The 461,373-nt window shown below is 45.9% G+C and carries 364 protein-coding genes, 6 rRNA genes, 3 pseudogenes, 3 riboswitches and 1 other annotated feature (1 of these 377 cut by a window edge); of the genes and pseudogenes, 274 read left to right on the forward strand and 99 right to left on the reverse strand.

Annotated features, from left to right (window positions below):
* The first annotated feature begins 158 nt into the window (after nt 1-158).
* Complete coding sequence (gene thiC / locus NLBNIHML_RS20705) at nt 159-1,943, forward strand: phosphomethylpyrimidine synthase ThiC (RefSeq protein WP_494354734.1); 1,785 nt, start codon at nt 159-161, stop codon at nt 1,941-1,943.
* Nucleotides 1,944-2,472: 529 nt separating this feature from the next.
* On the opposite strand, the gene NLBNIHML_RS20710 is transcribed toward thiC, so the two are convergent.
* The 4 genes from NLBNIHML_RS20710 to NLBNIHML_RS20725 form a co-directional block, all read right to left on the reverse strand.
* On the reverse strand, nt 2,473-3,162 hold the full coding sequence (locus tag NLBNIHML_RS20710; protein WP_494352634.1) for a hypothetical protein: 690 nt from the start codon (nt 3,160-3,162) through the stop codon (nt 2,473-2,475).
* Nucleotides 3,163-3,339: 177 nt separating this feature from the next.
* A complete protein-coding gene (locus NLBNIHML_RS20715; protein ID WP_017690769.1) occupies nt 3,340-3,507 on the reverse strand; it encodes a hypothetical protein in 168 nt (55 codons plus the stop codon).
* Between the two features lie 455 nt (nt 3,508-3,962).
* Nucleotides 3,963-4,781, reverse strand: coding sequence for a zinc ribbon domain-containing protein (locus tag NLBNIHML_RS20720; RefSeq protein WP_494352635.1), 819 nt, complete (start codon nt 4,779-4,781; stop codon nt 3,963-3,965).
* An 81-nt stretch (nt 4,782-4,862) separates the two neighbouring features.
* Nucleotides 4,863-5,813 carry a helix-turn-helix transcriptional regulator gene (locus NLBNIHML_RS20725; RefSeq protein ID WP_339258706.1) on the reverse strand — a complete coding sequence of 317 codons (951 nt, stop codon included), beginning with the start codon at nt 5,811-5,813 and terminating at the stop codon, nt 4,863-4,865.
* 259 nt (nt 5,814-6,072) lie between these two features.
* On the opposite strand from NLBNIHML_RS20725, the gene NLBNIHML_RS20730 reads away from it, so the two are divergent.
* From NLBNIHML_RS20730 to NLBNIHML_RS20750, 5 genes are all read left to right on the forward strand, one after another.
* The gene (locus tag NLBNIHML_RS20730) at nt 6,073-6,771 is read left to right on the forward strand and encodes a response regulator transcription factor (RefSeq protein WP_494352636.1); all 699 of its coding nucleotides are present in this window, start codon (nt 6,073-6,075) and stop codon (nt 6,769-6,771) included.
* Nucleotides 6,764-7,852 (forward strand): HAMP domain-containing sensor histidine kinase, encoded by a 1,089-nt coding sequence (locus tag NLBNIHML_RS20735; protein WP_339258709.1) that lies wholly within the window; start codon nt 6,764-6,766, stop codon nt 7,850-7,852. Before NLBNIHML_RS20730 ends, NLBNIHML_RS20735 begins: the two co-directional genes overlap by 8 nt.
* A 99-nt stretch (nt 7,853-7,951) precedes the next feature.
* Entirely contained in the window at nt 7,952-8,815 is an 864-nt protein-coding gene (locus NLBNIHML_RS20740) for a M15 family metallopeptidase (RefSeq protein ID WP_442034799.1), read from the forward strand.
* Nucleotides 8,816-8,843: 28 nt separating this feature from the next.
* Nucleotides 8,844-9,401 carry a VanZ family protein gene (locus NLBNIHML_RS20745; RefSeq protein ID WP_472474720.1) on the forward strand — a complete coding sequence of 186 codons (558 nt, stop codon included), beginning with the start codon at nt 8,844-8,846 and terminating at the stop codon, nt 9,399-9,401.
* A 12-nt stretch (nt 9,402-9,413) separates the two neighbouring features.
* Nucleotides 9,414-9,623, forward strand: coding sequence for a hypothetical protein (locus NLBNIHML_RS20750; RefSeq protein WP_339304239.1), 210 nt, complete (start codon nt 9,414-9,416; stop codon nt 9,621-9,623).
* 142 nt (nt 9,624-9,765) lie between these two features.
* Here NLBNIHML_RS20750 and acnA read toward each other — a convergent pair whose 3' ends face one another.
* Nucleotides 9,766-12,480, reverse strand: a complete 2,715-nt coding sequence (acnA, locus tag NLBNIHML_RS20755) for an aconitate hydratase AcnA (RefSeq protein ID WP_124118742.1) — start codon at nt 12,478-12,480, stop codon at nt 9,766-9,768.
* Between the two features lie 361 nt (nt 12,481-12,841).
* On the opposite strand from acnA, the gene NLBNIHML_RS20760 reads away from it, so the two are divergent.
* The 14 genes from NLBNIHML_RS20760 (at nt 12,842) to NLBNIHML_RS20825 (ending at nt 29,013) form a co-directional block, all read left to right on the forward strand.
* A complete protein-coding gene (locus tag NLBNIHML_RS20760; protein ID WP_494352637.1) occupies nt 12,842-13,861 on the forward strand; it encodes an amidase domain-containing protein in 1,020 nt (339 codons plus the stop codon).
* Between the two features lie 138 nt (nt 13,862-13,999).
* Nucleotides 14,000-15,100, forward strand: a complete 1,101-nt coding sequence (locus NLBNIHML_RS20765) for a D-alanine--D-alanine ligase (RefSeq protein WP_036614110.1) — start codon at nt 14,000-14,002, stop codon at nt 15,098-15,100.
* Between the two features lie 30 nt (nt 15,101-15,130).
* A complete protein-coding gene (locus NLBNIHML_RS20770) occupies nt 15,131-15,454 on the forward strand; it encodes a hypothetical protein (protein WP_062837611.1) in 324 nt (107 codons plus the stop codon).
* Between the two features lie 157 nt (nt 15,455-15,611).
* Nucleotides 15,612-16,613 (forward strand): UV DNA damage repair endonuclease UvsE, encoded by a 1,002-nt coding sequence (uvsE, locus tag NLBNIHML_RS20775; RefSeq protein ID WP_339239429.1) that lies wholly within the window; start codon nt 15,612-15,614, stop codon nt 16,611-16,613.
* A gap of 107 nt (nt 16,614-16,720) precedes the next feature.
* The gene (locus tag NLBNIHML_RS20780; RefSeq protein WP_445252932.1) at nt 16,721-17,584 is read left to right on the forward strand and encodes an inositol monophosphatase family protein; all 864 of its coding nucleotides are present in this window, start codon (nt 16,721-16,723) and stop codon (nt 17,582-17,584) included.
* A gap of 269 nt (nt 17,585-17,853) precedes the next feature.
* On the forward strand, nt 17,854-18,144 hold the full coding sequence (locus NLBNIHML_RS20785; RefSeq protein WP_339239431.1) for a hypothetical protein: 291 nt from the start codon (nt 17,854-17,856) through the stop codon (nt 18,142-18,144).
* A 206-nt stretch (nt 18,145-18,350) separates the two neighbouring features.
* Nucleotides 18,351-19,673: an SGNH/GDSL hydrolase family protein gene (locus NLBNIHML_RS20790; RefSeq protein ID WP_494352638.1), complete on the forward strand. Its 1,323-nt coding sequence runs from the start codon at nt 18,351-18,353 to the stop codon at nt 19,671-19,673.
* Nucleotides 19,674-19,922: 249 nt separating this feature from the next.
* Nucleotides 19,923-21,710 carry a sensor histidine kinase gene (locus NLBNIHML_RS20795; protein WP_494352639.1) on the forward strand — a complete coding sequence of 596 codons (1,788 nt, stop codon included), beginning with the start codon at nt 19,923-19,925 and terminating at the stop codon, nt 21,708-21,710.
* Nucleotides 21,685-23,238, forward strand: a complete 1,554-nt coding sequence (locus NLBNIHML_RS20800; RefSeq protein WP_494352640.1) for a response regulator transcription factor — start codon at nt 21,685-21,687, stop codon at nt 23,236-23,238. The genes NLBNIHML_RS20795 and NLBNIHML_RS20800 overlap by 26 nt, the downstream gene beginning before the upstream one ends.
* 220 nt (nt 23,239-23,458) lie before the next feature.
* Nucleotides 23,459-24,742 (forward strand): ABC transporter substrate-binding protein, encoded by a 1,284-nt coding sequence (locus NLBNIHML_RS20805; protein ID WP_339239437.1) that lies wholly within the window; start codon nt 23,459-23,461, stop codon nt 24,740-24,742.
* A gap of 139 nt (nt 24,743-24,881) precedes the next feature.
* Nucleotides 24,882-25,784: a carbohydrate ABC transporter permease gene (locus NLBNIHML_RS20810; protein ID WP_253429934.1), complete on the forward strand. Its 903-nt coding sequence runs from the start codon at nt 24,882-24,884 to the stop codon at nt 25,782-25,784.
* A 5-nt stretch (nt 25,785-25,789) separates the two neighbouring features.
* Complete coding sequence (locus tag NLBNIHML_RS20815) at nt 25,790-26,629, forward strand: carbohydrate ABC transporter permease (RefSeq protein WP_494354735.1); 840 nt, start codon at nt 25,790-25,792, stop codon at nt 26,627-26,629.
* 107 nt (nt 26,630-26,736) lie between these two features.
* Nucleotides 26,737-27,945 (forward strand): rhamnogalacturonan acetylesterase, encoded by a 1,209-nt coding sequence (locus tag NLBNIHML_RS20820; RefSeq protein WP_494354736.1) that lies wholly within the window; start codon nt 26,737-26,739, stop codon nt 27,943-27,945.
* A 651-nt stretch (nt 27,946-28,596) separates the two neighbouring features.
* The gene (locus NLBNIHML_RS20825) at nt 28,597-29,013 is read left to right on the forward strand and encodes a sensory rhodopsin transducer (protein WP_339304213.1); all 417 of its coding nucleotides are present in this window, start codon (nt 28,597-28,599) and stop codon (nt 29,011-29,013) included.
* A gap of 75 nt (nt 29,014-29,088) precedes the next feature.
* Here NLBNIHML_RS20825 and NLBNIHML_RS20830 read toward each other — a convergent pair whose 3' ends face one another.
* The 5 genes from NLBNIHML_RS20830 to NLBNIHML_RS20850 all read right to left on the reverse strand — a co-directional run bounded on the left by NLBNIHML_RS20830 (nt 29,089) and on the right by NLBNIHML_RS20850 (nt 35,272).
* Nucleotides 29,089-30,246, reverse strand: a complete 1,158-nt coding sequence (locus tag NLBNIHML_RS20830; protein WP_494352641.1) for a Ger(x)C family spore germination protein — start codon at nt 30,244-30,246, stop codon at nt 29,089-29,091.
* Complete coding sequence (locus NLBNIHML_RS20835) at nt 30,243-31,712, reverse strand: spore germination protein (protein ID WP_494352642.1); 1,470 nt, start codon at nt 31,710-31,712, stop codon at nt 30,243-30,245. The genes NLBNIHML_RS20830 and NLBNIHML_RS20835 overlap by 4 nt, the downstream gene beginning before the upstream one ends.
* Nucleotides 31,693-32,799 carry a GerAB/ArcD/ProY family transporter gene (locus NLBNIHML_RS20840; RefSeq protein ID WP_472474708.1) on the reverse strand — a complete coding sequence of 369 codons (1,107 nt, stop codon included), beginning with the start codon at nt 32,797-32,799 and terminating at the stop codon, nt 31,693-31,695. Before NLBNIHML_RS20840 ends, NLBNIHML_RS20835 begins: the two co-directional genes overlap by 20 nt.
* Nucleotides 32,800-32,868: 69 nt before the next feature.
* Complete coding sequence (gene trpS, locus NLBNIHML_RS20845; RefSeq protein WP_494352643.1) at nt 32,869-33,861, reverse strand: tryptophan--tRNA ligase; 993 nt, start codon at nt 33,859-33,861, stop codon at nt 32,869-32,871.
* 140 nt (nt 33,862-34,001) lie between these two features.
* Nucleotides 34,002-34,309 (reverse strand) — a binding site (T-box leader).
* Nucleotides 34,310-34,336: 27 nt separating this feature from the next.
* Nucleotides 34,337-35,272 carry a DMT family transporter gene (locus NLBNIHML_RS20850; RefSeq protein ID WP_494352644.1) on the reverse strand — a complete coding sequence of 312 codons (936 nt, stop codon included), beginning with the start codon at nt 35,270-35,272 and terminating at the stop codon, nt 34,337-34,339.
* A gap of 167 nt (nt 35,273-35,439) precedes the next feature.
* On the opposite strand from NLBNIHML_RS20850, the gene NLBNIHML_RS20855 reads away from it, so the two are divergent.
* Entirely contained in the window at nt 35,440-36,825 is a 1,386-nt protein-coding gene (locus tag NLBNIHML_RS20855) for an aminotransferase-like domain-containing protein (protein WP_494352645.1), read from the forward strand.
* A 221-nt stretch (nt 36,826-37,046) separates the two neighbouring features.
* On the opposite strand, the gene NLBNIHML_RS20860 is transcribed toward NLBNIHML_RS20855, so the two are convergent.
* Nucleotides 37,047-38,366 carry a glutamate-1-semialdehyde 2,1-aminomutase gene (locus tag NLBNIHML_RS20860; RefSeq protein ID WP_494352646.1) on the reverse strand — a complete coding sequence of 440 codons (1,320 nt, stop codon included), beginning with the start codon at nt 38,364-38,366 and terminating at the stop codon, nt 37,047-37,049.
* A gap of 131 nt (nt 38,367-38,497) precedes the next feature.
* Complete coding sequence (locus NLBNIHML_RS20865; RefSeq protein WP_339239448.1) at nt 38,498-39,541, reverse strand: LCP family protein; 1,044 nt, start codon at nt 39,539-39,541, stop codon at nt 38,498-38,500.
* A gap of 128 nt (nt 39,542-39,669) precedes the next feature.
* On the opposite strand from NLBNIHML_RS20865, the gene NLBNIHML_RS20870 reads away from it, so the two are divergent.
* The 4 genes from NLBNIHML_RS20870 to bcp are packed head-to-tail and all read left to right on the forward strand — an operon-like array spanning nt 39,670 to nt 42,812.
* A complete protein-coding gene (locus NLBNIHML_RS20870) occupies nt 39,670-40,725 on the forward strand; it encodes an ABC transporter ATP-binding protein (RefSeq protein WP_494352647.1) in 1,056 nt (351 codons plus the stop codon).
* Nucleotides 40,718-41,512 (forward strand): ABC transporter permease, encoded by a 795-nt coding sequence (locus tag NLBNIHML_RS20875; protein ID WP_339239450.1) that lies wholly within the window; start codon nt 40,718-40,720, stop codon nt 41,510-41,512. The genes NLBNIHML_RS20870 and NLBNIHML_RS20875 overlap by 8 nt, the downstream gene beginning before the upstream one ends.
* A 4-nt stretch (nt 41,513-41,516) precedes the next feature.
* Nucleotides 41,517-42,302, forward strand: coding sequence for an ABC transporter permease (locus NLBNIHML_RS20880; RefSeq protein WP_339239452.1), 786 nt, complete (start codon nt 41,517-41,519; stop codon nt 42,300-42,302).
* A gap of 45 nt (nt 42,303-42,347) precedes the next feature.
* Nucleotides 42,348-42,812, forward strand: coding sequence for a thioredoxin-dependent thiol peroxidase (gene bcp, locus NLBNIHML_RS20885; protein ID WP_339239453.1), 465 nt, complete (start codon nt 42,348-42,350; stop codon nt 42,810-42,812).
* A gap of 92 nt (nt 42,813-42,904) precedes the next feature.
* Here the strand turns inward: bcp and NLBNIHML_RS20890 are convergent, their stop codons facing one another.
* The 6 genes from NLBNIHML_RS20890 to NLBNIHML_RS20915 all read right to left on the reverse strand — a co-directional run bounded on the left by NLBNIHML_RS20890 (nt 42,905) and on the right by NLBNIHML_RS20915 (nt 49,123).
* Nucleotides 42,905-44,032 (reverse strand): GerAB/ArcD/ProY family transporter, encoded by a 1,128-nt coding sequence (locus NLBNIHML_RS20890; RefSeq protein ID WP_342571791.1) that lies wholly within the window; start codon nt 44,030-44,032, stop codon nt 42,905-42,907.
* A gap of 95 nt (nt 44,033-44,127) precedes the next feature.
* Nucleotides 44,128-45,252: a GerAB/ArcD/ProY family transporter gene (locus NLBNIHML_RS20895; protein WP_342571792.1), complete on the reverse strand. Its 1,125-nt coding sequence runs from the start codon at nt 45,250-45,252 to the stop codon at nt 44,128-44,130.
* 18 nt (nt 45,253-45,270) lie between these two features.
* Nucleotides 45,271-45,507, reverse strand: coding sequence for a hypothetical protein (locus NLBNIHML_RS20900; RefSeq protein ID WP_339239457.1), 237 nt, complete (start codon nt 45,505-45,507; stop codon nt 45,271-45,273).
* Nucleotides 45,508-45,513: 6 nt separating this feature from the next.
* Nucleotides 45,514-46,716: a Ger(x)C family spore germination protein gene (locus NLBNIHML_RS20905; RefSeq protein ID WP_342571793.1), complete on the reverse strand. Its 1,203-nt coding sequence runs from the start codon at nt 46,714-46,716 to the stop codon at nt 45,514-45,516.
* A gap of 20 nt (nt 46,717-46,736) precedes the next feature.
* The gene (locus tag NLBNIHML_RS20910; protein ID WP_342571794.1) at nt 46,737-48,251 is read right to left on the reverse strand and encodes a spore germination protein; all 1,515 of its coding nucleotides are present in this window, start codon (nt 48,249-48,251) and stop codon (nt 46,737-46,739) included.
* A gap of 224 nt (nt 48,252-48,475) precedes the next feature.
* Nucleotides 48,476-49,123, reverse strand: a complete 648-nt coding sequence (locus tag NLBNIHML_RS20915; RefSeq protein ID WP_494352648.1) for a DedA family protein — start codon at nt 49,121-49,123, stop codon at nt 48,476-48,478.
* A 241-nt stretch (nt 49,124-49,364) separates the two neighbouring features.
* Between NLBNIHML_RS20915 and NLBNIHML_RS20920 the strand changes: the two genes are divergently transcribed.
* The 22 genes and pseudogenes from NLBNIHML_RS20920 to rrf (NLBNIHML_RS21025) all read left to right on the forward strand — a co-directional run bounded on the left by NLBNIHML_RS20920 (nt 49,365) and on the right by rrf (NLBNIHML_RS21025) (nt 75,970).
* Nucleotides 49,365-50,666, forward strand: a complete 1,302-nt coding sequence (locus NLBNIHML_RS20920; RefSeq protein ID WP_494352649.1) for a polysaccharide deacetylase family protein — start codon at nt 49,365-49,367, stop codon at nt 50,664-50,666.
* 103 nt (nt 50,667-50,769) lie between these two features.
* Nucleotides 50,770-51,759 carry an AAA family ATPase gene (locus NLBNIHML_RS20925; RefSeq protein ID WP_494352650.1) on the forward strand — a complete coding sequence of 330 codons (990 nt, stop codon included), beginning with the start codon at nt 50,770-50,772 and terminating at the stop codon, nt 51,757-51,759.
* Nucleotides 51,756-53,015 (forward strand): DUF58 domain-containing protein, encoded by a 1,260-nt coding sequence (locus NLBNIHML_RS20930; protein ID WP_494352651.1) that lies wholly within the window; start codon nt 51,756-51,758, stop codon nt 53,013-53,015. The genes NLBNIHML_RS20925 and NLBNIHML_RS20930 overlap by 4 nt, the downstream gene beginning before the upstream one ends.
* Nucleotides 53,002-55,368, forward strand: a complete 2,367-nt coding sequence (locus tag NLBNIHML_RS20935) for a transglutaminase TgpA family protein (RefSeq protein WP_494352652.1) — start codon at nt 53,002-53,004, stop codon at nt 55,366-55,368. Before NLBNIHML_RS20930 ends, NLBNIHML_RS20935 begins: the two co-directional genes overlap by 14 nt.
* 17 nt (nt 55,369-55,385) lie before the next feature.
* Nucleotides 55,386-55,526: a hypothetical protein gene (locus NLBNIHML_RS20940; protein ID WP_494352653.1), complete on the forward strand. Its 141-nt coding sequence runs from the start codon at nt 55,386-55,388 to the stop codon at nt 55,524-55,526.
* 214 nt (nt 55,527-55,740) lie between these two features.
* Nucleotides 55,741-57,279 carry a glutamine-hydrolyzing GMP synthase gene (gene guaA / locus NLBNIHML_RS20945; protein ID WP_339239472.1) on the forward strand — a complete coding sequence of 513 codons (1,539 nt, stop codon included), beginning with the start codon at nt 55,741-55,743 and terminating at the stop codon, nt 57,277-57,279.
* Nucleotides 57,280-57,501: 222 nt separating this feature from the next.
* Nucleotides 57,502-59,508: a DNA methyltransferase gene (locus NLBNIHML_RS20950; RefSeq protein ID WP_494352654.1), complete on the forward strand. Its 2,007-nt coding sequence runs from the start codon at nt 57,502-57,504 to the stop codon at nt 59,506-59,508.
* Between the two features lie 2 nt (nt 59,509-59,510).
* Nucleotides 59,511-62,288: a DEAD/DEAH box helicase family protein gene (locus tag NLBNIHML_RS20955; RefSeq protein WP_494352655.1), complete on the forward strand. Its 2,778-nt coding sequence runs from the start codon at nt 59,511-59,513 to the stop codon at nt 62,286-62,288.
* A gap of 1 nt (nt 62,289) precedes the next feature.
* Nucleotides 62,290-62,970, forward strand: coding sequence for a hypothetical protein (locus NLBNIHML_RS20960; RefSeq protein ID WP_494352656.1), 681 nt, complete (start codon nt 62,290-62,292; stop codon nt 62,968-62,970).
* 236 nt (nt 62,971-63,206) lie between these two features.
* On the forward strand, nt 63,207-63,521 hold the full coding sequence (locus NLBNIHML_RS20965) for a hypothetical protein (RefSeq protein WP_494352657.1): 315 nt from the start codon (nt 63,207-63,209) through the stop codon (nt 63,519-63,521).
* Nucleotides 63,518-63,913, forward strand: a complete 396-nt coding sequence (locus NLBNIHML_RS20970; protein ID WP_494352658.1) for a hypothetical protein — start codon at nt 63,518-63,520, stop codon at nt 63,911-63,913. The genes NLBNIHML_RS20965 and NLBNIHML_RS20970 overlap by 4 nt, the downstream gene beginning before the upstream one ends.
* A 20-nt stretch (nt 63,914-63,933) precedes the next feature.
* Nucleotides 63,934-64,587, forward strand: coding sequence for a helicase HerA domain-containing protein (locus tag NLBNIHML_RS20975; RefSeq protein ID WP_494352659.1), 654 nt, complete (start codon nt 63,934-63,936; stop codon nt 64,585-64,587).
* 162 nt (nt 64,588-64,749) lie between these two features.
* Entirely contained in the window at nt 64,750-65,184 is a 435-nt protein-coding gene (locus tag NLBNIHML_RS20980; RefSeq protein WP_494352660.1) for a hypothetical protein, read from the forward strand.
* Between the two features lie 349 nt (nt 65,185-65,533).
* Nucleotides 65,534-65,887, forward strand: a complete 354-nt coding sequence (locus NLBNIHML_RS20985; protein ID WP_494352661.1) for a replication protein — start codon at nt 65,534-65,536, stop codon at nt 65,885-65,887.
* Nucleotides 65,888-65,941: 54 nt separating this feature from the next.
* Complete coding sequence (locus NLBNIHML_RS20990; protein WP_494352662.1) at nt 65,942-66,148, forward strand: hypothetical protein; 207 nt, start codon at nt 65,942-65,944, stop codon at nt 66,146-66,148.
* 4 nt (nt 66,149-66,152) lie between these two features.
* Entirely contained in the window at nt 66,153-66,242 is a 90-nt protein-coding gene (locus NLBNIHML_RS20995; protein WP_494354737.1) for a DUF3173 family protein, read from the forward strand.
* Nucleotides 66,243-66,334: 92 nt separating this feature from the next.
* Nucleotides 66,335-67,563 (forward strand): annotated as a pseudogene (locus NLBNIHML_RS21000) (tyrosine-type recombinase/integrase).
* Nucleotides 67,564-67,882: 319 nt separating this feature from the next.
* Nucleotides 67,883-68,122 carry a hypothetical protein gene (locus tag NLBNIHML_RS21005; RefSeq protein WP_339258756.1) on the forward strand — a complete coding sequence of 80 codons (240 nt, stop codon included), beginning with the start codon at nt 67,883-67,885 and terminating at the stop codon, nt 68,120-68,122.
* Between the two features lie 369 nt (nt 68,123-68,491).
* Nucleotides 68,492-68,591: riboswitch (purine riboswitch) on the forward strand.
* A gap of 172 nt (nt 68,592-68,763) precedes the next feature.
* The gene (locus NLBNIHML_RS21010) at nt 68,764-70,140 is read left to right on the forward strand and encodes an NCS2 family permease (RefSeq protein ID WP_253430011.1); all 1,377 of its coding nucleotides are present in this window, start codon (nt 68,764-68,766) and stop codon (nt 70,138-70,140) included.
* An 818-nt stretch (nt 70,141-70,958) separates the two neighbouring features.
* Nucleotides 70,959-72,510, forward strand: a 16S ribosomal RNA gene (locus NLBNIHML_RS21015).
* 342 nt (nt 72,511-72,852) lie between these two features.
* A 23S ribosomal RNA gene (locus NLBNIHML_RS21020) occupies nt 72,853-75,777 on the forward strand.
* 76 nt (nt 75,778-75,853) lie between these two features.
* Nucleotides 75,854-75,970: ribosomal RNA gene (gene rrf, locus NLBNIHML_RS21025) — 5S ribosomal RNA — on the forward strand.
* The 16S, 23S and 5S rRNA genes sit together here, the layout of an rRNA operon.
* A gap of 181 nt (nt 75,971-76,151) precedes the next feature.
* Here the strand turns inward: rrf (NLBNIHML_RS21025) and NLBNIHML_RS21030 are convergent.
* Nucleotides 76,152-76,703, reverse strand: coding sequence for an NADPH-dependent FMN reductase (locus NLBNIHML_RS21030; RefSeq protein ID WP_494352663.1), 552 nt, complete (start codon nt 76,701-76,703; stop codon nt 76,152-76,154).
* A 301-nt stretch (nt 76,704-77,004) separates the two neighbouring features.
* On the opposite strand from NLBNIHML_RS21030, the gene NLBNIHML_RS21035 reads away from it, so the two are divergent.
* Nucleotides 77,005-78,009, forward strand: a complete 1,005-nt coding sequence (locus NLBNIHML_RS21035) for a ketoacyl-ACP synthase III (protein ID WP_494352664.1) — start codon at nt 77,005-77,007, stop codon at nt 78,007-78,009.
* A 175-nt stretch (nt 78,010-78,184) separates the two neighbouring features.
* Here the strand turns inward: NLBNIHML_RS21035 and NLBNIHML_RS21040 are convergent, their stop codons facing one another.
* Entirely contained in the window at nt 78,185-80,119 is a 1,935-nt protein-coding gene (locus tag NLBNIHML_RS21040; protein ID WP_339239476.1) for an amidase family protein, read from the reverse strand.
* A gap of 372 nt (nt 80,120-80,491) precedes the next feature.
* On the opposite strand from NLBNIHML_RS21040, the gene NLBNIHML_RS21045 reads away from it, so the two are divergent.
* From NLBNIHML_RS21045 to NLBNIHML_RS21170, 26 genes are all read left to right on the forward strand, one after another.
* Nucleotides 80,492-82,621, forward strand: coding sequence for a DNA topoisomerase III (locus tag NLBNIHML_RS21045; RefSeq protein WP_494352665.1), 2,130 nt, complete (start codon nt 80,492-80,494; stop codon nt 82,619-82,621).
* A gap of 160 nt (nt 82,622-82,781) precedes the next feature.
* A complete protein-coding gene (locus NLBNIHML_RS21050) occupies nt 82,782-82,919 on the forward strand; it encodes a hypothetical protein (protein ID WP_278296959.1) in 138 nt (45 codons plus the stop codon).
* A gap of 137 nt (nt 82,920-83,056) precedes the next feature.
* Entirely contained in the window at nt 83,057-83,320 is a 264-nt protein-coding gene (locus NLBNIHML_RS21055; RefSeq protein ID WP_017690702.1) for a DUF1294 domain-containing protein, read from the forward strand.
* Nucleotides 83,321-83,504: 184 nt separating this feature from the next.
* Nucleotides 83,505-83,939, forward strand: coding sequence for a universal stress protein (locus NLBNIHML_RS21060; protein WP_339239478.1), 435 nt, complete (start codon nt 83,505-83,507; stop codon nt 83,937-83,939).
* Nucleotides 83,940-84,209: 270 nt separating this feature from the next.
* Nucleotides 84,210-84,311, forward strand: a riboswitch (purine riboswitch).
* 194 nt (nt 84,312-84,505) lie between these two features.
* Nucleotides 84,506-84,991, forward strand: a complete 486-nt coding sequence (gene purE, locus NLBNIHML_RS21065) for a 5-(carboxyamino)imidazole ribonucleotide mutase (protein ID WP_339258764.1) — start codon at nt 84,506-84,508, stop codon at nt 84,989-84,991.
* Nucleotides 84,988-86,190: a 5-(carboxyamino)imidazole ribonucleotide synthase gene (gene purK, locus NLBNIHML_RS21070; RefSeq protein ID WP_494352666.1), complete on the forward strand. Its 1,203-nt coding sequence runs from the start codon at nt 84,988-84,990 to the stop codon at nt 86,188-86,190. The genes purE and purK overlap by 4 nt, the downstream gene beginning before the upstream one ends.
* The gene (gene purB, locus NLBNIHML_RS21075; protein ID WP_339239480.1) at nt 86,187-87,485 is read left to right on the forward strand and encodes an adenylosuccinate lyase; all 1,299 of its coding nucleotides are present in this window, start codon (nt 86,187-86,189) and stop codon (nt 87,483-87,485) included. The genes purK and purB overlap by 4 nt, the downstream gene beginning before the upstream one ends.
* A gap of 235 nt (nt 87,486-87,720) precedes the next feature.
* On the forward strand, nt 87,721-88,596 hold the full coding sequence (locus NLBNIHML_RS21080) for a phosphoribosylaminoimidazolesuccinocarboxamide synthase (RefSeq protein WP_472474674.1): 876 nt from the start codon (nt 87,721-87,723) through the stop codon (nt 88,594-88,596).
* Between the two features lie 701 nt (nt 88,597-89,297).
* On the forward strand, nt 89,298-89,543 hold the full coding sequence (purS, locus tag NLBNIHML_RS21085; protein ID WP_017690695.1) for a phosphoribosylformylglycinamidine synthase subunit PurS: 246 nt from the start codon (nt 89,298-89,300) through the stop codon (nt 89,541-89,543).
* 4 nt (nt 89,544-89,547) lie between these two features.
* Nucleotides 89,548-90,237, forward strand: coding sequence for a phosphoribosylformylglycinamidine synthase subunit PurQ (gene purQ / locus NLBNIHML_RS21090; RefSeq protein ID WP_342571806.1), 690 nt, complete (start codon nt 89,548-89,550; stop codon nt 90,235-90,237).
* Complete coding sequence (gene purL, locus NLBNIHML_RS21095) at nt 90,215-92,458, forward strand: phosphoribosylformylglycinamidine synthase subunit PurL (protein ID WP_339304177.1); 2,244 nt, start codon at nt 90,215-90,217, stop codon at nt 92,456-92,458. The genes purQ and purL overlap by 23 nt, the downstream gene beginning before the upstream one ends.
* The gene (purF, locus tag NLBNIHML_RS21100; RefSeq protein ID WP_339239482.1) at nt 92,443-93,921 is read left to right on the forward strand and encodes an amidophosphoribosyltransferase; all 1,479 of its coding nucleotides are present in this window, start codon (nt 92,443-92,445) and stop codon (nt 93,919-93,921) included. Before purL ends, purF begins: the two co-directional genes overlap by 16 nt.
* A 3-nt stretch (nt 93,922-93,924) precedes the next feature.
* Nucleotides 93,925-94,368, forward strand: coding sequence for an immunity 26/phosphotriesterase HocA family protein (locus NLBNIHML_RS21105; protein WP_494352667.1), 444 nt, complete (start codon nt 93,925-93,927; stop codon nt 94,366-94,368).
* Between the two features lie 129 nt (nt 94,369-94,497).
* Complete coding sequence (purM, locus tag NLBNIHML_RS21110) at nt 94,498-95,538, forward strand: phosphoribosylformylglycinamidine cyclo-ligase (RefSeq protein ID WP_105602187.1); 1,041 nt, start codon at nt 94,498-94,500, stop codon at nt 95,536-95,538.
* A complete protein-coding gene (purN, locus tag NLBNIHML_RS21115) occupies nt 95,538-96,155 on the forward strand; it encodes a phosphoribosylglycinamide formyltransferase (protein WP_339239486.1) in 618 nt (205 codons plus the stop codon). The genes purM and purN overlap by 1 nt, the downstream gene beginning before the upstream one ends.
* A gap of 295 nt (nt 96,156-96,450) precedes the next feature.
* Complete coding sequence (gene purH / locus NLBNIHML_RS21120; RefSeq protein ID WP_494352668.1) at nt 96,451-97,998, forward strand: bifunctional phosphoribosylaminoimidazolecarboxamide formyltransferase/IMP cyclohydrolase; 1,548 nt, start codon at nt 96,451-96,453, stop codon at nt 97,996-97,998.
* A gap of 130 nt (nt 97,999-98,128) precedes the next feature.
* Nucleotides 98,129-99,394 carry a phosphoribosylamine--glycine ligase gene (purD, locus tag NLBNIHML_RS21125; RefSeq protein ID WP_494352669.1) on the forward strand — a complete coding sequence of 422 codons (1,266 nt, stop codon included), beginning with the start codon at nt 98,129-98,131 and terminating at the stop codon, nt 99,392-99,394.
* A gap of 716 nt (nt 99,395-100,110) precedes the next feature.
* On the forward strand, nt 100,111-101,448 hold the full coding sequence (locus tag NLBNIHML_RS21130; protein ID WP_342571808.1) for a hemolysin family protein: 1,338 nt from the start codon (nt 100,111-100,113) through the stop codon (nt 101,446-101,448).
* A 229-nt stretch (nt 101,449-101,677) separates the two neighbouring features.
* Entirely contained in the window at nt 101,678-102,760 is a 1,083-nt protein-coding gene (locus NLBNIHML_RS21135) for a hemolysin family protein (protein ID WP_472474659.1), read from the forward strand.
* A gap of 274 nt (nt 102,761-103,034) precedes the next feature.
* On the forward strand, nt 103,035-103,985 hold the full coding sequence (locus NLBNIHML_RS21140) for a ring-cleaving dioxygenase (protein ID WP_494352670.1): 951 nt from the start codon (nt 103,035-103,037) through the stop codon (nt 103,983-103,985).
* The gene (locus NLBNIHML_RS21145; RefSeq protein WP_494352671.1) at nt 103,982-104,605 is read left to right on the forward strand and encodes an alpha/beta hydrolase; all 624 of its coding nucleotides are present in this window, start codon (nt 103,982-103,984) and stop codon (nt 104,603-104,605) included. Before NLBNIHML_RS21140 ends, NLBNIHML_RS21145 begins: the two co-directional genes overlap by 4 nt.
* Nucleotides 104,606-104,625: 20 nt before the next feature.
* Entirely contained in the window at nt 104,626-104,793 is a 168-nt protein-coding gene (locus tag NLBNIHML_RS21150) for a hypothetical protein (protein WP_494352672.1), read from the forward strand.
* 147 nt (nt 104,794-104,940) lie between these two features.
* Entirely contained in the window at nt 104,941-107,232 is a 2,292-nt protein-coding gene (locus tag NLBNIHML_RS21155; RefSeq protein WP_494352673.1) for a beta-glucosidase family protein, read from the forward strand.
* 366 nt (nt 107,233-107,598) lie between these two features.
* A complete protein-coding gene (locus NLBNIHML_RS21160) occupies nt 107,599-108,489 on the forward strand; it encodes an alpha/beta hydrolase (RefSeq protein ID WP_494352674.1) in 891 nt (296 codons plus the stop codon).
* 63 nt (nt 108,490-108,552) lie between these two features.
* On the forward strand, nt 108,553-109,845 hold the full coding sequence (gene ilvA / locus NLBNIHML_RS21165) for a threonine ammonia-lyase IlvA (RefSeq protein ID WP_339239493.1): 1,293 nt from the start codon (nt 108,553-108,555) through the stop codon (nt 109,843-109,845).
* 50 nt (nt 109,846-109,895) lie between these two features.
* Nucleotides 109,896-110,483 (forward strand): GNAT family N-acetyltransferase, encoded by a 588-nt coding sequence (locus tag NLBNIHML_RS21170; RefSeq protein ID WP_494352675.1) that lies wholly within the window; start codon nt 109,896-109,898, stop codon nt 110,481-110,483.
* 118 nt (nt 110,484-110,601) lie between these two features.
* Here NLBNIHML_RS21170 and NLBNIHML_RS21175 read toward each other — a convergent pair whose 3' ends face one another.
* Entirely contained in the window at nt 110,602-111,570 is a 969-nt protein-coding gene (locus NLBNIHML_RS21175; RefSeq protein WP_494352676.1) for a hypothetical protein, read from the reverse strand.
* Nucleotides 111,571-111,886: 316 nt separating this feature from the next.
* On the opposite strand from NLBNIHML_RS21175, the gene NLBNIHML_RS21180 reads away from it, so the two are divergent.
* Together NLBNIHML_RS21180 and NLBNIHML_RS21185 are read left to right on the forward strand one after the other, a co-directional pair.
* Nucleotides 111,887-115,057: a stalk domain-containing protein gene (locus tag NLBNIHML_RS21180; RefSeq protein ID WP_494352677.1), complete on the forward strand. Its 3,171-nt coding sequence runs from the start codon at nt 111,887-111,889 to the stop codon at nt 115,055-115,057.
* A 223-nt stretch (nt 115,058-115,280) separates the two neighbouring features.
* Nucleotides 115,281-116,186 (forward strand): AraC family transcriptional regulator, encoded by a 906-nt coding sequence (locus tag NLBNIHML_RS21185; protein ID WP_494352678.1) that lies wholly within the window; start codon nt 115,281-115,283, stop codon nt 116,184-116,186.
* Between the two features lie 26 nt (nt 116,187-116,212).
* Here the strand turns inward: NLBNIHML_RS21185 and NLBNIHML_RS21190 are convergent, their stop codons facing one another.
* Nucleotides 116,213-117,025 (reverse strand): hypothetical protein, encoded by an 813-nt coding sequence (locus NLBNIHML_RS21190; RefSeq protein WP_494352679.1) that lies wholly within the window; start codon nt 117,023-117,025, stop codon nt 116,213-116,215.
* Nucleotides 117,026-117,436: 411 nt separating this feature from the next.
* On the opposite strand from NLBNIHML_RS21190, the gene NLBNIHML_RS21195 reads away from it, so the two are divergent.
* The 3 genes from NLBNIHML_RS21195 (at nt 117,437) to NLBNIHML_RS21205 (ending at nt 119,652) form a co-directional block, all read left to right on the forward strand.
* Complete coding sequence (locus NLBNIHML_RS21195; RefSeq protein WP_133387380.1) at nt 117,437-117,670, forward strand: hypothetical protein; 234 nt, start codon at nt 117,437-117,439, stop codon at nt 117,668-117,670.
* A gap of 262 nt (nt 117,671-117,932) precedes the next feature.
* A complete protein-coding gene (locus NLBNIHML_RS21200; RefSeq protein ID WP_339239500.1) occupies nt 117,933-118,763 on the forward strand; it encodes an alpha/beta hydrolase in 831 nt (276 codons plus the stop codon).
* A gap of 103 nt (nt 118,764-118,866) precedes the next feature.
* The gene (locus NLBNIHML_RS21205; RefSeq protein ID WP_472474639.1) at nt 118,867-119,652 is read left to right on the forward strand and encodes a DODA-type extradiol aromatic ring-opening family dioxygenase; all 786 of its coding nucleotides are present in this window, start codon (nt 118,867-118,869) and stop codon (nt 119,650-119,652) included.
* A gap of 165 nt (nt 119,653-119,817) precedes the next feature.
* On the opposite strand, the gene NLBNIHML_RS21210 is transcribed toward NLBNIHML_RS21205, so the two are convergent.
* Both NLBNIHML_RS21210 and NLBNIHML_RS21215 read right to left on the reverse strand, forming a co-directional pair.
* Nucleotides 119,818-120,030 (reverse strand): hypothetical protein, encoded by a 213-nt coding sequence (locus NLBNIHML_RS21210; protein ID WP_017690673.1) that lies wholly within the window; start codon nt 120,028-120,030, stop codon nt 119,818-119,820.
* 154 nt (nt 120,031-120,184) lie between these two features.
* Nucleotides 120,185-120,724, reverse strand: coding sequence for a DoxX family protein (locus tag NLBNIHML_RS21215; protein ID WP_339239503.1), 540 nt, complete (start codon nt 120,722-120,724; stop codon nt 120,185-120,187).
* Between the two features lie 338 nt (nt 120,725-121,062).
* Here NLBNIHML_RS21215 and NLBNIHML_RS21220 point away from each other — a divergent pair, with 338 nt between their 5' ends.
* From NLBNIHML_RS21220 to corA, 4 genes are all read left to right on the forward strand, one after another.
* The gene (locus NLBNIHML_RS21220) at nt 121,063-122,139 is read left to right on the forward strand and encodes a DUF3048 domain-containing protein (RefSeq protein WP_494352680.1); all 1,077 of its coding nucleotides are present in this window, start codon (nt 121,063-121,065) and stop codon (nt 122,137-122,139) included.
* A 316-nt stretch (nt 122,140-122,455) separates the two neighbouring features.
* Nucleotides 122,456-123,073 (forward strand): DUF47 domain-containing protein, encoded by a 618-nt coding sequence (locus NLBNIHML_RS21225; RefSeq protein ID WP_062836231.1) that lies wholly within the window; start codon nt 122,456-122,458, stop codon nt 123,071-123,073.
* 14 nt (nt 123,074-123,087) lie between these two features.
* Complete coding sequence (locus NLBNIHML_RS21230) at nt 123,088-124,077, forward strand: inorganic phosphate transporter (protein ID WP_062836232.1); 990 nt, start codon at nt 123,088-123,090, stop codon at nt 124,075-124,077.
* 349 nt (nt 124,078-124,426) lie between these two features.
* The gene (corA, locus tag NLBNIHML_RS21235; protein WP_076333421.1) at nt 124,427-125,386 is read left to right on the forward strand and encodes a magnesium/cobalt transporter CorA; all 960 of its coding nucleotides are present in this window, start codon (nt 124,427-124,429) and stop codon (nt 125,384-125,386) included.
* 227 nt (nt 125,387-125,613) lie between these two features.
* On the opposite strand, the gene NLBNIHML_RS21240 is transcribed toward corA, so the two are convergent.
* Both NLBNIHML_RS21240 and NLBNIHML_RS21245 read right to left on the reverse strand, forming a co-directional pair.
* Nucleotides 125,614-126,702, reverse strand: a complete 1,089-nt coding sequence (locus tag NLBNIHML_RS21240; protein WP_339258801.1) for a DNA alkylation repair protein — start codon at nt 126,700-126,702, stop codon at nt 125,614-125,616.
* Between the two features lie 135 nt (nt 126,703-126,837).
* Nucleotides 126,838-127,473, reverse strand: a complete 636-nt coding sequence (locus tag NLBNIHML_RS21245; protein ID WP_339239506.1) for a tyrosine protein kinase — start codon at nt 127,471-127,473, stop codon at nt 126,838-126,840.
* A 452-nt stretch (nt 127,474-127,925) separates the two neighbouring features.
* Here NLBNIHML_RS21245 and NLBNIHML_RS21250 point away from each other — a divergent pair, with 452 nt between their 5' ends.
* Both NLBNIHML_RS21250 and NLBNIHML_RS21255 read left to right on the forward strand, forming a co-directional pair.
* The gene (locus NLBNIHML_RS21250) at nt 127,926-128,216 is read left to right on the forward strand and encodes a YerC/YecD family TrpR-related protein (protein ID WP_017690665.1); all 291 of its coding nucleotides are present in this window, start codon (nt 127,926-127,928) and stop codon (nt 128,214-128,216) included.
* 1 nt (nt 128,217) lies between these two features.
* Nucleotides 128,218-129,003 carry a sirohydrochlorin chelatase gene (locus NLBNIHML_RS21255; protein ID WP_339239507.1) on the forward strand — a complete coding sequence of 262 codons (786 nt, stop codon included), beginning with the start codon at nt 128,218-128,220 and terminating at the stop codon, nt 129,001-129,003.
* A gap of 78 nt (nt 129,004-129,081) precedes the next feature.
* Here the strand turns inward: NLBNIHML_RS21255 and NLBNIHML_RS21260 are convergent, their stop codons facing one another.
* Nucleotides 129,082-129,651, reverse strand: a complete 570-nt coding sequence (locus NLBNIHML_RS21260; RefSeq protein ID WP_339258804.1) for a TetR/AcrR family transcriptional regulator — start codon at nt 129,649-129,651, stop codon at nt 129,082-129,084.
* A gap of 170 nt (nt 129,652-129,821) precedes the next feature.
* Here NLBNIHML_RS21260 and NLBNIHML_RS21265 point away from each other — a divergent pair, with 170 nt between their 5' ends.
* Nucleotides 129,822-130,748, forward strand: coding sequence for a ketopantoate reductase family protein (locus NLBNIHML_RS21265; RefSeq protein WP_494352681.1), 927 nt, complete (start codon nt 129,822-129,824; stop codon nt 130,746-130,748).
* A gap of 76 nt (nt 130,749-130,824) precedes the next feature.
* Entirely contained in the window at nt 130,825-131,241 is a 417-nt protein-coding gene (locus NLBNIHML_RS21270) for a DUF4395 domain-containing protein (RefSeq protein ID WP_339304140.1), read from the forward strand.
* A gap of 179 nt (nt 131,242-131,420) precedes the next feature.
* Here NLBNIHML_RS21270 and NLBNIHML_RS21275 read toward each other — a convergent pair whose 3' ends face one another.
* A complete protein-coding gene (locus NLBNIHML_RS21275) occupies nt 131,421-132,137 on the reverse strand; it encodes an NPP1 family protein (RefSeq protein WP_494352682.1) in 717 nt (238 codons plus the stop codon).
* A 523-nt stretch (nt 132,138-132,660) separates the two neighbouring features.
* On the opposite strand from NLBNIHML_RS21275, the gene NLBNIHML_RS21280 reads away from it, so the two are divergent.
* The 17 genes from NLBNIHML_RS21280 (at nt 132,661) to NLBNIHML_RS21360 (ending at nt 151,505) form a co-directional block, all read left to right on the forward strand.
* On the forward strand, nt 132,661-133,542 hold the full coding sequence (locus NLBNIHML_RS21280; protein WP_074093499.1) for a diacylglycerol kinase: 882 nt from the start codon (nt 132,661-132,663) through the stop codon (nt 133,540-133,542).
* A gap of 490 nt (nt 133,543-134,032) precedes the next feature.
* Nucleotides 134,033-135,766, forward strand: a complete 1,734-nt coding sequence (gene rlmD, locus NLBNIHML_RS21285) for a 23S rRNA (uracil(1939)-C(5))-methyltransferase RlmD (protein ID WP_342571823.1) — start codon at nt 134,033-134,035, stop codon at nt 135,764-135,766.
* A 724-nt stretch (nt 135,767-136,490) separates the two neighbouring features.
* On the forward strand, nt 136,491-136,730 hold the full coding sequence (locus NLBNIHML_RS21290) for an acyl carrier protein (protein WP_339239513.1): 240 nt from the start codon (nt 136,491-136,493) through the stop codon (nt 136,728-136,730).
* Nucleotides 136,727-138,220, forward strand: a complete 1,494-nt coding sequence (locus NLBNIHML_RS21295) for a class I adenylate-forming enzyme family protein (RefSeq protein WP_494352683.1) — start codon at nt 136,727-136,729, stop codon at nt 138,218-138,220. The genes NLBNIHML_RS21290 and NLBNIHML_RS21295 overlap by 4 nt, the downstream gene beginning before the upstream one ends.
* 48 nt (nt 138,221-138,268) lie before the next feature.
* A complete protein-coding gene (locus tag NLBNIHML_RS21300; RefSeq protein WP_494352684.1) occupies nt 138,269-139,324 on the forward strand; it encodes a hypothetical protein in 1,056 nt (351 codons plus the stop codon).
* Between the two features lie 368 nt (nt 139,325-139,692).
* Entirely contained in the window at nt 139,693-140,640 is a 948-nt protein-coding gene (locus NLBNIHML_RS21305) for an NAD-dependent epimerase/dehydratase family protein (RefSeq protein ID WP_494352685.1), read from the forward strand.
* A gap of 13 nt (nt 140,641-140,653) precedes the next feature.
* On the forward strand, nt 140,654-140,905 hold the full coding sequence (locus tag NLBNIHML_RS21310) for an acyl carrier protein (RefSeq protein ID WP_339239517.1): 252 nt from the start codon (nt 140,654-140,656) through the stop codon (nt 140,903-140,905).
* The gene (locus NLBNIHML_RS21315; protein WP_494352686.1) at nt 140,902-142,257 is read left to right on the forward strand and encodes an ATP-grasp domain-containing protein; all 1,356 of its coding nucleotides are present in this window, start codon (nt 140,902-140,904) and stop codon (nt 142,255-142,257) included. The genes NLBNIHML_RS21310 and NLBNIHML_RS21315 overlap by 4 nt, the downstream gene beginning before the upstream one ends.
* A 44-nt stretch (nt 142,258-142,301) precedes the next feature.
* Complete coding sequence (locus NLBNIHML_RS21320; protein WP_494352687.1) at nt 142,302-143,417, forward strand: UDP-glucuronosyltransferase; 1,116 nt, start codon at nt 142,302-142,304, stop codon at nt 143,415-143,417.
* Nucleotides 143,418-143,444: 27 nt separating this feature from the next.
* Nucleotides 143,445-144,539: a radical SAM/SPASM domain-containing protein gene (locus NLBNIHML_RS21325; RefSeq protein WP_494352688.1), complete on the forward strand. Its 1,095-nt coding sequence runs from the start codon at nt 143,445-143,447 to the stop codon at nt 144,537-144,539.
* A 43-nt stretch (nt 144,540-144,582) separates the two neighbouring features.
* Nucleotides 144,583-145,761, forward strand: a complete 1,179-nt coding sequence (locus NLBNIHML_RS21330) for a radical SAM protein (RefSeq protein ID WP_494352689.1) — start codon at nt 144,583-144,585, stop codon at nt 145,759-145,761.
* A 32-nt stretch (nt 145,762-145,793) separates the two neighbouring features.
* Nucleotides 145,794-146,798 (forward strand): ABC transporter ATP-binding protein, encoded by a 1,005-nt coding sequence (locus NLBNIHML_RS21335; RefSeq protein ID WP_339239522.1) that lies wholly within the window; start codon nt 145,794-145,796, stop codon nt 146,796-146,798.
* Complete coding sequence (locus NLBNIHML_RS21340) at nt 146,776-147,585, forward strand: ABC transporter permease (RefSeq protein WP_253430152.1); 810 nt, start codon at nt 146,776-146,778, stop codon at nt 147,583-147,585. The genes NLBNIHML_RS21335 and NLBNIHML_RS21340 overlap by 23 nt, the downstream gene beginning before the upstream one ends.
* 4 nt (nt 147,586-147,589) lie before the next feature.
* Nucleotides 147,590-148,402 (forward strand): ABC transporter permease, encoded by an 813-nt coding sequence (locus tag NLBNIHML_RS21345; RefSeq protein ID WP_253430156.1) that lies wholly within the window; start codon nt 147,590-147,592, stop codon nt 148,400-148,402.
* Nucleotides 148,403-148,406: 4 nt separating this feature from the next.
* Complete coding sequence (locus NLBNIHML_RS21350; RefSeq protein WP_339258827.1) at nt 148,407-149,294, forward strand: FkbM family methyltransferase; 888 nt, start codon at nt 148,407-148,409, stop codon at nt 149,292-149,294.
* A gap of 2 nt (nt 149,295-149,296) precedes the next feature.
* Nucleotides 149,297-150,250, forward strand: a complete 954-nt coding sequence (locus NLBNIHML_RS21355) for a class I SAM-dependent methyltransferase (protein WP_339258829.1) — start codon at nt 149,297-149,299, stop codon at nt 150,248-150,250.
* A gap of 208 nt (nt 150,251-150,458) precedes the next feature.
* The gene (locus tag NLBNIHML_RS21360) at nt 150,459-151,505 is read left to right on the forward strand and encodes a hypothetical protein (protein WP_494352690.1); all 1,047 of its coding nucleotides are present in this window, start codon (nt 150,459-150,461) and stop codon (nt 151,503-151,505) included.
* Nucleotides 151,506-151,711: 206 nt separating this feature from the next.
* Here the strand turns inward: NLBNIHML_RS21360 and NLBNIHML_RS21365 are convergent, their stop codons facing one another.
* Complete coding sequence (locus NLBNIHML_RS21365; RefSeq protein WP_494352691.1) at nt 151,712-152,650, reverse strand: ketopantoate reductase family protein; 939 nt, start codon at nt 152,648-152,650, stop codon at nt 151,712-151,714.
* A gap of 148 nt (nt 152,651-152,798) precedes the next feature.
* Between NLBNIHML_RS21365 and NLBNIHML_RS21370 the strand changes: the two genes are divergently transcribed.
* Nucleotides 152,799-153,380, forward strand: coding sequence for a TetR/AcrR family transcriptional regulator (locus NLBNIHML_RS21370; protein ID WP_339258834.1), 582 nt, complete (start codon nt 152,799-152,801; stop codon nt 153,378-153,380).
* A gap of 130 nt (nt 153,381-153,510) precedes the next feature.
* Here NLBNIHML_RS21370 and NLBNIHML_RS21375 read toward each other — a convergent pair whose 3' ends face one another.
* Nucleotides 153,511-153,654 carry a leucine-rich repeat domain-containing protein gene (locus NLBNIHML_RS21375; protein ID WP_342571835.1) on the reverse strand — a complete coding sequence of 48 codons (144 nt, stop codon included), beginning with the start codon at nt 153,652-153,654 and terminating at the stop codon, nt 153,511-153,513.
* 213 nt (nt 153,655-153,867) lie between these two features.
* Here NLBNIHML_RS21375 and cysD point away from each other — a divergent pair, with 213 nt between their 5' ends.
* Together cysD and NLBNIHML_RS21385 are read left to right on the forward strand one after the other, a co-directional pair.
* On the forward strand, nt 153,868-154,767 hold the full coding sequence (gene cysD, locus NLBNIHML_RS21380) for a sulfate adenylyltransferase subunit CysD (RefSeq protein WP_253430176.1): 900 nt from the start codon (nt 153,868-153,870) through the stop codon (nt 154,765-154,767).
* 1 nt (nt 154,768) lies between these two features.
* Nucleotides 154,769-156,442, forward strand: a complete 1,674-nt coding sequence (locus NLBNIHML_RS21385) for a GTP-binding protein (RefSeq protein WP_342571836.1) — start codon at nt 154,769-154,771, stop codon at nt 156,440-156,442.
* A gap of 280 nt (nt 156,443-156,722) precedes the next feature.
* Here NLBNIHML_RS21385 and NLBNIHML_RS21390 read toward each other — a convergent pair whose 3' ends face one another.
* The 3 genes from NLBNIHML_RS21390 to NLBNIHML_RS21400 all read right to left on the reverse strand — a co-directional run bounded on the left by NLBNIHML_RS21390 (nt 156,723) and on the right by NLBNIHML_RS21400 (nt 159,960).
* Nucleotides 156,723-158,489: a leucine-rich repeat domain-containing protein gene (locus NLBNIHML_RS21390; protein ID WP_494352692.1), complete on the reverse strand. Its 1,767-nt coding sequence runs from the start codon at nt 158,487-158,489 to the stop codon at nt 156,723-156,725.
* Nucleotides 158,490-158,769: 280 nt separating this feature from the next.
* The gene (locus tag NLBNIHML_RS21395) at nt 158,770-159,651 is read right to left on the reverse strand and encodes a GNAT family N-acetyltransferase (protein ID WP_494352693.1); all 882 of its coding nucleotides are present in this window, start codon (nt 159,649-159,651) and stop codon (nt 158,770-158,772) included.
* A 102-nt stretch (nt 159,652-159,753) separates the two neighbouring features.
* The gene (locus NLBNIHML_RS21400) at nt 159,754-159,960 is read right to left on the reverse strand and encodes a DUF2536 family protein (protein WP_339239535.1); all 207 of its coding nucleotides are present in this window, start codon (nt 159,958-159,960) and stop codon (nt 159,754-159,756) included.
* A gap of 221 nt (nt 159,961-160,181) precedes the next feature.
* On the opposite strand from NLBNIHML_RS21400, the gene NLBNIHML_RS21405 reads away from it, so the two are divergent.
* The 3 genes from NLBNIHML_RS21405 to NLBNIHML_RS21415 all read left to right on the forward strand — a co-directional run bounded on the left by NLBNIHML_RS21405 (nt 160,182) and on the right by NLBNIHML_RS21415 (nt 169,739).
* Nucleotides 160,182-161,330, forward strand: coding sequence for a response regulator (locus tag NLBNIHML_RS21405; RefSeq protein ID WP_339239536.1), 1,149 nt, complete (start codon nt 160,182-160,184; stop codon nt 161,328-161,330).
* Nucleotides 161,327-164,380: a hybrid sensor histidine kinase/response regulator gene (locus tag NLBNIHML_RS21410; protein ID WP_494352694.1), complete on the forward strand. Its 3,054-nt coding sequence runs from the start codon at nt 161,327-161,329 to the stop codon at nt 164,378-164,380. The genes NLBNIHML_RS21405 and NLBNIHML_RS21410 overlap by 4 nt, the downstream gene beginning before the upstream one ends.
* Nucleotides 164,381-164,600: 220 nt before the next feature.
* The gene (locus NLBNIHML_RS21415; protein ID WP_494352695.1) at nt 164,601-169,739 is read left to right on the forward strand and encodes an Ig-like domain-containing protein; all 5,139 of its coding nucleotides are present in this window, start codon (nt 164,601-164,603) and stop codon (nt 169,737-169,739) included.
* Between the two features lie 319 nt (nt 169,740-170,058).
* Here NLBNIHML_RS21415 and NLBNIHML_RS21420 read toward each other — a convergent pair whose 3' ends face one another.
* Nucleotides 170,059-170,526 carry a DinB family protein gene (locus NLBNIHML_RS21420; RefSeq protein WP_494352696.1) on the reverse strand — a complete coding sequence of 156 codons (468 nt, stop codon included), beginning with the start codon at nt 170,524-170,526 and terminating at the stop codon, nt 170,059-170,061.
* A 422-nt stretch (nt 170,527-170,948) separates the two neighbouring features.
* Between NLBNIHML_RS21420 and NLBNIHML_RS21425 the strand changes: the two genes are divergently transcribed.
* Complete coding sequence (locus tag NLBNIHML_RS21425; RefSeq protein ID WP_342571843.1) at nt 170,949-171,941, forward strand: tRNA dihydrouridine synthase; 993 nt, start codon at nt 170,949-170,951, stop codon at nt 171,939-171,941.
* A 321-nt stretch (nt 171,942-172,262) separates the two neighbouring features.
* On the opposite strand, the gene NLBNIHML_RS21430 is transcribed toward NLBNIHML_RS21425, so the two are convergent.
* Nucleotides 172,263-173,318: an ankyrin repeat domain-containing protein gene (locus NLBNIHML_RS21430; RefSeq protein ID WP_494352697.1), complete on the reverse strand. Its 1,056-nt coding sequence runs from the start codon at nt 173,316-173,318 to the stop codon at nt 172,263-172,265.
* A 299-nt stretch (nt 173,319-173,617) separates the two neighbouring features.
* Here NLBNIHML_RS21430 and NLBNIHML_RS21435 point away from each other — a divergent pair, with 299 nt between their 5' ends.
* Both NLBNIHML_RS21435 and NLBNIHML_RS21440 read left to right on the forward strand, forming a co-directional pair.
* Entirely contained in the window at nt 173,618-174,187 is a 570-nt protein-coding gene (locus tag NLBNIHML_RS21435) for an SF0329 family protein (RefSeq protein WP_494352698.1), read from the forward strand.
* A 165-nt stretch (nt 174,188-174,352) separates the two neighbouring features.
* Nucleotides 174,353-175,519 (forward strand): uroporphyrinogen decarboxylase/cobalamine-independent methonine synthase family protein, encoded by a 1,167-nt coding sequence (locus tag NLBNIHML_RS21440; protein ID WP_339258848.1) that lies wholly within the window; start codon nt 174,353-174,355, stop codon nt 175,517-175,519.
* A gap of 200 nt (nt 175,520-175,719) precedes the next feature.
* Here NLBNIHML_RS21440 and NLBNIHML_RS21445 read toward each other — a convergent pair whose 3' ends face one another.
* Nucleotides 175,720-176,298, reverse strand: a complete 579-nt coding sequence (locus tag NLBNIHML_RS21445; RefSeq protein WP_339239547.1) for a GNAT family N-acetyltransferase — start codon at nt 176,296-176,298, stop codon at nt 175,720-175,722.
* Between the two features lie 75 nt (nt 176,299-176,373).
* Nucleotides 176,374-177,114 carry a TVP38/TMEM64 family protein gene (locus NLBNIHML_RS21450; protein ID WP_494352699.1) on the reverse strand — a complete coding sequence of 247 codons (741 nt, stop codon included), beginning with the start codon at nt 177,112-177,114 and terminating at the stop codon, nt 176,374-176,376.
* Between the two features lie 159 nt (nt 177,115-177,273).
* Between NLBNIHML_RS21450 and NLBNIHML_RS21455 the strand changes: the two genes are divergently transcribed.
* Both NLBNIHML_RS21455 and NLBNIHML_RS21460 read left to right on the forward strand, forming a co-directional pair.
* Nucleotides 177,274-177,966 carry a response regulator transcription factor gene (locus NLBNIHML_RS21455; RefSeq protein ID WP_339239549.1) on the forward strand — a complete coding sequence of 231 codons (693 nt, stop codon included), beginning with the start codon at nt 177,274-177,276 and terminating at the stop codon, nt 177,964-177,966.
* Nucleotides 177,959-179,302 carry a HAMP domain-containing sensor histidine kinase gene (locus NLBNIHML_RS21460; protein ID WP_494352700.1) on the forward strand — a complete coding sequence of 448 codons (1,344 nt, stop codon included), beginning with the start codon at nt 177,959-177,961 and terminating at the stop codon, nt 179,300-179,302. Before NLBNIHML_RS21455 ends, NLBNIHML_RS21460 begins: the two co-directional genes overlap by 8 nt.
* A gap of 84 nt (nt 179,303-179,386) precedes the next feature.
* Here the strand turns inward: NLBNIHML_RS21460 and NLBNIHML_RS21465 are convergent, their stop codons facing one another.
* Nucleotides 179,387-180,922 (reverse strand): carboxylesterase/lipase family protein, encoded by a 1,536-nt coding sequence (locus tag NLBNIHML_RS21465; RefSeq protein ID WP_494352701.1) that lies wholly within the window; start codon nt 180,920-180,922, stop codon nt 179,387-179,389.
* A gap of 114 nt (nt 180,923-181,036) precedes the next feature.
* Here NLBNIHML_RS21465 and NLBNIHML_RS21470 point away from each other — a divergent pair, with 114 nt between their 5' ends.
* Entirely contained in the window at nt 181,037-181,846 is an 810-nt protein-coding gene (locus NLBNIHML_RS21470) for an AraC family transcriptional regulator (RefSeq protein ID WP_494352702.1), read from the forward strand.
* A 205-nt stretch (nt 181,847-182,051) separates the two neighbouring features.
* Here the strand turns inward: NLBNIHML_RS21470 and NLBNIHML_RS21475 are convergent, their stop codons facing one another.
* On the reverse strand, nt 182,052-183,215 hold the full coding sequence (locus NLBNIHML_RS21475; protein WP_339258858.1) for a glycoside hydrolase family 27 protein: 1,164 nt from the start codon (nt 183,213-183,215) through the stop codon (nt 182,052-182,054).
* A 385-nt stretch (nt 183,216-183,600) separates the two neighbouring features.
* On the opposite strand from NLBNIHML_RS21475, the gene NLBNIHML_RS21480 reads away from it, so the two are divergent.
* Both NLBNIHML_RS21480 and NLBNIHML_RS21485 read left to right on the forward strand, forming a co-directional pair.
* Nucleotides 183,601-184,308 (forward strand): DNA alkylation repair protein, encoded by a 708-nt coding sequence (locus NLBNIHML_RS21480; RefSeq protein ID WP_494352703.1) that lies wholly within the window; start codon nt 183,601-183,603, stop codon nt 184,306-184,308.
* A 226-nt stretch (nt 184,309-184,534) separates the two neighbouring features.
* Complete coding sequence (locus NLBNIHML_RS21485; protein WP_339239556.1) at nt 184,535-185,716, forward strand: DUF4317 domain-containing protein; 1,182 nt, start codon at nt 184,535-184,537, stop codon at nt 185,714-185,716.
* Between the two features lie 171 nt (nt 185,717-185,887).
* Here NLBNIHML_RS21485 and NLBNIHML_RS21490 read toward each other — a convergent pair whose 3' ends face one another.
* The 3 genes from NLBNIHML_RS21490 to NLBNIHML_RS21500 all read right to left on the reverse strand — a co-directional run bounded on the left by NLBNIHML_RS21490 (nt 185,888) and on the right by NLBNIHML_RS21500 (nt 191,202).
* On the reverse strand, nt 185,888-187,006 hold the full coding sequence (locus tag NLBNIHML_RS21490; RefSeq protein WP_494352704.1) for a response regulator: 1,119 nt from the start codon (nt 187,004-187,006) through the stop codon (nt 185,888-185,890).
* On the reverse strand, nt 187,003-190,134 hold the full coding sequence (locus NLBNIHML_RS21495; RefSeq protein WP_494352705.1) for an ATP-binding protein: 3,132 nt from the start codon (nt 190,132-190,134) through the stop codon (nt 187,003-187,005). The genes NLBNIHML_RS21490 and NLBNIHML_RS21495 overlap by 4 nt, the downstream gene beginning before the upstream one ends.
* Before the next feature lie 120 nt (nt 190,135-190,254).
* Nucleotides 190,255-191,202 (reverse strand): helix-turn-helix domain-containing protein, encoded by a 948-nt coding sequence (locus NLBNIHML_RS21500; RefSeq protein WP_339258869.1) that lies wholly within the window; start codon nt 191,200-191,202, stop codon nt 190,255-190,257.
* A gap of 169 nt (nt 191,203-191,371) precedes the next feature.
* Here NLBNIHML_RS21500 and NLBNIHML_RS21505 point away from each other — a divergent pair, with 169 nt between their 5' ends.
* The 9 genes from NLBNIHML_RS21505 (at nt 191,372) to NLBNIHML_RS21545 (ending at nt 204,686) form a co-directional block, all read left to right on the forward strand.
* The gene (locus NLBNIHML_RS21505) at nt 191,372-192,391 is read left to right on the forward strand and encodes a glycoside hydrolase family 88/105 protein (protein WP_339304091.1); all 1,020 of its coding nucleotides are present in this window, start codon (nt 191,372-191,374) and stop codon (nt 192,389-192,391) included.
* A 13-nt stretch (nt 192,392-192,404) separates the two neighbouring features.
* Entirely contained in the window at nt 192,405-194,585 is a 2,181-nt protein-coding gene (gene gnpA, locus NLBNIHML_RS21510; protein ID WP_494352706.1) for a 1,3-beta-galactosyl-N-acetylhexosamine phosphorylase, read from the forward strand.
* Nucleotides 194,586-194,798: 213 nt separating this feature from the next.
* Complete coding sequence (locus NLBNIHML_RS21515) at nt 194,799-195,647, forward strand: GNAT family N-acetyltransferase (protein WP_494352707.1); 849 nt, start codon at nt 194,799-194,801, stop codon at nt 195,645-195,647.
* Between the two features lie 195 nt (nt 195,648-195,842).
* Entirely contained in the window at nt 195,843-197,645 is a 1,803-nt protein-coding gene (locus NLBNIHML_RS21520) for a cache domain-containing sensor histidine kinase (RefSeq protein ID WP_494352708.1), read from the forward strand.
* A gap of 11 nt (nt 197,646-197,656) precedes the next feature.
* Nucleotides 197,657-199,249: a response regulator gene (locus NLBNIHML_RS21525; RefSeq protein WP_339239574.1), complete on the forward strand. Its 1,593-nt coding sequence runs from the start codon at nt 197,657-197,659 to the stop codon at nt 199,247-199,249.
* A gap of 158 nt (nt 199,250-199,407) precedes the next feature.
* A complete protein-coding gene (locus tag NLBNIHML_RS21530; RefSeq protein ID WP_339239576.1) occupies nt 199,408-201,081 on the forward strand; it encodes an extracellular solute-binding protein in 1,674 nt (557 codons plus the stop codon).
* Nucleotides 201,082-201,219: 138 nt separating this feature from the next.
* Nucleotides 201,220-202,194: an ABC transporter permease gene (locus NLBNIHML_RS21535; protein ID WP_249913521.1), complete on the forward strand. Its 975-nt coding sequence runs from the start codon at nt 201,220-201,222 to the stop codon at nt 202,192-202,194.
* A gap of 15 nt (nt 202,195-202,209) precedes the next feature.
* A complete protein-coding gene (locus NLBNIHML_RS21540; protein ID WP_339239579.1) occupies nt 202,210-203,109 on the forward strand; it encodes a carbohydrate ABC transporter permease in 900 nt (299 codons plus the stop codon).
* Nucleotides 203,106-204,686, forward strand: a complete 1,581-nt coding sequence (locus NLBNIHML_RS21545; RefSeq protein ID WP_494352709.1) for a glycoside hydrolase family 43 protein — start codon at nt 203,106-203,108, stop codon at nt 204,684-204,686. Before NLBNIHML_RS21540 ends, NLBNIHML_RS21545 begins: the two co-directional genes overlap by 4 nt.
* 114 nt (nt 204,687-204,800) lie before the next feature.
* Here NLBNIHML_RS21545 and NLBNIHML_RS21550 read toward each other — a convergent pair whose 3' ends face one another.
* Nucleotides 204,801-205,745: an alpha/beta hydrolase fold domain-containing protein gene (locus NLBNIHML_RS21550; RefSeq protein WP_494352710.1), complete on the reverse strand. Its 945-nt coding sequence runs from the start codon at nt 205,743-205,745 to the stop codon at nt 204,801-204,803.
* Between the two features lie 197 nt (nt 205,746-205,942).
* On the opposite strand from NLBNIHML_RS21550, the gene NLBNIHML_RS21555 reads away from it, so the two are divergent.
* The 4 genes from NLBNIHML_RS21555 (at nt 205,943) to NLBNIHML_RS21570 (ending at nt 211,061) form a co-directional block, all read left to right on the forward strand.
* Nucleotides 205,943-206,272, forward strand: a complete 330-nt coding sequence (locus tag NLBNIHML_RS21555) for an ArsR/SmtB family transcription factor (RefSeq protein WP_494352711.1) — start codon at nt 205,943-205,945, stop codon at nt 206,270-206,272.
* Between the two features lie 166 nt (nt 206,273-206,438).
* The gene (locus NLBNIHML_RS21560; protein WP_494352712.1) at nt 206,439-208,214 is read left to right on the forward strand and encodes a SulP family inorganic anion transporter; all 1,776 of its coding nucleotides are present in this window, start codon (nt 206,439-206,441) and stop codon (nt 208,212-208,214) included.
* A gap of 232 nt (nt 208,215-208,446) precedes the next feature.
* On the forward strand, nt 208,447-210,036 hold the full coding sequence (locus NLBNIHML_RS21565; RefSeq protein ID WP_342571862.1) for an RCC1 domain-containing protein: 1,590 nt from the start codon (nt 208,447-208,449) through the stop codon (nt 210,034-210,036).
* 29 nt (nt 210,037-210,065) lie between these two features.
* On the forward strand, nt 210,066-211,061 hold the full coding sequence (locus NLBNIHML_RS21570) for a phosphotransferase (protein WP_494352713.1): 996 nt from the start codon (nt 210,066-210,068) through the stop codon (nt 211,059-211,061).
* A gap of 111 nt (nt 211,062-211,172) precedes the next feature.
* On the opposite strand, the gene NLBNIHML_RS21575 is transcribed toward NLBNIHML_RS21570, so the two are convergent.
* Together NLBNIHML_RS21575 and NLBNIHML_RS21580 are read right to left on the reverse strand one after the other, a co-directional pair.
* Complete coding sequence (locus NLBNIHML_RS21575; RefSeq protein WP_494352714.1) at nt 211,173-212,165, reverse strand: DUF4003 family protein; 993 nt, start codon at nt 212,163-212,165, stop codon at nt 211,173-211,175.
* A 63-nt stretch (nt 212,166-212,228) separates the two neighbouring features.
* Nucleotides 212,229-212,594, reverse strand: coding sequence for a DUF6713 family protein (locus NLBNIHML_RS21580; RefSeq protein WP_339239596.1), 366 nt, complete (start codon nt 212,592-212,594; stop codon nt 212,229-212,231).
* 367 nt (nt 212,595-212,961) lie between these two features.
* Between NLBNIHML_RS21580 and NLBNIHML_RS21585 the strand changes: the two genes are divergently transcribed.
* From NLBNIHML_RS21585 to NLBNIHML_RS21595, 3 genes are all read left to right on the forward strand, one after another.
* On the forward strand, nt 212,962-214,341 hold the full coding sequence (locus NLBNIHML_RS21585) for an amino acid permease (RefSeq protein WP_472474542.1): 1,380 nt from the start codon (nt 212,962-212,964) through the stop codon (nt 214,339-214,341).
* A gap of 320 nt (nt 214,342-214,661) precedes the next feature.
* Entirely contained in the window at nt 214,662-215,540 is an 879-nt protein-coding gene (locus NLBNIHML_RS21590; protein WP_494354738.1) for an SDR family oxidoreductase, read from the forward strand.
* 253 nt (nt 215,541-215,793) lie between these two features.
* A complete protein-coding gene (locus tag NLBNIHML_RS21595) occupies nt 215,794-216,789 on the forward strand; it encodes a hypothetical protein (RefSeq protein ID WP_342571867.1) in 996 nt (331 codons plus the stop codon).
* A gap of 71 nt (nt 216,790-216,860) precedes the next feature.
* On the opposite strand, the gene NLBNIHML_RS21600 is transcribed toward NLBNIHML_RS21595, so the two are convergent.
* Nucleotides 216,861-219,371 carry a transglutaminase domain-containing protein gene (locus NLBNIHML_RS21600; RefSeq protein WP_494352715.1) on the reverse strand — a complete coding sequence of 837 codons (2,511 nt, stop codon included), beginning with the start codon at nt 219,369-219,371 and terminating at the stop codon, nt 216,861-216,863.
* Nucleotides 219,372-219,673: 302 nt separating this feature from the next.
* On the opposite strand from NLBNIHML_RS21600, the gene NLBNIHML_RS21605 reads away from it, so the two are divergent.
* Nucleotides 219,674-220,093, forward strand: a complete 420-nt coding sequence (locus NLBNIHML_RS21605; RefSeq protein WP_494352716.1) for an ester cyclase — start codon at nt 219,674-219,676, stop codon at nt 220,091-220,093.
* A gap of 128 nt (nt 220,094-220,221) precedes the next feature.
* The gene (locus NLBNIHML_RS21610) at nt 220,222-222,600 is read left to right on the forward strand and encodes a GH36-type glycosyl hydrolase domain-containing protein (RefSeq protein ID WP_494352717.1); all 2,379 of its coding nucleotides are present in this window, start codon (nt 220,222-220,224) and stop codon (nt 222,598-222,600) included.
* Nucleotides 222,601-222,664: 64 nt separating this feature from the next.
* On the opposite strand, the gene NLBNIHML_RS21615 is transcribed toward NLBNIHML_RS21610, so the two are convergent.
* Entirely contained in the window at nt 222,665-223,432 is a 768-nt protein-coding gene (locus NLBNIHML_RS21615) for a GNAT family N-acetyltransferase (RefSeq protein ID WP_494352718.1), read from the reverse strand.
* A gap of 153 nt (nt 223,433-223,585) precedes the next feature.
* On the opposite strand from NLBNIHML_RS21615, the gene NLBNIHML_RS21620 reads away from it, so the two are divergent.
* Together NLBNIHML_RS21620 and NLBNIHML_RS21625 are read left to right on the forward strand one after the other, a co-directional pair.
* On the forward strand, nt 223,586-224,248 hold the full coding sequence (locus NLBNIHML_RS21620; protein WP_494352719.1) for a M48 family metallopeptidase: 663 nt from the start codon (nt 223,586-223,588) through the stop codon (nt 224,246-224,248).
* 128 nt (nt 224,249-224,376) lie between these two features.
* Complete coding sequence (locus NLBNIHML_RS21625) at nt 224,377-224,775, forward strand: iron chaperone (RefSeq protein WP_494352720.1); 399 nt, start codon at nt 224,377-224,379, stop codon at nt 224,773-224,775.
* 152 nt (nt 224,776-224,927) lie between these two features.
* On the opposite strand, the gene NLBNIHML_RS21630 is transcribed toward NLBNIHML_RS21625, so the two are convergent.
* Nucleotides 224,928-226,370 carry a CAP domain-containing protein gene (locus NLBNIHML_RS21630; protein WP_494352721.1) on the reverse strand — a complete coding sequence of 481 codons (1,443 nt, stop codon included), beginning with the start codon at nt 226,368-226,370 and terminating at the stop codon, nt 224,928-224,930.
* 174 nt (nt 226,371-226,544) lie between these two features.
* On the opposite strand from NLBNIHML_RS21630, the gene NLBNIHML_RS21635 reads away from it, so the two are divergent.
* The 3 genes from NLBNIHML_RS21635 to NLBNIHML_RS21645 all read left to right on the forward strand — a co-directional run bounded on the left by NLBNIHML_RS21635 (nt 226,545) and on the right by NLBNIHML_RS21645 (nt 230,077).
* Nucleotides 226,545-228,128, forward strand: coding sequence for a glycosyltransferase family 39 protein (locus NLBNIHML_RS21635; protein WP_494352722.1), 1,584 nt, complete (start codon nt 226,545-226,547; stop codon nt 228,126-228,128).
* 4 nt (nt 228,129-228,132) lie between these two features.
* Nucleotides 228,133-228,681 carry a hypothetical protein gene (locus NLBNIHML_RS21640; protein ID WP_494352723.1) on the forward strand — a complete coding sequence of 183 codons (549 nt, stop codon included), beginning with the start codon at nt 228,133-228,135 and terminating at the stop codon, nt 228,679-228,681.
* A gap of 406 nt (nt 228,682-229,087) precedes the next feature.
* On the forward strand, nt 229,088-230,077 hold the full coding sequence (locus NLBNIHML_RS21645) for a phosphotransferase enzyme family protein (RefSeq protein ID WP_494352724.1): 990 nt from the start codon (nt 229,088-229,090) through the stop codon (nt 230,075-230,077).
* A gap of 190 nt (nt 230,078-230,267) precedes the next feature.
* Here NLBNIHML_RS21645 and NLBNIHML_RS21650 read toward each other — a convergent pair whose 3' ends face one another.
* A complete protein-coding gene (locus NLBNIHML_RS21650; RefSeq protein WP_494352725.1) occupies nt 230,268-230,870 on the reverse strand; it encodes a hypothetical protein in 603 nt (200 codons plus the stop codon).
* Nucleotides 230,871-231,057: 187 nt separating this feature from the next.
* Between NLBNIHML_RS21650 and NLBNIHML_RS21655 the strand changes: the two genes are divergently transcribed.
* Genes NLBNIHML_RS21655 through NLBNIHML_RS21665 form a run of 3 tightly spaced genes read left to right on the forward strand, consistent with a single transcriptional unit; the run spans nt 231,058 to nt 233,106 of the window.
* Complete coding sequence (locus NLBNIHML_RS21655) at nt 231,058-232,194, forward strand: effector binding domain-containing protein (RefSeq protein ID WP_494352726.1); 1,137 nt, start codon at nt 231,058-231,060, stop codon at nt 232,192-232,194.
* Nucleotides 232,195-232,219: 25 nt separating this feature from the next.
* On the forward strand, nt 232,220-232,669 hold the full coding sequence (locus NLBNIHML_RS21660; RefSeq protein WP_472474512.1) for a hypothetical protein: 450 nt from the start codon (nt 232,220-232,222) through the stop codon (nt 232,667-232,669).
* Nucleotides 232,666-233,106, forward strand: a complete 441-nt coding sequence (locus NLBNIHML_RS21665; RefSeq protein ID WP_494352727.1) for a hypothetical protein — start codon at nt 232,666-232,668, stop codon at nt 233,104-233,106. The genes NLBNIHML_RS21660 and NLBNIHML_RS21665 overlap by 4 nt, the downstream gene beginning before the upstream one ends.
* A 103-nt stretch (nt 233,107-233,209) precedes the next feature.
* Here the strand turns inward: NLBNIHML_RS21665 and NLBNIHML_RS21670 are convergent, their stop codons facing one another.
* Nucleotides 233,210-233,614, reverse strand: coding sequence for a CBS domain-containing protein (locus tag NLBNIHML_RS21670; protein ID WP_074093601.1), 405 nt, complete (start codon nt 233,612-233,614; stop codon nt 233,210-233,212).
* 177 nt (nt 233,615-233,791) lie between these two features.
* On the opposite strand from NLBNIHML_RS21670, the gene pbp4 reads away from it, so the two are divergent.
* The gene (gene pbp4, locus NLBNIHML_RS21675) at nt 233,792-235,882 is read left to right on the forward strand and encodes a penicillin-binding protein PBP4(5) (RefSeq protein WP_494352728.1); all 2,091 of its coding nucleotides are present in this window, start codon (nt 233,792-233,794) and stop codon (nt 235,880-235,882) included.
* 390 nt (nt 235,883-236,272) lie between these two features.
* Here pbp4 and NLBNIHML_RS21680 read toward each other — a convergent pair whose 3' ends face one another.
* The gene (locus tag NLBNIHML_RS21680; protein WP_494352729.1) at nt 236,273-237,043 is read right to left on the reverse strand and encodes a class I SAM-dependent methyltransferase; all 771 of its coding nucleotides are present in this window, start codon (nt 237,041-237,043) and stop codon (nt 236,273-236,275) included.
* Between the two features lie 814 nt (nt 237,044-237,857).
* Here NLBNIHML_RS21680 and NLBNIHML_RS21685 point away from each other — a divergent pair.
* Nucleotides 237,858-238,457 carry a TetR/AcrR family transcriptional regulator gene (locus NLBNIHML_RS21685; RefSeq protein WP_339242912.1) on the forward strand — a complete coding sequence of 200 codons (600 nt, stop codon included), beginning with the start codon at nt 237,858-237,860 and terminating at the stop codon, nt 238,455-238,457.
* Between the two features lie 32 nt (nt 238,458-238,489).
* Nucleotides 238,490-239,710: an MFS transporter gene (locus NLBNIHML_RS21690; RefSeq protein ID WP_339258918.1), complete on the forward strand. Its 1,221-nt coding sequence runs from the start codon at nt 238,490-238,492 to the stop codon at nt 239,708-239,710.
* A 100-nt stretch (nt 239,711-239,810) separates the two neighbouring features.
* Here NLBNIHML_RS21690 and NLBNIHML_RS21695 read toward each other — a convergent pair whose 3' ends face one another.
* The 3 genes from NLBNIHML_RS21695 to licT all read right to left on the reverse strand — a co-directional run bounded on the left by NLBNIHML_RS21695 (nt 239,811) and on the right by licT (nt 244,205).
* Nucleotides 239,811-241,220, reverse strand: a complete 1,410-nt coding sequence (locus NLBNIHML_RS21695) for a glycoside hydrolase family 1 protein (RefSeq protein WP_472474506.1) — start codon at nt 241,218-241,220, stop codon at nt 239,811-239,813.
* Nucleotides 241,221-241,261: 41 nt separating this feature from the next.
* The gene (locus NLBNIHML_RS21700) at nt 241,262-243,160 is read right to left on the reverse strand and encodes a beta-glucoside-specific PTS transporter subunit IIABC (RefSeq protein WP_494352730.1); all 1,899 of its coding nucleotides are present in this window, start codon (nt 243,158-243,160) and stop codon (nt 241,262-241,264) included.
* A gap of 184 nt (nt 243,161-243,344) precedes the next feature.
* Complete coding sequence (licT, locus tag NLBNIHML_RS21705) at nt 243,345-244,205, reverse strand: BglG family transcription antiterminator LicT (protein WP_342571888.1); 861 nt, start codon at nt 244,203-244,205, stop codon at nt 243,345-243,347.
* A gap of 311 nt (nt 244,206-244,516) precedes the next feature.
* Between licT and NLBNIHML_RS21710 the strand changes: the two genes are divergently transcribed.
* From NLBNIHML_RS21710 to NLBNIHML_RS21845, 28 genes are all read left to right on the forward strand, one after another.
* Nucleotides 244,517-244,684 (forward strand): DUF3934 family protein, encoded by a 168-nt coding sequence (locus NLBNIHML_RS21710; RefSeq protein WP_076333364.1) that lies wholly within the window; start codon nt 244,517-244,519, stop codon nt 244,682-244,684.
* 165 nt (nt 244,685-244,849) lie between these two features.
* A complete protein-coding gene (locus NLBNIHML_RS21715; RefSeq protein WP_494352731.1) occupies nt 244,850-245,281 on the forward strand; it encodes a MarR family winged helix-turn-helix transcriptional regulator in 432 nt (143 codons plus the stop codon).
* Between the two features lie 80 nt (nt 245,282-245,361).
* A complete protein-coding gene (locus NLBNIHML_RS21720; RefSeq protein WP_494352732.1) occupies nt 245,362-246,522 on the forward strand; it encodes a YhgE/Pip domain-containing protein in 1,161 nt (386 codons plus the stop codon).
* Between the two features lie 253 nt (nt 246,523-246,775).
* Nucleotides 246,776-247,693, forward strand: coding sequence for an ABC transporter ATP-binding protein (locus NLBNIHML_RS21725; protein ID WP_076333361.1), 918 nt, complete (start codon nt 246,776-246,778; stop codon nt 247,691-247,693).
* A 4-nt stretch (nt 247,694-247,697) separates the two neighbouring features.
* Nucleotides 247,698-248,852 (forward strand): ABC transporter permease, encoded by a 1,155-nt coding sequence (locus NLBNIHML_RS21730; protein ID WP_339239650.1) that lies wholly within the window; start codon nt 247,698-247,700, stop codon nt 248,850-248,852.
* A gap of 1 nt (nt 248,853) precedes the next feature.
* Nucleotides 248,854-249,960: an ABC transporter permease gene (locus tag NLBNIHML_RS21735; protein WP_339239653.1), complete on the forward strand. Its 1,107-nt coding sequence runs from the start codon at nt 248,854-248,856 to the stop codon at nt 249,958-249,960.
* Between the two features lie 105 nt (nt 249,961-250,065).
* Nucleotides 250,066-252,723, forward strand: coding sequence for a condensation domain-containing protein (locus NLBNIHML_RS21740; protein ID WP_494352733.1), 2,658 nt, complete (start codon nt 250,066-250,068; stop codon nt 252,721-252,723).
* Nucleotides 252,704-253,843, forward strand: coding sequence for a condensation domain-containing protein (locus tag NLBNIHML_RS21745; protein ID WP_494352734.1), 1,140 nt, complete (start codon nt 252,704-252,706; stop codon nt 253,841-253,843). The genes NLBNIHML_RS21740 and NLBNIHML_RS21745 overlap by 20 nt, the downstream gene beginning before the upstream one ends.
* 14 nt (nt 253,844-253,857) lie before the next feature.
* Nucleotides 253,858-255,465: a non-ribosomal peptide synthetase gene (locus tag NLBNIHML_RS21750; RefSeq protein WP_494352735.1), complete on the forward strand. Its 1,608-nt coding sequence runs from the start codon at nt 253,858-253,860 to the stop codon at nt 255,463-255,465.
* The gene (locus NLBNIHML_RS21755) at nt 255,446-256,921 is read left to right on the forward strand and encodes a condensation domain-containing protein (RefSeq protein WP_494352736.1); all 1,476 of its coding nucleotides are present in this window, start codon (nt 255,446-255,448) and stop codon (nt 256,919-256,921) included. Before NLBNIHML_RS21750 ends, NLBNIHML_RS21755 begins: the two co-directional genes overlap by 20 nt.
* A 15-nt stretch (nt 256,922-256,936) precedes the next feature.
* Entirely contained in the window at nt 256,937-258,097 is a 1,161-nt protein-coding gene (locus NLBNIHML_RS21760; RefSeq protein WP_494352737.1) for an ACP S-malonyltransferase, read from the forward strand.
* A gap of 36 nt (nt 258,098-258,133) precedes the next feature.
* A complete protein-coding gene (locus NLBNIHML_RS21765) occupies nt 258,134-261,907 on the forward strand; it encodes an SDR family NAD(P)-dependent oxidoreductase (RefSeq protein ID WP_494352738.1) in 3,774 nt (1,257 codons plus the stop codon).
* A gap of 24 nt (nt 261,908-261,931) precedes the next feature.
* The gene (locus NLBNIHML_RS21770; RefSeq protein WP_494352739.1) at nt 261,932-266,425 is read left to right on the forward strand and encodes an SDR family NAD(P)-dependent oxidoreductase; all 4,494 of its coding nucleotides are present in this window, start codon (nt 261,932-261,934) and stop codon (nt 266,423-266,425) included.
* The gene (locus tag NLBNIHML_RS21775; RefSeq protein ID WP_494352740.1) at nt 266,422-267,639 is read left to right on the forward strand and encodes a beta-ketoacyl synthase N-terminal-like domain-containing protein; all 1,218 of its coding nucleotides are present in this window, start codon (nt 266,422-266,424) and stop codon (nt 267,637-267,639) included. The genes NLBNIHML_RS21770 and NLBNIHML_RS21775 overlap by 4 nt, the downstream gene beginning before the upstream one ends.
* A gap of 14 nt (nt 267,640-267,653) precedes the next feature.
* Entirely contained in the window at nt 267,654-268,379 is a 726-nt protein-coding gene (locus NLBNIHML_RS21780) for a thioesterase II family protein (RefSeq protein ID WP_339239675.1), read from the forward strand.
* A gap of 14 nt (nt 268,380-268,393) precedes the next feature.
* Complete coding sequence (locus tag NLBNIHML_RS21785; RefSeq protein WP_339303951.1) at nt 268,394-269,989, forward strand: non-ribosomal peptide synthetase; 1,596 nt, start codon at nt 268,394-268,396, stop codon at nt 269,987-269,989.
* Nucleotides 269,967-270,623: a hypothetical protein gene (locus tag NLBNIHML_RS21790; RefSeq protein ID WP_339303950.1), complete on the forward strand. Its 657-nt coding sequence runs from the start codon at nt 269,967-269,969 to the stop codon at nt 270,621-270,623. Before NLBNIHML_RS21785 ends, NLBNIHML_RS21790 begins: the two co-directional genes overlap by 23 nt.
* An 11-nt stretch (nt 270,624-270,634) precedes the next feature.
* Nucleotides 270,635-271,306, forward strand: coding sequence for a 4'-phosphopantetheinyl transferase family protein (locus NLBNIHML_RS21795; protein WP_494352741.1), 672 nt, complete (start codon nt 270,635-270,637; stop codon nt 271,304-271,306).
* 257 nt (nt 271,307-271,563) lie between these two features.
* The gene (locus NLBNIHML_RS21800) at nt 271,564-272,166 is read left to right on the forward strand and encodes an accessory gene regulator B family protein (RefSeq protein WP_472474483.1); all 603 of its coding nucleotides are present in this window, start codon (nt 271,564-271,566) and stop codon (nt 272,164-272,166) included.
* Between the two features lie 28 nt (nt 272,167-272,194).
* Entirely contained in the window at nt 272,195-272,296 is a 102-nt protein-coding gene (locus tag NLBNIHML_RS21805; RefSeq protein WP_494354739.1) for an AgrD family cyclic lactone autoinducer peptide, read from the forward strand.
* Nucleotides 272,297-272,508: 212 nt separating this feature from the next.
* The gene (locus NLBNIHML_RS21810; RefSeq protein WP_339258937.1) at nt 272,509-273,858 is read left to right on the forward strand and encodes a sensor histidine kinase; all 1,350 of its coding nucleotides are present in this window, start codon (nt 272,509-272,511) and stop codon (nt 273,856-273,858) included.
* Nucleotides 273,859-273,882: 24 nt separating this feature from the next.
* Entirely contained in the window at nt 273,883-274,617 is a 735-nt protein-coding gene (locus tag NLBNIHML_RS21815; RefSeq protein WP_494352742.1) for a LytR/AlgR family response regulator transcription factor, read from the forward strand.
* A gap of 518 nt (nt 274,618-275,135) precedes the next feature.
* Nucleotides 275,136-276,687, forward strand: a 16S ribosomal RNA gene (locus tag NLBNIHML_RS21820).
* Between the two features lie 313 nt (nt 276,688-277,000).
* A 23S ribosomal RNA gene (locus NLBNIHML_RS21825) occupies nt 277,001-279,926 on the forward strand.
* A 76-nt stretch (nt 279,927-280,002) separates the two neighbouring features.
* Nucleotides 280,003-280,119 (forward strand): 5S ribosomal RNA (rrf, locus tag NLBNIHML_RS21830).
* A gap of 186 nt (nt 280,120-280,305) precedes the next feature.
* A complete protein-coding gene (locus tag NLBNIHML_RS21835) occupies nt 280,306-280,929 on the forward strand; it encodes a deoxynucleoside kinase (protein WP_017690540.1) in 624 nt (207 codons plus the stop codon).
* Nucleotides 280,926-281,582 (forward strand): deoxynucleoside kinase, encoded by a 657-nt coding sequence (locus NLBNIHML_RS21840; RefSeq protein WP_339239693.1) that lies wholly within the window; start codon nt 280,926-280,928, stop codon nt 281,580-281,582. The genes NLBNIHML_RS21835 and NLBNIHML_RS21840 overlap by 4 nt, the downstream gene beginning before the upstream one ends.
* Before the next feature lie 218 nt (nt 281,583-281,800).
* Nucleotides 281,801-282,283 carry a hypothetical protein gene (locus tag NLBNIHML_RS21845; RefSeq protein WP_339239695.1) on the forward strand — a complete coding sequence of 161 codons (483 nt, stop codon included), beginning with the start codon at nt 281,801-281,803 and terminating at the stop codon, nt 282,281-282,283.
* Nucleotides 282,284-282,841: 558 nt separating this feature from the next.
* Here NLBNIHML_RS21845 and NLBNIHML_RS21850 read toward each other — a convergent pair.
* From NLBNIHML_RS21850 to NLBNIHML_RS21880, 7 genes are all read right to left on the reverse strand, one after another.
* On the reverse strand, nt 282,842-283,585 hold the full coding sequence (locus NLBNIHML_RS21850) for a MerR family transcriptional regulator (RefSeq protein WP_494352743.1): 744 nt from the start codon (nt 283,583-283,585) through the stop codon (nt 282,842-282,844).
* A 359-nt stretch (nt 283,586-283,944) separates the two neighbouring features.
* On the reverse strand, nt 283,945-284,610 hold the full coding sequence (thiE, locus tag NLBNIHML_RS21855) for a thiamine phosphate synthase (protein WP_472474475.1): 666 nt from the start codon (nt 284,608-284,610) through the stop codon (nt 283,945-283,947).
* Nucleotides 284,610-285,422, reverse strand: a complete 813-nt coding sequence (gene thiD / locus NLBNIHML_RS21860; RefSeq protein WP_494352744.1) for a bifunctional hydroxymethylpyrimidine kinase/phosphomethylpyrimidine kinase — start codon at nt 285,420-285,422, stop codon at nt 284,610-284,612. Before thiD ends, thiE begins: the two co-directional genes overlap by 1 nt.
* The gene (gene thiM, locus NLBNIHML_RS21865) at nt 285,419-286,231 is read right to left on the reverse strand and encodes a hydroxyethylthiazole kinase (RefSeq protein ID WP_494352745.1); all 813 of its coding nucleotides are present in this window, start codon (nt 286,229-286,231) and stop codon (nt 285,419-285,421) included. The genes thiD and thiM overlap by 4 nt, the downstream gene beginning before the upstream one ends.
* Nucleotides 286,232-287,406: 1,175 nt before the next feature.
* Nucleotides 287,407-288,480: an ABC transporter substrate-binding protein gene (locus NLBNIHML_RS21870; RefSeq protein WP_342571906.1), complete on the reverse strand. Its 1,074-nt coding sequence runs from the start codon at nt 288,478-288,480 to the stop codon at nt 287,407-287,409.
* 179 nt (nt 288,481-288,659) lie between these two features.
* Entirely contained in the window at nt 288,660-289,463 is an 804-nt protein-coding gene (locus NLBNIHML_RS21875; RefSeq protein ID WP_494352746.1) for an ABC transporter permease, read from the reverse strand.
* Complete coding sequence (locus NLBNIHML_RS21880) at nt 289,450-290,217, reverse strand: ABC transporter ATP-binding protein (protein WP_494352747.1); 768 nt, start codon at nt 290,215-290,217, stop codon at nt 289,450-289,452. Before NLBNIHML_RS21880 ends, NLBNIHML_RS21875 begins: the two co-directional genes overlap by 14 nt.
* A 176-nt stretch (nt 290,218-290,393) precedes the next feature.
* Nucleotides 290,394-290,496, reverse strand: a riboswitch (TPP riboswitch).
* 286 nt (nt 290,497-290,782) lie between these two features.
* Here NLBNIHML_RS21880 and NLBNIHML_RS21885 point away from each other — a divergent pair.
* From NLBNIHML_RS21885 to NLBNIHML_RS21895, 3 genes are all read left to right on the forward strand, one after another.
* Entirely contained in the window at nt 290,783-291,493 is a 711-nt protein-coding gene (locus tag NLBNIHML_RS21885; protein WP_339258949.1) for an aspartate/glutamate racemase family protein, read from the forward strand.
* A 118-nt stretch (nt 291,494-291,611) separates the two neighbouring features.
* On the forward strand, nt 291,612-292,487 hold the full coding sequence (locus NLBNIHML_RS21890) for a radical SAM/SPASM domain-containing protein (RefSeq protein WP_253430463.1): 876 nt from the start codon (nt 291,612-291,614) through the stop codon (nt 292,485-292,487).
* Nucleotides 292,488-292,836: 349 nt separating this feature from the next.
* Nucleotides 292,837-293,505, forward strand: a complete 669-nt coding sequence (locus tag NLBNIHML_RS21895) for a pectate lyase (protein WP_339239716.1) — start codon at nt 292,837-292,839, stop codon at nt 293,503-293,505.
* A 197-nt stretch (nt 293,506-293,702) separates the two neighbouring features.
* Here the strand turns inward: NLBNIHML_RS21895 and NLBNIHML_RS21900 are convergent, their stop codons facing one another.
* Nucleotides 293,703-294,656 carry a copper amine oxidase N-terminal domain-containing protein gene (locus NLBNIHML_RS21900; RefSeq protein ID WP_494352748.1) on the reverse strand — a complete coding sequence of 318 codons (954 nt, stop codon included), beginning with the start codon at nt 294,654-294,656 and terminating at the stop codon, nt 293,703-293,705.
* Nucleotides 294,657-295,199: 543 nt separating this feature from the next.
* Here NLBNIHML_RS21900 and NLBNIHML_RS21905 point away from each other — a divergent pair.
* The 10 genes from NLBNIHML_RS21905 (at nt 295,200) to NLBNIHML_RS21950 (ending at nt 309,360) form a co-directional block, all read left to right on the forward strand.
* Nucleotides 295,200-295,790, forward strand: coding sequence for an ECF transporter S component (locus NLBNIHML_RS21905; RefSeq protein ID WP_472474462.1), 591 nt, complete (start codon nt 295,200-295,202; stop codon nt 295,788-295,790).
* On the forward strand, nt 295,791-297,365 hold the full coding sequence (locus tag NLBNIHML_RS21910) for an ABC transporter ATP-binding protein (protein WP_339258953.1): 1,575 nt from the start codon (nt 295,791-295,793) through the stop codon (nt 297,363-297,365).
* Nucleotides 297,340-298,134, forward strand: a complete 795-nt coding sequence (locus NLBNIHML_RS21915) for an energy-coupling factor transporter transmembrane component T family protein (RefSeq protein WP_339258954.1) — start codon at nt 297,340-297,342, stop codon at nt 298,132-298,134. The genes NLBNIHML_RS21910 and NLBNIHML_RS21915 overlap by 26 nt, the downstream gene beginning before the upstream one ends.
* 100 nt (nt 298,135-298,234) lie before the next feature.
* The gene (locus NLBNIHML_RS21920; RefSeq protein WP_494352749.1) at nt 298,235-300,538 is read left to right on the forward strand and encodes an outer membrane protein assembly factor BamB family protein; all 2,304 of its coding nucleotides are present in this window, start codon (nt 298,235-298,237) and stop codon (nt 300,536-300,538) included.
* Between the two features lie 131 nt (nt 300,539-300,669).
* Nucleotides 300,670-301,479 carry a methionine ABC transporter ATP-binding protein gene (locus NLBNIHML_RS21925; RefSeq protein WP_339258957.1) on the forward strand — a complete coding sequence of 270 codons (810 nt, stop codon included), beginning with the start codon at nt 300,670-300,672 and terminating at the stop codon, nt 301,477-301,479.
* On the forward strand, nt 301,476-302,147 hold the full coding sequence (locus NLBNIHML_RS21930; RefSeq protein ID WP_339239730.1) for a methionine ABC transporter permease: 672 nt from the start codon (nt 301,476-301,478) through the stop codon (nt 302,145-302,147). Before NLBNIHML_RS21925 ends, NLBNIHML_RS21930 begins: the two co-directional genes overlap by 4 nt.
* Nucleotides 302,148-302,230: 83 nt before the next feature.
* A complete protein-coding gene (locus NLBNIHML_RS21935; protein WP_339258959.1) occupies nt 302,231-303,070 on the forward strand; it encodes a MetQ/NlpA family ABC transporter substrate-binding protein in 840 nt (279 codons plus the stop codon).
* A gap of 496 nt (nt 303,071-303,566) precedes the next feature.
* Nucleotides 303,567-305,564: a methyl-accepting chemotaxis protein gene (locus tag NLBNIHML_RS21940; RefSeq protein WP_494352750.1), complete on the forward strand. Its 1,998-nt coding sequence runs from the start codon at nt 303,567-303,569 to the stop codon at nt 305,562-305,564.
* Between the two features lie 71 nt (nt 305,565-305,635).
* On the forward strand, nt 305,636-305,941 hold the full coding sequence (locus NLBNIHML_RS21945; protein WP_339239734.1) for a PAS domain-containing protein: 306 nt from the start codon (nt 305,636-305,638) through the stop codon (nt 305,939-305,941).
* Between the two features lie 194 nt (nt 305,942-306,135).
* Nucleotides 306,136-309,360 carry a hybrid sensor histidine kinase/response regulator gene (locus NLBNIHML_RS21950; RefSeq protein WP_494352751.1) on the forward strand — a complete coding sequence of 1,075 codons (3,225 nt, stop codon included), beginning with the start codon at nt 306,136-306,138 and terminating at the stop codon, nt 309,358-309,360.
* Nucleotides 309,361-309,381: 21 nt separating this feature from the next.
* On the opposite strand, the gene NLBNIHML_RS21955 is transcribed toward NLBNIHML_RS21950, so the two are convergent.
* Nucleotides 309,382-310,056: a response regulator transcription factor gene (locus tag NLBNIHML_RS21955; RefSeq protein ID WP_339239740.1), complete on the reverse strand. Its 675-nt coding sequence runs from the start codon at nt 310,054-310,056 to the stop codon at nt 309,382-309,384.
* Nucleotides 310,057-310,191: 135 nt separating this feature from the next.
* Nucleotides 310,192-311,055 carry a helix-turn-helix transcriptional regulator gene (locus NLBNIHML_RS21960; RefSeq protein ID WP_339239744.1) on the reverse strand — a complete coding sequence of 288 codons (864 nt, stop codon included), beginning with the start codon at nt 311,053-311,055 and terminating at the stop codon, nt 310,192-310,194.
* A gap of 139 nt (nt 311,056-311,194) precedes the next feature.
* Between NLBNIHML_RS21960 and fabF the strand changes: the two genes are divergently transcribed.
* Complete coding sequence (gene fabF, locus NLBNIHML_RS21965) at nt 311,195-312,433, forward strand: beta-ketoacyl-ACP synthase II (RefSeq protein WP_339239747.1); 1,239 nt, start codon at nt 311,195-311,197, stop codon at nt 312,431-312,433.
* Nucleotides 312,434-312,556: 123 nt separating this feature from the next.
* Here fabF and NLBNIHML_RS21970 read toward each other — a convergent pair whose 3' ends face one another.
* Nucleotides 312,557-313,786 (reverse strand): nitrate/nitrite transporter, encoded by a 1,230-nt coding sequence (locus NLBNIHML_RS21970; protein WP_339261308.1) that lies wholly within the window; start codon nt 313,784-313,786, stop codon nt 312,557-312,559.
* 425 nt (nt 313,787-314,211) lie between these two features.
* Here NLBNIHML_RS21970 and nirB point away from each other — a divergent pair, with 425 nt between their 5' ends.
* From nirB to NLBNIHML_RS21985, 3 genes are all read left to right on the forward strand, one after another.
* Nucleotides 314,212-316,380: a nitrite reductase large subunit NirB gene (gene nirB, locus NLBNIHML_RS21975; protein ID WP_494352752.1), complete on the forward strand. Its 2,169-nt coding sequence runs from the start codon at nt 314,212-314,214 to the stop codon at nt 316,378-316,380.
* A 39-nt stretch (nt 316,381-316,419) separates the two neighbouring features.
* Entirely contained in the window at nt 316,420-318,552 is a 2,133-nt protein-coding gene (nasC, locus tag NLBNIHML_RS21980) for an assimilatory nitrate reductase catalytic subunit NasC (protein WP_494352753.1), read from the forward strand.
* 146 nt (nt 318,553-318,698) lie between these two features.
* Nucleotides 318,699-319,556 (forward strand): hypothetical protein, encoded by an 858-nt coding sequence (locus NLBNIHML_RS21985; RefSeq protein ID WP_494352754.1) that lies wholly within the window; start codon nt 318,699-318,701, stop codon nt 319,554-319,556.
* Here the strand turns inward: NLBNIHML_RS21985 and NLBNIHML_RS21990 are convergent.
* Nucleotides 319,519-320,451: an AraC family transcriptional regulator gene (locus NLBNIHML_RS21990; protein ID WP_494352755.1), complete on the reverse strand. Its 933-nt coding sequence runs from the start codon at nt 320,449-320,451 to the stop codon at nt 319,519-319,521. The two genes, NLBNIHML_RS21985 and NLBNIHML_RS21990, sit on opposite strands and share 38 nt — an antisense overlap.
* Nucleotides 320,452-320,613: 162 nt before the next feature.
* Between NLBNIHML_RS21990 and NLBNIHML_RS21995 the strand changes: the two genes are divergently transcribed.
* The 6 genes from NLBNIHML_RS21995 (at nt 320,614) to NLBNIHML_RS22020 (ending at nt 332,466) form a co-directional block, all read left to right on the forward strand.
* Nucleotides 320,614-320,898, forward strand: coding sequence for an Atu4866 domain-containing protein (locus NLBNIHML_RS21995; protein ID WP_339239761.1), 285 nt, complete (start codon nt 320,614-320,616; stop codon nt 320,896-320,898).
* A gap of 17 nt (nt 320,899-320,915) precedes the next feature.
* Nucleotides 320,916-321,653 (forward strand): SDR family oxidoreductase, encoded by a 738-nt coding sequence (locus NLBNIHML_RS22000; protein ID WP_494352756.1) that lies wholly within the window; start codon nt 320,916-320,918, stop codon nt 321,651-321,653.
* A 403-nt stretch (nt 321,654-322,056) separates the two neighbouring features.
* On the forward strand, nt 322,057-322,482 hold the full coding sequence (locus tag NLBNIHML_RS22005; protein WP_339239766.1) for a hypothetical protein: 426 nt from the start codon (nt 322,057-322,059) through the stop codon (nt 322,480-322,482).
* Between the two features lie 24 nt (nt 322,483-322,506).
* Nucleotides 322,507-327,477, forward strand: coding sequence for a DUF4132 domain-containing protein (locus NLBNIHML_RS22010; RefSeq protein ID WP_494352757.1), 4,971 nt, complete (start codon nt 322,507-322,509; stop codon nt 327,475-327,477).
* Nucleotides 327,478-328,103: 626 nt separating this feature from the next.
* A complete protein-coding gene (locus tag NLBNIHML_RS22015) occupies nt 328,104-330,815 on the forward strand; it encodes a glycoside hydrolase family 3 C-terminal domain-containing protein (RefSeq protein ID WP_494352758.1) in 2,712 nt (903 codons plus the stop codon).
* 82 nt (nt 330,816-330,897) lie between these two features.
* On the forward strand, nt 330,898-332,466 hold the full coding sequence (locus tag NLBNIHML_RS22020) for a glycoside hydrolase family 30 protein (RefSeq protein WP_494352759.1): 1,569 nt from the start codon (nt 330,898-330,900) through the stop codon (nt 332,464-332,466).
* 240 nt (nt 332,467-332,706) lie between these two features.
* On the opposite strand, the gene NLBNIHML_RS22025 is transcribed toward NLBNIHML_RS22020, so the two are convergent.
* Complete coding sequence (locus NLBNIHML_RS22025) at nt 332,707-333,495, reverse strand: formate/nitrite transporter family protein (RefSeq protein ID WP_017690511.1); 789 nt, start codon at nt 333,493-333,495, stop codon at nt 332,707-332,709.
* Nucleotides 333,496-333,879: 384 nt separating this feature from the next.
* Between NLBNIHML_RS22025 and NLBNIHML_RS22030 the strand changes: the two genes are divergently transcribed.
* Nucleotides 333,880-336,264 carry an S-layer homology domain-containing protein gene (locus NLBNIHML_RS22030; RefSeq protein WP_494352760.1) on the forward strand — a complete coding sequence of 795 codons (2,385 nt, stop codon included), beginning with the start codon at nt 333,880-333,882 and terminating at the stop codon, nt 336,262-336,264.
* A gap of 31 nt (nt 336,265-336,295) precedes the next feature.
* Nucleotides 336,296-340,639, forward strand: coding sequence for an S-layer homology domain-containing protein (locus tag NLBNIHML_RS22035; protein WP_494352761.1), 4,344 nt, complete (start codon nt 336,296-336,298; stop codon nt 340,637-340,639).
* Between the two features lie 99 nt (nt 340,640-340,738).
* On the opposite strand, the gene NLBNIHML_RS22040 is transcribed toward NLBNIHML_RS22035, so the two are convergent.
* The 4 genes from NLBNIHML_RS22040 to NLBNIHML_RS22055 all read right to left on the reverse strand — a co-directional run bounded on the left by NLBNIHML_RS22040 (nt 340,739) and on the right by NLBNIHML_RS22055 (nt 343,303).
* The gene (locus NLBNIHML_RS22040; protein WP_494352762.1) at nt 340,739-341,149 is read right to left on the reverse strand and encodes a hypothetical protein; all 411 of its coding nucleotides are present in this window, start codon (nt 341,147-341,149) and stop codon (nt 340,739-340,741) included.
* On the reverse strand, nt 341,146-341,676 hold the full coding sequence (locus NLBNIHML_RS22045; RefSeq protein WP_494352763.1) for a HEAT repeat domain-containing protein: 531 nt from the start codon (nt 341,674-341,676) through the stop codon (nt 341,146-341,148). Before NLBNIHML_RS22045 ends, NLBNIHML_RS22040 begins: the two co-directional genes overlap by 4 nt.
* Nucleotides 341,676-341,915 (reverse strand): bacteriocin immunity protein, encoded by a 240-nt coding sequence (locus tag NLBNIHML_RS22050; RefSeq protein ID WP_494352764.1) that lies wholly within the window; start codon nt 341,913-341,915, stop codon nt 341,676-341,678. The genes NLBNIHML_RS22045 and NLBNIHML_RS22050 overlap by 1 nt, the downstream gene beginning before the upstream one ends.
* 398 nt (nt 341,916-342,313) lie before the next feature.
* Nucleotides 342,314-343,303 (reverse strand): quinone oxidoreductase family protein, encoded by a 990-nt coding sequence (locus NLBNIHML_RS22055; RefSeq protein WP_494352765.1) that lies wholly within the window; start codon nt 343,301-343,303, stop codon nt 342,314-342,316.
* 181 nt (nt 343,304-343,484) lie between these two features.
* On the opposite strand from NLBNIHML_RS22055, the gene NLBNIHML_RS22060 reads away from it, so the two are divergent.
* From NLBNIHML_RS22060 to NLBNIHML_RS22075, 4 genes are read left to right on the forward strand one after another with little or no spacing between them, the layout of a single operon-like run.
* Entirely contained in the window at nt 343,485-344,345 is an 861-nt protein-coding gene (locus NLBNIHML_RS22060; RefSeq protein WP_494352766.1) for a LysR family transcriptional regulator, read from the forward strand.
* A gap of 54 nt (nt 344,346-344,399) precedes the next feature.
* A complete protein-coding gene (locus NLBNIHML_RS22065; protein WP_494352767.1) occupies nt 344,400-345,500 on the forward strand; it encodes a threonine aldolase family protein in 1,101 nt (366 codons plus the stop codon).
* 32 nt (nt 345,501-345,532) lie between these two features.
* Complete coding sequence (locus NLBNIHML_RS22070) at nt 345,533-346,003, forward strand: SMI1/KNR4 family protein (protein ID WP_494352768.1); 471 nt, start codon at nt 345,533-345,535, stop codon at nt 346,001-346,003.
* A 30-nt stretch (nt 346,004-346,033) separates the two neighbouring features.
* Nucleotides 346,034-346,921: a LysR family transcriptional regulator gene (locus NLBNIHML_RS22075; RefSeq protein ID WP_494352769.1), complete on the forward strand. Its 888-nt coding sequence runs from the start codon at nt 346,034-346,036 to the stop codon at nt 346,919-346,921.
* Nucleotides 346,922-347,155: 234 nt separating this feature from the next.
* Here the strand turns inward: NLBNIHML_RS22075 and NLBNIHML_RS22080 are convergent.
* Together NLBNIHML_RS22080 and NLBNIHML_RS22085 are read right to left on the reverse strand one after the other, a co-directional pair.
* A pseudogene (locus NLBNIHML_RS22080) lies at nt 347,156-348,144 on the reverse strand (aldo/keto reductase family protein).
* Between the two features lie 105 nt (nt 348,145-348,249).
* On the reverse strand, nt 348,250-349,284 hold the full coding sequence (locus tag NLBNIHML_RS22085; RefSeq protein WP_339239799.1) for a PocR ligand-binding domain-containing protein: 1,035 nt from the start codon (nt 349,282-349,284) through the stop codon (nt 348,250-348,252).
* Nucleotides 349,285-349,588: 304 nt separating this feature from the next.
* Here NLBNIHML_RS22085 and NLBNIHML_RS22090 point away from each other — a divergent pair, with 304 nt between their 5' ends.
* The 5 genes from NLBNIHML_RS22090 to NLBNIHML_RS22110 all read left to right on the forward strand — a co-directional run bounded on the left by NLBNIHML_RS22090 (nt 349,589) and on the right by NLBNIHML_RS22110 (nt 357,089).
* Nucleotides 349,589-350,731, forward strand: coding sequence for a glycerol dehydrogenase (locus tag NLBNIHML_RS22090; RefSeq protein ID WP_076333049.1), 1,143 nt, complete (start codon nt 349,589-349,591; stop codon nt 350,729-350,731).
* Nucleotides 350,731-352,500: a dihydroxyacetone kinase subunit DhaK gene (gene dhaK / locus NLBNIHML_RS22095; protein ID WP_494352770.1), complete on the forward strand. Its 1,770-nt coding sequence runs from the start codon at nt 350,731-350,733 to the stop codon at nt 352,498-352,500. Before NLBNIHML_RS22090 ends, dhaK begins: the two co-directional genes overlap by 1 nt.
* A gap of 403 nt (nt 352,501-352,903) precedes the next feature.
* Nucleotides 352,904-353,959, forward strand: coding sequence for a hypothetical protein (locus NLBNIHML_RS22100; RefSeq protein WP_494352771.1), 1,056 nt, complete (start codon nt 352,904-352,906; stop codon nt 353,957-353,959).
* Nucleotides 353,960-354,459: 500 nt separating this feature from the next.
* On the forward strand, nt 354,460-355,635 hold the full coding sequence (locus tag NLBNIHML_RS22105) for an alanyl-tRNA editing protein (RefSeq protein WP_342571932.1): 1,176 nt from the start codon (nt 354,460-354,462) through the stop codon (nt 355,633-355,635).
* Between the two features lie 149 nt (nt 355,636-355,784).
* Complete coding sequence (locus NLBNIHML_RS22110) at nt 355,785-357,089, forward strand: DUF1963 domain-containing protein (RefSeq protein ID WP_494352772.1); 1,305 nt, start codon at nt 355,785-355,787, stop codon at nt 357,087-357,089.
* A 412-nt stretch (nt 357,090-357,501) separates the two neighbouring features.
* Here the strand turns inward: NLBNIHML_RS22110 and NLBNIHML_RS22115 are convergent, their stop codons facing one another.
* The 3 genes from NLBNIHML_RS22115 to NLBNIHML_RS22125 form a co-directional block, all read right to left on the reverse strand.
* On the reverse strand, nt 357,502-357,654 hold the full coding sequence (locus NLBNIHML_RS22115; RefSeq protein ID WP_494352773.1) for a hypothetical protein: 153 nt from the start codon (nt 357,652-357,654) through the stop codon (nt 357,502-357,504).
* 85 nt (nt 357,655-357,739) lie between these two features.
* A complete protein-coding gene (locus tag NLBNIHML_RS22120; protein WP_494352774.1) occupies nt 357,740-358,087 on the reverse strand; it encodes a DUF1801 domain-containing protein in 348 nt (115 codons plus the stop codon).
* Complete coding sequence (locus NLBNIHML_RS22125) at nt 358,084-358,659, reverse strand: GNAT family N-acetyltransferase (protein WP_494352775.1); 576 nt, start codon at nt 358,657-358,659, stop codon at nt 358,084-358,086. Before NLBNIHML_RS22125 ends, NLBNIHML_RS22120 begins: the two co-directional genes overlap by 4 nt.
* A gap of 180 nt (nt 358,660-358,839) precedes the next feature.
* On the opposite strand from NLBNIHML_RS22125, the gene NLBNIHML_RS22130 reads away from it, so the two are divergent.
* Complete coding sequence (locus NLBNIHML_RS22130) at nt 358,840-359,295, forward strand: GNAT family N-acetyltransferase (RefSeq protein WP_339259009.1); 456 nt, start codon at nt 358,840-358,842, stop codon at nt 359,293-359,295.
* 470 nt (nt 359,296-359,765) lie between these two features.
* Nucleotides 359,766-361,061: an amino acid permease gene (locus tag NLBNIHML_RS22135; RefSeq protein ID WP_494354740.1), complete on the forward strand. Its 1,296-nt coding sequence runs from the start codon at nt 359,766-359,768 to the stop codon at nt 361,059-361,061.
* Nucleotides 361,062-361,331: 270 nt separating this feature from the next.
* Here NLBNIHML_RS22135 and NLBNIHML_RS22140 read toward each other — a convergent pair whose 3' ends face one another.
* The 3 genes from NLBNIHML_RS22140 to NLBNIHML_RS22150 form a co-directional block, all read right to left on the reverse strand.
* The gene (locus NLBNIHML_RS22140) at nt 361,332-362,222 is read right to left on the reverse strand and encodes an SDR family oxidoreductase (protein ID WP_342571935.1); all 891 of its coding nucleotides are present in this window, start codon (nt 362,220-362,222) and stop codon (nt 361,332-361,334) included.
* Nucleotides 362,223-362,290: 68 nt separating this feature from the next.
* Nucleotides 362,291-362,632, reverse strand: coding sequence for an antibiotic biosynthesis monooxygenase (locus NLBNIHML_RS22145; RefSeq protein ID WP_339239821.1), 342 nt, complete (start codon nt 362,630-362,632; stop codon nt 362,291-362,293).
* Between the two features lie 155 nt (nt 362,633-362,787).
* Nucleotides 362,788-363,135, reverse strand: a complete 348-nt coding sequence (locus tag NLBNIHML_RS22150; protein WP_339239823.1) for a winged helix-turn-helix transcriptional regulator — start codon at nt 363,133-363,135, stop codon at nt 362,788-362,790.
* A 295-nt stretch (nt 363,136-363,430) separates the two neighbouring features.
* Here NLBNIHML_RS22150 and NLBNIHML_RS22155 point away from each other — a divergent pair, with 295 nt between their 5' ends.
* Complete coding sequence (locus NLBNIHML_RS22155; protein WP_339239825.1) at nt 363,431-365,185, forward strand: methyl-accepting chemotaxis protein; 1,755 nt, start codon at nt 363,431-363,433, stop codon at nt 365,183-365,185.
* Between the two features lie 177 nt (nt 365,186-365,362).
* On the opposite strand, the gene NLBNIHML_RS22160 is transcribed toward NLBNIHML_RS22155, so the two are convergent.
* Nucleotides 365,363-366,274 carry a LysR family transcriptional regulator gene (locus NLBNIHML_RS22160; protein WP_339259015.1) on the reverse strand — a complete coding sequence of 304 codons (912 nt, stop codon included), beginning with the start codon at nt 366,272-366,274 and terminating at the stop codon, nt 365,363-365,365.
* 116 nt (nt 366,275-366,390) lie between these two features.
* Between NLBNIHML_RS22160 and NLBNIHML_RS22165 the strand changes: the two genes are divergently transcribed.
* Complete coding sequence (locus NLBNIHML_RS22165; RefSeq protein WP_339259017.1) at nt 366,391-367,434, forward strand: 2,3-butanediol dehydrogenase; 1,044 nt, start codon at nt 366,391-366,393, stop codon at nt 367,432-367,434.
* A gap of 200 nt (nt 367,435-367,634) precedes the next feature.
* Here NLBNIHML_RS22165 and NLBNIHML_RS22170 read toward each other — a convergent pair whose 3' ends face one another.
* Nucleotides 367,635-368,147: a GNAT family N-acetyltransferase gene (locus NLBNIHML_RS22170; RefSeq protein ID WP_339259019.1), complete on the reverse strand. Its 513-nt coding sequence runs from the start codon at nt 368,145-368,147 to the stop codon at nt 367,635-367,637.
* 129 nt (nt 368,148-368,276) lie between these two features.
* Nucleotides 368,277-369,041, reverse strand: a complete 765-nt coding sequence (locus NLBNIHML_RS22175; RefSeq protein ID WP_494352776.1) for a helix-turn-helix transcriptional regulator — start codon at nt 369,039-369,041, stop codon at nt 368,277-368,279.
* Between the two features lie 201 nt (nt 369,042-369,242).
* Here NLBNIHML_RS22175 and NLBNIHML_RS22180 point away from each other — a divergent pair, with 201 nt between their 5' ends.
* From NLBNIHML_RS22180 to NLBNIHML_RS22200, 5 genes are all read left to right on the forward strand, one after another.
* Nucleotides 369,243-371,564 (forward strand): beta-L-arabinofuranosidase domain-containing protein, encoded by a 2,322-nt coding sequence (locus NLBNIHML_RS22180; protein WP_494352777.1) that lies wholly within the window; start codon nt 369,243-369,245, stop codon nt 371,562-371,564.
* 83 nt (nt 371,565-371,647) lie between these two features.
* Nucleotides 371,648-372,214 carry a Uma2 family endonuclease gene (locus NLBNIHML_RS22185; protein WP_339239834.1) on the forward strand — a complete coding sequence of 189 codons (567 nt, stop codon included), beginning with the start codon at nt 371,648-371,650 and terminating at the stop codon, nt 372,212-372,214.
* Nucleotides 372,215-372,933: 719 nt separating this feature from the next.
* Nucleotides 372,934-373,665 (forward strand): hypothetical protein, encoded by a 732-nt coding sequence (locus NLBNIHML_RS22190; RefSeq protein ID WP_342573271.1) that lies wholly within the window; start codon nt 372,934-372,936, stop codon nt 373,663-373,665.
* 12 nt (nt 373,666-373,677) lie between these two features.
* The gene (locus NLBNIHML_RS22195; RefSeq protein WP_339239839.1) at nt 373,678-375,366 is read left to right on the forward strand and encodes a vWA domain-containing protein; all 1,689 of its coding nucleotides are present in this window, start codon (nt 373,678-373,680) and stop codon (nt 375,364-375,366) included.
* A gap of 19 nt (nt 375,367-375,385) precedes the next feature.
* On the forward strand, nt 375,386-376,525 hold the full coding sequence (locus NLBNIHML_RS22200) for a toxic anion resistance protein (RefSeq protein WP_017690481.1): 1,140 nt from the start codon (nt 375,386-375,388) through the stop codon (nt 376,523-376,525).
* A 123-nt stretch (nt 376,526-376,648) separates the two neighbouring features.
* Here NLBNIHML_RS22200 and NLBNIHML_RS22205 read toward each other — a convergent pair whose 3' ends face one another.
* Both NLBNIHML_RS22205 and NLBNIHML_RS22210 read right to left on the reverse strand, forming a co-directional pair.
* On the reverse strand, nt 376,649-377,272 hold the full coding sequence (locus tag NLBNIHML_RS22205) for a hypothetical protein (RefSeq protein ID WP_494352778.1): 624 nt from the start codon (nt 377,270-377,272) through the stop codon (nt 376,649-376,651).
* Between the two features lie 117 nt (nt 377,273-377,389).
* A complete protein-coding gene (locus NLBNIHML_RS22210) occupies nt 377,390-377,989 on the reverse strand; it encodes a TetR/AcrR family transcriptional regulator (protein WP_494352779.1) in 600 nt (199 codons plus the stop codon).
* A 420-nt stretch (nt 377,990-378,409) separates the two neighbouring features.
* Here NLBNIHML_RS22210 and NLBNIHML_RS22215 point away from each other — a divergent pair, with 420 nt between their 5' ends.
* Complete coding sequence (locus NLBNIHML_RS22215; protein ID WP_278296680.1) at nt 378,410-379,168, forward strand: SDR family oxidoreductase; 759 nt, start codon at nt 378,410-378,412, stop codon at nt 379,166-379,168.
* A gap of 166 nt (nt 379,169-379,334) precedes the next feature.
* On the opposite strand, the gene NLBNIHML_RS22220 is transcribed toward NLBNIHML_RS22215, so the two are convergent.
* The gene (locus tag NLBNIHML_RS22220) at nt 379,335-380,369 is read right to left on the reverse strand and encodes a LacI family DNA-binding transcriptional regulator (RefSeq protein WP_472474342.1); all 1,035 of its coding nucleotides are present in this window, start codon (nt 380,367-380,369) and stop codon (nt 379,335-379,337) included.
* 445 nt (nt 380,370-380,814) lie between these two features.
* Here NLBNIHML_RS22220 and NLBNIHML_RS22225 point away from each other — a divergent pair, with 445 nt between their 5' ends.
* The 4 genes from NLBNIHML_RS22225 to NLBNIHML_RS22240 all read left to right on the forward strand — a co-directional run bounded on the left by NLBNIHML_RS22225 (nt 380,815) and on the right by NLBNIHML_RS22240 (nt 385,863).
* Nucleotides 380,815-382,101 (forward strand): sugar ABC transporter substrate-binding protein, encoded by a 1,287-nt coding sequence (locus tag NLBNIHML_RS22225; protein WP_339239847.1) that lies wholly within the window; start codon nt 380,815-380,817, stop codon nt 382,099-382,101.
* A gap of 138 nt (nt 382,102-382,239) precedes the next feature.
* Nucleotides 382,240-383,595 carry a sugar ABC transporter permease gene (locus NLBNIHML_RS22230; RefSeq protein WP_339239848.1) on the forward strand — a complete coding sequence of 452 codons (1,356 nt, stop codon included), beginning with the start codon at nt 382,240-382,242 and terminating at the stop codon, nt 383,593-383,595.
* Nucleotides 383,592-384,428, forward strand: a complete 837-nt coding sequence (locus NLBNIHML_RS22235; protein WP_091015889.1) for a sugar ABC transporter permease — start codon at nt 383,592-383,594, stop codon at nt 384,426-384,428. Before NLBNIHML_RS22230 ends, NLBNIHML_RS22235 begins: the two co-directional genes overlap by 4 nt.
* A 148-nt stretch (nt 384,429-384,576) precedes the next feature.
* The gene (locus tag NLBNIHML_RS22240) at nt 384,577-385,863 is read left to right on the forward strand and encodes an MFS transporter (RefSeq protein ID WP_494352780.1); all 1,287 of its coding nucleotides are present in this window, start codon (nt 384,577-384,579) and stop codon (nt 385,861-385,863) included.
* A 194-nt stretch (nt 385,864-386,057) separates the two neighbouring features.
* On the opposite strand, the gene NLBNIHML_RS22245 is transcribed toward NLBNIHML_RS22240, so the two are convergent.
* Nucleotides 386,058-388,214: an alpha-amylase family glycosyl hydrolase gene (locus NLBNIHML_RS22245; protein ID WP_339259033.1), complete on the reverse strand. Its 2,157-nt coding sequence runs from the start codon at nt 388,212-388,214 to the stop codon at nt 386,058-386,060.
* A gap of 446 nt (nt 388,215-388,660) precedes the next feature.
* Here NLBNIHML_RS22245 and NLBNIHML_RS22250 point away from each other — a divergent pair, with 446 nt between their 5' ends.
* The 3 genes from NLBNIHML_RS22250 to NLBNIHML_RS22260 are packed head-to-tail and all read left to right on the forward strand — an operon-like array spanning nt 388,661 to nt 392,828.
* Complete coding sequence (locus tag NLBNIHML_RS22250; protein ID WP_494352781.1) at nt 388,661-390,040, forward strand: alpha/beta hydrolase-fold protein; 1,380 nt, start codon at nt 388,661-388,663, stop codon at nt 390,038-390,040.
* Nucleotides 390,037-391,455 (forward strand): cysteine peptidase family C39 domain-containing protein, encoded by a 1,419-nt coding sequence (locus NLBNIHML_RS22255; RefSeq protein WP_339239860.1) that lies wholly within the window; start codon nt 390,037-390,039, stop codon nt 391,453-391,455. Before NLBNIHML_RS22250 ends, NLBNIHML_RS22255 begins: the two co-directional genes overlap by 4 nt.
* Nucleotides 391,449-392,828, forward strand: a complete 1,380-nt coding sequence (locus NLBNIHML_RS22260) for an ANL family adenylate-forming protein (protein WP_494352782.1) — start codon at nt 391,449-391,451, stop codon at nt 392,826-392,828. The genes NLBNIHML_RS22255 and NLBNIHML_RS22260 overlap by 7 nt, the downstream gene beginning before the upstream one ends.
* Before the next feature lie 347 nt (nt 392,829-393,175).
* Here the strand turns inward: NLBNIHML_RS22260 and NLBNIHML_RS22265 are convergent, their stop codons facing one another.
* Together NLBNIHML_RS22265 and NLBNIHML_RS22270 are read right to left on the reverse strand one after the other, a co-directional pair.
* Nucleotides 393,176-394,948 (reverse strand): alpha-glycosidase, encoded by a 1,773-nt coding sequence (locus NLBNIHML_RS22265; RefSeq protein ID WP_494352783.1) that lies wholly within the window; start codon nt 394,946-394,948, stop codon nt 393,176-393,178.
* A gap of 186 nt (nt 394,949-395,134) precedes the next feature.
* Nucleotides 395,135-395,716, reverse strand: coding sequence for a hypothetical protein (locus NLBNIHML_RS22270; RefSeq protein ID WP_472474329.1), 582 nt, complete (start codon nt 395,714-395,716; stop codon nt 395,135-395,137).
* A gap of 422 nt (nt 395,717-396,138) precedes the next feature.
* Here NLBNIHML_RS22270 and NLBNIHML_RS22275 point away from each other — a divergent pair, with 422 nt between their 5' ends.
* The 13 genes from NLBNIHML_RS22275 (at nt 396,139) to NLBNIHML_RS22335 (ending at nt 415,988) form a co-directional block, all read left to right on the forward strand.
* Nucleotides 396,139-397,140 (forward strand): ABC transporter substrate-binding protein, encoded by a 1,002-nt coding sequence (locus NLBNIHML_RS22275; protein ID WP_472474327.1) that lies wholly within the window; start codon nt 396,139-396,141, stop codon nt 397,138-397,140.
* 100 nt (nt 397,141-397,240) lie between these two features.
* Nucleotides 397,241-398,254: a FecCD family ABC transporter permease gene (locus NLBNIHML_RS22280; RefSeq protein ID WP_339239871.1), complete on the forward strand. Its 1,014-nt coding sequence runs from the start codon at nt 397,241-397,243 to the stop codon at nt 398,252-398,254.
* Nucleotides 398,251-399,294, forward strand: coding sequence for a FecCD family ABC transporter permease (locus tag NLBNIHML_RS22285; RefSeq protein ID WP_494352784.1), 1,044 nt, complete (start codon nt 398,251-398,253; stop codon nt 399,292-399,294). The genes NLBNIHML_RS22280 and NLBNIHML_RS22285 overlap by 4 nt, the downstream gene beginning before the upstream one ends.
* 13 nt (nt 399,295-399,307) lie before the next feature.
* Nucleotides 399,308-400,129, forward strand: coding sequence for an ABC transporter ATP-binding protein (locus tag NLBNIHML_RS22290; RefSeq protein WP_339239876.1), 822 nt, complete (start codon nt 399,308-399,310; stop codon nt 400,127-400,129).
* Between the two features lie 630 nt (nt 400,130-400,759).
* Nucleotides 400,760-401,782, forward strand: coding sequence for an ATP-grasp domain-containing protein (locus NLBNIHML_RS22295; protein WP_494352785.1), 1,023 nt, complete (start codon nt 400,760-400,762; stop codon nt 401,780-401,782).
* Between the two features lie 167 nt (nt 401,783-401,949).
* A complete protein-coding gene (locus NLBNIHML_RS22300) occupies nt 401,950-403,305 on the forward strand; it encodes a diaminobutyrate--2-oxoglutarate transaminase (RefSeq protein WP_494352786.1) in 1,356 nt (451 codons plus the stop codon).
* 11 nt (nt 403,306-403,316) lie between these two features.
* On the forward strand, nt 403,317-404,732 hold the full coding sequence (locus NLBNIHML_RS22305) for an MFS transporter (RefSeq protein WP_494352787.1): 1,416 nt from the start codon (nt 403,317-403,319) through the stop codon (nt 404,730-404,732).
* Nucleotides 404,710-406,497, forward strand: a complete 1,788-nt coding sequence (locus tag NLBNIHML_RS22310; RefSeq protein ID WP_494354741.1) for an IucA/IucC family protein — start codon at nt 404,710-404,712, stop codon at nt 406,495-406,497. Before NLBNIHML_RS22305 ends, NLBNIHML_RS22310 begins: the two co-directional genes overlap by 23 nt.
* Nucleotides 406,472-408,307, forward strand: a complete 1,836-nt coding sequence (locus NLBNIHML_RS22315; protein WP_494352788.1) for an IucA/IucC family protein — start codon at nt 406,472-406,474, stop codon at nt 408,305-408,307. Before NLBNIHML_RS22310 ends, NLBNIHML_RS22315 begins: the two co-directional genes overlap by 26 nt.
* Nucleotides 408,304-409,080 (forward strand): HpcH/HpaI aldolase family protein, encoded by a 777-nt coding sequence (locus NLBNIHML_RS22320; RefSeq protein WP_494352789.1) that lies wholly within the window; start codon nt 408,304-408,306, stop codon nt 409,078-409,080. Before NLBNIHML_RS22315 ends, NLBNIHML_RS22320 begins: the two co-directional genes overlap by 4 nt.
* Nucleotides 409,077-410,432 (forward strand): type III PLP-dependent enzyme, encoded by a 1,356-nt coding sequence (locus NLBNIHML_RS22325; protein ID WP_494352790.1) that lies wholly within the window; start codon nt 409,077-409,079, stop codon nt 410,430-410,432. Before NLBNIHML_RS22320 ends, NLBNIHML_RS22325 begins: the two co-directional genes overlap by 4 nt.
* Complete coding sequence (locus tag NLBNIHML_RS22330) at nt 410,392-412,239, forward strand: IucA/IucC family protein (protein ID WP_494352791.1); 1,848 nt, start codon at nt 410,392-410,394, stop codon at nt 412,237-412,239. Before NLBNIHML_RS22325 ends, NLBNIHML_RS22330 begins: the two co-directional genes overlap by 41 nt.
* A gap of 260 nt (nt 412,240-412,499) precedes the next feature.
* Nucleotides 412,500-415,988, forward strand: a complete 3,489-nt coding sequence (locus NLBNIHML_RS22335; RefSeq protein ID WP_494352792.1) for a glycoside hydrolase family 2 TIM barrel-domain containing protein — start codon at nt 412,500-412,502, stop codon at nt 415,986-415,988.
* 109 nt (nt 415,989-416,097) lie between these two features.
* Here NLBNIHML_RS22335 and NLBNIHML_RS22340 read toward each other — a convergent pair whose 3' ends face one another.
* Nucleotides 416,098-416,547: a hypothetical protein gene (locus NLBNIHML_RS22340; protein WP_494352793.1), complete on the reverse strand. Its 450-nt coding sequence runs from the start codon at nt 416,545-416,547 to the stop codon at nt 416,098-416,100.
* 170 nt (nt 416,548-416,717) lie between these two features.
* Here NLBNIHML_RS22340 and NLBNIHML_RS22345 point away from each other — a divergent pair, with 170 nt between their 5' ends.
* The 9 genes and pseudogenes from NLBNIHML_RS22345 (at nt 416,718) to NLBNIHML_RS22385 (ending at nt 427,007) form a co-directional block, all read left to right on the forward strand.
* On the forward strand, nt 416,718-417,134 hold the full coding sequence (locus NLBNIHML_RS22345) for a DUF4362 domain-containing protein (protein WP_494352794.1): 417 nt from the start codon (nt 416,718-416,720) through the stop codon (nt 417,132-417,134).
* 298 nt (nt 417,135-417,432) lie between these two features.
* Nucleotides 417,433-418,482 carry a DUF4183 domain-containing protein gene (locus tag NLBNIHML_RS22350; RefSeq protein WP_494352795.1) on the forward strand — a complete coding sequence of 350 codons (1,050 nt, stop codon included), beginning with the start codon at nt 417,433-417,435 and terminating at the stop codon, nt 418,480-418,482.
* An 82-nt stretch (nt 418,483-418,564) separates the two neighbouring features.
* On the forward strand, nt 418,565-418,849 hold the full coding sequence (locus tag NLBNIHML_RS22355; RefSeq protein WP_339239900.1) for a DUF4183 domain-containing protein: 285 nt from the start codon (nt 418,565-418,567) through the stop codon (nt 418,847-418,849).
* Nucleotides 418,850-419,104: 255 nt separating this feature from the next.
* A complete protein-coding gene (locus NLBNIHML_RS22360; protein ID WP_494352796.1) occupies nt 419,105-420,250 on the forward strand; it encodes a WXG100 family type VII secretion target in 1,146 nt (381 codons plus the stop codon).
* An 18-nt stretch (nt 420,251-420,268) separates the two neighbouring features.
* A complete protein-coding gene (locus NLBNIHML_RS22365) occupies nt 420,269-420,739 on the forward strand; it encodes a hypothetical protein (RefSeq protein WP_494354742.1) in 471 nt (156 codons plus the stop codon).
* Between the two features lie 396 nt (nt 420,740-421,135).
* Nucleotides 421,136-424,272: pseudogene (locus NLBNIHML_RS22370) on the forward strand (DUF3427 domain-containing protein).
* A 48-nt stretch (nt 424,273-424,320) separates the two neighbouring features.
* Nucleotides 424,321-425,130 carry a hypothetical protein gene (locus NLBNIHML_RS22375; protein ID WP_494352797.1) on the forward strand — a complete coding sequence of 270 codons (810 nt, stop codon included), beginning with the start codon at nt 424,321-424,323 and terminating at the stop codon, nt 425,128-425,130.
* A 17-nt stretch (nt 425,131-425,147) separates the two neighbouring features.
* Nucleotides 425,148-425,690 (forward strand): hypothetical protein, encoded by a 543-nt coding sequence (locus NLBNIHML_RS22380; RefSeq protein WP_494352798.1) that lies wholly within the window; start codon nt 425,148-425,150, stop codon nt 425,688-425,690.
* A gap of 6 nt (nt 425,691-425,696) precedes the next feature.
* Nucleotides 425,697-427,007, forward strand: a complete 1,311-nt coding sequence (locus tag NLBNIHML_RS22385) for a DUF2075 domain-containing protein (RefSeq protein ID WP_494352799.1) — start codon at nt 425,697-425,699, stop codon at nt 427,005-427,007.
* Nucleotides 427,008-427,080: 73 nt separating this feature from the next.
* Here NLBNIHML_RS22385 and NLBNIHML_RS22390 read toward each other — a convergent pair whose 3' ends face one another.
* Nucleotides 427,081-427,422, reverse strand: coding sequence for a helix-turn-helix domain-containing protein (locus tag NLBNIHML_RS22390; RefSeq protein WP_036606225.1), 342 nt, complete (start codon nt 427,420-427,422; stop codon nt 427,081-427,083).
* A gap of 141 nt (nt 427,423-427,563) precedes the next feature.
* Between NLBNIHML_RS22390 and NLBNIHML_RS22395 the strand changes: the two genes are divergently transcribed.
* The 4 genes from NLBNIHML_RS22395 to NLBNIHML_RS22410 all read left to right on the forward strand — a co-directional run bounded on the left by NLBNIHML_RS22395 (nt 427,564) and on the right by NLBNIHML_RS22410 (nt 431,350).
* Entirely contained in the window at nt 427,564-428,079 is a 516-nt protein-coding gene (locus NLBNIHML_RS22395) for a hypothetical protein (protein WP_494352800.1), read from the forward strand.
* 144 nt (nt 428,080-428,223) lie between these two features.
* A complete protein-coding gene (locus NLBNIHML_RS22400) occupies nt 428,224-428,496 on the forward strand; it encodes a hypothetical protein (protein WP_342571970.1) in 273 nt (90 codons plus the stop codon).
* A gap of 99 nt (nt 428,497-428,595) precedes the next feature.
* On the forward strand, nt 428,596-428,922 hold the full coding sequence (locus tag NLBNIHML_RS22405; protein WP_342571971.1) for a nucleoside triphosphate pyrophosphohydrolase: 327 nt from the start codon (nt 428,596-428,598) through the stop codon (nt 428,920-428,922).
* A complete protein-coding gene (locus NLBNIHML_RS22410) occupies nt 428,906-431,350 on the forward strand; it encodes a DEAD/DEAH box helicase family protein (protein WP_494352801.1) in 2,445 nt (814 codons plus the stop codon). Before NLBNIHML_RS22405 ends, NLBNIHML_RS22410 begins: the two co-directional genes overlap by 17 nt.
* A 46-nt stretch (nt 431,351-431,396) precedes the next feature.
* Here NLBNIHML_RS22410 and NLBNIHML_RS22415 read toward each other — a convergent pair whose 3' ends face one another.
* The 5 genes from NLBNIHML_RS22415 to NLBNIHML_RS22435 form a co-directional block, all read right to left on the reverse strand.
* Nucleotides 431,397-431,840: a hypothetical protein gene (locus NLBNIHML_RS22415; protein WP_494352802.1), complete on the reverse strand. Its 444-nt coding sequence runs from the start codon at nt 431,838-431,840 to the stop codon at nt 431,397-431,399.
* A 39-nt stretch (nt 431,841-431,879) separates the two neighbouring features.
* Nucleotides 431,880-432,605, reverse strand: a complete 726-nt coding sequence (locus NLBNIHML_RS22420; RefSeq protein WP_124117275.1) for a hypothetical protein — start codon at nt 432,603-432,605, stop codon at nt 431,880-431,882.
* Between the two features lie 330 nt (nt 432,606-432,935).
* Complete coding sequence (locus NLBNIHML_RS22425) at nt 432,936-433,706, reverse strand: MerR family transcriptional regulator (RefSeq protein ID WP_494352803.1); 771 nt, start codon at nt 433,704-433,706, stop codon at nt 432,936-432,938.
* The gene (locus tag NLBNIHML_RS22430) at nt 433,681-434,607 is read right to left on the reverse strand and encodes a DUF2268 domain-containing putative Zn-dependent protease (RefSeq protein ID WP_494352804.1); all 927 of its coding nucleotides are present in this window, start codon (nt 434,605-434,607) and stop codon (nt 433,681-433,683) included. The genes NLBNIHML_RS22425 and NLBNIHML_RS22430 overlap by 26 nt, the downstream gene beginning before the upstream one ends.
* Nucleotides 434,608-434,666: 59 nt before the next feature.
* Nucleotides 434,667-435,923 carry an MFS transporter gene (locus tag NLBNIHML_RS22435; RefSeq protein WP_494352805.1) on the reverse strand — a complete coding sequence of 419 codons (1,257 nt, stop codon included), beginning with the start codon at nt 435,921-435,923 and terminating at the stop codon, nt 434,667-434,669.
* Between the two features lie 276 nt (nt 435,924-436,199).
* On the opposite strand from NLBNIHML_RS22435, the gene NLBNIHML_RS22440 reads away from it, so the two are divergent.
* The 17 genes from NLBNIHML_RS22440 to NLBNIHML_RS22520 all read left to right on the forward strand — a co-directional run bounded on the left by NLBNIHML_RS22440 (nt 436,200) and on the right by NLBNIHML_RS22520 (nt 451,881).
* Nucleotides 436,200-437,489, forward strand: a complete 1,290-nt coding sequence (locus NLBNIHML_RS22440) for a galactokinase (RefSeq protein ID WP_494352806.1) — start codon at nt 436,200-436,202, stop codon at nt 437,487-437,489.
* Nucleotides 437,490-437,909: 420 nt separating this feature from the next.
* Complete coding sequence (locus tag NLBNIHML_RS22445) at nt 437,910-438,356, forward strand: tellurite resistance TerB family protein (RefSeq protein WP_494352807.1); 447 nt, start codon at nt 437,910-437,912, stop codon at nt 438,354-438,356.
* A 38-nt stretch (nt 438,357-438,394) separates the two neighbouring features.
* Nucleotides 438,395-438,988, forward strand: coding sequence for a TerD family protein (locus tag NLBNIHML_RS22450; RefSeq protein WP_339259079.1), 594 nt, complete (start codon nt 438,395-438,397; stop codon nt 438,986-438,988).
* A 61-nt stretch (nt 438,989-439,049) separates the two neighbouring features.
* On the forward strand, nt 439,050-439,625 hold the full coding sequence (locus tag NLBNIHML_RS22455) for a TerD family protein (RefSeq protein WP_090917591.1): 576 nt from the start codon (nt 439,050-439,052) through the stop codon (nt 439,623-439,625).
* 113 nt (nt 439,626-439,738) lie between these two features.
* Nucleotides 439,739-440,320: a TerD family protein gene (locus NLBNIHML_RS22460; RefSeq protein ID WP_264934654.1), complete on the forward strand. Its 582-nt coding sequence runs from the start codon at nt 439,739-439,741 to the stop codon at nt 440,318-440,320.
* Nucleotides 440,321-440,341: 21 nt separating this feature from the next.
* Nucleotides 440,342-441,586, forward strand: a complete 1,245-nt coding sequence (locus NLBNIHML_RS22465; protein ID WP_494352808.1) for a TerD family protein — start codon at nt 440,342-440,344, stop codon at nt 441,584-441,586.
* A gap of 29 nt (nt 441,587-441,615) precedes the next feature.
* Nucleotides 441,616-442,353, forward strand: coding sequence for a TerC family protein (locus NLBNIHML_RS22470; protein WP_339259088.1), 738 nt, complete (start codon nt 441,616-441,618; stop codon nt 442,351-442,353).
* Nucleotides 442,354-442,594: 241 nt separating this feature from the next.
* On the forward strand, nt 442,595-443,686 hold the full coding sequence (locus NLBNIHML_RS22475) for an HpcH/HpaI aldolase/citrate lyase family protein (protein ID WP_494352809.1): 1,092 nt from the start codon (nt 442,595-442,597) through the stop codon (nt 443,684-443,686).
* Entirely contained in the window at nt 443,622-445,022 is a 1,401-nt protein-coding gene (locus tag NLBNIHML_RS22480) for a phosphoribosyltransferase family protein (protein WP_342571979.1), read from the forward strand. Before NLBNIHML_RS22475 ends, NLBNIHML_RS22480 begins: the two co-directional genes overlap by 65 nt.
* Before the next feature lie 10 nt (nt 445,023-445,032).
* The gene (locus NLBNIHML_RS22485) at nt 445,033-446,184 is read left to right on the forward strand and encodes a cysteine protease StiP family protein (RefSeq protein ID WP_494352810.1); all 1,152 of its coding nucleotides are present in this window, start codon (nt 445,033-445,035) and stop codon (nt 446,182-446,184) included.
* Nucleotides 446,181-447,008, forward strand: a complete 828-nt coding sequence (locus tag NLBNIHML_RS22490) for an HAD family hydrolase (RefSeq protein ID WP_494352811.1) — start codon at nt 446,181-446,183, stop codon at nt 447,006-447,008. Before NLBNIHML_RS22485 ends, NLBNIHML_RS22490 begins: the two co-directional genes overlap by 4 nt.
* Nucleotides 447,005-448,045 (forward strand): ATP-grasp domain-containing protein, encoded by a 1,041-nt coding sequence (locus tag NLBNIHML_RS22495; protein WP_494352812.1) that lies wholly within the window; start codon nt 447,005-447,007, stop codon nt 448,043-448,045. Before NLBNIHML_RS22490 ends, NLBNIHML_RS22495 begins: the two co-directional genes overlap by 4 nt.
* A gap of 153 nt (nt 448,046-448,198) precedes the next feature.
* Nucleotides 448,199-448,930, forward strand: coding sequence for a hypothetical protein (locus tag NLBNIHML_RS22500; RefSeq protein ID WP_472474249.1), 732 nt, complete (start codon nt 448,199-448,201; stop codon nt 448,928-448,930).
* Nucleotides 448,931-448,944: 14 nt separating this feature from the next.
* The gene (locus NLBNIHML_RS22505) at nt 448,945-450,048 is read left to right on the forward strand and encodes a toxic anion resistance protein (RefSeq protein ID WP_494352813.1); all 1,104 of its coding nucleotides are present in this window, start codon (nt 448,945-448,947) and stop codon (nt 450,046-450,048) included.
* Between the two features lie 403 nt (nt 450,049-450,451).
* Nucleotides 450,452-451,021, forward strand: coding sequence for a hypothetical protein (locus NLBNIHML_RS22510; RefSeq protein WP_494352814.1), 570 nt, complete (start codon nt 450,452-450,454; stop codon nt 451,019-451,021).
* 263 nt (nt 451,022-451,284) lie between these two features.
* Nucleotides 451,285-451,566, forward strand: a complete 282-nt coding sequence (locus NLBNIHML_RS22515) for a hypothetical protein (RefSeq protein WP_494352815.1) — start codon at nt 451,285-451,287, stop codon at nt 451,564-451,566.
* Nucleotides 451,567-451,602: 36 nt separating this feature from the next.
* A complete protein-coding gene (locus NLBNIHML_RS22520) occupies nt 451,603-451,881 on the forward strand; it encodes a hypothetical protein (RefSeq protein WP_339259103.1) in 279 nt (92 codons plus the stop codon).
* A 151-nt stretch (nt 451,882-452,032) separates the two neighbouring features.
* Here the strand turns inward: NLBNIHML_RS22520 and NLBNIHML_RS22525 are convergent, their stop codons facing one another.
* Nucleotides 452,033-452,566, reverse strand: coding sequence for a hypothetical protein (locus NLBNIHML_RS22525; protein ID WP_339239937.1), 534 nt, complete (start codon nt 452,564-452,566; stop codon nt 452,033-452,035).
* A gap of 189 nt (nt 452,567-452,755) precedes the next feature.
* Here NLBNIHML_RS22525 and NLBNIHML_RS22530 point away from each other — a divergent pair, with 189 nt between their 5' ends.
* Nucleotides 452,756-453,118, forward strand: coding sequence for a hypothetical protein (locus NLBNIHML_RS22530; protein WP_494352816.1), 363 nt, complete (start codon nt 452,756-452,758; stop codon nt 453,116-453,118).
* 208 nt (nt 453,119-453,326) lie between these two features.
* Here NLBNIHML_RS22530 and NLBNIHML_RS22535 read toward each other — a convergent pair whose 3' ends face one another.
* The 3 genes from NLBNIHML_RS22535 to NLBNIHML_RS22545 are packed head-to-tail and all read right to left on the reverse strand — an operon-like array spanning nt 453,327 to nt 457,088.
* Nucleotides 453,327-454,490, reverse strand: coding sequence for a Ger(x)C family spore germination protein (locus tag NLBNIHML_RS22535; protein WP_339239943.1), 1,164 nt, complete (start codon nt 454,488-454,490; stop codon nt 453,327-453,329).
* Nucleotides 454,487-455,995: a spore germination protein gene (locus tag NLBNIHML_RS22540; protein WP_494352817.1), complete on the reverse strand. Its 1,509-nt coding sequence runs from the start codon at nt 455,993-455,995 to the stop codon at nt 454,487-454,489. Before NLBNIHML_RS22540 ends, NLBNIHML_RS22535 begins: the two co-directional genes overlap by 4 nt.
* Nucleotides 455,958-457,088 (reverse strand): GerAB/ArcD/ProY family transporter, encoded by a 1,131-nt coding sequence (locus NLBNIHML_RS22545; RefSeq protein ID WP_494352818.1) that lies wholly within the window; start codon nt 457,086-457,088, stop codon nt 455,958-455,960. The genes NLBNIHML_RS22540 and NLBNIHML_RS22545 overlap by 38 nt, the downstream gene beginning before the upstream one ends.
* Nucleotides 457,089-457,290: 202 nt before the next feature.
* On the opposite strand from NLBNIHML_RS22545, the gene NLBNIHML_RS22550 reads away from it, so the two are divergent.
* From NLBNIHML_RS22550 to NLBNIHML_RS22565, 4 genes are all read left to right on the forward strand, one after another.
* Complete coding sequence (locus NLBNIHML_RS22550) at nt 457,291-458,184, forward strand: NAD(P)-dependent oxidoreductase (protein WP_339259113.1); 894 nt, start codon at nt 457,291-457,293, stop codon at nt 458,182-458,184.
* Nucleotides 458,185-458,459: 275 nt separating this feature from the next.
* Nucleotides 458,460-459,191, forward strand: a complete 732-nt coding sequence (locus tag NLBNIHML_RS22555; protein ID WP_494352819.1) for a nuclease-related domain-containing protein — start codon at nt 458,460-458,462, stop codon at nt 459,189-459,191.
* A 262-nt stretch (nt 459,192-459,453) separates the two neighbouring features.
* The gene (locus NLBNIHML_RS22560; RefSeq protein ID WP_494352820.1) at nt 459,454-460,311 is read left to right on the forward strand and encodes a hypothetical protein; all 858 of its coding nucleotides are present in this window, start codon (nt 459,454-459,456) and stop codon (nt 460,309-460,311) included.
* Nucleotides 460,312-460,662: 351 nt separating this feature from the next.
* On the forward strand, nt 460,663-461,373 hold the 5' portion of the coding sequence (locus tag NLBNIHML_RS22565) for an ABC transporter ATP-binding protein (RefSeq protein ID WP_494352821.1). Its footprint extends 1,098 nt past the window's final position; only the first 711 of its 1,809 coding nucleotides appear in the window; its start codon is at nt 460,663-460,665; its stop codon lies beyond the right edge, outside the window.

Below are 461,373 nucleotides of genomic sequence, written 5' to 3' on the forward strand. Positions count from 1 at the left end.
TTGGTCTGGTGTAGGATCGCTCTTTCTTCTCTGCGCTCTGCATGATTTGGGACAGGTGCGTAAGCGAGCTGATGACGATGCCAACCAAACCAAGTGAACGAACACGGAGGAGGAGACGAGCAAACATGAGTACAGGAAACCAAACGGGACAACAAGCGATGGAACAGGAACATAACGGTCAGCAGGTGGAAAAGGAAACAGGAGCGGCCGGACGGGTTCAGCCCTTTCCGGGTAGCCGTAAAGTCTACATTCAGGGCTCACGGCCGGACATAGCTGTACCGGAGCGTGAGATAGCCCTTCATGACACGAATACTCCCCAAGGGGTGGAGCATAACGGACCGCTACGTGTCTACGATACGAGCGGCCCCATGACTGATCCCAAATTCCAGATGGATATTCGGAAGGGATTACCCGCGCTCCGAAATCATTGGATTATGGAACGCGGTGATATTGAAGCATATGAGGGCAGAGCCGTTCAACCCGAGGATAACGGACTAAAGCCCGGAGGGCGGAGAGCCGGGGCAGAGGAATACCCTGGATTTCGGGGACAACCACTGCGTGCTCAGGCTGGGCGCTGTGTCACCCAGATGCACTACGCAAGGCAGGGCGTCATTACACCAGAAATGGAGTATGCCGCTATCCGTGAAGGGGTGGAACCGGAATTTGTGCGGCAGGAGCTGGCGAGTGGACGGGCGATTCTGCCATCCAACATCAATCACCCAGAGAGTGAGCCGATGTTGATCGGTCGTCATTTTCACGTGAAGATCAATGCTAATATAGGTAACTCTGCCGTATCTTCCTCCATCGAGGAAGAGGTCGAGAAGATGACTTGGGCGGTACGATGGGGATCGGATACCGTGATGGATCTGTCTACAGGCAAAAACATTCATACGACACGGGAATGGATCATCCGTAATTCACCTGTACCGATTGGTACGGTGCCGCTGTATCAGGCACTGGAGAAGGTGAATGGCGAAGCGGAAGCGCTGACCTGGGAATTGTACCGAGACACGCTCATTGAGCAGGCAGAGCAGGGCGTGGACTACTTTACGATTCATGCAGGTGTGCTGCTGCGTTATATCCCCATGACCGCCAAGCGGATGACAGGTATTGTATCCCGGGGTGGGTCCATTATGGCAGCATGGTGCCTTGCGCATCATCAGGAGAATTTTTTATACACTCATTTCGAAGAAATCTGCGAGATTATGAAAAGGTATGATGTGGCGTTTTCGCTGGGAGATGGACTTCGTCCAGGCAGTATCTACGATGCGAATGACGAAGCTCAGATGGCGGAACTGGCTACGCTCGGGGAACTGACGCAGATCGCATGGAAACATGATGTGCAGGTGATGATCGAGGGCCCGGGGCATGTACCGATGCACAAGATCAAGGAGAATGTGGATCTACAGATGGAGATATGCCAAGAGGCACCTTTCTACACTTTGGGGCCACTGACGACCGATATTGCCCCGGGATACGATCACATTACGTCCGCCATTGGTGCGGCTATGATTGGCTGGTTTGGCACGTCCATGCTCTGTTACGTCACGCCAAAAGAACATCTGGGCTTGCCTAACAAGGATGATGTGCGCGAAGGGGTTATTGCCTACAAGATCGCGGCCCATGCCGCTGATCTGGCGAAAGGCCATCCGCGTGCTCAGCGCCGGGATGATGCATTGTCCAAGGCACGCTTCGAGTTCCGCTGGCGGGATCAGTTTAACCTGTCACTCGACCCGGAACGGGCGCTTTCCTACCATGATGAGACGCTGCCGGCAGAAGGGGCTAAGGAGGCACATTTCTGCTCCATGTGCGGACCGAAGTTCTGCAGCATGCGCATTACGCAGGACATTCGTGCCTTTGCGGCAGATAAAGGATTGTCCGAGAATGAGGCTGTGATAGCTGGCATGCAGGAAAAGGCTGAGGAGTATCGGACACGCTCCTAGGCGCTGGTACAGCTTAACCTTGGCAGTCTGACATCGTTTGAAGGTGAGAATAATGATATCATGTCGTATTTTTCTCTTATTGATCAGCTTCCTAATACTTTTTATCAGTATTATGGTTGATTGTCTAGCAGATGTTTAATAAAATGAATGTAAGTAAACACCAATAAGAGTAGCCAGGCCAATGGCTACTCCTGCACAGCATTTGCGGTGGGTATTCCTCCGAGTGCAGCAAGTTCAGATGAAGTGACCCGTCAGGCCGTCAACCTGTGGCGGGTCACTTCTTTTTACGATCGATGTATGTCAGGAGCGCAATAATTAACATCGCGAACACGATTACGTCGTTAAAAGAGAAGTTCATAGGATCACCTCCCACTGGAGGCAAGCCTATTTCCCACCACAAATTGGCTGTACAAAGTGATTATACCATTTGAAATGCTCTTGTTCGAGAGCATTTTTATTTTGCAAAGGAGCCTACATACTGCTTTTCACATATTTTTAGTGATTGTAATATGTCACTCCAAATCAGCCGCTACTGTCGAGCCACTTCCAAATTCTTCTCCAAATATGCCGCAAGCAATGCCAGCGGACTATGGATCGCAATGCCTCTGTCTGCTGTAACCTGTGCAGCAGCGGGAGCCATAGACAGTTGAGCTGCCACTACCGTTTTACCCGGATACTGCTCAGCAATCTGCTGTAATCCCTCACGTACTGCTTCGAGATACCCTTGCTGATCTCCACGCATAATTAACTCAAACGTCCCAGGGATACACACAGCTTCCGTCTGAGATGCCTTGGCAACATGTGGCTGCCCATTCTCATCCTTGTACTGTAACGCCTGATTCACCCGTGCCATCGTTCCTTCAATGGTTGCCGGGTTGGTGAAGGCTATGATGTAATCTCCTGGTACTCGCCGCAACTTCTGCAATAGCGGATCATCTATGCCAATCACAGGCACAGGGACCTCTGTGGCTTCCTGCTCCAGTACTGCCGCAAACAGGGTACACGTGACCAGAATGGCATCGGCATGACACTCGGCGATCCATCGGAGCGTCTGAGCTACTTTCTCGTGGATGACGACATCGGAAAAGTCAGCGTCATGTTTAAGACGATCCAGGCCTGGATCGACGTAATGGACCAATTCAACTTCATAAGCAGCAAGCGTCTCTTCAATTAAGGCGATGTTGGAATAGTGAGCGTGAAAACAACCGATGGTGATCATGTGCTAAATCCCCTTTTACAGTTCGTATAATGTGATGGTAATCGTAGATATTTAAACCATTATAGAAACATGCCTGAGAACTGTACAGTTGTTTGCGATCCAACGCCAATAACCGTCCTCCCGCCAAGCTGCGGAAAGACGGTTCATAACCGGACTGGCAATCGTCCAGCTTTCATTTTATCTAAGGGAAGGAGAAGCATTTTTCTTCGCCATTTTTTGCTGTAAAATTTCATGAAAGGATAGACCTTGAGTGTTCTCATTCTCCTTTTTAGGAGCAGTGGTCGCCGTGTTGCGCGGATATTGGTGATGGTACGGGATCATTTGCTGAATAGGCATGCGGATCATCTTGGTTCCTCCTTTGAAGCATATTTGTGAATTATGTATTTCGACTGGTTACCATGCCAGGTGCGCATATAGGTATATGTGACTTGTTAGACGAAATAGAAGAGTTTAAAGCGTAATTCCAATTGGATTGTAGTGATTTTACCCCGTATTCAGGAGATGTAAACGGTTTTAGGGAAATTCAGGAGTAAAGAACCTGATTTGAAAGGATTTGTGTGGGAGGATGGAATCGGTTGTTATGTGAATAGTCCCAATTTTAAGGAAGTCAATGGTACCCGCTTATGAGGCATATTGTCTGGTTGAATAGGTAGGTTCCATGCTAACTAACTTGGTACTATAGGCGGTTGTATCACGGGAGGAACATCAAAAAAACTGCCGGGTGAACTCGGCAGCTTGCATGATATGCAGAAGGATGTGAGGAAAATTTGGATCCAGTCTGAGTTGATATAGTGTTGGTTTTATCTACTATCTCGAACGGCGATGTATATATCGACTTGTACATTTTCGGGATTCAGGCTGCGTTCATCATACAATTCAAAATCTCCGGTGAACGTACGATCACTTTGCTTCTCCCATGCCCATACGGCTCCCCAGGCTTCGTGAGCAACCTCTGCCATTGGCCCTTTTCTGGAAGTGAATACGGCGTAAGTTGCAGGCGGGAGCAGAATGTCGTCCAATCCTTCAGGCAATGATTCCTCCGAACTGACCTCATGCCCTACCAGTATGGTGTACTCTCCGTTTATGCCATCGGTATAATTCGTGTAACAGCCATAACGAGCAGCTTCGGGTGCAGGGAGGTGCTCTGAGGCAAAATAATTGTTCCAGAGACCTTGGATACGGCCTTTGCCACTAATCTCAATGGCATTGGTTGTGCGGGCGGATATGCCGGCCAAGCGTTTGCTTGGGAGTGTGACATAACGAACGGGCTGGGCAGATAACGTTAGAGTTGTTGTAACCTGACCCGGTATAGCGGAAGTGGCAGAGTTTTCAGCCGGAGATACTTTGTGTTGATCCGTTGTATTCGTGCGCCAACGTTTCAAAAAAGGAAGCTGATTACGCAGCATCGAACGAGCGGATTCCTCATCCATGCCCTCGTCCTTCAGAATGGCGGTGCACATCTCCGTCATGCCTTCAAGCGAGATTCCTGGCTGTGCAAACTTCCCATCCTTGTAACAATAGATACAGTACTCACGGGTTGTGCCTCCATCTGCCTCCGTTCCGAATTGGGCAGGGGTGGTGAGTGGCATGCCGCAGCTTTGACATACAGTAACGTTCATCTTTCATTCCTCCTTGGGTATATATGCAACTTCAACCTGAACATATTTGAAGTATACGTGAAGGAACTGGACAGCTGTCTGTCAGGTTTGAGCGGAGGTTTTATAATTTTGAACAATTTGTTCGGCTATACGGCACACATTATCCCGAATATGCAAGGGTTCCAGCACCTCAACATCCGCCCCAAAGCCCAAGATGAAGCCGTACAGCCAGTTATCTTCTGGAAAAGCGACCTGGCTGATATAATAGCCGTTCCCGTCAGGCAATACATTTTCAATACCGAACCATTCCTCCGCAAGATGATGGACACGGGCATGGAATCTCAGGGTAATCCCAATCTGGTTGTCTGGTCGGCTCCATTCCTGCTGCCACGGTCGGTCTTGAAGGTTGATGGATTTTCGTTCAAAGTGCTCTGCAGCAAGAGAGACGTCTTTCATACGAACCAGCTTGAACATGCGGAATTCATTTCGTTCATGGCAAAAAGCATACAGATACCACGCGTGCCTCTTCAGTACAAGCGTGTGGGGTTCAACTGTACGATAGGTCTGTGCACCTTCGGCGCTGCAATAGGCAAAATAAATGCATTGAAGCAGATCGATTCCCTGATCAATAACTTTTAATTTCTGTTGTAGCGCTTCAGGGTGCGTCCATGTTGAATGATCCACGATGAATCGGTGCGTGCTGGCTTGAAAATCTTCATTTTTGGCTTCCGGAACGATACTGCTTAGCTTCTCCACCAGTAGTTCACGTGCAGCATTTGTATGTGAGGTGGATATGCTGCGCAGGGCGGTGACGATGGAAACAAGATCCTTGTCGGTTAACAGATTGCGATCCAGACGATACCCTTCCGCCAGACCGATGCCTCCGCTTGCTCCCTGATAGGTCACGACCGGAATCCCGGCTTGTCCCAATGTGTCGATATCCCGATAGATCGTCCGGATGGAAACTTCAAACATATCGGCCAGGTCTTTTGCCTGTAATCGCCCCCGGTTGATAAGCAGCACAACGATGGCTAACAAACGCTCCAGTTTCATAGCTACCTCTTCCTTTTTTTATTTGTGTTTATATAAATGAGCTATTTCTTTTACACTTGAACAGAGAGGACAGAAAAAAACTGGAGAAGCGAAGCGCTCGCCTAAAAGCTTTCTGGAAGGAAGCTTCGGAAGCATACGCTATCACCGGATTTTCCCCTTTGGAAGAGGAAACATTGCTTTCAATTGTTTATCTTGTACTTATCTGTTAGATTCATAGGTGTTATATTGCTCAGCATCCCATATAGGAGTGAAATAAGCAATGAAGCGAATTACGATTCTGATTGCGGACGATGAAGTAGAGATCGCGGATCTGGTGGCTTTACATTTACAAAAAGAAGGCTATCATACCGTCAAGGCATCTGACGGACAGTCGGCACTACAGGCGATTCAGACACATGCCATTGATTTGGCCGTACTGGACATTATGATGCCGGGTATGGACGGGTACGAGGTGACTCGTAAAATACGGGAGCAGCATCATTTTCCGATCATTTTCCTGAGTGCCAAAACCTCGGACATGGATAAAATTACGGGGCTGGTGATGGGTGCCGATGATTATATGACCAAACCGTTTAACCCGATGGAGCTTGTAGCACGCGTGAATTCTCAATTGCGGCGCTCATTGCAATTCAGCCAGTCCACAGCGGCGATTCAGCGCTCGATTCTGGAAAAGGGCGGACTTGTCATTGTACCGGAGCAGCATAGCGTGACGCTTTACGGTAAACCGCTGGAGTTAACACCGAAGGAATTTGATATTTTAGTGTTGCTTGCGAGCAATCCAAAACAGGTCTTTAGCGCAGAAAGTATTTTTGAAAAGGTATGGGGAGAGGCTTATTTCGAAAGTGGCAATACCGTTATGGTACATATTCGGACGCTGCGCAAGAAGCTCGGAGAAGATGTGGACAAGAACAAGTTTATCAAAACCATCTGGGGCGTGGGGTACACGTTCAATGACTAAACGCAGAAGCTTTCGCACAACGATGATTATGCTGGTCGGTCTGAGCATGCTGTCTTCTGGCGCCGTAACATTTATCGTGTACAGGCTGTTGCAGATGTATTATGCAGGGGTCAGGAGAGAAGATCCGCTGGCGGAATATCGTAATATCATGAGAAGTATTGGCGATCTATATGTCTTTATGCTGCTCTTCATCCCGCTTGCAATTTTGTTTTTCTACTTGTTTACAAGACCCTATGTCACGTATTTCAAAGAGATTTCCGCAGGCATTAATCACTTGGCGAATGGAGACTTTCAGCATCGTGTACAGATTTCTTCGAAGGATGAGTTAGGTACGATTGCGGAGGATGTGAATCTGGCAAGTGAGAAGCTAAGGGAAGCGGTGGAACGAGGTGACTTTGCCGAGAACAGCAAAGACCAGCTTATCGTAAACCTTGCGCATGACCTGCGAACGCCGCTGACCTCTGTGCTTGGATATTTGGACCTGCTCATGAAGGATGATCAGCTGACAGAGGAGCAAGTAAGACACTTTACATCGATTGCATTCACCAAATCACAGCGTCTGGAGAAGCTGATTGATGATTTGTTCGAAATTACCCGCATGAATTATGGCATGTTGCCTATAAACAAAACACGGCTGGATCTTAGCGAACTGCTGAAGCAGATGAACGAAGAGCTCTATCCTGTATTTGAAAAGAATCATCTGATTACCCGGTTGAAAATAGACACTGAACTTACCATCTCCGGTGATGGTGAGCTGCTGGCTCGTGTGTTCGAGAATCTGCTGATTAACGCTGCACGGCACGGCAAGGACGGCATGTACGTGGATATTAACGGATATCGTGAAGCAGACCGGATCATTATTCAGGTGATTAACTATGGGGGACATATTCGTCCGGAGGAATTGCCACATATCTTCGATATGTATTACACAGGAGATCGTGCCCGAACCCCTCAAGAGGGTGGGACAGGCCTTGGCCTATTTATTGCCCGCAATATTGTAGAGCAGCATGACGGTACGATTTCGGCCCAGAGCGATGTGGTACGGACGCAATTCGAAGTTCGTTTGCCGGTATTCCAATAAGGTTCAACGTATAATTTAAGAAAAACTTTAAAATTGCCCTGCTTTTTCTTTAACTTGTTTTGTCTATCCTTGATGTATGAGTTAAAAGGAGGAACAAGCATGAAAAAGTGGGGCTTTTTAATATGTATCGTTTTGGTTGGATATATTGTTACACAATCACCGGGATGGCTTCAGCAGAAGAATGAGCTGCCCATCGAGATTCAGAATACGCGTGAAAATCCCGCAGGTTATACGGTATCCGTCACAGGAAATATTCAGGATCAGGTACATAAGGGCAATTTGTTACTGGTTAATAAGCAATACCCCGTTCACGAGGAGGGGGTTAGATCCGATATTGTATATGTGGCGGATGAGGATGATCTGCTTCGTGGATATGGAATAATGGATCGGAAAATCATGTTATCCCGACTGGTGGCGCAGGAGTTTCAGAAGATGGTTGAGGCAGCAGGGGAAGAGGGAGTTCGATATTTTCTCATGAGCAGTGGGTACAGGGACTTTGAGAAGCAGGACGAGCTATATCAGGAAATGGGTTCAGACTATGCACTTCCTGCAGGTCACAGTGAGCATAATCTTGGCTTATCCCTGGATGTCGGTTCAAGTCTGGCTGCCATGAATGAAGCACCGGAGGGTGACTGGCTGGAGAAAAATGCATGGAAATACGGATTTATCTTGCGTTACCCGAAAGATAAAGTAAGCATCACGGGTATTCAATATGAACCATGGCACTTTCGGTATGTGGGGTTGCCCCACAGTGCGATCATGCATAAGAACAATCTGGTACTGGAGGAGTACCTAGATATGTTGAAGGAGAAGGAGAACATCTCTGTTGAAGTAGAGGATGAGACGTATCATATCCGCTATTATCGAGCCACTGGAGATACGACTGTTTACATACCTGAGCACGGCGAAACTGAAATATCGGGTGACAACATGGACGGCGTCATTGTCACCGTAAAGAAATAACAGGGCAACACAAGGGAGGCCAAACAACATGAAACACAACAACCAGAAGAAAAGCAAACATTACATCCTTTGGACTGCCGTGTTCATTATCTATTTATATCTGCTGACGAAGCTGATCCTGTTCAAAGGAAGTGCTGTCGACTTTGGCATCGTGAAGGTTCGACTGATGGCATTCTTGCAACAACCGGATCTGATTCATACGCGAACCGTCAACCTGACGCCATTTCAGGAAATTTCACGAGACTGGAACAGCCTGTCATCACATCGTCCAGGTACAGCTATCCATCTGGTAGGGAATGTTCTGGCTTTTATCCCACTGGGTATCTTCATTCCTGTTCTGACGGGCAACAAACTATTCTCTGGAATAAAGGTATTCCTGCTGTCCCTGCTGCTCAGTCTGGGCTATGAGATGACACAGTTAGTGACTGGCATGGGCATATTTGATGTGGATGACCTGATGCTTAATACGCTCGGCGGCTTGATTGGATATATCATTTTCACCATGGCCATTGGCCTGAAAAGGGTGTTGGTGGGAGGAGAATCCCGCGAGACGACGAAGTTAACCTCTAAGGAGAGTCACGTGTAAGGAGGGATTACGTTGATTATCATCGCGATACTGTTCATTAGTGTAGGGCTAATGTTTCTCGTGTATCCACACAAGGTAACGGATGCTTCGGAAAAACAGATTACGGAGCGATTGATCATGTCTAGATGGGTCGGAGGTTCGTTAATTGCTCTGTCGTGTCTGTTTTTGATCATGGGCACGATTCAACTGTTCGATCAAGCCTCACATCACATTGGGCATTAGCAGGTCGTTGAATTGAGAATTGATGATTTTAAAAGGTATGCCGATATGAAAAGCAAAGCAAAAAAAGCTCCCCATCCCTGTGCAGGTTGCACATGGTGGGGAGCTTTTCTATATCATTTCATTACTTTAATGATTCATATCATTAAGCTTTTTTCATCATTTGACGCAATACGGTTTGCAGGATACCGCCGTTATGGTAGTAATCCACGTCAACCATACTGTCCAGACGAGCGATAACAGGGAAGTCGAACTGCGTACCGTCTTCACGAGTTACGGTAACTTTCAACTCTTGTCCTGGCTTCACATCATTGCTGAGACCCGTAATGTCATACGTTTCACGTCCGTTCAGACCAAGGCTGGACCAGCCGTGACCCTCTTGGAATTGCAATGGCATTACGCCCATGCCGACCAGGTTACTACGGTGAATCCGCTCGAAGCTTTCTGCGATAACGGCTTTGACGCCGAGCAGGAATGTACCTTTTGCCGCCCAGTCACGGGAGCTTCCTGTACCGTACTCTTTACCTGCGATAACGATCAGGTTCTGTCCTTCATCTTGATACTTCATGGAAGCATCATAGATGGACATTTCTTCGTCCGTTGGCAGGTACTTCGTGATACCGCCCTCGGTGCCCGGAGCAACCTGGTTACGGATACGAATATTGGCGAACGTACCACGCATCATTACTTCATGGTTACCACGACGTGAGCCGTAGGAGTTGAAGTCTTTGCGCTCTACGCCATGCTCTTTCAAGTACAGTCCAGCCGGGCTGGATACCGCAATATTACCTGCTGGCGAGATATGGTCCGTTGTTACGGAATCCGCAAGCAATGCCATAACGCGTGCAGAACGGATATCTGCGATATCGTTCAACTTGTCGCCAAGTTCTTGGAAGAACGGAGGATTCTGAATGTACGTGGAATTTGGATCCCACTCGTACAATTCACCTTCCGGTACAGAGATTGCATTCCAACGCTCATTGGCTGTAAATACGTTCTCGTACTTGTTGCGGAACATCTGAGCGTTCAGGGAACTAGCGATGGTATCCTTGATTTCCTCGGAGCTAGGCCAGAGGTCTTTCAGGAATACAGGCTCATTGTTCGTATCATAACCGATTGGATCGGTTTCAAAGTCAATATTCACAGTACCTGCAAGTGCATATGCCACAACGAGTGGTGGAGATGCCAGGTAGTTGGCTTTAACCTGTGCGTGCACACGGCCTTCAAAGTTACGGTTACCGGACAATACAGCCGCAACGGTCATATCGTTCTCAGCAATCGCTTCGCTCACTTCGTCTGGAAGTGGGCCGGAGTTACCGATGCAAGTCGCACAGCCGTAGCCGGCAACGTTGAATCCGAGTTGGTCTAGATATGGAATCAGGCCTGCTTTTTCCAGGTACTCGGTAACAACAAGGGAACCTGGAGTCAGACTGCTTTTCACATATCCTGGCTTGGTCAGGCCGCGTTCAACTGCTTTTTTCGCCAGCAGTCCTGCTCCAACCATAACACTTGGATTCGAAGTATTTGTACAACTTGTGATCGCCGCGATCACAACAGCGCCTGCTTTCAGTTCACTGGTGGAACCGTTCGGGTGCTTGACAGGTACGGTTTGTTCGATTTTCTCATCGCTCAGCCCGTATCCGCCTTTATCTACAGGTGTACGGATGATGCTGTTGAAGCTTTCTTTCATTTGTGTCAGCTCGATGCGATCCTGTGGACGTTTTGGTCCTGCAAGACTTGGTACAACAGAGCCGAGATCCAGTTCAATCACATCTGTGAATTCAGGGTCAACCGTGCTGGAAGTACGGAACATGCCTTGAGCTTTGTAGTAAGCTTCAACCAACTCCACTTGCTCGTCAGGACGGCCAGTGCTGCGCAGATAGTTCAACGTTTCACTATCGACAGGGAAGAAACCGATCGTTGCGCCGTACTCTGGTGCCATGTTGGCTACTGTTGCACGGTCAGCCAGACCGATGTTGGCAAGACCAGGTCCGTAGAACTCTACGAATTTACCAACAACGCCTTTTTTACGAAGCAATTGGGTAACTGTCAGTGCCAGATCCGTTGCTGTTGCGCCTTCACTCAGGCTGCCTGTCAGTTTGAAACCGATAACGTCCGGTGTTACAAAGTAAAGCGGTTGGCCCAGCATACCTGCTTCGGCCTCGATTCCACCAACACCCCAACCAACAACGCCAAGTCCGTTGATCATGGTGGTGTGGGAGTCAGTACCTACGAGGGAATCCGGGAATACAACGGTCTCGCCGTCAACAGTTTTCGTTGCTGCCACGGAAGCCAGATACTCCAGGTTAACCTGGTGAACGATCCCTGTGGATGGTGGAACTGCACGGAAGTTATTGAATGCCGTTTGCGCCCAACGCAAGAAGCGGTAACGCTCTTCATTACGCTCGAACTCAACTTTGATATTGTAATCAAGTGCATCGTTGGTACCAAAAGCATCAACCATAACAGAGTGGTCGATAACGAGATCGACGGGTACGAGCGGGTTGATCTGTTTCGGATCGCCGCCTGCTTTTTTCACAGTATCACGCATTGCAGCGAGGTCAACGACAACCGGTACACCGGTGAAATCCTGCAGTACGATACGTGCAGGAATGAATGGAATTTCCTTGTTATTATCACGGCCATCTGCCCAGCCGGTCAGTTGTTTTACATGTTCTTCGGTAATGGCACGTCCGTCGAATTGACGAATTGCTGCTTCAAGCAACACTTTAATGGAGAAAGGGAGTCTGGAAAGATCGCCGTGGCCGTTTTCCTGAAGAGCATCGAGACTGTAGTAGCGGTAAGACTTGCCTCCAACCTCAAGACTGCGAGCGGCGGAGAAATGATTCTTTGCTGACATACATGTACCTCCTTGGGATGTGTCGGTGAGATGAAGAAAACGTTCATTTAGGTGAAGAACAGGCCTTCATCGTTCCGTGTTCTTGTTCGTTAGTTTCATCAGATGAAACGTAATTTCATAATCATGACTTTAGTATTAAGTATACCGTTTTCACCTCCGTACGTAAAGGTCTTTTTGCCTGATCAAGCAAGCATTTGGACCAATGAAGGCGTTTTCGTGAAGCGGGCAGGAATAAGATATCTCGTGTACCTGTATTTGCCGAATTTTGGACCTCCTTCCCGAGCCGTGTACATACAACCGGGGACCCTCTCATATGAATAGTAGGAGTTTATATACGCAATGAATATTCCGGACAGAACTCATGCCAAAGGGGGACATAGGCTTGGAACGGGAATGGAAGAGTGCCTTATATACTTACGTGAACCAGTACAATCGCTGTGAGATCGACTACCGTCCACAGACCAGCGAACGGATCGTTACCGATCCTGAATTCGTGGTGGAACGGGGAGAGCGTATGGCAAGGCTGGACGAATGGTATCGTAAGCGGCGCGCCGTGCCTCTTCGCAGCGAGACCAGCGCCAAGCTTGTGCGCACGCTTATGGATGGACAGGAAGAAGCCGTGGTGGATGTACAATTGTACAGCAGGCTGTTCTATGAGAAGAGCGGTATTACCCACCGGGAGGACCGGATTGAGCGGGAGCGGTTAACCTTTCTGCGGCAGAGTGGTGGATGGATCATTGGACGGGTTGAGCGAGAAGTGCCGGAGCGTCGCCCTGCGGGGGAAGGGCGTCCGTTTCAACAAGCTGATTTTGTACAGGCGATGAATCGACCGCTGCTGAATCGGGAAGTGTTGGGTCAGGGAAGAAGCTCACGGCAACAAGCCTATCGCAGAGATTTGGTGGTTGCCTATGCGGATCGGTGGTGGAATGCGGGGAATCCGGCCTTTGAGGAATTTGATGTGGATTGCACTAATTACGTGTCTCAATGTCTCTTTGCAGGGGGGGCACCCATCCACTATACTGGTAGAAGAGAAGCCGGCTGGTGGTATAAGGGGTATGTGAACGGCTCCGAAATGTGGAGTTACAGCTGGGCAGTTTCCAACAGTCTGGAGCGTTATTTGTCAGGCAGCAGCTGGGGTCTGACCGCGACAGAAGTGGAGCGTCCTGAGCAGCTGATGCTCGGTGATGTTATTCTCTACGATTGGGATGGAGATGGACGATTTCAGCACAGCACCGTTGTGACCGCGTTTGATGCAGGTGGTATGCCGCTGGTCAACGCACACACCGTTAGCAGCCGTCACCGATTTTGGGATTACCGGGATTCTTACGCTTGGACGGAGCGGACGGTATACCGGCTTTTTCATATTTCAGATGAGTTTTGAACACGAAAGATTTTCGGGATGCGGTGACGCAGACATCCAGTTCCGTGTAAAATAAGACAAGGGTAACACAAGCAGAAAAACAAGGGTGCTGAGCATGCAAGCATGACAGCATCAGGCACAGATAATCGGAGGGTACACATGAGTATGGATAAATTAAAAGTAGGCGTCGTGTACGGCGGAAAATCAGGCGAGCATGAGGTGTCGCTACAAACGGCGTTTGCTGTAACGAACGCATTTGATTACGAGAAGTATGAACTGGTTCCTTTTTATATCTCCAAGCAGGGGACGTGGAAAAAAGGACCTGTCATGCATGCGCCGTTCGCGCAGATTGAAGATTTGAAGCTGGAGCAATCGGCGGGTGGAACGCAGGATGCGCTGAACGCACTGTTTGGCCGTTTGTATGGCGGAGCAGAAGCGCTGGACGTAATGTTCCCTCTGCTGCATGGTACGTTTGGCGAGGATGGCACCATTCAGGGCATGTTCGAGATGGCGGATATGCCATATGTAGGTGCAGGTGTACTCGCTTCGGCTGGTGGCATGGACAAAGTGGTCATGAAAAAGCTGTTTGCACAGGCTGGCATTGACCAATGTGCCTTTACGTATTTTAATGCTACACAATGGAAGCAGACAGAGCACGAAATGATCGTACAGGTCGAAGATCAGCTGGGGTATCCTTGTTTTATCAAACCGGCCAATCTGGGCTCCAGTGTGGGCATCTCCAAAGCGCGTAACCGCGATGAGCTGAAGACAGCTGTCGAGTTCGCACTACGGTATGATACGAAGGTGGTTATTGAGGAGTTCGTTGAAGCACGTGAAGTTGAGGTTAGCGTGCTCGGCAATGACGAGCCAATGGCTTCCGTTCCAGGCGAGATCGTATCCTCCGGTGAGTATTATGACTATGCAGCCAAGTATATTGATGGTCAATCACAGATGCTGATCCCAGCTCCACTGGACCCGGAGGCCGCAGATCGTATTCGTGAGGCAGCTCTCCAGGCGTTCCGTGCGATTGAAGGTAACGGCATTTCACGTGCGGACTTCTTCATTCGAAAAAATGACGGCGCATTGCTTATTAATGAAGTGAACACCATGCCTGGTTTCACACCATACAGCATGTATCCACTTCTTTGGCGTGAGACAGGTGTATCGTATGCCGAATTGCTGGATCGCATGATTGAGCTGGCACTGGAGCGTTACAACCGCAAGCAGGCACTGAATTACGAGAACGGCGTACAGGCGTAGCCTGCAACCACAAGATCAGGAGGGATATGCATGGGATTTCAGACTGAATTCAATTCCGTATGCAAGTTCAAGAGTGAGCAGGAGCTGTTCGAACTGCTTGAATACGGACGCGGCAAAATGGTCAAACAGGGCTTTCGGGTATTTCCTACCGGCCAGAAAGTGATTGCATATACACCGGATAACGTGGCTGTAGCCATCGTGAAGATCGTGGTTTCCATTGCAGAGATCAACTTCCAGGGACAAGAAGTAACCGAAGTGGAGATGCAACTGATCCGCAAGCTGACGGAGGAAGAATCACGTATCCAGACCGCGCTTGCCGATGAGATGTTCTTTGGAGAGCAAGCGCAGGAGTAGTGATTTTGACCGGGAATGCGGGTTGGATGGACTGATTTGCCAGAATACGATTATGGTCACTCTTTTAGGGTAAAACTTGGTTATATACAGTGACGGTACATCCTGACGGCTGAACATGCCTTGCAGGTTCTCCGCCCTAATAGAGAGGAAGAAATTCATGCTCGTACGCTTTGGTTACGTGGCCATGTCCGTGCTCATAGAGAATGCCTCGCCTTCCCGGACCATGACCATGTCGAGTTTTAACAAAATCGATGACAGGGAAGCAGCGATCCGCAAGCTCGAACGGATTGCAGCCGAGAACCTGCATAATACATTACGTTTGCTCAGGCACAACAAGGGCAGCCATATTCATGTATATCGCTTCTCTTCCAAATTGATTCCACTGGCAACACACGAGGATCTGAATGACTGGGACCCGTTCCCGGCTCTGAAGCAGGACTTTGCGGCCATTGGTGATTTTGTGAAGGAAAATCATATGCGTGTCTCCTTTCATCCGGATCATTTTACCGTACTTAGTACACCCCGTGAGCAAGTTCTGCGCAACTCGATTCGCGACCTTCGTCATCATGTTCGGATGCTGGATGCCATGGGACTGAATGCCACTGCCAAGAACAATATACATATTGGTGGTGCATACGGGGACAAGCCTTCGGCGGCGCTTCGTTTTGAAGAAAATTTTTTGAAGCTGGATCGGGACATTCAGGAGCGGCTCACACTCGAAAATGATGACAAAACATTCAACGCACCCGAGACACTGGCCGTGTGCCAGCGCCTGGGATTACCCATGGTATTGGATATCCATCACCAGTGGGTGAACAACGAGGGAGAACAGCCATGGGATCTGTGGCCTGATATTCTGAAGACCTGGGAGTCACCGCTTGCCCAGGCAGATTCACCGGCTGATCAGCCATTGCCACCCAAAATTCATGTCTCCAGTCCGAAGAGTGAAAAGGATGTGCGAGGTCATGCGGATGGCGTGGAGGTAGAGCCTATGCTCGACTTCTTGCGTCATATCGCAGCAGACACCCCAAGGCTTGACGTGATGATTGAGGCCAAACGCAAGGATGAGGCTCTTGTGCAGCTGATGCAGAAGCTGGCATTCTATCACGAAGAGGGCGTGGAATGGGTGGACGAGTCTACCGTCATCATTCATCCGTAGAGCCAAAAGGGGCTTGGGCAACGAGAAACTTTACGACCTGCGGGGCGTATACTTTTAACAAGTATTTCAACTTTTCGTAGATTGATATAGAAAGTAGAGTGAACGCTTTGAATGAGAAGGAAAAGATACCTTATGTCGTGACAAGCAAAAGCTATACTGCCGTTGCTATTAATGCAGCTTCCAAAGCTGGCGAATGGATCAAAAGCCGTCTTGGGACGGTAGCTGAACTTGGCACCAAGTATTCACCCCAAGATCTGGTGACCGAAGTGGATAAAGGAGCGGAGCAGATGATCCGCCGCCTGATTCTTACGCATTTTCCCCACCATGCCATTCTGGGTGAAGAAGGCGTCGAACCGGGACCGGAAGCTTCGGCAAAAGCATTGAAAGAGGCCGAGGAAGAAGAGTTCCTGTGGATTGTTGATCCGGTGGATGGAACGACGAACTTCGTACACGGATTCCCGTTTTACTCGGTGTCTATCGCATTGGCTCATAATGGTGAAGTCATTGTCGGCGTGATCTACGACCCTTCCCGTGATGAAATGTTTGTTGCGGAAAAAGGTAAAGGAGCTTACGTTCACGGCAACCGGATGCAAGTATCTGGTGAACAGAATTTGGCTCAGAGTCTGATTGCGGTTGGATTCCCGGCAGACACAACCTTTGCGTTGCCACTGAATATGGCTGCTGTGCAGGCGCTGGCTCCGCAAGTTCGTAACTTGCGTGCAGGCGGATCTGCTGCCCTTCATCTGGCGTATGTTGCCGCAGGACGTCTCAGCGCCTATACCGAAGTTGGCTTGAAACCGTGGGATATTGCCGCAGGTGCGCTGCTGGTCGAAGAATCTGGCGGTAAGGTAACGGATACCATCGGAACACCTTATCAACTGTCAGTAAGTCATGTCGTTGCCAGCAATGGCAAAATCCATGATGCACTGACGGATGTGTTGAAGGAAGCGAAAGCAACGGGTCTGGAGTGAGTTTATTTAACTCATCGATGCTTTAATTATTTTTAATTGTACATTAACGGAGAGGACAGAAAGCATCTGAAGAAGCGGAGCTAAAAGCTTTCTGGAAGAAAGCTGCTTCGTAAGCATATGCTACGCCTTTATCACCGGATTTCTACCTTGGAAAGGGGAATCAAAGAAATCTGGGGATAACAGCGATCGGAAGATGATTCTGTATACGAAGTGAACGTACAATAGCAATATTTAACGCATGTATGACTTTAATTAAAGGAGCGAGAACAATGGATGAATCCAAAGAACTGGAACGACGGCTCAGTGATATGCTGACGGAAGGGGACATGGAAGAGTCCGGCGACACCGATCAGCGTGAACGTCAGTTGATTCCTCCCAAATATGAAGTGCGAATCCAGACAGAGCGTGATCCGATTGTCGAGGAAACGTTAAAGTACCGGAAGATGGCACGCGAATTGGATGATCGTTATGATCGATATCTGGAGCGAGCTACCGGGAACAAACCGGAGAGCGACAAGGGTCATTCGAATGCCGAAGACTCGGATAAGCCGCAATCTTAACTAATCACTGAACGTCATAACTGTGCTTCACCAGTAACAGACTCCCCATCCGGGAGTCTGTTATTTCATGCGCACTTCCAGCAGAGAGGACAGCGCCTGCTTTAAAATGATAGAATAGAGTAACACGAACTTATATCATTGGAATGAGCGATGTACTATATATTAGTGTGAATGAAGATAGATTCACGAAAAGGAGTGTTACCTGAATGAAGCGTAAACGGATATGGGAAAATACGGCTGCCGGTTTAACGGCGAGCATGTTGGCAGGAATGCTGCTCTTCACATCTTCTGCATTGCCTGCACACGCGGCTGACACCACAACAAGTGTATTGCCAGTGGGTACAAACGAAGCTTCGCTGACTGCGAAGAAAGATGCAGTAGCCGTAACGAAGGAGTTCCGCATCGTCACATTGGGAGATTCCATAACGGTAGGTTATGAGCCCAACACGAAAGAATTGCCTTATGGTTATGTCGAACGTCTGCAGGAGCAAGGTTTGCTGCACGGACGTACACAGGTGGACAACTACGGGATTGCGGGACTTAAGACCAGTGGTCTGAAAAACTTCACTACTGCAATTAAGGATGGCAAAACACTGACTTCCGAAGCCATTCAACCAAGTCTTCCTGATCCAAGAGCGGGACAGATCGGAGCCAATACTGCTGCAATCCGTGAGAGTGTAGCGCAAGCCAATCTGGTTGCAATTACCATTGGGGGAAATGATGTATCTGAGCTTCTTGGTACAGCAGACAAACTGAGTGATCAGGAACTGCAAGCGAAGTTAAAAGAATTACTTGCAACATATACAGACAATGTTAGTGCAACGATTAATACGATCCATGAAATTAATCCGACCGCTACAATTGTCATCGCAGACCAATATCAACCGATGCCAGAAGTAGCGGGCAAGGCACTCTATGCCAAACTGATGGAGGCATCCCAAGGTTTCACACAGACGATTGATGGAATCGCAGCTAAATTCTCTGCTCAAGGAACCAATGTCAAAGTCGCACACGTGGCCAAAGAGTTTGTTGGCGGTGAAGGCACGATGACTCATATGATCAAAGATCGTGATTTCCACCCGAATCAATTCGGATATGCGGCCATTGCCGAAGTATTTGCCAAAACGATCTGGGGAGATTACACCAAGCTGACTGCACCTGCCACAGGTGAACCCATGAATATTATCGTGAGTGGTAAAACCTTGAATACACCGTACAAACCAATTATCCGTAACGGCAAAAACTTTGTGGCAATCCAAGATATCGTGAACGCTGTTGGTGCCACTACGGTATGGGATAACAAGACTTCAACCGCAACCATTACATATGGAGACCGGAAGGTTGCTGTGAAGATTGGTGCCAATGCGGTGAAGGTAAATGGAGCATCGGTTAACGTGGATACACCTGCATTTCTGAATAAGGTAGGCAAAGAGTCTAAAACCTATGTACCCCTTGCCATGGTAGCTGAAGGTCTTGGCTTTGATGTGCAATATGTAGCGAAGCTGAAAACTGTTTTTGTTAATCCGTAAGATATATTTCATGCTTTAGCATGATGTGATTCAACAGCCAGAATGCCTTGATCTGTTCAAGGTATTCTGGCTGTTTTGTGTTCTTTTTGAGTTGCTGACACAGATGGATCACTCCTCTAATGACCTGAAATGTTGGATAAATATATCTTGTCAGATGCCCAATGGATGTGTAAATATGAAAATAACTTACAATAAAATGATTAAACCATAACACGACAGCACCCTTCGCAAGGCAAAGGAGCGCTTAGGATGACTAAAATTAAGAACGCTTTCACAACACTGCCGATTCATCACAAAACGATTCTTCTTATTGGCATTTTGATGTTAATCAGCTTTACGTTTTATGCGTCTGTGCTCCGATATGTGTTCAGCATCTATGATCGTCAAATCTACGAGAAGTCCTCGCAAGTCCTCAATATGTCTTCAGTAGGCATTGAGAATCAACTGCGTGAGATGTCCAGCCTCTCTTTCAAGGTGATGTCAGATGAGCCGCTTCAGCAATATCTGCTTCAACTTGAAAAGGCCGAGACAGGTTACGAGAAAAATGGTCTGCGCAAAAAAATTACTAACCGGTTAGTTGCTTATGCCGGGTCTGAGAAATACGTCTATTCCATGCTATTTATCGATAATGATAATAACGTTATGGCTGCAGGGAACCGGGAAGGAATTTCGGAGACAAAACAGAAGGAACTGGTGACACTGGGAGACCGATATTCGGGGTCCAATGTGTGGCATACCAGCGGGGATCAACAAGCTAGGCTTTTATCCGTCCGACAGGTGAAATCTTTTACGGGTGGGGCGTTTACGCTTGAAAAGCTCGGTACGCTGATTATCCGTGTCCGTCTGGACCGAATTGTCCAGGATCAGATGCAAGAACCGGCAGAGGACTCCCAGTTGTTGATTACGGATGGAAAAGAAGTGATCTATCCAACAGAATCAGCAGTCAGTGAAGCGGAGATAGAGTCAGAATTGAAGCGAACCCAACCTTATGGCATTGCCATGTTTGAGCATGGTCGTTATTTTATCGCCCGGGCCAACTCTTCCTACACTGACTGGACTTACCTATATACGACGCCTTTTGATCAAATGTTTAAACAGATTCAATTTGTCAAACAGTTGGTCACGGTGATCTTCATCATGATTTTTCTGGCGGCGCTGATCATTGGAGCGAGATTTTCTCGCAGTATTACCCATCCCATTGCGCAGTTGATCAAAAAAATGCGTAATATCGAAAAAGGCGATCTGGATAAACTGGAGGAGGCTGCCCTTGGCAATGTTCCCATATCTCCACAGAATGAGGTCGGACTGTTGCATCGAACCTTCAAGATGATGCTTCAACGGATACGTGAATTGATTGATGAGAACTATGCTAAGCAATTGGTGATTCGTGAGACGGAGTTGAAAGCGCTTCAGGCGCAGATTAATCCACATTTTCTATACAACACGTTGGAATCAATTAACTGGTTGGCCAAAGTGCAGAAGCAACGACAGATCTCGGAAATGGTTGAGGCGCTTGGATTTCTGCTGCGCAGCTCTGTGAATATGTCCGAGAAGTGGATCACGCTGGAAAGAGAGCTGGACATAGTCCGCAGTTACGTTACGATTCAGCGCACTCGTTTTGAGGAGAGACTTAATTTTGATATGGAGATTGCCCCTGAGGTGGGAACGGCCCGGATTCCCAAGTTAACGTTACAGCCACTCGTGGAGAACGCCATACATTATGCACTCGAACCAAGCATCGATCCCTGCCGAATTCGTATTCGGGCGAGAGCAGATGGAGATAAGGTGATTATCGAAGTCGAAGACGACGGTCCGGGGATGACACCGGAATTTCTGGAACAACTACACGAAGGACGTATTCAGACAAGAGGACAGGGCATTGGGTTATCTAACATCCAGGAACGAATCAGACTGACCTTCGGTGATGAAGGTGGAATGGTGATGAGCAGCAAGCCCGGATCAGGAACTGTAGTATCGATCAGCATACCTTGGATCAGAGAGGACGATGACGATGTACAAAGTGATGCTCGTAGATGATGAACGTGTCATTCTGGAGGGGATTTCCCAAGTGGTCGATTGGGCCGCGGCAGGTACGGAATTGGTGGGTACGGCGAGGAATGGGATTGAAGCATTGGACAAAATCGGGCAGTCGAGACCTGACATTATTATTACGGATATCTCCATGCCGGGTCTGGATGGTCTCGGACTCATAGAGAAGGCATCGGAAGCATATCCAGGGGTACGTTTCATCATGTTATCCGGCTACAAGGAGTTCGAGTATGCCCGCAGGGCGATGCAATATGGTGTGAAGCATTATTTGCTCAAACCATGTAATGAGAATCAGATCCATGATGCGTTAACCGAACTGTTGCAGGAACATCAGGATGCTCAAGTGAAGGAGCATGTTGCTGGTGAGATGAAACAGCGATTGCAGCGTGTCCTTCCGCATGTGAAGGAGCAATTTCTGCTAGAATTCATGACCAACCGAACCTATGGGCCAGTTGATCTGGAATATTATCAGGAGTTGTTCGATCTGGAGCTTGAAGAGAACACAGTTCGGTTACTGCTGTTCCGAATCGTAGATGAGCATGATTACAGTCACTTATTTGCGATCAAAAACATTGCCAGTGATCTGCTACCGGATGTACTGTTAAGCACTACCATTGAAGGCAAACTTCTGATCCTGCTTGCGGATTCAACTGATTCGGGCCGATTGGAAGAAAATATTGAAGAGGTTCGGGCTGCATTTACCAGACTGTATAAACTGGAAGTGACCGCTGCGCTGAGTGAAGCAGATCGAATGATCCAGTCCCGGCGGTTGTTTCGTGAGGCATTGCAGTATCTGAACCATCGCTTTTTTATTGGTGAAGGCAAACTGATCACGAAGAATGATCTCGTTCTGGCAGGAGAATGCGACGGCGTGCATGTAGAACAGGATGCGGAGCAACTGTGTCAGTTGATCAAATCGGGCAATACAGAAGAAACCGCGGCAGAGGTGGATCGTCTGTTTGATCTATTATCGCGTCAGCAGTTGGAGATTGAGGTGACTCGTTCTTATGTAGTACAGCTGTATTCTGCGATGGTTCATGTATGTCCGCCCGAGGAGGCAACAGAATTCACCCAGCGTATGGCGGAACTACCTCATATCGATACGTTATCTGGATTAAAAACTTTTGTTGCAAGCAGTGCAGCCCGGCTAACTTCCGGGTATTACAAAAATCATATCAGCCGCCAGTCTTCTGCCGTGGAGAAGATGATGGATATCGTGGATCGTCATTATGGAGAGGCAGATCTCTCGCTCAATGGAGTCGCTCATCAGATGTTATATATGAATCCGGATTATCTGGGCAAGATTTTCAAAAAAGTCACGGGCGAGAATTTCTCCAATTACGTCAATCGTCTGCGCATCGAACGGGCGTGTGATCATATCCGCAGAGGCGGGGATGTTAAAGTATTCGAACTAGCGGAGTTGTTCGGATTCGGCGGTAATTCGCAATATTTCAGTCAGGTGTTCAAAAAATGGACCGGTATGACACCTACGGAATTCCGCAGGATCGGCATATAACAATGGGATATCAATCGTATGACTCATGTCTGGGGAGGATGAACAGCGCTAAGAGGAGGCTGTTGTCCTCCTCTGTTTTTTGAACCAACAAGACGGTTTTGTGTATTCAACTCTGGTCGTACATTTGCGAAAATGACATTAACAAGTTTGTGAAAGCGTTATCAGAAATAAGAGGGTAACGCGTTCACACAACCATATCAACATAAAAGGGGAGATTGGCATGGTGAAAAAGGCAATATTCCTGATGATGGCTGCGTTGCTCGTTTTTACAGCGGCATGTAGTTCAGGTGGAGGAAGCGAACAGGGGTCTTCGGATGGATCGGTTACTCTGCGGATCGCTTGGTGGGGTTCGGATGCACGGCATGAATATACACAGAAGGTCATTGACCTGTACAAGTCGAAAAATCCGAATGTCAAAATTGACGTGGAATATGCTTCATTTGATGACTACTGGAAAAAGCTCGCACCACAAGCAGCAGCAAATCAATTGCCTGACATCGTTCAGATGGATATTTCCTACATCAGCCAATATGCACAGAATGGTCAGCTTGAGGATCTAGCTCCTTATCTGGGCAACCAGATCAAAGTGGACGATGTGTCTGAGAATGTAATTAGCACAGGTGTAATTAATGGTAAACAATACGGTGTACCTGCCGGTGTTAACGTTCTGGGCTTCCAATATGATCCGGCGTTGCTTAAAAAAGCAGGCGTGGATGCAATCCCTGACAATATGACTTGGGAGTCGTACGAAGCACTGGGTAAACAAGCCGCTGAGAAAGGTCTGTATTTGGATGGAGGGGTAGCTCCGGATATCTTCTTCCATTACTTCCTGCGTACCAAAGGGTTGTCGCTATACAATGCGGAAGGCACAGGTCTTGGTTATGATGATGACCAATTGTTTGTTGAATTCTTCGGACTTATGCGCCGCATGATTGAGCAGGGCGCAGCACCTACACCGGATGTAGCCAACCAAACCAAAGGCATTATTGAGGAATCGGATCTCGTGAAGGAAAAAGGAATTGGCGTATGGCAGTGGTCCAACCAGTTCGTAGCTTTGCAACAGGTAGCGAACCGTCCGCTCGAAATTGCTCCAATGCCAGGACCTGATATGGAAAAAGGACTTTATATGCAACCAAGTATGTATTGGGGTGTAACGTCCAACTCCAAAGTGAAGGAAGAAGCGGCTAAATTCATTGATTTCTGGGTGAATGACGTGGAAGCCAACAAACTGATCAAAGGGGAGCGCGGTGTACCAATCTCCGGAGCAATCAAGGAAGCCATCGCACCTGAGCTGAGTGACGCCACGAAACAGGTCTTTGAATTCGTAGCCGCAATGGAGCCTAAGGCTTCACCAATGAGTTCACCGCCACCGGTGGGTTCACCGGAAGTAATCTCTGCTCTGGCCGATGTGGTTGAAGAGTTGAACTTTGGCAAAATCACACCTGAACAGGCAGCAGAAACATTCCGCAAAAATGCCGAATCGGTACTTGCAAACAATAAATAACAGTTGAATGATAGCTTGCTCGTCCCACTTCAGGGATGGTCGGGAATGGGGCTGCTCGCGAATGCGAGGGCCTTTCCCCGTCCAGATGACCGAAGTAAGGATGAGAGAGCAAGCTGATCCATGAAGGAGGTTCGTTCCATTGAGGCAGTATTCGTCGTTACGTCGAAACTTAACCGGATATGCGTTCATAAGCCCGTTTATTATTGGATTCCTGGGCTTCACACTCATCCCCATGTTTGTATCCTTATATATGTCGTTCACGAGTTATAACTTGTTCACTTCTCCGCGGTGGATTGGGCTCGATAACTACACCAAAATGTTTTTTGATGACCCGAAATATTGGAACTCGGTCAAAGTGACGTTTCTGTATGTATTCATTGGGGTTCCGTTAAGATTGATCTTTGCCCTCTTCGTAGCGATGGTCCTCAATACTGGCTCTCGTATGATTGGAACGTACCGGACGTTGTATTACCTGCCATCCATTATCGGCGGTAGTGTGGCTGTATCTATTATGTGGCGTAACCTCTTCAGTAATGAGGGTGTTATCAACAGCGCTCTAACGGCAATTGGGATTGGGCCTATAAGCTGGTTTGGTGACCCGAATGCGTCCCTGGTTATGCTGATCTCACTGTCTGTGTGGCAGTTCGGTTCGTCCATGCTGATCTTCCTGGCTGGTCTCAAAAACATTTCCCCTGAGATGTACGAGGCAGCAGGTGTGGATGGTGCGAATCCGGTTCGAAAATTTTTCAGCATCACCTTGCCGCTTCTTAGCCCAATCGTCCTGTTCAATATGATCATGCAGACAATTGGGGCATTCATGACCTTCGTACCTGCTTACATTATCTCCAAAGGCGAAGGCGGCCCAATGGATGGTACCATGCTGTACTCCCTGTATCTGTTCCGTCAGGCATTTATGTTTAACAACATGGGGTATGCTTCGGCAATGGCTTGGATCATGCTCATTATGATTGGAATACTCACGGTGGCTGTGTTCCTGACATCCAAGTATTGGGTATTCTATGAATCTGAAGGAGGGAAGTAACGATGATGGTATGGAAAAATGTAAAATGGCCCGTTTATCACCTGTTCGTTGCAGCTCTTGCCCTCCTGATGCTCTATCCCGTACTCTGGATGCTCTTCAGTTCATTCAAGGAAAGTCGTACGATCTTTGTTACCGCAGATAGCCTGTTTCCAGCAGAGTGGATCTGGAGTAACTATGTGGATGGTTGGAAAGGAACAGCAGGAAGACCGTTCATGGATTACATCACCAACTCCCTTGTAATTGTAGTTATATCTACCATCGGTGCTGTGATATCGTCATCGCTGATCGCTTTTGGTTTTGCCAGACTTAGCTTCAAAGGTCGTAGCTTCTGGTTCTCCATTATGATGTTGACGCTGATGCTGCCACATGACGTGGTCTTGGTTCCTCAATACATTATCTTCACGAAGCTGGGTTGGCTGAATACGATTCTGCCAATTGTTGTCCCTACATTCTTCGGAATGCCGTTCTTCATCTTCCTGATGGTACAGTTCATTCGAACAATTCCGAAGGAGCTGGATGAGGCTGCAACCATCGATGGATGTAACAAATTCAGATTATATATTCAGATTATTATGCCGCTGATCAAGTCTTCTCTGGCAACTGCAGCAATTTTCTCCTTCTACTGGAGATGGGAGGATCTGCTCGGTCCGGTATTGTACCTCAACTCGCCTGAGAAATATACCGTATCGATGGCACTGAAAATGTTCCTGGATAGCGAATCTGCTTCCAACTGGGGCGCAATGTTCGCGATGTCCATCGTCAGTCTGGTTCCGGTTGTAGCTGTGTTCTTCATCTTCCAGAAACAAATTGTTCAAGGGATGAGTACCAGCGGATTGAAAGGATAAGCAGGCTTAACTGTATATCTTCGTATCTTGCCCGATTGAACGTTTACGAAAGTTAACCAAGGAGGTTATCGCTTTTGAATAAAGCTCAGGATCGTCAGGCCGTTGCCATGGAGGCAGCGGCAGAGGGCCAGGCAGTGTCCGTGACCAGCTGGAAGTTTAACTTTGGACCGGACTCGGGAAGAGCAGATGAGACAGGGGATTATCTGAAAGTAACTGCAACAACCGCATATGAGGAACGAGACGGATACGGATTCGAAGCGGGTTCTCTGGTGTATGAGAAACAACGCATCGGAGATGATGACGTGTCGAATTCCACGAAACAACATCATAACAACCCGGGGCAGACAACCATGTCTGCCCGATTGCGTTCGAGCTTCTGTATTCCGCTCAAAGCATCCTTCATTGTGGATGTTCCCGATGGAACCTATCAAGTTTTACTTGTTGCAGGTGATGAATTGGCTGAGACAGTAACCCGTGTGAAAGCTGGTGAGGGCAGGCTTGTACTGCCAACCATTCGTACACTTCCTGGGCAATTTGCAGAGATGCGATTCTCGGTCGTTGTTCGTGGCGGCAGACTTCGTCTGTCATTCTCCGGTCCCGCGCCAAGAATTAATGCGTTAGAGATCACCCTTGCGAATCAGACCATGACTATATTTCTTGCCGGGGATTCAACCGTAACGGACCAGCCGGAAAGTGGGTATCCGTATTGTGGTTGGGGCCAGCTATTGCCAGCACAGTTCAAACATGATGTGGCAGTGGATAATCATGCCCAGTCAGGGCGCAGTTCCCGCAGCTTTATGAATGAAGGCAGGCTCAGCGCTATTCTGGAGCGAATCAAACCCGAGGATTTTCTGTTTATTCAATTTGGACATAACGATGAGAAGCCGGACCCTGAACGTGGGACCGACCCATTCACAACATATAAGGAATATTTGAAAAAGTATATCGATGCTGCCCGTGAAGCCAAGGCACGTCCGGTGCTCATAACCCCGGTGCATCGTCGTTATTTCGCGGATGATGGCACATTGACTGATACGCATGGCGATTATATCATCGCCGTACGTGAGCTGGCGGAACAGGAAGGTGTACCGCTGATCGATCTGGCTGAGCGCAGCCGCCTTCTGTTCGAGCAGGCGGGCGTTGAGGGCACCAAGGACGACTTTATGTGGGTGCTGCCAGGAGAGTATGTGAATTTCCCTTCGGGTGTGGAGGATAACACGCATTTTCAAGAACGCGGCGCCCGCCGCCTTGCCCAGCAGGTGGCAGAAGCCATCCGCGAGTTGCAATTACAACCGTTGCAGATGTATCTGCGGTAGGTTCATGCCCTTAATTATTAAGCGAGTTAAACGAAGTAACGAGCGAAACAAAGTTGCCCAGCGAAGAGCGAAGGCAATAATTTTTTAAATCAGTTCGGCGAGCATAGCAGCGGAGGAGGACGGAATCGGGTAGAGGGAGCGAAGCGTCCGCCTTTGGAGCGGGATTTCCCCTGCTGAGGAGGAATAAATAGAAATCCCGATCCAACAGCGGCCCACAGCCCGATCCGCCCGCCGGAGCGCCAGCTCCGCGAGTTATTCAGGGTTTAAAAACGGTAGCGAGTTAAACGAAGTAACGAGCGAAACAAAGTTGCCCAGCGAATAGCGAGGGCAATAATTTTTTTAAATCAGTTCGGCGAGCGTAGCAGCGGAGGGGGACGGAATCGGGTAGAGGGAGCGAAGCGTCCGCCTTTGGAGCGGGATTTCCCCTGCTGAGGGGGAATAAATAGAAATCCCGAGCCAACAGCGGCCCATAGCCTGATCCGTCCATCGGAGCGACTACCGTGCGAGCCCACCGGATTTTTAAGAGTTTGCCCCCGCGAATGAGCCAAAGAAATCCCGAGCCAACAGCGGCCCACAGCCCGATCCGTCCATCGGAGCGACAGCCCCGCAAGCCCACCCGATTTTAACTTAATGATTGGAGGATATATTTCAATGACATTGGAGCCGACCAAACAAGGTGCATCAGCCCATAAGAACGATCCGACAGCCACAGGTCATACCTACTGGGTTATCCCTGATGGCTACATCCCGCCGGAGAGCAGCGGCACACTGGAAAGTCACGAGAGCATCTGTGTATTAAACACAGGTGCCGCCGATGCGGAACTGAACATCACAATCTATTTTGAAGACAGAGAACCACTCGAAGATATTGTGGCAGAGGTGCCAGCGAGAAGAACAAAACATATTCGTACCGCATCGCTGCAATCGGGAGAGCAGTCTATCCCGTCAGGCGTACCTTATGCCATCACGGTTTCAAGCAATATCCCAGTCATCATTCAGTACAGTCGTTTGGACACCACCCAGCCAGAATTGGCTCTGATGAGTGTCATGGCTTATCCATTAAAATAACGTATCAACTTGGCACGAAATTCAAACCCAAAAGAAGACCAGTACTTGCATGTAATGCAGGTCACAGGTCTTCTTTTATTTACTGTATTTATACGTGCTTGCATTAAGGATATCCACATGCACTTCCACTTTACCAAGCTTGAAACGCTCAAGGGGATCAGACCGTTGAGAGACCTCTTGCTGCCACAAGGGTAGATTGTGGCGATAGAGATGTTCTGCAAGACCATATGAATCAATCTTGCGTGACTTGTTTTTTTCGAACGTATCTCGAATCTCGGATTCGATCTGTTTTTCCGCTTCTTGTTCCATGGCGTGTGGCGTGCGCGGGGCTCCATGGTCTTCGGTGATGGAACTTTTGACCGAGGTAACCATGTCGAATGTGACGCCGTCTCCTTGTTTCCTGGCCGTGATTCTGGTCTTGGGATTACGAAGCATCAGGGTTAAATCAGGAGTCTTTCCGCCATTCCCATACACGTACAAAGGATATTGATGAACACGCTTATATTTCACATATCGTGTACCGTCTGCATCTGCTCCTGCAACTCTACCTTGACTTTTGCCTTGGGAAATGACATAAAATCCATCCATTCTAACCAGAGGTGGGTTTTTATCGCCATTGAACCACGTTTCATTCCTTGTGGAGACCGAAGGTAAGAGAATGACGGAAGCTGGTTCCCGTAATCCATCGAGAAGCTGATGTAGCCGAATAGGTTCGTAGCCGGAATGCTGTTTGTATAGCCTCATGGGTTCGAATATCTCAATGGTCTGGGCGGATTGGTTCAGCAGCGCAGAAGGGGATAGTACTTCCGGAATGTCCTGCTCAGTCGCATAAATCCAAGGTGTATATCTCAGTTGACCTGAATGCAGCAACGTATTAAATATATCCTCCAACTTTCCGTCCAAAGCATTTTTTGATAAAACAATGGCCTTAACATGAGTCCAGAGCGTTTGCTGCTGTGATGTTTCATACAAGTCGTTAATAGCCATGCTCAGAGTTGTACCCTTGCCTCGTCCTATCCACATGTCCCTTGTTTCCCGGGAAGTTGGCGTTTCCTGTTTTGCAATGCTCGAGAAGTCTATCAATTGGGCATACGCAATATATTGGTTGTCCATATAGTCTATTCCTATCGCTGTGATGAAGTTAATACTTTGCACTTCCTTGGAATCCCAGCATCCGGTTAGCAGGATCAAGCACCCCACAAGTAGGCAAGTCATGGACGTCCATCGGATCATGGGCGTTTTCTCCGACGAGTTGAATCTTGGGTGTGAAGTGCTTCCGGACGCTTATTTTTATTCATGGACGGTGGCATGGATACGGCCTGCGTGAAATCTCCTGGAATGTAGGGAGAGACGGGCGTCAGATAAGACACTCCATAACATTCTAAGGATACAAGGTGAACCAACAGGGCGAATAGTCCAATCATGAATCCGAATAATCCAAGAATGGAAGAGATGAGAAGCATCCCGATCCGAACCTGGGCGGTAGCTCCGCTCAGCACGGTGTTCACGAGAATATAGCTGGAGATAACTGAAATGGCTACCGTGACTATGATGGTAGGAGACGTAATCCCTGCGCGAATAGCGGCATCCCCAATGATAAGCCCGCCGACCACGCTGACGGTCTGGCCCAATGCACGTGGTAACCTGCGACCAGCTTCGTTGAATAGCTCGAACATAAAAATCATTAGAAATGCTTCCAGTGTCACAGGCATAGGCAGGCCCATTCGAGTACCAGCAATTGTAGCCAAGAGCGGTAGCGGTATCTGTTCCACATTGAAACTGGTCAGCCCAATATAGAAGGCTGGGAAGAAACAGGCAATCAGCAGCCCGGAGATGCGCAAGATTCGTTCGAAGGTAACGATGAAAAAGGGTGTACTCCTATCTTCAGGAGATTTCAATTGATTGAAAAGTGTAGTTGGCGCGATGACCGCTACTGGAGAACCTTCAATGAGAACGGCAAAACGTCCATTTAACAGGGAATCGACAACAAAATCAGGACGTTCAGTGTTATCCGTGAGCGGAAAGATGCTCCGAACCCCTCCCATGACAGCTCGTTCCATGATGGAGCTACCTATAATGCCGTCAATCTCAATTTGATCCAGATTGTGTCGTGCTTCTTTTAGTATGTCTGGATTAATAATATCTTTTACATACAGTAGTCCAATGGCAGTTTGAGTACGACCGCCTTTGACATATTTCTCGTAACACATCGAAGATGTTTTCATACGTTTGCGAATAAGGGCGACGTTGGTCGTGAGTTCTTCGGTGAATCCATCGCGCGGGCCTTTAACGGATGTTTCGATGGCTGATTCTTCAGGACTGCGTCCTGGTATATCAGCAATATCCAGACTGCAGGATTGAACACCGTTATCGAAGATGATCAGTAGCTGTCCACTAAAAATCAACAGATTAAGTTTCTTGAAATTGGTGATATCCTCAATCGGATTTAAGGTTAATCCCAACTCTTTGGGATGTGATTCCTCAATGATTAGGGCGTGCCGCTCTAAACGTGGGATAATAAATTGGTTGATTTGTTTACCGTCGACAAGCCCTTCGCAATACAGTAAGATGACCGGCTGATCGGATTCATCTTTGACAGGAAAGGTCTGAATAACAACATCTGCGCATGGATTGAACTGCTCTTTCAAAGAGGCAAGCAGTGTTTCATGGGACGTGGTGTCAATCTTTTGATGCTCCATGATGTTTCCTCCTCTGATGGCGTGAATGGATAAAGGCAACCGTCGTTGCTATAATCGCAAGTCCGCTCAGATATATGAGATTGAACGGGAATATGTATTCGACCAGAAGCTTTTCGAAGGTCATATCATCCAGAGGATACAACATGGTCAGGATAAAGAAGACACCCAACGAGATACAACTGATAAGCCTTTTGGTAGAGCTCTTAATATTCCATATTTCTACTACAATATACATGGCAAGACTAATTCGGGTGAATGCACCTGCCAGCCATTGGTAGATGGAAAAGAAGTCGGTCTGGGCAATGTATTTGCCCAAAGAGGCAATTCGCCATTCTTCAAAGGCGGGATATCTCATTTTGGCAGCCTCAAAAGGATCGAATTCCACAATCGCCCCAATGAGTGGGCCGACAGTTAGTCCTACAAGAATGAGTGCGAGCATCAAATACTGCCATACACGTATACGTTTGGTGAGATGAGGCTGGATGTACCAGATGAACAGCAGTTCAAACATGCCTGCAAGACTGTAGACCATGCCATTAAGAATGGGATGCCATCCATGTTCAAGAACAGGCAACAGACGGCTGTAGTCCTTGTATTGCGTATTTACGATAGCAACATAGAAACCTAACAAGACAACTAGTGGCAGGACTAACCCCGCGGTAAAGGCCAGCGAGCGAATACCTTTATAAGCAGCGTAGGCACAGAGAGACATCAGGGCAATACTGGTTACCAATACGGGCGTTTCGGTCAGATAGTTCGTTTTAGCCCAAGCCGTGGTATCGTGCAGGGTGAAGTAGATGACGCTGAGAAAAAAGAGGCTGTTACCAACTCGAAATAACATGCCAAGGGGCTTTCCGAGACGGGAAGTTAACCAATCATGCAGCGTTTGATGCTGAAGGAAACGAGAGACATAAGCAAGCATTAGCGCGAATATCAGAAAGGGTCCGGCCGATAGCAGGACGGAAATCCAAGAATCCCTTTTGGCCGCAGCCAAAAGGGCAGGAATAATCAGAACATGGCTGATCAAGCCAACGGATAACATGATCAACATCATGGCTTGTAAAAAAGAAGGCTGTGTTCGTTTCATGCTGAAGAGTCCCCTTTTCCCATTAGACTGTCCTCAGCAGTGTTAACGTGTTTGAAGCCCTTCATACCGTCAGTCGAAATAACGAATGCCCATGGCATCTCTTACCTCTAACATCGTTTCCTGGGCCGCTTTTCTGGCCTCACGGGTACCCTCGATAAGAATCTCTTTCACTTGATCATCACGCTGTTCATAATAATTACGTCGTTCGCGAAAAGGAGCAAGCAGATCATTGATGGCTTCACCTGCGATCTGTTTACAATCTTTGCATCCAATCCGGCCTTGACTACAACTGGCATGTATTTCGACTGCGTTCTCCTTGCGGAAAAGCTGATGATAGGCAAAAACAGGGCAGATATCCGGATGTCCCGGATCGGAACGATGGATGCGGGCAGGATCTGTCTTGGCCTTGATCAATTTAGCTTTTACATCCTCAGGACTTGCATTTAATGAGATCGCATTGCCCATGCTTTTGCTCATCTTACCAACGCCATCCAGCCCTCCAAGCCGCTCTCCGGTCAAAATGCGGGGTTCGGGGAGAATGGGAGCGTATAACTCGTTGAACCGGCGAACCAATTTTCGTGCTGTCTCAATGTGAGGAATCTGATCTTCCCCTGCTGGAACAAGGGTGGCTTTACAGAATGCAATATCAGCAGCCTGACTGACCGGATATCCGAGAAATCCGTAGTACAGGTCGGTATATCCGCGATCACGTGCTTCGCTCTTGATAGTCGGATTATGCCGGAGTGTATTGACGGTAACAAACATGGAGAAGATCACAGTCAATTCCGCAATTTCCGGAATCATGGATTGAATGAACAGGGTAGCTTTGTTCGGATCAATGCCTACGGCGAGGTAATCAAGCGTGACTTGATGAACACTATCTGCAATCAGGCCAGGTTGATCATAGTGGGTGGTGAGTGCCTGAACATCTGCCAGTAAAATATAGGTTTTGTACTCTTCCTGCAATTGTACCCGACTGCGCAGGCTGCCTACGTAATGGCCGAGATGAAGTTGTCCGGTAGTCCGATCTCCTGTCAAAATAATATCTTTGTTTTTGTTCATGGTTTATTCTCCTTTGGTTTTGTGATTCTTCAACATTGAGCTGTCGCCACCAGCCGTCTTCCACGACCATCACCTCCTTTCAGCCTGCAAAAAAATCAAAAAAGCTTCGTCTTTTATCTCATTCCCCGGTTGGGAACAGAATAAAGGACGAAGCTTGTGCCTCGCGGTGCCACCTTCATTGGCCGCTCTGTTGCGGCCCACTTGAGGGATACGGATGGTACCAGGAGCTCTTTTATGAGCTTCCATGCCTATCGATATCCTGTCCATGGATAACGGCTGGACATGCCGCCTCGCCTACTGAAAGTGTGTATTCCTAGGAAAGGATACAGACTTTGTTCAACTTGGAACTCCGAAGCCCATTTCCACATATCCGATGCACCGACTCCCACCAGCCGCCGGCTCTCTGTAGCATCCTGACATATGTACTTCTCTTCATCATCGCGGATAACAAATGTTTACAATTTCCAGAATTATATCACGCTTTGATTCCACTGACCAGCCTATGTTTGCGACCGCTCATATTGGTGCCAAGCACACCTGCGATAATCAACAATGCTCCAATATAGTGATGACTACCAACAGGTTCGTGCAATATCCATGCACCTCCTACGATGGAGATGAGTGTGGACAGGTTGCTGAATACACTCATCTGGGACGCCTCCAGGTGCGTCAGGGCATAACTCGCAAGCAGGGTGGAGATCATGGTGGAAAGAATGGCCAGATAAGCAAGGGCTCCCAGATAGGAGGCATCTCCCAGTGGTTTGATGTAGTCCATCATGGAACCGCTTGAAGCATGTCGGACCAGGGAGACTGCGTTAAATACAACACAGCCAACCATCAGCGTGACCCATGTTAATTCCATCGGTTTGTACTTCTGGGTTAATGGTCTCGCAAGTACGCCATAACCTGCAAAACACACCGTGGATAACAGCAATAATGCAATGCCCTTCAGGTTACCCAAAGACATGCCATTACCTTGCATCATGAAAATAAAAACAACTCCAGCGACAGACAGCAGCAGGAATAGCTTCTGCAGGGTGGATGTTCGTTCTTTCAAGAAGACAGAAGCGAGAATGAGAGTGAAAACAGGGGCCATAGCCTGAATAATACCCGCTTCCGATGAGTTGGACGAGACGAGTCCAAAGGCTTGAAAGGCAAAAAATAGGACGGGAGATAACAGCCCAAGTGGAATAATTCGCCACAGATCATGAAGGTTCAGTCGGATTTTGATCCAACCCAAAACGACAGGAATGCTAACAACGATTAGCGACAGCGCAAATCGGTGGGCAAGCACATCAATGGGATGTGCAACAGTGACCGTCATTTTAACAAATAGAAAAGATAGACCGATAATAGCCGCGTACAATACAGCTGCGATATATGCGTATCCCCGAGTATGTGCTGTGTTCATGAATGCTCCTCCAATACATTTGTCATAGCGTATGATCTTTATCATCCTGAAATATGTCAGGTTCAAGGCACGTGCTTGCCTTATTCAATATACTGCCGGGTGCATCGTGCTACAATAGATAAAAGGTTAAACTGTATCGGTACAGTTATAGGAGAGGAGTGGGTGCGGTGAGAAAATATGAAGTGATTGCCGAAGCTATAAAGCAATGGATTCAGGAACAGATGCAGCAGCAGGATCGTCGCCAGTGGGCAGATAAGGGCATCCGACTGCCAGCCGTGCGAGTTATAGCTGAACAGTATCAATGCAGTGTAAGCACAGCAATTCGTGCATATGAATGGTTGGAACAGCGGCATTTGGTGTACGCCATCCCTCAATCCGGCTATTATGCCGTACAGAACGGGACAGGTGCTCAGGATATGGACTGGCAGGGAGCATTGGACTTCGCTTCGGCTGCTCCGGATCCGCGGGTGTTCCCTTATGCGGACTTTCGTCATTGCGTGGATCAGGCGATGGAGAAGAAACAGGCAGAGTTGTTTATGTATGGAACAGATCAGGGATTGCCTTCGCTAATTCTGCTGTTGCAGAAGCAGTTTGCGGATTATCAGGTTTTTGCAAGAACAGAGCAGTTCTTTATCACATCAGGTGTGCAACAGGCGCTGGCTGTACTTGCGTTGATGCCTTTTCCCAATGGAAAAAGAACAGTAATGCTTGAACTACCGACCTATCACAATATGCCTTCCCTATTGGGTGGATTAAATGTACCTATTGCTGGTGTGAGACGTACCCAAGATGGGCTTGACTGGGCATCGCTTGAACGTCAGTTCGCAGAGGAAGAGATCAAGTTTTTCTATGTCATGCCACGCTTTCACAATCCGATTGGTACATCGTTAACGGTTGCGGAGAAGAAGAGACTGATCCGGCTTGCTCAGCGGTACGATGTGTATCTGGTGGAGGATGATTATCTGTCTGATCTGGAGGACAATACGAAACAGGACCCGCTATGGTCCTATGATACGGAAGGCCGGGTCATCTATCTGAAGAGTTACTCCAAAATTCTGTTTCCAGGCTTGCGTATTGGTGTAGCCGTTCTGCCTTTACCACTCATTCAATCTTTTGGTGCTTACAAAAAAATGCTTGATATCGACACTTCCGTCCTGTCTCAAGCTGCTCTGGAGATCTATGTCCATAGCGGCATGTTTGCTCATCACAGGAAAGTGATTCGCAACCGCTATGCTGCTCGGATGCACACGGTGCAGGAGCAGCTGGACGCTTATCCAGACTTTGCTCCGTTTATGGACGCTCCTCGAACAGGAGGAGAGCATACGGTGTTACCTTTGGCGGGTGATATGCCGCTTCGTGTTCTGCTATCCCGGCTTCAAAAGCGCGGAGTCATCGTTGATACGATTGAACGGTATTATCCAGAGGGAACCTATCAGGTACATCAGGATCAGATGTTGCGATTGAACATCTCCAATGTGCCGAAGCAGCGAATCGAGGAAGGGATGCAGGTGATCCGAGAGGAAATTTTGAAGCTGCAGATCAGTCAGAGATAAGTTAAGTAATGGCAGGATCATAACAGTGCACCCTATTAATAAGCTACGCTTGAAGATGTTGCATAACATCTCATCCTAACCCTAACCCTATGTAAACCTATCACCCCTATTTGTAAAAAAACAAAGGCGTCCGCACAAGTTGAACACTTGTTGGACGCCATTTTTCGTAGTTGCTGTCTCTCAACTATTTTGTATTACATCTGAAGAATTAATTATTCGGGTTATTCCTGAGCCATCGCCTTGAAGGAAGCTTCTGCGGCTTCCAATGTAGCCTGAACATCCTCGTCTGTATGAGCCGTAGTCAGGAACCAAGCTTCGTACTTGGACGGAGCCAGGTTTATGCCACGTTCCAGCATGTGGCGGAAGAAGGAAGCGAACCGTTCTCCGTCTGTGTCTTGAGCATGATCGTAGTTCGTCACCGGGTGATCACAGAAATGGGTGGAGAATGCACCGCGAATCCGGTTGATTGTCAGTGCAATCCCATGACGGTCAGCAGAAGCTTGCAGACCTGCTGTCAGGTCGATAGCAAGACGTTCCATCTCTTCGTATACACCTGCGCCTTGCAGGACCTCCAGACATGCGATACCAGCTGAGATGGATGCCGGGTTACCAGCCATCGTTCCCGCTTGATAAGCCGGGCCGAGTGGAGCAACCTGCTCCATAACGTGTTTGCGTCCGCCGTAAGCACCGATGGGCAGGCCGCCACCAATAATTTTACCAAGAGCCGTCAGATCCGGTTCAATCTCCGCATGATTATCGAGCCCGGCATACGTCTGTGTGGAACCGTAATGGAAACGGAAAGCCGTAATCACCTCGTCATAGATAACCAGTGAGCCATTGGCGCGTGTCATGGCACAGAGACCTTCCAGGAAGCCGGGTTCCGGCATAACCATACCGAAGTTGCCAACGATCGGTTCAACCATGACCGCGGCAACATCGTCACCCCAGTGCTCCAGTGCAGCTTTGAGGCTATCCAGGTCATTGTAAGGCACGGTGATGACCTCTTGCGCAATACTGGTAGGAATGCCGGCACTATCCGGGATACCCAGCGTGGACGGGCCAGAACCGGCCGCCACAAGCACCAGATCCGAGTGACCATGGTAACATCCGGCGAATTTTACGATCTTGTTGCGTTTGGTGTAGGCACGAGCTACCCGAATTGTAGTCATGACCGCCTCTGTACCAGAGTTAACAAAGCGTACTTTATCCATGGAAGGAATGGCTTCCTTCAGCATTTTGGCAAGCTTGATCTCTAATTCAGTGGGGGTACCGTACAGTACTCCATTGGCTGCAGCTTCTGTAATTGCCTGCGTAATATGAGGGTGGGCATGTCCTGTAACAATCGGACCGTAAGCGGCCAGATAATCAATGTAACGGTTGTCATCAACATCCCAGAAGTGGGCGCCCTGGGCTTTTTTCATAAATACAGGTGCACCGCCGCCAACGGCTTTAAACGAGCGTGAAGGGCTGTTCACACCTCCTACAATATGTTCAAGTGCTTCTGCGTATAGAAGTTCGGATCGGGAACGTGATGGTTTCATAAGACAACTTCCTTTCGTAATTCAAAATATAATAAAGGTACAAGACACAGAAAGATATGATGATTTTCTCATAATAGTATAGCCGGGCACAACGAGAGGGCAGCGTAATGGCTGCCCTCTGCATGTTTAGATTACTGAGCCGGTTGTTCTGACTTCTGATCGTCACCACTGGCTGTTTTATCTTCGGTGCTGGTCGTACTATCATCTGTTGTAGCAGGCGGGTGAATAATATCCTGAATATGCTGCTTCAATTTTTCTTCATTTGTAACCGTTAATACTTGCGCACCACCTGCTGTACGTTCTTCTTTCAACAGGTTCATTGGTGGGATCTGCTCACTGCCGTTCATGCTGCTCTGGTATCCGAGTCCACCCAGCTTCCACATATCGGAGAGTGTCAGATTCGTATCTACGTAAGGATTAACCTGTTCCAGAATGGCAGGCAGTTTGGCAATGGTAGTGGTGGACTGCATTTTTGCCGTAACAGCTTTCAGCAATTCACGCTGACGCTCGGAACGAGCGAAATCCGACATCGCATCATGACGGAAACGAACGTACATGAGAGCTGTCTCGCCATCCAGATGCTGATACCCTTTTTTGAGATCAATATCGTATTCGTTATTGTCTGCTTTACTTGTATAGTGCATGTCTTTCTCCACATTAAAATCAACACCGCCAACGGCATCCACCAATTTGATGAATCCTTGGAAATCCGTATACACATAATACTGTACAGGAATGCCGAGCAGGTCGCCGGCAGCTTGCATCGCTGCATTCGGGCCATGGGTGATGGCAGTGTTGATCCGCTCTTTACCATACCCGTCAATATCGACGTATGTGTCGCGCAGAATGGAGAACAGATTGATTTTTTTGGTAAGTGGGTCGAGCGATACGACCATCATGCTGTCGGAGCGGGGAACTTCACCTTTTTTCAATCCGCGCGCATCGACACCCATAACGAGAATATTGACCGTCTCTGTGCCTTCCCATTTGGGTGGGTCAGGTGTATTTACTTTCTCCACATTTTCGATACCGGCGAATGGTGATTCGTCACCGTCTTTTGCCAAACCGTCCAACTGATTGAGAATAGAACCGAAATAGTATGCCGCAGCTCCTCCGACAATTAACACGAAGGCGGCAAGAGAAATCCAGATGGTTCTCTTCGTCTTTCTGGTCATGCTAGCTCTCCTTTGTATTTGAGATGAAATAAAAAACGAGTTCAGGTATTGCTGAATTTTGACTGATACCATTATAATTTCTTTTTGGGCTACAAGCAATTTCAACAAAATCCAAGTGAGGTATAATCATGCTGGCGATTGATGTCAAAGATTTGCGCAAGTCGTTTAGCGTCCAGAAAAGCCGAGGTGGGCTGAAGGGCGCGTTCCAGGACCTGTTTGCACGTCAATACCAGGAGGTATTGGCTGTAAATGATATTTCATTTCAGATTCCGCAGGGCGAAATATGCGGATATATCGGGGAGAACGGTGCCGGTAAATCAACAACAATCAAGATGTTGACCGGCATTTTGGTGCCTACTTCAGGGCAAATATCGGTTGGTGGATATGTTCCGTATCAGGAACGGGAGAAGTTTGTACAGAATATTGGTGTTGTTTTTGGTCAGCGCAGTCAATTGTGGTGGGATATTGGCGTTATCGAATCCTTCCATTTATTGCGTAAAGTATATCGTGTAGGAGAGGTCGATTTCCGGAAAAGGCTGGATGAACTGGTTGAGCGATTGCAGCTTCAGGACCTGCTCAGTCGTCCGGTGCGGAAGCTCAGTCTTGGTCAGCGTATGCGCTGCGAGTTGGTGGCAGCATTGTTGCACAACCCGAGTATTGTTTTTCTGGATGAACCAACCATTGGTTTGGACATTGTGGTGAAGTCGGAAATTCGGGATTTCTTGAAGGACATGAACAAGGAGCATGGAACAACCATTCTGCTCACAACCCATGATTTGCAGGATATTGAGGCCCTATGTTCCAGGGTGATCATGCTTGATGCGGGTAACATCATCTATGATGGAGGTCTGGATCATCTGAAGTCCCAATGGGGCAAGGAACGGGAAATCCGTTTCAAGTTCGGTTCAGCTCACAACATGAGTCAGATGCAGGAATGGACTGCGGCGTTACCTGTACGTTGGACGGTAGAGAATGAATTGTCTGCATCCGTATGGATTCCACTGGAATTGAACGTTTCGGATGTACTCGGACGTGTCGTTGGACAAGCCGATATTACCGATATTCAGATTATCGAGATCAACACGGATGAGATTGTGCGCAGTATTTACCAATCCGGTTCCGCCGAGCGTCCCGAGATTGTGGGAGCAGGGAAAGAAGCGGTGAGTGTATCCGAAGATGAATAGTGCATTTATTGATTTCATGCGCATCCGTTTTCTAACGATGCTGGCATACCGGGTGAATTATTACTCTGGCATTTTGATATATACGCTGAATATCGGCGTGTATTACTTTACCTGGCAAGCCATTTATGGCAGCAGTGGTGAACTTGGCGGCTTTACGGCAGCACAGATGACAACCTACATCGCTGTATCCTGGATGGCACGTGCCTTTTACTTTAACAACCTGGACCGAGAGATTGCCGCAGACATACGGGATGGCTCCATTGCGATTCAATTCATCAGGCCAATCAATTACGTTATGGTCAAAATGATGCAGGGTCTTGGCGAAGGCATTTTCCGCTTCCTGCTCCTCATGATTCCGGGGATGCTCATTGCCATTCTGCTGTTCCCGGTTGAACTGCCTACGGCGCCGTCGGCGTGGATTGGCTTTCTCGTCATGCTGTTCTTCAGTTTCCTCATTAATTCCCAGATTAATGTGATCACGGGACTGGCGGCATTCTTTGTGGAAAATAATGAAGGCATGATGCGCATGAAACGCGTCGTGGTTGATTTGTTCTCCGGTCTCATCATCCCGATCAGTCTGTATCCAGGCTGGATGTCCGCGGTGATGAAGGTATTGCCTTTTCAGGCCATTACGTATCTGCCCGGTTCGGTCTTCACGGGAAGAGTGGAAGGTACCGCCATCTGGAATGTACTCGGTATTCAGGTGTTCTGGTTTGCCTTGCTGCTGCTTCCGATGGTACTGATCTGGCGTAAGGCGCGCAAGCGTCTGTTCGTGCAAGGGGGATAACAGAATGTACTATATGGGTCTGATCTGGGAATATTTGAAGAACTACATGAAAACACGACTCACGTACCGTGCTGATTTCTGGGTGGAGATCCTATCGGATCTGCTGTTCCAGGCAACCAACCTGATCTTTATCTTTGTGGTCTTTCGCCATACGGATAACCTGGGCGGCTGGAGTGAGAGTGAAGTGCTCTTTGTTTATGGATATTTTATGGTGCCCTATGGCATCTTCAGTTGTTTTATCAATCTGTGGGGATTCAGTGAGCGGTATATCGTCAAAGGCGAGATGGATCGTATCCTAACACGCCCTGCACATAATCTGTTCCAGATCTTGCTTGAAAATGTAGACCCGCCTGCACTCGTGGGCTCGTTTATCGGCTTGATCATTATGATCTTCAGCGGAGCAGAGATGGGCCTGGTGCTGGAATGGTGGCATATTCCTGCCTTGATTATTTTGGCGCTTAGCTCAGTCATGATCTATGCCGGAATCTATACCACACTGACTTCGTTGTCCTTTTATTCGGACGCACCAACAGGTATTCTGCCATTGATGTATAACATCCAGGGATATGGGCGTTACCCGGTAACGATCTACAACCGTGCTATTCAGGTGCTGCTGACCTGGGTCATTCCGTTTGCCTTTGTTGGCATTTATCCGGCTGCCTTGTTTCTGGAGAGGTCCGAGATGCATCGCATGGCACTGCTGACACCTGTGATGGGGTTGGTGTTTGGTTCCGTGGGTTTGCTTTTGTGGAATTATGGCGTGAAACGGTATCGTGGAGCAGGATCATAAAATGCCCTCAACGCAATTCGTGGGCGAGACTAGGGAGGAATTGACATGACGTTAACTGTAGGCGAAGTGGCACCGGATTTTGAGCTGCCGTCCAGTACGGGGGAGACGGTGAAGCTTTCCGATTACCGCGGACAGCGGGTGCTGCTTTATTTTTATCCCAAGGATATGACCTCGTCCTGTACGCAACAGGCTTGTGATTTCCGGGATCGACATGCTGAATTTGAAGGGCTGAACACGGTCATTCTCGGGATTAGTGTTGATCCGATGAAACAGCATGACAAGTTTATCGCCAAATATGGACTACCGTTCACCTTGTTGTCAGATGAAGAGCACGCTGTAGCCGAGCAATACGGTGTATGGCAACTCAAGAAAATGTATGGCAAGGAGTATATGGGTATGGTTCGCTCCACTTTTCTGATTGATGAAGAGGGGAGATTGATCCAGGAGTGGTCCAAAGTTCGGGTCAAAGGACATATTGAGGCTGCTCTTGACGCAGTGAAGGCGTTGTAATGTAATAACCGGGACATGTATGAATGAATACATCTTATCCGTTTCATCACCAAAGGCTGTGTTTCGCGGGATTTACCGTGAACACAGCCTTTTTAGGTGGGCAATCGTTTATGACTGGGTGAATTGTTCTTGCTCTTGCCAGAACGAAGCCGATGCACAAGCAGAAGGAATAGCGGAATAATAAAGCTTACAGTGATATCCCAATCCACCCAGGCGGGCATGATCGTATTGGTGTAGAAAATGACATTGGGAGATATCAGTACAGCTAAAGCGAATAGTAACATGGCTGATGGCAGGATGAGAGGCTTGTATGTTTTCAACCGAAATAGTTGTGCTATTCCAATGACAAAAGAAAACATGTACAGCAGGCTTTTGAAATAGGTGGCAATCAACCAGGCGGTCGCCATGAACGCCTCAATTCGCTCGAAAAAATTGCCAATATTAATTTTTTGAGACAGGGTATAGGAGATGTAGATGTCATGTTGGGTCAGAAAGGGACCAAAGATCATCAGGGAAATGAGCAGCAGAGTGGTTAACATTAAGCCTCCACATAAGGTGGCGAGTAACATGTCCCGTTTGATATGAGGTCCTGACACAACATACGGGAGAACCATGGTAATCACGATTAGTTCACCAAAGGAAGTGAAAGCCCCCCTAATGGTAGATTGAATCAGTTGGAGCCAGGGGGTGTTCAAGAAAGGCTGTAGATGTGAACTGTTTACTTGGGGGATCAGTCCCATGAATAACAGGATCATAAATGCAACAACGATCGGCGTCAGCATTTCACTGCTTCCTCCTATTGTATTCAAACCATGCATAACTCCCCAGATAAGAGCGCACATAAGTATAATCAGAATGACCCGGATGGGGGTCTGAAGATAGATCTGTGTAGTCATGAAGTCGCCAACTTCACGGATACATATGGCAGCACCTATGGCGAAATAGAACAGATATGCAGATGACAAAACAGCTCCTACCCATCGGCCAAGTATTTTTTGGCAGATTTCAATAAGTGACAGATCAGGATGTGTCTGATGAAGTTTGTAAAGAACCCATATAATGAGTAAGCCGATCGGCTGACCGATAAGAGAACAGAACCATGCATCCTGCTTACCGGAAGCAGTAACCACGGAGGGATAGAGCAGAATCATGTCTCCGACCATGACCAGGAAGGTGAGCAGTGTAAATTGCCTAATGGTGATTTTCTCCTTAATTAACATAGACCTTACACTCCTTCACTAAATTCAGCATGGATGACATTCGTTGATGAACTTCAATTATTCATCTATACCAGGCTCCTTCCCGTAAAAAGTATTCATTCCTGTGAGGAGTTGCTGTGAGTAACCGATGATTTTCTGTTCGACTTGAGCAACTGGATTAGCAGGAGACAGCCGGGCAGAATGATCCCCAGCGTAGTATCCCAATCTACCCAATAGGGAACAACGGTGATTACGATAAAGGTTACGCTTGGTGAGACAAGATTGGCTAATCCAAAAACGAGTAGCGACGCTGGGAGCACAAGCATCCGATACTGCTTAAGCTTGAACAGTTCCGCACAACCAACAATAAAGGCGTATAAGTATATCATCGCTTTGAAGTAAGTGGAGATCAGCCAGGAAGAGGCCATAACAGCTTCAATACGTTCAAAGAAGCTTCCAATACTAATTTTCTGGGATAAAACAAAAGAAGCATATATGTTGTGTTGTGTGAGAAAGGCACCCAAGACCAGCAGGGATATGGTAACAAGTGTTGCCAATACCAGATTGCCTAGGCCTGCTGCGATAAGTACGTCCCTTGTTCGATGAGCCTGCTTGGCAACGTAGGGCAGAATCATCATGATGGGGACGACTTCACCAATTGGATATATAATGCTTACCAGAATGCCCTGTGAAATAGAGACCATATTCGTATCACTTACTGGTTTCAGATTGCTGGCATCAATCTGGGGAAGCAGGCAGAATGCAAGGACGACAATAAACACAATAACGACAGGCATCAGTAGTTCACTGCTTCGACCCATCGCCTCTAATCCGTGGAATACTCCCCAGCCGATCACGATGACAAACATCAGAATGATGATACGAATGGGAGTGTACTGGAAGATTTGAGAGGTCATGAAATCGCCAACTTCTCTCGTATGAGTGGAAGCACCAATAATAAAAAAGAACAGGTAGAAGCAGGAAAAGAGAGTACCTGGCCAGAACCCCAGAATGCTTCGTGCCATTTGTACCAGATTTTTTTCTGGGTGCAAACTGCACAACTTCAGGATCATGGCCAGTAGTGCCATTCCCAGAGGAATGCCTATGAAAGCACAGATCCAGGCGTCTTGTTTTGCGTAGGATGTGATGACTGAGGGGTAGATCAGCATCATATCTCCTACCACCATCAAAAAAGTGAGAGTGGTCAATTGTCTTGTTCCAAGGCGCCCGTGTTCAAGCATAATCGTCCTCTCCTTTTTCTAGGTTCCCGTCAGATGCGCCAAGAATTGATTAACAGGTTCATAGATCCACATGATGATATAGAGCGGACTCGGAAAATCCCACAGGTTTGCTGCGATTATACTAAACCCTGTGGCAATGATGAGCATGCCGCTATACACAGCTGTTTCCCTCCATTCCTTACGGCGGATAAGACCCGGCAGATCAAACAAGCCTATAAGGCCCGCTATGACAATGACAGTAATTGTAATCAACATCCGATCTCACTCCTTCAAATCCTCCTTGAATGAATCATCCAGTGTACCTACCCGTTTGATCTGAACATTGGCTTCATACGTGACATCCAGGTTCTCAAAATATTGATCCCAATCCTTCTCAATCTTTTTGAAAAATCCAGGATCGGCATGATATACTTCCTGACCAAATCCAAAAATATCGGTATGGAATTTTCGCCGAACCGATTTAACTGATTTTTCCATCAGCTCGATCAGCCGCTCCTCACTGTCTTTTTCCAACTCTTTGAGCGTTTTCATTGAACCAATTCGGATTCCGCACTCAACTGCACCAATGGAAGACACATTTTTTATTTTGATATGAATTACTGGCTGGTCATGGATAACCTTCGCTTTTCGTTTCGTCTTGGTACGAAGGGTTTTGAAAGTCACATTACCGCCCTTTTGGCAAGGCAAGTGACCTATGGTAGATACCACGTTGTTGCGAATATAGTTGTATCCTTTGGATTCATCTTCAGTTAACCAGCCGATTAGTTTGTCCTTCTTGAAGACACTTAATCCCGTCGAATTGAGACGAGCGGGGGACGTGATTGTCGAGATATTATCTTTGCTTCCGCTTCTCGTAGTATTGCCTACAACCTCTACACCGGTGATTACGGGCTGTATTCCGGGAGCCAGCATATACTCCATCAACTGATCGCCAGTGACAGTAGTTGTGGGTGACCAGGTTTTGGCGGAGACGTCGAGGGAATTAAATATCTTCTCTGCAGGTAAATTCTCCAATGGAGTAAGTGTATCCAGTACCTTGGAAGCTGTTGTATTTCGAGCAACGATAACGTAATAATCGGGTCTCGCAGTAGGTTCTCTCATTAACGCTTCAATGACATCGTAGATGCCTTCTTTGCGGGCATATTCCTCACCGAACACCAGTATACGGATATGGGCCATGAATATGCGGCGCGGACTTGTCTCAGTCAGCTTTTGAATTGCTTCAAACAGTGTGGATGCGGAGGCTTCATACTGTGTGACAGGAGTGCCATTCCCTCCGCCCGATTTGGAGGATACTTCATTCGGTACAACGACCTGAGCGCTCACTTTAATCAGATCACCATCCTTATCTACACCAAGACCCAGCATAATGCCAAGTTCATTCAATTCCTGGCGGTCCCAGCATCCGGTAAGGAGAGGGAGCAGGAATGTAATGCATAGGATTAATCGGAAGCACTTGTTCATACATTATTCTCCTTACCGAATTAACGCTTCGTTTTTTTGCTGGCTTGTCTGGTTTTGTTCGGTGTACCTGTAGAGAGTGGACGTGTTTTCATATGGGACCAAGGTACACGAAACAGAGTATCCTTCAGATCTTTCTGAATGAAAGGTGCAAAGGGAGACATATAAGGTACGCCAAAAGAACGCAAGCTGCATAGATGGGTAACCGTAATGAGCAGAACAATGAGAATACCGTAGAAACCAAATGCTGCCGCAAGTATCATCAATACAAATCGCAGAATTCGAACAGAGATGGATAGTCCATTCTCTGGAATGACATAACTGGATATGGCCGTAATAGAAACGATAATAACCATTGCAGCGGAGACAACCCCTGCATCAACGGCTGCCTGGCCGATAACCAGCGTCCCGACAATGGAGACGGCCTGACCAACGGTTTTCGGAATCCGTATGCCTGCTTCCCGCAAAATTTCATAGGTCAATTCCATAAGTATAGCTTCAATGAATGCGGGAAAAGGCACGCCTTCACGTTGAGCTGCCAGACTAATAAGCAGATTGGTGGGCAGCATCTCTTGGTGAAAAGTGGTAATAGCAATATAGAAGGATGGGGCCAGCAGAGCGATGAAAAAGGACAGATATCGAATCATACGAATCAATGTGCTGATATCGGCCCGTTGATAGTAATCCTCCGGTGACTGGAAGAAATGCACGAACAATGCCGGGACCAGTAGTACAAAAGGCGTCCCGTCTACGATGATGGCTACTCTTCCCTCAAGCAAGGCAGCACAAACCGTATCCGGACGTTCACTATTGTAAACGGTAGGAAATAGCGTGCCTGTTTCATCCTGTACAAGTTCTTCGATATACCCGCTTTCCAGAATCCCATCAATATCGATCTCATCGAGCCTCCGCCTTAGTTCCTCCACGACACCTGCATCAACGGTATGTTTCAGATATAAGACAGCAACCCTTGTTTTGGTGATACGACCAATCTCTCTTTCTTCGATCCAGAGATGAGGGTCCCGAATCCGTTTGCGGATCAAGGCTGTATTCGTACGCAGATTTTCATTGAATCCTTCCATGGGACCCCGGACAACGGTCTGTGAGATGGGTTCACCCACAGCACGGTCTTCCCAACCGGCGGCAGCTATTTTCAATCCACGCACACAACCTTCGATCAGCAGAATGGCCGATCCTGACAGGAGAGCATTGAGCACATCCTCCATGTCATCCACCAGAATGACATTGCTCGCGGCTAAAATATCATTTTGAATGTAGCTTAGATGCTCTTCATCTGCCGAAAATTCCGGGAGGTCATGTGTCTTTAACAGGGATTCCAGGATGGAATGATTCAGGATCTGCACATCCACTAATCCATCAATGTACAACATGACGGCAGGCCATTTATGTAGACACTGGAGAGTGCGCATCATCAAGTCATTGCTGTTCCCCATGACTTGCTTACAGTAATCCATATTTTCGCTGAGATTCGGTGAGATTTGCCTCTGATCTTGATGCTCCACGTTTGGTTCACTCATACCTTCACCCCCTATACATCCTATATTTGCAAGTTAGTATGACCTGGATGAATTCGGATTATCACAAAAAAGAATGATAGTTCATCATTCCGTTTGAGTAAGTGTTTATTTTGGAGGAGGTGATGAAGTGATTACAGAGTTTAATTGAAAAAAAACGAAAAAAAAAGAGCCGCGATTATTCGCAACTCCTTGCTTACTTATTATAGATGGACGTTTGCCCGAATTTACTTTTGTCTTTGACGAACAGGGGCTGACTTGGATACGGCGGATCTTGATACCCATGCTTTGCGGTAACGGTAAAGCACGGCAACAATAAGCAATAAGCCAATTCCTCCCACGATATATGCTGCATATTGATGAGCCAGATGGAATACGGCATTCCACTGGGGGCCGAATATTTTGCCGATGCCCAGAAACAGTACAACCCAGAACAGCGCGCCCGAATAAGCGTAGAGAGCGAACTTGCGAAAAGGAACAGCAGCTATTCCCGCGAAATATCCGGTGAAATGCCGTACTCCCGGAATGAAATAACCGATGAAGATTAAAGCATTACCATACTTGGCGAACCACTTTTGCGTTTTATCGAGCTTGTCCTGCTTCAGCAGAAACCATTTTCCGTATCGTGTTATAAAGGGCAGTCCTGCTCTGGCTCCAATAAAATAAGTGATGGTCATGCCTATCGTTGTTCCCAGAAAAGCCAATATGGTGAGGATTCCGAAGTCGAGATGACCCTTGTAGGAGAGAAACCCTGCGTAAGCCATCGTTGTTTCACCAGGAAAGGGAAGTGCTATGAATTCAAGCAACAAGCCAAAAAACAATACGCTGTATCCGTAGGACCCAAACAGATGTTGGACCTTCTCAAGCAATTCCAATAGATTTCACTCTCCTGAAGACGGGGTGGGAGCATGAATCTCTCCAAGGTGTTGTGTATACGTTATACCTGTCCATTATGCTACCTAATCTGAAGCGAAGAATCAATCACACACCATACCAAATTGTGAAAAAATATTAAACAAAAATGCGTCTTTTTTCAAGAAAGCCTCCATATAATTCTAACAAATCTGCTGAAGTCTATCAGCAAATTCACTAGAGACGGTGGAGGGCGATTCGTAAATGGTACAGAGACCGGAATTAAGAATCAAGGGAAAAAGGGAAATTCACGTAACATCCATACATACGTTTTTATCTGGACAATGGTCTGTCATTCTCGTGCGAATTGCGATATTGCTATGTGTGTTCGCTGTATACGCTGGCACCGCGTATGCATCTTCTGCTTCTGGCTCAGATGATTCGATCAGGGAAGATAAGAATACGCAAGACAAGGTCGTCTATCTGAGTTTTGACGACGGACCGGGTAACCATACCCGAGAAGTATTGGATATTTTGCGCAAAGAGCAGGTTCTGGCCACTTTTTTTGTGCTGGGTGAGCAGGCAGAGCGTTATCCCGAGTTAATCCGGTCGCTGGTGGAGGATGGACATGCTCTGGGCAATCATACGTTTAATCATCAATACAAACAGCTGTACAGTGATTTTAAAGTGTTCTGGAACCAGATCAAGCAGACAGAAGACGTGCTGGAGCGTATAACTGGTTTCCGTCCGAATCTGGTGCGAGCGCCAGGAGGTACCTACGGACATTTTGACCAGAGTTATTTTGATCTGCTGCAATTGGGTGGATACACCGTCATGGACTGGAACGTCGATAGTGGAGATTCCAAACGAAAAGGTGTTCCGGCCAAAGAAATCCTTAAAAATTCCACCAAAGTACCTGCGGGAACACGTTCGGTGATTGTCCTGATGCATGATGGAGGTGCGCACGCTGAAACGGTAAAAGCACTTCCGGGTATTATCAAATATTATCGTGATCACGGATACCGTTTTGACATCATAAAGAGTTCGGATCAGCCGGTTCAATTCCGAGTTCATCCCGATGCTAAGTATAAGTCCCGCAAGGCTCCGGGAAAGGCATGGATCGCAGAGCATGTAGAAGGTAATGCTGCGTTGTGGCTCACAAGCAAGAAGCTGAAGATAGAGGTAGGATTGGCTGCGGCAACCTTACAACCTGGAGAATTCCGAATGGATGGGCAGCGAATCATGGTGCCTTTGCGTACATTCATGAAAAAGTTCGGGGGCAGCACGCGCTGGGACCCAGAGACAAGGACAGCCACAGCAGTATGGAAGGAAAGAACGATTCATGCAGACAGTGTGAGCGGAACACTGAGCTCAACAGGGGTAATTGAAACAGGAGCAGTACAGAGTCAGGGGGGAACCATCTGGGTTCCGTTACGTGAGTTACTGGAGCAGATGGGGTTAAAAGTGAATTCCTTAACCAGTAATAAGGCAGAGTGGACGGTAAAGGCGGGCGCTTCCAGGTCCATTTCGGCAATGAATCTCATATTTAAGTATAAAATGATCTGAAGAAAGTCATGCTTGCAGGACTATTCTCTCTACTTCCGGGCAACACTGAATCATAGATTACTATGGTTCAGAAATGCCGATGGACGGAAGGAGATCAGGAGAAATGTCTTATATCCGAATGGAACATGAACATGCGGTTGAATTGTTAAACAGGGTCATGAAACGTGTTGAAAGTGTGATTGTTGGCAAAAAAACAGAGATTCGTTATGTTCTCACTGCAATGCTCAGTGGGGGGCATGTACTTCTGGAAGATGTACCGGGTACCGGGAAAACCATGCTGGTTCGTGCCGTTGCTTCCGCGTTGGACTGCTCCATGGGCCGAATTCAATTCACGTCCGATGTCATGCCGGCAGATGTTACGGGCACTTCAATCTATCATCCACATACAGCTGAATTCAAGTTTCGCCCCGGACCTGTCATGTCCAACGTTGTCTTGGCGGATGAAATAAACCGGGCTTCACCCCGGACTCAGTCTGCCCTGCTGGAGGCAATGGAGGAACGACGTATTACGGTTGATGGAACAACCTATGACTTGCCACGCCCCTTCTTTCTGCTGGCGACACAGAATCCGTTACAGTTTGAGGGTACGTACCGGCTGCCTGAAGCGCAGCTGGATCGATTTATCATGAGGATTGGACTGGGGTATCCCGATCCGGAACAGGAATTGGAATTGTTAAGTCGGATGCAAGGTAGAGAAGAGCTTGATGAACTTCGCCCTGTCCTGCTTGCTGAAGAAGTCGTAGCCATGCAGCGTGAAGTCAAACAGGTACATGTTGACCCGGTCGTCAAACAGTATCTGGTGGCCGTTGCTGTAGCCTCTCGCAGCCTTCCGGCGGTCAGATTGGGCATCAGCCCGCGTGGAACACTGGCCTGGATGGCTGCGGCGCAGTCGTTTGCCTACCTTCAAGGACGCAGTTATGTCATTCCCGATGATGTGAAAGAGTTGGCAGTGCCTGTTCTCTCACATCGAATTCAATTGAAGGCCCAGAACAGAGCGGAGGTTTGGGGACAAGTCCAAGTTATTGAAGAAGCCTTGTCATCCGTCCCTGTTCCTGTACAAATGGCATCACAGGGAAGGGGACGGAGGCAATGACTGCTCTGGGACAACGGATGTTGAGTGCTGTCCTTGTGGTGGCTTTGGCTTCCTTATATCAGTGGCATGGTGGCAAAGCGGCGTTGTTTCTATCCATTATGGCTTGCTTGATGTTCATAGGAGGTCTGCTTCTCCATTGGTTCGGACCACGGCGTATTCACATCCGTCGGAAAATACATGCGAATCGGATTGAGGCAGGCGAGCGGGTGCGGGTTCAAGTTGAACTGGAATTCGAATGTCGTATTCCACTGTTATGGATCGTTCTATGTGAAAATTCACCTGCAGGTGTTCATCGCAAATTAATTTTCCCGGGAACTCGGCGGCAATTTTCCTATCAATATGAATGTTCCGGTTTACGCAGAGGGGTCTACAGATGGGATATGGGCAGATTGTACTGGGGAGATCTGTTTGGCTGGAATACCCACTCTACAGAGACCGCAGGCGGCACCCCCTTGATTGTTGTTCCTCAAGCATCGGCTTGGGGGGAGGGGGATTCAGCAGAATTCGCAGCGATGATCGAAGGGACTCTGTCGGAGAGAAGAAATAGCCAGGGAAACCGTAGCCCCGAGTTCCGTGAATATCAGCAGGGTGACCCGCTGGGACGTATTCATTGGAAAAGCACAGCCAAAACGGGGCAACTTCAAACCTTTCTGCCCGATACCACAGATCTGGCTTCACTGGGCATCCTTGTGTATGAAGGCGCATCGGGTTATGAGGTAAAACAGCCAGAGACTATGGAAGCACCTGCTTTTGAACGAGTGGTGGGTGCAGCCGCCCGCTGGATTCATACGGCTGAGCGGGACGACATTCCTTATCATCTGTGGATGGAAGGCGGAGATAAGAGTCGTAATGAACAAGATCAATGGCGACATGGGTCATTCCAGGCAGATGATGAGTGTCATGGTCTGGACAGACTAGCAGGAGCACGAATATCCACAGCCCAATCCGTGTCGGTTTCACTCCGAACGGAGATGCTGGATGGACTGGCGCGCGGTTCGCGAATTGTGGTTCTCACAGGCAAGATCGATCAGGTTCTGACCGAATGGATTATAACTGCAATGGGTTCAGGTTATCGTGTAGAGGTGCAATTGGCTGAAACGAACCAGCTAGGATCAAAGGATAGATTCATGACTGGAATTGAGCATGACAGCTCAAGTATAGAGCGGCTTCGTCACACCGGGGTATTGATTCAAGCGGTTACAGACGTTGCGTTATCTTCATTGGGAAAGGTGGAGGTAACGGATGTGGGAGCGTAATAAAAACCAGGAACCCAATTCCACTGTGACGGCTGACAAAGCGTCAACAGCCCGTCTGAGATTAGAATCGGTCCATTCTGTAGTTAGGAATGTGAACCACACTTCTCTTACAGAGATAAAGGATGAGGGATCTGTTAGAGTGCCGGTTCTGTATAGGATATTTATTTCGGCCATTTTACTTATACTGTCTCTGGAGTGGATATATCCTGTTACGTCATCAGGTCAGCAGGGCAGTGAACGTTTCTTGTCCGTAATGGCGGGGTTAACTGGAGCATTGCTGCTCGCAGGGTTAATTCGTACAGGGTGGATCACCGGAATACTGATCCGATTATTTATTGCACTCGCTGCGCTATGTCTGATGTATGGAGGAAGTGATCCTGCCCGTTGGGCGGTTGCATACCCGGGAATACTTTCAGCGGATATGGACACCTTTATGGATAACTGGCGATTCCACTCGATTAGTACAGAAACGAGAGGACTGTTCATGATGTGCGGTTGGAGCATGCTCATGGCTTCTGTGCAATCCCTTGTATTGCTGCGTAGAAGCGTTATGCTGTTTGGCAGTGCAACGCTGGTATACTTGCTTCTGCTTGAATCCTTTGCGGGGTTGGATGTATATGCTTCAGTAATCCGGTCTGTGTTATGGACTTTTCTAATTCAGGCTCTGCTTCAGCTACTACGCCTCAACGGAGGAGTAACTACCCCGAGTTATCGTGGCAGTCCCTATGGCCGTTGGAGCGTTATAACCATTGTTGCTTCCACAGGTATGGTCCTTTTCTCTGCGTTACCTGGTCAGTTCGCTTCCATACCTCAACCGGAACGCATATCCCTGGAGCAGATGGGTGAACGCATAGCTCGCTGGGCAGGTTATACACAGCACAGTAGCATCCCTGCTGCAACGGCGGTAACGGGATATAGCACGGCAGATGCGCCCATGGGAGCACCTCTGGTGCAAGGGAATGCCCTCTTTTTTACAGCGAAGAGTCCGGAAGTGACGTATTGGCGAGGAGAGACTCGTTCATATTATAACGGTAGTACCTGGAGTGACCCAGAGCAAAGCTTTGAAACGGCCAGTCCCTCCGGAGTCCTGCGTTCTGATGGTTGGGAGAATCAAACCTATTGGAAACGTATCCGCCAAACGGTCACGATGAAACGGGAATGGAAAGGGCCGAATCCGTTATTTACCGGGGGAATCCCGCTGAATGTATCGTTTCAAGATAAGAACAGCAATAATGAGGAGAACATGCTTACGTTGTTATCTAATCGAGATTCCGCAACGTTGTGGCTTGCAAACGCCGGCGAAGATAATATGGTTAAAAATTATACGGCAGACGTCATGTTTCCTGTGGCCTCGCCGGAACAGTTACGTCTGTTAGGGAATGCGAATAAAGGGAAAGATCCTGCCTCTATACGGAGGACATATCTGCAATTGCCCACATCTCTCCCGGGTCGGGTGCAGACGCTCGCCAAGGAAATCATTCAAGGCAGTGAGACTCGGTATGACGCTGTACAAGCCGTCAAGACTTATCTGGCTGCTCATGCCGAGTATACGCTCGATACCCGTATGCCACCGCGTGGATCAGATTTTGTGGACGATTTTCTATTCGTCACACGGCAGGGGTATTGTAATCATTTCTCCACTGCCATGATTGTGTTGCTGCGTTCAGAGGGGATTCCTGCACGCTGGGTTAAAGGCTTCGGGTCTGGGATGGCTGACCCGAATATACCAGGTCAATATATCATTTCCCAAGGAGATGCACATTCTTGGGTAGAGGTGTATTTTCCAGGGGCAGGGTGGATGCCGTTCGAGGCTACGCCGGGCTTCACCATGGCGCAAGGCGCGGGCGAAGATGTGGCAGCGCTCGCCGGGCCGCAGCCTGTTGTAGAGACTCCGCCGTATATGAGCGGCGGATGGGCTAACGCGGGCGCATGGCTGCTCGCCCGCGCACGGGCCATTGCCGCGGAGCCGGGGCTCGCGGCAGCCCTTGTCGCAGCGGCCCTGCTGGGCGCCGCTGCTGTGATCCGCATGCGACGGCTACGCCCCGCGCTGCGGATCAGGCTGCTGCTGGCATGGCCGCGCAGCAGCTTTCCAGACCGCGAGCGGCTGCTGGGCGCCGCCGCTCCGGTCTGGGCCGCGCTCGCGCGCCGGTACGGCCCGCGGCCGCCGGGGATGACGCTGCGTGAATATGCAGCATCACCGGCATTGGCCGCATGCGCGGACGGCGCGGACATCGCGCGGTTTGCAGCCGACTGGGAACGGCTGCTGTACGGGCCAGACCGTCCGCTGCGCGCAGACAGTCTGGACTTCCTGCGCCGGGCACTTCGTTTGGCCCGGCGATTGCAGGCGTTGTAACCCAAGGATGTTACAACATGCAGGCCACACAACCTGCCGGTGATTGCACTCTCGCTATCGCTTCCGATACAGATTGGCAGGTTGCAGCAGCAGATGATCACCACTGGCGCATCTATTCTATTGTGCTTCGGTTGTCCATTGTTGCATGCCATACATAAGACGCCTTTCTCCCTATGCTGAGAACGAGGCGTCTTTCCACGATCATACACTTGACCAGCATCTTGCTGCCAAGCTTTCTATTCGAAATTTCATATTCTGAGACATTCGGTAACCCTTGTTTTGAAATGTCGAAAAAAGGAGTTTCGCCTTTCCTTGACGGTATGTTTTGTCGTTGCGTATAATTAGTTTCATTGAATTGAGGGAGGCACGGTTATGAATAAGCAGAATGAGATTGTGGTTGTCCTTGACTTTGGGGGCCAATACAACCAGTTAATCGCCAGAAGAATCCGGGATCTTGGCGTATACAGTGAGCTTTTGCCGTATAATACACCGGCGGAGAAGATCGCAGAATTGGCACCAAAAGGAATCGTATTTTCAGGTGGGCCGTCCAGCGTATACGCTGAGAATGCTCCACACGTGGACCCGGCTGTCTATGACCTGGGCTTGCCGATCTTCGGAATCTGTTACGGGATGCAGCTTATGGCTCAACAACTTGAAGGTAAAGTAGAGCGTTCCGAGAAGCGTGAGTATGGTAAAGCAGACCTTGAATTTGCTGCTGGATCTGCACTTGCAAAAGGCATTGAAGGTGAACATACCGTATGGATGAGTCACGGTGACCACGTGGTTACACTTCCTCCAGGGTTCAAACTGGATGCAGGCACGGAAAGTGCGCCAATCGCTGCGATGAGCGACGATGAGCGTAAATTGTATGCTGTTCAGTTCCATCCGGAGGTACGTCACTCAGTTCGCGGTAACGACATGATTCGCAACTTCCTGTTCGAAATCTGTGGTTGCGAAGGCAACTGGACGATGGAAACATTCATTGATGACACGATCAAAGACATTCGTGAAAAAGTGGGCGACAGTAAAGTACTGTGTGCGCTTAGCGGCGGCGTAGATTCTTCCGTTGTTGCTGCATTGCTTCACAAAGCCATTGGCGATCAACTGACATGTATGTTTATCGACCACGGTTTGCTGCGCAAAGGTGAAGCTGAAAGTGTAATGGAGACGTTTGTTGGCAAATTCGACATGAAAGTTGTCAAAATTGATGCTCAAGAACGCTTTATGTCCAAGCTAGCTGGCGTGGATGATCCAGAACAAAAACGTAAAATTATCGGTAACGAGTTTATTTACGTATTTGACGAAGAGTCCAAGCAGTTCGATGATTTTGCATTCCTGGCGCAAGGTACACTGTACACGGACATCGTGGAAAGTGGTACAGCGACTGCACAGACGATCAAATCCCACCACAACGTGGGCGGTCTGCCTGAAGACATGAACTTCAAACTGATCGAGCCACTGAGCACGCTGTTCAAGGATGAAGTACGTAAAGTCGGTACCGAGTGTGGTCTGCCGGACGAAATTGTTCACCGTCAGCCGTTCCCTGGTCCGGGTCTTGCGATCCGTGTTCTGGGTGAAGTTACTGAAGAGAAACTCAAAATTGTTCGTGATTCAGACTACATTCTGCGCGAAGAGATTGCCAAAGCCGGTCTCGACCGCGAAATCTGGCAGTACTTCACAGCTCTGCCGAACATGAAGAGTGTAGGCGTTATGGGTGATGCTCGTACGTATTCCTACACTGTAGGTATCCGTGCCGTAACATCCATCGACGGTATGACTGCGGACTGGGCGCGTATCCCTTGGGATGTGCTGGAGAAAATCTCCGTACGGATCGTTAACGAAGTCGATAACGTCAACCGTATCGTTTATGATGTAACATCCAAACCACCTGCAACGATCGAGTGGGAATAATTGAGTGACACCTTACTCATCCAAGAACGTTAATTTTACGCTGTTTAAGTAATACTCATAAGACTTTCTGAGACCAAAATTTTTTTGAATTGTCTCCAAGATTGTCTCCAAAACTCTCACCGAATGATTGAAGGTGGGAGTTTTTATTTTATGGTTTTCCTATATGAGAAATTTAGTTCAATGTTATAATTAGAAAAAAGTTTGTAAGGGGATTGAAGATAAATGGCAAAGATTGAACCAAAGATTTTTGATGAGTTGAAAAAGACATTAACTTCTTTTGACGGTAAGTATTTTGTTGGAGAGGAATTAAACCGCTCAAAACTCACGGATGATTTGCGAAATTATGATGAAGCACTTCTTAGCAAGTTATTTGAGGTGGAATTTATCAAGAAACATTTTATCAAGGAAGTTGCAGGACAGAAGTTATTTCAAATTGAACAACTTGAGGAAGCGATTCTCTACAATGATTACTGGGATACAAGTTACACCAAATATGAAAATCGTGTCGGGTTAGCTTCAAAAGGTAAATTTTTGGAGGATAGTCAAGACGTGGTGTTAGATTTTCCGTTCAAAGATGGCGTGCTTACTGCTTCCATGACAAAGGAAGATAGAGAAGATGGCTATGATGCTGCCTTCTTAAACGAGGTCATTGAAAAGGATGAGGTTGACCGTCTTTTTGATAAAAAAATATTGGTCAATGCGAAACGTTACGATTCAAATGGAGATAATAAAATTACTGATTTTGACATCGATACTGATAACTTGATTGTTAAAGGAAACAACTTGTTGGCATTACAAACATTAGCTGCCAAATATACAGGAAGTGTGAAATTGATATATATTGACCCTCCTTATAACACTGGTTCAGATTCTTTTGCTTACAATGATAAGTTTAATCATTCTGCATGGTTAACGTTTATGAAAAATAGACTTGAAATTGCTAGGGAATTGCTTACAGAAGATGGGGTTATTTACTTATCAATTGACGATAAGGAACAAGCGTATATAAAAGTATTAATGGATTCAATTTTTGGAAGAAATAATTTTTTAACACAATTTAATTTTCAAGTAAGATATGCAGATAAGTCATTGGCTGGTGAGGCAAAAGCTTTTAAACCTGTAATTGAATATACGCTTATGTACGCAAAAGACTCTAATATATTTATACCTAACCGACCTACAGAAGCTTACACTGATGACAAGTTTATTTGGAGAATTAATGAATTATCAAAAGGAAAAATCGAAACTATCAATGGTAACCAAGTTGAAATTTTCCAAAAAGGGCAGTGGGAATTGGTTCAAGGCGAACCTGATATGAATGCGCTAAAGGAAACGTGGATTTCAGGTTCAATATATTCGAAAATGAGTTACGGTCAAGTATATCAATCGATTATTGAACCTAGAGTAGAAATTGATGGAAACGGAGCATTATACAAGATCTATGGGCGTGGAGAAGATGGGTTAGGATATAGATATTACACTAACCCGTTAAAAACAAATGCAAATCGTGGAAAAATGTATTCGGGAATGCCGTTAGAACGCAAACGTGAAATTGAAAATGGTGAATCTTTGAAACTTTTACCAATTGTTAATTTTTCAGATTTTGCAGCTGACTTTGGAAATATACGGCATGAAGGTGGAGTTGCGTTAAATAGTGGGAAAAAACCAGAAAAATTGTTAAAACTATTATTCGAATATGGTTCCAAAGAACATGACTTGGTTCTTGATTTTTTTATGGGCTCAGGTTCGACTCAAGCTACAGCAATGAAAATGAATAGAAGATTCATTGGTATGGAGCAAATTGATGATCAATGGAATAAGGTAGTGGAACGTCTTAAAAATGTGGTGAATGGAGATTCTACTGGAATTTCCTCAGATGTTAACTGGAAAGGTGGGGGTTCATTCGTACATGCTGAATTATTCCCTAAAAACATGGGCTATCTTCAAGATGTCATTCACTCAAAGTCTATTGACGAGCTTAAATCAGTTTATGAACGAATGATACAAGGAAGTGATACAGAAGAACTAGCGGATATTTCCTTCCGTGCTGATTTGTCAAAGATTGATTGGACGGAAGAATTTAATAACAATAAACGGCTGTTAGTTAAGCTACTCGATAAGAATGGACTATATTATAACTATTCGGAAATTGACGATAAGCATGTCCGTGATTTAATTTCCGATGAAGATTACGTCTTCAATAAAGCGTTCTATGAAGGTGGTGAGTAAATTTGGCAAGAGCGATGAAAACTCCTACAAATATCCGTCGATTTCCATTAATTGAGCAGGCGAAAGAAGCGGAACATGACATGTTGAGTCAACATCAAGGGTATGTAATTCCAGAGTATATCAATCAAAATTTAATCCATACGTTACGTCATTATCAAGAGGAAGCAATGCGCAACTATCATTATACGCAAACTCAGATTAACCCAAGTCCGCAACACGTTCTCTTTAACATGGCGACTGGTTCTGGAAAAACGGATTTGATGGCAGGTCTAATTCTCTACCTTTACGGAGAACATAAGTATCAGAATTTCTTATTTATAGTAAATACAAATTCCGTCCTTATGAAAACGAAGGATAATCTGGTAATTAGGAATAGTGAAAAATATCTTTTTCAAGAGAAGATTGAAATTGACGGACAACGTATTTATATTCGACAAGTTGAGCGTTTTCCTCGTGTTCGCCAAGATAATACTATTTATATCAAACTTTCATCCGTGCAAAAGGTATCAGATGATTTGTTTGTGTTAAAAGAGAACACAATGGGGTTATCCGATTATGAGAATCATCCTGTGGTTGTTTTAGCAGATGAAGCTCACCACTATTCAGCAAGTACAAAGTCAGAGAAAGAAGCCGAGAACACATGGGAATTTGCTATTAATAAGATTCTAATGGCTAGGGATGATAAAGAACACAAGAATCTCTTGTTAGAGTTCACGGCGACTGTGGATTTCGAAAAGGATGCAATTTACAACAAGTATCGTGATAAAGTCGTTTATCGTTATCCATTAAGCAAATTTATGCTTGCTGGTTATTCAAAGCAGGTTAAGCGTATTGAAACATCCGCAAGTGATGAAGATAAAATGTTGAACGTGGTGTTACTCTCACAATTTCGAAAATATCGTGCCTACGCTGAGGGTGTCACAGGATCGTTTAAGCCTGTGATTATGTTCAAATCGCCCCAAATTGCAATATCACTTGAAGCAACAAAAGTATTTAATGAACTCATTGCCAACCTAAATGTAGATGATTTAGTGACATTCATTAAACGTCAGCAACTATTGGATAGTAATGAAAGCTCTGCGCTGGAATTAGCTTATAACTACTACTTACAAAATGAAGCGGAGTTAGCAAAGATTGTTCGTGAGATTAAACAAGACTTTGACCCGCGAAATATTTTGAATGCTAATGATACTAGTGGGAATATGCTTGAAAAAGGACAGTATGAAGCTTTGAACACGCTTGAAAGCCCAAATAACCTCTATCGAGTGGTCTTTGCTGTGGCAAAACTGACAGAGGGATGGGATGTACTTAATCTGTATGATATCGTTCGTATCGAAAAAGAAGCAGCTACGAACAAGAATGCTACAATGGTTGAAGCTCAACTGATTGGACGTGGTGCAAGGTATTATCCATTTGAGATTGATGGTGAGAAAAGCTACCAGCGGAGATATGACAATGATTCCTCGAATAAACAATTATTTTTGGAAACCCTCCACTACCATACAATGAATGAACCTCAATATTTGAAACAGCTAGTGGGTTCTTTGAAACAAATGGATTTACCAACGGGACAAGATAAGAAAAATCCGCCTATTGAAATTAAAGTTAAACCTTCCTTCAAGAAAACAGACACCTATAAAACAGGGAAAATCTATTATAACGAAGCCGAGGACGTATCAGATGAATGGTTCGACTCAATTGAAAAATATGGTATTAACCATAAGTCGGATATTTCTCGAAGCTTGAACTATGGTAGTCGGGAAGTCTCTTATAAGGCTACTGTTGAAAGTATCGAAACAAAGACAATCGGAGTCGAAAAATTTGATGTTCGTTACATTAAGAAAGCCATTCAACGCCTTGAGTTCTATCAGTTTGATAACTTGAAAAAGTATCTACCACTCCTAACTTCTATGAAGGAATTCATATATGGGAAAAAGTGGTTAAATGCAGGAAATCTGAAGCTTTTCTTGACTGTCCCGAAAGAATACAAAGCGTCAGATATTTCCCCAAATGAGATTTTGAAGGTGACTATCGACCTATTGAAAGAGTATGAAGTGAAATTCAAATCTGGTTATATCAAACAACGGGGAAGAAACAAATTTATCGGCTATCCGATTAGAGAATATCTGACAGATTACAAGAAGCGTGTTCCAGATTATGACACCGCAAATCTCTTGCTTCAAGCAACTCAAAAGGTTGACGCTTACGAAATGGACGATGAGTTTTACGTTTATGAAAAAGCAATCGTCAACAAGCTAGAATATGAGTTGATTGAGCGAATAAAGGCCCATGTGGACGAGTTAAAACAAAAATACAACAAGGGTGTCTACCTATTCCGAATGGATGAGAATATGCACCGTGAGTCAGCCAAAAGTGAAAAAGTTAAACTGCACCAATATGGCTCACGGATCAATCGTGCAGGTGAAACCGTAGACATGCACTTGCAAGGTTTTCAACCTGACTTTATTTTGTTCCTTGAGGATAGCGAGTTTTATTTCCAAATATTTATTGAACCAAAAGGAATGAGCGGTGACAGGTTTGTCAGCGAGTTATGGAAACAAGACTTGCTATTATATATGACCGATCATCAAGCAGAAATGGAATTTGAAGATGATTCAAAGAACGTTCGAGTTAGTGGGCTGAAATTCTACACTAAGGGTGACGGTCAAAAAACTATGGCTCAACTTGCGGAAATTACTCAAGTGCAGGAAGTATCTGTTTCCTCCCCGGCTCAAGAAATATTAGAGTTATCTAGTGGAATTGAGCTAGATGGTGAGTAAGATGGCAGGAGTAAAGGAAACTTTAAAACCATCCTTTGATAAAACGTGTGAGTTAATTTATAAACTTGCTTCAGAACGGATAAGTCAAAAATATGATGAATGGAAAAAAGGTCAATCCTATGGATGTGGTATAATTGGATTTTTGACCATATATAGGAAGTTATTGGGATATGTACTAACACGCAAAAGAACAAAAGACAACCCATACCTGCTGACTTCCAGCCTAGTGAAGGAACTCTTAGAAAGTCATGATTTTTTTAATGATGAAAATGAAATCTATTGGGGTAATGATGTGAATGTATATCTTGAAGAATTATTCACTACGGTGCTATTGGAGATGCAAGAATCCAATGATTACACTAAGTATTGGATGGGAAATCCTTTAATAACGGAAAGAGAAATCAGAGACTTTTATTGTGAATTTATACATGACAAAGAAGATGTTTACGAGTCGTTGAAAGATGATTTTGTTGATTTTACATTTAACTCGAACAAATATTTTGAATTAGTTGGCGAGGTCGGAGAAATTATAAAAGATTCGGTTGTCCAAAAAGACAGTAAGGGAGCCTTAACATTTTATGACTTGCCCAAAAAAATAGCAATATATGCGGACAAGATTCTTCTCCCATTCGTGAGTGGAATTTGCCTTAGTATCTTAATAGATTCTTTTGAAAAAGCTTAGACTGAATAAAAAGTAAGATTATATCATATAAGCTCCCCTTTGTGTGGGGGGCTTTTTGATTTGCACAGTTCTTCAACCCCACACAACAGAACAGGAAACGTGTCATACTGCCATTATGAAATGACAGCAAACATTTCGATGCTTTCGGGTCAGCATTGGTTGCAAACAATATTGATCCACAGGTTGGCTAGTTGCTGGTAGCCAATAAATTAAGAAAATAGAGGTGGAAGCGCAATATGAAAACAAAAAACTCGCAGAACGCATACAACGAAGAAACGGCACGTCATTATATTTCTGACAACAAACCAATCATCAATGTTTCTTCCGAATTAGAAACACAATATAACTGGATTGATGGAAAACGGACTGATGAGGTAACAGGTTACAAACTCTTCTTCACTCAAGAGGGAGTTAACCCGTTCGCTGTGAAATTTGAGAAAAAACCTTCTCTTCCACCTTTTCTTTCAGAAGTTAAATTGGAGAAACTCGAAGCAATCGAAATCAAATCAAATGTGTATTTCCGATCAGAAGGGGTACGGGTTGTTAAATGAAAAACTCAGAACTTGAAGGCTATTTGATCCAAGCTCTGAATATGGCATTACAGATAAATGGTGAGACTTCTTACACCAACTCATTTGATGTAAGGGTAGCGGACGAAGGTTTTTACTTCGTCCCTCGCCTTCCTGCAAGCTATGTCGTTGATAATGATCTTTATCAAAAGATTTATCTCATCAGCAATGCTGCTTTATATCCAGACTATACCCTATTAAAGCAAGCAGGGGCTTATTTTGTCCCGCTTGAAACAGAAGACATTCATGTGAAACGGGCACTATTTTTTCCGTGGTATAAAGGCACATCCAAAAGGTTGATTATTCCAGATATAGAGCGATTTATTACCAATCTACCGATAAAAAAATTCCAATTATGGAAAACTTCACAGTAAACCTTAACAAGGTTACTAGCATGGCTATTGCGGGGAACTCGGGGTCTGGAAAGTCCTATCTCCTTACCTACATTCTATTTGTGCTAAAAAAGAGTTCTAGTCTAGTGATAGTGGATCCAAAGTTCGACATCCCAAGCCGTTTTGGTAGAGAAAATAATGTTAAGGTTATTGCACCAAGTAATAACAGGAGTAAGAGCGACTTCGTTTCTGCTGTAAACAATGAGCTAAGTCAGTGTTTGGAATTGATTCATCAGCGACAACAAGTGCTCTACAACAATCCTCAAGCAGATTTTGAGCATTTTACAGTGGTGATTGACGAGGTTCTGGCATTAAGTGACGGTGTGGCAAAACCGATTAAGGAAGCATTCTTTAGCCTTCTTTCTCAAATTTCACTACTTGGCAGGGCATCAAAAATCCATCTCCTTCTTGTCTCACAACGTTTTGACAATAATGCTATCCCGATTTCATGTAGGGAGCAATTAAACGTGTTGATTCAAGTGGGAAACATCAATAGCAAAACGACCCAGTTCTTATTTCCAGACCTTGATTTGGAGGGGATTGTGATTCCGCAAGGAATTGGGACGGGACTGATACAGGTTATTGACTCCGAGCACTCATTTCAAATTATTCCATTATTAACACCAACATTTAATAATTTGAAAGGAATCATGTAGATGAAAAAACCAAGTAAATCATTCTTCATTCGGACGTTTCATATTAAAGGATGTCTGTTATTTATTTCATTGATACTCCTCATAGTTTGAGTTCCGTTCAAAATGATAGAAAGTTTTTTACACAATGAGACAAGTTCATTCCTGACAGAATACTCAGAATTTATGTCTAAAGCAGTGGGGGCAATATTCAATGCATTGGATGGGGTGATTGTGCTATCTGTCGCAACATTGCTACTACTGGTAGTTCCTGAACTGGTAACAAGGATTGTTAATGATTCATTATCAAATTGGTTCTCTTCAATATGGGTCAGCCTCCGTTTGAGAAAATTCTTAATAAGGCAGGCAGACCATGAAGGTGAAGGTATTTTCAAGATTCAACAGCATAACAAATCAATACGAAAATCTGTCATAGATATTAGGAATAAAAAAATCACCTATCTCGTTAAATTGCCAAATGATGTAATGGCACAAAAACTACTCCTTGAATCAAAAGAAATTCTTCGTGAAGAAATATCAAGTCGCTTTCCAGCCTACTCATTCTCGAATTTTGAGCGGTACAAACACTGGCTGAGGATTGAAGGAACAAAAATTAGATGAAGAATAGCGGAGCTTTTGCCTGCCGTGGGCAGAAGCAAAGAAGCTTCGCTATTCTTTATAGATGGCATGAATATTGTTAACTGTTTTAATTCACGTACATAGAGTTGAATGGTTGGGTTTATCAAACCATTCAACTCTATGTACGCCAACAACTGGAGCGTAAGCGCAAGGCGTTAGTCAGGTCGAAAGAGTACATGTTTATTAGATCCTCGTTCAAGTGTAATTGAACAATTTTATACAAGTGAAAATAACATTTTGATGCTGATATTTATAATGGTAGAAAACGATATTCCACGGGGCTACTACGACCCCCGTGGAATCAATAATCAATAATCGAGGGAAATGAACTATGGAAAAGAAAAAAGAGCAGAGAAGCAATAAATGGGCGTTCATTTTCTATCAAGAGAGTGCCCCGAAGAACTATTTAGAAATTTTAGAAAAAATGCACATACCCTTTGTGTTGAGCCCTTGGCACGATAAGGACGTGAATAAAGAGACTGGGGAAATTAAAAAGGCACACAAGCACGGTGCACTATACTTTGATTCTTTGAAAAGCTATTCGCAGGTTTCAAGCCTGATTAGCGAAAAGCTTAATGCCCCAAAGCACGTTGAGGTTGTGATGTCTCCAAAAGGAATGTATGAGTATTTCACACACGCAGAAAATCCAGATAAGACACCCTACCAAACAGAAGATGTTGAGTAGGGGTGTGGATTTGAACTTGGAAAATTCCTTGTTGAGCATAATACGGGTGAATTTTTGAACAGCATTATTGATATGATTGCAGAACAAGATTTTAAGGAATTTGAAGAACTTGTAATGTACGCAAGAAAAAATGATTATTTGTTGCTTGAGTTAATCGTAGATAGAACATATTTCTTCTCAAGGTTATTAGACTCAAGGCGTTATAGTTCAGAAAGATCCATTAAGAAAATTTATAAAGAATTAGGGGATGGCGATGAGTAAAACAATGGTGAACTCAGAAGACTTAAAGCGTGCTGGCTTCTCACCTTACACGGCTTCCAATATCATTAGACAAGCAAAACACTATAGGGTATGAGTTTTACGAGGGGCGGCGTATTTCTGTTGTCCCTTACAGGCAGTAAAATCCGTTATCGGTGATGTTGAGTTGTCCGAAACGGAGGATTAACTTTGCCAAAAACTAGCTACCAAGATATCTATCAAGATTAAAATGGGCAATACTATTATGAGGTAAGCTTAGGTACGGACAAAATCACAGGAAAACGTATCAAGCGTAAAGGTCGCAAGTCGCAATCTGGAAAGAAATTTGAGTCAGCAAAAGAAGCCTATGCGGAAGCTATCCGTGTAAAAAATGACTTTTTGCAAACTCAAGGATATTCTGATTATGGAATGACCTTTGAACAATTCATGAATAATGTTTACATTATAAGACTGAAGTGACAGAAGATACATTTGAGTCACGGAATCCATCTTTGAAAATTCTACTCGAACGTTTTGGAAAGAAGCCATTACGGAAGATTACTTTGCACGACATTCAATTTTTCAGAACGTGGCTTATGGATAAAAATGCGGCAGGGTATTCACAGTCTTATGCTTCGTTGGTCTTTGGAATGTTGAAGAAAATTCTTGAATTTGCGGTTACGCTCAATTACCTTGATAAGAATGTTGCTCAACAAGTGAAGCCTATTCCTAAAGTGAAAACAGATTTTGCTTACTGGACGAAAGACGAATTTGAGAAAGTAATCTCGAAGATTTACACCGAAGATTTTTATGAGCATTTGTGCTTTGTGATGTTGTGGGTCTACTATATGACAGGTGTTCGTGTGAACGAAGGAACAGCTCTCTAGTGGAATGATGTTGATTTTGAGAAAAAACAGCTTCGTGTTCATCATATGCTAGTTTCTAAGAGTCGCAAGAATTACAATCGGAAGAACCACACGAAAACAGTTGATGGAAAACGGGTGCTTGCATTAGATGATGATACGCTTGAAGTGTTGCGTGTATGGAAAGAGCGACAAGCACAACACGGAAATATGGATTTCATCTTCTCCTATTATGATAGCTTACCCATGATTAAATCAACGATAGCCCGAATTATTGCTCGTTATGCGAAGCTTGCAGGTGCTCCGGTCATACAGGCAAAAGGATTACGTCATTCTCATGTAAGCCTTCTCATCAATGAATTAAATGCTTCTGTTTTGGTTGTCTCAAAACGTCTCGGACACAGTTCGCCAGAAATTACGTTAAAACACTATGCACATTTGTGACGTGGGATTGATGATGCTGTCGCTGAATCAATGGCAGGCATTATCAAAATTGAAACTGCAACGAGTAAGCAATTTGCATTTGTCGGCAATCAAACGGTGAAACAATTGTCGCCAAAACTGTCTCCAAGGTAGTGGAGACACCTTAGAAATTTGATAACAGCAGGCATTACAAGCCCGCCCTACCCGCTTCATCGAGTGGGAATAGGATATACGCCATAACAATAGATTGAAAAAAGACTCTCTTTTATCTGCGGTGTTTAGCAAATAGAAGGGAGTCTTTTTTATTGCGTACCGTACCGTATGAGTAAACATTAATCCAGGCGCTGTTCCTTATTAATAATCTCTAGAATTTCATCCCATTTTAAAGTTCGTTTCATGATTCTTTCAGGTCTAGGCTGTACAATAAGGATATACTAAGAGCTAATATGGCTACTGAAAGGAGATTGAATGTATGCGTAAAACCGACTATATGAGCAAATGGAAAATGGGCATTGGAAGTGCATTTCTGATGGTGATGTTGGCAGGGTGCGGTTCAGGTATGCAAGACCTGGCTTCCGGTTCAGGAGACTTTCCACTTGTGAACTTAGAGGCAGCGGATGCTTCTTCCGATCAGACCAGAAATCCGGACTTAACAACGAACACGAATCAGGAACAACAAGAGGGACAGGATGCTCCACAGACAGAGGTTTAACTAACATAGGACTGATCCGGTAAAAAAAAGCTCCGGAACATGTCGCCAATTGCTCCATATACCTAATTAACATTAACTATTCACCTGATTGCCAAAACGCATCAGAAACATAAGCTGGCCAGATTAGAGCGCTTCTCGCCCTTTGATCAGGCTAGCTTTTTTATGTTAAACTGCTGAACTTTCTAGTCTGACAGAATGAACATATTCCCTAGAGATTTCACCGAAAAAAGCGCATACAATTGGGTTGTAAACCGCTGAACTGGTTCAATCTGTTAAATAATACGAACGATATTATAGGATATCGATATTAACATTCGTTTTTATGATTGACAAAAACATACTGCCCTCCTAAAATAGTGATGGGAAACAAACAAATAGCGCATACTAATTCGTATAATCTCGGGAATTGGCCTGAGAGTCTCTACGAGATCACCCTAATGATCTGGCTACGAAGAGGAGAAGGCTGAGCACAGGAATTCTACATGATTGCGGGACATCACGCACATTAGAATTTTTTTTGTTCTTAGTAAATGGCATCGTGCCGCTCCTTGTCAGCTGAACCCTGGGTGAAGAATATTCATCAGGGTCATTTGTCGTTTTTCAATATGGCTTCAACATCTCTAAGGGGGAGTTAGTGAATTATGGATCGTTTTTTTAAATTAAAAGAAAACGGAACAAATGTTAGAACGGAGATTGTTGCGGGTCTTACTACCTTTATGACAATGGCTTACATTCTTTTCGTAAATACGTTGTTCTTGGGACAGGCCGGAGCGGGGATGTCGGATAATGCAGTATTCTTTGCAACAGCCGTCGGTGCCGGATTAATGACTATTATTATGGGATTGTTCGTGAATATTCCAATCGCGCTTGCACCAGGTATGGGATTGAATGCGTACTTCATGACTGTTGTTCTAAGTTCGAACGGGGCGATTACTTGGCAGGCTGCTCTCGGAGCGGTATTCCTTTCCGGTATCGTGTTCATTATTTTGACCGTGACAAAGATTCGGCAAATGCTGCTTGTGGCAGTTCCGCAGTCGATCAAAATGGCCATTACGGTGGGTATCGGTCTCTTTATTACCATCATCGGTTTCAAACTTGCTAATCTCGTGGCGGTAACCGTTAATGTCGCACCAGACGCAGACCTGAGTCAGCCGATTCCGGGTAGCAGTTTTAACCTGTCATTGGGCAACTTTGTAACACATCACGATGCATTGCTGGCTCTGATTGGTTTGCTCCTGATTGCTATACTGATGGTTATGCGTGTCAAAGGCGCTCTGCTGATCGGGATCGTAGTAACAACGCTGATTGGTATTCCAATGGGTGTTACGAATCTGAGTGGTCTTTCAGGCGCGAGCTGGTTGCCTAACTTCAGCGATCTGGCAGTTGGACAACTGGATTTGAAAGGTGCTATCAGTCTCGGATTGTTCGAGATCATCTTCATCTTCACCTTCGTTGAATTGTTCGACACGTTCGGTACGATGGTAGGTACGGCAACACGTATGGGGATTATGAAGGACAAGAAAAAAGGCGAGAAAACGATCGGTAAAGCGATGCTCGTCGATGCAGTTGGTGTCAGTGCAGGTGCTGCACTGGGTACAAGTACAATTACGGCATACGTTGAAAGTGCTTCAGGCGTTGAGGCGGGTGGACGTACAGGACTGACTTCGGTAACGACAGGTTTGTTGTTCATTTTGGCCCTGTTTATCGCTCCGCTTGCGCTGGTTGTTCCATCCGCTGCGACAGCTCCGGCATTGATCATCGTGGGTGTGCTTATGATGAGTCAAGTACGTAGCATCGAGTGGGATGATTTCCTGCAAGCTTTCCCAGCGTTCCTTACCATTGTATTGATGCCTTTCACAGGCGGAATTGCAAACGGGATCTCCGCAGGTATCGTATCTTATGTGATTCTGGCGGTGTTCAGTAACTTGGTTACAGAGCGTAAAGTTAAAATTCACTGGCTCATGTGGATCTTGGCAATCATTGTAGTCTGCCGATACGTATTTATTGGCGGGGAGTAAGCATACAATAGTTGTGAGGAAGAATACTGTATTAAGTATGTAGTCTCATATATGAAAGAAAAGCGGAAGCCACGGGATCTAAACCCGGAGCTTTCGCTTTTTTTGTTTTCTTTTCTTGAGTAAAATGAATTTCAAAATTGTTTTCCTTCTATAATAGAAGGAATGAGTATAATGCTCTATGATCTGTTGATTATTTATCCAATGAGATCATACAGTTAGCATGTTTCTATAAGTATGAAGATTCTATACTATTCTTTCTTTTACAATGAAGGATAATAGTGAAGTGAACTTCTCGTGATCTGAATGTCATTAGCGCAATTGTGGTAGCGTGTATACAAAAGGAGTTTTCTCTACAATAGGCTTGGATAATCATACGGGAGTTTTTTTTCATAAGTATTATACGTCCGACACTAAGGAAATGCTTGTTAAAGGACTATGGATAATATATTTGAAGAAACTAATCTTATTCGAAAAAAAAGACTTGCATCCGATAACTGTACATGGTATATTCTAATTCCGGCCAAGAAAACACGAGATACACGGTGCGGCAAGCGAATGAAATAAGCTTCGAAAGAAACTTAAAAAAAGAGCTTGCAAAGTTGGTTCGGACATGATATTATATAAGAGTTGATGAAGAGAACAACATTCGGTAACGAAATAAGTTTGATCTTTGAAAACTGAACAACGAGTGAGTAAACATTCTGCTTGCAGAATGAAAGCGAAAGTTTGAAACAAGCCTTGGCTTGGATCGACTGGAGCACAAATGAGATTTATAATCTCGTCAGATTCAAAATGAGCTTATCGCTCTTTTCAATACTTTATTGGAGAGTTTGATCCTGGCTCAGGACGAACGCTGGCGGCATGCCTAATACATGCAAGTCGAGCGGAGTTGATAAGAAGCTTGCTTCTTTGAGACTTAGCGGCGGACGGGTGAGTAACACGTAGGCAACCTGCCCTCAAGTTTGGGACAACTACCGGAAACGGTAGCTAATACCGAATAATTGTTTTCTTCGCCTGAAGGAAACTGGAAAGACGGAGCAATCTGTCACTTGGGGATGGGCCTGCGGCGCATTAGCTAGTTGGTGGGGTAACGGCTCACCAAGGCGACGATGCGTAGCCGACCTGAGAGGGTGATCGGCCACACTGGGACTGAGACACGGCCCAGACTCCTACGGGAGGCAGCAGTAGGGAATCTTCCGCAATGGGCGAAAGCCTGACGGAGCAATGCCGCGTGAGTGATGAAGGTTTTCGGATCGTAAAGCTCTGTTGCCAGGGAAGAACGCTTGGGAGAGTAACTGCTCTCAAGGTGACGGTACCTGAGAAGAAAGCCCCGGCTAACTACGTGCCAGCAGCCGCGGTAATACGTAGGGGGCAAGCGTTGTCCGGAATTATTGGGCGTAAAGCGCGCGCAGGCGGTCATTTAAGTCTGGTGTTTAATCCCGGGGCTCAACCCCGGATCGCACTGGAAACTGGGTGACTTGAGTGCAGAAGAGGAGAGTGGAATTCCACGTGTAGCGGTGAAATGCGTAGATATGTGGAGGAACACCAGTGGCGAAGGCGACTCTCTGGGCTGTAACTGACGCTGAGGCGCGAAAGCGTGGGGAGCAAACAGGATTAGATACCCTGGTAGTCCACGCCGTAAACGATGAGTGCTAGGTGTTAGGGGTTTCGATACCCTTGGTGCCGAAGTTAACACATTAAGCACTCCGCCTGGGGAGTACGGTCGCAAGACTGAAACTCAAAGGAATTGACGGGGACCCGCACAAGCAGTGGAGTATGTGGTTTAATTCGAAGCAACGCGAAGAACCTTACCAGGTCTTGACATCCCTCTGATCGATGCAGAGATGTATCTTTCCTTCGGGACAGAGGAGACAGGTGGTGCATGGTTGTCGTCAGCTCGTGTCGTGAGATGTTGGGTTAAGTCCCGCAACGAGCGCAACCCTTGATCTTAGTTGCCAGCACTTTGGGTGGGCACTCTAAGGTGACTGCCGGTGACAAACCGGAGGAAGGTGGGGATGACGTCAAATCATCATGCCCCTTATGACCTGGGCTACACACGTACTACAATGGCCGGTACAACGGGCTGTGAAGCCGCGAGGTGGAACGAATCCTAAAAAGCCGGTCTCAGTTCGGATTGCAGGCTGCAACTCGCCTGCATGAAGTCGGAATTGCTAGTAATCGCGGATCAGCATGCCGCGGTGAATACGTTCCCGGGTCTTGTACACACCGCCCGTCACACCACGAGAGTTTATAACACCCGAAGTCGGTGGGGTAACCGCAAGGAGCCAGCCGCCGAAGGTGGGATAGATGATTGGGGTGAAGTCGTAACAAGGTAGCCGTATCGGAAGGTGCGGCTGGATCACCTCCTTTCTATGGAGAATCGTTTCCCGCGTGGAAACATTCAAATACAAGTCTTCAGGAAGCATGCTTCCGAAGCGAGCTTTACTTCGTAAAGCTTTTAACTCACTCGTTGCTCAGTTTTGAGAGCTCAAACTCTCAAACAGCTTGCTTTTGCATGGAGCTTGTTCTTTGAAAACTAGATATCGAAACGAAAGTAAATGCGAATTAGAACATTCCTTTTTAGCTGAACTTGTGTATAACAAGTTTCAATAAAAACGGTAGATTGCATGAGCGAGTGATCGAAATGGAACGACTTTTGGCTTTGGACGCAGTCCAAAACAAGCGGAGTGACAGCTCGAACACGAGCGATATGGTTAAGCTACTAAGAGCACACGGAGGATGCCTAGGCGCTAGGAGCCGATGAAGGACGTGGCGAACAACGAAACTGCCTCGGGGAGCTGTAAGCAAGCTTTGATCCGGGGGTGTCCGAATGGGGAAACCCAGCTGGGGTAATTTCCAGTTACTTACAACTGAATACATAGGTTGTGTAGAGGCATACCAGGGGAACTGAAACATCTAAGTACCCTGAGGAAGAGAAAACAATAGTGATTCCGTCAGTAGCGGCGAGCGAACGCGGAGAAGCCCAAACCAAGGAGCTTGCTCTTTGGGGTTGTGGGACGTCTCACATGGAGTTACAAAGGAACCGGTTAAGCGAAGAGGTCTGGAAAGGCCCGCCAAAGAAGGTAAAAGCCCTGTAATTGAAAGTCTGTTCCCTCCGAGACGGATCCCGAGTAGTGCGGGGCACGTGAAACCCCGTATGAATCCGGCAGGACCATCTGCCAAGGCTAAATACTTCCTAGCGACCGATAGTGAAGCAGTACCGTGAGGGAAAGGTGAAAAGCACCCCGGAAGGGGAGTGAAATAGAACCTGAAACCGTGTGCTTACAAAAAGTCAGAGCCCGTTTTAGGGGTGATGGCGTGCCTTTTGTAGAATGAACCGGCGAGTTACGTTCCCGTGCAAGGTTAAGGTGAAGAGCCGGAGCCGCAGCGAAAGCGAGTCTGAATAGGGCGATGTAGTACGTGGACGTAGACCCGAAACCGGGTGATCTACCCCTGTCCAGGGTGAAGGTGCGGTAACACGCACTGGAGGCCCGAACCCACGCACGTTGAAAAGTGCGGGGATGAGGTGGGGGTAGCGGAGAAATTCCAATCGAACTCGGAGATAGCTGGTTCTCCCCGAAATAGCTTTAGGGCTAGCCTCGGAAAACAGAGTCGTGGAGGTAGAGCACTGATTGGGTGCGGGGCCCGCAAGGGTTACCAAGCTCAGTCAAACTCCGAATGCCATAGACTTACTTCCGGGAGTCAGACAGTGAGTGCTAAGATCCATTGTCAAAAGGGAAACAGCCCAGACCATCAGCTAAGGTCCCCAAGTGTGTGTTAAGTGGGAAAGGATGTGGAGTTGCACAGACAACCAGGATGTTGGCTTAGAAGCAGCCACCATTGAAAGAGTGCGTAATAGCTCACTGGTCGAGTGACTCTGCGCCGAAAATGTAACGGGGCTAAACACACCACCGAAGCTATGGCTTGATGCTTGCATCAGGGGTAGGGGAGCGTTGTATAAGGGTTGAAGGTGTACCGTAAGGAGCGCTGGACATTATACAAGTGAGAATGCCGGTATGAGTAACGAAAAGATCAGTGAGAATCTGATCCGCCGAAAGCCTAAGGGTTCCTGAGGAAGGCTCGTCCGCTCAGGGTAAGTCGGGACCTAAGGCGAGGCCGAAAGGCGTAGTCGAAGGACAACAGGTCGAAATTCCTGTACCACCGTAAGCCGTTATGAGCAATGGGGGGACGCAGTAGGGTAGTGACGCGGACTGATGGATGTCCGTCTAAGCAGTGAGGCTGATGTGTAGGCAAATCCGCACATCATAAGGCTGAGCTGTGATGGGGAGCGAAAATTGTAGTAGCGAAGGTCATGATCTCACACTGCCAAGAAAAGCCTCTAGCCAGGTGAAGGTGCCCGTACCGCAAACCGACACAGGTAGGCGAGAAGAGTATTCTAAGGCGCGCGGAAGAACTCTCGTTAAGGAACTCGGCAAAATGACCCCGTAACTTCGGGAGAAGGGGTGCCCCGGTAGTGTGAATAGCACGAGGGGGCCGCAGTGAAAAGGCCCAAGCGACTGTTTAGCAAAAACACAGGTCTGTGCGAAGCCGTAAGGCGAAGTATACGGGCTGACGCCTGCCCGGTGCTGGAAGGTTAAGGGGAGTGGTTAGGAGCAATCCGAAGCTGTGAACCGAAGCCCCAGTAAACGGCGGCCGTAACTATAACGGTCCTAAGGTAGCGAAATTCCTTGTCAGGTAAATTCTGACCCGCACGAATGGCGTAACGACTTGGGCGCTGTCTCAACGAGAGATCCGGTGAAATTTTAATACCTGTGAAGATGCAGGTTACCCGCGACAAGACGGAAAGACCCCATGGAGCTTTACTGCAGCTTGATATTGAATTTGGGTACGATCTGTACAGGATAGGTGGGAGCCTTTGAAGCGTGAGCGCCAGCTTGCGTGGAGGCAACGTTGGGATACCACCCTGATCGTATCTAGGTTCTAACCTGGTACCGTAATCCGGTGCGGGGACAGTGTCAGGTGGGCAGTTTGACTGGGGCGGTCGCCTCCTAAAGAGTAACGGAGGCGCCCAAAGGTTCCCTCAGAATGGTTGGAAATCATTCGAAGAGTGCAAAGGCATAAGGGAGCTTGACTGCGAGACCTACAAGTCGAGCAGGGACGAAAGTCGGGCTTAGTGATCCGGTGGTACCGCATGGAAGGGCCATCGCTCAACGGATAAAAGCTACCCTGGGGATAACAGGCTTATCTCCCCCAAGAGTCCACATCGACGGGGAGGTTTGGCACCTCGATGTCGGCTCATCGCATCCTGGGGCTGAAGTAGGTCCCAAGGGTTGGGCTGTTCGCCCATTAAAGCGGTACGCGAGCTGGGTTCAGAACGTCGTGAGACAGTTCGGTCCCTATCTGTCGTGGGCGTAGGAAATTTGAGAGGAGCTGTCCTTAGTACGAGAGGACCGGGATGGACGTACCGCTGGTGTACCAGTTGTTCCGCCAGGAGCACCGCTGGGTAGCTATGTACGGACGGGATAAACGCTGAAAGCATCTAAGCGTGAAGCCCCCCTCAAGATGAGATTTCCCAGTATGTAAGACCCCTTGAAGACGACGAGGTAGATAGGCTGGGGGTGGAAGTGCAGCAATGCATGGAGCTGACCAGTACTAATCGGTCGAGGGCTTATCCAATAGCAAGTGATAGTTCGCATGTTTCGTTTCGAATCTAGTTTTCAGAGAACAACAACTCTGAAATGTAAGCACCGCGTTTGGTGGCGATGGCGGAGGGGTTCCACACGTACCCATCCCGAACACGACCGTTAAGCCCTCTAGCGCCGATGGTACTTGGACCGCAGGGTCCTGGGAGAGTAGGACGCCGCCAAGCAATCGAAGGACACACTTGATCATATCGAGTGTGTCCTTTTTATTTTAATCCTAAATACTTATATAAACCTTAACAGCCCTGGTAAATAACCAAGGCTGTTTTTTTATTTCAATATTTATGAGAATGATAAATAACTTTAAAAGGATCATTTCTCTATCAGGGATTTAAGTACAACATTTGTCTAGCTTTTCATTTGATTGCAAGCATCCTCAAGGATTGAAAGGGAGTTCTGCAATGCATGCTGGGTTTCCGAATCAATGATGACGCCTGGTTTGTTCATTTTCAATGTAATATGAGGAATGGTTAAACAGCCCTCCTGTAGAACTTGTGCATTGATCATGTTTAGTGTCAGCAATAAGGAAGCATGGGCTTTGTCACCTCCCATGGGGCTTGGGGAAGCAGCGATGGCAATAGTGGGTTTATTGAGCCATTCTCCAGAAGATACAACCCAATCTAGTGCGTTTTTTAAGACCCCGGGAACGCCATTTCCATACTCTGGTGTGCAGATAAGGACACCGTCCGAATGCTTAAGTTGGGCTCTCAAGTGCTGTATGGACACTGGACCCTCCTCGACATCGAGATCAGGGTTAAAATGCGGCAGATCATTTAATCCATCATATACTTCAAACTTAAGGTTAGTGTGAGCCAGCTTAATTATGGCGTGCATTAGTAACGTATTGGAGGACTGATTACGCAGACTTCCGGAAATGGCAAGGATATTTAATTCTTTCATGGGTATAGGTCATCTCTATTCTTTAGTAATGTAGGGCAATCTGTTTATTTTCCTCCTGTTGGAATGAACTGTCTATAAAAAACGCATTTAATTAAGACATTCTTCATGTTAGTCAGGGGATATTCACAATTCTTCATCAAAAATGCATACCATCGTTTGTATTGCTCTGGGTAATAAATGAAGAGATCATTTTAAAATAAACAACTAACAAAAGAATCATAATAAATATTTTATAAAATTAGTACCAAGTCCTAAGACTTAGTGCTATAATGGTGAAAAACCAAATGAGGTGAATGCCGATATGAATCATCAATCAAAGGCAACGATCACGGCAATGGGAGCATATGTACCGGATCGAATATTAACGAATGCTGATCTGGAGAAATTAGTCGAGACAAGTGACGAATGGATTGTGCAACGTACAGGCATGAGAGAGCGGCGAATTGCAGCTGAAGACCAATATGTATCTGACCTGGCTACGAAGGCTGTTGAAGATATGATAACTCGTTATGGAGTTAGTATAGAAGATGTGGATATGATTCTTGTGGCTACTAGCACACCTGAATATGCATTTCCAAGTACGGCATCCAGAGTACAGGCTAATCTTAAGATCCACCACACGGGTGTACTGGATCTAAATGCGGCATGCGCTGGTTTCTCCTACGGGCTGCAGCTTGCTGACAGTCTGGTGACCAGTGGAATGTACCGCAAAGTGCTAGTTATCGGCGCAGAGACGTTATCCAAAATTACGGATTACACAGACCGCACGACTTGTGTCCTGTTTGGGGACGGAGCTGGAGCCTTCTTGGTGGAGAGAGCTGCACATGTTGAAGGTGACTTTATGGCAGCGATATCCGGTACGCATGGAGAAGGCGGTATCCATCTTTATAAGAGTGGTCTGTCTTCAGAGATGGATGGAGTGCCTTTACAGGGCGAAGGTTGTTTGGTTCAGAATGGACGAGAGGTATATAAGTGGGCTGTACGGACGATTCCAGAGCAATTGGATAAGCTTATAGCAAAAGCTGAATTAAGACCTGAACAGATTGACTGGTTTGTCCCGCATAGTGCCAACATGAGAATGATTGAGGCTGTTTGCGAACGTGGCCCGGTCCCTTTGGAACGTACTTTAACCAGTGTCGAATATCGCGGGAATACATCTGCTGCTTCCATTCCGCTTGCATTGCAGCTTGCAGTGGATGAAGGGAAGTTAAAAGAAGGACAGACTGTGGCTCTCTTTGGTTTTGGCGGTGGTCTGACTTACGCAGGTCTGGTGCTGAAGTGGGGCGTACCGGACAAAGTTAAGTAATGGATAACATACGGGAATTTGCAACATCAAATTAGACAGAGGAAATAAAAGAGACCACCCAGACTTCATACAATCATGAAGAGGGTGGTCTCTTTAGTGAGAATTCGTTTAAATAAAATGATATGAATGCATCTGTTTTTTGTGTTAACAGGAAATGCTTAATCCCATAAATATTTTACGGCGTAAGCTTAGGCGCTTGGCGGTGATGTGTACCTTGTTCGTAGCTGTAAGCCAGCTTGATCAAAGTTCCTTCATCAAAGGCACGACCCAAGAACTCCATGCCTACAGGCAGACCATCGGTTGTGAAACCAGCAGGAACCGTGATCGCCGGGAAGCCGGAGAATGGACTCAAACGGTTGTTACCACCAGAGTTTTGTCCTTCGCCAATAACACCAGCGGCTTGTGTGGACGTAGGATAGATGATGGCATCCAGATTATTATCTGCCATTACTTTCAGCAAGGATTCACGTGTAACTTGGGTACGTTTCAGGACGATATCCTTATATTCGGTAGTCTCCAGGGTTTGGCGTGCATCCCGAGTCTTCATGGATTGTTCTTGGGACTTATCAAACTCTCCGGAAGCGATGATCTCGGACAGACTGTGGTATGGAGCATCTGCACCCAATGATTCCAAATAGTCATTCAGCTGGAACTTGAATTCATATCCACTAAGGCTTGGGTATTTGTTGATCTCAGCCAAGTTCGGGATAGAAATTGGAACTGCGGTAGCGCCAAGTGATTTCAATTCTTCAACAGCTGTGTTGATTACGTCAGCAACGGCTTTTTCTTCAGCTTTGGTACTTGGGATGAGTTCGGTGGCCACACCGATGCGCGCACCTTTCAGTCCATTTACATCCAAGAAGTCAGTGTAGCTGGAAGGGATTTTCCCAACCGCGTAAGCTGTAGCGACATCTTTTTTGTCATAGCCGGCTGTAGCATCCAGCATGATTGCGGCATCACTTACGGTACGAGCCATTGGTCCACCGACATCCTGTGTCAAAGCCAATGGGATAATGCCTTCACGGCTGGATAGTCCGATGGTTGGGCGGATACCCACAAGGCTGTTGAAGCTGGAAGGGATTCGGATCGAACCGCCAGTGTCTGTACCCATGCCAGCTGCGGCAAAGTTAGATGCAATGGCAGCGCCTGTTCCACCGCTTGAGCCACCTGGATAGTGGTCCAGGGCGTATGGATTCAATGTTTGTCCACCCAATGAGCTGGATGTTGTGATGCCAAATGCGAATTCATGCAGGTTTGTTTTGCCCAAGATAATGGCGCCAGCTGCTTTGAGTTTCTTCACTTGTTCAGCATCGTGAGCAGGAATGGAATCCTTAAGACAGATACAACCTGCAGTTGTCGGCATGTCATTGGTATCGAAATTGTCTTTCACCAGAATTGGAACGCCATGCAGAGGTCCGCGGGCACCTTGAGCTGCACGTTCTTCATCCAATTGCTCCGCGATTTGGAGCGCATCCGGGTTCAGGGTTAATACCGCGTTGATGCTTACACCCTGATCATCGTATTTTTCAATGCGGTCCAGATATTTCTGAACCAGTTCTTTTGATGTCAGTTTTCCTTGCGTCATAGCGGCCTGGAGATCCATGATGGTTGCTTCCTCCAGGACAAACGGTTTTATGTAATTATAGATGCGATCTTTCAGTATGGAGAGGTCATTCTCGGTAAGTACAGCATTTGGAAGGAAGAGGGATTCCGTATAGCCTTTCATCAACCCCGCAGTGTTCAATGCACCGACAGCACCTGCAAAGGTGGATTCATCCGGGACATCCTTGAATGATTCGGTAGTCGAATCCAGCTTGAGCCATTGTTGCAAGGCAACCGCAGCATCTTTACGTTGTACGGTTGTTCCGGAGAGCTTGTCCATGGTAAAAGGAACACCTGCAAGTGTAGCGGCTTCTTCCATGGCTTGAACAAATGCTGCCGGCGTAGCAGGCGCTTTCCCTTTGGAGACAGCTGCTACTGTTGTTTTGCTTGTAGGCGTTGCCGTTGCGGCTGATGCCGAAGGTAATGTTCCTCCCCATGTTGTGGCAACGACAGCTCCCGCCAGTAACAAAGCCCCACTTTTTTTCAATACAGATCCATGATAAGTCATGCATCCACGCTCCCTTCCTGTGTCTCATTGATGTGTGTTAACAGCGATTCTGTTTCTATGCTTTTGACACATTGTATAGTTATGTTAGGTAATCTTACAAGGTTTATATTTATCCAAAAAAACGTATACATCAATATCGATCGGTATAAAACCTTATCCATGCTTCTATTTACTTGATCACAGTAAAACTATTAATTATTCTTATGTAAATAAATGTGACATGAATTCGATATATTGATTAAACATTAGAAACAGAATGGGAGTAAGATGAGGGAATGGAGATCACAGAGCATACCTTTAGTGCGAGATGATATAATGAAAAGATAGGAATAAAAGAGACATAACGTTCTACCAGAGAGGAAGAGATATGAAGTGAAGACATTAGTACTCGCAGAAAAACCATCTGTAGCACGCGAAATAGCCAGAGTTATGGGCGCGCGTGATAAACATAAAAGTTATATGGAAGGCCCGAAATATATCGTTACCTGGGCGCTGGGGCATCTGGTTGGATTAGCTGAGCCAGAGGATTACGATAAGAAGTATGCCACATGGAATCTGGAGGATTTGCCGATTCTGCCAGAGCGTACGAAACTGAAGGTACTGAAAGAGACCAATCATCAATATAAAGCCGTACAGCAGTTGATGAAACGTCAGGATGTGGGCGAGCTGGTCATTGCCACAGATGCGGCCCGTGAGGGTGAATTGCTGGCCCGTTGGATCATGCAGATGGCGGGGTGGAAAAAATCATTCAAACGTCTATGGATTTCATCTCAGACAGATAAGGCGATCAAAGACGGATTTGCTTCGCTAAAGCCAGGCAGTCAGTTCGACCGTCTCTATGAATCAGCACGTTGCCGGGCAGAGGCCGACTGGATGATTGGACTTAACGTGACTCGTGCGCTAACTGTTCGTTTCAATGCGCAGTTGTCTGCTGGACGGGTGCAAACGCCGACCTTGGGCATGATTATGGATAGAGAAAATGAAATTAATGGGTTTCGCTCTCAGGAGTATGAGACGTTAACGGCAGATTTAGGAGATTTTCAGGCTGTGTGGCGGGCAGCAGGGGGAGATTCGCGCATATTCAACCCTCAAGAAATGCAAGAATTGAAGAAGCGGGTAGACGGGCGTAAGGGCACGATTGCCCAGGTGAAGAAAAGTGAGAAAGTAGAGCCACATCCACTGGCATATGACCTGACGGAACTGCAGCGGGATGCCAACCGGAAATATGGTTTCTCGGCAAAGCAAACCTCAAATGTCCTGCAACGTCTATATGAGCAGCACAAACTCGTGACGTACCCACGTACGGACAGCCGATATCTGACTGCCGACATGACAGCTACATTGAAAGAACGTCTGGACAGTGTAGCCATTGGACCTTATGCGTCTCTGGCACGTCCTTTGCTGCGCAAAAATCTGAATATCACCAAACGTATTGTGGATGACAGCAAAGTGACCGATCACCATGCCATTATTCCCACGGAGCAAACGGTACTTCTGAATCAATTGAACCCGGAGGAACGCAAATTGTACGATCTGATTGTACGTCGTTTTATCAGCCTGTTCTATCCGGCAGCGAAGTACGATTCGGTTGCAATCACGGTTCAAGTGGGGAATGATTCCTTCCATGTCAAAGGTACAACGGTGAAAGAAAGCGGATGGCGCGAAGTATACGGCGGTGATTACAGCGATGATGACGATGACCGTGCTGACGATGCAGCAGACCATGAGCGCACTCTTTTGCCAGATGTGCAGCAAGGACAGTCCGTGACGGTTCAGCGTTGCCATATTAAAAGTGGACGGACGATGCCGCCAAAACGGTATACCGAAGCCGCTTTACTTTTCCAGATGGAAAAGCATGGACTCGGCACTCCGGCTACACGGGCGGATATTATTGAGAAACTGGTCAGTTCCGATACGATAGATCGTCAAGGCAACAGCATGCATCCAACCGGCAAAGGAAAACAGTTGATTGAACTGGCTGCTCCACAGCTGCGTACACCGGATCTGACTGCCCGCTGGGAAGCTGAACTGGAGCGCATCGCTCGTGGGCAAGGACAGCCAGGCCCTTTCCTGGACAGCATCCGCTCCATGGCCAAAGAGCTCGTGTCAACGGTGAAAGGCAGCAAAGCGGAGTACAAGCCGCATAATGTGTCCAATAGCCACTGCCCTGACTGCAATGCGCGATTGTTGGAGAAGAAGGGCAAGCGCGGCAAGTTCCTTGTATGTCCTACGGAGGACTGTGGATATCGTCGTTCGGCCGAGAAAAGATTGTCCAATCGTCGCTGCGCGCAGTGCCACAAAAAGATGGAAATCAAAGAAGGCAAAGCGGGGCTATACGTGCAATGTCTGCCTTGTGGTATTACAGAAACATTGAATAAGGATAAACAACATGTGAACAAACGCGATCAGCAAAAACTCGTGAAACAATATGCGAAGCAGGAGTCCATTGGGTCTAACCTTGGAGAGCTGTTGAAGGCGGCTATGGAGAAAAAGGGAGAGTAGAGCAAGCTCTGAGTTAGGGCAGATCGCATCCTCATGTAACGCTAGTTGCGAATAACTGGCGCTATGGAAAGTGATTGCTGCGTGTGTACCTAATCAACCATGTGAAGGGGTATAAGATCCTCCGTTTTCAGGCAACGTAAGCCAAGGAGGTGATACCCATATGCCGCACAACAAACCCGAAAAGATCCATAACCAGCAGAACAAAGATAGCATTAGGGAAGAAAACATCGATGTTCGTCCAGCCAAAGCAGCCAAAAGAGTACCCAGCCTGAACGGTATTCCTAAGCAGGAGTCCTAAAATTATCTAAACTGTCGATCTTAACGCGTGCCTCGCAAAATACTTGTGGTTCCCCACCGGTGCGTTGAACATGTCTCTAATGAGGACTATAATGGAGACAGGGAGATGTCCCGGGACAGGGGGATCGCTAGAATTATATGCAAACCGGACTTATATTGTGGTTTTTATTTATTAATGTAGTGGGTTATCTGGTGATGTCGGATGATAAGAGGCGTGCACAACAGCGTCGTGACCGTACACCCGAACGGACGTTATTCTTGCTTGCTTTTATTGGCGGTGCTTTGGGAGTCTGGATCGCGATGTATCGGAAAAGGCATAAGACCAAACATCCCAGCTTCACCATTGGCATTCCGTTGTTATTGTTCCTGAATGCGGTAATCTATGGTTATTTTATTCAATGAACACTTGGAACAAATGCGTAATCGTTCATCGTCACCGTAAGGATTTATATGTAAATTCATTCGTATAAATGGTTCATTGTGGCTCCGTTACGTTTAAGGAGTTATATGGTTATATTAGTTTAATGGATGTCAGACCGAAGCTTGCTTCGCGTGCTCTACATATAAAGGAAGGGACGGGATTCACATGTTATTCTCCAAAATATTAGTGGCTTATGATGGTTCCAAAGCTTCAAATAAAGCACTTGATCGTGCAATTGAGTTAGCCAAAGTGTCCCCGAATGCTGTACTGGATGTCATTCATGCTTTTGATTTCCCGCGTGTATTCATCGGTGAGGGATTGGCGCCTCTGCCACCTTCACTTAATAATGACTACTACAATTTGGCGGTGCAAACAACAGATGAAGCGAAAGAACGACTTCAGGCTGCTGGTGTAACGGCCAATGTAGATCTGATTCAAGGAGCGGCTGCGGAAGTGTTGCTTGATTTTGCCAAAGAAAATGATTCGGATATCATTATTATTGGCAGCCGCGGACTCGGTGGAATTCGGGAATTTGTCCTGGGGAGTGTCAGTCACAATGTGGTGCAGCATGCTCAGGTTCCAGTACTGATCGTAAAATAATGAATGCAGTGTGTACGCACTGAAAAGCAGGAAGCCGGTTGCCTTCGAGAGATTGAAGAGGAGCCGGCTTTCTTTTATGGGATGAAATGGATGTCTAACCGATTTTAATGAAGCAATTCCCGAACATTATATTTGTCAATATGTTAAATGTTCGTCTTTAAGTTGACATTCTCTGTAGGGGATTGTTAGAATGTTAGATGTGTCGATCAGGTAAGAATAAGGTCGAGTAGGAACGAAATGTGTAATAAGAGATTACAAAAATGAACGAAAATAGTTTGATAGATATTTGCTCGTATAACGCCGGGAATAGGGCCCGGAAGTATCTACCCGGGAACCGTAAATTTCCGGACTACGAGGAGATACGGCTGAGAGTCGCATGCAACCAGATGCGGACAGCAAGCCCCCTTTTGGCATGCCCAAATGAGGGATACGTATTTCTTGGAGTCCGGTGTCCGGAGAAAATGTGATGTTTTCGCGGGTAGCGGATTTTTTCATTTCACATGTAATAAGAGTTTCTTATTGGTCAGATGTAATCAAAAAAGCTCAGACGGGAGTTGGATGTATTCATGTCACTGCAAGTCGCTGTAATTATGGGCAGCAAGTCGGATTGGGAAACGATGAAACATGCGTGCGAGGTGTTGGACGAACTGGAAATTGGATATGAGAAAAAAGTGGTCTCCGCCCATCGTACACCGGATTTGATGTTCGAATACGCAGAGCAAGCAATTGATCGAGGATTCAAGGTGATCATTGCAGGCGCAGGCGGGGCAGCACATCTACCCGGTATGGTTGCAGCCAAAACGATGCTTCCAGTCATTGGCGTACCGGTTCAATCCAAAGCATTGAACGGTCTCGATTCCCTGTTGTCCATTGTTCAGATGCCAGGTGGTATTCCCGTCGCAACTGTAGCGATTGGGAAGGCAGGGGCAACGAATGCAGGATTGCTGGCAGCTCAAATAATCGGTGCTTTTGACCCGGATGTCCAACGTCGCTCTGAAGCTCGAAGAGAGCGCATCAAACAAGAAGTACTCGAAAGCAGTGAAGAACTATGAGTAGAGCCGCGAACCAATCCGGCATAGAAGGAGAACTGAAAAATGTTCTGCTACCGGGGAAAACAACCATCGGCATTCTTGGAGGCGGACAGCTGGGACGTATGATGACGCTCGCAGGAACGGCAATGGGGTATCGATTTGTTACCCTTGATCCCGCTTCGGATGCGCCTTGTGGTCAAGTTGCTCGTCAGATTGAAGCGGGATATGACGATGCCAAAGCTGCGCTTGAACTGGCTCGGCAATGCGATGTTATTACGTATGAATTCGAAAATGTGGATGCAGAAGTCGCTGGACTGCTCGAGCGTGAGTCCTACGTTCCGCAAGGAAGTGCGTTGCTGTACACCACACAACATCGATTACGTGAAAAACGTGCAATTGAAGCCGCTGGAGTAAGAGTTGCGCCTTATCGTGAGATCACTAGTGCGGATACGATGCTTGCTGCTGTAAGTGAACTTGGCGTGCCTTGTGTACTGAAGACGGTGACTGGAGGTTACGATGGCAAAGGCCAGCGCGTAATCCGAGAGGTGAAGGAGGCTGTGGCTGCGTATGAAGAGCTCGCAGCTACAGGTGCGGAACTTGTGCTGGAACAATTCATCAAGTTTGAATGCGAGATTTCGGTTGTCGTAGCGCGCAGTACCAATGGAGAGATCAAAACGTTCCCGCCAGCGGAGAACATTCATGTGAATAACATTTTGCATGCTTCCATTGTACCGGCTAGAGTTGCTGCAGACATCCAGATTGAAGCGCAAAAGCTGGCAGCAGCGGTGGCAGAATCAATGAAGGTTGTCGGGTTGCTTGCTGTGGAACTGTTTGTAGCGGCGGATGGAAGACTGTATGTCAACGAACTGGCGCCAAGACCACATAATTCCGGTCACTATACGATGGAAGCTTGTGCCACTTCTCAGTTCGAACAACATATCCGTGCGATCTGCGGACTACCACTTGGGGACACTTCATTATTGAGCCCAGTCGTCATGGTCAATGTGCTTGGAGAACATCTGGAAGGCATTATCGCCAGAACAGGGCAACCTGATGCAGAAGCGATAGAACTCGGTGTGATTCCCAAGCTTCACATATATGGTAAAACCGAAGCGAAAACAGGACGTAAGATGGGGCATGTGAATCTGCTTTGTCAGGATGTTGAAGAAGGATTGCAATGGATTGAACAAACTAATCTCTGGAGGAATACAAATTCATGATTGAACGTTATAGCAGACCCGAAATGAGAGCCATCTGGACCGAAGAGAACAAATTCCAATCGTGGCTAGAAGTTGAAATATGTGCATGTGAGGCGTGGGCCGAACTGGGTGTAATCCCTAAGGAAGAAGCAGCATTGCTTCGTCAGAACGCATCTTTTGACATCGACCGCATCTATGAGATTGAAAAGGAAACACGTCATGACGTAATCGCATTTACACGTACGGTATCTGAAAGTCTGGGTGCGGAGCGGAAATGGGTGCACTACGGACTGACTTCCACAGATGTCGTGGATACGGCTTTGGGTTATGTACTGCGTCAAGCGAATGAGATTCTGGAGAAGGATATCGTGAATTTCATTGAAATTCTTCGTGAAAAAGCACTGACTTATCAGCACACACCAATGATGGGACGTACGCACGGGGTACATGCAGAGCCAACAACATTTGGACTAAAAATGGCGTTGTGGCATGAAGAGATGAAACGGAACCTGGAGCGTTTCCGTCATGCAGCAGACAACGTACAATACGGCAAGATCTCAGGCGCAGTAGGAACGTACGCGAACATCGATCCATTTGTTGAAGAGTTTGTCTGCGAGAAGCTGGGTACGAAACCGGCGCCAATCTCCACTCAAACATTGCAACGTGACCGTCACGCGGAGTATATGGCTACACTGGCGTTGATCGCAACGTCCCTGGACAAGTTCGCTACAGAGGTACGTGCACTGCAGAAGAGTGAGTTCCGTGAAGTGGAAGAAGCTTTTGCTAAAGGTCAAAAAGGATCTTCCGCGATGCCGCACAAGCGTAACCCGATCGGTAGTGAAAACATCTCTGGCTTGTCCCGCGTCATTCGCGGACATATGGTATCGGCATACGAGAACGTAACGCTCTGGCATGAACGCGACATCTCGCACTCTTCTGTAGAACGTATCATTCTGCCGGATGCAACGATGTTACTGAACTACATGTTGAACCGTTTTGGTAACATCGTGAAGAACCTGACGGTATTCCCTGAGAACATGAAACGCAACATGGAGCGCACCTTCGGCGTGCCATTCTCTGGCCGTGTAATGACGAAGCTGATCGACAAAGGCTTCAGCCGTGAGCAAGCATACGATACCGTTCAACCACGTGCGATGCAAGCATGGGAAGAACAACGTCAGTTCCAAGATATCGTGAAATCCACTCCGGAAATCACGGAAGTACTGAACGAAGAGGAAATCGCAGATGCGTTCAACCCGTCATGGCACCTGAAGCACGTAGACACCATCTTCAAAAAGCTCGGCTTGAACGACTAATATATAACTCCCATAAGGCTATAGCACAGAATGATGGACTAGCAGGGAACGTAGAGGACAGAAATAAGCTGAAGAAGCGAAGCGTTCGCCTTTATCCCCGGATTTTCACTTTGAAAAAGTGGAATCGAAAAATCTGGGGATAACAGCGATCGGAAGATTATTCTGTCGTCGGAGTGGAGTCCGCACCATCAGGATTCTGATCTTAGCCTTACATCTCCTGAAAGAAGGTGAGCCCATGGCACTGTCCACTGCGGCAGATCTCGTTAAAGCACCTCTGTTATATAAAGGAAAAGTACGTGAATTGTACGATCTGGGTGAACATTTTCTGATCGTGGTTACTGACCGAATCTCGGCATTTGATTATGTGCTGGACCCGGCAGTTCCCGAGAAAGGAAACGTACTGAACAAACTCAGCAGTTTCTGGTTTGAACTGACAGGCAGCATGATGGAGAATCACGTGATTCATACCGATGTGAATAAACTGGGTGATCTCATCACAGACCCTGAATTGCTCAAAGACCGCATCATGGTGACCCGCAAAGCAGAACGCATTGATATCGAATGTGTCGTGCGTGGTTACATCACTGGTGGTGGATGGAGACAATATGAGACAAGCGGTGAAGTGAATGGCATTAAACTGCCTGAAGGACTACGCAAGAACGCCAAACTCGAAGTTCCCATTTTCACCCCGGCAGCCAAAAATGATGTAGGGCATGACGAGGACATTTCGATGGATCGCATGAAAGAACTGGTGGGCGACGGACTTGCAATGGAGCTTCAGGAAAAAAGCCTGCGCTTGTACGAATTCGCGCGTGATTATTGTGATCAGCGTGGCATCATTCTGGCAGACTGCAAATTCGAGTTCGGCATTGTGGATGGCAAGGTCATCCTGATTGACGAAATCTTCACCCCAGATGCTTCACGCTTCTGGGCCAAAGAGAATTATGAACTCGACATCGAGATCGATAGCATGGATAAAGAACCAGTACGCACCTATCTCGCCGGAACGGATTGGGATAAGAACAGCAAACCTGATCCGCTCCCACAATCGGTAGTTGAAGCAACAACCGCCAGATACGTCGATATTTATAACCGTCTAACGGCACAATAAATTTAATTGTTTTCACGTAATGGTCAGTCTCGACCATTACACACCGTGCAACGTAAAAGGTTTAAGCCTTAAAAAAAACGTCGCATGGACTAGCGGAGGGGCGGAATTGTTCTTAAAGGAGCGATAGGTTTCGCCTTGTCCCCGGGTTTTGACCGCAGAGCGGGCCAAAACAATCCAAAAACCTGGGGACAACAAGCGACCAGAAAGAACAATCCGCCTGGGAGCAAGCACTAGACCATTACACACCGTGCAACGTAAAAGGTTTAGGCCTTTAAAAAACGTCGCATGGACTAGCGGAGGGGCGGAATTGTTCTTAAAGGAGCGATAGCGTTCGCCTTTGTCCCCGGGTTTTGACCGCAGAGCGGGCCAAAACAATCCAAAAACCTGGGGACAACAAGCGACCGGAAAGAACAATCCGCCTGGGAGCAAGCACTAGACCATTACACACCGTGCAACGTAAAAGGTTTAGGCCTTTAAAAAACGTCGCATGGACTAGCGGAGGGGCGGAATTGTTCTTAAAGGAGCGATAGCGTTCGCCTTTGTCCCCGGGTTTTGACCGCGAGCGGGCCAAAACAATCCAAAAAACCTGGGGACAACAAGCGACCGGAAAGAACAATCCGCCCCGGAGCAAGCTCCAAAGTCACTTTTTTAACAGCATAAAGCATTTATCCCGTTCATTACTGAGGAGGAACATAAGGATCATGATCAAAGCAACCGTATATGTCACTATTAAGCAAAGCGTACTCGACCCGCAAGGCGTAGCTGTTCAAGGAGCCCTGCATTCTATGGGATTCAACGAAGTGGAAAGTGTACGGATCGGTAAAGTCATGGAACTCAACCTGGATACAACAGATCGTGCGGAAGCGGAGAAACGTTTGAAAGTCATGTGTGAAAAGCTGCTGGCCAACACCGTTGTTGAAGATTACCGCTACGAATTGGAGGGTTAATCTCATGAAATTTGCAGTTCTTGTGTTCCCTGGCTCCAACTGCGACATCGACTGTTACAAGGCAGTGGAAGATGCGATTGGACAAGAGGTTGATTATGTATGGCACACGGCTACAGATCTTTCGGCTTATGATTGTATTTTGGTTCCGGGTGGTTTCTCTTATGGAGACTATCTGCGTTGTGGAGCGATTTCCCGTTTTGCACCGGTAATGAACGAGGTAGCGAAAGCTGCTGAACAAGGTAAATATATTTTGGGTATTTGCAACGGATTCCAGATCCTGACGGAAGCGGGATTGCTTCCAGGTGCATTGATTCGTAATACTTCCCTGAAATTCCGTTGTCACGATACGGTATTGAAAGTGGCAAACGCAGATACACCATTTACACGTGACTATGCACCGGGCGAAGAGATTGTCATCCCAATTGCTCACGGTGAAGGTAACTATTATTGCGACGAGGAGACGCTCGCGAGTCTGCAAGCGAACAACCAGATCGTATTTACGTATGGTACGAACCCGAATGGTTCCCTGGGTGATATCGCGGGAATCTGCAACGAGGGTGGAAACGTAGTCGGCATGATGCCGCATCCAGAGCGTGCAGTGGATTCACTGCTAGGTTCGGAAGACGGCAAACGTATGTTTACATCTATTTTGAAAGCATGGAGGGATCGGCATGACGCAGCAGCTATCCGCTAAGGAACCGACAGCAGAACAGGTCGCAGAACATAAACTTTACGCACAAATGGGCGTGTCTGACAGCGAGTATGAGCTGATCTGTGAGTTCATGGGCCGCAAGCCAAACTACACGGAAATCGGTGTATTCAGCGTCATGTGGTCTGAGCACTGCGCATACAAAAACTCCAAGCCGCTCTTGCGTCGTTTCCCGACAAGTGGCCCTCGTGTCCTGATGGGACCAGGTGAAGGTGCTGGAATCGTGGATATCGGTGACAACCAGGCCGTTGTTTTCAAAATTGAAAGCCATAACCACCCTTCCGCGGTAGAACCTTATCAAGGGGCGGCGACAGGTGTGGGCGGCATTATCCGTGATATTTTCTCCATGGGCGCAAGACCGGTAGCACTTCTGAACTCTCTTCGTTTCGGCAAGCTGGAGAGCGATCGTGTTAAATATTTGTTCGAACATGTTGTAGCAGGTATTGCTGGATACGGGAACTGTATCGGTATTCCTACCGTTGCAGGTGAAGTCATGTTTGATGAGAGCTATGAAGGCAATCCGCTCGTTAACGCGATGTGTGTGGGGCTGATTGATCATGACAAGATTCAGCGTGGTGTAGCCAAAGGTGTAGGTAACCCGGTGTATTACGTGGGCCCACCAACAGGTCGTGACGGTATCCACGGTGCAACGTTTGCATCCGTTGAGCTGACAGAAGAATCCGAGTCCCAGCGTACAGCCGTTCAGGTTGGTGATCCGTTCATGGAGAAACTGGTCATGGAATCCTGTCTGGAATTGATCGACACAGGCATCGTGCTGGGTATTCAGGATATGGGTGCTGCTGGTCTGACATGTTCGAGTGCGGAGATGGCAAGTAAAGCAGGCAATGGTCTGGAATTGTATCTGGATCAAGTGCCACAGCGTGAAGAAGGCATGACACCTTACGAGATGATGCTGTCCGAGTCTCAGGAGCGTATGTTGTTCGTCGTTGAGCCCAAGGATGAGGCGCAGGCGATGGAAATCTTTGAACGTTGGGGCGTAATCTGTGCCAAAGTTGGTAAAGTAACGGATGACGGTCGTCTGAAACTGATCCACCACGGTGAAGTAGTTGGAGACATGCCAGTAACAGCACTAGTTGACGAGTGCCCAGTGTATGACAAACCATCTTCTGTACCTGCGTACTATGAGCAAAGTGCTTCCATCGACACGCTTCGTTACGACGAAGTGTCGGATCTCGGCGGAGCGCTGAAACAAGTACTGGCTTCACCAACGGTTGCAAGTAAGAAATGGGTTTATGATCAATATGATTACATGGTGCGTACAAGCACTGCCGTTCGTCCAGGTTCGGATGCAGCCGTAGTTACCATTCGTGGAACACGCAAAGGTCTCGCGATGACTACCGACTGTAATGGACGTTATGTATACCTTGATCCTGAAGTTGGCGGACGGATTGCCGTAAGTGAAGCTGCGCGTAACATTGTATGTTCTGGTGCAGAGCCCCTGGCAATTACGGACAACCTGAACTTCGGTAACCCGGAGAAGCCGGATATTTTCTGGCAAATGGAGAAAGCGGTAGACGGTATGGCAGAAGCTTGCCGTGTACTGGATACGCCGGTCATCGGTGGTAACGTAAGTCTGTACAATGAAAACGCCAAAGGCTCCATCTATCCAACGCCAGTGGTCGGTATGGTAGGTCTCGTTCATGATACGGATCATATCACGACACAAGCATTCAAATCCGAAGGAGATGTCATCATTCTCCTCGGTGAAACCAAAGCTGAACTCGGCGGCAGCGAGCTGCAATACGCCGTTCATGGTCAGACGGAAGGCCGTCCGCCAGAACTGAACTTGCAAACAGAAAAAGCGTTGCTTAGCACGGTGCTTGAAGCTATTCAATCCGGTCTCGTTCGCTCGGCGCATGACTTGTCTGAAGGTGGCCTGGCTGTAGCACTTGCAGAATCATGTATCAGCGGTAATGTAGGCGCACAGGTGAATGTGGAGACTGCACTGCGTGCAGATCACGCCCTGTTCAGTGAGAGCCAATCCCGTATCTTGTTGTCGGCTACGCCAGAGCAAGCGGGTAAACTTGAAGCATTTGTACGTGAGCGCGGTGTACCTGTAGCTGTGATTGGACGTGTAGAAGGAAGTAACCTGACGATTGAACTGAACGGAACATCAGCCGTGAGCGAACCTGTAGGAGGTTTGGCTCAGGTCTGGGAGGATGCGATTCCATGTCTCATGAACTGATGACAGGACCGTTGTGGACAGGCGATTATTATAATGAAGGGTCCGGCAAGGAAGGACTCGACAAATTGAAGGAAGAATGCGGCGTGTTCGGGGTGTTCAGACATCCTGACGCGGCTTCACTCTCCTATTATGGACTGCATGCGCTACAACATCGGGGAGAAGAAAGTGCGGGCATGTGTGTGAGTGATGGCAGCCAGTTTAACTATCATCGTGGCATGGGTCTGGTGAAAGAAGTATTCACCAAAGATCTGATGCAGACGTTAACCGGGGATATTTCCATTGGACATGTCCGGTATTCAACAAGCGGTGACAGTAAACTGACGAACGCACAGCCACTGGTATTTAAATACCGTGATGGCGATCTGGCAGTAGCGACCAACGGTAACATTGTAAATGCACCAACGATCCGGCGTGAGCTGGAGCAGAGCGGTTCCATTTTCCAAACAACAAGTGATACCGAGGTTATTGCGCATCTGATTGCACGTTCCTCCAAAGGGCTTGTGGAAGCGGCCAAAGAGGCATTCCAGCGCATTGTCGGCGGTTATGCGTTTCTGATCATGACCAACGACAAGTTGCTCGTGGCTTCCGATCCACACGGACTACGTCCGCTGACGATGGGTAAGCTGGGAGATGCGTATCTGTTTGCATCCGAGACTTGTGCACTGGAAACAATCGGCGCAGAGTTAATTCGTGATATTGAACCCGGTGAACTGCTTGTGCTGGATGCAGATGGTCTGCACGAAGATCGCTTCGATCATCACAAGCACCGGAAGGCTTTATGCGCGATGGAATATATATATTTTGCTCGTCCAGATAGTGATATGAACGGTGCGAACCAACATGCTGCCCGTAAACGGATGGGAAGCCGGATGGCGATTGAGTCGTTTGTAGATGCGGACTTGGTTACGGGGGTACCAGATTCCAGTATCTCAGCGGCCATTGGTTATGCGGAGCAAACGGGTATTCCGTATGAGATGGGTATGATCAAGAACAAATACACCGGACGTACGTTTATCCAACCAAGCCAGGAATTGCGGGAGCAGGGCGTGAAGATGAAGCTGAGCGCTGTGCGTCGTGTTGTCGAAGGCAAACGTGTGGTCATGATTGACGACTCGATTGTACGGGGAACGACCTCCCGGCGGATCGTGAACATGCTGCGTGATGCAGGAGCAACGGAAGTTCATGTACGCATTACATCGCCACCTTTCAAAAACCCTTGTTTCTATGGCATCGATACACCGGACAGCCGCGAATTGATCGCTTCACAGCTGTCGGTGGAAGAGATCTGCCGTGAAATTAATGCGGATTCTCTGTCGTTCCTCAGTCCGGATGGACTGATTGCATCCATTCAGGGAGATAATCAGGATGATCCCAAGGGCGGGCTTTGCCTCGCATGTTTTGATAATGATTACCCAACCCGCCTCGACTTTGGCGGCGAAGAAAAATTCGGCTGCAGCTGTTAATCCATGCAGATGAGAAAGAGTTATAACGAAGGTGACGTGTTCCTGATTCCGATGAAGGATGGTCGATTTGCGGTATGCCAGGTGGTATGCGCACTTAAAGGCCGTTTTAAAAAGACATTTTCGTTCGGCGTGATGAGCATTCAGCGTGACGAAACCGTAAGCTTGGAAGATGGCGATTTTCTCTTCTATTCCTTTGGGAAGCGTAGAAGTAACATCATATTTACTTCTCCGGCCAATATCCGAAACGGATCGTGGAGGATCGTGGGTAACACACCTTTGACGCCCGAAAAGGAAAAGCTGAAAGTGTTTCAGTGTGCCGGACATTTATACTGCAGTGATGAGTACATTCGTAACCTCCCGATAGAAGAGTATAGTCAGTTTAATACGCTCGGCGTAGCCGGATTTGAATTGGTACAAAACCATCTGTTAGAGATGGAGCAAGGATAGGTAGGTTGGACTTAACATTGACACGATAAAATCTGGAGATAACGGCAATCGAAAGGTTGTCCAGTCCTCGAAGGGGTACGTGTTAATACGCTGGTTCAATTTTTATAAGATATGAAGGGTGTGATGGTTGTGTCCGAAGCATATAAAAAGGCCGGCGTCGATATCGCGGCAGGTAATGAAGCGGTTGAACGGATGAAAAAACACGTGAAGCGTACCTTCCGTCCGGAAGTAATGACAGATCTGGGGGGATTCGGTGCCCTGTTCGGTTTGAACAAAGATAAATACGATGAGCCTGTACTTGTATCCGGTACGGATGGCGTAGGCACCAAGCTGAAGATTGCATTTGCCATGGACCGTCACGATACCATCGGAATCGACGCGGTAGCCATGTGTGTGAACGACATTGTGGTACAGGGTGCAGAACCACTCTTCTTCCTCGACTATCTGGCATGTGACAAAGTTATTCCTGAGAAGATCGAAGCTATTGTTGCGGGTATCGCTGAAGGCTGTCATCAATCGGGTTGTGCGCTGATTGGTGGCGAGACGGCAGAGATGCCGGGCATGTACAGTGAAGGCGAATACGATATTGCCGGATTCACGGTAGGTATCGTGGACAAAGCGAAGATCATCAACGGCACAACCATCGCCCCTGGCGACACTGTGATTGGATTGGCCTCTAGCGGTGTACACAGTAACGGATTCTCGCTGGTACGCAGACTTTTGTTGGAAGATGCGGGACTTGATCTGCATGATGAAGTAGCGGAACTGGGCGGTAAGCTGGGGGATTCCCTGCTGGAACCTACGAAGATCTATGTTAAACCCCTGTTGTCCCTGCTGGAAAAGGTAAAAGTTAAAGGCATGGCACACATTACAGGTGGTGGCTTCATCGAGAATATCCCACGTATGTTGCCGAGCAACGTGAATGTGGATATTAACTACGGCTCTTGGCCGATCCTGCCGATTTTCAACCTGTTACAGGAAAAAGGATCTGTCTCGAACCGTGACATGTTCACCACCTTTAACATGGGTGTTGGGCTTGTACTGGTCGTTAATGAAGCAGATGCAACGGAAGCACTGCAACAACTGAAAGCATCTGGTGAAGAAGCGTACATCATTGGACGTGTTACTGAAGGAGACGCGCGAGTAACCTTCACGGGAGCGGATGTTTAATGGCGAACTACCGCATAGCTGTATTTGCCTCGGGTGAAGGGACTAACTTTCAGTCATTGGTCGATGCAGTACGGAACGGTGGGCTGAATGCATCCGTAGATCTGCTCGTGTGTGATAAACCGTCTGCACGTGTTGTGCAGCGGGCACAGGATGCAGGCGTGGATTGTCATCTGTTTACTCCGAAAAATTATGCTTCCCGTGAAGCCTATGAGGCTGAGATCGTGGAAGTGCTAGAATCCAAAGAGATCGACTTGGTCGTTCTTGCCGGATATATGAGATTGTTGACTTCGGTTGTGGTGGATCGTTACGCAGGGCGGTTGGTTAACATTCATCCGTCCTTGCTGCCGGCATTTGCAGGCAAGGATGCGATTGGACAAGCACTTGAGTATGGTGTGAAAGTGACGGGTGTGACTGTGCATTTCGTAGATGGAGGTATGGATACTGGCCCGATTATTGCCCAGCATCCGGTTCCCATTCTGCCAGAGGATACGCCTGAAACGATCAGCAAAGCCATTCATGCGGCCGAACAGCAGCTATATCCTGAAGTGGTATCTTGGTTCGCTCAAGGTCTGGTTCAATTGGATGGGCGTCATGTCACTGTTAACAAACCGGTTTGATATAGTTCTAAACTGGTTCACACAATAACGTAGAGGACAGAAATAAGCTGGAGAAGCGGAGCGCTCGCCTTTATTAATGGATTTTTACCATTGAGAAATTGTTCAAAAAAATCTAGGAATAACAGCGATCGAAAGATTGTTCTGAACTCGTAGTGTTTAAGTGTGAAAATCCATTTATAGACTATATAACAGAAGTCGAAAATTGGTACGCATTTTGTGATATTTCTCGGGAAATAAATCGGCTGTGTTTCGTCAGGAAACGCGAAGCCATGGGACATTAAAGGAGGAGCATATTGTGAGTATCAAAAGAGCGCTAGTCAGCGTATGGGATAAAACAGGCATCGTGGACTTTTGCCGCGAGCTGTCGCAAATGGGTGTGGAGATTATTTCGACAGGAGGTACAAGCAGCCTGTTGTCGAAGGAAGGCGTACCTGTCATCGGAATTTCGGATGTGACCGGATTCCCGGAAATTATGGACGGACGTGTCAAAACATTGCATCCGGCAGTGCATGGTGGGTTGCTGGCTGTTCGTGACAGCGAAGAGCATAAGCGCCAGATGGAAGAGAACGGACTGGATTATATCGACCTCGTTGTCGTGAACCTGTATCCCTTCCAAGATACTATCGCCAAGCCGGACGTAACATACGAAGACGCGATCGAGAACATTGATATCGGTGGTCCTACCATGCTTCGTTCTGCTGCCAAAAACCATGCTTTTGTTAGTGTCGTTGTTGACACAGCAGATTATGGGCAGGTGCTTGAAGAAGTTCGCAGCAATGGAGATACCACTCTCGAAACACGCAAACGGCTTGCGGCAAAAGTGTTCCGCCATACAGCGGCTTACGATGCAGTTATTTCTGACTATCTCTCCAACCTGAACGGTGATCCGTTACCAGAGCGTCTGACGGTTACTTACGAAAAACTCCAGGATTTGCGTTACGGCGAAAATCCACACCAGCAGGCGGCATTCTACCGCAAACCGTTGGCTGCTCAAGATACGTTGACAACAGCCGAGCAATTGCATGGCAAAGAGTTGTCTTACAATAACATCAACGATGCAAACGCAGCATTGCAGATTGTGAAAGAATTTGAAGAGCCTGCGGTTGTCGCGGTTAAACATATGAACCCATGCGGCGTAGGCATTGGCGCAAGTATCTATGAAGCTTACAGCAAGGCATATGCTGCAGATCCAACGTCCATCTTTGGTGGAATTGTGGCAGCCAACCGCATTATCGATAGCGATACAGCGGGCAAATTGAGCGAGATTTTCCTGGAAATCGTGCTTGCTCCTGACTTTACGCAAGAGGCACTCGATATCCTGACGAAGAAGAAAAACATTCGTTTGCTCAAAACGGGTGAACTGAACGCTGCTCGTAAACGGGAGAGCCAATTCGTGGTAACTTCCATCGACGGTGGTATGATCGTGCAGCAGTCTGATGTACATTCCATCGAAGCGAGCGAACTGAACGTGGTAACGGATCGTGCACCATCGGAAGAAGAACTGAAACAGCTGTTGTTCGGCTGGAAAGTAGTTAAACACGTGAAATCCAACGCGATTGTACTTGCTGCGAATGATATGACAGTAGGTGTGGGCGCTGGACAAATGAATCGTGTGGGTGCAGCCAAAATTGCGATTGAGCAAGCTGGCGAGCAAGCAAAAGGCGCTATTCTGGCATCAGATGCATTCTTCCCAATGGGGGATACGCTGGAACTGGCAGCAAAAGCCGGCATTACAGCGGTAATTCAACCTGGCGGTTCGATCAAAGATGAAGAATCCATCAAAGTAGCCAATGAATACGGAATTGCCATGGTCTTCACAGGCGTTCGTCACTTCAAACACTAGAGCGTAAAAGGTTCAAATAAGGGGTGTCGCCAGTCATACTTATGACTTATGGTACACCCCCTATTTTTTAGGTTGTTCAATACGCAGTAGCGTAACAAATACTGTTATGCACGGAGGGGGAACAGAGCGAATGGATATTCTGGTAGTAGGCGGCGGTGGCCGGGAGCACGCAATCATCTGGGCGCTGGTGAAGAGTCCAAAGGTAGGCAAGATTCACTGTGCACCGGGAAATGCAGGTATTGCTCAGCTCGCTGAGTGTCATGCGATTGCGGTGAATGAATTCGATAAACTAACGGCTCTTGCTGTAGAGCTTCAAGTAGGATTAGTGGTTATTGGTCCGGATGATCCGCTGGCGGATGGGATCGTGGATGCATTTGACTCCACTGGTATTCCGGTATTCGGACCTCGTCGCAATGCAGCAGAGATCGAGGGAAGTAAAACGTTCATGAAGGATCTGCTACACAAATACAACATTCCAACGGCAGCTTATGAGAAATTCGATAACTATGAACAGGCTCAAGCCTACCTGAATGAACAAACAATTCCAGTTGTCATCAAGGCAGATGGACTGGCAGCGGGCAAAGGTGTGACGGTAGCTTATTCCCGTGATGAGGCTGATCAGGCACTTCGCAGCATCATGGTGGATAAAGTGTTTGGTGAAGCGGGAGCGAAAGTGATCATCGAGGAATTCCTGGCAGGTCAAGAAATGTCCATTCTGGCTTTTGTCGATGGGGAGACCGTTCGTCCGATGGCCGCAGCACAGGATCACAAACCTGTATTCGACAATGATCAGGGGCCAAACACAGGCGGTATGGGTACATACTCGCCATTGCCTCATATCCCGGCTTCCATTATTGAGGAGGCTGTGGAGACGATCATCAAACCAACGGCTAAAGCAATGGTGTCCGAGGGACGTCCATTCCAGGGTGTATTGTTTGCCGGATTGATGATCTCGCCCGATGGCAAACCCAAAACGATTGAGTTCAATGCGCGTTTTGGTGATCCCGAAACACAGGTTGTTTTGCCGCGTCTGAAGAGTGATTTGTTTGATATCTTCTGGGCAACTGTCCATGGCAAGCTGGCTGACATTGAGATTGAATGGAGCGATGAAGCTGCTGTATGTGTGGTACTTGCTTCAGGCGGATATCCGGGTCCTTATGCCAAAGGTGTAGTCATTGAAGGACTGGATCATGTGGATGATGCGGTGGTATTCCACGCAGGTACATCGCGTAATGAAGCAGGAGACTGGGTCACCAACGGTGGACGGATTCTGGGCGTTGTGGGCCTTGGTGCTGATATTGCCGAAGCTAGAAACAAAGCCTATGCACAGGCGGAGCACATCCAATTCTATGGCAAACATCAGCGGACGGATATTGCTGCTAAAGCACTGGTATAGAATGAACAAAGAGTCCGTAAAGATGTGTACCGGAAAGGTATTTGCATCCTGCGGGCTCTTTGCTTCGTATATAGATGTATCTTGTGTAAACGATCGGACTTGTCCATAGGTGAAAGATAGGGGAAAGAGACGAAACAGGATTAAACCTGGATGTTCAGGATGTTTAATGCCCAGAGGTACAGGGTAGTATTTTTAGAAATCGGACTATACTAAACTTGTGAACAATATCACATTATAAGGCCATATTAATCATATTATATAAAGTACGTAACATACATAGAGACTAATTTGTGAACATTATACTGTAACCTTGTTCCAAACCATAACGTGCAACTGGATGGTTGAGAGGGAAACATGGTATACTTTTCGGAAACAGGAATGAGTACGAGGGGAGGTGGATATCTATTGGGTAGGCGATATTGTAAATTGTCCAAATGGCGAATCTAGGTGGAGTTAAGCGAGGAACAATTGACAGCATGAGGGGTAACCCGATTTGAATGAAGAAGTTTCTGCAAGTCATTGACTTCATCTTGAATTCCTGTTTTGTAATTTTACAAGGTCAAAACGTAAGACTTATACAAAAATTATCATTGAAATCGATTTTATATAAGGCAGACGTCGTGTTGAAAGACTAACAGCGGATGAATGGTTAACACAGTTAACGGATCACGCTGTAACTATCTCTGGAGGTGAATCCCTGAGAATCGGGGAAATCATTGGACATAATTACCATATTGAATATCGCTTTACTTATTATCTTGATTGCATTGACTGCATTTTTCGTAGCATCGGAGTTCGCTGTAGTCAAAATTCGTACATCAAGAGTGGATCAACTGGTTGCCGAGGGCAATAAAAAGGCCGTACTCGCCAAAAAAGTTGTCTCGGACCTGGATTATTATCTGTCAGCCTGTCAGCTCGGTATTACAGTCACCGCTCTGGGACTGGGAGCACTCGGAAAACCGACGGTTGAGAGATTGTTATACCCGGTATTCAATTATTTAGATGTGCCTGCTTCAATCTCATCCATTGCCTCATATGCAATTGCCTTTATCCTCGTCACATTCTTGCATGTGGTTGTTGGTGAGATGGCACCCAAAACATTGGCGATTCAGTTTTCGGAAAAACTGACGTTATTGCTCTCGCCGCCTTTATATTGGTTTGGTAAAATCATGTATCCGTTTATCTGGGCACTTAATGGAGCCTCACGTGTTATTCTGCGGGGATTCGGTGTGAAGCCTGCCGAACATGATCAAGCCTACTCGGAAGACGAGATCAAGATCATCATGAACCAGAGTTATGAAGGTGACGAGAACAACAAGACCAAGCTTTCTTATCTGGAAAATGTATTTGTATTCGACGAACGTGATGCCAAAGACATCATGGTACCACGTACGGAACTGGTGACATTAGATCAGGATATGACCTATGACGATATTATTCCGATATTGGATGAACATAACTATTCACGTTACCCTGTCATCGAGGATGGGGACAAGGACCGCATTATCGGCGTCGTGAATGTGAAGAAGATTTTGCCGGATATGGTTGCTGCAAGATCGTATCAACTGAGCGAGTTCGTTCGCGAGATCCCATTCGTTTCTGAAGTTACACGTATCCAGGATGCGATGATTAAAATGCAGCAGGAACGTGTACACATGGCCGTGGTTGTGGATGAGTACGGCGGTACTTCGGGAATCATTACGATGGAGGATATTCTGGAGGAGCTGGTCGGTGAGATTCGTGATGAATTCGATGCCGATGAGGTGGCTGATATTCAGGAGACCGGAGAGAATCAATATCTCATTAATGGTCGGGTCCTTTTGGATGAAGTGGAGCGGCAGTTCGGGCTTAGCTTTGAAGGAAATGAAGAGATGGATACCGTAGCCGGATGGATTCAGTACCAGAAGGGTGTGGGTGTGGAAAAAGGCGACACGGTAGAACACGGTGATTATGTCTGGACCGTTGTCGATGCCGAAAATTATCACATCAAGCAAGTTCTTTTGGAACGAGTGAGCGGCGCTGAAGTTGAGGAAGGTGCAAGCGATCTGGCGTGATCTTACCCGGAAATTTTTAAAATTTAAATGTTTTTGCGATAACGGAGAGGACAGAATAGACTGAAGAAGCGAAGCGTCCGCCTTTATCCCCGGATTTTCCCCTTTTATATAAGGATCAAAAAAATCTGGGGATAACAGCGGTCGGAAGGTTATTCAGTCATCGGAGTGGTCTGAGCAACCTTAATATAAATTTTACTTGGAGGTGAATCCCTCAACCTGAGGGAAATCATTGGACGGAATAATAGCCTTGAATTTATTTTTAGTAGCCGTATTTATAGGTCTGACAGCCTTTTTCGTTGGAGCCGAATTTGCAATTCTTAAAGTACGGATGTCCCGAATCGATCAACTGATCTCGGAAGGTAACAAAAAGGCAGTACTGGCCAAAAAAGTGGCACACAACCTGGATTATTATCTGTCGGCATGTCAATTGGGGATTACCATTACGGCGCTCGTATTGGGAGCCTTGGGTGAACCTACCGTTGAGAAAATGCTGCACCCGCTATTTGAGCGCATGGAAGTGCCGGCGGCGTTGTCTACCGTGCTTTCCTATGGTATTGCACTGGCGATCATTACGTTCCTGCACGTGGTTATTGGTGAATTGGCACCGAAAACACTGGCGATTCAGTTTGCAGAGAGAATGACGCTGTTGCTGGCACCACCACTGTACTGGTTCGGTAAAATCATGAATCCGTTCATCTACGCGCTGAATGGAGCTGCTCGTCTGTTGCTTGGCATATTTGGTGTAAAACCTGCCGGGCATGATACCGTTCACTCGGAAGAAGAGCTGAAGCTGATTATGGCACAGAGCTATGAGAGTGGCGAGATCAACCAGACGGAGCTGGACTATCTGAAGAACATTTTTGCTTTTGATGAGCGTTTGCTTCAGGAGATTATGATTCCAAAAGATAAAATCGTTACCTTGAATAAAGAAATGCCGCTTGATCAGATCATTGAGACGTTGAATCGACACGAATACACGAGATATCCTGTTATTGCAAATGGAGATCAGACGCATTTTGTTGGTTTCATCAACACGAAAGAAATGCTGACAAGTGTGGCTGCAGGCCGTGCCTTTAATATGGAGACATTTGTCCATAATACGCCGAGTTTCTCTGAGCGTTCTCCGATCAAGGACGTGCTGATTCAGATGCAGCAAAGCCGTGTACACATTGCAACCGTGAAAAACGAGGCAGGTGTTACGGTAGGTATGGTTACGATGGAGGATATCCTTGAAGAGATTGTCGGAGATATCAAGGATGAATACGAGCACAAAGATTTGGTGAATCCTCCCAAAAGAATGAAATTGGTTTAAGCAGCAGTGTTAAAAAGAAATTACAGCATTAACGAAGTATCTAAGTGAAGCAAAGTAATTCTTCTAACGATAAAAGCAGGTTCCCGATGTGATCGGGGCCTGCTTTTTGGTTTACATCTTAATTTTAAAATAAAAGCTTGCATATTGAGGTGCAATGGATTAATATAAATTTAAAGAATCTTAATTTAAAGATAAATAACAGAAACGAAATAAATAAAAGATGTAAAAACAACCTATGATACAACTAAATACTAAATCCAAGGGAGTGGAGATTATGTTCAGAACTTCAGGCATTCATCACATTACAGCTTTTGTAGACGATGCACAGAAAAACGTTGATTTTTACGCAGGCGTGTTGGCGCTCAGACTGGTGAAAAAAACAATTAACTTTGATGCACCAGACGTGTATCACTTGTATTATGGGAATGAGCAGGGTGCACCAGGAACAATCATCACCTTCTTCCCACAGCAGAATTCAAGAAGAGGTGTTATTGGTTCAGGTCAGACTGGAGTTACCGTATATGCGGTACCTGTAGGAAGCTTGCCTTTCTGGAAAGAACGTCTTACTTCCTTCGACATTCCGTATGAAGATAAAACGAGATTCGGTGAGCAGTACATTCGTTTCTTCGATAAAGGTGGCCTGTTGCTTGAACTGGTTGAGCGCGAAGGTGGTCAGCCAAGCAGCTGGAGTTTCAACGGTGTGACACCGGAACATGCCATCAAAGGATTTGGCGGTGCGGTATTGTTCAGCCACGTTCCTGAGAAAACCATGGATGTACTGGTGAGCAAACTGGGTCTGGAGCAGGTTGGTGAAGAGAACGGACTCCTTCGTCTACAGGCAAGCGGCGATATTGGCCAGATCATTGACATTCAGTCTACAGGCATTCAACGCGGGATTGGCGGAGCCGGAACGGTTCACCATATTGCATGGCGTGCCAAAGACTACACGGAGCATGAGCAAATTCAGCAGGATCTTGAACAATCCGGGTATCATCCAACACCAGTCATTGACCGTCAATACTTCAACGCTGTGTATTTCCGGGAGCCGGGAGGCATACTGTTCGAATTGGCTACCGATCCTCCGGGATTTGCACGGGATGAACCCGCAGAGAGCATGGGTGAGAAACTGATGTTGCCTGAATGGTATGAACCACAGCGCGAACAGATTGAACAATTGTTGCCACGAATTGAAGTACGTGAATGGAAAGGAGAGTCCAAATCATGACCACAACTAATACAATCAAACATATCTATAAAGCAGGTGCCCAGCCGGATGCCCCAACAATTCTGTTGCTTCATGGCACAGGCGGAACCGAGAACGATCTGATCGGTCTTGCCGAGATGATCGCGCCAGAAGCTGGCATCCTCGGGGTGCGGGGTAACGTATCGGAGAACGGGATGCCCCGTTTCTTCCGCCGCTTGGCCGAAGGTATTTTTGATGAAGAAGATCTGATTGCTCGTACGGCAGAGTTGGGATCTTTTGTAGATGCAGCTGCGGTGGAGTATGGATTCGATCGGTCCAACGTGTATGCACTTGGCTACTCTAACGGTGCCAACATTGCGGCAAGCTTGATCTTCCATCAAGCGGATGTATTCAAAGGTGCGATTCTGCATCATCCAATGGTACCGCTGCGTGGTCTGGAATTGCCAGATCTGAAAGGTCTGCCTGTGTTCATCGGTGCAGGCGAGAACGATCCAATTGTACCAAGACGTGAAACTGAGGAACTTGCTTCGCTGCTCAGTGGTGCAGGTGCCGATGTAAACACGTATTGGGAGCGTCAGGGTCATCAGTTGACTCGTACCGAGGCAGAAGCTGCGGCAGCTTGGTTTAAGAGACAGGCGTAAGTTGGGTATTTTCTTATTGAATGAGCGGTATGATTAATCCCAAATATTGTGAAGCTAAAGCAATAAAAAACAGTCCTGATGAAATTGAAATCGGGCTGTTTTTTATTTTATTTTTGGCTTGTGAAGCAAACGAAGAGTTGCTGTTATGTAAGCGTGACGAATGGGGTAAACATTTGAATAATCAATAGTTGAAGATGTATTCTTGTTATATTACTTAAATCCAACTAAAGATTTACATGACAACGGAAAATACAGAAAAAACTTGAAGAAACGAAGTGTTCTTTCATCGGAGTGCAGTGTAAATTGTACTAACATCATGAACTGGAGGGGTTAATGTGGAACGTAACATCAAGGAACTGGTACAGCGGATGACACTGGAAGAAAAAGCGGGTATGTGCTCGGGACTGGACTTTTGGCATCTGAAAGGGGTGGAGCGTCTTGGCATTCCTTCCATCATGGTGACGGACGGACCTCATGGGCTGCGCAAGCAGGATGGCAGTGCAGATCATCTCGGTCTGACGTCGAGCGTGCCCGCAACCTGTTTCCCGTCTGCGGCAGGACTGGCTAGTTCATGGGACAAGGATCTGGCGCGTCAGGTCGGAGTAGCCTTGGGTGAGGAATGTCAGGCTGAGGATGTAGCGGTATTGCTTGGGCCGGGTGTGAATATTAAACGTTCCCCACTGGGCGGACGTAATTTTGAATACTTTTCCGAAGATCCGTTGTTATCCACGCAGATGGCTACAGGTCATATTCAGGGTGTACAGAGTCAGGGCGTGGGTACGTCTCTCAAACACTTTGCAGTCAATAATCAGGAAGAACGACGCATGTCGATTGATGCGGTAGTAGATGAACGGACGCTACGTGAGATCTATCTTGCGAGCTTCGAAGGTGCGGTGAAGGATGGACAACCTTGGACGGTGATGTGTTCCTACAATAAGGTGAACGGTACGTATGCAGGTGAGAATGAATGGTTGCTTACCGACATCCTGAAAGACGAATGGGGACACGAAGGTCTTGTGGTATCCGACTGGGGCGCGGTCAATGAACGTGCAGACGCCCTTGCGGCAGGACTGGAACTAGAGATGCCAACAAGTGGTGGAATTGGTGAGCGTAAAGTGATTGATGCCGTAGAGAGCGGACAATTGCCGCTGGACAAGCTGGATCGAGCGGTGGAGCGTTTGCTTACGCTGATCTTCAATGCCGTTGATCAAAAGAAAGAAGGGGCTACATATAACAAGGATGAGCATCACCAACTTGCGCGCAAGGTGGCAGCCGAGAGTATGGTTTTGTTGAAAAATGAAGAAGGTCTTCTGCCGCTGGGGCGTGAAGGAAAAGTGGCGTTAATCGGAGCATTTGCGCGTAAACCCCGCTTCCAGGGCGGTGGCAGTTCCCACATTAATCCGACCAAAGTGGATGATATTGTGGAAGAGATGACACGGGTGGCTGGCGAAGGTGTAACCTTCTCCTATGCCCCAGGTTATCGGATTGAAGCGGATGATGTGGATGAGACATTGATGCATGAGGCTGTCCAGGCAGCGCAATCAGCGGATACCGCTGTAGTGTTCGTTGGATTGCCGGATCGTTATGAATCCGAAGGGTATGATCGTTCCCATCTGCGCCTGCCTGACAATCATATCCGGCTGATTGAAGAGATTGCGAAGGTTCAATCACGCGTCGTCGTTGTGCTGAGCAACGGATCTCCAGTGGAGATGCCTTGGCTGCCGAAGGTGCAAGCGGTGCTCGAAGCGTATCTTGGTGGACAGGCGGTTGGTGGAGCGATAGCCGATCTGTTGTACGGAGAGGTGAATCCGTCCGGCAAACTGGCAGAGACATTCCCTGCCAAACTCAGCCATAATCCATCTTATCTGAACTTCCCGGGCGAAGGGGATCGTGTCGATTATCGGGAAGGTATCTTTGTGGGTTACCGCTATTATGACAAAAAAGAGCTGGAGCCCCTGTTCCCGTTTGGTTATGGACTGAGTTATACCACATTTGAATATGCCGACCTGAAGGTAGATCGCACGGAACTGACCGATCAGGATGAGGTGAATGTGCAAGTTCGGGTCACTAATACCGGAGACAGAGCGGGCAAGGAGATTGTACAACTATATGTCAGCGACGTAGAGAGCACAGTTATTCGTCCAGTCAAAGAACTGAAGGCTTTTGCCAAAGTAGCGCTTGAACCGGGAGAGTCAAAAGTAGTGAGCTTTACACTAAACAAGCGTTCATTCGCCTATTACAATGTAGATATGAAGGACTGGCATGTGGAGACTGGAGAGTTCGAGATTCAAGTGGGCAGTTCCTCACGGGACATCGATGTGCAAACACGGGTGAATGTAGAGTCTACAGCGACATTCCTTCCAACCTATACGCGTAACAGCACATTGGGTGATATCCAGCGTGATCCGGCCCATAAAAAGCTGCTCGAACAGGCTTTGCAACAATTCCAGGAAGCCAGCGGGTTCGGTGGCGAGGATGCGGGTGATCATGCAGATATGATGGATGCAATGATGAAATATATGCCACTGCGTGCACTGGTTGCGTTTAGCGGTGGGGCCATGACGGAAGAAGCGATGAACGAGCTTCTGGAGCAGCTGAACAACAAGGATCATGGTATTCGGGGATAAGGGGCAGTAGCCTTAAACCGAGTATTCAACCATCCTTGGATTAAGCGAATGTGCAATCCGTGCAGGAACTGCGCACGAAGCAACAAGAAGGTGTATGTGAGGACCAGCCGCATAGTGGCTGGTACAGTTACCCGATCCGATTGTGGATCGGGTTTTCTTTTTGCATAAGGAAAAAAGGGAGAAAACGGTGGGATGGGTGGTGATCCTTGCAACGTGACATAAAGCGATGGAAACGACAGGACGGCTGTAACTTTGATGAATCAACATGGTTGTGGTAAAGGATGGAGTATTCTATAATGGAGTAATTGATAATCATTTTCAATTAGATCGGTGAAAGTTGACTATGGATGTAATCAGGAGGGGAATATGAATCCTAACTCTAGCTCACATACGTTTGGCTCAAGTGCGTTTGTTCAGACCCGCGATGGTCGCAAATTACATTATATGTCCAGGGGAACAGGAGAATTTACGGTTGTATTTGAATCCGGCATGGGTGCCTCCAGATCGAACTGGGGATTAGTTGCACCAGCCATTGCTGAGCATGCACGCGCCGTCGTGTATGACAGGGCAGGGGCGGGACGAAGTGATGTAGACGCGGCTCCCCGTAGCCTTGAACGCATTGCAGGGGATCTTGGGGAACTGCTGACTGCGCTGGGTCCGGGGCCTTTCATTCTGGTTGGACATAGCTGGGGAGGTCCGATCGTACGGGCTGCGGCGGCTGCACATCTGTCTCGATTACGTGGCATTATTCTGGTGGACCCATCAGACGAGCATTGCGAAATGTATTTTTCCAAACTTACTAAGATGAGCTTTGCCTTCAATGGTTTCCTTATTCCAATCATGGCACGTACGGGTTTATATAAGTTGCTCGGCAGCAAAGCGGGAAGCATTCAGCCTGACGATGTGGCGGCGGATCACCTCAAGGAAGATTTCACTGTAACAGCAGCCAGCACGATGCTTGCGGAGGGCAAAACATTTCTGAGTGACATGGCAGCGCTGCTGGAACATCCTCCGGCTCTGGGTGATCTGGAAGTCAGCGTGATCTCGGGTACGAAACCGGGTAAGGGAGAAGGAAAAATCAGACCTGCACTCATCAAGGCGCATCGCCAGACGGTGAGCAAGCTATCCAATGCAAGATGGATTGGGGCAGATCAATCGGGACATATGGTTATATATACAGACCCTCAGGTCATTATCGATGAAATTGTACGAATGATAAATGATGTAAGCTCAAGCGCAAGAACAGAACAAAAGTGATACAATACAAAGAAAAGCAGTGCGCGACATTGCTAGACCATAAAAGCGGAGTGTGGAGACAACATGAAACCAGTTGAACAAGAACCAACGGGAACCACAAATCCCGGCCGTGCCAGTGTTGGCATGGAAGATATCGTGCGTGCACATCATGTGCTGCGTGAGGTCATTGTAAGAACGCCGTTGCAGCGGGACGCTGTATTGTCGGCCAAATATAACTGTAATGTGTATCTGAAAAGGGAAGACCTTCAAGTGGTGCGCTCGTTCAAAATTCGGGGTGCCTATAATATGATTCGCAGTCTGACACCAGCCGAGATGGAGAAGGGTATTGTCTGTGCAAGTGCGGGCAACCATGCCCAAGGCGTCGCTTTTAGCTGTAATGCCCTTGGAATTAACGGCAAAATCTTCATGCCGAGTACAACCCCGAACCAAAAGGTGAAACAGGTAAGACGTTTTGGTGGTGACAACGTTGAAGTGGTGCTGATCGGGGATACGTATGATGATGCGTATGCTGAAGCGATGCGTGCATGTGACGAACAGGGCATGACGTTCATCCATCCTTTTGATCAACCGAAGATTATTGCAGGTAATGGTACAGTAGCGATGGAAATCATGGAAAGTCTCGATGAGAATGCCGACTATGTGTTCGTGACGATTGGTGGCGGAGGGCTGGCGGCCGGTGTGGGAACCTACATGAAAACCGTGAGTCCGGAGACACGCATCATTGGTGTTGAGCCACTTGGGGCAGCTTCCATGAGTGAGGCGATGTTCCGCAAACAGGTTGTAACGCTGGATGATATTGATAAATTCGTGGATGGCGCAGCGGTGAAGCGAGTTGGCGACCTGACCTATGATATCTGCAGCAGCATACTTGATGACATTGTGAAAGTGCCGGAAGGCAAAGCCTGCACAACCATTCTGGAGCTCTATAATGAAAATGCAATCGTGGTTGAGCCTGCCGGTTCCTTGGCAGTTGCGGCGCTGGAGCAGTATCGTGAGCAAATTGTGGGCAAGACGGTGGTCTGTGTCATTAGTGGCGGGAATAACGATATTGACCGGATGCAGGAGATCAAAGAACGTTCTCTCATCTACGAAGGTTTGAAGTACTATTTCATGGTTAATTTCCCACAGCGTGCAGGAGCTTTACGTGAATTCCTGGAGGAAGTTCTAGGGAAGAATGATGATATCACCCGTTTTGAATATACGAAGAAGCATGATAAGGAAAATGGCCCTGCCCTAGTGGGCATTGAGCTGATGTACAAGGAAGATTACCAACCGCTCATTGAACGTATGAACCGCAAAGGTATCGCCTATACTGAGCTGAACAAAAACCTGAATCTGTTCAACATGTTAATCTGATGAATTATTCAACAAGGCAGTCAGACATGCAGTCGGAGGTGAAATGAAGTATGCAATCAGATCACCAAGAAACATCTCCTCTAATCAGACCAGGGCGCATAGAAGATGCTGATCAAGTCATTCCGTTGCTGTACCAGGCGATAGGAGATATTGCTTACGCGCTTGCGGGTGAGGCGGATCATGATAAGGCGATGCAGATTTTGCAGGATTTCTATGTACAGGAAGACAATCGGATTAGCTATCGTCATGTGACAGTGATGGAGCAGGATGGACTTGTGGCGGGAATTCTCGTAGCCTATGATGGCGGTGAAGCGGATCATCTGGACCAGCCGATTCTGAATCGCCCTGGACGAAGTCGGGATGAGAAGTATGCTTTGGTTAAAGAAACCCGCCCGGGTGAGTATTATCTGGATACTCTCTCGGTAAGTGAAACTTATCAGGGGCAGGGCATCGGCCGGGCACTGATGGCTGCTTTTGAGCAGCAGGGCAGAGATCTGGGTCACTCGCAGGTATCCCTGATTGTAGAACGGGACAACGGCCGTGCGCTAATGCTCTATGAACGGCAGGGATATGTCAAAGACGATGTCATTGTCATCGCAGGACATGAGTATAATCATATGGTCAAGCCACTTCAATAGAGCAAGAAACCAAGAAGAAACCGCTACAGGGGAGATCCTGTGGCGGTTTTTTGTCGTAATGATATGTTGTAACGTAGCCCACATTTAGGCTTCAATATATGGAAAAGAGCGCATTGACTCAATAATTGGCATAATCACTGACCGGCACATTCTGCTCCAGCCATTTCTCGACTTCAGCCGTTTTCTCATACTTCGATTCTTTCACCACGTCCATAAAGGCATCCAGCTTAGTCAGGAACTCACTATCAACGGATGCAAGACGCTGCAAGACGCCGTTGTAACCTCTTTGGGCGTTCGCAACCATTTTGTTCGTGTCATAATCAAACAGCGGTGTATTGTTCAGCCCATAAAAAGTATACAGGGTATAACTGTTTAACAGATTATGCACCTGCTTGGCCCGATTTGATTTCGGATAGAGTTCCAAGAATTTTTCCTGGCTGAGTGCTCGAAGGAGAATTTCCTGATAGCCAATGATTAGAGCTCCGTCATCCGCAGGCAATTTTTTCGTTTCCTTCGTCATGATACTGATATAGCTTGAGATATCTGCTGTAATATCAGATGAATATTTCACGAATGCCGCATAATTCATTATGGGATAGAGGGAGCCTTCGAGCATGACGAGGCGGTAGCCACTGTCACGGGCTTCTTTTAGCAGTGCACGCAAATCGGAGTCCTGGGTACGCTCCATGAGTTTGGTGAAGCTATCATTCATCTTGTATGCCTTGAGCATCTTGTCCTGAACGTTAGGAACGAGCAGGCGGTCCGTCATGGCACTCAGCGCCTTTAGGCGAGCATTCTCCAATTGAAGCACCATCAGGGTGGCGTGATGTTTTGTTACTTTTTTGATATGAGATTCGAGATAAATATCCGCGGCAGGCAGGCCGTTTTTTTTGTAGAGCATGGATTGAAATGTTTGATATATGGTTGTTGAACTGGCAGTTGTGACTTTGGAATCTGTACTGGAAGGAGCGGCAGAAGCAACTCCGGATAATGGAACGACAGTCGATTGGATCAGCATGAGGACGGCGGTTGCTGTAATGAAGGTACGCATGCCTTTACGTTTGGCAGATTGGAACGATGATGTCATAGATATGAACCTCCCGTAGTTAAGAAAATGATAGGCGTTGTTCACTAGTCACTATACATTAACGCAATTGGGGCAGGATGAGGTTGCGGAATAGTGACAAATTCTTCTGTTATTTTTAACTTTTGGAGGGTGGAAGATAGAGGAAGATTTCTGCGAAAATATTTTTTGTACAACTGGAAACTTTTGAGCTGATCTGAACGTCTTAGTTGTGCACAGGTAAATACAGGAATGAATGAAAAGAACAACGAATCTATTTCGATGTTAACTACATGCGAGAATGGGGATATGGGATATGAGGAAAGCGGGAGGAACACAAGTGAAGAAGGTAATGTCAGCGCTGGCTGTATCGGCCATGCTGATGTCCGCACTTCCAACGTCGGTTATGGATGCAGCTGCGAGGATCAGCATATATATTAATGATGCAGAGTTATCATCTGCTCAGGCACCTGTGATGAAAGGTGGACGTGTACTGGTTCCGCTGCGTTCGATTTTTGAAGGATTGGATGCGAAGGTACAGTACACGAACAGAACCAAAACGATTGTTGCAACTCGCGACGATCAGGAAGTTACATTGACACTCGGTTCCAAAACGGCATACATCAACGGGGAAGCGATATCGCTGGATGTACCTGCAAACACGATTAAGGGCAACACGATGGTTCCGATTCGTTTTGTCAGTGAAGCTTTTGGAGAGAAAGTATTCTGGAACTCGCGCAATCAGCGTGTAGATATCAAAACAACGGCAACGCCACCAGTGGACGAGACACAATATGCTGCATGGAACATCTATGGTTCGGTATCCGGAAGTAACGGGGATGGTCGTGACCTGACCGTGAGCTTCACACGTCCAACGTCGGAGAAGGCGGTCTCTGCTTACCGGATTATGTTGGTGAAAACACGCGATGTGAATACCTTCACGGAGTCGGCAGCATCGGCCGTACCTTCTGCGAACTATACATCTGTAACACCGAATGGCAGCAACCCGAAACTGACGCTTAATGCACAGACGCGTGACGTAAACGGGGATTTGCTCAATAGCAATGAAACGTATCGCCTGTATGTACTGACTGTTGGTAACAGCAGCAATAATTATAAAAATGCATTGAACTGGTCTTCCCAGGCATTGAAGCTCAATATTGTGAAATCCACAGTACAGGCAGTTACAAGTCTGCGTGCCGCAGATATTAGTGACTATGGCGATGGCCGCGATCTGGAGATCAACTTCACACAGCCGAGCACGACATCGAACATTACGTATTATCGTGCATTTGTTGTTAAAGCGAAGGATTCTTCTGCATTCAATCTGGCTGCAGCGAACAAAGTGTCCAGTGCAAACTCCACGATTATATACAAAGGCAACACCGCTGCGGTCAAAAGTCAGCTGACTTCTTCGACTCGGGATACGTCCGGCGAATTGATCAAGAGCGGTACTGCATATGTAGTATACATCTTGTCTGTAAGCACAAATACAACAACAGACAGCAAGCTGTCCGCAGCATCTTCTTCACTTACATTGTCCGTGAACACAGCAACGTCTCCGGTAATTACGCAGGTGAGAGACAACTCGGATTATGGAGATGGTCGTGACATTCAAGTGAGTTTCAACCGTTCATCGGATGAGTCCAAGGTAGCGAACTATCGCATCTTCGTGGTGCGTAACTCGGTTGCCAGCAGTTTCAATCTGACGACAGCAAGCAATCTGTCCTCCAGTCTGTATTATACGGTGAACAAAACAGGCAACAACATTACAACGACATTGCCTTCATCCATGAAGGATACAAGTGGTTATAACGTAACGAATCTGCAAGATTATCGCATCTACGTAATGGCAGTGGGCAATCAGCAAAATGGATACACCAATGCGCTGTCAGCTTCCTCCACTGTGCTGAGACTTACAACGAACGGTAACGCTGGAGTTATCAGCAACCTGGCTGTTGCGGATATTAGTGACTACGGTGATGGTCGTGATCTGCGGGTTTCGTTCAACAAAGCTGCGGATGAATCCAGAATCTCTGCCTACCGTGTATATGTCGTTCGTTCCGCTAATGTGGGCAGCTTTACGTTGAGCGCAGCTAATGCGTCAAGCAACTACACACAGGTGAACAAAACGGGTGGTAACCTGTCCTTTACGCTTCCGAACTATGCGGTAGACACTAATGGTTACACGATTACCAATAACGTTGCTTATCGGGTATTCGTGCTGTCGGTGAATAACAACGGAAACTCCAGTCAGAATGCGTTGTCTGGTTACTCTTCCCAAATTACGCTGACACAGAACGCGGCTATAACGGCTCCGAGCAATGTGGGTGCAACGGATATTGGTGATAACGGAGATGGCCGTGATTTGCGTGTGACATTTAATAAATCCGCGGATGAGACGAATGTGAATCATTATCGGGTGTTTGTGGTGAAAGCGGGCAGCACGTTTAATCTGAACATAGCGAATGGTGTGAGCAGCGCGTATTACAGAACCGTCAGTAAAACAGGAGTTAATCAGACTGTTACTTTAACAAGTAGCTCAAGAACAGTGGATAACGAACCGATTCGTAATGATGTGGCCTACCAAGTATATGTGATGGCCGTGAATAACAATGCTTCTCTGGCAAATGCATTGTCATCGCCTTACGGTGCAATCACACTGACTTCAAATACTGCTGTAGCGATGGCGAGCAATGTGGACGTAACTGTGAAGGCTGCAGCGCAGGCATCGGGGGATGCAACTGATATTCTGGTTACTTTTGCTAAGCCTCTGAACGTCACTGGAATATCAAACTATGCAATAATGATAGTGCCATCAGGACAGATCAATTCATTTAATTTAAATTCAGCTAAGTCTGTTTTATCATTGGGTAACTACCTCAATTTACCTAAGAATGAATCAAGTACGAACGTACAGCCTTTTGCATTTACATCAGATGTTAACGGAACTCCAATTGACTCTAGCAAAACCTATCGGGTCGTTGTTGTATCAGTGTCTGACAGCAACACACGTGAGTCTAGTCTCTCCGTGGCTTCGAAAATCTTTAGTGTGAATCCTAAACAGCAGCAACCAGTTGAAGTGAAGGCCGCAAGCCTTACTGCAACCGATGCAACTGGAGCCCAAGGACCTGCAATAAAAATTAATCTTACTCCGAATGCAACTGAACAAGGAATTTCTCAATATAAAGTTTTTGTTGTGAAAAACGGCTCTACGTTTACTCCTTCTGTGGCAAACGGTGTAAACGATACTGATCGCTTCCAGAGTTTTGCAATAGGATCTAAAGGAGACTTTGCACTGACTCTTTCAAAAGATACAGATGGTGATGCGATTGTTTCTGGAAACATTTATCAAGTGTATGTCTTGTCTGTTGCGGATCAACAGCAAGCGACGATTAACGCTTTATCCGCTCCTGCCTCAGTGGAATTGGCAGCTGCTCAGCAGCCAGCAACAGGTAGTCAAGCTTCTGATACCCCAGTGTTAGATCCAAATAATACAACATCACCATAAATTTGTGGCTCACGTGTTTCAAACTATGAATTACTGTTTAACTAGTCAAACTCCCTTTTCAATTGAAAAGGGAGTTTTTTCTATTATCCTAGCGCAACTGCCTCACTTAATAATTGAAAATCTTGTCGCCAAAAAGGTTCCTTAGACCATTGCTGCAATAGGACAACCCGATAGATAATAGAAGGAATAAGCTAGAAGCCTATGAGCCGAAAGGAATGATGGAATGCTTGCGTTTCGTTTGACGGGCCAGCCGGATTCCCGGTTGCCACTGTACCTGTATTGTGTGGGCACGCAGGAAGCGAAAGTTCTGCATAGACCGGATGGATTTCCGGTGTATCAGTTGTTTTTGTCACGGGGTGGTGAAGGGCAGTTCAGGATTCCGGGAAAAGGGACGTGGACGATGGGAGCAGGGCAGTTATTCATTGTGGAGCCCGGGATTGCGCATGAGTATGTGCCTCATTCCAAATCCAAAGAAGAACTTGGTTATATCGGTATTGGCGGTGCATCTGCTGGATCGGTACTTCATAGCGCGGGTTTGCTTCAGAACGAGCCGTATCCCATCTCGAGTTTTGAATTCATCTGGTCGCGGTTAGCAGATCTCTGGCACGCGCTGGATCAAGGAGCAACGGAGATGTGGAACACATCAACCCTGATCTACCAGCTCATTTTGGATATAGCACAATCAAAAATTGCATCGGATGTCGGTCGTGTGGATATTGGATCGTCTATGGCACAGGATAGCGCTGTAACACGTTCGAATCGGGAGTCCGATATGGGCAAGGAGGCACTCGTCCGGGCAGTAGCATTGATGCATACGCATTATCAGGATGACCTGTTATTGAGGCATGTCGCTGACGCAGTGGGTTATTCGGTGCAGCATCTCAATCGATTGTTTCATCATCATTATGGCGTGACAGGGCATCAATATATGCAGCGATTGCGGTTGCAGAAGGCTTCGGACTGGTTGAACAAGCATCCAAGTGCAAGCGTGCGAGAGGCGGCAGAAACCATCGGCATGGAAGTGAACTATTTTATCCGGATGTTCAAGCGGGAGTTTGGAGAAACACCAGGCAAAGGAATCAAACATCGGCACCAGCTCCAAATGGAAAAAGACCTCACGAATTCGTGAGGCCCCTTAATCGCTTATATAACGTGTTATGCTGTTTTCTTTTGTCCGAATAAGGGCCTTAACGTTGCAAGCCCCACAATGCCGATCACTGCACTCACCCATGGAGCTAGTGCAAATACCGGAAGTTTATCACGGAGCGGATACCCAACAAACAGCACGAGTACCACGACCACGATGTAGATGATGATTCCCCGAATATTGAGCTTAGGTACCTTATTTCTGTCGGCTCCTTCATCGTCTGGACGCTCAGCAAGGCGGCGGAGCATCTCTACCAATGCGATTCCGCCAACGGCGGCTACGATTAAGGAGAATAGGCTGATGTGTTGGAACGCTTCCGTATCTCCGCCAGTCCAACCTACGAATAATCCCGCACATCCTTGGATTAACATGACAAAAGACAACGCCGCCCAAGCGATCATGCCATACCACTTCGGTGTCCGTTTCGCTGGCTCGGCATTCTCCGTTGGCTGTGGTTCAGCATCGTTGGCTTTCTTTTTCGATGAAGCTGATGGACTATTACCACGGGTTGGAGTGGATGTACCCACCTCAGTGGCAGCCGTCTTCTTCGGTGCTGTATCTGTTATCCCGAGCTGTGCATGGATGTCTTGTTCCAGATCAGGTCCGTATAGCTCGCGTGCGGGTTTGTTATCCCGCTGAGCCTGCACGATCGCTTTTCCTGCGGAGAGAATCCATTCTTCCTGTGTTCTCTCGTCCGCTGGTGCATGACGCGCAATGGTGCTGATCTCGTCATACAATTTCACATGTTCAGGTGTCATACGACTCATCTCGGTTATTTGCCGATTCTGTATTTCTTTCAGTTTCTTATAGGAAATCCCCAATGATTGCTCCCCCTGTCTACACACGTTCTGATCTTCCAGTTATCTGAAGACCCTGACGGTATTTTAGTATACGGGAAGGGCTCTCGTTTCGCAAAGTCATTCCTTATTAAAAAGCTGCTCATGGTTGGCCCAGATGCCCACACAGGCAAGAATGACACAGGTGCATAACAGTACCAGTTTACCGTGATGTTGAATCCATTCCAATAAATGTTCCATGAATTCATTCCTTTCGGCAGAAGGATTCCGAGGCATATGCTGCCAATGATTGTTCGTTTATTTTCCCCCATTCATGTGAAAAAATACCTCAGGCATCACAGATCTAACGATTGTGTGAAGTATGCATAAAGAGCAGCCAATTCCATCACAATAGTAGCATTTCCAACAGAAATCCAAGATTGGAGTGTGCTTGTTATGGACAAACAAACAGATTTGACGCGTAAGCTGCTACTGAACAGCAACTCCCGTGGAGTTGTGGACGAGGTTGTATCCTTTGAGGAGAATCTGGAGGACACGGAGTATGCAGAAGAACTGACAGATGGGAATTTGAGGGGAAGAAGTTTCTGGGACAACAGTGATTCGGGTCATGAGCATGAGTGGAATGGACGGGTGGAGACCCACGAGATGTTCCGCAGAAGCTACGAATAACGATCCTGCAACCCTTGGTTTGAATTCCAAAAAGATAAAAGATATCCGGGCCAGCTGTCATCAGCATGGCTCATTTTTTTGCGCTTATCATCCGATAAAATGAAGACTAGCATTCAACGTAGAAAGGGTTCTTCCTTACGTTGACTTGCAGGTTACGGGATGATAATATATGAATAACATCTTAATACACACTAAACTTATCGGATTATATATATTTAATAAATGAAACATAACAGGCTAAGCGTAGAAAGGGGAAATCGGTATGGAACGTCAGATCAGTATCCGTCATGGACAGGAAGAATTAACAGCCACGATTCACTATCCGGTTGTGAAAGATATCAAGGAGGAGAAGAGTCAGCAGCGCGTACCTTTGGCAGTCATCTGCCACGGTTTCGTGGGTAGTCGGATCGGTGTGGACCGTTTGTTTGTAAAGACTGCCCGTGAGCTGGCTGAAGACGGTTATCTGGTTCTGCGTTTCGATTATATCGGTTGCGGAGAGAGCAGTGGGGAGTATGGAGCGGAGGGACTGGAGTCCATGGTGCTGCAGACACGCTCGGTGCTGGATTACGCGGTGAATTGCAGTGATGTAGATCCTACACGCGTAACGCTGATTGGTCATAGTCTGGGTGGTGCCGTTGCATTACTAACAGCTGTGCGCGACAAACGTGTCAAGAATCTGGTGATGTGGTCCTCCGTGGGTTATCCATTCAATGATATCGTGAAGATTACGGGACGGGAAGTCTACGATGAAGGCGTGAAACTGGGTGCGGCTGATTATCTTGGATACAAATTCACACCTACCTTCTTCGAATCTCTCGCTGAACATCAACCATTCCAGGAAGCAGTCAAGTTTAGCGGTGATGTTCTCGTCATGCATGGCACGTCAGATGAGATTATTCCTGTAGACTACGCGTTCCTGTATCAAAAGGTATTCTGGATGCGTCAGGAAGGGCGTTGCGACAAGGAGATCATCTTCCAGGGCGATCATACCTTCTCTTCAGGTAAAGAGCGGGAACAGCTAATTACGCGTACCAGAGAGTGGCTGGGTGAACGTCAGAAGATCGAGCAGGATTGGCAGCACTGGATGATATAAATGGCAGGATTGCAACGGTTTGGGGATGTCAGCTTGGAAAAGCGCCTTCTTAGGGGTAAAATAGAAGAGTAAGCATTCTATCCGTGTCTGGAGGTTGGCAGCAATGACATTACCCGCACTTTTCATTGCGCATGGTTCTCCCGCTCTGGCGGTGGAGAGCAATGACTACACTCACTTCTTGAACCAGCTTGGAGACAGGCTGCCGGCTCCGAAAGCCATTGTCGTATTTACGGCACATTGGGATTGTCCTGAACCGTCCGTGACGATGGATGATACACATCAGACCTTGCATGACTTTTATGGATTTCCTTCTACGATGTATACGATGGAATACCCTGCATCCGGGCAGCCAGATCTGGCGAACGAGATATGTGCTTTGTTCACCCGTAGCAATCTTGCGCATCAGCCGATTCGAGGCCGAGGATTGGATCATGGCGTATGGGTACCGTTGCTCCATATGTATCCCGAAGCGAATATCCCTGTGATTGCTGTATCTGTAGACTCGCTGCGTACGCCGCAGGAACAGTATGATATTGGCCGAATGCTGGAACAGCTGCGTCATGATGATGTGCTGATCATTGGCAGCGGTGGAACGGTTCACAATTTACGTATGTTGGGCGATACGGATGAACCGCAGGAGTGGGCGGTGGAATTTGATAACTGGATTGGGGATCGCTTGCAGCAGTGGAACACAAGAGAACTGTTTCAATATGAGAAAAAAGCCCCTCATGCACGTATGGCAGTGCCGTCGTATGGGACAGAACACCTTGCGCCTTTGTTCTACGCGATGGGTACAGCGGATATGTCTCGATCAGCGAAGCGCCTATTCCAGTCTTACCCTTATGGAACGCTCAGTTTGAACTGCTGGCAGTTTGGAGACGGCGTGTAACTTGGAACAGACAACAGCCTGAATATGGTGTCAGAAACCAGTTGGGTACGGATAACATGTGTTAATGTATACCATTACAATATATAAATAAAAGAAGGTTCCTTTAGACCCTTGATGGGCTAAAGGAACCTTTTTTCAATGAGGACTTATGCATGCAATGGATCTTTATTTGCGAATTTCGAACAATTCACAGTCTGTACGCGAATGATAAGCAAGTTCACTGACACTGGATTGTACAACTACGGTATTGCTGTCAAAACGGATAATAATGCCACCCGAGTCAATCTGGTGATTATCTTTAAAAACTCGAACCTTATACTTCATATTCATGGCTTCCTGGAAGTCTGCATCGGTCTCAAGACGTCGCTGGGTCGGCATATCGTGTACTCCTTTAAAGTTCAACTTTATGTTCATCATAATATGATTTTCTGTGGATGGGCAAGTCAGTCAGGACATTCAGGATATCTTGAAAAGCAAAAAGCCCTGCTCTCCGGGGGATGGAGAGCAGGGCGGCAGCGTTGTTGATTATTGTTCAAGCTGTTTTATGAGTTGGGCTAATCGTTGGTGTGTCTTTTGGGTGATTACCTTTGTTACGAGTGATCAATCCGCGAAGGTAAGGCAGTACCCAGTGATCTAGACCGATTTTACCTGCATTTGCACCAGCAACTACTAGGAAGATTTGCATCAGAACCAGTTGAGCGTTCGTGCTTACTGTACCCGAGAAGAGGAACGCGAAGTTCATCACGAGAGCCATCAGCGCAGCCAGTGTTGTGAAGCATCCGAGAATGAGTCCTACACCTACAAGGAATTCACCAAGCGGAATGATGAAGTCGAACAATCCTGCGTTTGGTACTGCGAATTTCTCAAGGAACGTTCCCCACCATGCTTGAACTGTTGGATTTTCACCCGTTGCTTTACCGACTGCCCCGGCGAGGAACCCGCCAGCTTGGAATCCGCCAGTCAATTTGCCCCATCCGTGAGTCATCCAATCGTAACCGATATACACCCGAAGTACTGTCAAAATCCACATTGCCACTTTGTTTTCTCTAAGCCATTGGTTGAAGCTGAACATATGAACCACTCCTTCATGGAATCTAGTGTGTGTTGTTTTTGTTTTTTCTAAGTGATCACCTTTGATGTCTTTATTGTATAGTCCAAAAGTCGTTTTGTTTGTGATTAAAATCACAATCTAGTTCAAATTTTAAGTAAGGTTTGAGAAGTTCACATTTAGGACATATTTTTCTCGCTATTCACTGTTTCAAATGTGAATTTCACGCTGTATCAAGGCCTTCAGGGCGCAGACAAATCGGATGGGGTGTGATTAAATGGAAAGAAATACGTGAAATGGTTGCCCACATGAGACATATATCACAACTTAGAACCAGGCCATATCGTTTAGGAGGTCCTATATTGAAGCTTTTTAAATGGAACAAAGCAGCATCGGCTGCATCCCTTTTAATTCTCTCATTGAGTCTTGTTGCCTGCCAAAACCAGGAGACGTCTCAGATGCCACTTCAGCCAGAACCGACACCTGCACCTGTACAAGAAGAACAGACTGTGGAGGAGTCCAACGCTTCTCTCTACACAGCACCTCTTACAGGTCTGCCTGTAGAGGAAGCGATTACGCGTCGTCCCCTTGCCGTCATGATTAATAATGCACCAGCGGCTCGGCCCCAATCGGGTCTGAGTTCCGCCGATATCATTCTTGAAGTCCTCGCAGAGGGAGGCATTACCCGGTTTATAGCCATCTTCCAGAGTGAAGGCGGTGCTGAGACGGTTGGACCGGTCCGCAGTATACGTCCATATCTGATTGAGCTTGGCGAGAGTTATGATGGGGTGCTTGTTCATGCCGGAGGCAGTCCGGAGGCATATTCCATTTTGCAAAGGCAGCAGAAACAGCATATGGATGAAATCTCAAATGGAGGGCCTTACTTCTGGCGTTCCAAGGATCGTAAAGCGCCACACAATCTGTATACCTCAGCGGACAAGTTAAGAGAAGGGGCAGATATCAAGGGTTATAGCCATGAGTTTAAATCCCCCGTATACATCTATAACGAAGAAGGCGCGACATCCGCAGGAGAGGCAGTGAAGCAATTCGACATCCATTATTTATTGGATAGTTACCGGGTGACGTATGATTATGATGAAGTTAGCGGACGATATATGAGAATGGTGAATGGTAAGGCAGATCAGGATCTGGATAATGGGACTGCACTTGGCGCAGCGAATATCATTGTGGCAGGTGCAGATCACAAGGTGCTCGATAGTGTAGGTCGGTTGTCCGTCAATTTGGAACAGGGCGGGGAAGCCATGTTGTTCCAGAAGGGAAAAATGATTCGTGGGCAGTGGTTGAAGAAACAGGGGGATATTATCCGGTTTGTTCAGGATGGCAGTGAAGTGGCTCTTGTGCCGGGTAAAACCTTTATCAACATTGTTCCCAATCAACCGGAATTCTCCAGTCATGTGAAGCTGGCTGTGCAGCAATGAAGGATGTAATGAAAGAAAACAATGAAACAGGTATGCATTTTGTTATCGAAAAGGCGTTATATTGTATCTTAGCGTGAAAAATAGAATCGTGTCGATTCTGTCTTTGGATGTCGAATTGTAAACGCAGTGTAAAATCTTGACTTGAATTTACCATTATTCCAAATAATTAAGATTCATTTCAGATTAATGTGATAAGAATATAAAAAAGGATCACACCTTTTGTACAAACCATGAAACAAATATGATAAGATATCAAAGGTTGTCATTTCATGTTTCATCGGTTATCGGCAATTTTTTCCGTAAAGGGGATAGGGCTATGAAGCTTAAGAAGAAGAAGGATATATTTTTTGAGACACTGGAGAACATGGCAGATACGGTTGTTCAAGCGGCAGATTATTTCTCCCAGCATGTTTCCAACCTTCAGGATGTGACTCTTTTTGCCAATGAAATGAAGAAGTACGAGTCCCAATGTGATGACTATGTGCACACAATCATTACGGAACTCAACAAAACGTTTATCACGCCGATCGAACGCGATGATATTATGGAGCTGACAACAACACTTGATGACGTATTGGACGGACTCGAAGCAACGGCTTCCCGTTTCTATATGTACCAACTGACGGATCCTGACGAATATATCGTGCAATTTGCTGAAATTTTGCGCCAATCGGCTTACGAAATTCAGAAGGCTATTCATTTGCTGTCTCAGAAAAAATTGCTGGCGATTCGTGAGTACACGATTCGATTGAATGATCTGGAAAATCAGGGTGATGAAGTGTTGCGCATGTGTATCAAGAACCTTTTCGCTACCGTTCCTGATCCGATTGAATTGATCAAACGTAAGGAAATTTACGAACGTCTTGAGACAACAACGGATGCTTGTGAACACGTAGCAAATGTGCTCGAATCCATCATCATGCGTAATTCTTAAGGAGCCAGAGAATAATGGAAACAACGATTTGGGTATTAGGTATAGTCGTCTTCCTTGCACTGGCGTTTGACTTCATCAACGGTTTTCACGACACGGCCAATGCCATTGCTACTTCAGTATCGACACGGGCACTAACGCCACGTCGCGCGATCCTGTTGGCAGCGGTAATGAACTTTGTCGGTGCGATGATGTTTACAGGCGTTGCGAAGACGATTGGGGGGAGTGTAACCGACCCCACCACGCTAGATAACGGGATCGAGGTCGTCATAGTCACCTTGATCGCTGCGATTATCTGGAACCTGGTTACATGGTGGTTTGGTATTCCGTCTTCTTCATCCCACGCATTGATTGGAGCCCTTGCTGGTGCCGTGCTCGTTGGCGCAGGTTCCGATAAAGTGAAGTGGAGTGGGTTCATTGATATTGTCGGAGGTTTGCTATTATCACCTCTAATCGCATTTGCCATCGGTTATGTGGTCATGACGATTCTCAAATACATTTTTGCCAAACGCAGTCCGCATAACGTGAATAAAGGTTTCCGTACGGTACAGATTTTCACGGCAGCACTGCAAGCTTTCACACATGGTACAAATGATGCACAGAAAGCGATGGGTATTATTACGTTTGCTTTGGTTGCAGCAGGTGTACAAGATCATCTGGAAGTGCCGCTGTGGGTTAAAATCTCAGCAGCAACCGCGATGGCTCTGGGTACATCCATTGGTGGTTGGAAAATCATCAAAACAATGGGTACCAAAATCTTTAAAATTGAACCAATTAACGGTTTTGCCGCCGATCTGTCAGCTGCTTCCGTTATTTTCACAGCAACGTTGCTTCACCTTCCAGTTAGTACAACGCACGCGATCACATCAGCTATTCTGGGTGTGGGTTCCGCAAAACGTTTCTCTGCTGTGAAATGGGGACTTGCTGGACGAATCATTATTACGTGGTTCATTACAATTCCAATTACTGCTGGACTGGCAGGATTGCTGTACTGGATTATTTTCTAAAAAGAGAAGTGATCCCGTACGAATCCGGGGTTACCAGACAAACTGTTCATAACTGTGTGAATATCGGGATATGTGGACAATTATACAACCAAAATCAAGAGACGCCTGTGCATGAACGTGTGGACAGGCTGGATATGTGGATAGCCATCCGTGGAATGATAAACCAAAAGAAGATATTCCTGTGGATACAGGGAACTGTGGATAGGGAAATGAGAGAAGCCAACAGGGTTGGCTTTTTTTGTTGTCGAGTTTGAAGGTGGCTGTGGATATTTGGGGACACGTGGGAGACGTGTCTATGGTTAACGTTGTACAATGACGTAAAGATACAGGACAAGGACGTGGTCTGATTATGATTCGTACACTCGCCATTACACGAGAACATCAAGTCTCCGTGAACGTACCGCTTACACAGCTGGATCTGAACGATTACGCCTGGGTATGGGCGGATTTTAACCAGCCAACGGAAGAGGAAAGCCGTTTGCTGGATACATATTTTCATTTTCACCCCTTAGCTATTGAGGACTGTCTGCATGTGTTGCAGCGGCCAAAGCTTGATTATTATGAAAATCTGCAGTTTCTTGTACTGCATGCACTGAACCCGTCCACACTGGAAGCTGAGGAGGTTGACTTGTTTCTCGGAGCGAACTTCCTTGTATCCTTTCATCATGGTGTACTGGAGGAAGTGGATGAAGCGTGGGAGCGATTATTGCACCATGCACATGAACGTACGATCTGGGCGCGAGGTCCGGTGGCAGCGGCCTATACGGTGATGGACAAGCTGGTCGATCATTATTTTCCGTCCCTATTTGCCATTGAGGATGAACTGGCTGAACTGGAGAACCGGGGTGGACAAGAGTCCGTTGAAGACCTGATGAATCAGGTGTTTGACTTGCGAAGCCGATTGCTGAAGCTCAGAAGAACGGTTGTACCGATGCGGGATCTGCTCTATCGAGTGGTGAACTCCCAGCATGTGCAGCGAACAGGCGAACATACGGCTTATTTTACCGATATCTATGACCATTTATTGAAGCTGACGGACATGATTGAAGCCGATCGGGAGATGACGGCCGACCTACGCGACAGTTATATTTCCCTGAACTCCAACCGGATGAATCAGATCATGAAGACACTTACGGTGATTACGACTGTATTTATGCCACTCACGCTGATCGCGGGTATTTATGGCATGAACTTTGCCTATATGCCTGAGCTTCAATGGAAGTTTGGGTATGGGGCGGTGCTGCTGTTGATGTTTGTGCTTGGCGGAAGTATGGTGGCCTGGTTTGTGAAGCGCGGATGGTTTAAGTAGAACGTGCTACATTTGGATAGCGGTGAGGGTAGGTAAGAGGAATTGCAGTTAGAATTACATATAAAAAAGGCCACTGGGTCATGATCTCGGGCAGAAATAACTGTAGGGAGATGATGTTTGCCAGGTGGCCTTTCTGATGCTGCTATAGATATGCTAGAAATATTCTATCCACATGTGAATAAGTATTTCTTTGGAGTGAGATGTGTATAACTTACGATTGCTTCCTGTTACTCCATTTCAAGAACAAAAGAAGTTGTTGCTGCCGCTTGACCATTCACTACAATCGTTAGCGTATGTAATCCGGCATAGTATTTTCTCGTTGTAATGATTTTGAACGACTGTTTGGTGGCTACCTTGGTTCTGCCTGTCGGATACATTTTATCAGAGCATTTGAATCGTTTGGGAGCCTGCTTGCCGTTTGCCTTCATATAACCCATCTCATATTCAATTCGCAGCATCTGTGACTCACCACTCTCATTAACAACATCAAATGAAAAATGAAGATCCTCGCCAATGGCAATCGTATCTTGTACAAGCTGAAGCTGCTCAATGTGAATTGAATCCTGCTCGTTATAACCAAAAAGACTTAGTGCTTTGGGATGTCCTTTCTTCAGTAAGGACCTGCTGGCATGCCGGACAATCCAATCTGTGTGGGCATGTTGTCCATACCAGGTGGTGGCCAGATCCAGGACCAGTTCGGGGTGGTCTTTGGAGATGTCATTCAGATGATTGGCAACACTTTTGCGCACATAGAGGGACTCGTCCTGTTTCAATGCGTGCAGAATCGGAAGTACAGGTGTTGGATCAGTGATAAAGTTCTGAAGTTTGGCGCCCCATGGCAAACGTGGCCTACTGCCCTCACTGGCAAGTCTGCGGATATGCTCATTGTGGCTATCTGCCCACGCCATCATATGTTTCATCGTTTGCATGGGATAACGTTCAATAAACGGGCGTACCGCAAACTCGGAGCTGGAATAAGGTGTGAAGAGGGTCAGATACTTCATGGATAATTCGTAATCCTCCGGCTCAAGTCCGTTCACTTCGATAAAATCCGGTACAAACAGATATTCAACACCTCTCATATTCGGAGCCGCTTGTTCGATAATATGTAACGCTTCTTCATAATTATTGGGCAGCACTTCGGTCAACGCTAGTGTGATTCGGCGAATGCGCCCTTTGAATTCCAACTGTTCCCAGCCTTCAGCGAAAACCAATTCATGAAATAGATGTGTATCCAGCTCTGGGTAGAATTGATGCAACAGTTCGCCTGTCCGATCGATTAGTGCGGGCGTGTATTTGTCTTTGAAAAGTTCCATGGTCCGCCTCCTTTAGTTACTATCCAGTATACCTCAAAGTTGCAAAAATAAGAACATAGGTTCCTGGGATTTTATGTGTGTAGTGATGAACGCGGTTAAGGCACCCACCTTCTGTATGGGGGTGCCTGGATGAGTTTAACGTTTGCGACTTTTGGGACGGCGCTTCGTGGAATTGGATTTGCGGCGGACTGGAGTTGTGTTGCGACGACGTGGAGTGCTCGTTTGTTTATTCGTCCGCTTGCGCTTCCGTCTCCGGGGCGGCGTATATTCTTCATAGTCTGCGTCAGCCGCGCTGTTATTACTTTTACCTTTTCCAAAAGGCAGAATGCCCATAACGAGTTTCATCATCGGAGCCATCTGCTGGATGCCGCCGACGACCTTCTGCATTTTGCCTATTCCACTCATGATTCCATCGATACCGCCGAAACGGTCGATCATTCCTTTTAACTCACCGATGTTAGCTAATGAAAAGCCTGAACTGCCAGAAGCAGGTGTCGGTACTGGAGCTGGGGCAACAACCTGTGCTGCACCTCCGTATAAGTTCCCTCCAGCTACACCTTGCCCATAGGGTACGACTGCAGATGCTTCGACTTCACCGAAGCCCGGGTAATGGGGCTCTACTCCAGGGTACATCGGTTGAATCTGAGTTTCATTTAAAGACCGCTGAACCATACCGGGCGGCACATAGGCAGAAGTATGTGCCTGCCGATGTGCATGAGAAGACGGTCGGTGCCCTTGTGCTGGCTGGCGGTGATAATAATGCTGTGGCATGAACGATCACGTTCCTTCTATTGGATTTCGGAATTGCGTTCCACAAGTTTCATGACAGTATACATCATATGCGGTAGTGGAACTCCCTTTTGTTATACTGTATGTCATTCGCGGAGAGACGGCGTAGGCGGGTATCCCGGAAAACGGGATATTTGCGGATTTGGGCGCATGGCATGATGGCAGGTTGTCAAAGAGTAAAATGTAGTTTAGACACAAAATTGTCACAATTTAGCGGGTTAAAATCCTACATAAGTAATCGGATATATACAGGTGAAAACTGGGAAATAGCGGGGTAATTTCATCTGATGTGCGCGAGAGAAGGACAATAGTACCTTTTGTAAGCGGTAACATGTATTTTTATTCTGTAGTGCGTGAAATCGGTAACGCTTGAAATACCAACTCAGTGTGAGTACAATGTAGGTACACAGTAACCGCTAGGGGATGATGATGAAATGCAGCTGAAAAAGCTAAATGATAAAAGCATTGAACAACTATTTGAGGCTATTTTGACGTTAAAAGATATTGAAGAGTGTTATGTTTTCTTTGATGACCTCTGCACAGTAAACGAGATCCAATCCATGTCCCAACGGCTGGAAGTGGCTCGTATGTTGGGTAAAGGCAATACGTATAACCAGATTGAAGCAGAGACAGGTGCGAGCACTGCTACAATCTCACGTGTCAAACGCTGCCTGAATTACGGAAATGATGGTTATAAAATGACGCTGGAACGCCTGGGACGCTAACATGAAGAAGCCGGGCGTACTCATCATCAGTCACGGTTCACAGGAGCAGACCTGGGTGGAATCCGTCGATGACGCGATCTCCCGGTTGAATCTGCCTATTCCATTGCCAGTTGAAGCTGGTTTTCTTGAACTAGTGGAAGGACGCTTAATCCAGGACGGTATCGACCGACTGGAAGCACAAGGCGTAACCGATATTCTGGTCGTACCTCTATTTGTTTCATCCGGGAGTACACATGTGGATGAAATTGAATATGCCATTGGTGCAAAGGAAACACCTGATCGCGAAACGGATCTGGAACCGTTCCATGTCAAGGCTCGGGTTCACTTCGGTTATCCAGTAGATAACGATCCGGATATTGCCGTTATGGTGTGGGATAAGGTCAAGTCACTCTCGCAGCAGCCTGAGCAGGAAACGATTCTGCTGGTGGGACATGGGAGTATTCATGATGGTTTTCGCGAGCGTTGGGAAGCCGGAATCTCTTCTCTTGCAGAGCTTGTGCAGGAAGTTAGTGGTGTAGCCCATACGGATTATGCGTTGTTGAATCCGGAGAGTGTGTATGACAAAGTGAAGTACTGGAGCGAAGAGCGGGGGAACCGGGTTATTGTGGCGCCGCTGTTTTTGAGTGCCGGTTACTTCACGAGGAACGTAATCCCGGACCGATTGAAGGAACTGGATTATGAGTATAGTGGTGAGACGCTGTTGCCTCACCCACTGCTTGGGCAGTGGCTGGAGCGCCAGATCCAGATTTTGTTGGAGAGATGTAATGAGGTTGGGGCTTCTTCTTGAAGTATATCAAAACCACGTCCAAGGACGTGGTTTTTTTGTTTGTTGTAGACCACTCGACCACTCAAACGAGGGCCCAGGTTACCCACTTATGGGAGCGTGCAAATTCAGATGTAGTTCCAGTAGATCTATTAATTGGTCAACGATCTCCTCGGCCGGATAAGGCATGGCATTCATAATCCACCACTCCAGGAGGCCTACAGCAGCGGAAGCAAGAAACTGTATGGTAATCTCTTTTTTCATACCTTCCTGGATGCCACAGGCATCCATCTGATCCTGTACTCCCTGGACCAACAATGTCATCAACTTACTACGGAATGCCGGAATACCTTTTTTGGTTAGAAGTGTAGTATAGGTAGAGGCATACTGTTCCAGATAACGGAAAGTTCTGAGCAGCGCATCCTTGGCCGTAACAGGTGTTGTAGTAGAGCTTTCGATCATGCAGGCATCCAACAACTTTTGCAAATAGGTCTCAATGCATTGATCCAACAGGTCGAACTTGTCAGCGTAATGCAAATAGATGGTTCCTCGGTTTACGTTAGCCCGATCAGCAATATCGTTTATCGTAATTTGCTCGAAATCCTGTTCCTCCAGTAACCCGACAAAAGCTTCGATTATCGCCTTTCGTGTCTTGAGTACTCGTCTGTCCATGGCCCCTCCTATAGATGGTTTTTCAACAATAAGGAAACATTCGTTGATTATTCAACAAAAGCGGATATTTTAACGATTGAAGCATAGTAGGTGCTTTGTTACTCTTATTTTATCAACAAATGTTGATAAAACAACGATTATTCATAAAATATGAAATTGAGGGATAACCAATGAAAATATTAGTGTATGGTGCGGGGGTTCTGGGGAGTCAACTGGCGCACGTCCTGGTGCGCGGTGGCAATGATGTCACTGTTCTGGCTAGAGGGAAGCGGGCAGAGGAGCTGGAGAAGGATGGAGTCGTCATCCGGCATATGTTTCAATTCAAAACGACAGTTGATCCGGTTCGGGTCACCAGAACGTTGGAGGTGGATGACCAATATGATCTGATTTTTGTTGTGATGAAATATAATGATTTTCCTTCAATATTACCTATTCTGGCAGACAATCAGAGCAGCAATATTGTAGTCGTAGGTAACAACGCAGATGCACGAAGCATGCAAAACTTTTTGGAGGCAAACAGCAAGGTGGCAAAACAGATCGCGTTTGGATTCCACGTGAGTGGAGGGAAGCGTGAAAAAGACCGCATGTTATCGATCGGTGGAGGCAGCGGACAAATGGTGATTGGCAGTCTGGATGGTGATATCAAATTTAAACCTTTGCTGGATCAAGCTTTCCAACATGTGAAATACAAGTTGAATGTTCTAAGCGATATTGATGCCTGGTTGAAAAGCCATATTGTGCCCATTCTGATGCTGAATGCAGTGAGCTTTAATGAGAAGTTTGAGTTGATCAAGTTGGACGGGAACAGAAAGCAAATTCATCATATGATTAGGGCGATGGATGAGGGCTTCAGCGTACTTGAGGCAATGGGCATAACGATTATACCGGAGATTCAGGCTAAAATGATTCGTAAGCATCAACGGACGTTGTACCTTCTGTTGAAGATCTACAGTGTGCTTCCAATCCATAAGCTGATTGCGGGTTCTTTTGGAGAGATTGAGGCACTAAATAATGTATTTAACGATTGGAAAAAGACAACAGGCATCCCGACACCCCATTGGGACGTGCTGAAAAGAGATTTTACTCCCCTTAAATAAAGTGTACTCTTGCTCATTAACCCAATACCGACTACAATAAAACCAACTAATAAAATAGGAATAAGGTGGTATTCTGATGCGGGAAGTGCCCATGCGCTATGTGAAAGCGAATCAGGTCGGTATTGTGTTGTTTGTTTTACTTTCTTTTGTGTTTAATCCACTTGTAGTTCTGGGCGCGCTGTGGAGCATTCAGGTGGTTGGTCTGGCTTCCGGTGGAAAGCTTAATCTGTTTGTGCAAATTGGGAAAGTTGTGTTAACCGATAAAGGGACAGAAACGCAGGCGGTGGAGCTGCAGCGATTCAACAATATTCTGGCTGTGCTCTTCCTGTCTCTGGCGATCATTTCATTTTCACTCAGCTGGACGGTCGCAGGTTATCTATTTGCTGTGATGCTTCTTGCAGCTGCAAGTGCCGCCCTGGTGGGCTATTGTGTGGGCTGCACCGTATATTTCTGGTACAAACAACTGCGCGCTGGCAGAAAAATTGGATTTTGAGGTTAGCTGAAGTGAGACGGAGATACGATGACGAGAACGCCCGATACTTCGAGTAAAGAGAGCTATACTCCGAGGAGTTTCCTTGCGGCAAGTATCAGCTGAACCTATAGCGATCGTGATACGAATCACTTCATCATGAAATCCCCTTCAAGTGAACCATTCACTTGAAGGGGATTTTTTTACCTAAACCATGCCTTGTTCAGATTGTTCGTGAAATTATTATCGTTAAAAGGTACGTTGGCGCTGCCAAAGTCCGTAGTATTAAGCGCATTTCGTGCCGCAGAAGTCAGGTCGTCCCATCCGATTAAAGGTTGTGTTCCCCCGACAATGTTGGTGATGCCTAGTTCATGGTTCAGTGGCCAAGTACTATTATAGGAAATTAACGGATGGTTACCTTGTGTATTGGTATTGCTCGGTGTGACGTTGGTGAACTGGCCGTGACCGGAATACGCGATGGAGAGGATTTGGGGATTGGCCGCTGCCGGATTATCTACCCACACGACGATACCTTCCCAATCATGACGATGGCCGAGTCCGGGGGAAGGGGAGTCTTTGGGGAAATACCACGAATACATGATAGCCCACACCCCATTATGCCATGCCGAGCGTGAGTAGATCTGCCCTGTACTTGAGCTACAGTTTCCATTCGATGACCCGGACGTATTCAAGCCAGCACTGGTATTGCCCTGTTGATCCACTGCGGGGAAAGGTACACAACCATGATAGACTTTCAAAAAAGGCTGAAAACGCTTGGTTGCTTGTTGTGTCACGGTAACGGGTGAGAGTTCCTGAAATCCGACAACCTGATCATGATTAATCTCCGCTGCTTCAACAACGGTGACCCAAGGAACACATGCCATAAGAAAGGCCAGGAACATTAACACATTTTTTTTCATTCCTAATTCTCCTTCGCTGATAAGGTGTGATGCTGGGGGAGGGTGCACTAAGACTATAGTGGAAAAAGGTTTATATTATTTATCTTTTTATCTTAAGATTTGTAAATTTGTAGTATATCCATGTCATAATCAGATGAAGGTATCGAAACCGAAGACTAATTCCTGTGCAAGCGGGCAGAATGGTTGAATAATGAGACTATTTTACATAAAAGGCAGTGGGAAAGATTCAGGACTGGTGCATGATGTTTATTGGGTAATAGATGGATTAGTGGGTACATATATGAAAAAATATACTTATAGATTATAGGCTAGGACATCTTTACATTTGATGATATGATAGGAGTTAAAGGCTGTGGAATGAGACGGAATTCCTGTTGCATAGATATAGGTAAGACGAAAGATTAGAGCAGAATGAACGGAAGTTCATCATTTTGTAAAAAATATGTCCTGTTGTGGACTGATGCAAGGTAAGATTATGAGGTCGTATAGACTCATGGATAATGTGGAATAGGTGGCGTATGAGATGAAAAAAGCTCGCTTAATATATAATCCGACCTCAGGCCGGGAAGAAATGAAGAAACGTCTGGCTGATATTTTGCAGCGTTTGGATCAAGGTGGTATTGAAGCTTCATGTCATGCAACAACAGGTGAAGGTGATGCAACCCGCGAAGCTGAACTCGCGATTGAACGCGGCTATGACATGATTATTGCTGCTGGTGGCGATGGTACGTTGTACGAAGTCATCAACGGTATGGCCGAGCGGGAGAACCGTCCTCCGCTGGGGGTGTTTCCTCTGGGAACAACGAATGATTTTGCGCGTGCACTCGGCATTCCGAGACAGTGGGAAGATTACGTGGATCTGGTCATTAACCAGCAGCTTCGTCCGCTCGATCTGGGCAAAGCGAATGATAAATATTTTATCAACATCGCCGGTGGCGGATCATTAACTGAACTGACCTATGAAGTACCGAGTCGTCTGAAAACGATGATTGGGCAACTGGCCTATTATATGAAGGGTATTGAGAAAATGGCGAGCCTGTCTCCTCAAGAGCTGATTATTCGCGCCGACGGTCAGGAAGAGATTCATGATGAATTCATGTTATTCCTCATCGCCAATACCAATTCGGTCGGGGGCTTCGAAAAGTTGGCTCCAGGTGCAACCATTGACGATGGTCTGTTCGATGTGATCGGTGTCCGCAAATGTAATCTGGCTGACATGATCCGCCTCGTCACGCTCGCGCTGCGTGGGGAGCATCTGAACGACAAGAAGGTGGTTCATTTCCAGACAAGTCATATGGAAGTTACGTCGCCAGGCTATGTGCAACTGAACCTTGATGGAGAGTTGGGCGGCACGCTGCCAGCCACATTTACGAACCTCAAGCATCATCTGCAATTGTATCGTTAAAAATGTGGATGCTGGGGGCACTATGGGCGCTTGCGAAAAGCAATGTTGATCGCCTCAGAAAAGCAATGCTGCAGCGGTGTTTGCACAGTATCGCATAACTGTTGAGGAGAGTTGGATTCAGCTCTGCGGTAAGGCGAGATGGAATTGGATTTTCCAGTTGCTGTGTACGGTGGGATCGCGTATAATCTCATGTGGTCACCGTGCGTTGAGCTTAACGAACTCAGAAAGCCTTAAAAGTGGCGAAATCGCCGAAGCTGCGAATCGAACGAATCTCAACGTCGTTATTTTGGAGAAAATGATCTAATAAGGTCGTAAAACACCATCTGAGGTTGATATAACGTTTCTGAAGTTCATTAGAAATTCGGAACGTTATTTTTGATGTGAATAAGGTATGCCAGATTCGTTAGAATCAGGAACAAAATGAAAAATGAGATTTTTCCCTCGCCTGCACAGGCAGGGTACTATATAAGAAGAAAGAAGTGAATGTACGTTGTCTAATACGAACCGCAGCGGTCGTGGAAAAAACCGCCGGAATTCGGCTGCCTCTCAGGGGCAAGGGAACGCTTCAGCGTCCCGTCAGCCAAGTCAATCATCACGTCAGCAAGGAAAAGAGGTGCGGTCACAAAGCGCATCTCTTTCTGCCGTTCGTCCGAAGGGGAGAGCGCGTGAATCTGCACCAATCGAAGGGCTGCCCGTTAGCAAAAATGAAGAGACCGTCATCGACATCATTGGTATGAACCATGACGGTGAGGGCGTAGGTCGTGCGAATGGATACACGCTCTTTGTGCAGGGTGCGCTTCCAGGTGAAACCGTACGCGTGCGCGTGATGAAAACCAAGAAGCAGTATGGCTACGCCAAGTTACTGGAGATCGTGAACGCCAGCCCGGATCGTGTGTCCGCGCCTTGCCCAATCTATGATCAGTGCGGAGGCTGCCAGATCCAGCATATGAGCTATGCCGGACAGCTTGCGTGGAAACGCCAGTTGGTCGTAGATAATTTGCAGCGGATTGGCAAATTGAACGTGATGGTGGAGGATGCGGAGACGTTGGGATCCAACGTGCAGGATGACGCTTCAGTTGGTGATGCGAATCAGACAACTGAACCGGCTACTTCTGAAGTGCAAATGATCGGCAGCAATCGTATTCGACTTCGCCTTGAAGGTGTCATGAACGGAGAAGATACGGAGCAGGGCATTCGTGTACTATCTACGATGGGTATGGACGAGCCATGGCGCTATCGGAATAAGGCACAGGTGCCAATTGGTGTGACCGAGGGTGGCCTGGTAGGTGGATTTTACGCCAAAGGAAGCCATCGGATCATCGATATGGAGAGCTGTCTTATTCAGCATGAGCATAACGACGAAGTGGTTGCGAAGGTGAAGGAGATCGGCAGTCATTTTGGAATCAGTGCTTATAACGAAGAGACAGGTCGCGGCTTGCTGCGCCATGTGGTTGTGAAGAAGGCGTTCCGTACAGGCGAGATGATGCTCGTACTGGTCACCAATGGTCGAGATATTCCGTACAAAGACGAATGGATCGGCAGTATCCGTGAAGCGATTCCGCATGTGGCGAGCATCTGCCAGAATGTGAACAAGAAACAGACCAACGTCATTTTTGGCGATGAGACCCGAGTACTGTGGGGCCGTGATGTAATTTATGATTATATCGGTGATGTACAGTTTGCGATCTCGGCGCGTTCGTTCTATCAGGTGAATCCGGTGCAGACGGAAGTACTGTATGGGAAGACGGTAGAATATGCCGGACTGAGCGGCAAAGAGACGGTAATTGATGCCTATTGCGGCATTGGAACGATTTCTCTTTTCCTCGCACAACATGCGGATCAAGTGTACGGGGTAGAGATTGTACCTGAAGCGATTGAGGATGCTCGCAGCAATGCGCTCTTGAACGAGATGCGTAACGTGAAGTTCGAAGTTGGCGCATCCGAGGACGTTATTCCACGCTGGAAAGAACAAGGCATCGAAGCCGACGTAATTGTTGTCGATCCACCGCGTAAGGGCTGCGATCCACGTTTGCTGGATACCATCCTGGAGATGAAGCCGGAGCGCGTAGTGTACGTGAGTTGTAACCCAAGCACGTTGGCACGTGATCTACGTGTGCTGGAGGATGGCGGGTATCGCACGGTTGAGGTAACGCCAGTGGATATGTTCCCACACACGGTGCATGTGGAGTCGGTGGCGATGCTCAAATGGAAGGGGCAGGACTAATTCCTACGCCTCTCGTTGTTCCAACTTCCTTATGAATTGAGGATTGGAAATATGTAATGTATGGCTTTGATTGAACCGTCTTGCTTTATATAGGCACGGAGTTGTTCTTCCGTGTCTTTTTTTGTACCTGTAATACTAGGAACAGCCAGATGACAATGGAATTTCAGAGGGAATCAACAGGCTTTTCGAAACTGTTGACAATTGGCATATATGTAATTATATTTAATATATCAGGCGCTTGGTGCTGTAAATCTACTAGTGTAAACGCTCCCAAGCAAAACTTTACGCAATATAGTTCAATTCCGCCGAGGAAGAAAATGGAGATTTGATGGTGTACTTAGTCCCGGTTTTGTACACGCACTGTCCATTTACGAGTGACATTCATCGTATTCATCGTAGTTTTGTAGAGCATTTTCAGCAACGTTTCATTGCTTGGGAAAATGCTTTTTTCTTTAGGCTTTGCGATGTTGACGAAGGAACCCTCAACTATTTCCGTCGTTGTACTCTTCGCATCAAGCTTTTTATGTCCTGCATCGTGTCATACTCCGCCTCCAGCATGAATTGCAGAATCTCTGCATACAACTATGCAAACAACTCTTTCAGTGCAAATTCACCTTGTCCATCATTATGGACTCATTCTTCTGCACAATTACTTTCACTTGCTCATCACGTATACTATCCTCTTTAATCAGCCTTTCTAAAGATTATCTAACGGGGGAATATGATGTCTAAATCAATAGAATCGATCTTGAGAGATGAAATTTTTGCTGAGCTGGACATCGAGTATTCGGATGACCACGATACCCGTTTGTTGGAACAAGGGATCGATTCAGTAGGCTTCATCAAGCTTATTGTTTTAGTGGAATCGAAGTTTAACATCTCGATCCCTGATGAAGATCTGTTATTTGAGAAGTTCTCCACGGCTGGATTAATCCTTAATTATTTGACTGAGAAAACGCTATGATGACTATCATTCAGCGTCTATTTCGGGAGGCCTCTGATCGCCAAGATCATATTATCCTTGAAGATCTAAAGCAGCAATGGACTTACGCAGAGGTGATGACAGAAGCTTATTTGATTGCTTTATACATCCACAAAAATTTTGAGCTTGAGTCCGGAAGTCATCTTGCATTATACACAAATAATGAGCCCTTCTTCATTTTTGCGGCGCTTGGCATTCAATTCTGCGGTTATGTGTTAATACCGGTTCCTTATTCGGCATCCAATACTGAAATTAAAAATATTTTAAATGCCAGTGACGCCAAATTGGTTATCAGCAAATCTGCACAGCCTGCGCATTTAAATTGCGACATTCCTTGGGTTACCGCTCAGGATATATCGCAAGAACTAATGCCTTCGTTCGAATCGATCTCGTTAACCAATCAGTCCGATCCCAATCAATGTGCGATTCTCCTTCCTACATCAGGCACAACCGGAAAATCTAAAATCGTTATGTTATCCCATTGGAATGTATTAACGAATGCGTTGGCACATGGCGGAAAGGTGGGGTATACGGATCAAGATTCGTTTCTTGTAACGATGCCCGTTCATTTCAGTTCTACGATTGTCACGCAATTGATTTCTTGCATGCTATATGGAACCCGAATTAAACTTATCAGCTTGCCTTTGCTGCCGCGCACAGCGTTTAAACTGTTTCAGAATAAGGCGGTCACGGCATTCTCAGCGGTGCCTACGCAATTGATGCACTTTGTTTCCGATTTCCATCAGACAAAGAACTGGAGTGCCTTTGATTCAATTGAATTTATTGTAATTAGCGGTGCGGCGATTCCCGCGAAATTAGTAGACCATCTTCAGACTGTATTTCCTCACTCGGACATTATTCAAACCTATGGATTGACCGAAGCTTCTCCGCGGGTGAGCATGATGGAACGGGGAGAGCGCAGCTTATCCTGTGGATCACCCATAAATGACGTTTCTATTCGTCTTGTCGACGAAGAAGAGAATGAGGTTGAAGGAGCAGCTATCGGAGAAATTTGGGTCAAGGGCCCGAATGTGATGCTCGGTTATTACAAAAACCCGGAGTTAACGAACGCTACCATTGTTGAGGGTTGGTTAAAGACAGGAGATTTGGGATATTGGAATGAATCAGGGTGTCTTATACTCACAGGCCGAAAGAAGAATATCATTATATCCGGCGGTATCAATATCTATCCAGAAGAAATCGAGGAATTTTTGTACGGCTTGAAAGAAGTGGAGGAGGTCATGGTTGTTGGTGTACACGATGACCTGTTAGGTGAAGTACCCATCGCATTTCTGAAAGTCTTTAATAATTGCCTGGTTGATATAGATGCGCTGACACGACATTGCAAATTGCATTTGTCATCGTATAAAGTGCCTAGACAATGGAGGATTGTAGATAACATTCCAAAAACAAAGACAGGAAAACTGGACAGAGCAAGTACGAAGCGCTTATTGCTAAATGAGATATACTGATTCGGAATCCTTAAGCCATTTAACCAAATAACCAGGGGTGAACGAAGGTTGAAGAATTCAACTCAAACATTGGGCAGAAAAATATTGCCGGTCAGTTATCCGATGATTACAACCTATACGCAACATGCTCATCTCTTGTCGATCCTTACCCATTACGAGTGCGCACACCCATGGATATATAGCAATTATATTCAATTATTTATTAACAAAGATTATAAACACCATTGGGGAGATTTTTATTTCCCTCTGACTTATGAGCTGCGACCTTCGGATGCGTGCAAATGGATTACTACTCAAAAGCTACATAGAGATACTGTAACAACGAAATGGGACTCTGTTATACATTTTATTGTAGAAAATATTAATGCTAATAACTATGTCCACACCATGATCAATTATTTCTACGTGCCCTTAAGCGATCGCTACAATAAACTTCAATTGCATCATGACATATTTGTTTACGGCTATGATTTGGATAGAGAGATATTGTATGTTTCCGATTTTTTTAAGAACGGGGTGTATAGTCAGGCTGAGATATCATTTACTGATTTCAATCTTGCGTTCGACAAGAATCATCTAACAACGAATCATGATTATCTGAGAGAAATGGTTTACCTGTATACATTCAATGATCATTATCAGGATAAATTCAGTGCAGATACCCTAGTGAATTCGATAAGAAATTATTTCACTAAGAAAACGCCGGAGTATTGGGAGATGTTTAACTACGGGGGCGACAGGCATAATCTTGACTTCGGCATGCAAATATATACAACTCTATTTAATTATGCGAAAGAGACATCGGAACATAAGGCTATGCTTGATATAAGACCCTTTCATTTACTTTATGATCATAAGAAGATAATGACGCTAAGATTCAAGTACTTGTACGATAATCAGCATTTAATTGAATTAAATCAAGAGCATATAGATGAATTCACAGCTATTGAAATTAAAGCAAAAATCCTTGTGAATCTAGCGATTAAATATAATTTGACAAAGGATACGAGTATTTCCGAAAGTTTACAAACGCTGATTACGAATATAGAAAATGAAGAATCCATATTCTTTGAACGATGGTTGAAGAAGGTAGACATTCAGTAATGTTGAGGGAGCAGATGATCTCAGTTTTGGATATCTCTTCTTGCACCCGAATAGAACTTAGCCCGAAGCCCGTGGTGATCCGGGCATATTTATGGAGGGAGTGATGCCGGGATTATAATCGTTGCGATACAGCGTATGGAGTAAGCCGAACGTTGCTCTTGTCTTAACGATTCCGTTTGCTGACAGCCTATCGCCTTCTTGTCTTTCAACGATCCGCATTGCTTCAAGCGCTTTTTTCCGGCACAACCACAGCGAATCAGCTCACCTCAAGAATCTCTCCTTTTATTTGACCCGACATCTTGTGATTCATGCATAGCATTATACCTGTTCGATTGAATTAATAGTGGTTTCACAAACCTTAAGCAAGGGTGGGGATCATAATATTCATTGTATTAACAGGAGTTGCAGGTTTCATCGGTTCCAACCTTGCCGAGAGGCTGCTGCGGGAAGGCCATACCGTTATCGGTGTCGATAATTTTCTGACCGGGTCTACTGTCAACATAGACAATCTCTTACGGTCGCCAAATTTCAAGTTTATCGAGCATGACGTCATTTATCCGCTCGCAATTGAAGGGCCTGTCGATTGGGTGATGCATTTTGCAAGCCCTGCCAGTCCGCCTAAATATTTGTCCTATCCGATCGAAACGATGAGGGTCAACAGCGAAGGGACGATGCATCTGCTGTATCTGGCCAAAGAAAAGCAGGCTGCCTTCTTCTTGGCTTCAACAAGCGAGATCTACGGTAACCCAACTGTTCACCCTCAGCCGGAGAGCTACTATGGCAACGTGAATTCGATTGGAGCAAGAAGCTGCTACAACGAAGCGAAGCGCTATGCAGAGGCGATCACCTACTGGATGAACAGGAAATACGGTATACCGGTAAGGGTCATTCGGATCTTCAATACATTCGGCCCGAAGATGGATTTACATGACGGACGCGTCATTACCAATTTCATTAATGAAATCATGTCCAAGCAAAACCTTACGATTTATGGCGACGGCAGACAGACGAGAAGCTTTCAGTATATCGACGATTTGCTGGAAGGGATTGTGAGACTGATGAGCACCACGTATGAACAGCCAGTCAATTTGGGGAATCCGGAGGAAGTCACCATACTTGAAGTCGCCCAAATATTGAAGGAGTTAATGAAGTCCAACGCACAGTTAGAGTTTCTCCCGCTGCCGGAAGACGATCCAAGGAGAAGGAAGCCGGATATTACCATTTCAAGGACGATTATGAACTGGGAACCGGCGATCAGTTTGCATGATGCACTCGCTAGAACGATCCATTATTACCAGGGTCAATATATCCATTAAACGGGAGGTACCTATGCAAGAACAGATTATAGCGATGATAAGCGAAATCAAGGAAGACGCTGAGCTGGCAAACCGTTTGAACGAGCATTCCAACATCATGGAAGACGGGGGATTGGACTCCCTACAGCTAATTACTTTTGTATTAAATGTGGAAGAGCGTTTCGGTATTGAAATCGATTTTGAACAATTCGACTTCGATCTTATGGAATCGGTAACGACCTTCTGCAATTATATCTCGGAGCTACAGAAGACAGCGCCTGTATGAACGATAGACGCAAGTTCGAGCTCATTATCGGGACATTTGATGCGGAACGCTTCTGGCGCGACCCTAATCTAGCCAAACTGCCGTCGTTTCACGATCCTGAAATGGAGAATATCGTGATGGCCATGGATGAGCTGCTCTTCCCATTTTGCGAGGCGCAGGATAGGCTCATTACTCGCTATCGAATGAACGTTTGCCATAAAGCGTATTTGCATGAGATCGGATTTAAATTTCTTTCTAATTCAACCGATCTCGAGAATCCTGATGTAGGAAGCGCAGGCAGAACCGCCAATATATTCGACCTGCTCACATCAGTCGATCGAATGGCTGACATGGATCATTTGCTGAATGGTGCCCAGTTGTCGCCCTTTGCCGTCATTCCGGGGGCGGATCGTACTGCAGCGCGTTACGGGTTGGAACAGGATTTTCCAGCTATCGAAACGGTTCAGACTGTCAATTCGAAGCTGTATTCAACCGAATTGAACCGTCGCCTTGATCTTCAGTGTGACAGCCAGACGGTCTATTCTCCCGAAGAGCTGCTGACAAGCAGCTTGAATTTGCTGAATCAAGGACCCTTCCTGATCAAAGATGAGTTTGGGGTATCCGGGAAAGGCAATTTGCTGATTGAGTCGGAAGCGATTTTGCAGCGAGTCACATCCTATGTCGCCGATCAGTGTAGCAAGGGAAAAACGGTTCGGTTTATTCTTGAGCCGTTCCTCCGCAAGGAATTGGATTTTTCTTGCCAATTCCACATCGATCCGGACGGTACTTATCGACATATCTCAGTGCAGCAGTTGGTCAATCACAATTTCGCTTACCAAGGCTCCTATACAGCAGACGATAGGTTGCTTCATATGCTGCAGGAAGCGAAGTATTTTGATGTAATGAAACGGGCGGCTCGCGAGCTTTATCGGTCGGGTTATCACGGCGACGTATGCGTCGATTCCATGCTGTTGACAGACGGCCGCATCGTTCCGATTGTTGAGGTGAATGCCAGAAGATCGATGAGTCTGATCAAGCATTACGTTGACCGCTACCTGAAGAAGCACGACACGGCAGGGAGCATGACGCATGTGAATTTACAGTTTGCCTGCGATGTATCATTTGATCAATTGCTTGAATCGCTGGACCGCGAGGGTGTTCTATATAAGCCTGATCGAGGATTCGGTATTTTACCGTTAAGCGCGAATACGCTCCTTATTAACAAAGTCGTCAATGAGTGCAAGGGGATCCGGAATAAGCAGGTGAAAGGCAGATTATATTATTCGTTGATTGAAGGGGAATGGGATAACGAACGATTGATCGCTAAGGTTAAGGAGGTGCTGTCGTCGTTATCCTTCAAGATCGCCCGCTGATGCAGTCCGAAGCGCTTGAAGCCATGAATGGAGGAAGAAATTTTATGGGTAAGCGGAAAGTGACGATTCTATGCTCGGGTTTCGGTCTGGGTTTCTATATTCCCGGTCTGTTAGCTGCAAGTGATTTCGAGAAAAGGGAGATCGCGACGGAAGTGCTCGTGTTCGAAAGCTATTTGGAGCAAGACAAGATGGATCATATTGTAGACAGCAGAAAGGCTTATCACAATAATTTCGCACTTGCCAATCTATCGGCCCGAATGCCGATGGATATCCGGGGCAGCATTGATTATGCCCAGGTCGAGCTGTTGCTGGAGGCGTGGAAAGCGGAAGACCGATACGAATTCATATCGCTATCCGGACACTGGATCTATATTCTGGATTTGTATAGGGAGAAGATGCTGCCGAATCGAATTCATGTAGACCTGCTCTACGTCGATTCAGATCTGGCCCCGTCCTGGAAGAGCTTGAAGAAGTTTCATCCTCACTACGACGAGTATTATTACAATGCTTGTCTCTATGACACCGACAAGATGGAGATTCGATGCGAAATCCCGGTTCTTCATCGTACGCCAATGCCCTTCGACTCAAGGAAGCGGCGGCTTGTTGTTCATGGCGGCGGCTGGGGGATGGGCACTTATCAAAGTACAATTCCAGAGCTTGCCGACCATAACTACGGGCTTGATATCGTAGCTTACGATTGGAAGGAAGCGAAGCCCGATCCCGATCACCGATATTGGATGAATGATCCGGAATGGTGTGCATGGGTGAAGAGTGCGAACGGCCTGCACGAGTTTCCGCCATACATCGAAATAACGGGAGAAGGCACGAAGTCATACGCCGCTGAGGTTGATCATCATTGGTTATTCGATATCGCTTCGGAGGCGATGGCTATCGTGGCCAAGCCGGGAGCGGGCACATTAATCGACTCGCTTGCATCCGGTACCCCTCTTATTTTGCTGGAGCCATTTGGAAGTCACGAGCTTAGCAATTTGGAATTGTGGGAGTCTCTGGGGTTCGGAATCCGCTACGAGAAGTGGCGGGAGATGGATTTTTCCGTAGAGGTCCTTAAGGAGATGCATCAAGCGATCATAAACAGACCCGGAGAACGAACGAATTATGTGGATCATTATTGTGCGAGAGTCGCGTTAACGAAGGGGTAATATTTCAATGGCAAAAGGGGTTATGCGATGAGCGTAAACAAATTGAGTGTCGTCCAAGATAAGATAAAGACAAGCTATCCGAGATGGATCGTCATGCAGCTGTTGGAGGAATGTAATTTACGATGCAAGATGTGCTATGAGTGGGGACTCGAAGGGCCGTACAAAAGCAAAAAAACGTTAGCGCATCTGGATCCGGATCTCATTAAAAAGATCATCGTCGAGTGCAGCCCGGGCAAGCCATATTACGATTTCTTCGGTGGCGAGCCACTGATGTACCCTTGGCTGGGCGACATTCTCGCCATGATCAATCACTATGGAAGTAAAGCAGATTTCCCCACGAACGGCACATTGCTTGAGCAGCATGCCGAGATGCTTGTCGAGACTGCTCCAAATAAGATCTGGATGTCTCTCGACGGCCCTGAGGAAATCAACGATAAGCAGAGAGGCAAAGGCGTATTCAAGAAAGTAATCAAGGGGATCGAGAAGCTTTATGAGCTTCGGGAAAGCAAGGGCAAGCAATTTCCGAAAATGGGTGTATCCTTTATCATTACGCCCTTGAACTATATGTACGTTGAGGAATTTTTCTTTAAGCATATCGACTTGTCGATGTTGGACCATATCAGCATGGAAGTGCAGCTCTACGCAACGGAAGAGCAGTATGCCCAATATGTGGAGGTTCTTAGTGACAAATTCGACGTGCATGAAGCTCCTTATGCCAAGGGGATGGTGTGGCGGGACACCAGTTCGTTCAGCCAGATCGATATTCCGGAATTGACGAGACAGCTCAATAATGTTAAAGCGTATTGCTTGAAAAACAGCATTCATGTGATCACCTATCCGAAAACGATAGATGAGCAAAATTTGAGCAACTATTTCTCGGGGCAATTCCATCAGATGGCTGATAAACGAAATCGCTGCTCCCTTCCATGGGTTTATGCAGAGATTACAGCAAGGGGCGACGTTTCGCCCTGCCATGCCTTCTATGATTTGACCTTTGGCAACGTGAACGAAGAGAGCTTGATGGATATCTGGAGTAGTGACAAGTACAAAGATTATCGCGCGTATATGAAAAAAAATATGCTTCCGATCTGCACGGCTTGTTCAAGGTATTATATCTATTGATTCATGTGAATGACCTAATAGGTTTAAGAGGGGTGGTGTTGATATGAATCCGAAATCAGAGATTAAACGTTCCCCAAAGGATTTGCAAATATTGAAACGTACGATCAAGAATACGGTGGAAACCAAGCGGAACATGGAGAAAATAGCGGGTTACGCGACACCGTTGCCAGAGTCGGTCGGGATTAAACTGACGAACCAATGCAACTTGCGCTGCAAGCATTGCTATCAATGGAACGACACTGGCTACCATCACTTTATGACACCGGAGCAGCAGCGGGAGCAGCTCGACTACGGGCTGCTGGAGAAGCTGATCCTTGAGACGGAACCAGCCAAGTCGAGACTCTATATCTGGGGCGGCGAGCCGCTCGTATACAGCCATTTCGACCGTTTGGCCGATTTGCTTGAAGCCCATCCTCGCGAGACGACGATCTGTACGAACGCGATGCTGATCGAGCGAAAGCTGGACACCTTGCTGAGAATCTCCGACAACCTGGAGCTGCTCATTGCACTTGATGGATTCGAAGAAGAGAATGATGCGCTTCGCGGCAAAGGGGTATTCAACAAGGCGATCGATGCTATTCGGATGCTAGTCGAGCTGCGTAAGGAAAACCAATTCAGGGGCAAAATTACGATCCATACTGTCGTTAACGATGGGATGACCGACAAGCTGTATGATTTGTTGGACTTTCTGGAGGGCGTCGGTGTAGATATGGTCATGGTCTGCTTCCCGTGGTACATCTCGGACGAATGCACGCAGGGAATGGACGATTACTTTGACCAGAAGTTCGACTTTCTTCCGGCGAGCGAGCACAAGGGCGAACGAAGCTGGCACGCCTTTAACTACAAGCTCGATCCGGAGCGTATCCCTGCTTTGATGAGCGAGTTGGACCGGGTGAATAATCGGGTCTGGAAAATGCGTTTACGCTACCAGCCGAATCTGGATTATGACCAGATCGAAGATTTCGTGCTCGGCAAAGAGGTGAGGAGTAAAGGCACGATGAACAAGAAGTGCCTGGCTCTCTCGAACCGGATGGACATTACGCCCGATGGAACGATTGTTGCGTGCAAATTTTTCAAGGAGTTCGAGATCGGCAATTTAAATGAAGCGTCCGTACAGGAATTATGGCACGGCATGACCTACAGAAGGATAAGGGAAATGATGGATGAACGACTGACACCGGCATGTTCCAAGTGCAGTGTCTTGCATTTGCACGGTGTTTAACTATTCTACATGAGCATAAATGAGGTGAATCAGTGAGCATTATCCAAGTGGAACGCTTATCCAAAAGCTTCAATTACTACGAAAAAGAATTGGGGTTCAAAAAATCGCTGAAAAATTTAGTGAAGCGGAAATCACTGATCAAAGAAGCGGTTAGCGAAATATCACTTGTCATCGAGCAAGGCGAGATGGTCGGGTTCTTAGGCCCGAACGGTTCCGGCAAAACGACTACGCTTAAGATGCTGTCCGGCATCTTGTATCCGACAAGCGGGCAAGCGACGGTATTAGGCTATATCCCTTGGGAGCGAAAAAAAGAATTCAAGATGCAGTTCTCGATCGTGATGGGGCAGAAATCGCAGTTGTGGTGGGATTTACCGGCGAACGAATCGTTGTACCTGAACAAATGCATTTATGAGGTCGAGGATAAGCCCTACAACCTTGTCCTGGATGAGCTTACGGAGATGCTTGGTGTTAAAGATCTGCTCAATATTCAGGTGCGCAGGCTTTCGCTGGGGGAACGGATGAAGATGGAGCTAATTGCGTCGCTCATCCACCGGCCTAAGGTGATTTTCCTGGATGAGCCTACAATCGGACTCGATCTGATTTCGCAGAAGCGCATTCGGGAGTTCCTGAAGTATTATAACCAGCAGACGAAAGCAACGGTCATTCTGACAAGCCACTACATGGCGGATATTGAGGATTTATGCAAACGCACGATCATCATCAATCAAGGGAAGATCGTATACGATGGCGATCTTCGGCGTGTGAACGAATTGTTTCATGCAAAAAAGATCATCAAGCTGCAATTTACGGACGAAGTGCCGAGGCAGGCGCTAAGCGACTATGGCGCTATTATGGAACATGACGGCATGAATGCGGTCATGGAGATCGATAAGCATGACCTCCAGCGGCTTTCCAAGATGATGCTGGACCGGTTCCCGATCCTCGATTTCACAGTGGAAGATATACCTGTCGAGCGAGGCATCGAAAGCTTGTATCAGAAAGATGGGGTCAAACATGAAAGCCTTGCAGAAGTATAAAAGGACGTACATTCTTGCACTTCAGAATGCGATGGAGTATCGGACCGATTTCTTTATGAGTATTATCAGCGGCGGCTTCATCATTCTCGTCCAATGCTTCCTCTGGACGGCCGTGTTTCGCAGTTCGCCGCAAGAGATTATTAACGGCTATACGTATTCACAGATCATCATTTATTCCGTGTTGTCTGGCGTTGTCTCCAAGCTGGTTTCTGCCGGCTTCGAAGGGGAAATCGCGAATGATATCAAGACGGGTGGACTGAGCAAATTTATCGCTCAGCCCATTCATTATTTCAGCTATCGGATATGCAATTTTTTCGGTGGGAAAACGGTTCAGATCGGGGTCGTCCTTGTCTTATTCGTCATACTGATGATCGTTTTTACTCAGATTTGGGGGTTTCACCTTAGAGGGGTGCAGATCGTTATGTTCCTGGTCAGCATTCTGTTCGGACTGCTCATCAACTTCCTGCTTTTTTATTCGATTAGTGCTCTCGCGTTCATCATTACCGAGGTTTGGGGCGTTTATATCGCGTTCAACCAAGGCGTCTATCTGCTCAGTGGTGCCATCTTTCCGCTTAATATTTTCGGAGATACGTTTGCCAGAATCTCCAGCTACTTACCGTTTCAATATGTCGTATTCTTCCCGGTTAACATCATCAATGGGAGCATGGCGATTCATGAAATCGTGCGCGGGCTTCTCTTACAGGTGGTCTGGGTAATTGCGCTTATGATAATTTCGAAGTTGTCGTGGGATTCCGGGATGAGGAAATATGTAGCCGTTGGAGGTTAGATCTGTGAGTATCAGCTTGACGGAGTTTCGGAAGCATGTACGTATGTTCTTTATTTTCGCAAAGAACAGCTTGGTCGGTTACATGGAATACAAAGCGAATTTCTACTCCGGTTTGATCATGGAGACTGTATTTCTGTTTTCCAAGCTGATCTATATCTTGTTCGTTTTCCAGCTCGGGATCGAAATCAATGGCATTTCTCCTGACCAGATGATGATCTTCACCGGAACCTATACGATTATGATCGCGATCTATACAGGACTGTTTATGGATAACTTTTATAGATTCGCCGGCCATATCCGCAACGGGACGCTGGACTTGTATATGACGAAGCCGCTTTCGCTGCAGTTCATGATTTCATTTCGGCACGTTAACTTCGCGTTTCCGATCCCGAACCTGATCGCCGGGATCACGATGATCGTACTGGCTTGGCGGCGTCTTGACATCGAGCCAAGCTTTATCCACGTGGCCGGATATATCGGCGTGATCTTGAGTAGCACGATCGTGACCTATTCGGTGCTTCTACTTCCGCAAATTCTTGCCTTCTGGACGGTGAAGTCCGGTTCGATCTTCGAAATACTCGACAAATGTTGGGATTTAAACAATATGCCGATGTACATATACCCCAAATGGCTGCGGAGAATAGGGCTGTATGTTGTGCCGATCTTGTTCATCACCAACATGCCGTCGGTTTATTTGATCGATCGATTGGACTTGTTCCTTGGGATATGGATTTTTGTAGCTCCCGTTATATCGCTTATCGTGGTCAGGCTGTTCTGGAAGCTGGCCGTCAAACGCTATGAAAGCGCCAGCAGTTAGAGAAATGCCCAAAAAACAAATTGTTGAGAAGGTGAATCGAATGAGCAGGACGGAGCATGAGAGCCATCCGTTGCAGACAAAGGCTATCGAAAAGAAACGGCTGCACAACGGGATCGAAATCTATCAAAACAACGAAGGCGAGACCGAGTTCCTCTACAACGAGATTTTCCACAAGGAGATGTATTTCAAGCACGGTATTACACTCCCGGATCATGGCACGGTCATGGACGTTGGGGCTAATATCGGCATGTTCAGCCTGTATGTCAGCAGCAAGAGCGACTGCAGGGTATATGCTTTTGAGCCACTGCCGCCGACTTTTAATCTCTTGAAGATGAATACGAGTTCGCTGCCTCGCGTAACGACGGTTAATGTCGGGCTTTCCAATGAGATCAAGGAAGCGGAGTTTGCCTATTTTCCTACGATGTCCACGGACTCTGTCCAGATCAAATACAGGGAGAACCACGATCAAGATCTCCGATACGGGTTAATCAACCATTACGAAGATAATTTCGCTGACCCGCGAATGCTAAACCGCTTTGTCGATCATCTTATGTCGCCGAAGCTTCTGAATGAACAAATCTATCGTTGCCAGCTAACTACGATCTCTGAAATGATCCGCTTTTACGGTCTGAACCAAATTGATCTGCTCAAAATCGATGTGGAAAAAAGTGAGTTCGAGGTGCTGGATGGCATAGAGCCGGAAGATTGGGGCAAAATCAGGCAAATTGTAATGGAGGTACACGGACTGGACGGAGAGCAGATCAGCAGGCTCGAGAACATCTTCCAAACCAACGGCTTCTATGCCGTGATCGATTATTACGAAGATTTGAATATCCCAAATTACTATAATGTGTACGCGTTGAATCAAATGCATACGTCGGCTGGGCGATAGTCATGTTACAGCATCTGCATGCAAGGTTGGTATGCTCCAGCTGCAAGGGCGAGCTGGAGCAGTTGGAAGCAGTGCTGCAATGCTGCAGCTGCGATGCGGTATATACGAACGATGATCGTTACTTATCGATGCTCGACCGGCGAGAGCAGTTTGTCCACCCTTCCGAATGGAACCGAAAAGAGGCTGAAATTCGGGATTATAGCGAGATTTCGCACTCCCTTGCGCTGTCCGGTATAGGCCGATTCGCCACCTTCTTGAACTATGGTTACGTCCCGCACGAGAATGAGCAACATGCGGTGCTCGAGCCGGGCGATGCATGGAATAGAAATTCGGTCAAGCTGCTGCTTGAAACAGTGGGTAAGACGGCGATTCGGGAGCGGCAGGTGATCGACATCGGATGCGGCAGGGGAGGGAACATAGCGGCTCTGTCTAAATATTTCAAGCCGCTGTCTATTGTCGGTCTCGACATCTGCCCGGCGAATATTGCCTTTTGCAATGCCAAATCCCGATTGGGTGAATCTTTGTATCTCGTCGGCGATGCGGAGAATATACCGTTTGCTGACGAGAGCTTCGATGTGGTGTTAAATATAGAATCCGCACATGCCTATCCGAACCGATCACGATTCTATGAAGAAGTATACCGGATCATGAGAGTTGGCGGCGTATTTCTGTATACGGAGCTGATGCTGGGAGATCAAGTAGCGCAAAACGTCAGGCTGTTAGAGGAAGCAGGCCTGTCTGTAATCCGCAATCAGGATGTGACTTCGAATGTTCTTCTATCATGTGATGAGAGTGCGAAGCAGCGTACTGGCACACAAGGAATTGCGAATAACGCCAATTCAAGCACGAATATTGGAGATATCCATGAATTCATCGCATTGCCCGGCTCGAAGAAATATGAAGAGATGAAGGCTGGAACGCGGCAATACCGTATGATGAACCTTGTTAAGAGGTAATATAGCCGTGATATCAACAATAATTTTTGGGCGTGTCTGAAAACTCTGAAGGCGGCAGATTTTGCTGAATTTTCGTTCCAAGCCAGGAAGTTTTCCGCAGGCGTGCCGGGGCACGTCAAGGGAAATTGACGTAGCAGGGGGCGAAAAGGCGGTAAAAGATGCACTTCAGTAGGTTTCAAGACACGTCCTAGGTTAGGAGAAATATCTTATGGAAGAAATTATTTCCCTGGACACCTTTCAGCCCTTCGACGGCATGACGAAAATGTTTCCTCATCATAATTTTCCTTATTTTAATTGCGGCTACAATTTGTTATTAACGCTTGCCAGGTATTTTAAAAAAGATGAGCTGTCGATTTTGAATAATGTCATTACTATTTATAGATTTGATAAACAAAAAATACAAACAAGAGGATATTTCAAGTTAGAGGTGTTGGATCTTCAGGAGGGAGATCAGATCCTTGAGGAAATGGGGATCTCTATTCGTAAAAAATCCCCTGCACTAGATACGTTACAAGATGAGATCATCAATTCTATTTCTAGTGGTCATCCGATTTCCATATTTATTGATTTATTTTATCAACGCGGGAGAGACTTTTACTATAACCAAAAACATGGACTGCATCCTGTTTTTGTCTATGGCTTCAATCTGACGAACGAGGAGATATATACGGTTGATGATATTACAGAATACAGACAATATGCTCTGCCATTTTCAGAATTTAAATGGTCATGCATGACTTCGGAACACGTAAAGATGCCAGACTACTTTTGGGAATATGCGCTAGAGGCCCCCGGTAATCATGAGATATTGAACAATAAGAATTCAGCACACACAACCATCAATACATTCGTAGAAAATATGTGCAGGTATCAAAATGAAATAACGGAAAGTTTGAATAATATACTGTTGCTCGCAGAAAATTACGAGCTCATTATAAAAAATGAAACGATTATAGAAACACTGAGCAGTACGATTTATAGAAAATGTTCTGAGAAATACAGGTTAAATACTCTCTATAAGTACAACATTGATCATATCAATGCAAAACATACGCTTGACCCGTTATTGGACCAAATTATTCATGACTGGAAGACAGTAAGGATCTATTCGAATAAAGCCATCATGTCCCAAAAGTTCACTGGGGAAATCATAGACAAGTGCATTGGTTTATTTACAAAAATATATACAAATGAAATACATTTTAATAATCAATTATTTTTAATGTTAAAGGCTTTCAGGTATAATCACATCTAATATTGCTAGAAATGAGCCGCATCAACAGGCTGGTCAGGAAAGACTAAAACCCGTACAAGCCCTGTAAGGCAGAATAAAAGAGCCGCCCTTTTCAAGGATGGCTCTGCTTCTATCAGTCTTTATAGCCCCTAAATGGTGAGTTGTTCGATGGTTTATATAATCATAGTAGAGTTGATGGTGATCTGAACAATATCAAGTTTTCCAGTTTATCCGTTTTTAATAACTTTGTGGTGTTCATTGTTTTCTAATGCTGCAGTAAGACGTGGCAAAGGTATGCCTAACTTTTTTGCTTCTCTCACAACTTCAAGTACCGCAAAACCGGCTTTACTATTATTGTATTCAATGAAAAGTCGTGGTAAGCTGCCCTTTGCAAAAATAACCTTGTTAAACAGCAGGCCGAGAAGTGCGGGTGGGATCTTGGTCAACAATAGAGTAATCGCGTCCATCTTTGCGCCTCTTGCTTTAAGTACAGGGGTCATTTCCCGCATACTCTTACCGACATTTGCGAATGAGTCACTATGATTCAAGACTGATGGGAAACTTCCTCGTTTTAACACCTCGGTCTCCATCGCCGCATTCATGGCAAAATGATTCCATAGCCAGCTTTGCATATCCTTGATCCAATTGATTTTAAAATTGGCGCTTTCAAATAGTTCTTTGACCTTGTTGTTTATCTGTTCCGTGCCTACCCGTGGTTTTTCCAGAAATATCGTTTTTAAAAAGCCGCCCTTAAGCTTATTGTCCTCAATGCCGCCTCCTGCTCCTGGGAACCCAAAGACAACATTGTTCATAGACAGGGGCAAGATTGATGATTTTAAATCCTGCCAAATATTATTGAATATTAGGATCGGGGTGTTACCAGCAGTAGTCGAAAGTATTCTTGCTGCTTCGGGAAGTTGCTCCGTGTTGACACTCGCAATAATGAGATCATAATTTGGGCTTATCTCCTCATGCAGCTTGATTTTCCAGCTTTCCTGGATGAACTGTTTTCCTTTTCGTGCGTCCCACATTTCAAGCGCGATATGACTTCCGAACGTTTCTTTTCTCCCTTTTCTAACGTAAAACTCAACGGTATGCCCTGCCTTCTCTAAAGCCCAAGCGTATTGGGTCGATATTACACCTCTACCGAAAAATAAAATTCTCATCTTAGCCTCCTAATATCCATATTCCTCTTTGTTGATGATCCAACAACGTGTTGTATAATGTTATTGTATAGATTCACTATTTGGTCATCAACCATCAGATTTTTAATATCTGTCGTATAATCAATTCAACAGAAAATGGAGGTTAACAATGAAAAAGCAACCTGAAATTACGGAAAAAACAAGGCAGACATTTATAAATGTATTCTGTGATTTATATTGCCGAAAACCAATCGAAAAGATATCCATTCAAGAGATTGCTAACCAATCAGGATATAACCGGAGTACATTTTATCAATACTTTACAGATATCTATGAGTTGTTGGACTGCGTTGAAGAGCGTATGTTGAAATCGATTAAGGAGGAAATGGCAGGAAGAGAGTTTTCTACACATACTATCCAAGATGCACTTCAATGCTTGGAAAATGCAGAGGAAATTTCAGTTCTTAAAGCTGTATTGGGCGACTATGGTTCTGTTCATTTTGTGGAACGCTTGAAAAGAGAAATTCCCTTTGAACGATTGATTATGGATTTTTCAACAGATGATGTCTTGGCACCATACATAATCGAGTTTTACATATCTACATTAATATCTATGTTTCGTCTTTGGATACACAGAGACAAAGATCTATCGTCGGAGGAATTGATCAAGCTGATCGATAGTCTATTTACAAAGGGGATAACACCGTATCATATCTTTGGCACGGTCAATCCGCAACGTTCTGGAGTGTAGCGATGATGGTTAGAAAGCTAAAGATAAACAAAAAGAGGTCGAGAATTTCATATATTTTCGACCTCTTTTTTGTCTTTGTTTCAATACCATCCATTAACTAGTCCAAAACTCCCATTATCCCAGGCGGTAATTAATATAAGTGCACATCCGTACCAGGCACGGATTTGTTTTGTACGGTATTACCGGATAGGTACACCTTTTGCAGATTAGGCAGCTGACTTAGAGTCTCGATATTGGAAATGGCATTGTTTTCGAGATGAAGCTCAAGTCCCATGTCCCTCCGATTCCATTTGCAGCTCAGCACAACTCATTCGTTCAGGCGATTTTATTATAGGAGGAACGGCTATTCCATGCTGAGTATAGTCGATCCAACACATACACATCATAAATTTTGCTTTTTTCCACTTTGCAATAAAGATGGAATCTGATAGGATAAGTTTATAAATACGATGGTTTTAGTGAGGATTAAAAAGGAGGCCGCCTTGCCATGCAAGAATTAACACATCTGGATCAACTTGAGGCTGAAGCGATATACATTATCAGAGAAGTAGCAGCGGAGTGCGAGAAACCGGTCATGTTGTATTCCGTCGGCAAGGACAGCTCGGTCATGTTGCACTTGGCCCTAAAGGCTTTCTACCCCGAGAAGCCGCCGTTCCCATTCATGCATATCGATACAACCTGGAAATTCAAGGAAATGATTGAGTTCCGCGACCGAAAAGCGAAGGAATTTGGTATCGAGATGATCGTGCACTCAAATGAAGAGGCTATTCAACAAGGAATTAACCCCTTCGACCATGGTTCCGCATATACCGACATTATGAAAACCACAGCCCTGAAGCAGGGATTGGACAAATACGGATTCACGGTTGCGTTCGGTGGCGGAAGACGTGATGAGGAGAAGTCGCGTGCGAAGGAGCGGATTTTCTCGTTCCGGAACAAGAATCACTCGTGGGACCCTAAGAACCAACGCCCGGAGATGTGGAAGCTGTTCAACACGAGAATCAACAAGGGAGAGAGCATTCGAGTCTTTCCGCTGTCCAACTGGACTGAGAAGGATATCTGGCAATACATTCGTCGGGAGAACATCGATATCGTTCCGCTTTACTCCGCCGACGTAAGACCGATCGTTAATCGTGACGGGCATATCATCATGGTGGATGACGAGCGGATAAAGCTTGAGCCTGGCGAGAAGGTAGAGATGAAGAAGATTCGCTTCCGCACGTTGGGTTGTTACCCGCTCACGGGCGGAGTCGAGTCCGATGCTGTTACGCTGGATGAGATCATTGAGGAGACATTGGGTGCGTTATCTTCCGAACGGACCAGTCGGGTTATCGATCAAGAAGCGGCGGGAAGCATGGAACGACGCAAACGGGAGGGCTATTTCTAACATGAAGAGTCTACTAAAATTCATTACCTGCGGAAGTGTGGATGATGGCAAGTCCACGCTGATCGGACATATGCTCTATGAAGCCAAGCTGCTGTTTGCCGATCAAGAACGCGCGCTTGAGCTCGATAGTCGATTGGGAAGCCGAGGCGGCAAAATCGACTACTCGCTGCTCTTGGATGGTTTGCTGGCCGAACGCGAACAAGGGATTACCATTGATGTGGCATATCGTTATTTTACGACGTCTCATCGTTCCTTCATTGTGGCGGACACACCGGGACACGAAGAGTATACGCGCAACATGGCTGTAGGCGCTTCCTTTGCCGATCTAGCCATCATTCTGGTGGACGCTACCAAAGGCATCATTACCCAGACCAAACGCCATGCCCGGATCTGCGCCCTGATGGGGATCAAGCATCTCGTATTGGCTGTGAACAAGATGGATCTGGTCGGCTTCGATCAGAGGACGTTCGAGGCAATCAAGGAAGAGTTCATCCAAACGACGGCCGAATTCCAAATCAAGAGCATTCAGGTCATTCCCGTGTCCGCTACGGAAGGGGACAACATTACAACCCAGTCGCCGAATGCACCCTGGTACGAGGGGTTAGCATTATTACCGTATTTGGAAAGTATAGATGTTCATACTACCGATGATACGAAGCCTTTCATGATGCCAGTTCAGCGTGTAAGCAGACCGGACCATACGTTCCGCGGGTTCCAGGGCCAGATCGAGGCTGGAAAGATTTCGGTCGGAGACGAACTCATGACTCTGCCAAGTCGGGAGAAAGCTAAGGTTAAGCGGATTTTGGTGACGGACCAAGCTCAGGATTCGGCTTATGCTGGCCAACCAGTTACGATACAACTGGACCGCGAAGTTGATGTCTCGCGAGGTTGTGTGCTCACGATGGACAATCAAGTCCAAGAAGCTGACAGCTTCGCTTCTACAATCCTGTGGATGGACGATTCCGTCCTGACTCCGGGCAAGCATTATTGGGTAAAGGTCGGAACGAAGACTCTTCCAGGCACTGTAACGGCGATTACCCATAAAATTGACATTAACACGGGCCATACCGTTCCGGCCGATCAAATTGTTAAGAACGAATTGGCCAAGTGTGAATTCACGCTGTCGGATCAGATCGTCTTCGATTCCTTTGAACACAATAAGAGCATCGGAGGTTTTATCCTCATTGATCGTGTCACCAACATGACGTCTGCTTGCGGAGTCATCGATCAAGCTCTGAAGGGAGAAAGCCGATTTGCCACGCTGGATACGGGAATCACGAGAGATGTTCGCGCCCAGCAGAAAGGACAATCTCCGCTCACGGTATGGTTTGCTGGCTCGGATACGGTAGCTCTCGCCAAGGAAGTGGAGAAGCGACTAATGTCATCCGGTTACCATACGATGCTGCTTGAGAGCGTCAGTGGAGAAACGCTCCGCGGCACGGCAGAGATGGCAAAGGTGTTGAACGACGCCGGCCTGATCTCACTGGTATCCCATGATTCTATCAGTGCGGGCGAACTTGAGACAGCTCGAGAGATCATCGGGGGCAAAGGATTTATTGAAGTTAACGCGGACGAGATCGGCGGAATGTCCATCCAGGATGCCGCGAAATCCGTGGTTAAACGAGTCGTGCAATCCGTTATCGATCACAGTCCTTCGAATAACTACGATATTTAATAAGCATGTCCGATAAAGCGGTTGCCGATTAGGTAGCCGCTTGTTTGTTTCGTCAAGATCCCTCTTTATATGGGGAGACTGATCTCTGGATGCCAACATCACCCGTGCTGAGGTTGCAGCTATCGTCCAAAGAATATTGAAGGCTTCTGACTTGACTTAAAACACCGAAAGGGTTCCCCCATGCAGGAAGAACTGCATAAGGGGAACCCCTTTTTGTCTTTGTTTTAATACCATCCATTAACTGTAGTAGTCTAAAACTCCCCATCATCCCAGGCGGTAATTAATACACATGCACACCCGTACCAAGCACGGATTTGTTTTGGACGGAATTACCGGAGAGATACACCTTTTTCAGATCAGGCAGTTGGCTTAGGGTCTCGATATTGGAAATGGCATTATTCTCGAGATGAAGCTCTTCTATGGCCTGCCAGTTACTCATGAATTCGAGAGAAGCCAAATTGCTGTCTTGCAGAGTAAAGGAACGCAGAGCGGGCAGTTTCGCAAAGTAAGGCATCATTTGGTCAACTTCAGCAACAGAGGTGTTATTTATGCTGAAATATGGTTGCTCTAAGGTCAAATGTTCAAGCACGCTGTTCTCCGTGGCCGATTTTTCTTCAAAGTTCAGCCTGCACTCGGAACACATCAGAGATTTGATCTGCTTCAAACGAAATAAAGCATCGCTCTCCTGATATAGTGACGAGTCGTAAATGCTTAGAGTCTCCAGGCTGGATAAGCCGTCCAGGGCGCCCAGACGGGTTACTTCACTGACCTCTGAGAGGGAGAGTTGCTTAAGTTTCGGGAATTTCCCCAGCGCCGCCAAATTCAACTCGCCACTTCCGCCACTGAGCGTCAGGCTGGTTGCGGCGGGCGCTTTCAGTCCGGCGAGAAAAGCGCTTGAAATTTCTACTCGCGTTGCCTTAGGTAATGTCAGCGCTTCTGCATTCTCGTAGTAGCCGGACAACGTTAATTCCCGCAAAGAGGACAGGCTATTGATGGCCTTTACCGAACTAAGTTGACTTAGAGAAGCTAGGCGCAGTGAAGTAATGGAGGCCTTGCCGTCCAAGGGCTCCAGGCTTGAGAAGTTTACGCTTTCGAGATCAAGCGTTTGTAGAGCAGGCATATTTTGTACAAAGTCGATAGACTTTACATTTGTTAAAAAGGATAGCTGAAGCTCCTGAAGCTGGGTCAAGGCGTACAGCGGTTGCAGGTCTGTGGTTTCACTGTATTGTATGGATAAGGATGACAGCCCGGTCATGGAGGACAACCATCCCAGTTCATCGACAAAGGTGAGCGACAGGGACTTGAGCGGTAGCTTATTCAACAGAAAGAAATCCGTTACGGATTCATCCACATAGGTAATGGATAATGAGCTCAGATTAGGAAATTCCAGCAGCATGGCCAATTCCTGATTGCTGCGAAGCTGAGTGGAAAGCTCCGTAATTTTAGTTTTGTCGCCAAAGTAGCCCGAAAATTTGCTGAAGGATTCGTTAAAAGCACCTCCATAACTTTTTAATCCGGACATATGGGCCAAAGTGGTTTGATCCGTCTGGGAGATTTCATAGGTATTCGTCAGATCGAGTGCCGTCAGTCCCGTAAAGGCTTCAAAATCCCGCTGATCGATCTCCTGGTTATTCAGTTTCTTGTCCTGAGTCACATAAGTGATTTTCTCAGCCTGTTCATCGCTGAAGGGGTCGGAGAAGCTGTATGTAAACTCCCACTGGTCATGATCCGAATAATCTACAGTTAAGTAACGAATACGAGCAAGTTCATCCTCAGTCGGCAGGGCAGTCCCTTTATCGAAGATATCTCGCAAAAAGGAGAGTACAACCTCACTTTCGGGCATCTTCCGCACAGGCAGATTGGCTTCTGCTTGGGGATGAGTGGAGCTGACATTGGAGTACACATAAGTACCGATGGCACCGGTTAATGCCAACATCAGTATAAGTAAAAGCTTTATGGAGACAGCCTGCTTCGGCGTTGCCTTGGGAGGCGTTCCATGGTAATGATTAATGGTCTGGTCCACGTAATAGACATTATTTTGCTTCAATAAAAGCTCTGTTTCACAATAGGGGCACTTTAAAATTTGACCCTCTTTGTATTCAATTCGTCCGTTGCAATTGGGACAGTTTAACGGAATAAACGCCACAAATGTCCTCTCCTTCGTTATGATGTTCATCAATTTATGCCAAACGGTCATCTGACTTCATTATACCTTGTGAATTTACGTTTGATGAGAGAAAGAAGTTTCACATAACGAAGGAGCAGGGAAATCCTGCTCCTTTTGATCTTTTTTTAGGCATGGCTGAGGGAAGGTATTAAATAAATCATTAAGCGATTGAAGTAATCGGATGTTTAACATGCACAGGGTACAGATGATCACCAGGTATTCTTACGAATAAGCCGTCATTAGTGAGGGTACTTTTTAGAACGAGATGTTCTGTTGCATCTGGTGTGAAATGGAAGGTGATTGTCTCCGTATACTCATCTGCAATCTTATCCAAGATATCTTTCATATTTATTTCGTTTAAGCTAACAACGTCGAAGAGCTCAATATGATTGTCTTCTTTCTGATAAATAACAATGACGTTTTCATCTTCTAAGTAATTAATATCATTACTAAAGACATTCAGGCAATAAAACATGAGTATGCCTTTCGTCTGGGCGGTTCCGAAATGCCGAGAAACAGGCAATCTTTCCGATGCGAATTTTTGAATAAGATGTAAATCATCCGCGTTAGCAACATCGAGTTTCCGAAGGTTCACAGGTTTGGGTGATTTTTTTGCCGTATAATCCATTAAAAAAAGATGTTCTTCCACCGGCTTAAAACCAAACTTGGGGTAAAAATCAAGCACCGATTCATTGGCAAAAAGGTACATGAGATCGTATTTGTTCTCGTATTCCTCTAAAATTCTGTTCATTAAACGAGTGGATAGTCCTTTCCCTCGATAGTCGGGATGTGTCATCACTGTACCGATTTGAATCGCTTTTTTCTGCTCCCCGTGAATGATGAGCTCAAGGATGTTAACGGAAGCATTGGCAACAACCCGATCTCCGTCCACAAATGAAAAAGGGATGTAGTTCTCGCCCCAGCATCCGTGCTGGTACCAATTTTCAAAATCAATATCAAAAGTCTCGGCAGCAAGCTCGAAAAAACTCTTGCGCAGTACTTCGTTGTTTTTATAATTCTTCATAAATGTTAATTCTTGCATGGTACTCTCTCCTTAACCCTCAATAGTAACTACATAATATGACCATGCAGTAACTGCAATTAAGTCAGTAATCTGGTATTCACTATTCAAAGTCTTGGTCCATTAATCTAAGGCAAAATGCACGACTGCGCTATATAACATTTTTGTGCGAATAGGATCAAACGTTACTTGATGTTGGACTTGCTTTACACGCAGCATTAATGCCTTATTGATTTCAATACGTTCTTCGATCGCTCGCGCCAGTTCATGAAAGTCATAAGCCTGCAAGCATTCGACTTTATCTTTTATGATATCCAGTGAAATTTCCATATTTAAGTCAAGCCTCCTCGGAATGTCGATCTGCAGGTTAAATGCCTGTCGAGCTTCATTGTAGAGGAGCTTTTCCAGTTCGGCAAGATGAATTCCACTCAACATATCAGAATCTAAAGAGACGAAGCCAACCGCCCGATATATATGTATAAATAAATTTGGATATAAACATTGATTCAAGGCCGCTAATCTTTAGCATGAACGAAAAAGGAGAACAGCCAATGATCCGTGTCATGTTGATTGACGATGAAGAAGATGCACTAGATCTGCTTGAGATATTGCTTGGTCAAATGGGGAATGTGGAGATCGCTGGAAGATATCTAAATCCCCTTCAGGCGTTGGAAGATTTAAACCGAACAATGATAGATGCTGTGTTTTTGGATATCCAAATGCCGGGTATGAAGGGTACCGAAGCAGCTCGGCGAATAAGAAGCATTTCTCCTGAGTTGCCGATCATTTTCACGACGGCCTATGCCGAGTATGCATTAGAAGCGTTTGAGATTGATTCAACCGACTATCTGTTAAAACCGTTTACGGTGAGCCGTTTACAGAATACGGTGGCACGGATAACCAAAGATCTGTACAAGCAGTCCAGTCTAACAGAAGAAAATAAGCCTTTAGTTCCGTCAGTTCTTTCTCTCGGAGGATTCCATATCATATCACCAGGCGATACGGGCAAGGAAGTTATATGGAAAACGAAAAAAGAGCGGGAGCTATGTGCATTTCTAATTCATCATGAAGGTAAGCGCGTAAATGCCGCTGTCATTATAGAGGCGTTGTGGCCGGGTTACGATCTCGATAAAGCCAAATCGTATTTGTACACCTGTCTTTCTTATCTTCGAAGAAGCTTGACAGAGCATGGTGTAGCAATTCATATCCGTAAAGGAAATCAGGGGTTTTCCGCTGAACTGAACGACATTACAATAGATGTCTCTCAATTCGAGACATTGTTAAATAAAATATTGGCGGAAGAGCACATAAATGAGCTTCATTATGATCAGATGAACGAGATGTACGTCGGAGATTATATGGATGGATGCAATTTTGACTGGGCAATTGCCAGACAGTTGAATATCAAGTCGTTGTATGTCCGTGCACTTCGCAAATGGTATATGTATTATCGTAGCCAAGGAAAGCTTTTGTTTGCAGCGAATAGCTTACAGCGATTACTGTCACTTGTTCCTGACTCCGAGATCGATGGACGTGAGTTGATTAGAATTCATCTGGAACTCAGTAACCGGAGTGAGGCATACCGTGTAAGTCAGGAGTTAGAGCAAGCCGTGCGCATTCAACTTGGAACAGAACTGGAGGAGGAGACGTTGTTATTGATTCAGAACACGATGGAGGGATCGGGGCGCACATTTCAATGAAACGCAAAATCGTTGCGATCCTAATTACATTGACAATGTTGTTCGCGACTTACGGTATGCTGTTAACATACTTTACTTTTAACAAGAAAACGATGCCGATGGCGGCCAATGGAGTCATGGACTTAACCAATTGGGCATTTCAGGAGAAGGGTGTCGTCCGGCTGGACGGGCAATGGGAGTTTTATCCGAATCGACTACTCTTCAGCCATCCCCTCACCTCTGAGGAAGCGGGAGATGAAGCCCCTTCTTTCATTCAGGTGCCCGGGTCATGGTCCAAACAGATGGATACGTTGGGTGTGGCAACGTATCGTTTGAGGCTTTTAATTGATGACGATAGCGTTATATATGGAATGAAGACGGCAGCCATATTGATCTCCAATAGGCTTATCGTCAACGGGCAAGTCGTGGGCTCAAGCGGGTATCCCGATCACAAAGACGATTATTGGGCGCTTAACAAGCCATATGTCAGTTATTTCACTTTAAAACCAGGCTGGAACGATATCGTGATCGAAGTTGCCAACCATGAATTCCGGGTAACGAGTGGAATTGGGGAGTCTATCCAATTTGGCAAGGCTGACCAAATTGCGAAAATTCGGGATGTCGCGACAGCACACGATTGGATTGCCCTAACAGCCTTCCTGATCATGGGGCTGTATTTTATCGGATTATTTTCTCAGCGCAGGAATGATCAGTCCCTTGTTGTATTCGGACTCGTCTGTGTATTTATTGCAGCGTTTACAAGCATCAGCGGTGAGAGGGTGCTGTTCGATGCGCTGGGCCCACTTCCATTTTGGCTATATTTTCGCATTCAAATGGTGTTGACCATTGGGGTAGGTGTAGGATTTTTCTTGTATGTGTATACTGCTTTTCGTCCCTACAGTTATAGAGGATTTACGAAGGCAGGACTACTATCAGGAGGTGCTTTACTTCTCTTGCATATGGGCTTTGCTACGCAAATTACGACAGGGCCGTTTCGCCTTGTGACATCACTGTACGTCACGTTAGCTTTGTTGTACGCCACCTATGTGTTTGTATATGCTGTTCTAAATAGAGTGGCTGGCAGCTGGTATCTGGCTGTGGCGGCGATGGCTTTGAACGCGCTAGTGTTGAACCAGAACTTAAACGTCTACTTTGGCGTTCCGATCTATTCGCTGCCACCCGTCGAGCCATTTCTTGTACTGCTCATGCTTGCACTATTGATGTCGCTCCGCTTCTCAAACGCATTCCAGAGAATAGAGGAACTCTCGGGTCAGTTAATGGAGGCGGACAAGCACAAGGATGATTTTCTCGCACGTACCTCACACGAGTTTAAGACGCCTCTTCATGGTGTTATGAACATATCCCGGTCTATGCTTGATGATACTGCGTTACCTCCTACGTCAGGGCAACGAGAGAAGCTTCAGTTGATGATCGATATTACCAGGAAGCTTTCTCAGATTGTCTATGACATTCTGGACTTGTCGAAGCTTAAACAGGGGGAGCTTAGAATTGATCCGGCGCCAGTCGATGTCCGTTCAGTCGTAGAGATGCAAATCCGTTTCTACTCTTATCTCAGTGCGGAAAAGGAGATTCAACTCGTCAATCAGGTGCCAGCGGACTTGCCGCTCGCTTATGCTGATGAAATCAGGTTAAGTCAGGTCATTAGCAATCTGCTGGACAATGCAATCAAGTACACAGAGAACGGAACGATCATTGTTGCCGGGAAGGAACAAGAAGGCCTGTTGCAATTCGAAGTACAGGATACGGGGGCGGGTATACATCCGGAGGATATGCCGTATATCTTTGAGCCGTTCAAATCCATGGAAGAAGTAAGCCAACGCGGCTCCGGGCTTGGGCTTTCTATCGCTAAGCAGCTGATTAATCTGCAAGGGGGGACACTATCCGTGAGCTCAACCCTGGACGTGGGGACGACATTCACGTTTACCCTGCAGCGGGCAACATCAAATAATGAAAATATAGCTAGCTCGGACCATTCATCAGCATCTTACATTCAACCTTTGGAGAACGAGTATTCGTTTCCTACACCGTATATTGCGAATGCCGCTGGTAAGCGCACGATTTTGATCGTTGATGATCAATATGTCAATCTGAAGGTTTTGCTGGATACGCTACAATCCCATGACTATCGGATCATCGCAGTCAAAGATGGATACGAAGCACTTCGCCAGATCGATGAACCGGGCAGAATTGACCTTGTCATTCTGGACCTGATGATGCCAGGTATGTCCGGATACGAAGTATGTCAAGAAATTCGCAAGCGCTATTCACTCCTGGAGTTGCCCGTGTTGATGGTTACTGCGGCAATTCAACCACAGGATAAGGTGGCTGCATATCAGGTTGGAGCAAACGACTACTTGCCCAAACCGTTTGATTTGGAAGAATTAAAAGCCCGAATCGGAAGTTTGCTTGCCATGAAGGAATCATTGGGACGTGCAGTATATATGGAAGTGGCTTTCCTTCAATCGCAGATCAAGCCGCATTTTCTATATAACGTTCTTAATAGTATCGTTGCCTCCAGTTATACAGATATAGAGCGTGCGCGGAGCATGATCATCGCGTTGGCTGATTATTTGCGAGGAAGCTTTCGGTTCAGCAATTCAGATAAACGCATCGAACTCGATGAGGAATTCAAGCTTATTCAAACCTATGTACAGATTGAGCAGGCAAGATTCAGGGACCGTATTTGCTTCCAATATGAGATTCCTGAAGAGGCATATCGTTTACAGATACCGCCGTTGCTGCTTCAGCCGTTGATCGAAAATGCGATTCGCCACGGCATCGGAGATCGAATTGAAGGCGGAACAGTGAAATTGATAGTGGAGAGATTAGAAGAGGATTGGTTATTTGTTGTATCCGATGACGGAGTCGGAATTCCTCCCGACCGTATGAAGATATTACTTGAACATAGCGAATCGGCCGTCCAGCAAGGAGTAGGTTTACGAAATATCGATAAGCGATTGAGATTTGAATACGGAACTTCACTGGTACTAACGAGTGAACCTGGGCATGGAACGAGCGTTGCCTTTCATATTCCTAATGGGCTGTCTTAAGAGAACATATGTTATATCAATGGGTTCCATCGTACATGCGGTGGGGCTCTTTTTGTATTTATTTGATGGATAGTTAACTGAAAATGTGGATTGGTGGACGGGTATGATTAATGTCGTCGAATAAAGTCGAATAACATCGTTTTTTAAGGTTTTTTTAAGGTGTGCTCCGTTATGCTGAGTAGAATGCAACTGATTAATATTGCGGAGGGGGAGACATGTAATGATTTCAGTGGGGGGAGCAAGTAAGAAATACGGAAATTTTCGAAGAATGGCACATCTGTTTCTAGCCATCATTCTTTTTATACCATCTTTAGTGATTGGGGGCGGTGTAACTTCGGCGGCATCCGGCTGGTCGATCATTGATGGGAATGGAGCAACTGGCATTAATGTAAATTCAGCCATGAGGGGTGAAAAACCTGCCATAGTGGAATGGAATGGTGAGATTTATGTGGCATGGAAAGAAACGATTCCGAGTACGCCTACGATTAGCCAGATCAGAGTTAAAAAGTTTAATGGCTCAAACTGGATTAGTGTTGACGGCGGTCACCCAACATATGGTCTGAATTACGATTTAACCAAAGATGTCGTATCTCCGACCCTCGCCGTGTACAATAACGCTCTATATTTGTCTTGGACGGAAATGAAAACTTCTTCTATTGGCCAGATTCGGGTCAAAAAATATGACGGTACGAGCTGGACAAATGCTGAAGGAGGAAGCACAGAAGGAATTAATGAAAGTCCCTCATTAAATGCGAGTACTCCCATGTTAACTGCATATAAAGGGGAGTTGTACGCAACTTGGGTTGAAGCAGCTAAGATTCGCATGAAGAAGTATAATGGCACCACGTGGGCAAGCCTCGATGGGGGCGGAACAGAGGGATTAAACGTAAACCCGGGTAGTGGTGCAGCAACGCCCATCATTACAGTAATGGGGGATGATTTATACGTAGCGTGGGTCGAGTATTTGACCGGTGCCAAGTATCAGTTGCGTGTCAAAAAATATGCTGGATCAAACTGGTCATTGGCAGACGGTGGGGTTGGATTAAATATAACTTCTACGGTTATTCCAACCAATCCCTCATTTGCTGTTATTAACGATATCTTATACATGGCATGGACAGAACCAATCAGTAGAACAGACGATCAAGTCCGAGTAAAACAGTACGATGGTAACAACTGGACCAGTATTGACGGTGGGGGACAGACAGGGATTAATGTTGGCACTGATTTTCGTACCTTCACAGTGGAGCTGGCAACTCTGAATAATGAATTATATGCCGTTTGGGGCGAATATTCCGGAGTGATCAGTAATGCTATTGCTATTTTTAAGATTCGTGTGAAAAAATATGACGGCAATGGATGGGTTCTAGCTGAAAATGGAAGGAATGGTGGATTGAATGTTTTTACAACTAAAACTGCCACAAGTCCTGCCATAACAGCAATGAATGGAGCACTGTATGCGGTGTGGGATGAGGATGACAGAAAAGTGGTAAATATAAGGGCAGCCCAATTCACGCCGCCGCCTCCACCAAGCGTCACCAGTGTAACTGTGAGCCCGATCACGACAAGTACGATGCAGGGTGGAAGCAGGCAACTATCGGCTGCTGTTAACGCCGTAGGAGAGGCGCCAACAACGGTGACATGGAGCAGTAGTGATGCAACGAACAAGGTCGCAGTTAATGCTACGGGTTTAGTTACAGTTGCACGGGACGCAACACCAGGTAATTACATCATCACGGCGACTTCCACGTTCGATAGTACCAAGACAGCTACATCAACCGTTACGGTGACATATGCACCAGCAGTTCAGAGTATAACCGTTAATCCAAGTACGGATAGCCTGATGCAGGGTGAGAGCACCCAGTTAACGGCAACGGTAGTTGCCGTAGGTGGAGCGCCAGACACGGTAAGCTGGCATAGCAGTGATCTCAGTAACAAAGTAACGGTAGATGCAACGGGGAAGGTTAGTGTAGCATCGGATGCTGCACCGGGCGACTACATCATTACAGCATCTTCCACTTATGATACGGGTAAGAGGCAATCAGCGGTCATTACGGTTACCTATGCACCAGCTGTTAATAGCGTTAGTGTTAGCCCAGATACCGACAGTTTGATGCAAGGAGAGAGCAGACAACTGGTCGCAACGGTAAACGCTGTAGGTGGGGCCGGAGCAACGGTGACATGGGCCAGCAGTGATACGGATCACAAGGTTGAGGTAAGCGATACTGGCTTCGTGACGGTTGCCCCAGACGCTATGCCAGGGAACTACACCATTACGGCAACTTCGACGGTAGACAGCAGTAAGGTGGGTACAGCAACCATTACGGTGACGTATGCACCAGCAGTAAATGGAGTTATCGTTACGCCTGATCCAGCAAGCATCGTGCAAGGAGATGGTACACAGTTAGAGGCAATCGTTGAGGCAGTCGGTGGAGCTTCGACGGAGGTAACATGGAGCAGCAGTGATCTAACCGGCAAAGTCTCTGTAAGTAATACCGGCTTCGTAACGGTTGCAGCGGATGCTGTACCAGGGGATTATACGATAACAGCTACATCGATTGAAGACAGCAGCAAGATGGGAAGGGCAACCGTTACCGTGATGTATGCGCCAGCTATTCACAATATCGCTGTCAATCCGGAAAATGCTTCTGTCGCACAAGGAAGAACCGAGCAACTCACTGCCACGGTAACTGCGGTAGGTGGAGCCGATTCTTCCGTGATGTGGACGAGCAACGATTCCAGCAACAAGGTAACCGTAAGCAGCATGGGAAATGTTAGCGTTGCTTCCGATGCCGTGCCAGGTGACTATGTGATTACAGCGACATCCGTGTACGATCTAACCAAGGTTGCAACGGCAACCATTAAGGTGACGTATGCACCGGCCGTGAACAGCGTCACGGTTAATCCGATTACGGACAGCCTTATGCAGGGAGAGAGCAGACAACTGACGGCAACGGTTGATACCGTAGGCGGAGCGGATGTAACGGTGATGTGGAGCAGTAGCGATGCAACCAACAAGGTGAAGGTCAGCGATTCCGGCTATGTTACGGTAGAAGCCGATGCCGAGCCAGGGGAATATACCATTTACGCGACCTCAACAGCAGATATCAGCAAAAAAGGCAGCATGGTTCTTACGGTGACAGCAGCTCCAACGTATACGATTGCTCCAATTGAAGATCGCACATTGGAACCGCTCATGCTCGATTATGAATCCGGTACTCAGGAAACGAACAGCGTATCCATTCAGCATACGGGAACAGGAAATCTGGTTCATTTATCTGCCTCTCTGAGCGGGCATGATTCGGATGCCTTTGTTATTACGCAGCCGGATGCTGAATTGATCGCTGGTGATCAGACAGATTTCACTCTCCGTGCCAAGGACGGATTGCCCGCAGGAACATATACAGCAACGGTTACGTTGACAGCAGATCTGATGGTACCAGTCACTTTCAAAGTAATACAGGCCGTAAATCTGCCTAATGCGCCAGCCAACCCTCGGAATCTGACAGCCGAACCTGGGGATGGTCATGTCACGTTGAAATGGGAAACGGAACCCGATGTAGAGTACCGAATTTACATGGCAACAGATGATGATCCTGATCATAGGGTTGAAATTACAGCCGAGGCATCATCACCTTATACCATTCCTGAGTTGGTTAACGGCAAGACTTATTACTTTGTTGTAAAAGCAGAGAATAAGGGAGGGCTTAGTGAAGCCTCCAATCAAGTAAGTGTAATTCCATCAAGCGTTCCGGGATCGCCAACAGATGTGACAGCGACATCGGGCAACGGACAAGCGACCGTAAGATTTGCAGCGCCAGTTCATGATGGTGGAAGTCCAATTACGGGATACGAAGTGACTGTATCGCCTGGGAATACGATAATTACAGGCAGTACTAGTCCAATAACAGTAACGGGATTGAGTAACGGAATAAGCTATACTTTTACGGTGAAAGCCATTAACGGTGCAGGCAAAAGTACAGATTCGGCTAGGTCCAATGCAGTTGTGCCTGCAGCGGCCTCTGCTCCGTCAACCAACCCGCCTGTAACACAAGCTCCATCAAACCCACAGTTAACGCCTGTCACACCACCGACAACAACACCAACTACAGGCGTCAATATTTTGGTTAATGGAAAAGTGGAAAATGCTGGACAAGCGATCATATCCCGGCGTGACCAACAAACCGCATTGACGATTGTAGTAGATCAGCAGAAGCTGAATGACAGATTGGCAGAGGAAGGACAACACGCGGTTGTCACAATTCCTATTAATCAAACGTACGACGTTTTTGTGGGTGAGCTTACAGGCGAGATGATTAAAACGATGGAAGATTATCAAGCTATTCTCGAATTCAAAACAGAGCAGGCTTCGTACACTGTTCCTGCTGGACAAATCCGCATTGGGGAGATTGCGAGCCAAGTTGGAGTGTCTAATGACTTGCAGGAAATCAAGGTACAGATTGAAATTGCAGCTCCGACCTCAGTTCAATCGGACATTGTAGGGCGCGCAGTCGCTCAGAATGATTTAACTCTGATTGCTCAGCCGCTTAATTTTACAGTTAATGCCGTTTATGGTGACAAGTCTGTTGAAGTAAAAAACTTCGATGCATATGTCGAAAGAACGATAGCCATGCCAGAAGGCATAGATCCGAACAAAATTACAACTGGCGTTGTCGTGGAGCCAGACGGATCAGTTCGTCATGTCCCGACCAAAGTACGTCAAAACAATGGCCGATACGAAGCTCAAATTAACAGCCTGACCAATAGCACATATGCAGTAGTGTGGCATCCATTACAATTTACAGACGTAATGCATCATTGGGGTAAAGAAGCTGTAAATGATATGGGATCTCGCATGATTGTGGAGGGCGTTGGCAATGGTATCTTCAATCCTGATCGAGCCGTGACTCGTGCAGAGTTCGCTGCCATCGTTGTTCGTGGTCTGGGACTTCGTCCGGAGAATGGGGAAACTCCATTTTCGGATGTGAAGACCGAGGATTGGTACAATGGTGCTATCCGCACAGCACATGCATATGGGCTGATCGACGGCTTCAAAGGTGGTACTTTCCATCCTAACGAAACGATTACAAGAGAACAAGCGATGGTTATATTGGCGAAAGCGATGACGATTACTGGATTAAAAGATAGCCTGAACGCAGAGTCTTTAGATGCCACGCTCCAGATGTTCCAAGATGAGACTACTGTATCCTCATGGGCACGCAGCAGTGCAGTGGACAACGTGAAGTACGGTCTTGTGCAAGGTCGCAGCCAGTCTTTATTGGCGCCAAAAGGTAAGATCACACGTGCCGAGATTGCCACGATCATGCAGAGATTGTTACAGAAGTCGAATCTAATCTAGGTGGTAATCGTTAAACTTTTGGATGATTTGTAAGGTACAGTCCGGGGAAGCTAGAAAAGCGGAATGAGTGCTAATTAGTGCTCATTCCGCTTTTTTCCCATTAAGGGTGTACAGTTGGATTCATAATATACCTAATCTTCCTGATTTCCTGGTATGAGAACACGTTTCATGAAGAGAGAGGATGAAGCCTAGCAAGATATTCATTATCTTTAATGTGTCGAAAAAAAGGCATAACAAAAAAAGCCTATACTTGATAAGAATCAAGCAGAATGGCATACCGTTGATCTATTTTGTTAAATAGATGATTCCCAGGCTCATTTTATTTTGATAAATTCATTTTGGGCGGGATGTACCCAAGTAATCTGGCCATTTTCGCGATTTGTCCCCGATGATGGAATTCATGGGTTGTGCAATGTGTAAAAAGCCATAATTCACTTAATTCGGCGGTTTCACTCATCCAACTGGATTGAATGTCGGGGTTCCAGTTGCTTCTAAAATTCTGCAGGAATTCGTCAACGAGTAAGTCTGTCGCCTCAAATAATTTACGCATCTGCTGAACATTTTGGATGGATTCTGGTTTTATTTTGGGCATGGATCGCCCAAGACCACGCACACCTAACCATACGCGATAACAATCTGTAACATGAACATGCAGGTTACGAATTGAATCTCCACCTAAAGCTTCTACCGGTTTAATATACGCTGTGGGGGACATGTTTTCACACATTCGGAAGAGGGATTCCCTTGTCCGTTTAATCATGTCGTACTGACTTTTTAGTACATCCATGTTTATTGATCTCCTTTCTAACTGTACTGTCTGTTGTATGTTAAACTGCAATCTCGAGCAAGGTCTGACACTGTCTGGTTTTAATTAAAGATTACATGTATCTATAATATATATGATGTATTATGATGTCAAACATATATAGCTACTCCTTGATAGGTTAAATAAAGTGAATGCATAGGAATGAACAGATGGAAAAAAGAAGTTAGTATAAATGTGGATAATGAAGTTGTCTTGCGCCAAGCAGTGGTTTTATAATGGTACATTCAAGAGATTTAGATATCCATTCCTACGTAGTCGACGTTGTTTATTCAGGCTGGCGGGAGAAGTATGCTTCTCTCGGGGGTGTGATATAATCGGTTACAGATGGATTTAACATTTTCGGGATAAAGAAGTTCCCTAGTATGCATAGAGAGGTTTTGGATATGACGAAAGACAATTTTTGGCGTGAATTGCCACGACCATTTTTTATATTGGCACCGATGGAGGATGTGACGGATGTTGTGTTTCGTCATGTGGTGAGTGAAGCAGGACGACCAGATGTATTTTTTACGGAATTTGCGAACACGGAGAGTTATTGTCACCCGGAGGGGCACAAGAGTGTGCGTGGGCGTTTGACATTTACAGCAGATGAACAGCCGATTGTGGCTCACATCTGGGGAGATAAACCGGAATTCTTTCGTGAGATGAGTATCGGTATGGCGAAGGAAGGCTTTAAAGGTATCGATATTAATATGGGCTGTCCTGTAGCGAATGTGGCTGAGAATGGAAAAGGAAGCGGCTTGATCTGCCGCCCGGCTCTTGCGGCGGAGATTATTCAGGCGGCGAAGGCCGGAGGACTGCCGGTCAGTGTAAAAACGCGTCTCGGATTCACGGAAGTCGACGAATGGCGCGACTGGTTAACTCATATTTTGCAACAGGACATCGTGAATCTGTCCATCCACTTGCGGACGAGAGAAGAAATGAGCAAGGTAGACGCTCACTGGGAACTGATTCCGGAGATTAAGCAGCTTCGTGATGAGATCGCACCGAATACACTTCTGACGATTAACGGGGATATTCCGGACCGTGAGACAGGCGTTAGACTCGCGGAGCAATATGGTGTGGATGGCATTATGATTGGACGCGGTATTTTCCAGAATCCGTTTGCGTTTGAGAAGGAGCCGAAAGAACACAGCAGTGAGGAATTGCTTGATCTGCTACGGCTGCATCTGGATCTCCATGATCAATATTCAGGACAGGAGCCACGTTCGTTCAGCGCGCTTGCCCGTTTCTTTAAAGTCTATGTCCGCGGATTTCGAGGAGCTAGTGAACTCAGAAACAGCCTAATGAACGCCAAGTCGACAAGTGAAGTTCGTACGCTGCTCCATGAATTTGGAAATAAGGATCAAGTTGAGGCGGAGGAACGTGGGATTTAAGTTTCCGAGTTCGGAGAAAGAACGGACGATAAGTAAGGTTAGTTTTGGTGTGGGCAAGCGTCATACTCCGGTCAACAAACTAACAGGGATTGAAGAGTTACGTTATTTAGGAGTACTTCCAAAGTGGGAAATCATGAGGGTATCCCGACATATTAGCAACTTCATCCATGGTAGGCTCTCAAGCCATGTCGAGTATTACTCGCACTTAGTCAGGAAAGATTAGTAGTTATGATGTATTGACGGTTATTAAGAAAATAACAGCTAAAAAAGAAGCGGGAGCAACTCCGCTTCTTTTTTAGCTGTTGTCGTCTCCTTGGAGCGTTAACGCGTATACTCCGATTGGGCCATGGCGATCGGCTGAGGATTGGTAACTACCCATAATACCGCCAACTCGGATAATCTGGCAGGCGCATCAAAATCATATCCATCATGAAGCCTGCTGACCAAGTCTGATGCTTCTTGGAGAAGTGCCGGGGCGAGTGGTTCACCAGTGCCCAGGTGACGAATCAGTGCATCTAGCATCTTGCGATACTCCTTATCCCAGTTACCTCCCCCATTATCCAATACTTCATGAGACACGCGCCCTGTGATGCGGATCATCTCTCCCTGCACCGTTTGCGCATGCCCCTGGGCCGGGACAAGATATTCCCACAGTTCTTGGTGCTGCTTAGGCCAGGTGGTTTCTTTTACCTGAATGGGGGTGGTCCCATCGTGCATGATTCGATTCGCGACCGGCTCGACATCAAATAGCTGGTACAGTTTGATCAGCGCATCTGAAACTCCATCGACCTTGTCCTTATTGAACTTCTCACGGGCGAATTCAAAATCCTTACCGATCCGCTTCACCGATTCTTTCATATCCGGGGTGAGCGATGCTCCGGCATCCAGCAGAATTGCGGCAATCTCCGCTAGATTGACAATATCACTATTCCTGCAATTGACTAAGCCCTTGGCTAATGGCGTATTTCCCTGTTTATTTTCTACGTTAATCGCAGCGCCATGGTTTACCAACGCTTGAACCACTGTGGTTCTATATCCACTGACCGCTGCATGTAAGGGTGTTTCATTTTGGTAGTCCACAGCGTCCAGATCCGCACCTAATTCAAGAAACAGGGGGACATTTCCTGACCAGTGTGAGGCATGGGCATGTAGAGGCGTGCGTTGATATTTGTCACGTGCATTAATATCTGCCCCTTGCTCTACCAGCCAGCGAACCAATTCATCCGAAATATGCCGAAAGCTGAGGGCCGTACCTTTGCTGTAGCCCCCACGGGCATCCCATTCGCATTGCTCGAAAACCTCTTTTACCGCAGCGATATCATTATCTTTAACGAGCTTTTCCATATGAGCAGGTAATGTTGTTTTCTTCTTAGCCATTTAAAATCCCTCTCCTTGTGAATGACATCGTATTTTCGTAATGATAGGCAATGATAGATGGATAGAAAGCAGATAATTTCTGCAAGTTTATCACATGAGGAATGTTAAACCAATTACTGGATTTAATCTGCGGATACGACGAACAGAGGAATTGAATCTGTTTTCAGATTGAATAGGGGACTTTGCTTTGTTTGGCTATGTTATAATTTTAGATGAGTTTTCGTAGGGTTGATGGATTGAAAAGTATATAAAATGATCGCCGCAATACGTGCGGTAGGCTTTTGATAATAGGAGGATCTATGTCCTGGAGTAAACTGAAGCAACAATTAGAGAGTTTTCTTAGTCCCGCGTTAATTGGAAAAGTGGAGTATCGTGCAACCAGCTATCGCTATGCCCCTGATAAATCAGGCAATTGTTACATTACCGTAGATCAAAAGAACATCCTGAATATGAGTGATACTTCAACGCCGATCCGTTGGTATCAGACGGAACAGGAGATTAAGAACGACCCTAACATGCTCATTCCTGTAAGTGAAGATGAGATTGAAGTTATCCGGCAAGAGTCCAAAGGCAATATCCCCGAGGATCGATTGCATATCATGGCAAGGAGCAGAAAAATCTCCGTACATGCCAAAGCGCTTTTGGCGGCACAGGCTGCACTCAGTAAATCAAATTTTACCGTTGCAGCTACCACATATTTATCTACTTCTATAGAAGATAATCTGGTGAGCAATGATATTTTGTATAATATTCTGGCTTTAATGGACAGACGGGTTGGCAAAAAACGAATTCTGAACATGTCCGAGCAGATCAAATTAAAACATCCAGCGGTGCAATATTTCTATGAACTGCGTCGTCGTACGGTGTGAAATTTAAATAACTTGTCATGGATAGAGATACACTGTGACGAATTCAATGAAATCTGCTAACAAGTGGGTATAGCTTTTAACTATAACCAGTTATGGTTTTTAAGTATCCCTTCTAACTGCTCTCGGCGTGATATGATCATGGTATACAACGAGGGGGTAATTTACATGACTGACAAGTTCCAGATCGTAGGAAGTTTATTGCGGCCGGAAGAGCTGCTGAAATATAAAACGCAAATTGAACATAACGATGATATCCAATATCCGTTCTATGAAAACTACGAAGGATATGAGAAGTGCGAGACGGAGGCTATCAAACAAGTTGTAGCCAAGGAGATCGAACATAACTTGTCCGTTGTTACCGATGGCGAATTCTCCAAATCGATGTGGCATCTGGACTTTGTATGGGGATTTGGCGGTGTGAAGCGTTACATCGCGGATCACGGCTATTTCTTCAGAGATGTGGACGGAACTTCGAAGTATGAAACACGCAAAGATATCGGACTGCGCATCACGGACAAATTAAGCGGAAAAAATCATCATTTCATTCAATTGTTCCAACAACTGCAAGACACGGCGGGTGACCAGCAAACGAAACTTTGCGTACCATCGCCATCCCATATTTTCGGTGAACTCTCCTGGTCAGATAACATTGGGGGTACAGATTCCGTTTATCAGAACAAACAGGAGCTCAAAGAGGGCCTAGTAATCGCGTATAAGGAATTCGTCGAAGAATTCGCTGCAGTGGGCGGTAAAATTCTGCAATTCGATGATTGCTTGTGGGAACTGTTTGCAGACGACAATCCGAACTCTCCATTTACAGGGGAGCATATTAATCAAGATGAAGTACAAGGTCTCGCTTCTGAATTCATTGATATTAACAATACCGTGATTGACTTTGGACATAGCCTGGGCTTGAAAATGTGGACACATAACTGCCGCGGTAATTATGATTCCCGTAACATGGGCGGTGGATCGTATGTGAAAATCGCCAATCTGTTCCTGAAGCAATTGAAGTATGACCGTTTCTTCCTGGAGTGGGATGATGATCGTGCGGGTTCCATCGAAGCTCTGGAAGTGTTCAAGGACAGACCGGAAACGGAAATTGTATTGGGTTTGCTTTCCTCCAAAACGAGTACCCTTGATGATGAAACACGAGTTGTCCGTTTGCTGGACGAAGCATCCAAAATCATCGATAAGGATCGACTGCTGCTGTCTCATCAATGCGGCTTTGCATCCTGTGATGGCGGTAACGAATTAAGTGAAGCTCAGCAATGGGCGAAGATTGATCAAGGGCAGAAGATTGCAAAGCAATATTGGGGCGGCACCGTCTAGGATTCAAGTTGAATGTATTGTGACCTTATACATGCCTTGCCCGTTCAATAGTGTTCTGTATGAGAATAAAAACGGCGACTTTTCCTCTGGAATCTCATCCAGGGAGAAGTCGCCTTATTTGTAGTGGTACGTGCGGTATGGGTACATTCTCATTTCAATAACTTTTTTAAACTAATGATGACGCATAGGCATGTCTTTCTTTATTTCTCCGATTCACGCTGTGCCAGCCATTCCTTTTTCAACAAAGCATATTGATACGTATTCTCGTATTTCGGTGTGCCGTCCTCATTATTGACAAATGAAATGAACTCCAAAAAAAGACCTTCCCGGCGCATGCCCAGCTTCTCACACAGTTTCTGGGAACGAAAGTTATCATCCTCGACATAGGCGTACACTCTTCTTATTCCCTGTTCCATAAAGAGGTGCTCGATGAAAGCATTAGCGCTTTCACTTGCGTACCCCTTCCCTTCGAATCTTCCATTAAAATTCCAACCAATACTATACGTATCTGAATTCGAATCCTTATCTGTATCAGGATCCTGATCTTCCCTCATGCCAAACAGCTCACCGATCAGCTCGTTACTGTCTTTCAGGCAGACTGCGATTTGGGAATCGTCATTGCTTCTTTTTGCGACCTCCGCCGCCGCGTCTTCCAGTGTTGAAATTCGGTGATCCATAAAGCAATTCACTCTGGGATTTGCTGTGTATTCCAACAGTCCGGCTGCGTCTGTTGCGGTGAAATTTCGTAGGATTAATCGATTGGTTTCAAGGTTTTGCATGAGATATACCTCCAGTGTTCATATCAATAGATTGGCTTTGTTCGTATTGTATTTCTTTTCATTCTACCAAACACACTATTCTTTACTATAGCTGGGTGTAGCTTTGGGTTTGGCTTTGGTTCTGGTTCTGGTTCTGTCAGACCGGGAGAACAACCCCACCAATTTGTCCCTGTAGATATAACCGAGCACGAACCCGATCACAGCGATAACAGAAATACTAATGGCGATCGTATATTGTTGCATATGAATGGTGGACCCCACGGCGGCAGATGCAATGATCCATGGCAGCCGACCGACGATAAGGATCATGAAGAACTTAAACGAACGAATTGAGGTAAGAGCGGCAACAAACACAAGCATGTCTTTGGGCAAGCCGGGAATCACGAAAAAGATGAATAAAAAAGCGGAGAACTTCTTCTCATCATGAATAAATGACATCCATTTATTATTTTTCTTTTGCAGCAGCCGTGAAATATAAGCCCGACCGATAAAACGAGTGAAATAAAAGGCGATCGCTGAGCCTAGTATCAAACCTACAGTTGTATACAATGAACCAATGGTTGTACCGTAAATATATCCGCCTGCGATTTGTACCACTTCTCCTGGAATAGGTGCAACCACAATCTGAAGAATCTGAAATAAAATAAACATGACCGGACCCCAATGTCCGGTTGAATGAATATATTCTCTGAAGTTGTCCATGGAAGACATGATTTTAATAATGGCCGGAGAATAATAGACCAGCAGACCAATGGACAACATGATGAATAGACCCAACAATAGGTTAATCATTACTTTTTTTGAAGGTTGTGGCATAACTTACGACCCCTTTGTATAGTAACCTCTAGATATTTACAGTATAAGTCGAAGTTCTTAAGAGATACCTACATAACTTCTGAAGAATTCTTAAGTCGATTGTATTTGCTGGTAGTCGCCAATAGCGCATATTATACTGAAATTAGACGGAGGGATCAGATGAGCAAGAAAATTCTAATTGCTGATGATAACAGCGAAATTCGTGAAATTGTAAGGATTTTATTAGAGAGCGAGAATTATGAAGTGATTGAAGCGATAGATGGTCAAGATGCGATTGATAAAGTAAACGAAGAGACGGATCTTATTATCTTGGATATGATGATGCCCAATAAATCAGGTTTGAAGGCTTGTCTGGAGATTCGTGAACAAACAAGCGCACCGATCCTGTTTCTCACGGCGAAAACGCAGGATTCTGACAAACAATTGGCCTTTTCTTCCGGCAGTGATGACTTCTTGTCCAAACCCTTCTCTTATACAGAACTCGTTTCAAGGGTGAAGGCCTTACTACGGAGGTATTATGTTTATCGGGGCAAAGAGAAGACTGAAGAAACAGACCAAATTATCGTTAAAGATCTTACCGTCCATCAGGATTCAAAAGCCGTGTTTGTTGGGAAGAAGGAAATTGCTCTAACTGAAATTGAATACCAGATTTTGCTGCTGCTGGCTAAGAAGCGACGAAAGGTGTTCTCTGCAGAAAACATATATGAGAGTGTTTGGGGGCAACCCTACTTTTATACGTGTAATAACACGGTGATGGTTCATATTCGTAATTTGAGAGGCAAACTGGAGGATGACCCGCAGAACCCTAAATATGTGAAGACCGTTTGGGGGAAGGGGTATAAAATTGAATAGATTACTAATGGGAAAGAAACTGAAGATTAAACTGGTTCTGGCGGTTGTCATTTCTTTGGTCATAGCCGTAAGTACTTTCGTTATTTTACAAGTTGTTGGCGAGACTGTATTGGATAGTTATTTAAGCAAATCCACTTTTGTAGAGAACAGGCAGCAAGATGCGCTTGAACGATTCGAAGCGTTCGTGAACAATCAGAACGTGTCAACACGTAATCATGAGCAATTGTCTGATTGGATAAGTCATGAGCGCTACTTAAATCTGTATATTTTTGAAAAAGAAAAGTTGATATTTTCCTCTAACACGGAGATTGATCCTGCCATTAACGAGGAGCTGTTAACTCAATTTGTACCATCGAAAATACCCATCACCACCATCCATTTTGCGGATCAGGATGCCCAAATATATTTGGTTGGCTTTTATGAGTATCAATATTACAACCTCATTCTGATTATTGGTGTTTTCATAGCAGCTATCGTGTTCATCGTTTCCTTTCTACTGATAATTAATAAGAAAACGTCGTATATTGGCCTGCTTGAACAAGAGATCAAAATACTTGAAGGTGGAAATTTGGAATATTCGATTACGGTATCGGGAAAGGATGAACTGTCATCTTTGGCCCAGAGTATAGATGAGATGAGGAAATCTTTTGTGGAGCGGCTCGGCAGCGAGGAGAGGGTCAGGATGGCCAACCGCGAATTGATCACGGCGATTTCCCATGATTTACGAACGCCACTCACGATTCTATTAGGGTATATGGATATCATAGAGCTCAACAAGTATAAAACACATGAGGATCTGTTGCAGTATATTCATAATAGCCGGGAGAAGGCTTATCAGATCAAAGTGCTGTCGGACAAACTATTTGAATATTTCACGGTATCCTCTGCCGCTGAAGAAGAGGAAATAGAATTTGAAAGGTATGAGGGCAGAGCGCTTATCGATCAACTCATCGATGAACAATTAGTGGTTTTAAACGATATCGATGTGCAGGTTCAGACAGATGCACATCATGAGGAGTTTTTACTTGAAGTCAATCTGGTCGCCATGCGTCGCGTAATGGACAACATATTTTCAAATATTCGAAAATATGCCGATCCAGTGTTTCCCGTTCATATCCAGATTTCTTTGAAGCAACAATGGGTCACTCTTGAGGTGGAGAATAAGATTAAACGTGTTGGCAAAAAGAAAGATAGCAACGAAATTGGGCTCGTTAGTTGTCAGAAAATGATCGAACAGCACAACGGGACGTTGAAGGTGTCACAGGAAGAAGATACGTTTTCACTACAAATTACGCTACCTGTCATCTCCAATAAACCAACACAGACTCATATATAATGGGAAAAGAGAGATGTTACTGTATTAAAAGAGCCATGCATTCGCATGGCTCTTACGATATCGTCAGAGGGCAAGCCTCATGTCTCAAACAACAGGTTCATTCTGTTTCTTGAAATATTGTTCAATGAGAAACGAGAGCATCGGTCCAGGCTCAGCCTGCTGTAATTGAGACTGATCGCCAAATTCCATGAGATACGGCTGTTCCGTAGTACAAGGAATCCAATGAGGCATCCGTTTTCCGGTGGAATCTGAACCGTTCGGGTCACCTGTAGCAATAAAATTGCTTAAATAATTGCACATCTGGCGGGCCAGATCATAATGTTTGCCCGTGAAAGGCCGCCAGCACTTGGCTAGTGTCTCGAAGAAAAACCACAGATCGACGGAGTGGAAGGTTCCCGGCTGGTCCCATCCCGGAATCTCGGCGTCAAAGTTATAATAATAAAGAGGCGTCTCAGACGTATGACCGCTGTTCGCGCGGATGGCGAGCAGAATGGCATGTTGGATCATGCGTACTGATGCTTGTTGCAAAGCCTGCTCGATTTGGCCGGTCTCGGTCTCACATAGCTTCAAAAAGGCAGGAGCATCCTCGCCGAACAGCTCCACAGCCATCTGTTTCAGTTCTTCCAGATTGGCTGCGGCGGGACGGGTCCAGAATTCGGAAGATGTATGCCCCAGCATGACGGGGATCGCCTCGCGCTCCTGCTGAACAAAACGAGTAAACGGATCGCCTGCGCAGAATTGATCGTCGATGACGGTTCCCCAGAAGCTTTTGTATTCGAGTGCTTTGTCACGGAGAAATTCAGCATCCAGTTGTCTCGCTTCTGTAAGGGAAGATACCCCCAGGAAGTCGAAAAATGCAACCCCGGCCTGCTCTGCATCCCGCAGTGTGGAACGGACAGAAGGCACGCGGACTTTCGGGTACAACTCCGTAGCCATGCCGCTCATAATGACGGCTCGCTGGAACAAGCCCTTATTTTGCGGAGAGGTCATCTGGCTGAGTACACTTCCTCCGCCTGCCGACTGTCCACCGATGGTGATCTGGTCCGGATCACCACCAAAGGCGGCAATGTTGCGTTTGACCCACTGCGTGCCTGCTTGTTGATCGAGATGACCGAAGTTGGCGGGTGCATGGGGAGATTCGGCGCTTATCTCGGGATGACACAGGAAACCAAAGGCATTCAGTCGATAATTAATCGTCACAACGACAATACCTCTACGAGCGATTCGCTCGCCATCAAATTCCATTTCGGCCGTATGGCCAACCTGTAGGCCTCCGCCAAAGTACCAGACAAAGACAGGTAACTTCTCGTCCGTGCGCTTGGCTGGTGTCCAGACATTCAGATACAGACAATCTTCGTCCATGGGCAGGTCAGGATCAACTGCCCATTCGCGGGTGTAGATATTGTTATCATCGATGACTGTTGGGGCTTGCATGGAGATAGGGGAAAAATCGAAAGCTTGCAGTACACCGTCCCAGTTCGACTGCGGCTGCGGGGCACGCCAGCGGTTCTCACCTACAGGAGGCGCGGCAAAAGGAATTCCCTTGAAGCTGGTAATCCGCGGATCCGCCGCAGGCAGTCCTTGCACTTGTCCATGTTCTACCGTAACCATTCTAAGCATAACAACAATCTCCTCTCTGGATTTAGGTTGTAAGCGTTACCGAACATCTGATTAACGATATTAAGATAAACCGAACGCGAGAACAGGGTAGCTGTAGAAATGGGGGAATCAAGGTTGAATCCGATTTGGCATGAGAGCAGCAGAGCTAGTAATTTGTATTTTATCAGCGGTGGTCACAAGCCAGCTAATTCTCATCAATGGGGGCCAGGCGTGCGTGACGTTTATGCGCTGCATTATATTATCCGCGGTCAAGGGACGCTGGAGACTGGAGGCCGCGTATTTCGGTTAGTCACGGGGGAAAGCTTTATCATATTTCCGCAAAAGGAGATTTATTATTATCCAGACCCGCAAGATCCATGGGAGTATGTCTGGGTGGAGTTTAGCGGTGAGGATGCCGGACGATTGCTGGGGCTAACGCAACTTTCAGAAGTACAACCCGTAGTGACGATCTCACCGGAGACACTGCAGCCTTTTTATCACCTTGCCTGGAACGCAGGTGCATCATCCTATGAATTGCTGCGGGCGGATGCGCGTTTGCGTCTGCTGCTCTCCTACTATATGGAGTTTTATCCAAAGAGGCCGCAGGTGGAGGCCAAGGATTATGTCTGGTTGGCGAGAAAGTACATCGAGCAGAACTACTGGAAGCCGACATTGACCGTCACGGAGATTGTAAAGGCAGTCAATCTGGAGCGCAGCTATTTGTTTCGTCTGTTTAAAGGAGCAACCAGTAAGTCTGTTCTGGAGTATATTACCTCCTGCCGAATCCAGCGCGCCTGTGAGCTGCTGAAGACATCAGGTCTGCCGATTCAATCGGTAGCCTACTCCGTCGGCTACAATGATCCGTTATATTTTTCCAAAGTATTCAAGAAATCCACTTCACATACACCAACAGCATACATGATGCTGCACCAGACCAAGGCATAACGTTAACGGAACAGGGCGCAGTTCCCGGACTCGCGGAAATAACGTATCAGCTTTTCAATGGGCTCGCGTCCACAGTTCAGTTTCACTCCAAGACAATCGATGCACAGAAATTGCTGGGCAGAGCGCGAGATCAGTTTAAGGTAGATGCCCACATCGTCTGAAGAGAGCGGAACCTGACAGGAGGTGCATAGGCGATGTTGAGCCATTATTTCACCAGTTTGGCCCGGACGATGAGGCAATCATGTGCTGCGACAACGGGAGCGAAGCGTTCACGGAACACGCCAAGCTCTTTATGTTCCCAGCAGTCGTACATCGACAGAGCATAACCGGCAGCGTAAGGCAGACCCATATCCCAAAACTGCAAAGACAACTCCCGCTGGCTGTCGCTCAGGTTGAAGAAGCCAATAGCCAGATCACCATCTGTAAGTACCTTCACCAGCATAAAGACATCGTCTGTGTGAAACCATTGCGGCTCTGGTTTAATGCGGTAAGCGCCGCGAGCTTCTACATCCTGGTTGATGGCAAGAAGGTCAGGATTCAGAAGAATATCTTTGGTAATCTGGTTAGCCTTGCGCACGTCGCATCCGATCATTAATGGAGAACCCATCATGGACCAGAGGGAGAAGTGGGTTTTATATTCGATGTCGTTGCATCCGCCGATACTGCCAATATAATCATTGTTGCTTCCACCGTACATACCAACGATTAGCATATCCATATCGTTATGGCAGAAGGAGCCGGTGTAGCTTTGTTTCCCCAATTGAGATAGGGCAAGTTCCTTTACTGAGTCCCAGTTGTCGCGGATATCGCCAGTGGAGCGATACATGTGGGCACCCGATTCCCGAATCCAGTCGTATACGTCGTCAGCTCCCCAGTTGCAGGCGGAGAACAGGATATCGCGACCGCAGTTTTTCAGCGCCAGGCTCATTCGTTTGTACAGCAGCTCTCCTGAGATATGTCGTGGCTTGAAGCAATAATCATATTTCAAATAGTCAACGCCCCATTCGGCAAAAAGGGCAGCATCTTGGAATTCATGCTCAAAGCTGCCTGGATACCCGGCACAAGTATGCGTACCCACGCATGAATACATGCCGAACTTCAGTCCTTTGCTATGGATGTAATCAGAGAGCGCTTTCATTCCGCTGGGGAACTTCTCCGGGTCAGCCACCAGGTTGCCACTTTCATCCCGTTCCTTCAGGCTCCAGCAATCATCAATCACGATATACTCGTAGCCAGCGGCCAGATAACCTTCCGATACAAACACATCAGCGACATCCCGAATTAATTGTTCATTAATATCCCACGTAAAGGTATTCCACGAATTCCATCCCAGCGCAGGGGCAAAGCCTAATACTTGATTGTTGCTCATGATCTCGCATCCTTCCTCTCCTCAATTTCGTTAACGATACTAAACTGAACATAAACGATGAGCGATGATTCCTGCCATAGCTTAACGTTGCTTGGACATGGACATATGTTGCTCAGCTGTGCTGAGAGGAATGATTGCTTCAATCCAGACTTTGGGCAGGTGTTCAGAAGTGATGGGTAGAAGCATTTAAGGAAGGAAAAATGTCTATCTGCACAGAATTTATGCTATCTTTTCAGGAATCTGTGGGGAATGATACTATGAATACTATGGTCGGTAATCATGCTCGAACAGGATAAGGTGTGATTTTCCATCGGTAGTTCGTTAAACATAAGATTCTGTTTGATATGATCAGATATATAATTTATAGGATTGGAAGTGTTGCCAAATGAATCTGGATGAAGTAATGCAGGAGCTTGAAGCGCTGGGCAAAGAACGAACGAAAAAAATCTATATCTCCAATGGTGCGCATGAACCGCTATTTGGCGTGGCAACCGGGGCGATGAAACCAATGGCGAAGCGGATCAAAAAGGATCAGCCTTTGGCAGAGCAACTATACGCGACGGGGAATTATGATGCGATGTACTTTGCGGGTGTGATTGCCGATCCTGAAGTGATGACGGAAGCTGATTTTGACCGTTGGATCGATGCTGCTTATTTTTACATGATCGCTGATTTCATCGTTGCCGTCACGCTGGCAGAGACGGATATTGCTCAAGAAGTTTCGGATAAGTGGATTGCGAGCGGAGATGAACTCAAAATGTCAGCAGGATGGAGCTGTTACTGTTGGTTGCTCGGCAGTCGAAAGGATAGTGAGTTTTCTGAGAATAAACTGACGGAGATGCTGGAACAGGTAAAAAGGACGATTCACGAATCTCCGGAACGAACGAAATATTCGATGAACAACTTCCTGTATACCGTTGCAACATCCTATCAACCGTTGCACGATCTGGCGGTGGAGACGGCCAAGGCGGTGGGACCTGTTGAAGTGAATAAGGACATGCCAAAGAGCAAGCTGCTGAATGCCTCTGAGAATATCCAAAAGGCAGTGGAAAAAGGGCGGACAGGGTTCAAGCGTAAATATGTTAGATGTTAATCGTAATCGCTGTAATGTGATAGACTAGAACATCAGGGATGTAACACATACAGGAGGTGCTCGTATGCATGTAAAGAGTGTCTCCCTATTTGTGTTGTTGTGATTATCACGTGCGTGTGTAACTGAAATCCATTAACCGTCAAGCAACAAGTTAGTCAACAAATTCTCTGTCGATCCTTTATACTAATAAAGCCAGAAACATATCTAAGGAGTTGCCGAATCCAATATGAATAAAAAAGAAGTCGCGCATATACGCAAGCAGTTTAAACTCGATCACGATCTACTGAATATTTACGATATTCTCAACGTCTATATTACGAAGGAAACCAACGAGGTCTATCACTGGGAGCGTCACCCGTTCGAACTGGTGGATAGAGAGAAACAAGAGCTGTACATGGGCAATTTCAAAAAATTGCTGACAGGTGATTTGGATCAGAAGTTGTTTGAGTTGAAGTTCCAGGAAGCAGCGGAGGACCCGGCTCAGGTATTGCTTCACCAGGCTCTGGTCACAGGTGACCCGGACGAATGGCAGGATCTCATGCTGTTGCTCGTGGATCGAATGTTGGTGGATGCCAAGTATGAGCGGGATATGGTAGCTACGTTCGTGCGCGGACAGTATTATCTGCCGACTAAGGCTAGAAACGAAGCCACGGAAGAGAGTGAGAAGAATGAGGTGTTCGCCCATCCCTTCATTCTGTGCAGCGTGAACTCCACGGAGAAACAGCGGAAAACGCTCTTGTTTGACTATGTGGAGAGAGAATTCAAATACAACATTATTGTCGATCCGATTATCAAATTAAGCACGCCAGAGCAAGGGTTCCTGTACCCGAGCGTAACGGACAACTACTCCGATGTGAATCGTGTTCTATATTGCACAGGGAAATCCAATTTCCCGGACCCACATTTTGTTGAAAATGTACTGAATGGCGAAAGATCCGTAACCGCACTGGAAGAACGGGCGATCTTCGAAGATATCGTCAAGGAAGTGGCCGGTGAACAGCTCGATTCAGCCACCATTGCGCATGTATATGAGGAGATCAACCGCGTTATCGAAATTAACGAAGAGTCCCATGAGGAAGAACCTCCGAAGCTGGATTATAAAGATCTGGAACGTGTACTGACCGCAAGTGGTGTGGAAGATCTGACAACAGAGAAAGTGGAGCGTGCCTTCGAAACGATCGTAGACAACAAGAATTATGAGATGAAGGCGACCAGTGTTATGCCGAAGTTTACGTCCAAGTCCATCAAGATCGAAACTAAGGTTGCTACGATTTCGGTTAGCCCGCAAGACCTAAGATATGTGAAACAGGTGAACTATCAAGGCAGACGTTGCATCATGATTGAAGTGGACGAAGATGTCGTGATTGAAGGGTTTACCCTTAATACAGAAAAACTTATCAATGAGTAATTGATTGTAGACCCTGATGATGTAATATCATCAGTTATGGACGAATGAACGTCCATTTATGGCAAAAAGCCCAAGCCTAAAGGAACACCGAACTGCTCCCTGTCGTAGTAAACCATAGAAGACTACGATAGGAGCAGTTCAGTATGCCAAGGCATGGGCTTTTTTGCTATTTCAGGACTGTCGCAACAGTTGCTTGATTTCCGCTGCCGGACTGGAGCCAAGTTCTTCTTTGAGTAGTTCCTCCAGAACAAGATACTGTCGCTGCGCTTCGGTTCTTCGTCCAAGCGACAGATACAACAGGATGATCTCACGATGAATATCTTCCCGAATCGAATCAATCTGGAGGATACGTTCAAAATAATACAGCGCCCGTAACGTCTCGCCTTTCTTCGCGTGATAGTGGGCAGCGGTTTCCATCGTCATGAGGAAGTCCAGTTCCAGCTGTCTGGACCACGCGAAAGCCCACTCATAGTGCCTTCCTTTCAGGAGTTCACCCGTATACAATGTGTCCATCCGCTCGAAGAGCTCTGGACGATGTGCCGAGGCCTGACGCATCTGGCGGAACAAGGCCTCAAACTCGTACAAATCGCAGTTGATTGCATCTCGGTCAATACGAATGCCATTCCTGTCCTTAAGAATGATTGGCACGTCACTGTTGTCGCCGATGGCACGCCGCACGTAATACAGTGTGGAATTGATGTTCGTCCAGGCCTTCTGTGGACTGAGGTCCTTCCACAACGTATCAGCCAATGCATCGCGGGTGGTTGACTTGGTATACAACAAGAAGGCGAGTAACTCTTCCGTTTTGGGCGTTCTAAGTTTGATGGGGCTATCTGCTCCGGCTCCACCGAACACGGTGAATTCACCAAACAGACGAACGTTCAGTTTCGGTTCTGGCACCGCTGGCCCTGGCGTTGTCACGGATTTGTGAAGCTGCTGCTGCAACCGCTGAATGCTGCGGTTCAGTCGCTCTGCCGTGACCGGTTTAATAACGTAATCGATCACCTCTTTGTCGAAGGCCTGCACCGCATATTCCTCATATCCGGTCACCAACACGATGGAAAGCAAAGGGTGATGTTTCCGCAATTCACCAATGAGGTGCATACCCGAAATGCGAGGCATTGTAATGTCCAGAAATGCTGCATCGAAGCTATTCTCTGCCGCGTATTCACAGGCTTCCTCCGGATCGTGAAACGCACGACATACTTCAACTTCTCCGCTTTCTGTCAAAATACGATTCAGTCGCTTGAGCGACAGATCCTCATCATCCACGATGATGACTTTTATCATGTCTCATAACCCCCGTTCCCATCTGTGCTAATACGTTGATTAGGAAGATCAAATGTAATGCGCGTTCCCTCGCCGTCCAGACTTTCCATCTGAAGGTGTCTGCCATACAGCAGGTTCAACCGGCTGGAGATATTCCATATTCCCACGCCGTTACTGCCGTCCGTGGATTGCCGAATTTCCTCCATTCTTTGCTTGGTTATGCCGATTCCGTTGTCCTCGATAGAGAAACGTGTTTCCGTATCATTCAGATTACGAATGGACAATATGACGCGACCACCGCGAATGCTGGACATCAGCCCGTGCCGAATCGCGTTTTCGATCAGGGGTTGCAACGTGAGGGGCGGAATATCCATATTTCGGTTCACGTCCGCATCCACATCAATAATGACCTCCAGCCGTGAGCCAAAGCGTGCCTGCTCAATGGCAACGTATGCTTCGATCATCTCCAGTTCGTTCATCAGGCTGGTTTTGGAGTCCAGATGTTTGAAGTGCACACTGCGCCTTAAGTAACTCGATAATTGCAAAATCAATTGTTCTGCCTGATTCGGCGCATCTACACACAATTCGGCAATGGCATTCAGGGCGTTATACAGAAAGTGCGGGTTCATCTGTGACCGCAAAAAGGAGATCTCGGCATCTCGCGCGGCTTGAACAGACGTTATCATCCGGGTCAAACCGCCGATCCGTGCCAGCAATTCCTCTGATTCAAACGGTTTTGATACGAAATCATTGGCACCTTTCTCCAAAGCCAGCTTCAACTGGTTGGCTTTATTACTTGCCGTCAGCATAAGCACCGGAAGCTCGGAAGGAGAGTAACGTTCCCTGATCCGTTCCAACAATTCGTACCCTGACATGTCCGGCATCATAATGTCAGCAATGACCAGATGTACGGCAGGAAGCTGGTCGAGCAGATCCAGTACAGAAGGGGAACGTGAGGTTACCGCATAACTGTAGCCCTCCAACTTCAAGAGATTCACTATGGTCTGTAAATTAGCCGAGTCGTCGTCCACAACGATGATCCATTCGTTGAGATGCCCTTCCACAATCGTTGGTTCTTCGAACCTTAGTAACTGATTACCATGACTTGTAGGAGCTATGGTAATTGGCTTGACGTTGGATCGTTTCTCACCTTTGCCATCGGCCAACGGAAAAGTCAGGATGAACGTGGCCCCCATGCCAGGTGCCGATTCTGCATGAATGGTTCCTCCATGCAGCTCTACCAGCTTGCGTGTAATGCTTAGTCCAAGTCCGGTGCCTCCGGCAACGACTGGTCCTGTATCTGCTTCCTGCTCGAATGGCAGGAAGATATGCTCCAGCTTGTCCTTGCCGATGCCACGACCGGTATCGATAATGCGGATTTCCGCTTTGCCATGAACAACGGCAGCTTCGATGCTTACTGTACCTTTTTCCGTGAATTTGACGGCATTACCGATCAGATTATGTAAAATCTGAATCAGTCGGTTGCCATCCGCATAGATTGGCGGGAAATGAGCCGGGATGCGATTAACGAGCTCCACCATTTTCGAGCCAAGCAGGAAGGAGTGCATACGCATGACCGATTCGACAAACGAGTACAGATCGGTTGAAGACCGGTAAAGCGGGATGTCGCCATGTTTCATTTTCGAATAATCCAGTAATTCATCGACCAGGTAGGTTAATCGTCTGCCGCTACCCGTCACGATCGCCAGGTTATGCGCCTGTTCGTTGGTAAGCGGACCTTCGGCACCTTTGAGCAGGCTCTCACTGATGTTCACAATGGCATTCAGCGGTGTTTTGAGCTCATGCGAGGTGTTCGACAGGAAGTCATCTTTCACCTTATCCAGCAAGAGCAACTGATCTTTGAGCGCACGGACTGTACGATATGACTCGAAGAACCGAAGTACCGCCAGAAACAACATCAGGATGCTGAACAGGACAATGGAGACCTGCCCGATGTTCATATTTTCCTTTAGCGAGATGGAGAAGAGATTAATGTCCAGACAGTACAGCATGATGCTTAAGAGAGCCGCATACCACAAGAAAGTAGACAGCCGATCACCCTTCTCACTCGTCAGAAACTGTGATGCGCATTGATATAACAACCAGAGCAACATTAACGTGTACATAACGACAACGTAAGGTGCAGCCAGCCCGTAGATGGAAATAGGCAGGAGCGCGACCATGCATAAGTAAGCTCCGAAGATAATCAGGATTACCGTTGTAAGCAGACTGGTCAAGATGCCTGTTTTGAATCGGTAGAAGTAAAAGGTCAGCAGACCCAGGCATGCAACGGAGCAGAAATCTTTTAATTTATAAAGCGTGCTAAAGGAGATTTCCGTGTTCACCATGGATAACACACGTTCGCTGATCATGCCGTTATAGAGCGCATACAGCAGACAGATTAGACCAAGCAGCAGCAGCGAATCGTCTCTGTTTCGGTAGAGCGCAGACCCCAGGTAACTGATAAGGAATATGGTCGAAATGGTAGCCAGGACAGCAAGTGTGCCGAATTCAACGGCTGTGCTGATTTGATGTTTTTTCAGCATGGCTGCTTGTTCGCCGAAAAAGAGTGGCCCCGGAATGCCAGCGTCCGTGTAATCATAATTAGCCACCCGGATCACAATTTCAATGTCACCGCCATGATAAGGAAAGAAGCCGATCTGTGGGGAGTTTCCCGGTCGATATCCCGCTGATTTCTCCACGGCATGTCCGTCTTCCAGTAGCTTGTTGCCATTGATATAGATTTCGCTGGCAAAACGGATGTTCATTTTTTTGATAGCCAGCGTTCCTTCAACTGGTACATTTCGGAGCACCAGTCGATACGTGGCGAAGCCGTGGGTTGGCAGTCGTTCGCCGTCCATTTTAATTCGATTCCATGAACCGGGAACCTTTGCATATGTATCGGGTGCTATTGTTGGACCAACCTGATTCGGAGTTGCAGATTCAACAGGAAGCAACTTGTTCCAGTAAAATTCCCACTCACCGTCCAGCTTGATCCGCTCGTCTTGTTCCGGGTTCCAGCCCGATAGATCCATAACACCTTGACGGGCAAGAAGAGCCGCAGATTGGGGTTCTCTGATTGTTGACAGGAGCAGTACGGTAACAGCAACTACAACCGTCAGGACAACGCCTGAAATTTTTAATAACACGAAATGCTGCTCCTTTAGAGGTTGTGTGAACCATTGGTAGATTCGAACCAAATCTCTTGTATTCTATCGGCATTGTAGCGAATATCTCTGGGGGGTGCAATCATATTTCGACAAAATCCTTCATACCCACCCCGTGAATTCCAGTATTGATGCTTTTGCAGACTGTGCTTCTGTATGGGCTGCTTTGCGCCAGGCTTTGGGTGATTGTCCCATCAGTTTGACGAAGCAGCGGTTAAAGCTGGAGATGGATCGGAAGCCGACTTGCTCGGAGATGGACAGGATGGAGGCGTCCGTGCTTTTCAATCGCTTGCATGCCTCTTCAATTCGGGTACTGTTCAGAAAATCAAGCGGTGTGGTTCCCATAATTTCATGGAACTTGCGCCGAAAATGTGTTGTACTCAGATGACACAGATCAGCGAGGTAATCGATGGTCACAGGCATCATATAGTTTTTGGTGATAAACTCCAGCACGGGTGAGATGACCAAGTCTCCTTGGAGGTCTCGTTCCCGTTCCTGATTCTGGGCTGACCAGCTCTCGTTGCTTGCATGAAGTCGAAGCAGTTCGATGTATAGAGACATCAATAAGCCGTACGCGCTCTCCCGATAATAGGGGGACTGCTGCTTAATCTCTTCTACGATTGATGTTGCGAGTGAGTGAATTTTGGGATGCTGCTCCTTATTCAGAATGCAATTGGTTCCCTGAATCGCCCATAGATTCGGTTCAATGTGGTTTTGGGCTGTTTTGAGTGAATGGCGGAAGAGTTCTTCCGGTGAAAAAAAGATATATGCCCACAGGCTGGCGTTATTAGGTGAACTATATGTGGTATGCGGAAGGTAACGGGGAATGAACGTGACGTCGCCTGCCCGAAACGGTACAGATTCGCCCTTAATCTCCATGACCCCCTCATCCGAATAACAGATGCCAATCTCCATGTGGTTATGGAAATGAAGATGCTCACTCTTGATATCGGATATTCTCCAGCGGTCTCCACTGAGTAACAGGACAGGGAAATCAATGGGCAGGCTGTAGTGACGATATTCAATGACAGGTTTCTTCGGTTTGGGCATTGTCGAGGGCTCCTATGTATAAATGATTGAAATTGCGCACTTTTGTTGTGAATATGCTTAGATTGAGACTATTTTACTGCGTACAATGAAATAAGTAAAGCGTTTACAAATGGACGGACACCTCTCAAGGCGCACTTGGGGGTGTGTGCGCAGGGAGAGGGGAATAACAATGCTTCAAGTGAAATATGACAGAGAACAGATTCTTCACGTAATCGAGAATGTTACCAAGAAAACACTGGATATGGATCTAACATGGGATTGGCCCGGCGGTGTGGCCTATTATGGTGTATCCAGAGCCTATCAGACGACAGGCAACCAAGAGATACTGGACAGGCTGGTGAAATGGGCAGACGAATATATCGAGCTGGGTCTGCCAAGTTGGACTGTAAATACATGTGCCATGGGTCATGTGCTCATCACTTTATATGAAGAAACAGGGGATCAGAAGTATTGGGATATTGTTCTCAGCAAGGTTGATTATCTCCAGAACCATGCACTTCGCTTTGGAGACAATGTGCTTCAGCATACAGTATCCGTGTCCAATGATTTTCCGGAACAGGCTTGGGCGGACACCTTGTTTATGGCGGCATTTTTCCTGCTCCGTGTAGGTAGCAAATTAAAGGATGAAGCCATGATTCAGGATGCGCTGAATCAGTATTACTGGCATATCAAGTACCTTCAAGATCCAAGCAGCAGTCTGTGGTATCACGGCTATAACAATATCAACAAGGACCACATGTCCGGATTTTATTGGGGAAGAGCGAACGCTTGGGGCGCCTATACGATGTCTCAAGTGAAGCCGCAACTGAACGACTGGTATCTGTATCCGCAATGTATGGATGTAGAATGTGCTCTTCGCGATCAATTGGCCGCTCTGAAGCTGGTACAGACCGAGAACGGCTTGTGGCGTACGGTGCTGGATGACGTAGAATCGTATGAAGAGGTATCAGCTTCCGCGGGTATTGCAGCGGCAATGATTAATAACGGCAACCCACTGCATACCAAATATGTGCAAAAGGCACTCGAAGGCATCCTGAACAACATTAGCGAAGATGGCCGTGTGCTTGGTGTATCTGGCGGTACAGCAGTGATGAAGGATCGGGATGGATATCGCAATATTCCTAAAGACTGGATTCAAGGCTGGGGTCAGGGCCTGGCACTCGCTTTTCTGTCCGATATGTTGAGATAGGGAGGGAACCCAATTGTCCAAATTAACCAAAGGCTCCTTTACACTGCCGGGAGAATCCGGTTATGAGGCACTTACGCTGGAACTTGCCGATCGCTGGGGTGCTGATGTGATCCGTGATAGTGACGGTACGAAATTGTCCGACGAGATTATTAATGCCGGATATGGCATCTATTCAACCATTTGCATCATTCGGGATCATAATGAGTGGGCATCCCGTAATCTGGATAAGCTGCAGCAATGTTTTCTCATTACGAATCCGAAGGTCGCTGTACAAGATTATGTATCCATCTATCTGATGGAGGATTTTTTTGCTGAACAATTCAGGGTGAATGATTCCAAAGAAGCGTTTAAGTATTGGCAGGTATATGATCGAACGACTGGAGAAGAGGTACCAAGAGCACAATGGAATTATGAAAGGGAATCTGGCAATGTAGTGATTACTGGCGTTGCTCCCTGGCATAAATACACGGTAAGTTTCATGGTCTATCGGATCTGGGAAGAGATCTCCATGTACAATCATACGACGAATAACTGGGATAAAGAGCATCTGATGCAGATTGACCCAATCTATACGGAAACGCAAACCTATCTGCTGGATTGGATGGAAAATTGGTGTCAAAACCATCCGGAAACAACGGTTGTACGTTTTACCTCCTTATTCTATAACTTCGCCTGGATCTGGGGCAGTGATGAACGGAATCGCCATCTGTTCTCGGATTGGGGTTCATACGATTTCACGGTAAGTTCGAGAGCGCTGGATCTGTTTGCTCAGAAATATGGGTACTCACTCTCAGCCGAGGACTTTGTGAACGGTGGTAAGTATCAGGTCACTCATATGCCTGCGAATCAGCGAAAGCTGGATTGGATGGCCTTTATCAATGATTTTGTCATTGAATTCGGCAAGAAATTAATTGATATGGTGCACAAGCATGACAAGCTGGCTTATGTCTTCTATGATGACAGCTGGGTAGGCATGGAGCCTTACAATGATCGCTTTCATGAGTTCGGATTCGACGGCATGATCAAATGTGTATTCTCCGGATATGAGGCGAGAATGTGCTCAGGCGTTCAGGTGGATACCCATGAGATTCGCTTGCATCCCTACTTGTTCCCGGTTGGCCTAGGAGGGCTTCCTACCTTCAAGGAAGGCGGAGATCCTACCCTTGATGCAAAGAAATATTGGATCAATATTCGGCGTGCGCTGCTGCGTGAGTCGATCGACCGGATAGGATTGGGTGGGTATTTGCATCTGGTTGAACCTTATCCTGATTTTGTGGATTACATTGAGAAGATTGCCCATGAATTCAGGGAAATGAAAGAGCTCCATCAGAAGGGAAAACCTTATCAGATCAAGACAAAAGTAGCCGTTCTGCATAGCTGGGGCAAGTTAAGATCGTGGACCTTGTCCGGTCATTTTCACGAAACGCATATGCATGATCTGATTCATGTGAATGAGGCATTAGCCGGGTTGCCTGTTGACGTGCAGTTTATTGATTTTGATGATATTTGTCAGGGCGTATTGAAGGATGTGGATGTTGTCATTAATGCGGGTTCTGCTGGTTCAGCATGGAGCGGTGGAGAGCATTGGAGTGACCACAAGTCTGTGGACTTATTGACCCAATGGGTGTATGAGGGTGGTACCTTTATTGGCATTAACCAGCCTTCGGCAACGGACGGGTACGACAGCTATTTTAGAATGGCCCACGTGCTTGGGGTGGATGAGGATACAGGCGCCAGAGTTGTTCATGGAAAATGGTCGGTTGAGGTTAATGATGAGTATGGTTTGGTGCCTGAGGGGGCCAACATACTTCCGAAAAATAACATTTATCTTACTGATGGATCAGCAGCTGTAATGAGTGAAACGAATGGTCAGATCACGTTGTCCACACATGCTTTTGGAAAAGGAAAAGGGATCTACCTGCCTTCCTTCGAATTCAGCTGGGAAAATACAAGATTACTTCTGAATTTGATTCGATTTGCGGGCAATGAATTCCATGGAACATTGTACATCACGGATAACTTGTATACCGAGTGCGCTTACTATCCTGAAAGTAACATATTGGTTGTGATCAATAATAGCGATCAGGTTCAGTCCACGACGATCCATACAGAGCATGGGAAACAGACCATGGAATTGGAGCCGTATGATACGGTGATCACCAAAATTGGTTTAACCAAATCGGTATCCCCATAGAATAAATAATGATTAAATAGACCGTATCCCTTAACCAGGGAGCGGTCTATTTAGTGATTAGGGCGTGTCTGAAAACTCTCAAGGAAGCAGATTGTATAGTACGGATATTACTGTATCGTGTTAAAACTATTTAGTAGAATATTTAAATAAGGATAGGGATCATGAGCCCTAATATATTATTGTTTTCATCCTTTCAAAGGAGAGAGTCCCCTAATGTACAGTTATAAAATGTTGGACAAGATAAGCACGGAAACACTTCACCAAGCGTTTGTGGATGCGTTCTCCGACTATCAGGTTAAAATGGATCTGCCCTTTTGGAAGTTTCAACAAATGCTCCAACGAAGAGGGTATCACCCCGAAATATCTATGGGAGCCTTTAAAGATGGGAGAATGGTCGGATTTGTTATCAATGGACTTCGAAGCTGGAATGGAAAGGCAACTGCATATGACCTTGGGACAGGCGTTGTACAAGAATGCAGACGGCAGGGCGTTACAAGCCATCTGCTCTTGAATATTCAAAAGCTGCTAAAAGAAAAAAATATAGCGCAATATCTGCTGGAAGTCATCCAATCCAACGAATCTGCAGTTCAGCTCTACAGTAAACAAAACTTCAAAATTCAAAGGGAATTCGCATGTTTCCAGCTGGAAAAAGATAAATTCATACCGAAAACGGCCTGCACAGTGGAATGTGTGGAGAGAATTGATTTGGAGCAGTTTAAGGAATTTTGGGATGTGGAGCCCTCCTGGCAAAATTCAATAGATTCCATCTACGCTGTACCAGAAGCTTTTAGCTATGTAGTTGCACGTCAGGATGACAAAATTGTTGGCTATGGCATTATAGATCAAAAAACAGGTGATATTCCACAGCTTGCAGTGAACCCAAATTACCGGGGCAAAGGTATTGCAAGCAGCATCCTGACAGAGATGGTCAAGCGCATAGAATCGCCAATAATCAGTGTCCTCAATGTGGAATCTCATCTCAAACCGATGGAAGATTTCCTCCTGGTCAAATCAGGTTTTACGTATCATGTTGGCCAGTATGAAATGCTCCTGAAATTATAACGTGATCGTCGTCTCGACGTAGGATCAAATCGGGTTCATACGAAAATATGTGAGGTATTCGTATCTGTCCTGTTGGGCCAGTCGATCGGGAGGTTGAATTATAGGCCTCCCGAATTCCTGGATTGGAGTATCCAATCATTCCCTTACTCGTTATAATAATGTGGATGTCAATGTAAGAGGAGACAACGATAAGACATGAGCCGCAAGACACACTGTAAGCGCATTCAGTTTCTGGATGATTGGAGTCTCAAAACGAAGTTGTACATATTGTTCATTTTTTGTGTGCTGGTTCCGGTCCTGGTCACAAATACCGTGTTTTACCTAAGCATCAAAGGTAACATTGAGGAGAAGGAGCATAGCCGATTCAATGAAATGCAGCAAAGGATCAAGTTCAACCTGCGAAACAGTATAGATAATAGCTTGTATGTGTCCAATTTTCTCTATACCGATGGAACGCTGAACCGGTTCATGGAGTCCAAGTACCGCGATCAGGAAGACTATTACTCTGCCTACTATGATATGCTTAGCAACAACAATCTGGTCAGGTACTATTACAGCTACCAGCAGGTGAACCAAGTTACGTTTTATGTTGGAAATGATACCTTCGTCAATGGAGGAAACTTCATTAAGCTGGATGATGAGGTGAAGAAAAGTGATTGGTATCAAGCGCTTATGAACACAAGCGACCATATCATGATCTATTCGTATTTTGACAAGCAGCAGGCAGAGATGTCGCAAAGTCAGGGAGGACGCAAAGTCAGCATTATTCGCAAGCTGGATTACTTTGGGGAGCAGCAGGTTGAAAAGGTGTTAAAGGTTGATCTGGACTATTCTTTCATCAACAAATCGCTTAAAAATGAGGGAGCGAACGGGAAGGTATATGTCGTTTCGGATGGCAGGGTCATTTTCTCGAACGATTCAAAGATGAATCAGACGCGCCAGCCATTTAATCTGATTGCGAACAGTCCAATTGATCCTGTTCAATCCATGCAATCGATTCCCGTCGTATCCGAGGATTGGCAGATTTTCGTCAGCACGGAGAAATTGGACGTTCTGTCGGAGATTGTTAATTCCAAGCTTAATTTGACGTTGCTGATCATTCTTAATCTGTTGGTGCCCACACTGCTGATCTGGTTGATATCCAGATCACTGGTCATCAGAGTTGATCGGATAGCGAAGCACCTGGATCAAGTGAAGCATGAGAAATTTGAAGTGATATCGGGACCTGTGGGCAAGGACGAGATCGGTAGCCTGACCCATAGTTATAACATGATGGTCATCAAGATCAAGAACTTGATTGAAATTGTGTTTAAGGGTCAAGTGGAGCGGCAAGCCCTCGAGCTCTCCAAGAAGCAGGCGGAGCTGAAAGCCCTTCAAAGTCAGGTGAATCCCCATTTTATGTTCAACACCCTTGAAACGATCCGTATGCGGAGTTTGATCAAGCAAGAGCTTGAGACCTCCGATGTCATTCATAGACTGGCACTGCTGCTGCGTCAGACGATCAATTGGGGCGACGATCTGATTACCATCGCACAAGAAATCAATTTCGTGGAAAGTTATCTGAGTATTCAGCAGTATCGCTTTGGCGAAAAGCTGCAATTTGCAATCAGGATCACTGACGAATCCATTGCTGCGATGATGATACCCAAACTAACCGTTCTCACCTTTGTGGAGAATGCTTGTATCCATGGCATTGAAGGGACAGCAAATGATGGGGTCGTGGAGGTATTATTCGAAATTCGAAGTAATGCGCTCTATATTTCCATTCGAGACACCGGCGTCGGTATGGATCAGGACAAGCTGTCCTCGCTCCGCAAAATGATGCAAGACCCGAGTATGGATCGGATGAGCGAGCTTAGCAGCATTGGCATGATGAATGCATATATTCGGCTACGGATGTATTTTGATGATTTCGTTCAGGTGCACATATTCAGTGAAAAGGGGAAGGGGACAACGATTGGCATTCAAATTCCTCTTATGCTGGCATCCCAAGAATAAGGAGCGAGGATATGATCAACGTGCTGATTGTGGACGATGAGCCATTTATTCGCCAAGGACTTCAATTGTTAATTGATTGGCAGTCTTACGGTTTCCAAATTTGTGGTCAGGCTTCCAATGGCAAGCAGGCATTGGAAGCCATACGCGCTGTGCAGCCGGATCTGGTCATTTCCGACATCAAGATGCCGGAAATGGACGGCATGCAGCTTGCTCAAACCTTGTATGAGCAATATAACGGTGATATCAAGCTGATTCTGCTTAGTGGATTCTATGAGTTTGGATATGCCAAGCAGGCAATTAAATATCAGGTGAATGACTACATTCTCAAGCCTATCGTGAAGACAGAACTGGTACAGGTGCTTGAGGAGTTTAGGGAGGCATTTCACGCACGGACAGAAGAGAAGCGTTATCAGCAAAAAAAGGATCAAATGATTATGGCCCAGCATATGCAGTCAATCTTGCTTGGGGTGGCTGAGGAGGAGGCTGTTACGAGTCTGCAGCCCCACTATCAAGATGCTGGCACAATGCGTTGCATTCTGATTGAGGTGGAAGGCGTTCCAGAACAGGGAATGGATTGGTGCGCTCGGGTTGAGGCATGGGTGGATGAGCCCTTACCGGGGCAAGTTTTGAAGCCGTTTACAGGTGATAAAAATGCGGTTCTGCTCATTGTTACGGATCTGATGGTGAAACGTAAGGCAGCGACCTTGGAGCACTATTTGACCCAACTACATACCGAGTTGAGCCGCGATCAAGGGGCGGTGGTTGCTTGTTATGTCGGGAAGGAAGTACAGGGGTTGGAGGCGCTGCATGAGTCTTATCAATCCTGCGGCATAATGAAAAGCTTACGTTTCTTCACCACGTGTGGGCCCATTTATTATTTCGAGCTTATGGATACGAACTTATTTGTTAATCGGCCTGGTCAATTCGAAAAACAATTGTTTGATGGGCTCGTCAAGTCTATCGAGGAACAGCAGACGGATGAGCTATACAGCCATGCAAAGGCCATTTTTCAATATTTTCTGGATGAGCGAATAGAGCCTGGTATTGTCCGAATCCACCTGCACTATTTGGCATACAATTTGCTGGATCTCGTGAATAACGATACGGTCACTCCAGATTCCGGGCTGATGGAATCGGCTTTTCTGAAGGTGAACTACGCGATGTTATCCATGGAGGAAAACATTGAACATTTATGTGAGTTCTCGCTTATGTGCGCAGAGGAGCTGAAGGAGCAGCAAAAGTCGAAAGGGATGGGCATATTAGCCAAAATCGAGGCCTTCATTCACGAGCATTACAGAGAGAATATCAGCCTGAAGCTACTGGGAGAGCAGTTCTACATGAACAGCGCATATCTGGGACAGATTTTCAAAAAGCATTACTCGATCAGCTTCAGTGATTATTTGAATCAATTGCGAATAGAGGAAGCCGCTCGGCTGTTGCGCAGAACGGATCAAAGAGTATATGAGATTGCAACAATGGTGGGATATCGGGACTCCGATTATTTTATTAGCCGGTTCGAGAAACTCATGGGGGAGACGCCTGCACAATATCGTAAAAGTGCCCATGCTGCGTACTCTATTGATTCAACATCCTGCACTCCTTGACGGAGCGGCGGGATATTTTTTTTCGCAGATACTGGAATTAGTGGGATTCGGTCTATAGTTTATCCCGTTGAGAGGGGCATGGAAGCATGATAATTTTAAGTCAGCCTTTGGAAAGCGCTTTCCAAAAAGCTTCTGTCAATATAATCGATGGAGGGGTCATGATGAAAAAGGATGTTAGAAAAAGAATCAAGTATAGTGCTCTGCTAGCTTTGATACTGGTCATTGCACTCGCTGGATGTACACCGGGATCGTCCTCGAAAGGGGAAACAACAGCAGATGGAAGGGAATTGAAACAATTTTCAGCCTTTTTTGCCGTACCTGGGAAAATTGCGCCTGACGATAATCGGTTGTTAAAAGCTATTGAGGAGAAAACAGGCGTCAGAGTTACGATGGACTGGCTTACGGGCCAAACAGCCAAAGAACGAATTGGTGTGCTCATTGCAGGCGGCGAATATCCCGACTTTATCGATGGGAGTGATGGTACTCAGCAACTGGTAGCGGCAGGGGCGTTAGTACCACTTGAGGATTACATCGATAAATATCCAAACATCAAAAATTACCTGGGTGAAGACTGGAAGAAGATGAAAAATACGACGGATGGACATATCTACTTCATTCCTCAGTTCGGCAATATACAAGAAAAGTCGATGAAAGTAACCCATGATGGAGAAGCGTTCTGGATTCAGAAGGCCGTACTGGAATGGGATAATTATCCGACCATCAAAACACTTGACCAATACTTTGACTTGATTGAACGGTACAAAGCAGCGCATCCGACCGTTGATGGTCAGCCAACCATTGGATTCGAGATTATCTCTTATGACTGGCGTTATTTCGCACTGGAGAACCCTCCGCTCTTCATGGCTGGTTATCCTAACGAAGGCGCAGCCATCGTTGATAAAGAAACGCTGACGGCCAAAAACTATAATACTATTCCCGAAGCGAAAGCATATTTCAAGAAGATCAATGAAGCATATCATCAAGGCCTGGTCGATAACGAAACCTTTACAGCAAACTATGATCAATATATATCCAAAATTTCAACCGGACGTGTGCTGGGCATGGTGGATCAAGGATGGCAGTTCCTTGACGCCGAAGCATCACTCGTGAAGCAAAAATTGTATGACAAAACCTATGTACCGTTGTCCATCACACTCTCCGAGGATGTCAAAGGACGTTATCAGAACAATCCAATCCTTAACGTAAATGGTGGCTTGGCCATTACTAAGAGTTGCGAGGATATCGAAGGGGCACTTCAATATATTAATGATTTGCTGGACCCTGAGATAGAGGTATTGAGAACCTGGGGACAGGAAGGCGTGGATTACCAGGTGGATGACAAAGGCGTGTTCTCCAGAAATGAAGAGCAACGTGCGAATTCCAAAGATCCGGACTGGGTGCTTGCGAATACGGGAAGCCCATTGGTCTATTTCCCGCATCATGAAGGCATGACCGCTGATGGGAAGAATGCTCTTGATCCTAAGGAGCAGCCGGAGGAGTACCTTGCCACATTGAATGACATCGATAAAAAAGTGCTCAAGGCTTATGGATATACGAAGTTTACCGACTTCCTGGAGCCTGCGGAGGAAAATGAACCGTGGTTCCCGATCTATACCTATAATTTCGAACCGAATAAACCGGAGACCATTGCCAGACAGAAGATGGACGATGTTAAACGCAAATGGCTGCCAAAGGTGATTATGACTTCACCAGCCGAATTTGATAAGGCTTGGGAAGAGTATCAAGCCACGCTCAAGGAGAGTGCAGATATTAAAGCGTATGAAGATGCGCTGACGGAAGAAGTTCGCAGACGTATGGAACTGTGGGGATAAAGGCCTGTCACACCGGAAGGCTATGGGGAACCCCGTAGCCTTTCTTACACGCCAGATTCGGGAAGATTGGATAGGAAAGGAATCGATTCATCCAGACTGGGTGATATAGATAAACTCGTCAGCAAGGAGAGAAAAAACATGGCCAAAAAGGAGCTGCAGCCTTCGTTAAAGACCAGCCATATCCCAGCGGGAACAAGCTGGATCGGGTACAACCTGTCCAGAATGAAAAGTCAGCGACAATTAATGTGGATGTCATTTCCGTTTATTGCGTTTATCGCTATTTTTGCGTATGGGCCATTATGGGGCTGGTTGATGGCTTTTCAGAATTATAGACCGGGCATTGGTTTTATGGAGCAGGATTGGGTTGGGCTGGATCATTTTCGAACGTTATTCACGGACCCTACATTTTTACGTGTCATTCGCAATACGCTGGCGATGAGCCTGATCAGTCTGTTTCTGGGATTTGTCGGTTCAATTGGTCTGGCGCTCTTATTGAATGAGCTGCGGATGGTATTGTTCAAACGCGTGGTACAGACGGTCTCTTACCTTCCGCATTTCCTGTCGTGGATCATCGTAACAGGGATCGTTGCGAATGTATTGTCAACGGAAACCGGAATTGTGAATGTACTGCTGACAAAATTGGGTCTGATTGATGCACCGATCAACTTTTTTGCGGAACCCAAATACTTCTGGGGGATTGTGGGTCTGTCCAGCATGTGGAAGGAAATTGGCTGGGGTACGATAATCTATCTGGCGGCCATGGCGTCGATTAATCCGAGCTTATACGAAGCAGCTTCCATTGACGGAGCCGGCCGCTTTCGCAAAATGTTCAATGTCACACTTCCAAGCATCAAACCAACGATCATTATCCTGCTTATCATCAACGTGGGTAACGTACTGAACGCAGGTTTTGAGATTCAATACTTGCTGGGGAACGGACTTGTGCAGGATGTGTCCGAGACAATCGACATTTTTGTTTTGAAATACGGAATTAATCTCGGCAACTACTCACTTGCCACCGCCGCAGGCATTTTCAAAAGTGTGGTCAGTCTCGTGCTCATATTTATCGCCAACGGGATTGCCAAGTCTCTTGGTGAAGAGCGGTTGATATGATAAGGGGGCAGAACTGTGAAGCGATTTCGTAGAAGACGAAGCTTGGGTGATTCAATTTTTTCCATCACAAATGGCATATTTATGTTGCTTGTCATGGTTGTTACGTTATATCCTTTTTTAAACACCATTGCCGTATCTTTCAATAACGGGCTGGATACGATCCGCGGAGGGATCTATCTCTGGCCAAGGGAATGGACACTGCAAAATTATGTCTCCGTATTCCAGAATCCGAATCTGACACAAGCTGCATTTATTTCGGTTGCCCGAACCGTGGTTGGAACGGTTGTGCAACTGTTCTGTACCGCGATGTTGGCCTATGTGCTGAGCCGCAAGGAGTATATGTTTAACAAATTGGTCACGACGCTATTCGTAGTAACGATGTATTTCAGCGGCGGTTTAATTCCAGGATACATGCTGATCAAACAAGTGGGGCTGCTGAACAGCTTCTGGGTATACATTATTCCCGGCTTGATCGGGGTGTTCAACATGATTGTCATTCGTACCTACATTCAGGGACTCTCGGAGGGATTGATAGAATCAGCGAAGATGGATGGAGCTGGAGATTTTCGGATTTTCATGCGCATCGTGCTTCCGCTGTCCAAGCCGGTGTTGGCTACAGTTGCTCTGTTCATTGCTGTAGGTCAGTGGAACTCCTGGTTTGACTCCATGTTGTACACGGCGGGTAATCGGAATTTGACCACTTTGCAGTATGAGCTTATGAAATTATTATCCTCTGCGACCTCACAGGGTGGAACCGTCAACGTGGATTCATACAAAAATGTGACCAACATGGTGACTCCTGTATCCATTCGTGCAGCAATCACGGTTGTGACGGCCATGCCGATCGTTTTACTGTATCCGTTCTTGCAAAAATACTTTGTCACTGGACTCACCATTGGAGGGGTAAAAGAATGAAAAATGCAAATCAAAACGAACAATGCACGTTTAACAATCCGATTATGCCCGGGTTTTATCCAGATCCGTCCGTTTGTCGGGTGGGTGAAGATTTTTATTTGGTGACCTCGACTTTTGCCTATTTTCCTGGGGTTCCGATCTTTCAGAGCCGTGATCTTGCACATTGGAAACAGATTGGCAATGTATTGGATCGCCCTTCACAACTAAATCTTCAGGGAGCAGGGCATTCACAAGGAATATTCGCTCCAACGCTTCGGTATCATGAAGGGACCTTCTATATGATTACAACCAACGTATCACATGGCGGCAATTTTGTTGTAACCGCTACCGATCCGGCTGGGCCATGGTCTGATCCTTATTTTATCGAAGGCGCAGAAGGAATAGACCCTACGATTTTCTTCGATGACGGCAAAGCATATTACCTGGGTACACGTCCTTGTTCCGAGGGAGTTCGTTATAACGGAAACTGGGAAGTTTGGCTGAGGGAGCTTGATCTGACCACCATGAAACTGGTGGGGGACAGTTACGTGCTCTGGCGTGGGGCCATGGTTGATGTTATTTGGCCTGAAGGACCGCATCTGTATAAGATCGACGAATATTACTATTTATTGATTGCAGAGGGCGGCACAGGACCCAACCATGCCGTGACCATTGCGCGTAGCCAAAGCTTAACCGAAGGGTACGTTGGAAATCCCAATAATCCAATCATTACACATCGCCATTTGGGCAAACGATACCCTATTGTTAATGTGGGACATGCCGACTTGGTGCAGGCTGCGAACGGTCAATGGTTCATGGTCATGCTTGCTTCGCGTCCTTACGGTGGGAGCTTCAGCAATCTGGGGCGGGAGACGTTCCTTGCTTCGGTCATTTGGGAGGACGGATGGCCAGTTGTCAATGAAGGGCGCGGCATCCTGGAGGAGCAGGGTACGCTGGATTTAAAACCTGTTCCGGTAGAGCCCCAACTGCGTTTTGACCATTTTGACAGTGATCGTCTGGGCTTGCAGTGGATGTTTTTGCGCAATCCTCAGGAAGACCTGTATTCATTAACCGAGCGAAAAGGATATCTGCGATTGAAGCTGAAACCGCAAACATTGAAGGAAAAAGAGAATTCCAGCTTTGTCTGCCTGCGGCAAAGGCATATGGATTACGTGGCAGCTACAGCAATGGAATTTGTGCCCGGTAATGCAAATGAGACGGCTGGTGTTGTCGTCATTCAGAACGATCAGTATCATGTACGTATTGAGCGTGCACTGGTTGAGAAACAGCAGATGCTGCGTGTGGTGACCTGTATAGATGGTCAGGATACTCACATTGCGCAGGTCGCGCTGGATGATGAAGTATCGCGGGTGTATATCAAATTGGCCGCGACAGGTCAGCAACTAAACTTCTACTACAGCACGGATGGAAGTCAGTATCATCTGGTTGCGGAACAGGTGGATACAAGCAGCCTGAGCACTGAAGTGGCCGGCGGCTTTGTTGGCTGCTGTATCGGAATGTTTAGCAGTAGCAACGGGACTTCATCGGATCAGGTAGCGGATTTTGACTGGTTTGAATATGGTTCCTATGAAAGTTAGTTAGATGACAGAATAACAGCAAGTAAGCTCAATCCGGTGGCGGTAGTCCAGGGATTGAGCTTTTTTTTCTTTTTGTTTAAGCGAAAACTGTGGGGAGTGGGGCCGCGTTACAGTTTATTGTCCAGCTTCATGTGCTGAGTTTTTTATGATGTTAACAATTTTACGCTGAGCATCCCTGGCTTCCGGAATCGGATAGAGGACGAAGACATGATTCATTTTGGGATAAACGTACGTTTGGTGATCGATTTTCTGATCCGTCAGCAGCTTGTCGAGCTTCATATTATCAGGAAACAAACCTTCGTGAGTTCCGATAAAGATGCTGATTCTACCAAGGCCGGCGAAATCTCCGTAGATTGGACTGATTAACGGGTCATTTAGAGGTTTATCAGCTGCCCAGATTCGCCGGATGACATCATATCCTTCCACAGCGAGCATCGGGTCACGGGTCTCGTATTCAAATATGACCGGATTGTCCAGCACCATATCCACACAAGGTGATAACAAGATGATATCTTTGGGCTGCGAGAGATCATGCATTTTCAGATAATGGGCCAAGGCTAGGGATATGTTGCCTCCTGCGGAATCCCCCATAATGGTGAGTTGTGCCGGGTCGTCCACAGAGGCGAGCAAATCCCGATATAGATTGAGCAGTTTCGGATACGTGTGCTGATAGTTAAAATGAGGAACCTTTGGATAGATGGGAGCAACCACCTTGGCATTCAGAGCCTGAGCCATGCGGTCCATGAATTTCCAGTGTAAAGACAGCGGCTGGTGTGTATGCGCCCCGCCATGAATGTAGAGAATGACCCTCTGTTCACGGGAATGCTGATCGTTTAATGTGAATACCTGCATGTCTTCATGGGAGCGTTCTTTGATGGAAGATGACCATTTTGATTTAGCCAAGGTATAGGGTTTAATGTTTTCCAAGCCCATATGATCCAGATGTTTGCGAGTAAGCTCGCGTGTTGAAAAATTCTTTTTGGTATCTAACGTTGCGATATATTTCTCGAATAGAAAACTCGTCAACGAGCGTTTATGATTATGGATATACATATTCATTGAGGAATCACCCTTCCTGATGGAGTTCAGATATAAGATCTGTGAAGAAGAATATAAATAAAGTATAAAGGTTGAAGTGTACTGCAAGGTCAATCTTAATTTTTCCATCGAACCGTTTATGGTTAGAGTAAAGCATGGTATCCGTTCTATGTTATGATATTTGCATCTTCAAAAGTTCGATTGAAGGGGCATAGCGTATGAATCAAAGCATACAACAGTTTAAAGCGGATTTTTTCAAGGCGTTGGCACACCCGATGCGGATTCAGATTCTGGAGCTGCTGAGTGAAGGAGCCAAGAACGTGAATGAACTGCAAAGCATTCTGGGATCGGAAGGCTCTGCTGTTTCACAACAACTGGCTGTACTGCGCAGCAAAAATGTTGTTCAGGGAATCAAAGAAGGCACAACGGTCACCTATTCGCTGCGTGATCCGCTGATTAAGGACTTGCTGGCAGTCACCAAGAAGATTTTTGACAATCATCTGGTTGATGCCATTTCCATGTTGGAAGACATTCGTAAAGAGTCCTGACACAACAAACAAGAGCAACTGGGTGTCATCACCGGAGGTTCTTGTTTTTTGTGTTAGTCTCCTGCCGGAAATGGTGTGCAATCCGATTGACAGGATGTGTGCGGGGGAGTAGTCTTTTGTTTATATTCAAATATTTAAATATATGAAGAAAAGAAGGTTTTTGTACATGAGATGGATGGGGAGATATGCAGGTTACAATGCTGCCGCTTTTCGCAAGGATCTGTTATCGGGACTGATTGTAGGTATTATTGCAATTCCACTCGGTATGGCCTTTGCCATCGCTTCCGGGGTCAAACCGGAGTATGGATTGTATACCACAATAATCGCAGGGATTCTCATTTCCTTGCTGGGTGGGTCCAAGTTCCAGATTGGCGGGCCAACGGGTGCATTCATTCCGATTCTATTCGCCATTGTGATGCAGTATGGATATGAGAATCTGTTGATCGCGGGAATGATGGCTGGTTTGATGCTTGTTCTTATGGGCGTATTCAAGCTTGGGGCATTAATCAAGTTCATTCCCAGGCCGGTGACAATCGGTTTCACGGCAGGAATCGCCGTTATTATTTTTAGCGGACAGATTACGAACTTCCTGGGACTTCGCGGCATCGAGAAGCATGAGGACTTCTGGTCCAATATGAAAGAAATTGGGATGCATATCTCGACAGTTAATATATACAGTGTGCTTACAGCTGGAATCTGTCTGGCTGTTCTTCTGCTTTTGCCCAAGTTTGCACCAAAGGTGCCTGCATCACTAGTGGGGCTGATTCTTTCGACGGTCGTCGCAGCGTTCTTTTTTGAAGGGCAGGTGGCTACGATCGGTTCGTCCTTTGGCGCCATACCTAACGCCTTGCCTCAGTTTCATGTGCCGGAGATCACTTGGGAACGTATCATGAACTTGCTGCAACCTGCTTTTGTCATTGCCATGCTGGGTGGCATTGAATCGTTGCTGTCAGCTGTGGTTGCCGATGGCATGACCGGAAGTCGACATAACAGCAATCGGGAGTTGATTGGGCAGGGGATTGCTAATATGGTGACGCCGCTATTCGGGGGCATTCCTGCAACAGGAGCGATTGCACGTACGGCAACGAATATCAAATCCGGCGCAGTATCGCCATGGTCTGGCGTGATTCACGGTGTAGTGGTACTGCTGGTACTTGTTCTCTTTGCGCCATATGCATCCCACATTCCTCTTGCCAGTATGGCTCCCGTTCTGATGCTGGTGGCTTGGAACATGAGTGAACGGAGATCCTTCATGCATGTCATGAGAACCAAAACGAGCGATTCACTCGTTCTGCTCATTACCTTTTTGCTTACTGTATTTACAAGTTTAACGACGGCTGTAGAGGTGGGGTTGATTCTGGCTGTTGTTTTATTCGTTAAGCGGATGAGTGAGATGTTGAAGGTTGCCAAAGTACTGCCCGATCCCGAGCATAAACATGAGAAAGTCATGGCCCACATGGTTCGGGAAGGACATGACTGTCCGCAGATCAGCTTATATACGATTGAAGGACCTTTATTTTTTGGTGCGGCAGATATGTTCGAGAAGTCGGTCATGGATTCGATTCATCGGCGACCGGGCATTTTGCTGTTGCGCATGGGTAAGGTACCCTTTATGGATACAACAGGCGAAGCTAACCTGGCGAGTTTAATCAAGCATTTTGAACGGTCGGGCGGGATTGTATTGTTATCGGGCATACAGGAGCAGCCACTTGAGATGTTGAAACGAACGGGTCTGTTAGAGCGTTTAAATCCTGCACATCGGTTTGAACATACTGGGGAAGCCATTAATTATGCGTTACAGCATTTGAACGAGGAGAAGTGTAAGGGGTGCAAACATTTTGCCTTTCGTGAATGTGCTGTATTGTCGAGCGCTGGAACCGATCCAGAGCGTATGAACCGGCTGAAGACTGGAAAGCGGGCCAATGCAAGTAACCCTGTATGATCACCAAAAGAGTGCGTGTTAAAATGAACTTTGATTATAAATATAGGCCGTAAGATCGACATTTTGAAAAAAGGTTCCACCCATCAGGCAAATTTCAGACGTGGGAGCAGTGTGCGCTCACGTCTTTTTTTATTTTTCATAAGATTAATTTATAGAGGGTCTAGATATCATTCCAATAAATTCCTATGTACGATATATTAAGAATATATTAATAAAGAAGGAAGGGAATAATGTGTTCTACCGAAAATGGTTCACCGTTTGCCTGACGATTGCGCTAGTGATGTCTTCCCTGGTATTCATTGAACCCACGTATGCTGAGGAAGGGCCGATAGCAAGCTACCGATATACACCGAACGAGGATGGTAGCATTTTTATTGAAGGGGTAGGCTATAATTCCAAAAATGAAAAAGTTAGCTTACGAGTGAGTACAGGAGATTTTGTCATCGTTGGGAAGAAGAAAGAGTATAAGCGCGTTATCTTGTTTGAAACAACGGTGCCAGCGAATAAAAATGGATATTTTGCCGTGACTACTATTCCCATAGATGCTGCACAGGTACAGCGAAATTCCATTACAATATCCTTCTATGATGAACGAGGAAAGGAATCCAGTATCTCCCCGGACTATCCTTTGCCCGTGCCGAAGGTGGATACGAATATTTACTATGTAGATCCTGATCATCTCCCCGAGGGAGAATATGATAAATATAAGGACGACTATACCCCGCAAACAAAGGTGATCATTGATTATTCCCAATATGGAGTAGGCAGCGCTGCACCCGATGTGCATTTTGCAAAACAGATCAAACAAGTGGTTAAACCGATATCAGTAGCAGCAAGTGATACGCATGTTATTGCTCTTACCGCTGACGGTACGTTATATGGTTGGGGAGATAATTTACATAATGAACTTAACAATAGTATTTATCCAGTACTGCCTGTTACGAAAATCAACAAGGTATCTAACGTTAGCCAAGTCGGAGCGGGAGATCGCTTTTCACTGTATTTAACCAAGCAAGGGGAACTGTTTGGCTGGGGTGATCTGAACTATTTAGGCATTCAAACGAAAACTGGAACACCTCAGAAGGTTACTCTTGTACCTGAAGCAATCAAAAAGATGGATGTTTATAGTAACGGGGTTGTGTTGTTAACTCATTCAGGTAATGTGTATCAACTTGGTGGGGCTCCAGGTACAGGTATGAAACTTCTGAAAAATCATTCGAGGAAAATTGGGATTACAGGTGTTATTGATGTAACCATTGGTGATCTGAATCGAGCTTACGCTGTGAAAAAGGATGGTACGGTCTGGTTCTGGGACACGAATATGAAAGAAACCGAAACGATAGCAACACCTATTCAAGGATTCAAGAACATACGGCAGATTTCTTCCTCAGGAGCGAACAATCCGTACCTCATCGCAATTGATCAAAAAGGAAATCTATGGGCTTGGGGTAGCAATTCTTCACGCCAATTGGGCTTCAATGTGACTCAGAAGATGTATAAGCCAATCATGATTAACAGGGGACCCATTCGGATTACGAAAACAGGATATTACTACCCTCAGGAAGATTTGGTGTACAAGTCCATATCTGCTGCGGATAACGGAGCCCTGGTGATTACCGACAAAAATGAGATGCTCTTCATGGGGTATAATGCGGGCACGATCGTATATGCCGATACAAAGGAAGCTCAACGTTCGTACCAGAATGTGACGCTCATTGAAACAAGTAAGAGTAACATGTACTGGGTATCGGGTGGCAAGTTGTGGGTTGCAGGATATCGTAATGAACTGGGTCAGCTCGGTTTCGGTGTTAAGTTGAACTAAATATCATTTCAGAGTGAAGGAGTATACATATGTCCATTCAACCGACTGCTTTACGTTCAGTGCTTAACCCCAGGTATCTGGAGTCTGCATTGAGCAATCAGTATGACCTTGGAACATGGGAAGAATGTTTGTTTTGGCTTAGAGGATTGAATGATACCTACCGGGTTCGCACGTCCAGTGGTATCTATATTCTCCGGATCTACCGCACTGAAATCACGGAGGAAGATGTTCAGTATGAGCTTTCGTTATTGTCTCAACTCAAGAACGTTCTAGGTTCTGCGGAACATACCGATATTGGAGAATATATTCAGAAGAAAGATGATACAGGATATACGGTGCTTGACGCTGCGGAAGGCAAGCGGGTTGCTGTGATGTTTCGGTATATTGAGGGCACGGAGAACAACCTGGAGGATGAGGAGTCTTGTTACGTCTTTGGTCAATCTGCCGCTGAATTGCATAAGGCTATGGATCAGGTGAACGTGGAGCTGCCGCGATATGAGCTTGATTTGAAATTTCTCATCGAGGAACCTTTAGAGCGAATCATCCAGTATATCGGTGAGAACCATGAAGCAGCAGCATTTCTCCATACATTTGCGACAGCGTTAAAAGAACGCATCGTTGCCGCTTCCAGCCAAGACCTGGACTTTGGTCTGTGCCACGGTGATATGCATGGGAATAACAATGCATTTCAACAGGAGAATCAATTCATCCATTATGACTTCGAGTGGGCTGCCAAAAGCTGGCGTGCTTACGATCTGGCTCAAGTGAAAATTCGGAAACGGCAGTCGGGTGATTCAGGGCAGAAACAAAGACTATGGGATGCGTTGATGAAAGGATACCGGTCGGTTCGGAAGTTTACGGATGCAGATGAACAGGCGGTTGATCTCTTTATTATCGCTCGAAGGTTCTGGGTGATGGGTCTGGATGTTGCTTTTATCGAAAGTGATATGGGAGCTCTGGATTATGGCGAGGATTGGCTGAATGATTTTCTGGAAGAGTTCCGAGATACGGGGATTGTATCATAGCGAAGATGAATATTATTTAAGATGTATGCATGAATGCTTTAAAACCCTTCCGAGTGAACTTGAACTCGGGAGGGTCTTTTTTAACTCATATTCAAGGCAACCTGGTCCTTGTTAGTTGGAAGATGATGAAGAAGCGGCGGCAGCCGATGCTGCGGCAGCTGCGGCCATGGCTGCTTGTTGAGCGATGATAATATTCGTGATGCTGGTTGAGATCGCTGTCGTTAGCATCCCGTTTCGCAGATTCTCCACATATTGAATGGCTATCAACGCGGATGAGAACAGAAGCAGCTCCTGTTTATCGATCGACCATGCACCGAAACCTTTTTGAGTCCGTAACCAGTCATTTGTCTCCGCGACTTCATCCACTAATGCGTCTCTGTCCGAGGGCAGTAGGGAAAGTAACCCGAGAGAAGATAATGTGTACGTTTTATCCATTCGGAGATTCCTTTGACGAAAAGCTTCATTTAAGGCAATCACACGAGTCCCTGCATCCGGGGTATCCTCTCCAAGAACCAGTACCTGTGTTAACGCCTGCACACTGTTTCTGGAAGAGAACTCTGGTTTCAATTCCCCGTAGAGTTGTTCCATTCGTGCCACACCAGTATGCACGTCGAGATCGGAAAGGGCTAACATGGCAGCGAAAATGTAGTCATCCTGCCCAGTAAGGAAGCGATGCTCTGCTTTCATGCCGTCATAAAATGATTTTGCTCGCTCCACCGTAGGTTGAAACTGATCGGGTGACACCTGAGTTGCAATCTGATAGGCGGCAATAACGAGATAATCCGAGTTGCGGAATTTGATCTCTTTCATCAGATCATAGACATGCAGGGTATCTGCCAGCTTTGTGTTCTCATCCGTTGTAAGGGAGAGCATGGTAGCAATGCTAATGGCAGAATTACCTCTGAAGGCAGAGAAGAGTTTTGTGTTTTGTTTAATCAACTCTTGGCTGTGGCGTATGGCTTCTGCATCAGCAACTTTATTCTCCGCTGCATAGAGCAGGGCGGCCAGACGCTGAATCATCCCATGTTGCCATTTGAACGACTTCTTGATGATCTGAGTGTTGGAAACGAATAATTCAACTCGTTCTGCATGAGGTTGTTGCATAGGGCTTACCTCCATTTTAAGAAAATATCATAGTCAATCTTTCATCCTGCCGTCATTGAGAGATTAGATGATTAGGAATATTAAATGAATTAAAGCAATTATTCCCATTGGATATATGAATGTTCTGGAGAATCCATTTTTAAATTCATTGTGCGGGTGCTTCTCGAAAAAGAAGTGCAACACGGTATGTATGATGAAAAAGATATCCAGCACCCAGAATGTAATCGTTTGATAGGAGCTAAAGAGCAGAGAGAGGATGATAGTGTACATTGGCAAGTGAATCCAGGTGAAATACCTGTAGGCTTTATCATCTTTCATATCTTTTAATACAATAAACAATTTCCACTCGGACCGCCTGATCGCATCCATTTCATGAAGCAGGAATAGAGAAAGGTTAAACAAAAATAAGACCAGTAAGAAGTCAGGCATGTGAAGCCTCCTATTTATCAATTTTATACAAGCAGATCGATAACGACAAGTCGCATAATACCCAAAGTTACAATACGTGAGCTGTCCATAGGGGTTCCAGTGACCTCCCTGTAGAGTCAGGGAAAAGGAAGTCTGGCGCTATGATTACACAACACTGCGAGGAATTGTTGAATCAGTTGTCTGCCATATTCATTAAGCGGTTATCCTATACCTATATGTGTAGTGAATCCGTTTCCTCACATTCCTTGTTGTATTTCTGCGGCACATCTCGTACAATTTGGTGAAGCAATTCTGCATTGCGTTAATGTGAATGTGAAAATTAAAAAATTACATCAAGAAGCTGTACACAAGAAAAGGGGAGAATCGCTTGGAATCAAAGCAACTATCTAGAGGGCTAAAGCCCCGCCATGTTGAGCTGATTGCACTCGGAGGTACAATCGGTGTTGGCTTGTTCATGGGATCGGCGAGTACGATCAAATGGGCAGGTCCATCCGTGCTGCTTGCCTATTTGCTGGCCGGTATCATTATCTTTTTTGTCATGCGTATTATGGGGGAAATGCTGATTCAGGAGCCAGTCACGGGTTCGTTTGCGACATTTGCTCACAAATATATTAGTCCGCTTGCCGGATTCCTCACCGCCTGGAGTTATTGGTTCCTGTGGGTTACAGTTGGAATGGCTGAAGTTACGGCAATTGGCATCTATGTCGGGTATTGGTTCCCGGATATTCCACAGTGGCTGCCGGCACTTGCCGGGGTGCTCATCATTGCGGCGGCAAATCTGGCGGCTGTGAAGTTCTATGGGGAATTTGAATTCTGGTTTGCGATGATCAAAGTAACGGCTATTGTAGCCATGATCGTGATCGGAACGGGGCTGATCTTCTTCGGATGGGGGAATGGGGGGCAGCCAATCGGGCTGTCGAATCTGTTCAGTCATGGTGGCTTCTTCCCTGGAGGCATCAAAGGTTTCCTCTTCGCGCTGTGTATCGTCACGGCTGCGTATCAGGGAGTGGAGATGGTCGGTATTACAGCAGGCGAAGCGGAGAATCCGAAACACACCTTGCGTAAAGCGATCAAAAATATCGTGTGGCGTATTCTTATTTTCTACGTCGGTGCCATATTTGTCATCGTGACCTTGTACCCGTGGAACGAGGTAGGGGAGACAGGCAGTCCGTTTGTGCTCACCTTTGCCAAGGTCGGCATTGTTGCTGCAGCGGGAATCATCAACTTTGTGGTGCTCACGGCGGCCATGTCGGGTTGCAACAGCGGAATCTACAGTGCGGGACGGATGCTGTACACGTTGGCTGAGAATGGGCAGGCACCTGCCTTTTTCAAAAAGCTGTCCAAAGGTGGGGTTCCCCGCAACAGTATCGTCATTACGATCTCCTTGTTGTTAATCGGAGTTGTACTGAACTATCTGATGCCAGACTCCAAGCTATTCCTGTACATCTATAGCGCAAGTGTTCTTCCAGGCATGGTTCCATGGTTCGCGCTGGCGTTCAGTCAGTTCCGATTCAGAAAGCGCTGGGGCAACGAGATGGCGGATCATAACTTTAAGTCCAAATGGTTCCCGATTAGCAATTACATTATCATCGTGTATCTGATCCTCGTTATCATCGGTATGGCGTTTAACCCGGATACGCGCTTGCCTCTGATAGTTGGAGCTACGTTCATGGCTATCGTGGTGGCTGGATATTTCGCATTTGGCATCGGAAAAAGACAACACATAGATGGCGGCAAAGATCGTTAGTCTAATATTCAGTAATCAACTTATATCGTAATATCATACGTGCATTCCTTGAAATGACTGGAGAACCTGCGGGTGATTCAGCATCATTCAGGGAGTGCTTTTTTTATCTGGAAATACATGTTTGATATAACATTCTCTAATCTCCGTAGATTCAAAGCCAGACAGTTGCCAACGAAAATGGGGCAGGTCCAGTTTAAATTCCACGAATCTCGGTTACAAAGAAAAGAGTGAAACTTTTATGAAAACAACTTCTGTGATTGTAGTGATCACTATAAATAACTGAGGAGGAATTGAACATGGCTAATCAAGACCAGCACACCATGCAAGATCCAACGACACAATATCCGAAGGCTACACCGGAGTGGAAACAGCAACAGGATGAGCCGGGACTTCAGCGTGAGATGACTCCTGTTCCTGATGCGGGTGAAAAAAGTTATAAAGGTAGCGGACGTTTAACAGGCCGCAAAGCGGTTGTGACCGGAGCAGACAGCGGGATTGGCCGTGCGGCAGCGATTGCGTTTGCCCGTGAAGGTGCAGATGTTGTTCTGGCATATCTTCCGGAAGAGGAAGCAGATGCACAGGAAGTCGTGAAGCTGATTGAGGAGGCTGGCCGCAAAGCAATTACGATGCCAGGTGATCTGAAGGATGAGAAATACTGTGAGGAACTCATTGAATCTGCGGTCAAAGAGCTTGGCGGGATTGATATCCTAGCTAACGTGGCAGGTAAACAGCAGTTTGTAGAGCAGATCGCGGATCTGACCACCGAGCAGTTTGATGCAACGTTCAAAACAAATGTCTATTCCATGTTCTGGCTCTGTAAAGCAGCCGTGAAACACATGAAGCCGGGCAGCTCCATTATCAACACATCGTCGATTCAGGCGTACAAACCTTCGCCAATCCTGCTGGATTATGCGACAACGAAGGCAGCTATTAACACGTTTAGCAAAGCATTGGCCCAACAGGTGGGCAGCAAAGGAATTCGTGTCAATGTTGTTGCACCAGGCCCGGTATGGACACCGCTGCAAGTTGTAGGTGGACAACCCGTCGAGAAGCTAGCCGAGTTTGGTTCCAATACACCGCTTGGTCGTGCAGGACAACCTGCCGAGATGGCTCCGGCATTTGTGTTCCTGGCAAGCCAGGAATCCAGCTATGTGAGCGGAGAAACATTGAATGCAAATGGTGGTACGGTTAGTCCGTAAGGTTTTAGATAATCCGATCATAGTATCAGAGGATACCATCTCCATAGTGGGGGCGGTATCCTCTTTTTTTTCGTTAAGATTAGAGAAATAAATATTTTTATATATGAAAGCGTTCTTATTTAAAACGGGAAGGGTACATGGTAATATATTCAAGAACATGTTCTTAGCTCCCAGATTTAAGAGTGCGTTGCTTATACAATGAATCTGTTCAGAAGAATACACTATGCCTAGGAATCGAAGGAGGAATTCTGTAATGGCCAAGAATGTACTTAAACTAGGTGACCCTGTCATTAGCACGTACACATCTTATGGGGCATTAACATCCATTATGCACGAAGATTTATGGCCATGGATTTTCAATAACTTTATACAGATCAGGTACGCACATGGATGGGGGATTTTTTCGTTTGATTCTCATCAGTTTCTGCTAGGTACCTGCCCTGGAATTTCCTTTTACAACCTGCCGCAAGAAATTGTGATTAACAAATGGGGAAAATCGCTTAAGCAAGTGATTACGGAATCAATAGATATGGGATATTATCTATATATTTATGCAGACAGATATTACATTGGGTGTACAGACTATTATCAAAAAGAACATCTCATGCATGAACTATTGGTGTACGGGTATGATCTGGAACAAAATGTGATCTACATTGCTGATAATCTGGAAGATGGTAAATTCATACAAACCTTATGTAGTCTGGATGAACTTGAGAAAGGCTACTGGAGCATGTCTAATGAGTACAGTTTTTGGACAGAGATGAGATTTCTTAAGCCGATCGAGAATATCAATTACGCCGTCCATGTAGAACAGATAATAACGGCGATGGAAAACTATCTTCAATCAAGGGAGACATATGATTTAGTAAGGGATCAGCAATACGATTTTGGAATGCAAGCCATTCAGCGCATCTTTACCGATATTGAGCAGGCAGCCCTAGTTGGGGAAGAATTGGATTCACGAGTTTTTCATCTTTTGTATGAACATAAGCTGCTGATGGAGTTGCGTTTATCTTACTTAATGGAGAAATCAATCATTGAGCCAGATGCAGCATTTATGGAAGCAAGCACTGGTCTGAAACAGGACTACTTTAAATTGAGAAATATTGTTCTCAAATACAATATAACGCGTGATGCAAGTACACTCCGTAAAATAAGTGAGAGATTGCAAGAGAATCTTACAAAAGAGAAAGCATTTATTTCTTCTTTTATTACCAGATTGCAACAGGTTAAATTGCTGGCTTGAAGCCATCCAATAACAGACTAAAAATCCCCTTTGCTTGTTGGAAAGCAAAGGGGATTTTTAGTGAAATTAAGTTACTTCTGTTCTGGTTTCGGGTCCAGAATGGCATAACTGCCGAGCGTGGCCAATTGCGCCGTGTTCAGTAGGGCTTCATCCACAGCAGCAAGGGCTTCACCGGCAGCTGTCATGAGCTCATCAGAATCGACAGGTGAGGCAAAACGGAGAATGACCCGGTTCTCTCCTTTTTTGAGTTCACTCTCAGCCTTGGTTTTGTACTCAGTAATGGAAGCGACTTCGAGATCATTCTGCACATAATAATCATTGGCATCGCTCTCGCCATCGAACATCGCGAGTTCGGAATCAAGCCAGTAATCCTTATCTGCTATCGTTTTCTGACTGGCAGCAGTCTCATCGTTGGCATTGTACAGGAAGTAAGGGATGCCGGAGTTGGTCAGATTGTTGGTGGCATCGACATGGAACCATTCGTTTCCGATTTTGACCTTGTTCCAAGCATGTGGAACGCCGCTGGAAGCTCCCGTTACGACGATGCTTTCCAGTCCCGAGAGATCGGAAAGCAATTTGTAGACGGAGGCATAGCTGGCACATACTCCAACACCTTTGACTAGAATACCGTAAGTAGTAAACGAGTCATTGAACTGTGGGTCGACATTTTTGAAATTGTTCTGCTCTGCATTCTCCAGCGCTGCATCGTCATACTTCGCGTTATCGTTCAGATAATCGTAGATGGCTTTACGTTTCTCGTCTTCGTTCATGCCATCCTTGATGATGGAAGCCACGACTTCGTTTGCTTTGGCAATAATCTCATTTTGCTTCTTCTGAATACCACTTGCAGACTCATTGTAATGAATCGAAAGGGTAAGCGTACCGTAGTTATATTCGAAACCTTCCACACCAAGAATCAATGGATTCTGGTACATCACTTTCAGAACCACATCCGAGAGTGTCGTGAAATTTTGAGCCTCGGGAAAAGCCTTTAACGAAATTTTATCTTGTGCCGCAATCATGTTTTTGGCCAAAACTTCTTCCAATGCGGAATCTGCATTGATCATTGCATCACCTGTAGCAGGTTGGGGCACAGTTTCCTGATTACCTTGTTCTACATTTTGCTGTGTATTGGATTTCTGTTCATCTACCAGGTTGTCTTCTACAGCTTCAGGAGCTGGAGCAGGTTCTTCGTTCGAAGTTTCCTCGGAGGCGCTCTCGGAACTATCACTAGAAGCCTCGGTGGTTACCGGATCAGCTGCATTCTCTGAAGTCTCAGTATCGGTTGTGGACTCTGTAGTTGGAGTTTCCGCTACCGGTGCTTCTTCTGTGTCTGTTGCAGACTCAGGTGCATCATGATTGTTGATAATCGTTGGCACATCAGGTCCAGGGACGTAAGGTGTGTTATTCTTTGGTTCCACCAGTCCGTTGCTGGAGTCGGCTACGGTTTGCTGAGTGAGTCTTTCCAGGTCTGCTTGAGTCACATTTTCTACACGTACATAACTTTTCAGAGCTGTTCCTTTAATGTGAAAAGGAATATTCGTCTCATTGAACTCTGAAATTTCTACGCTTTTGGTATCATAGACAATGGTTTCACGGGTTAGAGATCCGTCATTGTACTCAACTGTTGCTTTCTGAGGAAGTATATCTATATTCTTTAATTTCTCCCTATACAATTGTTCTTTCAGAGATGTTGGTAACTGGGAAGCAAGCGGAGCTGTAGGGACACCTCTGCTAAAATTGGATTCTTTGCCTCCGCCGATTGCAGTGACATAATATTCTCCTCGTATACCATGGTTCTGAGTGGTAGTTATCATTTCATTATAAGTGCCTAGCCCGCCTTTTCCGTCTCTCAAAAAATCATTGAAAGACGTCTCTGTCGTTACCGCAATATCTAAAGGCAGACTATTACTGAAAGCGTCCTCTGCGCCAGTTAGAGGTACATTGGTTTCGAAGTTGGTTAGGTCAGAACGTTTATAAATTTTATATTCAGTGGCACCTTCAACTTTGTCCCAGACCAGCTTGAACCGTCTGTCTTTATCAATCTCATATCTTAGGTTGGGCACAGGTAACTCCGATTTCACTGTAAACGGAATAATGATGGGCTGATCGAGTAGTGTTAGCTTCTCAGCATCTGGATCATAATTCAGACGAATGTAATAAATGGGGGCACCGCCCCAAGAACTTTGATCCTTGTTCATCATGGAATCTGAACTTAAAACGCCCCATCCAAGAGGTTTAATGGAAACACTATTGTCGTTTGTCTCGGGAATGGCATATACATCGCTTGCTTTGAGTGCTTTAATATCGGTATGTACACTAATAATGTCACTAGCTCGCAGGTTACTTTTACGTAAATCTGCTTTAAACTTGAACGTAAATTCTTCATCCTGAGCTACGTTGTACATCGGCATGATCGCTTGTTCCGATTCAGAGCCGTATTTCTGCTTCAAACTTAAAATGGTAGAACCTTCTACGACTTCTGTAGGATTATTCTCGGACGGACTGCTTTCCTGTTCATTACTCTGGCATCCAGCCAGTAACAGGGTGAGCGCAAACATAATAAAAAATAGACGTTTCATGATACACCGCTTTCTTGTTTTTCTGAGTGACTCTAATGGCTAGTTCTACACACCGAAAGATTATCAGATATGGTTAAAACCCATACTCAATCCTCTTAACGGCTAAACCTCCTATTAATTTCCTGACATCCTTTGCTAGTTTATGGTCATATTGACGCATTGTCAAGGTAAGAGGGTAGGTTTTAAGTCCTGTAGAACAATAGAACAGATGTGATTCCGTAGCGTGTGTTCCATGTTAAAATACAAGAATTACTACATATTTATATATAATCGGATATTTTGAATAGACTGGAGTGGCTCAGATGATAGCAGAACAGATTGTCAGATCCTTTTTTGAAGAGGTCCGATCAGGCCGGAATCCGGATTATGCAAGCAGCGTGATGGCAGAACAGGTACTTGCCCATCAAGTGATATCCGAAGAAGAGGTCACGGTGACCCGAACGCCTTCCGATTATGCGGATCATGTGCGAGAGATGATCGAAGCTTACGGGGATTTCTCACTTGAGATCCAGGAGTTGCTGACACAAGGGGATAAAGTCTATGTGCGCTGGAAACAAACCGGTACCCATGTAGGAGACGTGGACGGATATACACCAACGAATTTGCCAGTGATCGAAATTGCAAGTGCGGTATACCGGGTGGCAAACGAACGGATTGCAGAATATTGGATTCAGATTGACAGGTTGGGCATCGAAAAACAATTGGAACGGAATCGGAGCTGATTTTTCAGCTCTTTTTTAGTTTTTGATTTTCTGTAAGCGTTCTCGTGTTATAATGGACCAAGTTGTATACAAGTTACCTAAAACGTTTTCTGCCTTTTAACTCCATAATCTGAAAGCGAGGATCAGAGATGATTAAAGCAACGGAAGATAATCAATATGTCGAACTGACAAGCCCGACAAGTTTACCGAAGGCATCCGGATTTCTTTGGAATGAAAAGATGATGATTCATGTGAATTGCCGGGGGTACGCTGTCGCCCAATTTATGCAGCCCGAACCTGCCAAATATTCGTACGCGCCCAACCTGGAAGCGAAGACATTTATGCAACCGGAGCAGCCATACTATGCCCACCATCCGGGTCGGTTTGTTTACATTAAAGATGAAGTAAGTGGCGAAATCTTCTCGGCCCCGTATGAACCGGTTCGCAAGCAGGCGGATCGTTATACGTTCGCTGTAGGCAAACATGATATTCATTGGAAAGTGATTCAGGACGACATTTGCATCGAGATGTCCCTGCGTCTGCCGAAGGAAGATGTCATGGAGCTGTGGCGTGTAAAGGTAACCAATCTGTCTTCGAGAAAACGCAAGCTGAGTATCTACCCGTATTATACGGTCGGTTATATGTCATGGATGAACCAGTCCGGTTCATATGTGGAAGAGTTACAGGGCATTGTCTGCTCGGCGGTTACGCCGTACCAGAAATATCAGGATTATAGCAAAATCAAAACCTACAGTGACAAAACCTATCTGCTTGCAGATCACCAACCGACCGCCTGGGAAGTGAATCAAGAGAGCTTTGAAGGTGAAGGGGGACTTCATCATCCTTCTGGACTTCAGTCAGAGACACTCGCTGGTGGAGATGCGCGATATGAGACACCTGTGGCCGTATTGCAATACAGAGTAGAACTGGAAGCTGGTGCTGAGCAAGCCTACCGATTTATCTTTGGCCCGGCTCATGATGAGGCAGAGATTGAGGGCATCCGTCAGCATTATTTTGTGAAGCAGAATGAGGAAGGACAGGATGGTTTCACGGCTGCCGAGCACGAGTATGCGGATTATATTGCGGAAGGGCAGGGAAACATTCAGATCCAGACATCGGATGGCTGGCTGGATAATGTCGTGAATCACTGGCTGCCTCGTCAGATGTATTATCACGGGAAAACAAATCGTCTCTCGACCGATCCACAGACCCGGAATTATCTGCAGGATAATATGGGGATGAGTTACATTCAGCCGCAGGTTGCAAGGGCGGCATTCCTGACTGCATTGTCACAACAGCATATTAGCGGCGCCATGCCGGACGGCATTATTTTGCACCCGGACGCAGAATTGAAATATATTAACCAGATTCCTCATACCGATCACTGTATCTGGCTTCCGGTCTGTATGAAGACTTATCTGGATGAAACCAATGACTATAGCATTCTGGAGGAACAGGTTGCTTTTACAGACAGTCAGCAGAAGCTTTCTGTACTGGAACATATGAATCTTGCGATGCGCTGGTTGATCCATGAGCGGGATGAGCGTGGGTTGAACTATATCAATCAGGGTGACTGGTGTGATCCGATGAACATGGTGGGATACAAAGGCAAAGGCGTATCCGGCTGGCTGACCATTGCAACGGCATATGCTTTTAATGTGTGGGCAGAAATTGCTGAACAGGCAGGGCATGCAGAGGTTGCAGCGGAATTCCGCCAGGAAGCCAATCAGACGAATGCGACAGCGAATGAGTACCTGTGGGATGGGGACTGGTATGGCCGAGGCATTACGGATGATAATGTAGTGTTCGGTGTGAGCAAAGACGTGGAAGGGCGCATCTATATCAATCCTCAGAGCTGGGCACTTATGAGCGGTGCTGCCGATCAGGAGAAACAGGAGAAGTTAATCCGCGCGGTAGAGGAGCAATTGGAGACGCCATATGGTGTCGAGAAGCTCGCGCCGTCTTTCACAGCGATGCGGGAAGATGTAGGCCGTGTCACGCAGAAACATCCGGGAAGTGCAGAGAATGGTGCAGTGTACAACCACGCGGCAGCTTTCTATATTTATGCATTGTATCTGGTGGGTGAGAAGGAGAAGGCGTATCGTCTGCTGCGTAAAATGATTCCGGGGCCCGATGCCGAGGATATTCTCCAACGGGGTCAACTGCCTGTATTTATCCCAAATTATTATCGCGGAGCTTATCGTCAATTCCCACGTACAGCCGGGCGCTCCAGTCATTTGTTCAACACCGGCACAGTGCCTTGGGTGTATCGTTGCCTGATCGATGGATTGTTCGGCCTGCAAGGTCACGCACAAGGGCTTCAGGTTCGTCCGCAACTTCCTGCCGATTGGAACGAGGCATCAGTTACGCGGTTGTTCCGCGGGGCTGAGCTGAACGTGAACATGAAGAAGGATGCAACAGTCCAGACGATTGAAGTGTATGTTGACGGTGAACGTATAGAAGGTGACATCATCAAGAATATCCAAGCTGGCGTGAATTATGAGGTGCTGGTGAAGCTGCCTTTGTAGAAAAGAGTACGGAGAACTGCCTTTCCTCTAAATAGGAGGAGGGCAGTTTTTGCTGTCAGCTTGATCAGGACTTGTTCCATTCTTTGACTCTGTACCAGTAGCTATATACTTCCGAATAACCAAGCTTGGCGTAGAGCTTTACCGCAGGTGCATTATTTGCAACAACTTGCAGATAACTGGACGTGGCGCCATTCTCTTTTGCCCAATGGAGGAGGTGAAGGATCATCTGTTCAGCAAGTCCCTGATTCCGAAAGTTAGCATCTGTAATGATATCATACAACCCAACATAGCCGCGTTCGATTACACCAAATCCACAAGCGACGACTTGCCCGTCAAGTAACAGCGAGATGAAACCTGCCTTTGTGCGAATATTGTTCAACATAAGTTCCGTCGTTTCCCGTTGCAGATCATTTACCTTGTTCAGTCGGCAAAAGTGATCCAGCCACGCTGTAGTCAACTGTGCGTCAATCTGTACAGCTTGGTGCACAGGTTCTTTGATATCATCTAGACTCCGAGTCTGGATACGAGTCAGATCCACAACAGCATACCCTTTGTCCTGCAAAAGCTGGTCGAGATGATCCGGCTGAATAAACGGCGTGATTTTGAAAATCGTACTTAACTGATTGGAAGCATAGATACGCTCACATTCCTCAATTTTTTCATGCACATCCAGAGTAGAGTAGTAGATGGGTTGAATGGAATTGGCACGTTTGGTATACCCTTTGGCAAAACGCAGTACCCAGCCGTCATATAGTAAGGTAGACAAGGGCTGCCAGTGGTTAAGAGATATCTCTTCAATGGTTTTGTGTTCTGTATCCGTTGTATGCGTCATATTCAACCTCCGATTTTATAATTTAATAATAATACATAATTACGTATAAAAATACAACATAAATACATCTATCGCCGAACAGTATGCATTATGATCGGAGATGGTATACAATTTGATTTGGTTGAATGAATAACTTTAGAAGCGGAGCGTATTATGTTAACGATAGAGATGCAAGGCCATAACATTAACTGTCACATCGAATACGGCAAACGCAAGAAAGTTTCCATCACGATGGACTTGCCTTATATGGTAACGATCAAAGCACCCAATGGTACCAGTGAAGACATGATCCGGCAACTTGTGGAGCAGCATGGAGATGTGATTTTGAAGAAGTCCGCTCTGATGCAGCGGGCGCTCGATGGTCCTCAAGCCAAGGAATACGAAGACGAAGGCAAAGGGAAGTTTTTGCTTTTTGGCAAGGAACACGCATTACATGAATTAATTCCTGTAGAGGGACTTACAGAAGAAGAGCTGCGAGCGAATCTGAAGAAGTTTTATTTTGCCGAGTGTAAACGCATGATTGGGGAGCGCATTGGACGTTATCAGCAGGAGTTGAAGGTGAAGCCAAAGTCGATAGAGATCGTAGATTCCCCCACCAAATGGGGCAGTTGCAGTTGGGACAAAAAGCTGACGTTCAATTACCGCCTGGCGATGGCGCCACTGGAAGTGATCGATTATGTCATCATTCATGAACTTTGCCATATTCACCACATGAATCATGATCGCTCTTTCTGGCGACGGATCGGCAGCATCATGCCGGATTACAAAACAAAAGAAGATTATCTGATGCGCAATGGACGGGCCATGACGTTGTGAATTCAGGCTTAATCCTACAGTTCAAATTGCATGAAAATAGCTGTTCCGCTCCTTCATTTAAAGTACAATATAAGCAAATATGCCCGTACCACGAGACCATGCTGTATCCGTGGTGGAAGGAGTCCAAAATGGCTGAGAGTAACCATTATTCGGTGCTGGTAGATGAATATATCTCCGAGTTTGCACCCGATGTACAGGTGAGATTACAGGCGTTAAGACAGATAATTCGTGAAGCAGCTCCGAACGCCGAAGAGAAGATCAGTTACAAGATGCCTACGTATGCACAGCATGGGAATTTGGTTCATTTTGCCGCATACCAGCATCATATTGGCTTCTACCCTGCTCCCAGTGGAATTCTGGCGTTCAAGGAGGAACTCTCCAAGTATAAAGGGGCCAAGGGATCTGTTCAGTTTCCGCTGGATCAGCCATTGCCGGAGGATCTGATTCGCCGGATTGTGGAGTTTCGGGTGAAAGAAAATGTGGAAATTGCGCTGGAGAAGAAACGCAAAAAAGAAGAACGGAACTAACCAAAGCTCGTATCATACCATAACAAAAACTCGTATCATAAACCAAAAAACAGTCGGCTGCCTATGCATTCCGACTGTTTTTGTTGTTGAATTTTTTTAATCTGATCACTACTTCATTTTACCTTAGTTATTCCAGTACTCTTGCTCCAGTTCTATTCGAAGTAATACGTGACGTCTGAATTACTTGCCGTAGGAATCAAGTACATAAAGCTTGGGTCCACTTGCAAATAGATGGTCAAATCGGGTACGCCCAGATTGGGAACGGTTAGACTAAACCGACCGTTAGCATCCAGCTTCACCGTTTCAGTACGAATATGCTTTTCGTCAGGTGAAGGACCGTGGATCTGGAAAGAGAATGTTTTGCCTGCATATGCGGTGAGGGTTCCGCGTACTTTCAGCGTACGATCCGCTGTATATACGAATTGCATCAGATGATTATCCAGGTAATCCTCGTTCCCGGTATCCGGTTCTTGTGGCTCTGTTCCAGGTTCTGTCCCAGGATTCTGTGGATTAGTACCAGGCTCTTGTGAAGGGTTGCTAACCGAGAAGAAACGCGTCTGATATGAAATTTCTGCTTTGGACCCGTTTTTCTTTTTCAAACCGGTAATGCGAACGTTGAACGTATCGCCTGCCTTCAGGGATTTCAAGTTATCCGGACGGAAAATGACAGCGTAGTTATATCCGTAACCATCGGTATTTACATTGAAAAAGGCCTTTGCAGGATCACTGCTAACCGGCGTTTTTGCTCCCAGTGTCCATGTTTTCTGATCGGATGAACGCACGATCTCCACTTGTACCTCGGAGTTGGAAGGCTTCGCAAAGACGTCTGGATTCAGCTGTGCAGACCAGGCTTGTGACACATGGAATGCTTCAATCGGGAATGCCCCTTTGCTTGGATACAAGTTGTAATTGTAATTTAGTTTTCCTGAACGGCTTGTATCCATCACTTGCATGGTACTGAATTGGCTCGCATAATTTTTGTTGTCCCGGGATGCGATCCCGAAGCCGACTTTCTTCAGTTGCGGACTCAAAATCCAGCGGCGATGACCAAGTGCAGCAATGTTACTGGCATCCGAATCATCCATATACGCTTCGACACTTTTGACTGCAAGATTTCCTTGAACGCCATAGGCAGCATATAGATTGGAACTTGAAGCCGATTTGGCTCCCAGATCAAAAAAGTCTTTTGGCATATCGGCAGGACGGACCGGGAAATGAGTCAATTCTCCGGTAGAGACCACAACTGCTCCATGTTGTGCTTGACGATTAAGCGCAGCGTCCAGAACGAGATCCCCATCCAGACCGGAGATATAACGATAGAAGTTGGCTGCTCCTAAAGCTTGCTCTAATGTGGAATCACTTACTACACCAGCGACGTAAGGTGCCTTGGTCGAGGGATTCTGAGTGAATGTAGCAGTTTGGTTCCTGCCACTCATCCATTGCGTCCATTTTTGACTGATTTCTTGTTCACTTCGCTCAGGCAGCAGACTGTCGACAGGGGCCGCAGCGATTGGCTGCGTTCCGAGCAGCATAAACAACAGACCTGCCAGAGGAAGAGAGAGTAGCGAGCGGATGTACCTTTTTTGAATATACATGTTCTGATCTCCTTCTAGTTAAAAATGATATGATTATGTATTCGGTGTATATTATCGACATTAAAGGTATAATTCGTTAGTTTTGTGGATGGAATTGGTGTTCAAATTCAGCGATTTTTCAGCCAGAGCGATTATAATACTCACGGAATCCTGTAATGGAAAAGGAGTTTTGGCATGTCTAAGATGCTGCATAAGTCGTTTTATCTCATTTTGCTCGTGTTTGTTGCGGTGTTTATTGCTTCATCTTTGTTGGTTCGGGCACAGTACAACTACGCCTTGTATGGGGACAATCCCATTTTGGGCATGCAGCAGTGGAGCATTTTTCTGCCGGTCATTCTTTTGCTTCTTGGTTCTGGTGTCGGATTATATGCTCTGTGTCTGAAACTGAACAAATACAGCCCGAAGATTGTTATTCCGATTGTGCTGTTATGTTCTCTGGTCATTCAGGTCATCATCATTTTTGTATTTCCGAGAGTGCCCACCGATGATTCGCAGACGGTTCTTTCACTGGCCATGAACATGCTGTATAACCAGGATTACTCTTCGTTTGAAACGGGTGGATATTTGCACATGTTCCCGTTCAACTATTCGATCGTGCTGTACCTGAAGACGTTGCTGTACCTGTTCCCGGACAACTATCTGGTCATCAAACTATTCAATATTTTGTTTTCAACATTAACCACATTCATGATTTACCTTATTTATAAACAAGTGAATGAGAGATCCACTGAACGTGATTACGGTGTGTTGATCTTTGCAGCGACGTACCTGCCGTCCTTGTTCCTGAACAACCTGATCTATAACGATGTGATTGCCACAGCATTTCTGACATCATGTTTATACTTTATTATTCGTTTTGTGCGTGAAAAGTCTTGGAAAACCATCATCCTTGCCGCCATTTTTCTCGCGATGGGCAATTACTTCCGAAGCATCGGTGTTATCGTGCTAATCGCTGCTATCATCTATATTTTGCTGAATATGCGGAGCATCGGAGTGAAGAAAGTTGTCATTTCCATCGGTGTGCTAGCTATGTTGTTTAATGTACCAACCTGGACTCAGAATGCAGTCCTTCAATCTTCCGGTGCTGTAAACGAACCTGTTGGAGAGAATGCTGCACCAGTCTATATGTGGCTGAATATGGGGATTAATCTGGAGCGTTTTGGCTTCTGGGACAACATGGAGAGTTATCAGATCTATCAGAGACAGGCCAACTACAATAAGGCCGAGAGCGCAACATTGTTCAAACAAGAGATTGGCAGCAAGCTGTCCGAAGCAAGTGCGAGTGACTTGGTACAGATGTATTACAAAAAGATCATATGGACCTGGACCGAAGGGACATACCAGATGGACCGATACGGAATCGGCAATGAAAGTTCCATCGGTGCCGGAAGAGGAAGGGGAGGCGCAATCGCAGGGTCCTATAGCTATACCAATGCGGTAACAGAACTGATGCAGGGGGATTCGGCTTATCGGACGGGATTACTCTGGATCGTTTATGTGATGAATTTCCTGATGTACTGTTTTATTTTCATCCGGTTGGTCGGTGGTATTCGTCGTAAACGGTATGACGAAGTTTCATTGATCCTGATCATTCTCGGATTCATCGGTTTTTATATTCTCTGGGAGATTAAGTCCAGATACATCTATCCTGTATATCCGTTGTTGGTTGTGCTGTCCTATATGGGGTTCAAAGACACGTATGACTTCATATTCCATCGTAAAGGTACCTTGGAGCAATATTCCCTGAGAAAAAGGTGATCATATGCGAAAAAAACAATATTTCACATCGGTTACGCTATTCCTGTTGCTAGGATGCTTGGTTATGCTGACGGCTTGCGATGTTATAACCGCCCAGAATATTACCAACACCGGTTCTGTGCAAGGTGTGAACGGGTTTGGCATGCCAAATGGTGGCGGTCTGGGCATGAACGGAGGAACACCAAGAGGTGGAAGGGGTACCCCGGGCACGAATGATCGAACAGGCAGTCCCGACATGACGCAGGGGACGATGAATGCCGACATTACGGGTAGAATCGTCTCCGTGGAGGGAAACACGGTTACGCTGGCGTTACTTGAAATGCAGGACACCTCATCTCCAAGCATGGAATGGAAGGATACCGGAATGGAATTGGAATTGAATATAAAAGATGATGTTACTATTACTGAGGGTATGGGAATGCGGCGTTCGGGCAATTCCAGCCCAAATGGGAATTCGTCCATTCGAGTGTCTGATCTTCAAGAAGAAGACATCGTGATGGTGTGGTATAAGGATAACTCTGAGACGGTGGAACGGATGATGGTTGTGCAGTAAAAGATGATGGGATTATCGTCATTTTGTAATTGCTTACAATAGGGTTATCGGCTATTATGGAAACAACTGGTTTTTTTGAAGGGAGTGAGCGTCATGAAACGACGGTCTAAGATGGTATGTTCGATCACTACAAATAAGGTAAGAATGAACTGAATACTTCCGGCAGACCATTAGACGAAGGATGGAACACTTTTAGTTTCCCAGTCCGATCTGAGTTCTGCCGACATATAGGGATATAACTGCTCAATTTTTCTGGCGTATGCGAGGTTTATTTGCTTGTGCAAATTTCTCATACACTCAGAATTTTTAAAAGCCGCAGGCATAGCCTGCGGTTTTTTGCGCGCAAAAATAGGCACACAATGGCTATAAACCATCCACACGAAATGATCAAAAAGGAGAAATGCCCATGTTATCATTAAAATATTTATTTCAAAATAACGACCTTGCCGAAATGATTCTGAAGAATTGGAGTTATGATCCCGAGTCACTGGATATGTTTCAGTATTATCGCATATCCTCCAATGCCGTGTATCCGTTTAGAGATCAGGGAGAGGTCCGATTGCTTCGCTTTGCCCCGGTAGAGGAAAAGAATAAAATCAACCTTAGCGCTGAACTGGATTTCCTCCGTTATCTTCGAACGAATCATTATGGAGCCATGGAGGTGGTACCTGCCCATTCAGGAACAGAACTCGTAGAGACTCACACGCCATGGGGAACATACTACGCTTCTGTATTCAAGCGAGTACCCGGATCGCAGTTAGGGAGCATTGAACTGAATGACTCCATTCTGTACAGCTATGGTGAGGCTTTGGGTGAACTGCATCATTTATCGCGATCATTCATACCTGAGCAAAAGGAGAAGCAGCGCTGGACCTATACAGATGTTTTGGATTGGATGCAGAAGATTTTGGAGGGTTTTCCTGCGGAGACGGCTGCTCTGAACGAGGTAGAGCTTCTCCGAACGTATTTTGCAGCATGGCCGATAAACAAGCAAAATTTTGGACTTATCCACTACGATTTTGAACCGGACAATGTCTTCTATGACGAAAAAAACCAGTCTTGTTATGCCATTGATTTCGATGACTCGATGTATCATTGGTACGCGATGGATGTGGAGCGAAGTCTGGAGAGTCTGCGTGAGGAGATCGAGCCTGAGCAATGGGAGCAGAAGAAACAATGGTTCCTGAACGGGTACTGGTCCAAGGCGGGAGAACGTTATGACCTGGAGAACATGTTCCCCGCATGTCGCCGGTTTGCCAATCTATATGGATATGTGCGTGTGTTTCGGTCTGCCGAAGAGCAATTTTCACATGAGCCGGAATGGATGAGTGCACTCAGAGCAAAATTGAGTCAGAAGATGGCTGAACAAGCGGAGCAATTTGGTCATCCGATGTAAAGTCTACACGTAAACAGTGATCCCATAGATTAAACATTGAACGTAAGTCACATCCCATACCAGAATCAATCCTCATAACTAACAAACCAGCTTGGGAAATCGAATGTAGAATCCCCGAGCTGGTTTTGAGCACAGGTTACCCCGCTGATTCGGGGCAGCTCATGCTCTTTCTACATATGTATCTATTTGGTTAGTCGAGACTCAGATCGAAATCAGGCTCACACATATATTCTAATGGGTACAGATCGTCACGTGCCGAGATTAATGCACGGAAATGCAGATCCTTGATACTGTGCTCAGATGCGTTTCCATCGGCGTGATTGGAGACAAGTTCAGCTACAACAAACACATCTTCTGCGAGGTTACATTTAAACAGAACATTCTTCGGATGAATAACTTCCTCCAGGTAACTGTATGTCATCACATGAAATGTTTGTGCACGCCAGTTTGTCTTGATTACTTTATAGGACTGTGTGCGAACTAGGTCCAGATAACGTTCCAGCTGGAACGTATGTTCAAATTGCGTAATATAACCTTGTTTATCTACATCAATCGTAAACTCCACATCGTAACTGACATGCATTTCATCTTTATAAGTTCCGTTCATGACCTTCATGACCTCAAAGTGTGATCCGAATGCCGGATCCTCCACATAGGGAATGGTTACTAGTTTGGCATCAACATAATCTGTAATCTTACTGTTCATGGAAGGTGGGCTGTAATACTTCGATGGCTGAAGATTAATGGTTCCAATCATGCTTCCAGGAAAACCGGGGCTGCAAGTTATTCGCATAGTCATCTCCTTCGTTGTTGGTCAGTAGTTAGACGAACGAGTAAGAAGAAGGTTGCACCAGAATAAGGAAATGGAAGGTGAACGTGAATCCGGCATGTTTCGTTTGAATAGGAATACTGGCACTATTTCCAATCTACCTTCTCTTTTGATACAGTAACTGTAGGACATATCGGAGGTTATATCATATATGGAACAAGCACTTCAGATCCTGATGCAAAATGCACGAGCAGAAGAGAATACCTTGTTGTATATGCTGCATGAGGAAGCACGTTTCGATCAGGAACTATTCTGGCAATACGTGAACAGTATTATGGAACTGACTCGTCTTACTGCCAATCAGCCTTTGGATCGAGAACTTTCCAGTGCCGTTAGTTTCACCTATTCCAAAATCATGGAGTATCTGCAATGGCATCAGTTGGATCGTGATGTGTATGAGATTGAACAGTTTCCATATGTCTACGCACATCAGATTGTGAATCTTTTAGGGAATGTAGTTAACGGTTTCTATCAAGGTATCGTACCCGATGAAGCCAGTTTCGATGAGGAGTTCCCCAATCCAGCCTTCACAGGCGAAATGGCTGAAGAGCAACCAGCTGTTCTGCAGCTGGGCTACTATAAACAACATACGAATGTACACGCCCTTGGCTTCCGCGAGGAAGATGGGGCGTATCGAATTGTTTTGAATGAAGAAGAGGATCGGGATCTTGCAGATTCCAGGCTGAGTCGCCGAGAGGTGGAGGGAACGTATCTTTTTACGGCTCCGGATGCCAGCAGCGCTCACCAATATTTTCATGAATGGGTCATGGAGAACTGTACCCCATATCGCTCTCAGAGAGGAATCCATCGAATGAATGTGAATGAACATGTGATCGAACAGCAGTCGCTTACCTTTGCGGGAATCAAACGAACGTTCTCTTGTGTGGATGGTGAAAATTTAAGAGGGATCCCCAAGATGTGGCAGGATGCTTTGGCAGACGGCATTGAGGAACGTTTAAACGGGTTCAATAATGGAGCTATTCCCGGTCTGGTGGGCATCTGTGTAGATCAGAGGGAGCTGCAGGACAATCAAATGGAGTACTGGATTGCCACTTCTCACACAGGTGAAGTGCCTGAAGGCCTGGTGTCTATCGAACTGCCCGCGTCCCATTGGGTTGTATTTGAGGCGGATGGATTAGAACCCGAGGCGATACAACGATTGTGGCATTATATTATGACAGCGTGGTTTCCTTCCACTACATATAAGCATGCAGGTATTCCGGAACTTGAAGTGTATAAAGGTCACGGCACACCTCCCCAAATCTGGATACCTGTAAAATCTGTGTGAGAAAAATTATATCAGGAGGCTTACGATGTTATCCCATAAAGTAATTGATTATTGCCAGGAACAAGGTTGGTGGCATGAAGATGTTCCAACGGCATACGAAGAAGCATTACGGAAGCTTGAGATTGATCTTCATTCGGATTTTGCCCAATTTTATTTACATGCAGAGGACGGACCGACTTTTTACAGCAGGCATCAGGAGTTGTATCAGATCTGCTGGTTCATGGAGAACACCGTATATATGGAAGACATGAATGTAGCACAGCTTACACTGGGACTTCCCGAGGCGTATATTCCACTGGACAGTTTTGAAGGTGAAGGTGGATTTTTCTACAATCGTCGGACGGGAGAAGTGGTGCTGGTGGAATTGGGGGAGTCCATCGAACGGTTTCTTAATGGCGAGAGCAAACCGCAGTGGGCTGATTTCAATGCTTTTCTGGAATGGTATTTCGTCCTGGAGGAGGAGACGGTGCAATGAAAGATCTGACACCGGAACATGCCGAACTGGAGCGACAAATTATAGAAACGGTAGAAGCCGGTAATGTGCTGGATGAGACGCAGCAGCATGAACAAGCCCTCATCTATTATGATCAGGCATGGGGCATGTTGCCCGAGCCGAAGATGGAATGGGAGATTGCAAGCTGGATCGCGTCCTGCCACGCGAATGCACATATCGATCTGAAGCAATATGAACTGGCGAAGCCGTGGGCTGAGATATCGTTACATACGCGGAGTACGGATAGAAATACGAGTCCATTGATCGATCTCGGCATGATCTGCATGAGACTTGAACAGCATGACGAGGCGTATATGTATCTGCACCAGGCGTATGAATTCGGCAGAGAGCGGGCATTTCAGGGAAGTTCGAAGGACGTACTGAGTTATTATAAGGAAGAGCGGGCTAGGCGCAAGTAGAGCCAATTCCATATCCATACCATGCAACGAAAAGGGTACCCCGGTTTGGCCAAACATGACCATAGGAGTACCCTTTCAATTATTACGGCATGTTCGACTTCATCTAATCCGAAATGTTACGCGTATAGTATTCAATAATATCCTTACGACGGATAATACCGAGGAAGACACGATCGACATCCACCACAGGCACAAAATTTTGGTCTGCTGCAAGTGTCAGCATATCCTCCATCTCAGCCTCAATGAATACACATTCATTATATACCCGATTGTTAATCTCATGGACTTGAACCTGATCCATCGTATCAAAAGTCAATCCGGGTGTATTTCGCATTTTCCATAACAAATCGCCTTCGGACAGGGTAGCAACATATTTTCCATCCTGGTCAATCACGGGAATGGCGGTGTAGTGGTGCGATTCCAATTGCTCAATAGCATCTTTCATGGAAGCGGTAGACTTGATATAGGCCACTTCGGCTTTGGGGAGTAAAAAATAGCTGATTTCCATCATCGGGCTCCTTTTCAGCCTTTTGCATAGCAAAAAAGCTTTAGTATGTAATCTCACTATCCTTATTTAAACATATTATGTGAGCTTTCGGCTATTTTTAATGATAAATTCGTCAGATTTGTTTCATTGTTTAAATGGCGCTGGAAATCTATAGTGTATATTAGAGGTGATGTAACCATGAAATCCAAACGTAAATTAATGTACGGACTGCTACCCATCTTGTTTGCAGGTGGAATCGGAATGTATCTATACATGCAGAATAACAAAGAAGCAGAAGCCAAGCCCCAGACTACCGTGAATCAGTACGTAGAGCATCTGCAAAAAAAAGAGTTTGACCAACTGTATACCTTGATGACGTCTGCTTCGCTGCAAGAGTCCGGCATGAACAAGGAACAATTTGTTGAAAAATACAATGCGATCTATTCAGGTATGGAAGTATCCACCGTCAAGGCAGAGGTTAAGCCAGTGGATATTGCCGAAACGGCGGCCGATGACAGCAAGACCGATGCAGAGAAACAAAACCCGGATACATATGAGGTGGATTATAACCTGCAGCTGACAACCTTTTTGGGGGAAGTCAGTGAGACGCATACATTGAAACTGGTTCGACTGGAGCTTGAAGATGGAAGCAAAAGTTGGAAAATTAACTGGCAGCCCTCCCTGATCCTGAATGACATGATTAAGGGCAGTAAGGTACGCGTGAGGACACTGTTCCCTGAGCGTGGAGACATTGTGGATCGTGATGGTTTGCCACTGGCTACCAAGGGCACGATGAACGAATGGGGCATTGTACCTGGGAAACTTGGTGATAACCCGGACCAGATGATTACCCGAATCGCAAGTCATTATCAGGTTTCGGAAGATGCCATTCACAAGGCGCTTGCACAGACATGGGTGAAGCCGGAGTACTTTGTCCCGATTGGTTCAACAGAGGAGTTTGACGTGCCAGAATCTTTGAGCGGGGTTACGATGCAAAGCAAGGAAATTCGTTATTATCCACTCGGCGATGCGGCTGCGCACCTGATTGGTTACGTGCGTAAAGCCACCAAGGAAGATCTGGATAAGGATACAGAAGGCTATTATCGCGCAGAGGATTGGATTGGCAAAGCGGGTTTGGAGCAGTCCATGGAGAAACAGCTGCGTGGTGAACGGGGTGGATTGATTGAAATTACGGATGAATCCGGCAACTCCCGTTCTGAGCTTATTCGCAAGGATGCTGTAGATGGACAGAATGTTCAACTGACGATTAGCTCCAAACAACAGAAGAAATTGTATCAGACATTGTCCAGTGGTGGAGACGCCGGTGCGATGGTTCTGATGAATCCGACGGACGGCAACTTGCTGGCGTTGGTGAGCGCGCCTTCCTATAACCCGAACAAGATGGTTACAGGACTTACACAGGCAGAGTGGGATGCTTATTCGGCGAATGAGAAGCTTCCTTTTATCAATAGAGTCACTACTCGATATGCTCCAGGATCAACCTTCAAAGCAATAACTGCGGCAGCAGGCCTAATGGAGAAGGTAACGACAGCGGACAAAACCCACGAGATTTCCGGTTTGCAGTGGCGTAAGGACGACAGTTGGGGCGGATATTACGTCAAACGGGTGAAAAGCCTGAGCCCTGTCAGTATGGTCGATGCTCTGGTGTATTCTGATAATATTTATTTTGCGATGGAAGCCACCGAGATGGGCAGTGCAAAGTTCATCGACGGAATTCAAAAGTTCGGGTTTGATGACAATTTCGGGTTGGATGAACTGTACCTGAAGCCAAGTCAATATGCGAATGAAGCTCATAAAGACCTTTCCTCCGAGGTGCTGTTGGCTGACACATCCTATGGACAGGGTGAAATGTTAATGTCGCCAATTCATCTCGCCGCTGCCTTTACGCCATTTGTGAATGAAGGAAAGCTGGTGAAGCCTGTTCTGACTGCTGGCAAAGAAACCTCTGACCCCGAGGTGATCATTACACCGGAGGTGGCAAATACGGTCAAAGACGCTCTGAGAGAAGTCGTATCTCGCCAAGGCGGTACGGCACACACATTGAGTTCTGTTGGTGGCAGTCTTGCAGGTAAGACTGGCACGGCAGAACTGAAAGCGAAGAAGGGTGAGCAAGGGCTGGAGAATGGCTTCTTCGTCACCTTTGATACTGAATCACCGTCTTTTCTGGTGGCAGCGGTAATCGAGGAAGTCAACGGCCGCGGCGGCAGCCATTATGTGGTGGATCGCTTGAAGCCGTTCTTGGAGAAGCTTAAATTGACGGAACAGTAAACGAACGATATACATTTATTAAAAAGCGGGTTAAGGAATTCATTATACTGAGATGTGATTAACTCATGGACTGATTCTCCTTGTGTGAATGGTAGTGTAGCAACTATTATTCACACAGAATCAGGGTATGAGTTTTTTGTTGTCCAGTAATACCTCTGTGCTAAGTCCGCTATAATCCAGGTCTGTTTACCGCGATATTTCTACATTTGCTGGTCTGGAATATATATCTTCATCGCAAAAGGAAATACGTGGCTAAAAAATAAAAACTCCATCCATATCTTTTCACCAAAAGAATTAGCTCTCCGGAACAAAAAATAAATGTATAAAAGGGCTATCCCCAGTTCATACGAGGGGATAGCCCTGGCCATTACTTATCCTTTGAACTTCTGCTTATTTCCTTGCAGTTAGCATAAAACGGGCCGAATTGGTGCGAATGCCTTGATCGCATCGATATGTTTCCACAAACTGCTGGAATCGCTCAGGGTCAGAGGCAGTTTCTCCAAAACCGGGAATGATCGGTGCATGGGTGAGCAAAAACAGCAAATCATCCGGTGTGGCGTAATACTCAATCGCATCATATTCACGGGCCTGAATGTCATGAAATCCAGCTTCGTGAAGTTCATGCTTGTAACGTTCCATCAAAGTGCCAGGTTGAATGCCAAGGCTTTGTCCACGGCCGAAAACTTCTGAAATGTTGGATTTATCGTGTTCGCTGACCTGCTGAGTTAGAAAAATCCCACCCGTATCAAGTACCCTGAAAACTTCTGAAGCAGAGAACCGGGAGTGTCTGGAGGATACCACATTAAAGAAAGAATCAGGAAAAGCCAGTTTTTCTGCGTCCATTTGAAGAAAGCGTACATTGGAATGAGTTCCCGCTGAATGAGCTTCCACAGCCCGAAGATTCTGCTGTGCGGTCTCAATCATTCCTTGAGCAAGGTCGATTCCCACCAATAACAAGGCCTTTCCCGCAATGGACAACACAGCTTCTCCACCGCCTGTTCCAATATCCAGTAACAGATCGGACGATCGCGTACGGCGAACAACTTCCTCATAGAAGTTCCATCCGATGTTCTCCGAGACAACATTCATGGAGCTGAAGTTCCAGCCATTCGTCCGGCCTACGCGTTCATAAAAGTCAGCATAATCTATATTGTTTTTCATTTACATTTCCTCCAATGTGAGTTTGATTAAACAGGACAAGAGAGTTGTGCCGAATCGTTCTATTGTAAATGATCGAATGGGATCAAATGGACAGACGTATCCCTTGATAGCTGGTACGCGTTTTGACCCAGCCCGACCACTATGTACTTCGAACAATACGGAGCAACATCCGTGTCACCTCACGAGTTGGAATGTCTTCATTATATTCAATTGACAGCGTATTCGCGAGGTTCTATTTTGAGTTGGAATCTGTTCTATGCAGATTTTTGTCAATTTACCTGTGCAAGACCTGAAGAAATCAACGAACCGCAGGATCACGGATTCATGTATGGATGGAGTTTTCAGGATCTAGATGATCATCTGCGGGAAGTTCCTATATGGATCTAAGCACTTTTCCTTCGGCATGACAAAAATATGTATGTAGAGCCTTCCTATAGTTGTATAGGAACTTTTTTTGCATTCATTATAATTCGTTCAAACGTGAAAGGTTATCGCTATCGTATTGGTAAAAAGCAATATATCATAATCCAGATTCACCAAACGGCGAAGGGGTATGCCGACTACAGGTTAACCAGGTGGACGTGGACAAAAGCCGTTTGAAATTCCAGGCACGACAGCTATAATCTAGATAGAGGTACCATTACGAGAATGGTCAACTGAAAATATTGCATGGCAAAGGTAAAAAAGTGAAATGATTGTAGAGGGAGGGTTGGCCGATGTGCCAAGTCTCCTTTTTGATTGCTTATATTCGATGCATCTGTTAAAATACAGAACGAATGTTCAGTATGCATGGAACGGAGTGAATGGAATGAATATGAATAAAAAACAACTTCAAACCGAGCAAACCAAGAAGAAACTTGCGGATGCTTCCAAAGCCCTTTTTGTACAGAAAGGCTATAAAGCAACGTCCATTGAGGATATTGTAGCTGCGACGGGTAGCAGTAAAGGCAATATATATTATCATTTTAAAAGCAAAGAAGGTCTGTTCCTCTATCTAATCGATGAGTGGGATCGGGAGTGGGAAGCGAGCTGGGCGGCCAAGGAACATCTCTATCGCACGTCCACGGAAAAGATTTACGGACTGGCTGAACAACTCGTCATGGATGACATGAATCATCCACTGACGAAGGCGGCTGATGAGTTCTTCACTGGGGAGAAGAAAGAAAATGATATTGAGGAACGGATCTCCTTGATGTTTGAGCGGCATATTCAATTTAATAAACAAATGATAGAACAAGGCATTGAGAGCGGCGAGTTCAAAGCAGACAATGTAGATCATCTCGCACTGATCTTGGAAAGTACCATTATTGGCCTAAGCCAGATGTCACGGGGCATGGAGCCTGAACAGGCTCTTGCGTTATACCGCCAGGCTGCCAGTGTATTCTTGCATGGCATTGCAAAAGATAAAGCTTAAGCAACATTTTGACAACTACGGAGGATGGAATCATGGCATTACTAACACGGAACAGGGGCGCATTGCTGCTGTTAATGTTTAATATTTTTCTTGTTTTTACGGGTATTGGCCTGGTTGTGCCGATTATGCCTGCGTATATGGATCTTCTGCATATCACTGGCTTCACAGTTGGATTGCTGGTCGCGGCATTTTCCTTCACACAGTTTCTGTTCTCCCCGCTTGCGGGTCGTTGGTCGGATACGTGGGGACGTAAAAAAATTATCGTTGGCGGTATGCTGATCTTTGCCGTATCGGAGTTTATGTTTGGTGCGGTTAATGCACCGGTGCTGCTCTTCGCAGCCCGTATGCTTGGTGGGATTGGAGCAGCGATGATCTTCCCGGCGGTTATGGCTTACACTGCGGATATTACTACGGAGGAAGAACGGGGTAAAGGGATGGGCTTGATCAATGCAGCCATTACAACCGGATTTATCATCGGACCGGGAATTGGTGGATACATTGCTGACTTTGGCATTCGAATTCCGTTTTACGCCGCAGGGGTTGCCGGTTTGCTGGCATCCATCATTACATTAATTATTTTGCCTGAATCTACCCGAAGCACAGGAGAGCAAAGTAAACCTGTGGCTGGCGAGTCGAATGTCAAAGCTCCGGGCATGATATCTCAATTACTGAATTCGTACCGTGAACCCTACTTCTTCAGCTTGATTATTGTGTTTGTTATGGCATTTGGTCTGGCAAACTATGAGACCGTATTTTCATTGTTTGTGGATCACAAGTTTGGTTTCACCACGAAAGACATTGCATTCATTATTACATTTGGTTCCATCGCGGGTGCGGTGGTGCAAGTATCCCTGATTGGTTGGTTGCTCAACCGATTTGGTGAAAAGATGGTCATTTCAGTCTGTCTGTTGTTTGTAGCCGTATTTGTATTGTTGACCTTGTTCGTGCACACGTATTGGCTCATTCTTGTCGTAACGTTTATCGTGTTTCTGGGTATGGATATTTTGCGTCCGGCCATCAGTACACAGATGTCCAAACTGGCACAGGAACAGCAGGGTTTTGTGGCTGGACTGAATTCGGCGTATACCAGCTTGGGGAATATCGCAGGTCCGATTGTAGCTGGAGCACTGTTTGATGTGAATATTAACTATCCTTACGTTTCAGCAGCAGCCGTTCTGGCGATCTGTTTCCTGTTATCCCTGCGGGTACTTCGAGGAGGCAAAACGGTGAAACAACCGAAGACTGAGATGTAATTGTATTATTGGAAATGAAGTACATTAACACAAAAAAACAGTCGATCACACCTAACGTGTGGTCGACTGTTTTTTATTATGTTATTAAAGGATTACGGTATTAACGAATTTCTCCATTCGTTTCAATCAGTTTTTGATACCAGTGGAAACTCTGTTTGCGGATACGTCTCAAATCCTTGATATCAAATTCTTCACGATCTACATAGATGAATCCATAACGTTTGCTTGACCCTTGATGTGTGCTAACCAGATCGATCGCAGACCAAGGGCAGAAGCCAAATACATCTACGCCGTCCGTGATCGCCAGTTGAATCTGTTCGATATGTTTATTGAAAAATTCAATACGATACGGATCGTTAACCACGTCGCCTTCCTCCAGTTTATCAAATGCACCCAGACCATTTTCCGTAACAATCAATGGCAGGTGATAGCGAGAGTAGATCTGACGCAGGGTAGAGCGGAAGCCGACCGGATCGATTTCCCAGCCAAACTCCGTTTTTTGAAGATTGGGATTCACAGATCCTCTATATGCGCCCGGTTCACCTACAATTTCATGCTGGTCTCCTGTATGAGAGAAGTCATTACCATCGTTCAGACTTTCACCAACCGTCTGGGAAGTGTAGTAGTTAAACGCAATAAAGTCAGGATTTCCTTGCGCCAGGATGTCCATATCTCCATCTTCAATGATGGGAGTATATCCTTTCTCTTCGAGATAACTCCAGGCAATATGATTATAACGTCCGTATACCGCCATATCGAGATAGAGCCAGTTACGAATGGCAGCATAGTTATCAGCCGCGAGTGTATCTTCTGGTTTGGAGCTCGCCGGGTAAATTACACCGATATTGGGAGCTGGGCCAATCTTGGCTTCAGGCAGCATATCATGACATAGGACCATGGCTTTAGCTTGAGCAACCAGCATATGGTGATTTTGCTGATACAGTGTTTTTTGCGGATCAAAAAGTGTTGTATCCAGTGTCCCCAGAGAGCCAGGATGCAGGATCAGCATATTTTGTTCGTTAATGGTCAACCAATATTTAACCCGATCTCCGTAGTTCTCATAAAGGGTCTTGGCATATTGTTCAAATGCATCAATTGTGGCACGGTTGGACCAGCCTCCTTTTTCTTCAAGCGCATAAGGAAGGTCGAAGTGGTACATGGTCACAATGGGCTCAATACCATATTTAATTAATTCATTAATGAGAGAATCGTAAAAGGCTAGACCCTTAGGATTCACTTCACCTGCTCCTTGCGGATAGATGCGTGTCCATGCGATCGAGAAACGGTAGGCTTTGAAGCCCATTTCAGCCAGCAATGCTACATCTTCTTTGTACATATGATAGTGATCACTGGTTACCTTGAAGTCGGTTACACCTTCGACATGGTTTCCCATATCGATGACAGAAGGGCCTTTACCATCTTCATTCCAGGCTCCCTCAATCTGATAGGCAGAGGTTGAACCTCCCCAGAAGAAATCTTTAGGAAATGGCTTTAGTTGAGTATGTTTCATGGTTAGTTCCTCCTAAGTTGAATTCGTATAGATAAGTTGTGTCAGACAACGAGAGTCAGCAGGACATCATTTTTCTCTACCTGCTCTTGATTCGTTTCGAACACATCCACTTCTTGCTTCGTTAGGGTCACAATGACAGGGGTTACGGTTTCGTATCCGGCTTCCTTGATCTTATCGATGTCAAACTGGATCAACAGATCGCCCTGTCTGACGATATCCCCTTCCTGAACGACAGGAGAGAAGTGTTTTCCCTTTAACGCTACTGTATTGATGCCGATATGAATCAGGATTTCTGTTCCTGCGTTGGTGGTTAATCCAATGGCATGTCCAGTCGGGAAGAGGGAAGTGACAACACCATCTACCGGAGCGACAACTTCACCAATCTCAGGTACAATCGCCAAACCTTTGCCCATAGCACCAGTCGAAAAAGCTGGGTCATTAATGGTACTCAGTGCTACGACTTTACCCGTAAGTGGACTATGAATTTGTTCCTTTTTGATTTCTGTTGTTTTGGTCTCAGGTACGACAGGAAGGTCTACCGGCGTACTTTCAGCTGATGTGCTGGAACCAGATTCATTTTTCTCGGAAGCTGTGTCTTTCGTTTTGCTTTCATAACCAAACATCACCGTTAATACCGCTGCTACCGCAAAGGAGCATGCAATCGCAATCACGTAGACAACCGTTGGTGTGTAGACAGGAATGGCAAAAATATTGTGGAACACATAAGCAGTCATTTTAACTCCAAAGTGACCATTAATGGCACCGCCGATCGCACCTGCGATAACTACGATAGGAATCACACGTTTATAACGCAAGATCAGACCGTATACGATTGGTTCAGTTACTCCTGCGAGTAAACCGGTAAGGCTGGTCGAGCCAGCAAGGGTTCGCAGGGTTTTATTCTTTTTGGCTTTCAGGAAAATACCGAAGGCTACACCGATTTGTGCAAATACAGCTGCAGCAGCCATGGCTTCAATCGGATCGCCGCCAACCCCGATATTCTGAATCGTGATGGGAGTGAAGCCCCAGTGGAGTCCAAAGACAACCATGAAGGTCATGAATCCACCGAGTACAATCCCTGATAATATACCGCTGACACCAATGAGCCAAGTTACACCGGAGGAGATCCAGTCACCTACTGTAGTGCCGAATGGTCCGAAGGCCATGGCGGACAGCGGAACCATAATCATCAGAGCAATCATTGGTACAAGGAACAATTGCAGGTCTTTCAAAATGATTTTTTTGAGTAACTTATCAAGAACAGCATAGATACTAATCGATATGAAGATTGGGAATACGCTGGCTGAATAATTCATCATCACAACCGGTATACCCAGGAACGATACATCTGAGCCCTTATCCATCAGCCCGGTGAAGCTCGGCTCCATCAGAGCGGCACCAATTACGCCAGCTACATAAGGATTGGCTTTCAGCTTCATACCCAGTGTGATCCCAAGGAAAATGGGCAAGAAATAAAATACAGCGTTGCCGGCAGCGGATAAAATCAAGTATGTGTCACTTGTATCCGACATCCATCCGAGCATGGTCAGGACAGTCAGCAAAGCTTTTAGCATACCTGATCCTGCCATAGCCGGGATTAACGGCGAGAAACTTCCGGATATAATTTCAAAAACTTTGGATAACAGCGAGGTTTTTTCCCCTGTGGACTCAGCCGATGAGGAGGAATCTCCTCCAAAATCCCGGTTTTTCATAATCTCCGCATATACATGAGCCACATTACTACCGATGACAACCTGGAACTGGCCGCCGCTTTCGACAACGGTAATAATCCCATCGTGTTTTTCAAGCGTTTCGCGTTCGGCCTTTTTCGGATCTTTCAGGTCAAATCTCAGCCGGGTCGCACAGTGGACAAGACTATTGATATTGGCTTCTCCGCCGACGAGACGAACGATGTCATCCCCCATTTTTTTATGATCCATGTTCATTCTCCTTTGTTGTTAAGATTGCCTGAAAACAAAAAAATACCTAAACGAATGGCTATGATCATCGGAAAGATGACCTGTTGCCAATCATTTAGGTATCGCCTGCTTGAGCAGTAACAATCCTTGTCGTTAAGTTGTGAGACCTACTATATATGACGCCGTAATCGTTTGCAAGCTTTTTTTATTCCGCGTCAAGCAAATCGTTACGGGAAGTGACACGTTGAATATGGATCGTCAAATACACCTTTTCATCAATGGACATGGCACTTTCAAACTTGTCTTCAAGATAATGATTAATCAACTGGGTGCACTGAAAAGCCTTGCTATATTTGTCTTTCACCTGCTCATACAGAAAGTTATCGCCTGAAGCAAATTGCTCCTGTTCATTACTTAACATTCGCTGCACAAAGTATTGCAGATGGGTAATAAACCGGGAATAATTAAATGAATTTTCATCCAGGGCGATGTGGTAATGGTTGGTCACAATGTTGAAGATATCATCAATAACTTCGGTAATTTCAACGGTCTGTTTCATGCCTTGAGCATCTTGGCGTGCGTTGACAAAATGCATGGCAATAAAACTTGCCTCATGTTCATCCATTTGGATGCCGAATTGTTCCTGGATCAGCTCCACAGCATTCATACCAACCCCAAATTCCTTCTTGTAAAACTTTTTAATTTGCCACAAAAGGGAATTCTTCAGCCCGACGGATTTACGGTACCGGGTAATGGCAAACTGAATATGATCGATTAATGATATATAGATATTATCACTAAAAATATCGCCCATTTCCTTTTTGGCATGGCCCACAATTTCGTCTGCTAACTTCAAATATTCAACCGATGTTTCCCCAATCAGATCAATGAGCTTTTGCGGTATTTTATCTGATTTCAGCACAAAGGTTTTTTCAATTTTATCCTCATCCACGGGCTGACCGTTTTTCTTTTTAAAGCCAAGACCGTTGCCAATGACAACAAATTCGTGACCAACCTGGTTCTCAGCCCGGATGACATTGTTGTTGAAAATCTGACGAATGATCATATATGTGTTTCACCTCAATGGTCATAATAATAACAAAAAACCCAAACTAAGGCTCCATAGACAGCCTTGGTTTGGGTATCGCCTGCTTACCAGTAACAATCCCGAAGAAGATACAGCTTCCTCTTTCAATTATGTCCACTATACCGCTTTCATAACAGAATAACAATACAATGATTTATGGAAATGGACGTAAAGACGTGGATTTTTGGTATAATAAGAGATGCTGGAAGTGAATTAGATGGGCTGGGTTGCATAATAAGTTACCGAGGACGGTCATTTTTAAGCATATACAGGATTATTGGAGTGATAAGATGAGTAAAGCAAAAGGAAAAGGCGGCACCGGCCGTGGTACGGGTAAAAAAGGCTGGAACCGTTGGCAAGCCGCCGCTAACCGGGCAAAAAGTACACCGAAGCCTTATAAAAGTAAAGGTACGAAGAAGAAGGACGATACCGAAACTTCAAGTGGCAAGCCCGAGTAAGTGTGGTTTGACGATGCCAGAGGAGAGAGCTGCCTGACTAACGGGTGGGTCTCTTTTTGTTTGGAAATATATAAAATTAAATTGACAGTAGTGTAGATTTGGTAATAATATAGAGCTTACGCAAATTAGATGGTAGTGCTACTATATGGAGAAAGGAGCATCAGTATGCCTGTTAATATGGATGAAAATCCACTTGGACTGATTCTGTCACGGACGTATCTGGCCTATAAAAAAACAACAACCAGAAATCTGAGTGAACAGGATATTACTCCGGAACAATTTGCAGTTCTGAATGAATTGAGCAAGGCTGGAAGTCATATATCACAGAAAAAACTGGCTGAATTAACCGTTCGGGACCAGACAACTGTGGGTAAAATTATAGACAAGTTGATTCGTAAAGGTCTGGTGACAAGAGAAGAAGATCCACAGGACCGCAGAGCGGTATTGCTTTGTTTGACGGCGGAAGGACTGGAGATGAATAACGTTCTGACACCAAAGGCAAAACATCAAGAGCAAGAGGCACTCGCCGAATGTTCCCCTAAAGAGCTTGAAGCATTCATGAATGTGATGAATCGCATCTATGAAAAGATGAAATAAATTTTTTTGGCCATATATATGCATGTGCATATATATGTAGTGCAATTATTTTAATTTTAACTAATGGGAGTCGTGAACGAATGAAAAGCTTCAAAGATTTTCTTAAAGTGCCACAGACAAAAATAGGGTTGGTTTTTGCATTGATTGTTCCGCTGTTATTTGTTGTGATCTGGATGACGGGTTATCATCAAGCCACGGAGAGAGTGGATCAACTTCAAGTTGCTTTGGTGAACGAAGATGGGACACAGGGAACAGAGGTGCAGAAGCAGATTGAAACGCTCGCGCCTTTCCATGTCAATGTTCTGAATTCTTCACAGGAAGCCGAGAAACAGATGAATGCGGGTAACTATGCGATGGTTATTGTTATTCCGGAAGGATTCACTGACCAGATTGCAGGCGGTACAGACGCGAGTTTGTCCTTTTATATCAATCAGGGAAATGCCGATGTAGCCAAATCCATTGTGGAACATGCGGCGACCGGAATGACTGCACAAATGGGTCAAGGGATTCTGGAATCCAAGGTTCAAGTGACACTTAATAACGATAGTATAAACAGCGATGAACTGAGTTCAGCTATTGGACAAGCGATGGCGAAGATGAATGAAGGGCCTGTGAAGGCTGAAATTAATAAAACGAACAGTGTCAGTGATTTTGCTACATCGATGCTGCCTATGATTCTGGGTTTTATCACTTACATTGCTGCGATGACCATGAACATTCAGTTCAATATCACGTCGAATATCATGAAGCGTAACCACTCCAAATGGGAAATCTTCTGGGGGCGGCAATTGCTGTTATTGTGTATAGCTGTAATCGTTCCTCTGATTGTGGATACAGTCGCTCTTCAGTTCACGGATGTGGCGAGCTCCTTCGGCGCGTTGTATCTGTATCATGTGCTGGTGAGTCTGGCTTGTATCTGTTTCACACAAATGAGTTTTGCCCTGTTTGGCAATGCAGGCCCTCTATTTAATGTGGCGATGGTTCCACTCCAGTTGATGACTGCAGGAAATATCATTCCAGCCGAGATGCTGGCGCCATTATATCGTCATATTGGAAACTTTCTGCCCGCCTCCAATGGGGTACAGGGATTTATGCGTTTGATCTATAGTGGAGAAGCCGTAAGTGGATACATGATTCATCTTCTGTTGATCGCGGTTATAACGTGGGGGATTACGCTGCTGCGAGTTGGCATGCAAAAGAACAAGTCTGCCCAACCCACAGTCGCAACGGTTACAGCCTAAACATAATAAGAAAGATCTGATGTGCAGCAACGATCCTGAAGATACGATATATCGTATCTTCAGGATCGTTGTTTTTGTTATTGAGCCTAATAATCAGAGGTCATGTTTTAACGGTTACGAAGCCAAAATCTGTTTCAGAAAGTACAGTTATTACTTCATACGTGCCTGTTATGACATGAAAGTTTAAGTGATGAGATTGAGTGCTACACTAAGTTTACATAAAAGGCACAACAAATCTAGGAGGTAAACGAATATGCAAACGGTATTTACTGGAGAGAATATTCAATTCAGTTATAACAAAAAGAAACCAGTACTAAAACAATTATCCTTATCGGTTGGAGATCGTCAGATTTACGGCTTACTTGGTCCCAATGGGGCAGGGAAATCTACTTTAACCAGAGTTATGCTTGGGCTGGATAAACCTCAAAATGGTAAAATTCAGTGGTTTAACGAACATCTCAATGCAAGCACAAACAAACGAGTAGGTTATGTTCCACAGGATTTGGCCTTGATTTATGACCTATCTGCTTATGAGAATGTATTGTTTTTCGGTAAACTGTACGGATTAAAGGGAGAGCGTTTGAAGAAACAGGTTCGTTTTGCCCTTGAATTTGTTGGACTGTGGGAAGAACGCAAACAAAAACCTAAAAAATTCTCGGGTGGCATGAAAAGAAGACTCAATATTGCTTGTGGTATTGTCCACAACCCGGATGTCATCATACTTGATGAGCCAACAGTGGGTGTTGATCCACAATCCCGTAATCGAATTTTGGATGCCATTATAGAGTTGAATCAACTTGGAACAACCGTTATCTATATTTCTCACTACATGGAGGAAGTTGAACGAATTTGCTCTCATGTCGGAATTATCGATGATGGACAATTGCTCTGCCAAGGTAAGCTCAATGATGTAATTCAGGAACATACAGACCAGGCTATCATCCGTTTGGAGCTACAACGTAAAAGTACGGCGTACACCAAGCAGCTTGAGGATTATGTTGTATTACTGGCAGAAGGCAACAATGTCGAGTTGGGAGTCCCTAAAAATGACGTGAATGCAATAAGTCAGATCAAGGAGTCTTTTGGCGAAGATGTGAAAAGCTTTCAATATATTACCCCTAATCTGGAACAAGTGTTTTTCAAATTAACAAGAAAGAATCTGAGGGATTAGATCTATGTGGACGATATTTGCAACGAGTATGAAGCGTAAGCTTCAGAACCCTGTCGTATTTGTCAATTACATCCTGTTGCCGCTTCTTTTGATTATGATTCTGGGGAATGCATTGTCTGGTGTGTTTCAGACAGGAGATAAGGAAACAAAGTCCACTATCATATCTCAGATTTCAACAGTTGTGGTCAATGAAGATAGTGGAGATGTTGGGAAAAATATTGTTTCATTCCTTAGTAGTGAAGACAACAAAGAGATGTTTAATGTCAAGGTAGGCTCTAGTAGCACACAAGCGCTCAAGATGTTGGAGTCTGGAGAGGTAGAACAGTATATATATCTGCCTAAAGATCTAACAAGTGAGTATGAGAAAAATAAGAACGGTAACATCACGGTGTATGGTAAGGATAATAATATTGAGAAAGTTAATATTACAGACCTGGCCCTATCAGCCTATGGTGATGGCTACCTGGCAATGGAAGTTGCGAGTGCGGGCAATCCGAATATCGTATATTCACATGAGTATAGTAACATGTTGGTTGCTCCGGGAACTGCAACAGAGGCTTCCACGGAGAGTGGTTCCAATATTTCAGCGATGAGCTATTATGGCGTGACTATGTTAGTTCTGATTCTTGTATATGGTTTGGCTAATACCATGAACTTTGTACAGGAAGAGTACAGTGAAGCATTAGGAGATCGTTATCTGGTTAGTCCAATTTCCAAAACAGCTTTAATTATGGGGCAGTTTCTAACAGGGTGTACGATATCTATTCTTCAAGGCGCAGTCATTGTATTCTGTGCAAAACTCTTCTTCAACGTCAGCTATGGAGACAACATGATGTTTGTATTCTTCATCATTATCGCAGGTTCAATTTTCTTTAACGCTCTAGGGTTGCTCTTGGGGGTTATTGGACGCCGAATCAAACAAGTGGATGGTGTAGTGACATTGTTGATTCCGGTTATGACATTTGTGGGTGGCGGATTCGTTAAACTTGATATGGGTGAGCTCAGTTCCATAAGCATCAATGAAGTGTTCCAACGTCCAATGTTCGATTATATTGGGCAAGGCGTAATTGATTTGATGCCTGTATTTACTGCCCTTATTGCTGCAATGGGATTTGTTCTAATTGCAGTGTACTCCCTCACAAGAAAGGAGGCACGATAAGATGCGGGTATTCGAACTGTATTTAAGACGTATTTTCAAGCGAAAACTTACCTTTATCTTAATCTTGTTGTTGCCAGTTGTATTTACGTATTCTGTAGTAGCGCAATATGAGGAAGCAACCAAGGTCACACTTACGATGTATGTAGAAGATTCAGCTGTGAATTCTTATATCACGGATATGCTGAAGAAGCAGAATGTCACCATTACTCAAGCAGCTTCGGCAGATGATGCTATTCATCATAGTACCAATCTGGGAATTGTATTCCCTTCAAGCACTCAGGACATATTTAATGATCCGGATCTGCTCAAGGTGAATAGTTACGTGAATGAGCAGAATTTCAATTCAAACTCGTTGGAGATTAAACTGAATAGTGTATTCTCTGTTTTAAAAACATTGGCCAAAAATGCCACCAGTGAAGAATCATTAACCGCAGGTATGAAAGAAGCTGCAGCAACCAAAGCTCCAATACAAGTGGAACAGAAGATTCTTGGAAACCCTAATGCGGTGGTATTAACGAGTTCATTCAATATGATTGTGTTTATCATTATGTTCCTTACAATGACCAATACACTATTATTCCTTGGTGATAAGGTGCATACCACGACCCAGCGTTTATTACTGGCAGCGAGTAGTAAATTGAGCTACTATGTGCAGACCGTAAGTGTGTTTGCAGTCATCGGTGTAGGACAATTTATACTTATGATTGCTCTGATGACCGGAGTTTTCCAAATTGATCTGTCTTTATCGTTCGGAGAACTTCTATTGCTCGTGTTGGCGTATGGATTACTCAATATGATCGCGGCAGGTATTGGGTTACTGCTTGTAAGTCGTACAACCAAAATGTCTACCGGGCGGTTGCTTATTACCGTAGTATCACTTCCTCTGGCGATGTTAGGCGGAACACTCTGGCCAAGTTCAATTATGCCTGAAGGTATGCAAAAGATTGCAAGTGTATTGCCTACCCATTGGATTACAGAGTTGAACAATGAGATGTTCAGTGGGTTTACAGGTAACAGTAGCATGATTACAGTGCATATTATCAGTTTGTTCGTCTGTGCTGCGGTTATTTTTGTACTACTGACAAGAGTGAGAACAGAAGATATTTAAGCTCTTCCAGCGTATAAAATATAGCAGAACCTCGTTTTCCCGGTACATCCTCGAATTGAAGGGAGATGCCGGGGATACACGATGGAGATCGGAGGACGGATTATCTTGACCATTCAGGTTGCGCAAACCATCGAATTATCCAATCTATCATCTCTACACGAAAAAATTCTGTATGCCGAGAAACATCGTAAGAACTACGATATATTCTTCACCGTGAAATATGATTCTAAGTGGGCGGTTTGTAATATAGCTGATGCTATTGAACGAGTAATGGAAGGCCATAAAGCTTTAGGATTAACCATTGTACAGAAGGAGTCCCAATATGCTTTTTGTTCAAGGCTAAACACGCCTAATTCATTTAGAAGTCATATTTCTCTTCAGGATGTCAAACTGGATGTTTTTGAGGGAGAAGGGTTGGCAAAATACTATATAGATGAAGCGGAGTGCAGAATTGAATTTCTTATCCATCATCTGGTGTTTGATGGCGATTCGATGAACGAGTTCATGACCGCATTGGAATATTCAGTGCTTCATGGTGAGTTCTCTGTTCCTGCTGGTCTGTACGATATGCCAGAGAGGTCCCTAACAATTCGAAAAAAAGATTCATCGATGCTCCATGACTATTTCGAATCCTTTAAGTCCATATCCCATTTCTCTGCTCATGAGCCATTGGAAGATCCCGTTTATGGAAAAGTCAAATTGTCATCACAAGTGTGGGAAGCCATAGGATCATTGGCACAAAAGCTCCGGATTACCAAATTTGGTGTCATATTATATGCAATAGCTCTTGCAACGGAGCGTAGACAATCCCGTTTCGGGATAGTTATATCACGGCGGAATCATCAGACAGAACAAAATCAGATTGGTAATTATACAGATGTTGTTCCGTATTCATTCCAACTGTCAGAACAGCTGAGTTACAAGGATAACGCCAAAGCTCTGTTCAAGAATTTTTTTGTGGCTATTGAATCTTCAAGTGCATTAACTTATGAGGAATATATGAATCTTATTGGCGTGAAGGGTTTTGACTTGGTCGTCTCTTATACACGAATGTCAGATCCAATTGCCCATTCTGAAGTGTTCTCAACCTTTGTTTTGGGAGATTATTTGTACAAATATGATAACCATACCCAATTCAATGAATATGAAGACGGTCTGTATATGGAGTTTCGTTACGATAACACGTTAGTAAAGGGCGTATGTGATTGTTTGGGAGAGATGGTACTTGAATTGAATAGTATTAATCTCGATGAGCAGTTAAGTATGAGTGGGCAGGAAGTAAGTATCAAAAAAGGTGAAGTTGAGCCAAAAAACAGCGCCACTATTAGTGCTGATAAAGCTCAGCGGAGTTCTACACTCCAACTTTTATTTGAGCGATATAACGAAGAAGATCTTCTACTGGATACGGATATCACCTCTTTCGAGATTGCTCAGATCATTACAGATGCCTACGAGTACTATGACGTTCAATTGTCTTACCATGATATTTATACTTCTTCTACAATTAAAGAATTGAAACAAAAACTCAGTAAAAAGTCCATTTCAGAACGGGAGGATGGACCAGAATCGACTAACCTTAATCATTATCATCTTCCTGGCTTTTTGAAAACAATCTTTATTGATAGTTTTCGTTTCATAAATACGGATATGTACAATGTAAGTTATGCTTTACGTCTAACGTCTCAGGCAGCCAACCATATGGAAAGGGTTAAGGAAGCTATTGAACAGGTTATTCAAGGAAATGATATTTTTTTCACTTCATTTGAAATGCAGGATGGCCAGTTTATAGCTTCAGTAATGCCTCAGCAGCAGGTACATATTGAATGGGTGGATGTAGGAGATTTAAGCGATCTACAGCGAGATCAAGAAACACTTCGTATACATCCTCACTCAAAATTATGGGACTTCAAACTTGTTCATTTGAATTCTACAGGAGATATGTATCTGTACTTCAATATTCATCATATACTTATTGATCATATGGGTATTCAAATCCTAAAAGATCAGATAACAGAGTGTTATAACAATCATAAACCTGTATATTCGCAATATGCTTCATTGGCAGAGGAGTACAGTCATGCTACCTCTATAGCCCTCAAGCAATGGGAAAGTCTTCTTCCGTACAAACAATTCCACAATCCGGGTAAATCTTCTCTTGGTAGTGGATACTTTCATCCATATCACTGGAACCTGGATATAGGCATACCGAATTTCGAAGAGACAGAATTAAGGATACTAAACGTAGTCCATTATTCATTATCCAGGTATTTTGATTACGAAGAGGGATATATTGGTGCTGTCTATCATGGGCGTGTTATAGCACGAACCAGTCAGGTCATTGGTTCATTTGCCAGAGTCTTACCTTTGTTCTTCTCTACTACGAATTCGGATATTCTGAAGAACAGCCTTTATATTGCAAGAATGAACCAAACGGTATCTTTAATGGATTTGAATGAACATGGATTTAATCTCTCCTATCCTCGTGTTGTTTTTCAAACACTGCAAGAAGGGGAAGAGCCTGAGGATTCATCTATATTTGATGAAACGATTGAATTTGATGGATTATCCAAGTTTCAAATTTTCGTTCAGCTGCGTAGAGGTTTTTCAAATTCCCAACTGAGTGTGTATATCGATAGTAACGTATATGACTCAGAAGAAGAAAGACGGATAATGGTTACTTTTGAGCGAGCTTTGAGGGAGTTTCAGATAATTCCTATGGATATTGAAGGAGGGGTAACATCAGATGGACCTTCTTCAATCTAGCGAACTGACATATATACAACGAAAAATGTTTATCTGCAATCAATTGCCTGTGTATCGTTTGCCATTCATCTATGAAATTCCAGAACCTGTTAGTCTTAAGGAGGTCTGCACTGCTCTTTTAATAACAATACAGGAGTGTCAAACCTTACAGACCCGGTATACCTATGATGCGGAGCACCGAATGTTTAATCAAGTTTATCACCGCCTGGACCCACATCAATTTGAAATTCCGCAGATCTATTTAGATGAACATCCCGAAATTTATTTAAAGCAAAGGAAAGAAATGATCGATCTTACCAAAGAATATCCCTGGAGAACTCAATTCGCAGAGTATAAACAAAAGATGTACTTACTAATTGAATTTCACCATATCTGTATTGACGGATGGGGTATTCGAAACTTTGAATCTATGTTTATGGATCACCTTGCAGGACGATCCCGGAATTCACCAGATAGCGACTTCGGTTTTTACCAACGAATTAATGAGTTACAAACCAACAAGTCTTCTTTTACTAAGGAAGAATTCTTAAGGCTATCTGGACAAAATATGCATGTAACAACTAAAAAAGGTCATTTAGAGCGTCTAATAAAACAATTGAAACCTGAACAATTTCACCATATTGAGCAAATTTCAACCTTGTTGAAAGTAACCAGGAATTCAGTTTTCCAAGGATTATGGGAATCGGTATTAGAACAGACTTGCACAGGAAGCGTGTATGGAACTATAGGTAATTGGCGTATGAGTATGGGAGCATTTCATGAGATTGGTTGTTTTGTACAGATGCAGTCCCGAAGAATTGTTAGGGGACGCGACATTTTAGCAACGATCCAACAGATCTCCTTGGATAATCTCAGTGCGTTTGCGGAGCGGGGCATGGAACCACCAACACGATGTAACATGGATCATCCAGTTGTCTATTCCTATGAAGAAGATATGTTCAGATACTTTCAATATATTCCTGCGGATAACTTAAACAAATTTGAACTATATATCCGTGTTTTTCTAGTGAATGGTAACGCGCAGATCGAAATTGAATATAATCCAAGCCAATACAGTGAAGAGCAAATTCGATTTATGTTAGATCTAATGGATACAACGCTGGAAAACTGTCTTGTCTGAAAGGGGGATTTCTGTTGAATATATTAGAAGAATTAGATTGGAGTTTCAATACGCATAAGGAGAAAATTGCGATTAAGGATTCCTCAAAGACGCTGACGTATGGTCAATTGGATATACTGACAGCCAGGGTAGCAGAACATTTAATGTGGCAAAAAATAGCCAATGAAGATGTGGTAACTATTGAGGCGGAGGATAAGTTGGAGGCGATCATTCTCATGCTTGGAGTTGTCCGAGCGGGGGCTGCATATTGCGTCATTCCACAAGACTATCCGAATCATCGCAAAAATAAAATGCGTACTAAAGTGAATGGCAAAGTCGTACTTCGTAGTCTTAATGAAATAGAGAAGCAAGAGTGTGCCCGTCAAAATGTGGTACAAGACGTATTGGGGGTACAGCAAGCTTCTCGCCAAGCTAACAGTCTTTTATACATTATCTTCACTTCTGGATCAACTGGCGAGCCTAAGGCTGTAGCTATTGAAGATCGATCTATTGAAAAAATTGTGAGACAAAATGAATTCTACGAAGGCAATGTAATTGGTCAATTTGCTCCTCTTGAATTCGATGCATCCGTCTACGAAATTTTTGGCGGATTGCTGAATGGGATGACACTTAGAATGGTAAGTAAGGATGATAGTCTAGACTTTGATATCCTCCCAGAGATCTTGGAAGAGATCGATACGATATTTCTGACAACACGATTGTTTAATCTATATGTTGAAGAATGTGTGGAGGACTTGAGCAAGTTGCAACTCATCTTAACGGGGGGTGAACGTGCTTCCATCAAACATCTGCATGAAGCGGCGCAATATTGCAATGTGTACAATGTGTATGGCCCAACGGAGACCACAGTCTTTGCCACCCGATATAGGGTAATTGGGGATGAAACAGAGATTCCGATCGGGAAGATGTTTGACCAGGGAAATTCTCTCATTCTGGATGAAAGTGGCATACCGGTTAACCGTGGAGAACAAGGACAGTTATTGTTATCTGACTCAGGTTTGATGAGAGGCTACATCGACAATGACCAAGCGAATGAAAAAGCGTTTGCGTACTGGGAGGGGCAACGCTATTATCGGACAGGCGATGTTGTTTATGAGAGTGCTGGAGGGGAATTGAACTATGTCGAGCGAGCAGATCGGCAGGTTAAAGTCTCTGGATATCGGATTGAACTTGGCGAGATTGAACGTTGTGCATACAACTATGGCCTAAATAAAGAGTGTCTGGCTCATTATGATGGTACACGGCTGTACCTGTTTGTAACGGATATGATCGAACTCGAACCATTCCGTCAGCATCTTCGCAATATACTGCCAGATTATATGATACCAACAGTTAAGGTGGTGGGAAAAATCCCGATGAATAACAATGGTAAAACAGACATGCAAGCAATGAACCGACATAAAGATCAGGAGTCCAAAAGTGTAAACAAGGTTGCAGAAGTAATGACAAGTGTACTCCAAAGTGAGCTAATCATGAGTAAGACTTTTTTGGAGCTGGGTGGTGACTCTATTAAAGCAATGGAAGTCATCTGGAAATTAGGAGGAGAGGGTTATCCGATAGATCTGGATATGCTATTTACACGCACCTTAGGAGAGATTGTGAATGATATCAAAGCCGGCTAGTGATAGTGAAAAAAGAATCATTAATAGCAGTTTACTGAATCCTACGGCTTACAATATTCCCATGATTGTGAAGTTTGGGGAAGGGCTCAATGTTGCCAAAATGTATAATCTGCTTACATTATATTTTGAACAATTTGATATTTTCCGGACTTCCTATCGAATTGCTTCTGACATTGAGAGATGGATCACGGCAGAAGTACCTACAATTGAAATTTGCTCACAGTCTAAGTTTGAACCTCAAGCAATGCTCGATGCTCACTTGATATCGGTGGAAGATAAAGAGTTAGTCAAAATTGTATTATGTAAGGTGGCTGATGAAACCAATGATTACCTTTTTGTTAATGTACATCATGCGTTACTTGATGGCTTAAGTATTAATCTATTTTTGCAAGATGTAATTGCAGCATATCTCTCGGATGAGCCATTGGCCTTCCAATGCAGTTCGGTGGAAGAACATACGGATTCTAATATTAACTCACAGCGTAATACAGTTGATTTTGGAGAATATGAAGGATTTAAATCTCGGTTGCTCAACAAACAGATTGAGCATGTGAACTATCGAAGTGAAACTGTGAAACTGGGGAGTATGGTCAAACACAAATACACGGATTTCTCTATATGTCTGACTGCTTTTGCAATCAGTGTAGCCGGCTGGCTGAACCATAACTCCGTGTATCTGGCTTATCCGTATCTGGGTAGAAATCAGACCAATTTTAGAGCACTTGGAAACTTTGTTCAGTTAGTTCCTTTTCATAAGAGGTTTGATACACAGCATTATTCAAGCGTGGAGCAACTCACTGCAGAAGTTCAACAACAGATATTCAAGGATCTGACAACGAGCAGCCATTATGATGCTGTGAGATATCGGGAGTCCATGAAATGTATGAACATTTTTCGGGATATCATATTTGACTACAAATCAGGAAGTCTGATCGAGACTACGCTTAGTCATGAGCATGCAATAACACTCCATGAAATCGAGACATATCGCGATGAAAAATATGGTCTTCACTTCTCGATATATAAACAACTGAATGAACTTCATATAACAATGATATCCAGCGAATATAGTTCGGAAGACATGGAACAACTGTTATCTATTTTTAGTCGTAATGTCCATGCATTATACGCTGATACGGAAATAGGGCTGGATCAAATGTTACGTTTGAAAGATGAAACTAAGACAGATGGAGATAACGCTTCTCCAAACGTTATCTTAAGAGAAGATAACTATGAAGTTATATACAAAGAGGTATCCGGGATGGTATGCACATTGCTGAATGAACAGACTGTACATGCAGAAGAGAGCTTTTTTGATCTCGGTATGGATTCGACACTCTTGGTAAAGTTCAAAAAAAGAATACGAGAACAATTCAAAGTGAATTTAAAAATAAGTGATTTCTTTAACCACTATACTTCCGAAATGCTGACACATAAAATTCTTGAACGATTATAAGGAGGATAACTCGATATGAAAATTGCATTAATGTTGGCAGGACAAGGAACTAAAATTAGCGAGGAAGTAAAGGAAGCATGGCTGAAAAATAAACAAACACTAAAATGGATTGAGCAAGCAGAGACACAGTTGCAGGAGCCGATCAGAGAGTGGTTCTGTTCTGATCTAAGCCAAGACACACGAAAAGCACAATTGGCAACCTATGTAGGGTCCATGTGCATGTATCAATTGTACCGGGAACATGTGGGTTTATATCCTAGCATCGTTCTTGGACACAGCCTGGGTGAGATTACAGCACTAACCATTGCAGGTGCTCTAAGCTATAGTGAGGGATTAAAACTGGTAGATGTGCGAGGAACTGCCATGAAAAAAGCAATTGATACACAAGAAAGTACGGGTATGACAGCTGTGTTTGCTTCACCGGAGAAGGTTGAATCGTGGTTGAGCGATAGACAAGATATCTATATAGCCAATTATAATTCTTCTAAGCAAACGGTCATTGCGGGTAAGAAGACTGATCTACAGGACTTCGTCAAACAAAACAAGGTAGAGTCTGTTCCTTTAGGAGTCAGTGGCGCTTTTCATACTCATTACATGCAGGCAGCGGCAGACGAAGTTTACAATCAGTTGAACAGTTTCTCGTTTAACCCATATTGGAGTACTGAAGTCATTAGCAACGAATTCGCAAGACCGTATCAGCCTTCTAATGTTCAGAAGGGGATATCCAGTCAGATGGTAAATCCCGTCTGTTGGACACAGTCTGTAGATTATGCAGTGAAGCAGGGCATTCAAGTATTCATTGATTTATCCCCGAACGGAATGTTTGTCAAAATGCTTGGAAATCAGGTCCAAGTGCACGCCCTCCACAACGAAGAGCAACTCTCAAAGCTTAGTAATGAACTGAAAGACGACATCGAAGTCAATAAACACTACAGTGTCTTTTCGCGAGCACTAGGGATTATTGTCTCGACCAAAAATAATAATGAAGATTCGGAAGCATATGAAAATATTGTGATTAGTGGATATAACCAGATCAAATCACAGATTGGAAAAGAGGCAACGGCTGAGGATGTAGAAAAAACGTTATCCTTGTTGGAGCTCATTCTTCGGACCAAAAAAGTTCCAGAGGAACAAATCATGCATTATCGTAACAAATTAGCCTGGAAAGCGGGATAAATTCCTGGAAGCTGATCAAGGAGAGGAGGAAAAGGATTGAGTATAGGAGATATTGCCATTATCGGTATGGACCTTACGCTTCCAGGGTGTGGGAATATGAATGATGCATGGAATAAAATACGTGACAAGCGAATTTCTGTGGGGAAATTTCCGACTAACAGGCATGCACAGATTGGTGAACTGGTTGAGGACATATTCATGCCAGGTTCATATCTTGAACATATCGATCAATTTGATCATAAATATTTCAACATCGCACAAAAAAGTGCTGATTTTATGGATCCCAACCAGAGATTGACCCTGTTATCAGCCACCCGGGCACTGAATGATGCGGGTTGCCTTGAGCAGATCCGCGGTACTCAAACCAGTGTATATGCAAGTGTGAACTCCACACAGCAATATCAATATCAATTATTGTTGCAGCAGCGTAAGTTGAAACCGGATCTGCTTGGGATGTTAAACTCGACCATTTCAAGTCGCATCCAATATATCTATGACTTACGTGGTGCTTCCATAATGACGGATACGGCCTGTTCATCATCACTGGTATCTATTATTCAAGCGTCAAATGATCTTAGACAAGGGATTATTGATCAGGCTATAGTCGTTAGTTCTAATCTTTATGTTAAGCCGGGGTACAAGTCCGATAAATTGGTAGACATTTTGGCAACAGATGCGAGGACACGTACCTTTGATGATCGAAGCACAGGTACATCCATTGGAGAGGGCGTAGGTTCTGTAATTCTCAAACGGAAGGAGGATGCAGAACGGGATGGTAACTTTATCTATGGTCTGATCCGCAGCTACGCCATGAATAACGATGGTCAAACGATGAATATGTCTTCGCCTAACCCGGATGCGCAAGAACGACTGATAGAACAGGCATGGACTCCTCTTCAGGATGAGATGCAGCAGCTGGCATTTATTGAAGCACACGGTACGGGGACGGCTATCGGAGACACGATCGAATTTGAGAGCCTGAGTAATTACTTTTCAGAACGTGTTACAACAAAACAGAAAATTGCTCTGACAGCAGGTAAGTCCAATTTCGGACATCTGGATGTAACATCAGGATTGTTCTCATTGATTAAGTCGGCCTTATCTTTACGTAACCGCGTTGTGTTACCTCATCCGGATTTTCAGATTCCCAATGAGGAGATTGATTTTGAAACATCAGCTTTCTATATTCCGGATCAGTCTGTTCCGCTGGAAGAACATGCGCTTGCAGGTATTAGTTCCTTCGGCATGACGGGTACAAATGCTCACGTTATTCTTCAACAATATAGCTGTTCGGTGCCATCCCAAGTTAAGGAATTGCCATTGAATTTAAAGAGTTACTGGTTCCCATTGGATGAAAATTCATTCACAGTACAAGATGATCTTCAGCGCTTGGAAACGGATGAGTGGCTTATCGTGCAGTTTCCTTTACACAGTAAAAGACAATGGGAGATTCGTGAACATCAGTTCAATGGAAAACATCTGCTTGTGGGTACAAGTATTTTTGAAATGATAGCCCAGGGGTTAGGTTGTACACCGTACACTCTTGAGCACTATGACATTAATGGTCTTCACATTATGAATCAGATGGCGGTTCAAGATGGCCCTCTGACGATTCTACTCAAACTGGATAAGAAAACCTTAAAGGTGGTTGTAACATATACGACTGCTGGTGTGTTGAAGACTTGGCTACAGTTTGAGTTACATGATAAATCTTCATTGCACAAACCGGTAAGAAGAACGGCTACAGTGCTGGATCAGAGAATAGAAGCAGGAGAACTTATGGAAGTCGCTGTAACAAGCCAAGTTGGGGGCGAAGGAGTAGAAGATATTGCTGTATCCCGAAGATGGGATGTAGTAGATCGTTTATGGACTAATCAAGAACATACAAGAGCTGTAGTTAAGCTGAGACCTCCTTCAGAGTACAAAGTGGAATTCTCAATGTATAGCTTTTATCCCTCCATTCTCGATCCTGCCTTCAATGCTCTAAACCGAATGGCTGAACCGGAACAGATTGTGTTTCCATGGTATTGGAGCGATATCCGTTTTGAGCAGTTTGAACTTGTAGGAGAAGAATTCTATTCGGAAATAGAATTAGTAGATCGCACCATGGATGAACGAGGAAACATCATCCTATCACTTAATGTTAATTTGTTCGATGGACAGTGGAATCTTATTCTATCTGCTGATCATTATAAAGTGAAAAATGCTCTTAACAAGGAAGAATCGAGTTCATATTTTAAGCAAGAAGAGATTATACCTGCAACGTTTACACAACATTCGTATAGTTCATCCGAAGCGATCCATTTTGTACATGAATCCTTGCGTTCCCAACTTCAACTTGATAGTCCAATAGTCTATTTTACGGAACTAACAGAAATCAACGAGAAGGCGATAGGGATTCAAGAGAAAGATATGTTAAAGCACGTATACCTGTGGGACCGGAATTACACAGAGATAGATCGTGTTGCGGATGAGACGTATACCCTTGGAAAAGTGCTAATCAGTTTAAATAAAATCCTGCATATGAAAAAGTTTTATTACGTGAATTCAGGAGTTTTAGGATACACAGATAAGAAGAGTGAGTATCCCAAAATGAATGCGTTAAATCGTTCCATAGCCATGGGTGCCTATGCCTTAAGACTGGAAGTGAATAGTGAAGTTATTGTTGTGGATACAGATCATACATATTCAACGGATGTGGAGCGAGTTGACTATGGGTCGGAGCAACATATTATTCACCGGGAAGGTAAGTTCTATATCCTGCGTTTGAAGAGTTTGAAAGTGGATGAATCATCCCGGGACAAATTCTCCGAAGGTACGACTGTACTGATCGTTGGGGCTAGTTCTGGAATTGGTGAGGCCTACACAAGAGATTTGGCTGATCGATCTGCTGACATCCAAATCATAGCTGCGGGAAGAAGGTCCGTGTGGGATGGTCTGCCATTAAGAGATAATGTGAGTTATCTCAAGTTGGATATATCTAATGAGGATGAGGTTTCTTCTTTCGCTGCTCAGTTTCATGGCAAACTTGATTATATTCTGAACTTTGCAGGTGAGCCAGCTCAGGGATTGTTTGTTAACAAGTCCAGAAATGAGTTTCGTTCGAAGACAAAAAGTAAAATAGAAGGTTCGAATCTGTTGGGAATGTATTTCCCTGAAGTGAAAGAAATCATTCATTTCTCCTCACTAGCGGGTGTTATTGGGGCGATGGGACAAGCGGAGTATTCCATGGCTAATGCATATCAATCGGGCTTGCCCCTAACGAATACGAATGTAAGAGTTCTCAATCTAACGGGTTGGCAGGATGTAGGTATGTCAGCAGGGATGGAAGATTATTATTTCGAGAAATTAACCAGTGCAGAGGGCATTCCATTATTAAATCGGTTCATTCAATCGAATGCCAAGTCGGCTGCTCTCTTTAAGCTAAAACGTACAGCAGATGAATATTCTTCTCTCTTCAGTCCTGTTACAAAAATGCACAGGAAGAAACAAACTGAGAAGGTATGCACGGGTTCTGATCGTGTTAAAGATCATATCGTTGCTGCATGGGGGAGAACTCTTGGTGAAGATGATTACGACCATAATGTTAGTTTCTTTGAACAAGGAGGGGACTCTATTACAATCGTACATTTATGTGATGAATTGAATCTAGCGTTTCCTGGACAATTCGATGTAACAACATTGTTCTCTATTGCAACGATACAGGGTCAGGTTGATCTTATCAATCAGCTGGACAACCAGGAGGCAGTGACAGAACAAAGTGATGGTCATTATGATGCAGCAGAGATGCTGGCATTTCTCAATAAATAATAATCATGAAAGAGGCGATTGAACATGAAGGCGAGTGAGTATATCTTCGGTCAGATTCAAAAGGGCCAACTTGATTCAGCAGTAGGCAAAGACTTATTAGAAGAGATTATTCCAGATGATATTGCGATAGTAGGCATGTCATGCGAATACAGTGATATCAAAGATACATTTGAGTTTTACCAAACGGTTAAAAATGGAAAGCAGGGGTTTAAGGAATTTCCCAAAGGTCGAATTGCTTATATTCCCGAAGATCACACTTATCTGCACAACGGAGCCAAACATTTAAAGATCACACCAGAGGAATTCCTGGAGAGATTGTGTAAAGAAAAGGGATCTTATCTCGATGATATTGATACCTTTGATTATGAATTTTTCGGTATCAGTCAGGACGAAGCCAGATATATTGATCCCACGCATCGTTTGGTTATGAAGCACTCCTATCTTGCTTTGGAGGATGCAGGTATTCGCCTATCCGATGTTAAGGATAGCAAAACAGCTATCTATGTAGGCAAAGACAAATCCATTACAGCAAGTTATCGTTCTGAGATTGAAGAGGACTCCAATCATATAAACTCAGGAAACTGGGAAGGCATACTGGCAAGTCGTCTCAATTATATATATAACTTGTCCGGAGGTTCGTTTGTCGTTGATACAGCTTGTTCTTCCTCGTTGGTCGCTGCACATATAGCATTGAAAACACTTCGGGATAAAGAGATTGATACAGCAATTGTTGGCGGTATTGCTCTTGGACTATTCCCACGTCAAGGCAGCGTACTCGATCAATACAGTAATGTGGAGACACCGCGTTCCTTCCTGAAAGTATTTGATGCCGAATCTCAAGGAACGATCTTTGGCGAAGGTGTCGGTATTGTCATTCTGAAAAGGTTGAAAGATGCGATAGCAGACAATGATAACATTTATTCTATTATCCGTGGCAGCATGATTAATAGTGATGGCAAATCTAACGGTTTGACCGCCCCTAATCCACATGCTCAAAAAGATCTTCTACTGGATGCCTATACAAGCAGCCATATCTCACCTGAAACGGTGGATTACATTGATGCACACGGAACGGGCACGAAACTTGGCGATCCGATTGAAGTTCGAGGGCTAACGGATGCATATAAAAAATATGTGAACAAACGCGGTTTTTGTGCATTAACAAGTTTGAAAGAAAATATTGGTCATACCGTAGGAGCAGCAGGGGTAGGCGGATTGATTAAGATGTCGCTGGCTCTTCGCAATCAGGAAATCTTCCCCAACCATTCTTTTGAAGCTCCGAATGAATATATCAAGTTTGTGGACAGTCCATTCTACATTCCTACTCAGGCTGAGAAGTGGATCAAAGGAAAGTACCCGCGTCGAGGAGGAATCAGTTCCTTTGGATTCAGCGGTACCAATGCTCATGTGATCCTTGAGGAATATGAGCACGCTATAAGCGAATCAGATCATAATCAACAAACCTTTCCATTTGTTTTCACGGCACAATCGACTAATCAATTAATCAAGATGTTGTACAAGTACGTGCGGCATGAAGAATACATGAGCGAATATAGATTACAAGATATTTCATATACCCTTATTCATAGAAGAAACTGGTTTAATACAGGAGTTGGTTTCCAAGCTAATTCAATGGAAGAATTCATAACAAAAGTAAGAGCGGCGATAACATTGCTGGAAGGCCAAGTGCCAACAGACGAAATCTTTACGACCAGTGATCGTGAAGTAACAACGGATATGAAAAAACTTATCCATTATCAATTGAAAACAGACTATAGACAATTTGACTTGAATGAGCTTATTCAACTCAAACTGGATGGGTACGAGACGACATTTGACGAATATCCATATGAGAAGGCCAGAACTGTAACATTACCAGGTTACGAATTCAAATCTGATATTCTATGGGCTACAGTTAAACGATATAGTCCACCTGTTCAATCAGGTCCAAGTCTTCCAGTGAAAGCGACATTAATTCAAGAGCAAGTGATCAGATCCGCCAAATCGGATGTGTACCATGTCAACTTATCCCCAGATGATTGGTTCGTGGATGATCATCGGATTGGAGGTAAGCGTACGTTCTCGGGTACCACGTATACCGAATTGGCTGCTGAGTTAGCTTCCTTATACTTTGACGAACCTGCGTTCACGTTAGAAAAGTTGTATTTCAAAAATCTGATTCAGCTCGATGATAAAACAGATAAACGTTTCCTGATTCATGTTAACAAGCTGTCTGCCAAGCAACTGGATATTGAGGTTCTCTCGTACGAGAATGATGATCTGGAGCAGTATACGACTCATGCGGTCTTTACACTTAAACCTCAGGAAGTAATGGAGAAGCATAAGCTTGATTTGTCCTCAGAGGTACAGAATCAATTGAAACCTACAACGATGGGAAGTACAGAAGAGGAAAATAACTTCTTCAAAGGACGTTGGAACTTTATCGCTCAGGACTTCCGGATGGTTCATATGGCCGATTCCAAATTGCTTCTCTCACTTGATCTGCAAGAGGAGTTCCTTGAAGATCTTGACGCCTACCATCTGCACCCTTCCATGTTGGATGGAATTCTGGGGGCTATGGTATATGAACGGGCTCAGGCTCGCCAGAAGACATATCTTCCCTTATCTTATGGTCGGTTTACCTATACAGGAGTAAGATTCACCAAGAAGATGTATTCCGTCACCGAACTTCTTTATGACATTACCGGTGATCATGATGTAATCACTGCGCACATCCATGTGTACAATGATCAGGGGGATCTAGTTGCTTATGTAGATAAATATGTTATGAAGTCTTTTGCTAATATGTTATTTAAGCCGTATCTTCATACTATTGGGTGGGGACGTTCAACAGTTGAGTTTACAGGTGGAGAAGAAGAACATTGGGGAGACAAACAAGTGTTGCTCATATGCAATGATCTGGTTTCAACGCCTGAATCTTCTACAATAACTCATGTGAATTATGAACAATTAGATCAGATAACAACAGGGGTTAGATATGATCTGGTAGTTTATGCACCGTGGATTGGATTGGACATATCTGATCCCGGGAAAATTGAAGATGAGATGATGAAGTACTTCCTATTCGCCAAGACAGCTAACAAGTTCCTCAAGAGAGGCGGTAAATTAATTTTTGCAGCTGATCAGGGTCTTGCTTTGAAGAAAGACGAGCTTCAAGTTAACCCGCTTCAATATGCAATGCTGAGTTCAGGTCGGATTGTGGGTTTGGAGAATACGGGTTTCACCACACAAATGATTCAGATCTCCGAGTTTAATATTACCGAGTTGTTAAAGGTCGCTGCTCGCAGTGAACTGGACGGTAAAAAAGTCATTGTTAATGATGGAATCATATACGAAGAATCTCTCATCGAAAATAAAGATTTGAAGCATAGATCTGTAGACTTGTTGAAGGATGACTGCGTTATTGTCACAGGGGGTTACGGGGGGATCGGGCTTGAATATATTGAGCAGCTACTCGATGTGAATGCCGAAGTACACATAGCGGTATTGGGACGTACAGATATCCAAGCAGCCCTCGCTTCCAAACAAGAACGCACACCATATGAAGACAGCAAACTAAATAAATTGAATAAGCTGATATCTAAAGGGGCTGACCTGGAGTTCTACCCTTGCGATATTTCACATGAGTCTGAGGTACAGACAACTATAACTAGAATTCAAGGGAAATATAATATAGCTGGAATTATTCATTTGGCGGGAGTTCCAGAGGAGGGCATGTTGTTCTCCAAAACGGAGGATGAATTCAAAAAAATTATAGCACCAAAGGTTACGGGTACACTTTTGCTTCAAAAGTATGTCGACGCAGACAAGTTACAATTCTTTGTTACCAGTTCTTCAATGACTACAATTACAGGTTCTGCCGGCCAGTTCTCTTATACCGTGGCTAATGCATTTTTGGAAGGGACGGCACTATCTGATTCGTTAATAACAGCAATACAGTGGCCGGGATGGAAAGAAACGGGAATGGCCCTTAATTTCGGAGATCTGGATGCCGCGGATGAACATCTCTTAATGAAATCTGTTACTAACATGGAGGGCAGAGAATATATTAAACTTTCGCTTCATGCGGGAGACTCCGGTTTTATTGCAGGTGAATTTAACACATCCAAGGTCGAAGAATATTTAGGCGCATATATCCAGTTACCAAGCGGTTACAGTGATGGGAAATCTCGAAATAATGTGGAAGGGGAAGAGGAGGAGGCTCGTCCTTATCAGATCAAGGATTATGGTTCTTTAACTGTAACTGGGACGGATCGTCAGGATGATATTGAGAAGTTTGTTACCGTCGTATTTGCTTCGGTGCTTGATCTTAATGAGATTGATGTGCATAAGAGCTTTACCGATCTGGGTGGAGATTCTCTCAAAGCATTTGGTATTTACGGGCCTATTGCAGAGCAGTTTAACATTGATATAGAGGTTGCTGATGTATTTATCTACCCGACGATTGTGCAGTTAAGTAAATATGTGAAAGAGCTGATGGAAGAGGCTGCAGCATGAGTAAATCCAGTTCTCGTGTCGTCATAGTAGACTACCGTTGGGATATGCCGGCGAAGGATGATTCGCAAGCGAAGCAGCTTCTCCATAGCAAGGACAAGCTCTGGGAAAATAGAATAGAGCAGTTGAGCGAGCGCTTTAGTCAAGATTTCCACGGAGCTAGCTCATTCGATGGGATTTTCTATCCATCCATTGAAGAAAGATTTGCTTTAGAAGGCATAGATGAGGAAAAAACAACATATTTGCTCTCCAGTGAAAGAATCACACTATCGTTGTTTCAGTCGCTCATCAACCAGAATGTCGTGACAACGAAGCACGATGTGTTGGTATCCAACGGAAGTGCACAAACAGACTTGATATCCAAATCGGCCTATTTGGGAATGCAGGGCGTTGATTTCATGAAGACTATAGAGTTACTTGATCCGTTGGCATATCTGAAAATGCTATGTTTATCCAGGCCGCCAGCAATTCAGATGGTAAGCGAAGCATCAACTTCAGGTATAGGGGCTTTATATAGCGGGTATAACGCCGTTAAAAAGGGGAAGTTTAACACAGCCTTGGTCGGTGGTTCTTGCGCTAGTACGATGCCATTCCCCCATGAGTTATCCAACTTTGGGTTTGGTTCTGATCGTTTCACTCAACCATTCGAACAAGGTGCTTCGGGGCACTATTTTTCAGAAGGAGGCGCTGCCTTTCTAATTAAAGAAAGGCAGCAAGCCCTTGCAGATGGAGATCACATTCTTGCTGAGATTAAAGACATCACCGCAGGCACTATGGGAAGTCCTGTAATTAATCGCAATGCAGTTAAAAAACTGGTGCTTCAATCTCTGGCAGATGCCGGGGTACTTCCTACAGATGAGATATTTATGGACCTGTATGGAAGAGCTAATGAGATCGATGATACTGCTGAGTTTTCCTGTTTGAAAAATGTACAGAAGGTATTCCCTGGTTTAAAGGGAGGATATCTCAAACAGCATGCTCAATACATGATTGGATACTATGGACTAATAGGATTATGTCGTTTGCTGGAATCGAAGAAAAATAACACAGAGCTACAGGGCGGTGTTGTTACTCATCCAAACCCCTATATAGGCAAGATAGAACCGGATCAATGGACGACTCAAGTGAATGACTATCATTGGATTACAATGCCCATGTATTCAATGCATGGTAACGTGTATAACTTAGTCATTCATATGAATCCTGATGAAGGATAGAGGAGGAAATAGACATGCAACTGATATGTTTTCCTTATGCTGGAGCTCATGTAAATGTATTTGTTGAACTACAAAATCAAATCAAAAACAAGTATCCCCATATGCAGATCATGTCTGTGGAATATGCTGGGCATGGGAGACGGTTTTCTGAGACAGCGTATCAGTCCATTCAAGAGAATGCGGCCGATCTATACATGAGAATTACAGCAACAATGAATAAAGAAGAAGAAATCATGTTGCTTGGATACAGTATGGGTTCAATTGTTGCCTATGAAGTTGCACAAATGCTAATCAGGGAAGGCTACAACATAGTCAAACTGATTTTTATGGCCGCTACTCCGCCTCATCGAATAGATATTCGAAATGAGGATTTATCAGGAGATGAGGAACTTCTTCTACGCTGCAAACATTACGGATTGATTAAAGAAAGGCAGTTTGATTCTGCACAGATGCGTAAGCTGTTTCTGCCAGCGCTTCGCCATGACATTAATGCAGTGAATACGTACAATGTCGTCAACAACTATCAGAGCTATACATTTGATGAAAAAGTTCAAATTGCTGTTTTTCTAGGTCAGCAGGATCTGTCTGTCGCCGATGAAGATTATTGGACAGACCTTTCCGAGAATGATGTACAGTATCATTTCTACCCTTCTGGACATTTCTTCTTATATGACCACCAGAATCAAGTCAGTCTGGATGTTATTGATTTTATTACTAATTCAAATAAGACCATTATCTGAGGAGGGGTTAGAATATGAGTTTACTTGGAATGCTTCAGCAAAGCGTGGAGATGTATAAGAACAAGATTGCCATTTCCGAAACGAATCGTATGGTTACTTATGGTGAATTGAATGCATTGTCGAACCAGTACTATGACTGGCTAGAAGAAAAAGGGGTATCCGTTAATGATATTGTTGCTATTGAACTGGAGAGAAGCATAGAAGCTATTGCTGCAATGATCGCCATATTAAAACATGGTGCAGCATATACGGTTATTAATAAAGACTATCCAGAGACTCGTAAGGAGTATATGAGACAAACACTGGACATTAAGATAACCATCGAATCTGTTTTTGAGGTAGATCATCAAAGGATGGAAGAGTGGTCAGGTGTAACGAGAACAGAGGATCAAATGTGTTATGTCATTTTCACATCGGGAACAACATCCCTTCCCAAGGCAGTGGGAATTCCTGATCGTGGAGTGGTGCGATTATTGCATGAAGATCGTTTGGGATGGGACGCAGCTAAGACCATCTCTCATATCAGTCCTCTGGAATTTGATGCTTCAATTATTGAGATCTGGGGGGGATTGCTTAGTGGCATGACCATTGCGCTACTTTCCAAAACAGAGGTTCTGAACATTTATCTGGTTGAAAAACGAATTCAACAAGAAATTGATATCATGTGGATAACGAGTTCCTTGTTTAATTTTTGGGTGGATAAAAAACCTGAAATGTTCAAGAAATTAAGTCATGTTATTGTGGGCGGGGAGCAGCTAAGCTTGTCACATGTGGAGAAGGTCCTGCCATTTACGAAAGTTATTAACGGATACGGACCTACGGAGAACACTGTTTTCACTACACTAGATGTAATGGAAGGTTCTGTGGACGAGATTGCAATAGGAACGCCAATTTTCGGAACGGAAGTATATATCGTTAATGAGCAAGGTGAGATGAGTAATGAAGGGGAACTTTACGCAGCAGGAGAGGGAGTAGCCTTAGGATACCTTGGTAATCCCGAGAAGACGAAGGAATCTTTTATTAGCTGGAATGGCCTACCTGTGTATAAGACGGGTGACCTTGTACGAGTGAATGCAGACGGCCGAATAATCTATATGGGAAGAAAAGATACCCAGGTTAAAATTAATGGTTACCGCATTGATCTTCAGGAGATCGAATCTACTGTAAAGTCGTTGGGTATCTCCAACTGTCATGCTTTTGTACAGGATAAAAAAATCTACCTTGCTGTTACAACACGCCAAGAAAATATAGCTAGCCAACTAAAACGATTGCTTCCTATTTACATGATCCCGTCCAAAATAGCTTATGTTAGCGAATTGCCTTTGACAGGGAACGGGAAGACCGATACTAAAACGTTGTATGAGCATTATTTTATTACCAAAACGAAAAGACTTATTCGAATTTTACAGCGGTATTTGAATGCGGACATCACTGAACAGACCAATTTGTTTGAGTTCGCCATCGATTCAATTACGATCTGGGAGATTGCAAGAGAGATTAATCATTCGTTCCACAGTGATCTCAGTTTCTTTGATATTATTGAGAATCCGACAGTCAATGAGATTACCAAAATGTTAGGAGAAGAATATGATGCAGCGTACAATTTATGATTTTCTGCTCCGAAAGTATGAACTGCATCATGCAGGTCAAGACCCTTCATTTAGGAAAACATTTACGGGAAGCATGAAGTGGTACTGGGGATTAAAACTGATTGTAGTGGGTATCTACATTGCTCTTTTTCTCCATTATGTAGGAAAGGATCAGTTTCTTCCGTCGGAAACGTATTGGTTCATTGGGGGAATTGTGTTCTCATTATTCGTTATTACCTTATCCTACCTGAATATTTTTACAGCCTGGTTTGCCATCATGCTTGGAAAACATCGTAAATGGATAGACAATCTATTAATTATTACAGGTATTCTGTTGTGTATAAAACTCCCCGTGTATACGTTTGGAAATGGTGATGTTAACTTTTTCAATATACAGGAGTCACTGCTTCTTCCCGGTATATTGATGATTGCTATGGGGCTCTATCGTAAAGTTCATTATAGATCTTCAAAAGTAGTACCTTGGTGTGCAGCCGTGAGTCTCTTGATCTCAGCAGTGATTCTTGTTAAATTCCCAATTGATTCTATCGGCCAGAGTATTTATCTTGGATTTATAATGTTGGTAAATGCAGGTTTTATCATTGATTTGCTAGTGCTCTATATGTTGCATTTCAAATCAAGAATGCTGGCACATTGAGGTGAATGCGTATGATTACTCCAAATCTGATTGCTATTAGTGAGCAAGAGATTGAGGCTGACGACATCTTGAGTCCTTATGAGCATGAAATATACGATAACATAACCAATGAAGGCAGAAGGAAAGAGTTTCTGGTCGGGCGATATGCTATTAAAAAAAATCTGAAGGATCAATTTCCCTCATATCATGGGGAGATGAATAATATCTCTGTTGAATATGGGAGTCTGCGTTTCCCGCTGATTCATGACAATCTGTTCGAAGTGGGATTAAGTCACTCTAAGACGTATGCTCTTTCTGTACTATACAGCAAGGATAACGTAGTCGGAGTTGATATAGAGACCATACGTTCAGATATCCCGATTGCAGAGATGCTTAGTGAGGCCGAGAAAAATCTTATAGAACATCTTTACCCAGCTTTACAATTTGCCTATATATTCTTCAGTTGTAAAGAGGCACTGGGGAAAGCGTTGAAAATGGGACTTCTAGCTGATTATTCAATCTATGAGATAAGTGAAGTTGTTTCAGAATTAATACATGGACAAGAAGTGTTTCGTATACAATTCAAACGATTTCCGTTCCTTACAGGTTATAGCTTTATGAAAGATGATAAAGAAATATGTAGTTTGGTTGTACCGCAAAAAGTTGATATAAGGGAGGTACTGAGATTACTCATTGCTTCCTGAATCAAAAAATAGAAAAACCACCACGGTTAGTAGTCGTACAGACTACGAAATCGTGGTGGTTTTGTCTTTTCATGCAGTTACGTGACATTATGAAGCGCTTATGACATAGGTAAAGGCAGATCATGTACGTTTGTGACGGAAAGAATCAATAGTAGGAAGGGAACGGATGTATAGGTCTTTACTCCCCTATAATTAGTACCAGAGAGGTGATCAACATACAAGAACAACCCGCAGTACATACCAGCTTAACGGAATCATTGGCTAGTAAGATTGCACTATGGATTAACAAGGAGCGTGATGGAGAACACATTCGATACTTAAAGATGAAGCTTGGTATTGAAACGTTATTGATTAATACCATGAAAAGTGTTTTGGTCTATGGTCTGGCTCTCTTATTCAATATGCTTCTGGAAACGTTAATTGTACATGCTACATATTATGCTGTCCGTCGAATATCATTTGGATTGCATGCCAGTACAAGCTTCAGATGCAGCATGATCAGCATCATGTTATTCGTTGGTTTACCTTACATATGCTCATACATAATGATTGGCAACGATATGGTTTTAATTACTGGATTGATCTCTGCAGTGCTTTTGTATCGATATGCGCCAGCAGATACTGACAAATTCCCACTTCTTGGAGCGAAGAGAAGAAAGAAACTGAGAATGGCTTCTGTACGAACAGCAGTAATTCTCACTTTAATTGCACTTTTATGTCCAAGTCATACGGTGAAAACATTAATGATGACAGGCATGTTGTTACAGATCATTTCAATTCTTCCCGTAACATACAAAATACTTAAGAGGAGTGTTAGAAATTATGAAAAATATGAAACAGATGCTGTTGGACGGATTTAAGAATAATGTAGCGAAATCAATGGAGGTAATGGCGATTAAAAGTGGAGAGATAGCGATGGAAACGAGCTGTTCACTTTTTAATTATGAGTCTAAAATCCCGAGCGAATTGTTGTTGAGTAATAAGGAGTAGTTAAATATTACCTGATTTATCCTAATAGTCTATCTTACTTTGTACCCAGCTATGGACTGGTGAAACAGTAAGATAGACTATTTTGTTGATAAATTTTACATTATTTCATATAATCATGATTATGAACTCCTGCTAATTTTTGTTAATGATTCAGAATTTATTCAGGCAAGAATCGCTCAATCTTTATCACATAGAGAGAAGGGTAATTGATAATGTTGCTGATTATTGGTTCTATAATTCAAATGGTAACTTTTAGTTTGTCTATTCCTATCATGTTGAAGAATCAATTTAGTCGGAAGTATATTGCTTTTATGGTTACTGTTTCAATCCTTCTAGGATATTTCTTTTTTTTAGTTATGGGATCAGCAAGTAGTTTTGTAGTTTTATTATTTCTAATGTTATGTGTGTATTACAAATTGAGAAAGTTCATTCTTAGCTTTCTAATTCCTACGATTACGCTTATTTTTATGGTTATAAGCGACTACATATGTGGTGTAATAAATATCAGGGTTATTGGCGGTTCTAATGTATCTCTTCAAAATAATCCGTTCTATATGTTACTCTCTGTGACCGGAATTATGCTTTTAACATTTCTAATGAGCGCAATAGTTAGGGTATTACTTATGAAGTGGAGTAATCATGATATCTTTTTAAAAAGATATGGTCTATACCTAACGGTACTATCTTTTTTTACTGTTGTGATTTTTTATATAAACATATGGATAGGACAACGACAAGGCTTTTCCGATGAGAACATTCAAGCGAATAGTATCCTTTTTATATTCTATTTTGCATTGTTAATTGGAGTTTTCGTTGCATTAACTCGAACAGTTATGAAAGAGTCGGCACTTCAGAATCGACAGGAACAGTATGAACAATTAACAGAGTACACGGAAAATCTGGAACACTTATATACTGATATGCAGAAATTCCGACATGATTATATTAATATTCTTCTGAGTATGTCTGAATTTATTCGAAATAAAGATATGGAACAGTTACAAATTTACTTTGAAAAAAAGATTATGCCAATCAGCCAAGGGATGCAGTCTAATACATACAAGTTAGGGCCGTTACATAATCTGAAAGTACAGGAATTAAAAGGTGTCATATCTGCCAAGATGATTAAAGCACAAGAGTTGAACATTGATGCGGTAATTGAGGTGATTGAGCCTATTGAGCACATCAATATGGATTCCATTCAATTATGCCGATGTGTAGGGATTTTGCTAGATAATGCTATCGAAGAAGCGATTCATTGTGACGAACCGATTGTGAATTTAGCACTGATTCGTAACGAAAAAGGCATATTAATTGTGGTTATGAACAGTTGTAGAGAGGAAACGCCTGCATTATATAAACTTTTTGAAAAGGGCTTCTCAACCAAAGGCAACAATCGTGGACTTGGTCTTAGCAACTTAAAAGAGATGGTTTCACAGTGCAAGGGCGTTGCTTTGGATACGGAGCGCAAAGAAAAGACATTTATTCAAATATTAGAAGTGCTCGAGCCCTCGTTCAATAGTGATGCCAATAGATCTGCGAGCAGTGTGATATTAGGATAACTCAGTTTAAGTGGGGGGAAGGGCATGTTGGAGATTTTTATTTGTGAAGATGATGAAGAACAACGCAAACGTTTAACCAAATATGTAACGGACTATATTATGATAGAGAACTTAGATATGAAGGTTGTTGTCTCTACTGCACATTCTAATGATATTATTGAATATCTCCAGCAAAATAATACAACAGGCCTATATTTTTTGGATGTAGACATTCAGGAAGAGAAGAGTGGAATTGCACTCGGAGCGGAAATTCGTCAATATGATACTCAGGGAGCCATAGTATTTGTGACGACACATTCAGAGCTGACCTATCTAACATTTACTTATAAAGTAGAAGCAATGGACTATATTACAAAAGATAATTTCACTGATATACAAAAACGGGTTATCGGATGTATTAATACGGCAAATCAGCGATATGTTCAAAATAAACAAAACAGTCGTAAAATTTTTCAAACAAAGTCTGGAGATAAAGTCATCAGTATTGAATACAACGATATTTTATTTTTTGAAACCTCTCCGCAATTACATAAAGTGATTCTTCATGCTAAAAATCGTCAAGTTGAGTTCTATGGAAAATTGAAAGCTTTACTTGAGATGGACAGCAGGTTTTATCGTTGTCATAACTCGTATGTAGTGAATAAAGATAATATTTCAGAAATTGATTTTGCCACGAGGGAGATTCAGATGGTGAACGGTCAGATCTGTTATGCTTCCAGTCGGTTTTTGAAAGGATTAAAGGATATCGTTCAAAAGTGAGTATATTAGCCCTCATTTGTTATGGCTGCTTACAGTCTATTATAAATGAGGGCTAATATTATGTTTGAAGTGGAAATGAATCTTATACTCATAAATATGTGTCTATACATATTTTATTAATGAAGAGAAAGGTGATGAGCCAAGAAGGGCTGCAACTAAATAAGTATTTTTAATAAAGTGTTGCAATTGATGATCTGGCGTGATATATTATTAGTCCGGCCAAGAAAACACGAGAAACACGGTGCGGCAAGCGAATGGATTAAGCTTCGAAAGAAACTCAAAAAAAGACCTTGCAAAGTTGGTTCGGACATAATATTATATAAGAGTTGCTGAAGAGAACGACATTCGGTGATGAAACAAGTTTGATCTTTGAAAACTGAACAACGAGTGAGTAAACATTCTGCTTGCAGAATGAACGCGAAAGTTGAAACAAGCCTTGGCTTGGATCGACTGGAGCACAATTGAGATTTTTTTAATCTCGTCAGATTCAAAATGAGCTTATCGCTCTTTTCAATACTTTATTGGAGAGTTTGATCCTGGCTCAGGACGAACGCTGGCGGCATGCCTAATACATGCAAGTCGAGCGGACTTGATGAGAAGCTTGCTTCTCTGATGGTTAGCGGCGGACGGGTGAGTAACACGTAGGCAACCTGCCCTCAAGTTTGGGACAACTACCGGAAACGGTAGCTAATACCGAATAGTTGTTTTCTTCGCCTGAAGGAAACTGGAAAGACGGAGCAATCTGTCACTTGGGGATGGGCCTGCGGCGCATTAGCTAGTTGGTGGGGTAACGGCTCACCAAGGCGACGATGCGTAGCCGACCTGAGAGGGTGATCGGCCACACTGGGACTGAGACACGGCCCAGACTCCTACGGGAGGCAGCAGTAGGGAATCTTCCGCAATGGGCGAAAGCCTGACGGAGCAATGCCGCGTGAGTGATGAAGGTTTTCGGATCGTAAAGCTCTGTTGCCAGGGAAGAACGCTTGGGAGAGTAACTGCTCTCAAGGTGACGGTACCTGAGAAGAAAGCCCCGGCTAACTACGTGCCAGCAGCCGCGGTAATACGTAGGGGGCAAGCGTTGTCCGGAATTATTGGGCGTAAAGCGCGCGCAGGCGGTCATTTAAGTCTGGTGTTTAATCCCGGGGCTCAACCCCGGATCGCACTGGAAACTGGGTGACTTGAGTGCAGAAGAGGAGAGTGGAATTCCACGTGTAGCGGTGAAATGCGTAGATATGTGGAGGAACACCAGTGGCGAAGGCGACTCTCTGGGCTGTAACTGACGCTGAGGCGCGAAAGCGTGGGGAGCAAACAGGATTAGATACCCTGGTAGTCCACGCCGTAAACGATGAGTGCTAGGTGTTAGGGGTTTCGATACCCTTGGTGCCGAAGTTAACACATTAAGCACTCCGCCTGGGGAGTACGGTCGCAAGACTGAAACTCAAAGGAATTGACGGGGACCCGCACAAGCAGTGGAGTATGTGGTTTAATTCGAAGCAACGCGAAGAACCTTACCAGGTCTTGACATCCCTCTGATCGAATCAGAGATGGTTCTTTCCTTCGGGACAGAGGAGACAGGTGGTGCATGGTTGTCGTCAGCTCGTGTCGTGAGATGTTGGGTTAAGTCCCGCAACGAGCGCAACCCTTGATCTTAGTTGCCAGCACTTCGGGTGGGCACTCTAAGGTGACTGCCGGTGACAAACCGGAGGAAGGTGGGGATGACGTCAAATCATCATGCCCCTTATGACCTGGGCTACACACGTACTACAATGGCCGGTACAACGGGCTGTGAAGCCGCGAGGTGGAACGAATCCTAAAAAGCCGGTCTCAGTTCGGATTGCAGGCTGCAACTCGCCTGCATGAAGTCGGAATTGCTAGTAATCGCGGATCAGCATGCCGCGGTGAATACGTTCCCGGGTCTTGTACACACCGCCCGTCACACCACGAGAGTTTATAACACCCGAAGTCGGTGGGGTAACCGCAAGGAGCCAGCCGCCGAAGGTGGGATAGATGATTGGGGTGAAGTCGTAACAAGGTAGCCGTATCGGAAGGTGCGGCTGGATCACCTCCTTTCTATGGAGAATCGTTTCCTGTAACGGAAACATTCAAATATGCAGCTTAGCTGCAAACTACTCACTCGTTGCTCAGTTTTGAGAGCTCAAACTCTCAAACAGCTTGCTTTTGCATGGAGCTTGTTCTTTGAAAACTAGATATCGAAACGAAACAAACGCGAATTAGAACATTCCTTTTTAGCTGAACTTGTGTATAACAAGTTTCAATAAAAACGGTAGTTAATTGCTGTTGCGATGGTATCGAGTGGGAGCGACTTTTGGCTTTGGACGCAGTCCAAAACAAGGGAAGCGAGCGATCGAAACCGGAGCAATTTGGTTAAGCTACTAAGAGCACACGGAGGATGCCTAGGCGCTAGGAGCCGATGAAGGACGTGGCGAACAACGAAACTGCCTCGGGGAGCTGTAAGCAAGCTTTGATCCGGGGGTGTCCGAATGGGGAAACCCAGCTGGGGTAATTTCCAGTTACTCACAACTGAATACATAGGTTGTGTAGAGGCATACCAGGGGAACTGAAACATCTAAGTACCCTGAGGAAGAGAAAACAATAGTGATTCCGTCAGTAGCGGCGAGCGAACGCGGAGAAGCCCAAACCAGAGAGCTTGCTCTTTGGGGTTGTGGGACGTCTCACATGGAGTTACAAAGGAACCGGTTAAGCGAAGAGGTCTGGAAAGGCCCGCCAAAGAAGGTAAAAGCCCTGTAATTGAAAGTCTGTTCCCTCCGAGACGGATCCCGAGTAGTGCGGGGCACGTGAAACCCCGTATGAATCCGGCAGGACCATCTGCCAAGGCTAAATACTTCCTAGCGACCGATAGTGAAGCAGTACCGTGAGGGAAAGGTGAAAAGCACCCCGGAAGGGGAGTGAAATAGAACCTGAAACCGTGTGCTTACAAAAAGTCAGAGCCCGTTTTAGGGGTGATGGCGTGCCTTTTGTAGAATGAACCGGCGAGTTACGTTCCCGTGCAAGGTTAAGGTGAAGAGCCGGAGCCGCAGCGAAAGCGAGTCTGAATAGGGCGACATAGTACGTGGACGTAGACCCGAAACCGGGTGATCTACCCCTGTCCAGGGTGAAGGTGCGGTAACACGCACTGGAGGCCCGAACCCACGCACGTTGAAAAGTGCGGGGATGAGGTGGGGGTAGCGGAGAAATTCCAATCGAACTCGGAGATAGCTGGTTCTCCCCGAAATAGCTTTAGGGCTAGCCTCGGAAAACAGAGTCGTGGAGGTAGAGCACTGATTGGGTGCGGGGCCCGCAAGGGTTACCAAGCTCAGTCAAACTCCGAATGCCATAGACTTACTTCCGGGAGTCAGACAGTGAGTGCTAAGATCCATTGTCAAAAGGGAAACAGCCCAGACCATCAGCTAAGGTCCCCAAGTGTGTGTTAAGTGGGAAAGGATGTGGAGTTGCACAGACAACCAGGATGTTGGCTTAGAAGCAGCCACCATTGAAAGAGTGCGTAATAGCTCACTGGTCGAGTGACTCTGCGCCGAAAATGTAACGGGGCTAAACACACCACCGAAGCTATGGCTTGATGCTTGCATCAGGGGTAGGGGAGCGTTGTATAAGGGTTGAAGGTGTACCGTAAGGAGCGCTGGACATTATACAAGTGAGAATGCCGGTATGAGTAACGAAAAGATCAGTGAGAATCTGATCCGCCGAAAGCCTAAGGGTTCCTGAGGAAGGCTCGTCCGCTCAGGGTAAGTCGGGACCTAAGGCGAGGCCGAAAGGCGTAGTCGAAGGACAACAGGTCGAAATTCCTGTACCACCGTAAGCCGTTATGAGCAATGGGGGGACGCAGTAGGGTAGTGACGCGGACTGATGGATGTCCGTCTAAGCAGTGAGGCTGATGTGTAGGCAAATCCGCACATCATTAAGGCTGAGCTGTGATGGGGAGCGAAAATTGTAGTAGCGAAGGTCATGATCTCACACTGCCAAGAAAAGCCTCTAGCCAGGTGAAGGTGCCCGTACCGCAAACCGACACAGGTAGGCGAGAAGAGTATTCTAAGGCGCGCGGAAGAACTCTCGTTAAGGAACTCGGCAAAATGACCCCGTAACTTCGGGAGAAGGGGTGCCCCGGTAGTGTGAATAGCACGAGGGGGCCGCAGTGAAAAGGCCCAAGCGACTGTTTAGCAAAAACACAGGTCTGTGCGAAGCCGTAAGGCGAAGTATACGGGCTGACGCCTGCCCGGTGCTGGAAGGTTAAGGGGAGTGGTTAGGAGCAATCCGAAGCTGTGAACCGAAGCCCCAGTAAACGGCGGCCGTAACTATAACGGTCCTAAGGTAGCGAAATTCCTTGTCAGGTAAATTCTGACCCGCACGAATGGCGTAACGACTTGGGCGCTGTCTCAACGAGAGATCCGGTGAAATTTTAATACCTGTGAAGATGCAGGTTACCCGCGACAAGACGGAAAGACCCCATGGAGCTTTACTGCAGCTTGATATTGAATTTGGGTACGATCTGTACAGGATAGGTGGGAGCCTTTGAAACGTGAGCGCCAGCTTGCGTGGAGGCAACGTTGGGATACCACCCTGATCGTATCTAGGTTCTAACCTGGTACCGTAATCCGGTGCGGGGACAGTGTCAGGTGGGCAGTTTGACTGGGGCGGTCGCCTCCTAAAGAGTAACGGAGGCGCCCAAAGGTTCCCTCAGAATGGTTGGAAATCATTCGAAGAGTGCAAAGGCATAAGGGAGCTTGACTGCGAGACCTACAAGTCGAGCAGGGACGAAAGTCGGGCTTAGTGATCCGGTGGTACCGCATGGAAGGGCCATCGCTCAACGGATAAAAGCTACCCTGGGGATAACAGGCTTATCTCCCCCAAGAGTCCACATCGACGGGGAGGTTTGGCACCTCGATGTCGGCTCATCGCATCCTGGGGCTGAAGTAGGTCCCAAGGGTTGGGCTGTTCGCCCATTAAAGCGGTACGCGAGCTGGGTTCAGAACGTCGTGAGACAGTTCGGTCCCTATCTGTCGTGGGCGTAGGAAATTTGAGAGGAGCTGTCCTTAGTACGAGAGGACCGGGATGGACGTACCGCTGGTGTACCAGTTGTTCCGCCAGGAGCACCGCTGGGTAGCTATGTACGGACGGGATAAACGCTGAAAGCATCTAAGCGTGAAGCCCCCCTCAAGATGAGATTTCCCAGTATGTAAGACCCCTTGAAGACGACGAGGTAGATAGGCTGGGGGTGGAAGTGCAGCAATGCATGGAGCTGACCAGTACTAATCGGTCGAGGGCTTATCCAAATATGCAAGTGATAGTTCGCATGTTTCGTTTCGAATCTAGTTTTCAGAGAACGAACTCTGAAATGTAAGCTACGCGTTTGGTGGCGATGGCGGAGGGGTTCCACACGTACCCATCCCGAACACGACCGTTAAGCCCTCTAGCGCCGATGGTACTTGGACCGCAGGGTCCTGGGAGAGTAGGACGCCGCCAAGCAATTGAAGGACACACTTGATGATATCGAGTGTGTCTTTTTTTATTTTAATGTAATTCATTGGTTCTGATTTGACTTGTTATATACATAAAATACTGGCGTTCCAATCCTTAAAGCTGTGATACAATAGGTGAGGTCTATATAGAAAACGGAAACACGCATAAGTACGAGGAGGAACAGTGAACACAATGAAATCAGCCCCGTTTATTGCCGTGGAAGGTCCGATCGGAGCGGGGAAAACAACGCTGGCAACGATGCTTTCCCATGAATTGAATCTTCCGTTAGTTAAAGAAATTGTAGAAGAGAATCCATTTCTGGCTTCCTTTTATCAGGATATCGACGAGTGGAGTTTCCAATTGGAAATGTTCTTTCTGTGTAATCGGTTTAAACAACTGGAAGACACGGGTGCTCATTATGTAGAGCAGAATACCCCAGTTATTTCGGACTACCATATTTATAAAAATATGATTTTTGCCGATCGTACCTTAAAAGGAACGAAACGGGATAAATACCGTCAAATTTATCATCTGTTAACAGATGATCTGCCCAAGCCCAATCTGGTGCTTTATATTGAAGCTGAACTCGATACGCTGATGTACCGCATTAACAAGCGTGGACGCTCATTTGAGCAGGACATGGACCCGGCATATATGGAACAACTGATCGCTGATTACAAAACAGGTATGGACTATCTTGCGAATAGCTCAAATCCGCCAGTAATCATTAAGGTCAATGCAGAGCAACTTGACTTTGTGGAACATCCTGAACACTTCAGGCAAATTGTTAATCAGGTAAAGGAGTATATTATATGAATAACTATGGCATTCCAACGAATGCATTAATTACGGTAGCAGGTACGGTTGGAGTGGGTAAATCCACGTTAACAGCTGCACTCGCACAGCGCTTGAATTTCAAAACTTCTTTGGAACAAGTGGATCATAATCCATATTTGGAGAAGTTCTATCATGACTTTGAGCGTTGGAGCTTCCATCTGCAGATTTATTTCCTGGCAGAGCGCTTCAAGGAACAGAAAAAGATTTTTGAACTGGGTGGGGGATTCGTACAGGATCGTTCCATCTATGAAGATACGGGCATTTTTGCACAAATGCATGCAGATCAAGGAACCATGTCTGCTACAGATTTTGAGACATACAGCAGTTTGTTTGAAGCGATGGTGATGACACCGTATTTCCCACATCCAGATGTACTGATCTATCTGGAAGGAAGTCTGCCTTCAATTTTAAACCGAATTACGGAACGCGGACGCGAGATGGAGATTCAGACGGACCGTTCGTATTGGGAACACATGCATGAGCGTTATTCTGTGTGGATTGATCAGTTTACGGCTTGCCCTGTGCTGCGTCTGAACATTGATGAGTATGATGTGCATGATCCGGCATCGGTGGATGCTATTTTGGCACAGATTGCAGCTGTCATTCAGCCTGCCAAGGAAGCGCAAAGATAAGAGAGAACGCGTTTTTCAATGTAGTTTTCTGAATTACAGTGGTTATATCTAAAATATAGATACGGACAACATCCCTTCTACGGCTATTATGCTGTTGGAAGGGATGTTTTTTATGGTCAACAGTAGAAAAATGTTGAATAATAGGCCTTTTTGTGGTTTCATAGGAAAGGTGAATTCTGGAAAAGAAGCATATGCATGACTCAGGAGGGAAAGACAACGTGGAAGAGAAACAAGGAGTTAAAATTGGTATGCCCATCATTGGTGGCTTAATTGCCGCCATTCTTGGGGGCATCGTCTGGGCGGCAATTGCTGCAATGACCGAGTATGAGGTAGGATTGATTGCGATTTTGATTGGAGCACTCACGGGTTACGCCGTTGTATTGTTCTCCAATAAACGAATTGCGACAGTACATAAAGTTATTGCCGTACTGTTTGCGCTCGTTGGCATTTTGCTGGGGAAATATCTGACGGTGGTTTATTTTACTTCCGAACTGTTTGGCGATGTAAGCGTGATGGAACTCGTGTTTGATAGCGAGATGATCAGCGCGTTTGCAGAAACCTTCCAGGACTATTTCAGTCAACCGATTGATTTGTTATTCATTGTGCTTGCGATTGTATCTGCATGGCAGATTCCTGGTCGGATGGCGAGAACCAGTCTGGCTTCAGACGCAACTTCATCGGATCACGCGCCAAGAGCTTAATCCGATAGACGGTGGACGCTGGCAGCAAATTGAAGGACGTCTGACAGAAGAAACTTAATGCTCATCATCCTAAGCATCTGGTGAAGTTATATCGAAGGACGGGGAACAGAAAGTAGTAAAGATCATCTACTTTAAAAGATATTCATAAAGTACTCAGAGTGATCAGCAGCAGTTAGGCTAGTTCACATTGCGGCTGAGGTACTTGAATACATAAAAGGGACGTAACGCCTGAGAGGGCGTACGTCCCTTTTATGTATTTACTAGGCTGTAGGCAGGTTATAGCTCATAACTGATGTAATAACTCGGATGGATTCAAATTATTTTCCACGTAACTAGGATATATCCAGCTTGTTCATAAGGTTAATTCCAAGAACGTTATAACCAACGCAGGAGGAAGGTTATAATATCCTGATCTCATATACAGCGAATAAGGCTGATGACGAGAGATAACGTTTACTACTATAGGACAGAGGTCCAAGTTACAGACGATCGTTTACAGCGCTCATCTGATGGCAATGAGAGTTGAATATATTGCTTGTGTTTGAAGACAGGGCTATATTATTTGTTTTGGTCAGCAAATACAGCCATAGCATCTCTCATGAATACTGCCAAACCATCGCCAAACTGATCAATATTACGCGTGAAGCGCTCATCGTCCACGTACATCTGACCAAGTCCTCTGAAGGCTTCAGGCGAGTAGCTTCCCATTTGGTTTAGCCAAGTGTACCACTCTTTGATGCCAGACTGTGCCTCCGCAGATGCCGGTTCTGTGTGACGAAGTGAAGCCAGATGTTTGTAGATTTCGTTCATTTGATCGGATAGAGCTTTCTGCGCCGTGGTTGATTTACTGTGCAGCGTCTGATTGGCGTGATCGACGGCATGGTCTCCCCAACGTTCTCGCGCTTCCTGTTCATACGGATTCTGGCTAAAATTAAATCCTTCGAATTGTTCTTTGGCTGTCATTTTAATGTCTCCTCTCACGTGTAGGACTGTTTTATCAATGGTAGCAATCATCTGGTCCAAGCGTTGGCGCTTCTCCAGCAGTATAAGTCGATGCATTTTAAGTGCTTCTTCCGGATTGAAGGAGGGGTTGGTTATAATGTTTTTGATCTCCTTCAGAGAGAAGTCGAGTTCCTTGAAAAACAAAATCTGCTGCAATCGTTCCAGGTTGGCGTCTGAATATAATCGATACCCGGCAGCAGTTACTTCGTCCGGAGTTAATAGCCCGATCTCATCATAGTGATGCAGTGTGCGCACACTGATTGAGGCAAGTTCAGCAACTTCTTTTACCTTCATGGCCATGAGTGAAACCTCCTTACAACACTGATTGTACAGTGTCACGTTACGTGAGAGTCAACAGTTGAAAATGAAAAAAACAAGATGCGGCAGGAAGCTGCATCTTGATCATGGATTGGTTACTGGATGTGACTAGGGCTGATTGGAATGTGGCTAGATATGACTAGATGTGAATAGGTGGACGAAATAATTGTATTATTCAGTCACTGTAGGGTGGCGGCTGCGCTTTGATGTCGAAGACATGGGTTGCTGCCGCGCCGCCGGGGGGTTATGGGGCTCCTCTGTTATGGAGAGGAGAGCGATTGGTTGTGGGCTGAACCATGTATTCGGTGCAGCCCACGGGCTGGCTGTGCAGGGAAGCAGGGCTACGCCCGCATCCCGCGCACTGCCGCAGCGAACTGCGCAGCCGCTGCGCACACGTCGGCCGCGCCCGCGATGGCGGAGATGACGGCTACGCCGTCGGCTCCAGCCGCCATCACGGCGGCCGTGGTATCGGGCGTAATGCCGCCGATACCCACAATCGGAACTGCGATGCCTGCGGCGCGCAGTTCCGCCACCCCTGCGGGGCCCAGCACAGCGTGGGCATCCGCTTTGGAGCGCGTCGGGTACATGGGCCCGACGCCAAGGTAGTCGGCGCCCGCCTGCACAGCACGGCGCGCCTCACCCACAGCGTGGGCGGATACGCCAAGCATCCGCCCAGCGCCAATGCGGGCGCGTACCAGCGCCGCGTCCGCATCATCCTGGCCGACATGCACGCCGTCGGCCTCCACCGCTACAGCCAGCTCCACATCATCGTTCACGATGAACGGGACCTCGTGCTGGCTGCACACCTCGCGAAGCCGCATCGCAAGCGTCATGCGAGCTTCGCCGATCAGGGCGCCAGTTCCCTTTTCGCGGAACTGGAACAGCGTAATGCCGCCAGCAATGGCTTGGCGTAGCACCTCGACGGGGTCTTGCGTCGTATTTACGCTGCCCATGACCAAATACACCTGCATCGCACGTTGTACCGCTTCTGCATCCCAAGGGCGCATCACTGCTCACCCCGCTGTCTGCGCTGATACGCAAAATGATTTGTTGGCCCATGTCCGGCCCCAATCCCCAGCTCGTCTTCAATGGCTGCCTGAATGAATGCTCTCGCGGTCGTTACGGCAGCCAGAACAGGTGAACCCTTGGCTAACTCTGCGGTGATCGCAGCAGAGTACGTGCATCCCGTTCCGTGTGTATGACGTGTTACCACACGAACATTCTCCAGATAATGAAAAGACTGCCCATCGTAGACTACATCCACGATCATGCCACTTCCTTCATCATGACCACCTTTGACCAAAGCATACGTCGAGCCCATCTGTACAATCCGTCTCGCGGCTTCTTCCCGCTGACTAAGATTCGTGATGGACATTCCGGTAAGCAGTTCGGCTTCCGGAATATTAGGTGTTGTGATCAGGGCATGGGGCAACAGCTCTGTAACCAGCGCCTGTACAGCTTCCTGCTGGAGCAGGGGGGCGCCGCCTTTGGCGACCATCACGGGATCGATGACCAGATTAGACCAATCATATTGCTGCCACTTCTCAGCGACGAGTCGAATAATCTCGGCACTATATAACATGCCGGTCTTCACCGCAGTTGGCTGAAAGTCTTCTCCGGTTGAGTCCAACTGCTGGGCAATGCCATCGTAAGGGATGGGGAAGACTCCTTGTACACCTGTTGTATTTTGTGCAGCAATAGCGGTGATAACCGTCATGCCGTATACGCCAAGCTCCTGAAATGTTTTCAGATCAGCCTGAATTCCTGCACCGCCCCCGTTATCGGAGCCTGCAATGGTTAGGGCTTGAGGAATGCTCATACCACACCTCCACGGATCAGACGAATCTGTGCGCGTTCTGCCAAAAGGTCAGGTGTTACTTGTGCCAGTTGATTCAAGAATTCAATCTGGAAGCTGCCCGGCCCCTGATGAGCCGTCTTCTCTGCCGCCAGTTCAGCCGCTACGCCATAAAAAGCGAGTGCTTCAACAACACTGCCTGGAAGATCGTCTTCGGATTCCGCTATGGCTGTAAAAGCGCCAATCACCGAACTTAGCAGACAGCCAGCACCTGTGACCTGAGTGAGCATGGCATGTCCATTACTCGTGAGGAATGTGGCTTGTCCATCGGTAATGATATCTTCTTTACCGGTAATGACCACGACACAGCCAAGTTTATGCGCTGCCCGCTCCGCTATGCCGATCCGGTCACCCTCACCTGATCCCGCGTCCACACCTTTGATACTCCAGCTCTCACCGATGACATTGGCAACCTCCGCCACATTGCCGCGCAGTACCGTGAGGCGAAGCTCACGAACGAGCATCTGAACGGTTTCTGTACGATAGGCGGTTGCGCCTGCGCCGACGGGATCTAGCACCACAGGCACATGATGCGCATTAGCCGATTGGCCTGCCAGACGGATGGCCTGAACGATTTTATCATCGAGTGTGCCAATGTTGAGCACCACGGCTCCTGACATCTTGGCAACATCAGCGACCTCTTCATGAGCATAGGCCATAAATGGGGATGCACCAAGTGCAAGCAAACCATTGGCTGTAAAGGGAGCAACGACAAGGTTGGTGATATTGTGTACCAGCGGATTTTGCGTACGAACACGTTTCAGATAAGACATATAATTTCCTCCTTGTTTGGAAGTAACGCCACCGGCAGAAGCCTGATATGCAGAGTCACTCAACAGAATAATAGGATATGAGTCTCCGTGTTGAGCAGGGCGAATAGTGTAAAGACACCGAGAGACGTTACAGCGGTAAAAGCAGATGTAAAAGATAAATCCAATTCATAATGCAATAAAGATGGATTAATGTAACTGGATATGGAAGAACAAACGATCAATATCTAGCCTTGATTGAAACAGCTAAAAGGTAGAGCCACATAAAAATGTAATTCGCAAAAAATAGTAATAATACAAAAACGCGACAGTACAACAACGCAATATACAGAAAGTGAACCCAGGGTAAGTCTCCTAATTCAGGCAAGCGGTATAGTGAAGGAATTGGCGTTCAAATAGAGTCTTGAAACCCAAACCCAAACCCAAACCCAAACCCAAACCCAAACCAAGCTGGTAGCTCTTTTGGCGAATTCCTTCTGCAGGTTCAGACGGTGTTTCTAAAGAACCCAGGACATCTTATTTGGCTGTCAAATCCTACTTTTGAAATGTAAGGAACGTCAGACACGTTATTTCCCTGATTCCTTGATTAAAACGATGCAAACGGCTGTTTATTCTAATATTGCGTGTCTCAGATTCCTTAGATTTCTGAGACTGCTTTAAATCCTCGAATAAGACGTCTCAGATTCGTTAGCGCTCGCCGCATGCTCTACTCCGAACACATTAGGGCGCGATTCAGCTCATGGTAGATTTGAAGATGTGCGCTAATGTACATGACCAAATGCATAGCACCAAGCCGCCCAAACGTATACAAGGTACTCGATCGCATACCATGTCATCCAAACGTATACAAGGTACTCGATCGCATACCATGTCATCCAAACGTATACATGGTACTTGATCGCATACCATGTCATCCAAACGCATACAAGGTACTCGATCGCATATCATGCCATCCAAATGCATTTCAAGGTACTCAATTGCACATCAAGTCACGTAGAATTACTAAAGATTATGATTCTCCACTCCTTGCTCCAGCCAGTTCCATTATGGAAACCTTTTACATTCGCAAACCTTGTTGCCCCTAACGCCACGTCCTTGCTAACTTTCTATTCATTCCTCTTACTTGCGGATCCATTTCTTTTAGTCATATTCCCTTCATTCTCGTGGCTTTTCTTTACTTACTCTCCTTGCAGATTTATAAACGCATCCTCGGCTTTCACCGATTCAGGAATCATTTCAGTTGCAACGAGCCATGCACGTACATTCTCCCACGACTCCATTTCCTGCCGACCAAACGGTTGACCTTCTTCATTCATGAGCGGCAGTAGAATAGCCAGGCTTTTGGTTTCGATCTCCGGGTCAAGCGGAGATGTTTCATTCTCATGAGCAAGCAGAATATTCAAGGCTTCTTCTGAATGCTCCGTGACATATTTCTGTCCTTCCTGGATCGCTTTGACGAACCGGGTAAGTTGTTCTTTTTTGGCTTCCATACCAGCTTCACTTGCGGTCAGGACCAATTCATAATAATCAGGCACGCCATAGTCGACAGGGTTAATCGATTTCATGGCATGGCCTTCTTTCTCCAAAATCAATTGTTCATGGTTAATAAAACCACCCATAATCGCGTCCGCCTGTCCGGAAGCCAGGGAAGGAATCAGATCGAATCCAACGTCGACCAGATTCATGTTGTCTGGGTTGCCACCATCTTGGCTGATCATCGTCCGTACCATCGCGTCATACAGCGGAATCGAAGAATAGCCAACCGTCTTTCCTTCAAGGTCTTTGGGTGAACGCACGTTGCCATTCGCTTCGGTCAACAGATGTACGAGCGGGTGGCGAACAACAGCAGCAATGGAACGTACAGGAATGTTCTCACTACGCGCGAGCAAGATCTGAGGCTGATAGCTTAGAGCCAGATCGATTTTACCGGCAGCAACCAGTTTGAGTGAATCATTGGTATCCGCAGGCATCTGAATGTCGACATCGAGACCTTGGTCTGCAAAGTATCCTTTTTCCTGAGCTACATAGATGAAGGAATGTACTGCATTGGGGTACCAGTCGAGCATGATGGACAGTTTATCTTTGGTGTCTGATGCTGGTTCTGTCACAGGCGAGTTTGCTTGCTGTGCATTGGTTTCCGATTCTGTTGTTGGCGTGTTTTTGCCAGCACCCGTGTTGCCACATCCGCTAACGATCAGCAACAGGCTTATGAGCATAATGGGAAGCAGGGAGTATATACCTTTGTTAGTCATAAATGAAGTTCCTCATTTCATCGTTTGGGTTTGTAGACAATGGACAGCAGTATGTTAACGGACAAGATGACAAAGTACTGATTGAAGTTAGCTGCTGAAATGGTGCATAAGTTATGTTGTGTAGAGCGTAATTCTTGTAGTAACATCTAAAATCTAAATTCTCTCTACGTTTTATCCAGCTATTTTTTCGCTTCATGGCGCCGAGTGCCAAACCGTTTCTCCAGCCAGGCAATCAGTACAAACAAAACGATCCCGAGCAGGGATAACAGCACAATAGCGGCGAACATCGCGTCCGTGTTCATGTTGCTGGACATGCGGCGGCTGAAGTATCCGAGACCTTTACTGCCACCGAGCCATTCGCCTATCGTTGCACCAACCACGCAGTACACCACAGACATCTTTAGCCCCGAGAAGAAGGCGGGAAGTGCCAGTGGAACCTGGAGTTTGCGAAAAATATCCCACGTGCTGGCTCCCATGGTGAGCAGTAGTTCACGCTGCTCTGGATCGCCTTGGCGAAGTCCATCGTAGGTACTCACCACAATGGGAAAGAAGGCGATCAGGAACACAACCGCAACTTTGCTCCACAGCGTGTAGCCAAACCATAGGATGAAGACGGGGGACAGGGCAATCAACGGGATCGTCTGACTGATTACGATGAAGGGATATAACGCTTTTTCAATCGACCGATTCATATGCATACCAGTTGCAAGTGCAATTCCGGCACCAATGGACAAGCCAAAACCAACAACAACCTCCATCAAGGTAGCAGGCAGATGTGTAGCCAGCAGGAGGTGACGATGCTCATACAGGGAGTTGGCAATCGCCGTTGGGGCTGGAATGATGAAGGAGGGCACCCATCCCATACGCACAATCCACTCCCAGAAGACAAGCAGCAAGAGCAGGAGCCAAAGAAACAGACCATAACGGTCAAGCCAACGCCTTACGTTATTCTTCATGCAGTTTCCCAAGTTATCCTCTCGCATGCAATTGTTCCTCCAGTCGTCGTCTCATCTGAAGGAGCGCCGGTTCGTAGATCATGTCCGAATGTCTTGGACGTGGCAAAGGTACCGTCAAATCTTGTAGCGGTTGGTCTTGGCTCCCCGGAGTTAACAGGATAATCCGATCACTGAGTAGCAGGGCCTCTTCAATATCATGCGTAATGAACAACACGGTTTTGCCCAGATCTTCCCACAGCTCCAGTAGCCAGCGATGCATCTCGCGTTTGGTTAAGGCATCGAGTGCGCCGAATGGTTCATCCAGCAGCATGAGTTGGCCACCTGTCAACAAAGTACGAAGCAGCGCGACACGTTGGCGCATGCCACCCGACAGCTCGTCCGGGTAAGCATGCGCGTAGCCGGATAAGCCAAATCTGTCGAGCCCTGCCATAATGTCTGCGCGAATTTTTCCCTTATCCTGTCGCCTTGGAGCAAGTTCAGCGGGGAGCATGCAATTCTCCATGACGGTTCGCCAGGATAACAGGAGGTCCTTTTGCGGCATGTAGGCCACCTGCCCCAGTCGCTTTCCTTCAGGGACCCAAGGAATTTCAATGGTTCCGTGGGTTGGCTCAAGCAGGCCTGCCAGCAGCTTGAAAAGGGTGCTTTTACCGGAGCCGCTGGAGCCGATGAGCGAGACGAATTCGCCGTTGGCAACACGCATCGACACATTGGAGAGCACGGGGGAATCCCTTTTTCCCGGGAAAGCGTAGCTCATGTTGTGAATGGTTATGTTATTATCCATCTCGTTCTGTTCCCCCTTGTTATTCCAAATTCAACTTCAAACTGCGGGATCTTTCATTACACCTGCTGATCTGCCCGCAGAACGCGAAAAAGACCCACCCATTTCCGGAGAAATGAGTGGGTCTGTAAGTTCAATTCACATTAAAATTCATCATCAACATGAAAAAATCCGCTTACTGAAAGGCCGCTCCACTTCCCTCCGCTGGTATGATCCAGATCAGGTTCAAAGGGTCCGAATCATTCGATTCGTCTCAGCCGTAAGGCTCCCCTAGTGCATTGTTCAAGATATGCAGTTATGTGTTCAGCATATATCACATGCAAGTGGAATGTAAAGGGGGCGCTCAGAAAGAATGTGAGTACTGATCTGAAAATGGTTCCGTTCGGATTATTAGGATTGCACAGCCAGATTATTCGGGCAGACGCATTAATCCGTTGCCGGAATTGCTCCAGTTTCCTCAACTCCTCTTACTGTGGCAGGTTTATTTAATGAAATAGATACGATACAATATCTACTGAATTTCTATACACTGCTTTCGGGATGTAATCAATGGAAGGGGAAGTGTACTATGAGAACGATTGGTCTTATTGGTGGAATGAGCTGGGAGTCATCGTTAGAATATTATCGAATTATTAATGAAGAAGTGAAAAATAAATTGGGAGGATTGCATTCAGCCAAGTGCATTTTATATAGCGTGAATTTTGAAGAGGTCGAGCGTTATCAAGCTGAAGGTGATTGGGAAAGCGCTGGTGAATTATTAGGGAATGCTGCTCAGTCTTTGGAAAAGGCAGGAGCAGAAATGATTGTAATTTGTACAAATACGATGCATAAAGTGATTAAACATATTGAAGAAAAAGTGACACTACCCATCGTACATATTGCTGATGCAACAGCAAATCAAATTCATAAGTCCCATATAAGTACGGTTGGTTTACTCGGCACCAAATATACGATGGAACAAGACTTTTATAAAAAACGAATTGAATTTAATGGTATTAAGGTTTTGATACCGAATGAAGAGGATAGAAAAGTTGTCAATAAAATAATATACGAGGAATTATGTTTAGGGAAAATTGAGCCCTTATCAAGGGATTATTATAAAAAGGTGATCCAAAGGCTGGTTGATGATGGAGCTGAGGGAATCATATTAGGTTGCACCGAAATTGGATTATTAGTAAAAGTAGAGGATTCAGAAGTTCCATTATTTGATACAACACATATTCATGCGATTGAATCTGTTCATTTGGCACTAGCCAAATCATTTGACTCAACCCGATAAACCCGTTCTCTGATTTACCTTGGCTCATGAACTCGATATAATAGGGATGGGCCGTACAGGCCGGATCACAAAATGCAGGTGGGATTGTTCTCCCTCCTAGGCAGAATGGGGACCCAAGTTGAAAACGTTCAAAAAAGTATATATTGAGATCACGAGTATCTGCAATCTGGCTTGCAGCTTCTGTCCGCAGACGCAGCGTGCCAAAGGATTCATTGACCCTGAAGTCTTCAACAATATACTGGAACAAGTTAAACCACATACCAATCATATTTATCTACATGTCAAAGGCGAACCCTTGTTGCATCCCAAAATAGATCTTCTGCTAGATTCCGCACACGAGAAGGGACTCAAGGTGAATATTACAACGAATGGTACACTGCTGCCCAAGACTCAGCATAAATTGCTTGGTAAACCGGCGCTGCGTCAGATGAACTTCTCCCTGCACAGCTTCGATGGGCACGAAGGTTCAACAGATCGTGACGGATACCTGCGTCATATTTTGTCCTTTGTACACGAGGCCGTTAAGCACAATGTCATCATTTCATTCCGACTGTGGAATCTGACGCAGGATAACTTCACGAATGCTCAGATGAATCGAAATCGGGAGACCCTTGAAGTGCTGGAACGTGAATTCAATCTGGACTTCCGCATTGAGGAAAAAGTGGTTCCAGGCAGCGGCGTCAAAATTGCTCCGAATGTATACCTGAATCAGGACCACGAGTTCCAGTGGCCAAGTCTGGATGCACCTGAAGATGACGGCAAAGGCTTCTGCCACGCATTGCGTAGTCAGGCGGCTGTGCTAGTGGATGGAACGGTGGTTCCATGCTGTCTCGATGGCGAGGGTGTGATTAACCTGGGTAATGTGCACGAGAAGTCATTCTCAGAGATCATTGAAGGGGAGCGAGCGAACAATCTGGTATATGGCTTTTCCAAGCGGGAAGCTGTGGAAGAGTTGTGTCGAAAGTGCGGTTATCGTCAGAGGTTTGGAGCCTGACATCTTATAACAGCAAGCTGGAAGCCATTCAAGATCACACATTTGAAAGACAAATGTAGTGATCTTTCTTGTTTACTGGGGATTAAAGTCAGAGGTACTTACGTTACAAATGAGCATACCAGAGGTTGATATCAGCATATTGTTCAAAGATCCTGACTTGCAAAAAATGCCGATATGACAGTCATTATGCGATGTCAGGATATATCTGATCTAATGATTATTCTAGTTACCTTCCTTATTTGGTAGGATTAGGTTGTGAGTTGGGCAGAGGTGCACCTCTGGCGAACTTTCAGTACAAGCACAGGCTTGTACACGATCCATAACGAGAGAATAAGGGAGGAATAAAGTAATGAAAAAAATGTTGACGTTGTTGTTGTCTGCTGGTTTGGTTGCTTCCATATTTGGTGCGGTTCCCGCTGCTGCTGCGCCTACAGTTGTTAATTCAACGATTATTGTTCCAGCGGGCACGACTTATGACGGTCAAGGCAAAACATTTGTAGCCAATCCTTCCACATTGGGTGACGGGTCTCAAGCAGAGAATCAGAAACCGGTATTTCGTCTGGAGGCAGGGGCTACGCTCAAAAATGTAAATATCGGATACCCTGCTGCCGATGGTGTTCACTGTTATGGCAACTGTAATATATCAAATGTAGTCTGGGAGGATGTGGGTGAGGATGCACTCACATTGAAGTCGGCCGGAACGGTCAATATTACCGGCGGTGCGGCGTATAAGGCCTATGATAAAGTATTCCAGATCAATGCAGCCGGAACGATTAACATCAAAAATTTCCGTGCAGATGATATCGGGAAGCTGGTACGTCAAAATGGTGGAACGACCTTCGCAGTTAACATGACGCTGGATAACTCCAATATTTCCAATGTGAAAGATGCTATTATGCGTACAGATAGCAGTGTATCTCAAGGGAAAATTACGAATACCCGCTATTCCAAAGTGCCAACCCTGTTCAAGGGATTTGCTTCAGGTAAAACCAGTCAATCCGGCAATGTCCAATATTAAACGAGAGACTCAATCACTGGAGTTGTTAAAAATATAAGCTCCACTTAATTTGGAAGTAAGCCGGAATATAACGCCAAAAAAAGAGCGTCCCAAGGTCATTGTCACACTGTCACACTGACTTTGAGGAACGCTCTTTGTAATGCAGATGTCACCATAGTATAGTTCTGCTGAGTAATGTTTCATTGTGGAGGCACATATTATTTCTCTCCTGGAACCTCAACGATGACTTTGCCATGCTCGGGGGCAACGGAACCGGTATCCGTGGAGCCCAATTTGTTTATGACCTCATATGAGGTTTCTTCAAGCATGCGAGAGTACTTGAATGATACGAGTGTTTGACCTGCTACGGAAGGACGAGTTCCTGCTTCAGCAACGGCTTTGGTTTTAATAAAGAACAGGTCACCGATAGTTCCTGCATTATTGCTGATGTTGGCCTGCCATTGCAGCAGTGCACTTCCATTTTTAAGAACATAATAACTGACCAGATCGTTATCCTCCACAACGAAGAAACGATCTTTTTTGCCTTGTTCAAAAATGTATTTAATAGAGGAATCCACCGGACCCAGAGGGTTGCGAATATCCAGACGTGTTTGTCCGAGTTCAGAGAAGCGTGGCAGATGAAGTGCGGCTTCGCGCGCCACAGTCAGATCAGAACTGTTATATTCTTTTACAATCGTAGCATCGGTAGTGTAAATGTAGGCTTCCTTGGCCTTCTGATTCCACTGCACCTTCGTACCAAAAGCCTCACCAATGGCACGGAGCGGAAGCATCGCTTTACCATTCACCAGAATCGGGGCGGAAGACAATGTTGCATTTTGGTCATTTTTCTTCATTGTCTTGCTATTAGGTTTAAGGACATAATTATCGCTGCCTGTGCTAATGCTGATCTCTTTTGTTTTGTTATTGTAGCCAAACGTATAGTTGCCGAGGAATTGAAGCTCAGTCAATGCCACGTACATGGTCCCCTGCCGGATGACAACTTCATATTGAGCTTGAACATTGTTAATATAAGCTGTCGGTTTAGTTTCAGTTGCCGCGGCTTCCGCCACAGTGGATGAGAGTAAGGCAGGTGCCGTACCTGCGGTAAGTATCGAAGCGGCAAGGATCATTTTCCATGTTTTGAGCTGCCAAGCAGAGTTATACATTTTCATTACTATCAATCTCCCTTCTAGTATTTCAGACGGACTACATAACCTAAATGTTTCATATTATGGAAAGTGTACAATAGATATCCCCTGTTCATATACCCCAAATGAAGCATGGTGATACTTCTGGGGATTGCCACAAATACCCATCTGATGTACATTAGAAGCAATGAAATAAGTGAACCGGGAGCTCAATGAAGTTGGGCTGAGAGAGTGGCCTTGTGCCGCTGACCGTACATCTGATCTGGGTAATGCCAGCGTAGAGAACATGGATTTGCAATATGTAAGGGTGAAGTGTAGGAATGAACGTGGATGAACAACAGACCTTTTTGAACTGTGGTGGTGTATCTGCCATGGCGGAGAGGGATGGTTGATATTCCGTATTTTCGACATCCACCCAATACATCATTGTGAGGATTGTATACTGCGTGTTAGGCCTGCCCGGAACCGGGGAGGCTTTTTTTGTTTATTTTTAGAGGTTGTTCCACCAGTCTTTTTGAACACACACTTTTACAACCCCACAGGGGACAGAGGAAGGACGTAGAGAACATGGCAACAACAGGCAACAAACGATTGAAATTAACGGATATTCTGGTAACCATCGTAATCGCAGTGGTGTTTGGGGTGATTTACAAGATATGGGGACCTACGTATGACTTGATGAAACCATTCGGCGTTCATGCGGAGCAGATGATCTACGGCATGTGGTTTATGGCGGGCACGTTTGCATTTGTCATCATTCGTAAACCAGGCGTGGCTATCTTGGCCGAGGTTGCGGCTTCAACGGTAAGTGCTTTTCTGGGCAGTGAATGGGGCATGTCCACACTGGTGTATGGTCTGTTGCAAGGATTGGGAGCCGAGATCTTCTTCGCAGCATTCCTGTATCGTAAAACCAATCTGTTTGTCACTTGTCTTGCAGCCATTGGAGCCGCAGCGGCCTCGCTTTTGCTGGATTATCAGTATGGCTATATCGATTCACTCTCGGCCTGGAATTATACGTTATTCATCGGTTTCCGCTTCATCGGAAGCATCCTGATTGCAGGAGTGTTCGCTTATTATCTCGCCAAAGCTTTGGAACTGACTGGTGTAACACGTTCACTCAGACCGGTATCCAAACAGGATTATGAGGCGTTGGATTAGATGAGCGGAGAGGGGAATTCGCAGGCGGTAAGTGTGACGAATCTAAGATGCAAGTTCCCGGGAGAGAAAGCCTTGGTATTTCAAGGCTTGTCTCTTTCTGTGCGTCAAGGGGAGAAAGTGCTGCTGCTTGGACCAAGTGGCTCCGGTAAATCGACGTTATTACAAATCTTGAGCGGTCTGATACCTCGTTCGGTTGAAATTCCGATGAAATGTGATGATATTCAGGTTCCCGTCAAAGCAGGAGTGGTCTTTCAAGATCCGGATACCCAGTTCTGCATGTCCTTTACGGATGAAGAGATCGCATTTGTTCTGGAAAACCGAAGTATTCCACGTGAAGAGATGCCTGCTCTGATTAAATATTATCTGAAACAAGTGGGGTTATCCTTGGAACAGAACCGTGTATTGATCCAGTCCATGTCTCAGGGGATGAAGCAACGTCTTGCGATTGCCTCGATGCTTGCCATGGACCCGGAGGTATTGTTTTTGGATGAACCCACGGCACTGTTAGATGATGAGGGGACTTCCCAGGTGTGGGATACCGTCAAACGGATCGCCAGTGATAAAACGATCATCATCGTTGAACACAAAATAAACGAGATTGTAGATATGGTCGACCGCATCATTGTCTTATCACCTGAAGGAAAGATTGTGGCGGATGGGCCAGCACAGCAGGTATTCACGGATGAACGGAGCAAGTTGAGGGATTATGGAATCTGGTATCCAGGCGTGTGGGAAGAGCATGAGCAGGAGAGGGTAACAAAAGAAGAAGAGGGAACTTATGGAGAGCTTCAAGCGTGTGAGAATCAGGGGATCTCAACCTTGGAAGCACAGCAGTCGTCTGGCTTATCTGATGCAACGGAGATTTTCCCCGTATCTCATGTATCATCCTTATCGCCTGTATCGTTAGCCGATCAACCTGCACTGGACTTGCAGCAGTTCACTGGATGGCGTGGAAAAACACCTTTCATTCAGGTGGAACAGGCCAAGGTATGGCACGGAGATTGGATTGGTATTGTCGGGGCCAATGGAGCTGGCAAGAGTTCATTGTTGTTATCTCTGATGAATATTCTGAAAACAACAGGTCATTATGAGGTGCACGGTCAGCCTTCTGGCAAAACGGAACAGCTTGCAGATCAGATTGCGTTTGTCTTTCAGAACCCGGAGTTTCAATTTGTAACCAACACCGTCGCGGAAGAAGTGGAATTCTCATTGCTGGGGGGCAGGCTTACAACGGAAGAAAGACATGCCAGGACTCATCATATGCTGAATCAATTTGGACTAATCGACTTGTCCGAGCGCCACCCCTATCAATTATCGATGGGGCAGAAACGACGTTTGAGTGTGGCGTCCGCATTGGTCAGAGAGCAGCGAATTCTGTTGCTGGATGAACCTACTTTTGGACAGGATGCCCGTAATACCTTCGCCATGTTGGCACAACTGGAGCAATTGCGGCGTGAAGGAACAGCTATCGTTATGGTTACCCATGATCGTGAAATTGTAAAAAGATATTGCACCCGAATCTGGTCGGTGGATGAGGGGAGGTTAAGTGATGCAACTGTCGTTTCCTCATCGTGAAACCTGGCTTCATTCCGTTAATCCGGGGTTGAAGATGATTATTCTGACACTGATGTTTGTCATCGTTATCCTTATTCACAATCTGAATGTAATGGCCAATGTTGCGGTGGTAATGATGTTATTACTGTGCTGGACAGGCCATCCGTGGTACAGATTGATTCTGTACGCATCACCATTCATTCTGGTGTTTATCTCTACGTCTGCGGGCATGATGATGTTTGGCAAGGGAGAGACCACTTGGTATAAGTGGGGGCTGATTCACATCACCGAAGAGAGCTTCTATCGCGGTCTACACTTGGGTTTTCGCTCGCTGACTATGGCCGCGGCTGGGTTACTCTTTGGTCTTACGACCAAGCCAGTACGGCTATTTTATTCCCTGATGCAGCAGTGGAAGCTTCCTGCAAAATATGCCTATAGCTTTCTGGCCGCGATGCGCATGATCCCCATTTTGCTGGATGAATTCCAGACGCTCCGTTACGCTATTCGTATTCGTGGAACAAGGCAGCGCGGTTCGCACTGGAACGTGTATGGTACACTCAAGCGTTATGCTATTCCTCTGCTGGCACAGAGCATTCGTCGTGCACAGCGAATGGCGGTAGCGATGGAAGCGAAGGGATTCACGGATGGGGCGAGCCGAACGTATTACATTCAGATGGGCTATTCCCGAGCTGATCTGTGGTTTGTATTTTATTATATCCTCACCTTAACAGCTGCTTATTACATCGGGATTACCTTTCCTTATCATGCTACGATGGTAGATGTAAGGTAATACTGGGAGATAGAGAGAAATATATTGAGGTAAACGGTAACTTTTTCCTGCGCACAACGTCTATATGGAAATAACTTCTAATGGATGGGGATGAACGAGAGTGAAGACGGGTCCTGACTGGCAGGGAATGGGGTACAAGTGGATTACCATGACTGGATTATCAGCTGTACTGTTGACGGGATGGATGATGCTTGATTCACAAAAGGTAGTGCTTGGAGGACAAGCTTCGGTTACAACGCCCCAAGCTTTGGGAGCAAGTCCCCAAGCCTTATCAACAAAGTTGGCCTACAAACAAGGAGACTCCGTTACGCTCATGAATGATATTCCCCTGTTTCAAAACAGGAGGGACAGCAGTGTGGCTCCTGACCAAATGAAGATTGAATACTATACTACAAAAAACGAGAAGTATAGGTTGGCATCGGTTCGAGGCGAGTGGTTGCAGCTTAAGTCATCCGATCATGGAGACTTCTGGTTGCCAAGTTGGTATGCATTGAAGGAGAGCAGAAGCATGACGGAAACAGCTCCGCAAAGTCTCAAGATCCAATCGGGCAGCAAGCTGTATCTGGCTCCAGACAGTGCTACAACCTGGACTTTTGAGAAAGCGCTAACAAGTAAAGCTGTTATTGTTGCAAAGTGGAAAGGATGGTATGGCGTCTCCATTGCTCCACGAACCTGGAGTAAAGAATCCTCCACGTATCGGCCAGGACTCTTCTGGATCAAGGCAGAGGCTCTAGAGCAGAGGAATAATGTGGCTGATGGTTGGTTCCAACAGAATATATCGCTACCGACTTCGGTTATTCGTCATTTGACGGATATTAAGCTGAACATGGCAACCACCTCCAAACAAGTGGCCGAGTGGTTAGGCGAGCCCGATTGGAGAGAGGGTTCAAGCAATCTAAATGATACGGGGTATGCAATGAGTATTGGACAGACCTGGAGATATGAGCGGCAAGATGGACAATTTTTGGTCACATTCAACAAGAATGGCAAGCTGGTCAGAACTCGCTGGAATCTACCACAGCATGATCGAAATACTGTCTTTTCTGATTGGAATATCAGTCGGGCGGATGAATATGGGTTTACGACAAAAATGTACGGCACAACGCTGCCGAAGACAATCCCTTGGAAACCGGTCTGGACTAACCAGGGGGATATTAACTACACTTTTTTACAAGCAGCGACGGATGATGTACTCCTGATGAAGGGGGATGACGGTGGATTTAGCGGGGGCTACTACGAAGGTTCCATATATGCCCTTGACCGTCATACGGGCCAGAAATTATGGAGGATCAATGGGGGTTTTGGAAGACAGCAGGCTGAGGTGGATACAGCACGCCAATACGTTACAATCTACAATGATTATGACCCTGACAAGAAAAAATACGTGGATCGTATTCGTCATCTGAACTTGAAGAGCGGGAAGGTCGCATGGACGTACACCCCTAAGCAAAATTTTAGACTAAATGGCATCACCGCTGCGAAAAACGTTGTGGTCGTGGATAGCCCGGTTGTTGAGAGCTCAAGCAACAGTTGGTTGACGGTACTGGATAGTGCAAACGGAAAAACATTGTGGACGCGAAAACTCGTGAAAGGTTATGAATTATTGAACAAGAGTGCAGATGACCCTTATGTGTTGTATTGGGAAAAGAATAAGCTGACTGCAGCCGATCCGCAATCAGGGCGAACCGTATGGAGCTTGAAGGCCAAGCGATCTACCATAGAACAACTTGGGAATGATCCATATTTTGATGGAATTGAACGTCTGGATCCCTTTGTAACCAGGAATGCTGGAAGATGGCTATCGTTAGATAATCAGTGGCTGCTGCTTGATCTGAACACGGGGAAAAAGCTTGCCCAATTTCCTGCTCGGGTAGGACAGAGATTGGAGGAGCTGAATGATGGCATGCTGTTGATCCGTGAGAATCAAAACGGCGATCATTACGGAGAGTATGAAGATTTTACAACCACCCTGTACGATGCCAAGACAGGCCAAACACGGTGGACGCTCAATGGCAAAATTGAACGAGGACTGGTGGAAGATGATCAGTTATATGTAATTAAAAATGGTTACCCCGCGGCTTTGAATTATGATACGGGGGAGACGCGTTGGAATGCCAAAGATACGATTGCCACTCTCAGGTATCCCACGAATCAGGGGAGCTATCTGGTCATTGATGATCAGTTGCTGCTGCCCATGGATGAGAATTGGTTGGTATTGAATAAAAACAATGGAGCCTTGTTAGGTCGTGTACATGACGTGGCGATGGGAAACCCGGAGCATCGCGACCGGGATGCGAAGAACGGAACGATCAACCGGATCGGCAATGAAGTGTATGTGGGTTCGTCCAACGGACGTTTTCGCGTGTATGAAGCCAGCCGCCTTCAGGAGGCAATCTCACCTTAAAAGCTTGTCTCATCAGGGATGTTGATTTATTATAAATGAACAGGATTGCTCGCGCTCCGGTTATCGGCTGTGCGGGCTTTCTTCATGTGTTCTTGAAGAACCATGCATGATCATTCACGGGAGGACTCTCCATGATCTCATTATATGGTGTAAGCAAACGTTATAACGAGCGCGGTTCCCGTGCAGATCAGGGATTCGAAGCGTTAAGCTCGGTGTCGCTCGAAGTGGGACAAGGCGAAATTCACGGCATCATCGGTTCGAGTGGCGCAGGCAAATCCACGCTTCTGCGGATGCTCAATGGTCTGGAAAAGCCGGATGAGGGTGAGGTTGTTGTGAATGGGCAGCACCTGACCCAGATGAATGAGCGCACTTTGCGTCTGGCACGAAGGTCCATTGGCATGATCTTTCAGCACTTCAATCTGGTCAGTAATCGGACGGTGAGTGGCAATGTCTGTATGCCGCTGGAACTGGCCGGGATGTCCCGTACACAGCGAGTCGAGCGTGGACTTGAGGTGCTTAGGTTTGTTGGACTGGAAGACAAAGCGGGTCAATATCCTGCTCAGCTTAGCGGAGGACAGAAGCAACGTGTGGCGATTGCACGCGCACTCGCCAGTCGTCCGGATGTGCTTCTCTGTGATGAACCGACTTCTTCGCTTGATCCACAGACTACGAATGGCATACTGGATGTGCTACGTCATATCAATGAAACGCTGGGCGTGACCATTGTCGTCGTGACGCATGAGATGGAAGTGGCTCGTAGACTATGTCACAGGGTATCCGTCATGAAGGATGGGCGACTCGTACGAACATTGACTGAAGCGGAAGTGAGCAGTATTCCCGCTCCGCAGCCGGATCTGCTGACCTCCTTGCTTGCGGGTGATGAATATGGGATGGCAGGTTCGTCTTTGTTCCGTCAGACAGAACAGGGGGACAAGTCATGAGGTTACCTGAATCTGTACTGAAGTATCAGCATGAGATATGGCAAGCGATCGGAGAGACTTTTGTCATGGTAGGCATTTCCATTGCAGCGGCTGTTCTGATCGGGTTACCTCTGGGTACACTTCTGTACTTATTCCGGAGAGGACAACGGTATCAGAATCAAACGTTGTCTTTTGTACTCGGCAGTATCGTCAACATCATTCGTTCGTTTCCATTCTTACTGCTGGTTGTCTTCATGATTCCATTCACACGAATCGTCGTTGGAACGTCGATCGGTACACTGGCGGCAACCGTTCCACTCTCGGTCATTGCGATTGCCTACTATGCCAGACTCGTGGAACAAGCGTTGCTGGATGTACCGAAGGGCGTGGTTGAAGCTGCATCATCCATGGGGGCATCGACGATGCAGCTCGTGGTGAAATTCCTGTATGTGGAGGCAAGATCTGGCCTTGTACTGGGACTCACCACAGCTACGATTAGCTTTATCTCCTACTCGACGGTGATGGGCATTGTAGGTGGCGGCGGGGTTGGAGATTTTGCCATTCGCTACGGTTATCAGCGCTTCGAAACGGAGATCATGGTATTTACGATCATCATTATGATTATCCTGGTACAGATGATCCAATTCACAGGCAGCAGATTGTCCCGCTGGCTGGATCGCAGATCCTGAGCGTAGTGACACGGTACATGATTGAAGAAAGTGCAGTAACAAGGAAGACCAATACAGATTATATGATGAGGGGTAGACATACAATGAAAGCAAAAATGATGCTTATGTTGCTTGCAGTCATGCTTGTCGTAGCTGCTTGTGGCAAAAAAGAAGAAACACCTGCGGCTGAAGGAACGAAAGAAGATACACAAGCTGCACAAGAAGTTACGCTGAAAGTGGCCACATTGATTCCGCCAATGACAGACGTACTGGATATTGTTAAACCACTCTTGAAGGAAGATGGCGTCAATCTGGAAGTTGTTGTATTGTCGGATAACGTTCAACCGAATACAGCACTCGCGAACAAGGAAGTAGATGCAAACTTCTTCCAACACGTGCCTTACATGAATCAATATAATGAAGCAAACAATGCGAACCTGGTGCCCGTGCAGCCCATCTATAATGCCATCTACGGCGGCTACTCCAAAAAGTACAAAACGATTGAGGAATTGCCAGAAGGTGCAACGATCGCCATTGCGAACGATCCTTCCAACATTGGTCGCTCTCTTGTGATGCTGGAGCAGAACGGATTGATTAAGCTGAAAGAAGGCGTAGGTTTTAACGCTACACAGGCAGATATCACCGAGAATACGAAGAACTTCAAGTTTGAGGAAGTGGACTTGCTGATGCTTGCACGCATGATGGATGACGCTGATCTGGTAGCCATGACACCTGCTTATGCCAGTCCGCTCGGTCTTACACCGAAAAAGGATGCACTGTTAACCGAGAAGGATGATTCCCATTTTGCCATCACTCTGGTTGCCCGTGAAGATAATAAGGACTCCGAAGCGATCCAGAAGCTGGCTAAACGTATGGCGGGCCCGGAGGTCAAAGCCTTCTTCGAAGAGAAATATGCAGATATCGCTATCCCGGCATTTAAATAGAGAATACGTGAGAACAACGTGAATAGTCTTAAGATCTAAGCGATAACGCTTGGATCTTTTTTTGTCCTCACGTGCTTATTAACAAGTATTTAGAAAGTTAACAATTAGGTCATATCCCCGGAACATTTTATTTAATAGTTTTTTTGTATAATTTGTTTGAAAATAGTTCTTTAGGATTATAAATTAAGAGATTTTATTGTCTTTTTGAGCGTGAAAAATGTCTTTTACAAAAATGGAGACCTAGTTTTTAGAAAGATGGTTTACACTCTATGAGAGCTATATAAAAGCTATATAAGATGTATTAATCATTTACACGAAAACGGAGAGGACAGAAAAAACTGAAAAAGCGAAGCGGTCGCCTAAAAGCTTTCTGAAAGAAAGCTGCATCGGAAGCATAAGCTATCACCGGATGTTCCTGAAAAAGGGGAATTAAAAAAATCTGGGGGATAACAGCAATTGGAAGGTTGTAAAATTAATCTGGAAGAGGTAGAGAAATTTGTCCCAAAACAATAGCAAGCCGACCTGGTTCAACAAGATACATAAGAGCTTTAAGACAAAGCTGGTGGTGTCCTTTATTGCTTTCCTGGCCATTCCTTCGTTAAGTATTGGAATCTTATCGTATAACAGTGCCAAAGGTGAAGTAGAGAAGCAAATTTTACATAGTGCGATGGAAAACGTGAACCTTGCCAGTGCGACGATTGATCTCTCAATCAATGCCAAACGGAATCATATTGAATACTATGCGAAAACACTTGCAGAGCAATTAAGACAGGAAGATGCCGAGGTTCGGGTTGTGAACGAATTGAAGGGGTATGCTGCGCAGAACACAGATATCATCACCATAGGTGTGGGCACAGAGGCAGGTGTGTATCTCATGTCCTCTGATGCGGAGATGCCTGAAGATTATGATCCGCGAACCAGACCTTGGTACACGGAAGCCATGGGAACTCCACAGCAGGTGATTGTTACAGATCCCTATATATCTGCTGAGACAAAAGAGATCACCATTACGATTGCAAAGGCATTGGAAGACCAATCCGGTGTGGTCCAGCTGGATCTCGATCTGTCGGACATTAGCCAATTGGTTAGCGGAATTAAAGTTGGAGAGCAAGGGCATCTGATTCTGCTGGATGCCAGTGAAAAGTATATCTATCATCCGACAATGCAACCTGGAACAGATGCAACAGAAGATTTTTGGACACAAGTGTATACGAACGAATCCGGTAACTTTAGATATACCTTTGATCAGATGGATAAGGTTATGTATTACGCTACGAATGCATCCACGGGATGGAAGGTCGCTGGCACCATGTTTTCCTCTGAAGTAGAGGATGCTGCTGCGCCCATTTTGAATCGAACGATTATGATAATTGTTTCTTTTCTCGTCATCGGAATTATGATCATCTGGCTGGTGATGCGATCGATTGTTAAACCGATTCGTCAGTTGAAGGTTCAGGCGATTCAGGTGAGTGAAGGAGATCTAACCCAGACGATTACAAGTACAAGTAATGATGAGATTGGTGAACTGAGTGAAGCATTTGGCAAAATGCAGAGCAACCTGCGTGTATTAATCCAAAATGTGGAGAACAGCGCCAATCAGGTCGTTATCTCATCGGATGAAATGACTCAGAGTGCGGAATCAACCAGTGCAGCCAGTGAGCAAGTAGCACGAGCTATTCAGGAAATTGCGAGTGGCGCAGAGAAACAGACCCAGGGAATTGAACATAACCATCAGGCCATGAATGAAATCACGATTGGCATTACAAGGATCGCCGAACGTTCCATACATGTTGCTGATTTGGCTAAACATACAACCATACAAGCGGAAGAAGGCGGCAACACCGTCAAACAGACGGTGAGTCAGATGCAATCGATTCAAGAGACGGTAGAACAGACAAACCTGATGATTCAGGCGTTATATGAACGATCACACCAAATTTCAGCGATCACGGAGTTAATCGGAAACATCGCCAAACAGACAAACCTGCTCGCACTGAACGCATCCATCGAAGCTGCTCGTGCAGGTACACATGGCAATGGATTCGCCGTTGTAGCAACAGAGGTTCGCAAGTTGGCAGAGCAATCCGGGCAGTCTGTCAATGAAATTACCGTGCTGACTACGGCGGTACAGGAAGATATGGCTGCTTCCGTTCGCATGATGGAGAAGGTAACTTCAGAGGTGGGAGAGGGCATGGAGATCTCTACAGAAGCGATTCGAAAGTTTGAACGCATTCTGGATAGCATGCGTGAAACGACACCTCAGATTGAAGAGATTGCAGCTACGTCACAAGAGATTACAGCAGGTGTACAGGAAGTATCTGCTGTATCCAATGAGTTGGCTGGCATTGCGTCAGGCAACGCTGCAACTTCCGAAGAAGTGGCCGCTTCCTCAGAGGAGCAGCTGGCAGCGATGGAGCAGATTTCTGCCTCGGCTCGTGGCTTGTCTACCATGGCGGAAGAGCTGCAGCACCTGATTAGACAGTTTAAGTATTAATCGGGATCGTAGATACGAATATCACACAGGGACAGCATCACATGATGTTTCATCAGAGGGAGTGGACAGCCATGCAACCAGAACTCAAAGCCTTCTTGCTGCTAACGGATGCGGTCATGATTACAGATGAGGAGGGTGTGATTCTAGATGTGAATTCCGTTTATGTAACCAAAACAGGATTCTCACGGGAAAGCACCATAGGTCAGCCTGCCCGATTGCTAATGGATACGCACTGGAGAGGAAATCAGACCTGGTCCGGCGTAGCCAAACTGATGAAGGTAGATCAGGAATTTTGGGAAGCTCAAGTTACGATTACATCGGTTTATTTGAACGATTCTCTCTTTTATATCAGTATTTTTAATGATGAATTTTCATGAAAAAAAATCGTTGTTTTGTGATAAGGGTATGTTAGCTGAAAGTGGGAATTATTTTCAAAAAAAAGGTCAATATCGTCAATTGAATAAGGGAGCCTGGCATACTATGATTTGTGTACCGGGGGACTGCGAACGTGAATCTGGCAACATTCATTGAATGCATGAAATCCTGAAGTCGTAATGTGGACGGTGACCATTTGCTACGCGATCTTGTGTTAAATTTCACGCTAATTTTGATCTTTGTTTTCCTGACTCATCACTATCTGAACCAAACCAATGCTACCCGTTCTACATCCATCACGACTCGGATCATTATTGGTATTACACTGAGCATGTTGGGTACGGCGCTCTATTATTTCTCTATTGTGCTTGAGGATGGAACATTGTTGAATTTCCGGGCCAGTGTATATCTGCTCGCCGCTTATTTTGGTGGAACTGGCTCTGCCTTTGTTACTTTTGCATTCATGTGGATTTTTCGCATTAATATGGGGCGTAATCCTTTGTTGGAGAACTGGCAGTATGCGTTGGCAGAGTTGTTATTTGTTGTAGCCGTATGCCTGATCTTTCAGTATGTTAAGGGATTTATGCAAAAGTGGTTGTCTGGAGCGTTGCTGCTGATAACTGTGTATGAGTTTTTCGTACTAAAGATATATTCTCCTTCTCTGCTAATGTTGGGACAGATTCTCCTTTTTCAAGGTATCTGCATGCTCTTCGTTATATTATTCCTGTACTATCTGAACCAAAATCATCGATATAGAAGATTGGTCATTCAAAGGGATCAGGAAATGCTGGAGATGCTTCGGATGCAGCCGGGTTTTACGTTTAAAATTCATAAACAGAATGGGAAATTCGAGTACCTTCTGCTTGAAGGGGAGATGCTCTCCCGACTGGGCTTGGATATGAATAGTCTGAAGCAAGACTATAAGCTGGGTACATTGAACATTTTACCTCAGGAAAAGGTAGAATTTCTGCGAAAGCAGTTTAACCGGGCCTGGGAAGGGGAATCTTTTTTTTACGAGATTGAGCATGAAGGGTTCTATTCCCTGGTGAAAATTCGCCCTCTTCGAGAAGAGGGGGTTGTGAAATATGTCGTGGGATATGGACTCGATATCACGGAACACAGAGCGGTTAAACGAAGGATTCAAGAAAGTGAAGAGCGATATCGAACACTTGAGCGCGTGTCGGCAGACTGGTTCGTCGGTATGGACAGCAACAGGTGTATTGTGTCGGTTAATCAGAAATTTCTGGATGTGCTCGGTCTCAGCAGGCAGGAAGTGCTTGGTCGTCAGCTTGAAGAATTATTGTTCATTGAGCAGTTGGATAACTGGTTGTTCATTTTCCAAAAAGCCTTGCATCACAATATAGCCCAGGATACGGAATTAAGTTTCATCATTGGAGAAGCTCATGAGCAGCATGTTCGGGTTCACCTGTACCCTGTCAAAGGACTAAACTCAAGTGAGAAAATTAAGGCAGTCATTCGTGACATTTCGGATCACTATAGACGTGTTAAGGCTGACAAAGCAAGTCAGGCGAAGAGTGAGTTTCTCGCATTCATGAGCCACGAGATTCGTACCCCACTGAGCGGCATTATCAGCTTTTCGTTGTTGCTTCAACGAACAGATCTATCTCCACAACAGAAGGATTATTTGAGTAAAATTAATGCGTCCTCCCAAACCTTGCTTGCCCTCGTAAATGATATTCTTGATTTTTCGAAAATTGAGGCAGGCAAGCTGATTTTGGAGAAGGTTTCTTTTTCACCGGAGGATGTGATCAAACGTGTGGCAGATCAGGTCGGTGTGGCCATCGGGCACAAAGATATCGAAGTGATCTTTACAACCGATCCCGATCTGCCGTTAACGGTGATTGGTGATCCCTTCCGACTTGAACAGGTGTTATTGAATCTGCTGAGCAATGCAATTAAATTTACGGAGCATGGATATGTGACGTTGCAGGCAGAGGTGCTTTCATTGGAGGCGGAGCAAGTTCAGGTCCGTTTTGAGGTAGAGGACACGGGAATCGGAATCTCACCCGAACAATTGGCACGGCTTTTTGTCCCGTTTACTCAAGCGGAACCTTCAACGTATCGAACATATGGTGGTTCTGGTCTTGGGCTGGTCATCTGTTATCTTCTGGTGACCTCCTTGGGAGGAAGTCTGCAGGTGGATAGTGTTCTGGGAGAGTACAGTCTGTTCTCATTCGACTTGATATTTGAACTGGCAGAATCGGAAGAAGAAAGTTCCTTTCTGCAAACATACCCTCTTCTATATTACGCGGATGATGTGGTGATCGTTGAGGAAGATGAACGAATGGGTGCGAATTTGAAGCAGATCCTCCACTCATTCGGGATGAAGCCGAAGCTGTATCCTTCGTTGAACCATATGATGGAAAGTGATTGGTGTATACCAAAGGCAGAGGGGATAAGTTCAATATTATTGATGATAAATATGGATGCAGCACACGCACACCATCGTTTACCTTGGAACAACCTGATGAAGCGATTGAATCGAACCAAATTTCAGATGGTGGGTTATACCCATGCCTTTAGTGAAAATGCCCTGTGGAGTGAGGAGAGATCCTTTCGCCCGGATCTCATGATGATCAAACCGATTACACGTCTGGGATTGTTCGAAGTGTTACTTGCACTTCAGGGTGAAGGGCCATTAGAGGACAAGCGGATGAGCGAAGGCGACGAGTTCCATTCGCGTAACCTGAAAGGCCACATTCTGATAGCTGAAGATCATGAAATCAATCAATTGGCCATTCGGGCCATGCTGGAGCATATCGGATTCAAGGTGACGGTAGCAGACAGTGGCACAGAGGTTTTGGAGAAATTGCACGAACAAACATGGGAACTGATTCTGATGGATCTCTTAATGCCAGATATGAATGGTATTGATGCAGCAAGGCACATTCGCAAGATGAGGAAATATGACCGTACACCCATTATCGCGCTTACAGCGAATGCTTTAAAAAGGGACGATGAGCTATATCTTGAAGCGGGCATGAATGCAATCCTGACTAAGCCCATACAGGAACAACAGATCGCAGATATGTTGGACATATGGATTGATCTAAAAGGCATAAGAGATATCAATGGAATCGATTCAGATAAGGCCATTAGACAGATGGACGGCAAGCCGCATATTCTGCAATATGCGCTTACGAAATTCAGGACGGAGTATGGTTCGTTTCAGCAAAAGCTGGCGGCACAGCTTCAGCAACAGCAGATTACTGAAGTAATCCGTAATGTTCATTCTCTTCGAGGCGTAGCTGCGAATCTGCATGCAGTGGACCTGATGTGTACGGTTCTCCAGCTGGAGCTGCTCTTATCCGATCCGTTACTCGAAGAAAAGGCACTAAACTCGGTATTAGAGAAGGTGCAACAGGAAATTGATAAAATTACCGGGTCTCTGCCATGGTGACCTGAATAAAGTTATATTATTTTAAGGAGTAAACTTATATCCGACCCCCCAGATGGTTTGAATGTATTGGGGGTTTTTCGGATTGTTCTCGATTTTTTTGCGAAGCTTGGTAATGTGCACATCGATGGTGCGATCATTAATGCCGGCATCAATACCACGAATGGCTTCAATCAGGGCATACCGGCTGTAGACCTTGCCAGGATTGAGGATAAACAGCTTCATGATCTCAAATTCGGAAAATGTCATCTCCACTCGCTGGTTATTTAACAGAACGGTTCTTCGCGCCAGATCGAGAGATATTCCAGTTTCCTGTTCAGTGACAATAGAGCTGTTCAATATGGCGTAACGACGCAATACAGCCTCAATACGTGCTTTCAGTTCCTGCATGCTGAAAGGTTTACATACATAGTCATCAGCCCCATCTGTTAATGATCGAATACGTTCGGATACTTCGGTTAACGAAGAGATGACAATGATGGGGATTGCCGTATGTTGGCGCATGAGAGAACAAGGATTCTTATTACCCGAATCAGGGAGCAGCAAGTCAAGAAGCAGGATATCAGGCCGCGCTTGAAGCTGTAGAAGACCATCTCTTGCGTTATCGACACGGGTAACATCATACCCTTCACCTTGTAAATACAAGGATAATGTATCGCCTAACATGTTGTCGTCCTCTATGATAAGCACTTTCGTCATGATATTCCTTTCTGAACCCCCTTCTTGTAGAAGGATTAAGATCCATGGATTAACTTAATATACCTGATATTTAAAACAGGCTGCATGAGGATGTCAAGACTCTAACATGACTCCAAGAAGGTGAGAGAATCTGGTTTATTGCTCGCCCAAATGTGGATGAGCTTCACGCTCGATCAGGCGCATCAGTTTGCGCTCGGTGGCTGTCTCTGGTGCAGGGGTGTAGACACTGCAACGCAGATCGGAACTACCCTGAACCTGCAACGAAGTCAGATCAAACAACATTTTGCCTGCTTTGGAGTGCCTGAATTCGATTAATACGTCCGGGGCACTGCTGACGCTGCTTTGTTTCCAAAGGGTGTGAAAATCGTGATGTCTGTTCATCATGTCGTCCAAAAATAAATTATACCATTCATCATCAACATACTGACCATAATAAGCACGAAATATCGCCAGAAATCCGCTAACAAAATCCTCCCAGTTCACCGCGAGCCTGCGAAACTCCTTTCGATCAAATAACAGACTGATCATATTCCGCTGTTCGGGGGCAATCTGTTCAAAATCCATAAAAACATGCCGGGCTGCATCATTCCAGCCAACAATGTAACAACGCCGATCCGAGATCACGGTAGGGCAGTGATGAAGCTCTTGCAAAATTTTCTGCAAGGAAGGGTGAAGTTGAACAGGTTCTTCTTCCAGTGTCGGCAGTTCGGAGTGATGTTCCATGGCAAGTGAAAACAGATATTTTCGCTCATCCGCAGTAAGTCTTAGTGCTGAAGCGATGTTGTCCAAAACCGAATGGGATACCTGAATATCCCGACCTTGTTCAAGCCAGGTATACCATGTTGTACTTACACCTGCCAGTTGGGAAACCTCTTCTCTCCTCAAACCAGGCGTTCTGCGCCGGCTTCCAGTGGGTAAACCGACAGATTCGGGAGAAATTTTGGAACGCTGTGTTTTTAGAAAAGTAGACAATGCCTGTAACCTGACATCGTAGTTCAATCCATCACCTTCCGTCCTCGTTATCATGGTAGTCATTATACTATTATAATTGACAACTTGTAATAGGATATTCAAAAGTGCACTATTAGTGGCATAGCGTAAGAATGAAGGAAGATAACAGCGCTGAAGGAGGATGGATATGGAACGAGTCGTCATTACAGGTATGGGAGTCATCTCTCCTTTGGGAAATGATGTACATACATTCTGGAATGGATTAATTGAGGGTAGATCAGGAATATCAACAATAGAACATTTTGATACAGCTTCCTATAAAACCAGAATCGCTGGTGTGGTCCGTGATTTTGATGGTGAAGAGCAATTTGGACGCAAGGAAGCAAGGCGTATGGACCGCTTCGTTCAATTCGCTGTTGCTGCTGCGGACCAGGCAGTATCCCAATCGGGTCTTGTGATGGACGAACTGGATCGCGAACGGGTAGGTGTATATATTGGTTCAGGAATAGGCGGAATTCAGACATTGATGGAACAAGGCAAGGTCCTGTCTGATCGGGGACCTGCGAGAGTCAGTCCAACACTCGTACCTATGATGATATCCAATATGGCTGCAGCTATGGTTAGTATGAGGTTTGGTTGCTGGGGGCCGACATTGTCGCCAGTAACCGCTTGTTCCATTGGCAATACAGCCATTGGAGAGGCTTTCCGTCTTATTCGTCATGGTGGAGCCGATGTCATTATTGCTGGCGGGACAGAAGCCGCTGTAACTGAAGTGTCACTGGCAAGCTTCGGTAATGCGACAGCGTTGTCAACAAGAAATGAAGCGTTCCATGCAGCAAGCCGTCCATTTGATGCGGGGAGAGACGGTTTTGTCATGGCGGAGGGCGCTGGGATTCTGGTTGTTGAGTCACTATCTCATGCACTGGAACGAGGGGCAAATATTCTTGCCGAAGTAATTGGATATGGTGCCAGTTCAGATGCATATCATATGGTAGCAACCCACCCGGAAGGACGGGGGGCATATCTGGCAATGAAAGCAGCGCTTAAAGAAGCTCAGATTGAACCTGAAGACATCGATGTAATTAATGCTCATGCCACCAGTACGGAGGCGGGCGATCTCTCTGAGACGAGAGCGATTAAGCAACTTTTCGGGGAAGCTGCCTATGATGTTCCGGTCACAGCGAATAAGTCCATGACAGGACATATGCTTGGTGCAGCTGGTGGTGCGGAGGCGATCTCACTTATTCAAAGTTTGCGTCATGGCATCATTCCTCCAACCATCAATCAGGAGCAGAGTGACCCTGAATGTGATCTGGACTATGTACCCAATGAGGCAAGAAGAGCAGATTTGCGGATTGGAATGTCCAATTCCTTTGGTTTTGGCGGTCATAATGCGGTGATTGTTCTTCAAAAATATTCTTCTTAAGCTAAAAGAACAGCTGAAATAACCAAAGGAACAGCGCAGCCTGGTGAGGCCACGCTGTTCCTTTGGTTATACGCGAATCATTCGTATCACGGAACCCTATTAACAGGCAAGTGTTTGCATGCCTTACGAAGAGAGAGGCGTTGATTCCGCTAAGCCTTTGCTGCCCCGACTCAACCAGCTTACACGCCAGCGGGATTGCATGAAGAGAACAAGGAACAGGGAAGCTGCAGCAATCAGGCTAAGAATGACGAAGCCTGGAGTGTAGGATTGGTAGCTGCTATACAGTTGACCGAGAATCAGCGGCAGTGCGTATCCGCCCAACCCGCCAGCCGCGCCTACAATGCCTGTCATCAGGCCAATCTCGTTACCGAAGCGTTGCGGAACCAGTTGGAACACGGATCCATTTCCAGCTCCCAAACACATCATACCGAGGAACAGCATGACCACTACAACAGGAAGTGGTGGCATGAAGGATACTCCAATCAACATGACGCAGGCTCCTGTATAAAGGAAAGTCAGCATGCGGGTTCCACCAATTTTGTCTGCCAGATAACCCCCTACAGGCCGGAAGAAGCTGCCTGCAATGACACAGAAGGTGGTAATATCTGCGGCTCGAACAGGTGAAAGTCCATACTGGGTGTTGAAGAAGATGGTTAGATAGTTACATAATCCAACGAAGCCGCCAAAGGTTACACAATAGAAGGCACAGAACACCCAAGCATCTTTTTGTTTAAGCAGACTTCCATATTGGGACAATTTTTTGGGCTCAGGCCGGTTAGGACTATTCTTGGCAAAGAGAGAAAAGAGAATAAATACGAGAGCAATCGGGATAATAGCAAGTCCGAACACAACTTCCCAGCTGCCAAAATGCGTAGCCAAGCGATTGGCAAACAACGTCGCGAGTACGGTTCCGCTGTTACCCGCCCCGGCGATACCCATGGCAAGACCCTGGTGCTCTTTGCCATACCATTGGCCCGCCAGCGGCAATGCAGCAGCAAAGGAGGCACCAGCCACACCCAGCAAGAGTGCCACCACGTAAAGCTGGCTTAAGGAGTCAACCCATAACCAGCCGAGTAATAAGGGAACCAGAGTGACGAGCATCCCGATCTGTGCGGTTAGTTTCGGACCGATATAATCAGACATGAAGCCGAGTACAAGTCGCAGGATGGAGCCGCCAAGAATAGGCAATGCGACCAGATTGGCCTTTTCCAATGGAGTCATCGGATAGTCCAATGCGATGACAACTGCGAGTGGACCCAGCATCCCCCATATCATAAAACTGATGTCAAAGTACATAAACGCCCCGAACAGGGTGGGCTTATGCCCGCTTTTCCAAAAACTTTTGCTCTCCATCATCCATCATCGCTCCTCATCCAATTAAGATCTTCGTAATTTGTCTATGTGCTTGTTGAGGCAGAAAAAGGCCGCAATTCGTCCAGATCAGAACGATTTGCGGCCCCGTTGCCGACAGGCGGTACACGTCATTGTGTTCCCGCATCTGAGTTGATCACAGCACTGTGATTTTGATTCAAATTATAAGCAAGAGAAAATGGTCATGTCAACAAAAATTACACGTAATTTTAATTAATTCTTTTTTTGATCGTGTTTCGTGGTTTTGATGTTAATTATATTGACATTGTATTTGGATTCCCTTAATCTGAATCTAATATGAATCCACACAATGGCGTGTGGATTCCGGAGGCAACGGTGCCCTTTTCCGAATGATGGAGAAGGGATTTTTCTGTTTATTTTCAGGTGAGAGAGATAGGGGGCAGCCCATGAGCAGAAGCAAACTGGTGATTATCGGGAATGGCATGGCAGGAATGAAGTGTGTTGAAGAGATCATCGCACTGGAGCCTGATACGTATGAGATTGTAATCTACGGCAATGAACCCCGTCCCAATTACAATCGGATCATGTTATCAAAAGTATTGCAGGGGGAGCATTCGCTACAGGATATCATAATCAATGACTGGGGCTGGTATGCCGAGCATCAAATCCGGCTATGCACAGGTGAGACGGTACACCGAATTGATACCCGAGGGAAATATATAGAGACTGAATCCGGCCTAAGAGAAACATATGATGTCTTGATTCTGGCGACAGGGTCTTCACCGTTTATTCCACCGATTCCAGGAGTGGATAAAGAGCGGGTCATGTCCTTCCGAACCATTGATGATTGTATGCGTATGTCCGACTATTCCAGAGAATTTCGCAAGGCCGCCGTTATTGGGGGTGGATTACTTGGACTGGAGGCTGCACGTGGGTTGCTGCATCTGGGGATGGAAGCTGTGGTGATTCATAATGCACCTTACATTATGAACCGACAGTTGGATCAAAAAGCAGCTGCGATGCTTCAGAAGCAGCTTGAAGACCAGGGTATGTCCTTTCTTTTGTCCAAAAACACGCAGAAAATTACCGGACGATCACAGGCGCAGGGGTTGCTGTTCACAGATGGTTCCAAGCTTGAAGCTCAGGTTATCATTGTCGCTGTAGGCATTCGGCCAAATGTGGATCTCGCCAGACGAAGTGGAATTGCTACAAATCGGGCAATTGTGGTAGATGACTATATGCGCACCAATGTACCGGATATATATGCAGTTGGGGAATGTGCCGAACATCGGGGAATCAGTTATGGTCTGGTGGCCCCCTTATACGAACAGGGGAAGGTGCTTGCACGTACGCTCTGTGGACGGGAAACGCATGAATACAAAGGATCGATTCCCTACTCACAGTTGAAGGTATCGGGAGTTGATGTTTTCTCAGCCGGCGAGATTAGTGGTGAAGGTGTACAGACCGCAATTCAACATCTGGATGGCATTCAAGGCACATACAAAAAGGTACTGATGCAGGCTGGAAAAGTGCGAGGAGCCATCTTATTTGGAGATACAACCGAAGGAACGTCGTTGCTTGGACTTGTGCAACGAGGTGCGGATGTAGCGGAATTGGCTCCGCGTGAAGGGGCCCCAGACCCGGCTGAGATGGCTGCTGCGGCATTACCAGTTCAGGAGACCGTATGTGCCTGTAACAATGTGACCAAGGCTGCCATTATGAAGGCGATTCAGGAACAGGGCCTCGAGACGGCAGATCAGGTGAAGGAACAGACGAAGGCTTCTGGTTCATGTGGTGGCTGTCGCCCGATGGTGGCTGCACTGTTGAAACATACGCATAACCTGAAAAATAACGGGGGTACTGGAGTGGAAGCCACACCAGATAAACCTGCTCCAATGTCTGTATGCAGTTGTACGGCGCTTGGGCATGCAGAACTGAAGGAAATGCTGGCTGACATCGTTGTTCCGAATACAGATCTACCTTTGATCTTGCAGAAGTTGGGTTGGGGTTCGAAGCTTGGCTGTGCTGTATGTCGTCCAGTGATCCACTATTACTTGCAAGTATCCGGTGGAACGATAGTTGCACGAGAGATCGAAGGGCACTCAGAGGTCCAGGTACGCTGGGATAATCATATCCCGTCGTCATCCTATGCCAGAGATGTCAGTAGGTTGGCTGCGCAGCTTCGTGCCAGTTGGATCGGTGCAGTGATGCCGTCATCCGTGAATATTGGGGTTGCACCAGGGCCGGGGTCATTAGTGAGCGTACTGGTTCAGGATATTGGTTTGCTGGCTTCACCAGCTGGATGGGAGATCTATGCAGGTGGTCATGCAGAGCATCCGGTGAAGGAAGGTGAGTTGCTTGGGGTGGCTGAGACAGAGATGCAAGCGGCTATGCTTGCATCAGCCTGCCTTCAATGGTATCGCCAAACCGCTTGGTATGATGAGCCTTTATGGGCATGGACCGAGCGAATGGGATTCATGACGATCCGGGAAACGCTGCTGGATGACCAACTACAGAAGGAACTTGTTGCGATTCATCAATATGAGCGGGATGTGGCTTCAGCATCCCCGATGAAGCAATTTCTTGAATCTCCCGCGGTGCAGGGCACCGTCTGAAACGGATCAGTATTACAGCTGAAAGGCAGGGATGGGAAAATGGAATTATCGATAACTTCGGAAATGGCGGTATCCAAGCTGTATGTAAAAGAAACACAGTGTCCATATTGCAGTGTGCAATGCAAGATGACAGTTGAAGAGCTGGCCGCACCTGTTGCAGGTCAGAGCCGAGCGGAATATACGGTCCAAGGCGTTCCGAATGAAGCTTCTCAGGGCAGGCTGTGTGTGAAGGGTATGAATGCTCATCAGCATGCGCTCAGTGGTCAACGATTAATGCATCCGCTGATTCGTCGCAATGGTGAGCTTGAACCCTGTTCCTGGGAAGAGGCCATTCAGACCATCGCACAGCGGTTTCAGAACTTGAAAGATTCATACGGAGCAGATACGGTTGGAGTATACGGAGGCGGATCTTTAACAAATGAGTCAGCCTATCTGCTCGGCAAGTTCGCCAGGGTTGCTTTGGGGACGAAATATATCGACTATAATGGACGATTCTGTATGTCAGCTGCCGCTTCGGCCGGAAGTAAAGTATTTGGAATGGACCGAGGACTAACGTTCCGCCTGTCCGATATACCGAAAGCGGGCTGTATTATACTTGCCGGAACCAATATCGCAGAATGCCAACCTACACTCTTGCCGTACTTTAATCAGGCGAAGGAGAATGGGGCCTTTCTCATCGTTATCGATCCCCGTAAGACGGCAACCGCTGCGATTGCCGATCTTCACTTGCAGGTAAAGCCCGGAACGGATGCCTTGTTGGCGGATACCATGTTAAAAATAATAATCGATGCCGGATTGGTGGACCCTCATTTTATAGGAGAACGAACGCATGGATACGAGCAATTGATACAAGGGTTGGCTGATCTCCAACTCGAACAGTCGGCACTAGCATGTGGAGTCGATCTGGCCCTGATTCGTCAGGCTGCACTGGCCTATGGTGAGGCAGAGACAGGCATGATCATGACAGCACGTGGCGTGGAGCAACAGACGGATGGACATATGGCCGTCAGGCATTTTCTCAACCTGGTGTTAGCGACTGGCAAAATTGGCCGAGAAGGCTGTGGATATGGTGCGATCACAGGTCAGGGAAACGGGCAGGGCGGACGGGAGCATGGGCAGAAGGCTGACCAGCTGCCGGGCTATCGATCGATTGAAAATGAAGCTGATCGTGCCTATGTGGCATCGATCTGGGGCGTGGACCCTGCAAGTTTACCGGGTAAAGGAGTCTCGGCCTACGAGATGATGGAGAAAGTTCATGACCAGGAGATTCGGGCTTTGCTTGTAATGGGCTCCAATCCGGTTGTATCCAATCCTAATGTGCGTTTGGTGGAAGAAGGTTTGCGTAAGCTGGATTTTCTGATTGTGGCAGATATGTTTCTGTCCGAGACTGCACGAATGGCGGATCTGGTTCTTCCGGTTACCTCTTATATGGAGAATGAAGGTACACTGACCAATCTGGAGGGGCGTGTTCTGCTCCGTGAACAGGGACGGCCTGCGCCAGGCGAAACGCTCGATGATTGGGATATCTTATGCCGGATTGCCGCGCAATTGGGTAAAGTTTCTTACTTTGAATATGACACTGCTGAGGATATCTTTAATGAGCTTCGGTTGGCGAGCCGTGGTGGAGTGGCTGATTACTATGGCATTACCTATGAGCGTTTGCGTAACGAGAAAGGGGTATACTGGCCGTGTTCTTCCCTTGAAGAGCAAGGAGAAGGCCTGTTATTCGGTGATCGATTCGCACATCCCGATGGCAAAGCGGCATTCACATGTGAGTCAAGCCTGGGGTGGAATGATATATCACCGGAATTCCCCTTAATTCTTACCAACGGACGTGTGCTCCCTCATTATCTTACAGGGGTGCAGACGCATCGCAGTCCGGCACTTGCAGCTCGTGAATTGGAGAACTTCGTTGAGCTTCATCCGGTTACCGCTGCCCGTCATCGTATTCACGATGGAGAGTGGGTAGAGATACAATCGGAGTACGGAAGTTTCACGGTTCGTTCGCGCATCAAGGATTCCATTCGGCAGGATACCTTGTTTGTGCCGATGCATTGGGGTGGTGTTCAAAATGTGAATCGGGCAACCCGACCGGAACTGGACCCGTTCTGCCGTATGCCCGGATTCAAGACGGCGGCAGTAACCATTCGACCATTGCGATTAGCCAAATAATCCATACAGGTTTCAGCATACAGGTTTCCAGGCATCATAAGCTGCTCTAATGCTAACTTCGAGAACGGATATGTAAATGACTGGAACTTAAAAGTAGAATAAAGCGTTAAGAATATATACTGACTAAATAAGAGGTGGTCAAACCTTTGAAAAAGAAAACATTGGTTTCACTACTCACCCTACCACTGGTAGCTGCATCTGTATGTGGCTACATGTACTTGAACAAGCCGTCTATCGTTAGTGCTCAAAGCGATGTTGAAGCAGCAGCACTTAAGGCGACCCAGGGTAAGGTGGATTATATTAAGGAATCGTTTGAAGACGGATCATATATCGTTCGCTATCGGGACCGTGTGAATTTGACAGAAGTCACTGAGGAATACCGTGATAACCAGCTTCATTACAAAATGATTATTGAAGATGGTGGTAAGAAAATCACTTCATATGGTCGAGATTTTGAGACGGGAAAATTGGTTGGGAACACTTGGACCATGCCGGACAACATAGCTGCTGAAAATGAGAAGTTGCTACAGAACTCGCTGTTGGAGAATGCTAAAGAAGAATTACAAGGTCAGGATTGGACCGTACTGGAAACTGCGGGAACACACTCCCGTTCTGCTACAGAGCGTAACGAGCAAAAGGCTGTTTCTGAAGACGCACTCCACAAGGAAGTGGTAACCATTGATGTAAATACGGGTATACCGACGCAACGTGTGATTTATCAGAAAGACAAAAACGGTGAAATTGTAACCAGACCAACCAAGACCGAAGAGTACAAGCATTTGGATTCTATCCCGATGAAGATCCAGAGCTTTGCTCCGGAAGAATCGATTGAGATTAGAGAAATACCGGCGCCGGTCATTGAAGATAAGGTGCTTGGAGGGTCAAAGATTTTTTCATTTCATCAGCAATTACAATTACAAGAAAGCCAGCCCTCATATTTGTTGAGAGCTGGCTTTTTCCTTGAATTTAGCCCTCGATCTGGAGTGTATGGCGAAGGCGCTTGATATCACTTTTAGGAGGAAGGCCATACATGCGGGCGTACTCCCGACTGAACTGGGAAGGACTCTCGTATCCAACCTGGAATGCCGCATCGGCCGCATCGGTTGAACCTGCAAGTAACATTCGCCGGGCCTCCTGCAATCGAATCTGTTTTTGATATTGCAGTGGGCTCATGGCGGTAACGGCTTTGAAATGATAATGCAATGAGGACGTACTCATGTTAATCATGGAAGCCAATTGCTCGATTCGCAGTGGATGGGCGTATTCGGAGTGAATGACTTCAATGACTTGGGCGATATGCTGTGCATGACTGTTTTGGACTGCAAACTGCCTGATGGAATGTCCGTGTTCATCCTGAATCAGGCGATATAGAATCTCACGAGTCATAAGGGGTGCAAGTGCAGGTATATCTTCAGGTGTATCCAGCAATCTGACCAATCGGATTACGGCTTCCAGAAGCGGAGGTTTGTTTGAGCTTACAAACAACCCACGACGTGTTGAGTTGTTGGATTTGGTGTGTGCGGAAGGAGAATCTTGAACAAGATCAAAAACCTGCCCCGAATCAAAATCAAATCGTAAGCAGAGATAAGGGTGTTCTGTCGTTGCCTGTACCACTTGTCCTGAAATAGGCAAGTTTATGGAAGCGACCAGATACTGTGAAGAGTCATAGGTATAGCTCTCTTGTCCGAGAATAACCAGTTTGGAACCTTGGGCCACAATGCACAAGGCGGGTTCGTGCACGGTATGAATGGGCTCTGAAACCTGGGAAGCACGGATCAAAGCAAGCGAAGGAATTGCTGTTAGATGAATCCCGTCATCGTGGGCGAAACGACCGATTAAGCGGGCCAATTCCTGTTGCTGCTCAATAATAGCTGTACCCTGTTCCGTTTTGGATAGCATGGATTGCAGGCCCCCTTTCCTGATACTCATAACCATTTTAAAATGCGTTGGACGAATAGGCAAGAATACTGTGGGATTCTTCTATCGTACAGAGACTGATCGACTACATAATGAAATTAAGCAATTGAATCTGTTGGCAACAGAAAGGAGTGACGTGGAAATATGGCAGGTAATAGATCAGAAGACAGACCAGAATTGGAGCACCCGTATGTAGGAATGTGGGTGACGAAGGACGGGTACATCCGACATGAACTGCTTCCTTCCGGTCGTTATGACGAATCACGGGGAGATAGGCAAAGTGCGTACCAAGGTCGATATGTAGTCGAAGGAGATCATATTGAATATGTGGATGATACTGGCTTTACTGCGGATGGAGACTTTAAGGAAGGCGTGCTTTATCATGCAGGCATGGTTCTGTACAGAGAAGATGCACAATCAAATACCTAATAGGGAGAGAAGTCGATATGTTTAATGTAAAAGGGAAAGTCGTTGTAATCACGGGTGCAAGCAGCGGAATTGGGGAGGCAACAGCGCGTCTGTTAGCAGAGCAGGGAGCACATGTTGTTATTGGTGCAAGACGAGTGGATCGCCTAGAGGTGCTGGCTTCCGCCATTCGCTCGGAAGGTGGTTCAGTAGAATATCATGCCCTTGATGTTACACAGCTGGAAGACATGCAAACGATCGTAGAGCTTGCGCTCAGTCGTTATGGACGTTTGGATGTGATAGTTAATAATGCCGGGGTCATGCCACTATCAACCCTTGAAGCACTAAAAGTGGACGAGTGGAATCGTATGATTGATGTTAATATTCGGGGTGTTCTACACGGTATTGCAGCTGGGCTGCCCGTTATGAAAGAACAGGGTTTCGGACAGTTTGTTAATATCGCTTCCATTGGAGCTTATGCCGTGACACCAACAGCCGCAGTATATTGTGCAACCAAGTACGCTGTCCGGGCGATCTCGGAGGGTCTGCGACAGGAGGTAGGCTCAGATATCCGCGTGACCCTTGTATCGCCAGGTGTGACTGAATCCGAACTTGCCGAATCCATCTCTGATCATGGAGCACGGGAGTTTATGAAAGATTATCGGAGCATATCCATTCCAGCTACGGCTATCGCTCAAAGCATACTATATGCGATCAACCAGTCGGCTGAGGTGGATGTGAATGAAATTGTGGTAAGACCCACTGCAAGCTTAGTTTAAACCTCGCTGTAAGATTCCGAAGACGCTCCTACCATATATACGGTTGGGGCGTCTTTTTGTACCTTATAAACAACTTGGTTCATATTTCAGGGTGACCAACCACTAATGCTATCAACAGTAAGATAGAAGAATTTAACATGGGGGCAATCCAGAAAGAGTGTATTAGCTGATTTTGCGTATATGTACGCAAGTAGTTCATAGTTCCGTGGTTCCACGTAAACATGAGGATTGGCTCATGAATATGGATTGAATTTTAGTTATGATGTTCATTAGGGGTACATATGTACGTATTTTTAATTTTATTTTGGGATAGATCGCCATTGTGAGTTTAGGTTATTACGCATCGTGGTATAGATATCGGGGCTTATGGAAGCTTCTTCAAATAGGGCGGGACAGAGGGGGCATGACAGTGAACATATGGATAACGGTAAAAAGTCTGGGTAAGCGCAAACCGGTACTTGCCAAGCAAGCTGCTGAACTTCCGGAAACAACTCATACGCTAAGGCAGCTCATTGAAAATATGGTGGCTCTGCAAGTAAAAGCTCTTCAGGACAAGAAGCAACAGGCGGAATTGCTCGCCTACCTGATGCCGGATGATATTGAAGCGCAGGGAGCGGCGGGGAAAGTCGGGTTTGGCGCAGTATACAATGAGGGTGTTCCTGATCTGAATGGCGCGATGGAGACAGCTATAACTGCCTATGAGGATGGATTGTACAAAGTGTTTCTCAACGATGAAGAATTGCAGGAACTGGACAAGTCAATTTTGATACAAGACGGCGACAACGTGGTGTTTATCCGATTTACAATGCTTGCCGGACGTCTGTGGTAGAGAGTGATGAAGGAGGAGAACAGGATGAATCAGGAAGATCAAGTGCAGGTGTATATGGATGAATTGCAGGAAAGAGCCAAGTCGTTAACAGGGGTACAGCTTGAGTTGGCAGGTTATGTTGTGGAGATCGCCGGGTCTACGTATTTGCGTGGAGACGAAAAGATGTTTTTGAATACAGAAAAGTTGCTTGAAAGGCTGGCTGCAGAGACACAGAAGCCATTATTCCAGCCACTATTGGATGTGCTCCAGCATCTGGCGAGTGAGTCATTGGTTGCACGATTCCGTTATATTGCAGAGCGTGCGACCCGTTTCCCGTACAGTAACAACTATGAACGCAGGCCCTTCCGCACATCCGATCCGGGGCAGCATGTAGCACAGGTCATCCGTAAACTGATGGGGTTGTTCCGGATGGAAATGAATAATTTTTCTCTGGAAGAATATGTGTCACTTCGTGAGTACAAGCTGGATTATCTGCATGAGATCCGTTGGGTCCTGGCGGATTGTATCGCGTATGAACTGGATCATCAGGGCGGAGGTATGAAGCAGGCGCTGCACGATATTATATATGGTGACAATCAGAATGCACTGTTAACCCATGAAATGATAAAGGGCATATTCATGAGCGATCAGGTGGAAGCCTATCAGATGGTAGGTGAGCTGCTGGTTGCAGCACGGTTGCAGGAAGGTCTGCGCCAAAGCATTGTGGAGCGGATGGATGAAGGAACACTGGAAGCCTATATTTACATATTAAAAATCATTATCGACAACAACCTGATTCGTTTCAGTTCTGTGGTAAGAGCGCTCGCTGTCTGGACGGGGATCGGCATAGAAGCAGCCAATCAGCGAGTTGCTGCACAGCTCATTGAACAGGCTCATGAGGCGCTGGTACAACCAGAGGTACGAGAAGCCTGGCAGCAGGAAGCGAACGCGAACAAACTCTTTATCAGCCTGTGGGCGACAGCAGTCATCGAAGAGAATGATTTGAAGAGCAAGATCATCGAGATTATGGATCAAGGCCAATTATATCAGAAGATCGTTGCCCAATATGTACTGGCTAACAGCCAGAACCGAGAGCTTCGATTGGACATTGCACGTCGGTATCTGGAAGCGCAGGATACCGAGTTAATGCACTGGATTGTGACCAACTATGACGCCATGTATATGTATAACTGGAGTTTCGAGAATGGTGAGAATCAGCGTAGCGTTTACGTGTGGCCATTGCAGGCTCTTGAAGATAAGGCCTTGCGGCGTCAGGACTTTGACCGATTCAAACAGATGCTGGGTGTCATTCCAAAAGGCGGGTCAGGCGGACCATCGGGTGTACTTGAGTATGTTCACTACCGGATTGATATGGATGATGTAGTCAAAAAAATGTTATATCTGGCCGCTTATGATATGGACCCGGAATGGATCGGCGAAGTCATTGCAATCAAGGACCGCCTAAGCCCGGAACTGCGCGGAGAACTGTTATCCCAGTTTGTTCAGCATCCTGAGAATGAGGTGCAAAGACAGTTTGTGTTTGAGAGTCTGTCTGATAAAAGTATGAGTAACCGGGAGAGTGCACTCGCCAAGGCGAAGTTGCTCACGTTGACAGTTGAAGAGATGGAACAGATGGAGGCACTGATGAAGCTCAAGACAGGCTCACTTCGTCAGAAGGTCATCCATGTATTATTACTGCAACCTATAGACCAATTGAAGGTCTCACTGAAGCGACTTTTGCAGGCCAAGAGTGAGTTGCAGCGTCTGGGCGCACTCGAATTGTTGACCGAGATTGCGGCAGATCCGGAGCGGGCAGATCAGCAGGAGGCATTACAGCCATTGGCGCAGCTTATTGAGACACCAACTGCCAAGGAACAGAAACTGCTGGATAAGCTGACCGATCAGGGGAGTCGTTACACAGCCTCCAATGGATTTGGTTTATTTGATCCGAAGCGACGTGAGCCATTGCTGGATGAGATGCGTGATCTCAAGGACGTTACTCCGAAGGACATCTTCACGCTCTCTCTGGATAAGACCAGACCTTTTCTGGAGGGTCTCAATGAATTGGTGCATGAACACAGGGATTATGAGTATGAAGTGGAGTACTACGCTGGCTATAAAGAAACATTGTTAGTTGGAGCGAGTCTTCGCTCCAAGGTTCCGTATGGAGAGCGCAATGAAATGAAGCATATGCAGCAGTTTCCGCTTCATGAGGTATGGGAGAACTATATTCAACATGGCGAGTTTAGCAGTATGGAGTTAATGCAGTTGTATATGGTTATACAGCTCCGGGATTTCAATGGCAAATTGAGCGACCATTACAGTTACTTCCATGATCAGTATGGCTATGAAGAACTGCAAAAGATTCCGTTACTGGAAGGCTGGCGCAAGACGTTTGCTGAACAAATCTATCCGCTGGAGGATATCGAAAAACTGCAGCAGATGCTGAATTCGTTACCGTATAAGGATCAGGTAGTGGCGCTTATATCGGCGGCATTTCTGGATAGCGATCCGATCGACACGTTTGAGATAGCCGAGAAGACTTGGGCCTCTATTATTGCGAGTATGCCTGCTGATCGACTCGAAAAGGAGTCAGGCATGCTTCATATTCTGACTGCACCCTGGAATTATGTGGTTCGTGGCAAAATCCATGACGATAACAGCTTCAAACGTTTCTTCCAGACGGCTTACCAGTTCACCAGTCTTGTAGAGCGTAGTGAGCCGCTGTCTTTACTGTCACTTGAAGATTTCCTCCGTGCGTACCAGTTGAACCTGATTGACGAACAGGAGATATATAGACAGGTTCTGGTCGGTGGGAATCGTCTGATGTTTATTCGGAACTTAACATCCACTCGTACGGAAGAGATCGCAAGTGACCCGAAGCTGATTCACTTACGGGATACGGTCGTTAATCGGATTCTGGAAATCGAGCTGACCCGGGGAGAACTCTCTACAGAAGTAAGTACACTTGCCATGAAACTGGAACGAATTGAAGGCATGGAACACTGGGTACATCTAGTCTCTGCGATGGATCAGGATACCTTTGTCCGTGGATATATCTACAGTTATGGGGACAACACAACACGCAAAGAGACGTTCAGCTATCTGATTCAGAATTGTCATCCACGGGATGGAGAAGATGAGAAACAACTCGGAGAGTTGCTCCAGAAATACCCGATTAAAGAGAAAAAATTGCTGGAAGCAGCCATGTACGCGCCACAGTGGATGGAGATTGTTGCAAAACATCTGGGATGGGAAGGTCTTCGCAGTGCGGCATGGTACTTCCATGCTCATATCAATGAACGCTTTACTGCGGAGAAAGAAACCATCGTGGCCCACTATTCTCCAATCTCACCACAGGACTTTAATGAAGGTGCGTTTGATATCGCTTGGTTTGAAGAAGCTTATGCTGCTGTCGGGGAGGAACGGTTCAATCTCTTATACGATTGTGCCAAGTATATTTCCGGGGGAGCCAACCATCGCAGATCTCAATTGTTCGCGGATGCTGCACTGGGCAAGCTTCGGCTGGAGGATATGCGTGATTCCGTGTCAGACAAGCGAAACAAAGATCATTTATTAACTTACAGTCTGATTCCATTCGCCGTAAATCGTGAACAGGACCTGCGTGAGCGTTACGACTTCATTCAGAAATTCCTGACGCAGAGCAAGCAATTCGGCGCACAACGCCGCGCAAGTGAAGGTGTAGCATCACAGATTGCACTGGGTAACCTTGCTCGTAATGCTGGCTATGCCGATGTTACGCGGCTGATGTGGGACATGGAAGCACGTAAGCTCGATGAAATGAAGACTTTCTTTGAGCCACATGCATTGGATGCTGACACGACAGCACAATTGGTCATTGATGAGGAAGGCCAGCCCGAGATGGTTATCGTTAGCAAAGGCAAGACACTCAAATCTGTACCTGCCCGGTTCAAAAAAGATGGATATATCGCTGAACTGAAAGAGCTCAAATCGGATCTGGTGGATCAGTATCGCCGGGCAAGGCAGGAGCTGGAGCGTTCGATGACGGCTGGAACATCCTTTACACGTCAGGAAATTGCCAGTCTGATGCAAAATCCGGTTATACATCCGCTGGTAAGAACGCTTGTATTCCAGTCAGGTGACAAGATGGGAAGATTCGATGGTTCGTCCAGTGGTCTGGTTGCTCCAGGACCAGAGGGTACGATCCATGTCCTAGCGGAACAGGATCAACTGTTGATTGCTCATCCGCTTCATCTGTATCAGAGCGGAAGCTGGAGTGAATTCCAACGGGATCTGTTCACCCGCCAGGACCGTCAACCGTTCAAGCAGGTATTTCGTGAATTATATCTTCCTAACGAGGACGAATTGGCTAATGGTACGGTGTCCCGCCGATATGCCGGGTATCAGATTCAACCGAAAAAAGCAGTAGCTCTGCTCAAAGGACGCCAATGGACAGTCAGTTATGAAGAAGGTCTGCAAAAGGTAAGCTACGAGCATAATCTGATTGCGAATCTCTATGCTATGGCGGATTGGTTCTCACCGGCAGATACTGAGGCGCCAACACTGGAGACGGTGCAGTTCTACGATCGCAAGAGCTACAAACCTGTACCGTTGCAAGATGTGCCGCTGACGTTCTTCTCGGAAGTTATGCGTGACATCGATCTGGTGGTCAGTGTTGCACATGTGGGAGGTGTAGATCCGGAAGCCAGCCTGACCACCATCGAGATGCGCCATGTCATTGTGAACGAGTCGTTGCGTCTGCTGAAGATCGAAAATGTACGTCTGGACGGGAATTACGCACGGATTGATGGTAAATTGGGTGAGTATGCTGTTCATCTGGGTAGTGGCAATGTATTCAAACAAGCCACAGGTGCCCTTCATATCGTACCAGTGCACAGTCAGCATCGGGGTCGAATCTTCCTGCCATTCCTGGATGAAGATCCGAGAACGGCCGAGATTCTGTCCAAGGTGATGTTGCTTGCCGAAGATAAGAAGATCAAGGACCCGCAGATTCTTGCACAGTTACAGAATTAGAAGTTAGTGAATTAGAAGTGAACCGCCCTGTGGGGCGGTTTTTTTTATTTGTTACCCCGATTTTCAATGTATCTCCGAATCTCGTGAACAAGCGGGAGAGACTTCAACATAAAGCGGCTGAGGAACCTGATAAAAGGGACTTCAGTTGCTTTTATATTTTTGGGTAAATCAATGGGCCGGATTGGTTCCGGTTACAAATAGACCTGGGACCCAGAGCATCTCAACATATTCCTTAATATGTTAATTAATTGTATTAATTGGTTGGTGAGGAGTGGGTCGAACCGACTGTTTTTAAAAGTAGAGAATTGGTTCGGAAATAGTTACGGAACTGTAAATAATTCGCTTTCTTGTTATGTTATCTGAATTTAAAGTGAGATGATTCCAAAGGACTAGGCTCGGTATAATCTGTTATTTACCAAATTTAAGGGGGTGTAATTCATAATCATGTCGGCTATCGTTAGGAAGCGAAATCTGCTGTCTTGCTTGCAGGCTGCAGTTTCCGAAGCCATGTGCAGGACGACCTGAATGCTTGAAAGACTGGGATCAAGCCAGTTTGCATTCCCTTGTATACATGTATTCAATATGTGCACAAGAAAAATGATCAAGAGAGAGGGAGAACTTACAACATGAACAGAAGACTCAATCTAATTTTCCTCAAACGATGGTTTATGCTATTAATCATCGTGGCGGTTGCGGCTATGCCGCTGCATGCCTTCGCCGCGGAGGCGGAATTCGGGGCTGATCGGCCTTGGATGAACAAATCCTTATCTGCGGAGGAGCGCACCGAGCTGTTACTCAAGGAGATGACGCTGGAGGAGAAAGTTGGATTCGTAACTGGTAAAGTAAATAACTATTATGGTTTCTATAATGATGGATTGGAGCGCCTCGGCATTCCGGCATTACAGATGGCAGATGGACCTGCAGGGGTACGTGTGGCCAACCCGGATGTGCAGGACAAAAAGTCTACGGCACTGCCTGCACCAATTGCGCTAGCTGCTTCCTGGGACACTAATCTTGCCAAGAAATATGGTGATCTGATCGGTCAGGAAGCACATGATACAACACATAATGTAGTTCTCGGCCCTGGGCTGGATATTGCACGTACACCATGGGGTTCCCGGAACTTTGAATCGCTCGGTGAAGATCCATTGCTGGCTTCCGGTATGGGTGCAGCGTATGTAAACGGAATTCAAAGCAATCCGGTTATCGCTACAGCGAAACACTACATCCTGAACAACCAGGAGACGGAGCGTTTCACCACCAATGCAACAGCCAGCGAACGTGCCATTCAGGAAGTCTATGCACGTCCGTTCCAAGCGATGGTTCAAAAAGCGGATCTCGGTTCCGCAATGTGTTCATTTAACCAGGTGAACGGTACATACGCTTGTGAGAACAAGGAGATGCTGACCGATGTCCTTAAGGATCAGTTTGGCTTCGAAGGGTTCGTCATGAGTGATTACGGTGCAAACTTCAGCACTGTCAAATCCGCCAATGCGGGTCTGGATCTGGAGACACCTGGGGAGCCGTATGGCAAATGGGGAGACAAATTGCTGGAAGCCGTGAACAAAGGCGAAGTCAGCGAGCAAACGATTGATGAGAAGGTTAGACGCATTTTGCTTCAGATGTTCGATAAAGGGCTGTTCGATAATGCTGTAACGAATACACAAATCAATGCCAAGAAAGACGGCAAACAAGCGCGTGAAATTGCAGAAGAGAGCATGGTTCTTTTGCAAAACAACGATAATGTGCTGCCACTTTCCAAGAAAGACGTGAAATCCATCGCGGTCATCGGACCGGATGCAGATAACGCATCAGCTGCTGGTGGTGGTAGCAGTCTGGTTAACCCGACGTATACGGTAAGTCCACTGCAAGGTATCCGTAACCGTGCCGGTAACGGTGTGGATGTAAAATATGCGGCCGGAACTGATCCAATCTCCGCAGGAGATGCATTTAATGGACCGTCTGCCGTACCTTCCACTCTTTTATCGCCAGCAGATGCTCAAAAAAGTGAAAGAGACTATGGTACAGATCGTGCGGAATACGGTCTGCGTGCTGAATACTGGACGAATAAAGATATGGAGGGTAACCCTTCTCTGGTCCGTACAGACAATCAGGTCAACATGAATCTTGGATTTTACAACTATGAAGGTTTTAACGCACAATCTTCCAAGCTTCCCGTGACACCAACCAAATTCAATGCCAAAATGTCAGCTCGTTGGACAGGGGCGATCACAGCGCCTCAAACGGGTGAATATAAACTGTCTCTGACCAGTCTCGGTTCTGCGAAGCTGTATGTGGATGACAAGTTGCTCGTAGACAATCAAGGTGAAACATTGAGTACAACCAAGAAAGAAATCACGTTCAAAGAAGGCGAGTCCCACGACATTCGGATTGAGTATCGTACCGATTTCCCGGTACAGTCCAATCACGATATGGGTGCGCAGGTTCGTTTTGGCTGGGAAGCTCCAGAGGACGCTGTTGATATCAAAATGCAAAAAGCAGTTGATCTGGCGAAAAAATCCGATGTTGCCGTCGTGGTAACTCGTACGTATGACAGTGAAGGTTATGTCGACCGTTCCGATCTGGAGCTGCCGAATAATCAGGAGCAGCTTATTCGCAAGGTTGCGGCAGCCAATCCAAAAACGATCGTGGTACAAATGAGTGGTCGTGCTGTTGAGATGGACTCCTGGCAAAAAGAAGTGCCATCCATCGTTCAGGCTTGGTATGCAGGTCAGGAACAAGGGAATGCCGTGGCACGTGTTCTGTTCGGTGATGTGAATCCATCCGGTAAATTGCCGGTGACGTTCCCATCTGATGATTCCCAGACCCCGGTATCTACTGCGGAACAATTCCCGGGTGTAAATGGGGTGGGTAACTACTTTGAAGGTATCTTTGTAGGGTACACAGGATACGACAAAGAAGGCATGACACCTGCGTTCGCCTTTGGACACGGACTGTCGTATACCGATTTTAATTATCGTAATCTGCATGTGAAGAACACTGGCAAAGGCGACAAAGCAACCGTTGAAGTGTCTCTGAACCTGCGCAATACCGGCAAAGTTTCCGGTGCAGAAGTGGTACAGGTCTATGTCGGCAATCTGCCAACCAAAGTGGAGACGCCAGAGAAGCAGCTTGCTGGTTGGGCAAAGGTTGATCTGAAGGCAGGCAAGCAGCAAAAAGTGAACATTCAACTGGATCGCAGTGCACTGTCCTATTGGGATGAAACATCCCATGAATGGGTAATGCCTAAGGGTAAAGTTCAAGTGTATGTCGGCAGTGCATCAGATGATATCCGTCTGACAGGCAGTGTGAATATCGGAAGCAAGTCCGGTAAATAAAAGTGAAGTCAGGGAGATCGCAAAAATGAGTCGTGGCCTAATGGCCGCGGCTTTTTCCATAATGGAAGGAGAGTGAAGTGTGATGAACATGGGCTGGCGTGAGCATCCCAAACGATGGATCATCCTGTTCATCGCTGTTTGTTGTTTCGGTGTTGGGGTCTGGATTATCTTCAACCGAAGTGAAGAACCCGCTCCGCCACCGGTTGTGGACAAGCTGAGAGCGGCCGAAGTATGGTTAACCACAGGAGATCAGCAAAATCTGCTTACACCACAAAAGCCTATTCCAATTACAGATCAGAATGATGCAGACACAGGCTCTTCAGTCGCTTCAACGCAGGAGTCAGACACTTCTTCGTCGGAGTTCACCATACAGATTAACCCGGACAAGACGTATCAAACCATGGATGGATTCGGTGCAGCGATGACAGGTTCATCGGTACATCTGATTGATCAGCTTCCAGAGGAAAAGCAAGAACAACTACTGAAGGAACTGTTTACAATGGAAGGGCTAAACATGGATATGGTGCGTCATACGATTGGTGCTTCCGATTATTCGGTGGGTGAATCAGGTGAGGCTTCAAGCTATACCTATGATGATATTGAGTCCGGCACGGATTATGAGATGCAACACTTTTCGATCGATAAAGATCAGGATGTTGTGAATATATTGGAGCGTGTAGCTGGATTGAAACCGGATCTTAAAGTGTTGGGCACACCGTGGACGGCCCCGGCTTGGATGAAGTACGGGGAAGAGAAGACCACTAACGGCTGGTATCTGGATTATAACAATCCCAAGGTATATGAAGCTTATGCGAGATATTTTGTGAAGTATATCGAAGCTTATCAGGCGAAGGGCATTCCCATCTACGGGATCACGTTGCAAAATGAACCGGAGTTCACCTCGGATAAATATCCGAGTATGAGTATGGGGGACGAAGAACAAGCTATGTTCATTCGGGATGATCTCGGCCCGGCACTACAGGATGCGGGACTGGATACACGAATCATCGCATATGATCATAACTGGGATCGGGCGGTCGAATATACCGGCAAGGTGCTGGGTGATGAGCAGGCTGCTGCCTATATCGATGGATCTGCTTTTCACTGTTATGCAGGTGATCCATCTGCCATGTCGGAAGTGCATGAGCGCTTCCCAGACAAAAATATTTATTTTACCGAATGTAGTGGTGGGGAGTGGAGTCCTGATTTTGGCGAGAATCTGAGCTGGCAGATGTCCAATCTCATCATTGGTGCACCTCGCAACTGGGCGAAGAATGTACTGCTCTGGAACATTGCACTCGATCCGCAAGGTGGTCCCACGAACGGGGGCTGTGAGAACTGCCGTGGGGTTGTGACGATTGACCCGGACAGTGATGAAATCACTAGAAATGTCGAGTATTATGCGTTGGGCCACATCAGCCGTTATGTGCGTCCGGGAGCTGTAAGAGTGGATTCCACGCAAGAACATGGGCAGATCGAGAACGTTGCCTTCCGCAATCCGAATGGAACGATGGTGCTGGTTGCAGCTAATACGGGTGAGGCAGATGTTTCCTTTGATGTAGTCATGGATGGAGATACGTTTCGATATGTGCTGACTTCCCAATCGGCAGTTACCTTCCGTTGGAACCCGAAAATGGGGACAGAGCATTAATTCAAGCTTGGGGATTAGAGTGCAGATGGAAGGATGGCATGGTAAAAGGCTTTTGGAGTTTTTTTGAATAGGTTGTTAAGAGATAAGGGGCAGGTGGCTTATCCGTGAGCCTGCCCATAGATAAACACCCCGGAGACCTTTTCCATGAGATGGGAAGGTTGCCGGGGTGTTTATCGTTTCTCTTACCGGTTAGCCTCGGTCAATGGACCGGGCCGGAAGGGAATCTTTTTTTACCGGAGATTAATGTGTCTCTTCATCCAGAAAAGGTTTGTTCACCGCATAATACATAAAGCCCATCAGCAGCACACCACCCACCAGATTACCCAAGGTCACGGGCACCAGGTTGTGAAGCACACCTTCAAATGAGATCGTCCCCGGGTGATTCAGCACAAGCGCGATCGCGAACGTACACATATTGGCGATGCTGTGCTCATATCCCGAGATGAAGAAGCAGAACACAAAGAGCATCATGGCAAACATTTTGGCTCCATTCTCCTTCATGAACATCGGGACAAAGAACGCCATACATACGAGCCAGTTACACAAAATTCCCCGGAAAAAGAGCTGCATGGTTGGGACCTCCATCTTGTGCTCCACTACGCTTAACAGAAACCCATTCACCTGAGACGAGTCGAACAATCCGGTCAGGTATATTAACAAGGCAAACACGGCTGCGCCCATCAGATTACCGCTATAACTTGCAATCCACAGCTTAATCACTTCGAACCAGCGCAGTTTCTTGCGCAGCGCCGCATACGTGTAATAGAACGTATTGCCCGTGAACAGGTCACCCCCACCGTAGGCGATCAGGATGATGGCCGCGCCAAACGTAATGGCTGCCATCGGATAGGTAAACGGGGACTGCTCCATATAAAAGAAGTTACCTGTCTTAAACGCCACGATGACGCCGAATCCGATAAACATACTGGCCAGCATGGAACGTGCAAGGTACCTGATTAAGCTTTGTTTGTAAATCTTGTGTTTCTTCAGAGCAAGTTGTTCCACGTTCCGTAGAGCTTCCGTTTCCATAATTCTCCTCCAGTAGTTAAGTTGAATGATTGCATTAACTTACAAATCTCACCAAGTTCCTTTTATTATAACGATTTTTGAGATAGTAACACGCTTTTTCAGAAAGAATATCTTTAATCAGTTAAAGTTTATTTTGGATGTGAACTTATAATATGGGTTCATATTGTTTGCATTTTTTGAATAGTTATTTGCATATTTTTCTCGTTCCGTAATTCTGAAATTTATATAGAACAATGTATCACCATGTTAAGTGAAATTTGTATGGGTTACATCGATATAATCTTCTTTTATCTGGTTTTTTTACTAGTTGTTTCGTTCAGAAATTGTTCAGAGTATCTTGATAAAATTTGTGCGGAAAACGAAGTTTTATTGGGAGGAACAAATATGAATCAGGATTGGAAAAAAGTGTTGCTGACTTCACTGGTAGTAGGCATGCTGTGGGGAACTCAATTTGTCAACGCAGCAGAGCAAACCGGAGAAGCAACAGTCTCCGTATCATCGGTTTTTACAGATCAGAACGATATACGATCGTCCTCTCTTCAAGCGGTAAAGGAAGCAGTAGAGAAAGGGTTGATCTCGGGTTATCCAGATGGATCATTTCACCCTGACAAGCCTTTGACTCGGAGAGAAATGGCTGTGTTGTTGGCCAAAGCATCACAATTAGAGACCGATAAGACTTCCAACACTGGGCTTAACCATTCAGATTGGGCCACTCCTTATATTGAAGCAATTCGTCAAGAGGGATGGATGACCAGTGATGCAACAGGTAATTTCCGTGCTAACGATCCGATTCGTCGTGAAGAGCTTGCTTCCATTTTGGTAAGAGTTACAGGAACACAAGGAGCAAAGGGAGGCCAACAGCAGACGCTTGCAGATGAATCTACGATAAGTGGTTGGGCTAAAGAACAGGTACATACGGCGTTGAAACTGGGGTTATTGGATTCCAATGAGGGGAAATTCGAATCCAAGGCTTTGGTGGAGCGGCAAGATATAGCAAAAGTTCTCGTTGATGTTTTCCAGACGGGTGAGCGGACAGCCTCTTTGACTGCACTGGACGGAGATATTGCTTATGTGGATGGACGTCCATTTGTGATTAGTCAGGCATTGCAAAGAATTTTGAATGACGAGAACAAAGAAGCATTGCAGAACGCAGTAATTACTTATGATGCACGTACACGTAACCTGTCTGCCTTATCAGAAATCCAGATCACCCAAGCAGGCACGCCACAAAATTACGTGAAATTAAATTTGGTCGGTACCTCCTATCAAGGTGTGGTCACAGTCTCTTCAAATCATGTTGCTCTCAAGGCCGATACCTTGTCCAAGGTTTTATTAAAGCCAGGCGTAAGTGCGATAACGATTGATGGAGATATCGATGCGGTAACCGTAGATACGACTGACAAAGTCACTGTTCTAGGAAGTGGAACGTGGAAGGAAATTGTGTTAAAAGACGTGAAATCCATTATTCAATTACCGACAAGTGTAAAAACAAATACAGTTATTCTTCCAAAAGGCGGTGTAACCTCACAGATCATTCGTAGTGCACCACCACTAACCGCACCATCCAGCAATACCGTGGCAAACAACTCCAATTCTGGCTCAGGATCAGCGACACCAACAACTCCTACACCGACTCCAGAACCTGAGCCGCCGGTTATTGTACCTCCGTCTCCTCAGAATAAACCGCCTGTTGTTCAGTCTAACATCTCTGACATGATGGTGTTTTTCGGACAAGGCATGCAAGAGGTTGATCTTGGAGCTGTATTTACTGATCCAGATGAGGATGAGCTAAACTATGAAATTACCGAAATCGATCATAATATCGCTACTGCGAATATTCAGGGTTCAAAATTAAAAATTGTGGATGTTGCTATAGGGCAAACCACGGTTACGGTGAAAGCTGCAGATGGAAAAGGAAGAAGTGTATCGGCTACATTCATTTATTTGGTGAAACCGGCCTTTGTTCCACCACCATTCCCGCCTTTACCGCCTATCATCATCCCACAACCACCAATCAACCATGCTCCTGAAGTGGTAAAAACACTGCCAACTGTTACGGTTGAATTGGGTACCGTGAGTAAGACAGTTGATTTGGCTGATGTGTTCGCTGATATGGATGGCGACATTCTATCGTATTCAGCGCAATCTTCTGATCCCGCTGTGGTAGAAGTGAGTGTACAAGGAGATATATTGACTTTAGATCTCAAGAACTTTAAAGGTTCTGCCACCGTTAGCGTCAAGGCTACTGATCCCGCTGGTAAAGACGCTGAGACCACATTCACGGTTAAGGTGGAGGACCCGGATGCAGGAAAGAGCCTGTTTATTTCCGAGGTGGTCTGGGGAGAAGGCACTACTCAAGCGATCGAACTGTATAATCCAACGTCCAAACCAATTGAACTCAGTCAGTTTGAAATTAAACGTAGTGATATAGACGATCCGATTACGTTTGCTCCTGGAACTATCATTGCACCTTATAAAACAATGGTCATTGCCGATGACTCCACAGATTTCACGATCAATGAGGACGAAATCTATTATGTGTCTTTTAATTTTGATATTGATCAACCCCAAGACATTACTTTGATACTCTATCAGATTAACGATGGGGAACCTATGGATACAGCCATCTTGAAGCCTGCGCAATCTTTAACAAGGACGTCAGGCAATGTTCGTGGTGATGCAAATTATGAAGGAGCACGATGGATCCAACAAGGAGAGAACTATTACAACGGTCTGGGTAACTACACATCCTCACCTTCGATTCCTTAATTTTGAATATCCCACATGAAGGAGAACATCTATGCCCAAAATAAGAAGGACTGTGCAGCTCGCTTTGATTGCGTTGCTTCTTTCCAACACTGTACCTGTATCTGCACAACATGATAAGTCGGAGGCACAGATTATGTCTGTGTCTGACATATCCTCAGATGATAATAACAATAGCAAATTAAACGATGTTATGAATAGGGCCGTAACCATGGGGTTCATCAAAGGTGATCCGGATGGGGATGTTCGTGCAGCTGACCCAATCACCCGTCAGGAACTGGCAGTTGTTCTTGCTCAAGCTCTGGGTCTCACACTGGACAAGTCAGTCTCAGCATCTTTTACGGATGTGAAATCTACTAGTTGGTCAGCACCTTCGATTCAGGCGGTCAAGAAGGCGGGGATTTTACAAGGAGATGCAACAGGGCGTTTCCGTCCACAGGCCCAGATTACTGGACAGGAACTGGTGACGGTTCTTGTAAGAGCCACGGCTTTGGCTAAACAAGAAGTTCAGGGAGATTCTCTCCCCTCAGATTGGAAAGAAGCGAGTACATGGGCTGCTCCATACATTCGAACTGCTGAGAAGGCTGAAATTCTAAGCGAATATCAGGGACCAAATAAAGTTAAACAAGGGCTTGTTCGGGGTGAAGCCATAGGCATGTTGTTGTCGGCCCTATTCCCGGAAAACCGCTTGTCTGTCATTCAGTCAATCGAAGGAAAGCAGATTCAGATCAACGGTGTTGTCTATCAGATTTCTGAACAAGTGGGAGGCCTTTTGAATAATCGCAATAAGGCTGTACTGGTTCAGGCTGGAATACGGTTTAAGAGTCAAAATCATACACTCACCGAGATCAAGGGGTTGGAAATTAGAACGGGGGGTCAGGATGCGGCCTCAGGAAAAGCTGAATTTAGCGGAAATCTGCTATTGGAGGGTGGAGACGCCGTAATTCATGGGGATCTAACGACGAAGGCAGACTTTGTTTCAGTGGAAGGACTTACAGTCGAGGGCAAGCTGACGATTGCCCCCGAGGTCAAACATGATTTTTATGCCAAAAATATCAGTGTGAAACAGTCTGTTTTCGTTTATGGCGGTGACAGTAATACGGTTGTATTTGACAATTCCACTCTCAATAATGTGGATGTAGATAAAAGCGATGTACATGTGGCACTAACAGGGGATACCCGTACTCAAGAAGTCAACATTAGATCAGACAGTATGCTTGATATCGGGAAAACAGCTAATCTCCCGTTATTAAATATTCTCGAAGGTACAAGCAAAGTAGAGCTACAAGGAGCCGTTGATACGGTTCAAGTGAATACATCCAAGTCCCTCCAACTCAACGGTAACATCACTTTACAGCAACTCAATGTCGATGGGACAGGCGCTGTCAATATTAATGCATCAGGCTCCATTCAACAACTTCAAGTGAATAACCCTTCCGCCCAGGTTAATGTGGCGGGCAATGTGAAAGTTTCGGAGATTTCTTTGGCTGCTGGAGTCTCGTCTTCAGCTGTAAGTGGAAATACAGGAACGTCATCTCCAAATCCGGTATCTTCTTCATTAGGGGGAGCAAGTGGGGGGAGTGGAGGCGGAACATCTCCTGTTGTTGCCAATCGTGCTCCTGAACTACTCAAATCATTCGAAAGTCGCAAGTTTACACGGAATGGACAAGGGGCAACGTTAAACCTAAACAACTATGTGACAGATCCGGATGGTGACTTGGTAACTTATACGGTCAGTTCATCCAAACCTGCCGTTGTAAAGGTTATCCTGAATGGATCGCAATTGGATGTTGTTCCCTTGGAGGATGGCACGGCTACCATAACAGTAACTTCCAATGACGGCCGTGGTAAAAGGCTGAGATCCACATTCGAAGTCTACGTGAATAGACCTCCTCTTGCATCACCAATTCCTGATCAGGAATTGATAGCTGAGTCAGGTAGCAAGGATGTAGATCTCATGGTCTATGTTATGGATGATGTGAAGTATGAATCGGAGTTGCTATACAGTGTAACAAACAGTGCCCCGGAAATCGTGCACACTGAAATCGTGAAATCGAACTATGCTGAATCTGTACTGAGGTTAACGCCTAAAAAGGCAGGTGAAGTTATTCTTAAAATTAAGGTAGATGATGGGCAAATAGCAGATGATGGCAGTACGGGAGTTACTGAGCTTGACATGAAAGTTGTTGTTCTGCCACCACTCAATCGTGCGCCCGTGGGGGAAGCCCCATCGAAAATAGAGGTATACCTGGGGGAAGACATCCCTGTAGTAAAGTTGAACGAGGGATATACTGATCCAGACGGTGATCCTTTGACGTATACAGCGACTTCATCCAATCCAGACGGGGTAACAGTAGAGGAAAATGAGGGTGAACTGAAGTTAACATCACTTCAAAAAGGGACGTATACGATATCATACACAGTGAATGACGGTAACGGAGGAATCACTACAGATTTCTTTGAAATCGATATTCTACTCGTTCCAAATCATAATCCGGTAGGAAATTCACCAGGATGGGTTGAAGCATACCTGGGTTTCCTCACAGATCCTATCCCCTCGGTTGACTTGAATGATTATTATACAGATCCGGATGGTGACCCACTCACATTCAGTGCATACTCCTCTAATCCTCACTTAATTGTTAAGGAGGAAGCTGGTGTACTGAACTTTACCACTATAGAATTTGGAGAATACATCATTTATTATTCAGTTGAGGATGGAAAAGGTGGTCTCATTTCAACTGCATTTCAGATAAGGGTTAATCCTAAGCCTAATGCTTCTCCAGTGCTTACTCAGCATCTACCTGCTCAAACGGTGTTTGTAGGTAAGGAAGATGCGGTCATTAATCTCTCGGATTATTTTAATGATCCCGATGGAGATGCATTAGAGTTTAATACACCACTTGATTTCAATAATCTCCTGATCGCAGCGGTGGATATTCAAGAAAACAAGCTGATTATTCATCCAAGACGGGTTGGTAAATTTCAAGCTAACATCAAAGCAAAAGATATGTATGGAAAAGAAGCGTCAGCCTATATTGACATTGAAGTTCTTGAATCTGGGAATATCAGTTCAATTCCGGATCAAACGGTAACATGGCCTTGGTCTGTTCTGAATCTTGATCTGACATCGTACCTGCTGAATTTTGATTCAGCTACGTTAACAGTGGATGCTTCCTCAGCAGATCCCAATATTGCGACGGTCTCTACCAATAGCTCACAGATAACTGTTGCTCCAGTTGCTGCAGGAAATACGACAGTCACGTTAACGGTATATGACCAGAAAGGTCGTAGCGAACAAGCATCCTTTGGCGTGACTATACAAGGAGAGCCTACTGGCCCTAACTTGGCCCCTGAGGTAGTGAGTAGCATTTACGAACAAGTATTGACACCTAATGTAACGAATGAGCGCACGTATGATCTGAGTCAATTGTTCAGTGACCCCGATGGAGATGCGATGCAATTCACGATAAGCAACAGCTCAAATGAAGCGGTGAATGCAAGCATTAATGGTAACCAGATTATACTAAAACCGGGAACAGGGAATGTCGTTGCCCCTTTAACGATAACAGCAAAGGATGGAAAAGGTGGACAGGTAGATTACACCTTCAACGTTCGCACTGCTTCTCTGGTTAACGGTGGGGTTATGCAGATCAATACGAAGTCCGGCGTCATAGATCCTCTGACCCTTTCAGCTTCCAATTGGTTCCCTGGGCAGACGAGTTTTAAAGTATATAGCGGTACGCCGGATTCGACGTTTACAGGACCGGATACGATTAATTCTTCCCAGATCCCTTTGAGTGTATCTCCGTTACTATTATGGATCATAGGGGATGACGGTAGGGCCGTGGTCGTTCAGGTAAACTCGAAAAATCAGGGCACCTCAGAGTTGTTCTTCTCTCAGTATGCAGACGCAGGGGACGGACGCAGTGTAGTTCAACTTTATTACACAGGTGACGGTGATCCGTCGCATAAAGCAACCGGATATCAGTTGGAAGTTCATCAATGGATGAAAAAGACATCCACAATGAAAGTGACAACAAGAAACATATCTGATGTTACTTCAGGGTTACCTTATTTAAACATCAATTATACTTTTTACGACTTTTTCGATATAACGTCAGCTTGGTACTATAATGATGAATTGGAATTGTATAATCCGAATGAGTATAATGTCGTTGCGTTCGTTCTGAGAAAAGATGGACGAATCGTAGATGTCCTAGGTGACCCAACTTCACATGATCAATTCATGCCTGCTGGCGGGACGTTTATTCGAAAACGGGGGATATATACAGGTTCACAACAGTTCTCATTAACCGGTGAATGGAATGAGTTTCCTAAAGGAACTCTACAGTACGTGGACAAACATACACCGTAGACTTGTATTTGCTACAATGACGTTCAGTTTAACAGAGGGTACGTCCTAATAACGAAATGAAAATCCTCCACGCTCTGAAAGAGAGTATGGAGGATTTTTTCATTTAACCGGATACGGATACATACAGGATCTTAGGATCTCAATCTTCTGCTCCTCTGTTCGTTCACGCGGTGCCAATTCTTCTGCATAGGAACGCTCCACCTTGGCGCGCATAAAACGCTCCGCATATTCGTTTGGACGAGAGTGAAGTTCTTTGGCGTACTCACCAAATGAGCTGACATCCCGTACCTTTTCCAACACCCTGTTCAGTAGCGGACTGCCTGCATAGAGCAAGGAGGCCGTCTCTTCAGATTCAAACTTGAGGAACAGAATAGCTTTCTGTAGGGCGTTGATTTCACCTTGGGTGAGGTAAACAGCCTGCGTAGCATGCTCTCCTGATACTTCTGTTTCTTCTGCTTCTTCTGATGCTCCTGGTGTTCCCGGTGAAAATGGTTCATGGTCCTGATTCATAAATCATCACTTCCTGTTATGGAATGCAGTTCTCGCTTGGCGGAAGCGCCGAAATGCGGATGAGATTGAAGAGATTTTAGTGCAAGGACTGCGCCCGGAACATGTTTGTGAGCAGTAAGAATAGCAAAAGCTGCACCTTGAAGTAAAATGTAGGCATTCCCCGACAATACATCCTGGGCCAACGTAATCTCAGCTTCCGTAGCAGGTAACAAGGCCAGAGTCTGTAACGCATAAATCTGTACATCCTCATCTTCTTCCGAGTCACGAACAAGTTGTGCGGCAGCATGACGAATTTCATCCAAAAGTGAGGAAGACTCTGCCATGCCCAAAGCTCGCCATGCTTCGATACGGATGAGATCCTCTTCATGTGTATCCATACCGATAGATAGAACTTGATGTGTAAGTTCGCTATCGGTTAGTTCGATCAGATCACGAAGTGCCTGAATTTTCTCTTCACCACTGATTTCGTTAAAATCAGGGTGTTCATTGTTGTTATGATTGAAATGATTCATATCAGACATCTGCATTATTCACCTCCTGAAGAATATGAAGATGGGGGCGGAAGAATGATCGGACGAGCTGCCAACGCCTCCTCTACAATCTGTTCTGGCGTCAGGTCTCGATCACCCCAGTAAATCAGGTTACTGATCTCAGCGTGAGGCACCTGTTGTTGCAGCTCCGTCAACATGTCATCCAACTCGGCTTCGGTTCCTTCGGCGTCCATTAGTTTGCGAACCAATTCTATCAGATGCGAACGATTGTCCATATGTATTTACACCTCCTGAATGATTAATATCGTGAAGCAACTAGTCTTTCATGGGCTCATTCAATGGATCATATATAATGATCACCGGTAAAAATTTGGGCTCAAGCATCAGACTAATACGTTGTTCATCTTGATCAGTATAAGAAATGATATAGTTCCCGAAATGAGACTCGTATATGAAGTCTTTGAATTGAAAGGAATGTTCTGGATACTTTATCTTCACATATAGCGCAGTAACTCCACGGGCTAAAGTTTCTTTTAACACAGGAATTTGGGCCAAAAGCATAATAGCGACCAGAAAAATTAGTATACGTTTAGCGAGACGGGTCAAATGGATTCACCCCATTATCGTAAATCAATATTTTAACAAATCATGAAGGCCCATCTCAAAATAGATTTCACTCCATACGTATAGCCAGATTACCAAACTGCTCGCCATTTTCCATACGTTCGAACGCTTTCGCTACGTCCTGCAACGGATATACGCTATCGATCACAGGATGTATATCATGCTGTTCCACCCATTGCAGCATCTGCACAAACTCCTCACGGCTGCCCATAGAGGTGCCGATTAGACTGATCTGCGGGAAGAAGATAGAGCGAATGGGTAGGGTCAGATCATCCCCCGAGCTTGCACCATACATCACGATACGTGCACCTGGTCTAATTATATCAAAATATTTTGGGAACATGGCTTGTCCGATGCTATCCAAGATCATGTCCACAGGTTCCAAATCGTTCTGCAAATTCCAATCGGCATGACTATCCAGTGCATGGGTAGCACCCAAGCGCAGTGCCTCATTTCTTTTGGCTTCACTTCTGGAGGTGACAGTCACCTTCGCGCCGGCAGCGACAGCCATGAGCAGGGCATAGGTCGCCACACCACCACCAATACCGGGAATGAGCACATGTTCACCTTGCTTTAATACGCCGCGAGTAAATAAGGCGCGATAGGCCGTCAGCGCTGAGAGGGGTAACACGCCTGCTTCCTCCCAAGATAGGTGGACTGGTTTAGGCAGGGCATTTTCAGCAGGCAACGTTATATATTGAGCCAGTGTTCCATCCGTCGGACCACCAACAATATCGGGCACGATGGGTACGTTATTCGCAACTTCCCAACCGAGCGTAGGATGGATAATGACTTCATCCCCTATCGCGAGTCCACTTACTCCTTCGCCAATCCCAAATATAATACCTGCTCCATCGGAACCGGGAATGAGCGGGGTGTCCTGAGTACTGCGTCCTGCCATGACAAATAGATCCCGATGGTTGATACCAGCGGATTTTAATTGAATCTGCACTTCCCCGGCTTCGGGTACCCGAGATGTTGACTCTGTATATTGAAGACCTGCAAGGCCGCTCTGGCCTGAATGTACGATAGCTTTCATATTCAATATTCCTCCTGTCGATATAATCGGATTTCACTACTGAGCCTCATTGTACAGATGGTGCAGATTCACGTAAAATGAACAAAAATGATGGTCAGTATCATTGAAAATAATAGATAAGCACTTTGCATGAATCGATGATGTAGAATGCCGATATAAACGACGAGCAGGTGATCAGGGTATGGATGCAGGTGATTTAAAAATATTTCAGGCGGTTGCCCGCGAAGGTAGTATCAGTAAGGCTGCACTCGCACTCAATTATGTACAATCCAATGTGACCACACGAATCAAACAGTTGGAGACACAGCTACAGGTTCCGCTGTTTCATCGTTCCAATCGGGGGATGTCTCTTACACCAGCGGGCGAGAATCTGCTTGTGTATGCGGATCGAATTTTGCAATTATTATATGAAGCAGAGCAGGCCACACAAGTGGGAAATCCGCCTTCCGGCATGCTTCGTCTGGGTGCCATTGAGACAGCAGCTTCCACTTTCCTCACGCCGCTCCTGGCTGAATACAGCTCATGCTACCCGGAGGTACAACACTCGCTTGTCACGGGTGGGACCCATGAGCTGAATCAGAAGGTGATCCAACATGAATTGCATGGGACGTTAATATATGGCCCAATCGATCATCCTGATCTGAACTATATGAAGATGTATGACGAGGAATTGGTGTTGATCGCTCAACCTGGAGTGCATGAGATACACGAGTTATTATCCAAGCCAATGTTGTTTTTTGAGATCGGCTGCACACATCGCACTCAGGCGGAATCCTTTCTGCAAGATCAGGGTATCCACTCACTGAGCATTATGGAATATGGAACACTGGACACGATTCTGAATGGGGTATCTGCCGGGCTCGGTGTATCATTGATGCCACGATCTTCAGTTACCAAAGCAGAATTAAGAGGTGAGATCGCGGTGATGTCTTTGCCAGATCCCTATTGCCGGTTGGAAGTAGGATTTGTGTATTCCCGTGGTGAACATATATCAAGTGCGCTAAGCGCTCTGGTACAGATCATTACAGAACCAGAACTATAGCGGTTATTGAAAAAGTAAGCTTTTGAACACGCATTATTAAAGGAGTGAATGACTTTGGAGGATACTACGTTAACATTGGCTGATGCATTTAATCAGGTAGAATTTATTGTGGGCGGTCATGGCAGTCGCAAGGTGAAGGTGCTTCAGAACGTACTGGACCAGATGGATGGGGAGACCTTCAGTGATCACTACGGAAACGGCCCGATCATTGAAGAATTTCAGCAACAGATGGCTGACATTCTCGGCAAGGAATCGGCGGTATTCTTCCCAAGCGGAACGATGGCGCAGCAGATTGCATTACGGATCTGGTGTGATCGCAAAGGGATAAAACGAGTAGCCTATCACCCTCTATGCCATCTGGAAATCCATGAAGAAGATGGATTGAAAGAGTTGCATCAGATTGAATCGATTTTGCTGGCGGACAAGGATCGGCTGATTCGTTTGCAAGATGTACAAGCGCTTGATCAGGACATTGCCTGCCTGCTCTTGGAACTGCCACAACGCGAGATTGGCGGGCAATTGCCAGCGTATGAAGAACTCGAAGCGATCTCGGCCTATTGCCGTGAACGCGGAATTAAGCTGCATCTGGACGGGGCACGCCTGTTTGAGATTACTCCCTATTACGAGAAAACGCCTGCGGAGATTTGCAGTCTGTTTGATACGGTGTATGTGTCCTTTTACAAAGGGATCGGGGGCATTGCGGGGGCCATATTGGCCGGGGACACGGATGTGATGCAAGAGTCGAAAGTATGGAAACGGCGGCACGGCGGTGATCTGATTGGCCTGTATCCGTATATTCTGAGTTCCCAGTATTATTTCAATGAACGGATTGGCAAAATGGAGCTTTATTATGAGCAGGCTAAAGAACTGGCATCTCTATTGAATGCGTGTCACGGGATACATACCTTGCCTGAGGTCCCGGTATCCAATATGTTCCATGTGCACTTTGCGCTCGCTGCTGACGAAGTTGAACCCCTTCTTGTGCAAATGGCTCAGCGATATGGCATAGGAATGACTTCATATCTGAACAAAACAAGTGCGAACAGCTGTGCTTTTGAATTGTCCACGGGGGATCGTTATGAGAAACTTCCCCAAGATAAGCTGCGTGCAGCACTGGAATGGCTGGATCAAGAATTGCGTACACAGGTGAGATAACAAGAGGATTCTAGTGTAAAGGAGGAGTCCAAGTGAAGTCGATCGAATTGGAACCGATTCGTGATCTTTTGGTGAAAGCTTACGATACGACAATGGGAGAAGGGTGCGCGCCGGAAACGCAACAGAGCATTGAGGATATTGAGCAGAAGTATAACGTAAAACTGCCCGCAGCGTACCGTGCACTTCTGCTCGAATTCGGAGCATGTAATTTCGGCGATCCAGCCTTGTATTCAGCCAAAGAACTGGATTGGGCATATCCCGAGTTTCTGGAAGTCTATCGTGAAGTTAAGAAAGAGTACCACCTGTCAGATGATCTCAATCCGTTCCCGATTGGTGGATTTGGCGAAGGAAGTATGGCTATGCTCGATCAGACCTCGGGCAAGATCCTGATGTTGATCCACGATGCAGGAGATACGCCAATTCGAGAGATTGCAGCAGACTTTAATGACTTAATGACGCAGCTGACGGAGTCCGCGATCTGGGTACAGGAACAGATGAATTAACAGGGAGACGGAAGGAAGCGCAACAGACCTATGGATATTCGTAAGTTAAGATATTTTATAACCGTGGCGGAGGAGCTTCATTTTCACCGTGCAGCGGAAAAATTAAACATGACGCAGCCACCTTTGAGCCAGCAGATTCAAAATCTGGAGGAAGAGCTTGGCGTAAAGTTATTGGAGCGCACGAGAAAAATGGTTCGTTTGACGCCAGCGGGTGCCATCTTTCTGGAACAGGCCAGACTCATCATGGCCCAACTTGATCGATCCATTCAGCTTACACAAAAGGCTGATCAAGGTATCATTGGACATATATCCGTGGCCTTCGTGGACTCCGCTTCGGGCGGGATCATGGTGGAGGTGCTTAGAAAGTTTCGCACTGCATATCCGCAGATTGAATTGACATTACATGAGATGACTTCATCCCAACAATTACAGGCATTGGAAGACGGACAGATCCATATTGGATTTTTGCGGTATCAGGAAGATACCCGGCATGTTTCCTTCCGCCCCTGTCAGGAGGAAACGTTGCTCGCCGTGTTGCCTGATCATCACTCCATGGCAGCCCAGACTCAAGTTTCGATTCGGGAACTGGCGGATGAAGATTTTATTTTATTCCCACGGCATCTTGGCTCCCCATTTCATCGAATGGTTCTGGACTATTGTAGAGCACATGGTGTAAATCCACGAATTACGCAGGAAGCGATCCAGATGTATACGATTGTAAATCTAGTTGCAGCGGGCATGGGGATTTCCATTGTTCCCTCCTCGGTGGATGTGTTCCAGCGAAAGGGTGTGGTCTTTCTTCCATTACAAGAAAATCCGCCCTCCGTACCGTTGTATACGGCATGGCGGACGGATATGAATCAGGAAGTGGTATCCCGTTTTATGGACATTGTTGAGCGGGAATATGAGTTGCACTAAAGGTTATTTACACTTACACTGCGATGACAGAACAACCTTCCAATCGCTGTTATCCCCAGATTTTTTCGATCCCTTTCTCAAGGGGAAATCTGGTGCTAAAGGCGAAGTGTATGCTTCCGAAGTAGCTTTCTTGCAGAAAGCTTTTAGCTCCGCTTTTTCAGGTTTTTTTGTCCTCTCCGTTTTCGTGTAAATGATTAGTTCAACTTAGTATGTTGTGAGTAGTGAAAAAAGAAACTATCCCGTCTTGGTTGGATCACGCTCAATCCAAGGATTCAGTATTTTATCAATACGAGTCATGATCGCAGAGTCCAGTTTCACACCGGAGGCTTTTACATTTTCCAATACCTGCTCCGGCCTAGATGCACCGATAATGACGGAACTGACATACGAATGCTGGAGAACCCAAGCCACAGCGAGTTGAGGAAGAGTTAGACCAATCTCTTTAGCGAGCGGAACAAGCTGTTGCACAGCGGTAAAAACATCTTCGCGTAGCCACTGACCAGCCAGTTTATTGAAAAAGGGTGCACTTGCCTCCCCAGCTGCACGTGATCCGGCGGGCAACGCTTCGTTAGGCACATATTTGCCTGATAGTATACCCTGAGCCAGAGGAGACCATGTAATCTGTCCCAGTCCTGCCTGGTCGCTTGCAGGTACCACTTTTTGCTCAATCACACGCCATAACATTGAATATTGGGGCTGACTTGCAATGAAGGGTACATGAAGTTCCCGCGCCAAAGCGCTCCTCTTGCAATCTGATCCGCGTTCCATTCACTCACCCCGATGTAGTGAACCTTGCCCTGACGCACCAGGTCGGAGAATGCCAGAAACGTCTCTTCCAGCGGCGTGCTGTAATCATAACGGTGAGCATAATAGACATCGATATAATCAGTCTGTAGCCGCCGTAATGAACCATTGCATGCTTCCATGATGTGTTTACGTGAAAGTCCGCGGTCATTATGACCTGTGCCGGTTGGGTGACAGACTTTGGTGCATAGTTCAATACTTTCTCTTCGTATATCCTTAAGAGCCTGTCCCAAGACGGTTTCTGCCTTCGTATTCGAGTACACGTCTGCCGTATCAAATGTGGTAATGCCTGCATCCAAAGCGGCGCTTACACAAGCTTCTGCTATTCCATCATGTACTTGGGCTCCATGCGTAATCCAATTCCCCAGTGAAATCTCACTGACGGTTAATCCACTGTTTCCTAACTTGCGATACTCCATCCATGCCGCCTCCCTATGTGATCTGGACTCCATTGTAGCAATGGCAGATTAATAGGTGAAATATCTTTTACCCCCATCTTTGATATGAAAAAGATATCAGTGCACCTACATGTTCTCCTGTATGTATTTACGATAGAGGGCAGGCGTAATTTCCTCGAACTTTTTGAATATTTTGATAAAATATCCCGATTCATTGAATCCCAGCTCATCACTGATCTGTGAGACAGGCATGTCGGTGACCTCCAGCAATTGCTTGGCCCACTTAATCTTGAGTTTTGCCAGGTAGGTTGTGAAGTTCTCACCCGTTTCCTTGGCAAACAATCTGCTGAAATAACTCGGACTCAGGTGGCACAGATCAGCCATTTGTTTGAGCGAAACCTGTTCGCTTTTGTGACTATGAATGTATTCAAAAGCAGGCTGAAGCACCGGACTGGAGCTTTCCGCATCACTTGGGCTGTTCTTGAGATAGGCATCCGCAATCGCATTGGTCATCTCTTTTTTGATCGACTCGATATTACGAATGGAGTAACCCGGCAGAATGGTGGAGAGGTTCAGAGACTCCTGATTGCCTGAAGCTTTCTCGAACATTTCAACTAATAAATTTTTGTTGAGCGCTTCCTCCACAATGTAGTTGCAGAGCAGGGATAACATGTTGGAGATTTTCACAATCTCTTCATAGGTCATCACAGGCAGCTGGGCGTAATCATCCTTTAGTTCCTCCAGCTTCGCTGCATGCATGGGGACGTTTTTGGACGTGACAATTTGCTCCAAGTCGCTACCTTTCTCGGGATCGGCGAGTTTCACTTGTCCTGCCATGACGGCGCCGATATATTTGCCATCGATTGTGATCGGAATCGCGATATCTATAATATTGAAATGGCATAAATACACATAAGGCTCATTCAACCGAACGGCTTCCAGGCCGCCGCGTGAATCACATTTTTGGCAGTAGGGGAGCAGCTCGGGGTCTTTGCGTACGTTCTGGCAGAAGGCCTGACAGCTGCTATGACTGGTTACAGGAATGCCTTTATAATCAACGGTGAGGATCGCCAGTTTGGTTACTGTTGCAAGAGAATCTTGTAGACGCTTCCATTTATTAAGGTCCAAAATTTTATTGATATGCAGATATTCTTTGATCATTGGTGCAACCTCCATATCTAACCTAATTCATGATTTAGGCCGTTAAAAGTTAGCAAGTTGTACATATTAAGATGTAATGATGACGGGTAATGTATGATGGGAGGTCAAAATTCAACCATCTCATGACAATAACATACCATGATTGCACCAAAAAGCAAAAAATTACGATTGTAAGTTATAATAATTTGTTATCAAAGTCCACTGTAAACCTGCTGGCTATGCGTTATATTAAGGTCAATTGCAAGAGATTAAAATTTAATGTATTCACTACACCATTCCATATCCTTTAGGAGGCTATATTAATATGAGAAAAGCATTTATCAGCCCAACCAAATATGTACAAGGCGAAGACGAATTGTTGAACCTGGGGTACTTTGTGAAATCCTTTGGAGAATCTGCCTTGCTGATCGCACATCCGGATGATGTACAGCGTGTCAAAGCAAAGCTTGATGCAACAGCTGAGAAATTCAATATTACATTTGTTGAAAGCGGTTTTAAAGGGGAATGTTCCCGTGAGGAAGTTGCTCGTCTGCAAGCGATCGCGAAGGAAAAAGGATGTGACTCTACGATCGGTCTTGGTGGCGGTAAAGCCATTGATGCGGCCAAATGTGTAGCTGAAGGCGAAGCATTGATCATCTGCCCAACGATTGCGGCAACAGACGCACCGACAAGTCACTCCGCTGTATTGTACACACCGGATGGTTCTTTCGATGACTATGCTTACTTCAAACAAAGCCCAAGTGTGGTTCTCGTTGATACAACCGTAATTGCCAATGCACCAACACGTTTCCTCGTATCCGGTATGGGAGATGCGCTCTCTACATACTTCGAAGCAAGAGCAACAGCGAAATCCTATTCCCGTGTAAACGCAAGTTTGCCAATGGGTTCTCGTGAAGGATATACACCATCCGCAGTAGGTACCAATGCGGCACTTGCCTTGGCAAAACTGTGTTATGAAATGCTGCTGACTGACGGTGCCAAAGCCAAGGTAGCAAGTGACAGCAACGTCGTGACCCAAGCGCTGGAAAACATTGTTGAGACGAATATTTTGTTGTCTGGCCTTGGATTTGAAAGTGGCGGTCTGGCTGCAGCACATGCGATCCACAATGGTTTGACTGTTCTGGAGGGAACACATCACTTCTTCCACGGGGAAAAAGTATCTTTCGGTACGATTGCACAACTCGTGCTTGAAAATGCACCAACCGAAGAGCTGCATGAAGTCATGGACTTCTGTCTCGAAGTAGGACTGCCGATCAGCTTGGCGGATATCGGTGTAGATACAATTAGTCAGGAAGAGCTGTTGAAAGTGGCAGAGATCGCTTGTATTCCGGAAGAATCCATTCACGCGATGCCATTCCCAATCACCGTTCCTGAAGTGGCTGCTGCCATTGCTGCGGCTGACCGAATGGGTCGTGAGTACAAAGCAGCACGCCGGGAGGCAAAATAATGAAAAAAATCATTAACCAAGCTGAACATGTTGTTATGGAAATGTGTAACGGGATTGCGCTTGCACACCCGGAGCTTGAATTTCTGAAAAAATATAAAGTCATCAAACGCAGAGAGATTCAGGCCGATAAAGTCAGCCTGATCAGTGGTGGCGGCAGCGGACATGAACCGGCTCACGCTGGTTATGTCGGTAAAGGGATGCTGGATGCAGCGGTATGTGGAGATGTATTCGCATCTCCTTCTCAAATCCAGGTGTATCAAGCGATTAAGGCAACCGCCAGCAACAAGGGTACACTCTTGATCATCAAAAACTACAGTGGTGACATGATGAACTTCAAGAATGCAGCGCATCTGGCTGAAGAAGATGGTATTGACGTACAGTATGTTCGTGTTGAGGATGACATCGCTGTGCAAGACAGCTTGTACACGGTAGGACGCCGCGGTGTTGCGGGAACTGTACTGGTTCACAAGATTGCCGGAGCAGCAGCCGAAGAAGGCCGCAGCCTGGCAGATGTGAAATTGGTTGCTGAGAAAGCAGCTCAGAATGTTCGCAGTATTGGTTTTGGATTCACATCCTGTACCGTGCCAGCCAAAGGCACGCCTACATTCGAAATTGCTGAAGATGAGATGGAATTCGGCGTAGGTATCCATGGTGAGCCAGGTATCCGTCGTGAAAAAATCGTATCTGCGGATGAATTGGCAGGACGTATGGTTGAAGCGTTGCTCGCAGACATGAAGCTGGATAAGGATGCATCCGCTGAGATTGCGGTACTCGTGAATGGTTTTGGTGCAACGCCACTGCAAGAACTGTACCTGCTCAACAATTCCGTTCAACGTGAGCTTGCAGGACATGCAGGTCTAAAGGTTGCGACTACGTTTGTAGGCAATTACATGACAAGTATCGATATGGCAGGGGCATCGGTTACGATTCTGAAACTGGATGATGAACTGAAAACGCTGTTGTTCAAGGAAAGTGATACTCCTGCGTTTAAAGTATCCGGTCCTCCAGTGGCACAAGTGGCGTATTCCGAAGCGTTGGAAGCGGTTGTTGGTGAAGACGCTCCCGTATCTTATGAAGTGGAGACGGATGCATCTGCTGCGGTAATCGAAGGCAATCAATTTTCACTGGACAATGTCGTCTATCTGATCGATAAAATGGGTGAGATCATCATCAAGAACGAAGTGCCGTTCTGTGAACTGGATTCACATGCCGGTGATGGCGATTTCGGTATGAGTGTGGCCAAAGGCTTCCGCCAGTTGAAACGCGAATGGAATCACATCATTAACGAAGATAAAAAAGACATCGGATCGTTCCTGGATGCATGTTCCTTGGTCATCATGGAATATTGTGGCGGCGCATCCGGCCCAATCTGGGGTTCGGCATTCCGTGCGGCTGGCAAAGCTGTAGGGGATAAACAGCAATTAAATGTTGCTGAATTTGCTGAGATGATGCATGCAGCCGTGCAAGGGATTCAGTCTACTGGAGAGCGTTCCTTCGGACGAGGTGCCGTTGTAGGCGACAAAACCTTGATCGATGCACTCGTTCCATGTGCCGATTCCTGGACGCAAAGTGCGAAGTCTGGTGATGACTTCAAAACTGCATTTGCCAAAGGTGCAGCAGCAGCTGTTGAAGGTGCGAAGAAAACCGAAGATATCGTGGCACGTATGGGCCGCGCAGGTACTGTCGGCGATCGCAGTCTGGGGTACCCAGATGCTGGCGCGTATGCGCTGGGTGTTATATTCACAGAGCTGTCCGAGTCGATGAAGTAAAGCTGTCGGCAAACTCGCAACTGTAAAATTATAGAGTGTTTCTACGAAGAGGATGTCCATAAGTCATGAATATGACGGGGGACATCCTCTTTGCTGTGTTTTTTTGTGGTAATGAACCTGTGTTGGGTTCGTTAGCAATTGGAGCGAGGGTGAATTCCTTTTGAGACAGCTCCTCCGTTGTAAAGAGTACATAGTCAACCTAAATGAGCTTATTGAAAACTTCTATAATAAACTCTATCTGGAAATTACAGGTGATAATTCATATACTTATAGGAGTATGGAGTCTGCACAAGCGATCAGATTTCTCACATCCGTATCTGACGGAAGAAGCTTAGAATGCTTATAAGGGGCGTTTGGATTTGGTCTATAGTTTTTGATAAAAAATGATACGGAGGTAGAAGTTATGAGCGATATAAAACTGCCACTGATAAGACCTTCTGTACATGGTTACCTATGTAATGCCTATCCACTCTCAATTGTAATGCAGCATAAACAATCGGAGGCTTGGTTTTACAGTAATTATATTCAATTGATTTGTGCTGGAAACTTTCCAGAAGGGAAATTCTTTTCGTTTTATACATCTAACTTGCCTTGGTATGATTTCTTTATGAGTTGTCCTCTCATTAACTATCAAAAGATCAACCAACACTTTTTGGAAAAATATATGGGGGGCATCATCAGCTTTATTTGTGATTCTATTGATCAAAATCAATATATTCATTTGTATGTGGATGAAAGTTATATTGCCCATAAAAAGGCGTATAAAAAATATGCTTTGCCGCATGAAATGTTAATTTTCGGTTATAACAAAGAGACATTAAAATTTTATGTATCAGGCTATAATTCAGATGTTATATTCGGAGAATATGAGGTAGGCTTTGAAGAGTTTCTAGTCGCTTTTAACCATTGTGATAAAACAAAAAATAGAGAATATGTATGTTTATTATCGTATAACCCAGAGCATAATTATCATTTTGATCTAAAATTGATTATTAGATCTTTGAAGGAGCTAAGGTTTAGTCTCAATTCATCTTATCATTATCGTTCTATGAGCACTCCTTCTAATTGGATCTTTGGATTATCCATCTATGATCATATTGTTCAATATTTAAGTGATCAAGTTAGTACATCAAAGGAAAAGATTGATATACGAATCTTTCATACCATGTGGGAGCATAAGCGTGTGATGTTGGATAGATTAGATTATTTGAAAGAACATCATTATTTGGACGATGCTGACGAGCTTATAAAAATATATTCTGAAATCGAATCGGATTCAAAAATTTTAAGAAATTTGGCTATAATATATAACAAAAATGAGAACGCCACCAGTATAACTTCTATCATTGAAAAACTGAAAAAAATCAAGACTATAGAAGAGAATGCATTAAGCGACTTAATTTCAAAGTTGGAAAGTGTGGAGATCGATGAAAAGCTCCTGAGTCATTATTATCTATAATGTATACAGAGGTGCAGTATGAGGTATAGGAATCTATGATGCGTGTAAAGTATAGCCATAAACCTTAAAAAAAGTTGTCTGATTTAATGTTTAATGTAGACAATACACAGCTAGCGATTTATTAGCTACAACTAAAGGGGGAGTCAGAGAAAGCGGACTTAGCTCCCCTTCGTATCAACTAATGAGCATCCAATTTCCTTCCGAATGTCCTGTTCTCTGCACGCTTGAATACCCCATACATAACCATGTTTAATAAACCGAGTATAGCCCGCTTCCAATCCTAATACTGCACTTCCCTAGACAATGGATAGGACAACGCTCAGCATGCTGAATAGGCTTATGAACTGTATCTCACTGTTACTCTAGTGTTATTGGCTTGATAATGTTAAATAGTGTAAGCTTGAGAGCAGATATAAGGGTTCTAATGATGCGTAATGCGATATGTCAAACGGGCAACAAAAGTGGTATCTATATGAATGAGAAGGGATCTGGATGATTCAATGACTCAAAAAATCTATTATGACTCTGCTTATACAAGAGAGTGGCATACAACAATTACTGGCAAAGTAGACAAGGAAGATGGTGTATATGTCACGCTGGCGGAGACTGCTTTTTACCCGCATGGGGGTGGACAACCTTGTGATGTGGGACAAATTGGCGGCATTGCTGTACTGGATGTAAACATCGAAGACGGAGAGGTATGGCATAAGCTGGAACGTGCTCCTGAACAGAGCGAGGTACAGTGCGAGCTGGATTGGGCGCGAAGATTCGATCATATGCAGCAGCATACGGGACAGCATTTGTTATCGGCAATGACGTTGAAAGTGGCTGAAGCGATGACGCTCAGTTTCCATCTCGGTACGGAGTATGACACGATTGATGTGGCTGCTGAGTTGGGAGCGGATCAATTGACCATCATTGAACAAGAGGTGAATCGTCAGATCTATCGTAATGCTCGCATCAACACGTCTTGGGTTACGGCAGAAGAGGCTGCACAATTGCCGCTGGTGAAGCAACCTACGGTAACAGAAGACATTCGTATCGTCGAGATCGAAGGTGTGGAGTATAACGCCTGCGGCGGAACCCATGTGTCGGCGACAGGTGAAATCGGCATCATCAAACTGTTAAAGACCGAAAAAGTGAAGGGCGGTACCCGTATTTATTTCAAATGTGGAACAAGGGCGCTGAATGAATTCACATCCGTTCAACATGTGCTCAATAGCATTATGGTTAAATTAAAGACCAGCAAGGACGAATTATTGGAGCGTATTGAGAAAATGGAACTGGAGCAAAAACAGCTGCAAACTGAGCTGAATGCAGTGAAAACAACCAATGATGCCTACTATGCGGAGCAACTTCTGGCTGCTCGCGAAGGGCTGGTGATTGCTCAGGTCTTTGAAGACAAATCGCTCAAGGATATGCAGAGCCTGGCTACCAAATTGACGACAGACCATGAAGGTCTCGTACTCTTTGCCAGTATCTCCGAGGCGAAAGTTGTTCTGGCACAGAACGGACAGCCGCCTGAATGGGCTTGCGGACCTTTCTTCAAAGGCAATCTTGGTGCCTACCAGGGCAAAGGTGGCGGCAGTGAGAAAATGGCTCAGGCCGGCTTTGCCAGCAGTGAAGACGCGCTTGCCTTTTACGAATTCACCAAGGACCAGTTGGGACATCACTGATCTGTATTTTGCAGATACGAAACAGGCAGTATTGCAATATGAGTTGGACAAGCACGTCACATTGTGGCGTGTTTTCCATGGATATCGAGGGACATGGGTTACTGGTTACATGAGTTGAACGATTGGCAATCGTTGAAGGAGGTTGGAAGATGACAGAACGAGTTCCGTGTATACGGGAGGCATGTGCAAACACCATTTTGCCAACAACGGCTGCCAGAACAGGTGGGTTTTGCATGCCTTGCAAGCAGGAGATGGAGCGCGAGGAGCGCCAGAGATACATTGAAGCGAATCGACGTGACGTGAACGTGTATGCAGGTATCACAGACCCGGTCGAAGTATTGAAAATCATGCATGAACCTCAGGTTCGCGACCCATTAATTCGTTATGTGCCCTATGAAAAATCCAAGGAAGAGGTATATCTGTCCTTGTCTGCAGAGCAACAGGATCAGATGAAGGATTACGCGATGCAACGGATTCGTACAGGTGATGAAGATAACGGCAAAGACATTCTGATATATCTCGTTTGTTACCATGATATATCGTTGACCAACGAAATTCCTGAGCTGCTGGAGCAGGAGATCTATTATCCTGCGATTTTGTATAAGAGTGCTCCGGTAGCAGTGCGAGATCGACTCTTGCAGCAGGTGAATACCGATGATGAGAATCGGAACCACATATTGCTCATGCTGGCCCATATCGGGGATGATGTTGTCGTGCAGCAGTTCCGGCAATGGAGACAATCTCCGCCATCCTGGGCGAGCGAATTGTACGTGGCACCTGAGCATTACACCACTGAAGCAGGATGGGAGCTTACGAATGACGGGCAGCGCAGAGAATTATTCACCACCCCAAGTTATTCACTCTATAAAGTAACAGTAAATGAAGCAACTAACGTGGCAATATCCGGAGATTCGCTATTGATGCTGACCCCGAGCGCTCAAGGTTGTCCATGGTGTGGTAGTGCATTAACGTCCTTAATTAATCTGGATGTTAAGCATCCGGCACTGCGGGATGTGTCTTGGCATGCCGAGCGACTTCAGATCCAGACTTGCGTGATATGCAGTAGTTATGGCGTGGTTTACATGGAACTGGACGCAGCCGGGGAACCGTTATGGAGCTCACATAATGTCATGCCTATGGGAATGGATGAGATTGACCTGGAAGACTATGGTGAACTTGCACCGGATGTCGGCCGGCAGTTTAGGATTGCGAATGCATCGCGTCATGCATTCCATGCCAGCGAGTGGGGGATGGAGCCATCGCTATCTCAGATCGGGGGCCATCCGGGTTGGGTTCAGGATGCCGAGTATCCACCATGTCCATGCTGTTCCGCGAGAATGAAGGCTGTCGCACAACTGGATTGGGGCGAGGTTGAGGAATATGGTGAGGGCATGTATTACATGTTCATATGTGAGCCGTGCCAGATGACCGCCGTATCGTATCAGCAATCTTGAGGTGGAAGCTATGATTATAAGCCATTAACACATCTATAGTACTACAGGACCGATTCGGTTGTAAGAGAGTGGACAGTTGCAGTCATACTATGACTATATAAGGCATCCCGTAAGTTCTTGAACTTCATCGATGCCTTTTTGCTTGCTCTGCGCAGGATACAAGGGGGCTATCTGCTCCAATTAGCCTTTTTTTATGTTAGTTATTTAGTCAGCAGTGAGAGAATGGGCGGTTTTTCTGCGTGCTTGGGCAGCTTTGTCGTACGCACACAATGTAACGAACCCAGCACGTCTTATTAGGCGATTTTGCAGCACTGTAGAATTCTAACGAATCGTAGCGATGTTATTGCTTCTTATGCCAGGTGTTTTCGAAGCAAATCAGAGGTTTTATCTGTAATAAGACTGCTGAGATTCGTTAGAATTTCATATGGCTGTATAACAGCGATATAAGGTGTGTCCGATTCGTTAGCGCTTGGCCCAAACCCGAACCCGAACCCGAACCCGAACCCGAACCCGAACCCGAACCTAAACTCACCTCATACACACCGCCCGCGCAATTACTACTCATACACACTAGCCCCACACTAGCCGCCAGCATAATAACACCTAAGTTACTCCTACTGCGAGCGTATGCTCCTGTTCAATACATCCGTCTACAATTCCGCAGATGCCTGCTTTAACAAACCAGACAACCACTCATAATCCGGCGTATCTTTTTCCTTGAGCTTGATCGTTTTGCGTTCTTCCGGGCCTTCAAATATGCCATCGGGTAGATCAAGTCCGGTTGCATGAAAGATCGTGAAGGATACGGCTTGTTTGGATGGAGAGATGACCGCAGCGTAACTTCCGTTTTTCAAAAAATGAGGTTTCTTGTATTGCACGCGTTCCTGCACGTCTGGGATGGTATCATGCACCATTTGTCGCAATCGTTCAGCGACCTGTACTTGCCAGGGGATCTGAATCTGTTCAATAAACGCAGTAACTTCTACATTCTTGGTCATGCATGTTCACCCTCCGTATGGATCTGATTGTGTGTTTCCCATTCTGATCTCAGGATTCCCATCATTAAGCGGTCGTAACGTTTGCCATCACGATATACTGCTGAACGTGCCCGACCTTCCAATTGAAAACCAACCTTCTCATAGGAACGAATCGCTTTGGCATTGTAGGCGATGACATCGAGACCAACCCGGTCCAGATTCATCTCGTGGAATGCATATCGTAAAATAAGATTCAACGCTTCCGTGCCATATCCCTTGTTGCGATGTTCCGCAAGTCCGATGCCAATGGCAAGCTGTCCGCAGCGGTTGTTCCATTCAATACTATGAATGACGACAAAACCTATCAGCGTATCCTCTTCATGCGTGCGAAGTCTGAAGTACACTTCCTTGTTCTTAGTCTCTCCCTCATCTTCCAACTGTTTCTCTGAGTAGGGAATGGCAAGATCAGTATCCACATTCCGTAGATATTCCGGGTCTTCGTTCCATTGCAGCATGGTCTGCACATCTTCAGCACGTGGGGGTGTCATTTTCAATCGTATGCTATAAAACAGGTTATCCGTTGTTAGTGTCATAGGGTTCTCCTTTTGCATCTGATAGCCTCATCATAATGGAAATAATAGGTGAATCACAATAGAACATTTTATTGCATATAAGTGGCCTCTTGTCATGAAACCTAACACGGTAGTAAGATGAATTAATCGAAATGCATTCAGTGATAGAACCAATAAAAATGTCAGCAGGAGTGATATGTTTTGGAGATCAAAGTGGATGATTTGAGTGGAGTACAAGTGAAGGCATTAATCGCAGAGCATTTGCAAGGGATGGCAGCGGATTCGCCTCCGGAAAGTATTCATGCGCTGAATCTGGATGGACTCAAGAAGCCTGAAATTACATTCTGGTGTGCATGGGAAGCGGATGAACTAATGGGCTGCGGGGCCATCAAAGAACTTGATCCAGAACATGCAGAATTGAAGTCGATGCGTACGGCTTCGGCCCACTTGAGAAAAGGCGTAGCGAGAAAAATTTTGGCTCACATTATGGAGGTTGCCACAGAACGTGGCTATAAACGAATTAGTCTGGAGACGGGTTCAATGGATTCATTTATCCCGGCAAGGAAGCTGTATGAAGATTTCGGATTCGAATATTGCGAACCATTCGCGGACTATATTTTGGACCCGAACAGCGCATTTATGACGAAAACAATCTAAATGGATTCGCATGAGAAACCAGCATTCTGTTTGCTGGTTTTTATTTATTTTGCAACATATCGTACATTTTTAAAGTTGGAAAAAGAGTAGAATACACGCAATGATGTAACATGGACCATGCTATGAAAAGGGTGGAGGGAGCTGTGGATGATATATTGGTGGCTAGATCAGATGAATCCGCTGTTTGCCGTCTTGGTGTTATGTCCTATAATTGCTGTGGTGCTTACCTAGATTGTATACAGATTGCTTTGTGCCATTGTGGGGTATAAAACATAGGTTATGTCCAAATATGCTTGGGATGAATTGGCCATAAGGAACTTCTGGGCTGATTGCTGGACAATAGGGTATACTGGACATTATGTCTATGAAACAAGACAGTATTACAGACGTTTTTTACATCAGGAGGATTTGAATTGGCTCAGACAGAAGGAACACTACAGAAGAAGCTTAAACCAAGACACATCAGTTTTATGGCTATGGGCGGTGTGATTGGTACAGGGATTTTCAAAGGCAGCGCAGAGACGATCGGACTCGCAGGTCCGGGCGTTATTATCACGTACATTTTTGCCGGATTATTGTTGCTGGTGGTTATGGCCGCGATGGCGGAGATGGCTACGGTGTATAAAAACAAGAATATGAAAGACTTCGTGCAGGAAGCATTCGGTAGCCGAGTTTCCTTTGTTATGGGATGGATGTATTGCTTCCTATGGTTATCGGTATGTGTTATTGAGGTGATAGCCGCCGGGAGCTTTTTGCAGTATTGGTTTACAGAAGTACCGTTGTGGATGCTGAGTCTGGCGTGTGCGGCGTTCATTATACTGGTTAATCTGCTAAGTGTGGGTGTGTTCGGGGAATTTGAGTTCTGGCTGGCCGGGATCAAAATTGCCATGATCATCATTTTTATCTTCCTGGGTGCAGGGTTGATCTTTGGCATTATTCCAAGTGATAACACCCCTTATCTGCAAAATTATACACAAGCAGGCGGGTTCTTCCCCAACGGTTGGTCATCGATCTTCTCGGCATTGCTTGTGGTCATGTTCTCTTATGGGGGATCGGAGCTGATTGGTCTGACTCTGACGGAGACGGAAAATGCAGAAAAAGTGATGCCCAAAATCGTGGGCAATTTCATGCTTCGAATTATTCTGTTCTTCACCTTGCCGATTCTCATCATCTGTGGTCTCATCCCATGGAATGAGATTGGGCCGGAAAGCAGTCCGTTTGTACAGGTACTCGCCTCAACGGGACTACCAGGAGCAGCACACATTATGAACTTTATTTTGGTGACGGCAGTTCTGTCCGCTGCAAATTCAGGGATCTACGGTGCATCCCGGATGATGCATTCCATGGCAGTGGGTGGTGAAGCTCCGAAGGCATTATCACAGACAAATCGTAACGGCAGCCCGGTTAATACCTTGCTGGTGTGCGCGGTTGTATTGCTTGGAGGTTCCATGCTTGGCCTGTTCGCGCAGGATCAACTGTTCCGTGTATTGCTCGCAGTTCCGGGCTTCGTGGTCATCCTTGTGTGGATCTGTATTGCCTCATCACAGTTAAAACTGCGGAAGAGATATCCGGTTCAACCGACCTTCAAAGTTTGGGGTTTCCCTTACATCACCGGAGTGGTGGTACTATGTCTCAGTGTGATTGCTGTGATGTTTGTGTTCGATGAAGGTAATCGGTTCAGCATTAGCATCTGTCTTGCCGTGCTTGCGTTGCTGATCATCTGGTCCCTGATTAGATTCAGGAGGACGAATGGACGAACAGTTTAGTATGAACGGGTAGTCATCATTAATGAGAAAACTTTATAAGTAAAATAGGGGCTGCTTTTAGCAGTCCCTATTTTATACACTTTGAGCGAATATATTTTGTTCTATAACCAGAACCGCTTGCTAGAATGGACATTAATACATTCCTACTACTTATTAGACATATATCTAATCTTTGGGTAGCTTTTCCCAAGGGGTGGAGTACTTTGCGGCGATTTCACCAAAGCGTACTAGATTATGCTTCGTCCTTTTTGTTTAAGTGCATGTCAGCTTTCAATCTTCAACTTTAGAAAACGGAGATTTGATTTTAAAGAATTCCTTATATGACATTGGTTTTCGGCCAATCAGACGTTCAAGATCTCCAGATGTTTCCGAGAATTCTCCAGTGTTGATTGCCCGCATCCAACCTAATAAGAAATCAGTCATATGAACAGGTAAGCCATTCGCTACCATAGTGTCTATATATTCGGTTTCGCTAATTGCCTCATAAGGGATATTGATTTCACTAATCTCCGAGAGGGCTGCAGCGATATCTTCGAAAGAGCTTCCCTCACTGCCGCTTAGAGTATATGACTTATTTTCGTGCCCGTTTTCGGTGAGAACGGCTACGTTGGCTGCCGCCAAATCATCCAGAGATGCAGCGGATACTTTACCGGAACCCTTTGGTACTCGCACACTTCCAAATTTAAGTGCATCTCCAGAGAACGAATTTATGACTTCAAGATACGGTGGATTCCGCAGGATTGTATAGTCTAATCCGGATGCTTTAAGCGTTTGTTCAGCGAATAAGTCTGACATCGTTACTTCGGGCAAAATTAGATTTGAATTTTCTTTTCGTATGATCGACGTGAAGATGACTTGCTTAACCCCAGCCTGCTTTGCAGCAGCGATGACGTTGAAATGTTGTGTATTGCGATCGGTAAATGCTACGGCGGAAATGAGCATCACTTTTTCAACACCATCAAAAGCTTGTAGAAGAGAGTTATAATCAAAATAGTCGCCTTGATGGGCTTCCACACCTTCTTTAATCAATCTTGCCACTTTATCAGATTCCGGATTACGGACTAATATAGCCACCTGATTTGACGGAACTTTTTTGAGAAGAAGTTCTAGCGTTCTGCTTCCGAGATTACCTGTTGCTCCAGTAATAAGTATTTTCCCCATATTTACAACTCCTTTGAACGTCTATAAATACATGAAAATATTTTGTTTCACATGCTCATCTTGAAAACTTACCGTCTTACATTCGTCAGTGTACTACCCCATTCACCGACTGGTTCAAGCCAGCTTACGATTCTATCATCAATGAGGTTGGTAAGCGCACCTTCATACTCAGCACGATAAGGTTTAGTAAGTTCATCTTGAATCCAACTTTCTCTTGTTCCTTGCCAGATTTCATAGATCACCAGATCATCAGAATGATCAAGATCATCGGAGACGATCGCATTAACAAAAGTGGGTTCACTTTTGAAATGGCTAATCATCGCGAATAGATTGTCGCGGAAAGTTTCTTTCTTACCGGGCTTAATTTTGAAACGGATATTGAGAATGACTTGTTTGTTGGTTGTTGACATCGTTACACACTCCTCAATTCTTTTATTTTCTTTATATTACAAGGCTCATTATGTACCATGTAGCACTTTTAAAATAGTACGTACTTTTTGGTTATATAGTAACCAAAAAGTGATAATTGTGATGAATCAGATCATAAATTGATTTTGAAATTACTCTATTCTACATTTATTCTCTGATATTCATCCTTGCTCAATGTCTTCTCTGCATAATTCTGACCCCATTCACAAAGAGCTCGCAGAGTGGGTTCAAGTGACATACCCATTTCTGATATTGAATATTCCACTTTTGGTGGTACCTGATTGTACATTGTTCTTATAACTAGATTATCACCCTCCAACTCCCGTAATGACTGGACTAACATTTTCTGAGAAATGGTTGGCATGAGTCTTTTCAATTCACCGGTCCGTTTAGGACCTTTTAATAAATAATACAGAATAAGAGGTCTCCACTTTCCGCCAATGACATCCAAGGTAATTTCCAGATCACAATAAAAAGTTTTCAATTGAGAAACACCATCCCTCTTTTAGTTTCGATTATTATAGTACATGTGTTGATTCAATCAACCTTCCTACACAACACTCCTAATACTGAATAAACATAACTCATTTAAGCCTAAATGCAGTTCCATCGACCAAAGCTACCACAACCATGATAGCGTTTTTATTTCAACCCAATATTTTCTTGCCTAATTCGACATATTCGTTTACTATTTTCCCATACTTAGTGCTTCAAGCATGCGTTTTTTGGGTAGCGTCTAGTCAAAAAGGCTTGGGTTCACGGGAGAGGAAGAGGAGCGGATGATCGGTTTTTTTAGAAAACGTTTGGTTGTACGCATTGTTGCAGTCGTTACACTGGCCATGACGATTATAGCTGTTGGCAGCATGCTGTTACAGGTGGCCAATATGAAACTGGCTGCACAGGAGGCCATTTCGAGTTACAATATCCAAATTGCTCAGAGTTATGTGAATCAGCTGGATACAGCATCTTATGCCGAGTTTGCCAAGGATCCCAAAGAGAATGACGCATTCTTGAAGATTCGTGATGAACTGGATGATTTTCGTGTAAGGATTGGTGCAATGTATGTCTATTTCGTCAAAATAGATGACAAAGGTACCCCACTTATTATGGTGGACGGTATGAAGGATGCGGATAAAGCTTCACCGATTAATGAAGTCACGGATGTCCCTCAGGAGGCTGTCCAGAAGCTGTTGCAGGGGCAACCAGCCAGTTCTTCAATTATTAATAATGAGGATTATGGCAACTATATTTCCTCTTACGCTCCTATGCTCGATAGTAATGGCACTGTAACAGGTGTAATTGGTATCGATACGGCGGTATCGGTGATCGGAAACATTGAATCGGATATCATGAAATCCAGTATTCCCTTCTATGCCTTATTGCTACTAATTACCCTTATAGGTATTGCCGTTGTCATGACGTTTATCGTAAGGGGGCTGCGACCACTTCAACCGCTGAAGGCGAGTGTGGAAAAAATGGCGCAGGGTGAGCTTGCAGAAGCCAACCAAATTTTGACGTCTTATCGTCTGAAAAGCAAAGATGAGATTGGAACCACATATCAAGCAATGATACATATGTCCGGCAACTTGAACAAGATCGTGAGTAACATGGTTGAAGGCGTGGCAGTAACCACCAATATTTTATCGGAATCAACGAAGGAATTTAATCGCAGTACCGAAGAGATGATTGAGATGAGCAAGACGGTTGATCAGTCAGTCGAACAGATCAGGCAAGGGGCGCATACGCAGAAGCAGGGCGCAAGCGATAGTGCGAATGCGATGGAGGAGATTGCCAAAGGCATAACGGACATTTCCGAATCCTCCATGATCGTATCGGATGCAGCAACAAGTGCGCTTGCTACAGCAGAGTCCGGTAAACAGAGCATGACATTGATGAAAACACAGATGGAAAGCATCTCACATGTCTCAGGTGAAGTTGTAACGATGGTTCAGGTGCTGAACAACTATTCCCAGGAGATTGGTGGTGCCCTGCACACGGTTCGTGATTTTGCGAGTCAGACGAAGCTGCTTGCACTTAATGCATCCATTGAGGCAGCTCATGCAGGAGAACATGGCAAAGGTTTTGCGGTTGTGGCGGATGAAGTTCGCAAGCTGGCTGAGGCCTCAAGCACATCTATGGAACGGATCTCCGACTTGCTGCTTCGCATTCAACAAGAATCACAGCAGATTGGCTCACAGATGGGGGTTACCGCGCAGGAGATTGGACAAGGTGTTACGATTACCGCAGAGGCGGAGCAAGCTTTCGCCCATGTGGTTGATGCGTTCCAACTGGTGACTCATCGCATTCAAGAAGTCTCCGCTGCGGCAGAGGAAATCTCGGCAGGATCGGAAGAGGCCGCAGCCTCCGTCAATACGATCTCGCAAATCTCAGCCGGGGTCTCGGATCATTCGGATGAAATCTATCGCTTGATGCGTGAACAGTCGGCCATGTTCAACAGGGTGGCGCAGACTTCCACCATGCTGGAGCAGCAGACCAACGAGATGAGCGAAGCTGTGCGTAAAGTAAAAGTATAGTTTTTGTAGTTGGAGTATGCTGTAGCCATAGTTAACGTAAGAGGCAGCAGAAAAAAACCTGGTCTGTTGTATAGCCAGTGTAACGATGTAAGGCATAAAAAAGTGCTCCGTTCCTGGAGAAGTTGGTGTGTATCCCAAACTTCCTTCAGAGGCGTAGAGCACTTTTTGTTTTTCATATCACTTTGATAGATGATCCAGCTCTATCGCCTGTCTGAAGCGTCGGGCGAATCGTTCTGCGGCTACGGCGGCCTCTTTGGATTCCGTCTGCACGAAGCCAATTTGCATTTTGGGTTGATCGATTCCAGCGATCTCTACCATCTTCACCAGACCTTCCTTCCATAATGGATTTTGGTAAAAGGAAAAGTCGTGACCAATCGTGGCAGCAATATCGTTTCGTAACACCATGTTGATGGCTTCTGAATTATTTGTTTTGAACAAAATGGACAGGTATCCATGATCATAGGTGAATTCCCTGAGAAAGTCTTCGATGAAACCATCTCGATAGAGTGCAAGCTTGTGTTCTTTTAATTGATCTGGTGAAACACGGCTGTGCTTGGCAAGTTCAGACAGGTGATGAGTACCAATTACCAGCTTGCCCGAGTACATGGGACTGAAGTGAAGTCCATCGAATTCCCGCAATTGCTTGGCATAGATCGCGATAAAGCCCAGATGGGTTTTGTTATTCCGAATATCCTCGATAATTTCCATGGACCCTTTCTCTTCAATGGAGATGTTAAGTTGCGGGTGCTCACGCTTCATATCTGCAGCAGACTGGACAAGATAGGGCATGACACTTGGAAAAGTAGCCACATGAAGCTCACCGCTAAGAGAGGAGGCTTCTGCGTTCAGAGATTTCAATTCATCAATCCGCTGTAAAATGTCCAGTGCCTTGGCTATGAATTGTTTGCCTTCGGGCGTGGGATGAGTTCCCTGCCGCGAGCGTTCGAACAGGATGATCCCCATTTCTTTCTCCAGACGATGAACCGATTGGCTGATCGCCGATTGTGTGACATGCAGATGCTCCGAGGCGGCGGAGAAGGATTGGGTTTTCGCAATTTCAACGACATATTCGAGCTGTTCCAGATTCATGAGTTCATCTCCGTTTAGCATTAATACAACTAATGTTAACATTAGTATCTATAAATATGAATAATACATGAACAGCGATATAATATATAGACAATCATATAAAGGGGATGAACTTCATGAAAGCAGCAGTATGGTATGCCCATAAAGATGTGCGTGTTGAAGATCGCGAGGTTCCGGTTGCTCAAGCAGGACAAGTCAAAATCAAAGTGGAATATGCGGGGATCTGCGGCAGTGACTTGCATGCTTATCATCATGGTGTGGGCATTCAAGAAGGCGAGAATCATCCGCTCTCAGGACAGAAAGCACCGCTCACATTGGGTCATGAATTTGCAGGAACCGTGAGTGAATTGGGTAGTAATGTAAGCGGTATCAGTGTGGGGCAGCGAGTTGTGGTAGAGCCATTGTACCACTGTGGAAAATGCGAATACTGTATCCAGGGGCGTTATAACCAGTGTACTCAATTTGGATTCGTTGGACTGAATGGTGATGGTGGTTTTGCGGAGTATGTTGTTGTTGAATCCTATATGGTACATCCCATCCCGGATAACGTAACCTTCGAAGAAGGTGCCCTCGTAGAGCCTACGGCAGTAGCATTTCATGCGGTTCGACACAGCAAATTGAAAGTGGGGAATAAGGTAGCCGTGTACGGAGCCGGTCCAATTGGATTATTGACCATTCTGTCTGCCAAAGCAGCAGGCGCTTCTGAAATCTATGCAGTCGATGTATTTGAGGAACGTTTGGACTTGGCAGCCAAGCTGGGAGCTGTTCCGGTGAATAGTGCCAAAGTTAATGCAACCGAAGTGATTTTGCAACAATCGGGTGGCATCGATGTGGCTTATGAAGCAGCGGGAGTGCAACCAACCATGGACAGTGCCGTTGCGGTTGTCAAAAAAGGTGGAGAAGTTGTTGTGATCGCGGCGATTCCAAATCCGCTCCAAGTGAACTTCTTCGATCTTCTGGTGAAGGAAGCGAATCTGACAGCAACGCTGGCCTATCGTCACATTTTCCCTGAAGTAATCTCATTGATTGCGGAAGGGTCGCTTGATGTGAAACAGGTCATCACCAAAAAAATTAAACTGGACGACATCGTAGAGGAAGGGCTGGAGCTGTTGATGAGCGACAAGAGCCATGCGAAGATTTTGGTGGAGATCGGCGGCTAAAGACTTTTCGCTAACTTCTCACTAACAAGGATAGATTTTCATATCAACGTAATTGAAGTATAAATTTTAGATCGCGAAAAAGGCCGTTCATCCGCATGAATGGTCTTTTTCGCTTTATTCAAGTAGAACAGTGAGCTTTCACTAGCTACTCATTATGAATCAATTCCGCTGATCGCGGTTCGTTAAGCTAATACCCAAAACTAGGAATCATAGCGGTAGCAAATCGCCTTACCCCCGCTACTCTCGGAGCTGAATTCCTTATCCTCATAGAATCCAAAACGCTCATATAAACGGATGGCATTCACCATCTGACCGCCCGTATATAAATACACCGTATTTTTGCCCATGTCTTTGGCAGATTCCACACACTGCTGGAGCAATGCTCTGGCGATCCCATGACCTCTCCATTTTGGATCAACACCTAACAGCCGAATAAACGGATAATCGATTGGCAATTCAAAGTCTGGATAAGCCTTGCGCGCTGTTTCGAACAATTGGACTGTACCGACAATCTGATCATCAATCTTGGCGATCCATAATTGTGTCAGGTACGGATTAACCACGGACTCTCTAATGTCTTTTAAGTAGGCCTCCCAGCGTTCATTTTGCTCAAAAGTCTCCCGATACTCGGCATAACTTGCAATAAGGATATCTACAATCTCTGGATGGTCCGTTTCTGTGGCGGGATGAATCGTAACGGCAGCCGTTGTCATCTTTTAATTCCTCTTCTCTTATGGGTTAAGTATGATATAGAGTTTTCTTGCATTTTACCATAACGGATTCCATCCGATTCATTCAAATTTTCTATAGTTCACTCAGTCATTTCTATAGGTCAAAGCATATCAGCGATTGAGCTGTGTGGAATACAGATGATTGCGATATTCGGTTGGCGTATTGCCTTCGTATTGTTTGAACATGCGCAGGAACAGCTTGTAATCGGAGAATCCGCACTGTCCGGCGATTTCTTTTACACTGGCATTGGTATTGAGCAGCAGTTGTTTCGCCCGGCGAATACGTTCGGTGAGGATATAGGTTTTGAGCCCGGTACCTTTCTCGCGTTTCACCATTTTGGAGATATAGTCTTTGTTAAAATTAAAATTCTCTGCAATCTGACTCACCGTAATGTTTGTATGCAGATGAATATCGACCCACTTGCAGATATGGTCCACAATCGCATTGTGCGGGCGATAATCGGCCTCTATATTACGCTCCAGTTCTCTGAACAACAATAGTAGTGCAGCGTCGGCTTCCTCCGGTGAGAAGGATGACACATGCAGCAGCTGCTTGAATAACTGATTGGCCATGGAAGGTACCTGGATGGTGGCATGTGTCCTGAATTGGTTGAATTCTGGCTGGATGGTATCATAGTGAACCCAGTAGAAGCTGACGGGTGTGTCGCTGACCTGATAGCCATAGTGGGTGCGACCCGCGCGCAGAAACAAGAGATCGTTGGCACGAACTACGTACTTTTCGTCGTCCTCCGCGATGTACATCTCACCTTCCAGCATCAAAATGATCTCATGGACAGGCATGCTGCGTCTCATGTGGCTCCAGTTGCCGTCGGATATGAACTTGCCGCAAAGGTAATGTTCCAGTGGCTTTTGCATAGGACGGATTTATCCACCTTTTCTAAGATTATGAGTCTGATGTTATTACATTTTATTTGATAACATGGGGATATTCAAGCAGTGGGGTGGATTGTTGAGTATAGGACATATGGAACGGAACACGGATTTTACCCCTCTAGATGTATCAATGAAAATACAAGTGCATATCTGTCTAGTACATACCGTGAAGGAGTGAGTGTCATGATTGATACGAAAAAAGGATTTCTGGGACCGGAACATGTAGAGCTGTTACATGGTGTGTTCCAAACATCACAAGAGGTGGGAGAGCGTTACCTGTTATCGCTGGATATGGATCGGTTCCTAGCTCCATGCTTCGAGGCTCATGGTTTACCTGCCCGAAAAGAACGCTACGCGGGTTGGGAGGCACGTACCATCAGCGGACATTCCCTTGGACATTATCTGTCTGCCCTGGCTGTTACGTATCAGGCAACCGGGAATATGACGTTAAAAGAAAGACTGGATTATGCTGTCACCGAACTGGCGAGAATCCAAGAGACCACGGGGAGCGGGTATATCGGTGGTTTGTCCGAAGAACCTTTCCACATGGCTTTTCGAGCAGAGAATATCGGTGGATTCAATATCGGTGAATACTGGGTTCCCTGGTACAGTGTGCACAAAATCTATCGCGGTCTGATTGATGCGTATAAACTCACTGGTAACGGACAGGCACTTGAGGTGGTTACTCGATTTGCAGACTGGGCGGTAGAAGGTTTACTCCCGATGACAGAAGAACAGATGCAGACGATGCTTCTAAGTGAACACGGGGGCATGAATGAAGTATTTGCACATTTGTATGGGATCACGGGCAAGGCCTTATACCTTGAGATTGCCAATAAGTTTACCCATCAATTGATCCTGAGACCTTTGGAGCAGAAGCAGGACGATCTTCAAGGCAGACACGCCAATACTCAGATTCCCAAAGTGATCGGTGCTGCCGAAATCTACAATCAGGACCATAGCCATGAGAGTTATAAGACAGCGGCAGAATTTTTCTGGAACACGACAGTGCATCATCGTTCTTACGTATTTGGCGCGACGAGCATTTCGGAGCATTACGAAGCGAAGGGCATGGAGAGTCTTGGCATCAAAACAGGAGAGAGCTGTTGTACCCACAACATGATGCATTTGACCAAACAACTCTTCGTCTGGAATCACGATAGCGCCTACATGGACTATTATGAAAACGCCATCTATAATCACATCCTCGGCACGCAGGACCCCGATACGGGGAACAAAACGTATTTTGCCTCAACACTGCAAGGGCACTACAAAATCTACGGTACTCGCGATACCGCCTGGTGGTGCTGCACAGGATCAGGCATGGAGAACCCGGGCAAATATGCCGAGGCGATCTATTTCGAAGACGAGCAAGACCTTTACGTCAACCTGTATATCGCTTCCCAGCTGGACTGGATCGCTCAGGGAATATCCCTGAAGCTTGAAACCGACTTTCCTTATTCGGAAAAGGTGACCCTGACGATCACCGAAGGCAGCGCCTCGGCCCATCTAAGATTACGCGTGCCCTCATGGCTGCAACAGCCAATGACGGCAACAGTTAACGGGGATACGGAACATCCGTATACACGGATGGAACCCGGCTATCTGTCCATCGACCGCACATGGTCTGCGGGCGATGTCATCACAATCACCCTGCCGATGTCGCTTCGCCAGTACACTGCCCGGGATGATGCGCACAAAGTAGCCTTTCTGTACGGCCCGATTGTGCTCGCCGGTGCACTGGGAAGCGAGGGTCTTCCAGAGGACACAATTGTGGACGAAACAGCATTGAATCCCAAGACCGCACCTGTACCTGTGATCTGGACGGAGCAGGAGGATGTACAAGAGTGGATCAAGGTCGTAGATGCAGACACGTTAACATTTGAACTTAGCAAAGATGTCACTTCCACGGGCGAAGCCGTGAAGCTTATTCCGTTCTATGATGTGCATCATGAATTTTATACTGTGTATTGGCCGTTTAACGATGAAGGTGATGCGCTCGAAAAAGAGTTGAACGATATCACGATCGACAGGGTTCAGGCGGATGGTCAACAGGATGAGATTGGACATCAACTGGATAGCAACTGCCGTGGGGAGCATTACAACGGTTCAACCACAGATGGCCGTAAGAAGTTGCATATGTGGCGAGAGGCTTTTGGCATCAGTGGAGCTTACTTCAGCTACCAACTGGCGGTGGATCGCGCCGCAACCAATTATCTATGTGTGGCCTATTGGGGTGGAGATTATTCCACATTTGAACGGGAAGGTGTGTTGTATGAGAGACAATTCACCATCACCGTGGATGGCACACGCATTGGAGAGCAGCGAATTCATATGAACAAAATCGGCGACGTATTCTATGTGACCTATAATATTCCTGAGTCCGTTACATCAGGTAAAGACAGCGTTAAGGTCATGTTCCAGGCGGAGGGCGACAATGGCTGTGCCGGGAAAGTTGTTGAGGTACGCACCACGCGAAGCAAACCGACATCACTCTTTGCATGATAAGAGGCATGGTGTGAAAAGGCGCAAACACAATGTTATAATGATAATAAATTACGGTTAGTTGGGAAGAGGAGGTTGGAAGTGTGGCAAAACCCGATAATAAAGGTACTTATAACTTTCAGGATTGGTTAACTTGGGAGGGGGCATGGGAATTAATTAATGGCAAAGCTTTTAATATGTCTCCAGCACCCACTTCATTGCACCAGTTTATTGTGGGTGAGCTGCACTTCTCTTTGCGGACTTTTTTTCAGAATCGGAAATGTTTCGTGTTTGTTGCCCCTTTTGATGTGTATTTTAGCGAAAATGAACAATATGACCTGCCAGATCAAGTTGTACAGCCCGATTTATCGGTGGTTTGCTCCAAAGACCAGATATCTAAGAATGGCTGTCACGGTGCACCTTCTTTAATTATCGAGGTGTTATCGCCTTCGACTGCGCTAAAGGATTTTAATGAAAAATTTAACTTGTATCAGAAATACGGCGTGAACGAATACTGGATTGTTGACCCCGGGAATCAAACCGTCCATGTGTACACGTTGGAGGATGGCAGTTATCAGACCCGTCATCTGTATACTGAGCAGGAAACGATGATATCTGTCTTGTATCCTGAATTGCACATTCCGCTGGATTCGTTGTTCAAGCTAAGGTAATGCGAAGCGTCAACGCTGTCCGCTACAGAGGAAGCAATAGGGTAGCCGTTTTCTAATGCTAACGAACCCTACACGCCTTAATTGAGCAAATTGGATGAGGTGGAAAATGTAACGAATCTCAGCGACGCTATTTCATCTGAAATAGGCGATAAACAACGTTTTTACACCTAATACACGAATATAACGTGTCTCAGGTTCGTTGCATTTTCAAATGAGCTGACATGCACCCAATAACGTTACCTCAGTTCGTTAGCTATAGAGCACCCAACCTTAAACGAAGAAACAACGCATAAGAGGCGAAATCGGATGATCTCCGTTTCGTCTTTTTTTATGCATCAGTAGTGTTTGTAGTTCTAACATGTTGTGTGAGTGTTCTTGTGACCCCTGTTTTGCATTGCTTATTTTTCAGACAAGTCTTATATAAAAAATGACACGCATAGCCATTTTCCACGTATTACCTGATAACATTTCTTATCCACAATCTGCTGTCTTGTAAAACTCACTTTGTATGGATTGACCACAACATTTCCTGCCGAGTTCCACGTTGTCCCTGAAAATATGAAATGGGATAAGCCCAAACCACGTATATTATGAGTATCCCAATATCCAATGTTATCCACCTGAGAGCGTTAACATCATGTACAATAGAAAAAGTGGAACAGGAAAATAACGACATATAGCTTCAATATATAACATGAAAGGAGGTCGGATGATTGAACATGATTAAGTACATACAATTCATGGGATTAATCCTCGTTGTTGTTGCTGTGAATGTTCTGGCATTCTCACCCGGCTTTATCGGGCTGAATTTCGGGGAGGGTGCATTCACAACTTCGCTATCCGTTACCCTGTTGTTCGGCAGTGCAATGGCACTCTTATATGGCAGTTACACCATGCTGTTCAGACAGCCGGTGGTTCTGCCCGTGAAGCATATCGAAACACATGAAGATTATGTGGAAGCTTTATCTTTTTATAGACGTATCAAAGTCCTCGAAGAAGATATTACGCTGGGGCTGTCTCAACTTAGCCGGATGAAAAAGAAGAAAGAAACACTCCTGAATGTGCTTCATCAGCGGTTTGATCCGGGGGAACTAAGCTACAAAAAATTCGCATCAGTCACGATGGAAGTGGAGAAGCTGTTATACCTGAATATCCGCAGTGTACTGAATCGGTTGAATGTATTCGATGAAGCAGACTATGCCAACATGATGAAATCCAAATCCTCAAACCTTCCCCAGAAACTTTTTCAGGAAAAAACCAAGGTATACAACGATTATTTGTCTTATGTGAAGAATGCATTACACACCAATGAGGAAATTTTGCTCAAGCTGGATCAGTTGTTACTTGAGATTTCACGCCTCGACAGCTTTGAAGCAGGAGATATTGAACAGATGCCTTGTATGCAGGAGATTGATCAGTTAATCAAGCACACCAAATTATACAGACAGTGAGGGGTTGCTCGTATGGCCAAGAAGGGAAAGTTTTTTTTCATATCGATTGTAATGCTGGTACTCGTATTCGGTCTGGTCTATGCAGGAATAACATTAACATCGAACTTTGGCAAGTCGACCACACAGGTGAGCACAGAGAATGCAGGTAAGGAACTGGGCAAACTGTACGCAAACATTGCACCAGCGACGGCAGAACCGGTCAAAGGACAGATTGATCTCGATCCGGTCGACGTAGCAGAATCGCTGCCGGATATCTCCAAATTCGCAATTGCCGTAGAGAATACAACGAATGATTACGTCGAAATCTTCTCTTCCACAGAGAAGTCAGGCAGCGGGGTAGATGGCTGGTTAACTGAAGTGGGCGAGGAATTCAACAAAGCAAAAATTACCGTTGGCGGGAAACAGGTATCCGTCAAAATCCGCAACATTGCCTCCGGAACGGCTACCGATTATATCAAGTCGGGCAAGTATATACCTGATGCATTCACGCCTTCTAATGAACTGTGGGGCGAGATGGTTGAGGCCAGTGGGGTGAAAACAGAGATGGTTTCCAAGCGATTGGTTGGGAATGTCCCTGGTATTGTCATTTCCAAAGCCAAGTATGATGCACTGGTTGATACTTACGGCTCCGTGAATGTAAAAACCGTAACCGAAGCGATTGCCAACAATGAACTCGCGATGGGATATACCGATCCATTTGCCAGCTCCACAGGACTGAACTTCCTGGTGACTGCTCTGAATACGTATGATAGCGCCAATCCGCTGGGCGAGAAGGCGATTGAGGGATTTGAGAAATTCCAGACGAATGTACCGTTTACAGCCTCGACAACCATTCAGATGCGGGAAGCTGCCAAGTCAGGCCGACTGGATGCCTTTGTACTCGAATACCAGACATATGTGAATACTGCCGATCTGAAGAGTGGTTACGTCTTTACACCTTTTGGCGTGAGACATGACAGTCCGCTGTATGCATTGGGACAATTGCCGAAGAACAAACAGGAGATTATCCAAAAGTTTGCGGAATTTGTAACCCAGGCGAAGTATCAACAATCAGCGGAAGAGTTTGGTTTCAACGGGTTGCAGGATTACAAATCCGAACTGGCCACCGTGGATGGCGGCACGTTGTTGTCTGCACAGAAAGTATGGAAAGAAAAGAAAAACGGTAGCAAACCGATTGCCGCTGTGTTCGTGACGGATGTATCCGGAAGCATGGACGGCGAACCGCTTAACCGACTGAAGGAGTCCCTGCGCAAAGGTCAGAAGTACCTGGGTACAGACAACAGTATTGGCTTGGTTTCATACTCCAGTGGGGTAACCGTAAATCTGCCCATTGCCAAGTATGATACGAACCAACAGTCCATGTTTGTCGGAACAGTGGATAGTCTGCAAGCTGGCGGAGGGACGGCGACGTTTGACGGGATCGTGGTAGCGATGAAGATGTTGGAAGATTACATGGTTGCTAATCCAAACGTGAAGCCGTTAATTTTTGTCCTGAGTGATGGCGAGACCAATGAAGGTCATACCCTGAAGGATATTCGGGATCTGGTCGAGACGTACCAAGTGCCGATCTATACGATTGGATACAACGCGGACATTAAGGCTCTGGAGAGCATCTCCAGCATTAACGAAGCGGCAAGCATCAATGCCGATACCGACGATGTCGTGTACAAGATCGGGAACCTGTTTAACGTACAGATGTAAATTTAAAGGGGGAACTTAGATGTCATTTTCAATGGAAATACCAAGCCAAAAGGAAATTCAGAAGGTGATTGAAGAAGAGGTGAAACCCGTGCCCGCTGAGGTCGCGGAGCTTCAACAAGTGGCGAATGCCAACGTAGAGATGATCATGACACTGGATCTCGAATCCCTGGAGAAGCGCAAAGAGATTCTGCAATCCATTGACGGCTTTGGCATGAACACGATGAGATCCTCTTCCGAGAAAAACGCCTTGCTTCAAGTCTCCGTTGGACATCTGTCCAAGACGGGAGACGAAGGCGGTCAGGTCGCCAAAGGTTTGACCGAGCTGCATATGCAACTGAAGGATCTCGACCCGAGCGTGGTCGACTTTGCCAAGACCGGTTTCCTCGGGAAATTGTTCAATCCGCTTCGCGCCTATTTCCTGAAATACCAGAAGGCTGACGCAGTCATCGCTGACATCGTAACCTCTTTGGATAAAGGCAGATCCACCCTGCGTAACGATAATACAACCCTGGAGATCGAACAACAGAACCTGAGAGAACTCACCAAACGACTGCAAAAGGAGATTCAGCTTGGTGTGCTCATGGATGAGTCCATCGACGCGCAGATTGAAGCCGCCAAGGTCCGCAATGAGGACCCAGAGAAAGTCCGCTTTATTACAGAGGAAGTGTTGTTCCCACTCCGTCAGCGGGTCATGGACCTGCAACAAATGCTAGTCGTGAACCAGCAGGGCATCATGGCGATTGAAGTGGTCATCCGTAACAACAAGGAGCTAATTCGAGGGGTAGACCGGGCCAAGAATGTAACGATCTCAGCACTGAAAATTGCCGTTACGGTAGCGAGTGCTTTGTATAATCAGAAGATTGTTCTGCAGAAGATTGAATTGCTGAACCAGACAACCAATGATCTGATTGCCGGTACATCCAAAATGCTCAAGGATCAGGGGATTGCCATTCAGAAGCAGGCATATGAAGCCAGCATTTCTGTGGATACGATGAAACAGGCGTTCACCGATGTATTGTCAGCACTCGATTCAATCAGTCTGTATAAGCAAGAAGCCCTGCCAAGAATGCGTGAAACGATTAACCAGTTCCGTGAGCTTGCAGATACTGGAGAGCAACAGATTCAGCGTTTGGAGAAGGGGCAGAAGCTAGGGCTGTAAACAGAAGAGAAAGAAATACAATGTCACTTGTTCGCTGGCTATCATTTGTATAATTAGAAAAAGCGATCGTTCCTCATTAAGCATGGGGAATGGTCGCTTTTTGGTTCTCTATGAAGATTGGTACTAATGTAGATACCCGATATTCCGTGCATAAGGGTATATCTGTTGCTCGTATTGGTCGAGGAGAACGCCAGCCGCACGTACTTTGGCACGACCTTGTTGCAGTATCTTGGAATTTACTTTGTTTTTAGAAACGGCTTGTTTGTACAACAAGTATCCTTCCAGCTGAAGGTAGCTTCCCTTGACATAATAGGCATGTATTTTCTTAAGTTCAGGATTAGAAGGTTTGATTTGTTTTAACATGGATACCGTTTTTGTATAATTAGGGATCACCGTATTCGTAAGTTTGAGGTACATGGACTTGCGATTGGTTGAACTCACCTCACCTCCCACACTACCCAATGTGTCGATTGCTTTATTCTCATAAGGTACAAGGCGAGATATTTGTTCGAGATATTCTTCGAAATCCTTTTGATCTTTAGTGAGCTCCTGTTCTGCATCATCTAATTCTAATTCGTCCATAAGTTCTTTGTTCAAATTATCTTCGTTTTCACTATAATTCTGATCTGAATCTGAATATGTAGAGGTTGCTACTTTGGCAGCATCAGCAGAAGCGGCTGGAGAGAAAAGAACTCCTCCAAGCAAAACAAAACTGGTAATCAATGATATAATCCACGACTTCTTCAAATGTATTGTCATCCTCCTTTGGTTGTATTCCACTGGATAACCTAACATATCATTATCAGAAATTACAGGAATACATTTACATAAAAATAGAGTTGCCGCTTTTTTTCAAAATCCCCCTCAATAATCATCTTTTAACACGACATTGTCAGGTCTGTAATGAATGATCTTGAATAATTCCTCGGCCATGTAGACGGGGCTATGCTTGAAATCCTGTCTGATCCACTCCATGATCATGCCGAATATCGCATGAGACTGGTAACTTGCCAACAGTTCATGGTTAATGTGCTGCGGGAAGATATGGTTCAGATCCTGTAAGGAGAGATCGCGAAGAACATCACAGATCATGCGTTGAAAGTTGGACGAAGCCTCGGACTGTACAACCAGTGTGTAGAATTGTGCATGCTGGTGCACATGTTCAAATATGGTGATGGCCGAAGAGGGCATCAGACCGACCTCGAACTCTTTCAACCCTTGATAGGGTTTGCGAAAAGAAGTCACCAGATCCTGAATCACATCATCGATGATTTCGTTGAACAGGTCTTCTTTGTACTGATAATGTCTGTAAAAAGTACCTCGATTTAGATCAGCGCGCTCGACAATATCCGTAATCGATATTTCCTTAAAGGGATGTTTTTGCATCAAATAGATGAGAGCATCCTTCAGCGCAGCTTTTGATTTTTTAATTCTTCGGTCCATCGAATTTGGAGTTTCAGACATCTATTTTCCTCCTCTCTATATAAGTTGAACTAAAGAATATTTACACTGGCCACTTCGATGACAGAACAACCTTCCAATCGCTGTTATCCCCAGATTTTTTTGATTCCTTTTATAAAGGGGTAAATCCGGGGATAGCGTATGCTTCCGATGTAGCTTTCTTGCAGAAAGCTTGTAGGCGAACGCTCCGCTTCTTCAGATTCTTTCTGTCCTCTCCGTTTTGTGTAAATGTTTAGTTCAATTTATATAGTTCACCTAAATAGTTAAAGTACATTTGGGCTTAGTAGTGTTGTTTAACGTACAACTGGACAAGCTTTTACTGATTGAAGTGAATTGCTATGACTTATTATACTAAGGATAAGAGTTAATGAACATTTGTTTGTTAACTTATTGTAAACGAATACACAAAGGAGGATACATGGAATGAAACTTCAAGATAAAGTGGCAGTTGTTACAGGTGCTGGTTCAGGTATGGGGAAAGCGATCGCGACGTTATACGCCCAAGAGGGTGCAAAAGTAGTCGTATCGGATATTAACGAGGAATCCGCACAGGCGGTTGTGAATGATATTAAGGCACAGGGCGGGGAAGCGATTGTGGTTCTGGCCAATGTAGCCAAAGAAGAAGATGTGCAGAATCTGATTGATACGACGGTGAGCACATACGGTACAGTAGATATTCTGATTAACAATGCGGGCATTATGGATGGCATGGAGCCTGCAGCGGATATAACGGATGAGAAGTGGGAGAGATTGTTCGCTGTGAACACAACCAGTGTGATGCGGACAACACGGAAAGTATTGCCGATCTTCCTGGAAAAACAAAAAGGCGTCATCGTGAACATTGCTTCGGCAGGTGGATTGCACGGCGGACGTGCAGGAGCAGCCTATACGGCCTCCAAACATGCGGTCGTGGGTTTCACCAAAAATACAGGGTATATGTATGCTGAGCAAGGCATTCGTTGTAATGCGATCGCCCCAGGTGCCGTGGCAACCAACATCAGCGCATCCATGACTGGCATTAGCCCATACGGTGCAGGACGGCAACAGCTGGGCATGGCAATCAACCCACGCATCGGGACGAGTGAAGAGATCGCCAAGGTGGCCTTGTTCCTTGGGTCGGACGAGTCCAGCTTCGTGAACGGAACCGTCGTTACAGCTGATGCAGGTTGGAGTTCCTATTAATCCATTCAAGCGCAGTCGAGCATGGAGTACCGAAATAGTGCGAACAGTCAGGAAGCCGCATAACCATATGCGGCTTCTTTTTTGTGTTACTCCGAGAACGGTGGATCACAGCGCCATATCCCGTATAGGACAAACGTTTGCATTTCTACACGGATGCTTGAAATGATCAATTTGACGGTGGTTTTGGTTTGGAAAAGAGTGAGGATTCACGCACGATCAGACGATGGGGAATAATGACCGGATTATGAGGCTGTGGTTCCCCGCTTAGAATTTTCAACAAGACCTGAACGGCTGTATAGCCCAGCTGATAGGTTCCAATGTCTATAGAGCTTAAGGGTGGTGAAGCCAGCTCCGATAAAGCAATATTGTTAAAACTGACCACGCTGATATCCTCAGGCACCAGATAATGAAGCTCAGCAAGAGCTCTCAGTACCCCGAAGGCCACATTGTCATCAATGACAACGATTGCGGTGGGTCTGTTCGGCAAGGACATGAACAGCGACATCGCCCTGAATCCACTTTCCTGTAGAAATTCACCTTCCACAATCCAGTCACTATCGGCATCCAGCCCGGCTTGGGCAAGCGCTTTTTGGTATCCTAGCATGCGATCATGCGATAACGTAATGTCCGGTGGGCCGCTGACAAATCCGATTCGCGTATGCCCTTGGGCGATCAGATGATGTGTCGCATCATAAGCAGTCTGTACATTATCGTTATCCACCATGGGGGCATTAGGATGAGCTTCGCTACGACCGATTAACACAAAAGGAAACTTTTCCGCTTCCAAAAATGTGATGATGGGATCGTCTCGTTTGGACCCAAGCAACAGAATGCCATCCACTCTGCGACCATGAACAAGACGGGAGATCGCGTGCAGTTCATTGTCTGATGAAGTTTCAGTAGTTAGCAGCAATTCATAATTCATACGGGTGGCATGTGTAATAATACCCCGCAGCAGTTCCCCGAAAAAGTAATTCTGAAACAACTCTTCAGCAGGACGCGGAAGCATAATGCCAAGGGTATGGGTCGTTTTGGAAACCAGGCTCTTTGCCATGATGTTGGGATGGTAGTTTAATTCTTTCATGATTTGCTTCACTTTGAGAGACGTCTTGGTGCTGATTCTGGGATGGTTGGAAATCACTCGTGACACTGTAGAAGGGGAAACACCCGCCAATTTGGCAATATCCTTGATCGTAATCATGTAAAAAATCCCTTCTGAACAATCGTATAAATATTCTCCTATGGTAATCCAAAGGATACGATAAATCAATTGCTAACTGCCACATATGAGTTGCACAGGAAGTAAAATAAAGGAAGAAAGAGTCTGAACAAGGAAATAGGAAATTACTGTAGGTAGAAGAGGTAAATTGGTTAAAATTGAGCAAATATGGCTTGTGCAAACGTTTGTGCAAAGAAAGTTAGGTATTGTATGATGTGATTGTTATTGTAGCGCTTACATCTATGAATTTACATACTTCTTGACTTATTTCCCCCTACATATTGAATGAAGGAGTCATCTTGTCTTCCATTTGAGCAAACGTTTGTACAAAAGTGAACATGGAATGCAAAACCTGACAACATACGCAGACAAAAGGGTGAAAAGCGCGAACATTGTTGGACCAAGCAGAGGGAAGGGGACATTTTACATGAGAAAATGGCAAGGGGCAACATTGTCCGTCATGATGGCTTTCACACTGGCTGCATGCGGGGCTGGAGGCGGAAGTCCATCTCCAACTACGGCAGGTGAAAATCCGGAGGAAGTGGTAGAGCTGACAGCCGAGAATCTTCAACCGGAAGAAGGGGCAACCCTGGTGATCTGGGAGGACAAAAATCAAAGCAGTTTTATTGAGCAAAGAGCCAAAAAATTCGAAGAGAAGTACGGGGTAACGGTCAAAATGGAGGAGCTACCTCCAACCGATCAGGTCACCAAACTAACGACGGATGGGCCGGCGGGTCTCGCGGCAGATGTTGTCGTTTTCCCACATGATAAGATTGGTAGCGCTTCAGAGGCGGGACTTATTCTGCCCAATGACATATTCGAAGCAGAAACCGCAGAGAACACCAGTGACAACGCACTGAAGGCGGTAACGTTCAAGGATATCCTGTACGGCTATCCGTACAGCGTGGAGACGTATGCTCTCTTTTACAACAAAGCATTGTATCCAGAAGCTCCGAAAAACTTTGATGAGATTATCAGCTTCGCCAAGACGTTCAATAACGTGAAATCCAATCAATATGCGCTGATGTGGGAATTGCAGCAATTTTACTATAACTATGCATTCCTGGCTTCACAGGGCGGTTATATTTTTGGGGACAACGGGATGGATAGCGCGGATCTCGGTCTGAATAACGAAGGAGCCCTGAAGGGTGGGCAGTTCTTGCAGAAGCTGAAGTCGGAAGTACTGCCACTCAAGATGGGTGACGTGAACTATGATATCAAAAAAGGATTATTCTCCAGCGGCAAGCTGGCTATGGATATTAACGGTCCGTGGACCATTGCCGATTATCGCAATGCCGGTATTGATTTTGGCGTTGCTCCGCTTCCCGCAATTGATGGCAAACCGATGACCTCCTTCTCAGGTGTTAAAGCCTATTATGTAAATGCATTTACACAATACCCGAATGCATCGAAGCTTTTGGCAGCGTTCCTTTCCAATGAAGAAGCTCAGATGGAGAACTTTGATCTAAACGGTACACTCCCTGCGAACAAAAACGTGGCTGCTGATTCGAAGGTGCAGGAGGACCCAATCAATAAGGCGTTCTTGGAACAGTTCAACAACTCTACACCAATGCCTTCCCTTCCTGCCATGGACAGCGTATGGGGACCAATCACGTCTGCGATTACGGATATATGGGATACCGATAAGGACGTGAAGGCATCGCTGGACAATGCCGTGAAACAGATCCAGGAAAGCCTTGCTACCGTCCAATAGGGACGAACGACGAATCAGAAGATATGCATAAGAATTGTATAGATTGAACTTCATATTTACACAAAAACGGAGAGGTACAGTGTAAGCACACTTTGTTCAATGTATACACGTTAGCAATAGGCGGGGAGGAGAGAGCAAATGCAGCAGCAGCATGTCCCGGTGCCCGTTGGACCGAACAGGGAAAGACAACACCGGATGACAGCGGCTATATGTTCCATCATACTGCAAGGTCTTGGACAGCTGTACAATCGACAGTGGATTAAGGGAATTTGTCTGTTGTTACTGGAGGGAGCAGGGCTTGCGTACCTGCTTCCTCGTCTGTCACAGGCTGTATGGGGCATATGGACACTGGGGGAAAATACACAGCGTTTTGTCAAAGTGAATGGGTCCACCGTACTTCAAAGGGGAGACCATTCCATCTTTTTACTGTTGGATGGCATTATCGTACTACTGGTGTTTTTTGTGTTTATTCTGATCTACATCCTGAATATTCGGGATGCATACGTCACGGGAGTCGCCAGGGAAGAAGGGAAGAAGACCCTGGGTGCAGGGGCTTCGCTTCGAAACATGATGGACAAAAACTTTCCCTACCTGTTTCTGTCCATTCCGGCACTGGGCATTCTGTTTTTCACCGTTATGCCGATTCTGTTTACGATCACGATTGCATTTACCAACTACTCAGCCCCGGATCATATTCCGCCAGCCAAACTCGTGGACTGGGTTGGCTTCAAGACGTTCAGTGATCTGATTCAGTTGAAATCCTGGAGCCAGACCTTCTATGGCGTACTGACCTGGACGGTCATCTGGGCCATTCTGGCGACAGTCACCACCTATTTTGGCGGTGTGCTTGTGGCACTGTTGATAGAACAGCGGGGCATACGCTTCAAGAAGCTATGGCGCACGATTTTTATTTTGCCTTATGCGATCCCGCAGATCATTTCTTTGCTGCTCATGCGTAATCTGTTCAATGGCCAGTTTGGACCAATCAATACGTACATGCGAGCGTTTGGGCTGGAGGGATTACCTTGGCTGACAGATCCGTTCTGGGCGAAAGTCACCGTCATTGTTGTCAACATGTGGATCGGTATTCCCGTCAGTATGGTGCTCATTCTGGGTGTATTGACGGCCATCCCTCGTGATCTCTACGAGGCTGCCGAAGTGGATGGAGCATCCGCATTTCAGAAATTCCGAATTATTACGATGCCGTTCATTCTTTTTGCTACAACTCCGGTACTCATCATGCAGTTCGCCGGAAACTTCAACAACTTCAATGTCATCTTCCTGCTGACGAACGGAAATCCGCTACGCGGAGATTATCAGTACGCGGGGGCGACAGACCTCTTGGTAACCTGGCTCTACAAGCTCACGCTCGACAATAACAAGTTCAATATGGCTTCAGCGGTAGGGATTATTATCTTCCTTATCATCGCTTCATTCTCCATCTGGAACTTCCGCCGCTCCAAATCATTCAAGGAGGAGGACATGATTCAATGAAGACACGTAATAATCCGCTGCGACTGGCTCTGAGTTATGTGTTATTGGTGATTATCGCTATTGTCTCCATCTACCCGGTACTCTGGATCTTTCTCTCTTCCCTGAGACCGGGTGCGGCATTGTTCAGTGAACGGTTGTGGCCCGAAGCATTCACGCTGACTCATTACGGTGAGTTATTTAATAATCCGTCCTTTATGTATGGAAGATGGTATATGAATACGCTGAAAATTGCCTTTTTCACGATGATCTTCTCCACGTTGATGGTGACACTCGGGATGTACGCACTGTCCCGCTTCCGCTTCCGTGGACGTAAAACCATTCTCTCCACCATGCTGATTCTTGGCATGTTCCCAAGCTTTATGAGCATGATTGCGATCTATATCATTTTGCTGCAAGTTAAATTGCTCGACACCCACGCTGCGCTCATCCTGGTCTATTCATCCGGAGCAGTACTGGGTGGATTTATCGTCAAAGGTTTCTTTGATACGATTCCTCGCAGTCTGGACGAAGCTGCTCGCATGGATGGTGCCAGTCACCTGCGGGTATTTACCAGCATCATCCTGCCCTTATCCAAGCCGATGCTAACCTATGTGGCACTAACCAGTTTTACCGGTGCGTGGATGGACTTTATCTTCGCCCGGCTGGTATTGCGGACGAAGGAAAATTGGACGCTGGCGGTGGGCATGTGGGATCTGGTCAACCGTTATCAGGACAGTAACTTTACGATGTTTGCTGCGGGGGCGGTACTGATCGCCATTCCAATTACCCTGCTGTTTGTATTCCTCCAGCGATTCCTTGTTCAAGGGCTGACAGCAGGTGCTTCCAAAGGGTAATGCCGTGCCATAATATCATAGTCAGCCGCGGTAAATACGGCACTTCAACCAGGCACTTCCGTAATGTCATGTCTTTGTCGACTGACAGAACTGCGGAAGTGCCTGGTTCTATATGGGCTCGAATCTTGATTAGGGAGGAACGTGATGTATGGGCATAAACCCGTCCAGTGAGCCCGAGGTTATGGGATATCAAGGAGGACAAGCTGCATTGCAAAATGCCAAGACTCCGCGAACGCTTTGGCGTAATGTTACCTTTCGGAGGATATTGTACGGCTATGGTATCTCCGTATTCGGGGATTGCTTTAATGGGATTGCGATCAGTCTGTGGGTGTTACAGACCACAGGGAGTGCGAAGAGCATGGCGGCCGTACAGATCTGCAATATGGCCGTCAGTTTTTTATTCGGATCGGTGGCGGGTACGGTTGCAGACCGATTGGATCGCAGGAAGCTGATGCTGGCCTCGGATGTATTCCGCGGCGTCATGGCTGTGCTGATTGCGATTAGCTTATTTGGTTGGCATGCGCCGTTCCCGGTGGTACTGCTGTTGCTCTCACTCTCCATGTTTTCAAGTCTGTTTCAGGCACCTGCATTCCACGCCTCAGTGGCAAGTATGGTAGGCAGGGAGCATATTCAACAAGCAACCGGAACCATTCATATGGTGGATAATCTTGCCCGAATCAGCGGTCTGGCCGCGGCGGGCGTTGCTGTGGCTGCATTTGGAGGATTCGTCGCTATATTAATTACAGGGGCAACCTTTCTGTTGTCCGCAGTCTGTGTGCTGATGGCGGGCCGCTTTCCTGAAGTACAGCGATCCATTAATCAGCAGACCACGTTTGTTCAGGAATGGCGCAGTTCGTTTGGCTACATCTATCGGAATCGTCTGATTCGATCCATTGTATTGCTTAATCCGGTGCTAATCTTGTTTTTCATGTCAGCCATGATGCTGGTTCAAGTGATGGCAGTTAAGGTATGGGAGGCGAATCCGGTACAGTTTGGATTAATTGAGACCTGTATTCCACTTGGGTACATGATGGGCTCTGCACTGCTGATTGCTTCGGGGAAACGATTGAAGCGAAGAGGGAGATGGGTATTTATCGGTCTGATTGTTTTAGGTCCACTCTATATTCTTTTGGCGAATGTATCCTCGTCAATCATGGCACTGCCGTTAATCGTGGCTGGAGGTGCGATGTTCGCCTGCTGTACGATGCTCACCCAGATTATGCTGAGGACAGCCGTACCGGACGAGCTGCAAGGAAGGGTCTATGGTGTCGTTGGAACAATCACCAGTACAGCGCCTATTCTGGGATTGACGGTTGTCTCCGTATTGGCAGATCAGTGGGGGGCAGCTTCTGTACTGCAAGGCGTGGGCATACTGCTGCTGGCGACAGGTATTCTGGCCGCCACAACATTGAAGTCGATTCGAACCTATCAATAAAACGTAGTAGGGAGTATGCATGATATGGATTGAACCACATGTACACATCAACAGAGAGTGGGATAGAGGTAATCTTCGCAGCTTATGAAGAACCTAAGCATTCTGGGTAAGTTAAACAAAACAAAATAAAACAAAACCCGGAGCATACGCTGCGTTAGCGTAACTACTCCGGGTTAACTTGTGGACAGAATATTCTATTGCCAGTTTACATTTACAGTCGCTGTACCGCTGGCTGGTGTGGTAAATGTGTGGTTGGAACCACCTTCCCACGTAATGGTTGCCCCATTTTTCTTGAAGAATTTGAACTCCAGTTGTTTACCGGCAGGAACGCTCACATCATAGTACCAAGTTGGGTAGGCGTGGATAACCTGATTGAATGCAGGCCCAATAGCTGTTGTGCCCGTACTCCAGTTGCCCAGTTCTGCCACATTACCTGTCAGATAGATGTTCTGACCCAGTGTGGTGGAAGCGTTGTTAATGACGAATCGTACAGTGACCTGATCACCTGTAAGGATGGTGAAGTTGTTATAGGCATTGCTGTTGACGCCATTCGCAGCTACTTTCACAGCATAATTGCCTGCGGCAACAGCTGGGATCGTCACTTTGATTTGCGTATCTTCCCAGGATGTAATGGCTGCACCAGTAACGGCTGTTGTACCGAAGTATACGGTACCTTTGGTGGAGCCAAATCCACGTCCGCTAATCGTAACAACATTACCTGGTTTGCCCATCACCGGACCTACATGTCCGATCGTTGGTGTTGTTTCGCTTGTTGTATACTGCCAGACCGCGGTTGCCCCGGCAGCAAGCGTGAATGAAGAGACGGTACCATTGGTGGAAGTGATGTTATTACCGTTCAGTGCGCCGCCCAGTACATCGGTGTAGTTGCCTGTTGGCAGTGAAGTGCTTAGATTCGCAATGCTCGCTGGTGTGGAGAGATTACGGTTCACGGCAACAACAGCTACACTTTTGCCGAATTTGCGTTCATAGATATACACATCATTATTGATCCAGCGTTGCTGCGTGGAGCCGTAGGCAATAGCCGGATTGGATTTGCGAAGAGGGGCCAGCTTGCTGATGACGTTGAAAGCCGTTGTTGTTTTGGAGAAAGAAGGCATTTTGGCCCGATTGTCAGGGTCCCCGTTGCCTGTCAGATACTGTTCAGTACCATAATAGATGGCAGGTACGCCGCGTGAAGTCAGCGTGAAGGCCAGCGCCTGTTCCAGACGACGGTTATTGACGGCACTTGTTTTGAAGCGATCCATATCATGGTTGTCGATAAACGTAACTTGATCATTCACCTGATTATAATCTGCCGCTGTGCCTGTAATCATCGAATCGAGGGCATACATGTTGGATGTGTTATCCCGGAAGACGTTACGTACGGCAGAGTTAAAGCGGAAATCAAGCAGGCTCATCCCGGATTCATTGGCAAATTCCGTGTTATCCGCATCGGATGCAGCAGATCCCAGGAACCATTCACCGAAGGTGAATACAGGTTTATGTGCATAGATGGAGGACATCCAGCTCTTTTGCCAGCCGAGGGGCATATGTTTCACCGCATCAACACGAATGCCGTCCACCCCCATATCGAGCCATAGCTTGATTGCATCTTTGAAATATTGGTCAATGGTACTGTTATTATGATTCAGGTCAGCCAGGTCATAGAGGTTTTTGTAGATACCATTCTCCAGGGAGGAAAAATCGGAGCCGCCGTTGTGATGGAAATATCCATTTGTATCATTTGTGTATCCGCCAACCAGATTACCGTTATCGTACAACTTGCCATTCTCAGCAAAGGACGTATCGGTTTCCATGGCAGGAGACGTATGATTCGGTGCAAAGTCAATGACGATCTTGATGCCTTTGGCATGAGCGGTTGTAATCAGATTCTGAAAGTCAGCCATCGTTCCGAAATACGGATTGGTCTTCTTGAAATCACGTGCCCAGTAGCCATGATATGCTGTGTTGATTACGCCGCCATAGTTGATCGTGGCGAAGATATTCTCAACCGGCTGGGAGATCCACAATGCGGTAACGCCCAGATCGCTGAAATAGTTATCGTTGATTTTGTTGATCAGGCCCTGCCAGTCGCCTCCGCAATACAACTTCAGGTTGCTGCAAGTGGCATCGTAGGCAGCTCCGGTGGGATTGTTGGAAGGATTGCCGTCCAGGAAGCGGTCCGTAAAGATCTGATAGATGACGTCTGTACTGAAGTTCTGCTTGTTGGTAACTGCGGTATCCGCATCGGCATAGATCGCGGAAGCAGGTAGATATGGAAGTGCGCCCCCTGCAAGTAAACTGAGTGTCAGTGTTGTGCTGAGGAGTACGCGTTTGGCCATTTGAAACATAGTAATCCACCCTTCTCGTGAATGTAGTAGTTTAAATAAACAACCAACCTGGCTTTTGAATAATAGCGCTTTCAATACAACGGAATGATACGCAGTGGATTAAAGACTTCCCTCCTTTTGACACGCCAACAACCCCGGCATCTCCTTCGGGAGTTACCGGGGTTGTCCTAAACCGCTCTGGTTTAAAAGCATGGCCCTCGAGTTATGATCACAACGTTATCGTAAGAAATAATGGATCTTATGTCAATAACTTTTTTGAGAGCATTTATTTTCTATTTTTATGTTTACAAAAGCACGTTCGCGCATTAAACTATTCGCAGATTCACAATATAAGGGCTATGTATCCCGGGACACGCACGTGTGTTATGGGACAACCCCGTCTCTTCTGAGGCGGGGTTATTTGTATTATGCAGTCGAATCGGGAGAAGAGAGGCGGTTGATGATCGTTGAGTACCCATTCTGTCATCGAATGTTTGGAAGGCATTCAGGCGTCACGGCTGGGCAATATCCGCAACATTTATGTGTATCTCCCGCCCGGTTACCATGAGCATACAGCTCGGCGTTATCCGGTTCTGTACGTTCATGCAGGGCAGCGGGCTTTTGGTCCGTCCGGGCCAGGCAATGAAACATGGAATATTGATCAGGCAGCAGACTGCCTTATTTCTTCCGGGCAGATTGAATCACTGATTATTGTCGGCATTACGCATGTCCGTCCAGTCACGCACAACGAATTCTATCACTTCATCGCTCCGGAGAGAGAGGCCGTGAGTGTGGGGTGCTCAGGCATCGCCTATGAGCATTTTATCATTCATGAACTCAAGCCGCTCATTGATCATCGGTACCGGACGTTGCCGGACAAGGAGAATACCGGGCTGTTGGGTTCATCTGCTGCGGCACTTTGTACATTGCACATGGGGATGCGAAATTCGGATGTTTTCGGAAAACTGATCATGATGTCGCCATTCTATGTGGATGTGCAGCTGGACGAAACATCGGAAAGCGGGCTGTTGGAAGAAAACATGTATCGCTTGCCAGAAGAGGTACCCGACGTTCGGATGTGGATAGATATTGGAGACACGGAAGGCCTGTTTCTGCCTTCCCAGGTCAGAAGGGTAGCTCATCAATTACTTGAACGCGGAGTCAGAGCGGATGAGGAATTGGCATTTCTGGAACAGCCAGATGCCTGTCATCAGGAAGGTGACTGGGGAGCACGCGTTCATCTCCCGTTACTATACATGTTCGGCCACGTAGGTAAACCCATCTCGCTTCAACTGCTTGGCAGGGATGTCATCGGACTACAGGGTGGAATGACCGTGTGTATCAATGCACTAATGCACTACGAGAGCGGATGGGTTCGGAGTCTGCTGCATGGAAATTATACTTCAAGTGACCCGGATGTAATCCAGGTTCGTTCGAATGGAGAACTGGTGCCTGTCGGTATTGGAAGTGCATCCATCACGCTGACTATGGGGGGACTGTCTGCTACACGCATCTATACTGTGGTTCCTGAATTGTCCACTCATGTGGAGGTCTGCATTCATGCAGAGGTAGCCTCAGAGGAAGGGACGCAGGAAACGATCTATGGTGGGATGGGCATGAAGATTGTCCGTTCCGGTATAGGTCGATATGAAGGTTGTTACCGAGTTCCGCGTGATAGTGGATTCTCCTTCCGGTTTACTCGGGGTTTCCGCCGCTTCGAGACCGATGTGGATGGCAAACCTGTTGTCAATCGTGTATTTCGAGCGACAGATGATATGTCTGTACATTATTTAATCCAATCCTGGGGCAGTACTTCAGCCAAAACGGGAACAGGAGGCCCAAAATGATCATTCCTTCATTCGCTCCAGTGCTGGACATTCCCTATTATTATCCCTGCAATTTCCCTCTGATTCATGAAGTGCTCCATCAGCAAGGATCCATCACAAGTCTTGCACTGCTGGCGGCAAGCCGGTTGTACAGCCTTCCATCGTGCGGGGATAACGGACTGGTGAAGCCTTATTTTCACAAACTGGATTATGTTGAGCCGATCTGGGAGATGTATGGTCAGCGAGAGCTGGACAGCTTCGAGGAAGGCAAGGCGCAGATTAGGCAGCATATCGGCGATGGGGGGCTTTTTTTGGCTACAGGAACCAGTTATCATCTGCCTTATTGTGAGGATTATCAGAATCCCGAATACATTCGCAAACACGTGAAGCAAGGCTCCCGACTGCATCTGGTAGACCATTGGATTGCCGTGTATGGTCTGGAAGATGAGCATGTTCACGTCTATGATCCAGTGCCCTCCAAGTACAAGGGGAAGGTTGCTCAAAGAGCCTTTCATGATTTCTGGAAAGGGAACCAATGCATACCCGAGCTTGCTCAGGCGAAGCGCAAAGAGAAACTCCGAACGTTTGGCACCATGGACATTCGGGCAACTGTGCAGCTTGATTCTGCCGGGTACCGAGACATGTTGAACCAAGCGTTAACAACGCAGATTGAAGAATTTCTGACAGGCCGGACGATTACACAAGGAGAGAGGAATTATTATTTTGGACATGCGGTGTCTCTGCAGCTCATGGATACGTTGCATGGGACGAAAGAAGGAGATCAAGCCAATGAAATGTTAATTTCGGGTCTGCTCTTCGATATGCGATGGAGCCGGTATTTTCTTCGAGATCTTCTTCAGGAGTCTGCCTTATGGCTAGGTTCACCACTTGATCAATATGCAAGAAAATTCAGCGACATCATTGTACGGTGGGAGAAGGCATACAATATGCTGCAGGTCAGCCGGATGAAGAACCGCGAGCACTGGAAAGTACAGCTTACAGGTGTCATTAAAATGTTGATCACGGATGAGTGGCACTGGTATGAGTCGCTTCGACAGTCCATGCCTCAGGCAGATTGCTTTCAACGTCAGACCGTGCCAATGATTGAACAAGAACACAGGGAGGCTTTGCTTCGTATCGTGCTGGATAGTTGCCGGGAGTTAAATGCATACCATAATACATCGATTCCGCTTGGTGAGGGCGGTAACGCTCCGCTATACGGACGAAATGGACAACTGGATTCGCTGGAACTCGTGTCATTGCTTGCTGTGGTGGAGCAGGGAATCGAAGATCGTTGGGGTACGGGAATGGGAGCTGCTCTGGCGGAGATAGCAGCTGCTTCCATGCCGGAAAGTCCCTATCAGACGGTAGGCTCACTTGTTGATTATCTCGCACAACAATATTCGCCTGCCGGTGAGGAGGAAGCAAAATGTTAAACCAATTCTTGCTTGAACGATTCGAGGAACAGGGACAGCATCCTGCACTGATCTGGAAGGATCAGGAGTACAGCTATCAGTGGCTGCTGGAACAGGTTGGCGTCATGAGTGAGTGGATTATAGCAGAAGGGCTAACGGGGCAACTTGTAACGCTGGAGGAAGACTATTCCCCATATGCAGCGGCAGCATTGGTTGCTTTGCTCGGGCAAGGGTGTATCCTGCTCCCCATGGATCGGTATCTGGTTGAAGCCAAACGACAGGAATACATCGAACTGGCACAGGTGAAATGGCGGTTGGGCGTTGAAGAAGGCAAGCTGTGCATTCGGCAAACGTGTGAAACTTCTGGAGAGGTTCCTATGTTGTTAGCTACGCTGGCACAGGAGGGTGTAGGAGGCCTGGTACTCTTTTCATCCGGATCAACCGGAGTGAGTAAAGCGACTGTGCATCGTGCAGATCGGCTGTTATATCGTTTTCGCCGGCGGGTTCGGCCCTTGCGAACGATTCCATTCATGATGTTTGATCATATCGGCGGTGTGAATACCATGCTGCAGTCCCTGTCCAGTGGGGGATGTCTGTGTATCATTGCGGATCGATCTCCCGAAGAAGTGTGCCGGACGATTGAGAAGTTTCGTGTGCAGGCGCTGCCCGTCTCCCCAACATTCATGAATCTGTTGCTGTTGGGCAGAAACGATGAAGGGTATGACCTGTCCAGTCTCGAGGTTGTATCATACGGATCGGAAGTGATGCCTGAGTCCGTACTGGCAGCCTGGAATCGGAGATTTCCACAGATCAGGACGATACAGGCCTATGGTATGTCTGAACTTGGTATTCTGCCAACCCGTTCCAAAGAACCAGGTTCTCTACTGTTCTGCATTCAAGATGAAGAGGTCAAGTACCGGGTGGTGGAAGGAGAATTACAGATTCGTACAGCAACAGCGATGATCGGATATCTGAATGCACCATCACCTTTTACGGAGGATGGATGGCTGCGTACCGGAGATGAAGCCGTATTGGAGCAGGGGTACATTCGCATTTTGGGTCGCCGTTCGGAGATTATTAACATAGGGGGACGGAAGGTATATCCTGCCGAGGTTGAGGGTGTGCTGGAAGAGATGGAATGTATTGAAGCGGCGGTAGTTTCGGGAGAACCGAGTGGTATCACGGGTCAGAGAGTGAAGGTGACTATCCGGCTGGCTACAGAATGTACTCTAACCGATCTGCGGCGGTCCATCTGGGAATATTGCCGGGACAAGCTGCCTTCTTATAAGATTCCGCAGAAAATCGTAATTACACAGGGAGAACTCGTAAGTTCGAGAATGAAGAAAATTCGTAAACCGGCTCCTTTGGTGCCAGTCGCCTCGGCTGGGAAATAGGTCGCTGCCATCAATAAGATTTATCTCAATTGAATCGCTACCGCTAACGAATCTCAAACGTCGTATTAAGGGGATGATCAAGAAAAGTAAAACTTAACGAATCTCAGCAACGTTATTCCGTCGAAAACACCGCTTCTGCTTGCGAAAATCGACTAATTAAACAAAATAACATTTCTCTGATTCGTTAGACATTTAGCCCGGATATAATGAAGCAAATAACGTGTGCTTGGTTCGTTGAATATGACATATAAAACGCATAAGATGCAGGAGAGGCTGTCCCTGGTCGTCAATATGACCTGGAGGACAGCCTCTTTTGGAGTTATATCGCCTTGTTAGCTGTATTTATATCAAGCTTCCGCAGGTTGTTTGACCTCCATTTGCAGTAGCGAGAAGCCGTAAGCTTCCAGATCGAGGGTCAGTTTATTTTGCCGGGATTTCACTTCGTTTGATGTGTACAGATTTCGCCAAACGTTACGATCTGCCAAAGGCAGTTCAAGAGTACATGGCTCATCTCCTGCATTCAGCACAAGAAGCATGCGCTCACCCGTATGCGAATCCGATCGTTCGATGGCCAGACAAGGGTCTCCGGCTTTTGCATATACAATCTTTAGTTCCGTGCTGCGCAGTGCAGGGTGCTGTTTGCGAAGGGCGATCGTATGGGTGAAGAATTCCAGAAGTTCACGGTTCTGCTTGGTCTCATCCCATTCCATACACTTGCGGCAACCCGGATCATATCCCCCGTCAAGCCCCACTTCGTCTCCATAATAAATACATGGCACACCTGGATACGTAAGAAGCAATGTAACGGCAAGTTTCATCTTGCGCTCGTCTCCATCACACAAGGTCAGCAGTCTGGGTGTATCATGACTTCCGAGCAGATTGAAGGCAGCTTCAGTAACCGTTTGTGAATAGGCTGCAAGCAGTTTGCCGATCTCATTGGCAAATCCGAGTCCATCGAGCTTTCCGTTCACGGTGTAGTCCAATACCGAATTGGTAAACGGATAATTCATCACGGCATCGAATTGGTCCCCCTGAAGCCACATGAGCGAATCATGCCAGATCTCACCGAGCAGATATGCATCAGGTTTGATGGCTTTTACCGTCTGACGGAATTCGCGCCAGAACTGGTGATCCACCTCGTTGGCCACATCGAGCCTCCATCCGTCAATGTCCATCTCCTCGATCCAGAACCGTCCGACCTCCAGCAGGTATGCCTTCACGTCAGGGTGTTCCGTGTTCAGCTTTGGCATAAGCGGTTCAAAGGCAAAGGTATCATATGTGGGTATGCCATCCTCCACACGTGGCGGCCAGTCTTTGATATAGAACCAGTCTGCGTAGGGGGAATCGGCTCCATTCTTCATGACATCGACAAAAGGAGGGAACTCTCTGCCGGAATGATTGAACACCGCATCCAGAACGACACGTATGCCGCGCTGATGACATGCATCCACAAAGGTCTTGAACTGTTCATTGGTTCCAAAATGAGGATCGACCTTCATATAATCGCCTGTATTATATTTATGATTCGTGGTGGCCTCGAACAGCGGACAGAAATAGATGGCATTGATGCCCAACTGGCTGATGTGATCCAGATGATCAAGCACACCTTGCAGGTCCCCGCCGAAGAAGTTCACAGGTGTGGGTTCCCCTCCCCAGGGTTCAGCATTGTTGGGACTGATAGATGGATCGCCATTGGCATAACGTTCGGGGAAAATCTGATAAAACACGGCGTCCTTCACCCACGCAGGCGGTTCAAAAATGTCGACCGGATTCATAAATGGAAAATCAAAAAACTCCAGTGGATGGTCAGGCAGCGCCTGCTCGAATCCGCGCTCCGTCATCCAGACCGATTCCTCTCCCTGAATCAATTGGAAGCCATACCGTAATCTGCGATAGGGAGGTGAGGTCTCGGCTTCCCAATAGTCGAACATCTCATCCCGGGCAAAGATGCGCATGGGGATGTGTGTGATTGTTCGATCCCAGGCATATTTGTCCCCGGTAATGGCAATCACCGCATCCAGATCACCGCGTTTGGAACGAAGACGCAAATGCATGGTCGAGCGATCATAAGCATAGGACCAATTGAGTTTGGGACGATGATAAATGGCTTCAAGAATCATGTGAATCACTCCTCGTTAGATGATGAGATTTCAGATCAATGCGGCCATAAAACGCAAAAAAGGCACAACCTCTATTGTTCACGAGGTTGTACCTTTCGGCAGCATAGCCTTTTGATTATAGTGCTATTATACGAACTAACTCAGCAAAAGAAAACACTTTTTTTCCTTAAATTTCAAAATTGTTTTTTAGAAATCATATCCAAGACTATTGGCGTAGGCAGACAGTTCTTTTTGATATTTCTCGATATTTTTCTTGCCGGCAGCAATTTTGGCATTGGCTTGTTTCAGGACAGCGCTGTTTACCGTAGTTTTGGAGACCGCTTTTTTGGCGAGTTGGAATCCTTCCAGTTGCGTATAGCTCCCTTTGATCAGGCTGGCATGGATTTTTTGCAACTCTGCAGTTTGCGGTTTAATCAGTTTCAGCTTGGATACATATTTGGTGTAGTTAGGAATTGCAGTGTTGGTCAGTTTCAGGAACACGGACTTGCGATTGGAAGATGTAATGTAAAATCCGCCTCCCAGTGCATTGAAAGCTCTCTCCTCATATACTGCTGCGAGATCCAACTGATCCAGGTAGTCCAGGAAATCTTCTTCTTCAACCGTAGGAATCGGTTCTTGTTCGGACGTGTCAACTTCTTCATAGTATTCGTCTTCCGAATATGTGGTGGTTGAGTCATCCGCAGCAGCGGCATAAGACCCTGCAGGTGCGAACACCCCGCCGAGCAAAACAAAACTCATAATGATTGATAGTAACCATGATTTCTTCACGTGCCAATATCCCCTATCTATAGATGTGATTTTATTTCAATGGATAATCTAACATAGTGCGACAAGAAATTACAGGAAGAGTTTTACAGTAAAATCCTTTTCAAATGCATAAAAATGAATAATTAATTTACTAGCAAAATTACATTGTATTAGATGAAGAAGAATTACGATGAGAAATGGGGCTAATTCGCATAAGGGTAAAGATTACATATATGGTGAGTAGGGATGCGTATTGTATCGATATATATTATATGGTCTCAATTAATATGTATCTATTTATAGTTGTTTTCAGAAGTAATAGGAGCTACGAGCGAGTGAGAAGTTTTCCCAAATAAAATGCTTGTATAATGATTTCATCTCCATTACAATACAATTGATAATGAGATTCAATATCATTTAGATAAAAAGGGGAGACGGGTTACATGTATAAAGTAAAGAAAAAGCTATACATTTATGCAGCAGTTATTCTGATGATTTCACTGCTTGCTGGTTGTGCTTCGGGTGGAAGTGCCGAGACGACGAATACGTCCAGTCAAGCTGCAAGTAATAATGAAAGTGATACAACTGCCAGTGGGTCTGAAGACCAGACCCGAGTGATCAAGCATGCCATGGGTGAAACGACAATAAAGGGAACACCGCAAAAGATCGTGACGCTGTTCCAAGGTGCTAATGATGTAGTCGTTGCACTGGGCGTGAAACCGACAGGCGTGGTTGAATCATGGGTTCAGCAGCCCGTCTATGAATATCTGAAAGCCGATCTGGATGGAGTTCCACAAGTAGGACAGGAATCCCAGCCCAATTTGGAGGAGATCAACAAATTGAAACCTGACTTGATTATTGCTACGAAGATCAGACATGAAGAGATCTATGATCAATTGTCCCAGATCGCACCAACGGTAGTAACGGAGACCCTGTTTGATTGGAAAGAAACCGTGAAGATGGCTGGGGAAGCGATGAATATGGTTGAGCAATCGGATAAACTGTTGTCAGATTGGGATGCCCGTGTAGCAGATTTCAAAGAGAAAATGGGTGATCGTCTGCCAATTGAAGCAACCATCACGAACTTTAGAGCCGATCAGGTTCGTATTTTCTACATGGGTTATGCAGGTAAAATTCTGAAAGAGCTTGGATTCACCAGACCCGAAGGACATGATGCAGACACATGGGGAGTTGAATTGACTTCCAAAGAGAATATTCCGGACATGAATGCGGACATGATCTTTAACTTCAATTCAGGTACCGAAACCGATGCGATTCAGAAAAATTATGATGATTGGACCAGCAGTCCGCTGTGGAAGAATCTTGATGCAGTCAAGAACAACCAACTGGTTCAGGTTGATGAAGTGGCCTGGAACATGGCAGGTGGATACACATCGGCGAATATGATGCTGGACGATCTATATAAGCAGTTCAACCTGAACTAACTAACTAACAGGAGCAGGACCTGCCGTGCACCAGGACATTCGTTAACGAAGTGTATGGGCAGGCAGGTCCTTTTCATTTTACAGATGAAAGAGTGAGAATATGTTTCCCCTTTTTACAAAGGCAAGCGCCAAGATCTATGGGCTGGCTGGTTTATTCATATTACTTCTGTTTGCCTGCCTTGCCAGTATGATTCTGGGACGCACGCATATCACATTTCAGATGGCATGGGATGCACTGCAATTCTACGACGAGAGTTCTGTGGAACATGTGGTTCTGCTGACGGAGCGCTTGCCACGTACCATTATTGCTGCTGTCGTTGGTGCAAGTTTGGCTGTGGCAGGTGCACTGATGCAGGCATTGACACGTAATCCGCTTGCATCACCAAGTGTGTTCGGGATCAATGCAGGTGCAATCTTTTTTATTGTCATTGCCATCGTAGTATTGTCCGTATCCTCGCTGACCACCATGATGTGGTTTGGTTTTGCCGGAGCTGCGGTTGCCGCGGCGATTGTGTATGCCTTGGGTTCCCTTGGTCGGGATGGCCTGACACCGATCAAAATTGTACTGGCGGGGACGGCAATCTCGGCATTGTTTGCCTCGTTCACACAGGCGATTCTCGTGTTGGATGGAACCGGATTGCAGGATGTACTCTTCTGGCTTGCCGGTTCAGTTAGTGGGCGGACATTGGATATGTTATATCCCGTTCTGCCGTACATGACAGCCGCAGCCATTGTCTCTCTGTTCATGGGCAGAGCGATCAATCTGCTATTGACGGGTGACGATATCGCCAAAGGCATGGGACAGAATGTACTTCTGGTCAAGGTACTCATGGGCGTTGTTACCGTATTGCTAGCGGGTGGTTCGGTTGCCGTAGCCGGTTCGATCGGTCTGGTCGGTCTGGTTGTTCCGCATATCATGCGTGCACTGGTGGGCAATGATTACCGCTGGCTCGTTCCTTACTCTATTGTAGGGGGAGCCATTCTGCTGCTGTCCGCAGATGTGGTTGCCAGACTGGTAATCATGCCGCAGGAAGTTCCACTCGGTGTCATGACTGCATTGATTGGCGGACCTTTCTTCGTATACATTGCCCGCAAGGGGGTGACGAAGATATGAGGAAGATGTTGACTTTCCGCAATAAAAAAGACACCTTATCGATGCAAATGGAACGAAAATCACTGGTTGTCATCAGTGTGTGTATGCTCTTGTTTGTAGTTGCAGGAGTAGTCGGTACCAGTGTGGGCAGTGACTTTATTTCTCCGCTGGATGTACTTCGAACGATATTTGGTCTGAACGAAGGGGAACATGACTTCGTCGTGCTGACCCTGAGATTGCCACGAGTGTTATTGTCCCTGCTTGTGGGTGCAGCGCTCGGTATGTCAGGTGCGCTCCTGCAAGGTATTATCCGTAATCCATTGGCCTCACCGGATGTTATCGGTATCACTGGCGGTGCGGCTGTTGCGGCTGTGGGGTTTGTCACGTTGCTGGGCGGAGTGGTGAGCATCAAGTTATTGCCGCTGTTTGCCATTGTCGGTGCACTTCTGACGGCATTGATCATCTACATGCTTGCCTGGAAAAAGGGAGTCAGTCCGATCCGCTTGGTGTTAATCGGGATTGGAGTGTCAGCCATTACCGGTGCCGGGACGACCTTTATGCTGATCCTGAGTCCGTTCTACACGGCAGGTCAAGCCTATATCTGGCTGACAGGAAGTGTGTACGGAGTATCGTGGACCGATGTCCGAACCATACTGCCGGTTATCGTGATTGTTGTACCGCTGGCGATCTGGCTCGCCCGCAGCCTGAATGCACAGGAGTTTGGAGATGATCTGGCGACAGGACTGGGGGTAACGGTACAGTGGCATCGTTCTGCATTGCTGTTATGTAGTGTACTGCTTGCGGGAATCGCCGTGGCTGTGGCCGGAACCATTGGTTTTGTTGGCCTGATTGCTCCACATATTGCCCGGAAGCTGGTCGGTCGGATGTTTGGCAGTATGCTGATCGTGTCTGGACTGGTTGGTGCTCTGCTCGTATTTGCAGCAGATCTCATAGCTCGTACGGCCTTTCTACCGCTTGACGTTCCCGCAGGGGTATTCACCGCAGGCGTAGGCGCACCATTTTTCCTGTATTTGTTGTTCAAGAATCGAAATCAGTTTTGAGGAGGAGAGGACTGTGAGTATTCTGGAAGCCAAGGAGCTTACGATCTCCTATGGAGCAGATCCCATTATTGATAATTTGAACCTGACCATTCCCAAGGGACAGATCACCGTCCTGATTGGCAGCAACGGTTGTGGTAAATCTACGCTGCTGCGTACGATGGCCCGGTTGCTGAAATCCAGTTCAGGTTCCGTGCTGCTGGATGGTGAAGAGATTGCGAAGCTGCCGACCAAGGAGATTTCAAGACGCATGTCCATCCTGCCACAGGGTCCGACTGCCCCGGAAGGCCTGACGGTGAACCAACTGGTGAAGCAAGGACGTTATCCGCATCAGACATGGTTGAAGCAGTGGTCACGAGAGGATGAGCGCATGGTCAAGCTGGCACTGGAGTCCACGCATCTGACTGAACTTGCGGATCGGCCTGTAGATGCCCTGTCCGGTGGACAACGTCAGCGTGCCTGGATTGCAATGACCCTCGCACAGGGTACGGAAACGCTGCTGCTGGATGAACCTACAACCTATCTGGATATGACTCATCAGATTGATATCCTGGATCTGTTGTTTGAGTTGAATGAACGGGAAGGACGCACGATTGTCATGGTACTTCATGATCTGAATCTGGCATGTCGGTATGCGCATCACATTGTGGCTGTTCACAACAAGTCCATCTACGCGGAAGGTAAACCGGAAGACATCATTACGCAGGAGATGGTCCGTAAGGTCTTCCAGATGGAGTGTGAGATTGCGGTTGATCCACTCTTCGGTACACCAACCTGCATCCCGCATGGAAGGGGAAGGAAACTGAATGGGGAGCAGCGTTACACTCAGTTGGCTTGATTACTTCAATTAATGATTCGACGAATGATGATTCAAGCGATATCGCTATTTTTTTCAACCCACCTCGTCAACACTTCTGCGTTTAATGAAGATAACAGGAACAGGCAAGCTCTTGGTTTCATACAATCCAGAGCTTGCCGCTTGTTGTAACTGTTCTTCGATGTAACAAAACCACCCCTGCATAAATCTAGCCCGAAATCAATCTTATTTTTCCTTAAGAGTTTATTATTGACAACAAAGATCGAATTGCCATAAAATAGATTTTATATGATATTGATAATCATTATCAATATCATACTACAATAAATATTGATGAACGTAGGAGCAATATAAGTTGAATTAATCATTTACATGCAACGGAGTGGACAGGAAACCTGAAAAAGCGAAGCTACAAGCTTTCTGCAAGAAAACTGCATCGAAAGCATAATCTGCGCCTACAAGCTTTCTGAAAGAATGCTGGCATCGAAAGCATACGCTATCCCCGAAATTTCCTCCTTTGTAAAAGGATTTAAAAAATCTGGGGATAACAACGAATGGAAGGTTGTCCTGTCATTGTAGTGTTGGTGTAAATAATCTTTAATTCAACTTATATAGGAGCGAGTACCTTCATTCGATCGAGGAGGATTTTCAGTGTTTCCGAAAGGGATTCATAATCTGCAAAACCGACTCATTATAAGCAAGGCGAGGGAAATGGGGATCACCTGTGAGCCCCTTCTTGAGGGATGCGAGGATTTTCTGAAGCTGGCAGTAGGGGACAAGCAGATCATCATTAACAAAACCAGATCTCATCGTCTGCCGTTAATCGCCGGATTGCTCGCGAAGAACAAGCAGGCATGTAATATGCTGCTGCATGAACAGGGCATGCCTGTACCTTCCTATATCGTGATCCCGGAGATGGGGAGTGAAGCAGTAGCTTTTCTGAATAGATACCGTTCCATTGTGGTGAAACCACTGGATGCGAGCAGCAGCATGGGCGTGACGCTGGATGTGCGTACTGAAGAGGAACTGGAGGCAGCCATCCATCTTGCGAGTGTGCACGGCAGCAGCATTATGTTGCAGCAATATGTGACCGGAATCGATTACAGAGTGCTGATCATTAACGGTGAAGTGGCGGCTGTGAATGAGTATCGACCTGTCTATGTCGAGGGGGATGGAACTTCAACCGTTCGCACATTAATCGAACAGTTGAATCAGGAACGAATGAAGATTATGTCCATTGGCGAGTATGAAGCCTTTCCCCAGGTGGATGCAGAAACGGAACGACTGCTGGAGGTATTATATGCACAAGGCACAAGCCTGGATGAAGTTCCTGCCGCTGGTGAAGAAATTGAGCTATATGATCTCCGTAACTCAGCCGCCGGAAAAATCAGTGAATTCTACAAGGATTGTACCGAGATCATTCATCCCGAGAATGCGCGAATGATCGTTCAGGCGGCCCAAACTCTTCAGATTGATGTAGCAGGGGTCGATGTTCGTTGTCGTGATATCCGCACGCCGATCTCCAGAGAAGAAGGGGGCATTCTGGAAGTGAACGCCTTGCCAGATCTCACACACCACGTCTTTCCCCATGGGGGGACAACTCGTGACGTGGTGCGGTTATACCTGGAATACTTGTGTCAGGAACAACTTGAATCTAAGTCATATAACTTATAACAACGGATAGACGACAATATATAACGGATATCAGATGACGGATACCCTTATTTATAATTCGGACCTTGCCTGATTTTGAATCAATACCATGCCATATGCAAAATGCAGAACAAGAAATTACAGGCAGCAGTTAAGCCTGAATCGATGATAAGGAGCGTTAAAGGGCTATGTCAGTAGAAGTGCAGACGGAATATCTGAAGATGCAAAATGAGAAGGAATCCAATGCAAGATCGTACCCCAGACATTTCCCGCTTGTTATTAGCAAGGCCCATGGGGTGAAGGTTACCGATACGGATGGCCGCGTATTCTACGATTGCCTGGCTGGTGCAGGAACATTGGCGCTGGGGCATAACCATGACACGGTAATCAATGCTATCCGCGATGTCCTGGATCAGCAGATTCCGCTACATACTCTGGATTTGGCAACGCCGCTGAAGCTTTCATATATGCAAGAATTGTTCTCCATTCTTCCAGCAGCGATGCAGAACAAGTCCAGAATCCAGTTCTGTGGTCCAACTGGAGCGGATGCTGTAGAAGCAGCTATTAAGCTGGTCAAACATGCAACAGGTGGCAAATCCATTCTTGCCTTTCAGGGAGGTTATCACGGTTCGACCCAAGCAACCATGTCGATGAGTGGCAACCTGAGCAAGAAACAGCATCTGCAAAGCCTGCTGCCAGATGTACATTTCCTGCCGTTTCCTTATGAATATCGCTGCCCATTTGGTGTTGGTGAGGGCATGACGGCCCAGTTAAGTGCACAGTATATCGAGAACTTGCTCGATGATTGCGAGAGTGGTATTGCTGCACCGTGCGGAGTCATTGTGGAGACGGTGCAGGGCGAAGGCGGGGCGATTCCGGCAGACATTGAATGGCTGAAGGAGCTGCGCCGAATCACAGCAGAGCGAAGCATTCCACTCATTATCGACGAAGTGCAGACAGGCATCGGACGCACAGGCCGTATGTTTTCATTTGAACATGCCGGAATTGTACCCGATGTAATCATCTGCTCCAAAGCGGTTGGCGGAAGTCTGCCCATGTCTGTCGTCATCTATAAGGAAGAGCTGGACCAATGGCAGCCTGGTGCACACACAGGAACGTTCCGTGGCAATCAGCTGGCCATGGCTGCGGGACTGGCTACACTTCGCTATATTCGGGAACAGGATGTTCTACACAATGTACATCTGCGCAGTGAGCAGTTCATGGAGCAACTGAATGCATTGAAAGAGCGCTATGCCGAGATTGGTGACGTCCGAGGCAGAGGACTGATGATCGGCGTTGAGGTGGTTAATCCGGCAGGCCGCAAGGATCGTTTGGGACATTATCTGCCTAATGGTGCACTTGCTGAGTCTATTCAACGTGAATGTTTCAAGAATGGATTAATTGTGGAACTGGGTGGGCGTCATTCAGCGGTTGTTCGTTTTCTGCCGCCGCTGAATATTACGGAGCAAGAATCGGGCGCGATCCTGGCGATCTTTGAGAAATCGGTAGCTGAAGCAATTGCCTTAGCAACGGCTGCATGCTGAAGCTGTCCCTAATGAAGAGGCATGCCGTATTACTCGCGATTCTGCTCGGTGCTTTTTCGCTGGTACTGACCAACAGTGCATTTAATCTGCTGCTGCCTTATTTTGTGCAATATTATCAGATCTCTACGACAGCAGGCGGATGGATCATCGCCCTCTACATGCTGGCCATGACGTTAACGATGCCGCTGGCTTCCCTGATCGTAGACCGACTGGGCCGGAAGCAGACGTATATGCTGGGTATCACCATCTATGGCGTGTTCTCAGTGGCAGGTGCACTGTTTTATCACTCGATTGAGGTACTGTTGCTTGTGCGTTTCATGCATGGGGTTGCCGCCGGGCTGATGATTCCGTTATCGCTTGTGTTGTTGTTTGATGTATATGGACCGGAGGTAAGGGGACGAATTACAGGAGCGTGGGGGTTGCTGCTTATGCTTGCTCCTGCGGCTGGGCCAACGCTGGGCGGCTTCATCATTCAGTATGGACGGCTTGAAATGCTGTTCTGGCTCAATGTACCGCTGGCTATATTCTCGTTTATCGGGTGCGGTCGAGTCATTCAGACTTATATTCCCGCCCGTAGGAAACGATGGCATCCAACCAGTATCATGCTGCTGATCTGTTCGGTAGGTGCCCTTAGTCTGGGCGTACAGTTGTATGCGAGTCCTGTCGCAGAGGTATGGGTACCTTGGCTGCTGATTGCGCTCGGTGTGGTGTTACTTATTCGTTTTGTCCAGACCGAGAACGGTCGCAAGGAACCACTGATACGTTACCAGTTGCTGAGGCGTAATGCCGTCTTTCCACTGACTGTGCTGATATCGACCATTCAGGATTGTGTCATGTTTGGCGTGATCTTTGCATTGCCATTATTGTTCCAGGATGTCTTCCACCTGTCTCCGGCCTTATCCGGTGCATTGTTCATACCCTTGTCGATCTGCACAAGTCTGTTCATGTGGATCGGAGGCAGTCTGCTGGATCGCGGTCGATCCATGCATTTTATCGCATGGGGCACGTTGCTGGTGTCGATATCGATCTTGTCGTTTGCCGTTCTGCCCATGGCAGCATCGATCTGGATTATAGGCATGCTCATGGCGTGCCGTGGAATTGGCGTTGGCCTGTCAGGCATGAGTATCTCTGCGATTGGTCTGCAAGCATTACCGGACGAAGACATGCATGAAGGGTCGGTGTTATCAACCACGATTGAGCGGCTGGCTTCTTCGTTTGCGGTGATGGGTATGACTCTGTATTACGATATGCGCTGGCAATGGCTTGCCGGGGCAGGAACGTCCATGGAGATGGCAAAATGGGGAGCGCTCAAAGAGATCTGCATCGGCCTTGGCTGCGCCATACTGCTTACACTTCCCCTGGTACTACTTATAACCCGAAAGAAGGTTGGCATCATTGTTCGAGATGGAAAACAAGCTCCGGTCTGAGGCAGAGCAGCAGGCTCATGAACATTCGTGCAAGCTTCTGCTGAACTGTTACATCCGTGAGCTTGCGTTAGAGAAGGCAAACGATATTCGAATCAATCCGAATACGCTGACGTACGCGGTTGCTTTTCCAGCCAGTGGGGTGACGGTGACAGGACAACTATCCTATTACTCTGCGATGGGAGAGCATGAATATCTCAGCATGGAATCTGGCGGAGAAGCGGTGCATTATCGCGACCTGGTTCGCTGGATCACATCTGAGCTAATTGGACATGGGGAACAGGGAGCGAGTTCGGACCAACATGGAATGTTGAAGAGTACGGTGCAAATGAAGAGCTCACTTGAGCTGGAGAATGTACATCCATTGAGTGAGAATACGAATCGTGTCGAGGTGGCGTATGCCAGAGATTTTGCACAAAAGGTAGATAACAGCGTAGGTAACCTTACGTTGTATATCGAACAAGCGGCCAGTCTCGACATCCACGATTATCGGACATCGGAACAATCACTGTTATATGGTCATCCGTTTCACCCTTTTCCGAAGAATTCCAAAGGTTTCAGCGAACAGGATGTTCAGAAGTACAGTCCGGAGCTGCGCACATCGTTTCAACTCTGTTATATCGCCGTGAGACTGGATGCCTACGTGCAAGAATGGGTGGATGACGAGGCAATGATGGATCTGCATGAACTCCTGCGGAGCCATGTGCAGCCGATTTTAAAAGAAAAGAGTGAAAGGTATGGGCTGCTGCCCGTCCATCCATGGCAATACGCTTACCTATCACGGTTGACCGAGATACAGCACTATTTTCAAGATGAAAAATTAATTCTGCTTGGCAGTGCGGGGCCTGTCGTCTATCCAACTTCTTCGGTCCGTACGGTCTATGTTCCGGCATGGAACTGCAATATCAAGCTGTCACTGAACATGCAGATTACCAACATGATTCGCACCAATAGTGCTGAGCAGATGCGCAGAACACTGGATGCCTCCAGATACGTCAGGCAGCATAGCTGCTTCGGTGCTGAGCCGAATACCCATATCGCCTATGAGACAGGTGTGGCGACTTGTGCTTTTGATGATGAAGAGTTAACGAGCCTGTTTACGATAGCTTATCGACCCATTGAGTTTGACCCTGCCAATACGTATGTTTTGTCCAGTCTGGTTGAGGCACCACTTCCGGGGATGCGTTCCAGGCTGATGACGATGCTGGGTGGTGGGCGTATCAATGCTGAGCGTTGGCTGGATCGTTATCTGGCATATTCTCTGCTGCCGATTGTACGGGCGGCGGGAGAGAAAGGCATTCATTTTGAAGCTCATTTGCAGAATACGCTCGTGACATTAAAGGATGGCATGCCTGTGGACTTTATCGTCCGCGATCTGGAAGGGGTCAGTGTGGATGAGGAACTTATCCGTGAGCAGGATCGCGGTGCGTCCGATTTATTATTTTATCCGCGAGAGAACGCCTGGGCGCGGACATCGTACTATTTTATCGTCAATCATCTGGGGTCTCTGATTCATGCCCTGGCGCGAGATGTGAACGTTCCGGAGGAGCATTATTGGAAACAGGTACGTGAGGTACTTGAGGGTGAACTGGAACGAACGGGCAATGCATATGTGCAACATCTGCTGACGACGGATGCATTTCTGGCCAAACAAAACTTGGTGAGTTGTCTAAGAGGGATCAGCCAGACTCCGGTTTATGTGCCGGTGAACAATCCAATGAAACGAATAGGGAGTGAAGTGCGTGGGAGTCGTGGGATACAGGGCTGAAACAAGCGGCAGGACAGAAGCAGTCTACGTGAGTGTACAGGAACGGATCATGCGGCAGACATTGGAGGCGATGTGGTTCGAAGGTATCTTGGACAGTGATATACATGGGAGCGAGTGGCGAACCAGCGGCCTTACATCTTCTGGCGATTCTGTAGCGTACACGTGTGAAGCGGAGCGGAAGTTTTCATTTGGCCGGGTGAAGGTGGAGAAGGGTTCGATTCAAAGGGAAGGCGTAGCCTGCACCGATCTGGATCTGTTTTTGGAGGAAATCGTGCTGAATTCATTGAAGGGTGCGAATGTGACGGCTTTTATCCAGGAACTGCTCGAAACGATGGCAAAAGACAGCCAGTGCCAGGCGATTTTGCCTTTGAACATTCCGCTAGAAGATCGGCATTATGATGCGCTCGAAAGTCACATGACCGACGGTCATCTGTACCATCCGAGTTATAAGTCGAGGTTGGGATTTTCTTTGAAAGACAATAAGGCCTATGGCCCTGAATTTAACTCGGAGGTTTCATTAGTCTGGGTTGCTGTGAAAAAAGAACTTGCTCAGACCGCTGTATCCGCAGGGTATAGCTCTGAAGAATTGGTAAGGCAGCATCTGACTGTGGAGGATATGAAGCAATTTCAAGAGGTTCTGGAGGGTGACGGGAAGACGGGTTCTGACGCGGATGATCGATATGTGTTCATTCCGGTTCATCCATGGCAGTGGGAGCATCAGTTGGAATCGGTATATGCCCGTCAATTGATGGATGGAGACATGGTATATCTTGGTCCATCGTCTTCGCCCTATCGTGCGCAGCAGTCGATCCGTTCGCTGTCGAACCGGATTAATCCGGAAGCCCCTTACATCAAGCTGTCCCTCAGCATTACCAACACGTCGAGCACACGTATACTGGCACAGCATACGACCCAGAACGCACCGCTAATCAGCGATTGGCTGGATGAACTTGTTCGTGAAGATGAGCTGTTGCAGCAAGAGCAGTTTGGCATTTTAAAAGAAATCATGGGACTGTCGTTCCGTTATGAGCAGTTGCCTGCAACGCAATATGGACGGGCCTACGGCACACTTGGAGCCATCTGGCGGGAGAATGTATCGGTTCACCTGAAGCAGGGTGAGACGGCGTGGCCGCTGAATGCGCTAATGTTGGTGCAACCGGATGGTGTTCCATTTATCCAGGATGCTGTAGAACGACATGGCGTAGAGAAGTGGAGCGAGGCCCTCGTTCGCACGGTTACACTGCCCATCATCCATCTGCTCTATGCACACGGGATTGCGCTGGAATCTCATGCACAGAATATCATTTTGGTACTGGAAGACGATCTGCCGAAACGAATCATAATCAAGGATCTGCATGATGGTGTTCGCTACGTACCGGATCAACTGTTACACCCGGAACGCGCACCGAAGCTGAACCCCGAGCCGGAAACGCATCGCAAGTTCAATCGATACTCCTTCATCTATGCGGGAGATGTGTCGGAAGTCCGTGACTATACGTATGACGCATTCTTTTTTATCTGCATGACGGATATTGCGTTGACCTTTGAGAAGTTTGGATTGTCAGAGCAGTCATTCTGGCAGCTGTGCGCAGGTGTAATTGTGGATTATCAGAAGCAGCACCCGGAATACGCAGAGCGGTTTGTTGCATTTGACCTTTTTGCCGAAGATGCACTGATCGAAGAGATGACCAAGCGCCGTCTGTATGGGGATGGGGAGTTGTATTTCCGTAAGGCGAGCAATCCACTAAAGGTATCGAAGGATGCACTGGAATCACAGGGAATGCCCGAATTAAAGGGAATCGTCGAATGAGAATTAATACGCTGAAGGAAAAGATTGCACGGAAACAGCCGGTGTATGGCCTTTTTGTATCCATACCACATCCAATTATCATTGAGATGATTGGACATGCAGAATATGACTTTGTCATCATTGATCTGGAGCATGCCACAACATCGATGGAATCGGTAGAAGAGTTAATTCGGGCGGCGGAACTGGTCGGCCTAACTCCGCTGGTACGTATCTCGAAGGTGGAGCGAGCGGAGATTCTTAAAGTGCTGGACTGTGGCGCACAGGGCATCGTTATTCCGCATGTCGAGCAGCTGGAGCAGGTGGAAGAAGCGGTTCGTCACACTTACTATCATCCGGTTGGCATGCGGAGTCTGAATAGTGGTCGTCCTGGTGTATTTGGGAAATATCCGCTCACGGGATACATTGGGGATGCGAACGAACAAGTGATGATTGTCCCCATGGTTGAAAGTGCAGAGGGCGTTCGGCAAAGTGCACGGATTCTGTCTCATCCCCAGGTGAGTTTTGTATTGGAAGGTGCGGCGGATCTGTCGCAATCCCTCGGTGTGCCATGGCAGACCGAGCACCCGGATGTGAGACAGGCGCTGGATGAATTGCATGCTACCGCGCAGCAGTGCGAAGTACCTTATGCTACGGTCACGAGGGGCGTGGAAGACATGGCACTCTGGGCTGAGCGGGGAGTACATATATACGTGCTGGGTGATGATCGGAATACGGCATTTCGGGCGTATATCCAAAAACGGAATGACTACAGGAATGCGGGTGGGCAGATATGAAACCAAGTGTATGGCAGGCGATCGATGAACTTCAACGAGGGATGGAAGACCCGGTATGTACGTATATCTATGATCTGGCTGGCATTCAGGAACAGGTACGTCAGATGCTGAGCAGCATGCCTGGAAATACACAGTTGTTCTATGCGATTAAGGCGAATCCAGATCCACGCATTATTGAGGCGTTGCTTCCATGGGTAAAGGGCTTTGAAGTTGCTTCCATTGGAGAGTTGCTCAAGGTTAGAGCTGTAAGTCGAGAGGTTCCGATTCTGTTTGGAGGTCCGGGTAAAAAGGAGAGCGAGCTGCGGTTGGCCATTGAGCATGGCGTGAGTTATATCCATGTGGAGAGTCTGCTGGAGCTGCGGCGCATCATTGCGATCGCGAAAGAGCGAGCAATGAATCAGGCGCAGGCGCACGAAGGCAAGCACATGCGAGGACAGAAGCAGGCACAGGAGGACGCGTATGAACACCACAGTGAGCATGACCGTGGTCAAGCTCATGAGGTTCGCATTCTGCTCCGAATTAATCTGCGAAGCAGTACGTTACCTCGGACGAAGATTGTCATGGGCGGTGGGCCAAGTCCTTTTGGCATCGATGAAGAGTCGGTGGAAGAAGCGATCGAACTTATTCGTGTGGAAGGCGCGGGTGTGGTTCGGTTGAGTGGGTTCCATTTTCACTCTTTGTCCAACAATATGGACGCCAGGCTGCACGCCGAGATGATTGAGCTGTATTTGCAAAAGGTAGAGCAGTGGCAGCACCAGTATGGTCTTCCTGTGGAAGTGGTGAATGCAGGAGGAGGATTCGGTGTGACGTATGATGGAAGTCCGGGATTTGACTGGCCCTTATTCACTTCCCTGCTGGAGCAAAGTGAAGCCAGACAACGCCTTGCTTCACGTGGAGGCGAGTTGTATTTTGAATCGGGCCGACTATTGGTGGCAGACCACGGGTATTACGTAGCAGAAGTTACGGATATCAAAACTTCTCATGATCAGCATTTTGCTGTGTTAAGGGGAGGTACGCATCATCATCGTCTGCCTGCTTCATGGGGACATAACCACCCGTTTCAGATTATGGCGACGGAGCGTTGGAAGCATTCATTTGCCCGGCCAGAGGTAAGGGATGCTCGAGTCCATATCGTAGGTGAGCTGTGTACACCCAAGGATCGCATGCATTCCGATGCGGAGGTAGCACTGCTGCGGGTGGGAGATATTGTTTTGTTTGAAAAGTCTGGAGCTTATTGCTGGACCATCTCGCATCATGATTTTCTGGGGCATCCGCACCCGGCATTCCATTATCTAACGGAGGAAGATAATCATGTCAACACTGATGAAGCGTTCCAGTCTGCAAGCCGCTGAACGCCGGATTATGGCGGATTTGATGAATTCATTTTTTGCCGAGCAATTACTCCCACTGGAGGATCACCCATTCATTGATTTTGCCGCAGCACCTGCACCGTTCAGACGATTGTATAAGGAATATGACGGCGAGGAGCAGAGACAGAATGATGCTTCTAACATCAGATTGCATACGCAAGGTGTACTGTGTCTGATTGAAACAGGAGTTAGACAAGCGATTCAATGGGTTCAGGGTTCACCGATCTACGAAGAGAAAGCAGATGGAAGCTGGGTTCTCCTTGATTCTCCGGCAGAGGTTGGACGTGCGGTGTTACAGAGGGCTGTGTCAGATGAAGAATATAGGCAACCCGGAGTGGCGGAATTCCTGACTAGTCTGGATATTGCTGTAGAGCAGTATGCTCTGGGCTGGGAACAAGTCCAGTACCTGTCCGCCAACGTTCCGGCGACTGCTTATGAGTGTTTTATCAAAGGTGAGCGTGTTGCTGCATTGCGGGATCGTCCGTTCCACCCATCGTCCAAAGCCAAGGTGGGATTCAACGCAGAAGATGTAACACAGTATGCAGCGGAATTCGGGAAGGCGATTCCGCTGCGCTGGGTGGCTATACGTTTGGATGCCGTGCAGCAAGGGTGTGAAGATGGACTTTCCATTATGGACGTGTTAGACGATGTCCAGCGTGAAGTGGTGGAAGCTGAGTTTGCCCGAAAAGGGATCACGCTCTACGAATATCTGCCCATGCCTGTTCATCCGTGGCAATTGCAGCATGTGATTCTGCCTCGCTTCACTGGAGAGATTGAAGAGGGCAGCATTGTTGTACTGGATATAGAAGCGGGCGACGTACAGGCCACATCCTCTCTGCGCTCGGTGGCTCCGTCAACCGAATCTAATCTGATGCTCAAGCTGCCCGTTAGTGTGCTGTCGCTGGGGGCTGCTCGTTATCTTCCAGTAGTCAAATTGCTGAATGGTCTTGCTGGAGAACAGATGTTAAGACAGGCCGTTGCTTGTGACGAGACGTTGAATGACAAGGTATATATGTGCGAAGAGCAGAACTGGTGGGGCTTCATGCCGGAATCCATGGGACTGTTCGACGATCATCCCCGCCATCTGGCTGCACAGATTCGTGTGTATCCCGCTGAATTGTTGGGTGAAGCCTACAAAGTCATCCCCATGGCAGCACTGGGTGTAAATCTGGATGGACATCATCTATTAACGGAGATTCTGGGAGATGACCTGAGCAGCGCGGACGTGGTGGAATTCTATACGAGTATAGCTACGACTTTCTATGACATCGTAATGCGTCTATTCAAGGTGGGCGTTGTACCTGAGATTCATGGTCAGAACTGCTGTCTGGTGTTACGGGATAATGAGGTAAAGGGTCTCTTGTTCCGCGATCATGATTCCGTGCGTCTGCATCAGCCTTATCTGGACAAGCATGGTATTGCAGACCCTGCCTATCATATTCGCCCGGGATACTCGAACAGCCTGTATAACGAGACGATCCAGAAGTTGATCTTCTATGTTCAGTCGCTGGGGACGCAGGTGAATCTGGCTGCGATCATGGAGGCACTAAGCGAGGTGTATCACATCCCGGAAACGAAGTTATGGGAGATCACGGAGCAGGCCTGGAAGGAAGCGCTGACTCATGTGCAGCTTCCAGAGGGTGACCGGGCCGCCCTTGCTCATGCGATATTCGAGAGCGAGGCGTGGCCCGTGAAGTTAGTTGTCCGTCCGCTGCTTGAAGCGGATGGGGTGCCTGGCGCGATGCCATCGGGCAAAGGCATAGGGTGGAACCCTTTTTATAAGGGATAGATCTGGAATAGAGAAGGTGACCCGTTTGACGGGTTGCCTTTTTGGCTTGTTGTCATTGAGAGTTGAAATGCTGGAGGGGTAAAACGTTCATCAATCTGGCTAAAAAAACTTATGAAATGGGGGTACAGGAAAGAGACTGATGGTATAATCGGGTTATGTGTTATAGTCATAATTAGCATTACCGAAAAGGTTTTCGTAAAAATCGATATCAACTGTTGTAACCGCAATCATAATTTACTTCAAGAAAGTGAGAATTTACGATGAATCAGAAGAGGCTTTTTAATGATGGATGGCAATTTGCGAAAAGCAAGCTGGATGTTACGGAACCTGCGGGTCTGGTGTATGAACCTGTGGAGCTTCCCCATGATTGGCTGATATATAATACGCTTGAACTGTACGAGGATAGCATTGGATGGTATCGCAAAACGTTTCATTACACGAAGGATGAGCAGCAGCTATTGCTCTGTTTTGATGGCGTATACATGGATTCTTCGGTGTATGTGAACGGGCAGTTGGTTGGGGAGTGGAAGTATGGATATTCTGCTTTTGAACATGAGATCACGAATGCACTGGTGGAAGGCGACAATGAGATTGTGGTCAAAGTGGTGCATCAGAGCCCGAACAGCAGATGGTATTCCGGGGCTGGAATCTATCGCAACGTGTGGCTAAAGACTAGGGACCGCAACCATATTGTGACGGATGGAACGTATGTATCTATCAAGCAGCAGCCGGATGGCTGGCAGGTGGAAGTGGATACGGAACTGAACCTGGAGCAGAATCAGCAGGCAGAGCTGGTGCATACGATCCGGTATGAAGGTCAAGTGGTGGCATCTAGCCAAGCGAATGTTACGACTTCGGTGGGAGAGAATGCGGTTGTATTGACAGATAGCCAACAGATCATTGTGCAGAATCCAAACCTGTGGAGCCCAGATGCGCCGCATCTGTATGAGATGGTCACCGAACTGAAACTGATCTCGGAAGATCAGAGCGAGAAGATCATTGAGACGGTATCCCAACGTATTGGATTCAAGGACGTTAAGCTGGATCCGAGCGAAGGTTTCTATCTGAACGGGGTCCACACGAAGATGAACGGTGTCTGTGAACACCATGATCTCGGGGCGTTGGGAGCGGCGTTTAACCTGACGGCACTGCGCAGAAGATTCATTTTGCTCAAAGAAATGGGCGTTAACGCCATTCGAACTGCGCATAATATGCCAGCCAAAGAGTTCATGGAACTTGCGGACGAGATGGGTATGCTCGTGGTATCTGAAGCCTTCGATATGTGGGAACGGGCCAAAACGCCATATGACTATGCGAGGTTCTTCCCGGAGTGGGCGCATACGGACGTGAAGAGCTGGGTGAAACGCGACCGTAATCACGTCAGTCTGATCATGTGGAGTATCGGGAATGAAATCTATGATACCCATGCGGATGAGCGCGGTCAGGAAGTGACTCGGATGCTGATGGATTATGTACTGGAATTTGATCCAAAAGGCAATGCGGGCGTGACCATCGGTTCCAACTACATGCCTTGGGAAAATGCACAGAAATGTGCGGATATCGTGAAGCTGGCAGGTTACAACTACGCGGAAAAATACTACGACCAACATCATGCAGAACATCCGGACTGGATCATCTATGGCAGTGAGACCTCATCAGTGGTGCAAAGTCGTGGCATCTATCACTTCCCGTTCGAACAGCCGATCCTGGCTGATGATGACGAGCAGTGCTCGGCACTCGGGAACAGCACTACAAGCTGGGGCGCGAAGTCGGCAGAATATTGCATTTTGGCTGAGCGGGATCGTCCGTACTCACTGGGGCAATTCCTGTGGACCGGATTCGACTATATTGGTGAACCGACTCCGTATCATACGAAGAATTCGTATTTTGGACAGCTGGACACGGCAACGTTCCCGAAAGACGCTTATTATATCTACCAGGCGGCATGGACGGATTATAAGAAGAATCCGATGGTTCACCTGTTCCCTTATTGGGATTTCAATCCGGGTCAGATCATTGATGTACGCGTATGCAGCAACGCGCCGAAGATTGAACTGCAACTCAACGGGTTGACGATTGGCACCTACGATATTGACCATGCGCATGGAACACAGCTATCTGGCTGGTGGAAAGTCCCTTATGAAGAGGGTGAGCTGAAGGCGATCGCTTATGATGAGAATGGTGTTGTGATTGCAACCGATGTACAACGCTCCTTTACGGATGCGAAGAAGATTCGTCTGCAGGCGGATCGGGAGCAATTACAGGCGAGCGGCACAGATCTCATTTTCGTGGAAATTACGGTGGAAGACGAAGCGGGTAATCCAGTGCACAATGCGAACAACCGCGTTCAGGTTCAGGTGTCTGGTGCCGGGCGATTACTGGGTCTGGATAATGGAGACAGCACGGACTATGATCCATACAAAGGACTCAGCAGAAGGTTGTTTAGCGGTAAACTGATGGCCATTATCGGAGCAACAGATGAGGCTGGGACAGTACGTATTGAAGTATCTTCGGAAGGATTGGAAGGTGCCGCAGCTGAGTATGAAGTGCAGGTTGTGGGTGCGACGGATGTCGATGGTGATATAAAAGAAGTGCATTCCGTCTTCATGGTCAATGAAGAACGTCCGGTGCTGACGGGCAGTGCTCAGGAGATTCCTTTGCGGAAAATCGAGATCATCAGCGAATCAGGACAGTTGCTCGATCCGTCCAACCCGGAGCTGGTCGTAACGGTCAAGTTGTATCCGGAGAACACGTCCTATCGGGACATCGAGTGGGCTGCTGTGAATGATGGCGGCATCGAATCCAACATTGCCAAGGTGGAAGTCCTTCCTGCGGGAACGGATGGCAATGGAGAGAATCAACATACGGTGAAAGTATCTGCGATTGGTGACGGGGCGTTCCGACTTCGCGCTACCAGTACGAATGGTACGGACAAAACAAAACTCATCTCCCAGCTGGAATTCAAGGCGGAGGGTCTCGGAACAGCTTACAAAGATCCATACGGCTTCATCACGGGCGGATTATATGATTACACCAAAGGTGAGGTTGGTAACGGGAATGAACGCGGTGTAGCAACAAGTCGGGACGGGGAGACCCATGTGGGCTTCCGCAATATCGACTTTGGTCCGTATGGTTCCGATACGATCACCATTCCGATCTTTGCCTTGTCGAGTGAAGAGTACTTCATTCAGATCTGGGAAGGCATGCCGGATGAAGAAGGCAGTACGATGATTGCAGATGTCGTGTATGACAAGGAATCCAAATGGAATGTGTACCAGGAAGAGACGTATCAGCTGTCCAAACGCCTGAGTGGGATTACGTCGATCTGTTTTGTGTTGAAGCAGAAGATTCATATTAAAGGGTTCTCGTTTGAGCGCCAGAGTCGTGCTTTTGAACGGAATGCAGCTGTATCCTGTGACCATCTCTATGGAGATACGTTCAACATTGAGGGAGACCGTGTTGAAGGTATCGGGAACAACGTGTCGTTGGAGTTCGAAAACATGGACTTTACGGCAGAAGGCACGTCGAAGCTGGTCATTCATGGCCATTCACCAATAGATAAGAATACGATTCATATCCGCTTCGCAGGTGCGGACGGACAGAGTAACCAATTGGTTGAGTTCACACAATCCGAAGGATATGAAGAGCGTGTATTTGAGCTTGAACGAGTGACAGGTGTGCAAAAGGTAATCTTCATCTTCTTGCCGGGAAGTCAGTTTGACTTCAACTGGTTCCGTTTCGAGAAGTAAATATGATGTAAATATAAAACCCCTTCAAGCAGGCATCAGTCCATGGGAACGTGGATCTGAATCGCTTGCGTGAAGGGGTTTTTCTTGTATGTAGATGTGGAAGAAAACATCAATGAACCTGCTCTGCTTCAACTGAGAGATCTAAGTGATGACCTATCTGGCTATAAATGTACAATTTAATATCCGTGTCTTGTAATGCAAGCAGATTGATCGTTTTATCACTATTTCTGCTGATAGATGTCTCCATAGGTTCACTTACTTCATTGACATACATCTTCACATATACCATGTGGTTGCTGTTGTTTTCAATCGATATGTTGGCATGTGTCCCGTTCGAAGCAACCATTGTGAAGCTGCCGTTGTATGCGGAACGACCTTCATGTTGAGTTGGGGCAATGAGCAGAACAGATGTAGATGTTAGGGATGAGCGCTCCATTTCATGGGCTAATCCGTTTGACTGCGGTTCGTTCGTTGAAGCTAAAGCCGCTGTATTGGCTGAGTGGGTGGATATTAGTAAAGATAGAGCCAGTGCTACACCAAGCATTGTTTTTAAGGTCATTAAATACACCTCCTACTGAATGATAAAATACTAAAATTTCCGTTCCTGTTATCTATATTTCTATGATTCTAAACGTTTTGCACAGCAGTAGGGTTACGGGGAAATGGAAAAATAAGAATAATGATGTAACAAAGGATAAGATTGAAACGTTCCATACATGAGGTGATGGAATGAAAATTATGCTTATCCTATCGTTAGCTTTAATGCTGTTAACTGCTTGTGAAGCAAATGATCCAACAACGGATGCTTCCGGAATTACGCAACCTTTTCCAGAAATTATTGAGCCTCATAACCCTGAGCAAGCGGAACTAAGCGGGGATGTGGTTGTGCTTCATGGAGGCATGCGGAACAAGGATACATGGAATACTTTTATGAAAAATGTGAAGAAAAAACAGCAGGATCAGGTTCGTGTAACGATGTATACCATTGAAGGTGGGGCTATTATCCAGGAATTAATATACGATGGCTCAGCTATTCAATCGACTTACGATAACTCAAGGGATGCTTATGGCTCCAAACAGGGATTGAAGACCGACACCTGCAAAGGGATCGGGACGATGAAGAGTGGGCAGGGACATATTTTTTGAGAAGGAAGAGAATCCTTTCATGATGCCTAAGTTGTAAATGAACCTTTGAGGCCATGGAATATACGATTGGCAAACTCGGTGCAGCTCACTGTGCTGATGCATACTCCAAAGGTGCTACCGGAATTACCGGTTCCAGGTTCGTGGAGCATATGGGCAAGGCAAAGAATTAATGGCAGGGACTGTGGTCTTATGATCTAATGGGCTTCCATCATAGTTATTCGCACACTCTCCGAATGTGCCACTGACATATACATAGGGCATACACACTGTGTGCATCGGCCTAAGGAGAGTGACTATTTTGAAGAATCTGAACAAGAGGACAGCTACCCTCAACAAATTAAGGCCCAGACGTGCTAGATTGGAATACAAAAACAAAATTCGACGAAAACGGAAATATAAGATGATTCGTAAAGTGTGCCGAAGAAAGTACCGCTCCCTGAAGCGTCCAGTAAAATCACAGAAAATGGCCCGTGACAAAAAAGTCATTGCATTACCGAGAGGGGGAGGCAGCAATCCTGTATGTTGTGAGCCTTCCCCACTGCTCGCTCCGTTGAGACAACATGAATTGAAGACGGTTAGTCTCCCCGGGACGCAAGGGGTTGCAGGCGCCCAAGGTCCCGCGGGATCTCACGGCGAGCCGGGTCAACCGGGTATTCCCGGAGTGCAGGGTCCAGCAGGCCCTCAAGGTGGGCTGGGTCAACCAGGAGTTCCCGGAGTGCAGGGTCCAGCAGGCCCTCAAGGTGGGCTGGGTCAACCGGGAGTTCCAGGAGCGCAAGGCCCGGCAGGTCCTCAAGGTGAGCCGGGTCAACCGGGGGTTCCCGGAGTGCAGGGTCCGGCAGGCCCTCAAGGTGAGCCGGGCCAACCGGGGATCCCCGGAGCGCAGGGTCCCGCAGGCCCTCAAGGCGAGCCGGGCCAACCGGGGCTCCCCGGAGCGCAAGGCCCCGTAGGCCCTCAGGGTGAACCGGGTCAACCGGGAACTCCCGGAGCGCAAGGGCCAACAGGTCCCCCAGGTGAGCAAGGTCCCCCGGGCACCATACCCGGAATTGAAATCATTCCTACGGTAAACCGTTACTTCTATTTTCCAGATACCGATCTGGATTTGTCGGTCTCAGTTATAATTCCTGCCACAGCATTCACTAATGACGATGGCGACAGCATAACCCAATTTGCCGGGATTGGACTTAACAGCTTTAACAATCTTTATATCAACGGGGTCGTCCAACCAGGAAACTCATATAGTGTAAGTGCGGATAGGTTGTCTTTTTCGTCACAAAACGGTGTGATCTTTGCAGGGACACCTATTATTATCGAGATGATTATAATAACAACGAATATCATAAATGGTTAAAATTGGTTTTATTCACCGGTTCCTTTGCCCTCACTGCGCTCGAATCTACCACATATACTATGTCAGGTAGGAGGTGAGAAACATGCCACTCGTGACCCCATTTCAGAACAGTTTGAGATTTGCTGCAACCATTGGTGACGGAACCGGGACTGGAGCAACATTTGCGATTGCTGCGACAGCTTTTACAAATGATGCGGGTGTAGCTGCAACGGCATTCCCAGGCACGTTCAACTATTACAATCTTTATATTAATGGCCTTATGCAAACAGCAGATACATCCTCGGCTACGACAACTACACTTACAATCCCTGGTGGAGATGCATTAAATGCAGGGACTCCAATTGTTGTACAATTTGTAGTGTCTTAATGAAGATGTAATCATGCTGTATCGTTATCTTGTGCGACTTCTATCTGAGGGTAGAAGTCGTTCTTTTTGTACAAGACTCTCGTCGACATAACAGTATTCATTCATGCATTAATGTGCAAAAATGGTTACCCAAGGATGTTGCCCAACTACCGGATAACCTCTGAGGAAATGATCCTTCCGTTTGATTCCAATCCTCACTCTCACTTGTTAAAATTTAGGTACATAAACTATGGTCAGGTTGGCGGTGAAGATAGGATGCAACGTATTCAGGTACATCCCGATGTGTTGGACGAGAAAGCTCGATTGGTCCAGCAGAAGAAACAAGAACTGGAGCGAATGGTCTGGGAACTGGAGAAATCGATCTATATGTTGCAATCCGATTGGTCGGGTGTGACCGGAGAGCGTTTCTTCTGGGATTTTATGCAGGCAAAAGAAGTGTTCCCGACTACACTCGGTCTGTTGGACAAGATCCAGAATGAGTTTACGTTTATCGCAAAGAACTTCAGAACAACGGACGGCTCAGGCGAGGTGGCGTTGTACATCCCAGAAGAGCTGAAGCGCAATTTCGCTGTAGGACTGCTTGATAAATCAGTAGGAGAAACAATAACGGGAATGGGGCAGACAGCAGAAGCTTTCTTCCATAACCCGTTCAGTACATTAGGCAGTGTGGCATATGCCATGACCGTGGGCAAAGTTGTAGACGTTGGGCGGGGCATTAAATTTGCATGGGATACGGCCTGGGGTACAGGAACGGCGAGGTCTGATATAGAGCAATTTGTAGAAGACCAGAAGAAGCAGATTGATGAGAGTGGAGCAGGATATTACGGTGGAGCGATGACAGGTCAGGCTCTGGCGTATGTATTGTTTGGGAAAGCCTTTCGTTCGATGGATGACAAGCATACCGATCTGGGTGGATCTGGTGGAGGTAAGAAGGAGTCTGGAAAGGATAAAGAAGAAACTGGAAAATATAGTAAACCTTTTGTGGATAAAGAGCAATGGCTCGGGAGTCTACAACACACAGAAAACTTTAAGCTGGGAACTAAAGAGAACGGATTAAGCCATATTTTTGGTGGAGAAATACTCAAAAATGGGAATGCCAATGGTTTTCATTATGAAGGGATGCCAAATAGCAACGGTAAAATTATCGGGAAGATTGATACACCTAATGAGTTTGGTGTCTATCAAGCAAATGTTGAAATTAATGGAGTACCAAAAGGACCTAAATCAACATTTTTTCCAAAGGAATGGACACCACAACAGGTGATTGATTCAGTAAATGAAGCTTATAATAATAAAGTAAATATAAAAAACAATAAATATATAGGGAAAACAAGCTCAGGAATGGAAGTAGAGCTTATTTTAAGAAATGATAAGATTATCTCAGCATACCCAATATACTGAATTGGAGCTAAATTCGTGATGATAAAATATAATTATAAACTGAAATATATGGATGAATTTAATATGGTTGTATTGGATTTTGACGAGGAAAAAACACTAGAGTTCGCTAGTATGATAAGTGATCCCTTAGGATCTGATATACCTTGGAGATATGAAGATTTGAAGAAAGATATTGAGAATTATCTTGATTTGTTAAGGGGGGAAATACCCGAATATAGACATGGCGGAAATGCATCCAGCGTCATATCACATAAAGACTATACAATAATTGAAGATCCATTTTACGATGAGGAAGAAGATGAAGTTGAACCGATCTGTAAGTTAGAGACGGTTGAATTTGTGAAAATTATATTACTATGGGCTTATGAAACTTACAAATTTAAAAGCAAAAGGGGAGTGATTGCTCTAGGGGAGGCAGAAATGGTTATGAAATGGGTTGAACAGAAGATGTTAGAAGTTGAAAATATAGAAACTGAGTCTATGCAATAGTTGATTTAAGCTCATTTCAAAATTTCAAACTGTATCTGATGACTTTGATGATAATGAGGATTTATTATTTAAATTCCTTTTTGCTTTTCTGAATGAATTCCCCGATACAAGAGTATGGATTGAGGAAGATTGGTTTTACAATTTGGAAGATATGAAAAAGATAAAGGCATTCTACAATAATAATTGGTGTTATGTAGATCCAAACAACATTTGAGTGAAACACATAATTAAGATTCAGGCACTTCTACCAAACCAAACGTAGAGGTGCTTTTTCCTATGAAATCAACTAATGAAATCTTCCACCAATTGGTCGATAATATAGAAGAAACAACTTGCAGCTCATCATATACATAGAGAACGATCCACAACCATCCTACACCCACACGAGGTACATTCATGAAACAAGGCATATATGAACAGCTTATCAACACGATCACCAGACAGGAGATTTCGGCACTGGACCCGGATGTGTATAACATTGGAACCGAGAAGCTGGATGCAGAGGAAGCACGTAAACTGCTGTCTACGTATTTGGCGGCAGTGACCCGGCGAGCGCTCAAGATTGTGAGGGAACAGACGGAAGATAAGACGGCAGTGTTGGCCCAGATCCGAACGTGTAATGAGATTATTGCTACGCTGAAAGGCACACTCGGGGAAGAAGAGTACAACGAATTGCAACTGGATGAGCAGGGGGAGGTGTTGACCCATGTGTATTCCAAGCTGAACAGCATCCGTGCGGTCCGGGATACCCGAATCGTTCGTCCAGATACGCCGATCTCCCAAAGCTCTTTATTCACAGGTGCTAAGTCCGAACCGAGTATGTTATTGGAGTTGCAAAAGGAGATCGTGACCGCCGATCGGATCGATTGGCTGGTGTCGTTTATCAAATTCAGCGGGCTTCGTCTACTTCTGGAACAGCTTCAACAATTCACAGCGGGCGGTGGGAAGCTGCGGATCATCACGACCACCTATATGGAAGCGACCGACCTTAAGGCTATTACCGAACTTAGCAAATTACCTAACACAGAGATTCAGATTTCGTATGATACCAAAGTGACCCGGCTGCACGCTAAAACGTACATTTTTCACCGCGATACTGGATTCACTACAGCCTATGTCGGCTCCTCTAACTTGTCCAACCCGGCGCTAACCAGTGGTATGGAGTGGAACCTCAAGGTGACGGAGAAGGACTCACTCGATGTGCTGCGCAAGATTGAAGCGACCTTCGAGAGTTATTGGAATGACCGTGAATTTACGCGGTATGTGGCTGAGGATGAAGGCCATGAGGCACAGCTGAAGGCGGCTCTGAATCGTAATAAAGATCAATCTAACCACTTTTACCTAGACATTCAGCCTTACGATTATCAAAAAGAAGTGCTGGAACAGCTGCACGCTGAGCGTACGCTGTATGGACGAATCCGCAACCTAATCGTCGCCGCCACAGGCGTTGGCAAAACGGTCATTTCAGCCTTCGATTACAAACGATTCCAGGCAAGCCATGCAGGAGCCAAGCTTCTTTTTGTCGCCCATCGGGAAGAAATCTTGAAGCAAAGCCGGGACACGTTCCGGTATATCCTGAAGGATATGAACTTTGGTGAGCTGCATGTGGGAAATCACCGAGCAGAGGCGCTGGGCCACCTGTTTGTTAGCATTCAGAGCCTTAACTCGATGAAGTTGACGGAGATCACCAGCCCAGACCATTACGATTACATCATTGTGGATGAATTCCACCATGCCGCTGCACCTTCATACCAGAAGCTGTTGTCCCATTACGAACCGCAAATTCTACTCGGACTCACTGCTACGCCTGAACGGATGGATGGCAAAGACATTATCGCCTACTTCGATCATACGATTGCCGCCGAGATCCGTCTAACCGATGCCATTGACCGGAAACTACTGAGTCCTTTCCAGTATTTTGGCGTCACCGATACTGTCGATCTATCCCAGGTAAAGTGGTCGCGCAAAGGCTACGATCTGAACGAACTGGAGAAGCTCTATACTCATAACAAAATTCGTGCCAACCAGATCATCCAAAGTCTGAACAAATACGTAACCGATCTGGACGATGTGAAGGGGCTTGGGTTCTGTGTTGGGGTGGATCATGCGATGTATATGGCAAAAATATTTAACGAAGTCGGCATTCCATCCATAGCCCTGCATGGCGGGTCGAGCGAACAGGAACGTCATTCTGCGAAAGGACAGCTGGTGAACGGGGAACTGCGCATGATCTTTGTCGTGGATCTGTACAATGAGGGCGTGGATATCCCTGAGGTGAACACCATTCTGTTCCTGCGTCCTACCGAAAGTCTGACCGTATTCCTGCAACAGTTGGGACGTGGACTACGGATGGCGGATGGCAAAGAGTGCCTGACCGTGCTCGACTTCATCGGACAAGCGCATCAGGAATACAGGTTCCAGGATAAATTCCGCGCCCTGATCGGCGCTACCAAACATTCCATCTCGTACTACGTCGAGAATGGCTTTTGGAACTTACCACGCGGCACGTTCATTCAATTGGAAAAACAAGCGAAGGAATACGTCATGCGCAACCTCAAGCAGATGAGTCGTAATCGCAGAGCGTTGATCCAGAAGCTGCAAACGTTCAGCAAGACACCGGACTGCCGCTGACACTGGCTCATTTTGTGAAACATCACGGGATGACACTAGTTGAATTGTATGGTGGACGTACGGGGAAAAGGTATTTCCGTGGCATGTTGGCCGAAGGTGGATTAACAGTACCCATTGAAGATGAACATGAGGAGTACATCCGCAGACTACCGTCTGTGCTGACGATCAACTCCCGAAGCTGGCTGACGTTCCTGATTGACTACATTGAAAAAGGGAAAGAACCGACCAACGCTGATGAACAGCGCATGCTCATCATGTTCTATTACACGTTCCATCGGGCTGCGCCTGAGAAACTAGGATTGAGTAGCATCGAAGAGGGTGTACAGCGTGTGCTGTCTTGTGAAGCATTCCGAGCAGAGCTTGTGGATATTTTCAAATATAATCTGGCTCATCTGCGATTTGTGGATAAAAGCAATTCGTTCCCGTACACTTGTCCACTGGATATCCACTGTATGTACTCCATGGACCAAGTGCTTACCGCCTTCGGTTATTGGAATGCCGAGCAATCACCCGCCTTCCGTGAAGGCGTGAAGTATTTTGCCGATGAACAGACCGATATCTTCTTCATTACATTGAACAAATCGGACAAAGATTTCTCACCATCCACATTGTATGAGGATTATGCGATTAACGAGCGTTTATTCCACTGGCAGACTCAGAGCAGGGTGTCGGAGCATACGGCTACCGCGCAGCGGTATATTCATCATCGAGAGACGGGCAACCGGATTGTGCTGTTCGTAAGGGAGTATAAGGAGGAGCATGGCTATACGTCTCCATTTGTTTTCTTGGGCGAAGCGGATTATGTGAGTCATGAGGGGAACAAACCGATGAGCTTTGTTTGGCGGTTACGGGAAGAGATGCCTGCGAAGATGGTAGCGGTGGCGAATAAGTGTATTGTTTAACGGATATTAGATTAGAAGTTAAAAGTTAGAATGGAGTTGTTATAGAAAGTGTGGAGTCAAATCGCTGAATGGTCTTTACTTTCAAGGTTAAGTGGTCTAAGTAGTATAATTATTTTTATCGGTGCTTTATATACATTTTTACGAAAAAATCAATTCATAACGACACTAACATCTACCAAGATAGAACAGTTATTTTTTTCGAAAGAAAAGAAAATGATTCTCAAGACTATATATTTTTTGTCCCAGTTAATCCTAGGATTTGTTTTAAGTGTAATCTTAACAACTGTATATTATTTTATTGAAGTAAGTGAATATTTCATCCAATATGTTTCTATTATAGGTGCTTTCTCTTATCTACTAATCTTGTATATCTCTCTTAGGGAAAACAGCTATTTCGATAAAAATCTTTCTAGAGTACAGAATATTATATTGTGGAAATTCATGTTGTTAGTTCAAACTTTATGTATGTTTTCACTATTTCCAATTTCAGTTGCTCAATCAATATTATCAGGAAAGGTAAGCTTTTCACCTACTCCAAGCGATGAATTCATATTAACGATAGTTGCTGTTACCATAGTATTAGGTCTATCTACTTTAGTTTTTATGATTATTATAAAATTCAGTAACAAGAAAATTAATGAGAAATTTAGTGAATATGATTATGACTGTTTTTATATCACAGATAAGCATGATACAAGCTTAAAGTGGTTTGTTTATCATCTTATTGATAAAGAAAACTTTCTGTTAGGTAATTCAAAGATTAAAGAAGAAGCAGCCATTTATAGAGTTGAAGAGCGAAAAAATGTTTTAACAGAGGAAATTCATATATTGAGAGTAAAGAAAAATTCTAATGAATAACGTATAGGCGGTGCATCATGATTATCTACAGCAGTAACGCATTAGCTTTCCGAGAATCAGTTGACAACAACCAAATTACAGTTCAGATTGAAGAAGCATTTATTAAAGGTATGGGAAAAAGACCTAATCAAGGGGAAGTACGAGCTTGGAACAACTCTATGCAGTTTATGGAGAAAATTATCCGTAATTCGAAGGTAGCAGATGACTGCGGGATATTAATTGAGTACAACATTCCTTCTACAAGTAAACGAATAGATTTTATCATTGCAGGTCAGGATGAACAAAAGAATGATAACTTTGTGATCGTTGAGTTAAAACAATGGGATGCAGTAGAAGCTATGGATCGCGAGGATGTCGTAAGGGCCTTTATTGGAGGTAGAACAAGAGAGACACCGCATCCTTCATATCAAGCATGGTCATACAAACAGTATTTGAGTGATATGAATGAGGCCGTATATTCCAAAGATATTAACGGATACTCATGTGCATATCTACATAACTACAGGACAGTACACCCGGACCCCCTTCAATATAATCAATATCAGGATATCATCCGTTAAGCTCCTTTGTTTCTAGCCGATGATGCTTCTAAACTTCAAAATTTTCTAAAAAGGCATGTAGGTGAAGGAAATGGAGTTAATTTACTTTATTTAATTGAGAATGGTAAGATTCGTCCTTCTAAGAGACTAATTGATCATATTGATGGATTATTTCAAGGGAACTCTGATTTTGTTTTACTTGATGAGCAGAAGGTCGCGTATGAGGCCATTATGAGCCTTGCCAAACAAACAGATGTAAAACGAACCATCATTGTGCAAGGTGGGCCTGGAACTGGTAAATCAGTGATATCTATGAATGCACTTGGTGGATTACTTAGAAACAAGTTAAATGTTAAATTCATTGCCCCGAATGCTTCATTTCGGACGGTTATGGTAGAGACCTTGACTCAGCGACAAGCTAGAAACAAGACTAGGACAAAGATGTTATTTACGGGATCAAGTCAGTTTTACAAAGAGCCAGCTGATATGTACGACGTACTTGTTGTGGATGAGGCACATCGCTTAAAAGGTAAAGGAGCATATCAATATCTTGGGGAGAATCAGATCGAGGATATCATAAAAGCATCTAAAGTGAATGTGTTTTTCATAGATGATTTTCAACGTATTCGTCCTGAAGATATAGGATCTATAGACGAGATTAAACGTTTAGCTGCCCTATATAATTCGGAAGTGCATGAATATTCACTAGCAGCACAGTTCCGTTGTTCTGGAGCAGAAGGATTTTTGAATTGGGTTGATGATGCTTTACAGATTCGTCCCACCGCTAATTTTGATGGTTGGGATCAAGTTTCTTTTGAATTCAAATTAGTAGACACGCCTAACGAAGTATACGATCTAATCAAAGGTAAAAACGATCAGGGGTATAAGGCGAGGATGTTGGCAGGTTTTGCTTGGAATTGGACAGCTGATAAAGAAGGTAATCGCAATGGGGAAATTCCGGATGTAACTATTGAAGAACATCGTTTTGCTATGCCTTGGAATGCACGTTCTATATCAAGCACCTGGGCCATTCATGAGAGTGGTATAGATCAGATCGGGTGCGTTCATACGTCTCAAGGTCTTGAGTTTGATTATGTAGGCGTTATTATAGGGAATGATCTTAAATTCGATTCGGAGAAAATGGAACTTTATTCAGATTATGATGAGTACAAAGATAGAATGGGAAAACGAGGGCTTAAATTTAAGAATGAGGAACTAACAAAACTTATCAAAAATATTTATAAAATCTTGATGTCTCGAGGGATGAAAGGCTGTTATGTTTATTGTAGGGATCAAGAATTGATGAATTATTTATGCAGCAGAGCAAATTCAAGATGATGTGCACCAGGGACTATGCAAAGTAGAGAGAAACCCGATCCTTCCATAAATAGAAGGATCGGGTTTTCCGTTTTCACATCAATATTCCTTTAATAACATTTTTGGCTACACGAATATTATCAGGAGAAGAATCTCTTAGCAGTTGTACAATTTCTTTGATTTGTTTCTCATCTTCAGTTACTTCAAACTCTTCTTCTATATAAGCAAATAATTGAATCAAATTAACATCCAGTGACTCAGCGATCTTTGCTAAGTTCACCAAAGAAACATTCTTTTCTCCACGTTCGATCTGTCCTATGTATGAAAAATGAAATCCGCCTTTTTCTCCGAGGGATTCCTGTGAATACCCTCTTTCTTTCCGTAGTGCGCGAATTCTGGCTCCGACCAGCTTCAAAACTTCTCTGTCCTCGTTCATGGTATTCACCTCTCTATGTTCAAAAGTGTAGACAAGTTTCCTCAAGGTAAACACCAAACGAAGAATACAAATAATTTATTTGATTACTATAAGTATCATTTTATTGTATAATACTGGTATTAACTCTTTGGAGGGATGACAATGGCAAGAAATTGGTCCATAATCGAAGCACATTGTAATCACCAAGTAGATTTTACTCCACGTTCGCAAGACCATGATATCTCCACACAACCTAGATCCAAACATACTCCTGCTTACCACATGCTACATACTACAATATCGGACTATCACCAACATGCTATATATCACCTCAAACTTGCAGCAATCATGCGTAATCACAATCAGTTTAAAGCCTGCCTGATTCTATGTGATTGGGCTCTAACCTCCATGATTAAGGCGCTTTATGTCCATGAGTATCATTCAGTTCATCCACCCAAGGAACTCACCATGAACGTAATCTTACCTTTGGTGCATACGGACAGTGAACCCGGATTGGATATCGCTTTGTTCATCGGTACGATACAACATATTTCTTCCCTAGCAGATTACCCGTATGACCAACCCATACAACTAAACAACATCGAAAAGCTTCTTCAACGAACAGAAGAGATATTGGACGAGTTAGCCACTCGATTGAAGGATGATTCATCAGAGTAAGATGTTTTTTTATTGATCATTTGGGTTATATGTTTGATTTATCTATGTTACGCTTATAAGATGACATCATCCAAATAAAGGATATATGATGCAGAGAATACAAAGGGTGCTCTTTGCTTTGCGTCTGGAAAGTAGGTGTACATCTTGAAAAGAGTAATTGCTATCGCGTTTTTCATATTATCTATATTGGAATTGGTCACATTAATCCTAATCGGTAAAAGCTTGATGACTGGGTATATGGAACCGAGTACGTTTAAAGGGATAATTTCATTTCCACTAGGCGCTACGTATCTCTCGATCTGGATGTTCTTTTCACGGCAAGAGTTTACCGGAGGACGAGTCGCGGCACAGATCAGTTTTACAGCGGCATTGTTGACGGCGTGCCCGTTGGTGTGTTTGTTGATCGTTTTCTATTAAATCAACCGATCCCTCCCCATAGCAAATGGTATAATGGCAAAAAGGGAGATTCTGGCGCGAGGCTTGAAGGCTCTCACAGCAGAAAGGATGTTATACCACATGCCTACATACAACAAATTGGTACGGGACAAGATTCCGCATATTATCACATCCAGTGGTAAGGAATGTCGCACAAGCATTCTGGACCCGGAGGAGTATAAGCAAGAACTAAGAACAAAGCTGCAAGAAGAATCGGAAGAATACATGAGTGCAGGAAGTGATCAGGAAGCGTTGGAAGAACTAGCCGACATGCTCGAAGTGATCCGGGCGCTGGCAGAGGTGCATGGAGCGAATGCGGCGCAGTTGGATAAGCTAAGGGCGGACAAGGCTGAGGCACGTGGTGGATTCCAGGAGAGAGTGTATCTGATCGATGTCGACGAAGCTTAACGTTAAACTCATTACAGATAACCTGGCAGACGAACTCATTTCCCGGATGCAGCATGCGTCCGGGATTTATATTATGACGTCCTTTATCATGCAGTCTGGTGTGAAGCTGCTTGCGCCGCATTTAAAGCGGGCGGCAGAGCGTGGGGCAGAAGTACGAATGCTCGCGGGAGACTATCTGTATATTACGCAGCCGGAAGGACTTCGGGCGCTCTGTGAGGTCGATCCACGAATTGAAGCACGGCTGTGGCGAAGTATGGGGACTTCTTTTCACCCGAAAGCGTATTTGTTTGATCATGACAACGGCGAAGGACTACTGATCGTTGGCTCGTCGAACTTTTCGTTCACGGCGCTGAAGACGGGATATGAGTGGAATCTTGCGATGAATGCGGAGGCGGAGCCATATACGTTCCAGATGGCTTTGGATAAGTTCATGCAGAGCTTCTACCACGAGACAACCTTGCCGGTGAACCCGGATTCAATTGAACTGTATGAGGAAGAGTATCGCAAATATCACCAGAAGAACCCGGAGATGATCCAGCGCATCATGGAGATGGAAGAAGCGGAATTTGGCACAGGTCTGCCAGAGGACAAAGAGGAAGAAACCGCCGAGCTGTCACTGGTGCCGATTCAACCGCGCTTTGCTCAGTTGGATGCCCTCGAAGCACTTCATGGCACGATGGAGGAGCAGTACGACAAGGCGATGGTCGTTATGGCGACCGGGCTTGGCAAAACGTATCTGGCGGGTTTCTTCGCCGAGCGGTTCCAGCGGGTGTTGTTTGTGGCGCATCGGGAAGAGATTCTGTTTCAGGCGAAGAGGTCTTTTCAACGGATCATGCCGGAGCGCAGTCATGGGATATATAACGGTCAGTATAAGGATGGGGCGGCGGATTGTGTGTATGCTTCGATCTTTACGCTGAGTATGCAGAAGCACCGGGATGGTTTTGCGATGGATGCATTTGATCTGATCGTGGTGGACGAATTCCATCATGCGGCTGCGAAGACGTATATGTCGGTGATTGAGCATTTTCAGCCGAAGTTCCTGCTGGGCATTACGGCGACCCCGGATCGACTGGATGGCAAGGATGTGTATGCACTCTGTGATGGGAATGTGGCGTACCAGATGCATTTTATTGAAGCGATCCGGCGAGGTTGGCTGGCGCCATTTCAATATTATGGAGTATTCGACGATACAGATTATTCGCAGATTCGCTGGATCGGGACAAAGTATGATGAAGAACAGCTCATGGCCGTTCAGTTGCAAGAGGAGTACGTAGAGACAATCTATGCAGCCTGGGCCCGGCACAAACAGACGAGAACGATTGGCTTTTGCTCGTCGATCCGGCAGGCAGACTTTGTAGCTGCGTATTTCCGAAGTCAGGGCGTGAAGCTACTTAGTCTGCATTCGCGTACATCGGAGATGTCGCGGGAGGAAGCCATTCGACAGCTTGATACGGGTGAGCTGGAGGTTGTTCTAACGGTGGATCTGTTCAACGAAGGGACGGATATTCCACGTGTGGATACGCTATTGTTCGTGCGTCCAACCGAGTCGCTCACGGTGTTCACCCAACAGGTGGGGCGAGGTCTGCGGCTAGCGGAGGGAAAATCGCATTGTGTCATTATCGACCTGATCGGAAACTACCGGAATGCGGATGTGAAGCTGAGCCTTCTGGATGTGCGCGGAGATGAGGAACGAAGCGGAAAAGCGATGGATTCGGCAGTGCCTGAGGTTCCGGCTAACTGTGGGATTCATCTGGAGACCCGGGTGGTTAACCTGCTTCAGGAGCTGAGCCGCAAACGGCTACCGCGCCGCGAGAAGCTGCATCAGGATTTTCTGGATGTGAAGCGAGAACTGGGGCGTATTCCGACGTATCTGGAGTTGCACCTGATGGGGCGTTCGAAGAGTATCGGGTATCGGAGCGAATTCGGTTCCTATGTTGGATTTCTGTATTGGGCGGAGTTGCTGTCCCCGACCGAGGGAGAAATGTACGTCCGGCATGAGGCGTGGCTGCGCGATGTAGAGAAGACGATCATGAACAAAAGCTACAAGATGATCGTGCTACTGTACATGCTGGAGCGAGGCGAAGCGCATTGGATGGACCCGATCACGCCGGGGGAGATGGCTGGATTTTTCCATACGTATCTGACGGAGAAGGAATACCGGAAACGGAAAGACTTTTCAGACAAGGACAAGCTGGCGCTCCGGGAATGGAACGAGAGGACGGCAACACGGATTGAGAAACTGATTATTGATATGCCAATGTCGATGTGGAGCGGGGCAAAGGGCAGCATGACACGATTCGAGGATGGCCTGTTCTCACTGAATGTGCAGGTGCAGGATGCGGAGGAACGGGCGTTGCTGTATCGCTGGACGAAGGAGATTTGTCTGTATCGGTTGCATGTGTATTTTGAGCGGGGGAACCCTAGTTAAACGAAAAACCAGACTACACACCGTTTTATGGTATGTAGTCTGGTTTCTATTTTCCATTTCTTGTTTTCCATAACGTATAGATACACAGGGCAACAAGTAAAAACGCAGGGATAATAACGGGTTGAACTGAATTACCTATCGGCATGGAGCTAGCAAGTGAAACCACATAACTAATTACTGCAATCCCAATGAATAATGCTGCATTGAAGATGAGAAAATGTTTTAAAGGTTTTTTCTGAAATTGATACATTACAAAAATGAATGCAATCACGAATAGAATGAGGAACGCAGATTCTGAGATGGTTGTCCATCTTCCGGTTTGGCTTATGGAATTAACATCATCTTGGGTTAAGATACCTTCAGATAGCCATTGTTGAGAGTGACTTAATCGGGTATTCTCTAAAAATAGATAGATACTGTAAATTACAAGCATTAGGACAGCGTATATAAGTAAAAAGAGAGTTGGTAGCTTTTCACTTTTTGTTTTCATGTATGATCACCTCTTTACTTAATAAACTGACATTTCTATCTAAGGCTGTAATACGGAAGGATATGCGTTCATAGTATCCGTATGAGTTCCGAAATCGAGATTGACTCCTAATGGAAGATCTCCTATAGATAATCCGAGTACAGCTCTCATTTTATATCTTGCATTGAAGGTAGCCGTAGATCCAGAAGAAGAATTATAGGTATAGATGTCTTCTAGCGCCGGGGAGAACATAGCTCCGAAGTTTGCTGTGGTAAGGCTGATTTTAGGTCCACTAACTGCTGTTACTTTAAATGTACTTGTATTATAAGAGAAATTACCTGAAAGAGTAACGACCCACTCTTTTGTGAATTTGTCTCTTGTATCTTTGGCAATGTGATAGAATCTCTCCGAGACATTCTCTCCCCTGATGTTACTTAGAGCATTAACTTCTAAGCCTGATTCTTTTAAGTTGTCTATTGGAGAATGTTCTCTATATGATAAAAACCAGTTGTTTTCTATAATTATATTTTGTATTGTCCGATAATCTGCTGCTTCATGATGTTCTTTAGTAACTTCAATAAAACGATCTGTAACAACTGAACCTTCAAGATCCTTAACTGTAAAATCTTCGGTATTCTCAAATGCAGTATCTATAAAATTGGTAAATAGACTACTGATTTCAGAGTTCTCATTGCTTTCCACACTCGCATTAGCAGAAGCTGAACTTATAGTAGTACACGACAATACTAAGGTCAATGTTATCACTAAACTTAAAAATTTCTTCAATTAATGATCTCTCCCTAATATACCTTGAGTTGGTTTATTTGTGTTGGCCAACATTAATAACCCTAACATATATAATTTCCAAATGGTACCTATTATGTGGGATTTATATACATTAATACAAATGGACCAGGAAAAAAGGAGGACTTCTTAATTTCTTTCGTAACTGTGAATTTGAAATTTGGAGAGTTGTGGTTTATAAGTGGATAATGAAGCTATAGCAAACGCTACATCAGGTGAACCAGGATGAATAGACGTTGGGCGATACGGCAGGGGAGACATTTACTGTCCGTAGTCTGCTTTTAGAACCATCCTAATATTAGGAAACCAGATTCAAAGGTTTTTCCCACCCTCCACATAAACCATAATCGCTTCATACAAAAACCTCAAAAATTCCTCATCTCCAAACTGATCAAAATAACCCGCATAGCGACGATCCGTCGTATAGGCTTCTGCAATACATCTCAGAATCTCAGCATCACAACTCATAAACTGCTCCAGACAACCCTTCCATTCTCCCACCAACACTTGCACCTCACCAGAAGCAGGGGACAGATGCTGATGCTTTGCCAACTCCCGAAATACCTGCTCCATATTGATCGAGAACTGCTGGTAGGCTTGTTCTTGCTCTTCCGCAGACAGCTGGTTCACATTCGCTTCGAATTCCTGATATTTCTCGGTATCTCCGTAGACGAACTTTGCCTCGGATTCATATTGCTCTTGAATGGACAGAATGGAAGAATCATCAAACAGATGAAGATGAGAGATATCTCTCCCATCCACATACTCGTCCAACTGGTCGATGATGGTTTCGAGCTTTTGTTTGCGTTGAACGAGTGTACTGCGGTGCTCTCTTAGAATATCTTTTTGTTTGTCTTTCGAAAGTTGCATCATGGCTGCAATGTCTTTCAAGGAGAAATTCATTTCTTTGAACAGAAGAATCATTTGCAGATTCCCGAGTGCCTCTTGATCGTAATACCGATAGCCATTGTCCTCGACTTTGCTCGGTTTCAATAGATCTGTTTTATCATAATAGTGTAGTGCACGTTTGGTGATGCCTGTGATCTGAATGATATCTTTAACGGTGAAATAGGGTTTCTTCATTCCAAAAGTCCTTTGTTTCAGCAAGGATAACACTTGCCGGAGTGATGGTTGCTTCGGTGATTGGTGTACCTGTTTTGTTCAGATAATATTGAATTAGGTGATAACCGCAGGCATAACCAGCCGCATAGGGCATACCTACGGGCGTGAAATTTTGCAGTGTGGCAAGTCCATCGCCGTATAGATACGGATTAATCTGTTCAAAACCAGTGACATGCAGCTGATCTTTCATCTTCGGCTTGATTACGTTGTTCAAAGTCTCCATATCCGTTTTGGCTACCCAGGGGCCTAGCAACTCTTCTCCATAAAGGGATGTCGCAAAGCTCTCAGCCAACCCCTCGCTAACAACCATCTCGCCAAGCGTAATCTGTGGGTTCCACTGAATATATTGATATCTCACGTTATGATTGCATTCATGGGCTAACACGGATTGCATACGAGGTAGAGTATATCTACTCGGGATCAGGTTCGCAATAATATAACCGGGGATTCCACCGTCTCCGCTGATACCTTCGTTCATGGTCAGTGAAGGGCTATTCTTATCGCCCAATAAAATGGTATATAGATATTCGGAAACGGATAGCTCAATCCCGTGCTCTATAAAGGTGGATAGACTCGTATGAACAGCTTCATGACACTGTTGCCAAAATGCTTCAGACGAGATCGCAGCTAACGATTCGTTAATCTCAGGTGTGATATCTGCGGGAGCAATATTCATAAAGTTATTCATCATGATCACGTCGAAGCCATTAGGCTCTTGAGATCGAAACGGGATCTGTTGTATGTTCCATTTGTTCATAAAAGGACTCATCATTCGCTCGCGGTATAACTCTAATTTCTCATCGGGTGCAGCCTGGATGATCTCCTCATAGATTAGATCTGAACGTAACGCGGTAATCTTCATACCTGATCTCTCCTTTTTATTCGCTTGAGATCATTATCAAGTATGACCTAACGTAACAGTCAAGCGTTGATGTTAGGCTGCTGGCTCTCTGCATGATTCTTCATCTTTATCGTGAATACTAGCGCAGACAGGATATAGATCAAGCTTAGCAAGAGATAAGGGAGTTGCAGCGAGAATACGCGATCGAACGTCGTTTCACTAACCCGCACCAATAATCCGCCGAGAAGCGTACCAATAGCACTGATGCCAAAGGATAGAAAGCGAAACACACTTCCGACCCGGCCAAGCATCTCATTAGGAACGGAACGTTGCAGGATGGAGGAACGGGTCACATTGTAGACAATAATGAAAAATGCAGCACAGAAGTACAGACTGCCTACCAAGTACGCATTAGTAGTAAGACCCACCACACCGTAGATGATTCCCATGCACAGAATGGAGGAGATAATTAATTGTTTTGTACTCCATTTCTTGCGCATATATGCAACAGCCTGGCTTCCTACAATGCTGCCGATGGTTGCGATGGAGATGAGCATACCGAATGCAAAAGCATCCAACCGAAGCACATCTCGTACAAAGAAGATCTGAGTAGCCAGAATGATCGAATACATCAGCGTAATGGTGACAGACAGAATGGCTAATCCGCGGAGAAAACGATCATGATAGACATATTGAATACCGGACCACATCTCGCGTTTCCAATTCATCATCGGGCGAACTTGCTTCTTGGTTGTTTCGGTATCTCCTGGGTAGAAGTTTCCCTTCAAACTGATCAAAAAGAGCAGAGCAATAACAGCCGTTACCGCGTCTATGGCAAAAGGAAAAACAATATGCAGGGTTATGATGAATCCTCCCAGAGCAACGCCCAGAATATCACTTGTGATTAACTGTCCGGCGGTGAACTGTCCATTGGCTTTTTCCAACTTACTCTCATCTACCAGTTGAGGGATAACCGTCTGCACCGTACTGTCGAATACGACCCGGCTAAGCCCAATCCCGAACATGAACAGAGCCAGAATCGGAATGCTCACCCATCCTCCCCAGATACATAACGTCAGAGCAAGCAGAAGGATCATTCGTGTAAAGCCAGCCCCAATCAGCATATGTTTGCGTGAGTACCGGTCGATGAGAACACCCACGGGCAGACTGAAGAGAAGCCAGGGTAGACGAAGTGCCGTCATGGTGACAGAGGCATACAGCGTATCGCTTGTAAGTGTTGATATGAGCCAGGGAACCGCAGCGAGCGTCAGTCCATCACCCAAAAAGGTAAGCGAAAATGCACCGAATAACTTGGTATAGTTCGACTTGATTTTCATCGTTCCCTCCACCAATAAGATGTAAAGCATAGCTACAAGAAGATTGGGAAATAATGTGTTTTTACTTAATAACAATGTAAGTTATTGCAAAATGGTTTTCAATCCTATTTTTACATTAAATAACTTCACAAAACGCTTACAAACTTTCAATTCTACCCTACCTTTTCCGCTGCGAAGCTGAGATAATGGGAGAGGAATAAGGCATGAAACAGATGCGACAACCATGTTCACCAACAGCCCAAAAATAAAAGCTGCACATCCATAGGAGGATTATTAATGACGACACAACCATTGAATCTGATCCAATCCACGGAGGGTCAAGCCTTGCTTGCCCAAATGTATGGACAATCACAAGTAGCGGAACAGACTGCACGTTACACGAAGTTGAACGCAACGTTCGAAGAGTACTTTGGCGCACAAGAAGGAAGCAAGTTGTTCAGCGCGTCAGGACGCAGTGAGATTGGCGGCAATCACACCGATCATAACCATGGTAAAGTGCTGGCGGGCAGCATTACGCTGGATACGATTGCAGTGGCAGCACCAACTGCGGAGTCGGTTATTACCTTTTACTCAGAAGGCTATGACAAGAAATATGTAATCGATCTCACGGACCTCACGCCAAATACGGAAGACGATGGCACAACAGCATTGATTCGCGGTATGGCTGCGGGATTTGGAGAATTCGGATATAAGGTAGGCGGATTCCAAGCATACCTCTCCAGTAACGTGTTCTCGGCATCTGGAGTGAGTTCTTCGGCGTCATTCGAAATGTTGATCTGTACGATTTTGAATCACTTCTATAATGATGGAGCAATGGATGTTGTCACTTTGGCCAAAATCGGTCAGTATGCGGAGAACCATTATTGGAACAAACCTTCCGGTCTGCTGGATCAGATGGCTTGTGCGTACGGCGGACTGATTGCCATTGATTTTGAAAATCCTGCACAGCCTGTTATCGAGCCTGTTCAATGGGATTTCCAACAGAACGGTTACTCATTGGTCATTGTAAATACGGGCGGCAATCACGCCGATCTAACGGAAGATTACGCGGCTGTGCCCAATGAGATGAGAGCGGTTGCTCAGGCGCTGGGCAGTGAGTATGTTCGGGAAATTACGGCAGACGAAATCTACGCCAACCTCAAGAAGGTTCGTGAAGCGGCTGGAGATCGTGCCGTGCTGCGTGCACTTCATTTCCTGGAGGAAAATAATCGTGTCGATGGTGAGGTTCAGGCGTTGCGTGATGGACGTTTTGCTGATTTCCTGAAACTGATTACCGCGTCCGGTAACTCGTCATGGAAGTGGCTGCAGAATGTATATCAGAGTGGTGCTGTGAAGGAGCAAGAGATTGGCATCGCGCTGGCACTGACCGAGAATTATCTGCAAAACCTGGGCGACGGCGCTTGTCGGATTCATGGTGGTGGATTCGCAGGGGTTATCCTTACAATTCTTCCGAACGAAAAAGTGGAAGAGTATATGTCTTGGATGCACGACATGTTGGACACGCCAATTATTGTTGTTAATGTGCGTGCACAGGGTGCGGTGTGCCTGAATGCATTGATTGCCTAATGTAAACAGATACGAAGAATGGCTGAACTGAAATCTCATATGTAACAAAAAGCGGTTATTTGCCCCAGATATGGTCAGGGTGAATTACCGCTTTTTGTTATGCGAAATGCAAGATTAGTGCATGAAAATGATGTATATATTTACTCAAAACACCCTCAAAACATAGGATTGTAAAGAGAGTGTTCTTTTTCGTGTCGAAATTTGTAATAAAATGTACCGAATTTAAATAATAGATAATATCCCTTTAAAACATACTTCAGGGTATTGAAGTGATTTTTGTTTTTATATGTAGAAAAATGACAAAATATAGAGTATAGTTAAGGGATAATTTAACTATTTTTTTCTATGAATTAGGATGTAAAGATGAATATTGGATTTTGGTAGTTTTAAAAGCAATGAATCTAGTAACGGGGGATGGATATGAGCTCATTCAGAAACTGGCTTAACTCAACCAAGCAAGGTCTTGAGGACCAGGTTAAACGATTCAAGAATAAAGATTTTATGGATGCGGTAGTAGCAGGCTGTGCCTTAGTTGCTTTTGCGGATGGAAGCGTTGATGCTTCAGAGAAGAATAAGATGGCGGGATACATAAATCTGAGTCAGGAATTGAAAGTATTTGATATGGCGGTTGTTATCGAACGTTTCAATCATTATGTCAATAACTTTGAGTTTTCTCCCGAGATCGGGAAACAGGAAGCTTTGAAAGCAATTGCCAAGTTTAAGTCGAAGCCTGAAGTTGGCCGTGTCATTGTAGGTGTGTGTAGTGCGATTGGTGCTGCTGATGGTAATTTTGATGATCAAGAGCGCAGAATCGTAGCTGAAATTTGCACGGTTCTTGGTTTGAACCCGGGTGAATTTAGTCTGTAGCCCTCTAGGCATCTGAAGATGAAAGGAGGTGAATATCAGTGGCTGGTATTAATTTGGTCAAGGGACAGAAAATCGATCTAACCAAGGGTAAAGCAGGATTAACTCAAGTCATCGCCGGTTTGGGTTGGGACCCAGTAGCCTCCAAGGGATTCTTCGGAAGAAAGAAGCAGGCGAATATCGATTGTGATGCTTCGGCATTGCTGTTGGATGAGCATGGTCGTCTAACGAAGGAAACCAATCTGGTCTGTTTCCATAACAAGCAAAGTTTGTGTAGATCTGTAGTTCATTCAGGAGATAATCTAACGGGCGAGGGTGAAGGAGACGATGAGCAAATCAGAATCAACCTCTCCTCCGTACCTGCCGATGTTCATAGAATTCTTATCGTTGTAAACATCTATGATTGTGTGAATCGCAAACAGGATTTTGGCATGATTGAGCGTGCATATATCCGCATTTTGGATGGGAAAAACTCTCAAGAGCTGGTCAAGTTTAACCTATCCGATAGTTATTCAGGCATGACAGCCCTCATCTGTGGCGAAATGTATCGACATGGTGCAGAGTGGAAGTTCTCTGCAATCGGTGAAGGTGCTCATGCGGTACATATCGATGAGCTTGCTCGTCGTTATACGTAGTAAATGATTACGCATAATGCAATTTTGCATCTAATTATATCGTGAAGCGGAGATGAATCGAATGGCTATCAATCTATCCAAAGGTCAGAAGATCGACTTAACCAAAACAAATCCAGGGTTGGCCAAAATCACTGTAGGTTTGGGCTGGGATACCAATAAGTATGATGGCGGTAAGGATTTTGACCTGGATGTATCCGTGTTCTGTGCGAATGCTGACGGTAAGGTTAACGGAGAAAAGAATTTTATTTTCTTTAATAATCCGCAAAATGAAAATGGTTCCGTTGTTCATACGGGTGACAACCGTACGGGTGAAGGGGATGGCGATGATGAGCAAGTGAAAATCGACCTGCCTAACGTTCCGGCAGATGTCGAGAAAATTGCATTCACCATTACCATCTATGAAGCACAGGAGCGCAGCCAGAATTTTGGACAGGTATCCCGCGCATATGTACGTATCGTAAACGAAGCGAATTCGGAGGAATTGATCCGTTTCGACCTTGGTGAAGATTTCTCCATTGAAACAGGTGTTGTGGTTGGAGAGTTGTACCGTCATAGCGGTGAGTGGAAATTCAGCGCGATTGGTAGCGGTTATCAGGATGGTCTGGTTGGCCTTACACGGGATTATGGTTTGCAATAGGCTCCAGTGAATATATCCATTTTTGACCTTATACAAGACAGGGAAGCCGTCGATTAGACGGTTTTCCTTTTCATTACTGTAGGCATCTCTCATGAAGAAAGGTGGACGAATATATGACAATTAGTTTGGCTAAAGGACAACGTATTGATCTGACCAAAACAAACCCTGGTTTGACAAAAGTTGTGGTGGGCCTTGGATGGGATACCAATAAATATAGCGGCGGAGTCGATTTTGACTTGGATGCTTCAGCATTTTTGCTTCATGAAGACGGTAAAGCCAAAGGAACGGACGATTTTGTATTTTACAACAATCCAACGGGCGGTGCCGGGTCACTAACCCACACGGGAGATAACCGTACAGGTGAGGGAGAAGGCGATGATGAGCAGATTATCGTCGACTTCAGCAAAGTTCCTGCGAATATTACCCGGATCGGTATTACCGTAACGATCTATGATTATGAAGCACGTGCACAAAATTTTGGACAGGTGTCCAACGCTTTTGTTCGCGTCGTAGATGCGTCCAACGAACGTGAAGTTCTGCGTTATGATCTTGGAGAAGACTTCTCGACGGAAACGGCTGTTGTTTTCTGTGAATTTTACCGCTCAGGTTCGGACTGGAAGTTCCAGGCAATCGGTAGTGGTTTCGCCGGTGGACTTGCTGCGCTCTGCGAGAACTACGGATTAGATGCCAAATAGGAGAAGAAAGGTGAATCTGTTATGGCTGTAACTGTCGTCAAAGGGCAAAAAACGGACCTGACCAAAACCAATCCGGGACTTTCACGTCTTACGATTGGTATTGGTTGGGATTCTCCTTCAGCGCTTGAACTTGATACATCTGCATTCCTTCTCGGGGCTGGTGGTAAAGTATCCGGTGATGAAGATTTTATCTTCTATAACCAGCCGACAACGGCATTTATTACGTACAAGGATACACCGCAGCAATCGGATAAAAAGCAATTTGATATTGATCTGAGCAAAATACCTGCCCGTATTGAGAAAATTGCGTTCAGTCTGACCATCTATGAAGGTGAGTCCAGAAACCAAAGCTTTGGTCAGGTTCAGAATACCTATATTCGCTTTGGGAATGCCAGTAACGGACAGGAAGCATTGAGATATGATCTGGCTAGTGGATTTACCGTGGAAACGGCGATCGTCATTGGCGAGTTATATCGACATAACGGAGAATGGAAGTTTAATGCGATTGGCTCCGGTTTTGCCGGGGGACTAAATGCATTGTGTGGCAATTTTGGCGTGAGCGTCGAGGATAATGCTTCATCTTCACAACCTGCTCCTCCTGTACCTCAGCCCCCAGCGCCGAAGCCTCCAGCTCCGCCAGCTCAACCGCCTCAACCCAAGATTGAACTGAATCTGAACAAGATTGAGCTGAAGAAAAAAGGCGATACGATTAACCTGAAGAAAAATGCAGGCGGACTCGGAGAGATTTTAATCAATCTCAACTGGAATCAACAGACCAACCGAGGGCTGTTCGGGCGAAACAAGAGTGTGGATCTGGATCTCGGTTGCCTCTATGAAATGATGGATGGCAGTAAAGGGGTCATACAGGCTCTTGGAGAATCATTCGGGTCCCTTAACCGATATCCGTACATAGCTCTGGACGGGGATGACCGGACAGGGTCAGTGATGACCGGAGAGAATCTTCGTATTAATGGTGAACGTGTTGCTCATATCAAGCGCATCCTCGTGTTCACTTACATTTATGAAGGTGTCAAAAACTGGTCACAGGCTGATGGAGTCGTAACGATTAACCAGAAAGACGGTCCTGATATTATCGTCCGCATGAATGAACATGGAAGTTCCTTGGGAATGTGTGGTATTGCCATGTTTCGCAACGTGAATGATGAGACGTTCAGTATTGAAAGAATTGTCCAGTTCTACAATGGACACCGCGCCCTGGATGAAGCTCACGGGTGGGGAATGCGCTGGACTGCCGGCAGTAAATAACAATTTGAGTTAGCGGAGGCTGCCTTTTCATGTTTAGTGATTTCTTTAAAAGCATTAGTGAGAACTACGGCCATTTCTTCTCTTGGACAGAGATTGTAGCCACACTATCTGACCCTGTAAGCTGGGGGATTATTGGTAGCTTGATCTTGCTGGAGGGGCTTCTGTCTGCGGATAACGCGCTGGTACTGGCTGTTATGGTTAAGCATCTGCCCAAGGAACAGCAGAAGCGGGCATTATTCTATGGTATCTTAGGAGCTTATATTTTCAGGTTTATTGCGATCGGGCTGGGGACATTCCTTGTCAAGATCACCCTGATTAAAGTGCTCGGAGCATTATACCTGTTATACATTGCCTACAAAGGACTATTCAAGTCTCAGGAAGACGAGAATCAGGAAGGCAAGCAATATTCATTCTGGAAAACCGTACTCATGGTCGAACTGATGGATATTGCTTTCAGTATTGACAGTGTTATTGCGGCGTTTGGTATTAGTGAACAGATTTGGGTACTTTTCCTCGGAGGTATCATCGGAGTACTCATGATGCGTGGTGTTGCGCAGATCTTCCTTAAACTTATTGACAAGTTTCCTGAACTGGAAAAAGCGGCATTTATCCTTATTGCTATTATTTCAGTGAAAATGATGTTGAGTGCTTTTGGTTTCCATATCTCCAACGTGATCTTCTTCTCGTTATTGGTCGCTGTATTTGCTGGAGCGATTCTCCTCGGTTCGGCAAGAAGAAAAAAGGAAAACAAAGGTCAGACCTCTTAAAAAATGTAACTCTGCCCTCAATCCCTCCGCTTCTTGGAGGGATTGGTTTTTATACCCCGACAGCATTCATTTTCATGCAGACTGACTTGAAGTCAGAAGATGCAAGGAGGAGAATAACCTGAAATATTTTAATTTTTTGAACTCTGAGGAGGAAGAAGCGCTATTTTTTTCTTCACCCGTATCGTTTAGTCATCGAACCTCCAAAGAAATACTGGCATATGCTGTTGGGGCTGCTTTGTACATGCCAGCCACCCGTCCGCATATTGCGGACGATATTATGAACGGTAAGCATGAAGGACTCACAACCATCATCATTGACCTGGAAGATGCAGTAGGTGACGAGCAAGTAGAATTTGCGGAGCAATGTTTGGCGCAGCAGCTTACATTTCTAACAGGGCACCTGGAGACGGGAAAGTTATCGCCCAATCAATTGCCTTTGCTTTTTGTCCGGACGAGGTCCCCGGAGCAGCTGGAACATCTTTTTGAGGTGTTAGGTGAGCGAATGACCTTGTTAACAGGTGTGGCACTTCCCAAGTTTGACTGTACGAATGGAAGGGCTTATCTGCAGCTTGTTCACGAATATAATCAGCAGAAAGACAGTACTCATCCACTCCTGTACGCTATGCCTATTTTGGAGACAGCGGGTGTGATCTATCGGGAAACACGCTGGGATACATTGATCCAAGTGAAACAGATTGTGGACGAGTATGCTCCCTATATCCTGAACATTCGAATTGGTGCAACGGATTTCTCAAGCTTGTTTGGTCTGAGACGAAGTCCGGAACTCACGATATATGATATTGCAACCATACGTGATTGCATATCCGATATCATCAATCTATATGGACGCGCAGACAACGGTTATGTAATATCCGGGCCGGTATGGGAGTATTTTAGCCAGCGGGAGCGTGTATTCAAGCCCCAATTAAGACAGACGCCATTCGAAGAATCACTAGGTAAGCCGGGCAAGAACCTGAGAATGAAATACATCTCTAACTCTATGGATGGACTCATGCGTGAGGTCATGATGGATAAGGAGAATGGCATTGTCGGAAAAACGATCATTCATCCAACACAGATCAAGCCCGTTCAGGCGATGTATGTCGTAACGCATGAAGAATTCATGGACGCACAGGGCATTGTAGGCCGTAATGACGGAAGCATGGGTGTTTTCAAAAGCACGTATACCAATAAGATGAACGAGATTAAACCACACTTGAGTTGGGCGAAACGAATTTTAATCCGATCACAAATATATGGGGTGTTACATGAACAGCAGCATTATGTCGGGCTCTTGCCCAAACATGAACAAACATACGTTTCCTATTCTTGATCAATTCCATGTCACGATTGAGACCACACATAATCCATTGGAAATTCCATTGGAGAATCTGTTCTCCATGGCGGCTCGATTGAATAAAAAACGATCATTTCTCTTTGTCAGTAAATTGCTTGGCAAGCATATTGCCGTCAATCCGTATACTTCACTGCTCAGCGGAGCGGCTCTGGCGGTTCTGCTGTATGAAGATTTAAGTCAAGGAGAAGACAAACGAATTGCAGCGTGGAAACAATGCATGGTCCGCGGATTAATTGATCCGGATCAAGCTCGTGAGGCTTATGAGTCTTTAATGAAAGTTCAGATGACTTTGCCTGAAGACGTGAGATTTGTCGGTTTTGCCGAGACAGCTACCGCTCTGGGACACAGCATGTACGAGCTGTTCGCTGATCGTGCAACGTATATTCATTCCACAAGAGAGTACCTGCCTGAAATCGAGCCGGATATTCAATTCGAGGAGGAGCATTCTCATGCGATGTCTCATCGCTGTTACGCTCTGGACTCGGAATCACTCGCAGAGGGTGGACCTCTTGTTCTTGTGGATGATGAGATCACAACGGGCAATACCACATTGAACATTATTCGGGATATCCAGCGCACCTATCCGCGCAAACAATATTATATTGCGTCTTTGCTGGATTGGCGGACTGATGCAGATGAGCAGAAATTCACAGCACTGGAACATGAACTTGGAATAACGATCACTCCACTATGCTTGTTAAAAGGAAAAATTCAGGTGATGGGCGAACCATCTATCGATGCTTCTGGAGAGAAGACGGGTACTGAATCCGCATCGTTGATACATGTTATATCTGTTGCCGGTGAACTGGAGCCATGGCGCGCTGTATCTGCGGATTCGAAGGGGAATCGCTGGTCGGCTCCTTATCTTCGGTACACAGGCCGATTCGGCATTCATTCAAGTCATAATGCTGGTCTGGACTCAGGTATCTCCAGGATCGCAGCCCTGTTGCGAGAAAAAAGGAAGGGCCGGCATACCCTTGTGATGGGTACAGGGGAGTTTATGCATATTCCGATGCGAGTTGCCGCTGAGATGGGTGACGGGGTGATGTATCAGTCCACGACTCGGAGCCCAATCCATACGGTGAATCGTCCAGGATATGCAGTTGTTGCAGGTGAAGGATATGCTTCGCCAGAAGATCCGACTGTTCGCAATTATATATACAATGTATTACCTGGGCAATATGATGAGATTTTTGTTTTGATGGAAAGACATATGTCTGAAGAACGAATGCAGCCTATGCTGGATGTATTGTCCCAACTCGGATGTAAGCAAATATACGTGGTGTACTGCGGTGTTCCACAGGAGGGCTGAGAAGACAGCTATGAACTTACCTACAATTGAGAGTGTGCTGAAGCGCAAAGTTAAATCACCTGACCCACTAGGCAGTTATGACCCGTCTGACGTTGTATTTCTGTTGAAGGATTTAAGTAATATTCAGTTGGAAAAAGAGACCGGAGAGCGTGAACAAGCCATTCAGTCGGGTGTGCATTATTCGGAAATGCTGCCCGTGGAGTATCACCCTACGGATGAATATATTGAGTTGTTCCATGATACATTGGCGCAATCTGCAGAGAAGGTCGCTATGGCTGCCGCCGTTGTAGCGGAGATGATCGTGCGCAAGAGGGGACTGGATACCGTTCTGGTCTCGCTCGCTCGTGCCGGAACGCCAATTGGCATTTTGGTCAAACGTTATATTTCCATGAAATATAATGTGGATATGCCTCATTACAGTATTTCCATTATTCGTGGAAAAGGGATTGATGAGAACGCCATTCTATATATTTGGCAGCAGCATGGACTCCATGCACCTATTCAATTCATTGATGGCTGGACAGGCAAGGGAGCCATTCGCAAGGTGCTGGTGGAAGCTTGTGAAAGCCTGAATGAACGTTATAGCATCAGATTGGATGATGATCTTGCCGTGTTGGCCGATCCCGGGCAATGCTCGGCTACATATGGAACCCGAGAAGATTACCTGATCCCAAGCGCTTGTCTGAACTCAACCGTATCCGGCCTAATGAGCCGTACCGTACTGCGGGATGACCTCATCGGACCGGAAGACTTCCATGGAGCCAAGTGGTACAAAGAGTGGGCTTCATCCGATCTGTCCAACGTGTTTGTGGACCAGGTATCTGATTACTTTGCCAAAGTTGAACAGGAGGCATCCCTTCAAGCGGATGAAGCACTTGCTCATCCCCCCGAAGTGACCTGGCAGGGAATGCAGGATATCCAATCCATTCAACAGGCATTCGGTATCGGTGATGTGAATCTGATCAAGCCAGGGATCGGAGAGACGACGCGGGTACTATTGCGCCGTGTACCTTGGAAGATCCTGATTGATCGTCCGAACAATCCTAATCTGAGACATATTATGCTGCTCGCACAAGACCGGGGTGTCCCGGTTGAAGTGTTCCCTGGATTGAGCTATTCATGCTGCGGTATTATTCAATCGGTAAAGGGGGGCGGCGAATGATTTATGCAAGTGATCTGGATCAGACCCTGATCTATTCCCGGCGTTCGATGGGCGTTTCCGAGGATGCCCCAGGACTCGTCCCAGCCGAATGGATTCGTGGTGAATTATCAGCCTTTATGTCAGCCGAGGCGTTGCATCGTCTCAAGACTCTCCCCGAAGATATTATATTTATCCCTGTGACTACACGGACAGTGGAGCAGTACCAGCGTATTCGGATTTTTCAGCAGGATGTCATTCCGGCTTATGCGATAACGAGTAATGGTGGAAATATTCTAATTAACGGTGAAGTGGACCTGGCCTGGAACGAATATGTTCGTTCTCAGCTTCAACAGCATTCGGCTACGGCAGATGAGGTAAGACAGATGTTTGGTGATGTGCTGAACAGCGACTGGGTTGCAGGGGAGCGACTATGTGATGAGTTGTTCTATGCCTTTGTCATTCATCGTGACCGTATGCCGTTAGAGCAAGTTACAGAGAAGATTCAGGCGTTGGGAGCGTTGGGATGGGGGGCTTCCATCCAAGGGCGCAAGCTGTACCTTGTTCCTTCTGGAGTGAACAAGAGCGCTGCGGTAGAACATGTTCGACAGCAGATCGGACATGTTCCTGTTATAGCCTCTGGGGACTCTTTACTGGATCGTTGTTTACTCGATTTCGCAGATTATGCTATTGCTCCACGGCATGGCGAACTTTACCGGGAGAAGCAGCGGAATCCCGATGTGATCCCTTACCAGTTCACCGAACAATCCGGTATATTTGCCGCCGATGAGATATTGGAATATGTCCGCTCTACACACCATGTTGCGATAGGAGATGCCGTCTCATGAACAAGACCCGTATTTATTTTAATCGTTGGTTCTCGGTGGCGTATCACTATATGAATCTGATTCGAAACAACGAAGATGGTATGCAGTTCGAGATCTACGGCACGCATTCCGATCCGAATAACATGGCACTCCAGGGATGTGATCATGCGGAGTTGGAACCAAAGGTTACGGGAAAAGAGTATGTTGATTTCTGTCTTGATTTTTGTCGTAGACATCAGATCCATATATTTATCCCACGTCTCCATATGCTGGATATCAGTAAGAATGCTCATCTTTTCGAAGAGATCGGCACCAAGGTTCTGGTTTGCAAGGATACAGAGTTGTTGGAACAATTGATGGAGAAAGACCGTTTCTATGAATCTGTACGTGAACTGGGAATCATGAATATTCCGGATTACTTCACTGTCAGCAATGCCTCCCAATTCAAACAGGCCTATGATGCACTTTCCAACACTGGACATGAGGTGTGTTTCAAACCATGTAATGGTGAAGGCGGCATGGGATTCCGGGTGATCGACAATAGTCGTAATCCATTGGAAGAGTTGTTTGGGCACACTCAGAACCGTATCTCTTTTGAAGATGCTTTCCGTGCCTTTTCTACTGTGGAGTCCTTTCCAAACATTATGGTCATGGAACGTCTCGAAGGTTATGAATACAGTATAGATTGTTTGGCTGACAGTGAGGGGAATCTGCTCGCGGCTGTGCCTCGCTGCAAAGCAGGTGGACGACTAAGAAGGCTTGAAGAGCATGCTGAACTATTAAAAATTGCAAGTGATGTTGCTGCTGCTTATCGCATTCCATATAACTTCAACATCCAGATGAAATATCGTAAAGAGACTCCGAAACTTCTGGAGATTAATCCAAGAATGTCCGGGGGATTACATGTGTCCTGCCTTTCGGGAATCAATTTCCCATATCTGGCTGTGAAGCTGGCTCTGGGTTATGAAGTCGGTCCCCTTTCTCCGCAATACGGTATATTGGGATGTCATGTGGAACAACCATTAATTATGGATACGCAGAAAGTTAGAAGCCATTAGAGATTAGTTTCCAAACATTGACACCTTCTGACTGGTTTTCTTACAATACGATTATGAAGATGATCTTGATAATTACACAGGAATCAAGTGATCAAGTGCAGTCTTCATTTGTTCATTGTATATCATGTGTTGTTACAGGCAGGAGGATAAACGATGTTACGCATAACAAAAATCGGGCTGGGTGCGCTGATTGGATATGGCCTTGCGGCTGTAAGCAGTCCCTTTGTTCCTGAATTTGTATCATGGGCAATCCCGGCTTTGGCGACAATGGCCGGAGGCATAATTCCTTCACGGCCCCGTGGGCCAATCATTGAGACATCTGGTTCTGACCCCGATCGCAGAAGAGTTGTTGAAATGAACGGCGGAGCAGGGGAACAAGCTGTGGGTAATCGATCTGCTAACCAGGAGGTCAGTCCGACCACTGAACGTGCAGAAACCTCTGGACGATCGGAAGCAGGACGTTCGCCACAACAAGAAGAATCAGATCCTATTTTTGGTCCAGTCATTGAATATCTCGAAGTTTTGGAAGATATGGTGATCTCTGAGGGCCAAAAAAATGAACTGGACAATGAAATTGTGGAGAAGTCGTTAGCCCTTTTTGCCAGATTGCAGCGAGTCATTCCGGCACTGAAAGAGTTAAACAACGGGGATATTAACCATACGATGCGCAGATTGATTTTGAAAGATTTAAATGGTTTTATTAACCCTTTTCTTCGTTTGAGTGGAGAAGCCAAGCGAACCAATCGCAGAATGTTGTTAAATGGCCTGAAGGATGTCGATTCCAAGATTTCAGAGATTGTATCTACAATCGAACATAAAGATCTATTGGAGCTTCAGAACAAAGCAGAGCTTATTCATCAAAGGTATAATAGCTCCGAATTATAGGAGGGATGGTTGGTATGGCAACGGAATATATTCAATTAAAACAGGATGACCAGCAGCGGATTAATCAGGAGGCAACCCAATTAATTCAAAAGGTATCGCAAACCGATGCTGTTCAACTGGATTTATTAATGGATGATATCGGCAAGCTGGGTGTGAAGACACAGGAAAAAGCGGGACAAACGCTGAAAATGCTGGATCGACCTGTGAATGATCTCATGTCCGGCAATCGGGCTGAAGTGTCCACGATGATCTTGAAGCTGAGAGATGAGTGTGAAAGTTTACAGCAGAGCAAAAACGTTAGTTTTGTAGGGCGGTTACTGCGCAAAAGTCCACTGAAGAACTATGTCTACCGTTACCAGTCTGTGCGAACCAATATTGATAGTATTATTAATGGTTTACGGGATGGGAAGGACAATCTGGAAGAGAGCATTGTGAGTATGCGTCAGTTAAAACGGTCTTCCATTCAGGAGATTTATAACCTGCAAACCAAAATTGCTTTTGGTAATCAGTTGAAGGATCTGTTTGAGGCAGAGATTGCCAAGCCTGAGAATGAGAGCCGCAAGGCTCACTTGGAGCGTGGATTGCGTAAGGTGGTTACCCGCACTCAATCCATGACCGAAATGATCATGCTGTATAATCAAGCTATTGCAGCTACGGATATTATTAATGATAATAATGATAAACTTATTGATTCCGTGAACAATGCCATTGATAAGACAGCCAATCTGATTACGGTATCTGCCATGATTGCCATGGCTTTGAATGATCAGGAGAAGGTCATTTCCGCTGTGGAAGCAACTAATAAAACAATTGAAGAACAGTTCAAGGAAAATGCCAGATTACTGCGTACAACGACAGAAAAGACCAATAATTTGTTAGCCAAACCGGCCATGTCCATGGAATCGGTGAACCAGGCCATCGGAGATCTGATGTCTGCTCTCGATCTGTCTGAGCAGTCCAATCGCCGCATTATCGAGAGCTGTAATGACTATACAGCCAAGATGACTGCGCTCAATGCAGGCATGAGTGAAAGGTTGGGTCTGGAGGCTCCCAAGGCGGGGAATATTCAAGCTAAAAACCAACCCGATGCCAACTCGTTAAGCTCTTATTTGGATTAGTTTTACATTTGGTTTCTATGTTTGAGTTTCATATTTTTTTTCATAGGATTGAAGTAGAGAGGCGCTGGTGCGTCTCTTTTTTGCGTCTATAGCTTGAATTCATAGAAATCCTTAAGGTCGAGATCGATGCAGGTTTATTCAATTTTTCAAGCGGGAATACTGGGCATATACTGCATTCTATTGCATACCATATGTATATATGTTGCAGCTTCATAATGAAAGGGGCCAGGGGTATGTTATCTCTCATTATTGCCGGTATTGCCTGTGTATTAATCGTTGTTGCAAGTAGCGAGAAGGCTGAGTCGATTGCGGAGTTGAATGACCGTTAAACTTCTGTATTTTTTATGGAGCATTTGATAGAATGAAGGTAAACTTTGGAAGTGTGTGAAGGAGATTACTTAACATGCTGGAATTTTCATTCGAAATTATTGACGAGACCAAGATTAACATTCAGTACAAATACGGCAGTCAGATTTTTAATTTTAATCTGTTTTGGTCCAATGGACATTGGACATTGCATCCATTTGATGGCATTCTAATCGAGAATCGGGATATGTGCAGCCTAATTGTTGCGGACTTGCTGAAGAACAAGGATTTTCACGTGATGCTTGCAAAAGAAAAGATCATGCTATCTCATTTGCGAACTACCGTAAATCTTCAGCCTGACGATCCGGAACAATTCGAAGTAAATCCTCGAATCGATGATCGTTCATATCAGGGTGATGATGGTCTTATGAGTTACATAGAAAATCATAGTTTTGAAGAGATACTTCAGCAAGAACAGCAGCAGATTCATGCAAGAGTGGAGTTTTTTCAAGAGATCATTCAAAAAATGTTCATGGAAGGCATCGGACCCGAAGACCCTGATTTTAGCAAGGTTCAATCGATTATTCGAATATACAAGGATACATTTGATAGGCTGGGGAATATCAGCGATAATCATATGGGAGATTACAATAACAAAAGATGGTAGAGTTATGACTCTGATATATTGGTGGAAGGTCAACCATCCAAAATAATAATGAAGTGTGCATTAATCCAAGTCCGGGCCATGCCGGGCTTTTTGGTTTATTCATTTTTTTTGTGAAAACGTCAAACTTTGCAGGTCTGTAATGTGTTATTTAAGTAATGTAGTGGCATATTTAGGTGGGGAATACAAATATATAGGCATGTTAGTGAGGTTCGATAAGGTCAGGTGCGGTCTCTCAATAATGTGCTCATGGGAGGAAGGATCAGATGATTACACCTACAGTAGCAAGGCAGGAAGAGGCTCAATTATACGAGGAGTTACGGCGTGCGATCGAAGAATTCGAAGAGGGCGAGCATCGACAAACCGTTCTGAATCGGATGATCAGACAGCTCAGGTTCGCCAAATGGCGTAAAGATCGGATGCGCAAAGTCGATGCATACTGCCAAAGGATCAAGCCCGCGACATTATGGATTATCTTAACCACAGGTGCTCTGGTGCCCGTCTTGTTATTCACGATGTTCATCTGGGTATCTCTATGGGTAGAGTAGCAGGCAACTAGAGAAATAAGGAGAGATCAATTCCGTATGTTATTTATTGTGTTTTTGATTGCGCTCGTATTTGGTGTTTTGTTGATTTTTCGAATGGATGAGGATAGAAGGTTAAAAGCCGGAGCGCTGACCGTGGTCGTGTTCAGTATTTTGCTGTGTATGCTACTCATATTCCAAATGGGTAGTTACGGAGGCGATTCTTTTAGCTATCTGGGGTTTTTCAACATGTCGTATGGAGCGGCCAACGTATGGATTCACATCTTTATTGTGACGACGCTGGCGGGGTTACTGACGTATCTCGGTGCGAGTGAGTAGCAGAGAAGTGAGGTTAGACCGTGAGGGGAGTTGGTCAGGACTACTCGTCACAGTCTAACCTTTTGCATATAAAGAAGTGTAACTAATCTCATAAAAGAGCCTTGCTTTTTTTACAAGGATGAGTCACTCGGGTAAACAGAACCAATACTGTTTAGTGTAAATCATGAGTATTCTTGTTCAAAGATTGTACGTTTCCCTGAATGTACTGGTGGTAATCGCGGAAGCTGCTGATGTGATGCAAGGAATCGGAATTCTCGGATTGAATCTTAATCTTGCCATCCTGAGGCAATTTCTTCATCTCGGCAATGACCGATTTGGAACCTTGAATATCACCTGACATGTCCTGAATTCGCTGTAATAAAGCGGGATGTCCTTCATGCTGGAGCATTTCGGCGAGTGGCCTCATCTCCTCCAGCTTCTGGCTCGACCGATCAAGCACGGTCATTACTTTGTCTCCATCTGTGCTTGCACTAAGTGAAACCATCCGGTGGATATGATCTTTCTCCATACGCTCAAGTGCTTCGAGATGGGAAGCTTCCAGTCGTTTGGGATCGCTCCAACTCTCCGATCGGACGGTGTCATTCTGCTGCTGGGAAGCATTATTCGCAGTGCCATTGCCACATCCCCATAACAAAGTTGAGCAAGTTAACACAGCTCCAACAGCAATCATACTTTTTAATCTCATACTGTCACTCCTTCGATAATTTCCTGAAGGTAGTATGAGCAATTATATCCAAAATGATGCTTACTCGCTTCATTTCTTTCCCAGTATGTAATGAATGAACTTTTAAAATCGAGAATGCATATCTTCGCTAATTTTTGTAGCCTGTATTTTTACGTGAAATTGCAACGGTACGTAACGAGGTGAAAAATATTGAATCTTTATACTAATAACATCTGTCGCTGGACCATCAATCTTCTGTATCCTGCCATTATCTTTGTCTTCCAGAGCTGGGGACCGATACTGGATACTTGGACAGGTCCTATTTTGTTCGTCGCGGTGTTCTGCTTTCTATGGAGCGATGTGAAAGATATGTTCCTTTCTACGGGCTTGACATGGTTTATTGGCATCCCGTGCTGGTGGTATTGGATTGAGCGTCCGAAACCATCATTCGGTGCTGAGAATTTTGCCGCACATCTATGGTTAATTGTACTGATATATATTGTCTTCGTGCTTATTCCTCAGACGTTGGTCCTGACTACGCGGTTGCGGGTCATGGATTATTATAAGAAATGAAAGTTACAAGACCTCGCTATGAACGGTCTGACTCCTGCGGTAATCCAGCAACTGATCGAGGAGATGATATGGGACATAAAAGGTCTGAACGACGAAGGATATATTATCTACTCATCTCTTGATAATGAAGAGTAGGAGGTGAATTATAACCTAAAAAAATAAGCCATCCTCCTGTGTTGTTCCTCATGATAAGCGGGATGGCTTGGTTCTATACTTTTCTCTTATATTTTCCTGTATATGGGATCGTAAGGTGTATATTGAGTTCCTCAATAGAATCCTCGGATAGAATTAATTTTTCTCCGTCACCGGATAACTTGTGCCACAATTTCGGGTCTTTGCGGTACAGTTTTTCTTGCAGGCCGAATACATCAACTCCTCGTTCCAAGCCATGGCGATACGTTTCCATAATCTGTTCTTTTAGTTTATCTTCACTTACCCGGGTCATTTCATCGTATGGCATGGGAACCAGATATTCATATAATGCTGTTAGATATTTGGCATCAATAGAGAATGTGACGTGATCTCCGTGGATAATCGGTTTAATTTTAATGGTAGGCAGACCAACACTGAGAGCACCGTAGATGACATTGTCCTTCTGGATCAGCAAGGGTGCTCGGCGCATGCCTTTGACCAGCCAGTGGTAACCCGGTAGATCATTGTGTGACATGAACTCAAAATTCTTTCCCGTCCTCTCGAAAAAGGCTCCTTCGATCAGGAACAGATCATGTTCTTTTTTATTTTGGAGCCAGAGTTCCTTATTCAAAGAAATGACTGGTAGATACGTCGTAGTTGCTGGATCATTGTGCGTTGCAATCAATTCGAAGCTGAGAACGGGTGCAAATAAAGAGTTTTCCATGTAACTGGGCAAAGGATTGTGGAGGATGCTATCCAGCGGTGAAAGATTGTAGATGGATGCTGTGCTCAAAATATCCAGTAAGGGTTCACGTGTACCATATACCCAGGTGGTATAACGGGCTTCGGGGAAGCGCCCGAGCATGTCAAACACATCCTTGATGTGTTTGTTATTCAACACTCCGTCTGCAAGTACAATCGCGGTCACATGTCCCCAGGCAATGTGTAATTGTGAGGCACGCCATAATTCGTTCATCGCGAGACTCATTGTCTTCCCTTCAGCATGACCAACCCAGATCGGAGGTGCTTCCGCAGTTTTGCTGGAGCTCTCACTCTTGGCTATACTCGAAAAGTCCAGGGTCTGTACATAAATGTGATACATACCGTCTTTGAAATCGATACCGATCGCCTTTGCATAGTCTACCTGCTGAATTTCGTATGCACTCCAGCATCCGGTCGTCATGAGGACTAGGGAAAGACTCAACAATCCTAGCACACAGCGACGCAACAGTCTGTTCATCGTTCATTACCTTCCTTGCGCGGTTTCTGCGTCTCCAAATAGACAGGTCTGCGTTTGCCAATGCCCGTTGGCATTTTGAATAAAGATGAGAGGGCTTGTTTGAAACTCAGTGGGGTTAAAGGCGTCAGATAGGGGATGCCAAATGACTTGAGATCAGTCAGGTAGATGAGAAACAAAATCATCGACAGAATGAACCCATAGATGCCCAGTGTTACCCCTAAGACAAAACATAGAAAACGAAGAATCAGGATGGAACTTGTCATAACTTGATTGACAATGGTTGCCCCAGCAACCACCGTTACTGCAATAACGACAATCATCAACGGGGATACCATACCGGCACGGATGGCTGAGTCCCCGATAATCAAGCCACCCACGACCGTTAAGGTCTGACCGATTGCGCTTGGCAAACGAACCCCGGCTTCCCGGAACAATTCCATCAGCAACATGATTAGAAACATTTCTATGCCCGATTCCATAGGCAAACCCATCCGTCCAACAGATATTGTTGCCACGAGTGGAAAAGGAATCTGATCCATATGAAAAGAGGTTAACGCAATATAAAATCCGGGCAAAAATATGGTGACCAACAGACCGATAAACCTCAACATGCGACCTACATTGACAGGTAAAAAAGGAAAGCTGGCATCTTCTGGTGATTTGAGCAACAGAAACAGATTAACGGGTCCGATGATTGCACTGGGATTACCATCTACAATAAGAATGAAGCGACCATTGAGCAAGCATTCTGCTGCAAAGTCTGGCCTGCCGGTATAGTGAGTTAACGGAAATAAGGTGATCTTGGCAGGTGATAACAACTCTTCAAGTTCATTGGCCGTCATGATACGCTCTGTTTGGATTGTGCGTAGACGATGCTTGACTTCATCAATTAATTCCGAATTGGCAATGTTCTTGATATACATCAATGCTACCTTGGTGGCTGACCGTGAGCCAATAAGTTCGATATTGCAGGCTAATTGGTTGGTACGCAGTCTGGTACGAATCAAAGCGACATTCACTGCAAGAGGTTCGATAAAACCATCCCTCGCTCCACGGATGGATACTTCTGTCGTGGATTCTTCCGGTGTCCGTGTAGGTATGTTGGAAATGTCTAGGCTCCACATGGCTTGAAGAGAGGGGAGGCAGATGAGAATATGTCCTTCAAATACACGTAGGGACATAAGTTCAGTCCCATACGCCGGATCATTCAGATCAACAGTGCTCCACTGGAGACTGATGTTTTTTTCGATGTCAGAAATGCGAACAAAATGAGTTGATTCATAGGTCCTTTTCAAATCTGGCAGAATGATATCATAGATGGCTTGAGTATCGACCATACCGCTGCAATAGCACATAATCAGCTTCATTTGCGAATCGCCAAATATATGTTTATCGATGATGACATCATCAGACCCGGCAAAAAAGGTTGTCAGATTGTGTTCGGTCATATGGAAAGGTGTATTCGGTTCAGTTTTTGTTGGTGTTGTTTTGGGTGGATTCGACATGTTGAGCAACCTCCTTGTCCTTTTTGTGAATGAGAGCGGCCAGCGTTAACAGGACAGTAACGATTGCCACATAAGCGAGCATGACGGGAAACTGGATATGGTCCACATAATAATCCACATAATCAATGCGCCACCACTGGATGGCAAAAGCGCACATAACGAATGAGATACAGAGAATGGTGATATATCGCTTCTTCGGTCTGCGGATATCCAGCAGGTCCACGATAAGATATATCGAGATGGCTACTCGGGCGAATGAACCGCTCAGCCATTGGTAAATGGAGAGAAAATCCACGTGCTGAAACAACTTGCCGATATTCACAAGTTTCCATTGTTCATAGGGACTGTTTCGCTGTTTGGCAGCCTCTTCCGGGCCAAATTCCACAATGGCTCCCATGGTAGGTCCAATGGCCATACTGATCATGAAAATTCCAAGTAACAGGACATGCCACCAGCGCAGTTTGCTTTTGATCTCATGCTGGAATAACATTAGAATCCAAATCTCCATTAGTCCGGCAAGAGAATAGATCATACCCCGCATAATCGGAGCGAAGCCGTGTTCCATCATGGGGAATAACTGACCATAATCTTTATACTTCATATTGGCAGACATGACGAAGTAGCCAAGCAGAATAACTAGTGGCAGAAGGATGCTCGAAGTCATGGCAATAGAACGGATTCCTTTAGCTGCTGACCATGCTGCAACAAGTACACCGACTCCGGCTAACACATAGGTGGGTGTGAACGGTAGATAGGTAGATACCGTCCAGTTCGTTGTTTCATATAAAGTATGTGTCCCTAACGCAAGCAGCAAAATTGCAGCGGTTATGCGAAAAATCCACGATGGAATAATGCCAAACTCTCGGGTGATCCAATCGGTTAACCGCTGTCCACGCACGCGCCGAATAACGATAAACATCATGCATAGAAACAACATGAAGAGCGGTGCAGCTACAACAACTGACAACCAGCCGTCCCGACCAGCCTCTTCAAGAATTGCAGGAATGGACAAGACGTGACAGACCAGTCCGGCACTTAATAAAATGATGGAAAAGGATAGCCAGATCGTAATTTGACCTTTTTCCTGGCTCATGGCATTCACCGTCCGCTCAAGGTAGTTTCCGTTAGGTTGCACAGCATTTGGGAAATTGATTCCTTTTTCAGATTTTTTCACAAAAAGCTGCAAACGAGATGGACGGACTAACCAGAAAGCTATAACATACAGATATAGCAATGTCGAAGACAAGCACTGAGCGAAGCATAGAGAAATAGGGAAAATAGGGAGGAAACCTGCGATGACAAATACAACGAAGGCACCTGGAGAGACGAAAGTTGGCTTTATTGGTACAGGCGTGATGGGGAAAAGCATGGCTGGGCACATCCAGCAAGCGGGATATCCGCTGCATGTGTACACGCGAACCGCTGCCAAGGCGGAAGCGTTAGTGAAAGAAGGCGCCGTATGGCATGATACACCAGGCAAACTGGCTGCCGCGTGTGATGTCATCATCACGATGGTGGGTTATCCCAAGGATGTGGAGGAGATCTATCTCGGTGAAGATGGTCTCGTAGCCAATGCTAACCCGGGGTCATATCTGATTGATATGACAACATCCAGTCCGCTTCTGGCGGCAAGAATCTCTGAAGCTGCGGAAGCCAAAGGACTGCATGCACTGGACGCACCTGTATCGGGCGGCGATATCGGAGCGCAGAATGCCAAGCTGTCCATTATGGTTGGAGGAAGCTCGGCGGCCTTTGAAGCCGTGCGTCCGCTGTTTGAGCAGATGGGCAGCAACATTGTGCTGCAAGGCAAGGCAGGAGCCGGGCAGCATACTAAAATGTGCAACCAGATTGCCATTGCCTCTGGCATGATGGGCGTATGCGAAGCACTCGCCTATGCCAAGACGTCTGGTCTGGACGCGGAGACCGTGCTGAAGAGCATTGCTACCGGGGCAGCCGGAAGCTGGTCACTCAGCAATCTCGGTCCGCGCATGATCGCAGGCGATTATGAGCCTGGATTCTATGTGAAACATTTTATCAAAGACATGGGCATTGCACTGGAGTCTGCAAAAGAGATGGGCATGAACACGCCTGGGCTGGCTCTGGCCGAATCCCTGTACCAGGAAATAGCGAATAATGGTCTGGAAGAGAAGGGGACACAGGTGCTCTACACCTATTATCTTCAGGCTTAACAACCAAGAGAACAGCAGCGCATTCTTTTTCGATTCAGGAAAGGTTGCGCTGTTTTTTTTATTTTACGGCTTATTCATGCGTCTAAAGTCACAGAATTGGTTAAATGTTCATATGTACTTTGCGTATTAGAGAGATTTTGGTCGTTAACCCTTTATTTTAACCCCTCTTTATCCGACATAAGTAATAGAAGTTTACATAATGAATGTGTCAAAGGATGTTATTCCTCCTGTAATGGTCACCCGTAACCCACACTATAATAGAACGGAGCTTGCCCATGTTCAAGAAAATCCTGTCTCTGTTCAAGACACAGCCAGAGCTTGCGAACCCGATTACAGCCTCCGCTTCAGCTTTACCATCGACGACAGCCATTCCTCCGCGTATGGTCCGCAGTAAACGCAAGAAAAAAGCGGAAGTGGACTGGACACGCCCGCCGGAGGAGCCTAGTACAGCAGATCAGCTGATGGGTCTTCCAAGTGAGTATAAAGTGCTGAACGATCTACTTATTACCAATCCGAAGTCACGCTCTGGTTATTCGCAGATCGATCATGTTGTAATTGGACCTCGGGCCATCTTTGTAATCGAAACCCGAAATCTGACGACAGGTGAGATCCGCGGCGGAAGAAGAGAGGCCAATTGGTCGGTCAGCAGCAGCCGGGTCAAAATGTACAATCCACTCATGCAGCATCGTGCACATGTGGAAGCCATTCATGCACACCTCGGAGACTACAAAAGAGTGCGTCTCGTCTCCATGGTGACCTTCACGAACCGTTGCCGCATTAGTGTTGATCCTGCTGTAAGATATGTGAATTCGGATGAACTGATCATCTATGACCATGAATTGGTGGAGACAATTCAGCGCAAGACGGAACGACTTGAGTCTGAAGTTCCTGAGACTGTATTTCAAGAGAAGGATATTCAGGCGATTCACGCCCTTTTATCATCGGTGAACTCGACCGATCCTCGGATTCGGTCAGAACACATGGAGAAGGCCAAAGGAATTAAATAATCACACTTCATGAACACTGTTGTCCATACGGATGGCAGTGTTTTTGTGTCGATCTTGTCAGTTAATACACGAGTAGTAAAAGGCTTTAGACACAGGTATATCGTCGTATACACCCCATTTTTGACTTATGATACAATGTAGAACGTGTTCAGTTGTGAATCGATTATGTTATCTGAAAGGATATTTTTGTAAATAAGTTGTTCAAGGGTTGGAGTAGAGGTTAATGTTTCTCAGGAATATACATACGATAGGGGAAGATCATATGATGAAATGGAATGATACGATAAAGACGTTTACGGTCATGTTCAGTGTGGCAGCGATACTGACAGCTTGTGGTGGTGGAGCGAAAGAGACGTCATCCGAAACAAGCAGCTCGAATGCTGCTGTAACCGAAACGGTAGCAAACGGTTCGACTGCTGGTAAGGAGACAGGTTCAGACGCCAAAGAATCTTCTTCGACTGATGACGGTAAGATTGGAAAGGACTCTACACTGGAAGAGCTGAAGCAGCAGTATTCTGATCAACTTGGCTATATCCGTATCCCGCTTAATGATCATCCGGTGCGCCGGGTTAGTGAGAATGATTCCAAAAATATAAATGTGGCCAACTATAGTGATGCTGTTGTGGACATGAACGCAGAGGTGCCGATTCATTCCGATTCACAGCGGTTGATTGATGATGCCTTTCCTTATTTCACAACTGTACAAGCACCTGATGAATCCTATGTTACTTGGGAAGAAGCAACCAATCTGGAGCGTGCCATGGTGAAAACGCTGTTTATCGCCCGTGAAGGTCTGTTGATTACGGATGATGCAATGAAAAATAAGGATTACAGCAGTACATCGTTCCAGGACTCTATGGATTTCTTCCGTGTGACAGCAAAATTTGAATCCATGGCACCTGTTGCTCAGCATCCGCGTGACATCACGCTCAGTACGCTATACGACAAAGCCCGTACTTCGTGGGGCAAGCTTGCAGAGATGGACCCGGAGCAGGATGAAGCGGCGTTTGCCGAGATGTATAAGACGGCGAGAAGTGATGCCAATAATGCCATGGGGCTGCTCAATGTTCTGCTGTCTACAAATGAGGAAGAACGTGTAGAGGAGATCTACGGAAAGTGAAAGTAGTAAAGTCATAGTAGTGATGAACAGAATTGGAATGAGTTAAACGAATGAGCTATATGCCTAGATCTCACATAGAACTCTGACTACCGGGATGATCGGTGGTTAGGGTTCTATGCGTTGTAGCGAAGGGGTGCTTCATTTTTTGCTGCCAAAATGATGATAAGTTTGTTGTTTGGGAAAAGTAGGGTAATAAGAATAGAAGCGGCATTGTAAAATACGCTATAATAACCATATGTGTACATAGAAATGATTACATATTGGACGCAGTGGAGAAATCAACATGTCTAATGGAGGCTCTGAGCTGGAACGTGTTATCGGTTTAGGGTGCTCCGAGCCGGAGGAATGCTTATGATCAAGCTGTTGTACTACTTGAAGAAATACCGAGTTGCCGCGATTGCAGCCCTGGTCATGATGTTAATTGAGCTTGCGGTGGAGCTGGCTCAGCCTTATCTGATCTCCAAGATCATTGATAATGGTATTCAGCAGGGAGACCTGTCTGTTGTCTGGTTATGGGGTGGTGTGCTGGTTGGCAGTGCTGTCGTGGCTTTTGCTGCCGGAATTGCCAGTTCGTTCTTTGCATCCCATGCGAGCCTGGGGTTTGGATACGATCTCCGGGAGAAGTTGTATGACAAAGTGCAAACGTTCTCTTATGCCGTCTTTAACCGGTTCGCGACATCGTCCCTGATTACCCGATTAACGGGAGATGTGACCCAGGTTCAGGACACGGTCTTCATGAGTCTGCGCTTCATGACACGTGTACCGCTGGTGGTTATTGGCAGCATGATTATGGCAGTGATCGTGAATCCAAGGTTGGGTTTGCTGCTGGTTGTCATGGTGCCGGTACTGCTCATTGTTGTGGTGTGGATGATTAAAAAGGCAGCGCTGCTGTTCCGCAATGTGCAGCGCAGACTGGATGCCGTCAATGGAGTCATCCAGGAGAATCTGACAGGCATTCGGCTGATCCGTGTATTCGTACGGATGGGCCATGAGATTGAACGCTTTGCCGGATTCAGCGGCAAGCTAATGAAAGGCACAATCTCCGCGCTGCGCCTGACGGAG

It is taken from the genome of Paenibacillus sp. JNU01 (assembly GCF_059130585.1).

Bases quoted from the DNA above. Each gene is read 5' to 3' on its own strand.
- NLBNIHML_RS20720 (WP_494352635.1), bottom strand. From the start codon at position 4,781: ATGAACGTTACTGTATGTCAAAGCTGCGGCATGCCACTCACCACCCCT.
- trpS (WP_494352643.1), bottom strand. From the start codon at position 33,861: ATGAACAAAAACAAAGATATTATTTTGACAGGAGATCGGACTACCGGA.
- NLBNIHML_RS20985 (WP_494352661.1), top strand. From the start codon at position 65,534: ATGGAAAAGAAAAAAGAGCAGAGAAGCAATAAATGGGCGTTCATTTTC.
- uvsE (WP_339239429.1), top strand. From the start codon at position 15,612: ATGCTCGTACGCTTTGGTTACGTGGCCATGTCCGTGCTCATAGAGAAT.
- NLBNIHML_RS22175 (WP_494352776.1), bottom strand. From the start codon at position 369,041: ATGCAAAAGCCACTGGAACATTACCTTTGCGGCAAGTTCATATCCGAC.
- NLBNIHML_RS21835 (WP_017690540.1), top strand. From the start codon at position 280,306: ATGAAATCAGCCCCGTTTATTGCCGTGGAAGGTCCGATCGGAGCGGGG.
- NLBNIHML_RS22300 (WP_494352786.1), top strand. From the start codon at position 401,950: ATGTCAGTAGAAGTGCAGACGGAATATCTGAAGATGCAAAATGAGAAG.
- NLBNIHML_RS21195 (WP_133387380.1), top strand. From the start codon at position 117,437: ATGGACAAACAAACAGATTTGACGCGTAAGCTGCTACTGAACAGCAAC.
- NLBNIHML_RS22245 (WP_339259033.1), bottom strand. From the start codon at position 388,214: ATGTTTCAAATGGCCAAACGCGTACTCCTCAGCACAACACTGACACTC.
- NLBNIHML_RS22000 (WP_494352756.1), top strand. From the start codon at position 320,916: ATGTTTAATGTAAAAGGGAAAGTCGTTGTAATCACGGGTGCAAGCAGC.
- NLBNIHML_RS21420 (WP_494352696.1), bottom strand. From the start codon at position 170,526: ATGGATGTACTAAAAAGTCAGTACGACATGATTAAACGGACAAGGGAA.
- NLBNIHML_RS22110 (WP_494352772.1), top strand. From the start codon at position 355,785: ATGACAGAACGAGTTCCGTGTATACGGGAGGCATGTGCAAACACCATT.
- NLBNIHML_RS22475 (WP_494352809.1), top strand. From the start codon at position 442,595: ATGCCAGCCACCCGTCCGCATATTGCGGACGATATTATGAACGGTAAG.
- NLBNIHML_RS22160 (WP_339259015.1), bottom strand. From the start codon at position 366,274: ATGAATCTGGAACAGCTCGAATATGTCGTTGAAATTGCGAAAACCCAA.
- NLBNIHML_RS22480 (WP_342571979.1), top strand. From the start codon at position 443,622: ATGAACAGCAGCATTATGTCGGGCTCTTGCCCAAACATGAACAAACAT.
- NLBNIHML_RS20725 (WP_339258706.1), bottom strand. From the start codon at position 5,813: ATGAAACTGGAGCGTTTGTTAGCCATCGTTGTGCTGCTTATCAACCGG.
- NLBNIHML_RS21055 (WP_017690702.1), top strand. From the start codon at position 83,057: ATGCAAACCGGACTTATATTGTGGTTTTTATTTATTAATGTAGTGGGT.
- NLBNIHML_RS21600 (WP_494352715.1), bottom strand. From the start codon at position 219,371: ATGAAACGTCTATTTTTTATTATGTTTGCGCTCACCCTGTTACTGGCT.
- NLBNIHML_RS20730 (WP_494352636.1), top strand. From the start codon at position 6,073: ATGAAGCGAATTACGATTCTGATTGCGGACGATGAAGTAGAGATCGCG.
- NLBNIHML_RS21655 (WP_494352726.1), top strand. From the start codon at position 231,058: ATGGAACAAGCACTTCAGATCCTGATGCAAAATGCACGAGCAGAAGAG.
- NLBNIHML_RS21425 (WP_342571843.1), top strand. From the start codon at position 170,949: ATGACGAAAGACAATTTTTGGCGTGAATTGCCACGACCATTTTTTATA.
- NLBNIHML_RS21530 (WP_339239576.1), top strand. From the start codon at position 199,408: ATGATGAAAAAGGATGTTAGAAAAAGAATCAAGTATAGTGCTCTGCTA.
- guaA (WP_339239472.1), top strand. From the start codon at position 55,741: ATGAATAAGCAGAATGAGATTGTGGTTGTCCTTGACTTTGGGGGCCAA.
- NLBNIHML_RS21060 (WP_339239478.1), top strand. From the start codon at position 83,505: ATGTTATTCTCCAAAATATTAGTGGCTTATGATGGTTCCAAAGCTTCA.
- NLBNIHML_RS21590 (WP_494354738.1), top strand. From the start codon at position 214,662: ATGCAAGATCCAACGACACAATATCCGAAGGCTACACCGGAGTGGAAA.
- NLBNIHML_RS21505 (WP_339304091.1), top strand. From the start codon at position 191,372: ATGCTTCAAGTGAAATATGACAGAGAACAGATTCTTCACGTAATCGAG.
- nirB (WP_494352752.1), top strand. From the start codon at position 314,212: ATGAGCAGAAGCAAACTGGTGATTATCGGGAATGGCATGGCAGGAATG.
- NLBNIHML_RS22310 (WP_494354741.1), top strand. From the start codon at position 404,710: ATGGAAAACAAGCTCCGGTCTGAGGCAGAGCAGCAGGCTCATGAACAT.
- NLBNIHML_RS21185 (WP_494352678.1), top strand. From the start codon at position 115,281: ATGCTTGCGTTTCGTTTGACGGGCCAGCCGGATTCCCGGTTGCCACTG.
- NLBNIHML_RS21210 (WP_017690673.1), bottom strand. From the start codon at position 120,030: ATGCCGACCCAGCGACGTCTTGAGACCGATGCAGACTTCCAGGAAGCC.
- NLBNIHML_RS21105 (WP_494352667.1), top strand. From the start codon at position 93,925: ATGCAGATGAGAAAGAGTTATAACGAAGGTGACGTGTTCCTGATTCCG.
- NLBNIHML_RS21080 (WP_472474674.1), top strand. From the start codon at position 87,721: ATGGCACTGTCCACTGCGGCAGATCTCGTTAAAGCACCTCTGTTATAT.
- NLBNIHML_RS20740 (WP_442034799.1), top strand. From the start codon at position 7,952: ATGAAAAAGTGGGGCTTTTTAATATGTATCGTTTTGGTTGGATATATT.
- NLBNIHML_RS22445 (WP_494352807.1), top strand. From the start codon at position 437,910: ATGAGCTCATTCAGAAACTGGCTTAACTCAACCAAGCAAGGTCTTGAG.
- NLBNIHML_RS21680 (WP_494352729.1), bottom strand. From the start codon at position 237,043: ATGAAAAACAATATAGATTATGCTGACTTTTATGAACGCGTAGGCCGG.
- NLBNIHML_RS21710 (WP_076333364.1), top strand. From the start codon at position 244,517: ATGAGTAAAGCAAAAGGAAAAGGCGGCACCGGCCGTGGTACGGGTAAA.
- NLBNIHML_RS21535 (WP_249913521.1), top strand. From the start codon at position 201,220: ATGGCCAAAAAGGAGCTGCAGCCTTCGTTAAAGACCAGCCATATCCCA.
- NLBNIHML_RS22115 (WP_494352773.1), bottom strand. From the start codon at position 357,654: ATGAGTAGTAATTGCGCGGGCGGTGTGTATGAGGTGAGTTTAGGTTCG.
- NLBNIHML_RS20715 (WP_017690769.1), bottom strand. From the start codon at position 3,507: ATGATCCGCATGCCTATTCAGCAAATGATCCCGTACCATCACCAATAT.
- NLBNIHML_RS21720 (WP_494352732.1), top strand. From the start codon at position 245,362: ATGAAAAGCTTCAAAGATTTTCTTAAAGTGCCACAGACAAAAATAGGG.
- NLBNIHML_RS22260 (WP_494352782.1), top strand. From the start codon at position 391,449: ATGTTAAACCAATTCTTGCTTGAACGATTCGAGGAACAGGGACAGCAT.
- NLBNIHML_RS21005 (WP_339258756.1), top strand. From the start codon at position 67,883: ATGCGTAAAACCGACTATATGAGCAAATGGAAAATGGGCATTGGAAGT.
- NLBNIHML_RS22340 (WP_494352793.1), bottom strand. From the start codon at position 416,547: ATGACCTTAAAAACAATGCTTGGTGTAGCACTGGCTCTATCTTTACTA.
- NLBNIHML_RS22100 (WP_494352771.1), top strand. From the start codon at position 352,904: ATGAGCGATATAAAACTGCCACTGATAAGACCTTCTGTACATGGTTAC.
- NLBNIHML_RS22360 (WP_494352796.1), top strand. From the start codon at position 419,105: ATGCAACGTATTCAGGTACATCCCGATGTGTTGGACGAGAAAGCTCGA.
- NLBNIHML_RS21850 (WP_494352743.1), bottom strand. From the start codon at position 283,585: ATGGCCATGAAGGTAAAAGAAGTTGCTGAACTTGCCTCAATCAGTGTG.
- NLBNIHML_RS22085 (WP_339239799.1), bottom strand. From the start codon at position 349,284: ATGATCAAAGAATATCTGCATATCAATAAAATTTTGGACCTTAATAAA.
- NLBNIHML_RS20880 (WP_339239452.1), top strand. From the start codon at position 41,517: ATGTACTATATGGGTCTGATCTGGGAATATTTGAAGAACTACATGAAA.
- NLBNIHML_RS22330 (WP_494352791.1), top strand. From the start codon at position 410,392: ATGTCAACACTGATGAAGCGTTCCAGTCTGCAAGCCGCTGAACGCCGG.
- NLBNIHML_RS22180 (WP_494352777.1), top strand. From the start codon at position 369,243: ATGATTGATACGAAAAAAGGATTTCTGGGACCGGAACATGTAGAGCTG.
- NLBNIHML_RS21640 (WP_494352723.1), top strand. From the start codon at position 228,133: ATGCGAAAAAAACAATATTTCACATCGGTTACGCTATTCCTGTTGCTA.
- NLBNIHML_RS21500 (WP_339258869.1), bottom strand. From the start codon at position 191,202: ATGCCCAAACCGAAGAAACCTGTCATTGAATATCGTCACTACAGCCTG.
- cysD (WP_253430176.1), top strand. From the start codon at position 153,868: ATGCAAGAATTAACACATCTGGATCAACTTGAGGCTGAAGCGATATAC.
- NLBNIHML_RS22120 (WP_494352774.1), bottom strand. From the start codon at position 358,087: ATGACCAAGAATGTAGAAGTTACTGCGTTTATTGAACAGATTCAGATC.
- NLBNIHML_RS20785 (WP_339239431.1), top strand. From the start codon at position 17,854: ATGGATGAATCCAAAGAACTGGAACGACGGCTCAGTGATATGCTGACG.
- NLBNIHML_RS20900 (WP_339239457.1), bottom strand. From the start codon at position 45,507: ATGTTGATTACAATTACTGTCATTGTCATAGCGGGCCTTATAGGCTTG.
- NLBNIHML_RS22555 (WP_494352819.1), top strand. From the start codon at position 458,460: ATGTTCAAGAAAATCCTGTCTCTGTTCAAGACACAGCCAGAGCTTGCG.
- NLBNIHML_RS22390 (WP_036606225.1), bottom strand. From the start codon at position 427,422: ATGAACGAGGACAGAGAAGTTTTGAAGCTGGTCGGAGCCAGAATTCGC.
- NLBNIHML_RS22455 (WP_090917591.1), top strand. From the start codon at position 439,050: ATGGCTATCAATCTATCCAAAGGTCAGAAGATCGACTTAACCAAAACA.
- NLBNIHML_RS21760 (WP_494352737.1), top strand. From the start codon at position 256,937: ATGAAAATTGCATTAATGTTGGCAGGACAAGGAACTAAAATTAGCGAG.
- NLBNIHML_RS22055 (WP_494352765.1), bottom strand. From the start codon at position 343,303: ATGAAAGCTATCGTACATTCAGGCCAGAGCGGCCTTGCAGGTCTTCAA.
- NLBNIHML_RS21730 (WP_339239650.1), top strand. From the start codon at position 247,698: ATGTGGACGATATTTGCAACGAGTATGAAGCGTAAGCTTCAGAACCCT.
- NLBNIHML_RS22280 (WP_339239871.1), top strand. From the start codon at position 397,241: ATGTTTCCCCTTTTTACAAAGGCAAGCGCCAAGATCTATGGGCTGGCT.
- NLBNIHML_RS20935 (WP_494352652.1), top strand. From the start codon at position 53,002: ATGTGGGAGCGTAATAAAAACCAGGAACCCAATTCCACTGTGACGGCT.
- NLBNIHML_RS22365 (WP_494354742.1), top strand. From the start codon at position 420,269: ATGATAAAATATAATTATAAACTGAAATATATGGATGAATTTAATATG.
- pbp4 (WP_494352728.1), top strand. From the start codon at position 233,792: ATGAAATCCAAACGTAAATTAATGTACGGACTGCTACCCATCTTGTTT.
- NLBNIHML_RS22025 (WP_017690511.1), bottom strand. From the start codon at position 333,495: ATGGAAACGGAAGCTCTACGGAACGTGGAACAACTTGCTCTGAAGAAA.
- NLBNIHML_RS21370 (WP_339258834.1), top strand. From the start codon at position 152,799: ATGAAAAAGCAACCTGAAATTACGGAAAAAACAAGGCAGACATTTATA.
- NLBNIHML_RS21520 (WP_494352708.1), top strand. From the start codon at position 195,843: ATGAGCCGCAAGACACACTGTAAGCGCATTCAGTTTCTGGATGATTGG.
- NLBNIHML_RS21415 (WP_494352695.1), top strand. From the start codon at position 164,601: ATGATTTCAGTGGGGGGAGCAAGTAAGAAATACGGAAATTTTCGAAGA.
- NLBNIHML_RS20960 (WP_494352656.1), top strand. From the start codon at position 62,290: ATGGCAGGAGTAAAGGAAACTTTAAAACCATCCTTTGATAAAACGTGT.
- NLBNIHML_RS22435 (WP_494352805.1), bottom strand. From the start codon at position 435,923: ATGAAAATCAAGTCGAACTATACCAAGTTATTCGGTGCATTTTCGCTT.
- NLBNIHML_RS21575 (WP_494352714.1), bottom strand. From the start codon at position 212,165: ATGCAACAACCTCATGCAGAACGAGTTGAATTATTCGTTTCCAACACT.
- acnA (WP_124118742.1), bottom strand. From the start codon at position 12,480: ATGTCAGCAAAGAATCATTTCTCCGCCGCTCGCAGTCTTGAGGTTGGA.
- NLBNIHML_RS21290 (WP_339239513.1), top strand. From the start codon at position 136,491: ATGTCTAAATCAATAGAATCGATCTTGAGAGATGAAATTTTTGCTGAG.
- NLBNIHML_RS22255 (WP_339239860.1), top strand. From the start codon at position 390,037: ATGATCATTCCTTCATTCGCTCCAGTGCTGGACATTCCCTATTATTAT.
- thiD (WP_494352744.1), bottom strand. From the start codon at position 285,422: ATGAGCATTCCTCAAGCCCTAACCATTGCAGGCTCCGATAACGGGGGC.
- NLBNIHML_RS22030 (WP_494352760.1), top strand. From the start codon at position 333,880: ATGAATCAGGATTGGAAAAAAGTGTTGCTGACTTCACTGGTAGTAGGC.
- NLBNIHML_RS21930 (WP_339239730.1), top strand. From the start codon at position 301,476: ATGAGGTTACCTGAATCTGTACTGAAGTATCAGCATGAGATATGGCAA.
- NLBNIHML_RS21645 (WP_494352724.1), top strand. From the start codon at position 229,088: ATGTTATCATTAAAATATTTATTTCAAAATAACGACCTTGCCGAAATG.
- NLBNIHML_RS22240 (WP_494352780.1), top strand. From the start codon at position 384,577: ATGGGCATAAACCCGTCCAGTGAGCCCGAGGTTATGGGATATCAAGGA.
- purE (WP_339258764.1), top strand. From the start codon at position 84,506: ATGTCACTGCAAGTCGCTGTAATTATGGGCAGCAAGTCGGATTGGGAA.
- NLBNIHML_RS21480 (WP_494352703.1), top strand. From the start codon at position 183,601: ATGAATCTGGATGAAGTAATGCAGGAGCTTGAAGCGCTGGGCAAAGAA.
- NLBNIHML_RS20970 (WP_494352658.1), top strand. From the start codon at position 63,518: ATGAAAAACTCAGAACTTGAAGGCTATTTGATCCAAGCTCTGAATATG.
- purK (WP_494352666.1), top strand. From the start codon at position 84,988: ATGAGTAGAGCCGCGAACCAATCCGGCATAGAAGGAGAACTGAAAAAT.
- NLBNIHML_RS21160 (WP_494352674.1), top strand. From the start codon at position 107,599: ATGAATCCTAACTCTAGCTCACATACGTTTGGCTCAAGTGCGTTTGTT.
- NLBNIHML_RS20860 (WP_494352646.1), bottom strand. From the start codon at position 38,366: ATGAAACCATCACGTTCCCGATCCGAACTTCTATACGCAGAAGCACTT.
- NLBNIHML_RS22230 (WP_339239848.1), top strand. From the start codon at position 382,240: ATGCAGCAGCAGCATGTCCCGGTGCCCGTTGGACCGAACAGGGAAAGA.
- NLBNIHML_RS22540 (WP_494352817.1), bottom strand. From the start codon at position 455,995: ATGTCGAATCCACCCAAAACAACACCAACAAAAACTGAACCGAATACA.
- NLBNIHML_RS20840 (WP_472474708.1), bottom strand. From the start codon at position 32,799: ATGAAACGAACACAGCCTTCTTTTTTACAAGCCATGATGTTGATCATG.
- NLBNIHML_RS21355 (WP_339258829.1), top strand. From the start codon at position 149,297: ATGTTACAGCATCTGCATGCAAGGTTGGTATGCTCCAGCTGCAAGGGC.
- NLBNIHML_RS20895 (WP_342571792.1), bottom strand. From the start codon at position 45,252: ATGCTTGAACACGGGCGCCTTGGAACAAGACAATTGACCACTCTCACT.
- NLBNIHML_RS21430 (WP_494352697.1), bottom strand. From the start codon at position 173,318: ATGGCTAAGAAGAAAACAACATTACCTGCTCATATGGAAAAGCTCGTT.
- NLBNIHML_RS21775 (WP_494352740.1), top strand. From the start codon at position 266,422: ATGAGTAAATCCAGTTCTCGTGTCGTCATAGTAGACTACCGTTGGGAT.
- NLBNIHML_RS21360 (WP_494352690.1), top strand. From the start codon at position 150,459: ATGGAAGAAATTATTTCCCTGGACACCTTTCAGCCCTTCGACGGCATG.
- NLBNIHML_RS20825 (WP_339304213.1), top strand. From the start codon at position 28,597: ATGACATTGGAGCCGACCAAACAAGGTGCATCAGCCCATAAGAACGAT.
- NLBNIHML_RS21310 (WP_339239517.1), top strand. From the start codon at position 140,654: ATGCAAGAACAGATTATAGCGATGATAAGCGAAATCAAGGAAGACGCT.
- NLBNIHML_RS22525 (WP_339239937.1), bottom strand. From the start codon at position 452,566: ATGAGATTAAAAAGTATGATTGCTGTTGGAGCTGTGTTAACTTGCTCA.
- NLBNIHML_RS21840 (WP_339239693.1), top strand. From the start codon at position 280,926: ATGAATAACTATGGCATTCCAACGAATGCATTAATTACGGTAGCAGGT.
- NLBNIHML_RS21795 (WP_494352741.1), top strand. From the start codon at position 270,635: ATGATTACTCCAAATCTGATTGCTATTAGTGAGCAAGAGATTGAGGCT.
- NLBNIHML_RS22395 (WP_494352800.1), top strand. From the start codon at position 427,564: ATGGCAAGAAATTGGTCCATAATCGAAGCACATTGTAATCACCAAGTA.
- NLBNIHML_RS21215 (WP_339239503.1), bottom strand. From the start codon at position 120,724: ATGTTCAGCTTCAACCAATGGCTTAGAGAAAACAAAGTGGCAATGTGG.
- NLBNIHML_RS22520 (WP_339259103.1), top strand. From the start codon at position 451,603: ATGTTATTTATTGTGTTTTTGATTGCGCTCGTATTTGGTGTTTTGTTG.
- NLBNIHML_RS20770 (WP_062837611.1), top strand. From the start codon at position 15,131: ATGGGATTTCAGACTGAATTCAATTCCGTATGCAAGTTCAAGAGTGAG.
- NLBNIHML_RS22465 (WP_494352808.1), top strand. From the start codon at position 440,342: ATGGCTGTAACTGTCGTCAAAGGGCAAAAAACGGACCTGACCAAAACC.
- NLBNIHML_RS22215 (WP_278296680.1), top strand. From the start codon at position 378,410: ATGAAACTTCAAGATAAAGTGGCAGTTGTTACAGGTGCTGGTTCAGGT.
- purF (WP_339239482.1), top strand. From the start codon at position 92,443: ATGTCTCATGAACTGATGACAGGACCGTTGTGGACAGGCGATTATTAT.
- NLBNIHML_RS21870 (WP_342571906.1), bottom strand. From the start codon at position 288,480: ATGACTAACAAAGGTATATACTCCCTGCTTCCCATTATGCTCATAAGC.
- NLBNIHML_RS21815 (WP_494352742.1), top strand. From the start codon at position 273,883: ATGTTGGAGATTTTTATTTGTGAAGATGATGAAGAACAACGCAAACGT.
- NLBNIHML_RS21245 (WP_339239506.1), bottom strand. From the start codon at position 127,473: ATGCCACAGCATTATTATCACCGCCAGCCAGCACAAGGGCACCGACCG.
- ilvA (WP_339239493.1), top strand. From the start codon at position 108,553: ATGAAACCAGTTGAACAAGAACCAACGGGAACCACAAATCCCGGCCGT.
- thiE (WP_472474475.1), bottom strand. From the start codon at position 284,610: ATGCGCCCTTGGGATGCAGAAGCGGTACAACGTGCGATGCAGGTGTAT.
- NLBNIHML_RS21410 (WP_494352694.1), top strand. From the start codon at position 161,327: ATGAAACGCAAAATCGTTGCGATCCTAATTACATTGACAATGTTGTTC.
- NLBNIHML_RS20760 (WP_494352637.1), top strand. From the start codon at position 12,842: ATGCCAAAGGGGGACATAGGCTTGGAACGGGAATGGAAGAGTGCCTTA.
- purD (WP_494352669.1), top strand. From the start codon at position 98,129: ATGGATATTCTGGTAGTAGGCGGCGGTGGCCGGGAGCACGCAATCATC.
- NLBNIHML_RS22135 (WP_494354740.1), top strand. From the start codon at position 359,766: ATGGCTATGGGCGGTGTGATTGGTACAGGGATTTTCAAAGGCAGCGCA.
- NLBNIHML_RS21205 (WP_472474639.1), top strand. From the start codon at position 118,867: ATGACATTACCCGCACTTTTCATTGCGCATGGTTCTCCCGCTCTGGCG.
- NLBNIHML_RS20735 (WP_339258709.1), top strand. From the start codon at position 6,764: ATGACTAAACGCAGAAGCTTTCGCACAACGATGATTATGCTGGTCGGT.
- NLBNIHML_RS21695 (WP_472474506.1), bottom strand. From the start codon at position 241,220: ATGAAACATACTCAACTAAAGCCATTTCCTAAAGATTTCTTCTGGGGA.
- NLBNIHML_RS22210 (WP_494352779.1), bottom strand. From the start codon at position 377,989: ATGTCTGAAACTCCAAATTCGATGGACCGAAGAATTAAAAAATCAAAA.
- NLBNIHML_RS21350 (WP_339258827.1), top strand. From the start codon at position 148,407: ATGCCCAAAAAACAAATTGTTGAGAAGGTGAATCGAATGAGCAGGACG.
- NLBNIHML_RS21010 (WP_253430011.1), top strand. From the start codon at position 68,764: ATGGATCGTTTTTTTAAATTAAAAGAAAACGGAACAAATGTTAGAACG.
- fabF (WP_339239747.1), top strand. From the start codon at position 311,195: ATGGAACGAGTCGTCATTACAGGTATGGGAGTCATCTCTCCTTTGGGA.
- NLBNIHML_RS21405 (WP_339239536.1), top strand. From the start codon at position 160,182: ATGATCCGTGTCATGTTGATTGACGATGAAGAAGATGCACTAGATCTG.
- purS (WP_017690695.1), top strand. From the start codon at position 89,298: ATGATCAAAGCAACCGTATATGTCACTATTAAGCAAAGCGTACTCGAC.
- NLBNIHML_RS21635 (WP_494352722.1), top strand. From the start codon at position 226,545: ATGTCTAAGATGCTGCATAAGTCGTTTTATCTCATTTTGCTCGTGTTT.
- NLBNIHML_RS22535 (WP_339239943.1), bottom strand. From the start codon at position 454,490: ATGAACAGACTGTTGCGTCGCTGTGTGCTAGGATTGTTGAGTCTTTCC.
- NLBNIHML_RS21395 (WP_494352693.1), bottom strand. From the start codon at position 159,651: ATGCAAGAATTAACATTTATGAAGAATTATAAAAACAACGAAGTACTG.
- NLBNIHML_RS21895 (WP_339239716.1), top strand. From the start codon at position 292,837: ATGAAAAAAATGTTGACGTTGTTGTTGTCTGCTGGTTTGGTTGCTTCC.
- NLBNIHML_RS22320 (WP_494352789.1), top strand. From the start codon at position 408,304: ATGAGAATTAATACGCTGAAGGAAAAGATTGCACGGAAACAGCCGGTG.
- NLBNIHML_RS21465 (WP_494352701.1), bottom strand. From the start codon at position 180,922: ATGCTTAGAATGGTTACGGTAGAACATGGACAAGTGCAAGGACTGCCT.
- NLBNIHML_RS21725 (WP_076333361.1), top strand. From the start codon at position 246,776: ATGCAAACGGTATTTACTGGAGAGAATATTCAATTCAGTTATAACAAA.
- NLBNIHML_RS21700 (WP_494352730.1), bottom strand. From the start codon at position 243,160: ATGGATCATAAAAAAATGGGGGATGACATCGTTCGTCTCGTCGGCGGA.
- NLBNIHML_RS20800 (WP_494352640.1), top strand. From the start codon at position 21,685: ATGTACAAAGTGATGCTCGTAGATGATGAACGTGTCATTCTGGAGGGG.
- NLBNIHML_RS22015 (WP_494352758.1), top strand. From the start codon at position 328,104: ATGAACAGAAGACTCAATCTAATTTTCCTCAAACGATGGTTTATGCTA.
- corA (WP_076333421.1), top strand. From the start codon at position 124,427: ATGATTCGTACACTCGCCATTACACGAGAACATCAAGTCTCCGTGAAC.
- purB (WP_339239480.1), top strand. From the start codon at position 86,187: ATGATTGAACGTTATAGCAGACCCGAAATGAGAGCCATCTGGACCGAA.
- NLBNIHML_RS21325 (WP_494352688.1), top strand. From the start codon at position 143,445: ATGAGCGTAAACAAATTGAGTGTCGTCCAAGATAAGATAAAGACAAGC.
- NLBNIHML_RS20925 (WP_494352650.1), top strand. From the start codon at position 50,770: ATGTCTTATATCCGAATGGAACATGAACATGCGGTTGAATTGTTAAAC.
- NLBNIHML_RS22410 (WP_494352801.1), top strand. From the start codon at position 428,906: ATGTCGACGAAGCTTAACGTTAAACTCATTACAGATAACCTGGCAGAC.
- NLBNIHML_RS21050 (WP_278296959.1), top strand. From the start codon at position 82,782: ATGCCGCACAACAAACCCGAAAAGATCCATAACCAGCAGAACAAAGAT.
- NLBNIHML_RS21660 (WP_472474512.1), top strand. From the start codon at position 232,220: ATGTTATCCCATAAAGTAATTGATTATTGCCAGGAACAAGGTTGGTGG.
- NLBNIHML_RS22145 (WP_339239821.1), bottom strand. From the start codon at position 362,632: ATGTCAACAACCAACAAACAAGTCATTCTCAATATCCGTTTCAAAATT.
- NLBNIHML_RS21320 (WP_494352687.1), top strand. From the start codon at position 142,302: ATGGGTAAGCGGAAAGTGACGATTCTATGCTCGGGTTTCGGTCTGGGT.
- NLBNIHML_RS21275 (WP_494352682.1), bottom strand. From the start codon at position 132,137: ATGAAAAAAAATGTGTTAATGTTCCTGGCCTTTCTTATGGCATGTGTT.
- NLBNIHML_RS22005 (WP_339239766.1), top strand. From the start codon at position 322,057: ATGACAGTGAACATATGGATAACGGTAAAAAGTCTGGGTAAGCGCAAA.
- NLBNIHML_RS21400 (WP_339239535.1), bottom strand. From the start codon at position 159,960: ATGGAAATTTCACTGGATATCATAAAAGATAAAGTCGAATGCTTGCAG.
- NLBNIHML_RS21615 (WP_494352718.1), bottom strand. From the start codon at position 223,432: ATGACGCATACAACGGATACAGAACACAAAACCATTGAAGAGATATCT.
- NLBNIHML_RS21555 (WP_494352711.1), top strand. From the start codon at position 205,943: ATGAATCAAAGCATACAACAGTTTAAAGCGGATTTTTTCAAGGCGTTG.
- NLBNIHML_RS21175 (WP_494352676.1), bottom strand. From the start codon at position 111,570: ATGACATCATCGTTCCAATCTGCCAAACGTAAAGGCATGCGTACCTTC.
- NLBNIHML_RS21915 (WP_339258954.1), top strand. From the start codon at position 297,340: ATGCAACTGTCGTTTCCTCATCGTGAAACCTGGCTTCATTCCGTTAAT.
- NLBNIHML_RS21490 (WP_494352704.1), bottom strand. From the start codon at position 187,006: ATGATAAAAGTCATCATCGTGGATGATGAGGATCTGTCGCTCAAGCGA.
- NLBNIHML_RS20795 (WP_494352639.1), top strand. From the start codon at position 19,923: ATGACTAAAATTAAGAACGCTTTCACAACACTGCCGATTCATCACAAA.
- NLBNIHML_RS22345 (WP_494352794.1), top strand. From the start codon at position 416,718: ATGAAAATTATGCTTATCCTATCGTTAGCTTTAATGCTGTTAACTGCT.
- purL (WP_339304177.1), top strand. From the start codon at position 90,215: ATGACGCAGCAGCTATCCGCTAAGGAACCGACAGCAGAACAGGTCGCA.
- NLBNIHML_RS20710 (WP_494352634.1), bottom strand. From the start codon at position 3,162: ATGATCACCATCGGTTGTTTTCACGCTCACTATTCCAACATCGCCTTA.
- NLBNIHML_RS22125 (WP_494352775.1), bottom strand. From the start codon at position 358,659: ATGACACTAACAACGGATAACCTGTTTTATAGCATACGATTGAAAATG.
- NLBNIHML_RS22020 (WP_494352759.1), top strand. From the start codon at position 330,898: ATGAACATGGGCTGGCGTGAGCATCCCAAACGATGGATCATCCTGTTC.
- NLBNIHML_RS21905 (WP_472474462.1), top strand. From the start codon at position 295,200: ATGGCAACAACAGGCAACAAACGATTGAAATTAACGGATATTCTGGTA.
- NLBNIHML_RS21375 (WP_342571835.1), bottom strand. From the start codon at position 153,654: ATGGGACTTGAGCTTCATCTCGAAAACAATGCCATTTCCAATATCGAG.
- NLBNIHML_RS22035 (WP_494352761.1), top strand. From the start codon at position 336,296: ATGCCCAAAATAAGAAGGACTGTGCAGCTCGCTTTGATTGCGTTGCTT.
- NLBNIHML_RS21630 (WP_494352721.1), bottom strand. From the start codon at position 226,370: ATGTATATTCAAAAAAGGTACATCCGCTCGCTACTCTCTCTTCCTCTG.
- NLBNIHML_RS22485 (WP_494352810.1), top strand. From the start codon at position 445,033: ATGAACTTACCTACAATTGAGAGTGTGCTGAAGCGCAAAGTTAAATCA.
- NLBNIHML_RS21240 (WP_339258801.1), bottom strand. From the start codon at position 126,702: ATGGAACTTTTCAAAGACAAATACACGCCCGCACTAATCGATCGGACA.
- NLBNIHML_RS22500 (WP_472474249.1), top strand. From the start codon at position 448,199: ATGTTACGCATAACAAAAATCGGGCTGGGTGCGCTGATTGGATATGGC.
- NLBNIHML_RS22560 (WP_494352820.1), top strand. From the start codon at position 459,454: ATGATGAAATGGAATGATACGATAAAGACGTTTACGGTCATGTTCAGT.
- NLBNIHML_RS21455 (WP_339239549.1), top strand. From the start codon at position 177,274: ATGAGCAAGAAAATTCTAATTGCTGATGATAACAGCGAAATTCGTGAA.
- NLBNIHML_RS21785 (WP_339303951.1), top strand. From the start codon at position 268,394: ATGAGTTTACTTGGAATGCTTCAGCAAAGCGTGGAGATGTATAAGAAC.
- NLBNIHML_RS22545 (WP_494352818.1), bottom strand. From the start codon at position 457,088: ATGAGCCAGGAAAAAGGTCAAATTACGATCTGGCTATCCTTTTCCATC.
- NLBNIHML_RS21605 (WP_494352716.1), top strand. From the start codon at position 219,674: ATGATAGCAGAACAGATTGTCAGATCCTTTTTTGAAGAGGTCCGATCA.
- NLBNIHML_RS22430 (WP_494352804.1), bottom strand. From the start codon at position 434,607: ATGAAGATTACCGCGTTACGTTCAGATCTAATCTATGAGGAGATCATC.
- NLBNIHML_RS21030 (WP_494352663.1), bottom strand. From the start codon at position 76,703: ATGAAAGAATTAAATATCCTTGCCATTTCCGGAAGTCTGCGTAATCAG.
- NLBNIHML_RS21145 (WP_494352671.1), top strand. From the start codon at position 103,982: ATGACCACAACTAATACAATCAAACATATCTATAAAGCAGGTGCCCAG.
- NLBNIHML_RS20905 (WP_342571793.1), bottom strand. From the start codon at position 46,716: ATGAACAAGTGCTTCCGATTAATCCTATGCATTACATTCCTGCTCCCT.
- NLBNIHML_RS21365 (WP_494352691.1), bottom strand. From the start codon at position 152,650: ATGAGAATTTTATTTTTCGGTAGAGGTGTAATATCGACCCAATACGCT.
- NLBNIHML_RS21200 (WP_339239500.1), top strand. From the start codon at position 117,933: ATGGAACGTCAGATCAGTATCCGTCATGGACAGGAAGAATTAACAGCC.
- NLBNIHML_RS20865 (WP_339239448.1), bottom strand. From the start codon at position 39,541: ATGACCAGAAAGACGAAGAGAACCATCTGGATTTCTCTTGCCGCCTTC.
- NLBNIHML_RS22045 (WP_494352763.1), bottom strand. From the start codon at position 341,676: ATGCAGATGTCTGATATGAATCATTTCAATCATAACAACAATGAACAC.
- NLBNIHML_RS21925 (WP_339258957.1), top strand. From the start codon at position 300,670: ATGATCTCATTATATGGTGTAAGCAAACGTTATAACGAGCGCGGTTCC.
- NLBNIHML_RS20910 (WP_342571794.1), bottom strand. From the start codon at position 48,251: ATGAGTGAACCAAACGTGGAGCATCAAGATCAGAGGCAAATCTCACCG.
- NLBNIHML_RS22165 (WP_339259017.1), top strand. From the start codon at position 366,391: ATGAAAGCAGCAGTATGGTATGCCCATAAAGATGTGCGTGTTGAAGAT.
- NLBNIHML_RS22440 (WP_494352806.1), top strand. From the start codon at position 436,200: ATGACGACACAACCATTGAATCTGATCCAATCCACGGAGGGTCAAGCC.
- NLBNIHML_RS21970 (WP_339261308.1), bottom strand. From the start codon at position 313,786: ATGGAGAGCAAAAGTTTTTGGAAAAGCGGGCATAAGCCCACCCTGTTC.
- NLBNIHML_RS20835 (WP_494352642.1), bottom strand. From the start codon at position 31,712: ATGGAGCATCAAAAGATTGACACCACGTCCCATGAAACACTGCTTGCC.
- NLBNIHML_RS22505 (WP_494352813.1), top strand. From the start codon at position 448,945: ATGGCAACGGAATATATTCAATTAAAACAGGATGACCAGCAGCGGATT.
- NLBNIHML_RS20765 (WP_036614110.1), top strand. From the start codon at position 14,000: ATGAGTATGGATAAATTAAAAGTAGGCGTCGTGTACGGCGGAAAATCA.
- NLBNIHML_RS21790 (WP_339303950.1), top strand. From the start codon at position 269,967: ATGATGCAGCGTACAATTTATGATTTTCTGCTCCGAAAGTATGAACTG.
- NLBNIHML_RS21545 (WP_494352709.1), top strand. From the start codon at position 203,106: ATGAAAAATGCAAATCAAAACGAACAATGCACGTTTAACAATCCGATT.
- NLBNIHML_RS20875 (WP_339239450.1), top strand. From the start codon at position 40,718: ATGAATAGTGCATTTATTGATTTCATGCGCATCCGTTTTCTAACGATG.
- NLBNIHML_RS22010 (WP_494352757.1), top strand. From the start codon at position 322,507: ATGAATCAGGAAGATCAAGTGCAGGTGTATATGGATGAATTGCAGGAA.
- NLBNIHML_RS21715 (WP_494352731.1), top strand. From the start codon at position 244,850: ATGCCTGTTAATATGGATGAAAATCCACTTGGACTGATTCTGTCACGG.
- thiC (WP_494354734.1), top strand. From the start codon at position 159: ATGGAACAGGAACATAACGGTCAGCAGGTGGAAAAGGAAACAGGAGCG.
- NLBNIHML_RS22495 (WP_494352812.1), top strand. From the start codon at position 447,005: ATGAACAAGACCCGTATTTATTTTAATCGTTGGTTCTCGGTGGCGTAT.
- NLBNIHML_RS20890 (WP_342571791.1), bottom strand. From the start codon at position 44,032: ATGTTAATTAAGGAGAAAATCACCATTAGGCAATTTACACTGCTCACC.
- NLBNIHML_RS21885 (WP_339258949.1), top strand. From the start codon at position 290,783: ATGAGAACGATTGGTCTTATTGGTGGAATGAGCTGGGAGTCATCGTTA.
- NLBNIHML_RS21280 (WP_074093499.1), top strand. From the start codon at position 132,661: ATGAAAAAAGCTCGCTTAATATATAATCCGACCTCAGGCCGGGAAGAA.
- NLBNIHML_RS21485 (WP_339239556.1), top strand. From the start codon at position 184,535: ATGAATAAAAAAGAAGTCGCGCATATACGCAAGCAGTTTAAACTCGAT.
- NLBNIHML_RS21945 (WP_339239734.1), top strand. From the start codon at position 305,636: ATGCAACCAGAACTCAAAGCCTTCTTGCTGCTAACGGATGCGGTCATG.
- NLBNIHML_RS21330 (WP_494352689.1), top strand. From the start codon at position 144,583: ATGAATCCGAAATCAGAGATTAAACGTTCCCCAAAGGATTTGCAAATA.
- NLBNIHML_RS22325 (WP_494352790.1), top strand. From the start codon at position 409,077: ATGAAACCAAGTGTATGGCAGGCGATCGATGAACTTCAACGAGGGATG.
- NLBNIHML_RS21690 (WP_339258918.1), top strand. From the start codon at position 238,490: ATGGCATTACTAACACGGAACAGGGGCGCATTGCTGCTGTTAATGTTT.
- NLBNIHML_RS22235 (WP_091015889.1), top strand. From the start codon at position 383,592: ATGAAGACACGTAATAATCCGCTGCGACTGGCTCTGAGTTATGTGTTA.
- NLBNIHML_RS22090 (WP_076333049.1), top strand. From the start codon at position 349,589: ATGAGAAAAGCATTTATCAGCCCAACCAAATATGTACAAGGCGAAGAC.
- NLBNIHML_RS21560 (WP_494352712.1), top strand. From the start codon at position 206,439: ATGAGATGGATGGGGAGATATGCAGGTTACAATGCTGCCGCTTTTCGC.
- NLBNIHML_RS20850 (WP_494352644.1), bottom strand. From the start codon at position 35,272: ATGAACACAGCACATACTCGGGGATACGCATATATCGCAGCTGTATTG.
- thiM (WP_494352745.1), bottom strand. From the start codon at position 286,231: ATGTCTTATCTGAAACGTGTTCGTACGCAAAATCCGCTGGTACACAAT.
- NLBNIHML_RS21745 (WP_494352734.1), top strand. From the start codon at position 252,704: ATGGACCTTCTTCAATCTAGCGAACTGACATATATACAACGAAAAATG.
- NLBNIHML_RS22380 (WP_494352798.1), top strand. From the start codon at position 425,148: ATGATTATCTACAGCAGTAACGCATTAGCTTTCCGAGAATCAGTTGAC.
- NLBNIHML_RS22075 (WP_494352769.1), top strand. From the start codon at position 346,034: ATGGATATTCGTAAGTTAAGATATTTTATAACCGTGGCGGAGGAGCTT.
- NLBNIHML_RS22190 (WP_342573271.1), top strand. From the start codon at position 372,934: ATGATTAAGTACATACAATTCATGGGATTAATCCTCGTTGTTGTTGCT.
- NLBNIHML_RS21525 (WP_339239574.1), top strand. From the start codon at position 197,657: ATGATCAACGTGCTGATTGTGGACGATGAGCCATTTATTCGCCAAGGA.
- NLBNIHML_RS22140 (WP_342571935.1), bottom strand. From the start codon at position 362,222: ATGGGGAAAATACTTATTACTGGAGCAACAGGTAATCTCGGAAGCAGA.
- NLBNIHML_RS22335 (WP_494352792.1), top strand. From the start codon at position 412,500: ATGAATCAGAAGAGGCTTTTTAATGATGGATGGCAATTTGCGAAAAGC.
- NLBNIHML_RS21780 (WP_339239675.1), top strand. From the start codon at position 267,654: ATGCAACTGATATGTTTTCCTTATGCTGGAGCTCATGTAAATGTATTT.
- NLBNIHML_RS21315 (WP_494352686.1), top strand. From the start codon at position 140,902: ATGAACGATAGACGCAAGTTCGAGCTCATTATCGGGACATTTGATGCG.
- NLBNIHML_RS21880 (WP_494352747.1), bottom strand. From the start codon at position 290,217: ATGGATAATAACATAACCATTCACAACATGAGCTACGCTTTCCCGGGA.
- NLBNIHML_RS20965 (WP_494352657.1), top strand. From the start codon at position 63,207: ATGAAAACAAAAAACTCGCAGAACGCATACAACGAAGAAACGGCACGT.
- NLBNIHML_RS21265 (WP_494352681.1), top strand. From the start codon at position 129,822: ATGAAAATATTAGTGTATGGTGCGGGGGTTCTGGGGAGTCAACTGGCG.
- NLBNIHML_RS22060 (WP_494352766.1), top strand. From the start codon at position 343,485: ATGGATGCAGGTGATTTAAAAATATTTCAGGCGGTTGCCCGCGAAGGT.
- NLBNIHML_RS21515 (WP_494352707.1), top strand. From the start codon at position 194,799: ATGTACAGTTATAAAATGTTGGACAAGATAAGCACGGAAACACTTCAC.
- NLBNIHML_RS21255 (WP_339239507.1), top strand. From the start codon at position 128,218: ATGAAGAAGCCGGGCGTACTCATCATCAGTCACGGTTCACAGGAGCAG.
- NLBNIHML_RS22460 (WP_264934654.1), top strand. From the start codon at position 439,739: ATGACAATTAGTTTGGCTAAAGGACAACGTATTGATCTGACCAAAACA.
- NLBNIHML_RS20805 (WP_339239437.1), top strand. From the start codon at position 23,459: ATGGTGAAAAAGGCAATATTCCTGATGATGGCTGCGTTGCTCGTTTTT.
- NLBNIHML_RS21150 (WP_494352672.1), top strand. From the start codon at position 104,626: ATGAGCGGTATGATTAATCCCAAATATTGTGAAGCTAAAGCAATAAAA.
- NLBNIHML_RS21435 (WP_494352698.1), top strand. From the start codon at position 173,618: ATGTCCTGGAGTAAACTGAAGCAACAATTAGAGAGTTTTCTTAGTCCC.
- NLBNIHML_RS22275 (WP_472474327.1), top strand. From the start codon at position 396,139: ATGTATAAAGTAAAGAAAAAGCTATACATTTATGCAGCAGTTATTCTG.
- NLBNIHML_RS21035 (WP_494352664.1), top strand. From the start codon at position 77,005: ATGAATCATCAATCAAAGGCAACGATCACGGCAATGGGAGCATATGTA.
- NLBNIHML_RS21595 (WP_342571867.1), top strand. From the start codon at position 215,794: ATGGCCAAGAATGTACTTAAACTAGGTGACCCTGTCATTAGCACGTAC.
- NLBNIHML_RS21685 (WP_339242912.1), top strand. From the start codon at position 237,858: ATGAATAAAAAACAACTTCAAACCGAGCAAACCAAGAAGAAACTTGCG.
- NLBNIHML_RS20980 (WP_494352660.1), top strand. From the start codon at position 64,750: ATGTCTAAAGCAGTGGGGGCAATATTCAATGCATTGGATGGGGTGATT.
- NLBNIHML_RS21040 (WP_339239476.1), bottom strand. From the start codon at position 80,119: ATGACTTATCATGGATCTGTATTGAAAAAAAGTGGGGCTTTGTTACTG.
- licT (WP_342571888.1), bottom strand. From the start codon at position 244,205: ATGATCATTCGTCAGATTTTCAACAACAATGTCATCCGGGCTGAGAAC.
- NLBNIHML_RS21620 (WP_494352719.1), top strand. From the start codon at position 223,586: ATGTTAACGATAGAGATGCAAGGCCATAACATTAACTGTCACATCGAA.
- bcp (WP_339239453.1), top strand. From the start codon at position 42,348: ATGACGTTAACTGTAGGCGAAGTGGCACCGGATTTTGAGCTGCCGTCC.
- NLBNIHML_RS22200 (WP_017690481.1), top strand. From the start codon at position 375,386: ATGTCATTTTCAATGGAAATACCAAGCCAAAAGGAAATTCAGAAGGTG.
- NLBNIHML_RS21550 (WP_494352710.1), bottom strand. From the start codon at position 205,745: ATGAATATGTATATCCATAATCATAAACGCTCGTTGACGAGTTTTCTA.
- NLBNIHML_RS21610 (WP_494352717.1), top strand. From the start codon at position 220,222: ATGATTAAAGCAACGGAAGATAATCAATATGTCGAACTGACAAGCCCG.
- purN (WP_339239486.1), top strand. From the start codon at position 95,538: ATGGCGAACTACCGCATAGCTGTATTTGCCTCGGGTGAAGGGACTAAC.
- NLBNIHML_RS22285 (WP_494352784.1), top strand. From the start codon at position 398,251: ATGAGGAAGATGTTGACTTTCCGCAATAAAAAAGACACCTTATCGATG.
- NLBNIHML_RS22470 (WP_339259088.1), top strand. From the start codon at position 441,616: ATGTTTAGTGATTTCTTTAAAAGCATTAGTGAGAACTACGGCCATTTC.
- NLBNIHML_RS22355 (WP_339239900.1), top strand. From the start codon at position 418,565: ATGCCACTCGTGACCCCATTTCAGAACAGTTTGAGATTTGCTGCAACC.
- NLBNIHML_RS20745 (WP_472474720.1), top strand. From the start codon at position 8,844: ATGAAACACAACAACCAGAAGAAAAGCAAACATTACATCCTTTGGACT.
- NLBNIHML_RS21270 (WP_339304140.1), top strand. From the start codon at position 130,825: ATGCGGGAAGTGCCCATGCGCTATGTGAAAGCGAATCAGGTCGGTATT.
- NLBNIHML_RS21295 (WP_494352683.1), top strand. From the start codon at position 136,727: ATGATGACTATCATTCAGCGTCTATTTCGGGAGGCCTCTGATCGCCAA.
- NLBNIHML_RS21230 (WP_062836232.1), top strand. From the start codon at position 123,088: ATGGAAACAACGATTTGGGTATTAGGTATAGTCGTCTTCCTTGCACTG.
- NLBNIHML_RS20920 (WP_494352649.1), top strand. From the start codon at position 49,365: ATGGTACAGAGACCGGAATTAAGAATCAAGGGAAAAAGGGAAATTCAC.
- NLBNIHML_RS21900 (WP_494352748.1), bottom strand. From the start codon at position 294,656: ATGAAAATGTATAACTCTGCTTGGCAGCTCAAAACATGGAAAATGATC.
- NLBNIHML_RS20815 (WP_494354735.1), top strand. From the start codon at position 25,790: ATGGTATGGAAAAATGTAAAATGGCCCGTTTATCACCTGTTCGTTGCA.
- nasC (WP_494352753.1), top strand. From the start codon at position 316,420: ATGGAATTATCGATAACTTCGGAAATGGCGGTATCCAAGCTGTATGTA.
- NLBNIHML_RS21805 (WP_494354739.1), top strand. From the start codon at position 272,195: ATGGCGATTAAAAGTGGAGAGATAGCGATGGAAACGAGCTGTTCACTT.
- NLBNIHML_RS21665 (WP_494352727.1), top strand. From the start codon at position 232,666: ATGAAAGATCTGACACCGGAACATGCCGAACTGGAGCGACAAATTATA.
- NLBNIHML_RS21935 (WP_339258959.1), top strand. From the start codon at position 302,231: ATGAAAGCAAAAATGATGCTTATGTTGCTTGCAGTCATGCTTGTCGTA.
- NLBNIHML_RS21910 (WP_339258953.1), top strand. From the start codon at position 295,791: ATGAGCGGAGAGGGGAATTCGCAGGCGGTAAGTGTGACGAATCTAAGA.
- NLBNIHML_RS22515 (WP_494352815.1), top strand. From the start codon at position 451,285: ATGATTACACCTACAGTAGCAAGGCAGGAAGAGGCTCAATTATACGAG.
- NLBNIHML_RS22220 (WP_472474342.1), bottom strand. From the start codon at position 380,369: ATGATTACGATCAAGGATATTGCCAAATTGGCGGGTGTTTCCCCTTCT.
- NLBNIHML_RS21570 (WP_494352713.1), top strand. From the start codon at position 210,066: ATGTCCATTCAACCGACTGCTTTACGTTCAGTGCTTAACCCCAGGTAT.
- NLBNIHML_RS20995 (WP_494354737.1), top strand. From the start codon at position 66,153: ATGGTGAACTCAGAAGACTTAAAGCGTGCTGGCTTCTCACCTTACACG.
- NLBNIHML_RS21385 (WP_342571836.1), top strand. From the start codon at position 154,769: ATGAAGAGTCTACTAAAATTCATTACCTGCGGAAGTGTGGATGATGGC.
- purQ (WP_342571806.1), top strand. From the start codon at position 89,548: ATGAAATTTGCAGTTCTTGTGTTCCCTGGCTCCAACTGCGACATCGAC.
- NLBNIHML_RS20940 (WP_494352653.1), top strand. From the start codon at position 55,386: ATGCAGGCCACACAACCTGCCGGTGATTGCACTCTCGCTATCGCTTCC.
- NLBNIHML_RS20790 (WP_494352638.1), top strand. From the start codon at position 18,351: ATGAAGCGTAAACGGATATGGGAAAATACGGCTGCCGGTTTAACGGCG.
- dhaK (WP_494352770.1), top strand. From the start codon at position 350,731: ATGAAAAAAATCATTAACCAAGCTGAACATGTTGTTATGGAAATGTGT.
- NLBNIHML_RS22425 (WP_494352803.1), bottom strand. From the start codon at position 433,706: ATGAAGAAACCCTATTTCACCGTTAAAGATATCATTCAGATCACAGGC.
- NLBNIHML_RS21955 (WP_339239740.1), bottom strand. From the start codon at position 310,056: ATGACGAAAGTGCTTATCATAGAGGACGACAACATGTTAGGCGATACA.
- NLBNIHML_RS21650 (WP_494352725.1), bottom strand. From the start codon at position 230,870: ATGCGAATAACTTGCAGCCCCGGTTTTCCTGGAAGCATGATTGGAACC.
- NLBNIHML_RS20930 (WP_494352651.1), top strand. From the start codon at position 51,756: ATGACTGCTCTGGGACAACGGATGTTGAGTGCTGTCCTTGTGGTGGCT.
- NLBNIHML_RS21995 (WP_339239761.1), top strand. From the start codon at position 320,614: ATGGCAGGTAATAGATCAGAAGACAGACCAGAATTGGAGCACCCGTAT.
- NLBNIHML_RS21250 (WP_017690665.1), top strand. From the start codon at position 127,926: ATGCAGCTGAAAAAGCTAAATGATAAAAGCATTGAACAACTATTTGAG.
- NLBNIHML_RS21340 (WP_253430152.1), top strand. From the start codon at position 146,776: ATGAAAGCCTTGCAGAAGTATAAAAGGACGTACATTCTTGCACTTCAG.
- NLBNIHML_RS21260 (WP_339258804.1), bottom strand. From the start codon at position 129,651: ATGGACAGACGAGTACTCAAGACACGAAAGGCGATAATCGAAGCTTTT.
- NLBNIHML_RS21580 (WP_339239596.1), bottom strand. From the start codon at position 212,594: ATGCCTGACTTCTTACTGGTCTTATTTTTGTTTAACCTTTCTCTATTC.
- NLBNIHML_RS21225 (WP_062836231.1), top strand. From the start codon at position 122,456: ATGAAGCTTAAGAAGAAGAAGGATATATTTTTTGAGACACTGGAGAAC.
- NLBNIHML_RS21475 (WP_339258858.1), bottom strand. From the start codon at position 183,215: ATGAGCAACAATCAAGTATTAGGCTTTGCCCCTGCGCTGGGATGGAAT.
- NLBNIHML_RS22265 (WP_494352783.1), bottom strand. From the start codon at position 394,948: ATGATTCTTGAAGCCATTTATCATCGTCCCAAACTCAATTGGTCCTAT.
- NLBNIHML_RS21770 (WP_494352739.1), top strand. From the start codon at position 261,932: ATGAAGGCGAGTGAGTATATCTTCGGTCAGATTCAAAAGGGCCAACTT.
- NLBNIHML_RS21755 (WP_494352736.1), top strand. From the start codon at position 255,446: ATGATATCAAAGCCGGCTAGTGATAGTGAAAAAAGAATCATTAATAGC.
- NLBNIHML_RS21440 (WP_339258848.1), top strand. From the start codon at position 174,353: ATGACTGACAAGTTCCAGATCGTAGGAAGTTTATTGCGGCCGGAAGAG.
- NLBNIHML_RS22225 (WP_339239847.1), top strand. From the start codon at position 380,815: ATGAGAAAATGGCAAGGGGCAACATTGTCCGTCATGATGGCTTTCACA.
- NLBNIHML_RS22105 (WP_342571932.1), top strand. From the start codon at position 354,460: ATGACTCAAAAAATCTATTATGACTCTGCTTATACAAGAGAGTGGCAT.
- NLBNIHML_RS22510 (WP_494352814.1), top strand. From the start codon at position 450,452: ATGCTGGAATTTTCATTCGAAATTATTGACGAGACCAAGATTAACATT.
- NLBNIHML_RS22490 (WP_494352811.1), top strand. From the start codon at position 446,181: ATGATTTATGCAAGTGATCTGGATCAGACCCTGATCTATTCCCGGCGT.
- NLBNIHML_RS21735 (WP_339239653.1), top strand. From the start codon at position 248,854: ATGCGGGTATTCGAACTGTATTTAAGACGTATTTTCAAGCGAAAACTT.
- NLBNIHML_RS22305 (WP_494352787.1), top strand. From the start codon at position 403,317: ATGAAGAGGCATGCCGTATTACTCGCGATTCTGCTCGGTGCTTTTTCG.
- NLBNIHML_RS21140 (WP_494352670.1), top strand. From the start codon at position 103,035: ATGTTCAGAACTTCAGGCATTCATCACATTACAGCTTTTGTAGACGAT.
- NLBNIHML_RS22415 (WP_494352802.1), bottom strand. From the start codon at position 431,840: ATGAAAACAAAAAGTGAAAAGCTACCAACTCTCTTTTTACTTATATAC.
- NLBNIHML_RS21875 (WP_494352746.1), bottom strand. From the start codon at position 289,463: ATGCGAGAGGATAACTTGGGAAACTGCATGAAGAATAACGTAAGGCGT.
- NLBNIHML_RS22050 (WP_494352764.1), bottom strand. From the start codon at position 341,915: ATGGACAATCGTTCGCATCTGATAGAATTGGTTCGCAAACTAATGGAC.
- NLBNIHML_RS22170 (WP_339259019.1), bottom strand. From the start codon at position 368,147: ATGACAACGGCTGCCGTTACGATTCATCCCGCCACAGAAACGGACCAT.
- NLBNIHML_RS20830 (WP_494352641.1), bottom strand. From the start codon at position 30,246: ATGATCCGATGGACGTCCATGACTTGCCTACTTGTGGGGTGCTTGATC.
- NLBNIHML_RS20975 (WP_494352659.1), top strand. From the start codon at position 63,934: ATGGCTATTGCGGGGAACTCGGGGTCTGGAAAGTCCTATCTCCTTACC.
- NLBNIHML_RS22040 (WP_494352762.1), bottom strand. From the start codon at position 341,149: ATGAATCAGGACCATGAACCATTTTCACCGGGAACACCAGGAGCATCA.
- NLBNIHML_RS21445 (WP_339239547.1), bottom strand. From the start codon at position 176,298: ATGCAAAACCTTGAAACCAATCGATTAATCCTACGAAATTTCACCGCA.
- NLBNIHML_RS21170 (WP_494352675.1), top strand. From the start codon at position 109,896: ATGCAATCAGATCACCAAGAAACATCTCCTCTAATCAGACCAGGGCGC.
- NLBNIHML_RS21810 (WP_339258937.1), top strand. From the start codon at position 272,509: ATGTTGCTGATTATTGGTTCTATAATTCAAATGGTAACTTTTAGTTTG.
- NLBNIHML_RS21670 (WP_074093601.1), bottom strand. From the start codon at position 233,614: ATGGAAATCAGCTATTTTTTACTCCCCAAAGCCGAAGTGGCCTATATC.
- NLBNIHML_RS20870 (WP_494352647.1), top strand. From the start codon at position 39,670: ATGCTGGCGATTGATGTCAAAGATTTGCGCAAGTCGTTTAGCGTCCAG.
- NLBNIHML_RS20950 (WP_494352654.1), top strand. From the start codon at position 57,502: ATGGCAAAGATTGAACCAAAGATTTTTGATGAGTTGAAAAAGACATTA.
- NLBNIHML_RS22155 (WP_339239825.1), top strand. From the start codon at position 363,431: ATGATCGGTTTTTTTAGAAAACGTTTGGTTGTACGCATTGTTGCAGTC.
- NLBNIHML_RS21990 (WP_494352755.1), bottom strand. From the start codon at position 320,451: ATGCTATCCAAAACGGAACAGGGTACAGCTATTATTGAGCAGCAACAG.
- NLBNIHML_RS22195 (WP_339239839.1), top strand. From the start codon at position 373,678: ATGGCCAAGAAGGGAAAGTTTTTTTTCATATCGATTGTAATGCTGGTA.
- NLBNIHML_RS21450 (WP_494352699.1), bottom strand. From the start codon at position 177,114: ATGCCACAACCTTCAAAAAAAGTAATGATTAACCTATTGTTGGGTCTA.
- NLBNIHML_RS20820 (WP_494354736.1), top strand. From the start codon at position 26,737: ATGGAGGCAGCGGCAGAGGGCCAGGCAGTGTCCGTGACCAGCTGGAAG.
- NLBNIHML_RS21625 (WP_494352720.1), top strand. From the start codon at position 224,377: ATGGCTGAGAGTAACCATTATTCGGTGCTGGTAGATGAATATATCTCC.
- NLBNIHML_RS22405 (WP_342571971.1), top strand. From the start codon at position 428,596: ATGCCTACATACAACAAATTGGTACGGGACAAGATTCCGCATATTATC.
- NLBNIHML_RS22550 (WP_339259113.1), top strand. From the start codon at position 457,291: ATGACAAATACAACGAAGGCACCTGGAGAGACGAAAGTTGGCTTTATT.